Raw genomic sequence first — 461,373 nt, 5'->3', positions numbered from 1 at the left:
CGTTTGAAAAAGAAAATTCCGAAAACAGTGCATCATGAATACAAGTGCCAAAAACAAACAAGAGTTTAGTGACCGGAGAGAAAAGGATCTTTTAAGACATATTTTAAAAACCTCTTGGCGATATAAATTATGGGTAGTCTTTTTAATTTTAATCATATTAATAGGAATGTATGGTTATTATAGACAGCTAAAATACGGGTTGATTGTTACCGCAATGAGAGATTACACATCATGGGGCATTTATATATCCAACTTCGTTTTCTTCGTCGCCATTAGTCTTGTAGGTTCTCTTTTTAGTTCCATTTTGAAGTTAAACAGAAATGAATGGTCGAAACCACTTACAAGGATATCTGAAATAATTGCTGTATCCGCCATTATTTGCGCCATTGTAATCATAATTGTAGATATGGGAAGACCAGATAGATTCTTTTATGTTATTAGATATTTAAGAATTCAGTCTCCCATTATATGGGATGTGATTATTATTTCTACCTATTTGGTCATAAGTTTAATATTACTTTATACATCTTTGCTTCCAGATCTCGCCCTTTGTCGTGACCGGTTAACAGCAATTCCTAACTGGAAAAAAAAATTATATAGAATTTTGGCTATTAATTGGCGAAACGACCCCAATCAAATAACCATGCTTCAAAAGGTCACTAAAATTTTAGCTATTTCGGTTCTTCCTGTAGCATTTGCAATTCACACTGTAACATCATGGCTTTTTGCAACTACGTGGCGGCCGGGATGGGATAGTACAAACTTAGGCCCCTATTTCGTATCCGGTGCGTTTATGGCAGGTGCTGCAGCTATAATCATAGCAATGTACTTTATAAGAAAGTCTATCCGTCTCAAAGCATATATTACCGAAGCACATTTTGACAAAATGGGGAAGCTTTTGGTTCTATTATCATTAGTATATCTATACTTTAATATTAATGAATATTTAGGACCTGCCTTCAAGATGGTTGGTGTTGAAGGAGAACATATTACAGAATTATTTGTTGGCAAATATGCTCCAATGTATTGGTTTGTTCAATTAGGAGGCTTAGTTTTACCCATTGTATTATTACTTTTTAAAACCATGCGCCGGTCTTTCCCTATATTTATAATCTCGATGTTTATAATTTTAGGGGCTTGGTTTAAACGATTTTTAATTGTAATTCCATCATTGCAACATCCTTATTTACCAATTCAGGGTGTAGATGAATCTTATTTGCATTACAATCCTACATGGGAAGAATGGAGCATTACTTTTGCTTCATTTGCATGGTTCTTATTAATTATTACGATTCTTGTCAAACTTTTCCCCATAATACCTATAAAGAAGCACGAACAAGTATTGAAAGGTCACAACATTCTAAATTTTTAAAATATGAAAACAAAGATCTTTAATATTGTCTGGGTTTTGAAAATACCATATTTAGTTCTCATTATTTTTTTTAACTATAATATTATTTTAGGGCAAGACAATGATATTATGGAAGAGGCAAAAATAGAATTAACGTTTGAAGAAGATGTCGATTCTAAAATTATAATAGCCTCGGCAACCGATATGAATAAAGAACCAATTGAGGACCTTGAACTCTATTTTTATGTTAAAAGATCCTTTAATAATTTACCAATAGGTGATATTTTTAATTCTACCGATGAAACTGGGATGGTTAAGATTGAGTTTCCCAATGATCTTCCTGGTGATTCTGAAGGCAATGTCACGATTATAGTTAAATTAATGGATTCAGATATTTATAACGACCAAAGTATAGAAACCGTGAAAAAATGGGGAATCCCTGAATTTTCACCGGATCAATTAGAAGAAAAAAGATCTCTATGGGCTGCAGCTGCAAATGCCCCAATCCCTCTCATTCTCATCATAAGTGCATTAATTTTTTCTATTTGGTTCATTATTTTTTATATCATTTATATCTTTTATAAGATAAACAAAACAGGAATCATAAAATCAAAACTACTCTAAACAAAATAGTTATATCATGAAAACAAAATCTTTTTTTATTAGCAGTTTGCTATTTACGGGAAGTCTGACATTAATATTAATGTCTATGACCTTACCAAATCAAGAAAAACCATGGATTGTTCCTAAAAAATATGAAAAAATGGAAAATCCTTACTTAGATGCCAAGGATGAAGACAATGTAGGTCGAATTCTGTATACCAAACATTGCAAATCATGCCACGGAAAAAATGGAAGAGGTGATGGTACTAAAGCTTCCAGTGTTGACACACCAGTTCCTGATTTTGCAAAAGATGCATTTAAGAAAGAAACTGACGGAAGCCTTTACTATAAAAGTGTTTTCGGAAGAGATGATATGCCGAATTTTGAAAAGAAAATAACAGAAGAAGAAGAAAGATGGCTTTTAATAAATTACATGAAAACACTTGCCGATTAAATGTGCAATAAAGAACATTTAAAGACAAAAGCATTTGCTATGATTCAAAGCGAAACACATAGATATTGAATGTGAATATGACATATGTCATTAAATTAAAATGATTTAAATACTATATTAACAAAACATTATTGCTATACCTGTGTTTGATTATAATTTGGTATAAAGTTAAAAGTATTAATTAACTCCTTTAAGGATCATAAAGTTTTTTGATTAGTTTACATGATTTTCACTTTAAGAAAAAAATACATTTTAAAAAAATTAAGCAAACCTGGATAATTTGTAATACCATTTAACGTAATCCTTCCCTTTATGGAGATCAAAGATTTACAATTTCATGAACTTAAAAAAACTAAAGTAAAAGAATTTAAGTTCTTTGGGGTTTCCCATAAAACAGCATCGATTGCCCAACGGGAACTATTCCATCTTTCGGAAAAAGAAAAAGAGAGATTGGTCGGATTAATTTGTAGTCATTTTTCTGATGTAACAGGACTATTAATTTTAGCGACTTGTAATAGAACTGAAATATATTTTGAATCCATAAGAACCAATGCTACTGAAATTCTTAAATTCTTTATGAATTTCAAAGGTCAACCAGAAACTGCCCAGATCGTTTTTCTGCAAACCAATGATACAAAGTCCACAATTAAACATCTTCTTCAAGTGTCTTCGGGCTTAGAATCTATGGTTTTGGGTGACGCCGAAATTATACATCAAATTAAAAAAGCATACCAATACTCAATGCAAAATAAATTGCAAGGTTCAATACTAGAGCGCACTATTCAAACCGTATTCAAGACTCATAAACGTATAAGCAACGAAACAAATTTCAGGGATGGAACCACATCGGTTGCCTATAAGGCTTTAAAATCAATTAGAGACTTTTATGGCAAAGAGGAAGCGAAATCTAGAAATATACTATTTATAGGTGCCGGTGATATTGTAGAACAATTATTTCAATACAATAGTAAGTTTAATTTTACCAATATCCATTTGAGCAATCGCAGTTCAACAAAAGCAAAAATTTTAGCTGAGCTAAACAACGCTAAAATTTACCCATGGAACAGAGTATTACAAAATAACTTTAATGAGTTTGACGTTATTTTAAGCGCTGTGAGCAATTGCCCACATTTAGTAACAAACATTTCAAATACAGCAAATAAAATACTTCTCATCGATTTGGGCGTTCCGAGTAATATTAATGAAAAATTGGCCATTCAAAAAAATATTACTTATTATAATTTAGATACTATTTCTTATGAGTTGCATGTAACAAAAATAAAAAGACTAGAAGCTTTAGATCATATAAATATTATTTTAAACGAAGAAAGAGAAATACTAATCGAATGGATTGAAAAAGCTGCGTATAGAAAGGCCATTGCTGCCCATAAAGAAAGAGTCAGTAAAAAAATCAAAAATGAACTTATCCAATCCAATAGCTACAGCGAAAAGAAAGCCATAGAGCTAACTAACGAGATTATAAAAAAAATAATAACCAACAATAAAAAATTTACCCAATCGGTGGGTATAATATAAAATAACTTGTTCATTTGCTATTACTCTTTAAGCACATAGAGTAAGTCTGTACCGTAGCTATAAATTTAATATTATTGTCACGACAGCGGCCCTTATATCATGATATACATTCTTTATTTGATTATTTTACTTTCTTCAAGAATTATTTCATAAAAATATCCAGATCCCAAGTCTTTATTCAGAACCACCTTACCCTCAATTGTAATTATATCCCCTTTGGTAACCTTATCTGTAGTTGTGGCTGTCAAATCAAAATAACCCTTAAAATCTGTACCATCTTGTATATGTAACCAGTTTACGTCCATAATTGCAGGGTTATACTTAGTTACTTCACCTTTAATGCGAACCCTAGTATTATTGAATCGCTCTTTATTCTGAAAAAGTTGTGCTATTGAAATGGCATTATTATCGGATATTACTTCAATATTTTTCTTCTGGACTAAAGGCTTAGTTCCCACATTTTGTCTCTTTTTAGAACCATAAATTGATGATTGGAATTCGCCTGAAACTAAGGAATTCATATCTTTTGTACTGCTAATACCATTTACAAAATATATGGATTCAAAAGTTCTACTTAATTCCTTACTTTCAAAATCCTTCATTTCCATAGGGTCTCGATAATAATAAGTTTGGTCGACATGAACCTCACTTAAAGGAGCAGCAATCCATTTTTCAACATCATTCTCAACAACTCGCAAATAAGAATATGCGCTTACATGAACCACCTCCTTCACTATAGCTTCATGAATTGCAATTTCGTAAATACTTGATTTATTAGATTTAGATCTTTCACAAGACCAGATAAATAGACTAAGAAAAATAGTTAATTTTAAAAGTTTCATATTGTAAGATCGATATTTAATTTCCTAACAAATTTAATCCATTCCTTTATGTTTTATGATGATAATTGTCATCTTAATTATTCAACCTAATAGTTAATTTTATACTTCCAACTAAAGAGTCAGGTTACATGAAGATCCTTTTGAAAATTCTGTTTTCACCAAGAACAACCCTTGGTTTATTGGTAATTTTCGCAATTGCCATGAGTACTGCAACATTTATAGAAAACACTTATGATACGGCCACCGCCAAAATCCTTGTATATAATGTTGCATGGTTCGAATTATTAATGGTTTTGATGATTATTAATTTTATTGGCAGTATTAAACGTTATCACTTATTAACTTGGAAAAAAATACCTGGATTTATTTTCCATAGTGCATTTGCCATAATTATTGTCGGTGCGGGTTTAACTCGTTACATAGGCTACGAAGGACACATGCATATACGAGAAAGATCCTCTTCAAATTTCATTTATACCAATGATAATTACCTTATTGCTAAAGTTAATAGGGGTAAAGAAGAGGTTCTAGCTGAAAAGAAATTATTAATGGGCATAAATGTTGACAATTTCTTTAAAACCAAAATAAAAACAAGTCAAGGAGATATTGCTATTTCATATAAGAATTTTATCAGAAATGCCACAGAAACATTCATGGAAAATGGAGAAGGCCATATTTCCCTTCTTTATCTTACCCTTAACATACAAGGACATAAAGATGAGATTGTCATTAAGAAGGGGGAATTGAAAATGAATCATGACTTCCCGATTGCATATGAAAACCGTTCTAATCCCAATGCTTTGATGATCCTAGAATCAGGAGATTCATTAGTTGTTCACTATCACAATCCTATAATGGTCAAATCAATGGTCGATTTCCAAGAATCTACCCTACCGGCCGGTGTGATTGGTAAGTTTTCCGACAAACAATTGTACAAACCGGCAGGTTCGGATATGGCCTTAGTAATGACAAAACAGGTTAAAAATGCAAGCATTAAATTTACTCCGCAAACGAAAGATCAAAATGCAGCTGACATGTTAATACTTGATGTTAACCATAATGGGAGATCTCAAGAAATAATGCTGAAAGAAGGGACTGGATCGATTCAAAATTTTCAAAAAGTTTCCTTTGGAGATTTGGAATTGGCCCTTTCTTACGGACCTAAACGTATTGATTTACCCTTTTCAATAAAACTTAACGATTTTGTATTAGAGCGCTATGGTGGGTCTAGGAGTCCATCATCTTTTGCCAGTGACGTCATGATAATTGACCCTCGAGATGACAAAGAGTATGTACAGCGAATCTCAATGAATAATGTGCTTGATTACGATGGGTATCGATTTTTTCAATCATCCTATGACACCGACGAAAAAGGCAGCATTCTTTCGGTAAATCATGATTGGTGGGGCACACTGATTACTTACATTGGCTATACTTTAATGATTATTGGTTTTATATGGACATTGTTAAATCCACATTCACGCTATTGGGATCTCATGAAAAAAATAAGAAATCTTAGGGAGCGCAGAAAATTACTAACTATCATTTTGATCGGATTATTAACCTCTTTAACATCAGCTCAGACGCAAAATCAAAAAATTAACCTTCGAAAAAACCTAAACGTGGTAAGCAAAGAACACGCCAACAAATTTGGAGACATAATGGTGTTAACTTTCGAAGGACGATACGCCCCTATAAATACTCTTGCCATTGATGTCTTGCATAAAATATCTAGAAAAGATAAAATTGTCATCCCCTCAATTGGGGTAATGACGGCCAACCAAATATTCTTAGATATTCCATTAAACAGCGAATTTTGGAAAAATCAAGAGATTATTTATATAAGAGAGCAAAGTGTTTCCGATATATTGGGGATTCGTAAAAAATATGCCTCCTTCAATATGTTCTTTGATAATGATGGCTCCTATCGATTGAAGGAATATGCCGAAAAAGCTTTTAGGAAACCTGAAGGAGAACGAAATAAATTGGATAAGGAGATTATAAAAGTTAATGAACGACTTGAAATTTTTATGATGTCCTTTAAAGGCAGTTTACTGGATATTTTTCCTTTACAAAACACTCCAGAAAAATGGGTTAGTTGGGATGACCCTTCGGCAACCATCGAGTTACAGGGGAGTATCCGTATTATTAATGACGACCTGCAACTATCGAAGATAAATCATCAAAATATAATGCGGTCTTATCTAAAGGAGACTTATAAGGCTGTACAAACCGGTGACTACTCAATATCTGAAAAAATACTCGGCTATATTTCGAGTATTCAACGACATTATGGCAAGAAAGTCGCTTTACCTTCTGAGGCAAAATTACAACGCGAAATTAGTTATAACAATTCCAACATTTTTATCAAACTAAGGAACCTGTATTCAATTTTAAGTGTCATTTTACTGTTCTTGGCTTTTATTGACAATTTAAAATCAAAGCACAATAAAATTTTAAGCTTTACATTAAATATAACCATAGCAATATTATTTGCTGGGTTTATCTGCCATACTTATGGCTTAATAATGAGATGGTACTTATCTGGGCATGCCCCTTGGAGCAATGGCTATGAAGCCTTACTATTAGTTTCTTGGGCAAGTTTATTCGCTGGATTTAGTTTTAGCATATTTTCTAAGATAACTTTAGCCGCTACTACCCTATTGGCATTTTTAACCTTAATGACAGCAAGCCATAGTAGCTACGATCCACAATTAACAAACTTGCAACCCGTACTCAAATCGTATTGGTTAATCATTCATGTGGCTACATTGACCATTAGTTATGGTTTCTTAGGACTAGGGCTAGTATTAGGTCTGTTTAACATGTTTATTTATACTTTAAAGACCAGTAAAAATTACCAGCGTTTATCATTGATTACGAGAGAATTAACTTATATAAATGAAATGACTATAACCGTAGGTTTATTATTAGCGACGGTAGGAACTTTTTTAGGTGGTGTATGGGCCAATGAATCCTGGGGTCGTTATTGGGGTTGGGATGCTAAAGAAACATGGGCTTTGGTTATTACCATCGTTTATACTATTATAATCCACCTACGTTTAGCCCCAAAAATTAAGGGAGAATTTATCTTCAATATGGCATCTATTATTGGTTTTGGATCTGTATTAATGACTTTTCTAGGGGTCAATTATTATTTTACCAAAGGGATGCATAGTTATGCCAATGGGGATACTCCCGTTTTTCCAATTTGGTTTTGGCTAGTTATCATATTACTAATAGTGCTTATAATCTTTGCAGGTATTAACAAGCGTAGAATAGACAATTACCATCTTGAAGTGGGCGACCGTTAAAGTTTCTGAATATAAAAAAAGCACCCGCCTGATTTTTCCAAGAGGGTGCAATTTTATTTAACATTTAAACCCGTTTATTAAGAAACTAATTCTTCATGTACCTTTTCGGTATTTATAGCTGACTGGATAGCATTTTTTTGCTTAAACAGCATAGAATCAATACTTGGTGGCAAGGTTTTATCTTTTAAAATATCTTTATATTCCTTCAAGCTTGCTTCTTCACCTTTTATGGCTTCTTCCAAAATAGCTTCTTCATCATTTGACGAAAGCAGAGATTTTAAACTCATCCAATTTCTGTGGACCGTTCCTTTAAAACTACCCGAGTCTTTAGGTTCTTCACCATATCGCAAAATTTCTGTTCTCAATTGTTTTGCAAACTCGCTTCTTTCGGTTGCCCTGCGCTCAAAAAAGATTTTTAAGGTTGGACTTTCCACATTTTCAGCAGCATTCATATAGCCCTTTTCGGCATCATAATTTTTTACTAGTAATTCATTTAATTTGTTTGAAATTTTTTCAGTATACTTCATGTTATCCTATTCATTTTAAATTTCAATATTTTCTTTATAGATGCGTATTGTTTCACATCTGTATGTATAATATAACATTCATAGTGGCTCAAGTCAAGTTTTTAACACAATTTATAAGTATTTACAAGGCTTTAACAAGTTTAGCGCATATTTTAACAATTATAAAAAGGCAATTTGAGGTTATTGATATAAAAGCCTATTTTTGATATAATCAAAAGCTGTTTTTATGAAAAACTTTCTAGCCTTTTTAATTACCGTTATTGGCTTAAATTCGATTTTTGGCCAGCACATTCCTTTATATGTTGGCACATACACTAATGAAGACAGCGAAGGCATTTATCATTTACAATTTAACACCAAAACTGGAGCACTTAGCAATCTAAAGTTGGCAGCAACCATTAGCAATCCATCTTTTATTGCATATTCTCCAGACAAAAAGTTTGTATATGCTGTAGACGAAGGTGAAAATGGAACTGTGTCTTCTTTCAAAATAATGGAAAATGGCACTTTAGAGTTTATTAACCGAGAAAAAACTTTTGGCGGCGCCCCGTGTCATATTTCAGTCAACCCAGAAGGCAACAAATTGGTGGCTTCCAATTATAAGGGTGGCAATATATCATTGTATGATATTAATGCCGATGGAAGTTTAAATGAAGCATCACAGGTTTTTGACCATAATACAACTGACGAAAAATCGCATGCTCATTCGTCGCAATTTTTTGGAGATGACCTTTTTGTTTCCGACTTGGGCAGAAATGCCCTCTATCAATATAAATTGAAAGAGAGCAAATATGCTCTTGAATCTCCAGCTATTATTGAAACAACAGGTAACCCAGGACCTAGGCACTTTACAATTACAGCAAATGGAACATACATTTACATAATTAATGAATACGGATGCTCCATAACTTCGATTGAAAAAACCAATTCTGGCTTTAAAATAATCGATGAAGATTCAACTTTAGATGAGAATTACAAAGGTCACAACTCTTGTGCCGACATACATTTAAGTAAAGACGAACGCTTTTTATATGGCTCTAACCGAGGCGAAAATTCTATTGCGGTTTTTAAACGAAATACCAAAAATGGTACTTTGGAAAAAATACAGAATATAAGTGTTCATGGCAATTGGCCTAGAAATTTCACACTAGACCCAACTGGAAAATTTCTTTTGGTTGCCAACCGAAAAAGCAATAATATTTCCGTTTTCAGTATTAATTCTTCTACTGGGAGACTCTCTTTTTTGCATGATTTTAAGGCACCAACTCCTGTATGTTTGCTGTTTTGAATGTTTCAGTAAATTTCACAACAAATAACCATCTGATAATTAAAAAAATATAGTATATTTGCGCCCTCATTAATAACTCGAGGTCGAGAACCTCAAATAATTAATTATTATGCCAGTAAAAATTAGATTACAAAGACACGGTAAAAAAGGAAAACCTTATTACTGGATCGTTGCAGCAGATGCACGAGCAAAAAGAGATGGTAAATACCTTGAAAAATTAGGTGCGTACAATCCAAACACAAACCCAGCAACTGTTGAATTAAACGTTGATGGCGCTGTTAAATGGTTACAGAATGGTGCACAGCCAACTGATACAGCTAAAGCAATTTTATCTTATAAAGGTGCTTTATTGAAAAACCATCTTGCAGGAGGTGTAAAAAAAGGGGCTTTGACAGAAGAGCAAGCTGAAGAAAAATTCAATGCTTGGTTGGATGAAAAAGCAGCTAAAATCCAAGCTAAAGCCGAAGGTTTAACAGAAGCTAGCGCCAAAGCCAAAGCAGACGCTTTAGCTGCAGAAAAAGCTGTAAATGAAGCAAGAATTGCTGCTGCGGCTCCTGTTGTTGAAGAAGAAGCAACTGAGGATGAGGCTCATGTTGCAGAAACTGAAGCATCAAGCGAAGAAGAATAAAAATTAAATTTTTATACTTTTAATCCCGCCTTTGGCGGGATTTTTTATGCGAAAAAAAAACCCAAATAATGAGGCCCCTGAATCAAGTTCAGGGAGACAAATCAATTCATTTGTCATGAAAAAAGAAGACTGTTTTTACCTAGGAAAGATTATAAAAAAGTATAGTTTTAAAGGAGAGGTTTTAGCAAAACTTGACACTGACCAGCCAGAGCTTTACGAAAACCTTGATGCTATTTTTTTAGAATTGAGAAACAATCTAGTTCCTTTTTTTATTGAAAGCTCACAGTTGCACAAATCGGAATTGTTGCGCATAAAATTTGAAGATGTTGATACCGAGGCTGATGCAGATGCCATCATGAAAAGTGATTTATACCTTCCTTTGGATTTGCTTCCTAAACTAGAAGGCAACAAGTTTTACTTTCACGAAGTCATCAATTTCACCATAGAAGATATTAATTTTGGTAAAGTGGGGACTATTAAAGCCATTAACGATTCTACGGCACAAGCCTTATTTGTAGTTGACAGGGACGGAACAGAAATCCTAATCCCCATGAATGATGAATTTATTGTTAAGGCAGACCGAAAAAACAAAACCATTTTTGTTGAAACACCCGAGGGGTTAATTGACTTATACCTTTAGACAAACACAGACTACAGCATAAAAAACACAGAGGCCAATCTTTAAAGATTGGCCTTTGTATTTATTTTTTTATTTAATTTCTAGGCAATCTGGCTATCCCCAATTTGAATGGCATGCAGGCTTCTTTCAACGGCATCTCTTTGCTTTTGCAATAATTGCGCTATGTGTTCTGAAAATTTTACTTTGTTTAATGTGTCGTTGTATTTATCAATAGTCCAGGTTTTCATTCTGCAAACTTCATCAAAAAGAGCGTACTCATCATTTTTGGAAATAATTTGTTTTAACCTAGCCCGTAATTTGTTCAATGCTCCTTGCTCATCTTCAGAGTATTCTGGATTTCCTCCCTTTTGAATAATTTCAGCCCCAAGAAACCTACAAAACTCACTTCGTTTAAATGCCATTGCCCTAAAAAAGTTTTTCAATTCTGCATCTTCAACATGATGCAAAGCATCAAGATAAATTTTTTCCGCATCATTATTAATGGCTAAAAGTTCGTTTAGTTGAGTAATAGTTGGATTTGATTTTTTCATTGTTTTGGGGTTTTTCAGGATTACAATAAATTGATAAATAAGCGTTTAGCTTCTCAAATTAAACTATTTCTCACATAATTCAATGTTTTATCATATTTTTTTGCATTTCAGTAATATTTTGCGCCCTTTATCGGCATTCACTGAACAACTTCAACAACAATTTTTGCTTAACCTAAGCTTTATGCATTCTGGGCAATCAAGCTTTCTGATCTTTTAATGGTATTCATCGTAGCCTGGATACCATCGCGCTGTTCTACGAGTAATTTACATACAGATAGTGGCAAATTTAACTCATTTAACAAGGTATTATACTTGCTAATGGTTGATTGTTTTATTCTATAAACTTCCTTGAGCAAAAGACTGTAATCTTTAAGAAAGATTAAATTCCTGAAATTCATGGAAACTTTATAAGACTCTCTTCCAACGGCTTCCGAAAATTTGGATTTACCCACTAGGTTCTCGATTTCCAAGCACAACTGCTCACTGTAAATTTTGCGAACTCTACTTTGCTCTTGAAAAAACGACTTAAGTTCTTCGTCATCAATAGCTTTAAACGCTTCCTGATAAATATTCTCAAGCTCGTGGTTAGACACCAACAAATCATTTAATTTCTTTAAAACTTTCTCCAAATTCCTCATTATCTTAAATTCTTAAACTATTCAAATTCTACCACTATAAATGATATACGTGGTAAAATTAAAAACAAGACGAATCAAAACCCATTTTTTAACATTGTTTAGTATATTTTAGCACATTTTAACGTGTTTATACAATGTCCAACAACCTTTTTAAATTTAAGCAATTTAGTATAAACCAAGACCAATGTGCCATGAAAGTTGGCACCGATGGGGTATTACTCGGTGCTTGGACGACCCTAAAAAACAAACCATTTTCTGTATTGGATATTGGTGCTGGAACAGGCATCCTATCGCTGATGTTGGCACAAAGAAGCCGTGCCGATGTTATTGACGCCCTTGAGATTGACGAACTTGCCTATGAACAATGTGTGGATAATTTTGAGCATTCTCCTTGGGGTGACAGGCTATTTTGCTACCATGCCTCATTGGAGGAATTTGCAGATGAAATTGAAGACAAATACGATTTAATTGTTTGCAATCCACCCTTTTTTGTCGAGGATTACAAAACTAAAAATGAGCAAAGGGATATGGCCCGTTTTCAAGACGCCATGCCTTTTGACCACTTAATTGAGAGCGTTGCCAAGTTGTTATCTAAAAATGGGATTTTTTCGGTTATTATACCATTTAAGGAAGAATCTATATTAATTGAAATAGCATCAAATTTCAACCTCTTTCCAAACAACATTTTACATGTTAAGGGCAGCCCTACTGCGAAATTCAAACGAAGTTTAATTGAATTTTCTTTTGGTGTAAGCGACCTGGAAAAAGAGACACTAATCATTGAAACTTCAAGACACCAATACACCGAAAATTATATTAAACTGACAAAGGATTTCTATTTAAAAATGAAGGACAGCTAGTCGTTCCGCTTATGCCAATGCATTAACAAATAGAAAGGGATTCCTGATAACAATAAGATGAATCCGTAAAATACGGTATCCCTACCCGAACCCCAAATAGCCCAAAGGGAATAAGCGAACCCGAGGCTACCCAAAAGAAAGGTTTTTACCCAATTATTGGCATGTAATTTCTTTTCAATGATTATTAAAACGTAAGCTGCGGCACTAAGCAAATATGGCAGCAAAGCCACAAAAACCACTATTTCCACAATAATTTCAAACTGATCAACCAGACCTTTAGTAAAATTCATGAGCATAACAGCACTTGAAAGCAAACTACCAATAACCAGTCCAATAACAGGGGCTCCCTTTTTGTTTTCCTTTTTGAAGATTCTTGGAAACAAGTCATCTTTGGCAGTTGCCATGGGCACTTGCCCCGTAATCAATATCCAACCATTTAAAACACCAATGCCTGAAATAATAACACCAACAGCTACAAAATAACCACCATAATCTCCAGCAATGAGTCTTGCGGCTTCAGCAAATGGAGCGGGAGATTTTTGTAACACCTCTGTAGGCAATACGCCAAAAAGAACCACGGTTGCCAAAACATATACAATTGTTGTTAAAATGGTTCCAAGCATGGTGGCCTTGGGAACAACAACTTCAGAATTCTCTACACTTTCTGCCGGTATAGTGGCACATTCAATTCCTAGAAATGCATATAATGTCATTACAGCCACCGCTGGCAAGGTTGCAAAATCACTATTCCCGGTTAAATTAAAAGCAGGGAAATTTTCAATATTGAAAAAGAAAACGCCAACTATAATAACAAATGCCAATGGTAATAACTTTAACGCAGTAGTTAAAACCTGAACTTTACCAGATTCCCTAATTCCCTTTGTATTAATCCATGTAAAAAACCATATCAAGAGCAACCCAATACTTACGGAATAGATAGAATTGGTTTCCAACACAGGAAAAAAGAAACTTATAGCGCCTACAATGGCAATGGCAACAGCGCCATTACTTACCCAACAGGATATCCAATACCCCCATGCCATTAAAAACCCAATGAAATCACCAAATCCGGCTCTTGAATAGGCATAAGGACCTCCACTTTTATTAACAACAATTTTACTTAGATTACTAAATATCTTGGCTAAAATCAGCGCCCCTATCCCGGTAAACACCCATCCTAATAGGCTTATACTCCCATATTTGGCCAAAGCCGCGGGCAAAACAAAAATGCCAACACCAATCATATTACCAATGACAAGGGACGTAGCGGTTATAAATCCTATTTTCTGTGGTTTCGAACTCATCTAAAAGGTTTTAATAATAGATAAACTTTAATTATGTAAATTACAAGACGGTTAAATATACAATTATAAAAGAATAAATGGCATATAACTTTTATATAGACCACGATATTTCTAAAGCAGAAACTCTTCCATCATCATTCTATAGAGATGAAAGTGTTTTTGATGCTGTGAAAGAAAAAATATTTCTGAAATCCTGGCATTTTATTGGCGATAAAACTTTGGTCTCAGCAAAACGGTCTGTTTATCCATTTTCATTACTCGAAGGCTATCTTTCTGAACCTTTAGTTTTGACTAAAGACAGTGATAACAACATCTCTTGTTTATCCAATGTTTGCACCCACAGAGGAAATCTATTGGTTACGAAAGCCGGTTCACCAAAAAAAATAATTTGTGGCTACCATGGCAGACGCTTTAACTTAAAAGGTGAATTTGAATACATGCCCGAATTTGAAAAAACCCAAAGTTTTCCTCGTACCTGTGACAACTTACACAAACTTCCTTTTAAGCAATGGGGGCCATTGTTGTTTTCTAGTCTCAACCCTGTTTTTGACTTTCAAAAGGTCATTGATACAATGAATATACGCATCGGATTTCTTCCTTTGGATGAATTCAATCCCGATAAATCATTAAACAATGATTTTATGGTTGATGCGCATTGGGCTTTATATTGCGATAACTATTTGGAAGGTTTTCACGTGCCTTTTGTGCATAAAGATTTGAACGCCATTTTAGACTATGGAAGCTACAAAACCGAGATTTATGAATTTTGCAATCTTCAAATCGGATTTAGCAATGACAGTAAAAATATTTTTGATTTGCCAAAAGGCCACATTGACCACGGTAAAAATATAGCTGCTTATTACTTTTGGATATTTCCTAATTTAATGTTTAATTTTTACCCATGGGGGCTTTCCATAAACTTGGTACAACCCATTGGTGTTAATAAAACAAAAGTTTCCTTTATATCTTATGTTTATAATGCAGATAAACTAAATGAGGGTGCAGGGAGTGGCTTAGATAAGGTGGAGCAAGAAGATGAAGATATTGTTGAAAACGTACAAAAAGGGATACGTTCATCGTTTTACAAAACAGGTCGGTTTTCACCAACAAGAGAACAAGGGGTTCATCACTTTCATCGGCTAATCGCTGAGTTTTTGAACAGATAAATTTTTTAAATTAATTACTATTTTAAAATATTAAATTTCATTTATTTTGGCTAAATTTGACTTTTACTAAATTTTTAATAAAAAAATACAGTATTATTTAGGAATTATTTATTTAAATTAAAAATAATGAAACCTGATTTATTTGAAGCTCCAGACTATTATAACTTAGATGAACTACTAACAGATGAGCACAAATTGGTACGCGCTGCAGCTCGCGAATGGGTGAAGCGTGAAGTTTCTCCAATCATTGAAGAGTATGCCCAAAAAGCAGAATTCCCCAACCAAATAATCAATGGATTGGCAGAAATTGGAGCCTTCGGCCCTTATATTCCTATGGAATATGGAGGAGCTGGCTTAGACCAAATTTCGTATGGACTAATTATGCAGGAAATTGAACGCGGAGATTCTGGTATTCGTAGTACGGCCTCTGTTCAATCCTCTTTGGTTATGTATCCTATTTGGAAATATGGTAATGAGGCACAACGTAAAAAATATCTACCTAAATTAGCAAGTGGCGAATGGATAGGCTGTTTTGGTTTAACCGAGCCAGACCACGGAAGCAACCCTGGAGGCATGGTTACCAATTTTAAAGATAAAGGTGACCACTATTTACTAAACGGAGCCAAAATGTGGATTAGCAACGCACCATTCGCAGAAGTTGCCGTTGTCTGGGCAAAAAATGAGGAAGGGCGAATACACGGGCTCTTGGTTGAACGTGGTATGGAAGGGTTTTCAACCCCAGAAACTCATAATAAATGGTCATTACGGGCATCTGCAACTGGCGAGCTCATTTTCGATAATGTAAAAGTGCCAAAAGAAAATTTATTACCTAACAAATCTGGGCTAGGCGCACCCCTCGGATGCTTGGATTCGGCTCGTTATGGTATTGCATGGGGAGCCATCGGGGCTGCTATGGACTGTTACGACACGGCTTTACGCTATAGTAAAGAACGCACCCAGTTTGGAAAACCCATTGGGCAATTTCAACTACAGCAAAAAAAATTGGCAGAAATGATTACCGAAATCACAAAGGCACAATTACTAACTTGGAGGCTCGGTGTAATGCGAGAAGACGGCAAAGCAACATCTGCCCAAATATCAATGGCAAAGCGCAATAATGTTGATATGGCTATAAACATTGCCCGCGAAGCACGGCAAATTCTTGGCGGCATGGGGATAACCGGAGAATATAGCATCATGCGGCATTCCATGAATTTAGAAAGCGTCATTACTTATGAAGGCACGCACGACATCCATTTATTGATTACTGGTTTGGATATCACAGGATTGAACGCCTTCAAGTAAAACAACCAATATTTTCAATATTCATTTCTTAAAACCTTTAGCAGATAGTTTTCCAAAGGAAAAATTCTTCATATTTTTATACTTCCTAACTATTAATACAGGTTTTTAGCCAAACCTGTTGCGATTTTTTGTCTACGAAAAATTAAAATTGATTGTATTTCTAATTTAAACAACCAACCAAGTGAGCAACACAACCAAAACAAAGAACAGAAAAGACATCATCCAATTTATAAACCTGCAATTGGCCGCATTGGGACAGCCAATATTTAGGGACAATCCTGATAGCTCAGAAAAATTCGGCGACCCAAGGTTTGAAGAATTAACCAAAGGGCTAATTCAAGGTTTTCGCGAAAAGTCAAGGCTTTTGGCACAACATCATTCCCCTGTAGATTCGCGAATTCAAAATTTCATTAATGATTATCTCAAAGATGTCGACTATAAAAAATCGTATATTTTACCGAACGATACACTAATTCTATCAAAAAAAGGACAGGCTAGAGAAGCCAGCTTACCTCCAGACGGCAATTCTTTTGAGAGCAGTTTGGTAAATTCGAAAAGGCTTAAACAGGGCATATTAAACAACCCGCTGCATGATAAAAGAACCACAAAAGGTACTTTTCATATTGTAGAAGGTGATTTGCCCGTGCCTTTAGATAAGAAAGAAGTCCCTAAAATTGTTTTCGCCCATTTTTTGAATGCTGCCTTCAATCCACCAAAAGATTTAAAAGTTCTGCCATTCACTTCCAATCAAGAAAAACAAGCCAAGGTTATGGTCTCCATGTTGTTGAGGCCTACCGTTTGCCCTGAGGTTAAAGGTATTATTGCACAAAAATCTATGGAAGTTCGTTTTTTTGCTCCAGGAAACCTAGTGAGTAATTTAGACTTTGTTGAAAATATTTTTGGCAATGCAGGCAATCCAAATTTAGCAAAGAATGACGCTGCCTTAGACACTGAACATTGGACAGGACATACAGGCTGTATTGTGTTGGCGCCTCAGCTCATCACTTTAAAAAAGAAGGATGTTGGTTTACCGCATTACGATAATGCTACCGAACGCCAAAGAAATGACGGCATGTGCTGGAAGGACGCAAACGAGCTCTACAATGATGGTGGTGCATTTAAAATTACCTGCAGAGACGATAGAGGTGTTGTCGTTACTTTGATTGCAGACAACTACTACGGCTATTCCAAAAAAGAAATCAAAACCCAAATTAGTTATTCTGCCAACTTATTTGGTCTGGTAGAAGAAGAACACGCCGGAGGTGCAATTGCCTTTGCCAGACGTGTTATGGGCGACACTGTAAACGGCAATGATTACTCTAACGTTTACGGTCTTGATCATAATTTTGAAGACGTTAAAGCCCTATTGGTCGACAGAATTGAAGTTAAACCGGAGAACTACGCGGTAGATATAAATTACCCTAACATTGTTTATATACCAGAATCTGCTTATATAAACACCAACACCAATAGCATCGCCTGGGAACACAAGGGAAAAGAACAAAAGTTAAAATTGTCGCCTTTTAAAACTTATGTGCATCCTACGGGAAACAAACTTAGACTGGAAAAACATAAATCCATCAATTTATGGCGAATTATTGAAACATTCCCAGAGGGAATGTTTTGCCATAAGCCTTGTACAGTTTCGGGAGGCGGAAAGTCTGAGATTTCAAAATCGATGCAGAACGCCATAACATACAGCACATTCAACCTTCATAATATTGAAGAGGATTTTAAAAAGGCTGATGAAATTATTGAGTTCGATTATTCCACACGATGGAAAGTAAAAGACCCTAATAGACCTAAATCTAGATCATTCCTCAGTGAAAAAAGAACATTGGGATCTGTTGTAAAACTATTAACACCTTCGGAGGAAAACTCAGATGAATTTAACGCTTTTTTAAAGGGAATTCCTGTACACGTCCGCTCGCTTGTTCTCTTTGTTAAACGACTATTCAGGCAAGCACATGGCGCCAACCTTAATTGGAAGGACATGATGTCCGTTGAAATTATTAATGGCGTTCAGGGCACCTCATTAATGTACAATAACACCCCTGTGGTTGGTAGTTACGTAAGGATTGGTTTCAACCAACATGGTAACTGGATGCTTAATAAATTACGCTCTGATTTTTCAGCAAGTGAAAAAGTTCAAACTGAAGATGATATAACCGCTTCCATTACATTACCAAAATATAGGTTTAAAAATTTAAACCCTGAATACACTAACAAAAGTGTAAAAATATTGACCAATTGCGAAGCACATCTATTCCAAAGGCCAGATGAAGCCATAGTACGCGGTTATGATAAAAATGCTGAGCTGGATATTATTTCAGATGGCAGATTCTTGACAAATTATGAAATGTTGACCAAAGAAGACGCCATAGCCATTTATGAGGACACAATAAATTTTGACAAGTACACTCAGCCAGTTAAGGATTTTATACTTGAAATTATTAATAGCGAAAATGATGAAGCACAGTTTGTACTGCCTTCTCACCCCAGGATTGTAGATGGCGAACCTACTAAAAACCCACGTTACTTGGAACCAAACAGATTCTTTAAAGAAACTGAAGCTTCGTATGTTGCAGATATTGGCGTGCGTTTACATAGAAAAATTAAGCCTGAAGACCCTGTAATTCATGCGGTGAATGCTGTTTTACCGGGTAGGCGAAACAACCCCGCAGACAGAAAAGCGGGCATTCGTCCTTTAGCGGTTTATAACCCAATTCACTATCAGGAAACACCAGAGCTGTTTATGGACTTTATCTGTAGTTTAACGGGCAAATCGCCATCGACCACCGGTGCGGGTTCAGAGGGTGCCTTAACAAAAGGGCCGTTCAACATGTTAACCCCAACAACAGACTTAAACAACGCCCTCCTATCGCATATTTTAACGGAATCTAATGCCTTTAGCACCGCTGCTGGATATGTTGGTGGCGAAAACAAAGTAGATCACGACATCAGTATATTAATTCCAGAAATTTGGGCCAGATTAACCCCAGAAGATAGAGATCCAAAACAATTGATTAAAAATGGCGCATTGGAAAAACTGGAAGATTTTGAATACAACGGAAAGACCATTTTGGCGAGTCGTTTGGGATATCGTATCACTAAAATTTTCTCTTTAAGATGTTTAAATCGTCTATTTGATGAACCAACAGCTGTGTTCAACGAAAAAATGCTAAAGCCTGAACTGCAAGGCTTGGAAGACTATGTAGACGGTATTAATAACATTGTTGATGCTCAACAGAAAGTAGCACTCAGATATTTTGAAGATGGAAGTGTTGACGCGGCCATTCCGCCTTTGAAAATTTTATTGCACATCATGGCATATGGCCAATATGAAGGCAAAAACATCAATGACCCTGAATTAAGAAAATATTTTGACAGAGATTATGTGGTAAATACCGATTGGTACAAGAAAAGACTTGAACTAAAACAGCAGAAAAACATTAGGTTCTATGATTCCCAAATTGCATATTTAGAAAATTTCATAAAGGATCCAAACAATAAAGAAGTGTCCGAAGAAATGAATCTAAAAAAGCGCTTGGAAACGGTAAAAAACTTGTACAACGATGTAAAATCTGATGATTATTTAGAACGTCTTGTTGGCACTATTGGAGCTGACCCTTTATGTCGAAAATAAATAGGCTAGCCATTTAAGTAAAGCCTGTTGAAGACTTTAGTTGTATTGCTAAACTTCAACAGGCTTTAATATTTTATAACAATTTCAATTTTAGATATGCTTAAAATAAATTTGTATTTTTAGAAAAAAAGCTAAAAATGAAAAAGAGACTTTGCTTGGCAATATATGTCATGTTGTGCATGGGTTGCACATCAAGTCAGGAATTAGAGAACATAAACGATTTGATGGAAAATCCTAATCCTGAAAACAATCCAGGCACCAAAGAAGAAACCGAAACCCCAACAACTTACAACCTTCTAGCTTTGGGTGATAGTTACACCATTGGGCAAAGTGTATGTGAAACCTGTAGGTTTCCTGAGCAATTAAAAGATAGCTTGATTTCGAACTTTAATCCTAATGACACGTTCAACTTAAAAATCATCGCTACCACTGGATGGACAACTACAAACTTGCTACAGGCATTGAGCACCGAAAATTTAGAGGCCAACTATGATTTGGTTACGCTTCTTATTGGTGTAAATAATCAGTATCAACAAAAACCATTTTCAATTTACGAAACTGAATTTCCCAATCTTGTAAACAAGGCTATTCTGTATGCCAAAAATGATATAGCGAATGTTATTGTAATTTCAATTCCAGATTACGCCTTCACTCCTTTCGGAAATGGAAACGAAAAAATATCGGAAGAGATTGATAACTACAATGCTTTTGCCAAAACCTATTGTGATAACAATAATATTTCCTATATCAACATTACAGATATCACAAGAATGGGATTGACAAACCCCAATTTGGTGGCTTCAGATGGATTACATCCATCCGAACTAGCATATTCTAAATTTGTTGAACGTATCTTGCCCATTGCTATAAAAAAGCTTAAAGATTAAGATTGAAATAATATTGGGACAAATTCTTGAATCGGTTTTTTGCTTACATTTACTTTATGCTTTCGTCGAAAAAAAGATTGGATTGGGCTTACAAAAATGCTAAAGTCATTGATTTTGATGATGACAGTAAGTTTATTTTATTTAGCGATTGCCATCGTGGTGACAACAGTTTTGCTGACGACTTTGCAAACAACCGAAACATCTATTTTCACGCCTTAAAACATTATTACGCTGAAGGTTTTCAGTATTGCGAACTTGGAGATGGCGACGAACTTTGGGAAAATCTATCTTTTGAATCCATTTTAAACGCCCATAAAAACGTGTATATGCTCATGAAACAATTTCATGAGGAAAAACGGCTACACATGATATGGGGCAACCACGATATGGTTTATCGCGACCCCAACTACGTAAAAAAGAATCTATCAACCTATTTCGACCCAAAGACCGGTCAAGACGAAGAACTTTTTGGAGAGATTACCTATCATGAAAGCATTCTTTTAAAGCATTGTATGACTGGGCAAGAGGTGTTTTTAACCCACGGCCATCAAGCGGATTGGTGGAATTTCCTGTTTTGGAAATGGAGCCGTTTTCTGGTTAGAATTCTTTGGAAGCCCTTAAACGTTATGGGGATTGCTGACCCCACAAGCCCGGCTAAAAACTATAAAGAACTTATAAAAGTAGAACGCCGAACAAAAAAATGGATTATCGAAAATAACAATCTAGTCACGGTTGTTGGGCACACACATCGCCCACGTTTTCCTGAACCCGGAGATATTGCCTTTTTCAATGACGGCAGTTGCGTTCATCCCCGAAGTATTACAGGTATAGAAATAAAAAACGCCAAAATTTCACTCATCAAATGGCAGATAGAAACCAATGATGATGGCATACTTCAAATTGTACGCGTTGTTCTTGAAGGCCCCAGAAAACTCTCAAATTATTCTTCACAATAAAATAAGAATTTTATCAAATAACTTATTCTGTTTCTAATGACTAAATTGTATTTAAAGATGTAATTTAAATCACTATATTTACTATAATCACCAACCAACCAAACCAATACAATGAAAACCAAAATTTTTTCACTCATTCTGATGAGCATTATCATGTACTCTTGTAATTCTAAACAAGACAAAAAAATCGAAGAAACAGAAAACGAAACAGTCGCACAAGAACCTATCAATCTTGTTGAAAGAGGTGAATATCTTGTGGATTTAGGTGGATGTCACCATTGTCATTCACCTAAAATAATGACCGAACGAGGTCCTCTACCCAACCCTAAATTGTTACTTTCGGGACACCCTGCAGACGAAGTATTACCTCCTTACGACAAGGAAACAGCAAAAAGTTACGCCTTATTTTCAATGGGCTTTACATCCTTTACCGGCCCTTGGGGCACTTCTTTCGCCGCTAACCTAACACCTGATGACTCTGGTATAGGCACTTGGAGTGAGGCGCAATTTTTCAAATCTATGCGCCTAGGGAAACATAAGGGTTTAGAAGGTAGTAGACAAATATTGCCTCCGATGCCGTGGGAAGACTTTGGGAAAATGACTGATGAAGATTTAAAGTCGGTGTTTGCATACCTAAAAAGCCTTCCAGCTGTTGAAAACATTGTACCGCCACCAATTCCTCCTGCTATCTAATAGAGTTCTAGAAAAAACAAAGACCTAAAAACTTTAATACTTTTTTAGGTCTTTCTTGTTTACAAGTTCTAAAATCTAAGTTTTAACTTTCTGGTGCCAACGCCACTTCAAGACCTTCCATATCTGGCGTCATTTGAATTTGGCATCCCAAACGGCTATTCTTCTGTACATCAAAAGCTTCAGCTAGCATGGCATCTTCATCATCAGTCATTTCCGGTAATTCATGATTGCTCAAAACATAACATTGGCAAGAAGCACACATGGCCATCCCTCCACATACCCCTATGGTTCCTTCTGGGGCAAGTTCATAAGACCTTACAACTTCCATAAGGTTCATGGCCATATCTGTGGGCGCCAAAACCTCATGTTTCACACCGTCCCTATCTGTAATGTTAACTTTAATATCCATCCTACCGCTATTGTTTATACGCTTTTGTTATACGTTATCTCTAATATTTTGAAAAAATAAGGGCAAAAATAAAACTAAATTTATAATTTTCAAATCATTTTCCTATAATTCTTATAGGATTAATAGGTTTTATGTTTATTTCGTTACAAAACAACCCTTTACACTGTGTTTTCACTAAAATGAATTTAGGCATATTTTTTTAAAACAATAATAATTCCTGACATAAATCATAAAATTCACAGCACGAATGCACTAATTTCACCAAGTGAATTTGATATAACTATTTAATGGTTATGAATGCTCAAGCTAACAATAACGACACTTTTGTTCATTCCGGTATTATTTCTAAAATTTCTGGAGACTCTGTTATTGTTGCTTTAGAACAAAACATACATTGCGAATCCTGCAAAGCAAGGGCTGCATGTGGTATTTCTGAATCTTCCACTAAAGAGGTCACTGTTTATAATGCCACAGACCCTTTTATTGTTAACGAACATGTACAGGTTATCTTAAAAAAAACACTAGGCTTTAAGGCTGTGTTTTGGGCCTATGTTTTTCCTTTTTTACTCATACTTTTTACGTTAATCATTGCTTCTGCCTTTTTCGCCGAATGGATAGCCGGAGTATTATCCATCTTAGTGCTATTACCATACTACTTAACCCTTCATTTTCTTAAAAACAACATGAAAAGTGTTTTTAAAATTTCAATATTAAAACAAAGTTGAACATGACAGATTTAATATTAAATAGTGTTTTGTTATTAGCTTCCTTGGGGGTTATAGCAGCCATTGTTCTGTACGTAGTTTCCAAGAAGTTTTACGTATATGAAGACCCTTTAATTGCCAAGGTTGACGAGGTATTGCCTGCGGCAAATTGTGGTGGTTGTGGGTCGCCTGGCTGTAAAGCCTTTGCAGAAAAACTTGTAACTACAGAAGATATTTCAGATTTATTCTGCCCTGTTGGCGGAAACGATGTTATGAAAATAGTTTCTGAAATTTTAGGCAAGGAAGTAGCAGAACAAGACCCAACCGTGGCCGTTATGTTGTGCCAAGGCGGATGCGATGTACGCCCCAAAACTACAGAATACCAAGGTCCGAAATCTTGCGCTATTTCTGCTATGGTTTACAGTGGTGAAACAGATTGCCAATATGGTTGTTTAGGCGATGGCGATTGTGTTTCAGTGTGCGATTTTGATGCTATGTATATGGATGAAGCCACTGGCTTGCCAGTCATTATTACAGATAAATGTACTTCTTGTGGTGCCTGTGTAAAAGCTTGCCCTAGAGATATTCTAGAAATGCGGCCCCGCAACAAGCGTGACCTCAAAATATTTGTTGGCTGCTTAAATGAAGATAAGGCAGGCATAGCCAAAAAAGCTTGCGAAGTAGCATGTATTGGATGCTCTAAATGTGATGATATTTGTCCGAAAGACGCCATCACCATGGAAAACAATTTGGCCTATATAGATGCTGCGTTGTGCACACTTTGCAGAAAGTGCGTGGAAGTTTGCCCAACACACTCTATTATAGAAACCAATTTCCCTCCAAAAAAAGTAAAAGCACCAAAAGAAGAAAAAGTAGCTGTTACCGAAACAGATGTAAAACCAGAAAACTCAAAAACAGATGCTTAAAACATTTCCAAAAGGAGGAATTCATCCGCCTGAAAATAAGATAACATCTTCAAAAGGCATCAAAAAAATGCCCGTGCCAAAGGTGGTTTATGTACCCATTGCTCAACATATTGGCATTCCTTCAGAAATAATAGTGGAACAAAAAGATAAAGTTGAAATTGGTCAAGTTATTGCCAAATCTGGTGGTTTTGTGTCATCAAATATCCATTCTCCAGTAGCGGGAACCGTTACAAAATTGGATATGATTGTTGATACCAGTGGTTATAAAAAACAATGTATCGTTATCAGAACTGACCCAAAAAACGAGTCGAATTTTGAGGACATTGAATATCCTTTAAAAACTGAAATTGAGGCAGACGCAAAAGATATTCTTCAAAAGATAAATGATTTTGGCATTGTTGGTTTGGGAGGCGCAACTTTTCCGTCGCATGTTAAATTACAGGTGAAGGAAGGAACCAAATTAGACCACCTAATTATAAACGGCGTAGAATGTGAGCCTTACTTAACTGCGGACCATAGGTTAATGCTTGAAAAAGCCGAAGAAATAGTGGTTGGTATAAAAATATTGCTCAAAGCCTTAAACATTAATAAGGCCATTATTGGTATTGAAAACAACAAAAGAGATGCCATTGAGCTCTTTAAAAACCTTACCCAATATGATGAAACGATTAAGGTTGCAGCGTTGCAAGTAAAATACCCACAAGGTGGTGAAAAGCAATTAATTCGAGCCATTCTAAACCGAGAAGTTCCCAAAAATGGATTGCCCCTTGATGTGGGTGTCATCGTACACAATGTCGGAACTATTTTTGCCATCTATCAAGCTATTCAACATAACAAACCGCTAATTGAACGCGTTGTTACGGTTACTGGAAAAAAACTTGAAAATGCATCAAATTATTGGGTAAAAATTGGAACCCCTATTAAAGATTTAGTAGATGAAGTTGGCGGTTTACCCGAAGGCACACGAAAAATAGTTAACGGTGGTCCCATGATGGGAAAAGCCATTAAGAATTTAGATGTGCCTGTTACCAAAGGAACTTCGGGTATTTTGGTGATTTCTGAAGATGAAGCCAGCCGAGGCGAACCCAAAAACTGCATTCGTTGCAGCGAGTGTGTTAATGTTTGTCCTATGGGACTGGAACCGCATTTGCTCATGAACCTTTCAGAAAAAGGCATGTATGAAAAGGCATCCTATGAAGATATCATGACTTGTATTGAATGTGGCTCTTGCAGTTATGTTTGTCCGTCGTATCGTCCACTACTCGACTACATTAGATTCGGAAAAAACATTGTTAAAAAACTAAACACTTCCAAAAACTAGTTATGAGCGCCCAACCTATTATAGTATCTGCCTCGCCGCATGTTCATTCCGATAGAACCTCAAAAAAACTAATGTACGAAGTCATCATTGCATTAGTGCCTGCCTTTTTGGTTTCTTTATACGTGTTTGGAATAAGTGCGTTAATTGTAACTGCTGTTGCAATTTCATCTTGTATTTTATTCGAGTATCTCATTCAAAAATATCTTTTTAAAGCTGAAGTCACCGTAGGAGATGGTTCTGCTTTGCTAACTGGTGTTCTGTTGGCATTCAACTTACCCTCAAGCCTTCCCATTTGGATGGTTATTGTTGGGGGGTTGGTAGCTATTGGCATTGGCAAATTATCTTTTGGCGGATTGGGTTTTAACATTTTCAATCCGGCATTGGTGGGCCGTGTGTTTTTACTGGTTTCATTTCCCATACAAATGACCATGTGGCCAACGCCCGTTGAAAACAACACATCTTTAGTTGACGCCGTAACTGGAGCAACCTCTTTAGGTGCTATTAAAGAAGGACTTATGGCAGGCGATACCATGACAGAAATTAGCGCAAGAATTCCTTCAGCAATGGATATGCTGTTTGGTATTACGAGTGGTTCTTTAGGAGAAATGTCGGCATTGGCTTTGTTACTTGGTGGTATTTATTTAATAGCTAGAAAAGTTATTTCTTGGCATATTCCAGTAATTCTATTGGCAACTATGGCTGTTTTTACAGGCATCTTTTGGACCATTAACCCGGAACAATACGCTAACCCGCTTATCCATATTTTATCTGGGGGCGCCATTTTAGGGACCTTTTATATGGCAACCGATTTGGTTACGAGCCCAATGACCAAAAAAGGCATGGCCATTTTTGCTATAGGCATAGGCATAATAACGGTTTTAATTAGGCTCTTTGGAGCTTATCCAGAAGGCATTTCGTTTGCCATTTTAATCATGAACGCTTTTGTTCCATTAATTAATAAATATTTTAAACCACGAAGATTTGGTTCTAAAATAAAAGCTAAAATCGTGTAATTATGAGCAAGAAAGAATCAACATTCTTAAATATGACCGTGTCTCTTTTATTGATTACACTAATATCTGGTTTTGCACTTGGGTTTGTAAACGATTTAACCATTGAACCCAAAGCCAAAGCCAAACTAGAAAAAAAGATAAACGCCATAAAACAGGTGTTACCCGAGTTTAACAGCAACCCTGTTGAAGACCTAATAAAAGTGAAACTGGAAACCGCAACAGATAGCATTGAAGTTTATCCCGCCTTTAACAATGGGGAATTTGTCGGGGCTGCAGTAACTGGTTTTTCCGAAAAAGGGTTTAGCGGACTTGTTAAAATTATGGTTGGCTTTAATCCCGACGGCTCCATTAAAAATATTGCAGTTTTAGAGCAGAAAGAAACCCCAGGCTTGGGCACCAAAATGAAAGACGAGAGTTTTTTACGGCAATTTAGAGACAAAAATCCCAAAGCTTATAGCCTAAAAGTTAAAAAAGACGGAGGTGACGTTGATGCTCTAACAGGCGCAACCATAAGCTCAAGAGCCTTTACTGAGGCTACAGAAATGGCTTATGAGGTGTTTATAAAAAATCTAGATTCAATCAATAAATCCGAATAGCAGCCATGGCAAACGATATAAATCAAAAACAGAATTTCCTAAAAGGCATCATCAAAGAGAATCCTATTTTCGTGATGCTCTTGGGTATGTGTCCTACTTTGGGTGTAACCTCATCGGCGTTTAATGGTTTGGGCATGGGCGTTGCCACGTTGTTTGTGCTTTTAATGTCGAACATTGTGGTGTCCTTGGTAAAAAAACAAATTCCGAGTAAGGTCCGTATCCCTGCGTTCATCATCATTATTGCATCTTTTGTTACCATAGTTGAAATGATTTTGGAAGCCTTTATTCCATTTCTTTATGAACAACTTGGGATATTCATTCCGTTAATTGTGGTTAACTGTTTAATATTGGGTAGAGCTGAAGCTTTTGCATCAAAAAACAATTTAATTTCTTCGATTTTGGATGCTTTGGGTATGGGGCTTGGTTTTGTTTTGGCGCTTACGTTTTTAGGTGCGGTTCGCGAAATATTTGGTAACGGAAGTTTGTTTGGCTTATCGTTTGTTCCAGAAAACGCAAACACTTTTATACTTTTCATTTTACCACCAGGTGCATTTATTGCATTGGCTTACTTAACTGTTGTTTTTAACAGACTAACATCTAAAACTGCTTAAACATGGACTACTTAATCATACTCATAGCAGCCGTTTTTGTAAACAATATTGTTTTATCGCAATTCTTGGGAGTCTGTCCTTTTTTAGGTGTTTCCAATAAGGTTTCAACTTCCATAGGTATGTCTGGAGCTGTTTTATTTGTTATGACGATTGCCACAACGGTTACGTATTTATTACACGAATACGTTTTAATCCCCAGCGGATTGAATTACCTAAGAACCATAACATTTATTTTAGTGATTGCCGCATTAGTTCAAATGGTTGAAATCATTTTAAAGAAAGTAAGTCCTGCGCTATATCAGGCATTAGGTGTTTTTCTGCCTTTAATTACCACAAACTGTGCGGTTTTGGGTGTTGCTATTTTAGCATTAGGATTAGAAGATAGTAGTTTGTTAAAAGCTGTTTTCTTTGCCATTTCTAACTCTTTAGGCTTTGGATTGGCTTTGATTGTTTTTGCAAGTATTAGAGAACAATTGGAGCTTGCCAATATTCCTGAAGGCATGAAAGGTGTGCCTATTAATTTATTGGTGGCCGGCCTTTTATCTTTAGCATTTTTAGGATTTACCGCTTTGGTATAAATCCAATTTATAACACTTAAATAAAAAATGCCTTTTTCGAATTGTTGAAAAAGGCATTTTAAATTTGAGTTAGTCACTTCCAAATTAATTTACTTGATATATTTCTCCTGAAAAAAACAGGTCTTCAGTTTGTGCAAATTTTGAACGCGATTTTACCTCTTTTGTTAGTGCATCTTCTCGTTCTTCTAAGGTTACATCATCAAAACTTCTAATAATGCCAGTTACCAATGGGTATTTCAATCGCACCAACATTTGGTGCATGGTTGGGTCTTCATCTTTGGCATTATGCACCAAAATATCGTCTTCTGTTACCCCATTTTCGCCAATGGTCACCGTTTCCAGTTTCAACCCATTTAATACTAAGCCCTTATTTCTGTCTTTTCCAAAAATCATTGGTTTTCCATCTTCAACAAATAACTGCTTATCTTCCCTCACGTTTTTATCGGTAAATTGTGTATAGCATCCATCATTAAAGATCACACAATTTTGCAATATTTCAACCAAGGAAGTCCCATTAAATTTTTCAGATTCAATAAAAATCTGTGTCATTTCTTTTGGTGTATTTCCACCTATTCTAGCAAAAAAACGGGCTTGGGCACCAATTGCCAATTCACCAGGTTGGAACGGAGGTTGCGTATTGCCATATGGTGAGGACTTTGTTTTCTGCCCAACAACTGAGGTTGGTGAAAATTGTCCTTTGGTCAATCCATATATTTCATTATTGAACAATATGATGTTTAAATCAATATTTCGTCGCAAAACATGAATGAAATGGTTACCGCCAATGGCCATAGAATCGCCATCGCCAGTGATAACCCAAACGCTCAAATTTGGATTTGCTAGTTTAACGCCGGTTGCAATGGCCGGAGCCCTACCATGAATGCCATGCATACCATAAGTATCCATGTAATATGGAAAACGTGATGAGCACCCAATACCTGAAATAAAAACAACATCTTCCTTTTTTACGCCCATTTCTGGAAGCGCTTTTTGCACAGAGCGTAAAACAACATAATCATCGCAACCAGGACACCATCTTACTTCTTGGTCGCTGGCAAAATCCTTGAACGTATAGTTTCTTTCTGCAGTTGTTTCCATAGTTACTTTAATAATTTTTTGAATTCATCAATCAACTCGCTATTTCCAAAAGGCAATCCTTGTATTTTGTTGTATTGCAACAATCCGCAGATGTTAAAATTCATTTTCAAAATATTTACAAATTGCCCGTTGTTTAATTCGCAAACCACAATCTTCCTGAAACTTTTAAGCACCTTTTCGGTGTTTTTAGGCAATGGGTTTATGTAGCTGAAATGTGCAAAGCCAATATTTTTATAGCCTTCCATATTTAACTGTTTTACTGCAGAATGCAAACTACCGTAAGTTCCACCCCAACCCACCACAAGCAAGTCTCCTGTCTCGGCAAATTCAGGTACTAAATCAGGAATGTAGTTTTGTACACGTTTAATTTTAGCTGCCCTAATTTTGGTCATGGCCTCATGGTTTTCAGGAACATGGGACACGTTACCTGTAATTTGGTCTTTTTCCAAACCACCGATTCTATGCTCCAAACCAAACGTTCCGGGAACGGCCCAATTACGCGCCAAGGTTTCCATGTTTCTGTCATAAGGATGCCAATTTTCCCTAACTTCTGTAACCTTGTTATTTTTAATTTCGGGCATTTCTACAACGCGTTTTATTCTCCAAGGTTCAGAACCATTGGCAATATATCCGTCTGTTAACAGAATAACGGGCGTCATATGCTCAAGAGCGAGCTTTGCAGCTTGATAAGCATAATTAAAACAACCTGAAGGTGTATCGGCGGCCAACACTATTACGGGGCTATCACCATTTCTACCATACATGGCCTGCATCAAATCAGACTGCTCAGTTTTGGTTGGCAAACCCGTTGATGGGCCACCACGTTGTACATTTACAACAACTAGAGGCAACTCCAACATCATGGCCAAACCCAAAGCTTCGCTTTTTAAGGCCAAACCAGGACCTGAAGTAGTTGTAATGGCCAAATCTCCAGCAAACGCAGCACCGATTGCAGAAGTTACACCCGCAATTTCGTCTTCAGCCTGAAAGGCTTTAACACCAAAATGTTTGTGCTTAACTAGTTCGTGCAAAATATCCGTTGCTGGAGTGATTGGATATGAACCCAAAAACAGCTCCAATCCAGATTTTTCAGCAGCTGCAAGAAAGCCCCAAGCCGTAGCGGTATTTCCAGCAATAATTCGGTAAACACCAGAATCCATTTTGGCAGGTGAAATAGCATATGCGTTAGGAATCAACTCTAACGTTTCGGCATAATAAAATCCTGCATTAAGAACTTTGGTGTTGGCATCAATTAAATTAGGTTTGGAGGCAAATTTCTTCTCAAAAAAATCAATAGTGTGTTCTGGTGAACGATCATACATCCAATACACAATACCCAGTGCAAACATATTTTTGCTTCGGGCAATACTTTTATTATCTAAATCTTCAACATCTTTTAAAGCCTCCTTAGTTAATGAAGACATGGGCACTTCTATAATTCTGTAATTTGCCAAGCTTCCATCTCTAAGCGGATTGGCAACATATTGGGCTTTTTCTAAATTCTTTTTAGTAAAAGAATCTATATCCACTATAATGGTATGTCCAGGCTTTACCGAATACAAATTGGTTTTTAAACCAGCTGGGTTCATGGCTACCAATAAATCTACATCATCTCCAGGTGTGCTGATTTCAACACTACCTATATGTACCTGAAATCCTGAAACTCCGTATAAACTTCCTTGAGGCGCACGTATTTCCGAAGGGTAATTTGGAAATGTAGCAACGTCATTCCCAAACATGGCCGATGTATCTGAAAACTGCGTGCCCGTTAGCTGCATACCGTCACCAGAATCACCAACAAATCTTATCACAACGGCATCCAGAACTTCGTGCTGTATCTTCTTGGTCTGCCTCGTTTTATTAGCTATCATAACAAATCAATTTAAAAATTAAATACTCTGCACTGTAATCAAATTTAATTTTCATTTTTTGAATTAAAGGTGACAAAAGTCATATTAATGCTAAGAGATAGAAATTACTTTTACTTCTCTAAACAAAATGAATTATGGCAATTATTATAACAGACGAATGCATTAACTGTGATGCCTGTATTGTGGAGTGTCCCAATAATGCAATTTATGAGCCCGCTCAAGAATGGGCTTATGCAGACGAAACAGCTTTAAGTGGCACCGTTATTTCACTAAGTGGTGATGAAATTGATGCTGATGAAATGAATGAACCCATTTCTGAGGAGTTTTATTATATTGTACCCGAGAAATGTACCGAGTGCAAAGGTTTCCACGACGAACCTCAGTGTGCATCAGTATGCCCAGTAGATTGTTGCATCCCTGATGAAAACCATGTTGAAACTGAAGAAGTCTTGTTAGCTAAAAAAGCTTGGTTACACGCAGAGTAACCCAAACTAAACTATATTTAATTTTTTGTTTTTCTTTTGCGGCAAAATTTATAACGTTCAACAAACCATAAATTAGCCGTTTTGAAAATGAGGATATCTAAATTTATTTGATGTCCTCATTTTTTTTACCCTTTTCTCTTTTTCTGTTACATGACAAAAATCATAGTCTGGGAGCTATCGAAATTATAATTTTAAGAGATTTATTTTCAAGCCTTAGGGGATTTGGTTCGGTTCATGAAAATCTTGCAGGCTATACATTTTTGAAATTTTGCAAAAGGAGTTTTGTAAAGACTTTTACGCAGGTTTCGGTTCATTTAAATAAGACATAATTATGAAAAAATTTCCAAAATTAATTTGCGATGCAAATGAAGCGGTAGCAAGGGTTGCCCACAAGACCAATGAAGTCTGCGCCATATACCCAATAACACCGGCATCTCCAATGGGTGAACATGTAGATGTGTACAGCTCAAAAGGACAGAAAAATATTTGGGACAACATCCCAAGAATTGTAGAAATGCAAAGCGAAGGTGGTGCGTCCGGAGCTGTACACGGCTCTTTACAAGCAGGTGCATTAACCACCACGTTCACGGCTTCTCAGGGGTTATTGCTCATGATTCCTAACATGTACAAAATAGCTGGAGAGCTCCTTCCTTCTGTTATACACGTAGCGGCCAGAACAATTGCCACACATGCATTATCTATTTTTGGTGACCACTCTGATGTTATGGCGGCCAGACAAACGGGATTTGCGATGATGTTTGGCGGTTCAGTGCAAGAAGCCCAAGATTTCGCACTTATTTCGCAAGTGGCAACCCTAAAATCAAGAGTGCCTTTTATGAACATTTTTGACGGATTTAGAACATCTCATGAAATATCTAAGATAGATAGCATCACTGACGACATCATCAAAGACATGATGCCCGAAGACAAAATTTTAGAACACAAAAAACGTTCGTTAGATCCAGACCATCCTGTAGTGAGAGGCACATCACAAAACCCAGACGTGTTCTTCCAAGCCCGAGAAGCTGCCAACCTTTACTATGAAAAAGTTCCGGGAATTGTTGAAAAAACCATGAATGAGTTCTACAATCATACCGGCAGAAAGTACGGTCTATTTGATTATGTAGGTCATCCGGAAGCAGAAAAGGTTATAATTATTATGGGTTCTGGTCAAGGTCCTGTTATGGAAGCTGTGGACACCATGGTTAAAAACGGTGAAAAAGTTGGCGCTATAATAGTTCGCTTATTCAGACCATTCTCCATCAGCCATTTTGTGGATGCTTTACCAAAAACCGTAAAAAAGGTTGCCGTTTTAGACAGAACTAAAGAGGCTGGTAGTTTAGGCGAACCTCTTTATCTAGATGTTGTGACCGCCTTTACCGAGAGTGAACGTGACATGCCAAAAATCATTGGTGGTCGTTACGGCTTATCTTCAAAAGAGTTTGACCCAGCCATGGTAAAAGCCATTTTCGATGAGCTAGGTAAAGACAAACCTAAAAACCATTTCACAATTGGCATTAATGATGACGTGTCATATACCAGTTTAGAGATTGGCGAAACACTTAAAACAGTCAAGAACACCTTTAACTGTATGTTCTTTGGACTAGGTTCCGATGGTACTGTTGGTGCCAATAAAAACTCTATCAAAATTATTGGAGAAACCACCGACAATTATGTTCAAGGTTATTTTGTTTACGACTCCAAAAAAGCGGGTGCACAAACGGTATCCCACTTACGCTTTGGGCCAGACCCTATCTATTCTACATATTTAATCCATAAAGCTGATTTTGTTGCATGCCATCAATTCAATTTTATAGAAAAGTATGATATCCTAGATCATGTTAAAAAAGGTGGAACCTTCCTATTGAACTCCCCTTACGATAAAGATGATATTTGGGAAAAATTACCAAAATTGATGCAAGAAGAAATCATCAAGAATGAATTGGAGTTTTATGTGATTGATGCATCTAAAGTAGCACATGAAGCCAAATTAGGTAAACGTACAAATACCGTATTACAAACATGTTTCTTCGCTATTTCTGGAGTACTTCCAAAAGATGAAGCCATTCAAAAAATTAAAGAAGCCATTGTAAAATCGTATTCTAAAAAAGGCGATAAGGTGGTACAGATGAACTTTAATGCAGTGGACAAATCATTGGAAAATCTTCAAAAAGTAGAATATCCTAAACAAATTACAAGCCATGAAGAATTAAAACCAATGATGACCGGTACGGAAGATCCGTTTGTTAAAGAAGTTTTAGGTAAAATTCTAGCTGGTAAAGGTGATGAATTACCTGTTAGTGCATTTACCGTGGACGGAACATTCCCAACAGGAACCACGCAATATGAAAAACGTGGTATTGCAGATTTTGTGCCAGTTTGGGATGGCGAAGACCTTTGTACACAGTGTAACAAGTGTGTGGCTATTTGTCCGCATGCGGCTATTAGAGCCAAAGTGGTTTCCAATGATGAATTGGCTGACAGACCACAATCATTGAAAGCAGTGGCAGCGATAGGTAGACCTTTTAATAAAGAAACTGAATCTTATGTATTGCAAGTATCGCCTCAAGACTGTACAGGATGTGATTTGTGCGTAGCTGTTTGTCCAGCTGTAAGTAAAGAAGACCCCGACTTTAAAGCCATCAACATGCATAGTAAATTGGATGTTGAAGCTGTTGAAAACAAAAACTGGGATTACTTTGTAAATCTTCCAGATTACAACAGAACCGAATTACAAATCACCAATGTTAAAGGCTCACAATTCCTTGAACCACTATTTGAGTTCTCTGGAGCATGTTCAGGTTGCGGGGAAACACCTTATATTAAAATGCTCACCCAATTATACGGTGATAGCATCATGATTGCCAATGCAACAGGATGTTCGTCAATTTACGGTGGTAATTTGCCAACAACACCTTACAAAACCAACAAATTTGGTAGAGGTCCAGCTTGGGCAAACTCATTATTTGAAGACAATGCCGAATTTGGGTTTGGTATGAAGTTGGCACTTACCAAAAAACAAGAAGTTTCAGTAAGTTTATTAAAATCTTTAGAAGCTGAAGTAGGCAAGGATTTGGTTGAAGCCATCCTTAACAATAAAGAAACTAATGAAGCCGAAAAAGCTGAGAATTTTAAAAATCTTGAAATCTTAAAAAACAAGTTAGCTTCAATAGACAAACCTGAAGCTAAAAAACTAGCGCAACTAACGGAGTACTTACGCAAAAAATCTGTTTGGATACTTGGTGGTGATGGTTGGGCTTACGACATCGGTTACGGTGGCGTAGACCATGTATTGGCATCTGGAGAAAACATCAATATTATGGTATTGGATACTGAAATTTATTCCAATACAGGAGGACAAACCTCAAAAGCCACACCTCTCGGAGCAAGTGCTAAATTCTCCGTTTCTGGTAAACGCACAGGTAAAAAGAGCTTAGCTTTACAAGCCGTTTCTTATGGCAATGTCTATGTAGCACAAGTGGCCATGGGCGCTAAAGATATGCAAACGCTAAAAGCTATTGAAGAAGCTGAAGCTTATGACGGTCCATCATTAATCATTGCTTATTCGCATTGTGGAGACCACGGTTATAATCTTAAAGATGCCGCCATTCACCAAGAAAAAGCAGTGGAAACAGGTTATTGGCCATTATTTAGATTTGATCCTTCAAAACCAAAAGGCAAGAAGTTTAAACTAGATTCAAAAGCACCTGCTGCTCCATTAGAAGATTTTATGTATTCTGAAACTCGTTTCACCAGAGTTGTAAAAGACAATGCCGAATTAGGCGCACAACTCCTAAAACAAGCTCAAGAAGAAGTAGATACAAAATGGGAGCGATTAGAACTTTTCAGAGACATGTAAGCATCTTTGAAAAACATTTGCTTAAGCAAATGTATGTAATTATGTATGAACTGCTCCAAGCTACATCAAGATGGCGTGGAGTAGTTCATCATCTATAATTAATTTTAAAACTTTTATCATGGAAACCGATCCGAGCAAATTTTTTCTGAGTGCCGAAAAAAGGTTAAACCAAGCAAGAAAGGAACTATACAGACCAGAGGAAGACATTGTGTCTTACTTGGTGTGCAAAAATGCACAACATGCCATTGAAAATTATTTGAGAGGTTACCTTTTAAAACATGATGTAGAGACAGATGAAGCTGAAACTATTGAAAGCCTTTATGAACAATGCAAACGCGTCAATAAGAAATTTGCAAAAGTAAAATTAACAGGTTTTAACTGTAAAGCTGAAAACACAGATGATAAATTCTGTAACGATGTTTCAAAAGTGAGCAATTGCCATATGATAGCAGATAGCCTACACCATTTTTTGAGGGAAGAAAAAGTTATTTAACCCTTTTAAAGGCCTGTAATTAATTTTTAATCAAAAAAGATAATTAGCCAATATTTATAACCTGTTCAATTTGTGGAGCATGCTTTTTTATGGTCATTTCTACACCAGATTTTAGCGTCATTTGGTTAACACCACAACCCACACAAGCACCTTGCAATTGAACTTTTACAAGCCTATCATCTTCAATGGACAATAATGAAATGTCCCCGCCATCACTTTGAAGAAACGGACGGATTTCATCTAAGGCAAGTTCTACTTTTTCTCTTAATTCTTCTGAAGTCATATATTTAGTTGCACTAACTTTTCCTTATTCAAGGTAAAAAGCAATTTATTTTTTTACTGCACTACAACCTGCCATAGTTGTAATTTTAATGGCCTCGGTTGGTGGCAAATTGTCGTTTCTTCGAACCATTTCTTCAACAACATTTTGGGTCAATTTTTCAAAAGCCTGCTCTAAAGGTGTTGCTGTTTGCAATGCCGCTGGACGACCAACATCACCCGCCTCTCTAATACTTTGCACCAAAGGAATTTCTCCTAAAAATGGCACTTTTAAATCTTCTGCCAAGTTTTTGGCACCTTCTTTTCCAAAGATATAATATTTATTATCGGGCAATTCAGCCGGGGTAAAGTACGCCATATTTTCAATAATTCCTAAAACAGGAACGCTAATGCTTTCTTGCTGGAACATGGCCACTCCTTTTTTGGCATCGGCCAAGGCCACATTTTGAGGTGTACTAACCACGACCGCTCCAGTGATTGGCAAGGACTGCATGATGCTTAAATGGATATCGCCAGTACCTGGAGGCAAATCCAACAACAAGAAATCCAACTCACCCCAATGGGCATCAAAAATCATTTGGTTTAAAGCCTTAGCTGCCATGGGGCCACGCCAAACTACGGCTTGGTCTGGCTGCGTAAAAAACCCTATGGATAAAACTTTTACGCCATAATTTTCAATGGGTTTCATTTTAGATTTTCCTTCAACATTTACGGCCAAAGGTTTTTCGGCTTCAACATCAAACATAATGGGAATGGAAGGTCCGTAAATATCGGCGTCCAAAACGCCAACTTTAAAGCCCATTTTAGCCAAGGTTACCGCCAAGTTTGCCGTTATTGTAGATTTACCAACACCACCTTTACCTGAAGCTACAGCTACAATATTATTTATTCCCGGAACCGGTTTACCTTTGATGATATTTACCTTAGGTTTTTCTGTCGCATCAACAGTAACGTTTACCTTTATTTTAGCTTTTTCGTAAACCTGATCGTGAATGGTTTTTAAAATATCAACCTCAGTACGCTTTTTAGCTTGTAAACTTGGGTTTTTTATGGTAATATCAACAACAACCTCATCACCAAAAGTCACCACATTTTTAACTGCACCGCTTTCAACCATGTTTTGTCCTTCGCCAGGAACGGTTATACTTTCCAGTGCCTTTAATATATCTTTTTTATTCAGTTTCATTTCTTTTATTAAGAATCATTCTAAGTGCAAAGATAGGTAATAATGGTAGAATTTTTAAGGCAGAAGCGAGAAGTTTTTTTGATGCAATTATTTGATTTTCTTATGTATTGAAGATTTTCAATTTACTGTGAATTTTGAAACAAACAGCTGATTATAATTCCTTTGCTGGATCCCAAAAAACCTCATTAAAGTTTTGTATTTGATTGTCAACTACCTCAACGCCCTCAATCTCCAAAAGCTGTTGCATCAGGTTTGTACCATCAAAATGATGTTTGCCAGTAAGTAGGCCTTTTCGGTTTACAACACGGTGTGCTGGGACATCCTTCCCCTTAGATCCATTTATGGCATACCCAACCATTCTCGCACTTTTTACTACACCCAAGAATTTGGCAATAGCACCGTAGCTTGTCACTCTACCATATGGAATAAGTTTTGCCACTTCATAAACTTTATCAAAAAAATTTAGTGTTTCCGGTTTCATTCGTTAAAAGTCCTGAATAATATTTATCAATGTAGCGATAGCTACGACACCAGTAATAAGACCAATAATTCGATTCATGTTTTTTTGACTGGTAAAAGACTTGCCCTTTATTTTATCAAAAAAGAATATGTACATGTAAAGAGTCACAAAAGTACCGGTGCCAGCTCCGGCCACATAAGACAAGATATTAATTTGCTCAAAAGACAGCCAACCTACCGATGCCAAAGTAATCGTCACATAAGCTTGATATGGAATAGGGAACACATTTATTGCTGACAACAACATACCTTGGAAAAAACGGCTATGTTTACTTTTCATTTTGGGTTCAATCTGCTGTTTTGGAGTAGACTTAGCAATAAACAAAAAATATACAGTTATCAAAATAAAAATGATCAAAGCCACACCACGCAACACACTGATCACTTCAGGATGCTTACTCAAGTAACGCGCAAAAATTGCAGCAATATAGGTTTGTGCAAAAACAACAACACAAACCCCAACGGAAAACATTATCCCCCGAACATGCCCTTCTTTTAGGCTAATTTTTGCCGCTGTCATATTCAATAATCCCGGCGGAACTACCCCTAAAAGCGCAAAAATAAGTCCGAGAAAAAAAATAAGGGTGATGTCCACGTCTATTTAATTTTAAACCGAATATACGTAATTGCTTTGTTTTGCTCTAAATATTGCGATTCGTAAAAAGTTTGAATCCTGGTAACCTCCTCGGGGCTACCTTCTTGCTTGTAAACATTATGATTAGCGTAGAGAACCTTGTGTCCTTCACCATGCAATAGACCGAGCGTATACCCGTGCATAAACTCACTATCGGTTTTAAGGTTCACTACACCATTGGGCTTTAAAATTTTCTTGTAACGTTTTAAAAAGGCGCTGTTGGTCATCCGGTGCTTGGTGCGCTTGTATTTAATTTGTGGATCTGGAAAGGTTATCCAAATTTCATCAACTTCATGCTCAGAAAATGCATAGTCAACCAGTTCAATTTGAGTGCGAAGAAATGCCACGTTTGGAATACTTTCTTCAACAGCCGTTTTAGCTCCTCTCCAAAATCTTGCACCCTTTATATCTATGCCAATAAAGTTTTTATCAGGGTATTTTTTTGCCAAGGCCACCGAGTACTCACCTTTTCCACAACCCAATTCCAAAACTATGGGATTTTGGTTTTTAAAAACATCTTTTCGCCAGTTTCCTTTTAAATCGAAACTAAAGTTGACCAATTCATCACGAGTTGGCTGAAACACATTGCCAAAAGTTTCATTTTCCTTAAATCTTCTCAGTTTATTTTTGCTTCCCAAGGTTGATTACTATTTCTTATTAATTTAATTTTTTGGTAAAATTAAGGAAATATACAAGGGCATTAATGTGTTTATCTTTAATTTTAATTACAACTTGTTTCAAGCCTTGTAAACACATCCATTTTTTTGATTTAAAAGATGTAAAAAGAGGTTAGATTTCAAGTTTCACATTATCATCTTCATGAAGAAAAGAATTTTAGTTGCGCCGTTAAATTGGGGACTGGGCCATGCCACCAGGTGCATTCCTATTATCACTGCCTTAATGCAGGAAGGATTCGTTCCTGTTATTGCCAGCGACGGTGCCGCACTAACTCTTTTAAGGAAGGAATTTCCAAACCTTTCATCCACTCAATTACCTCCTTATGATGTAAATTACGCGAAGAAAGGAAAGAATTTTAGGTTAAGATTACTGAAAGATGCTCCTAAAATTTTAAAGGCCGTAAAAGCCGAAAAGAAATCCATTGATGCCATTTTAGAGCATAACAACGATATTGCAGGAATTATTTCAGACAACCGTTTAGGCGTTCGCAACAAATATGTGCCTTCTGTGTTTATTACACACCAACTAAATGTTCTTAGTGGAAACACCACTTGGTTGAGTACAAAAATGCACCAAGAAATCATAAAGAAATACAATGAATGCTGGGTTCCTGATGTTGAAGGTGATGTCAATCTAAGCGGACGTTTGGGACATGTAAAAACGATTGATATCCCAACAAAATATATTGGTCCTTTGAGTCGGTTTAACAAAACCAATTCTGAAATAAAAAATGATTTGATGGTTTTGATTTCCGGTCCAGAACCGCAACGCACTATACTCGAGGAAAAGCTTTTAAAAGAGTTGAAAAATTTTTCAGGAAAAATTGTTTTTGTTAAGGGCATCATTGAACAAGAACAAACCATTCAGCTTATTGGCAGTATTACCATTTACAATTTTATGACCTCGAGTTTATTGGAAAAAACAATCAATGAAAGCGCTTTGATTATTTCGCGCTCTGGCTATACCACGGTGATGGATTTGGCTAGACTGAACAAAAAAGCATTTTTTATACCAACCCCAGGACAGTTTGAACAAGAATATTTGGCCAGCAGATTAACCGAAATGCAATTAGTACCAAGTTGCAATCAAGATGATTTCACTTTAAGTAAGCTCAATGAAGTTAAACATTATTTGGGCTTAAAATCCTTTGATTTTGAAATTAATTATAAGGAACTATTTAGCCTTTTCTAGCGTAAAAGAAAATTCACTGCCCACGCCAAATTCACTTTCAACGTATATTTTTTCATCATGGGCTTCTATGATATGCTTCACAATGGATAGACCCAGTCCAGAACCTCCTTCTTTCCTTGAGCCACTTTTGTCAACACGGTAAAAACGTTCAAAAAGTCTAGGTAAATGAGTTTTTGCAATGCCCTCTCCATTGTCCGTTACACGTATAATAACCTTACTTTTTATAAGGTTTTCAATACTTATTTCAGTAGTCCCCTTTTCCCTGCCGTATTTTAAGGAATTAACGATTAAATTGACAAGAACTTGTTGAATGCGTTCTTTGTCCGCCCTAACCATTATTGGATTGGGGTAGTCTCTATCAAAAGTTAAAGTGATTTTCTTCTTACTGGCTTTCATCTCTAACATGTCAAAAACGTTTTCCACCAGCTCAACAATGTCAAATTTTTCAAAATTCAAACTTAAATCACCAACTTCCAATTTGGTAATCATGTCCAAATCTTTAATAATATAACCCAAGCGTTCTACACCTTTACTTGCTCTCTTAAGGTACTTTTCCCTAAGCTTTTCGTCTTCACCAGCACCATCCAAAAGTGTTAAAATATAACCTTGAACCGTAAACAAGGGAGTTTTAAGCTCGTGCGACACATTGCCTAAAAACTCTTTCCTGTACTCCTCCCTCACTTTGAGGGTTTCTATTTCCAGTTTTTTGTCGCGGGCATATTTATCGATTTCTTCAGTTAGGGTTTTCATATCGGTCGTGATAGACCTTTTATTTAAACTCGCCGATTCCAATAAGGTTAAATCATCATAGATTTTTTTCACCCTTTTGTATATAAAGCGCTCAATACTGAACTGAATAATTAAAAAAGAAAACAGAAACACACTGAGCGAAAACCCCAAAATATGCAACCAATTAAACTCATAGAGATAATACAAAAAAACACTCATGAGGAGTGTTATAAAAATGGTTGTGTAGAGCGATGTTTTAATCGCAAACTTGTAAGATTTTTTAAATTTTGCCTGCATTAATCAACAAACTTATAGCCAACACCTTTTATGGTTTTAAAACTATCATCACCAATTTTTTCACGAAGTTTTCTAATATGTACATCAATGGTTCTGCCACCAACAACTACTTCATTCCCCCAAACGGCGTCAAGTATTTCATCTCTTTTAAATACTTTTCCTGGCTTTGATGCCAATAAAGATAACAATTCAAATTCTTTTCGTGGCAATATTATTTCTTTTCCTTTGGACGTAATTTTGTATTCGTCTCTATTGATTACTAAATTACCCACTTTAACAGTATCCACCACATCTTCTTCCTTAAACCTTCTTAAGAGCGCCTTTACTTTGCTCACCAAAACTTTAGGCTTAATTGGTTTTGTTATATAGTCATCAGCACCGGCATCAAAGCCCGCCACTTGCGAGTAATCTTCTCCTCTTGCTGTTAAAAAAGTAACAATGGTATTATTTAAATCAGGATTTTTTCTAATCAATTCACAAGCTTCAATACCATCCATTTCTGGCATCATCACATCCATAATAATTAAATGCGGGAGCTCCTTTTTTGCCTTTTTTACAGCTTGTAGCCCATTTTCAGCAGTAACAACCTGATAGCCCTCACTGGTTAAGTTATACCCAACTATTTCAAGAATATCCGGTTCATCATCAACCAACAGAATTTTAATGTCCTTTTTCTTCATTATTTAGTCCTAATGTTAAATTGGAGTAAAGATAAAACTTAAAGTACAATATTATGAAATATGTAAAATTAATAACTTTAAGGTAACATTACGATGACTTGAATTTAATTTTTCGACCAATTACAGTATTATTTAACAGTACTTTGGCATCAATTTTGATGTAAATACTTACCTTTACACAACCAAATTTGAGCTTATGAAAAATACCTACTTTGCATTTTTACTTTTCGCATTTATGCTGTTTTCAGTTCCATCTGTTATGGGACAAAACAGTAAAAACCAGAATCCTCCTGAAGAAAGTATTTCAGGCTTGGCAATATATCCAAACCCTGTAAACAGTAGCTCTCAAAGCTTTATTACCATTCAATCAAAACTTAATTCTGATAAAATCATTGAGTTTTATGATGTTTTGGGCAAACGCATATTTTCCACCGAGTTAAAAGGGAAAGAGTTAAATATATCCAATCTCAGCAAAGGGGTTTATATTTTAAAGATTACAGAAAACAAGGTTAGTGAAGCAAGAAAATTAGTGATTAAATAACATATTTGAACCATATAATTAAAAACGCTACCATTTGGTGGCGCTTTTTTATTTTACATACTTTTGTTTCATTATTTGAGGCATGATTGATACCCATTCCATTTTCAAGATTAAAAATGACAACGAATTTGAAGATTTGGCATTACAAATCTTCAAATTTCAGTTTGAAAACAATAAAGTCTATCGCTCTTTTTGCGATTTATTATACAAACATCCCAGCGATGTTAAAACCGTAAATGACATTCCTTTTCTTCCCATCCAGTTTTTTAAAACCAAAGCCGTTTTAAGTACCTCATCGCCTGTCAAAACCACCTTTACAAGCTCTGGAACAGCGGGAGACACAACAAGCAAACACCACGTTACAGATTTGGGCATTTACCAAAAAAGCTTTACCAAAGGTTTTGAACATTTTTATGGAAATATTGACGACTACGTTATTTTAGGGTTGCTACCCTCCTATCTTGAGCGCCAAGGTTCTTCACTGATTTATATGGTTGATGCCATGATAAAAGCTTCAAAACACAAAGAAAGCGGATTTTATTTGAATAATATTTCAGAATTGCAAAAGCAATTAAAAACACTAGATGCTGAAGGAAAAAAAATATTACTAATTGGTGTTTCTTTTGCGTTGCTCGATTTGATTGAAACTTATCAATTCAGCTTAAAAAACACCATTATTATGGAAACAGGTGGCATGAAAGGCAGACGGAAAGAACTGATTCGGGAAGAACTTCACAATAGACTAAAAAAAGGTTTTGGTATTGAAACCATTCATAGCGAATATGGCATGACAGAACTTTTAAGCCAGGCATACTCCCAAGGCGACGGGGTTTTTAAGTGCCCTCCGTGGATGAAAGTTTTAACCCGCGATACCGAAGATGCACTCAACATTCAAAGTCCAAATAGAACAGGCGGTATTAATGTTATTGATTTGGCAAACATCAACTCTTGTTCCTTCATAGCAACCCAAGATTTGGGCACTATTAATCCCGATGGTTCATTTGAAGTCATTGGACGTTTTGACAACTCTGATATTCGTGGCTGCAACCTCATGGTGCTTTAGCTAATGTAATTTTTCGTTCAATTTCAGACTTATTGGAAAAACGATTCACGATGAAAGTTTATTTCAATCCCTCATTTTGTTATCTATTTCTTTTATTTCAGCACAAAGTATAGGCTATAATGTGAAAAAAGGATACATAGCCAATGGATATGATGTCGTCTCCTGTTTCAGCAATAAAGCCATTGAAGGAAACAATCAGTTTAAAACTACCTTTGACGGTGTGGACTATAAATTTTCTTCTGAAGAAAACTTAAATACCTTTTTAAAAGACCCTAAAAAATACTTACCACAATATGGTGGCTATTATGCTTATGCAATTGGTGCTAAAGCCGAAAAAGTGGCATTGACCCAAAAACATTTCAAATTAAAGACGACAAGTTTTACCTGTTTTATAATGCTTGGGGCACAAACACCTTGAAATTATGGAATGATGAAGGAGCAGAAGCTCTCCAAAAAAAGCCGATAAAAACTGGAATAAAATAAAGTTTGAAAAAAAATAATTTCTCAGTAAGGTCAACATATAGCTTACGACCAAACCAATGACTAAGAAAAAGAAAAATTTAGTTATTAGTTTGGTTTGTTAGTTTTATAAAGCCCGATTTTAAAAATCGGGCTTTATTATTTTATATGACCTGCAAAACGAAATAATTCTTTTTACCGCGTTGCAAAAGCACAAATTTATTATTAATCAGGTCTTTTGAAGTGATGCTGTAGTCTTCTTTTACTTTTTCTTTATTTACGGAAATAGAGTTTTCTTTTAATGCCCTTCTCGCCTCTCCGTTTGATTTTAAAAACCCACCCTTTTCAGCCAAAGCAGCTATAACATCCAAACCATTTTCAATTTCAGATTTTGAAATTTGTGTTTGAGGCACTCCCTCAAAAACATCTAAAAACGTTTTTTCGTTGAGTTGCTTTAAATCATCTCCTGTAGAATTTCCAAAAAGTATATTACTTGCCTTGATGGCATTTTCCAAATCCTCTTTTGAATGCACCATTGTGGTAATTTCTTCTGCCAAACGTTTCTGTAAAATCCTTAAATGAGGGGCTTGTTTGTGTTCTTCGGTAAATGTTCTGATTTCAGCTTCATTTAAAAACGTGAAAATCTTGATATACTTTTCGGCATCCTCGTCACTAGAGTTCAACCAATATTGATAGAATTTATAAGGTGACGTTCTTTCAGCATCCAACCATACATTTCCGCCTTCAGATTTTCCAAATTTAGACCCATCAGATTTTGTTATTAAAGGGCATGTAATAGCATAACCCTTTCCGCTATCAATTCTTCTAATGAGCTCCGTTCCGGTAGTTATATTACCCCATTGGTCGCTACCGCCCATTTGAATAGTGCAATCCTTTTCTTTGTACAAATGAAGAAAATCATAACCTTGAACCAATTGATAGGTGAATTCCGTAAAACTCATACCTTCTGTAGAGTCTGATGAAATCCTGTTCTTAACAGAATCCTTTGCCATCATGTAATTCACGGTAATGTGCTTACCAACATCGCGAATGAATTCCAAAAACGAGAACTCTTTCATCCAATCATAATTGTTTACCAAAATAGCGGCGTTGTCGGCATTACTTTCAAAATCTAAAAAATGGGCCAATTGATTTTTTATGGCTTCTTGATTATGGCGTAATGTTTTTTCGTCCAATAAATTACGTTCGCTGGACTTGCCAGATGGGTCACCAATCATTCCGGTTGCACCCCCAACCAAAGCCACGGGTCTATGTCCGCAACGCTGATAATGGGCCAACAACATGATTGGCACCAAATTACCAATATGTAAAGAATCTGCTGTTGGATCGAACCCTACATAGGCACTTCGCATGCCTTCCATTAAGTGTTCTTCGGCACCCGGCATAACCGTATGGATCATGCCTCTCCAAGTTAATTCTTCAACAAAATTCTTTATCATGGTTCTACTTTTTAAAAAACTATGCAAAGATAAAAATACAGGTATAATTACTGAGACATAATGAATATTTCTTTACATTAGTTCTATGATTTTAGTAACAGGAGGTACTGGTTTGGTTGGTGCGCATTTGCTGTTTAGGCTTGCCAAAGCAAATGAAAAAGTGCGGGCCATTTACCGAAAGGAACGTAAACTTGACAATGTAAAAAGCGTTTTTTCGTGTTACACCAATAATTACGAAGACATTTTTGATTCTATTGATTGGGTTAAGGCAGATATTTTGGATGTTCCGTCCTTAACCAATGCTCTTAAGGGAGTCAATAAAGTTTATCACAGTGCCGCTTTTGTATCTTTCGAGCCCGATAAATACCATCTTTTAAGAAAAACAAACATTGAAGGCACAGCCAACGTGGTGAACCTATGTGTTTCCCATAACATTGAAAAACTTTGCTATGTGAGCTCCGTGGCAACCTTAGGCAGACCTCTGAAAAATGAAGATGTTACTGAAGAAACGGTTTGGAATCCAGAGTCAGACAATAGTGTTTATGGTATAACAAAGTACGGTGCCGAAATGGAAGTTTGGCGCGGCACCCAAGAAGGGGTTGATACCATAATTGTTAATCCTGGGGTAATTTTGGGAAGCGGCATTTGGCGTTACGGCTCAGGAAGCTTATTTAAAAGAGCACATAAAGGCATGAAATATTTCCCTTCTGGAACCATTGGTGTCGTGGCAGTGGAAGATGTTGTTGCCATCATGATTGGACTCATGGATAGCCATATAAAAAATGAACGGTTTGTTTTAGTGGCAGAAAATTGGGCCTATAAAGATTTTCTTCAAGCTTTAGCTAAATCAGTCAATTCACAGCCCCCTACTAAATTGGCAACAAAAACCTTGTTGGACATTATTTGGAAACTCGATTGGCTAAACCACAAGCTAACCGGCAAACGCAGACGACTAACCAGGCATTTAGCAGAAGCAATATCTACTGAAAAAAGGTTTAACAGCATTAAAGTAAAAAATGCCCTTAACTATGAATTTCAACCTATTGAAGAAAGCATTAATTCAGTGGGGAAACAGTATCTGAAACAGGTTTAAGGAACTTTTTGTTTTGCTCATATTTTTTATCAACGAGCCCCTTAATAATGGAATCATTCCTTTTCAACGGACTTAAAGAATACTTCTCTTCTATCACCTCGGCCGAATCTTTTTTTATGGCTTTTAATGAATCCTCCTCACGTTTGGTTTGCATTTTCCATTCTTCGGCCTCCTGCTCTTTAAGCTTTTGCTTAAGTCGCTCTAAGCTATCCTCAACCTCGGTGTAAATATCTTCGTAATCTTTTATATGAAAAGCATAATAATCATTGCTCTGGGCAAACTGCAAACTATCAATATTATACTTGACAAAAACGTAGTTCTTGATAACCATTCCACTATCCCTCATGATTCTTTTATTCATGGCGCTTGCCGAAGAAACAAGTTTTGCATCAATTAAAATATTGACCATTTCTTTTTTTGAAATCAGGTTTTTTGGTTTATCCGGTCCTTTTACTTTTTTACAGGCCACAACCATTAAAACCAATACAATTGCCAATAAATATTTTCTTAAAATCATCTATTAAATGTTAATCGTTTAGCCGATTTTACATTGCTAAATTTTGAGTTTTGGTATACCAAATTACCATTTAAAAAAGTATGTGTAATTCTAGATTTAAATGTGGCACCCTCAAACGGCGACCACCCACATTTATATAAAATATTTTCTTTTTTTACCGTCCATGGGTTATTCAAATCTACCAAAACTAAGTCGGCAAAATAGCCTTCCCTAATAAACCCACGTCGTTCAACCTGAAATAAAATAGCAGGGTTGTGGCACATTTTTTCAACTACTTTTTCTATTGATATTTTTCCTCTGTGGTACATTTCAAGCATGGCCGGAAGTGCATGTTGCACCAAAGGCCCACCCGAAGGCGCATTGGTATAAACGTTTTTCTTCTCGTCTATAGTATGAGGCGCATGGTCCGTAGCTATAACATCAATTCGATCATCAAGTAAAGCCTCCCACAATTTATCCCTATCAGCACTGGTTTTTACAGCTGGGTTCCACTTGATTAAAGTACCTTTTTTTTCATAATCTTCATCAGAAAACCATAGGTGATGTATGCATACTTCGGCTGTTATCTTTTTTTCTTCCAACGGAATTTTATTTGTAAACAGACCGGTTTCCTTTCCCGTTGAAAGATGAAAAACATGCAATCTTGCACCCGTCTTTTTTGCCAATTCAGTAGCTTTGGAAGATGACAAATAGCAAGCTTCCTCACTTCGTATTTTGGGATGGTATTTTATTGGAATATCATCCCCATATTTGTCATGATACTTAGCAAAATTCTTTTTAATGGTACCCTCGTCTTCGCAATGCACTGAAATAAGCATGTTTGTGCTTTTGAAGATTTTTTCTAAAACCTCAGCATCATCCACCAACATATTGCCTGTTGAAGAACCCAAGAACAACTTTAGTCCTGCAACTTGGTTGACATCCAGTTTTAAAATTTCTTCTAAATTATCATTAGTGCCGCCAAACATAAAAGAATAATTGGCAAACGATGTTTTTGAAGCTCTTTTGAATTTGTTTTCCAATTCCTCAATAGTTGTGGTTTGCGGATTGGTATTGGGCATTTCAATAAACGACGTAATTCCCCCTGCAATAGCGGCCTTACTTTCGGTCTCAATATTGGCTTTGTGAGTTAAACCGGGTTCACGAAAATGTACTTGGTCGTCTATTACCCCGGGCAAAACATATCTCCCTTCGGCATCAAAAACATTTACATTGGAAGATTTTGCACTGATAGACTCATCTATCTGCTTTATATATTCGCCTTCAATAAGTATATCGCCACTAAAAATAGTACCTTCATTTACTATGTTGGCATTTTTTATAAGGGTAGTTTTTTTCATTGGTAGCTTTATTTTTTAAATAAACTCTTCAACTTCATTGAGATTACTCCAAAAATGGCTTCAGAAATTATGCCAGAACTTAATTTGGATTCTCCTTTTGTTCTATCTGTGAAAACAACAGGCACTTCAACAATCTTAAAGTTTTTTATATAGGCCTTAAATTTCATTTCAATTTGAAATGCATAGCCAATAAACTTTATAGTGTCTAGGTTAATGGTCTCTAAAACATTTCTTTTATAACAAACATATCCGGCGGTGGCGTCATGAATTTTCATGCCCGTAATAAAACGCACATACTTTGATGCAAAATAAGACATTAGCACCCTTGCCATAGGCCAATTAACCACATTAACACCGGTAACGTACCTTGACCCAATGGCCATATCGGCACCACCCGATTGGCAAGTTTCATAAAGTCTTAGAACATCTTTTGGGTTATGTGAAAAATCGGCATCCATTTCAAAAATATATTGGTATTCCCTTTTTAGGGCCCATTTAAATCCACTTATATAAGCGGTGCCCAAACCTGATTTTTCCTTTCTTATTTCCAAAAACAAACGGTCTTTAAAATCTTTTTGAAGCTCTTTTACTTTTAATGCTGTAAGATCTGGGGAATTATCGTCAACTATTAAAACATGGATGTCATCTGACTGTGAAAAAACGGCCTTGATGATAGCCTCAATATTTTCTATCTCGTTATATGTTGGAATAATTACAACAATCTCGGGCATAATTCAATTTTACTCGATAATCAATTTTAAAACACTCTGAAGTTTACTTCTTCCTTATTAAGTCCATTTTCACTTCAACCACAGGATAGCCAGTTCAGAGAATATTCACGAAAATTAGTTTTTAGCAAATGTACATTATTAAGTGTTTATTTTTTTTAAATAATACTCAATAATACACTCCGATATTGAAAAATATAATAATTTTATGGCATGCTTCGTAACATAGTTTCAAATGAGTTGTTTACCGTGCTAATCGTTGTTGGACTAGTTGTTGTTGCCATTGCAAAACTTACTTCCCCAAAGCGTTTTGATGATTTTGTATTGGTACTGGGAAACGACAAATACCTTAAAATATACTCGCGAGACCAAAAATTCTTTGACAAATTTGACGCATTGCTTTTTGGCAACCTCATACTGTCTGTTTCTTTATTCTGTTTTATAAGTATTAGGCTCATTTTTGGCACAAACAGTCTCTCTTTAAACAGCATGTTCCAACTTGCTTTTGCCATAGCTGCTTTCATTTTAATAAAAGTACTAGTTGAGCGATTAATAGGCAGCCTTTTTGAAATTGATAAGTTGGTTGACCAGTATATCTTCCAAAAAATAAGTTTTAAAAACTTTTTGGGACTTGTTTTACTGCCCATTAATGCTTTGCTATTGTACAGTTTTGAGCCAAATAAAACAATCATTTACAGCATTATCGGATTGTTGTTATCATTGAATATTATTGGATTAATTAGCTCTTTAAAAGCAAATCAAAGTTTACTAAAACACAACTTATTCTATTTTATTTTGTATCTTTGCGCTCTCGAAATTGCACCGTACGTTATTTTATACAAGGTGTTTTTCGATAAATAAAAGAAAAAACTGCCTACGCTTATGAAAGTGAAAACTATTTTAGTGTCCCAGCCTGAACCAAAAATTGAGAACTCGCCTTACTTCGATTTACAAGAAAAACAACATGTGAAAATTGATTTCAGGCCTTTTATTCATGTTGAAGGGGTTCCAGCAAAGGAAATCAGACATCAAAAAGTAGACTTAAACAATTATACGGCTATTATTCTTACTAGTCGAAATGCTGTTGACCACTTTTTTAGGGTGGCTCAAGAAATGCGCTTTAAGGTGCCAGATACGATGAAATATTTTTGCCAGTCTGAAGCTGTGGCTTTTTATCTTCAAAAGTATGTGGTGTACAGAAAGCGTAAAATTTATGTTGGCAAACGTACTTTTTCTGAGCTTTCGCCATTAATCAAGAAATATAAAGACGAAAAATTCCTGTTACCAAATACCGATAAGGTAAAACCTGAAGTACCAAACACTTTGGATGCTTTAGGCGTAAACTGGAAACAGGCCGTTTTTTATAAGACTGTAATCAGCGATTTATCAGATTTGGCCAATGTTTTTTACGATGTTTTGGTATTTTTTAGTCCTTCTGGAATTGAATCCTTGTTTCAAAATTTCCCTGATTTCAAACAAAATGAAACACGTATTGCCGTATTTGGAAATACGACCATTAAAGCCGTAGAAGAAAAAGGGTTACGCGTAGATATTGCGGCACCAACACCAGAAACACCTTCAATGACCATGGCCTTGGAAAAGTATATTGAGAAGGTTAACAAAGGGAAATAAGATAATTTTACAACAATAAAAAAAGGGACGATTTTTCAAATCGTCCCTTTTTTTTGTTGCAGGGGCTCTTAAAGATTAAGTCTCAAAACCTCCAGAAAAGCGTATATTTATAGAAGTAAAAATTAAAAAAATAATATTATGACTAAAAAAGTTTTCTTTTTATTGGTTATGTTTCTCTCGCTGAGCGCATTTCCTAATACTATAAGGGCTAAGGAAAAATCAACCGTCCATGCAACGACAAAAACAACCGAAATACCACCAGAAATTAAAATAATGATTGACCGTCTTTATGAAATTAAGGAAATAGATAAGTCAACTCTAAACCGTGCTGAAAGAAAGGAACTCCTCAAAGAAGTCCGCACCATTAAAAAAAGTGTTAGGGCATCAGGAAATGGCATTTACATTTCCAGCGGGGCCATTATAATCATTTTACTATTGATTATCATTCTTTAAAAAAAGGGCGTTTTTAAAAACGTCCCTTTTTTCATTCTTTAATCTTTAACCAATTTTTTTAATTTAAAGTCTGGATGTCGAGATTGCCAATAGAAAAAAGAAAAAACATTAGCAAAATTATTTAGCGTTTGGGACAACGTATTGCCGATACCATGACCCTCATCAAAATTAGTCAAGAATAAAATTGGAGAATCTCCTTTGTTATCATGTTGCATTTTAGCTGCAAATTTTGAAGGCTCCCATGCTATTACCCTTGGGTCGTTCATCCCTGCTGTAATTAATGTAGCAGGATAATCTGTGCCAGGCTTTAAATTATGATAAGAATCCATAGCCAATAAACCTTTAAACTCTTCCGGGTCTTTTGCCGTACCAAACTCTGGGGTATTTACTGGCCCGTTGGGTGTTTCTTCCATTCGCACTGTATTCATAGCGCCCACCAAAGGTGAAGCGGCCACAAATAAATCGGGCCGTTCGGTAATTGATCTACCCACCAAAATCCCTCCTGCACTACCGCCAAAAATGGATATCTTTTTTGGGTTGGAATAGCCTTCATCTATTAAATACTCTGCGGTTGCAATGGCATCTTTCCATGTATTTGGCTTATTTAATTTTTGTCCCGCTCTGTGCCAAGCATCCCCAAGCTCACCACCCCCCCTAACGTGGGGTACAACTAAAATCCCATCATACATTGTATAAGCTAGAAATATTGGACTAAAAAAGGGAGACGTTGAATTTCCATAGGCACCATAACTATATATAACAGCAGGATTTTGCCCGTTCAATTTTAAATCTTTGCTATAAATAATTGATACGGGAACCATTACACCGTCATGGGACTTAACCTCCACTTCCTTGGCTATAAGATTCTTTAATTCAGGGTATTCAACTACAGTGGACAATTGTTGGTGTGTGAATGTGTTTTTATCTGGACTGTACAAAAATCGTTTGCCAGGTGATGTCCATCCAGAAATTGAAATCCAAATATCTGAAAACTTACTACCTCTGCTAGAAACAGATGCCTGGCCCGCCGCAAAAGGCAGATTCAGTTCCACACTTTCAGTTTCCCCATGTGCAAGATAATATACTTTGGCTTCAACGCCGTTTCTAACTGTAGTGTAATACAACCCATCTTTTGTAAGGCTAAACCCTGTGATAATTTCATCATCAGATTCCTTCACCACAATTTCCGCATTTGAAAACTCAGGAGCCTCAAGTGAAGCTCTAACTATTTTATAGTTTGGCGCATCCTTATGGGTTAGATAATACACAAACTTTGAATTAGCTGTCAAATTAATCACGTCATCCTCTCTACTTAATACCAATTTCCAGTCTGCAGCCTCATCATTTGAATCCTTCATGAATAATTCTATGTCTTTATCAACAGAACTTGGAATCAAAATATTAACATCTGCTTCTTTGCCATAAAGAATAATAGGTATTTCCATTTCCTTAATGTCTAAACTTGCATAGTCATCTTTTGAAAAAACTATGGTATCTTCAGATTGATTACTCCCCACGGTATGCAAATAAACCAAAGTGTAAAGTTTCCTGTTCATATCGGAAACATCAGGGGAATTATATTTATTATAATAAAATGATTCGCCATCCGGCCTCCAGGAAATACCTCTTCCTAGATGAATAATCTCATCATATTGTTCACCGGTATCCTTAAACAAAAGTGTTTCTGGGTTTTCAGAGCCATTTGGAGATACACTCACAGCTATCTTATCCCCATTTATGTTGGGTGTAATGGATTGAACAACATATGTTTTACCTTCATCGCTTCTAAACTTGGTGGGGTCAAAAAACAATTTTTCATCACCTTCGTAACCTTTGCGTGTGTACATTTTACCGATTTCTTCACCCGGCACTCTTTTCAAATAGTAATAAACATCATCATCTGTAATTTGAAGATTATAAATTGAGGCCGCCCTTCTTTCTATCAATTCCTTCATTTTATCAAATAGCTCCTGCTTACCCGAAATACTATTTAATACAGAATTTGCATAGTTGGCATTATCCCTCATCCATGTAATTACTTCTGGGTCGTCTAAGTTTTCAAGATATTGATAAGGATCTTCAAGTGTGGTGCCATGATAGGTATTTGTCACAATTTTTTGAGGAAGCAGTTCTGGTTTTGTTACGTTTTGAGCTTGCAAAACGAAAGAAACCATGCAAAGGATAAAAACCAAAGTTCTTTTCATCTGTTTGTTATTAAATTAAAGATTCATTAGAAACCAAATAAAAAAACCCGATTTTATCATTTGGAAGATATTCTGTTCAATATATAATAATTAATTGGAAATGAGCGCTTAATACTGATTTAAAATGCATAGCGTTGTGGACCCCCGCGTCTAATTTCTTCACTACAATGGGCCTCAAACTTTTTAAAATTATGTCTAAACGCATTGGTTAACTTAAATGCAGTAGTGTAGTAGGCTTCATCATCATTCCATGTAGCTCTTGGACTTAAAACACTTGTTGGCACCCCAGGGCAACTTCTTGGTTGCGCTACACCAAATACCGAATGAATATGATAATCATCATAATTATACAACCCTAAATCACCATTCAAAACGGCATTTATCATGGCTCGGGTATATTTTAATTTCATTCTGGTGCCAACACCGTAAGGACCTCCAGTCCATCCCGTATTCACCAACCAAACATTCACCTTTGCCTCAATCATTTTTTTGCTCAGCATCTCGGCATATTTAGATGGATGTAAGGGCATAAAAGGCGCACCGAAACAAGCCGAAAATGATGGAACAGGCTCAACAACACCAGCCTCAGTGCCCGCAACTTTTGCTGTATAACCAGATATAAAATGATATGCTGCCTGACTTGGCGTTAATTTTGAAATTGGGGGAATTACCCCAAAGGCATCAGCAGTTAGGAAAAAAATGTTTTTTGGGTTTTTCCCTATGGATGGAATCCTGATATTTTCAATATGGTGAATTGGGTAACTTACTCTTGTATTTTGTGTAATGGATGTATCTGCAAAATCCACATTGCCATTTTTATCTAAAACCACATTTTCAAGAATCGCTCCCTTTTTTATGGCATCATAAATTTCAGGTTCGTTTTCTCGTGACAGATTAATAACCTTAGCATAGCAGCCTCCTTCAAAATTGAATACGGTGTTCTCTGAAGTCCAGCCATGCTCATCATCCCCAATTAAACTTCTATTGGGATCTGTTGAAAGTGTTGTTTTTCCTGTTCCTGAAAGCCCGAAGAATATGGCCGTGTCCCCTTTTTTACCAACATTGGCACTACAATGCATCGGCAGCGTATTTTTCTCAACAGGCAAAATAAAATTCAATGCCGAAAAGATTCCTTTTTTAATTTCACCTGTATAACCTGTACCACCAATCAATGCGATTTTTTTTGTGAAATTTAAAATGGCAAAGTTGTGTTGTCGCGTTCCATCTTCATCAGCATTTGCCATAAAACCCGGTGCATTTACAACAACCCATTCAGGATCAAACCGCTTGATGTCCTCTTCAACAGGGCGTAAAAACATGTTATAAGCAAACAAATTACTCCATGGATATTCATTAATTACCCGAATGTTCAGTTTATAATTTTCATCAGCACAAGCATAACAATCCCGTACAAAAACTTCTTTGTTCGATAAATACTTTACCACCTTATCGTAGAGTGCATCAAAGGTGTTCGGATCAAAAGGGATGTTGATGTTTCCCCACCAAATCTTATCTTTTGTAATATCATCTTTAACTATAAATCTATCTTGTGGCGACCGCCCGGTGAACTCACCCGTATTTACGGCCAAAGCACCTGATGAGGCTTCAACGCCCTGCCCTTTCTCAATGGTGATTTTATGAAGCTCGTCTGGCGATAATTGATACCTTACCCTTGCATTTTTAATACCGTAATTTTCTAACGAAATCGTTTTCGTGACTTGTTTTTTATTTGCCATGTTTTAATTTAAAAATGGTTACTCATTAAATTCTATTGATTTTGTTTGTTCAGATTCTATTTAATCTTTGGACTTAAGCTTCAGCAATTTCAGAAACAAAAGGCACCATGCTGCTATAATACACAACCCACCAATGGGCGTTATAAAACCTATTGCTCTAAAATCGAAGTTTGTTAAGCTGTTAGTTGACAAAAAATAAATAGACCCTGAAAACAAAGCTACACCCAATAAAACCAAGTATAATAGGGTTTTTTTATGTTTTGCTTGTATATTCGGAACAATTCCAACAAATAAAAGAAAGAATGCATGGTACATTTGATAACGCACCCCAGTTTCAAAAGACTGCTGGGCTTCTATCGAAATTAATTCCTTTAAGGCATGTGTACCAAAGGCACCAAACATAACGCCTGTAGCACCTAAAATTGCCGCCGCCAACAAGATATTTCTATTCATTACAAATAAATTATTCTCAATAAAAACATATATTGATTATTAATTTCGCAAAAATAAATATTATTTTAGCACTTAGCTAGATAAAATAAAATAAATTCAAAAATATACATGCGCAACGTTTTGGTTATTGGTTCTGGAAAATCTTCTTCATATCTATTAAAGTATTTAATGGATAAATCGGAAGAAGAACAACTTTTCATAACGATTGCAGACCTAGAAATAGAAAATGCCAAAAAACTTGTCGGCAATCACAAAAATTTTAAAACAATGGTTTTGGATGTTTTTGATGCACCTTCCAGGACCGAGGCCATTAAAAATGCCGATATCGTTATATCCATGTTACCCGCTCGCTTTCATATTGAAGTAGCCAAAGATTGCATTCGTTTTGAAAAAAATATGGTCACTGCCTCATATATTAGTCCCGAAATACAAGCCTTTGACGAGGAAGCTAAAAGCAAAGGGCTTATTTTAATGAATGAAATAGGCGTAGATCCAGGCATTGACCATATGAGTGCTGTGCAAGTTCTTGATCGCATTCGACATAATGGCGGAAAAATTATTTTGTTCGAATCCTTTACCGGAGGTTTAGTGGCACCTGAAAGTGACAACAATTTATGGAATTATAAATTTACGTGGAATCCTAGGAATGTGGTCACCGCGGGGCAAGGTGGCGTTGCCAAATTTTTACAGGAAGGCACGTATAAATACATTCCATATAATCGACTGTTCAGGCGTACCGAGTTTTTGGATATTGACGGTTTTGGCCGTTTTGAAGTCTATGCTAATAGAGATTCATTAAAGTACCAAAGCGCTTATGGACTTGATAACATCAAGACTCTTTATCGAGGTACGATGCGCCGAGTGGGATTTAGCAGGGCATGGAATATTTTTGTAGCCCTTGGAATGACCGATGACAGCTATATCATGGAACATAGCGATACTATGAGCTATCGAGATTTCATTAATTCTTTTTTGCCCTATAGTCCATCCGATTCGGTTGAGTTAAAATTAAGGCATCAACTGAGAATAGATCAAGACGACATTGTTTGGGACAAGCTAATGGAACTTGATATTTTTAATCCAAACAAGGCCGTGAACCTTAAAAACGCCACCCCTGCGCAAATTCTTCAAAAAATACTTATGGACAGTTGGACGCTTTCGCCTAAAGATAAAGATATGATTGTGATGTACCATAAATTTGGCTACGAATTAGATGGCAAAAAACACCAAATTGACGCTAATATGGTTGTACTTGGTGAAGACCAAACCTATACCGCCATGGCCAAGACTGTTGGTTTGCCTGTTGCTATGGCAACCATCGCTATTTTAAATGGTAAAATAAAAACTCCAGGGGTTCAAATGCCCATTAACAAAGAGGTTTACCAACCCATTTTACAAGAACTTAAAGAACATGGCATTTCATTTAACGAAAAAGAAGTCCCCTATTTAGGCTACAATCCTTTGAACAGTTAGTTGACGGATACTTGCAAATCTTTTGCCTTACAAATTAAAAGTAAATCTGTACATTTATGTTTTAATTTTCAACAAGCTATATGGCAAAAAAAACCAAAACCTTTACTATTGACGGTATTGACAAAAAAATACTCCGGGCTTTAACCGATGATGCCCGCACACCCATTTTGGAAATTGCTAGAAATGTTGGCATCTCAGGGGCGGCCATTCACCAACGTTTGCGTAAACTGGAAAAATCTAAACTAATTGCAGGCTCAAAATTTATTATCAATCCTGAAGTATTGGGGTATTCAACCTTGGCTTTTGTTGGGATTTATCTAGACAAAGCGGCTAATACAGATGACGTGGTTAGAAGTTTAAAACGTATCCCTGAAGTTCTCGAATGCCACTACACCACCGGAAATTATAGCCTTTTTATAAAACTTATCAGTTTGAACAATGCACATTTAATGCATTTGCTGTACAAAAACATTCAAACTATCCCTGGTGTTCAAAGAACTGAATCACTCATTTCATTGGACCAACAAATTGACCGACAAATACATATTTAAAAACAAAAAACCCGAATATTTCTACTCGGGTTTGTTTTATTTTATGAGATGCTGAAACAAGTTCTTCATGATAAAGATTATTTCATCTTCATCAACCAGTTACGCACGTCTACATCTTGCTTAATAATGTTGCGTAAATCTTCAATTTTAACACGTTCTTGCTCCATGGAATCCCTATGACGGATTGTAACCATATTATCCTCTAAAGTATCATGATCTACGGTAATACAAAATGGCGTTCCGTTGGCATCTTGCCTTCTATAACGTCTTCCCACGGCATCCTTTTCATCATAATCAACGTTGAAATCCCATTTTAGATCTTCAACTATTTGCCTTGCCACTTCGGGCAGGCCATCTTTTTTAACCAACGGCAAAACCGCAGCTTTTACTGGTGACAAAACACTTGGCAACTTCAACACGGTTCTGGTTGTGCCATTTTCCAATTCTTCCTCTTGCAATGAATTTGAAAACACAGCCAAAAACATCCTGTCCAAGCCAATTGACGTTTCAAGCACATAAGGCACATAGCTTTTATTTTCTTCAGGATCAAAATATTGCAACTTCTTTCCTGAGTATTTTTCATGCTGGCTTAAATCAAAATCGGTTCTTGAATGGATGCCCTCAAGCTCTTTGAATCCAAAAGGGAATTTAAACTCTATATCGGCTGCAGCATCCGCATAGTGTGCTAATTTTTCATGGTCGTGAAAGCGGTAATTATCTTCACCCATGCCTAAACTCAAATGCCACCTTAGTCGGGTTTCTTTCCAGTACTCATACCATTCTTGTTGTGTACCTGGTTTGATGAAAAACTGCATTTCCATTTGCTCAAACTCGCGCATTCTGAAAATGAATTGTCTAGCAACAATTTCATTTCTAAAGGCTTTGCCAGTTTGGGCTATCCCAAAAGGAATTTTCAATCGACTCGTTTTTTGAACATTCAAAAAGTTAACAAAAATGCCCTGTGCCGTTTCAGGTCTTAAATACAAATCCATGGCATTTTCAGCGGAAGCGCCCAATTTGGTTCCGAACATTAAATTGAATTGCTTTACATCTGTCCAGTTTTTGCTTCCAGTTAATGGATCGGCAATTTCCAATTCCTCAATCAATGCTTTTACATCAGCCAAATCTTCATTTTCCAATGATTTTGCCATGCGCGAAAGCGTACTGTTTATTTTTTCCTGATATTCTAAAACGCGTTGGTTTGTAGCCAAAAATTGGTCTTTATCAAAAGCATCACCAAAACGCTTTTCAGCCTTAGTCACTTCCTTGTCAATCTTCGCTTCAATCTTCGCACAATATTCTTCAATTAAAACATCGGCACGATAACGTTTTTTGGAATCTTTGTTATCAATCAAAGGATCATTAAAGGCATCTACATGCCCCGAAGCCTTCCATGTTGTGGGGTGCATGAAAATTGCGGCATCAATCCCCACGATATTTTCATTCATCTGCACCATGGCCTTCCACCAATAGTCGCGTATGTTTTTCTTTAATTCAGCCCCATTTTGTGCATAGTCGTAAACCGCACTTAATCCATCGTATATTTCGCTACTTTGGAACACGTAACCATACTCCTTTGCGTGAGAGATTACTTTTTTAAATTGATCGTCTTGATTTGCCATGCTGCAAAAATAAAAAACCGCTTTAAACTAACATCTTGTTTACTAAAAAATAAGTGCAGCATCTATTTTTTATTTAAGTTTACCTGCAAGAGTTTAAAGTGAAATGTTTAGGTCAGTCATCAATTTATTTTTTCCGAAAGTCTGTTATGCTTGTCAAAATCTGTTAAACGATAACGAGTATGCCATCTGTATAGATTGTCGACATGATTTGCCTGTTACCAACTTTCATTTTGATAGCAGCGATGCCGTTGAAAAAGTGTTATACGGTCGTGCAAAAATTGAGCACGGTACAGCACTTTTTAGGTTTGAAAAAAAAGGGAAAGTGCAGCAACTTATCCATAATTTAAAGTATCGAGGATATGAAAAAATAGGCTCTTTTCTCGGCGATTGGCTTGGTGGCGAATTAAAAACGGTTGAGGATTATCAAAACATTGATATGGTTATTCCCGTTCCATTGCACAAAAAAAAACTGAAGAAACGTGGTTACAACCAAGTAGCTAAGTTCGGGCAGCGAATTGCTACCGCTTTAAATGCAGAATACATAGATGATGTTTTGATAAAAGTAACCAACACTAAATCGCAAACCATAAAAAACCGCTTTGCCCGTTGGAACAAGAGCAACGAGTTGTTTACCATAAACAATACCCAAAGCATAAAAAACAAACACATTTTATTGGTGGACGATTTAATCACTACCGGTGCAACTTTAGAAGCCTGCATAAGCGTTCTTAACCAAGCTGAAAATATAAAAATTAGCATTGCTACCATGGCAATAGCTTAAACACTTGCCCGTTATATCTCTAAAAATATGTAGGTTTGTAAAAATTTAAAATTGTTGATGAACAAGACCCTTTCAAATTTTATTTTGGCCAGTTTTATAGGCCTTATTCTTGTTAATTGCGCCAATCGAGGCCGGCCAGAAGGAGGTCCAAAAGACGAAACCCCGCCTAAGGTTATAAAGTCTATTCCCGAAAACTATTCCGTTAATTTTAAAGGTGACGAAATTGAAATTCATTTTGACGAATACATTAAAATCAAAGATCTTCAAAAGCAATTGATCATTTCACCGCCCATGAACACCCAACCAAACATTACACCGTTGGGAAACGCAAGCAAATACATCACCATAAAAATTTTCGACACCCTACAACTGAACACCACCTATGCGTTTAATTTTGGAAACAGTATAACAGATAATAACGAAGGTAACCCTTATCCATTTTATCGCTATGTATTTTCCACTGGAGATTATATTGATTCATTAACCGTAAAAGGAAACATTGTTGACGCCCTTTTAAAACAACCTGAAACCTTTGTAAATGTTGCCCTTTATGAAGTAGATTCAACATATACAGATTCTATAATTTACAAAGAAAAGCCTAAATATATAACCAATACGCTTGACAGTTTAACCACCTATTCCATTGAAAACATCAAGGCAGGAACCTATAAACTCATTGCCCTAAAAGACAACAATGGCGACAATAAATTTCAGCAAAAAGTTGACCAAATTGCATTTCATGAAGGGTTTATACAAGTGCCTTCAGATAGCAGTTACACCCTGAAATTATTCAAAGAAAATTTGGACTTTAAAGCTACAAGGCCAAAATTGATAACAGGTGAAAAAATTGCTTTTGGCTATGAAGGCAGTTATGAAGATATGAAAATAAAAATCCTTTCTGAAACACCAGAAGGTTTTACATACCGCATTACCAAAGATGAAGAAACCGATTCGTTAATGTATTGGTACAAGCCGAGGTTACAGGTAGATTCACTTAATTTTAATGTGTCCCACCCCAACTTTGAAAAAGATTTTACCGTTAAAATTAGCGAACAAAAAAGAGACTCTCTCACCATAAAAATACTTCCTTCAAGCAATATTGGCATTGATGAAGACCTTAAAATAATAGGGAGTACACCATTTGTGAAATTCGACAGGTCGAAAATATCAATCATGGATAAAGACTCTACATTTGTAGATTTTACCTCAGCTTTTGATAGCATCACCAATACCTATGCGCTAAGTTTTGACAAAACAGAGGACAATGCCTATAAAATGCAAATGCTTCCCGAAGCTTTTGTAGGCTTTTTTGACAAGACTAACGACACCATCAACGTTTCTTTGAGAACCAAAAAAGCTTCAGACTTTGGTTATGTGAGATTTACATTAATTAATGCCAAATATCCACTCATAATTCAATTAACTGATAAAAGTGGCAAAGTTCAAAGCGAAACCTATGCAAGTGAAGAAGGCCCGATTGATTTTTTAAATTTAAGTCCGGGAACATATTCCATTAGAGTGATAAACGACACCAACGGTAACAAAAAGTTTGATACGGGCAATTACTTGAAAAAAACACAACCTGAAAAGGCCAGTTATTTTCAAGATGTTGAAATAAGAGCAGACTGGGGTATTCAAGAAACACTTCAGTTCAAATAGCCACCCAAAAGGAAATCAAACAAAAATTGAAAAGGGAAAAAATTAATGATTTCGAAAAAGTTTCAGATTCTTAAACCTCGATTATCGAGTAATCTTGAAGCTATCCCTATCGTTTAAGAATTTTAGTTTATTCCTATAAGCTACAATATGCCTTTGCTCAAGCTTTGCTATTTTAATGCCATCTTCAAAAGACTTGAAATAGGCAATCGGATTCCCCAATACATCATAAGCCCCTGAATGACCTGAATATTCAATATTTATTCCATCGATACCAACCCTGTTCACACCAATGCAATAGCACATATTTTCTATGGCTCTTGCCTGCAATAAAGTATCCCAAGCATTTATGCGTGGTTTTGGCCAATTGGCCACATAGATTAAAACATCATAATCTTCAACATTTCTTGCCCATACCGGAAAACGCAAATCATAACAAACCATAGGGCAAATCTTCCAACCTTTATAGTCAACAATCACTTTTTCCTTTCCTGAAGCAAAGGTTTTTTCTTCACCAGCCAAAGTAAACGTATGGCGTTTATCATAAGCAGACACTTTACCCGAAGGGTCTACAAAAAGAAAACGATTATAAAACTTACCTTGCTCTAAAATGATAATGCTCCCCGCAATTGCAGCGTTTGTTTGGGAAGCTAATTCTTTCATCCAAGCAACGGTTTCGCCTTCCATAGATTCGGCAACCTTGTTGGCATTCATGGTAAAACCCGTGGTGAACATTTCAGGCAGAACAACAACATCAACAGGTTCTGTAATACTTTGAATCTTTTTTGAAAAGTTGTCCCTGTTTTTAGCTGGGTCTTCCCAAACTAAATCGGATTGGATCAACGCTACTTTTAGATTGTCATGCATATTTAAATCTTGTTTAAAATATCTGCGGCCTTTTTTAAAGTATCTTCCGTTTTTGCAAAACAAAACCGCAGTATCTTATTATCTAAATTATTTGTATTGAAAACCGACATGGGGATTGATGCCAATCCATTTTCAATTGTCAATCTCTTGGCATAATCCACGTCATACTCTTCTGTGATTTCAGAATAATCTAAAACCTGGAAATACGACCCTTTTGAAGGTGTAAACTTAAATCTTGAATCTTTTATCAAACTTAAAAACAAATCCCTTTTTTCTTGATATAGCTCAGGCAAATGCAAATAATGATTGGGTTCTTGCATATAATCTGCAATACCTTTTTGGGTGGGGTGATGAATACAAAACACATTAAATTGGTGCACTTTTAAGAATTCATCGATCAACTCCTTAGGCGCACAACAATAGCCCACTCGCCAACCAGTGTTATGAAAGGTTTTGCAAAAGGATGACACCACAAAACTTCGGGCTTTTAAATCTGGAAACAAACTGGCACTTTGGTGCTTTTCACCATCATAAATCATGTGTTCATAAACCTCATCGCTAAGTACCGTAATATTGGTGTTTTTGGTGAGCTCTTCAAGTTGCAACATGTCAGACTTTGAAAAAATTGTCCCTGATGGATTGTGGGGCGAATTAATGATTATCATTTTGGTGCGCTTATTAATCTTCGCTTTTACAATTTCCCAATTTACCTTAAAATTGTTTGATGCATCCAGCTGAATCGGAATGGAAATACCTCCATTTAACTCAACATTAGGTTCGTAACTGTCATAAGCTGGTTTAAAAACAATGACCTCATCGCCCAATTTTACAAATGTTGAAATAATGGTAAAAATAGCTTGGGTTGCACCAGCTGTAACTACAATTTCGGTTTCAGGGTAGTAACTTTCATTATAAACTAATTCGATTTTTTTAGCAATCGCTTCTCTAAGTTCTAAATTTCCACGCATTGGGGCATAATGGTTGTATCCCGAATTCATGGCTTTACTCACTAAATCAATGAGTTTCTGGTCACTTTTAAAATTAGGAAAACCTTGCGATAAATTAATGGCATTATACTTTGCCGCCAAAGCGCTCATTATGGAAAATATGGTTGTTCCAACATGTGGAAGTTTAGACGAATGCTGCATACTTGTAAAGTTATGAATCTAAAACGAAACGTTCAGTAGCCATCTCACAAATTCTGTCGCCAATAGCCAAACATGCCGTGGCTGCAGGTGATGGTGCGTTTAACACATGGATGCTTCTTTCTTTATATTCAATTCTAAAATCGTCTTGCATCTTGCCGTCTTCTTTTAGAAGCATCGCGCGGACTCCTGCTCTTCCGGGCTCAATATCTTCCATGGTTAACGACGGAATCAACCGCTGCAAGGTTTTCAAAAACAGTTTTTTTGAAAATGCTCTGCGGTATTCGTTTAATGCAAACTTGGTATGGTTAAATAACAGGTTCCATGTTCCCGAATAGGATAGCGCCTCCAACGTGTCTTTTATGTTGAAATCTGTTTTCTTATAGCCTTCCCTTTTAAGCGTTAAAACCGCATTCGGACCACATTCTATATCACCATTTACCATCCGCGTGAAATGAACACCAAGAAACGGAAAAGCAGGATTGGGAATGGGATATATTAAGTTTTTAACCTTCCCTTTAGCTTGCTCGGTTAAATTGTAATAATCACCCCGAAATCCAACCACTTTTTCTTTAAGTTTCACATTATCCTTTTTCGCCAGCCTATCGGCTTGCAACCCACCACAAAAAATGACGTGCTTGGTTTTGTATTTATTTTTAGATGTTATTATGATAATTGTTTCAGCTTCATGGACACAATCCACAACCTTTTCACCTAAGACAATTTTGCTTTTTGATTGTTTGGCTAAAACCAATTCCGCTAATTTCTCGGTGGTTCCCCTAAAATCAATAATACCTGTACATGGCACCCAAATGCCACCAATGCTGTTTACAGAAGGTTCGATTTCTTTTAACTGATTGGCGTTTATTTTTTCGATACCCTCGGTATTGTTTGCCAAACCATTTTGAAAAATTTTGTCCATGAACGGCAATTCCGATTCCTCAACTGCCGCAACCACTTTTCCGCAAACATCATGTTTAATACCGTATTCCTTAGCAAACTTTACCAATTGCTTTCGGCCATCAATACAGTTTTTTGCTTTGGCAGAACCTGGTTTATAGTATAATCCGGAGTGAATAACCCCAGAATTATTGCCCGTTTGGTGTGCGGCCAATTCATGTTCTTTTTCAATGAGCAACAATTGTAAATGCGGATATTTCAGCTGAAGTTTATAAGCCGTTGCAGCACCTACAATGCCTCCACCAACAATAGTAATATCGTATAATTCGTGCGCTTCCAAAAGAGACCTTTTACTTTTGGAAGATACCATTATTTTCTTTCATTTTGAAGCGTTGAAGCTAAACATAATGAAACAAAAAAGCCTTGAATTGATTCAAGGCTTTTAATTAAAAGTTTTTCAGATTTAATCCCTGCCACCAAATACTTGAAGCGCCCAATATAACAAGTTAGCCAAAGCACCTATGGCTGCAACCAAATAGGTTCTCGCTGCCCATTTTAAGGCATCCTCGGAACCGGCATATTCTTCTTGAGATACCATATTTTTGTTTTTTAGCCATGCCAATGCACGATTGCTGGCGTCATATTCCACCGGAAGTGTGATAAAGCTAAACAAAGTAGCAAATCCCATGAATGCCACGCCTGCAGCAGCAACCCACCAGCCTAATCCCAGACCGGCAGCTCCACCTAAAATTAAGCCACCAATGATAAGCCATTGAGACATTCCAGATGTCACACTAACAACTGGCACTAAGGCCGAGCGCATTTGCAACCATTGATACGCTTTTGCGTGCTGAACCGCATGACCACATTCGTGTGCCGCCACAGCAGCTGAAGCCGCATTACGTTGGTTATAAACAGCTTCACTTAAATTAACCGTTTTATTTTTTGGGTTGTAATGATCAGTCAATTGTCCAGGTGTTGAGATAACCTCAACATCGTATATGCCATTATCTGACAACATTTTTTCGGCAATTTCTTTACCGCTCATACCATTACGAAGCTGAACTTTTGAATATTTTTCAAACTTTCGCTTCAGCGTATTGCTCACCATCCAACTTACCAGAGCAATGGCTCCAATTAATATATAATATCCTAACATTTGTTTTTCTTTTTTAAAAATTTAATCTGAACTAAATATAACAAAAATAACGCCATTTAATCTGGCATGATATTATGTCAGTATTTAAAATTGTGTTAAAAATTAACATCCTGAAATCATGGTAAAAAAAACGGGAAACCTTATTGAAGGCATCCCGTTTTTAAAACAGTTTATTTCTTGTTATGCATTGGCAAACTCCATATCAAAGGCTTCGGCTATTTCTTTGTAAACAATTTTTCCATTTACAATGTTTAGACCTTTAGACAAAGATTTGCTGTCTTTGCAAGCTTTTTTCCAGCCATCGTTTGCCAACCTTATAACGTAAGGCAACGTTACGTTTGTTAATGCCACTGTTGACGTATAAGGAACAGCCCCCGGCATGTTGGCAACGCTGTAATGTACCACTTCATCAATGATGTAGGTTGGATGCTCATGGGTTGTAGGCTTTGTGGTTTCAAAACAGCCCCCTTGATCCACAGCTACATCTACAATTACAGTACCATGGCGCATATCTTTTAGCATATCTCGGGTAATGAGTTTAGGTGCTTTTGCACCTTTTATGAGAACACCACCAATGATTAAATCGGAGTCCTTGATATGCTTTCTTATGTTATACTCACTTGAAAATTCACTAATAACGTTATTAGGCATAGAATCGCTAACATAACGAAGGGCTTTCATATTGATGTCCATTATAATAACCAAAGCTCCTAATCCTGCAGCCATTTTTGCAGCTTGATAACCAACAACACCAGCACCTAAAATTAAAACCTTTGCTGGCGGAACTCCCGGAACACCACCCAACAAAATACCACGACCTTTAATTGGTTTCTCCAAATATTTTGCACCTTGCTGAATAGACATACGTCCCGCAACTTCAGACATTGGAACCAATAATGGTAACGTTCCATCTTCATCTTCTACAGTTTCGTAGGCAATGCATATGGCGTTACTTTTGATCATGGCGTTTGTTAACACCTCACTTGAAGCAAAATGAAAATAAGTAAACACCACTTGGTCTGGTTTAATTAAATGATACTCCTTTTCTATTGGCTCTTTAACTTTTACGATCATTTCTGCAGTATCGTAAACCTGCTCAATGGTTTCTAGGATTTTAGCTCCAGCTTCAATGTAATCTTCGTCATGAAAACCACTGTTAAACCCGGCATTTTTTTGTACATAAACCTCATGGTTTCTTTTGGTAAGTTCAAAAACACCAGAAGGTGTCATACCCACTCTGTTCTCGTTGTTTTTTATTTCAATAGGAACACCAATTTTCATTTGCTTTATTTTTAGGTTATTTAAAATCAAAGCGCAAAATTAAATCAATTAAATTGAAAATAAACAACGATTAGGTGCTTTAGTTAATAATTCTATATGAAATTTAACTTTTTACTAACAATTAAATAAAACCTATTGATATAATAGGTTTTAAAAATTTATCTTTTTGTATGGACGATTTTGAAATAAATCAACAAAAAAGCAGATACAATGGTAATGCTATTTGCAAAAATTATGGATGGACTGTTTTTGAGAAACCCATATATGAGCCAAGTGAAGACACCAACAAAAAACATTAAAAGCATGGGTAGTGACAGTGCAGAAACGTCTTTAGTTTTCCAAGTTTTATAAACCTGTGGCAAAAAAGCTGCTGTAGTTAAAACAGCAGCAATGAATCCTGTTATTTCGGTGTAATTAGCCAACGATGTTTACAATTTTACCGGGCACTACAATTACTTTTTTAGGTGTTCTACCTTGCAATTGCTCCTGGGTTTTTTCATTTTCTAGAACCGTTTTTTCAATATCCTCTTTGCTCATGTCTAACGGTAATTCTAATGTGAAACGCATTTTTCCGTTGAAAGAAATCGGGTAGTTTTTACTGCTTTCAACCAAATATTTTTCCTCAAATTTTGGAAAAGGCGCTGTTGAAATAGACTCATTATGTCCCAATTTGCTCCACAATTCCTCGGCAATGTGTGGCGCATACGGCGAAATTAAAACCAACAAGGGCTCTAAAATGTCTTTACTTGTGCATTTTTGAGCCGTCAACTCATTTACCGCAATCATAAAGGTTGATACCGACGTGTTGAAAGAGAAATTCTCGATATCTTCCTTTACTTTTTTTATGGTTTTATGAAGGGTTTTCAAACTGTCTTTTGTTGGTTCGGTATCGGTGACATTCAAACCATTTTCGCCAATATAAAGTTTCCAAAGTTTTTTAAGGAAACTGTGCACGCCTGTAATACCAGCAGTATTCCAAGGTTTGTATTGCTCTAACGGCCCTAAAAACATTTCGTACAAACGTAAACTGTCAGCACCATAATCTTCACAAATTTGGTCTGGATTAACGACGTTGTATTTGGACTTGGACATTTTTTCGACATCTCGAAATACCTTAAAAACACCATTTATATCAGAAATTAATTCTGATTTCTCATATTCTTGGCGCCAGTTTTTAAATTTATCAACTACCAATTCATCAGTATATTTAAAGTTTGCCCCTTCTTTAACTACTTTTAAAAACTGTATATCAACATGATAAGGATTCACTGTTAAAGTTATATTTTCATCAAAACCTTCTTTTAAAAAAATATTCTTGAGAGGTTCAACTTCCTTTGCTCTTATGAATAATGGAAACCTTTTAAACTGCTCATTGAATGTTTCTTCCAAAAAATCAAAAGAAATGAAGGTATTGGAAAATCTACTTTCTAATTTTTTAACAACATCATTCCTAATTTCTAATTCCTCTAAGCTGATTTCAATTGCATCATCCTTAATTTTAATATCTTCTCCATATGTCAATGCAAAATCTGTAATCTTACACACAAAAGCACTCGTTCCCAAAATCATCCCTTGGTTAATCAGTTTTTTGGCAAATTCGTCATGGTTTACATAACCTTTATCAAACATAAATTTTTGCCAAAAACGCGAGTACAACAAATGCCCTGTGGCATGCTCGCTACCGCCAATGTATAAATCTACCTGTTGCCAATAATCAATAGCTTCTTTTGAGAATATTTCTTGGTCGTTATGTGGGTCCATATAGCGGTTAAAATACTGGCTACTGCCTGCCCACCCTGGCATGGTATTCAACTCCAACGGGAATACCGTTTTGTTGTCTATTTTGTCATTATCAACCACCGTATTGGTTTCGGTACACCAAGCCCATTTTGTGGCGTTGCCCAATGGTGGTTCTCCGGTTTCGGTTGGTAAATATTTTTCAACTTCGGGTAATTCAATTGGTAAATATTTGGCATCAATCATTTGCGGCATGCCATCCACATAATACACCGGAAATGGCTCACCCCAATAACGCTGACGGCTAAACACCGCATCGCGCAAACGGTAATTGGTTTTACCTTGTCCTTGACCTAATTTTTCAAGTTCTTGTATGACTTTTTTAGTGGCTTCCTTATGGCTTAAACCGTTTAAAAAGTCGCTGTTGGCAATGATGGTTTTTTCTTTATCGGCAAAGGCTTCTTCACTAATGTCAACACCTTCAAAAATATTGGAGATATCAATGTCAAAATGCTTTGCAAAATCATAATCACGTTGGTCACCACAAGGCACACTCATTACCGCACCAGTGCCATAACCTGCCAAAACATAATCCCCAATCCAAATCGGAATAGGTTCTTTGGTAAACGGATGTTCTACATAAGCACCCGTAAATGCTCCTGAAATGGTTTTTACATCGGCCATTCTATCGCGCTCGCTACGTTTAGCTGTGGCTTCTATGTAAGCTTCAACCTCTGCTTTTTGTTCTGGAGTCGTTATTTGTAAGACGAGTTCATGTTCTGGAGCCAAAGTCATAAAACTTACTCCGAAAATGGTATCTGGACGGGTCGTGAAAACTTCAATAACCTTGTCATGATTTTTTACATGGAAAGTTACAGAAGCACCAACCGATTTGCCTATCCAGTTACGTTGACTTTCCTTTAAAGAATCTGTCCAGTCAATAGTTTCCAGACCTTTAAGTAAACGTTCTGCATACGCCGAAATACGCATACTCCATTGCGTCATTTTTTTGCGCACCACAGGATGCCCACCACGCTCGGAAACACCATTTACAATTTCGTCATTTGCCAAAACCGTTCCTAGAGCAGGACACCAGTTTACTTCGGTTTCAGCTAAATAGGTTAATCTATATTGTAGTAATATTTCTTGCTTTTTTACGTCGTCATAAATATTCCAATCTAGCGCTGTGAAAAATTCAATAGTATCATCGCAAGCAGCATTTACATTGGCGTTTCCTTCAACTTCAAAAATTTTAATCAACTCTGAAATATCCTCAGCTTTCTCGCTTTTGTAGTTATACCACGAGTTAAACAGTTGAATGAAAATCCACTGCGTCCATTTGTAATATTTTGGGTCGGAAGTACGAACTTCACGACTCCAATCGAACGAAAAGCCAATTTGGTCCAACTGGCGACGATAGGTTTTAATATTTTCGGCTGTGGTTATTGCAGGGTGTTGCCCTGTTTGAATCGCATATTGTTCCGCAGGCAGACCAAAAGAATCATAGCCTTGTGGATGCAAAACGTTAAACCCTTGATGGCGCTTGTATCGTGCATAAATATCAGAGGCGATATAACCTAGGGGATGCCCAACGTGTAAACCTGCTCCACTTGGATAAGGGAACATATCCAACACGTAATATTTTGGTTTTTCAGAGTTGTTTTCTGCTTTAAACGTTTGGTTTTTTGCCCAATAGTCTTGCCACTTTTCCTCGATTTGATTGAAATCGTATTTCATCTGTTGTATTTCTGCTTTTTTGAAAGCGCAAATTTACGGTTTATATAGAAACTTGAAAGCGTTTGATTGTGTTTAATGACATTCATTATAAAGAAATTGAATATAAACTGGCAATTATAATTTTGTTTGAAAAAGCAATTTGTAATTTCGCATCATAAATAACACATTAAGTTTGTTACAGAACACAACAAGGGCACATTTGGCCTTATTGGCTACCAATATTATTTATGGGGCAAATTACATTATTGCCAAAGGCATTATGCCCAATAAAATTGGTCCTTCTGCATTTATTTTCATTAGACTTTCCTGTTGTGTGTTGTTGTTTTGGACTTTTAAACTATTGTTCGTCAAGGAAAAGGTTGCCAAAAAAGACCTATTAAAACTTGCCCTGTGCGGCTTATTTGGTGGTGCTTTAAACCAAATGCTGTTTTTTCATGGCATAAATTTAACATCCCCTATTGATGCTTCAATAATTCAAACGGCGGCACCTGTTTTGGTTTTGGTGTTTAGTTTTTTCATTTTAAAGGAACGAATCACCAAAAACAAAATAATGGGTATCGCATTGGCGGCTTCGGGTGCTATTTTTTTAATTCTTTATGGAAATAAAACACAGGGCACAAGCTCATTTTTAGGAAATTTATATGTGTTTTTAAATGCGGCTAGTTTTGCTTTATACATGGTCCTCGCAAAAACCTTAATGCAAAAATACAATGCACTTACCGTAATCAGTTACATATTTTTATTCGGATTCATTTATGTTTTTCCCTTTGGCATAAACGATTTTTTGAACACCAATTTTGAAGCTTTTACAACAAGCACTTATTTAACCATAAGTTATGTGGTTTTGTTCACAACGTTTCTGGCATACCTATTTAATATTTATGCACTAAAATATGTAATGCCTTCCGTAGCCAGCAGTTATGTGTATTTACAACCTGTTGTTAGTTTTGTTTTGGTGAGCATCATTGCTTTTCTTTTTGTGCAAAGCGCATATGCCCAAGATATTAGTTTTATTAAAATACTATGCTGTATTTTGGTTGCAACTGGAGTTTACATTACTGGCAAGCGCGAAAAGAAACCAGCCAAATAAAACAATGTAGTAAGTTTAAACGTTGTAATTCCTAATGAATCAAGTTTTCTTTTATATTTTTACGCCGTTAATCCATTATTTATGAGTTCAGCTTTTGAAAAACACCAAAAACGCAGACTGATTTCTTCTTATTTTTCGGTAGTGCTCAGTATAGCTTTGGTATTGTTTTTACTGGGATTATTGGGTATGTTGGTACTTAATGCCAAAAAGGTATCTGACCATTTTAAGGAACAAGTAGTACTTACCATTTATTTGAAAGATTCTGCCAAAGAAGTTGAAATCAATCAATTGGAAAAAAGTTTGGCCATGGCAGATTATGTAAAATCTACCGAATACGTGTCAAAAGAACAGGCTGCCGAATTTATGAAAGCTGAAAACGGTGAGGATTTTATGGATTTTGTGGGTTACAACCCATTACAAAATTCCATTGATGTACATTTAAAAGCAGATTTTGTAACCTCAGAGCAACTTGAGAAAATTTCCACGGAAGCAACCTCAAAAAACTTTGTAGACGAAGTGACTTATGATAACGACCTCGTAAACCTGATGAATGACAACGTAAAAAAAATCAGTTTTTGGGTTTTGGTCATTAGTGGCATTTTCACTTTAATTGCCGTATTGCTGATAAATAGCTCCATTAGGCTATCGGTTTACTCCAAACGTTTTACCATTAAAACTATGCAAATGGTTGGAGCTACCAAACAATTTATTCGTCGACCATTTGTTTGGAAAAGCGTGCGTTTGGGTATTATTGGTGCCGTTTTGGCTTTAGTGGGTATGGGCATTGTGCTTTATTACGTCAACCAAACATTCCCAGAACTGGGCTTGCTAAAAACTCCTATTTTAATTGTGCTTTTATTCGCAGTAGTATTTGCCCTAGGCATTATAATTACATGGATAAGCACCCATTTTGCAACCCAAAGATTTTTAAATTTAAAAACAGACGAGTTATATTATTAGTGTTTTAGCTAAAATATTTTCAACATGAAACTTTCTAGAATCTTAATTTTATCAGCTATTTTTTCTTTGATTTTGGGCTGTGCCGATGACGACCTTAAAAACACCCAAGCCCTGATTCGCATTTCAAATGTTAGTACTTTCGATTATAAAAACATAACCGTTATTTGAGAGGATTACGAAAATCTTAGTCCGGGTGAAAAATCCGAATACAAACTATTTGAAAAGGCCTATCGCTATGGTTTTGTAGAGTTGGAAATCGACGGTGAAGTATATACCATTCAACCGATCGATTTCGTTGGTGAAACACCTTTGGAAAAAGGAAAATACACCTATCAAATTGATGCCAATGACTCAACTGAGCAATATGGAAAACTGAGTTTAACACTTATTGAAGAGGAATAACCACTGGGAATTCAATTCTTTTTCTAAAAAATCTAAGATTAAATAATTTAGAGAACCGTTAACACCGTCGTTTTAAATAAATCTATTATTTTGCACTAAAATTTTTCAGCAAGGAAAAATCATGGGAGAAAAAAAACGAAAAGAAGAAGCTAAACCAACGTTTGTATTTGGAAAGAAAAACTATAAATTTATGTTTATAGGTCTGGCCGTTATTGCACTAGGTTTTATTTTAATGGCAGGCGGTGGCAGTGATGATCCCAATGTTTTTAATCCTGAAATTTTTAGTTGGAGACGTATAAGACTTGCTCCATTGGTAGTACTTGTTGGTTTTGGCTTTGAGATTTACGCCATTTTGCTTAATCCTGATGAGTAATTACAAACGCACTTTCTTGGCAAATCCTATTGCCATTTTTATTACATAGTCATAACTGTTTTCCAAAGCGTCATCTAGGTCTTTGGCATGCCGTAAAACCCAATCGGTATAATCAATTCCAAAATTTTTAAGTTCCTTTTCGCTTAATTTTAAATCGCCACAAAAGGCGGCCACTTTTATATTTTTCGCTTTTGCTGAAACTGCCACACCATGAACAGTTTTGCCTGATAAGGTTTGTTTATCTAAAATACCTTCACCTGTAATAATCCAATCGGCATTTTTAATTTTTTCGTCAAAGTTTGCCACTCTTTTAATAAGTTGAATACCCGATTGCAACTCCCCGTTTAAAAATATCTTTGAAGCTATGCCTATGCCTCCAGCCGCTCCTGCGCCTTTTACAGCTTGAGGATTAATATTAAAAACTCTTTCTATAATTTTTGAAAAACTTTTTAAGCCATCATCAAGCATTTTAATATCATCCTCGGTTGCACCCTTTTGCGCTGCATAAACCAATGCCGCTCCATCTTTTCCGAATAGTGGATTTTCAACATCGCATGCCACTTCAATTACCACGTCATTTAATTTGGGATGAACTTGAGTTACATCAATAGATTCAATTCTGGCTAGGTTGGCACCTATCGGCTTCACTGATCTATTGTTTTTGTCTAAAAACTGATAACCCAAAGCTGTAGCCATACCAATACCACAATCGTTAGTAGCACTGCCACCAATTCCTAAAATGATTTTTCTGGCACCTTTATTCATAGCATCAGCAATCATTTCGCCTGTACCAAAAGTTGTGGCGTTTTTGCAATCCAATTGTTCTTGTTTCAATAATTTCATTCCAGATGCTTCTGCCATTTCTATAAAAGCAGTTTTGGAATCTTCTGCATATAAATAGGTGGCCTGTATGAGATTAAAAAAAGGATTGTTTACTTCAACACCAACCAATTCACCATTTAGATGATGTTGCAAAACATCCATTGTACCGTCACCTCCGTCCGAAAGTGGCAATTTTATTATCTGGACATCTGGATTTACCGCATGAACACCTTCCTCAACAGCATTGCAGAACTGCCATCCAGTGAGTGAGCTTTTAAACTTGTCGGGCGCTACAACAATCTTCATTAGTCTAAAATACTTCAAATTCTCAAAGTTTAAGAATGAAAAAGCTTTTTGTAGCACTATTTTAATATTTTTACGCCATGGAAATAATAGACGCGATTATCCTCGGCATTATTCAAGGACTTACCGAATTTTTACCCGTTTCATCAAGTGGTCATTTAGAACTTGGAAAAGCTATTTTAGACAATCATTCCGTTCCTGAGGAAAGCTTGCTTTTTACTGTAGTACTGCACTTTGCAACGGCCTTAAGCACTATGGTTGTTTTTAGAAAAGATATTATTTCGCTCATAATAGGCGCGCTAAAATTTAAGTGGAACGAGGATCTCCAATTTATGGCAAAAATTGCTGTATCTATGATTCCAGCAGTGGCAATCGGGCTTTTTTTTGAAAAACAACTGGAACAACTTTTTAGTGGCAATATCTTTTTGGTGGGCAGCATGCTCATCATTACAGGTGTGCTTTTATTTTTAGCTGATAAGGCCAGAAACACGAACAAAGAAGTGTCATTTATGAATGCTTTTGTTATTGGCATTTCTCAAGCTATTGCTATGCTTCCTGGCATTTCACGGTCGGGTGCAACTATTTCAACTTCAGTATTGTTGGGCAACGATAAAACTAAAGCGGCTAGATTTTCATTCCTTATGGTTGTTCCTCTTATTTTTGCTAAAATTGCCAAAGATGTGTTGAGTGGTGAATTAACTTATAACAGCGGAAACTTTACGGCACTATCTATTGGATTTATTGCTGCATTTGTTGCGGGGCTATTTGCCTGCACTTGGATGATTTCTTTGGTACGAAGGAGCAAACTGACCTATTTTGCAGTTTATTGTGGCATAATTGGCCTTGTTGCCATTATTTATACTTTTTTCAATTAGCATGCTAACCGCAGAAGAATATCTTTCCGGACAAGTTTTACTCATAGACAAACCACTGCATTGGACGTCCTTTCAAGTAGTGAACAAACTGCGGTGGGAAATAAAACAGGCTTTCAAAATTAAAAAAATCAAAGTTGGTCATGCCGGAACCTTGGATCCCTTGGCAACTGGATTATTGGTGATTTGTACAGGAAAGATGACCAAGCAAATTGATACATTTCAAGCCCAAACAAAAGAATATACGGGTACTTTTGTTTTGGGAAGTACAACGCCTTCTTATGATTTGGAAACCGAAATTGACGAAACCTTTCCAACGGAACACATTTCAAAAGACATAATTGAAGAAACTACCAAACAGTTTATTGGTAATATTGAGCAATTACCACCTGTTTTTTCGGCCATAAAAAAGGATGGAAAGCGTTTGTACGAATTTGCCCGAGCAGGCGAAAATGTTGAAATAAAACCCAGAACCGTTCATATCTCCGAGTTTAAAATCACAAAAATCGACAGGCTAAATATTGACTTTAGAGTGGTTTGTAGTAAAGGTACCTATATTCGCTCTTTGTCCAACGATTTTGGCAAAGCTCTACAGTCTGGAGCGCATTTATCGGCACTTAGGCGCACAAAAATTGGAAGCTTCAAGGTTGATGATGCCGTTACCGTTAATGACTTTATTCAAAGCCTAAAAAACTAAATTATCTTATTTTACGTATATTTAGCGAACCCAAACCTATAATTTTTCAGATTTGCACCTAACAAATCAACATAGAGCGCTTCTACTTACTTTTCTAATTTCTGGAACGGTAGTGCTATCTGTTTTTAATCTCGGACTAAAAAAACATAGTGAATTTATTCCTGAAAGTTACTATGAACTTGAGCCCGAAAAAGAACCCACTGAGGAAGAAATCAAGCAGCTAGAAGCTTTGGAACAACTTAACAATGCTAAAGCTGAAACGAATAGTGCTTTTAACGAAACCCAAGAAAACAGGCATTTTGCCCAAGCATACGAGCGCATTGCACCACCAGAGGATTATGTTCCAAAAACAAGTGATGTTTCAGAAAATAGTAGTGCGTTAAAAAGGGAGTATGAAATTCCAATTGATTCAAAATTAAATGAAGATGAGCTTTCAAAATTCAACAAGGCCAACGAAATTTTAAAAAAGCAGCTTTCTGAAAATAACAATCATAAAAGTACCATTAGTTTTTCTTTGGTAAACCGCAATAAGATCTATATTCCTATTCCCGTTTATTTGTGTGAGGTAGACGGAAAAATTGTGGTAAATATTAAGGTTAATTCAAAAGGAAATGTTACCGATACCTATTTAAACTCCTCATCAACATCTTCAAACGAGTGTTTGATTGAGCATGCTTTAGAATATGCCAAAGATTCTAAATTTAGTGCCGACCCCACAAAAGAAACTCAGTTGGGCTCCATTACGTTTCAATTTATTGGCAAACGGTAGGCTCTAGCTTACATAACATTTCGGTTATATCATCAATGATGTTTTGCCCCTTGTTTTTATTATACCAATGTTGTAAATCTTCCTTAAATTCTGGTGTTAGTTTTCCGTATTTAGCCCTAAATCTGTTTACGTAGGCTGTGGCCTCACTTGGTCTTGGTCCGTAGGTATTCAAAACCGCTCCTGTTTCGTTATCAAGCATAATTACTTTTGGAATAGACCGTGTTCCATAAGTTAAAAACGCATCCATGAGTTCAGGGTTTTCATCTCTAAGTACAATCCTCAAATCTATGTATTTACTCAACTCTGCCAACTTATTCAAGGCAGGAAGCATATGGGCACCATCGCCACACCAGCTTTCGGCAATGGCCAACCAAGTTATAGGGTGCTTAAATTCTAAAATCTTTTGCTGGGACTCTTCAGAAATCTTTAAGGTTTTGTCCCAACGCTTCATTCGTTTATCATTAAGCATCGTAAAATCCGCATAAACTTCAGTCTTTTCTAAACCGGTGGTAGAATTATTTTCGGCCATCTTTTTTACCAAATCCCTATATTCCTTGTAAGACATGCTACGATTAAGGCTGTTATTAATTGTGGTATCCATAATACATTTATTAACGTTGAAACAATACTTAAAGCCACAAATTTAGATGCAACTTATTTTATTTAAGATGATATTTGTCATACTTTTACTTTAAACCCGAACAAAAAATGAATTCATTACACAGATGTGGTTGGTGTGTTGGTGATGACCTTTATGAAACTTATCATGATAAGGAATGGGGCGTTCCTGTTTACGATGATGAAACCTTGTTTGAATTTTTAACTTTAGAAACTTTTCAAGCGGGGCTGAGCTGGATTACCATTTTACGGAGACGCGAAAACTTTAGAAAAGCGTTTGATGATTTCGATTATAAAAAAATAGCCCTTTACACCCAAGATAAAATGGACAGTTTACTGCTTGATGCTGGGATAATACGAAACAAATTAAAAGTAAAGGCTACTGTTACCAATGCCCAAGCATTTATTAAAATACAGGAAGAATTTGGCAGTTTCAGTAAATATATTTGGGGTTTTGTTGATGACAAACCTATTAGAAACAACCTAAAAAACTACAAAAGCGCACCTGCAAACACCCCATTAAGCGATACTATTAGCAAAGACTTAAAAAAACGCGGATTTAAATTTGTAGGCACCACGGTTGTATATGCCCATATGCAAGCCACGGGCATGGTAAACGACCACGAAGTTGGATGCTTTAGGTATAGTGAGGTCTCATAAATATAAAATTAGGTTAAATCCCTAGTTTTTTAAAGGCTTGTCTAAATCAGGTGTTATTGTTTTTAATGCCACGTCAACATCAATATAATCGTCCAAATCACTAATAGAGATTACCTCATAATTATTCCTTGACAAAAACTCTAAATGCGACTCAAAAACTTCCGGCGATGTATCAACCCAAGGATGCTCAATATCGGGGACACCATGAATGGTAATTACAACTATATTGCCATTTTTTGCCTCGTAAAAAGCAGTCCGAATCAATGCAATATTATCCGTTTTCATTGCCCAACTCGGAATTAAATATGGATGGTCTTCCAGAGGACCATAAGGCCTCTTCCCTCCTACACGGGCATATTTATAATTTAACTCCTTTAAAATTTCCAAAGATTCGGCATTTAAATCGTATGCAGGATAAGCAAATGTGGTTGGCTTTGAAATTCCAACCAAATCGCATTTGGCCTCTATTGCTTTAATCTCTTCTGTTGCTTCCGATTTAGAAAGTCCATCAATATGCTTATGCGAAAGTGTATGATTTGCTACTTCAAAACCCATATCAGAAAGTTTTCTAACCTGTCCCCATGTCATATATTTTGTACTATCCTTATAATTGGGCGGAAACTCACACATGAAAAAGGTTGCATTAAACTTGTACTTTTTTAGTAAAGACGCCACAATGGAGTAATGACTCGCACAACCATCATCAAAGGTTAAAACAACAAGCTTATCTGGAATTTTCTTTTTTAAAATTTGGGCATTTCCAAACTTGAAAAAAGAAATAATCAACAATAAAACTATGCTTTTTTTCATCTCAAAAATTATGTCATTACAAGATAAAATATTTTGATCATTCATTTAAATACCTCAAAAAATCATTTCTAGGAATCTCCTCAGCCCCTAAACTTTCCAAATGTTTTGTATAAACCTGGCAATCAAATAATTTATAATCGGTGTTTTGTACAAACGTGACAAAGCCAACCTTGCTTGCGTTGCTTTCTTTTGTAAACATACTTTCTCCACAAAATATCCCGTTGTTTAAATCTACACCATAGAGTCCACCAACCAAATCACTCCCCTTCCAGACCTCAACAGATTTTGCATGGCCCGACTTGTGAAGTTTCACATAAGCTTCAATCATACTATCGGTTATCCAGGTTCCTGATTGCCCTGCTCTTTTTGAATGGGAACACTCTTGAATAACACCTCTGAAATTTTGGTCTACAGTTACTTTATAATCAGGATTTTTTATAACCTGTTTCATGCTTTTTGAAACTTTAAGGCGCTCTGGAAACAAAACAAAACGCGGGTCTGGCGACCACCATAAAATTGGGTTATCCATATCAAACCAAGGGAAAATACCACTTTTATAAGCGAGCAACAAACGCTCAACAGATAAATCGCCACCAATGGCAAGCAAGCCCTCTTTTGTCGCTTCATTTACATTTGGAAACCATATTTTATTGGTGAGATAATGCATTCTTAAAAATAAAAAACCTTTCAATATAAACTGAAAGGTTGATTTGTTGAGACCCTTCGACTGTGCTCAGGGTGACAGAAATTATTTAAAACGGTAAATCGTCGTGGTCATCATCGTTTAAATCACCCGCTGGCTCAAACGCATCTGCTGGTGGTACAGGTGGCATGTTTGTGCCTGAAGCTTCAGTTTGTAACGCCTCTATTCTCCATCCTTGAATGGAGTTAAAATATTTTGTTTCACCTTGTGGGTTTACCCATTCCCTTCCACGTAAATTTATACTTATTTTTACTTGCTGACCAACTTGGTAGTTGTCTAACAAATCTGTTTTGTCTTGCACAAACTCCACCATAATATGCTGTGGGTATTGCTCTTCTGTGGTCACAACGATTTCTCTTTTTCTAAACCCATTGTTACCAAAAGTTTGAGTTTCTCCAATCACTTTAATTCTTCCTTGAACTTCCATTTAATCTATTATTTATTCTTTATTAATACTCTTTTATTTTGATTTAAGACAGCAATATTTTCCACGCACTCTGCACATCGCCAAAACTTAAATAATTACGGGCCAGTTTATGCTTCTGTCTATGTGTTGCCGTTTTAATATTCGGATAGCGTGCTGCTAAATCCTTTATAAAAGCCTCAACACTTTCTTTACTTGGCAGATCTTCAACATTACCTAACATTCCGAGGTCATTTCCTGTTAAAACCATACTATTTTTAACAAAATCCGGAAAATTATCAATCCCAATACCTAATGCTGACAAGGGTTTTGGAATTTCAAAAAAGCCTTTTCTTGCTCTGCTATAAAAACTGCCTCCCGCTCTGGCAACCAAATCCAACTTTTTCTGGTCTATGGCATCATTTTCATCTAAAAATTCATCATCAATATGCATTCTGAGCACCTCACAAATAACTAAATTACCGGCTCCGCCTTCTGAACCCAATTTGATTACATCATTAACCTTACATTCAAACTGCACGGGCGACTCGGCCACCCTAAATGGCTTAACCAAATCTGATTTTTGCATGGACAGTCCAGCCTTTTCAAACTCATTAACACCATCAGGGTATTCTGTACTAGCCAATGACATTTGATGAACCATATCGTAATTCACCACATTTATTACAACCTCTTTGGTTGCTTCAACATTGTTCAAGGTATGCTTAACCGTATTGTTGCTTACACGCCTAGATGGTGAAAAAATTAATATTGGCGGGTTGGTACTAAACACATTAAAAAAACTAAATGGCGACAAATTTGGGTTTCCATCGTTATCAACCGTGCTTGCAAAAGCTATGGGCCTAGGTGCAACGGCACTCAACAAATAACTGTGTAATTTGCTGGTTGATAATTGCTTTGGGTCAATTGATACCATTAAACTTTTTAATGAATAACAAATGTAACCAAACTCTAACTCATCTAAAAACCGATTTACTAACAACTTGGACAATAATATTAACAGATTTGCATTATATTAGAAATCAAAATCAATAGTTCGTGATTTTCACAAAACATAGCAATGCATTCCGATGGATCATTATTATAGCTTCCTTTGCTATCGTCTCACTTATTTTATGGAAAACCTATGAATTTTTTCAGCATTTTAAGGATGAGGAACGTACAAAAATGGAAAATTGGTCGTTTGCCCAAACCGAATTTGTAAATGCTGAAACCAACACCAACTTAAATCTTACCTTAAAAATATTGAATAGCAATAAGACAACACCCATGTTGGTTATTGACCAAGATGGACGTTTGAGCAGTTTCAATAATATTGATGAAACTAAGGCGAAAGATTCTCTTCACATTAAAAAACTAATTGAAAAATTTCGAGACGAAAACAAACCAATCGATATAAAATACCAAGGAAAGACATTCTCTACTATTTACTATGGCAACTCTCCACTTTTAAATAAATTGGCCTATTATCCACTAGCTTTACTGCTCATCATTTTTCTGTTTGGCGCAGTAATTTTCTTTTTTTACCGAAGTAACAAAAATGCCACACAAAATAAACTTTGGTCTGGCATGGCCAAGGAAACAGCGCATCAAATCGGTACACCGCTGTCGTCCTTAATAGGTTGGACCGAAATTTTAAAGAGTGAAAACGTAAACCCCGATTACATTTCTGAAATGGAAAAAGATGTAGATCGTTTAAAAACCATTACTGAACGTTTCAGTAAAATTGGGTCGTTACCAACTTTAGAAAAAGTAGATATCATCAAAGAAACCATCGATTCATATGATTATCTAAAAGCAAGATCCTCAAAACTTATTGATTTTGAAATTATAATTCCCGAAGGTGAAATCTTTGTTGAACTAAACAAACAATTGTACAGTTGGAGCATTGAAAATTTAGTAAAAAATGCCATTGATGCCATGAAAGGACGTGGCAAATTAACCATTGAAATATCCCAACTAGAGAACGATGTAAAAGTAACGGTTACAGATACCGGCAAGGGTATAAATAAAAAAGATTTTAATAAAATATTTGAGCCTGGTTTTACCACCAAAAAGCGCGGCTGGGGGCTAGGTTTATCTTTAACAAAACGCATTATTGAAGATTTCCATAAAGGCAAAATAAGTGTTTTGCAATCTGAAAAAGAAAAAGGCACAACCATACAAATTGACCTAAAACGCGCAAATTAACAAGTTATGCCTGAAAAATTTATTGATTCTAAAGAGGTAATTCTAAAAAACAACTGTCCGCAATGTTATAGCACCGATGGTTTAAGATTAATATTCAAACAAAAGATTGTTGAAACCAATTTTCACAAGTCCATTACATCTGAGATTAATCAAGAATTGGCCTGTAAAAAGTGTAATTGCATTATTTATCCAGTACAATGGACCGATGATATTGAGCGAGTTGTAGCTTATCAAAACAAGGTCTTTACGCCTAAAAAGGCGTCAACTTACCTTAAAAAAATGTCATGGATTGTTATTGGTATAGCCATTGCCATAACGGCATTATCCCATTTTCTAGTCTACTACACCAATCTATAAATAAGATTTAATAGAATCCGCCAGCTTTTGAAATTCTTCAGGAGATAATTTTTCCTTTTTTATAAAACGCGCATCTTCCATGGTGTGCAACGGAATTAAATGCACATGCGCATGGGGCACCTCCAAGCCAATTACCGTAATGCCCACACGCTTGCATGGTATAGCTTTTTCAATGGCCAAAGCCACTTTTCTTGAAAAAGCCATAAGGCCTCTGTAGGTTGCTTCATCCAAATCAAAAATCTTATCTACTTCTTTTTTAGGAATGCAAAGGGTGTGCCCTATTGAATTGGGGTTGATGTCTAAAAACGCGAAAAACTCATCTGTTTCTGCAATTTTATAACAAGGAATTTCTCCATTAATTATTTTTGTGAATATTGAAGACATAATTATAAATGTGAATATTTAAGAAACCCTTATAAAGATAAAAGATTCCTTATTATTTTGAACCAGGAATCTTTTAAAAATTTATGTTATAATGCCCTTATCTGGAAATTTCTACAATATCAAATTTCATAACGCCGTTTGGCACTTTAATTTCGGCAACTTCACCTACCGATTTACCCAACAAGCCTTTCCCTATGGGTGAATTAACTGAAATTTTTCCTGACTTTAAATCGGCTTCTCCGTCGGCCACCAAAGTGTAAACCATTTCCATACCATTGGTTTGGTTTTTTATCTTCACTTTTGACAATACCAACACTTTTGAAGTATCTAACTGCGACTCATCAATGACACGGGCACCTGACAAAGCATCTTCTAACTTAGAAATACGCATTTCCAGCATACCCTGCGCTTCCTTAGCGGCATCATATTCGGCATTTTCACTCAAATCACCTTTATCTCTTGCCTCGGCAATGGCCTTTGAAGCTTTTACACGTTCAACATCTTTGAGGTGTTTTAACTCCTCTCTCAATTTTTTTAACCCCTCTGGTGTATAGTATGATACTTTACTCATAACTTCATCGTTTTACTTAATAAAAGATGCTGAAACAAGTTCAGCATACAAAAAAATCTCGCATATACGAGATTCCGATTACAAATATACAAAATTTTTACGTCAATTTGCTTTTTATCGTAAATTGCATTCTCGTTTTAAAGGAATATTGAATGCCAGAAAAGGGCAAGACACAAACAAAAACCCTCATCAAAATATTGGTCAAACAAATGAAATACCTAACATGCTTTTTGGTTTTTACTATTTTATTTTCTTGTAGCGGAAATTCCAATGATGACAGAAATTGTAGATTTCTTTTGGACATTAGTGTAAGCGAAAGCATAAACCTAAATTTTCCACAATACAGCCAATTGAAGTCTATTAACGTACCTGTGCACATACCCCAAATAGGTGGAAGAGATGGCATAATTGTTAACAACACAGGGGCAAGATATGTTGCTTTTGATGCCACCGACCCCAACCACATACCCTCAGATTGCTCTACACTTAGAATTGATGGCATCATAGCAAAATGTAATTGTGATGACGGAAACGAATACAGTTTACTAGACGGCATACCGTTAGGAAATAACGGAACCAAATGCCCACTGAGGGGTTATATTGCTGAACGAAGCGGAGACAACCTTTTAATTTACAACTAGTTTCCCCTATCCCCTCCAAAGGAGGGGAAAGAGAAACCTAAATTAAAACTTCAAAGTAGCCCCCATCAAAAAGTTAATGGTGGCTTGCGGGTAATACCCAGACCCTTCAATTGTGGTTACCGAATTTGGGTCGGACCAAGTGTCATCATAAGTGTAATAGTATCCGTTGGATACGTACTCCTTATTAAAAATATTATTCACTAAGCCGCTTAGAACAATGGACTTAAAAATTGCTTTTGGCTTAATTTCATAGACAATATTAAAATCACTAACAAAATAGCTTTCCAGTTTGGAAACCTCAGAATCTGTATTTCCCATAAATTGCTCGCCAACATATTTGCTCAACAAACTAAGTTGGAAATTTTTGGTTGGATAAAAATTAAAGGCATTACCCAATACCATATTTGGCGAAAATGAAATGTTGGTATTGCCCAAATCCACAACTTCACCATCAATAGATGCATTGAAATTTTTGTTTTTATTGCTACTTAGGGCAACATTTGTTGACACACCAAAAATTTTACAAAATTGAACATTGGCATCAACTTCTAGTCCCAATCTGTAGCTCTTGCCACTGGTGGCTCTTATTGGGCTTCCTACATCATCCAAGTCGCCAGTTAACACCAATTGGTTTTGATAAAACATGTAGTACAAATTAGCATTAACATTATTATTTTCTTTTTGGAAACGCCAACCCAACTCAACATCATTAAGTGTTTCATTTTCGGTTACACCTGCCTTAAAATCATCTCGATTTGGCTCTCTGTTGGCTCTGGCATATGATGTGTAAAAACTACTGGATTCAGAATTTCTAAAAGTCAGCCCCAGTTTTGGGTTAAAAAAATTGAATTGAGCGTCGGTGACAAAAGGCACTCGATTAGAGTTCAATCCGTTGGTTTTGTAGCTTACAAAACGCCCTTGCAAATCGATAAATCCTGTAAGTTTTTCATCTATTTTAAATGTAGCTTTTGAAAAAATGCTGAAATCATTTTTTGTAGCATCACCTTCATAATACCTATCTCGAATATTTGCATTTGGTGCTAAATCAGTTCCCCAAATCACTTCTCCAAAGTGGTCACCAGTATAACTGCTGGCCGAAAGTCCAGAAACAATTTCCAATCTATTTTTTTTAAATGTGACATTCGCATTTAAAACATAAAAGTTATTATCTAGCCAGCGACGTACAATAACATCAGAATTGTCTTCGATTATATTATTAAAATCCGCAGCCGTCTCTTCTGGTTTATATTGCTCAAAATATCCTTTCCCTTTAGTATAATTCAACCCTAAGTTTGTTGACCAATTATTGTCCAAACGCTCATTCCAATGCAATTGATAATGGTCTTGCCAATAATTATCGGTTTCATTATCGTAAGTGTATGGGTTTTGGCGGCGATTCTCTTTCAATTCTTCAGCCGTCAGTCCAAACCATGCCTGATACGTATATTCTTTATTCCCGAATGTTAAGGCCTTAATTAGGGTGTTGTTATCCTTGTAAATCCCTTGCAGAAAATACGCTTTCAAGTCTGTAAAGGCGCGGTCAACATAACCATCGGAATTTATTTTTGAAAATCGACCTGAAATTTCAAAATGATCATTCAGTAACCCTGTGGTTAATTTTACGGTGTGTTTACGTGTATTGTAACTACCAAAACTATTGAAAATCTCGCCAGAAGCATCTTCAGAAAAGGCATCGGTTAAAACATTCAAACTGGCTCCAAAAGCACCAGACCCATTGGTAGAAGTACCAACACCGCGCTGCAATTGCAAACTTTCGGTTGAGGATGCAAAATCGCCTAAATTCACCCAAAATGTACCTTGACTTTCTGGGTCGTTATATGGAATTCCATTTATGGTTACATTTACTCTTGTAGCATCAGTTCCACGAACCCTAATGCCTGTGTAGCCAATACCTGCACCGGCATCGCTGGTAGTTACTACCGAAGGCAAATAATTGAGTAACACTGGAATGTCCTGCCCCAAGTTGCGTTTGGCCAGCTCCTCTTTGGAGACATTGCTGTGCGTTATTGGTGAATTGGCTTCTACTCTCACAGCTTTCACCAAAACTTCGTCTAGGTTTTGTGTTTCTGTTGAATCTTTTTCGACTTGATTTTCTTGTGCGGTAGCACAAAAGGATAACACTAAAAGTGTTAAAAAAAGAAATAAATTTTTCATTACGATTACGAATTTATAATCGAATAAAAAGAGGTAATTATTCTTTTGGTTAATAATTAATTGTTTAAAATTTGAATATCAAGATTGTGCATTTCCAGATATTCTATCCCTAAACAGCATTACCTGTTCTAGGTTCATTGGGTATGATCTCAGCCGATATGGGCACCCCTTTTTGAGAACGCTGCAAATATAGGGCGGATTTATGAAATACAATCAACGATTTATGATTTTTAATCGACATCAGGTTTTTTTCTGCCCGCTTTCTTTTCAGATAACCAACGCTTGTATTTAAGTCGCTTTCTAATAACCGATTTTGGGATTTTGGTAGGTTTTCGCTTTTTTGGCTCGATCAAACCTGTTTTAATAAGATTCAAAAAACGATCAATAACGAGGTCTTTATTTTTGTGCTGACTTCTACTTTCGTCACATTGCAACAGTAAAATACCATCTTTTGTAAGACGATTTTGAAGTTTATTAAGAAGCCTTTGTTTTTGTGTATCGTTTAACTCAACCGAGGCTTTCAAATCGAAAACCAATTCCACTTTAGACGACACCTTGTTTACGTTCTGCCCACCCCTGCCAGAACTCCTAACTGCCTTAAAAGTTAATTCTTTTAGTAAATTTTCCTCATTAAACATTGTTGCCCTGGTGTGCTGGTTTAAGCAAATCGTTCACCGTTTTTACGGGATTAAAAGTCTCCACCGGCACTTCAACAAAAATGGAGTTCCAATAAGCCATACTTCCGTTCCACAATCCGGGCAGTTCCAAAGCTTGAATGTCTGTCCCATTTTGTGTTTTCATAGTTATAAAAGCAGCTTCAGGATCCACAAATTGCTTCAAATCAAATTTTTCACCTTTGTAATTTTTAACCGCGCAAACCAAATCGGTCGGATTAAAATGTGTGGCCTTATAGACTAGTTCTTGTTGATGCTTTTTACTGAAGTTAATTTGGGCAAATTCTACAATCTGCAAGGAAACCTTTCCATCCTTATCTCGTACCCAAAATGGACCACCACCAGGCTCTCCTTCATTTTTTACCATTCCGCAAACACGAATGGGCCTATTCAGTTTTTCTTTCAAAAATGCTATTTTATCTCCAAAAGAAAAATCATCAATATTTTCTGGGACTGGTGTATTGAGTCTATATCTCAGAAATAGAATCATGATTTTTAGGTCTGTTTCACTAAGGCACCCCTCATCCAATTTATTCAAATAAGTAAAAACAGTTTCTCGGGCTTCAAGCAATATACCGGCCAAAAGTTTTTTATATTTAGAAACCTCAATATTCCTACTTGAAACTACTATGTTATCTATGTTTTTTATGAAGATTAAGTCGCTATCCAAATCATTTAAATTTTCCAACAATGCCCCATGACCTGCCGGTCTGAATAGAATAGAACCATCTTCCTTTCGGTAAACCTCATCTTTAGTGGTCAAAGCAATGGTTTCAGTAGCTTCCTTTTGATAGGAAAAAGATACGTTGAAAAATGTTTTGGTTTTAGTCTCCAAACGTTTTTTAACCTCGTTTAATTCTTCAAGAAAATATTTATGATGTGCTTCAGAAACCGTAAAGTGCAGCTTTGACTTGCCATTTGATGAAGCATACAAGGTTGATTCGAACAAATGCTCTTGAAAGGCCGTAACAACTTGGCTATCGTATTTATGAAATGGCAATAACCCTTTTGGGAAAAAGCTATAGTTCAACCCATTTTCATCCAACATGGTTTTTACAAATTCAAGATGTTTTTCCGATTCATCCAATGAATCATAATTAGGACACGTTTCTTTTATTTTTGAAATGACTTCATCATAAAAGGGAAATTTTTCTAAATTGGAAATAAAGGTTTTTATGAGAGAATCAGTCCGTCTTTCGGCATAACTTTCAATCGTGTCTTTTGCAGGATTAAAATTCTTCAAAAACCGAAATAAAAACTTAAACATTCTAGTTGCCGCACCCGAAGCAGGCACAAACTTAACAATACTCAAATCATCCTTTTTGGCATCGTAAGCTTGGATGAAATTTTTCAGGTCGGCTTCATTGTAACTTTCAATACCATTACCTAAGGTTGCAGCCGCAACCAAATTAGAATAAGACATGCCGTTTTTAATTCGATCTGCTTGAGCTACAACCTGCTCTTTATCGATGCCCTTATTTTTTATTTGCTGAATATCCTTCTCAGAAAACATTCCCTTTATTTTTTAGTAAAAGTTTGTCTATATGTTTCACGGCCATTTCTAAACGTTCCTTTTTACTGCCCTTTAATAACACAAATGTCCTATTGTTTTTTATCAATTCATCTTGAAAAGCCTTAAACATCTCCATTCTTTGTTCTGGCCTATCTCTTAAATCATCGGCTTCCCAAGGCGTATCAATATAAGTTAAAAAATACAAATCGTAGGTGTTTTCTAAAGCATACTTTTTAAGCACCGGATCACAAATTCCTCCATAAAAAGCTTCAGAATACACTTTGGTCTCTAACAAATCTGTATCGCAAATTAAAATGGAGTTAGTTTTTGTAGCCAATTCATTTTCAAGTTTCATCTGTCCGATGGCAATAGTGAGCAAATCCTCCGACTCACAGGTTTTACGTTCATTATTCCATTTATTTTGAAGGTACTCGCGCGCATACTCAGGAACCCAAACTGAATTATAATGCCTCGCCAATTGCCTTGACAAGGTTGTCTTTCCAGTTGATTCGGGGCCAAACAAAACTACTTTTAAGCAGTTTGAAGGTTGCTGTTTAAGGTTTTCTTCCATGCTAAATAGCCATAAATGGCAATAATTGTAAAGCCTATATATTGTAGACTTGTAAAAATCAATCCTTTATAAATATACAAGGGAATAGAAATGATATCGCCAATAATCCAAAAAGTCCAATTTTCTATCTTCTTTTTGGCCATTAGCCACATGCCCACAAAAAATATGGCTGTGGTAATTGTATCAATATATGCTATCCAACTCGTCCATCTATCGAAGGCATTGTAAACTAAATAAACTAATAACAATGCTGCCAAAAAAATAGCCACAATAGCTTTTTTTTCGTTCAATGCAGTTCTTGAAATTGGCGTTACGTGGGTTTCATCTATTTTCTTGGTCCAGATATACCAGCCGTAAATGCTCATTAAAAAATAATAAGCATTGATAAGCATATCGCCCAAAAGGGCATAAATCCACAAAATATATACAAAAATAGCGGTGCTAATAATGCCCGTAGGGTACACCAAAATGTTTTCTTGCTTAGCATACCAAACACTCAAAAACCCAAAAAAAACACCAATAAACTCCAACACTACAATAATGCTTGGCACACCTTGGTACTGAGAAAAAATCCAATTAAAAATAGAGTCCACGATTTTTTTTTTTTGATAACTTCAAGAAACCCTTCCGCTTGCAAAACTAACATTCTATTTATGAAGCATGTTAGAACAGGATGGTAATTTTCACTTTGAAACTTATATTTATCAAATTATTATAATTTAAATTGACTATGAAAAAAAATTACAATATTCCATTTGCACTTTTTAAATTACTTATTCTCTGTCTCATACTCCCATCGGGATCTATGATGGCACAAAGACAAATGGAAAATTTAGACCGAGGTGTTTTGGCAATAAAAACCGGACCATCCAATGTTTTGGTGAGTTGGCGAATTTTAGGCACCGAATTTGAAAATGCCTCCTATAATGTTTATCGTGGTGGTACCAAGTTGAACCCGACACCAATTACCGGTGCCAGTAACTACATGGATAATTCATCGTTTCTTCCAACGTTCACCTATAGTGTGGCTGCAGTTATTGACGGCGTTGAACAAGAACGTTCTGAAGCAGTTGGCTCATGGGATGACATTTATAAAAAAATACCACTTACTGCTCCAACCGGTGGAACAACCCCAGACAATGTGGCTTATACTTATGAAGCCAACGATGCCTCAGTTGGCGATTTAGATGGGGATGGCCAATATGAACTTGTACTAAAATGGTATCCCACTAATGCAAAAGACAACGCACAAAGCGGTTATACTGGAAATACCATTTTACAGGCCCTTGAAATGGATGATATCGGCACCGTACTCTGGACCATAGATTTAGGCAAAAACATACGTTCTGGAGCCCACTATACCCAATTTATGGCTTACGATTTAAATGGCGATGGAAAGGCCGAAGTGGTTTGCAAAACTGCCGAAGGCACTAAAGACGATAGTGGTACTATTTTAGGTCCTAACCCAAATGCTGACTATAGAAATAGCGGTGGGTACGTGCTTAGTGGCCCTGAATACTTAAGTGTTTTTTCTGGAGAAACCGGCACTTTTATTGATACCGTAGATTACATTCCAGGTAGAGGAACCGTTTCAAGTTGGGGAGACAACTACGGCAACAGAGTAGATCGCTTTTTAGCATGTGTGGCTTACCTCGACGGAATTCATCCTAGTGTTGTGTTCTGCAGAGGTTATTATACCCGAACCGTTTTGGCGGCATGGGATTTTGACGGTTCAAACTTAAATTTCAAATGGATTTTCGATTCCAATATAGCGGGTAGCCAATACGAACATCAGGGAAACCATAGTGTAACCGTTGGTGATATTGATGGTGACGAAAAAGATGAAATTATTTATGGCTCATTAACAGTTGATGATAACGGAACTGCCTTCAGTTCTACTGGATATAAGCATGGTGATGCCAGCCACCTTGGTGACTTTGATCCCAGCAGCCCTGGACTAGAATATTTTACCTGCCATGAAGAAGGAGGAAAAACTCCAAACACCCCTCTTGGCAACTTCGGTGATTTAAGAACGAGTTCTATTCCTAAAGTCGATTTTAGAGGCGACCAACTTGGTACAATCTTTTGGCAAATAAATCAAAATTATATTGGTAATGGTGACGCCATTGATACAGGCCGATGTTTGATTTCCGATATTGACCCCAACTACCCAGGAGCAGAAGCTTGGGCTTCAGACAGTTCTGGAATACACGACGTTAACGGCAATGTGATTTACACAACTTATCCAACTACAACCGGGAACGGCTCAACCTTCAATATGGTGGCATGGTACGATGGTGATTTATCTCGAGAACTTGTAGATCGCACCGTTATAACCAAATGGAACGGCAGTGGTACCGATAGGGTTTTAACGGCATACAACTACGATAATCTGGCTTTAGCAAGTAATAATGGGTCAAAATCAAATCCATGTTTAATTGCAGATATATTGGGCGACTGGAGAGAAGAAATTATTTGGAGGAACTCTTCAAATGAATATTTAGTAATTATGTCCAGCACAGATAAGCCTGACCAACGAATTTTCACCTTAATGCATGACCCCGTTTATCGCTTGGGTATAGCTTGGCAAAATGTAGCCTATAATCAACCGGCTCACACTGGTTTTTTTCTAGGTACAGACATGCCAGAACCAGCAGCACCAAATATTACTTTGGTAGACCCAACTTTATCCGTTGATGATAAACTTAAGGATAACGCCAATGAAATAAGACTTTATCCAAACCCAACAACAGGCATGTTATATCTTAGCAAAACAATTAATGGCACTATTCAAGTTTATGATAGTATTGGTAAACTTATAAGCCAAAAAAATGCCGAGAATATTAAAAACCATGACCTTAGTGGACTACCCTCAGGGCTTTACTTTGTTAAAATCAAACAAGAAACCGGCATTCAAGCTTTTAAAGTTTTCTTGAAATAAAAAAATTATATCGGGTTCATTTATGATTTCCATATAAATGAACCTTATTTAGACAAATTCAAAAGCACCTCTATAACCATACCTGCTTCTTTTGCTAGATTAAACCTTTTTCTTTTTAAAAGGTCTTAATTTAGTAAACATTAAAGCTTTATTTATGAGACAACTAACTAATTCTTTTAATTTACTTTCAAAAATTTGTCTTGTTTTTATTGGTTTAATATTTACACTTCAAAATGCTTCCGCCCAAAAACAAATGGAGGATTTAGACCGTGGCGTTCTGGCTGTCCGAACAAGTGATTCCGAAGTTCTCATAAGTTGGAGGATTCTTTCAGATGAATTTGAACGTGTTTCATATAACGTTTATCGCGGCAAAACCCTTTTAAACAAGAAGCCAATAACAGGTGCTAGCAATTTTGTCGATCAAACTGAAAAAAATAAGACTTACAGTGTCACCGCTGTTATTAATGGTAAAGAACAAAAACCTTCAAAGCCAATAGAAGTATGGAGCAACAACTACAAAAGAATTCCAATTACTCCACCCAAAGGTGGAACTTCGCCAGATGGAAGGGAACATGCTTATAGAGCCAATGATGCTTCTGTTGGTGACCTAGACGGTGACGGTCAATACGAACTCGTTTTAAAGTGGGAACCAACAAACTCCCATGACAACGCACATAGAGGTTATACCGGCAATACTTTTTTGCAAGGTTTAGAATTGGACGGCACCATTTTATGGACTATAGATTTAGGGAAAAATATTCGCTCTGGGGCACATTATACACAGTTTATGGTTTACGACATAGATGGTGATGGAAAAGCCGAAATGGCCTGTAAAACTGCTGATGGAACGATTGATGGTGTCGGAACCATTTTAGGGGATGCAAATGCAGATTACAGAAACAGTACTGGATATATTATAGAAGGTCCTGAATATTTAAGTCTTTTTTCTGGTGAAACAGGTGCTTTTATTGATACTGTAGACTATATACCAGCACGAGGAAAAGTCTCAGATTGGGGGGATCATTACGGAAATCGTGTTGACAGATTTCTGGCTTGTGTAGCATATTTAGATGGAAAACAACCAAGTTTAGTTTTTTCCAGAGGATATTACACGCGGACCGTTTTGGCTGCCTATGATTATCGAAATGGTAAATTGACAAATCGCTGGGTATTTGATTCGGATGAAAAAGGAAATGAAGCGTATGCTGGACAAGGAAACCACAATATAGCTGTGGGTGATTTGGATGGTGATGGCAAAGATGAAATTCAATTTGGTTCCTGTGCCATTGATGATGGTGGAACAGGTTTGTATTCCACGGGCTTTGGCCATGGAGATGCTGCCCATTTGGGAGATTTTGACCCAATCAGAGAAGGACTCGAATATTTTATGTGCCATGAGGTAGCAAATGGAACCACTATTCCTGCCATAGATTTTAGAGACCCTAAAAATGGAGAAGTCATTTGGCGTGTTGAAGGTAAAGGCGACGTTGGACGAGGTGTAACAGCAGATATTGACCCAAACCATCTTGGTGCAGAAAGTTGGGCTTCAAATGGGTCTGGAATTCATAATACAAATGGTAAAGTTATTTCAACAACTTACCCCACTATTGGACGAAGGGGTTCCAGTTATAACATGTTTGCTTGGTGGGATGGCGATTTGCTCAGGGAAATAGTTGATAAAACCCGCATTGCAAAATGGAATGCCGAATTTGAAAAAACCGATATTTTATTGGAAGCTTACAATCATGACGGGATGAACCTTAGAAGTAATAATGGGACTAAATCAAACCCTTGCTTAATTGCAGATATACTTGGCGACTGGCGTGAAGAAATTATCTGGAGAAATGAAGAAAACACAGAATTGGTCATTTTCTCAACACCCTACCCAACTGAAGAACGAATTTTCACTTTAATGCATGACCCTTTGTATAGAGTGAGTATTGCATGGCAAAATGTAGCTTATAACCAACCTGCACACACTGGTTTTTATCTGGGAGCTGGTATGAAAAAACCAAAAATACCATATATATATATAGCTAAAAAATAGGCCAGAAACTTTATTTAGTCAGCATATCAAAAAAGCCTTCATCTTCTTCAAAAGCCGTACCAATAACGACAACATCTGCTCCAGAATTATAAGCCTTCTCCAATTGCTTTATACTTTTGATACCACCACCAACTATGAGAGGAATTTTTATTTCCTGCTTTACACCTCGAATAATTTCCGGAGTAACAGGGTGCATAGCACCGCTGCCCGCTTCTAAGTATATAAACTTCATACCCAAAAATTCGCCAGCCTTTGCAGTATCGATTATATTTTGAACTTGATTTCTTGGCATTGGTGTTGTTCCTGTTATGCGCTGAACTGCCGTTTCTTTTCCGTTTTCAACAAGAATGTAGCCTGTTGAAATTAATTCCAAACTAGTCGCCCTTATTCTTGATATGGATTGCACGTGCTTTCCAATTAAATATTCAGGGTTTCGTCCTGAAATCAAACTTAAAAAAAACAAAGCATCTGCCCTATCGGTAATTTGGGTAATGTCTCCAGGAAACAAAATCACTGGTAAACTTGTATGTATTTTTATTTCCTTGACTAGGGCATCAGTAGCATTGTCATCTACTGTGCTTCCGCCTATTAAAATAAAGTTTGCCTTGGAACGGTTTACTTTTTCAAAAAAGCCCTTGGTATTTTCCAATGGAAATTTTTCTGGATCTATGAGAACAGCCAATAACTTCTCACCCTTTGCGGCAGAATTACATATATTTTTATAGATGCTCCCCATTTAAGCAACAGCAAAGGCACAAGTAAAGCCTTCAAATTCTAAAAATTGGATATTGAATCGGTATTTTAAATCTTCATAGTCAATCCAAGCTATAGTTTCGTTTTCATTATCGGAAATTGGAATGACCAAACAATGCTGCTTAAAGCTCAAACCGGGGGTAGCAAACAATTTATATAAAGATTCTTTTATGCACCATATTACTGTTAGTTTCTCTTTGCAATCGCTGGCGTTTTCATCAAGATAGTCATTTTCAAAATCAATAAACTTATGGGCTATAATGGTAATTTTATCTCGCTGTTTTTCAATATCGATCCCTACGGCCAAATCACTGACAATAATTGCCGAAAAATTAAAAGAATGTGTTATGGAAATTTGCTTACCATCCTTTAAATGGGGTTTTCCGTTTTCATCATAAAACAAATTGGCATCTTCATAACCAAATTCCTGTAGCAAACGACGCACACTTAAAAATCCGCGTTGGTGCATTTCACTTTTCATGGCCATCACGCGCTGTAAACTCTGCGGTTTTAAACTTACTGAATGCATTAAATCATCAAAAGATTCTGTTATCTTCCAGATTTTAACAGTAGTTTGTGAATTTACAGTAATGGTTTTATAAAGAGGCATTTAATATTCTAAAAGTTATTAGCTATCTTTGCACCTGCTAAATATGATTGGCGCTTTCAAATGGCGAATTTAACCTTTTTTATGTGCTAAAACAACGTTTAGGTTTAAAACAAAAAGATTGATATGAGTACAAAAACAATTCCCTTCATAGCTCACAAAGTAAAAGATATTTCGCTTGCAGCTTGGGGCAGAAAAGAAATTGAGCTGGCCGAAGCTGAAATGCCAGGATTAATGAGCCTTCGGGAAGAGTTCAAAGAAGAACAACCTTTAAAAGGCGCACGTATTGCAGGTTGTTTGCATATGACCATTCAGACGGCAGTTTTAATTGAAACCTTACAAGCTTTAGGCGCAGAAGTCACTTGGAGTTCATGCAACATTTTCTCAACCCAAGACCAAGCTGCTGCTGCAATAGCCGCTGTTGGGACTTCAGTTTACGCTTGGAAAGATATGACCGAGGAAGAATTTGATTGGTGTATTGAGCAAACGCTTTTCTTTGGAGAAGAACGGAAGCCACTTAACATGATTCTTGATGATGGCGGCGATTTAACCAATATGGTTTTGGATAAATATCCAGAATTAGCAGCAGGAATTAATGGTTTATCTGAAGAAACTACTACTGGTGTTCACAGGCTTTATGAAAGGGTAAAAAATGGCACTTTACCTATGCCAGCTATAAACGTGAATGATTCTGTAACAAAATCGAAATTTGATAATAAATATGGTTGTCGTGAAAGTGCTGTAGATGCCATTCGTCGTGCAACAGATGTTATGCTAGCTGGAAAACGTGTGGTTGTTTGTGGTTATGGTGACGTTGGCAAAGGTACTGCCGCTTCTTTTAAAGGTGCTGGAAGTATTGTAACGGTAACCGAAATAGACCCCATTTGTGCTTTACAAGCCGCTATGGATGGTTTTGAAGTTAAGAAACTTGAAACTGTAATTGCCAATGCAGATATTGTAATTACCACTACGGGAAATAAGGATATTGTTAGGTCTGAGCATTTCAAGTCAATGAAAGACAAAACCATTGTTTGTAACATTGGGCATTTTGACAACGAAATACAGATGGCTTGGTTAAACCAAAATTATGGCCATACCAAAAACACAATTAAACCACAGGTGGACAAATACACCATTGACGGAAAAGATATTATTATTTTGGCCGAAGGTCGTTTAGTTAACTTAGGTTGTGCTACTGGTCACCCGAGTTTTGTGATGAGTAACTCGTTTACCAATCAAACTTTGGCTCAAATTGAACTATGGAATAATGCTGATGCCTACGAAAACAAAGTGTATATGCTACCAAAACATTTGGATGAAAAAGTAGCCAAATTACATTTGGAAAAAATTGGTGTTGAGCTTACCGAGCTTAAACCAGACCAAGCAAAATATATAGGTGTTGAGGTTGAAGGGCCTTTTAAACCAGAACATTATAGATACTAGTAAGACTATAGAGTCTTACATTTTTAGATATTTAGAAGCCCTTGCAGAAATGTGAGGGTTTTTGTTTTATTTATTCTTTAAGAATATTTGTATTTTTAGAATGATGATTTACGATGAGCCTAAAATAAAAGTCCCAAGATTTAATGAGGAATCTGGTTTTTATACCTCCCAAAAGCGCTCAAAAATAATGAGCAAAATTAGGGGTAAAAACACAAAACCAGAATTGCAGTTTAGAGAGGCTCTTTGGAAAAAAGGGGTGCGTTATAGAGTAGATTCAAAAAAACTGCCTGGAAAACCAGATATATCTATTAAAAAATATAAACTAGCCATTTTTATTGATGGTGAATTTTGGCATGGCTATAATTGGGACGAACGAAAGAAAACTATAAAAAGTAACCGTCGATTTTGGGTTCCTAAAATAGCACGCAATATGCAACGAGACGCCGAAGTAAACCTGCAACTAAAAGAAATGGGTTATACCGTTTTTAGGTTCTGGGAACACGAAATAAAAAAGGATTTAGAGAAATGCCTTAATGACATTATGGTTTTTATTTCTGTTGGTTACAACAATTAATCTATTTATTCATCAACTAAATCTTCCTCAAAATACCACCAAAGGCTGGAGTCAATAGATTGTTTCATTTTATTGATATCTACATCGTCCTTTAAAAAAACAGTAATGTTTTCATCAGATCGGTTTTGCTCAACACTTTCCCTTATTTCAATAGACTCGATATCATTAAAGTGCTCCAAATGCTTTTTTATACGTTCGTCTAAAGATTCATCACTCAAAAAAATCTTGATGGTAGGTTGTGTTGGGGAATTTCTAATTTCTGATCTAAAGGGTAGCATATCTATATAATTTTAAGGTAAAACAATATATCGATTGCAGATGCAACTCTCTAAAGTTAATCATTTAATTTATATCTTTTAAACAAATTTTGAACATGAGCAACAAACAAATAACCATTTTAAACAATCTATTAAATGAAATCGAGCATAACGTTCCGAACAAGGAAATGAGCAATATCCAGGTTTCAAAAGTTAATATAGGTTGGCAGCTTGACCATTCTTTAAAAGTAATAAATGGCGTTTGTACCATTTTATTAAAAACCAAGCCAGAAAAGTATAAACGAGATTTTAATTTTTGGCGCTTGATTTTATTTCCATTTGGTTATATCCCGAGGGGGAAAGCCAAAGCCCCTAAAATTGTTCAACCTCCAAGTGACATTTCAAGTGAAGATTTATACGCTCAATTAGAAATGGCAAGAAAACATCTTGACAAAATAAGTCCGCTTCCCAAAAAATCTTATTTCATCCATCATATTTTTGGCATACTTTCTAAGAAGCAGACCCTTCGCTTTTTAGAAATACACTCCAAACACCACTTAAAAATTGTAAACGATATTTTGAAGAAATAAAAAAACCCTTTCCATTTCTGGAAAGGGTTTTTTTAAATTTTAGAAATGTATTTCTTAAGCCTCAAATGGTTCTATTGAAACATAAGATTTGTTATCTTTTTTCTTAGTAAACCTTACAATACCATCAACCTGTGCGTGTAAAGTATGGTCTTTTGAAGAATACACGTTTTCACCTGGGTGGTGTGTATTTCCTCTTTGTCTTACGATAATATTTCCAGCAACAGCAGCTTGACCACCAAAAATCTTAACGCCCAAACGTTTTGATTCTGATTCTCTACCGTTTTTCGAACTTCCGACTCCTTTTTTATGTGCCATTTTATTTCGATTTTATATTGTTATACTAACTTAGAGCTTCGATTAATTCGGCTTTCTTCATAGAAGAATATCCCGTAATATCTTTAGCTTTAGCTAAATCTCTCAATTCAGCAACAGTTAAACTGTTTAAATCTTGAGTAGCTGATTCTGCTTTAGGCTCTTCTTTAGCTGGAGCTACTTTCTTCTCAGCCTTTGCTGCTGGTTTAGCTCCTGAAGCTATAATGCTTTCGATTACGATTTCAGAAAGTGCTTGACGGTGACCATTTTTTACACGGTAACCTTTACGTCTTTTCTTTTTGAAAACTATAACTTTATCACCTTTTAGGTGCTTTATGACTTTTGCTCCTACTTGAGCTCCGTCTATAGCCGGGGCGCCTACAGTTACATTGTCGCCATCTCCAATTAAAAGAACGTTATCGAAAGAAACTTTCTTGCCTTCTTCTTCTTGTAAACGGTTAACAAAAACTTTTTGGTCTTTTTCAACTTTAAATTGATGCCCTGCTATCTCTACAATTGCGTACATAGCGTAACGTTTTTATTAATAATTAATGTTATAAACCTCCTTAGTCTACCTAAGGCGGGTGCAAATATACTGCTAATTAATTAATCTGCAAACGTTTTAAAATGTTATTGGTGAATATTTCCTGTTTTTTTGAAGAGCTGCATAACGGTTAATGTGGCCACCACGGTTGTGGCAAAACCCATTACAGCCACTATAAAAGTTATCATACCTATATCTGCATCAAAACCTCCTTTAATGGTATGAAGTAATTCTGTTAAAAAAGCGCCATTAACTTCTGTGGCATAAGCAAGAAAGAAAAAAGTAAAAACTATGGTTGCCACACCCCCAGTTATTAAACCTGTCTTAAACCCTTCACCATATGAAAAACCTGTTAGGTCTTCAAGTTTTTTAAACCTTACCGCCTCATAAATTCCAAAACCCGTAATTAAAGCATTGAAAAAACTAAACGCCGGATTTGTATGTTTACCAACCAAGGCCAAAACCAAAAAATAAGCTATTAAAATGGCACTGGTAACTAAACCAAAACGTATTGGAAGGGATATGTTTTTCATAATTTTTTGAAATTAATTCTTTTAAATTTCGGAAAAAATCTTGAAAAAAAATAATTTCATTCTTACTTTTCACAATAAACCACCTTATTTAGTAGTTTTGTATGATAATCTTTAAAAAGACATTCTTAATGAAAACAATAAAATATTTTTTGTTTCTAGCTGCATTTTCAACATTTGTTTTTAGTTGTAAAAACGAAGTGAAACCAGAGGTAAAAACCGTTGAAGTAGCTACTGATGCCGTTAAGGAAATTGACCCCAATGCAACATATGCCAAGGCCGAATTTACTATTGACGGAATGACTTGCGCCATTGGTTGCGCTGCCACCATTCAAAAGAAAATATCTGGGATGGAAGGCGTTAAAACTGCCACTGTAGATTTTGACAAAAAACTAGCCATGGTTGAATATGATGAGGCCAAAGTTACACCGGTATCATTAACCGAGGCCGTTGCCCAAGTTTCTGACGCGTACAAAGTAAGCAATATGAAAACGGTTGAGTCATTTACTAATTCTAAGAATTGTTCTGCTGATTGCAAAAAACCATGCTGTGCAAACAAAACAGATGAAGAGAAAACCGCTTGCGCCAAAGATTGTAAAAAAGCTTGTTGCAGCAAAAAGGAAACAGCTTAAAAATCGTAGTCAAAACATATAGAAAAAAGGTTCTCTTTTGAGAGCCTTTTTTATTTCCACTTTAGGGTTTCCATAAGGTGCCTTATATCCTTTTGAAGATAATTTGAAGCTGGCAAAATGGAATCGTAATTTGGTTTAGCATAGAAATACAAGGATCCCGTTAAAAAGTGGCTAACGCTATCTGTTACATAAAATTGTGCCGGTGATGCCACATCTCCTTTTACCTCGGCAAATGCCCCATAAACCTTTCGTTTTTTATTCTCGTACGGTGTTACTGGAATTTCATCGGCCTTTATCGTGTGCTTTTGGGTAAAATTCTGGGCGTCCCTTAAAAAATCCCAAAGGTTCTTATCGTTATTTTCAATAGCCTTATACGTTAGAAAGATGGTGCCCTTCATGCTTGGATACTCCAAGTTTATACCATAACTTTCGGTTAGAGCATCTACTTTTTTCATTTTAATATTTTCCGCCAAAGCATTAGCCTCAAAAGTAAATGGCAAATTTAAATTGGCGTCTGTGTATTTGGCTTCAGGATAATCCAATCTTAACTGCGCCTTGGGCTTGGGCACATAATCTTCACCACAAGAAAAACAAACCAAAACAAGCACAAACAATAACAAGTTTTTTACCATTACTTTATAGTGAATTTTACAAGTTTAATACGCTTTTTGTCCATGGCCTCAATAGTAAAAATGTAGTTTTCAAAATTTATCTTACTATTTAGTTTAGGAAAGCTTCCTGAAATTTCCAAAACAAAACCAGCTACGGTCTCCGCCTCGCCTTTGCCAGCTTCGAAGACACTATCGTCTTCCAACTTAATGATTTTATAAAAATCCTTTAATGCAGTCTTACCTTCAAAAACATAATTATTTTCATCAAGTTTTGAATAGGTTAAATCTTCATCATCAAACTCATCACTAATATCGCCGACAATTTCTTCTATAATATCTTCCAAAGAAATTAATCCTGAGGTTCCACCATATTCATCAACCACAACGGCCAAATGCACTTTCTTTTCTTGGAATTCGGCCATTAAATCATCCAACTTTTTATTCTCCGGCACAAAGAAAGGCTCACGAATTAAAGTTGTCCAATCAAACTGTTTTCTATCTATATAAGGCAGCAAATCTTTTACGTATAGAACACCCACAATGGTATCAATATTGTCTTTATAAATAGGAATCCTTGAATAACCATTTTCGACAATTTCCGGCATGATTTCCAAGTATTTTTGATCAATACTCAAAGCAAAGATGTCTATTCGAGGGCGCATAACCTGTTTGGTATCTGTGTTTCCGAAGGACACGATACCTTGCAAAATTTTATGTTCTTCTTTTGTGGTGTCTTCCTCACTTGTCAACTCCAATGCTTGGGATAGTTGATCTACGCTTATACCCGATTTTTGCTTACCCAATTTATTATGGATGGCCAAAGTGGCCCCGCGCATTGGCAAACTAATGGGCGATAGAACCACATCTAACACCCGTAAAGGATAAGCCATAAATATGGCAAATTTTAAATTGTTACGACTGGCATAAATTTTAGGCAAAATCTCCCCAAAAAGCAAGATTAAAAATGTAACGAGAACAACTTCAAGAAGAAACTTCAAGCTTATTTCAACAAGGTATAAATTGAAGGTTAACACAATGTCTTTGAATATAATTTCTCCAATAAAAGCAAACAAAATTACAATGGCAATATTTATAAAATTGTTGGACACTAAAATAGTAGCCAACAACTTTTTTGGCCGCTCAAGCAGCCTTGCTATAATTTCAATACGTTTGGAATTTTGTTGTAACCCTTCCTTTATTTGCTCTATATTGAGTGAGAACAGAGCTACCTCTGCACCAGAAATAAGTGCAGAGCATATTAAAAGCAAAAACAATAATGCAAAACTAATAATAACCGAAAAATCGGTTGTTGCTATTAAGGTTATAAAACTCGCGGGGTCAGGATCCAACTACTAGTGCTTTAGTTAAACTTAAAATTCTCGACGTAACTTCGAGTACATTTTTAAAATGGTAGATCATCATTTTCATCTTCTACAGGCTCGCTACTTCTTTGATGGTTTTCAACAGGGATTTGTGAAGCCTGCATATTTGAAGCGCCAGCATTGCTTTCGCTTTCTTTTTTGGTAGTGAGAAAGGTAAAATCCGTACATTGAATTTCGGTTGAATATCTATCATTTCCACTATCATCTTGCCATTTTCGTGTTTTCAAACGGCCTTCAATATAAACTTTATCACCTTTACTTAAATACTTTTCACAAATCTCTGCCCCTTTGTTTCGTACCACAATATTATGCCATTCAGTATTGGTAATGCGCTCATTGGTCTGCTTATTTGTATAGGTTTCATTGGTTGCCAAAGGAAAACGACCTACACAGCCACCACCCTCAAAATAATGCATTTTCACTTCATCACCTAAATGGCCAATAAGCATAACTTTATTTAATGTTCCAGACATAATCTTGTTTTTCAGGAGGGCAAAAATAACCATTTGTCCCTCATTTTTTTAAAATTAATAAAAAAATATGATTGGCATTAATTCTGCATCAAAAATTAAATGAATCAATAAAATTTCCGATTAAAATAGGCACCGCATAATTGTTTATTTCTTCAATTGAAATACCTTTTACAGCAAGTTTTTCAACATTAACAATCCAAAACTTAGTATGTAAATGTTGATGCGATAATTTGTGCACTATAGCCTCATTATTATATGGTGTGAATTCAAAATTATTACCATTTATCAATTCGTGGTTTTCAACTATTGTTTTGAAAGATTCAACATCAACAGCCTTGTTGGTCTCCACCAAGGGGAACTGATACAGATTTTGCCAAATGCCCTTACCTTTTCTTTTTTGCAAAATCGTCTTCCCATCTTCTGAAATAAAAACCAAAAAATTAAAATGCTTTTTTTTTGCCTTTGCTGATTTGATTTTTACTGGTAAATAATTAATCATTTTATAATTGAAAGCCATGCAACCGTCGTTCATAGGACAAACGGAGCAATCTGGATTTTTGGGTTTGCATTGAGTAGCGCCAAACTCCATGATAGACTGGTTAAATTCGGCTGGATTATTTTTATCTATTAGCTCTTGGGCCAAAGCTTTGAACTCTTTTGCCCCTTTGGAAGAATTAATGGGGGTTTCAATACCAAAATAACGCGACAAAACTCTGTAAACATTTCCATCAACTACTGCCGCAGCTTCATTAAAGCAAATAGAAGCAATGGCACTGGCGGTATAATCGCCAATTCCCTTTAATTTCAACAAGTCTTTATAGTTAATTGGAAACTGCCCGTGTAACTCATTTGCAATATATTTTGCAGTGACATGTAAATTTCTTGCCCTTGAATAATAGCCTAATCCTTGCCATAATTTTAATATGTCCTCTTCATCGGCTTTGGCCAATTCAAAAACGGTTGGGTATTTTGCCAAAAACGATTCGTAATAAGGTAAGCCCTGAGCCACTTGCGTTTGCTGTAAAATAATTTCAGAAAGCCAAATATGATAAGGCTCGTTAGTTTTTCGCCACGGTAAATTTCTCTTATTATTTGAATACCAATTAGTTAAGGTTTTTGAAAATTTCATAAATTGAGTAAATACTGAAAACAAAAATAAACCTTTATAATCTTAAATTTTAATTAATTAGGTTTGAAATATTGAATATTTAATTCCTATATTTGCATCCCTTTTAGAATTAATAGTAACCAAAAAATATATTTTTAAAATGACGAAGGCTGATTTAGTAGCAAAAATTTCTGAGAAGTTAGGAATTGAAAAAGGTGATGTTCAAGCAACTGTTGAAACATTCATGGAAGAAGTAAAGACTTCTTTAGAAAGTGGTGATAATGTTTACTTAAGAGGTTTTGGAAGCTTCATCATCAAAACAAGAGCTGAAAAAACTGGCAGAAACATCTCCAAAAACACAACAATTAAAATACCAGCTCACAACATTCCTGCATTTAAGCCTGCAAAAGTTTTTGTAGAAGGCGTTAAAACAAATGTAGACGTTAAATAAAAAACCAATGCTGAACTTGTTTCAGTACAAAACGAATTATTAATTTAAAGACACTATTTATGCCAAGTGGTAAAAAACGCAAAAGACATAAGGTAGCGACGCATAAACGTAAAAAACGTAGACGCGCTAACCGTCACAAAAAGAAAAAATAATTCAAAAAAGTAGTTAGGTTAGCTACTTTTTTTGATTTAAACAACAACAAGTTCTTTGAAATGAGTTCATTAATTTTTTTACACCTTTTGGGTGCTTTTGAACTCCACGGATTAAAATCCTGTGATAAAAAATAATGTATAATCCATCCCGCAAGGCGGGATAAAAATTAACAAAATGGATAAAGAATTGATCATTCGATCTAGTTCCGACAATGTTGATTTTGCCTTATTAAAAGATGGAAAACTTATTGAATTACAAAAAGATGAAGATAGTAACAACTTCTCTGTTGGTGATGTGTTTATAGCCAAAATAAGAAAAGCTGTTCCTGGACTAAATGCCGCATTTGTAAATGTGGGCTACGAAAAAGATGCATTTTTGCATTATCATGATTTAGGGCCAAAACTACCTTCACTTTTAAAGTTCACAAAACGTGTAAGCACAGGTAAACTAAAAGATTTTTCTTTAAAAAACTTCCCATTTGAAAAAGATATTGAGAAAGATGGCAAAATTGCCGATGTCTTAAAATCTAATCAGTCGCTATTGGTACAAATCGTTAAAGAACCAATATCAACCAAGGGCCCAAGGATAAGCAGTGAGCTTTCCATTGCTGGCCGGTATATTGTTTTGGTTCCTTTTTCCAATCGCATCTCTATTTCACAAAAAATAGAAGACCGCGAAGAGAAAGACCGATTAAAACGTTTGGTTAAGAGCATTACTCCACCAGGTTTTGGTGTGATAGTGCGTACCGTAGCACAAGGCAGAAAAGTAGCTGAACTAGATAGAGATTTACAAAATTTGCTTAGTCGATGGACGGCAATGTGTAAAAAGCTACACAAAGCGCATCATCCAACCAAGGTATTGGGAGAAATGAATAAAGCCTCGTCAATTTTACGAGACATATTCAATGATACCTTTACCGGAATAACGGTAGATGATGAGGAGCTTTACATTCAAATTAAAGATTACTTGCAAGAAATTGCACCAAAAAAAGAATCAATAGTTAAATTGTATCAGTCCAATGTTCCAATTTTTGAGAAATTCGGAATTGAAAGACAAATAAAAACTTCGTTTGGAAAAACCGTTTCTATGGCAAAAGGCGCCTATTTGGTAATTGAACATACCGAAGCGCTGCATGTTATAGATGTAAATAGCGGCAACCGATCCAACAAAGCCAACAATCAAGAAGATACAGCATTAGAGGTTAATTTAATAGCCGCTACAGAAATGGCTCGCCAATTGCGTTTGCGCGATATGGGCGGAATAATTGTGGTGGATTTTATTGATATGACCAATGCAGAAAACAGGCAGAAGCTCTTTAACCATCTTCGTGAGGAAATGAAGGATGACAGAGCAAAGCACAAAATATTGCCACCAAGTAAATTTGGTTTGATACAAATAACAAGGCAACGTGTTCGCCCAGAGATGAACATTAAAACCCGCGAGGAAGACCCCAACGGTGTTAATGGCTCTGAAATTGAAGCACCAATTGGGGTGGTTCAAAAAATAAACCACGACCTTGAAAAACTATGCAAAAAAGACTATAAAAAGCTGACTTTAAACACACATCCTTTTATAGCAGCCTTTTTAACAAAAGGTTTTCCATCTGTGCGTTCTAAATGGTTTTTAGAACACAAAAAATGGGTTAAAGTTTTACCAAGAGATGCTTACACATACTTAGAATATCACTTTTTTGATAAAGATGGTAATCAAGTTAAATAATCAAAAAACCCGCCACTTTTTAAGTTTGCGGGTTTTTTTATGCTCTAAACCTATCACAGATTCCTCTATCACTTCAATTAATTTAAAATTTTGTTTTAAAAAATTGTATATTTCTTTTCATTCCTATTTCAAACTTAGAATACTTAACTAAAAATGAAAAATTCAATAGCACTAATTGTCATTCCTCTACTATGCTTTCTCGGCGTTGCGCAAGAAGTTCAAACAAACGAATACAGACAACCTGAATTTATCCAAGACAACCCATTTATTCACGATCCTGTAATGGCAAAAGAAGGAGATACTTATTATGTTTTTGGAACAGGAATGGGTATTTTTGTTATGTCATCCAAAGACTTAAAGGTTTGGAAAGAAGAACCTCAAATTTTTGAATCGGCTCCAGAATGGACAAAAGAGGCACTTCCTGGTTTTGGTAACCATATTTGGGCACCAGACATCATTTTCTATAAAGGCGAGTATCATCTTTTCTATTCTTGTAACGCCAAGCCTGGTAAGCCACATGCAGCAATTGGACATGCCTCTACACCCACATTAAATCCTGAAAGCCCTAATTTTAAGTGGACAGACCATGGAAAAATAGTACAATCTATTATGGGGCGAGATACATGGCAAGCTATAGATGCGAATGCCATTATTGATGATGAAGGAAAACCTTGGTTGGCATTTGGTTCGTTTTGGGACGGTATAAAACTTGTGCGCTTAACTGATGACATGAGCTCCCTTAAATGGCCCCAAGAATGGCACACATTGGCCAGACGTCCAAGCAACCAGCAACCCTATGAGTATTTGTTGACTGACAGCCAAGTTGAAGCTGCCTTTTTATATAAACATGATGGCTATTATTACCTTTTTGTATCCTTCGACATGTGTTGCCGAGGAACAAAAAGTGACTACAAAATTGCTGTTGGAAGGTCAAAATCAATTACAGGCCCTTACCTTGATAAAGTAGGTTTCCCCATGTTAGGTGGTGGCGGAACGGTAGTTGCCATTGGAGATGGAAAAAAATGGGCTGCCTTGGGTCATAATTCTGTTTACAATATTGACGGAAAGGATTTTCTATTTGCCCATGGTTATTCCATTACAGATAATGGCGATTCAAAACTCATTGTTGTAGAATTAAAATGGGATGAAAATGGTTGGCCTGTTATTGACCTTGATGAACGGATTTCTAAATAATAAAGCTAAAAATTAAGTTGCAGGATTAGGAATTTGGGCATGCACCTTTTCAATTTGATCCAAAGCGGCATCACTTAAAGTGACATTTATGGAATCAATATTTTCCTTAAGCTGCTCCAAAGTGGTCGCGCCAATAATATTACTGGTTAAAAATGGCTGCCGATTTACAAAAGCTAAACTCATTTGTGCCAAAGTCATGTTATGTTTTTCTGCAATTTTTAAATAACGCTTTGTTGCTTCGGTACATTGCTCGCTACTATATCTGGAAAATCTTGGAAATAAATTTAACCTTGAATTGTCAGCCGCTATTCCTTTTACGTATTTTCCTGAAAGCACACCGAAGGCCATGGGCGAATACGCCAATAAGCCTAATTCTTCCCTGATGGAAACTTCGGCCATATCGCCTTCAAAAATTCTATTGATTAATGAATAGGCATTCTGAATGGTTTTCATTCTTGGTAAATTATGATTTTTTGATTCCTCCAAAAACCGCATAGCACCCCATGCCTTTTCATTGGAAACCCCGATATGCCTGATTTTTCCCACCTTAATTTGAGCATCGAATTTATGGAGAACCTCATTAAAATTATCCTCCCACTCATCATTTGCATTATGCTTGTAATCGCGCTGTCCAAATGTATTGGTATCGCGCTCTGGCCAGTGTATTTGATAGAGGTCTAAATAATCCGTTTGTAAGCGCTTCAGTTCAGCATTAACCGCCTCTTCTATGGAATTCCCCTGAAGACCAGTAGACCTAATATGTGCCGTATAACTGCCAGGTCGCCCAATGATTTTGCTCGCCAACACAACTTTATCCCTATTTTTCCTTTTTTTAAACCAAGTACCAATAATCTCACTAGTTCGCCCTTGGGTTTCTGGATTTGCTGGCACTGGGTACATTTCGGCAGTATCAATAAAGTTGACCCCATGTTCTAAAGCATAATCTAATTGTTCATGACCTTCACTTTCTGTATTCTGCCTGCCCCAGGTCATAGTGCCCAAACATATTTTACTTACTTTAATATCGGTTTTTGGAAGTTTTGTGTATTTCATTCTAGATTGTTAGACCTATTAGGATTTAGAAAGTTTAAAGATAAAAAAACCTTTCAGTTGAATAAAAACTGAAAGGTTTAAAATGTTCTTTACTTTTTAATTGGAGTCGCTTAAACTAAAACAACTATTCATTTAACAACCTGGAAAGCTCATCCAGCTTAGGCGTTAAAATTACTTCTATGCGCCTGTTTTTTGCTCTATCTTCAGGCGTGTCATTAGATGCCACTGGAGCATATTCACCTCGTCCCGCAGCCGTTAAATTTTCTGGGTTAATGTTATTGTTTTCACGTAAAATGTTAACAATAGCCGTAGCGCGTTTAGTGGATAAGTCCCAGTTAGTGGTCAGTGGCCCGTTACCTGAATATGGTACATTATCGGTATGGCCTTCAATCAAAACGGCAATATCTGGGTTATCCCCCAAAACACTGCCCAATTGCTGCACCGCTCTTCTTCCCTCTGTGCCAACTGCCCAACTTCCTGAATTGAATAACAATTTGTTTTCCATAGACACGTAAACCTTTCCATCGCGTTGTTCTACGGTCAATCCTTTACCTTCAAAGTCTGTCAATGCTCTGGAGATGGCATCCTTCAAGGCAGTCATAGCAGCATCTTTATCAGCAATAACTTTTTCAAGTTCAGCAACTCGGTTTGAACGGTCTTCCAATTCTCGTTTTAGTTTCTCCAACCTGGCATTTTCAGTTGCCAAAGCCTGTTCCTTTGCTTCCAACTGGGCCAAAAGCTCTCTGTTTTTTTGAGAATTTTCGGCAATAGCTTTAGAACTGTTTTGCTCTAGAGCATCATAAGACGATTTTAAATTATCAAGGCTTGCTTTAGTGGCATTGTATTCGCCTTCCAATTTATCACGTTGGGCAATGGCTTCATCGTATGCTGATTTTAACTGCTTTAATTCATTTTCGGCTGCTGTTTTAGCATTTAAAAGCGCCTGATTTTCTTTGGAAAGTTTCCTGTTTTCCGATTTTAAATCGGCGTATTTTGCTTCTAAATCTTTATACACTTTTGGTGATACGCACGAAGTAATCACGACTAAAGCAAGTACTGCGAATAGGCTCTGTTTTATCATTTGTTTGGGTTTGTTTGTTTTATAATTAGTCTTCTATTTCAAGCAGAATAGGACAATGGTCACTATGTACTGCATCCGAAAGTATAACGGCTCTTTTAATGTTTTCTTGTAAGGGCAGTGAAACCATAGCATAATCCAATCGCCAACCTTTGTTGTTTGCACGGGCATTGGCGCGGTAGCTCCACCAGCTATATTCTTGTTTTTCTGGGTGAATAAATCTGAAAGAATCAATAAATCCGCTATCAATAAAATTTCCAATCCATTCGCGCTCCACAGGTAAAAAACCAGAAACTTTACTCAATCCCTTTGGGTTATGGATGTCAATTTCTTCATGGCAAATATTATAATCTCCACAAATAATTAAATTGGGAATTTTGGTTCTTAGCTGATTGATATAGTCTTGAAACATATCCATGTATTCCAATTTGTGATCTAATCGAGCATCATTGGTTCCAGATGGTAAGTACAAACTCATCACTGAAAACCCATCAAAATCTGCTCGAAGATTTCGACCCTCTGAATCCATTGAATCAATTCCCGTGCCATATTCGACATGGTTGGGTTCTATTTTACTCAATATCGCCACACCACTATAACCTTTTTTTTGGGCACTAAACCAATATTGGTATGTGTAACCAGCTTCTTCAAAAAGACCTAAATCCAATTGTTCTTTAAGTGCTTTTATTTCTTGCAAGCAAATGACGTCAGGGTTTGCCGCTTTTAGCCAATCTATAAAACCTTTATTTATTGCCGCACGAATGCCGTTTACGTTGTATGATATGATTTTCATATAGTTAATAAGAATTTCAGCTAAAATAAATAATACGCTACTTTTACACTATTAAATACAACAGGAGTTTTAACGAAGCTATTAACAAAATATTTTAGGCGATTTACAGTTTAAGTATCTGATGAAGAATTACACCTATATTCTTGCGTTGTTATTTGGTTTATGCGGCTTTTCGCAAAATCAAAATCCCAACTATAGAACAAAAAAGGTTGCGGTAAAAGACAGCATTCAAATTGATAGCGTGAGTATCAATAAAAGTTCATTTTCCATTCTAAATCTTGACAAAACCACCATCGATTCTTCCTTTTATTCGGTTGATTTTCCTAAAGCTATTTTGACCTTTAAAAACCCTATTGAAACAGATTCAATCATCATCAACTATTTAAAGTTTCCAGAGTTCTTAACCAAAACTTACAAGCAATTGGATGAAAGCATTATTGTTGAAAGCAGTAGTGACGACCAACCTTTATACAAGTTTTCACAATCCAACGTCTCCAGAAATTTCATCCCCTTTGATGGTTTAACAACTTCGGGAAGTATTTCTCGTGGTGTTACCGTGGGTAATAATCAGAATTCAGTACTAAACAGCGAACTCGACCTTCAAATAATAGGAAAATTAAACGAAAAAGTATCTTTACGTGCCTCAATTCAAGATGCCAATATTCCGTTACAGGAAAGCGGTTATAGTCAACGTTTGGATGAATTTGACCAAGTTTTTATTGAGCTTTTAAGCGACCGTTGGAATGTTCGGGCCGGTGATATCGATTTACAAAACAATACCTCCTATTTTGGGAATTTTTCAAAACGTGTACAAGGTCTAAACTTCAATTTAAACCTTGGTGAGGAAGAAATGCAAACCAACTTATTTGCCGCCGGTGCTTTGGTTCGAGGTCAGTTTACCACCAGTCAATTTATCGCTCAAGAAGGTAATCAAGGACCTTATAAATTACAAGGTCAAAATGGCGAATTGTTTGTGCTCATTGTTTCGGGCAGTGAAACCGTTTACGTAAACGGCATTCCCGTAAAACGAGGTGAAGACCAAGATTATATTATTGATTATAATGCCGGTGAAATAATTTTCAACTCCACTTTTCCTATTACTTCCGAAATGCGCATTACTGTTGATTATCAATTTAGCGACCGAAACTATTCGCGTTTTGTGGCTTATGGTGGTGGGAGTTTTGAAAGTGAAAAACTAAAAATTGGTGTTTCGGTGTATTCTGAAAACGATGCCAAAAATCAACCTTTACAACAAAACCTTTCAGAAGAACAGGCACAGATTTTGGCTGCTGCTGGCGATAACCGCTCACAAATGGTAGCTCCTTCAGAAATTAGAGAAAACCTGAACGACAACAGAATTCTGTACAAAAAGGAACTCATAAATGGAGTTGAAGCCTTTGAGTTTTCCAACAATCCGGATGACGAACTTTATCGGGTTACTTTTTCATTGGTTGGCGAAAATCAGGGCGATTATGTTTTAAGTAATACTAACGCGATTAATAATATTTATGAATATGCAGGGTCAAATCAAGGTAATTACACCCCTGTTGTTCAACTTATTGCTCCAACCCAATTGCAATTGGCAGTTGTAAACGGAAATTATATGCCTTCAGAAAAAACCTATATAAATTTTGAATTGACTGGTAGTAAAAATGACTTGAATTTGTTTTCAAAGCTTGATGATGAAAACAATGATGGATTTGCAGGAAAACTAACAGTCAACCAAACTTTGGTGAAAAACGATACTTTATGGCAATTGGATGCTTTTTTTGATAGCAATTACATCACCAAGAATTTCAGAAATGTTCAAGGACTTTATAATCCTGAATTCAACCGCGATTGGAATTTAGACCAAAATAATATTAATGGTATTGGCTTCAATTTAGGCAATCAAATCTTAATGCATTCTGGTTTGAAATGGTTGCATCAGCAAAAAGGATACATTAATTACCAATTTGAACACCTTGGATTTTCGGATGGCTTTAACGGGAACCGACACATCATAAATGCCAACTTAACTTTAAATAAACTAAATATTTCGTCCTTTTCAAGTTTTTTAAGTGCAAATTCCAATTTTAACACCTCATCCTTTTTACGAAGCTACAACCGACTAGCTTATGGTATGAACAAAAGTTGGATTGGAACCAGATTATCCATTGAAGACAACAAGCAACGGGAAACTGCAACTCAAACATTAACCCCTTTAAGCCAAAAATTCAAATCTTATGAATTATTTTTTGGTGTTGGCGATAGCACCAAGGTTTTTGCCGAAATTGGCTATAAAAACCGTGTAAACGATAGCATCAGAAATAACGAACTGCAAAAAGTAAATACCTCCAACACGTTTTATCTAGATTCAAAACTGGTTCAAAACAAAAACACCAATCTATCGCTTTATGCAAATTACAGGACTTTAAAAAGTGAGGATGAGTCTATTGCAGATGAAAAATCGATAAATTCTAGATTACAGTTTAGCCAAAAACTTTTCATGCAAATTGTGCAATGGAATACCATTTTTGAAACCAATTCGGGTACATTGCCGCAACAAGATTTTACCTATGTTGAAGTTGAAGCCGGACAAGGTGCTTACACATGGAACGACTACAACAACAATGGCATACAAGAATTAGAAGAATTTGAAGTTGCCCAATTTCAAGACCAAGGGAAATATATTAGAGTGCTTTTGCCCAATAGAGTTTTTATAAAAACACACCAAAACAGGTTGAGCCAAACATTAACAATTAATCCTGCGCAATATGCAGTTTCCGAGAAAAAATCAGAACTTTTTTGGTCGCACTTTTACAACCAAACCAGTTATTTAATTGATAGAAAAACCAAACGTGATGGAGATGGTTTCAATTTAAATCCGTTTAACACTAATGAAAATGACCAATTGGGGCTGCAACTTAATTTTAGAAATGTATTATTTTTTAATCGGGGCAAACAACGCTACACTACCTCATACACCTATTTAAAAAACACTACGAGAAGCGTTCTTTCGGTTGGTTTTGTTGAAAACAGCTTAAAAAGCCATCAAGTAAATTTTAACCATAAAATTGCCAAAAGTTGGTTGATTAATTTGCTTTCTTCTTTCGACACCAATGAAAGCATTAGTGAAAACTTCACCAGTAAAAATTATAATTTTGATGAAACGAGGTTTAACCCAAAAATATCCTATTTGTTCAACGACAATTCCAGTTTTGATATGTTCTACCAATACGCCAGTAAAAACAATACTATTGGCAATTTGGAATCTTTAAGACAGCAGAAATACGGTATGTCCTTCAGCTTTGCGAGCAGTCAAAAAAGTGCCCTAAATGGTGAATTAAACTATATCTCAAACACCTATGATGGTAATGCCAATACACCAGTGGCTTATCAAATTTTGGAAGGTTTGCAACCAGGGAAAAACTTCACTTGGACATTATTGGCGCAAAAAAAACTGACTGATTTTTTGGATTTAAACCTGAGTTATTTTGGCAGAAAATCAGAAAACAGTAAAAACATTCATACCGGGTCGGTACAGCTAAAAGCTTATTTTTAACAATTTGTAAACATTATTTTTTGTAATATTGCCTCGGTATGAGCAAAATAGTGGCTGTATTATATTCGTTTTTGATTCTTGTACAAAGTGTCAATATTAACATTGAAGACCTTTCAAAATTCAGTGTTTTAATAGAGCATGCCCAGTTTCATCACGAAATGTACGGTGATACTTTTTTCGAGTTTCTATCTGAACACTACGGAGAAAAAAAAGACTCCCACCCAAATGACCATAGAGAGCACGAAGACTTGCCATTTAAAAGCCACCAACACATGTTTTGTCATGTAAATGGTGTTTTTATTCTAGCTCCTGAACTGACTTACCAATTGAACACTCACTCTTTTCAGGATATCCCTCGAAACTTTTTCTACAAAGAAACAACTTCTTTTTTCGAAAAAACTTCTGTTTTTCAGCCCCCTAAGTTAGCATAATTTATTTCAGAATAATTTTAAACTATTCAAAAACAATCCCTTGAATAGCTTTTATTAATCATTCGTCAAAATGAATTATGTTAGAATATCTTATAAAATTCAGCTTAAAAAATAAGCTAGTTATATTACTTTTTATAGCCACGGTTATTGGCTTCGGGATTTTTTCCCTGACCCAAATTCCCATTGGTGCCGTACCCGATATTACCAATAATCAGGTGCAGGTCATTACAACTTCCAGAAATTTGTCCACCCAAGATGTGGAGCAGTTTATTACCTATCCTGTTGAGTTGGAAATGGCCAATTTACCGGGTGTTGAAGAAATACGTTCGGTTTCAAAATTTGGTCTTTCAGTGGTAACCATTGTTTTTGAGGACAGATTGGGAACTTATCTTCCGAGGCAAATCATTGCTGAAAAAATAAAATCGGCCACTGAAAAAATACCCGAGGGTTTTGGTTCTCCAGAAATGGGCCCCATAACAACAGGTTTGGGAGAAATTTACCAATACATTTTAGATGTAAAACCTGAATTTAATAACCGTTATTCAGCCACCGAATTACGTACCATTCAAGATTGGATTGTAAAACGTCAGCTTTCGGGGATTCCTGGGGTTGTGGAAGTTAATACTTGGGGCGGTTATTTAAAACAATATGAGGTTTCCATCAATCCACAAAAATTGAAGGCCATGAACATCAGTTACATGGATATTTTTGACGCTTTGGAAAAAAACAATAGTGTTGCTGGTGGCGGTTACATCGAGAAAACCAACAAAGCCTTTTTTATTCGCGGCGAAGGTTTAGTAAGCTCGCTTAGCGACATCGAAAATATTGTCATAAAAAATGAAGGCATTCCTATTTACATAAAAGACGTAGCCAATGTTGGTTTTGGAAGTGCCACACGTTTTGGTGCCATAACTGGAAATGGTGAAGGCGAAAAAGTACTTGGTCAGGTGATGATGCTAAAGGACGGTAACTCAAAACAAGTTATAGGCGCCGTAAAGGAACGCGTAGCTTCCATACAAAACTCATTACCCGAAGGTGTTTATATTAACGGGTTTTTAGAACGTAGTGAACTGATTGGCAAAACAACATTTACTGTTGCCGAAAATTTAATTTTGGGTTCGCTCATCGTGATTTTTGTAGTCGTTTTACTCCTAGGAAATTTAAGGTCTGGACTTGTTGTAGCTTCGGTTATTCCGTTGAGTTTGTTGTTTGCCATTTCATTAATGAACATTTTTGGTATTGATGCCAATTTGATGAGTTTGGGCGCTATTGATTTCGGGATTATCATAGACGGTGCCGTTATCATTGTAGAGTTTATTGCCTTTCGAATAACGTCGCAAAGTGAAAAAATAGGCGCACTTTCAAAGTCTGAACGACAAGAAACCGTTGATGTCATAACCCAAAAAAGTGCTTCCAAAATGATGAATTCGGCCATATTTGGACAGCTCATTATTCTTATTGTATTCATCCCAATATTATCCTTAAGTAGTGTTGAGGGCAAGATGTTTAAACCCATGGCGCTTACCTTCAGCTTTGCGCTCATTGGTGCCATGATTTTCTGTTTGACATACGTCCCTGTTATCTCATCCATGTTTTTAAAACCTAGTAAACAAACCGATAAAAACATATCGGTTAGCCTCATGAAGTTTTTAAACAAACTATATAAACCATCAATTCATTGGGCCTTGGAACACAAAAAAATTGTGGTTTCGCTCGCTGGTACTTTGTTGGCTACAAGCATCTGGATTTTCATAAGTATGGGTGGTGAGTTTGTGCCTACTTTAGATGAAGGCGACTTCGTGATTCAACCGGTTTTAAAAACAGGAACGTCATTAGGAAAAACCATTGAAATCACTACAAAAATTGAAAAAACACTTCTAGAAAATTTTCCTGAAGTTGACCAAGTGGTGAGTAGAATTGGCGCAGCCGAAGTACCCACAGACCCCATGAGTATGGAAGAGAGTGATGTGATTATCAAGCTAAAACCAAAAGATGAATGGGTATCGGCAGAAAGTAAAGATGAATTGGCCGATAAGTTTAAGGAAGCACTTACCGCTATTCCAGGTATGGAAGTGGAGTTTACCCAACCCATTGAAATGCGTTTTAACGAGCTTATTACAGGTGTTCGAGCCGATGTTGCCATTAAAATTTTTGGTGAAGATTTATCGGTTTTGGCAAATAAAGCAGATGAAATTAAATCACTCATCCAGAATGTGGAAGGAGCCTCCGATATTGTTATTGAAAAAGTTGAAGGCTTACCACAAATGAGTGTAACCTACAACAGAAGTAAAATTGCACGCTATGGTTTAAACATTTCAGATATCAACCAAATTATTTCTATGGGATTTGCAGGTGAAACTGTTGGCAATGTATTTGAAGGTGAAAAACGTTTTGATATGGTGGTGCGTTTGGATAAAAACAATAGAACAAACATTGAAAACTTACAAAATTTATATATTGATACACCCAGCGGCACAAAAATTCCATTGAGTGAATTGGCCGAAATCAAATATACCACAGGTCCTGCAAAAATTTCGAGGGACGATACCAAAAGACGAATTGTTGTGGGTATTAATGTTAGAAATAGAGACTTACAATCGGTTGTAGATGATGTTAGAAATATCATTGACAGCCAAGTAAAACTACCTGTTGGTTATAGCATTACATATGGTGGGCAATTTGAAAACCTACAAAGTGCCAAAGCTCGATTAATGATAGCCGTACCGATTGCCTTGGTACTTATATTCATTTTATTGCACTTTGCATTTGGCTCCATAAAAGAAGCTGCTATGGTATATTCTGCTATTCCACTTTCAGCAGTGGGTGGCGTATTATTGCTATGTCTTAGAGGAATGCCGTTTAGCATTTCTGCTGGTGTTGGCTTTATCGCCCTATTTGGTATCGCGGTACTAAATGGGATTGTGTTAATTGAGCATTTTAAAGAGCTAAAAGAAGCAGGAATAACAAATATTGAAGAACGCATAAAGCGTGGAACTGCTGAACGTTTACGCCCCGTTTTATTAACAGCTGCCGCTGCGGCTTTAGGTTTTCTTCCTATGGCTATTTCTACCAATGCAGGTGCCGAAGTGCAACGTCCATTAGCAACGGTAGTTATCGGCGGATTGGTTACAGCCACCATTTTAACACTCATTGTTTTACCTGTTTTATACGCTTGGTTTGAAGAAAAAACAGAATTAAAAATGAACAAAAAAATAACGGCATCAGTAATTATCATTTTGTTATCGTTACAAATGCAAGCTCAAGATGAACTGCTTACCGTTGACGATGCAATAAACTTAGCGATTGAAAATAATGCGGGTTTAAAATCTTCATCTTTAAAAACAGACGAATCTAAAGCCTTAATTGGCAGTGCTTTTAGCTTCGATAAAACATCGGTTTATTATAGCTATGACGAAAATAATCTTGCTATTAACAACGAACCTTTAAAGGTTTTTGGAGTGTCTCAGGATTTTAAATTCCCAACGGTTTATTTCGCTGATAAAAAAGTGAACAAAGCCAAATTCAACCTTCAACAAACCCATCATAATGTAGCTTTAGAAGCCTTGAAACGAGATGTTAGTTCAGCCTATACAAATTTGGTTTATGCAAAAAGTAAGGCAAAAACCTATATGGTTTTAGATAGTTTATATCGACAATTTGAGAAGGCATCTCAACGCCGATTTGAATTGGGAGAAACGAATTATCTGGAAATGATAAGTGCCAAATCAAAAAAAAAACAGCTCGAGATGCTTTTTAAACAAGCGCAGCAAGATGTTGTTTTAGCAAGGGAACAATTGAAAAAATTAGTGCAAACGGATTCCTTTTCAGTGGCAGATAAAACCCTTAAAAAATTACCTTTAAAAACCATTTCGGTTGAAAACAACGTTGGCCTTTCGGTTTATGATAACTCCAGCTTGTATTACAAAGCTCTAAATCAAAAAGAAAAACAAAACCTCTTGCCCGATTTAAGTGCTGAATATTTTCAAGGAACAAACAGCACTTTAAACACTAATATTAAAGGCTATCAATTTGGTTTAAAAATTCCGTTATTCTTCAGCGGAAATGCTTCAAAAATTAAGGCTACTAAATTGGCTCAAGAAGCTTCGGAAGCCGAAAAACAAGATTATAAAATCAAGTTAAATGCCGAATATCAATCGTTAATGGCAAAACTTCAACAGTACGAAGAAGCCATTAATTATTACGAAACTCAAGGAAAAACGCTTTCAGAAGAAATTATAAAAACTGCCGAACGCAGCTTTAAGGAAGGTGAAATCGATTTCTTTCAGTACATACAAAGCATGGAGACGGCAACCGAAACTAAGTTGACTTATTTTGAAAATCTTAACGCATATAACCAAACTATAATCGCCATAAACCATTTAATTTTATAACAATGAAACGCATATATATCCTTTTATTCTCGCTTGCTTTAACCGCTTGCGGAAAATCAGAAAAAAGTAATGAAACCTCTTCCGCTAAAGCTATTAATTCTAACGAAATTGTAGTATCGCAATCGCAATTTGATAGCGAAAAAATGCAATTGGGCAAGTTAGAACAGCATACCTTTAATACGAGCATCAAAACCACAGGAACTATTGATGTACCACCAAAAAACAAAGCCGTAATTAGCACGTTTATGGGCGGTTATATTACTAAAACACCTCTTTTAGTAGGCGACAAAGTCAAAAAAGGTCAAATTTTGGTATCGCTAGAAAACCCTGAATTTATTGAGTTGCAACAACAATACTTAGAAGTTGCCGAACAGCTTAATTATTTGAAATCAGAATTTAACAGGCAAAAAACCCTTTTTGATGAAAACATTACATCGAAAAAAAATTTTTTAAAATCAGAGAGCACTTATAAAAGTAGTTTGGCACATTACAATGGCTTGCGAAAAAAAATGACCATGTTAAACATTAACCCCACATCGGTTGAGCAAGGAAATTTAACTTCAACCATAAATTTGTATTCGCCTATTGAGGGTTTTATTACCAAGGTAAACATAAACAACGGCATGCCCGTTTCACCTGCCGATGTGATTATGGAAATTGTTGATACCGACCATATTCATTTAGAACTTTCGGTTTTTGAGAAAGATATTTTACATATTAAAAAAGACCAAAAAATCTTGTTTAAAATTCCAGAAGCATCCGATAAAACATTTGAAGCAGAAGTACATTTGGTTGGCACTACAATTGACGAAACTACTAGAACCGTAAAAGTTCATGGGCATATTTTAAACGAATCTGATGCCAATTTTATAGTAGGCATGTTTGTAGAGGCAAATATTTTAACAGAAACCTTTACTGCTCATGCATTGCCAAAAAATGCTATTCTTCGGGGTGAAGAAGGTAATTTTGTACTAGCTTTCAAGGAACAGAAAGCGAACAATTACTATTTTGAAAAAATAAAATTGGAGCTTGGGGAAAAAGCTGAAACGCATGCAGTTGTTTTAAATGCAAAAGATTTAGAAAACAAAGAAATTCTTATAGACGGAGCATTTATGTTAGACGGCGATAATGAATAGTCTTAAGGACATAAACTTTATAAAACCATGACATCAAGCTTTTCAAAAACTGAAATTATAGTTTTTACAGCATCAACATAAAAGTCCGGATGGATGTTTTCAAAATCATCGGTAGGTTCGTGGTAATCTTTGTGATCTGGCACCCCGAAATACAGAAAGGGAATGTGCTTTTTGTAAAAATTGGCATGATCTGAAGAATAAGTCCAATTATTCTTCCAATCACCATCTTCATGCCCTATTTTCAGTTTAATCTTACCTGAACCTTTCGTATTTAAAATTATCTTTTTAAGAAATTGATGATGTTTCGTTCCCACAGCAAAAAGTTCGTTTTCATCGCTCCTACTAATCATATCCATGTTCAAATTTACTTTGATTTGATTTAATTTGATTTTGAGATTATTCAAAAAATACTTTGAACCATTCAGCCCCAATTCTTCGGCATCAAAAGCTGCAAGTATTATTGAATGTTTTGGAGGATACGATTTAAAATACTCAGCAAAACTAAATAGTGCACTCACTCCTGAAGCGTTGTCATCTGCTCCATTATAAATCATTCCTTTTTTTACGCCTTCATGATCATAATGCGCAGTGATGACGATGTAGCTTTCAGGAAACTCAGTTCCTTGAATAACACCCAATATATTGGCACCGGAATACCGCTTATTCTCATTAGTAAATGAAAAAGACCGCTCATACTCATTGTAAAATGGCGAAACACCTAAAGCATAAAATTGATTGACAATATAGCTTCTTGCCTTAATCGCCCCATTGCTTCCTGTTCGTCTACCTTTAAAAGCATCAGACGACAGCGCTTGAATGTGTTTTAAAAGTTGTACTTTACTGAATAGTGAATCTTTTTTTACATTAATTGACTCAATTGTTTGGGTATGAGCATTAGCACTTGACAAAAAAAAGTAAATTATTAGAAGATATATAGTTCTGCTCATCCGTTTTTTTAATAGAATCCAAAGCTATAAAAAAACCCAAGCAAATGCTTGGGTTCGTGTTTTTTTCGATGAAATACCCAAGTATTAAGAAATTGCCGCTTTCATCAATTCTCTATTCATTCGAGCAATATTTTCCAAAGAAATCCCTTTAGGGCATTCAATCTCACAAGCTCCAGTATTGGTACAGTTACCAAATCCTTCCAAATCCATTTGAGCTACCATGTTCTTAACACGGTCGGCAGCTTCAACTTGCCCCTGTGGCAACAACGCATACTGCGAAACTTTTGCTCCAACAAAAAGCATAGCGCTTGAGTTTTTACACGTTGCAACGCATGCACCACAACCAATACAGGTTGCTGCATCCATAGCCTCATCTGCTGCATGCTTTGAAATTGGAATAGAATTGGCATCTTGAGTGTTACCCGATGTATTTACCGAAATGTAACCCCCTGCCTGTTGAATACGCTCAAAAGCAGATCTATCCACAACCAAGTCCTTAATTACAGGAAATGCCCTTGCTCGAAACGGTTCAATGGTAATTGTATCTCCATCCTTAAACATGCGCATATGCAACTGGCAAGTTGTAACACCTCTGTCTGGACCATGGGCTTCACCATTTATATACATGGAACACATACCACAAATACCTTCACGACAGTCATGATCAAACGCCACGGGCTCTTCACCTTGTCCAATTAGTTGTTCGTTCAAAACATCCATCATTTCTAAAAAAGACATATGCTCTGAAATATCCGTGACTTTATAATCGACCATTTGTCCCTTTGCATTTGAGTCTTTCTGTCTCCAAATTTTAAGTGTTAAATTCATAATGTCAATCTTATTTATATGAACGTTGTTTTAGTTCAATATCTTTAAATTCTAATTCTTCTTTGTGCAGAACGGCATCGGCGGGCTCACCTTTATATTCCCAAGCTGCAACAAAAGCAAAATTTTTGTCATCACGTTTTGCCTCCCCTTTTTGTGGCCCAGACTCCTCGGCTGATTCTTCCCTAAAGTGTCCTCCACAAGATTCTTTTCTATTTAGTGCATCCTTGGCAAACAACTCTCCTAACTCTAAGAAGTCAGCAACTCGACCTGCTTTTTCAAGCTCTGCATTCATTTCATCTGCGCCCCCAGGAACCGAAACCTCTTTCCAAAACTCTTCCCGAATTGCTTTAATTTCAACCATGGCTTCTTTTAAACCTTTTTCATTTCGAGACATACCGCACTTATCCCACATGACTTTACCAAGTTTCTTATGAAAGTAATCAACAGACTTTGTTCCCTTATTATTTACAAAGAAATCTATTCTATCCTTTACCTCTTTTTCGGCTTCGTCAAATTCTTTAGTATCCGTTGGAATTTTACCTGTTCTAATATCTCCAGATAAATAGTCTCCAATAGTATATGGCAATACAAAATATCCGTCTGCCAAACCTTGCATTAAAGCCGAAGCACCAAGCCTGTTAGCTCCATGGTCTGAGAAATTAGCTTCACCAATACAGTACAGCCCTTGAACTGTAGTCATTAAATTATAATCAACCCAAATACCACCCATTGTGTAATGTACCGCAGGGTAAATCATCATTGGGGTTTTATACGGATTTTGATCTACAATTTTCTCATACATCTGGAATAAGTTTCCGTATTTAGCTTCAACTATTTTTTCTCCCAATTCGATTATTTTCTCTTTTGAAGGATTAGAAATGTTATGAATTTTAGCCTGCTCTTTCCCATAACGTTCTATGGCTGATGCAAAATCTAAATAAACCGCTTCACCAGTGGCATTTACACCGTAACCAGCATCGCAGCGCTCCTTCGCCGCACGTGATGCTACATCGCGAGGCACCAAGTTACCAAAAGCTGGATATCTTCTTTCTAAATAGTAGTCTCTATCTTCTTCAGGGATTTGTGTTGGTTTTAATTTTTTCTCCCTAATGGCCAGCACATCTTCCATTTTCTTTGGTACCCAAATACGCCCGTCATTACGAAGCGATTCAGACATCAAAGTCAACTTAGACTGATAATCACCAGAACGCGGAATACAAGTTGGGTGAATTTGCGTATAACAAGGGTTAGCAAAATATGCTCCTTTTTTATGGATTTTCCAGGCTGCCGTTACATTACTTCCCATGGCGTTAGTTGAGAGGAAATAAACATTTCCATAACCGCCGGATGCAATAACAACTGCATGGGCAGAATGACGTTCAATTTCTCCTGTAACGAGGTTACGGGCAATGATACCTCTAGCCTTTCCATCAACAATAACAACATCCAGCATTTCATGACGATTGAACATTTCAATTTTACCACGTGCTATTTGACGATTCATCGCTGAATATGCCCCCAATAACAATTGTTGCCCCGTTTGTCCTTTAGCATAAAATGTACGAGATACTAAAACACCCCCAAATGAGCGGTTGTCCAAAAGCCCTCCATAATCTCTGGCAAAGGGAACACCTTGCGCCACACATTGGTCGATGATGTTTGCGGAAACCTCAGCCAAACGATATACGTTTGCCTCGCGTGAACGATAATCGCCACCTTTTACTGTGTCGTAAAATAATCTATATGTTGAATCGCCATCACCTTGGTAGTTTTTTGCAGCATTAATTCCACCTTGAGCTGCAATGGAGTGAGCACGGCGTGGTGAATCTTGGTATGCAAAAGCTTTTACATTATAACCTAATTCTGCCAAGGTTGCTGAGGCAGAACCACCAGCCAAACCAGTCCCAACAACAATAACATCGATATGACGTTTGTTGGCTGGATTTACAAGGTTGATTTTATCTTTATATGTTGTCCATTTATCTTTTATTGGACCTTTTGGTACTTTTGAATCTAAAGCCATTTTTATTTCAGATTAATGGTTAAAATGGTGAACTAACGCAATGATTATAAATCCTAATGGAATTATAATTGAATAAGCCTTACCTAAACTTTTCAATGTTTTTTTCTGACTTGCTGAAGAACCCATTGATTGGAATGCCGAGGTAAATCCGTGAGCTAAATGAAGCCCCAAAAGCACAAAGGCTAAGACATAAGCAGCAACTCGCCAAGCCGGTGAAAATTTATGGTGCAATTCTTCATAATATCTAAAACTTTCAGTCCCTTTTATCAATCCAGACATATCACCTTGCATGTATTTTACGTTCAGCTCAGGAATCCAAAAATCAATAAAATGAAGTACAAGAAAGGCTAAAATTACAAGCCCACTGTAAATCATGTTTCGACTCATCCAGGTTGAATTGGCAGCACCATTATTCTTGGCATAATCAACACCTTGGGCTTTTTTGTTTTTTATTTCCAAAACAAAACCCACAACAAAATGAAATACAACACCAAAGATTAAAACGGGCTGCAAAGCCAATTGCACCAATGGATTTGTCCCCATAAAATGGGACAGTTCATTAAACAAATCCTCACTAAAAATTGAAGTCATGTTTACTGCTAAATGAATAATTAAGAAAAACATAAGGAAGAATGCAGAAAGCGCCATGGCCACTTTTCTCCCTATCGAAGATTTAAAAAATCCGCTCATTTTTGTAAAGTTAGTTATAATATGCAAATGTAGGTTAGCAACCTGTTTTAGACAAGCCAAGCACTGTTAGTTTTCATTATTTAGAATGGTTTTAAAGTAGGCTTTTGTTTCAAAAAAAAGCACACTTAAAGTATGCTTTTTTTATAGCTAGCCAATTTTTATTCAATCAATATTTTCTTACTCACCATGGCATTTCCAGAAAAAACATTTATAAAATAAATGCCTTTTGAAATAGTGCTTAAATCAATTGCCTTGGTTCTTGGTGCATTTTCCAAATCTAAACTTAAGATGGCTCTCCCTGCAACATCAAACAACATTACTTTGTCCAAATTAAAAGCCGACCCGTTTTCAATATACAATATGCTTTCAACAGGGTTTGGATAAACACTAATTTCATTGGCCAAAGCTTCTTCATAGGCAACACTTAACGAACAACTTCCTGAATAATCTGTCATCATAGTTTGCCCGCACATTTGCGTTGTGGTACTAAAATTTTGGATGATTCCAGCTGCCGCAGCATTGTCACTATTCAAAAGCCTAATATCTTCACCATTAGTAATTGAAAAATGCATGACATCCCCTGTATCATCAATAACATGGCCAAGTTGATGCCCATGTCCCAATTCATGTAAGGTTACAGTTTCAAAATCGTAATCTGAACCTGTAGTTGGGTCTGGTCCATAATTCCACGACGTATCATTATCAAAAATAACATCCAACTCGGTAACCAAATCCCGAGTGTCACCACATGAGCCCGTTGTTGTTCTACATTGTCCAAGCACTCCGTCTTCCAGTGGATTTGTTGCATCGTCAAAGGCTATAACGTTCGTATCATCTATAACGCCTTCTTTGATGGTTGTTGGTGAGCCTAAAACCCAATTTATCTTAGTTTCACAGCGCCAGGTTTCCATAGCTCTTAAAAAAGATTCTTTTGCTGCTGTATTGGCATCAAACTCCGTATGCATTTGCCAAGTCATTCCCGTGCCTTGCGTTCCGAAATGCTGAGGTAAAACCACTTCACCATCCATATCGTTATCGTAATTAAGCAACGCATAAGAAACGACTAAAACTTCGGTTGACACAATTGACGCATCGACATTATCAGTCACTCTAATGTTTCCCGTACCAGCTTCAGTGGGCACCTCTACAACAATTTCATCATCGGTCCAATACAAAATTTGAGAACTTAATGCCTCAACATAACTGGCCCCACCGTCATCAGCGTTTTTGAATTCCACTTTCCCTGGATTAGCGCCAAAACCAGAACCTGATATAGTTATAGCGTCTTCATTACCTGCAGTAATGGTTAAAGGTGCTAGACCAGTAATGGCTGGTGCCAATGCACTACTACTTTTTGTTGCTAATAGCGCTGACTTCGCAGAAACGTCAAATGAAACTAACTCTTTATAAGGCTCTTTTGTAATAGCCGTGATTTGATTGTACAAATTATTGGAAATGTTTTTACTCTTCTTAAAAGGGTTAGTAGCCGTGTTGTTCAACAAATCATATTTGTAAAATCCTTGTAAAGAACTATAAGCCTTGTATTTCTTCAAACTGGATTTGGCCTGTAAGTCTAAATCAATATTGTTATCATAAAGTGTAAAAACACCGGTATCATTTACATTCAATTTCAAACTAGGGGTTACCATTTGCGCAACAGACCCTATGGCCCCTCCTGGTGTAACAACCTCTATTTGTAAATTAGATTTTCCCTTAAAAGTCTTGTAAACTTCAACAGTGTTTATAGTCAAAATCCTATTCCGCACAGCGTTCCAAACAGATTTTTTTTTAACAACTTTTCCCTCAACGACCAAGCTTGATTTATTAATTTGTCTTTCCAAAGACACTTCTCTCAGGACACCTTGAGCACAAACAGTATTTTCAACCAAAACGCATAAAGCAAACACCACAAATAATTTTAATAGCACTTTCCCTTTCATGAATTAATGGACTTTGCATTAGAAGATTATCAAATATAATGAAATATGCTTAAGATTTGTTTAATTTTGCTTTAATAAATTATGGAATAACACAAAAAGAAGATTTTTCGATGAAGTACAAACCTATAGATAAATTGCTTTTCGTAAAAAACAGAAAAAAGTTCATAGCGCACATGCAATCCAATAGTTTGGCGATTTTTAATTCAAATGACATCTACCCTATTAGTGCTGACAGCACAATGCCCTTTGAACAGCACCGTGATATTTTTTATTTAAGTGGTGTTGACCAAGAAGAAAGCGTGTTGGTTTTGTTTCCGGATTGCCCAAAAGAAAAACACAGGGAAATATTGTTTCTAAAAGAAACGAACAAGCATATTGCTATTTGGGAAGGGGAAAAATTAACCAAAGAAAAAGCATTTGAAACCAGTGGAATCAAAACAGTTTATTGGCTGCAAGATATGGAGAAAGTTCTCTTTGAGATAATGACCCAATGCGATACTGTTTACATCAACACCAATGAGCATTACAGGGCAAATGTAGAAGTTGAAACTCGCGAAGCCAGGTTCACAAAATGGTTAAAAGAAAAATATCCGGCACACCGCGTGGGGAAGAGCAATCCAATTTTGCAACGCTTGCGCTCAGTAAAAGAGGATATTGAAATTGAACTTATGCAAAAAGCATGCGACATCACCGAAAAAGGATTCCGTCGTGTTTTAAGCTTCGTAAAGCCGGATGTTTGGGAATATGAAATAGAGGCTGAGTTTGTGCACGAGTTTTTGCGAAATCGCTCAAAAGGGTTTGCCTATACACCAATAATAGCCTCAGGAAATAATGCCAACGTGTTACACTATGTTGAAAATAACCAACAATGTAAAGCGGGAGACTTAATTTTATTTGACGTAGCTGCCGAATACGGCAACTACTCAAGTGATTTAAGCCGAACCATCCCAGTATCTGGCAAATATTCCGAAAGGCAAAAAGCGGTTTACAACGCCGTATTAAGAGTGAAAAATAAAGCCACAAAAATGCTGGTTCCTGGAACCCTTTGGGCCGACTATCATGTGGAAGTTGGGAAAATTATGACCAGCGAACTTTTAGGCTTGGGACTTTTGGATAAAGCCGATTTAAAAAACGAAAACCCGGATTGGCCAGCATATAAAAAATACTTTATGCACGGCACATCACACCATATTGGTCTGGACACCCATGACTATGGCATTTTAACTGAACCCATACAAGCCAACATGGTTTTCACCGTTGAACCAGGAATTTATATTCCTGAGGAAGGTTTTGGTATAAGGCTGGAAGACGATGTTGTTATTCAAAAATCGGGAGAGCCATATAACCTGATGCGAAACATACCCATTGAAGTAGAAGAAATTGAAGATATCATGAATTCATAGAAACAAAAAAAGGGTCGTTTAAAACGACCCTTTTCGCTATCAATACTAATATTGTAATTTATAGAGTGACTAATTCAAATAAATAATCGTTTAGTTTTTGTAGCGTATTAATTTTATCTTTTGTGTCTATCAATAATGATATATTGTTTTTGCTTCCACCATAAGAAATCATCCTAATTTTTACGTCCTGTAAAATTTGAAATAATTTGTAAGTATCTTGATGGTTCACAACCGAGTGGCCGACCAAACAAACAATGCTTTGGTTTTTATCAACCTCTATAGTTGCTATTTTCTCAAGTTCGAGTAAAATATCATTTAAATTTCTATCGTCATCAATTGTTAATGAAACAGCCACCTCCGAAGTCGTAATCATATCGATAGACGTTTTATGGACCTCAAAAATTTCAAAAACCTTCTTCAAGAAACCATGAGCTTGCAACATACGAGCCGACTTTATTTTAATAGCCGTAATACCATCTTTTGCAGCAATAGCCTTGATGCCATTTTCTGTAGTCTCACTTGAAATCAAAGTGCCATGGGCATCTGGATTCATCGTATTTTTTAATCGTACAGGTATATGGTCCTCTCTTACAGGAGTAACAGTTTGTGGGTGCAATATTTTTGCTCCAAAATATGCTAACTCAGCCGCCTCATCAAATGACAGATTTGAAATAGGTTTTGTGTTTTCAACATATCTTGGGTCGTTGTTGTGCATCCCATCAATATCTGTCCAAATCTGTACTTCCTCAGCTTTTATTGCAGCACCAATAATGGTCGCTGTATAATCGCTACCACCGCGTTGCAGGTTTGAAATCTCGTCTTGGTCATCCAAGCAAATGAAACCCTGCGTAATGTATATTTCTGAATCCTCAGTATTATTAAAAACAACCTGAAACTTTTCTTTAATTGAGTCCAAATCTGGTTCCTTAAAAGCATCAATCCTCATGAAATCCAATGCCGGCAACAACGCAGAACTGATACCTTCTTGTTTCAAAAAACTATTGAACATGTAGGTCGAAAGCAGTTCGCCTTGGGCAACAATTTGGTTTTCCAACTTTTGTGAAAACGGTTTATAAGTGCTTTCCACCAACAAGTCAAAAACATTTGAAACATAAGCTTTTACATCTTTGCTAAGATAGGCTTCGCTGAGTAAGTTATCTATGGTTGCAAAATAACTTTCGTGTAATTTATTTATTTTCTCAATCGCTTCATTAGGGTTTCCGTTATTGATATCTTGGGCTATGGCAACAAGCTGGTTTGTTGTACCAGACATAGCCGACAGCACAACAATCTTCTTTTCACCATCATTAATGATGTTCTTAACATTGTTCATGTTTTTAACAGACCCTACCGATGTTCCACCAAACTTTAATACTTTCATGTGAAATGTTATTGATTTTCTTAACGGCACATATAACATCTATTTAATCTTTCACAAAATGACCAAAACTTGGTCATAGATGTTTCATTTCCATTAATTTGAGCAACAAAAGTATTATTCATTTTTATAATGACTATGTTTATTAAAAAAAATGTTTATTTTTACACAAAATGTTAAATAATTAACATATAACGATCAGAAAATGAAAACCGTATCGAATTGTGTTGAAGATATTTTGATTGCCCAGCCCTATCTGGAAGAGGCATTGTCTAGAAACATTATAAACTTTAGCGCATTGGCTATTGAGCTTACTGAGCCCATAGGTAAAATGCTTAAAAAGGATGTAAAACCCGGGGCCATAATGATGGCTTTGCGGCGTTACAACCCACCGGTGGCTTTATCCAATTCCATTAAAATGAAAAAGGTTATCCAAAATTTGGGAGATATAACGGTGCGCTCTAATCTAACGGATTTTACAGTAAAAAATTCTGAAACCATAATAGACAATCATGCGAAAATTTTAGAACGGATTAACCAAGAATCCAAACTGTTTTACACCTTTACACGAGGCATACATGAAAGTAACATTATTGTTTCCAGCAGCATTAATGACTTTATTAAAGAAGCCTTGAGTAACGAAAAACTTTTGGCCATGCAAGATGGTTTATCTGCCATTAGCATCAACCTACCCCAAGACAACTCTAAAATTGCTGGTTTGTATTACCATTTCTTTAAGCGTTTGGCGTGGGAAGGCGTTGTGCTATATGAGGTTCTTTCTACAACAAACGAATTCACCATTTTAGTTGAAGATGAGTTTGTTGACAAAGCATTTACTGCCATAAAAAAGGTGAAATCTTAGTTTTTTAGTTGGATGATTTTATCTTTGTGGCAGATAAATCACCCATGGTTTTAGAATATAAAGGCACCAACATTTTTTACACCGATCAAGGCAAAGGTCAAGCCATAGTTTTACTGCACGGCTTTTTAGAAAACTCGTCTATGTGGGAACCTTTCATCCCAACATTCACTAAAAAAAATAGAGTCATTTGCATTGATTTATTGGGTCATGGGAAAACCGGATGCTTAGGTTATGTGCACACCATGGAACTCATGGCCGAGGCAGTAGAAGCCGTTCTTAAAAAATTAAAATTAAGGCGCTCCATTCTTATTGGTCATTCTATGGGCGGTTACGTTTCCCTGGCTTTTGCCGAGAGAAACCCCGATGCGGTAAAAGGATTATGCCTTATGAATTCCACAGCCCGAGCTGACACTCCGGAAAAAAAATTGAGCAGGGACCGAGCAATTTTAGCCGTAAAGCATAACCATAAAACGTTTATCCTCATGGCCATAACAAACCTTTTTAGGCCTAAAAACAGAACTTTATTTTCAAAAGAAATTAAAGAGGTTATTCGAGAGGCTCAAAAAACTCCACTGCAAGGAATTATAGCTGCTTTGGAAGGCATGAAAATTAGGGATGACAGAGAGGCTCTGCTTCACTTTTCTCCCTTCAAAAAAATGCTCATTGTAAGTAAAAAAGACCCTGCTTTGGATTACGACTCACTTATTGCCCAAACAAAAAATACTCAAGTTGAAGTAGTGGAATTTCCGGATGGGCACATGAGTCAAATTGAAAATAAAGATGAATTCTCACATAAAATAATGTATTTCATCGAAAATATTTAGTATTTTATCGATTATTTCATTTTATTTTTTAAATTTAAAGTCCCTAAACACTAAAATCATGAAAAATTCTACTTCTAAACCTACTTTAATTCCTAGAATGTATTGCAATCTTTTTGGCCATGATTATCAAGTTACTAAGAAAGTAACCTACCATGTTAAGGAGTATACATGCAGACATTGCAAAAAGGAACTGACTACCAACAGCAATGGCAAATTAATAGAGCTTACTCCTAAATTTAGGGAAATCAATTCCATTTTAGAACGCATATACCATTCCAGAACCGAACGTTTAAAGAATAAATCGCTCGTTTCATCGATTTACTAACCGCTTATTAACAATTTTACATCACTTTTTAATACTTTCAAGCCCACTCTCAAAAACGTAATTATTAGTGTGTAAAACATGAGAAGCATCCACTGCAAAGTATTTGGACATGACATCAAGGAAACCAAACGAGTAACCTATCATGTTAGAGAATATAAATGTAAAAATTGTAATAAAGAATTTACTACAAACAGCAACGGTCGATTAACCGAACTTACTCCAAAATTTAAAGAAATAAACGAGGTTTTAGAACGCGTCCACAACAAACGTCTTTTAATGGCAATCAACAAACAAACCACGTTCAAGCAAGACTATCTGCTAGTCTTTAGTCATTAAAATTTTTCCAACCTTGAGCCTTCAACGGAATTTTAGTTTCAGCTCTAGTTACTAAGTGCACACCTTCCGTGGCGCCCTTCATATAACCTATTACCGTCAAATTAGGATTAGCCTTTATTTTTGGGAAATCGGCTTGAGAAATGGTAAATAATAATTCGTAATCTTCTCCTCCATTTAATGCCACTGTTGTACTGTCTATATTAAACTCTTCGCAAGTTGAGATGACTTGCGGATCTAACGGAATTTTTTCCTCATACAAATCACAACCCACCTTGCTCTGCTTGCACAAATGCATAATTTCAGAGGACAGACCATCACTCACATCTATCATAGATGTTGGTTTCACCTTCAGGTCTTCAAGTAATTTTATGATATCTTTTCTCGCTTCAGGTTTCAACTGTCGCTCGATTATATAGGTATAAGGTTCTAAATCTGGTTGGTTTTGAGGATTAACTTTATATACTTCCTTTTCACGTTCTAAAACTTGCAAACCCATATAAGCCGCACCTAAATCTCCGCTAACAACCAATAAGTCATTTGGTTTTGCACCACTTCTATATGTTTCATTTTGAGAAACCACTTCACCAATGGCTGTTATAGAAATCAACATCCCACTAGTTGAGCTTGTGGTATCACCACCAACAACATCAACACTATAAATTGAGGCTGCCGTTTCAATACCGGCATACAGTTCTTCCAAGGCTTCTAATGGGAATCTATTGGAAACAGCAATTGAAACCGTCACTTGGGTGGCCTGAGCATTCATCGCATAAATATCTGATAAGTTAACTACAACCGCCTTGTAACCTAAATGTTTTAATGGCATATAAATTAAATCAAAATGGACACCCTCAACAAGCAAATCCGTTGTAACAACAACATTTTTGTTTTTAAAATTTAAAACGGCGGCATCATCTCCAACTCCTTTTAAAGTGGATTTTTGCTTAATTTTAAAATTTTTGGTCAAGTGGTCAATTAGTCCAAATTCCCCAATATCACTCAATTGCGTTCGTTGTTGGTTCTTATCTTCTATCATGTGACAAAAATAAGAAGCTAATTTTGTTTTTAACTCTTAATGAATAAAAAATAATCAGGGTATTTAAATGATCTTCCATTATAAAACTTCATTTAGCCAATGCCAATGACCGCTGTTATCTTCCACAAACAAAACTTCGCCAATGTATAAGAAAAAGCTATAAAACTATATGCTAATATAATGTTAGGAAATGCTGTAATCCATGACTTATATTGTATATTTGTACCCTATTTAGAAACTGTCTTAATAAAAATTATTTAGCCAGATGTCTAAAACTAATTAATGTAACATGATAAAAGTATCTGAAACAGCAAAAAAGAAAGTACTTGAGCTTATGGCCGATGATGGCTATAATGCTGCAACGGACTTTGTGCGCGTTGGTGTTAAAAGTGGTGGTTGTTCTGGGCTGTCTTACGATTTAAAGTTTGACAAAGAACAACAAGAAGGTGACAAAGTGTTTGAAGATAACGGCGTAAAAATTATTGTAGACAAAAAAAGCTTTTTATATTTAGTAGGCACTACTTTGGAATACTCTGGAGGATTAAACGGAACAGGTTTTGTATTCAACAATCCGAACGCCAACCGAACTTGTGGTTGTGGTGAAAGTTTCTCTTTATAAATAAAAATAATGAATAAATATACCGAAGACGATTTAAGGGAAGAACTTAAAACCAAGGAATATGAATATGGATTTTATACCGATATAGAATCTGACACATTTCCTGTGGGTTTGAATGAAGATATAGTTCGAGCTATTTCTGTTAAAAAAGAAGAACCTGAATGGATGACTGAATGGCGTTTGGAGTCATTTCGTGCTTGGCAAGAAATGATTGAGCCTGAATGGGCAAACATAACATACAAAAAACCAGATTTTCAGGCTATTTCCTACTATTCGGCACCAAACAAAAAACCAAAATACGATAGTTTGGATGAAGTAGATCCAGAATTATTGGCAACTTTCGAAAAACTGGGCATATCCCTTGATGAGCAAAAAAAGCTTGCTGGTGTTGCCATGGACGTGGTAGTAGATTCAGTTTCGGTAGCAACAACGTTTAAGAAAACGTTGGGTGAAAAGGGCATCATTTTCTGTTCCATCAGTGAAGCTATTAAAGAACACCCTGAACTTGTTAAAAAATATATAGGCACAGTAGTTCCTCAAAAGGATAATTTCTATGCGGCCTTAAATTCTGCTGTTTTTAGTGATGGTTCTTTTTGCTACATCCCAAAAGGCGTTAAATGCCCGATGGAACTGTCCACTTATTTCCGAATAAACCAAGCAGGTACAGGCCAATTTGAAAGAACGCTTGTGATTGCTGACGAAGGCAGCTACGTAAGCTATCTTGAAGGCTGTACCGCGCCAAGCAGAGATGAAAATCAGTTACACGCTGCAGTTGTAGAGCTGATTGCATTGGAAGACGCGGAAATTAAGTACAGTACCGTACAGAACTGGTTTCCAGGAAATGCTGAAGGAAAAGGCGGTGTTTACAATTTTGTGACCAAGCGTGGATTGTGCGAGAAAAACGCAAAAATTTCGTGGACACAAGTTGAAACAGGATCGGCCATTACTTGGAAATACCCAAGTTGTGTCTTGAAAGGCGATAATTCAGTTGGTGAATTTTATTCGATAGCCGTTACCAATAATTTTCAGCAGGCAGATACTGGAACAAAGATGATTCATTTGGGAAAAAACACCAAATCTACGATTATCTCCAAAGGAATTTCAGCAGGAAAATCACAAAACAGCTACCGCGGATTAGTTCAAATTAATTCTAGAGCTGACAATGCACGTAATTTTTCGCAATGCGATAGTTTATTGATGGGCAATGAATGTGGGGCTCACACCTTCCCATATATTGAGGCAAAAAATAAATCGGCGAAAATAGAACACGAGGCAACAACCAGTAAAATTGGTGAAGACCAAATTTTCTATTGCAACCAACGTGGTATAGATACCGAAAAAGCCATAGCCCTAATCGTAAACGGGTTTAGCAAAGAGGTGTTAAATAAACTCCCTATGGAGTTTGCCGTTGAAGCCCAAAAATTATTGGAAATAAGTTTAGAGGGAAGTGTTGGATAAACAATTTAAAATGAAAAGACTATTATTCACTACATTGGTTTTTATAGCATTTATAAGCTGTAAAAACGAAGCCAAATCTGAACAAACAGAGGATACTGGCACTTCAAAAACAGAAGAAAGAACAGCTAAACAAAATGACGGACTTACCTTATTGAAAGGGCAATTTGTTTTTTATGATGGAGCAGCTGTTTTACAGACACACGCCAACATTTATGGTCTTTTTCTTACAGATAAACTTAAAGAGTTAATCCAACTTGCTGAAAAACATAAAAAGGAACCAACCGACATGGTTCAAGTAGAGATAAGAGGGAAAATCACAAATCAAAAAGATGAAAAAATTCTTTGGGAAAACAAGGTTGAAGTTGCTGAAATTCTCAGTGTAAAACCTATTCCAGAAGATGAAAATAACGTTGTAAAACTAGGAGAACAGTAATTATGTTAAAGATTAACAATTTACACGCAGGTGTTGAGGACAAAAGTATACTTAAAGGAATAAACCTTGAGGTAAAAGCAGGTGAAGTTCATGCCATTATGGGACCAAACGGTTCAGGTAAAAGTACATTGGCCTCAGTTATTGCCGGAAAAGAAGACTACGAAGTAACTAAAGGTAGCATTGAATTTTTAGGTGAAGATATTGATGAATTGGCTGCCGAAGAGCGTGCGCATAAAGGCATATTTTTATCGTTCCAATATCCAGTGGAAATTCCAGGAGTTTCAGTAACCAACTTTATGAAAACAGCCATTAATGAAACACGTAAAGCTAAAGGATTAGAAGAAATGCCGGCAAAGGACATGCTTAAACTTATCCGTGAAAAATCAGAGCTATTGGAAATAGATCGCAAATTTTTATCGCGATCTCTAAACGAAGGGTTTTCCGGTGGAGAGAAAAAGCGTAATGAAATTTTCCAAATGGCCATGCTAGAACCTAAATTGGCCATACTTGATGAAACGGATTCAGGTTTGGATATTGATGCACTACGTATTGTAGCAAATGGCGTTAATAAACTAAAAAGCAAAGACAACGCCGTTGTGGTGATTACCCACTATCAACGTTTGCTGGATTATATCGTACCCGATTTTGTTCATGTTTTACATAACGGTAAAATTGTTAAATCAGGGCCAAAAGAATTGGCTCATGAACTTGAAGAAAAAGGATACGATTGGATAAAGGAAGGTGTAAAGGCATAATTTAGTAATCAGTCATCGGTCCCAGTAAGCGGTTAAACTGCCAGCTGAAGACTGCAACTGTAAACTGATAAAAATGGATTTAAAAGACAAATTAGTATCATCATTCATGGCGTTTGAAAATAGTGTTGACGTAGACACTTATGTACACGACGTTCGTTCTGATGCCATAAAAATATTCGAAGAACAAGGCTTCCCTACAAAAAAAGAAGAAGCTTGGAAATACACGTCCTTAAACAAAATTCTCAAAGAAGATTACAGTGTTTTCCCTAAGCACGAAACAGGCTTGGAGTATAGAGACATTAAAAAATATTTTATTCACGATATAGATACCTACAAAATTGTATTTATTGACGGTAAATATTCTTCGCACCTATCACAAACCACTCATGAGGGCATGGATATTTGTTTGATGTCGGCGGCCTTTTCAAAACCCAAATACCGTTTGGTCATTGAAAACTACTTTAACAAAGTTGCTACCAAAGACAGTTTATCTTCATTAAACACGGCTTTTTCAAGTGAGGGGGCATACATTCATATTCCAAAAAACAAGTTGGTTCAAAAACCAATTCAAATTGTACATTTTTCAACAGGCAATGAATCGGCGACCATGTTACAACCTCGTAACTTAATTGTGGTTGACGAGAACAGCCATGTGCAAATTATTGAGCGTCACCAAAGCCTAACCGATAATGCGGTTTTGACCAATGGCGTTACCGAAATTTTTGCAAATAAACGTGCCATTGTTGATTATTATAAAATACAGAATGACAATGACAATGCATCGCTTATTGACAATACGTTCATCAACCAAAAGCAAGAAAGTATTGCCTCGGTGCACACCTTTAGTTTTGGAGGTAAATTAACACGCAACAACCTTAACTTTTTCCAAAACGGTGAGCGTATTGATTCTACTTTAAAAGGAGTTACCATCATAGGCAACAAACAACATGTAGACCACAATACGTTGGTTCATCATATTGAGCCAAATTGTGAAAGCCATCAAGATTACAAAGGTATTTTTGACGAGAACTCAACAGGTGTTTTCAACGGAAAAGTCATTGTTGAAAAAGAAGCACAGAAAACCAATGCTTTTCAAGCAAACAACAACATTTTAATAAGCGACAAAGCAACCATAAACACCAAACCACAACTAGAAATTTTTGCTGATGATGTTAAATGTTCACATGGTTGTACCATTGGACAATTGGACGAAAGCGCCTTGTTTTATATGCGTTCGCGGGGTATTCCCGAAAAAGAGGCCAAAGGGCTTTTAATGTACGCTTTCAGCAATAACGTTTTAAGTTCAGTAAAAATCCCAGAAATAAAACAACGCATCACCAAGATTATTGCCAACAAATTGGGCGTTAATATTGGTTTCGACCTGTAAAATTATTTGAAGCTATTTCCCGCTATATGCTATATCTTTTTTTCTTTTAATGACAAAAAAGGATGTCGCTTCTATCGGGGCTAAACATAACTGCCATGTTCAATGTAGAAAAAATAAGAAAAGATTTCCCCATTCTTTCTCGCAAAGTAAATGGCAAACCGTTGGTTTATTTTGACAATGCTGCAACCTCGCAAACACCAATACAAGTTATTGATGCCATTGTAGATTACTATTCAAATTACAATGCCAACATACACCGTGGCGTACACACCTTAAGCCAGGAGGCTACTGACCTTTACGAACAATCGCGCGAAAAGATAAGGGCACATTTTAATGCCAAATTTACGCATGAAATCATTTTTACCTCTGGTACAACACATGGTATAAATTTAGTTGCAAATGGCTTTTCATCCCTTTTAAAAAAAGGCAATGAGATAATTGTTTCGGCTTTAGAGCACCACAGCAATATTGTGCCTTGGCAAATGTTGTGCGAGCGCACTGGTGCAACACTTAAAGTCATTCCTATGAATAATGATGGTGAGTTGGTTATGGATGAATTTAACAAACTACTTTCCAACAATACCAAACTTGTTTTTGTCAACCATATATCAAATGCCTTGGGTACCATCAACCCCATTGAGGCCATTATTGAAAAAGCACACCAAGTTGGTGCAGCCGTTTTGGTTGATGGCGCTCAATCGTGTCCACATTTAATACCTGATGTTCAAAAATTGGATGTCGATTTTTACGTTGCATCAGCGCATAAAATGTGTGGGCCCACTGGTATTGGTATGCTTTATGGAAAGGAAAAATGGCTTAAAAAACTCCCTCCATACCAAGGTGGTGGCGAAATGATTGCCGAAGTAACTTTCGAGAAAACTACTTACGCCGATTTGCCCCATAAATTTGAAGCTGGCACGCCCAATATTTGTGGAGGTATTGTTTTTGGTACTGCTATAGATTACATGAACCATATTGGTTTTGATAATATCGCAGCTTACGAAAATGAACTCCTGTCTTACGCCACCGAAAAACTATTGGAAATTGAAGGGCTTAAAATCTACGGCGCCTCAGAACACAAAACATCAGTTATTTCATTTAATTTAGAAGGCATCCACCCTTACGATGTGGGCACTATTTTAGACAAGATGGGTATTGCTGTTCGTACCGGTCACCATTGCGCACAACCCATCATGGATTTTTATAAAATTCCTGGCACCGTGCGTTCTTCATTCGCGTTTTACAACACCAAAGAAGAAATTGATGCCTTGGTTGAAGGGGTTAAAAAAGCGAAGATGATGTTGGCTTAACTGTATTATTTTCTTTACTGGCGCAACATTTCAAATTTACTTTTGATACTTTTATCGAAAAGCTAGGACTTATAAAGAGTTTTATAAAAATCTCCTTAAAATATCTATATCTTTAATAGACCTAACCGAACTCATTTTAAGATGAAGCATAACATTTCAAAATTAATTTCACTAGCTCTTTTATTCTCTGCCTGTAATGTTTCAGATTCAGAAATTAGCATTAATAAGCAGGAAATAGATTTAAGCGATTTCTTTGTTTACACGACTGCAGATGACAGTAAGAATGCAAAAATGACTAATACCAAAGATTCAAGACGTAATTGTTATACAATGACCAATCTTAACAGGCTGCTAGATGAAAATCCTGGCTTAGAACAAAGCATGTATGCTATTGAATACCAGACCAGAAAGTATATTGCTTCAAAAAAGCCGAGTGGCACACCTGGTGGAGGGCCTAATACAGACCCAAATCCAACGCCAGAGCCAGACCCTGTTCCTTATACCGGAGTTATTACAATTCCTTTAGTAATTAATATTATCGAGCAATATTACGGACAAGTAACAGATGCTCAAGTTGAATCTCAAATTGCTATTTTAAATGAAGATTTTAATAATCTTAACCCTAATACTTCAAAAAAAGTCCCAGGTGAATTTGCAAATCGTGTAGCTGATTTTGAAATTACCTTTAGTGACAACCCAACCATAATCAGAAAAACATCAAGCAAAGCCAGCTGGGGTACAAGAGATGCCATGAAGTCATCGAAAAAAGGAGGAATAGATGCCACAGATCCAGCCCACAATTTAAACATCTGGGTTTGTCAGATTGGTGGTGGTGTTTTAGGTTATGCCCAGTTTCCTGGTGGTCCGTCTGCAACAGATGGCGTTGTAATAGGTATTGACTATTTTGGAGAAACGAGCGGACCTTATGGTGATGGTAGAACGGCTACTCATGAAGTAGGACATTGGTTAAATTTAAGACACATTTGGGGTGATGGTGGCTGTAGTTATGATGATTTTGTTCAAGACACTCCTACTTCTGACGGTCCGAATTATGGGTGCCCAATATACCCAATTGTTGCATGTGGCTCGAATGATATGACCATGAATTACATGGATTATGTTTACGATGACTGCATGTTTATGTTCACTATAGGTCAAAACGAAAGATCAAGAGCCTTGTTTGCCAGTGACGGGTACAGAAGTACATTTATAGATTGGACATCAAATTAACAATCATCTAAAGAATTACTAAAGACGCCAAAATTGGCGTCTTTTTTGTATTATTATATTACAAACACTGTATTCGATGAAAGTTATTTTAATAATTTTATCAATGGCACTTACAAACTATGGCTACTCGCAATCCAAAATCAACAAAGATTCGGTGTCCGTTGAATATTCAGCAATTTCACGAGGCATTTTCAAAAAAATTAAAATCAATAAAAAAACGATTTCCGTGGTTAATTCCAGAGGTGGTTCAGCTATCATAAAATCGTCTAGCAATAGCAATTGGGAAACTCTTATAAATGAACTAAAGGCTGTTCAGGTTACAAATATTCCCAATCTTGAAGCCCCTAGCAAAAGCTTTCAATTTGATGGTGCCGCCATAGCGCATTTAAAAATTATACAAAATAGTAACACTTATGAATCTATGCCTTTTGACCACGGAAACCCGCCTGCAGAAATCGCTACACTTGTTAAAGAAATCTTATCTATTGCAGAAAACATTGAATAGCAACATTTCTTATCGTATTTTTGCTTAAAATTTAAGTATGACTATTGAAGAGATACAAAACGAAATAATAGACGAATTTTCCATGTTTGAAGACTGGGAAGAGCGCTACCAATATATGATTGATTTGGGGAAAGATTTACCCCTAATTGACGACCAATACAAAACCGATAACAACATTATAAAAGGCTGCCAAAGCAAAGTATGGGTCCATGCTGAAATGAAAGACGATAAAATTGTTTTTACTGCCGATAGTGATGCCATAATCACCAAAGGTATTATTGCTATTTTAATTCGCGTGTTTTCAAATCAGCACCCAAAAGATATTATTAATGCCGAGACTGATTTTATAGATAAAATTGGTTTAAAGGAACATTTATCGCCAACACGTGCCAATGGTTTGGTTAGTATGGTGAAGCAATTAAAAATGTATGCCATTGCATACCAAACACAGTTAAATTAGTTTATCCGTTGAAGTGTTTATTTATTTAAACGCCTCAACAAACAAACGAATAAACATTTTTAAAGATGAGTGATTCAACTATAGATACAACCGAATTGGGTGAAAAAATAGTAGGTGTTTTAAAAACCATTTACGACCCAGAAATACCCGTGGACATTTATGAATTGGGGCTAATTTACGATGTGTTCGTCAATGAAGATTACGATGTAAAAATCTTGATGACACTAACAACCCCTAACTGTCCTGTGGCCGAAACACTGCCCCTTGAAGTAGAGGAAAAAGTAAAATCTTTGGATGCGGTAAACAGCGCGGAGGTTGAAATTACCTTCGACCCGCCATGGACGCAAGAGCTAATGAGCGAAGAGGCAAAGTTAGAACTAGGAATGCTTTAAACAAATAATCGTAAGAAATAGATAAAATGGCTAAAGAAGTAGTGAAAAGCAATGAAGGTTTTGTTGCATTAAACCCGAATTTAAACAGAAAAGTTGTTCATTTAAAAGACCTGATGATTACGGTGATTGACTTTACCAATGGTCCTATGGAACAACCAGATCCACCTCACAACCACCCACATGAGCAAATCACCTATGTGGCTAGCGGTTCTTTAAAATTATTTGTAGAGGACAGGGAATATCTTTTAAATGAAGGTGATGTATTTAAAATAGCATCCAACCTCAACCATACAGTTCAAACCCTAACAGAACATGTAAGACTGATAGACAGTTTTAATCCGATTAGGGAAGAATTCCTTTAGTTAAAACACATGTCAGACGAAATTATAAATCGCGTTGCGAATAGCAAATTGGTTACCATCAACCTTGAGGATTATTACCCTAAAGGGCAACGTGTATTATTCGATATTAAAGACTGGCTTTTTGAAGGACTCGTGCTGCACGAAAAAGATTTTAGAAATCAGGTAGCAGAATACGACTGGAGTCAGTACCAAGGCAGCTATATGGCAATCACTTGCACTACCGATGCCATAATTCCTGGGTGGGCTTTTATGCTCATCAGTCTTCATTTGGAACCTTATGCAAAAAAAGTGGTCGTTGGCAATTTGGAACAACTGGAAACTTCCATTTACCAAGATGTCATTAACAATATGGATGTTTCTGAATTTCAAGACAAACCACTAATCATAAAAGGTTGCTCTAAAAAACCCGTACCACAGAACGCATATACTATGTTGGTTAATAAACTAAAACCCGTTGCAACATCCATTATGTACGGCGAGGCCTGCTCATCGGTGCCACTATTCAAAAAGAAATAATTTACGTTTTCAACTGTGACTTCAGCTCAAATCCGGAGTCTAAAAATCAGCTATTTACCATTTATTCAATGGCATAATTTACAACAAAAATTATGTTATATTTACGTACATTTTTAAAAACAGAACGCATGCAAAAAACCTCATTATTAATTGTGTTTCTTATCGGAATTTTTTCGATAAACGCTCAGACAAAAGAAGAATTACAGACCCAAAAAGCTGAAAAACAAGCCGAGGTAGAAACCGCACAAAAAGAGGTCAAAGCCATTCAAGCAAAAATTGATGCTTTGCCAGGTTGGAGAACAGGTGCTTTTGGTACCGTTGGTGGCAGCTTATCTAACTTTAGCAAATGGTACGCCCAAGGTGCACCAAACAACTCTTCGGGTAATATTGGTTTTACCTTAAACGCTTATGCCAATTTAATTGAAGAAAAGTTTTTCTGGCGAAACTCCTTAAGCACAAACTTGAATTGGGTGAAATTAGATGATAAAGATGACCCAAACGATGATGACAGCTTTAAACCAACCACCGATGTATTCAATCTGTCCTCGCTATACGGCAGAAATATTACAAAATCTTTGGCAGCTTCTGGTTTGATGGAATATAGAACCACTTTATTGGACAACTTTAACGACCCTGGCTATTTAGATTTAGGGGTTGGTGCTACTTGGACGCCCATTGAAAACCTTATTGTGGTGATACACCCCTTAAACTATAACTTTGTATTTAGCAGTGGCGACACGGTTTTTGAATCGTCTTTGGGTGCCAAAATTGTGGCCGATTATACCCGCCAAATTGGTGCGGTAAATTTCAAAACAAACCTATCTACATTCCAGAGTTATAAAAGTAGCGACTACTCCAACTGGACGTGGACTAACTCTTTTAGCTATACCCTTTGGAAAATGATTGGTGTTGGTTTTGATTTTGGTTTACGTAGCAACAAACAAGAAGCCTTAAATTACGCTTTAATGCAAACCCCACCAACAGCCACTGGCTTTGATGATGTAGATAACGATTTACAATCTTATTATACTATTGGGTTGAGTTATAAGTTTTAATACTTAGGTCTGAAACCGATTATAAAAACGCTTCCAAAACATGGGAGCGTTTTTATTTTTCCTTTTTTGAACTAAAAACTAAATTATCTTACTTAAACTTCTTGGTCTTTTTCCTTCTACCAAATAACCGTTTAAAAAATCCATCACGTTTTTCGGGTTCGCAACTTAGGTCTTCCAAAACTTGCGGCGAAGGGGTTTTAAATTGGACTTTTGTTATGTTATTATAATTGCCTTCAGCATTCAGTTTTTGGCAAAACTTGGCAAAAATGGGCAATGCCGAATTGGCTCCTTGGCCCATACCTGTGGTTTTAAAACCAATGCTGTGGTTATCGTTGCCCACCCAAGTTACGGTTACCAAATTAGGGGTTAAACCTACAAACCAACCGTCTCTGTTATTTTGGGTGGTGCCTGTTTTTCCAGCAATATCATTTTTTAAATTATATGTGCTTCGCAGTCGGGCTGCCGTACCAGAATTAACCGTTGATTTCATGATTTCCAACATCACCTCTCTTGTGTAATTGCTAAAGGCTTCTTCTTTGGCTATTTTGGGCTTAAAGGAGGCGATGACTTTGCCATGGCGGTCTTCTATTTTATTAATACAATATGGCTTAACAGACTTACCCTCATTTAAGTAACTAGCATAAGCGCCAGTTAACTGCCTTAAATTAATCTCTGCCACACCCAATGCCAACGAAGGCTCATTGGGCAACTCTTTTGCTATGCCTAGCTTTTCAACTTGCTCATGCACTTTGGGAATCCCAACTTTATCCAACACTTTTACCGCAATAGTATTTACCGAATGGCTCAAAGCTTTTTCCAAAGTATAATTGAGGTACGGGTCTTCCACTTCCGCACCTGAATTGGTGGGTGTCCAATCATCATAATTTTTATAGGTTACTTCCGTCAACGAAAAGTAGGTACAAGGTTTCATACCATTTTCAATAGCCGCCGTATATACAAAAGGTTTGAATGTTGAGCCCACTTGCCGCTCGCTTTGCGAAACATGGTCATACTTAAAAAATCGGTAATCTATACCGCCAATGTAAGTTTGAATAGCGCCCGTTTTGGGTTCTATGGCAAGCATGCCTGTATTTAAAAATTTAAGGTAATGCTGCAAGCTATCCTTTACGGTAATGGTTTTAATGGTGTCGCCTTTCCAACCAAAAAGCTCAATTGGTCGCTTTTTAGCCAATGAATCTTTAATTTGCTTTTCGGATAATCCAGCTTCTTTATACGTTTTGTATTTAGGCAGATTTTTAATGGCAGCTTCAACAATGTTTTTATTGGTTTTCCATGGCGCGTTGTTGCCATACGACTTTTCAAAGTCGGTTTGCAATTGCGACACATGTTCTTTCATGGCCTCCTCAGCAATCTTTTGCATATCGGAATCTAAAGTGGTGTGCACAATCAATCCATCTTTATACAAATCATATGACTCCCCTTCTGGGTTTTTTATAGAATCTAAAATAGCTGATAATTCCTTTTTCACCTGTTCCCTGAAATAAGGTGCCAAACCCAAATCGTGATTAAAGGAACGGTAATTTAAAACCAACTTTTCACTTCGTAACACGTCCAATGAATCTTCCTCCAAGTAGCCATATTTCACCATTTGGCTCAACACCACATTTCGACGGTCTTGGCTACGCTCAATATTCAACCGTGGGTTGAAATAATTGCTGGCCTTTAATGTGCCTACCAAAGTGGCAGCTTCTATTGTTGTTAACTTTGAAGTAGTTTTATTGAAGAATTTTTGCGAGGCACTTTCAATGCCATAGGTATTATCTGAAAACGGCACCGTATTGAAATACATGGTTAGGATGTCGTTTTTCGAGTAAATATCCTCAAGGCGTTTGGCAATGATAGCCTCCTTAAATTTATTGATGAGCATACTGAACATGGCATAGTCCTTTCGCCCGAATAAATTTTTTGCCAACTGCAACGTAATGGTACTTCCACCGCCGGCCGATTTGTCCTGAAGGATGATGTTTTTCACAAACACACGAACCAAACTCACATTATCAACCCCATCGTGTTCGAAAAACCGAACGTCTTCTGTAGCTAATAGTGCATCCATAAGATGTTTTGGAAAATCATTGAATTTCAATGGTTGTCTATCGAAAATGTAATATTTGCCAATCAGTTTGCCATTTTTATCCAATACTTGGGTAGCCTGTTCCTGTTTTATGGAACTGAGTTCTTCTTTGGTTGGCAACTTGCCAAAAGCGCCCCAATAAATACTAAAATAAAGAATGACAAAAAATGCAATAAGCACAGCCACCCCTATAAGACTCCACTTAATCCATTTCCTTTTAAGCAGATTTGAAATCCTATTCATGAAGTAACAGTAGTCGTTTTAATTATCCTCTTCGTAGTCCGGATAAAGGAAATGGTTATATGGAAAACGCGTTACATGAATTTCCCTCACTTCACTATAAACCCGTTTTTTAAAATCTTCTAAGTTCTGCTTATTTAACGCAGAAATAAACAAAGCATTGTCCCCTATTTTATTCATCCAGGTTTTTTTCCACTCAGCCAGTGTGTAATGCCTTTTGGTACGTTCGGTTTCTAAATCGTCATCGGCCAATGGCTCAGCTTTGTAGGCATCAATTTTATTGAAGACCATGATGGTTGGTTTATCGTTACTATCTATTTCGCCTAAAATCTTGTTTACAGAATCAATGTGTTCCTCAAAATTTGGATGTGAAATATCTACAATGTGCAAAAGCAAATCGGCCTCTCGAACTTCATCCAAAGTACTTTTAAAACTTTCTACCAATTGTGTGGGCAACTTTCTAATAAAGCCAACCGTATCGCTCAATAGAAAGGGCAAATTTTGGATTACCACTTTTCTAACCGTCGTATCCAAAGTGGCAAACAGTTTGTTTTCGGCAAAAACATCACTTTTGCTAATCACGTTCATTAAAGTCGATTTACCCACGTTGGTATAACCCACTAAGGCCACACGAACCATTTTTCCACGATTGCCACGCTGCACCGCCATTTGCTTGTCAATGGTTTTAATGCGCTCTTTTAGCAATGCTATTTTATCGCGCACAATACGCCTATCGGTCTCTATTTCTGTTTCACCAGGTCCGCGCATACCAATACCTCCTTTTTGGCGCTCAAGGTGCGTCCACATACCTCGTAATCTTGGCAGCAAATATTCGCATTGTGCTAATTCTACTTGGGTACGGGCATAACTAGTTTGGGCACGTTGGGCAAAAATATCGAGAATCAGATTTGTTCTATCCAAAACCTTCACATCCAGCGCCTTACTAATATTACGTTCTTGCGCTGCAGAAAGCTCGTCATCAAAAATGGCAGTGTCAATATCTTGCTCTTTGATGTATTGGCGCACATCCTCCAACTTTCCGGTACCGATAAATGTTCTGGGGTCGGGCTTTTCCATTTTTTGGGTAAAACGCTTTTCTACCTCACCGCCCGCTGTATAGGTTAAAAACTCCAATTCATCCAAGTATTCCTTAGATTTTTCCTCGTCTTGCTCCCTCGTAATTATCCCAATTAAAACTGCTTTTTCTAAAGCAACATCCTTCTTTTCAATCATAAAAACAAATAATGCACAAATTTACACAATTGCCAGCATTTTCTTTTTTATATTTTAAAAACCTATTTTTGATTTATGATTGAAGATTTTGAAAATATTCCTGTTCGGAATGATTTACAAACCATAGGGTTTTACAACCTTGAAAACTTGTTTGATACTCAAGACAATCCTAAAAATATGGGTGACAATGACTTTTTGCCCATCTCTACCAAAAAGTGGACACCAAAGCGTTATCAAAACAAATTGAGAAAACTGGGTTTTGCTATTTCTAATATTGGCAAAAAAGAAACAGGTAAACACCCTGCTATTGTTGGTTTGGCAGAAGTTGAAAATGCCAAGGTGGTTGAAGATTTAATAGCCTCAAAACATTTGGAGGACCTCAATTATAGCTACGTGCATTATAATTCACCTGACGAACGTGGCATCGACACAGCCTTGATTTATGATGCGGATGCCTTTGAAATGTTGCATTCTGAAACTTTTAATGTGCATTTGGTTGATGAAGATGGTGAACCCGATTATACCCGAGATATTTTGTTGGTTTCTGGATTGCTAGATAAAGAAAAAATATATGTGATTGTTAACCATTGGTCATCTAGAAGGGAAGGTGCGGAAGAAACCGAATTTAAACGTTTTGCCGCTGCCGATAAAGTGATTAGCATTATTGATTATCTGAAAAATGACGATTTGGATGCCAAAATTGTAGTGATTGGCGATTTCAATGATGACCCTTCTAGCAACAGTATAAGACGTTTGGTAAACAGTTGCGATTTATTCAACCCCATGGAGGTTCTGCACACGTATAACAGAGGCACCACAAACCATAATTTTAAGTGGAACTTATTCGACCAAATTATTTTTTCAACCAACTTCTTTGAAGCCACACCCGACACCCTAAGTTTTGATAAAGCAGAAATTTTTGATACTGACTTTTTAAAGCTCTTTAAAGGAAAATACAAAGGTAAACCGTTTAGAACCTACGTTGGCCCAAAGTATAAGGGTGGTTATAGCGACCATTTTCCAGTTTATGCTATTTTTAGGAAGTAAAGTTATTGTGAAGGACGCAGTGCTGTGGCAATATTATAAATGGAACTCCATTGCAACAGATTCTTTCGCTATCGCTCAGAATGACGATTCATTTAAGAATCTTACTCCACAAAATCAATGCTAATTTCATCCAACTCATAAACACCATCAAAGCTATCCTGTCCACTTCCCGTATACTTAAAAGCAATATAAATGGTACCTGAAACACAGGATAAATCTACCGTTCCGGAATTAAACCACTCCACAAACGAATCTGTATCTTTTACTACATAGGCATCAGACAGTACGCCCCATATAGCCGAAGTAATGTTAGCCTCGTTACCATCCCAATCCAATGAATACAAAACTTCCATATAGCTGCTATCGGCCAAACTGTTGGAGGTCTTAAAACGAAGGGTTTCACCATCTTGAGCATCTAAATTTATAGCCGGTGTAATGAGCCAGCCAATATTGCTCACGTCGCCTGAACTCGCCGACTGAAACCGTGCTGAACGCCCCAAAGAAGCATTTGACGAGGTTGAGGAATAGCCTTCCCAAGCCTCAGTTCCTGCCTCAATATAATTCGTCCAACCATTACCTGCAATGGGCCTATTGTTGCTTTGCGATTCAAAATCTTCGTAAAACAAATTGCCTGCTCCCAAAGTGGAAGCTATACCGCAACTTAATTCCAAGGGGTCGCAACGTTCACTATTTTCAAAATTTATATCAGCAGAACTATTAAGAATCAACACATTAAAATCATCTCCGAAATCGCGACTAAAAATACCCGTAACACTGCCTTGTCCTTGTGGCACAATCAACGATTTAAAATCGGCAAACGTACTAGTTTGCATCATGATGGAAATACCCGAATCGCAGCTTTCCAACACGCGGAAGCCATCAAACTCATCATAGGATTCACTCGCAAAACTAGCCCCAATTTCAAACCGATTGAGTTGCATATTATCTAATCTAATCAAGGTGTTTTGGTCCCATTCGGTTAAATCAGCCAAACCAGAAACTTTCGGTGTAATAGTGGCAATTTCATTGCTTCTTAAAATAATGTCCTTGTACTCGGCAGCCTGAATTTGTTTCACATTTACCCCATCGCCTTTGCCTATGGTGATGACGCCAATTTCTTCGCCAATGGTCAAGCCATTCAATTTAACGTATACTTTTTGCCCGAATTGATAGGTGCCTGAAAGTTTGCTCACATTAATGCTTACCCGAAATCCTATTCTTGGGTCGTTATCCGGATTGCTATCGTCTTTTTTGTTTTGAATGATGAGTTCCTCAAAAAAGTTTCCTGTTCTGTCTGAGGACACCACATAGCCTTCAATATACAAATCGGTATCATCATCAATTGTTGCCGTGCTATTTCCATTGTTGACCGCCTGCTCATACAACGATTTTATGGTCTTAAAGGTGGTGATCTGCGCCTGCGGAATTTCTAGTTCAGTAATTGAGATATCAGGCACGTTAAAATCATCATCCTGAACACAGGACACCCAAAGAAACATCATTCCTAAAACCCAAAAAAGTGATTTTATTTTTCCCATCTGTTTATTTTTATATGCACCCGCCTGTTGGAGGGGCAGATTATTGGCTTAAAATCTAAAGTTTAAATTCAAAAAATAGGTTGTACCTCGTCCGTACCAATATTTTGGGCCAAAAACAGGCGTGTTCAAGGCTTTATCATCTCGAAGTTCTCTGTAATTGGCATTTCTACCTTGCTCAAAACCTCCAGTTTTATAAACCTCGTCCAAAAGATTGTTTACACTCACAAATAGCCCCACATAATATTCCCCTATTTTCCAACTTTTGCCACCCGCCAAATTGACCACCATATAATCATTAAATCGCTCCTGCTTGAGCAATGTTCTGGCCAAATCTTCATCATAATCATTAAATACATTACCATCGAAATCGGTACTAAAATTTGAAGACCGTGTTAATGGGCTCACATCAATATAGGTGTTGGCAAAAAAATTGGCTGTGGCACCAACCCACCAAAAATCTGGGTCTCGGTATTCAAAACCAACAGAATAGGCATTTTGGGATCCCGATGCCAATCGATAATTTTTAAGATTGGAATGCCCGAAATCCTTAAACCCATGAATAAAACCAGCGTCAATCGATTCATCGTCCGGTTCGGTAGAAAGGTATAAATTGGGGTTGTTATCGTATGTAAATTGACCAAAAGCTGCCGCGCTCTTTAATTTAATCGTTGGGGTTACTTGGGCTTCAATACCCAGTTCTGCCCCGATGTGTTTTTTATCAATACCCTGCAAAATCTCCTGAACAAAAACAGCATTATCACCACCAACACCATCGGCAAAAAAGAAGGATATTTCACTGGCATCTGTAATTTTGGTGTAATAGCCCGTTAGTTTGGCTTTTATAATAGATGAGCGGAATATATAACTGCCATCGGTGGACATTATTTTTTCTTCTGAAATAAGAGGAACTATATTATGGTTCTCACGAGAGTTTGAAAAGGTATTTTGAATAGATGGCGGTCTGGAAAGATAACCCGCATTGACATTAAAAACATGTTTGCCAGATAATTTGTAAGTGAATCCACCTTTGCCCCCAAAACCAGTAAAGCTTAGTTTTTCACCCTTCCCCAAAGAAGTGTCTGGAAACCCACCATTTTGGTATATCCCCTCACGTTGGTATTGAACAGATTTTAAACTTCCCGAAACATAAAAATCCACTTTATTGTAGGTGAATTGTGCTTGGGCATACCCACCAAGTTCATTGGCTAAAATATTGTAATGGTATTTAAACTTATCGCCCTCAGAAACAATACGATTTAGGTTTTGTAAATCATTTTGGGCCTCATCAATCTTTGTAGCAAAACCGTCAACATCCAAATAGGTTGAAGCGCCCAAAAGGTCCAAAACCTGTGCAAAGTTTTCAGATTTTAAGGTTTTGTAATTTATCCCTGAATTCAAAATAACATGGTCATTTATTTCCTTTTTTAAAATGGAATTTAAGGTGAGCTGCCTATCATCAACGCGGTCTTCATATAAGGCATAAATTGCATTGCCGCCGCTTTGTGTATTGGCCATATTGGCCTCGTACATAGCGTTCCAGTTGATTTGTCCATCATTTTGAAAATCCTTTAATGCCAAATAGGCGTATTGTAAATCATTTGGAAAATTCCGTTCATAATAACTGGGCAGTTTTTGGTAATATGCTGGGCTTGAGCTGACCCCACCACCCTGTGGAAAACCATCCACCAAATCGGTGCCGTTATAATCCAAACGGCTATTGCCCATTTTTCCAAATTGATAGGCTATATTGGTATTCAAAGTAGTTTTGCTATCTATATTCCAATAATGGTTAAGCATCACAATGGGCTCATTAATTTCCTTAATTCTCGAGTTTCTTTTTTCCCCATCTTGCCAACCCCAATATTCATTGTATCGAATATCTTTTAAGTCGTAAATTTCTTGAGTGTTTGGTGATGATTTTCCACGTCGGTTGGGGGTATAAATAGCAGCAACATTAAAACTGTGCTCATCGTTAATTTTCTTTTCCACGGAAGTAAAAAAAGAATTGGCATCATACAAAGTCGCATCTTGATAACCTTCATTTCCCCAACGTCTGCCCAAGGAAACAGTGTATGCCCAATTATTTTTTAGCAGCCCTGAAGCATAAGTGGCCATAAGCCGATTGGTATAACTTCGGTTTGAAGATGAATAGGTAATCCGACCGCCCGGTCTTGCTTCAGAAGCTCTAATATTAATATTAGTTGAACCCAAAATACCTCCAAAAGTGTAACTTGAAGGTGTTAAACCCAACGACAATTCTTGGTTCCTCAACACATCGTTTATACCGCCCCAATTGCTCCATTGCGGTCTGCCATTATAGGTTTTGTTCATTTCAATGCCATTGATTAGAATGGAACTGTTATTCGAATCTAACCCGCGCATTCTGAAAAAGGACGAACTGAACTCAAACGCTGCAGTACGTTGAAACACATCAAGGGAAGAGGCCAACAAACCCGAAATATTATCGGCACCACTAAAGTCATCGTTAAGCTCATCATCCGACAAGGTAATGACGAACAAATCAGCTGAATATGCGGTGTTAATTTCTAAAATCATATCCGAAATATTTACCGTTTCACCTTCATTCACTACAATAGGATACCGGTTGGTTAAATATCCCGTTTTGGAAATTCGCAAAACTTGCTCACCCAATGGTACATCTTCATGAAACACAAATTCGCCCAAAACATCGGTTAAAACATATTGGTTTGTCTCTTCAATCGTTACGGTAACATCTTCTAAAGGATTAAATGAAAGAGCATCTTTAACGCTGCCCCTTATCAATGTTTTTTGGGCGTAAACTGACATTGAAAATACACTTAATAAAAAAAGAGGCAGCATTCTGTTCATACGAAAATTTAGACGATTAAATTACAAAAAGTAATACAAAAAAAGAAATTTATAAGATTTATAATAATCACTTAACTTTGGCTTAGGTTTTGAGATAAAACCAATGAACACAACCTATATTATATTAACATGAACTATTTAAAACTCAGCATCTCCGTCTTATTTTTTGGTTTGCTAATGAACGTTGGTGCCCAAGATAAAAAATTCAAAATCCATACCGTGGCATTTTACAATTTGGAAAATTTATTTGATACTATTAACGACCTGAATAAGCTTGATGAATATAGCCCCATTATGGAGCTTAATACGAATAAACAAGAAATTTACAAGCAAAAAGTGCACAATATGGCAATAGTTCTTGTAGACATTGGCAAGGATGTTACCAACAACACCCCGAGCATTATTGGAGTTTGCGAAATAGAGAATAAATCTGTTTTAGAAGATTTGGTAAATGACTCTTTATTGGTGCAAAAAGATTACGGCATTGTGCATTTTGATTCGCCTGATAGACGAGGCATTGATGTGGCACTTTTATACCAAAAGAAGGCCTTTACTCCTATTAGATCGAGCACACATGAACTAAAAATTTATGACGACCAAGACCAACAAAGAGTCTATACCCGAGATCAATTATTGGTTAGTGGTATGCTTGAAGATGACCTAATCCATATCCTTGTAAACCATTGGCCATCAAGGCGAGGTGGTGAAGAACGAAGCAGGCCCAAACGTGTTGCCGCAGCCAAACTGAACAAGTATTTGGTAGATTCGATACAAGTAACAGACCCCTACGCCAAGATTTTCATTATGGGCGACTTAAACGACAACCCAAACAATGTGAGCGTTAAAGATGTTTTAAACGCCAAAAACAAAAGAAGTAAGGTAGGCTTAAAAGACATTTACAATCCGTTTATAGGTTTTTATAAAAGTGGTTTGGGCACAACTGCCTATCGGGATGACTGGTTTTTGTTTGATCAAATAATGGTAACAAAACCTCTTTTAGAAAAAGATTATTCCTCATTCAGGTTTTATAAAGCAGGTATTTTCAACAAAAGCTATTTAATTGAAGACAGTGGGCCTTACAAAGGCTATCCTTTTAGAAGCTGGAACCATAGCGGTTTTAGCGGTGGCTATAGCGACCATTTTCCCGTTTATGTGTATCTGATAAAGGAAGTTAACTAACTACCCCAACCAAGCATTCCATGGAATACGGGATAAAAATAAAATTAAAGCAATGCTATAAAAAATTGCAATAGTCTTTAGTTTAACTTTTGATGTTAGCTTCTTTTTATGCTTTGAATAACCTATAGTGATTAATGCAACTGCTATAATATTAATTAAAGGATGCTCGACCAAATAAAGCCTGTTTAAGGAATCTTTCATGACCTCGCCCATGCCCAATTCACTGAACATTTTTAATCTGGGCGAAACAAAATAAAGCACCAAACCAATCAATAATTGAATATGTGAAACGATTAGAGTAAACAGTGATTTTCTAAAATCTTTTGGGCCGTATTCTTTATCTCCAATAGTCTTGATAATAGCACTAAAAGCTCCGATTACCAGAACTATTAATACCAAATACGCCCAGTAGGAATGAAGTGCTTTTACAGTTTCGTACATGATTCTTTAATTTATTTTATGTCACAAATGTAACAATTAAAAGTCAAAAAAACCGCTTCGTTAAGAAGCGGTTTTCTATTACCGTACAGTCTTTTCGATATACTCTAGAAGTTAAAACGCATACTCACATTCCATGTTCTTCCGTAGCCAAACCTACCTGTATTACTCATATTAACGCCTTTGTAGTTTTCTGATGGATTGGCAGATGCCGCTTCATTTCCGTTTACTGATTCCAAATACACTTCATCAAAAACATTGTTAACGTTAACCCTGAATTGTAATGAGTTTTGCTTATTGTCTCCTACAAGCATTTTATAGCTCAAACCAACATCAACGGTATCATAAGAAGGTAGCTCTAAAGTCGGTTCTTCCAAAGACCCTGTAGAGAAGAAATCATCATACATGTTCCATGCTCCGTCAACACTAAATCTTGGTAAAATTTCGTAATTGGCATTTACACCAGCTGTAAACTGGGCAGCACCACCAACGTTAAATCCATCTATTTCAACTGCTGTAGCCGACCCTATTTCGTCTCCATCCTGATCAAAAGATCTTTGGCTCGCATCTCCTTTAAATGTCCAATCACCAATTGAAACAAATCCATTCAATCTTAATTGATCACATGGTCTGGTAAACACTTCCAATTCTACCCCCATGTGCACCTGTTTAACGCCCTGTGTTTGGAAACCAATATAATCATCATCTTGTTCGCCATTGTCGCTTAAAAGGGTTCTATTGTCCCAAGTAGTATGATATACATTAAGGTTTGCCGAGAAAGCTTGACCTCCTAATTGGTAACCTGCTTCAAAACCAGTGATTTTTTCATTCTCAACCTCTGGCATTAAATACTCATTGCTTCCTCGGTTATTTCTAAAAAGCACATCGTGGAATGGCTGACGAGAATAATATCCAGCATTAGCAAATATTTTATGGTTTTCAGCCAAAGTATAGGCCAATCCTGTTTTTAAATTAAATCCGGGATTGTTTACTTTATCCGATTCTTCGGAAACACCTTCCTGTTGTACATTTAAAAACTCGGTTCTAACATGAGACTGTGTTGACACAGCTCCTTGAAAGAAGGCAGAAAGATTGTCGTTAGAATACTCTAATTGTCCAAATATACCGGCATAGTTAATTTGCTCTTCGTAGTCGTAACCAAATCTTTGCGAGTGATCTGTGTTGGGATTAAAGAATACAGTCCAAGGATTTATGCCCCCTTCTCTTGTTAATTCATAATCTCCGTTGTAACCAGAGGATGCGCTTACTGATTCTAACATGATAAGCTCTCTTACATCTCTAAAATGGATTCCATTATAAAAACGAGCATCAGCACCAACGTTGAAGTTTAAATTTTCAGACAATTCGTTGTTATAGTTTGCCACCAAACCGTACCAGTTATGGTTGTTGTTGGATCCTCTAGCGTAAAGCACATTTCCACTTGAGGCAATAGATTGAGCAAAACTTCCTCTACCCATAGAGCCGTATAATACTGTTGATAAACTGGATTTATCATTTATACTTAAATCCCAAGTTAAGTTTGCTACAGGTTTATGGTAAATGTTTCGACCACCCGGATAAACATTACCTCCTCCGTTTAAAGTATTGGGGCTATTTACACCAGAAAAATTCCATGAGTTGTAGCGCCTTCCATTTTCAACAAAGTCACCAATGCTTCCACTTCCAGCAACGGCATGCCATTGTGGTGCTCCAGTTACAAGGAAGTTCAAAATATTATTGTCGTTTGGCTGATAACCTACAGAAAGGAAATAAGTTTGCCCTTGGCCGTCAGTGTAATCTACATAGCCATCACCTTGCCAATGACCCAACATTGCAGAAAAAGACCAACCTTTTTCGTTAACTCCCGTTGAATAGTAAGCTGTTGTTTTGGTGTAGTTATCGTTGCCTATTAATTGTTGCAAAAATCCGCCTTCTTTTCTATCAATGGTTTTAGTAACAATGTTTACCGTACCACCCACAGATGAAATGGCTAATTTCGAAGCTCCCAGACCTCTCTGCACCTGTACTGCATTGGCAACATCCAAAACACCGCTCCAGTTAGACCAGTACATTTTACCGTCTTCCATACCATTTATAGGCTGTCCGTTAAGTAAAAATGCCGTATTGGTTTGATCGAAACCACGTAAAAACATGGCACCATCTCCAAACCCACCAGCCTTGATATTTTGAACTGAAGGTGTCGATTTTAAGAGTTCTGGCAAATCCCAGTTGGCTGCTTTTTCCCTAATCTCATTCGCTTTAATGGTAGAAACCGCCACAGGAGTTTTTCTATCTTCAGCCAAATCAATAACACCAGAAGCTGTAATTACAATTTCTTCTAAAGAATTATCGGCTGATAAATTTACCGTACCCAAGTTTGTATCTCCATTAAACTTAATGGTTAAAGAACTGTAACCCACGAAGGAAACAACTATCTGTCCCGATGATGCTTGGGTCTGTAAGGTAAAATTTCCATTAAAATCTGTTGTTGTACCATTTGAAGTTCCCTTTTCAACGATATTAGCCCCAGGGAGCGGTGTATTGAGTTCAACATCAATTACAGTACCTGTAATTGTACTTTGTGCCATTAAGACTGTAGAAAATAATAACACTACAGCGCACATTAAAAAATGCGTAGTTCTTTTCATAATTAATTATTTGAAATTAGTCGTCGCTAAAATAAGTAATATTGAAGGATTAACATTAACGCATTGTTAACAAATGCGATATTTGTTTATAAAAAAAGGTGCCAATATTAAATAATTGGCACCCTTTTTAAGTTTTTGTAAAGAATAATTGCAGTATTTAGCGTTTAGCCTTATAATAATTCAATAAATTCTGTGTTGAAGAGTCATGATTACCATCCGCACTATCATTAAATTCCTTTAAAATTTTATTGGCCAATTGCTTGCCAAGTTCCACGCCAAATTGGTCGTAGCTAAAGATATTCCAAATAATTCCCTGCACGAATATTTTGTGTTCGTATATGGCAATCAGTTTTCCTAAACTTTCAGGTGATAGCTTGTTAATGAAAATGGTATTAGTTGGCTTATTGCCTTGGAATACCTTAAACGGTTTTTGGGTTTCATCTGCTCCTTCCTCAATAACTTCAGCTTCGGTTTTACCATTTAGCAAGGCCTCAGTTTGCGCCAAAAAGTTTGACATTAATTTATCTTGATGGTCTTGATTTCCGTGCAACGATTCTGTAAAACCTATAAAATCAGCAGGAATCAATTTAGTGCCTTGGTGTATTAATTGAAAAAAGGCATGTTGTGCATTAGTGCCTGGTTCACCCCAAATTATTGTACCTGTTTGATAGGTTATTGGTTTTCCATTGCGGTCAACACTTTTGCCATTACTCTCCATAATACCTTGCTGCAAATAGGTTGCGAATTGGTTTAAATATTGAGAATACGGTATAATAGCTTCGCTTTCTGCACCAAAAAAGTTATTGTACCAAACGCTTATTAAAGCCAAAACCACTGGGATGTTGGACGCAAAATCCTCTCTTTTAAAATGCTCGTCCATTTTATGTGCTCCGCTCAATAAACTGTCAAAATTTTTGTAACCAACAGCCAAGCTAATGCTCAAACCTACAGCGCTCCAAAGAGAAAAACGACCGCCAACCCAATCCCACATCGGGAAAATGTTATTCTCATCAATACCAAAGGCCTTTACATTTTTGATATTTGTAGATACCGCCACAAAGTGTTTTGCAATGGCTGCCTCATCGGCCGATTTCAAAAACCATTCTTTAATGGTATTGGCATTTGATAGCGTTTCTTGGGTGGTGAATGTTTTAGAAACAATAACAAACAAGGTTGTTTCTGGGTTAAGCTTTTTAATTACTTCGTTAACGTGGTCGCCGTCCACATTGCTCACAAAATGCGTGGTTAATTGATTTTTATAAAATTGTAAGGCATCAACTACCATGGCTGGCCCCAAATCTGAACCGCCTATACCAATATTAACTACATCAGTAAATGCTTTTCCTGTGCAACCTTTTCTTTCACCATTTACAACTTCATTAGTAAAAAGCTCAATCTTTTGTTTAACTTCATAAACCTCTGGCATCACGTTAACACCATCGACCATAAAAGTAGCTGATTTGGGCGCCCGTAAAGCTGCATGCAACACGGCCCTACCTTCAGTTTGGTTTATAATTTCACCTGAAAACTGACTCGCAATAGCGTCTTTTAATTTTACCTCATTGGCCAGCTCCAATAAATATTTTAGTGTTTCGTCGGTAATTCTGTTTTTAGAAAAATCTACATAAAAGTCTTCCCATTTAATTGTGAAGTTGTCTGCACGATTTGCATCTTTTGCGAATAAATCTTTCATGTGAACATCTTTAGTGCTCTTAAAATGCTCCTGAAGTTTTTTCCAAGCGCTCGTGGTTGTCGGATTAATAGTTGGTAGTGCCATATTATGAATTTGCTTGAGTGAATACTGGCTGGTTTTGTTGCTCTTCATCCAGAATTTCTGGTTTGAAATTCACATTATCCAGTTCGTACTTTATTGGTTTGATAAAATCTAAGAACTTTTCTTTTAAACTATCTGAAATGGGTTTTGCCTCGGGTAATTTCTGCTTGAAAGGATCGACTTGTTGGCCATTTTTCCAGAAACGGTAACAGACATGTGGTCCACCGGTATTACCCGTCATACCAACCCATCCTATAACATCGCCTTGCTTTACAAAATCGCCTACTTTGGCTTTACGTCTGCTCATATGTAAATACTGCGTTTCGTATGTGGCGTTATGCCTAATTTTCACATAGTTACCATTGCCGCCACGTCTTGCCGATTCTGTTACTGTACCGTTGGCGGTTGCCATAATTGGTGTCCCAATTGGTGCGGCAAAATCAGTTCCTTTATGTGGGCGAAGTTGAAAATTGTATACCGCTATCCGACGTTTTAAGTTATATCGGGACGATATGCGACTAAACTTAACAGGAGCCTTTAAAAAGGCACGACGTAAATTTTTGGCTTCATCGTTAAAATAATCTACAATACCTTTAACTGTATCAGTTTGAAATCTGAATGCGTAAAATGGCTCATTGTTATGCTCAAAATACGCAGCCTTTACATTGTGCACACCAACATAAATGCTATCGTCAATATATTTATCGGTGTAAATAACTTTAAAGCGATCTCCTTTTTGAAGACGTCTAAAATCAATGGTCCAAGCATAAATCTCATCGGCCATAATATAGGCCAATCTTGGACTTAATCCTTGTTTGTCCAAAGTCTCTGAAATATTATTCGTGATAACGCCCGTTGCTGTCTTTTCAACGTACTTAATAGGTTTTCGTTCCGTATAGGCATGTATGGAATCTTGAAAATTTACAACCACATACTCTTCCAAATTGGGCTGATAAATAAAACATTGGGCAGTTTCCAAAGAATCCTTGGCGCATAAAAGCGTGTAGGGTTTTCCTTTTTGAAAAAAACGAGCAATATTATACGTCTCCTTTGTTTTTTCGGCTATGTGAAAAATTTTCGGGTAACCAATGTTGTTACGCTCTAAAATTTGTCCAAAACTTTCGCCTGCTTTTACGGTGTCCCTTTTTACAACGTAGTCGTTTAAATTAAAACCAAACTCTATCGATTCCATTGGTTCTTCAACAACCGCTAGTTCTTCTCGTGTTTCAAGTGGTTTTTGTTCTTCTTTACAGCTAGCAAAACTTATTACCGCTAGCAGCATCATTAAATATCTGTTCCCCACGTTTCCTTTTCGTTCTCTGTCCATAAATCTGGAAAAAATATTCTTTTTTGATATTTTGGATGCATATACTTCACCCACTCACTTCCTCCTGTGGCTTCTGCAGTTTGCCCTCCAATATTTAAATAATGATTTGCTGTATGGTAGTGTGCCATGACCCACTTAATATTTACTGTGTAGTCGTAATGGCGCATGGCCTTTACCAAATCTTTATTAGCTCGTGAAGCTTCGGGCAAAGCCTTAAATTTTGTCCACAAGTTATTATACTGATAAAATTTGGTAAATCTAATAAATTCCTCTTTATATCTATCTTCAAATGCCGATAAAGTATAGGTTTTTTTGCCTGTTTTGTAATCCTTGCCAGCGGCTTGCCAATAGAGGTGTTCAAAAGCATTTTCGTATGAAGAATTCCTATCAATAGTATCTCTAAATCGTTTATCTATAAGATTGATAAGTTCTGTTGAAGAAAATTCAATTTTTCTGTATTGGGCGCTTTGAAAACCACTTGCCGGAATTAAGGTTGTTCTGAACTTGTTGTACTGGTCTATGTCCATGCCGTCCTTCATGATACTGAATGAAGACGTTAGAACATCAAAATATCTACTAATGCGCATTATTTTATCAGTAAAAACCTCGGTACTGATTTGATCTGATTTTGCGACTTGCTCAATCTCACTCAAAATCATTTTAAACAATAATTCAGAGATCTGATGGTACATGATAAACACTTTCTCATCAGGAAAAACGGTGCGCTGCACCTGAAGATTAAGCAAAGCATCGGTTTGAATATAGTCCCAATAATTAATAGGTTTGCTATGCAGCAAACCTTCTAGATGAGCCTCAACATCTTGGTCAATGGCATCATATTTTTCTTTTAGTTTTTTGTTTAGGTCGGCACTCAAAATATTCTATCTCTTCGGCTTTACAACAATTCTGAAAGGATGCTTAAGCCCCTTAAAAGCTTCGAGGTCTGCCCTTAGAGACCCCACGGCCAGATCTGCCTTTATGCGTAAAGGCATTTTATTTTTATCTTTTGACACCCATAAGGTTAAACTTTCTTCCTCTTTAAAAACGCGACCCGCCATAACATACGGCCTAAATTTTAAAGATTCTATTTCGCCAAAATCTGTGTCAATTATTTCTTCACCAAGATACTGCAACTTAAACCCATAATTTTCTCCGTCAAAAAACATATCAACCTGCAACTCATCGCCTATTTTAAGTTTTTCTATGTTTAAATTATTACGCAAATAATAATAGGTTGACACCATATCCTGAATATTGGGTTTGGTATCGATAACTTTTCTGGTGTTGTGCTTTTTATCGTTTACGTGAGCCTTGTTGTTTATATGGTCAAAATCAATCTCCAAATCTTTAGTATACCCACCTTCATCAATGTTTCTAATGAACTTATAAGGCTGAATGGTTTCCTTATCGAAATAGCTTTCATAACGGTCCTTCACCTTAAAAAACCATTTAATCATACCTGTGGTCCAACCTTTTCCCACCACATGGTATACTTCTTTATCATTTAATTTGGTCTCTCTTACGTTGAGCGTGGCATTACCAGCCTTAAGCCAATTACTGTAGCTCATTCTAAACTTGAACCATTCTCCATCGCCAAATGCAGATTTTGATTGGGCCAATGTAACTTGAACCGACAAAACCGTTATTAGAATAAGTAGTGTTTTTTTCATCTTATTTGGGTCATTGAAAATGTAACTTCTACGCGTCACATTTATTGTTCAAGTAAGAAATTACAATTACTGTTCCAAAAATATAAATTTTATTCAAACGTGTTGGATTTATACTGTTATAGTTATGTTAGAGTTTAAAGGCTTCAATTGTTCCTCATGGCCAACATTATTGGGAGTAACTAGCTATGTTCATTGTAACAAAAGTTACAATGAAACAAATGAAGTAGTTGTACTTTGATCAATTAATTATTCACCCCATCAATAAACAACTTTGAAAAGAAGCGAATTTATCAAAAAAACAACTTTGGGTTCCTTTGCTGCAATCATAGGAACTGAACTTGTTTTTGGTTCTAAAATACTTAAAGGTTATACCCCTTTAGCCATGCAAGAACCAGACCCGTTCAAATTATTCAACAAAAATCCTGAAATGGTTGTTCTTAATGACAAGCCTTGGAATATTGAGGCACAAGCGCATTTGTTAGATGACAAAATAACCCCTAACTCTTGTATGTTCATAAGAAATAATGGTTTAATTCCTGAGGATATTGACCCCAAAACATGGATGCTTACCATTGATGGTGAATCAGTTATAAAAGAGAAAACATATACGCTCGCTGAATTAAAATCTAAATTCAAGCATCACACCTATCAACTAACTATAGAATGTGGCGGTAACGGACGGAATGAATTTGACCCACCTGCAAAAGGAAACCAATGGACCGTTGGCGGAGTGCACTGTGCCTCATGGACAGGTGTTCGCTTACGGGATGTTCTTGAAAATGCAGGGATTAAAACTAACGCAGTATATATAGGATATCATGCTGCTGATTTGCATTTGAGTAGAGACCCAAATAAGGAGCCGATTTCTCGAGGGTGTCCTTTGGAAAAAGCACTTCAAGACGAAACCATTTTAGCGTTTCAAATGAATGGCGAAGATATCCCATTAGCTCATGGCTATCCGTTACGTTTGGTTGCTGGGGGGTGGCCTGCTTCTGTTTCCGGAAAATGGCTCAACCGAATTAGCATTAGGAACAAAGTTCATGACGGCGAAAAAATGACCGGTTCGTCATATCGAGTTCCTTGTAAGCCTATTGCTCCAGGCGATAAGGTAAAAGATGAAGATATGTGCATAATTGAATCAATGCCCGTTAAATCGTTAATTACCTATCCAAAAACAGGAGCTATAATAAGCAAAGGAAAAGCCCTTAACATTAGAGGGCACGCCTGGGCTGGTGAACTTGAAGTAGTAAAAATGGAATACTCGATAGACTTTGGATCTACATGGACGACATGTCCTGTTGAAAAACCAGCAAACCGATTGGCTTGGCAACACTTTAATGCTTCCATAAACTTTCCAAAAGAAGGGTATTACGAAATATGGGCAAGAGCCACAAACACTAATGGAATAGCCCAGCCTATGCTATTGCCAGGCTGGAACCCAAAAGGGTATTTAAATAATGCGTGCCATAGAATAGCCATAAAAGTTAAGTAAATGACAAAAGAAGAAGCATTCAGGAAAAAAGTCATGAAAGTGTACCGGGCCATAGCACTACTTTTTGGCTTGTTTATTATTACTGGTGCAGGATTAGTTTACTATACCATTAATCCAGGATTCTTTAATTTTAAATCGGATTCCGAAAATGTTGTGGCAGTTGTAGAAGAAGTTGATGAAGACCGTATTGAAAATGGCATACACGTAAGAACAGGTTTATTAGATGCCGAAGGATTGATGACCGTGGTAAATAATTGTACCTTTTGTCATTCTTCTAAATTAATCACCCAAAACAGAATGAATACAGAACGCTGGAACGCTACAATAAAATGGATGCAGGAAACCCAAAATCTATGGGATTTAGGCAAAAACCAAGAAGTAATTGTCAATTATCTCGTTACTAATTATCCGCCACAAAAAAAGGGAAGAAGGATGGTTTTAAACAATATTGATTGGTATGAATTAGAGAATTAAAATTAAACAAAATATAGTATAACAACAATTAAAATAATTATGGAAAAGTATTTAGACGCCTTTATTAATGCCTTTCAAGGCACCTTAACGTGGACATGGAAATCCATTATTTTTGAAGTTCCTTGGTACACCAATTATTTTTGGGGACTTATAGCCATTTCGCTCTTTGTGTGGATTTTGGAAATCATTTTTCCTTGGCGAAAAGACCAATCAATTTTCAGACGCGATTTTTGGCTTGACGCTTTCTACATGTTCTTTAATTTTTTCATCTTCTCAATAGTAATTAGCGGCGTTTATAAAATAATTGGCTTGCTGTTTGGGGAGATAAACTTAACGGCAAAAAGTTTAGCGTTAATTGAAATGTCTGGATGGGCACCTTGGGCACAACTTTTGGTCTTCTTTATTATTCTTGACTTTGTTCAATGGTTTACGCATGTTTTATTGCACAAATATTCATTTTTATGGAAATTTCACAAAGTACACCACAGCGTTAAGGAAATGGGGTTTGCTGCCCATTTAAGGTACCATTGGATGGAAAATGTTTTATACAAACCCTTAAAAACTTTTGGCGTTATGATTATTGGCGGCTTCGAACCAGAGCAGGCATATATCATTCACTTTATTACCATTGCCATTGGTCATTTCAACCACTCTAATATTAAAATAACTTGGGGCCCATTGAAGTATATTTTTAACAACCCTGTAATGCATTTATACCATCATGCTTATACCTTGCCAAAAGGAAAATATGGTGTAAACTATGGGATTAGCTTAAGCCTTTGGGACTATATTTTTAAAACCAATTATATTCCTGAAGATAGTGGCACCATTGAAATTGGCTTTAAAGGTGATGATAAATTTCCTCACGATTTTATAGGCCAAAATACTTATGGCTTTAAAAAAGGGCAGAAATAATACGTCCAAAAAAAATCCCTTTTATCTTCGTAAAAGGGATTTTTTTAAAGCATTTTTAGCGTATTCAACTCCTGTTCGGTTAGGTGTTTCCAATGCCCACGTGGAATATCCTTTTTGGTTAAATGACCTATGGCCACACAATCTATACTAACCACATCATATTTAAGATGGTCAAAAATTGTGCGGATAATGGTATTTCCTGTATTCTTAATTTTTAATCCTATTTCACGTTTTGGTGCACCATCAATATAGCTTACTTCTTCAACTTCAATTAAATTTCCATCAACTCGAAATCCGTTTTGGATTGCTTTTAAGTCTTCCAACTTCAAGTTTTTATCCAACTCAATATGGAACAATCGAGGCACCCCTTTGTTGGAGTTCGTGAATTTTTTAGCAATCGAATCGTCATTGGTGAAAAGCAACAATCCTTTTGAATTTCTTCCCAAGCGGCCAACGGGCTTTATTTTAGCGTTTGTAGCATTAGCCACTAAATCCATTACCGTCCTACCTTTACCTTCGCTTGTTGTAGTGGCAAAACCTTTGGGTTTATTCAATAACACGTAAACTTTTTTCTCTGGATTAATTCTGGCGCCATCGTAACGCACCTCATCTCCTGGCTTTACTTTATAGCCCATTTCGGTAACAACTTTTCCGTTTACGGAAACCAAGCCTGTAGCTATATGCACATCGGCTTCCCGACGTGAACACATTCCCGAATTGGCAACATATTTGTTCAATCTAATCTCTCCCGAATTGTCTTGAGCCTTTGGCGCAGTTGTTTTTTTTATTGGAGCATTTCCTCGGGAATAACTCGTAAAACGCTTGTTTCCACTACCACGCCCTGAGGGCTTTCCATTTCCTTTGCTCCCTTGATGTCTGTTCATTGTTTTAAATTTTATGCAAAGATATACTTAATATTGTGATTGCTATTTTATGATTGACCTTTTGTTTACTATGCTTGAATTATAGGTCTTTTTACTGCCGCAGCATAAGCTCATTTTACACTGATAAATAAGGGAATAACAGTCGAAACTATTCTCATATGCGGTTTAAAACCACACTTACTTTTATAAGTACAATTGAGAACACACCCGTTACAATAATAAACTTTAAGATATTGTGCAAAATTAAATAATGGATTTTGGTCTTTGACCTCCAGAGAATGACCAGAAAAACAAATAACAAAACAATACTTAAATAAAAATACACATACATATACCCGATTTCAAAACGATATAAGAGAAGAAAAGTTGGAATCAGTGTTAGAACGGACAGTGCAGTGAGCATTATTTTTGAGGCTTTTTCTCCATAAACCACAGGGATAGTTTTATAATCTTGTGCCAAATCCCCTTTAATGTTTTCTAAATCTTTCGTCAGCTCACGCATAGATATGAACAAAAACAAAAACATGGCATGCACAAAAATGACGGTTTCGAAATTTTTATAGTACATGAAAATAGCAAAAAATGGCGTAATTGTCAAAATTGCCGAAACCAAATTACCAATGAATGGTAGTTTTTTAAGCTTGTGTGAGTAAAACCAAATGCCAAAAATGTAAATAGCGAAGAAAATTACGGCCCTAAATGACACATAACTTGCCATGACCACCGCCATAAAATTTAGCACAAAATAAAATGACAGCTTCGTGTTTTGGCTTACTAACCTGTCCAACCTGGATTTAATGGGACGATTGATTAAATCCTTCTCAGAATCGTAAAAACTGTTGATAATATAGCCTCCAGCTATAGTGGCTGCCGATGCTAAAACCAACATGAGCAGATTAACATCAAAAAGCACATGCCTTAAAGGTTTATCGTGTGCCATAATGTAAATGGATGCTAAATATTGCGCAATAACTATAACAAGAACATTATAGCCACGTACAACCGAAAACATGCTGAAAAATTTAAGAAGGATGTGTTTCTGTTTTCTGGATAGCATCTGAAAAAATTGAAGAAATCCTAAATCTCTTTCAGGATAGCAGTAAAGATAACTGAAATTTAGAAGTTATAAACTACTTCCAATTTATGAGTGGCAAGAGATTTTTTCACCTTTTCAATATCCTCGGTGAACCCAAGAATATAACCCCCTCCACCTGAGCCACATAATTTCAAGTAATACTCATTGGTCTCAATGCCTTTTTTCCAAAGTTCATGAAACTCTTGCGGAATCATAGGTTTAAAATGATTCAGAACCACTTTAGACAACCGTTTTGTGTTCTTGAACAGCGATTTTATATCTCCTTTCAAGAAATCGTCCACACAGGCATCAGTATGTTTTATAAATTGGTTTTTAAGCATTTTTCGGAAACCTTCTTGTTTCATGTTTTCCATAAACAAGCTTACCATCGGAGCCGTTTCGCCAATTACCCCACTATCCAATAAAAATACCGCACCCTTCCCTTCACTTTGCTGGGCAGGAATACCAGTGGCCTCAATGTTATCTTTGGAGTTTATTAAAATCGGAATACTTAAATAACTATTTAGAGGGTCTAAGCCTGAAGATTTCCCATGGAAAAAAGATTCCATTGCCGAAAAAATAGATTTTAGCTTTAACAGTTTTTCCCTGGTCAAATTTTCAAGAACCGTAATTTTATCAAAGGCATATTTGTCATAAATGGCTGCAACCAAAGCACCACTGCTTCCAACTCCATAGCCTTGTGGAATGGAAGAATCAAAATACATTCCGGCATTTACATCTTTCAAAAGCCTATCCATATCAAAACGCACCAACCTATCATCGATACCCTCGATATAGTTGGCAAATCGTTTTAAACTTTCATTTGATTCAAGGGCAGTAGATGAAGTATTTTCGCCTTTCTTTAAAGCACCGTTGTAAAAGCTATAAGGAATAGATAATCCCTTAGAATCTTTTATAATTCCATACTCACCGAAGAGCAGAATTTTTGAATAAAATAAAGGTCCTTTCATAAAATTAAGCGGTCTAGAGCGCTATGTTTAACAAATATATAAATTTTTTAAACAAAAATATATTAAAGTTATATTTCATTGGCCCCCAAACCAATAACGTCGCAAATATAATGACCATTTTCACAATACGCAACTAATTCATTATTAATGAATTTCAAAACTGTTTCTTTCTCAATTTCGGGGTAAAGCACGTGTACATTGGCACCGGCATCTAAAGTAAAACAAACCTTTGAGCCAGTTTCATTTCTGAACTCCCAAATTTTATTAATGATACTCAAGGTATTGGGCTTCATCAAAATAAAAAAAGGCAAACTGGTCATCATCATAGCATGGAGCGTTAGTGCCTCACTTTCAACAATTTTTATAAAACCATCTAAATCACCATTTTTTAAACTATCAATAAGGTTTTCAAGGTTTTGACCAGCTTGTTTAAATCGTTCTTGGGCAAATGGATGACCGTGCATTAAATTGTGCCCAACAGTGCTGCTCACTTGCTTTTTACCTTTATCCACCAGCAAAATAGTATCTTGATAATTATTGAAATTTTGGTGGACTTCATAAGGATATTTTATACCGAACAAATCATTACTGCCTTCAATTTTATCATGATTTCCCCAAACCACCAAAGATCCTTCAATGCATCTGCAAGCACTTCCAGAGCCCAATCGTGCTAAAAAAGATGCTTTTTGAGTAAAATAAGCTTCAGAAATATTCTTATCCAATAACTTTTCTAAACTCATTAAGCACAATGCCAATGCACTCATTCCTGATGCCGAGGATGCAATTCCTGAACTGTGCGGAAAGGTGTTTGAAGTTTCAATTTTAAAATAATAATCTTTTAAAAACGGCAAATACGCTTCAACCCGTTTGAAAAAAGTTTCAATTTTTGGTTTAAAATCAGCTTTTTTTTCACCATCTAAAAACACGTCAAACGAAAAATCATCGTCATTTTCTTTTTTGGAAAAACTAAGTTTTGTTGTCGTTTTGCACTGATTTAAGGTAAAACTAATTGAAGGGTTTTCAGGAATTTGGTCTTTCTTTTTCCCCCAATATTTTACAAGAGCAATATTGCTTGGCGATTCCCATGTAAAACTTCCACTATCGACTGTGCTTTTATAAGACTGAGGTATAAAACTTGCTTCGTTCATGTTGCATTAATCTGCCGACAAAGATAACAACTTTACCATCGTTTTATAGTTTCTTGCTGTTGCTGTTATTTTTAATTTTCGTTCAAAGAAATTATTGTTGCATTTTGCGTTACCATAACCTGCCGAGAAATGGGAATAGACACATTCATCCTTTATCACAAATGTTTCGTTGGGAAATGATATTTTTGAAAGCTCATCAACCAATGCTTTACTTGACGACCCATATAACAGCATAAAATAACTTTCTGCTTTTTTATTGTCATAGAAAGGACAAGCGTCAAAAATTTGCTGAAGTTCTTTGGGACTTTTTACCAAAGTTGGCACTTCAAAACCAAAGTGTTTTTTATTGCGTTTTGGATAAACGATGCTAACTTTTCAGCGCTATCTTCCGAAGACCTAAAAACTACAATGCCACTTTGAATATAAGTTTGCACATCTTTTAAACCTCCTTTTGAAAGCAATTAGCGCAGTTCAGCCATTGGGACTCTTTTTTGTCCGCTTACGATTATTCCTCTAAGCAATGCGACGTAAGTATTCATTACTTAATTATATTTTTTGCCGCAATAAAAGCTCCAGTCCAGGCATTTTGAAAATTGAAACCTCCAGTAACAGCATCAATATTTAAGACTTCGCCAGCAAAATAAAGATTTTCAACAAGCTTGCTTTCAAACGTTTTGAAATTCACTTCTTTTAAATCAACCCCGCCCGCTGTAACAAACTCTTCCTTAAAGGTGCTTTTCCCATTCACTTTAAAAACGGCTTGGGTGAGTTGTGACGCCAATACTTCAAGTTGTACTTTATTTAAATCTGCCCAACGGGTATCCTCGCTAATATTTGAAGCCAAAACCAACTGATGCCAGAGCCTTTTTGGTAAATCAAAATGTGTGGACTTGAACACTGTTTTTTTAGCTAAATCCTGTTTTGAAGTTTTTAATACCTCTAAACAATCTTCAAAAGATTTTCTAATAAAATTGATTTTAATCTGAAATTTATAATCGCGCTTGGCAAGCTGCAAAGCACCAAAAGCAGACAGTTTTAAAATAGATGGAGCGCTCATACCCCAATGGGTAATAAGCAGTGGGCCTTCACTAAATAAATCGGTTTCTAGTACGCTTATCTCAACATGTTGTGCAACAACTCCCGGAATATCTTTAATCCGCTCATCTTCAATATTAAACGTAAAAAGTGAAGGAACGGGCTGCGAAATGGTATGCCCCAAATCTTCCAAAACCTTCCATATTTTGAGGTTGCTCCCTGTAGCTACCAATATTTTTTCTGCGGAAAATAACCCTTCCGACGTTTCTATTTGAAACCATCCTTTTTTCTTTGAAATTGATTTTACAATGTGATTATACAAAACATCAACACCATACTTTTTGGCTTCATTTAAAAAACAATCTATAATGGTTTGCGACGAATTTGAAACAGGAAACATCCGGCCATCTTCCTCAATCTTAAGTTCCACACCTCTTTTTTCAAACCATTCGATGGTATCGCCAGTCATGAATTGATGAAAAGGCCCCAATAATTCCTTTTCGCCCCGAGGGTAATTTTGCACCAATTCCTGCGGAATAAACTCGGCATGCGATACATTACAACGTCCACCTCCAGAAACCTTTACCTTTTGCAAACCTTCCTTACTGCGTTCCAATATGGTTACTTTGAGCTTTGAATTTTGCTCGGCAATATTAATTGCCGCAAAAAAACCAGCAGCACCTCCGCCAATTATAATCACATCTTTTCGTATCATAACTTATCGGGAAAATCTGAAATTATTCCGTCAACACCATAAGATTTTAAGCGTTCAATATGCTCTTTCTCATTAACCGTATAAGTCAAAATTTTAAGGTTGTGCGCTTGTATTTTTTTCACCTTTTCTTGGGTTAACATGGTATAATCCAGATGAATGGATATAGCATTTATTTGCCCAGAAAAAATTATAGCTTCCTCTAAATTGGTATCGGTTAAAACACCCAAATTAATGTTTTTGTTTGTTTCATAAACAGTCTCCAATAAATCATTTTGAAAACTGGATACCAAAAAACTATGCCAACTCCAGCCTTTTCTTTCAACATAAAACTCAATGAACTCCGCAATAGGTTTGGCCGTATTATGCCCCTTCAGTTCAATATTCATTAATAAGCTGTTATCAACAACATTCATAACTTCATGCAACGTAGGAATCGCAAATTCATCAAGAACTTTTAACTTTTTTAATTCTGAAAGTATATATTTTGAAATATCGCCAGAGCCATTGGTCACCCTATCTAATGTGAAATCATGGAACACCACCAACTCGCCAGATGCACAGCAATGCACATCCAATTCAATTCCGGTCGCGCCCAATTCTATGCCTTTTTTGATGGATTCTATGGTATTTTCAGCAATGTGACCAGCCGCACCACGATGACCAATTTTTAAAATTCCTGAAGTCATTTTTTATCTTTTGGTCGCATTAAACCTTCCTGAGCCACTGATGCTATGAGTTTACCGTCCCTCGTGAAAATATTTCCTTGGGCAAAACCTCTGGCATTTGAGGTACTAGGCGATTTCATGGAAAACAGCAACCAATCATCAAAGTCAAAATCGCGAAAATACCACATGGAATGATCCAAGCTAGCAGTTTGCATATTGCCCCAATGTGCTTTACTTGCATGTGGATTAAGAGCAGAAACCAAAATATTATAATCTGAAATATAGGTTAATATTTGCTGTTTGGTTACTAAATCTAAACTATTGGCCGTATAGCCTTTTAATTTGAACCACACATCACTAAATGGTGGCAAATCCTTTCGCTCCAAAGGATTGTCTATTTTTGTTGGTTTAAATTCAATGGGGCGTTTAATTTCAAAAAATGTCTTTAAGCTATTAGGCAAGAAATCGCCAAATTGATGTAAAATGTCAGTCCAACTTAAAAGTTCTTCTGGTTGTTTTAAACCAGATTTCATCTCAATTTGATGGTTATACCCATCTTCTTTTTTATGAAATGATGCCGATAAAATAAAAATTGTTCTGTCCTTTTGGTGGGCAGTAACACGCCTAACCGAAAAGCTACCACCATCCCTAACCCGGCTCACATTATAAGTTATTGGAAGGTTTAAATCTCCCGCCTCCAAAAAATAGGCGTGCATGGAGTGCAAAATTCTTTTGTTTGTTATGGTTCTGCTGGCAGCATTAATAGCCTGGGCAAGCACTTGTCCACCAAAAACCACTGGACTGCCAACGGTTTTACTTACGCCATTAAACTCACTTTCGGTTACTTTTTCTAAAATCAGTAACTTTAATAAGTCGTTAACTGTGGTCATTTTTTTCCATTTAATTGTATAAATCTATTAAATATTAAGTGCTTTTACACAACAATTACCAATAGTTTAAGTTTTTTAGTTTTTGATTGATTTATAAAACAGGTAATTTGCCTTTTCAAGTGTTTCTATGTTACACCATCTTCAAAAAATATTGGCTTTTTCGATTCTATTAAACTCCTGTCAAACAGGAAAACTTAATGTTATTTCAGACCTTCCAAATAGTTTGAAGGAAGCTTCAGCCGTTGAAACTGTTAATGGTTCAAACTTATTATGGACAATTGAGGATTCTGGAAACAAAAACAATATTTACGGCTTAAATAAAAATGGTAAAATTGTAAAAGACATTGATATTAGTAATTCCAGTAATATTGATTGGGAAGATTTAACTTCGGATAGCTTTGGAAACCTCTACATTGGTGATTTTGGTAATAACAGCAAAAACCGAGATGATTTTACCATTTATAAAGTTTCAGATTTAAAATCGGATAAAACCACTGCCGAACGCATCAATTTTATTTTACCAAAAAACCTAAAGCCAAAGGATTTTGAAGCCTTTTTCCTTTTTAATGACTACTTCTATATTTTCAGCAAAGAAAATAAATCGAGTATTCTTCTAAAAGTCCCCAATAGCATTGGAAAACACACTGCGGAAATGATAACCGATTTTAATTTAGACGGAAAACACAATGAGATAACTTCGGCTGATATTAGCGATGATGGGAAAACAATTATACTCTTGAACCATGAAAAACTTTGGAAAATAACAAACTATGAAACCGACCGTTTCTTTGAAGGCACAGTCGAAGAAATGACCTTTGGGCACGGTTCACAAAAGGAAGGTATTTGTTTTAAAAATAACCATTCGGTTTATATAACAGACGAAAAGACAAAAGGAGAAGGAGGAAACCTTTATGAGTTTAAAATAAACTAGAATCCAAAACCCAACTTGAACGCCAAACGTAGTCCATCTGAACTATTAAATGCCGAAACATTTAAGGTTAACATATCTGCTGCATTGGCAAAAATACCACCTCCTACTGAGGTATTCCATGTGTCGGAATAGTGGCTGGGGTCGAGCAATAAATTGTCATCAACCCAAACTTTTCCGTAATCAAAACCCCCATAAACACCAATATTTAAAGGCAATATTCCTGTTTTTAATTTTCTAAGATTCAATCTTAAATCGGTACTTTGAACATATGAGCTTTCACCAGTAAACCGTTCATTTCTGAAACCTCTTAGACCATTATTGGCACCAATATTGGCGCCTTGATAAAACTCAAAACCATCACCAAAGTTAAAATGTCCTTTAAATTTTGTCGCCAAAACCAATTGCCCGCTCGCAATTAATTTATAATCAAATCCCAGTTCGGGAATGAGATAACCAAAACCTTTTGAACTATCTATGTTGCTTTTGTAGCCAGCCTGTAACGCAAATAACATTCCAAGTGTTGGAAAGGCCGAATTATCAGAATTTGCATATTGGTATTTGCCATGCACGCCAATGAATTGGTCATTCATATCTTCACCATCCCCTAAAAATTCATCATTGATAAACCTGCCTTGAGTTTCTTCAACTTCAATAGTTTCATAAGACAAACCGAATTCAACACTAGACCCCAATTGGCCTTTCCAGATTAATGAAGGTTCAACTTTTATGGTTTTTAACTTAACGCGGTTATAGTCTAAATCGGCATCAAATCCATCATTTTCATCAGCTTCAGGGTTTGGCGTGTTGTTACCAAATCCAAAAAAGTTGACAGCATAATTGGGACTTGTAAATTTGGTATTCAAGTTCAAATTCCATCTTCCTATTACATTCGCAAATTCAGCGTTATAGCCTAAATCGAACCCATTAGTTGCAAAATAGTAAGATGCAGAAAGGGTATGTTGGGCACTAAACGGATTACGTTCAAAACTGTAATTGGTAAAGGTATTGGTGAACCCAGCTTTAAATCCGTCATCTGGATTAGCTCCAAACGAAGGGATAAATTGATTAGAACTGTTTTTTAACTTTTTATAATCATAAACATTGGTTTCATAATCATCCGTTAACTTTAACGTTCCTTTATTGGTCAAAAATTCATTCTTTTTGGATTTATGGTCATAGACCTTAAGATTATTACCATTTGAAATGTTATAAACGTCTTTATTTTGGCCACCTATTAGTCTTATTTTAATTGGGTTATCTCCATCTCCAAAAACCTCAAATCGGTCGTCATCATCCAATCCATAAAGCCAAATCTCTTTTGTACTCGATTTTGAATAAATTCGCTGATGAAACAAATCTGCTTTATTATCTTTTTTTATGCGATATGCAGATATTTTAGTCTCACCATTTGGCAACCGCTCGATATCAAACCAATCATCTTTATTGGTGCCTTTTACTACCGAATATTTATTTAAATGGGTATAATATTTGTCCGATATCTTCTGAAGATTCGCCCGTCTTCCAATTAATTTTTGTCTTATTTCTAGAATTGAATTCTGATCAACTTCGGGCGGAAAGTTTTTAAATGCTTCATCGATAACGGCATCGGTTAAATTTTTTACAATGTGCGCTACCTGAGCATCCCAAACCGCCTTGTTCGATTGATTTATTAAGGCCATATCCAATGGGTAAGGTTCCAAATTAAACCATTTAGGGCTTTTTAAATCGTTATCATAGCTTTGCATAAGGCGCAATGCCGGAATCAGTTTAGTGGCCACACTCAATAAGGCTCCATCTGCCATAATTGAGAATGCTTGATCTCTGTCTCTAGGCACCGGTCTATATACTTTTTCCCCATTTTCCTTAAATTCCGCCCACCGCCATTGGTCTTCATGCCTATCCCAATCCCCAATGAGCATATCAAACAAACGCGCCCTTATATATGATGCCTCATCAAGCACAAAATCTTCGTCCTTATTCAATTTTTTTAATACATCATCAGTGCTTATCAACTCATTGGAATAGCCAAAACTTGCTTTGTCCCCATGCCCAGAATCAGTGCGTTCCTCAATCATATACAATTCATTGCCAAATTCACTGTTAAAGTGTCCCAAAGCATTTTGTTTTGGCACATAATACAGCACTGGATTTGTATGATAAATGCCAACTGCATCCGAAAGCTTTCCAATAGTAAATGGCGCATATGGATGCGACCCCGTAAATACATCAAGTAACAAACCCTCAGTATACGTATCATTAAATTGACCCTCAATATATTGATCTTTAAAAGCAACAGCCTGTAAATATTGCACCGCATTTTTTCTGAGTGCCCGCATAACATATTCGCGGCCTTGTTTATCCTTTAAGCGTAAGGATTTTGATTGGTGCCCACCGCCCTTTCTAACAACCCTTAAGCCGCCTAATAAAGTGTCTAAATCAACTGTTGGCGCCTTAACTTGAGTGCTGAAATCTTTCCGATACCGATTGCCCCAAAACAACTTATAAAGTCTTCCTTTTGAAGTTTCCTCTTCCGTATAAATTGAGGCCACCTTATCCGTTGGGTAAGATGTAGGATAGGTATTGAATATCTTTTTTTCATCCTGTTGAAGAACTTGGGATTGAAACACAACTTGGTCTTCAGCATAAAAGCTAACATAAGACGACCCATCACTAAACACATCCAAACGGGCGTAGCCCATTGCTCCATAGGAAAATTGACCACCACCTACATTTCGGGTAGGTTTGGTTTTTGAACCTGAACCACTTACTATTTGTGGCTGGTTATCTTCAAATATGTATTGAAGATTATGATCGTGACCCGAAACAAAAATAGTTTTATCATTCTCCTGTGCCAAAGTGATTATTCGTTTTCTAAACTCGTTATAACGCTTATTTTGATTATCAACAGTAACAATACCGCCTGTTTTTCTCATGACATTTTTTAGCGTTCCCAAAACAGGAAGCGGGGACATATGGCTACCAAATGAATATTGCCCCCCATGCGAACCATTTGTAAACATAGGATGGTGAATGGCAATAATTGTAGTTTTTCCTCTAGCTTTTTTTATTTCCCCTTCCAATTCGTCAAAAAACTTGGTTCTAGTTTTTATATCGCATTCGTCATTTATGGTTGGATGCTTATCCCAATTGGTCATGTACCATTCAGAATCCACCAAAATCAACACAATGTTTTTATCTATTTCAACCTTTTCAATGGGACAGCCATCTTCTGGCAAAAAGGTGTTTTTCCCGAGTGCACCCTCAATATATTTTTCTTGTCGTTTTAAACCTTTTAAACCATTGCTGTACCAATCGTGGTTTCCCGGAATGAAAATCGTTTCACCTTTAAAATCCTTAACAGCATCAATTTGCGCATTTAATTGATTTTCGGCGAACGTTCGTCCAAGCTCCTCTTTTTTTGGTAAGCCCTTCGGATAAATATTATCTCCTAGAAAAATTGTAGTACTATTATTCGAAGCGTTTGAAAGTTCACTTTTAAAATCATTTATGGCTTTTGCAGATTCCGCTTCACCAGAAATACCTGCATCGCCAATCAGGTAAAAACTATGCACTATTTTTTTATCTGGAAAACTTAAAGACTCAAACTGATTATTGGCATATTGGGGTTTATAAGTTGCACAAGAACTTAAAAACAAACTGATTATAATAATAGAAGAATAACGAAAAATCCTCATGGTTGGTTCCTGTAAATGACTAAATAAAAGTTAGATTTTGGCTTCAAAGCTTTCCTCTAAATTAATTCATTTTTCTGAAATAATATATTTACGAACTACAAGATAGCATCGAGCAGCCCACTTTATGCCTTGCCCATTCGGGTCTTTTGGCAAACCATTTTTCATGCTCAAGTTGTTCATTATAAGGATTTTTTAGCAATTGGAACAGTTCATCAATTAATTTATAATTCCCTTTATCAGCATTATCAATGGCCAATTGAGCCATATAATTTCTAAGCACATACTTGGGGTTTACCAAATTCATTTTCTGTTTTCTGTCTTTTGAAGGGATAACTTCCAATTCCAATCTTGATGCATAGCGTTTGAACCATTGGTTCCATTTTTGTTTGATATCTTCCGTTATCTCATTTTGATTATAAAAAGCATCCATAATAAGCTGAAACCCTTCAGAATGACTTTCAGCAATGAATTCGCTCATATTTCTAAAGAAAATAGTCATGTCTGTTTCGGCCAACAATAAATTGTTTTCCAAGTCTTCTATTAATGATTTATCGAACACATCCTCCTTAAACAACCCTATTTTGGAACGCATCATTTTTAGATATTTTGTTTCGTAGTTGGTTTTATAGTCATCCAAAATTGTTTGAAAAGGTTCGGCTTCTTCAACCAAAGGATATAATGCATTTGCCAATTGATACAAGTTCCAAAGGGCAATATTTGGCTGATTGCCATATCGGTAGCGTTTATGTTGGCTGTCTGTAGTGTTTGGTGTCCATCCAAAATCGAATCCTTCCAACCAGCCATAGGGGCCATAATCTATGGTCAGGCCTAAAATAGACATGTTATCGGTATTCATGACCCCATGCACAAAACCAACCCGTTGCCAATGAATAATCATGTCCAAGGTTAAATCTGTAACCTCCTTAAATAATTGAATGTAAGTTTCTTTTGAAGGCTTCCCTAAATGCGAAAAATGGTATTTGATGGTATAATCTACCAAAGTTTTTAAGGTTTCATGTTCTTGTCTTGCCGCAAATATTTGATAGCTACCAAAACGCAAAAAACTAGGTGAAACCCGAGTAACAATGGCTCCTTTTTCGTAGGCTGGATTGCCATCATACATGACATCGCGCATCACCTTATCACCAGTTAACGCCAATGAAAGAGCACGCGTTGTTGGCACACCCAAATGAAACATGGCCTCACTGCACAAATACTCACGAATTGATGAGCGCAAAACGGCCAACCCATCTGCCGAACGTGAATAAGGAGTTTCCCCTGCACCCTTGAGTTGTAAAGTCCAAAATTTATTTTCATACTCAACTTCAAACAAATTTATGGCGCGACCATCACCCAACTGGCCAGCCCAACTACCGAATTGATGTCCAGAATAACACATAGCGTAAGGTTTAGTATTTGGCAAAACATAGTTACCTGTAAATACGTTTAAAAAAGTTTCGCTTTGTGCATTTTTTGATGACATCCCCAAATTATCCAACATTTCGGGAGATACATGAATCAATTCTGGCTTTGGCGTTTTCTTGGGAAAAACATACGAAAAACACGCATTTGAAACCTGCCTTCGGTTATTTTCCAAAACAGGGTCTGCTGGCAATTCTTTAGTAAACCTTTCTTTTATATTGAGTTGCATTTATCTCAATTTTTCGGCATGAAGCTTTCTTAGCTTTGCCAATTTAGGGGTGATTACAAAACTGCAATAGCCTTGTGATTGGTTCTGTTGATAATAATTTTGATGATAATCTTCGGCTTTGTAAAAAACATCTAAAGGTGAGAGTTCTGTAACAACTGGGTTATCAAAATATTTATCAACTTCTTTCAACACTTTTTCAGCAATTTCTTTTTGCTCTCCGTCATGATAATAAATTACCGACCGGTATTGGGTTCCTACATCACCTCCCTGTCTGTTAAGCGTTGTGGGGTCATGGGTTGTCATGAAAACAATCAAAATATCCTCAAAAGAAATTATACTGGCATCAAAGGTAATTTGAACTACCTCTGCATGACCCGTCAGTCCAGAGCAAACTTCTCTATATGTCGGATGTCCCGGCGCATTCCCCCCCGAATAACCAGAAACCACTTTTTCCACACCTTTAATGTTCTGAAATACTGCTTCAGTACACCAAAAACAACCTCCTCCGAAGGTTGCCGTTTGCAAATTGTTGTTATCCATTGGCTACCTCCTTCTCCAATTGCATAGATTCTGAGTTAATGCAATATCGCAATCCGCTAGGTTCTGGTCCGTCAGGAAAAACATGCCCCAAATGGGCATCGCAGTTGTTACACATTACTTCTACCCGCACCATGCCATAAGCAGTATCTTTTTCATACTTAATGGCATTTTCTTTAATGGGCTGGGTAAAACTTGGCCATCCAGTACCCGAATTGAATTTTATGGTAGAGTCAAACAATGGTGTATTGCAACACACACAATTATATTTTCCTGCTTCGTATATACTACAAAGCTCTCCGCTATGTGGACGTTCAGTTCCTTTTAAACGGGTAATCCTAAATTGTTCAGGTGTTAAAATCTGTTGCCATTCGGCCTCAGTCTTTTCAACGCGTTTATCTGGAGTTGGGTTTCCATTCACGGAAAAATTGATGACGTCTTTCCAAGTAAGCATATTTTTGTCCTTTCTTAATAAATTATGTTCATCTAAAATTCAACTTTAAGTCGATAAAACAACCAAAAACTTACAATTTACGACTTCTTAAAGCTTTCATGAAATTTACAATAAAATATTGCGTTATTTATAGGTTAATTTTATGTTCTTAAAGTTTAGTATTTTTACTTTATCACAAACTTAATTTCTTTTTATGCTTATTTCGGAAGTAGAAAAATTTGTTCTTAATCTTTTAAATAAAAAGTTAGATCCAGCTTTTACCTATCATAACATTCCACACACACAACGTGTGGTCGCAAGTGCAAATGAGCTGGCCGAGCTTTCTAACATCAAAGAAGACCAAAAAAACCTATTACTCATAGCAGCTTGGCTTCATGATACGGGTTACACCAAAGACATCAATAATCATGAAGATGAGAGTATTATTATTTCCAAAGAATTTTTGAAGGAACAAAACTGCTCTGAAAAGGATATAAAAACGATTTGCGACCTTATTTTGGCAACCAAAATTTATGCTGAACCAAAGACTAAGTTGGAAAAGATTATTCGGGATGCAGACTCCTCGCATATTGGCAGTAAAAGTTACCGTGAGATTTCTGAATTGCTTAGGAAAGAATGGGAATTAAAATGCAACAAAACTCTAACCGAAGCCGAATGGCTGAATGAAAACATTGATTTCTTATCGTCAAGACATCGTTTTCATACCGCTGAGGCCGCAAGTATTTGGGATGACCGTAAAGGCAAAAACTTATCAGAATTAATTAAAGCAAAGCAAAAACTTGATGCCAACAATAAAAAACTAAAACAGAAAAAAGAGGAAATCCGCTTTAAAAAGAACAAAATTGAATTGCCCGAGCGTGGCATAGAGACCATGTTCCGAGTGACGTTAAAAAACCATATGGAACTTAGCAATATTGCTGACACCAAGGCAAACATATTGTTATCGGTAAATGCTATTATTGTGTCTTTGGTTCTATCAAATTTGGTGTCAAAACTCGATAATGCTTCCAATGCCTATCTTATTGTTCCAACAGTAATCTTTGTGATTTTTACGGTAATTTCCATTGTCTTATCCATTATTGCAACCAGACCAAATATTACCAGTGGAAAGTTTACCAAAGAAGATGTAGCCAACAAAAAAGTGAACTTATTGTTTTTTGGAAATTTTCATAAAATGAGCCTCGACGAATTTGAATGGGCCATGGAAGAAGTCATGAAGGACAGAAACTATTTATACTCCTCAATGAAAAAAGACCTTTACTTTTTAGGATTGGTACTGAATAGAAAATATAAAATATTGCGACTTACTTATAGCGTTTTTATGGTTGGAATTATAGTAAGCGTTATTGCATTTGCTATTGCCTTTAAGTTTTACGGCAATGTACATTAGGCCTTGATTTCCTTCATTAAATCATCATAAGTATAAAAGGCTTTGTCATCTTCATTTTTGTGATAAAGCACACTAACCCTAATAGCCTTTAGACCAGTTACAGCTTGTAGGTCTTGTAATTCTAAAATTTCAATATCGTTATCTAAGTAATGTTTTGATTGTAAAAACTTAACATAACCCAAGTATTCCAATTCATCTTGTTTTTGCGAATAAACAATAGTGATTTTACCTTTTTGAGTTACGCGTTCGTTTGTTCCTTTTATATAAGCTTTGTCTACACGTTTTTTTACAATCTCATAGCGGGCATTATATGTGCCATCAACATCAAACTGCTTTTCATCCATTCTAAAACTAATGGTCAATGGTTGATTGAAAACCAATATCATTGATGCCACATCTAAAGCAACAGGAAAGTCAGACTGCATTTGGTAGTAAGTGTTTTCCATTTCGCACATCACTTGCAATTGCCAAAGGCGCAGGTTATAAAGATATATAGGGTTGAAACTATCTTTCTTGGTTATAGACTCACCAATGTACATGTTATGCTCAACACCATCAGTTTTAAAACGCTCAAAATAATGCGGATACATATTTTGTGCTTCAATCTGTTTTTTATCTAATAATGATGCCATTTCCATGTTAATCTTGGCAATGGTTTCATCGTAGTCTTTTCTATTTTTGTAAAGCACATTTATTTTGCTATCGATACTTTCGTAATAGCCATCTATATCTACTTTCAGTTCATCATACTCGTATAGATGTTCAAGTAGTGGTTCAATATCTTGTTTGAAAAATGCGGAAATTTGTTGTTCACTATCAACCTGAAAATTATCGCCTAATCCTTTTCTAAATGAATTGATTTGATATATAAATTGTTGGTAAATGGGCAACGACTCTTTCTCAGAAACTTTTTCAATAATATGTTTTACAGCCTTTAACTGAAGGATTAAATCTTGTTTGGTAGCTTTGTTTCTTGCCTCTGAAGACCCTTTAATATCAATTTGTCCATAAAGCGGGTAAACCTGTTCAAAAGCAATCTTTTTAAAAGACGCATCATTACCACCCATTTGGTTTTTAATGTAGTTTTTTGCCTCTTGCACAAAACGCCATTTAACACTTGGATGAATGGATGTACATTCTTGCTGAATAATGGCTTCAATTAAATTTTCCTCTTCATTTATGGACCGCTCAACTGAAGAAACGATAAACGGCATAATATCGATAAGCTTATTGGCATTTATGCTGTTCAATACTTTTGGGGTATAAGAAACAATTTCAAGTATACCCATTAATCCGTCATCATTTGCAATAGGCGCAATAATGGCACTTTTTATACCCTGTTTGTGCAAAGTAGTAATATGAGGTGCATGTCCTTTTGACTTTTCAAAAATCTTATCGACATCTGAAACTGAAAAATATTTTTTTTCTTTTAACACCCTATTGTAAGACCATTTGCAAAAGGCTTCCTTACAACTTTTGCTGTCCTCGCTTCCAAGTAAAAAACTCTTAATACCAAAGCCAAAAATTGCATTAAAAGTACCTTCTGTTTTATTGTAAGCCGAAAACCCAACTTTAATATCTTTTACGCCTAAGAGTGATTCAAATATTTCATGGAAATTCTCGGTAAAACACTCATCTTTCTCTTGTCCCTCTCCAATAAGACTTGTTTTGATGTTGGAAATGGATTGATCGTCTGTAACATCAAAAATATTCGAAATCACAAACCCTTTAAAAACATGGCTATTGGGTGGAAATTTTTCCTTCCAAAGCTCTATGTTTTCAAAATTATCCAATAGTTCATCATAATCTTCAGGCGTGATTTTTTTGGCTTTTTCCGTTGGAATTATTTCGCAAAAATCGGCGTTGTATAAAATTTTATAGTAGCGCAGTATGCCATTTTTATCAGGTATTTCGTAATAAAACGGTCTTTTAAAATTCAAATCATAACCATAACAAAAACTCAGAATAATGGTACATGCTATAATGTAGGTATCATCCTCAGGCATGTTTTTAATTTGAAGCTGAAAACCTTTGCCCGCATTTTTTATGATGTTTTTAAATCGTTCAGATGAATTGAAAATCAAATTATGCAGTGGTACCGAAGCTGTTTTAATCTCGTTTTTGGTTAGCAACGGATTAAATGTATCATTAAGAATTGCCTTTATTTCATTTTCCATTTCAGTTAAAATGGTTGTATCACTAAAACCATCGCGTAATTCAGGAAAATCTTCTGCTATTTTCAAAATGCGGCTAGCCTTCTCAGCAATAAATCCGTCATCGCCTTTTGCCAAAATTTCATATTGCTTCAATAACTTGTTGAAACTAACTTTTAGCTTTAAAGGCGACTCGATGTTATCGTTAATGTCCATATTTTTAAAATGCTGATAAAACAAATTTACGAATTATTACGTGAGTCGATATTATTAAGACCACCTAACAACCAAAATGTTACAATAATGAAGTATTATAGTAGTATAGTAGTCCTTCTATTTTTATTTAAAAGAAAGAAGTAAACTAAAATAGTATTAAGAGAATTAGTTTACCGCAGGACAGTTACAATGATATGGTTCACGTTTACAACTAAAATTATACCCCAAGGTTAACTGATGAAAACCCCCGTTTGTAAACACTACCGAATTTGTTTGATAAGTATAGGTGTAGGCAAACATAAAGTTGTTATAGTTGATGCCCAAAATTGGAGTTATTTGTTGAAGTTTTTGACTACTAACCGAATTGGAATTGGTTATATACTCTGTCCCATCAAAACTATTTCTATATGACAACCCTCCCCATAATTTACCAAAGTCCATTTCCTTGTAAACCTTAGCATTTACATCAATACCGCCCTCTTGGGTAGCATCCCTGTATTGAAACATAACAGATGGCTCATAACTCCAAGAACTGCCAAACCTACTGAACACATAACCTACCGAAAGCAAATAACGTCTTAAATTGCTTGTAATATTGGTATCTTTGTTAATTCCTGAATTCTTCAAAACATTCTTTACAGTAGCGTGGGCATAAAAATCAAGATAATGGTATGAGAAGCCGAAATCAAGGTTAAAATTTGTTTCATTTTGCACAATACCATCAATTATGGGATCTGGTATTGGGGCATCACCCAAAAAAGTAGTTTCATCCAATTGGTATTGAATAAACCCTGCACTTAAACCAAATGAAAGCATATTCAAATCTACACTACTTCTTGAAAACATAATGTGGTGTGCATAAGTAGCGTAGGCTCCTTTCTGTGAGTGGTATCCATTTTTATCGGCATACAAAATACCTCCAAGTCCTGACGGAGACTCACCCACCCTTCCATTTAGACTTAATGTTAAAAGTTTTGGTGCATCTTCTTGCCCAAACCACTGCTGCCGCCCTGTTAACCTAACTTTAGAACAGTTGGCTATACCAGCCATAGATGGGTGAATTAAATAATAATTATCGGTAAGATAATCGGTATATATGGGCAACCCTTCTTGCGAAATAGCCAGTTTGGAGCAAAGCAAAAATGTAACCACTAAAATGATAGTTCTTAATCTCATAACAATCGTAACAAGCAATCATGGTTTCTAACAAACGTGCTGATTATTAAAATATTATATTCATCACAGCACTGATACTTCATTAGTTTTTAACTCTAATTTAGCATATACTAAAACTCAAATATAGGATTTCTAAAGTTTTCTTTTAGTACTTTTGTAAAAAATTAGCTAAAATGAACACTTTCGAGGTTTCTGTGCGAGAAACAACAAATAACGCCATTATAAAGTTTGAATTGAATCAATTTATTACAAAACACCAAAGTTTTGAGTTCAACAACATTGATGAAGCAAAAAATGCGCCATTGGCCCAGCAATTGTTTTATTTACCATTCGTTAAAAAAGTATACATTTCGGGCAACTTTATTGCCGTTGAACGGTACAATATTGTTGAATGGGGTGATGTACAAGACGAAGTTGCCGAACAAATTGAAGCTTATTTGAATGACGGAGGCATTATAGTTGAAGAAGATGCAACCCAAAAAAAAGTACCCGTTACGGTTTATGCCGAAAGCACGCCCAACCCCTCAGTAATGAAGTTTGTGGCAAACAAAAAGATTGTCAATACGCTATTTGAATTCACCTCCATCGACGAAGCAAAACTCTCGCCACTTGCCACAGAACTGTTCCATTTTCCGTTTGTGAAAAGTATTTTTCTTGACGAAAATTATGTATCCATTACAAAATATGATGTTGCTGAATGGCAAGACATCACCATTCAACTTCGTGAATTCATCAAGAATTATATCGAAAACGGCAAAGAAATAGTCAAGCCAAATGCCGCCGAAACATTGCAAAAATCAACAGAACAATTGGATAGTCAGTTTGATACCTTGGATGACACATCCAAAGAAATCATAAACATTCTCGAAGAATATGTAAAACCAGCAGTAGCTAGTGATGGCGGGAACATTCAGTTTATTTCTTACGACGAGAGCACCAAAAATGTTAGTGTTATGTTACAGGGTGCATGCAGCGGTTGCCCATCATCAACGTATACGCTTAAAAGTGGCATCGAAAATATGCTCAAACAAATGTTACCTGGTAAAGTAGAGATGGTTGAAGCCATAAACGGATAGTCTTCCACTTTTTTTGTGACCAAATTTAACTACCTTTGAGTGCAAAGGTCTCGCCGGATTTCTAAAACCTCAGCAATGAACAGCATTACCATAAGCTTGATTATTTTGGTAGCTTTAGAGCATGTCTATTTTTTAATTTTAGAGATGTTTTTATGGACCAAACCAAAAGGCATAAAAACCTTTGTTTTAAAATCAAAGGAATATGCGGAAGACACTAAAGTTTTAGCCGCTAATCAAGGGTTATATAATGGCTTTTTGGCAGCTGGATTATTTTATTCAATAGTTTTACAAGACACTAAAATTGCCACTTTTTTTCTCTTTTGCGTGACCATTGCAGGCATTTACGGGTCATATTCTACAAAGCAAATAAAACTGTTTTATAATTCAGGCCGTTCCAGCCATCTTGGCCTTAGTGAGCGCTTTGATGTTTTAAAACTTAACAGTTTTTTCACTTGAATATTAAGAAAAAGGCTATAAAAATCATTATTTTACAACTCTAATATAAATTATAAAAATTATGGATATTGAAAAATGGATTGACAAAGGATACGAATTAATTATGTCATTTGGTCCAAAAATAATTGGGGCTATAGTCATATGGATTATTGGGTCTTGGGTCATTAAAAAAATAGTTAAGGGTACAAGAAAAATAATGACCAAGCAGAATTATGATGAAAGCCTTCAAAAATTCTTGGTGAACCTATTGGGCTGGATTTTAAAAATTGTTTTAATTATCGTTGTACTTGGCACTGTAGGTGTTGAAACCACATCGTTTGCGGCAATTATTGCCGCTGCAGGTTTGGCCGTTGGTTTAGCACTTCAAGGTTCTTTAGGAAATTTTGCTGGTGGTGTACTCATTATGATTTTTAAACCTTTTAAAATTGGAGATTTAATAGAAGCTCAAGGTGAACTGGGAACAGTTAAGGAAATTGAAATTTTCACTACAAAGTTAACCGGACTATCCAATCGTGAAATTATTATTCCTAACGGTGCCTTATCAAACGGAAACATCATAAATTACACTACAGAAGGCACACGCCGCGTAGATTTGGTTATTGGAGTTGATTACGGTTCAGACATTAAGAAAACCAAAGAAGTATTGATGAATGTTTTAACATCGAACCCTAAAGTGATAGAAACCCCTGCCCCGTCAGTAAATTTAATGGAATTGGCCGATAGCTCTATAAACTTTGCGGTAAGACCTTGGTGTAAATCGGAGGACTATTGGGCCGTTTATTTTGGTGCAACAGAAGAAATCAAAGAAGCTCTTGATTCTGCTGGCATAGAAATACCATATCCACACCGAGTTATGGTGAACAAATAAAAACGTTTAGGATTTCGGCTTTAAAGCCACAAAATCTTTTAAATAATAAGGTTCAAAATAGGCGACATCTTCGGTGTCGCTTATTTTATATTTGCTATATGCCAAATGCCCCATTTCATTTGCTGAAGGCAATTCCCCTTCTATAAAAATAGCATTAGGGTGATTTATTAACGTTTTGGTTTTTTCAACCCCACTACCAACAAAATAAACTTTACCTTTTTCCAAATATTCCGCGAAAGCACTTTCATCTAAAATTTGCGCTTGGGTTTCCCTAATTTTACAATGATTTGAATCGTAAATCGCAGAGTAAACCTCCAATCTTCTGGCATCCAGCATGGCTACAATAAAACCTTCTTCTGTATTCACTTTATGTGCCAACGACTCCAGGGTTGAAACTGAAATTAAAGGTTTATCCAATGCAAAACAAAGCCCTTTTGCTGCCGAAACCCCTATGCGCAAACCCGTATAAGAACCAGGACCTTTACTTATAGCAACGGCCGATAAATCTTGAGGCGCTATTTGGGCTTCTTTTAAAACATCATTGATATAAACATGAAGTCTTTCGGCATGTGAATAGTTTTTATCATTGTCTTCTTTCAGAACAATGGTTTCTCCATTTTTTGAAACGGACACCGAACAATTGGTGGTTGCGGTTTCTATGTTTAAAATAAGTGCCAAATTAAAAAGTTATAATTTTTCCCATGTAAAAGTCTAAAACTTTTGTCTTAAAAACAAAATCATATTTGGCATTTATCAATGAAGATTCTGCATTTATTAGCTGCACTCTTGCCTGCTCCAGTTCAAAGGCTGTCATAGCCCCATTATCATAACGTTCCTTTGAATTGCTAAAGGCCAATTCTTGTGATACCAAAGATTTTTTAGCAGCCTCATACGCTTTTAAAGCTGCTTGTGCATCGGTAAAAGCCCGTTGGATATTGGATTCTAAGTTCAACTTTGTCTGCTCTAAATTAAGCACACGGTTCGCTTCTTGAATTTTTGATTTAGCAACTGCTGTTTTATTTTGAAATCTTGAAAAAATAGGGATATTAACATTTAATCTCAAACTATGCCCTTTGTTGTCATTTAATTGCTGGAAAAATGAATTGTCGCTTGATAGATTTGAAAAATTTGCCCCGGAATTAAACCCGTAACCCAAGGTTACATTCGGCAAATAACCAGTTTTAGCTATTTTGGTAGCGAGTTCTGCATTTTCAATATTTTTTTCAGCTACCTTGATTTCATTTCGATTTTGAAAAGCGTAATTTAAAATTGGTGCAATGTCTGAATAAAGTAGTGCCGCCGAAGGGCTGTCGATTTCAATAATTTCAACATCGAAATTCCCAAATGGCACTTGCAATAATTGCGACAATGATAGAAGTGCCAAATTATAACTGTTTTCCGCAAGCGTAACCTGTTGTTCATCCCTGCTTAGGGTAGCCTCGGCATCATATATGTTGGCCTTGGGTTGAACCCCAGCGTTTACCAAATCCTTTACCTGCTCTAATTGTTGTTCGCTAAAATCAAATTGAGCCTGAGCCGTTTCAAGGTTTTCCTTATTAAACAAAACATTTAAATAGGCATTGGCTACGTTTAAAGAAATATCATCCTTTATTCTGTTTAACTCAAATTCGTTTGTTTCTAAATTCAACAACGATTGCTTGTATAGGTAAGTATTTCTAAATCCATTAAATACCGTTTGAGACACGCTTAACCCCACACCAGTTGAGTGGAATGTTCTATCCACAAAGTTTCCTGGATAAAGTTCCGCTTGCCCTAAACTCATAGATTGCGAAATACCCATTCCCAACGAAGGATAAAACTGCCCCTTTGATGCTATAATATCCTGTTCGCTAACAAGCAAGGTGTTTTGGGCTTGCTTGACGTTAATGTTATTTTCCAGAGCATGTGCAACACATTCTTGTAAAGTCCATTTTTTTTCCTGTGCAAAAGACATCAAGGAACAAATAAGGCCAAGAAATAGACTAATTTGCTTTATTTTAATTTTCCTCATTGCCTTCATTGTCTTTTGATGCTTTATTCCAAACTTTTATTTTATCGCCCATTTTTACACCCTCGGTAATTTCAATATTTATTCCATCAGATATTCCCAGTTCCACATCGGCTTTTCTATACTTGTTTTCTCCATCTAAAATCTCAACAAAAGGTTTTTCGGTGAACCTATCGTACTGTAACAATGCTTCTCTTATGGCCAAAACACTATCTTTGGCTTCCAAATCAATTTCGGCATTGGCACTGTACCCTGCCCTAATATTGGTAATGGAATCTATCTTTACATCTGCCTTTATGGTAAACTGTACCGCACCATTTTCTTCAATACCTTTTGGTGCCACGAAGGTTAGTGTAGCCGGAAATTCCTTATCGTTGATGGCGCCCAGAATCACTTTTATTTCTTTGCCTTCTTTTAATTTACCTACTTCGGCCTCATCTACTTTTCCTTCAAAAATCATTAAACTCATATCGGCTATCGTGGCAATCGTTGTACCTGCGTTAAAATTGTTACTTTGAATAACCTGGTCGCCTTCCCTTACAGGTATTTCTAAAATAGTTCCCGGAATTTGCGCGATAATATTGGTGTTCGCAGAACTTCCACCAGAAATAGAACCACGCTTGATAATTTGATAGTCGTTTTGCGCTTGTGCCAATGCCTCTTTTGCCTGGTTGAATGATAATTCACTGTTTTCAAAATCTTGTTGCGAAATCACTCCTTTTTCAAACAATGCCTTGTTTCTATCATATAACGTTTTTGCGTTATCGAATGACAACTTACTTGAAGCAATTCTACTTTTGGCACTAACCAAACTTTGCTCGTTCGGCACGACCCTTATTTTTGCTATTAAATCACCCTTCTTCACGATGTCTCCTTCTTCAACAAGAATTTTATCAACGATGCCCGAAATCTGAGGTTTTAACTCGACTTCCTCCTCTGGGTTAAGTTTTCCTGTTGCAACCGCCTTCGTATTAATAGGTGTATAAAAAGGCTCTTCAATCTTGTAGTCTATAATATCTTTTGAATTGGAATCCTTAAAATATTTTAACACAAACGCCAACGCTATGATTGCGACCAATACTAAAATAATCTTTACTGTTTTATTCATTTTTTTGATTGTTTATTCTTCTCTTAATGCTTCAATAGGTTTTACACTCGTGGCTTTAAAGGCTGGTATCAACCCTATTAAGGTCCCCAAAACCACTAATATGATTAAGGCTATAAATACCACGATGATTGGAACTGATGCATTTACTAAAATCGCATTGTCGCCTTGACCATAAAAATGGTCCAATAAAATTAAAATCCACCCTCCTGTTATTATACCTCCAATTCCAGCAATTAATGTCAGGAAAACGGCCTCAACCACAATTTGTCTTTTAATTTCAAAAGGTGTTGCTCCTATAGCTCGTCGGACACCAATTTCTTTGGTCCGTTCTTTTACGGTTATCAATAAAATATTACCAATAGCAAAAACTCCGGCAATTAATGTGGCTAAACCAACAAACCAAGTTAAAAACTGCATACCTGTTAAAAAATTGGTGGATTTCTCAAATCTCTTTCCCAAATTGAAACTCCTAAAAGCTCGATTATCTTTTGGGTGTACATCATTCAATGTTTTTAGGAGTAACTTGGCATCATATTCAATTTGCTCGATATCGTATTCAGGTTTTCCTGTTATCATTAAAAATCCGATACGCTCACCTTGATTATACACTTGTTGGAAAGTGGTGAATGGGATGTGTATATCTTCGCTCGGACCAAATGGCAAATCATCTCGATCATACAACCCAACTACCTGATAACTGATATTATTAATTTGAATATACTCGCCAATAGGATTTTCATCTTTTTGGAACAACTGCTTATAAATATTTTCAGAAAGTACCGCTACTTTTTTGTTATTGTCAATGTCATTTTGATTAATAAACCGGCCATTGATAAGATTCTTCTTTTTTACTTTATCTAAAACGGGATAATCTCCCATAACGTTGAACCTTCCTGAAAGAAAGTTTCTTACCACTTGACCTTGATTCATGTTTCTGGGCACAACAAACTCGATTCCTTCAACATTTTCTTCAACTTTTTTAATATCCGTCAAGGTCATTTGTACCCGTCTACCTTCCTGAAAACCTTTAAATGGCTTGTCAGTGCTCCAACTCCAAATAAAAACGCTATTAGTGGCAAAATCACCAAACAACCTGTTAAATGCATTTTCCAATCCTCTTGCCGAACCGAGCAACCCAATGAGCAACAAAATACCCCACCAAACACCAACCATAGTAAGCACAGACCTCAGCTTGTTTTTGCCCAAACTGCCTAAGACTTCTTGCCATGTATCTCTATCCAGTAAAAATCTAAACATTACTAATCGTTTCTTAAAGCCACTATTGGTTTTATATTTGACGCCTTTTTTGCTGGAAAATATCCCGCTATGGCACCGGCTATAATCAAAGCCAGCGTAGCACCAAATATTAGGGAGCTACTTACTCCAGGATCTTTAATAGAATATTTTTCCAAACCAGGACCAACCCATTCTAAAACGCCAATTCCCAAAAGCAGACCAAAATAGCCTGCTATGGTGGTTATCAATATAGATTCTAATAAAATGATGGAAACAATAGATTTGGGTGATGCCCCCAAAGCTTTTCTAATACCAATTTCTTTCGTGCGTTCCTTAACAATAAAAATCATGATATTACTGACCCCTACAACTCCTGCTATTAAAGTGCCAATACCTATAACAAAGATTATTACCGTTAATCCAAACGTCATTATTTCAACTTGTTTGGTGCCTTGAGCAAAATTCTGAACCATTATGGCTCTTTGATCGCTTCTGGCTACCGAAAACCGATCTTTTAACTTTTTGGTAATATCCGCACCGAAGGCCAATGCGGCATCACTATTCATTTCTGGGCTATAGGTTAAATGCATAAAGTCGATAAAATCCGTATTGCCGTAAAGTAACTGTGCTGTTGTTAAGGGCACATAAATAACCCGTTCCTCATTATCGCCTTCATCATCGGTAAAAATCCCAACAACTTTAAATGATATGCCATTTAAACTAACATACTTTCCTATGGCATTTTCCTTGGCGAACAATTCATCATTTACAACTTTACCAATTACAGCAACTTTGGTCTTATGATTTAAATCGTTTTGGTTGACATAACGTCCTTCACAAACCACATTATTCTCAATGAACATGTATTCCGGATGCACTGCCCTAAGTTGATAATTGTTCTTTTCGCCTTTAAAACTGGCCGTAACATTTCTATTGACTTTACTGGTCATATACTGCACCTTATCTCCAAACTCATCCATAATGAAGTCGTGATCTTCATTCTTAAACCGAATTAACCTACCCGCTTGAAGCCCTTTATGGGCTTTGGTTGTCATTCCTGGAAAAATAACTATGGAATTGTTGGCATCGGTACCAAAGGCTTCCTTAAACGTGTTTTGCAAACCGTTGGCAATGCCAAAAAGAATGGCGAAAAGTAGAATAGCAAATGCTACGGTAAAACCAGAAAGTACACTTCTGGTTCTATTTTTATTTATACTTTGAAATATTTCCCGCCAAAGGTCTAAATCAAACATGTTGTTGTGCCCTTACTTGCTTTATTTTTTTGTCTTCCATGATGACCCCATCGCGAAGCTTTACAATGCGTTTGCACATATTGGCAATGTCTTCTTCGTGGGTTACCATTAAAATGGTTTTTCCTTCGTCATTTAGCTGCTGAATAAAGGCCATAATGTCGTACGACGTTGTGCTGTCCAATGCCCCGGTAGGTTCATCGGCTAAAAGTAATTTAGGATTTGCCGCCAATGCCCTTGCAATGGCTACACGCTGGTTTTGACCTCCGGAAAGTTCCTTTGGTAGATGGTGCGCCCAATCGGCCAAGCCAACTTTCTCCAAATGGAACATGGCTTTTTCTTGACGCTCTTTACGTTTCATACCTTGATAATACAAAGGAAGCGCTACATTTTCAAGAGCGTTTTTGTAATTGATTAGGTTGAATGACTGAAAAATAAAACCCAAAAATTTATTTCGGTATAATGCTGCTTTTTTTTCGGTGAGATTTTTTATTGGCAAACCATCCAGAATATAATCTCCTGAATCGGCCTCATCCAGCATCCCTATAATATTGAGCAAAGTGGATTTACCTGAACCGGAAGACCCCATAATGGCCACCATTTCACCATCTTCAACATTTAAATCTATTCCTTTTAAAACATGTAAACTAGAATCTCCTATAGGATAGGATTTGTGAAGCTGATGGATTTTTAACATAACTTTGATTGATTTAAGTAGTGCTAATTGCTTTACAGTTAGACTATCAATACAAAGAAATGTTACATGAAAAGCAAATAAAAGTTTTTATTACTTTTTTAACGTATTGTATTTACGGTAAATAATGTAACCTATACCCCCAATTAGTATATAAGGTATGGCCATAAGGTAAATGATACCATCATTAATGCCCTTGGCAGCCGTTTGCCCTTCTTCGTTTTCCAACACGGCGCGACACATGGCACATTGGGCATTGCCATTTAGAAAAAAGACAAGTGAAAAGAGAAAAAAGACAACTTTTTGTTTCATAGTTAAAAGATTCTTCGACTCAAGTTTATCTTGAGCGGAGTCGAAAGGCTCCGAATAACCTTAAATATAATAAGGAGAAATCATAAGATAAACAATTACACCTGTGATAGCAACATACAACCACAAAGGAAAAGTCAATTTAGCTATTTTTCTATGTTTTTCAATATTATTTGTAATGGCTCGAACATAGGTTATTAAAACAAACGGAATAATAACCACAGATAAAATAATATGCGTCAATAGTACAAAATGATATATATAAAGTGCACTACCGACAGCTTCCTTCTCATTTGGGTCTAAAATCCCATTATGATTAATGTCACCAAATTTGGTGGAATCGCTAGTCATGTGATATGCCACATACATAACCAAAAAAGCTACAGAACACCAAATAGCCGTAGTCATTAAATTTTCATGAAGCACCAAATTTTTATTCTTTATAGCTTTAAATGCAATGATTAGAATTATTGCTGTTAACCCATTAATCGTAGCATAGATAGGAGGTAGAAAGGTTAATGGTTCTACATTGGGAATTCGAACTCCAAACAATATAGCAACTACTACTGGTATAACAACCGATAGAAGGATAATGAGTTTATTGTATTTCTTGTCGTCTAAAATCTCTTTTGTATTATTCATTGAGCAATTTTTTAATATCTTCTTTTAATGCACTTATTTCTTCTGGAGACCCGTCATCGTCCACCTTTTCCTCTTCTGAAACTATCCCTTTGTAATAGATTATTGGGTTTCCAAAAACATCTTTTCTAGATCTGATGAATCCGTTTTTATCAATAAGGGCAAAATTCCCTGAGTGTTCAAAACCGCCCGCAACTTCAGCTTCCTCAGCTGTATATAAATTAAAGCCTTCGTTAGCCAATTTGTAAATAGTTTCCTTATTCCCGGTCATTAAATGCCAATTTGGATTGGTGACACCGTACTGTTCAGCATAATTTTTTAAAACTTCAGGAGTATCATAATCTGGGTTTATGGTGAATGATGCAACACCAAAATCTCCAAAATCCTTAAATGTATTTTGAATCTGAATTAGGTTTCTATTCATTCTTGGGCAGATGGTAGGGCAAGTAGTAAAGAAAAATTCAATAACATAAACTTTACCTTCATAATCTTTGTTTGTTACCGTTTTTCCATTTTGATCGGTAAATGAAAATGCAGGCACTTTTTTTGGCTCTCCGTTAATTTCGATGAAAGCTAAGTTGGAACCAACTGATTTATTTTCTGTTGCATAATCACTTCTGCTTTCATTTCTAATCACATCTTTATTCGTAATCCGATCAATAATTTTGGGAATAAAAATGATTCCGAAAACAAGAATTATAAATGCGATTCCTATGTATGAATAATTTGTTTTTTTACTCATGGTTTTGATTTAAATCGTTTGCCCTTCTAACCTCAGAATTAAATTCGCCTTTTCGTTTTTGTCTATATTCTGTAAACAAAATGCGCATATCTTCGCTCATTTTATTTTTTATTTCGGCCACTTCAATGCAGTTGTAGGCATACAAACCGTACATGGGTTTGTTTTTTTCAATTTCACGATCCGTTCTATCGTCCAATCTACCGCGTTGGTTTAAGTCCTTATCAATAATAAATACATTATTTGATGATAAATCAGAGGAAAGTGGTTTAACGGATTTGAGACTATTAAACTGTTTCTTTAAATCTTCAAACTCGCCAAAAACAAAATGCCAGAATTTTAAATCTTCATAAGAACTAATCTCTGCTTTAAGCTTTTCAACGGCATCTTCTGTACCATTGGGCATTAAAATAACGATTTGAAACTTTTTGAAACCTTTAAACTTATCGTACACCAACTCTTTTAAATTCGATGCAGCGGTTGCATTATCGAGCGGATTAGCCCCAAAAAAACCAAGCACAGTAATATTATCTTTCAAGCCTATTTTTTCTTCAGAACTGGAAGCAAAATCATCTATATCCAAAACCTGTTCACTCACAATATCCAAAGGTATATAATTATGGGTTGCTGGATATAGCATTAATAAAAAAGTGACAGGAAGAAAAAATAAAATTCCTAAAATTAAATAACGACCAACTTTTTTTTGTTTCATCTGTTAATATATATTTTTTTAAAAGGTCAGATGTAACATCCAAATTATAATCTGTGCCATATTAAAATCCATAATGGATGTTTCATAAAAACAGGCTAGATTTCGCACTAAAAAAGCGTTGCAAAAATAAAAAAAGACGGTTTAAAAACCGTCTTTATATCTTAATTTAACACTTCAATACTGTACATCAACAGAACCAAAAATGCTTTTAAAAATCTCTTTTTATGAATCCTTCGTCATAAACTCTAAATACATAACCTCCCTCTTGCAATAAGATAAAAATCAAATAAAGAATCAAGAAAATAGCTGTCCATACAACCATACGTCTTAACGCTTTTACTTCATCGCGCATATGCATGAAATCCCAAGTAATGTAATAAGCTTTTACCAAAGTTAAAATGATGAAAATCCAGTTAAGCCCTTTCATGCCCAATATATGGAACATTAAACTTTCTGGCTTATATATACCTAGAGCTACCTCAACTGCCGTTACAATAGACAATAAAATTAAAACACCCCAAATTTTTTGGGTATTAGATTTGAATTTTATTAAACCTCTTAATATTGCTAAATTATGTCCGTGTGCCATTTTTTATTCTATTATCAATTAAACTAGGTAGAAGAATGTAAATACAAATACCCAAACCAAATCTACAAAGTGCCAGTAAAGACCAACTTTCTCTACCATTTCATAGTTTTTACGTCTTTCGTAAGTACCTAATATTACATTGAAAAATATAATGATATTAATCACTACTCCAGAAAATACGTGGAAACCGTGGAAACCAGTAATGAAGAAAAAGAAATCTGCAAATAATGGTGACCCATATTCATTTACGTGAAGATTGGCCCCTTCAACCACCAATTTACCGTTTTCCTTTATTTGCTTTAAAGATTCTTCTCTGGTTAAAACTGTTTTGTGTCCATGTTCATCCAACAATTGGCTTCTTACCAATATATTGTCGTGCTCTTCCAATCCGTTTATTACTTCTTCAACAGTGTATGGAGGCAAAGAACCTTCGGAAACAAACCATAAACCTGTATTCCTTTTATCTTGAACACGGTCGTGTTCCTCAACGGCAGCAAAATCCCTTATGGCTACACGATGACCATCAGTATCAACAAACTGTAAAATGTTTCCTCCTTTTGTTTGTACCGCTCCATAATCACCTTTTATAAAAGTTGCCCATTCCCATGCTTGAGATCCAACGAAAATCAAACCTCCAATAATGGTTAAAAACATGTATAATGTAACTTTCTTTTGATTTAAATGGTGACCAGCATCTACTGCTAATACCATGGTAACAGAGGACATGATAAGTATGAACGTCATAAAAGCCACATAAATCATTGGCAACTCCTGTCCGTGTAAAAACGGCACGTGGGTAAATACTTCGTCGGCAATTGGCCAGGCATCAATAAATTTGAATCTTGAAAATCCGTAAGCCGCTAAAAACCCAGAAAATGTTAAGGCATCAGAAACGATGAAAAACCACATCATCATTTTACCATAACTTGCTTTTAGTGGCTGGTTACCTCCACCCCAAGTTTTGCCTTCTACTACTGCTGTACTCATATATAATGGTTGTTATTTAAAAGTTGCACAAAAATAGTCATTTTATTTATCTAATAAAATATAAAAATAAAAAGAGGTATACCCACAGTATATCTATGAAATGCCAAAAGGTTGCCGCTAGTTCAAACCCTAGCATTTTGGTCGCATCATACTTTTGTTTAAAATGATTATAAATTACAACCAAAAGACAAATTAAACCTACAATAACGTGCAAAATATGCACAACTGCAATCAAATAAATGTAAGACATGGTTACATTACTGGTCGGGCCAGTAAAATTATACCCCAAGTCGATAATTTGCCGAAAGCCTGTAAACTGGTTGAAAATAAAAATTACTCCCAAAACAAGTGTAGCAAACAACAATAAGGAAGTACCATTTCTATTACCGTTTTTCAATGCTCTTTTAGCAAAAAGGAACGTTACGCTGCTCAAAACAATGACGATGGTACTCACCAAAAACGCATTGGGCAATACAAAATCTTTTAACCAATCGGGTCTTGAGCTACTAACAATAAAAGCACTTGTCCATCCCATAAAAGACATAATGAGGGAAACAATACCAAACCAGAGCATCATTTTCTTTGCTCTTGCGTTCTTTTCTTCTTGGGTACCTTGAGTTAAATCCATAGTTAACTTATAAATTTATCTATAACATATATAATCTGTACCAATGTAATATAGGAAACACTTACCAACATGAGTTGTTTTGCCGCCTTTTCAGTCATTTTATTGAATAATCTAACGGCATAATACAACATCCAAAGTCCAACTGCAAAAACCAATACAGCAGCCACAATAGATAAATGCAATCTGCCCGTAAAACCAAAAACTGGAATAACAGAAACTATGATGGTCCAAATAGTATACATCATCGTTTGTACTGCTGTTCCTTTATCTTGTTTCCCGGTTGGCAACATAAAAAACCCTGCTTTTTCATAATCGCTGAACAAAAACCAACCTATGGCCCAAAAGTGCGGGAATTGCCAAAAAAACTGTAGAGCGAACAACGTTCCTGGTTCAATACCAAAATCATCGGTAGCAGCTACCCAACCCAACATAAAAGGAATAGCACCTGGAATGGCACCTACAAAAACAGCCAAAGGCGTTTTAGTTTTTAAGGGCGTATAAACGCAAGTGTACAAAAAGATGGAAATTGCCCCAAACATTGCTGTTTGTTTGTTGATGGTATAAAGTATAATGACACCTAACAACGCAAAAATTGATGCTATAATAAAGGCAGTAGTTACCGACATCCGCCCAGCAGGAACTGGCCTATTTTTGGTTCGTTCCATCAAGGCATCCAAATCTTTTTCAATAATTTGATTGAACGCATTTGAAGCACCAACCATGAAATATCCTCCGAAAGCGAGTAAAATCAAGGTTTTTAAATCAACGGTTTCAACACCCAATAAATAACCAGCCAATGATGAAAACACCACACTCAAAGCCAAGCGCATTTTGGTGATTTCCTTAAAATCTGAAATTAAAGAAGGTGTTGCCAATGAAGATTTTGAGTTGCCCAATAGTACTTTTTCTTATCCGCTTTTAAATAGCGAGTGCAAAGATACTTCTTTAAAGCATTTTGAGCAATGGTTTTTAAACTGAATTGAAAACGGTTTTGATTGAAATGTTTTGGCTCTCAATTGACGATATGCTGAAACAAGGCTTCGACTGCGCTCAGCCTAACAGTCCAAGTAACACTTTCATTGTCAAAAATCAAAATACCAATTAAATAAATCTGTTCTTATTCCAAAATTTAACCAAACAGTATTGTTTTTAAAAGTTGAATTGGTTGTGGCTTCAGGATTAAAATTCCTAAATGAAATATCTGCAAAAATCTTTAAGTTGGATGCTGGGTTAACCAAATAGCCCGCTTGTAAATTCCCATAAAAGGTTGTGGTTTCAATTCCTTGGCCAACTTTAACACCAGTATCAAAAGGACGGTCGTCATAACTTCGGTATATATCGCCGCCATAGCTAAAATCATCTGTGCCATTATTAAAATCCAAACCACGTTTACCAAAAATTAATTTGGCATCGCCAAACCAACGTTGGTATCGGTAACGGCCGATAAAAATCGCTTCACTAAAGTTGGCTCCCCATAAATGGGCCATAGGCTGGTTATTATGCCCATAATTCAGCACAATGGTATTATGTGAATACGTGTATGGGCGCACACGATTGTACTCAAATTGCAACAACAAATTATCAACCTTAAAGGCATTATAATATTTTACGCCAAGTTGGTAACCGTACTTGTTTTTCCAACTTTTTTCTCCGCCTTTAATATCACCAAGTGAAAATTCATCCAATATAAATTGCCCATAAGCATTTACATTATCGCAAAATTTATATTTGGCTGAAGTCCCCAAAAGAGCGTTTCCAGCACCCTGACCTGTTTCAAATTCAATAGCCCTGAAAAAAATAATAGGGTTTAGGTAGTTTACATCAAAGCCACGATTGTTACTGTTTGTCCAAAGCACCGATTCAAACAAACCTAAATTCAATCGTTTTGAAATATTCCAACTTAAGTAATGATTAGCGATATATTTGGTCAAAAAAGCTTTGTCTTGTTCTACCTCATCCCTTACATCCTTAGCCCACATCCATGTATTGGTATATTTTATTTTCCAAAACTTGGTGTTCAATCTCAAAAATGGATGCGGACTTGCCACATCACTCAACAATAATGAACGGTAACCATCACCAATAAAGTTTTTGCCATGCCCAAACTGGATATTCATAAAATCGGTTGGCGCATACGATAAGTAAGCTTCAGCCACAGGGTAGTCATATGAATCCGTTTTAAAACGCTTTGCAATGCCACGCCCGGGAATGATTGCCGGATCGGGGCCAAAGGCCTTTAGGCTTTCTGAATATCTGTTTACATAATATGCAAAACGCCCTTGACTTTCAAAAACCGAAGAATAAAAATTGAGCTTTTTGCCCAAACCACCTTGTATCAAAATCCCACGAGTATTGTTGTATGTTGAACCCTCCTCGGAATCACTGCCTAATTGTAAATCAAAAATAGGGTCGATGGTAAACCAATAATCTTTTCCTTGTAATTGAACCAAATGCTCGTTCCACAGCTTTTTTCCCACCCAAGTATTGGTTGACTTTTTTAATTGTTCTTGCTCTGCCTTAAAATCATAATATTTTGAAACTTCTTCATATACAAAAGGCTTGGATGCCGTATGGCTATTGGTTCCAACCAAGTTCATTCTTCTATCAAACCTGGCATAATCACTATGGGTAAATTGAATATTCAATTGGCTATTATAAGCTTGGTTTTCAAAAGCTAACAAATTGGCATTAACACTATCAAATTCCTTCTTGGCTCTTTCTTCTTCTTTTGAAATTTCGTTTTCCTGAGCCAAATCTTGGGTAACAACAGTTTGATTTTGCAACGGTATTTTTATGGGCATTGAGTATTGCTTAAATGTTTTTCTGCCATTGTAAGTTGCCGGTGATATTTGTGGCAATGTTGCAAAAACATTTTTTGCTTCTTCCTTGAGCTCATTGTATAGGGCATCTACATAAATCACCCGAAACTTGCCCAAGGTATCAACCTCAAAAAGCACCACTACCTCACCTTTATAATTTTGGTTTGAAATGTGCTGAGGTACTTTAAAATTATTGTAAACATGGTTGATCACCTGCTTATCAAAACATGTTTGTAAATCATTTATAGCTGTAGTATCGCACGCTGGAAAAATAGGAGGCTTTTCATTTGAAATGGCGTTTTGAGCATAACCATTATGTAGTGCAAAAAGTAGGAACAGTACAATAAATTGCTTCATGCTGATTTGTTGCGTGTTGATTTAGGGTTGAAAGATACTATATATTTTAATAATGCCCATTAAAAAAGCCGTTATCGTATCTGTGATAACGGCTTTGCAAACTAAAAATTATGTGCTATTTATTGCACCTGAAATATAATTGGTAAATCGTAAACGACTCCAACATTTTTATTGTTTTGCCTACCTGGAGTCATTTCTGGCATCAATTTTATTACTCGTTTTGCCTCTTCACTTAGTTCTGGAATTGGAGCCTTGGTTTGTATATCGTTTACATTACCTGTTTTGTCTATAGTGAACCTGACAAAAATCTTTTGTTTTCCAGACAACCCGTAATCAGATGCTATATCACCTCCTTCAAATTTTCTTTGAATAAGTTTCGTGATTTTATCAGACATGCATTTTCTTCTTTCATCATTGTTTTTTGATTTTTCGCACCCAGGATAGATAGGTACATTTTGGATAAATCTAATAGGAACATTTTCTTCAACCGGTTCATCAATTACATTTACTTTACTGGGGTCAATAGGTTCATCTGAGGCTAAATTTTGTTCACTGGTAATGATTTTAAGTTCATTTTTAATTTGAAAATCATTATTAACCTCTTCAATCTCATCAATCAATTTGGTTACATTTTGAGCCTCCTTTTGTTGCTCTGGCTTTGGTTCTTCATACGCCTTGAAATTTTCAATGTAAATTTCTTCTGGGTCATTCGGAGGCAAAACCTCTGTTATGACAGGAATTGTTTTTTCAAACCTCATCTCCAGCAAACCAAAGGCCGCCAGTAAACAGACAATTAGCCCTATTTGAAAATAAAGGGTAGAGTTTTTTTGTAAATTTGCTTCATACTTTTGCGATTTTTTCACGATTTGCTCATTTTGCCGAATGAGTTCGTGAGATTTCTTTTGATTTCTCATAATAATTATAGTTTAAATGTTAATATTATGATAAAGTCACAATAAGCATACCAAAAAGAAATCCCGTTACGGTTTTTGTAACGGGATTTTATGTATTCAATTCAGATCAAGAAATCGTTCAAAGTTTTGGCATAAAAAAACCTCGAATAAAAATTCGAGGTTTTTAATTTATAAATAATAATCTAAGTTATTAATCTTGAACTTGGAAAATAATTGGCAACGAATATGGAACGTTTACAGGTTTACCACGTTGTTTTCCTGGTTTCATTTTTGGCAATAAGCCAATAACACGTGCAGCCTCCTTTTCTAATCCTGGGTGCGGAGCTCTGGCACGTACACCTGTAATACTTCCAGTTTTGTCTATTTTGAAAATTACGTTGATACGTTGTCTTCCTGATAAACCTAGTTCACTAGCCAATTCTGTATTGAATTTTTTATTAACGAATTGTGATATCTTTTGAGACATACAATCTCTCTTTGCATTATTGTTTGGCTCATTTTCACATCCTGGGAAAACAGGTACATTTTCAATTACAGAGAATGGAACATCAATGTCTTCCTCAACTTCAACAACCTCTACTTCTTCAACCTCAACAATTTCTGTTTCTTGATCAACCTCGGTAGATTCAATTACTGTTTCCTCTACTTCAACCTCATCCTCAACAATCTCAATCACCTCAGGCGCTGCTGGTGGTGGTGGTGGCGGTGGTGGAGTTTGGATTTGCTCTGTTAATGGAATTTCTTCTTCAAGCTCCTCTTCCATAACTACCATTCCTATATCAATATCTGACTCATCATAAGTTTTGTAATTGATGGCATAGTTTGTTAGGAAAAGCATAAGTGCTAAACCAATGGCAAAGTAAAGTGAACTGTTTCGCCCAACATTAGCTTTTGGATTTTTTTTAGGTTCCATAATTTAATCGTTTATCAAGATTGCTAAAATAACTATTTATTTTTCAAAAATGCAAGCGTTTAAGAGTTTTTAACTTGTAAAGCGTGCTTAAACCAAAGTGCTATTGAAGCCAGTAGTGACCCTAGACTATTGGCAAAAATATCATGAACATCCAATGTTCTATAATCTGTCAAGACATCTTGTAACACCTCAATAATTATACCAAAAATTAGAGCAAATACCAAGGCATAAACAATTGACTTATTTGTTTTTAACCCAAAGTGGTAATTCCAAGTGCCAAACCACAAAATGGTCAGCAACACGTAGGCTAAAAAATGGAAAATCTTATCACCAAAGTAAACTCCTATATCAGGCAAATCATTCAGCCTCACTAAGCATACCATGGCTAAGGCCAAGGTGTATGCGAGGGTAAGAAAAAGCATTACTTTTTTAAGCACCTATCAGGGCTTTATAGTCATCGGCCGACATTAAGCCGTCCACTTCTGAAGCATCAGAACACTTTACTTTTATCATCCAGCCTTCACCGTAAGGGTCGGTATTCACCTTTTCTGGCTCATCTTCCAAAGACTCATTAAATTCGATGATTTCACCAGATATGGGCAAAAACAAATCAGAAACAGTTTTAACCGCCTCAACGGTCCCAAAAATTTCTTCAGCAGCCAAAGTTTCATCTAAAGTTTCTACTTCAACGTAAACAATATCACCCAATTCACTTTGTGCAAAATCGGTAATTCCAATGGTTGCAATATCGCCATCCATGGCAACCCATTCGTGGTCTTTAGTATATTTTAATTCTGAAGGAATGTTCATTTTCTCTTTTAAATTTAAAATTTAACAAATGTATTTATTCGCACCTAAAATTCAAACAGATTATGTGTTAATTCCCGAAATTATATCTGATAGTAATTCCAGATCTAATAGTGGTCTGCGGGAACGCTGTAGAAATAGCATAATCAGAGAAGGTGTAATCAAAATATAAGATACCCGTTAAATTTTTGCTGAATGCATAATCAGCCGAATACTTTAATCCCCAGATGGTTTGCCCTGACGTGACTTGATTATTTTCTAAATCCAAATACCTAATGATTGTTTTGTTGTCTCTCACAGAAATATCGGCCTTCATATTTAAATCGCTTACAATACGTCTACGCGGACCAGCCAATTTAGAACGGATGCGTAAATCCTTGATTCGGTAGCCCAACCCGATCACATATTCATTGCCTTGCACCTCGGTCATTAAATTGTTATCGAAACTCAAGGAAAGCAATCTGTCTTTTTTGATTTCAGCAAGAATTTTAACCGAATTTTTCATTTCGAAATCCAAACGAACCAACGGACTGAACATTTCTGTTAAGTTAATATTGCTGAAGAGGCGTGCATTTTTAAAATCACCCGATTGATTCAGTGCTTCTTGCGGCTGACTTGAATATGGTGTTTCTGGAACTGGCTGTTCATTATCAGCAGAATTCAAATTCAAATTGAGGTTGGTTGTAAATTGGTTAATCGTGTATGTTGAACGGTAACCATGGGTTAATGAGAACCTTTTAAAATGCTTTTTAAACCATTCAAATTTCATAAACCCAGTATATTTTAAATCCCAGTTGGGTATAGGCACGTCTCTAAAAGCCGATGTCTTTACTTTACTTGCATCTTGGCCTGTGTAAGCTGCCAAGAATGCTGGCAACAACACTTTCTGGCTATTTTTGCCAAAACCTAACGGGAAGCCATCCTCAGGATTTCTTTCATAGGCCGTTGTTCCATAGAATTTTTCGGCCAATCGTTCAGCTATAATCAATCGGTTTGTTCTAAAGTCATTGAAAGCATCCGATTGGGTTTCGTCACTTTTACCAAAAGCTGTCTTTATTAATATTGTTGAAATGTTGAAGTTTCCAAATGTATTTGGCGTTAACGGATTGTAAATTCCATTTTGCACATTATAATTCTCGGCATAATTTTCATAATAAGCTCTATTGCCAATCAAATCTATTTTTAAATCGGTAACGGGTTGTAAACTTGCCGATAAATCCAATTGTTTTGTATTTGTAGCCGTGTACTGTTGATTAAACTCTGGAAAAACCGTTAACCAACCTCTTCTCGCTGCCAGATATCTTACATCGCTTTGACTACCAAAAGTAAAACCAACTGTTGGCTTTAGGGTTCCTATAAAGCCTGGCGTTCTGGTATAACCTGGTAAAAATATACCATTGTTTTCTGAATAGCTTGCTTGAATTCTTTTAACGGTTGTTAAAATATCAACACCTGCATTTAGTATTTTGGTTAGCGATTGGCTTTTCGGTTTTTTTGGTTTATTGTTCTCTGTATTTGCTCCTGGAGGTCCACCAGGTGTCCTTCTTTGGGTCACGTTTCTAACAGGTTTTTTAACCAAGCCAATATATTTGTAAAAACTATTCATGTCCAAAGCCGCATTGATATTATGTATGTTTGAGTTTTGGATATTGTTTCCTAAATCATAGGTTTGTCCATCCAATTCGACATTTCCAAACAAATCCGATCCCTTTTGCCATTGAAAACTGCCTGTATATTGGTAGGTGGCATCTATAAAACTGAATGTTGGTATTTTATTGATAGGCAATTGATAAGTAACACCTAAATTTTGGGTTTGCCTATTGGGGTCACCAACATCAAGAAGGCCGTCCCAAACATCTAATGTTTCATCCTGTTCACCACGGATTAAATCGTTATCCTTAAAATAGTTTCTAACAATATTGTTGTTCGCCGCCGTGAAATTGAGCTGTAAGGCATCGGTTAAATTATAGTTGATGGTATATTGAAAATCGAAGGTGTAATTTCTTCTGAACAATTCTTCAATCCCAATATTTGCTCCTGTTAAATCAACTTCCCTAAATTTTTGTCTGTTAAACTGCCTGTTGATATCGGTATTGACCGTAAAGCTTGATGGCATTAAATTAAGGTTGAAATCTTTTATGATTTTCCAATATTTACCTCGGAACAAAGAATCGCTATTTTTAAATGGCTCCAACTTAACGGGATTAAAATTGTGTGCATAATTGGCACCCACGCGCAAAGTTTTATTTACGGAGTTTTCAATTTCAAAATCACGATGCTCCACCTTGTTATACGAATAATTTAAAGTAAGGTTTTCAACGTCATAAAATCTTGGAGTCTTATCTGTGGTTCTATTTTTTCTAACCCCAATAAAATTGATGCTTTGGCGTTTTGTGTAGTCTTCTGATTGCCTTTTGACACGTTCACGCTCAGCATTATCATTGGCCGCTTCCAACCTAGAATCTAGGGTTAAATCTTTATAAAACTGATCATACTTTGGTGTGATTAATTCTTCACTTTGCCCGTAATTAAATGGCAATTGAATACCCCATTTTTTTGGTAAAAGCTGACCAACATTTACATTGGTAACTACATCATATTGCTTCACGTCTTCCAGACTACGTTGGCTTGGCCCTTGCTCCAAGGCTCCAAAACCAGAAGTGCTTTGTCTTCCTGTGGCGCTAATATTTGCAAAATCGGCAATGTTACTATCCATACTTACAACGGCAGCCCAACCACCCTCGTTATCTAAATCGGAAAGGCGCAATTCATTAAACCAAACTTCTGCACACAAATCATCACTATTGGTGACGTTTTTAACACCAACCATCAACGTTCTAATATCACCAAAATTAGGATTACCTTTAATACCAACACGATGTTGATTAATAACATATCCGCCAAATGGGTCATTTGCCAAAACAATATCCCCACTTATAATATCATAGAATGTTGGGTCCTCATTGCTCAAGGTCATATCTGAAATACCTTGCGCCTTGACCTTGCCAAGAATTTCTATTGGTAAATTAATTTCGTTTTCGGTTGGCCAAAGCCCCTCCCTAGTCCTAGAAGTTGAAACCACCAATGGTATTTCTATCTGATAGTAGTTTTCCGTAAGGTCATTACCCATTCTAATAAACCCAACCAAATCGCCATCGGTTAAATTACCAGTGCCTGAATCATCGTCATCTTCAGCATGCATAAACATTCTCATACGCTTGTACTGACGCATGTCTAAGTTGATGTTTTTAAAGACTGCCCGTGAATCTTTAGACTCCAAATTACAAACATTTACTACCAGCGATTGCTCATTTTGACGCACCACAGTATTGTTATTGAACAATTGCTCTGGCTCAATGCCGGGCGGGCGTTCGTAACTGCCTTCATTTTGCAATGTCCCAATAACCCCAACAGAAAAATCAGTTTGTGGGTCGCTTGGTTCTGGGTCGTTTTTATCCAAAACTTGGGTGTAACGTCTCCAATCGCTTCGCACTAAATCTAAAGTAGCAAAACGGAACACCGTTGGCTCTGTAAATTCCTTTAAATAGATTCTTGCAAATCGAACTGATCTTAAATCGTTAATGCCTCCTATGGCCTTAACATGGGCACCTTGAACGGGAATTCTAAATTGGTACCATCTAACTACTTCTGACTCACCATTTGGGAAACCACGTTGGCGCTCTTTATAATCTCGGAGGAATTGTTTCAAAGGATTTGAATCTGGTAAATTATCAAAGTCGCCTTGGCTTTCTGGGAGATTTTGTCTTGTAAGATCTAATTCGTACTCAAAGTAGCTGTTAATCGTGTTCATGGTATTGTCACGATTAATATCCTCAACATCGGGCTGGGTGTTAGCGCCTCGGTTTGTGTTAGAAAAGGTATCCGGTGTGTTACCCTCTACACCATTAAATCTTTTGTACCGCTCAAAAATATCCCCATCAGCATTTAAAAAATAAGAATAGTTATCGTTTGAAGGGTCATCACCAAACTGACTTCCAAATGTATTAATTTCCTCAACGTCGTCATAACCATCATACCCCACATCTTGATTGGTACGCTCTTGCCCCGTAGTATCAAAAGCATAAATTAAGGACTGGTTTTGTGGCACAACCGTTCCCCAACTTGTTGGGGTTTGCTGCAATAAACTTATGTCTCCATTTTCAGGCAATCCGTTTTCATAAAGTTTTTTACCATCTCGAATAATATCCTCTGAAATATTACCTAAGTTGAACACCAATTTACCTCCAGGATTACCTGGATTACCTTGAAACGGATCTTGTAACCAAAAATCAATGTATTCTACGTTTTGTTGTTCAAAATCGGTTGATGTTATTTGTCTTGTAATCCCTGCCCAGGCATTTTCAGGGTCAGGAATAGTACCATTAGCTGAAGTTGGATCAAAATTATAAGGTCCTCTTTCATTCGGGTAATAGGCTAAATCAAGCGAATATAAAACCGAATTTTGCCCTTGTACCAAATCCTGATCTGGGAAAAGCTCATTGATAAATACACGGCTGGTATATAGATCTGAAAGGTCGTCGTCTGTTATACCATCTGGGCGTTGGCTACTATAGAAAATCGGGTCTATGGTGTACCAATTTAACATGGCACGATTAAATCCATTATCTATAATATTGTCATCCTCAGGGTCTGGATTGCCATCACCATTTAAATCCAAAGGCCTACTGGATAAAAACCACGATTGCTGTGATCTTAAATCGATACCATTTTGCGACCCCTCAAAATCGTCGATATAAGAGGTTGCCTCACCATTTAAATCTGTTCCTTTTGGAGCACCTGGTGCAAGATATGCAAACTCCCCACGAAGCGATAAATTCGATTCCACATCAGTATCAATGTTCGGCAATTTATTGGCCAAACGCGTTAAAAACGGCACTTTGGTTGAATAGTTTCCGTTTACACCAAATATGGTGTTATTGATGGACTCTGAACCATAATTGGCCTTTTGTGTAATTGGGCGCTCATTAAGATTCAACAATGTAGCTCCTAAAACAAATTTTTCATTGAATTTGTGTTCAATGTTAAACCCTGTAAATCGTCTTGTTTGCTGTCCAAAAACAGCGTTGTTCTCTGTTGAAACTTCAATGGGCGTATTCGATGCCTTCAGTGCTTCGTCTAAAATCTGAACTCTTCCTAATTGATAATTTACCGTATAATCGATACCTTCAACAAGCACTCTACCGCCCGCAGTTACACGCACAGAACCCCTTGGTACGTTAAAAGATCCTATAGGAATTCCGTCACTACCTGTTGATTTATAACGACCTTTTATTTTAAATTTGTTCTTTTCAGCTTCCTCAAGTGCCGCTGTTTTAGTGCTGTTATAAAGAGTATAAAAAACATATTTTCGCTGGTTTTCATCCCAAGTTGTGTCGTCGTCATAATTACCATTTCCCAAGACATTGAAAAGATATTCACCAAAAGGCTCCGAACTGGTAAACACAATTTTTCCGTTTTGCGGAATTACAGTAATCCGTGGAACAAAATCGAAAAATCCGTCACCTCTAGATTGCGGATCGTTATTGAAATTCAACTTATCCAAATTAAACACCCTTAAAAGCGGTGAGTTTTCAATCAAATCATCCTCTGGGGTGGAACCATTAACGGGGTTTCTGTTGATATCTAAAGCAAAACTTGCCCCCACTGGTGTGATGAAGTTTAATGGGGAAGCTTCGTTGTAAAAAATATTAAGTTTAAAATCGTCCTGACTTAGATTGTAAGCACCTGTATCGTAAATGTTTTTCATCATCAGGTCCCAAATAGGCAAATCTACATTGGTGATGCTACTTTTTAATAATTTTAAAACCAAACTTGAATTTACTACCGATGTAACTTGACCTTGGTTGTTTGTTTGCACATCTGTAGCATCAATACCATCATTAGCGAATTCACCAACTTGATACACCTTACCAGCAACGGTGTACTGAAATGCCACTGCCAAAACCTCATCGTTGTTCAAACGTTGGTTTAAGGAAATATACCCCAATTCGGTATTCAAAGTATATTCTTGGCCTCGAGTCAGTTTTCTGGCATTTTCCAACTTAGCATAATCAAAACCTTCGTTTACCTGATTGGACAAACTACCAAACCCCTGGCTTGCCGTTGAAATATCTCTAATCTGTTCCGTTAAAACACCACCCGATCCAATGGCTGTTGGGTCAAACGCATTATTCCCATTATCTGGAAATGCTCCGGGACCAGCAGAAACACTCACATTGGCGTATACTTTGTCGCTTTCACCTAAATCCTGAAGCGCCACTATATTCCTCACATTTTCTGTACGGTTGCTTCGGTTGGTTATCCATACTTCCAAACGGGTAATTTGCAACCCTTTATTATTTATAAATGGATAATTAGCCAATGCAGCATCATAAGTATCCTTAAAATACTGGGCTAAAAAGAAGTGCCTATTTTCGTCATAATCCCTTATAAACAATTCAAACTCCTCCAATGTGCCTCCACCTTGTGCCACCACAGTATTCCCTTGCGATTTTTGCTCCGAAAACACACCCGTTACTGTAGTTCTACCAAACTGAAGCTGAGCCTTTACACCAAATAAACTTTGTGCACCCGTTATGAGCGAACTGTTTAATGGCATGCTAACATTACCTACCTCTATTTTTTGGATGATATCATCTTCCGTTGGGGTATATTCCAACTTGATTAAGTTCTGAAAATCGAAAGTAGATTGTGTATCGTAATTGGCAGTGACCTGAAGCCTTGTGCCGACTTTACCCAATAAACTTAAACTAATACGTTGGTCAAAATCAAAGGTAAAATTGCTTCGGTTACGTGGCGAAAACGATGGGTTGTCTTGCTTTGAAAACAATATACCCAAATCCATTTCCACAGAACCTTGTGGCACGACCTCAATAACGTTGCTTCCAAAAATGCTTTCAAAAAAATCAGATTTTACATAAAACTCTGGGAGGAGGTTTTTCTGTTCTTCTTCTGCTCCTTCCTTTTTACCATCAAAAGCATCAATTTTTTCCTTGTAATAACCTCTTAAATTTTCTCTAGCCACCAATGCATAATATTCATCTGGCGTTAAAATTATGGGGTAATTGATATTGAAACTTCCTATTTTCTCGGTATAAATATATCGGTCGGTTACAGGGTCATAGGTATATTTTGACTCAATACTATTGGGATTGGGAATCTTTAGTTCACCAACATTGTAACCTGGCACAATAGAATCTTGGGCAGGTTCTTGTGCCCGTGACACTGTTGAGAAAAATAAAACACAAGCTAAAAAGATGTATTGTTTAATTGATTGGTAAGATTTCAGGTTAGTTTTCTTCAAAATAATTACAAATTTTTTAAAGCCTGTTTAATTATAGTTTCAACGTTGGCATCTGGTTGCGCAACCATAATTTTGTCCACAACACGCTCTGCCTGCTTTTTCACAAAACCAAGCACTTCTAAAGCAGATAACGCTTCATCTTTGTTGGTATTGCCTTTTGAAACCGAAACTTCATCAATATCATAGATCTTTAAAATCTTATCTTTTAAATCGATGATAACACGTTGTGCAGTTTTGGTTCCAATACCTTTTATAGACTGGATTAAAGCAACATCGCCCGTGGCAATTCCTTCCCTAACTTGTTTTGGTGTTAAAGACGAAAGCATGGTACGCGCAGTACTTGCCCCAATACCACTTACAGATATCAATAATCTAAAAATTTCGCGTTCGGCTAGCGATGAAAAACCATAAAGTGTATGGGCATCTTCCTTAACTTGAAGATGTGTAAACAGTTTTAAGTTTTCAGCATCTGGTATTTGGGAATAAGTATGTAGTGAAATATTTAACATGTAGCCCACCCCGTTACAATCAATAACCACATGTGTTGGATTTTTCTCAGTAAGTTTCCCTTGAATATGAGTTATCATCTACAGCAATTCGTTAACCGACCAAATGTAATAAATTTATTTTCAAATGAATTACTGTGCGTCCTCCTTTTCCAACTGCTCCTTGTGCTGAGCATCAATAACAGCAATAGCAGTCATGTTTACAATTTCATCTACGCTTGCCCCCAATTGCAAAATATGTACAGGTTTGCGCATACCCATCATAATAGGCCCAATGGAATCGGCTTCATTTAATGCCTTAAGCAATTTATAAGTGATGTTAGCTGAATCTAAATTTGGAAAAATTAATGTGTTTACTTTTTTGCCCACTAATTTTGAAAACGGGAACCGCTCTTCCAGCATCTCATTATTCAAGGCAAAATCGGTTTGCAACTCACCATCAACAATCATATCTGGATAATAACGATGTAAATTGGCCACAGCATCACGAACTTTTGAAGCTCTTTCGTTTACAGATGAACCAAAGTTTGAATATGAAATCATGGCCATTACTGGAGTCATTCCAAACATTTTAACCACATGAGAAGTCATTTGAGCTATTTTGGTAAGCACTTTGGCATCTGGATCTATATTAATGGAGGTATCACTTAAAAACAGCGGACCGCGTTTAGTCATCATTACATTAGTCGTTGCCACACGGTTTACTCCCTCGGCCATGCCAATTAACTCGAGCATCGGTTTTACAACGCTTGGGTAATTTCTAGAATACCCTGAAATAAGTGCATCGGCATCGCCTTCATTTACCATCATAGCCGCAAAATAATTACGCTCACGCATTAACCGCTGTGCAGAGTAATAGGTTACACCTCTGCGTTTACGCTGCTCCCAGTATACTTTGGCGTATTTGTTTTTCCTCTCGTTTTCTTCTTCTGTTTTTGGATCTATTAAAAGAACATCATCAGCTTCAAACTCAATTTCGGCCATCAGGCTTTTAATGGTCTCTATTCTTCCCAATAGAATAGGAATGGCAACACCTTCCTCATAAACTATTTGGGCAGCTTTAATCACAGCTAGTTGATCGGCTTCTGCAAAAACCACACGTTTAGGATTCGATTTTGCCCGGTTAAGCAGCAATCTAACCAACTTATTATCTGACCCGAGGCGCTCCCTCAAGGTATCTTTATACCCCTCCCAATCTGTAATTGGCGATTGCGCAACGCCGCTTTCCATGGCAGCTTTCGCTACAGCCGGAGGCACTTCGGCAATCAATCGTGGATCGAACGGTTTAGGGATAATGTATTCTTTGCCAAATGCCAATCTTGTTTCGCCATAAGCTATATTTACCTGTTCTGGGACAGGCTCTTTTGCCAATCGCGCCAAGGCTTCTACCGCAGCCATTTTCATAGCTTCGTTTATTTTGGTGGCACGAACATCCAAAGCACCCCTGAAGATGAACGGGAAACCAAGTACGTTGTTTACTTGATTAGGATGGTCACTTCGGCCAGTTGCCATAATAACATCTTTTCTTGTGGCTATGGCTAAATCGTATTTTATTTCTGGGTCTGGATTTGCCATGGCAAACACAATAGGGTTTTTTGCCATAGACTTTAGCATTTCTGGAGATAACACGTTCGCCATGGATAAACCGATAAACACATCGGAATCTATCATAGCCTCCTCAAGAGTGTCTATTTTGCGGTGGGTGGCGAATTCAGCCTTTTCAGCAGACAGATTTTCTCTATCATCACGGATGACGCCTTTGCTATCCAGCATAACCATGTTTTCGCGTTTTGCACCAAAAGCTTGGTACAACCGTGAACAGGAAATGGCTGCGGCCCCAGCTCCACTGATTACTATTTTTGCTTCTTCTATCTTCCTTTTTGTAAGTTCAAGGGCATTAATCAACGCCGCCGCCGAGATGATGGCCGTACCATGTTGGTCATCATGCATTACTGGAATATCAAGCTCTTCCTTTAAACGTCTTTCAATTTCAAAAGCTTCTGGAGCCTTGATATCCTCAAGGTTTATTCCCCCGAAGGTAGGAGCGATATTTTTGACGGTTTCAATAAATTCATCAATATTTTCCGTATCAACTTCTATATCAAAAACATCAATATCGGCGAAAATTTTAAAAAGCAAACCTTTACCTTCCATAACAGGTTTTGAGGCTTCGGGACCTATATTCCCCAAACCTAAAACAGCCGTACCGTTTGAAATTACCGCTACCAAGTTCCCTTTTGCAGTGTATTTGTAAGCGTTGTTTTTGTCTTTCTCAATTTCCAAACAAGGTGCCGCAACACCTGGTGAATAAGCCAAAGACAAATCGCGTTGGCTGGAATATTTTTTGGTTGGAACAACTTTTATTTTACCCGGAACAGGCTTTGCGTGATATATAAGGGCCTCTCTACGTTTACTTTCTTCGCTCATCGTCTTTGGTTAATTAACTAAACGAACAAAGATAAGAAACCAATTGGATGGGTAATCTGATTTTTTGTGATTTTTGAGCTATTTTTTCACCCTTGGGAAGGCTTAGTTATTTTTAAAATAAGCTTCAACCTGCTTTTTATAACTCCTTGAAATTGGCAGCGAGCATTCAGCGTTAATGACTATTTCATTTCCGTTTAAGGTTGCCAAGTCTGGGTTGACCAAAAAAGACCTGTGAATACGCACAAAACTATTCAGTTTTTGTTCCCATTCCGAAATTTTTATATTGTTTTTATATTGGGTTCCGTCCTTCAAAACAGCTAATGTAAAATCGCCCCTACTTTCAACATAAGCTAAATTACTTAGTTGAATAATTGTTTTTTTCTATCACTGTAAATAGGTATTGTTTCTTTTGCTATGCTGTTCGATTTCTTAAAAAGGATATATTCGAGAAGAATGAAAAAACCAATAATCATCCAAATAAAAAATGGATTAATCAATATTTTCTCTAATGCATCGGCCTTCAATTCTAAAAAATACCAATAAGTTATTGTGATGGCCACGTAACCCCAGTTCAATGATATCAACGATAAAAAAAGATACCGCAGCCATTTTTTTACGCCAGTAAAAGGCTTTGTCTTTGCTATTCCAAACTTTACAATAAATGCAGCCGGCAATAAAAAGAGAGCAATCAACCAGGCATCCCAAAAAAAAGGAATGGAGTTTTGAAGCAAAAAGGCAATTAAAAAAGATGCCGTTATCCAATAAATCACTTTAAAAATTTGACCTTTACTCATGCCGTAAAAATATGATAAATCATTATAAATAATCCTTAAATTTGAAGTGACAGCCCTTTAATATTGGATTTAACAGCTGTAGACAGGTTTATAACATTGCCCAAAAAACACCTTTGTTATAGTTTTGAATGTAAACTTTTAAAACAAAAATTATGTTAGATTTATTTTACCAAGGTGGGCCATTATTTATGACCATCCTTACTATTTTACTACTAGGTGTTATTGTATGTTTTTGGAAATTTCCTGAATGGATAAAAGAAGTTGGCCTTTTGGCTCTTTCCTTTGGAATATTAGGGCAAATTATAGGCTTGTACATTGCATTTCAAGGCATTGAAGAAATGGGACAAGTAAGCCAAGAAATGATGGCTGGTGGGTTAAAGGTGAGTTCCATTACAACTATTTATGGATTGTTAATCTATATTGTTTCTTTGGCACTGAGATTAATAAACAAAACCAAATTAAATCATTAAATACCGCTAAGCTGGATCAACAAATGCCATTATTTCCGAGTAAGATATTTTGGGATTAGCCCCCTCACTTTGGGCAACTAGTGCACCCACAGCACAAGCGAAATCAATTGCTTCTTGTGGGTTCACTTTTTTAAGAAGTTGGCTTACCAAAGAAGCCAAAAAGGAATCACCAGCGCCAACGGTATCAACCACTTTAATCAGGTAGCCACTATTGTAATACAATTTACCATTGTATAATAAAACAGCACCGTGTTCGCCTTTGGTAACACATATATGTTTGGTTAGTGTTGCCTCGGCTATGAAATTGATATTTTGCTCTAATGATTTGTATTTTGAGCCCAAAGCCTGGCTTACCTCGTAAAGCTCTTCATCATTGAATTTGATAAAATCAGCCTTTTTCATGAGATGGACAAGCACCTCTTTTGTATAATACGGCCTCCTAAGATTTAGGTCAAAAATTTTATACTTTGCCAATTCAATAAGGCTGTAAAGCGTATTTCTTGAACTTTCATCCCGTGCCACCAAACTTCCAAAAACAAAGGCGTCAGCTTTTTGAACATGTTTTTTGGATGCCTCTGTCAACCTAATTTTATCCCAAGCCTTTGGGTATTTTATATCATAAGAAGCCGAGCCCTTTTCATTTAGCATGACTTTTACTTTACCAGTTTTATATTCTTGGTTAACTTGAACCAAATTAGTTTTAACACCACATTCATTGAGGTAACTTAAAATTTTATCACCAGATTTATCTTTCCCCACAGCACTAATCATAGAGACATCATTACCCAAAGACTGTAAGCGACTGGCAACGTTTAAAGGCGCACCCCCTATTTTTTTATGGGTTGGAAAAACATCAAACAACACTTCCCCGAAACAAATAATTTGTGACATATCTTAAGATTTAAAAATCCAGGAGAATCAAATATTAAATTCCCCTGGATTAAAAACTAAACTAACTCAAACAAAAACTTATATTCCAATTTAATAATTCGGATTTTGATCATACAAACCTCCGGTAAAATCTATTTCCCTTTGAGGAATTGGGTAATATTCATCGCGTCCAGCCGTGAATTTCGCATTCGCCAAAAAGTCTTTTCTTGTTTTTTCCACATCAAGATAAGCATTTAATACATCTGCCGCAATACCCCATCTTACAAGATCAAAAAATCTTGGGCCTTCCATACCAAACTCCAATCGTCTTTCAAACATCAAGGCTTTCCATGCGTCTGCTTTTGACATCCCCATTGGGTATGTCCCAACATTGTAAACATCGGTTGCGCCTGCATCAAGTTGTCTCTGGGTACTTACGGCAGCTCTATTTCGGATGTCATTGATTATTGTAACACCAGCATCAACCTGATCCATTTGTATCAACGCTTCTGCTTTAAATAATAATACATCGGCATACCTAATAAAGTCCACGTTTTTAGAAGTTCCCACAAATGGCCCTTCTTTTACATAGCATGAACAATCTGGAGCCTGTTGCTCTTTCATATTGCCAAAGTAACCATATACACCTGGGTCTCTTGCCCAGCTAAAGTTATAAACCATATCTCCAGCTTCATTAACCGTATTGCGGTACTTAAACGGGCGCCCCGGTATACCAACCGTATGGTCGATTCTTGGGTCTAGAGTTACTCCTGCTGTCAATGGTGATTCTCCGTTGGCATCTACAGTATCAAAAATATTGGTGTCGTTAAACGTATCTAGCAAAGGCAATCCTGAAGCATCAGTTTTGAATGCATTAACCATATTATGGCTAGCCAAATGAAAACCACAACAACCGTACAAACCGGTACCGTGAGGTGAATTTAACCCTGTTACAAAGCTAACCCTACTTACTGTAGTACCATCGTTTATAGAAAATTGAGCCGCCCAAATAGATTCAGGTCCATTATCAAAACCATCCAAGAAATTATTACCAAAATCTGGTTCTAAACTACCTGTAACTTCATCTGCAAAATCTACTACCTCTTGCAAATGAGACATGTTAATGTTCGTTACTTGGTGCATATCATTTTGTTCGTAAGCCTGGTACAAACGTAGTTTAGCCAAATAGGCTGCAGCGGCATTTCTATCAGCTCGCCCTACTTGATCCTGTGCCTGTGGCAAATTGTTATAAGCAAACAAGAAATCCTCTGCAATGGTGTTCCATAAGTCGTCATTATCAACCTTGTTGGATATTTGCAAGAGTTCTTCCTGTGAAAATCCTTCAGTGATATAAGGGATTTTTTTGAACAATAATTTTAGCATAAAATGGCAATGAGCTCTTAAAAAACGCAATTCTGCTTGTCTGGTAGTTTTTTCGTCGTAATCTGCATCAGGAATTTCATTTATTACCGATAGTGCGAAATTAGCTCTCGATATAGCTTTATAATAGTTTGTCCAGGTTCTAGGTCCCATCCAATCTGATGGATCATCAGCAGCTGTTAAATTATATTGCTCATACCGATCAACTATATCCACATCGCCTCGACCTCCACCACCTTTGTATGCATCGTCAGAGCGCACACTGCCAAATACCCACATATGTGTTAAAGGGCCGACCATATCATCGTTTGCAATACCTGCGTAAGCAGCTACAACCAATGCTTCTGCATTTTCTGCAGTTGCAACGTTTTCGTTAGAGAGCACACCTTCTGGTTCGTACTCTAAAAAGTCTTTGGAACAACTTACCAAAATGAATCCGGCAATAATTCCTATAAAAAGTGTTGTTATATTTTTCATGTTTACCATTTTTTAAAAGTTAATGTTAAGCCCAAGCGATAATATAGTTGGGTTAGGGATGTTGTCAACATTTGTTCTTTCAGGATCCGAACCTATGTAGTCCTTTGGAGTAAACCAGAATAAATTTTCTCCCTGAAAGTAAACCCTCAAATCTGTCATGCCAGCCCATTTGCTAATTACGTCTTCAGGAAGTGAATATCCAAACTGAAGATTTCTCAATTTGAAATATGAATTTTTTCTATATAAATAGTCAGAAGTTCTTAAATCATTAAACGCCAAAGATAAAGATGGTATATCAGATCCTGTATTAGTTGGAGTCCAAGCATCTAACACACCTAGGCCTGCATTTTCCCTGCCTTGGACAAAATTATTCCAGAATATATAAGGGTCTTGACCTATTCTTCCAGCTACTCCAGATCCGAAGACAGAAAAATCGAAGTTTTTATAATTTAAGTCAATTCTGATTCCATATTCCAGGTCAGGTAGCGTAGTTCCCAAAAAGTCGCGATCTTCGGCACCGATACTTCCGTTGCCATCTAAATCTTGGAATTTTAGACCTCCAGGCCTAGCGCCAACTTGTGTTGGACTAGAATCAATATCTGCTTGACTTTGAAATAGCCCTGCTGTTCTGTAACCAAATATTGAAAATTGAGAATGACCAATAATTGAATTATCCACCGTACCCGGATATGACGAAACAACTTCCTCAGGCAACTGCGTTATTTTATCTCTGAACGCACCAAAGTTGGTTGAAACAGTTAAAGACAAATCATTATTAAAAGTATTGGAATATGCCAAGGATAATTCCCAGCCATTAGTTTCGGTTGTAGCACCATTTAATACACGTTGCTGCCCTTCACCTACTACAGATGCAATAGGTGGCGTTGTTAAAATATCACTTGTTTCTCTTGTAAAGTAATCAAACGTACCTATTACTTTATTGTCAAACAATGTGAAGTCAATACCAAAATTGTACTCTTTTGTTGTCTCCCATTTTAAACCTGAGTTTGCTGCTTGAATAGACACGAAACCAGAAGGTAAATTGCCTGTATCTGCTCCATTTAAATCATAAGCAGTTCCTACATTATAAAACGTATTAAAAAAGAATGTGTCTCCAGTAGCTTGCAATTGATTTGGGCCATATCTTGATTCAAACAGACCAAAACGAGCTACATCACCAATGGATTGATTACCAACCTCACCATATCCAGCTCTAATTTTCAAGGAATTAACGACATTATTGTCTTTCCAAAAATCTTCATTACTTATCCACCATCCAACAGTTGCTGCTGGGAATATCCCGTATCTGTTATCAACTCCGAATCTTGAGGAACCATCGCGACGAAGTGTAAAGGATGCCAAATATCTGTCTTCAAAACCGTAATTAATTTTACCAAATTGCGATAATAATCTACTTCCAGTTGAAGAGCCTGAATTTGTTTTAGCACCTGTAGCCGCATTCAACTGGAAAAAGGATTCTGATTCTACGGCAAAACCGTCCGCTTGAGCGACTATTCGGTCAAAATCATTTTGGATTGACTCGGTACCTAATAAAACACCTATTTTGTGTTTGTCATTCAAGTCTAATTGATAGTTTAACGTATTGGTAAATACTAAACTTGTGAATTTGTTTGTATCAAAAATAAGTCTATTGTTACCCCTTGTTATAAAACCATTATTGACTTTTGTCTCTATATCTTTTCTCTTGTAATCGCCAAAATCCAACCCTAAGCTTGTTCTGAAGGTTAAGTTTTCAATGACATCAAATTCAGCATATATATTTCCAAAAAAATTAGTTCTGTCTGTATTATCCCATCGGTTTAAATATTGCATTAACACGGGGTTATTTCTATCGGAATAACCCGCACCCAATGGACCAGCAAAATCTCCATTGGTATCATAAACAGGCAGCGTAGGCGCCAAGGTGATACCTAAACCCGGCGTCCATGCACTACCGACATCGCGGGAGGCCAAGGTCTCATCCGATGTTGACATTTGAGTGTTTACTCCTAGTCTTAGTTTATTGTTAAATAAATTAAAGTTAGAGTTTAACTTAGCCGAAATTCTTTCATATCCAGTATACTTTAAAATTCCAGTATTCCTTAAATGACCTATATTAAATAAGTGGAAGGAATTATCGGTGCCTCCAGAGATGGAAACTTCATTATTATAAACATACCCAGTTTCATATAATTCATCTTGCCAGTCAGTATCTCCTACAGGTACACTGGTATCTCCCCCTACATATGGCTGAACGGTTACACTATTTAGTACCGGATTGTTGAAATCGCCATTCCAGTCAAAATCATAAATTTCACCATAACCTGCATTTGGGTCTGCTCCGTCATTTACAGATGCCCGCCACAAGGCCTCGCCTCTTTGCTGTGCATTTAGCATATCATAACGTTGCTTTTTCTCAGAAAGCATCGACACATTGGAATTGATGCTTACATTAAACTTTTCGCCTCCAGCAGCTTTTGCGCTATTTTTAGTGGTAACAACAATAACACCATTACCTGCTCGAGCTCCATAAAGTGAAGACGCCGATGCATCTTTAAGTACTTGAACAGACTCAATTGAACTTGGGTTTATACTCGCAAAAACCTCTTGTCGTACTGTTGGCACACCATCTATAACATACAGAGGGTCGTTATTGCCCAAAGTAGTTGCGCCTCGAATTAAGATGCTGTTGCTTATTCCTGTTGGGTCTCCATTCTTTTGAATGAATAAGCCTGGAACACGACCTTGTAACCCTTGAATGGCACTACCAGAACTCATGCTTACACCTTCAGTGGCACCAAGCTCCACTACCGTTATTGCTCCGGTAACATCTACTTTCCGTTCTCTGGAATACCCTGTTACCACAATTTCATCAAGTGCAGCAGCATCAACCATCATTACTACATTAATAACAGTTCGGTTGTCGATTGCTATTTCTTGTGTTGCATATCCCACATAGCTAAAAATTAATGTGGCATTGGGATCAACATCATCGAAGGTGTAATTACCATCAAAATCTGTTGCTGTTCCTGTGCTGGTTCCAGCTACTATAACTGACACCCCTGGCAAAGGCATACCATCGTCTTGCCCCGTAACGGTGCCACTAACTTGTCCTTGTGCCCAAATACAGACTAGGGCAAACAATGACGAAAAAAATAGTTTTTTTAATTTCATGATTAATTTAATTTAGTTGAACTTTAGTTTATTTATTTCAATTGTTTCAAGAATAAATTCTTGTTTTTTGGGTGATATACTCATTTGGGTAAATGGTGCATTAGGAAAAAATGTTTCTGTCATTACTGTTTCTCCGTCATCATAAAACAACTCGATAGATGTCTTATCTAACAAGACTGTTCCTGTCAACTTACTTTTCGTTGATGTTCTTTTTGCAACAGAAACTTTATTGGCAAACTTTTCCTCAAAATCAGTTTTTCCAGAATTTTTGCGATTAATGAAGTATGTGTTGTTGGTATTATCGAAACCAAACAGCAATTCATCTCCCTCATTATTATAGAGTTTGTATGTAAATGAACCATCTTTTAAATCTGAAATACTAAACTTTATTTCAGAACTTGATAAATCTATATCGGTAGACCCTATTAGATTAGTTTCTTCCTTAATTTGAATATTTTCGTCTTTAAACTTTGACCCTCTATAGCTTTCTAACTCGCTAACTGGATTAAACAATAATCTATATCCAGATTCATTTTTTTGAAGTTTTATATTTCTTGCAATAGTCATAGCGCTTCTCCACTTTTCGGTGGGCACTTTTTGCGCATAGTCCCAATTGGACATCCAACCTATCATAAGTTTACTGCCATCTTTTTTTGTAGCGTTGCTCCATGTTACGCCTGCATAATTGTCTCTTCCAAAATCTATCCAGTAATTGTGCTCCTTGGTTAAACTAGTTTCAAACTCTTTATCCATAGTAAACTTTGTGCCGTCAAAATCCCCAACAAAATATTGGGTTGCCGAACCACCATTTGGACCACCTGGGTTAATGCTTACGAATAGCACCCATTTAGATTCATCAGTTCCAATAACAGGTAGTTTAAAGAAATCTGGGCATTCCCAAACCCCTCCATGGCCTCCTACCCCTTTTCCAAAATTGGAAATTGATTTCCATTCCTTTAAATTTTTGGACTCATAAAAATTTATTCTGTCACCCGCTGCAAGCACCATAATCCACTTGTTTCGCTCTTCATCCCAAGTAACTTTAGGGTCTCGAAAATCCTTTATGGTATCATTATCAATTACTGGATTATTTTCATACTTTGTAAAGGTTCTGCCTTCATCATTGCTATAAGCTATACTCTGTGTTTGCTTGTCATGCTGACCTTCCCTTACTTTTGAATTGGTGTACATCGCAACAATAGGAATTGACTTTTCTGTTTCACCAAGCCCAGAACTGTTGCTTATATCAACCACCGCACTTCCAGAAAAGATGGTGCCCAGCTCATCTGGAAAAATGGCTATAGGTTGCTCTGCCCAAGTAATCATGTCTGTACTGATGGCATGACCCCAATGCATAGGCCCCCAAACATTACTGTCTGGATGATATTGAAAGTACAAATGATAATACCCGTTGTAATAAAACATACCGTTAGGATCGTTCATCCAATTAGTCTTGGGAGTAAAATGAAAATTAGGGCGGTAAAGCTCTTCTTCCGTGTAAGCTTGTTTTACCTCATGATCTGTAACAACTTGTTTCGATTCATTGGAGTTTTTACAGCCCATTAAAACAAGCAGTAAAAAGCACGTAAAAAATAAGTTTCTGTAATTATTAGTTTTCATTTTTTAATTTAGTTTATGGTGTTGGTTACTTTTTTATTAGTTTTTTACTTAAATCTTCAAGCGACACCCCTTTTGTTTCGGGCATCATAAAAATGACGAAGAAAAGCTGCAGAACCATCATTAAGGTAAAGAACAGAAATACCATTCCCGCACCAATACTTGAAAAAAGTGCTGGCACTAAAGAAGGGACAACTGCAGCCAAAACCCAATGCACAGAACTACCGAATGACTGGCCGGCTCCTCTTAAATGGTTGGGAAATATTTCTGAAATAAACACCCAGATTACGGTACCTTGCCCAATCGCATGGGCTGCTATGAACATAAATAAGAATATGGGCACTGAACTTCCTTCCCACTTCAAAAAGAATGCTGCCGATACTAAAGACAGTGATATAATGTATCCAAAAGAACATATATACATTAACTGCTTTCTGCCCAACCTGTCAATTAAAATGATACCTAATAAGGTGAAAAGCATATTGGTTACCCCAACACCAATGCTGCTCAATAATGCTGAGCTTTCGCCCAATCCAGCTTCTTCAAGAATTCTTGGCGCATAATATAAAAGGGCATTAATACCTGACAATTGATTAAAGAATGCAATTAAAAAAGCAAGTATTAAGGGGAATCTGTATTTTTTAAGGAAAATATTTTCATTGGGCACTGTGTTGTCCATTTCATCCTTTATTTCCATCATTAATTTTTCTGGATCTATATCTGGATTGATGGTTTTCAAGACTTCTTTTGCCTCATTGTTTTTAAATTTGGTAAGCAGCCATCTTGGACTTTTAGGAATACTCAGAGCGAAAACTGTATAAATTGCAGCGGGAAATGCTTCAATGCCTACCATCCAACGCCATGCATTTTCTCCTATACCGTTAAGCATATAGTTAGAGAAGAATGCTATTAAAATACCGAAAACAATATTAAATTGGTATAGGCCTACCAACTTGCCCCTATCTTTTGCAGGTGCGATTTCAGATATATAAGCTGGTGCCGCAATGGTAGAAGCACCTACTCCCAAACCTCCAATAAACCTAAAAAAGGCAAAAGTCCATGGGTCGTTTGCCAATGCAGAACCAATTGCCGATACTGTATATAGTACGCCTATCCATACCAATGTTTTTTTACGGCCTAACTTGTTAGTAGGAATCCCTCCAAAAAAAGCACCTACAACAGTGCCCCATAAGGCCATTCCTATAACAACAACACCATGAAATACATTAGAACTGTTCCATATAAGTTGTAGCTTTTTTTCTGCTCCCGATATAACAACGGTATCAAATCCAAATAAGAAGCCGGCTAGCGCGGCAGTAATAGACCAAATTAATATCTTTTTATTCATGTGGTGGTTATTTAGTTTAGATGTTTGCAATGTAGATTGAAAGACGAATCTTGAATTTTAGATTTGTTTCAATAAGTTATGAATTTGTTCAAAACTAATTTTTACAACGCAAATAGCTTGTTTTCAAATAGTTGAAAATATTACATAGATTTCATTAAATCCATTTATACAAAAATTGTTACATAAACGTTTAAAATTGATTCATCATGACGCAACTCAATAATTGCGATTATGACAAAAAACACCCCAACCCTTTAATAATTTACAAAAACTATAAGCTTAATGATGTTGAATCAATTAAAATTTAACAATTAAACCAATGAAATATTGAATAGATTAAGAGGTTTACCTATTTACATTTCATGGAATAAGAATAAAAGGAATAAAGAAAATTAATGTTTGTCTCGATAGACTTTTGGAGACATGTTGTACTTGTTTTTAAAACTGGTAGAAAAATAGTTAGGTGAAGAAAAACCTGTGGCATACGCAATTTCAGAAATCGTTAACGTTGATTCATCCAAAAGGGCTTTGGCCTTTTCCAATCGGATATTTTGAATATAATCGCTTATATTAACTCCTAAAATAGCTTTCATTTTTCGGTAAAGCTGCACCCTGGAAATATTTAATTTGTCCGCCAATTGCTCCACCGAAAAATTAGAATTATCTAAGTTTTCATTGATGTATTTATTGATGTTAGTAATAAAATCTTGCTCAAACAGCCCAAAGTTATGCTCCGTATCCAGTTTATAAACATTGTTGACATAATAATAGCGCAATTTCTCCCTGTTATATAACAATGATTTTACAGATTGCAGCAAAATAGCATAGCTAAAAGGTTTTGTTAAATAAAGGTCTGCACCAGATTGCAATCCTTGAATATATGACTCTTTGTTATTTAATGATGTGAGGATAATATTTGGAATGTGAGAAGTTCTAAGGTCGTTTTTCAGGGTTTTACAAATTTCAAAACCACTTATATCAGCTAAATTTACATCACAAATAATTATGTCGGGTACAAGTTCTATGGCCTTTTCAACACCATCAGACCCGTCTGAAAAATAAACCTGATACTCTAACCCCAGCTTTCCCTTTAAATACTTTACCAAATCCGGATTGTCTTCAATCAATAATATGGAATAGCGTTCATCTTCATTGCCAATCTTTTCTTTACTAAATGTTTCTTCCTCGAAATCTTCATCAAAATTCAAGATAGAATCGTCTATAATATCAGGTTCATAGACAATCTCTTCAGTACTTAAATGGGCGTTTCCTTTATACAGCGTTATAATAAATTCAGTACCGTGTTTTGATTGTACTTCAATGCTTCCCTTATGCAGCTCGACAAACTCTTTAGAGAGGTGAAGCCCAATGCCAGAACTTGATTTATTGTTATTTGAACCTTGATAAAATGCTTTAAACACGTTGTTTAATTCACTGTTCGGAATACCAATGCCAGAATCCTTAAAATGAATTTTCACAAAATTAGTTTCAAATTCATCAACGATTTCAATACTGATGGAACCATTATTGGGGGTAAACTTAAAGGCGTTGGAAAGTAGGTTGAAATACACTTTATCCATAAGATTCCTGTCTATGAACACTTTTAAATCTTCATTGTTGGATTTAATGGAAAAATTAATATTTCGCTTCAAGGCTTCTCGCTCAAAATCTTTAAAAATTAAATTTGAAAACTCAAATAAATTGGTCTCAGAAGCTTTTAAAATGAACTTTCTGTCCTCAATTTTTCTGAAGTCCAATAACTGATTAATCAAACGTAAAAGGCGCTTGGAATTATTAAAAATCAAAGCCACTTCCCTTAATAATTTACTGTCTCGTAAAACTTTATTTTCGGACAAAGACTCTATGGATGATAAAATAAGGGTGATGGGCGTTTTAAACTCGTGTGATAGCCCCGTAAAGAAATTAACTTTCGCCTCGTTACTTTTTTTAACCTCTTCTGCTATTTTCCGAATTTGATTTCTTTGTATGGTTATTCTCTTGTTTTGCAATTCTAACTCACGCTTCTTCTTTTTAAGATTATAACTTGAGTAAATAGCATATGTACCTAGTAAAATACTTGTTATGAGCAAGCCCAATAAAAGTTTCAGAATCGTTGTTTGTGTAGAGTAAGTTTCTTGTTGCTGTTTTATTTTATTCTGCTGGTTTTCTATATCAATTTGATGCTGAATAATTTTATCGAACTGATTTTTCATAATTTCAGCATTTCTCGAGTCTATTACCGTTGTACTCAGGATATTGTTTTTGGGCACCTTTTCGCCATTCAAAATTTTCATTGCCAACCTAATAGCCTCGTCTCCCCCTGTAGGATATAATATGGTTGCCAAAAGCACCTTTTCTTCAACCAATTGAATACCTCCGTTTGGACCTGGCAAGCCATCAACCCCAATAAACCCTATAGAGTCCTGAAGCCCTTTTTCTTTAGCTATTTCCCAAGCACCCAAAGCCATTCTATCATTATGGGCAAATATATAATCAACGTCTTTTATATCTTCTAAAGCATTTTTAAGGCTATCTTCTATAGAGTAGCTTTCCCAATTACTTTCAATTGTTTTTACAACGTTTAGTTTGCCTGCTTTTTTTACGATGTTATTAAACCCCAAACTGCGTTCAAGTGCGGGAGAAGAACCTGACAACCCTTTAATTTCAATTATATTTTTAGGTTCATTTGAAATAGAAGCGAGGTAGTTACCCACATTGCTTCCAACTTGGTAATTATCGCCCCCCAAATATGCGGTGTAATATTGGCCTTCAATTTTCCTGTCTACAATCAGTACAGGAATACCAGATTTATAGGCCTTTTCAACAATAGGAGTAATGGGTTGCGATTTAACAGGAGAAACTATTAAAATATCTACACCCTTTTCAATCAGCTGTTCAATATCCTGAATTTGTTTTTCAACATTGTCTTCACCATCAAGAATAGTGAGCTTTACATTAGGGTAAAAATTGGTTTGTATTTGCATGGACTGATTCATGGCCTTTCGCCATTCGTCATTAAATCCTGTTTGCGCAAAACCAATGCTGTACTTTTTACTTTCCTCATCAGCACATGAAAAACTAAGGACGAGGAACAAACAGAGCATTGGCCAAAACCAACCACGAAGATTTTTAGTATTCATGAAAAATTTAATAGTCTAGTTTAGAAATTAATTGGAAGATAATCATTTCTATCAAAAATATATTCCTATTCTAAGCTATTCGAGTTTAAGTGTAGCGAAAATTGTTATTTCAAGAACTGAATATTTCGCTTTAAACCCGAAAACTTCGTACGCTTTACGGCTGAATTTTTAAAGACCTTTTTGAATGTATCTTCCGTTATTTCTTTCCAATCTTTTTTTGTCATTGAAAGCAATTCTGGATGAGGATGAAACAATGGTTCGCGATGTGGCTGGGAAAACCGGTTCCACGGGCACACGTCTTGACACACATCGCAGCCAAACATCCAATCATCAAATTTACCTTTAAATTCTGTTGGAATATTTTCCTTTAACTCGATAGTAAAATAAGAAATACACTTACTGCCATCAACCACATAGGGTTCAACAATGGCCTCGGTTGGACAGGCATCAATACACGCCGTGCAAGTACCGCAATGGTCTGTTGTTGTTGTATCGTAATCCAACTCCAAATCAACAATAAGTTCGGCGATAAAATAAAACGAACCCACTTGTTGGGTCAATAAATTACCGTTTTTGCCAATCCAGCCCAAACCACTTTTTGCTGCCCAAGCTTTATCTAAAACTGGTGCAGAATCTACGAATGCACGACCATTTACTTCGCCAATTTCCTCTTGGATGTAATGAAGAAGTGATTTTAGTTTGTTTTTTATCACAAAATGATAATCGGTGCCATAAGCATATTTAGACACCTTAAAGGTGTTTTGGCATTGCTCCTCTCCTGGAAAATAATTTAATAGCAACGAAACTACACTTTTTGAACCTTCAATCAGTTTTGTGGGGTCTAAGCGTTTGTCAAAATGATTTTCCATATAATGCATTTCACCATGCATTTTGTTGTTCAACCATTTCTCCAATCTGGGAGCTTCTTCCTCTAAAAATTGCGCTTTACTAATACCACAAGACAAAAAACCGAGGCGTTTGGCTTCGGTTTTAATGAGTTGGGTATGTTTGAGTTTTGAATTCATTATCTCTGAGATTCTGAAACATGTTCAGAATGACATCTGGTATCAAAACAAACCTCCTTGTATAGGTCCTTTTATTTTGCCCAAATGTTTGTAAGCTTGTTCGGTAACTTCTCGTCCTCGTGGAGTTCGCATGATGAATCCTTGTTGGATTAAGAAGGGCTCATAAACTTCTTCAATGGTCTCTGGGCTTTCGCTTACTGCAGTCGCAATGGTTGTAATCCCCACAGGACCTCCTTTAAATTTTTCTATAATAGTAGATAAAATCTTGTTATCCATTTCATCCAACCCATGAGCATCAACATTTAAAGCTTCCAATGCAAATTTTGCAATTTTAATATCAATTTTTCCATTGCCTTTTATTTGTGCAAAATCGCGAACACGACGCAACAAAGCATTGGCAATTCTTGGTGTACCTCTACTTCTACCAGCAATTTCTACCGCGGCTTCCATAGAAATGGGAACACTTAAAATACCGGCGCTTCTTTGAATAATGGTGGTAAGCAATTCTGTATTGTAATATTGAAGTCTGCTTTGGATACCAAAACGCGCACGCATAGGCGAGGTTAACAGTCCTGAACGAGTTGTAGCGCCAACCAAGGTAAATGGATTTAAATTGATTTGAACCGTTCTAGCATTTGGCCCCGTTTCAATCATAATATCGATTTTGTAGTCTTCCATGGCCGAGTATAAATACTCTTCTACAATAGGACTTAATCGGTGAATTTCATCAATAAAAAGAACATCACGTTCTTCAAGATTGGTAAGCAAGCCTGCTAAATCACCAGGTTTATCCAATACCGGGCCCGAAGTTACTTTAATGCCTACATTCAATTCATTAGCCAAAATATGGGCCAATGTGGTTTTTCCCAGTCCGGGAGGGCCATGAAATAAGGTATGATCTAAAGCTTCGGTTCGCAGATTGGCCGCTTGAACAAAAATTTGAAGGTTTTCTAATACTTGATCCTGACCTGTAAAATCATCAAATGAAAGCGGTCTTAATTTTTTTTCTACATCAATTTCTTCTGGAGAAAAATTATTTTTTGTTGGATCTAGATTTTCGTTCATACCAAGCAAATATAAGCAAAAAGCCTTTCCTATTCGGAAAGGCCTTTTAAATAATTTGGTTGGTATTCTAGGGTTTTGGTTAATTCAAAATTGTGAATTCGCAACGACGGTTTACGTCATATTCTTCATCATCACAAATATCTTCTTTTACGCATGTATTAAGCGGTTGCATCTCACCATAGCCAATGCTTTTTAGTCGGTTTCTTTCAATACCTTGGCTCACCAAATACTCCAAAGTAGAGACGGCACGACGTTTAGATAAATCCAAATTATATTGGTCTGGACCACGTGCGTCGGTATGTGCTGAAACTTCCACTTCCATGCTAGGGTATTTCTTCATTAAATCTACAAGAACATTTAAAGTAATTGCGGCGTCTTCACGGATATCAGATTTGTCAAAATCAAAATAAATTTTATCCAATTCAACTTGAACTTCACCGCTTTCTTTTTCCTTAACACGCTCTTCTGCATCAGCAAAAGATTCAAGGTTTAAGAAAATATTGTGCTGAACTTTTCCTTTGCTGTCGGTCGAAAACTCAACATCTTGGGGGATGTACGCTTTTCTCGTTCCGCGAACTTTATATTTTTTGTTTGGTTCAATTTTGAAAATATAATAGGCATCATCACCAACAATGGCGTCTTGAATTACAGTATCAGATTCGTCAAATAACGTCACTAAAGAACCTGCCAACAATTCTTCACTATTTAGGTCTTTTACGATACCTTCAACTTGATAAATGGTTAAAGTATTTATTTCTCTGGCGAAACCAAAAATCCGGTCGTGACCTGTTCGGTTTGACGACACAAAACCCATGTTGTATTTCTCTCTAACCACATAGGCGAAGTCATCCAAATTGCTATTTATTGAGCTTCCCAAGTTAACGGGTTTATCAAAACCGCCATTTACCATATTGCTTCTAAACACATCCAATCCACCAAAACCTTCATGGCCAATTGATGAAAAATACAAAGTATTAAACTCACTTATAAAAGGAAATTGCTCACGGTGTTTTGTGTTTATGGTTTCCCCTAAATTTTCGGGTTCACCGTAAGTTCCGTCTTCATTTATTGCTACTTTGTAAATATCAAAACTTCCAAAAGTTCCGGGCATATCGCTGGCAAAATATAGCGTTTTCCCATTTTTACTTAATGCGGGATGTTCTGTACTATAGCTGTCTGAGGTAAATGGCAATGCCGTTACGTTAGTCCAAACGCTATCGACCAATTCCGCTTTATAAATTTTGATGTGGGCAATGCGTTCCTCGTCAGTTTTTGTACGCGTTGTATTGGTTCTATTAAAATACATAGTTTTACCATCCTTTGTAAACACCGCACTACTTTCGTGGGAATTTGTGTTTATTGCGTCGGAAAATGGCTGAATATCTTCCAAAGTATAGTTATTTAACAGCTTCGCATAGTACAAATCCAAATACGGTAGATTATTCCATGAATAGGCCGGGTTTTCAGAATTTCTTGCTGAAGCAAAAGCTACCCGGTCATCGCCATAAAAAGAGAGTCCAAAATCGCTACTTGAGTTTTGATTTACTATCTGTTCCAAGTTAAAGGAATGTGGTGTAGTTTTATCTGTTTCCTCGATAAACGCCAATGTATTAAAAGGCTTGTTGTAGTATAAGCTTAAATGTTTATCGGCTTCCTTATACTCCTTTACACCCTTTAGAGCTTGTGCGAACCTAAAATGATAATCTATATCAATAGAATCTCCATACTCTACAAAAAGTTCTCTGTATGTTTTAATGGCCTTTTGAAGACTGCTGTTATAATAGTAACTGTCTGCCAGATTTTGAAGCACCTCTTGATTGCGCTCTTTGGTTTCATAAAGTTCTGCCGCGTCTTTATAAGCCCGCATTTCAAAAAGCTTATTTGCGCGTTTTAAATTGCCTTTTTGTGCCAATGCCATTCCACTAACTAATAAAAGGCTGCTTAATATGTATATGTGTTTTTTCATCTTTCCTATTATTAAATTTTAGAAGAATCTTGGTGAACGATCATACCCGCTTTTAAATCCGAATAAATCAACATCAAACAAAATGAATATTTCATGCGACCCTGAACTGTAATCGGTTAAGTTACTCGTAGTATAATCATAAGCATATCCAATTCTTAATTCATGAGTTATTCTAAAATTCACCAAGGCACTCACGGCATCATCTAAACGATAGGCAAGGCCAGCTTCCAACCGCTCATTAACCAAAACGCTTGCTGTAAAATCCAACGCCAGAGGGGCACCTTTAACTGCTTTTCCCATAAAGGCAGGCTTTAGTTTTAGGTTTTTGCTCAAATCGAAAACATAACCACCTGTAAAGAAATAATGCACGTTTTCAACTCCCGTGGCTTTTATGCCGTTTTGGTTCTCAAGATGCTTTGTTGAAAGCATGTTCGGTGCAGATAAACCCAAATAGTAGTTTTCTGAAAAGAAGAAGGCACCAATACCCAGATTTGGAAACGTTCGGTTGATGTTTTCGTTAAAAGCGAAATCGAGTCCGTTTTTTGCATTTCCGGATTGTAGCATAAAGCCATCAAAATTGGTGTCAAAAAGGGTTAAGCCCGCTTTTAAACCGAATGATATCTTACTTTCAATGCCAACTGGCAACACATAAGCAAAATCGGCATATATGTTATTTTCGTTTACGACATCGCCAATATTATCGTTGGTAAATGAAATACCCATTTCAATTTTTTCATTTATTGGCGTATGGGCGAAAAAGGTTCCTGTTTTTGGAGCGCCTTCTACACCAACCCATTGTGTTCTGTATAGGCCTCCCAAGTTCAAAATACCATCTTCTGCAGTAGCATAAGCCGGATTTATTACGCTCATGTTATACATATACTGTGTAAACTGAGGGTCTTGCTGTGCAAAGCTTTGAAATGACAAGAACGTCAAACTTAACAAAGCAGCTATTTTATGATATGTCTTTAAATTTTTCATCGTTTCTAAATTTTGCTTTATCTATAAATTATCTGCTTAAGTATAAGCGTCCTTGTTCCGGCTTGTTTTGGCCATCGTTGAATTTGAAAATGTAGAAATATACCCCAACTGGCAAATCACCTTTTGAAATAATCCTTGATTGGTTTGCCGTTCCATCAAATCTCGGTGTGCTGGCATTTCCTTTATACACCATATTGCCATTTCGGTTATAAATTTCTATTTCGAAATTTGGATATAAAAATGCCAGATTATCTACATCATAGGTGTCGTTAACACCATCGTTGTTTGGTGAGAAACCATCAGGCAATTGTAGTTTGCCACAGGCCGTTAAATCTGGCGTTACTGCCAATCGCACACTACTTTCACAACTTGTTGTAAAATCTATCAACGCAGCGTAGTAGGTCGAATTTGTTAAACTCGTATCACTTGAAATGGCAGAACCACCTGTAGCATCATCATACCAAACCAGACTATATTGAGCTGAATCGTAATTTGTGTTTGATGTTAAGCTGGCAATGGTTGGTGCATCATTAATACAGTATTCCATTGAGGCATCGGCCAATGATGGTGTCGGTGAATCATTAATGGTTACGTTGATTTGAACGCTGGTTGAAGACTCACAACCTGAAGTATTCGTTTGGGTTGCATAATAATCTTCACCGTCAACTAAAGCTTCGGTACCATTTAATGCCAATGTTAAAGCTGTATCTTCATACCAGTTTATCGTTCCTGTAGAGCTAATGGTAGAATCTAAATCTGAAACGAGGGGACTGTCAGCCAAACAAAATTCCGGATTGCCGTTTGCAACTGTTGGCGTTGGTGTGTCATCAATCGTAACCGTAATATTTGCTGTTGCATCTGGTGAACATGGCGAAACCGCCGCTACCGTATAAGTATAAACACCTGGTGCATCAACTGATGGATCGAAAACTCCGGTTCCGCTTGTTAAGGCTGGTGACCAAGTTCCTCCACTTTGGGCTGCATTACCCAATAATGTAAATAAATCTATTGGTGCATCAATAGCGCATAAACCAGCAACATCATCGGCACCGGCATTTGGCGCTATAGTGACAGAAACATCAATACTACTTGATGCCGTTCCGCAAGCATTTGTTAGCGAATAGGTGTAAGTACCTGGTGCATCAACTAATGGGTCGAAAACTCCTGTTCCACTTGTTAAAGCTGGAGACCAAGTTCCTCCAGTATCTGGTGTTCCTCCTAATTGAGTAAATAAATCAACTGTTCCATTATTACTGCATAAATCCAATGGTGAACCATCCGTACCCTCATTTAAGGGCCCTTCAATTGTGATGGTAATGGTTTCACTATCATCTAAACATGGCGAAGAGGCTATTACTGTATAAGTAAAGCTGTATGTTCCGGCTGAAACTCCTGTAGCATCAAATATATTTCCTGATAAAGAACCTACTCCATCATCATTGTTCCATGTTCCTCCTGCATCTTGTGTTCCATCTAAAGCAGTTAACAAATCAATATTGTTGTCATTATTACAAGCTACTATAGACGAGCTATTTGGATTTCCAGCATTTGGTGATGTATAAATGGTTACTGAAACAAGTGTTCTAACCGAAGATTCGCAACCTGTTGTAGCATCTGTTTGAGTAGCGTAGTAGGTTTGTCCATCAACCAACGCTGTTGTGACTGCTAATGGAGATCCTCCTGTTGCAACATCATACCATTGAACTGAATTACCAGTAGCAACTAAATCGGCCACTGTTGCTGTATCGCAAAACTCTTGTGGTGAAGCAGCGGTTGGCGCCGAGGTGTCATTTATTACTATACTTACTGTAACATCTACATCGTCACAACTTCCTATGGGTGTTACATCATAAGTGAAATTATAAGTTGCTGGGATTAGTCCGGATAAATCAACTGTGTTACCCGTTAGCACTCCAGTGGCATCATCGTCAATCCAAGTTCCTGCTTGGTCCTCACCTGTCAATAAATCAAATAAATCATAACTTGATGGAGCTACTCCCTCACAAAATTCCACAGGTGCATTTGCTGTTCCTGATTCTGGTGCATCTTCAACAGTAACTACAATAGTACTACTATTTGTACAACCATTAGCATCGGTTATAGTGTATGTAAAATTATATGAACCAATCGCTAAAATGGTTAAATCAACATCACTTCCCGTTAGGGCTCCTGTGGAATTATCATCTGACCATGTTCCATTGGCATCTTCTCCTGATAATTGTCCGAATAAATCCAATGGGGAATTGGCGGTCAAGTCATTTTCACAGAAAATAGCTGGGGTTGGCGTTCCAGTATTTGGAATCGGGTTGATAATAACACTTACTGTTACATTCAAATCATCACAACTTCCTATTGCCGTTACATCATAGGTGAAGTTATAAGTTGATGGGGTTAGTCCAGATAAATCAACTGTATTGCCTGTAAGCACTCCAGTGGCATCATCGTCAATCCAAGTCCCTGCTTGATCTTCACCTGTCAATAAATCGAATAAATCATAACTTGTTGGAACTGCTCCTTCACAAAATTCTATCGGTGCATTTGCCGTTCCAGATTCTGGAGCTGGTGCAATGGTTATAGTTATGGTTTCGGTATCAAAGCAAGTTCCATTATCAATGGTATAACTGTATGAATATGGACTTCCTGATACTGTTAACGTGGTAATATCCAAGGAATTTGAAATTATTGCGTTACTAGAATCCATCCAAGTACCACTGTTATGGTCTTGAGAACCATCTAGAGCATTAAATAACTCGAAAGGCGAGTTTGCCGCCAAATCATTCTCACAAAACACTTGATTTATAGCAACCCCTGCATTTGGATCGGCCAAAACAATAACCTGAACCGTTGTAGATTCCTCTGGACAAGGGTTCGGTAAAAGGTTTTGCGTATATGTAAAATTATATGTGGCAGGTGTAAAGCCGGTTAAATCTATATTTGACAAAACAACAGGGTCTGTACTGGTTGTCCCTTGTGTCCATTGTCCTCCTGCATCATAGTTTTCAATTAACGTAAACAAATCAAAGGAAGTAGGTAGGCTAGCCTCGCAAAATGAAGCTGAGTTTGCAGGTGAAGGTGTTCCAGAACTATAGGTTTCATAAACCGTAATTACAACATTTGAAGTAGCATCAGGACAAGCACTATTACTCAATACCATATAAGAAAATGTATAAGTACCAGCCGTTGTTAATGACGAAATATTAACCGTCCCCTGATATCCGTTTGATGTAGGCAATGGCCCAGACCAAGTTCCTGTTGTATCTGGTGTTCCTCCTAATTCATCAAACAAGTTAAAATCTGAAACAGGCAAGCTATCATTACAATATTCCAAAGCAGCTGAACCACCGGCATCAGCTGGGTCATCAACATTTACAGTAACTGCAACTGGATTACTCACACAAAACACATCATCAACTTGAATGTAATATGTGTTTCCATCAACTAAAGGTTCACTCAATGACAGAGCGGGTTGAATCGGATTTCCAAAGGTGTCTAAACTATCATACCAATTGTAGTTGGTAGCGGTAGTTCCTGGATTTAAACTTCCAATAGTTGCATTGGTATCAGAACAAAAGTCTTGCGTATTTTGAGGTGTTGCATCTGCTGGAGCATCAAAAACCCCTACTTGGCCAATTTCCAACTGGCTCTTACAACCACTGTTATCTATAAAAACAATAAAATAGTTTGAAGCGCCTGAAGGTAATAGGTCAGAAGTACTTGCTTGGTTTGTTAAAGCATAATCCGTATAAATCTGTACCGAACCCCCAACTGGAATGCTAGATTGTAATACATCATCTATATAAGTCTGGATTGTGGCATTTTCATTGCTACAATAAATACGGTCTAAATTTTGTCCCGTAGGATCCACTTGAAAATCGACAACTATAGATGATCTGGCTACACCACAGGTTCCTGAGTTATCATCTATATAATATATACCTTCTGCAAGAAGTTGATTGTTGTTGTACAAATTACCTCCTGAATCAGCGTCATACCAAACTATACCATTTCCGCCATCAACTGCATAGTCTGCACTTAAATTGGTAAAAGTATAACCCGAAGCATCACAAATTGGTGGTGGGCTAGAATCAGTTATAGTGGGACACTGTGCTGAAATTTTTGCAGATAACCCAAATAACAACAAAGAAAACAAGGCATGGCTAAATGCTTTTCTAATCAGTAGGTTTGTTTTCATAATTGAAAAATTAAAATGTTGATTAATTAGCATAAATATTATGTTGTACCCTCTTTAATCCATGTTTTTGAGAAGCACATGCATAAAATATTTGTTTGTGCAATTTAACTGATTTTTTTGTATTTCATCGAATTTTTTAAATAAATTATACGTTTCGTCGAAATAATATGCGTTTAAACGACAAAACCCGCCTAAAAAGGCGGGTTTTGTATTTGTAAGAGTTATTCTGTTAACTAATGCTGAAGTTCTTCTTCACCATCTTTAAGAGGAATATTTTGTGGAACGAAATCATCTTCGTGTCCAGGTTTGCTGTAATCATATGCCCATCTATGAACATGAGGAATCTCTCCTGGCCAGTTACCGTGCATGTGCTCTACAGGAGCAGTCCATTCCAAAGTAGTTGATTTCCAAGGGTTTTGAACAGCTTTCCTTCCATAGAAAATACTCGTAAAGAAATTGTATAAGTATACTATTTGAACCACACCACCAACAAGCGCAAATATGGTTATTACAACATTAACATTTGCCAAATCGTCAAACAAGGGGAAATTACTGTTTGTATAGTATCTTCTTGGTAAACCTGCCATTCCTATAAAGTGCATCGGGAAGAAAACCCCATAAGCACAAACCGCGGTTATCCAAAAGTGAATATAACCAAGATTTTTGTTTAACATGCGTCCAAACATTTTTGGATACCAATGGTAAATACCTGCAAACATACCATACAAGGCAGAAATACCCATTACTAAGTGGAAGTGAGCCACTACAAAATAAGTATCATGAACATTTATATCTAGAGCACTATCTCCTAAAATAATTCCTGTTAATCCTCCTGTAATAAAGGTTGATACAAAACCAATAGAGAATAACATTGCTGGATTCATCTGTAAATTACCCTTCCATAATGTGGTTATCCAGTTAAAGGCCTTTACAGCCGATGGAATTGCAATCAATAAAGTTGTAAAGGTGAACACTGATCCCAAAAACGGATTCATACCAGAAACAAACATATGGTGTCCCCAAACAATTGTTGAAAGGAATGCAATTGCCAATATAGAAGCAATCATCGCACGATAACCAAAAATCGGTTTACGTGAATTTGATGCCATAATCTCAGACACCAATCCCATAGCTGGTAATATTACAATATAAACCTCAGGGTGTCCTAAGAACCAAAACAAATGCTCAAATAATACAGGAGAACCTCCTTGATAATGCAATACTTCACCCTGAATAAAAATATCTGATAAGAAGAATGATGTTCCAAAACTTCTATCCATAATCAATAACAATGCAGCAGACAATAATACTGGGAATGATACCACACCAATAATCGCGGTTATAAAAAATGCCCAAATAGTAAGTGGCAGTCTTGTCATTGACATTCCTTTTGTTCGCAAATTAATTACAGTTACAATATAATTAAGCGAACCTAAAAGTGATGACGCAATAAAAATGGCCATAGACACCAACCACAGCGTCATACCCATTCCAGAGCCACCTTGCGCCATAGGCAATGCACTTAAGGGCGGATAGATTGTCCAGCCAGCAGCTGCAGGCCCTGCTTCTACGAATAAAGATAACACCATGAAAACACTTGATAAGAAGAATAACCAGTATGATACCATATTTAAAAATCCAGAAGCCATATCTCGGGCACCTATTTGAAGTGGAATTAACAAATTACTAAACGTACCACTCAAACCTGCCGTTAAAACAAAGAATACCATGATTGTACCATGAATGGTTACCAATGCCAAATAGATATCGGCGTCCATAACTCCTTCTGGTGCCCATTTACCCAATAGAGCCTCAAACAACACATTAGGCTCTTCAGGCCATGCAATTTGCATACGGAACATCATAGACATTAATACACCTATAACTCCCATAATTGTACCTGTAATAAGGTACTGCTTGGCAATCATCTTATGGTCTTGACTAAATATATATTTAGTAACAAAAGTCTCCTTATGATGATGTCCGTGGTCGTCGTCGTGAGCGTGGTTATCTGCGTGTGCTGACATAATCTTGTTTCGTTTTTATCTATTTAATTAATTAACCAGAGAGTTTTTGAATTCTTTTTGCTCTTTCATCCAAGCATCATATTCTTCCTGTGTTTCTACCACAATTTTCATTTGCATGTTATAGTGCGATTTTCCACAGATTTTATTGCAAAGCAATAAGTAATCAAACTCGTATCGTTCCAAAGGCTCTTCACCTTTAGCTACCAACGGTTTGCTGTTTTCTACTCTAATTTCATTAATATGCTGTACTTTCTCAATAATTTCTGGTGTTTGACGCATTTCGGCAGTGGTTACTGTTGGCGTAAACCCAAATTGGGTAATCATACCTGGCACACAGTTCATCTGTGCTCTAAAATGTGGCATATAAGCCGAGTGAAGCACATCTTGTGAACGCATTTTAAACAATACAGGTCTTCCTACAGGCAAGTGCAATTCAGTTGCAATAACATCATCCTGTGCATTGGGGTCAGCTTCATCCAATCCTAAAATATTTGCACGGTCAATATCAATTAAACGAACATTAGCCTTTCCCAAAGTATTGTCCGCACCTCCATACCTAGCTTTCCAGTTAAACTGTTGTGCATATAACTCAACCACCAATGGGTCATCACTTTCATCAACACCCATTATATTTATCCAAGTACTTAATCCATAAATAATCAAACCAGCTAAAACTATAACAGGAATAATGGTCCAAATAGCTTCTAATTTATTATTGTCTGCAAAAAACAAAGCTTTCTTACCCTTTTCTCCTTTATATTTAAAAGCAAAATAATGAAGCAAGAACTGCGTTACTGTTTGCACGAAGAAGATAATAACCATAGAAACAATCATTAGGTTATCTATAGTTGGTCCGTGCTCTGAAGCCGAATTGGATAATAATGGTAAATCTCCCCACTTAGCAAAACATACAATAGTGATGATGTAAATGAAAGCTAAAAAGCCCATCATTAAATATCCGTTTATTGTATTGTCTTTGTCATTGGCAACACCTGAGGTACTTTGATCGTTTCTGGCCTGAGCCAAATCGAAAATCTTTACCATTTGCCAAATGGCAACTAAAATAAATACTAAAACTATAATCGTTAATAAAGCAGTCATTGGTATCGTTCGTCTTTATTTATTTCTTAATTAATAATGAAAATCTTCACTTTCTTTTCTAAAAGGATATCCTTTTACTAATAACGGTGCTTTGGTTAAAGCTGTAAATACTACAAATATGAACAGTCCTGCAAAAAGCAAAATTGAACTTATTTCCGGGATACCGATAAACCATCTGTCTCCAACAGTAGCTGGCATAATCATGTTGAATATATCAATATAATGACCAAACAAGATTACAAGACCTGTCATAACTACAAACCAAGGAATACGTTTGTAATCTGCATTCATTAACATAAGTATTGGGAATACAAAGTTTAACACTACCATGCCTAAAAATGGTAATTTATAGTCGTTAAACCTAGATACGAAATAGGTTACCTCTTCCGGAATGTTTGAGTACCAAATCAACATAAACTGTGAGAACCACAGGTAAGTCCAGAAAATACTGAAGGCAAACATAAACTTGGCAACATCGTGTAAGTGATTCTCGTTTACAAACTCTAAATAGTTTCTAGATTTTAAGTAAATGGTAATTAAAGCCAAAACTGTAATACCGCTTACAAACATACTAGCGAAAACGTACCATCCAAATAAGGTCGAGAACCAGTGAGGATCAACACTCATAATCCAGTCCCAAGCCATCATAGATTCAGTATATATGAAGAACACCAAGAACCCTGCAGAAATACGGAACGATTTCTTAAAGTTACTTTTATCCTCGGCAGTATCTTGCGCAATTGAAAATTTTCTAGAAAAATGACGGTATAAGCTCCATCCACCTAAAAATATAAGACCTCTAATTAAAAACCCCCAAATGTTCAACCAGCCTGATTTACCTTGAATTAGCTTATCATGTTCAACAACTTCAGGATCCATCCAAACAAATAAATTATTGTGACCAATAAAATGAGATGCCACTGCTATACCAATTACGATTAAACCTCCTGGCAACAGGTAAGAAGTCATTCCTTCCATAACTCTAAACAATACCGGAGACCAACCTGCTTGTGATGCAATTTGAATGGCATAAAAAGCTAAAATACCTAAAGCAATCATCATAAAGAAAAAAGCCGCTACATAAAGCGCAGACCAAGGACGGTTTGCTATTTGGTGTTGCACGTGCTCAATATGTTTGGCATGCTCATCAACTCCGGCATGTTCTTTCTCACCATGGGAATCAATAGCATGGGCATCATGACTAGGTGCAGCATGCGTAGCTTCTTCAACATGTCCACTACCGTGATGTGCTTCTTCGGCGAGTAAGGTTTCAACTTCTTCAAAAGATTTATGAGATGTCATAAAACCATATCCTACACCTAACAATCCTAAAACCATTAGAATGATAGAAAATGTCTTTAATTTATTTGAAAATGTATACATATCTATATAATAATCTTATCAATCTTACTTTTCTAAATCTGCCTTTAATTGCAAAACATACGAAACTACTTGCCAACGCTCTTCTTCATTTAGTTGGTTAGCATAAGAACCCATAGCATTTTTTCCATAGTAAATAACATGATAAATACTACCTTCATTAATGGCTCTACCGGCATCATCGTAACTAGGTATACCAAGTATTTTTTCTCGTTTAACCAAATTACCTTGTCCGTTTCCTTTATTACCATGGCAAATACCACAGTAAATATCATAAAGCTCCTTTCCTCTTTCCAAGTCAACTTGAGTAGAATCTAAAGGGCTTTTTAATGTTTCTTTTGCCAACGCATAACCTTCAGTCGAATTTTCAATATCGAATGGTACAAAACCTCTCGGTATTGAACCTTGTGCTGGCAATTGAGCTTCAAGTCCATTGCGGAATGCCGCTTCTCCATAAGTTTCATATCCAGCAGACTCATACATATTGGGCATGAATTGGTAGTTTGGTGCTGAATCTTTTTTACAGGATACAACAACTAAAACGACTGCTATTGCTAATATTTTAATTAAGCTCTTCATGTCTATATTAATGCGCTTTATCAATTAAATTAATCTCAACTGCCCCAGTTTCTCTAAGCAAGCTTTCTAATTCCTTCTCATTTCCATGTACAGCAATTTCCATTAAAAAATGGTCGTCTGTAGTTCTTGGGTCAGGATTTTCAGCTTTTTTGAATGGCCACATTCTACTACGTAAATAAAAAGTAATAACCATTAAATGCGCTGCAAAAAATACGGTAAGTTCAAACATAATAGGGACAAACGCAGGCATATTTTCCAAATAGCTAAAACTTGGTTTACCACCTATATTTTGAGGCCAATCTTTAATCATTATAAAATTCATCATCACAATGGCTACGGTCAAACCAACTAAACCATACATAAAGGATGCAATGGCAATACGAGTTGGTGCAAGCCCCATAGCTTTGTCTAGTCCATGAACCGGAAACGGTGTATATATTTCTTCAATATGATGTTTTTCTGCCTTAACTTTTTTAATAGCCGACATTAACACATCATCATCGGTATAAATAGCGTGAATAACTTTTGAAGCTTCCATTGACTATATTTAGTTTATTAATTTTTTAGCTTGTCCAGACCAATCATCACGTTCTGCTCTTCCCGGGAAAGAACCAGTGATACCGTCTAACAAGTCGTATTCTTTTTTGGTCATCTTACTCACCTGAAGGAAAGAATAGATACCTATGCTATTAAGCAGTTGCTCCATTTTAGGCCCAACACCACTAATCTTCTTTAAATCATCAGCCTTTTGGGTTGATGGGTCAAAAGTTCCTATGCTACTAAGTAAGGAGTTTGTCATTTCAAATTTATCACCTTCAGAAACTTCAACTTTCGGTGTTTCAACAGATTTGGTTGAAGTAACAACTCCAGATGTTCTAGCATCTGCTCCTGTACCTACCAAACTCTTACCTGCTTCTCTAAGGTTTTTATAACGCTGCCCTGATGATTTCAAAATAGTTTTAACCTCAGCTTGTGCAATTACTGGGAATGTTCTAGAGTATAACAAGAACAGCACAAAGAAGAATCCAATGGTTCCTATAAAAATACCTATATCAACAAATGTTGGCGAGAACATCGTCCATGATGATGGCAAATAATCCCTGTGCAATGAGGTTACGATGATTACAAAACGCTCAAACCACATACCTACGTTTACCACGATTGATATAAAGAAAGAGAACATGATACTGGTTCTTAATTTCTTGAACCACATAAACTGAGGAGAGAATACGTTACACGACATCATCATCCAGTAAGCCCACCAGTAAGGTCCAGTAGCTCTATTTAAGAACGCATATTGCTCATACTCCACACCAGAATACCAAGCAATAAATAACTCGGTAATATAAGCCACACCAACTATAGAACCTGTAATCATGATTACAATATTCATTAACTCAATGTGCTGAACCGTTATATAATCTTCAAGGCTACATACTTTTCTCATGATGATAAGAAGCGTATTTACCATGGCAAATCCTGAGAATACCGCACCCGCAACGAAGTATGGCGGGAATATGGTGGTATGCCAACCTGGGATAACCGAAGTGGCAAAGTCAAATGATACAATAGTGTGTACCGAAAGTACAAGTGGCGTTGCCAAACCGGCAAGTACCAAAGATACTTCTTCAAAACGTTGCCAATCCTTAGCACGTCCAGACCAACCAAAACTTAATAAAGAATAGATTTTCTTTTGGAATGGTCTAACAGCTCTATCACGAATCATAGCAAAATCAGGCAATAAACCAGTCCACCAGAACACCAATGATACCGATAAATATGTTGAAATTGCAAATACGTCCCAAAGTAACGGTGAGTTAAAGTTCACCCAAAGCGAACCAAATTGGTTTGGAATTGGCAATACCCAATAGCCTAACCAAGGACGACCCATGTGAATGATTGGAAACAAGCCTGCTTGAACAACCGAGAAGATGGTCATCGCCTCTGCTGATCTGTTAATGGCCATTCTCCATTTTTGACGGAACAATAAAAGTACAGCAGAAATAAGTGTTCCTGCGTGACCAATACCTACCCACCAAACGAAGTTAGTAATATCCCAAGCCCAACCAACGGTCTTGTTTAAACCCCAAGTTCCAATACCTGTGGAAATGGTATATAGTATGCATCCAATTCCCCAAAGGAAAGCAGCTAGTGAAATTCCAAAGACTATCCACCATTGTTTATTTGCTTTTCCCTCTACAGGCTTAGCAACATCCACGGTTACATCGTGGTATGATTTTTCGCCTGTAACTAAAGGTCTTCTAATAGGTGCTTCGTAATGAGACGCCATAATTATATAATTGATTCTTTAATTAGATTTATGCTTCAGTTGTATTTCTCACTTTTGTTTGATACATCACGTTTGGCTTCGTGCCAACATGCTCTAACAAGTGATACATACGTTTATCTTCCTTAAGTTTTGCAACTTTACTTTCCTTATCATTGATGTCACCAAAAATCATTGCTCCATTGCTACAAGCGGCAGAACAAGCTGTTTGGAACTCTCCATCCTTAATTTTACGTCCGTCACGTTTTGCATCAAGAATAGTTTTTTGTGTTTTTTGAATACACATAGAACATTTTTCCATAACACCACGAGAACGTACTACAACATCTGGATTCAACACCATACGCCCTAAATCGTCATTCATATGATAATCGAACTCATCATTACCGTTATACAAGAACCAGTTGAAACGACGGACTTTATAAGGACAGTTGTTTGCGCAATAACGTGTACCTACGCAACGGTTATAGGCCATGTGGTTTTGACCTTGACGACCATGAGATGTTGCTGCCACAGGACAAACGGTTTCGCATGGTGCGTGGTTACAGTGCTGGCACATAACTGGCTGGAAGGCTACTTGAGGATTCTCTGAAGCACTTTCCATTTCATTAAATTCACTTAACGAACTTCCTAAACCAGAAATATTCTCCTTTTTCTCGTTATCGCTCTCAAAAGAATCTTGAGATGAATAATATCTATCTATACGTAACCAGTGCATATCACGGCTACGACGTACTTCAGTTTTACCAACTACAGGAACGTTGTTTTCAGCGTGACAAGCAATAACACATGCTCCACATCCCGTACAAGCATTTAAATCAATTGACAAGTTAAAGTGATGACCTATTGAACGATCAAACTCATCCCATAAGTCAACTTCTGGTGATGTTACCGGAGTTTCTTCATGATTTAGAGATACTACAGGAACAGCATTCCAGTGTTTTTTATCTTTGGTATTGAAAATTTCTAAAGTAGTTTCTTTAACAATGTCGCCACGTCCCATCAACGTATTGTGCAATTGAACACAAGCAAACTCGTGTTCTCCACCAGCAGCCTCAACTGTTACGCTTTGAACATTGTTAAACCCTTGGTATAATGGATATGCATTTACACCTGTTTGCATCTCGGCTTTCATACCTTTGGTTTTTCCATAACCCAATGCTAAACCAACAGAGCCTTTAGCCTGTCCTGGCTGAACAATAACGGGAACTGTAACAGAAACACCATTAACAGTAACTTTAGCATAGTTACTATTTAGCGCCCCATTGGCAACATGAATATTGGTTAAACCAATGCTATCGGCATCCACTTTTGAAACGGTTAAATAGTTATCCCAAGCCGCTCTGGTAATTGGATCTGGAAACTCTTGCAACCATGGGTTATTAGCCTGTTGGCCATCACCCATACCTGTTTTGGTGTATAATGTTAATTCTAAACCCTCCGTTTTAGCTGAAGCTGCTAGAGATCTGGCTGAATTTCCAAATGATATTAAAGTCGCTCCTTCTTCAACTTCAGAAGTGCTTTCAGTTTCCGTTGCAATGGCACCAACAAAAACACCATCGTGTAACGCTTTATTAAATGAATTTTCTCCTAAAATACTTGTACCCCAAGCGTCTTTGATATAATCATGATAAGAAACATCGTTTCCTGTCCATTTCAATAATGCTTCTTGAAATTGTCTAGTATCAAATAAAGGACGGATTGCTGGTTGCGTTAATGCGTAATGCCCCTTTTTTATTTCAACATCACCCCAAGCCTCTAAGTAGTGAGGTGCGGCGGCAATATATTGTGTTTCGGTAGAAGTTTCATCTTCCTTTAAAGAAAATGCTACGGAAAGTTCAGTCTTTTTTAAGCCATCAACAAAATCGGCAGCATTTGGCAACGAATAAATGGGATTCACACCACTCATTATGATGGCTGCTACTTTTCCTGATTTCATATCAGAAACCAATTTTGCAACTGCCTTATCGCTACCTTGTCTTGTTTTAATCGGTGTTTTCGGGTCAAAAGCTTTGCTTCCCAAAGCCTCATTGATTTCAAAAACCACTGCTTGTGCGTTCACATCTTGAATACCTGTAACAACAACACCGTTGCTTCCAGCCTTCTTAAGTTCAGAAGCGGTACTCTTAACGGCTTCTTCTATTTTTTCAGGTAACTCTCCCGAAACAGAACCTCCAACTATATAACTACATAATTTGGCTAAAGCTATTTTTTGTTGCGATGGGGTTAACGGCACGCGTTTATCGGCATTTGCACCAGTTAAAGACATATTGGCCTCAAATTGTATGTGACGCGACATTTTACCGTGGTCTGGAATTCTGTTTTTAGAATAACCAGAATCAAAACCACCTCCTTGCCAATCTCCCAAGAAATCAGCACCAACAGAAACAATAGTCATGGCTTTTGAAAAATCATAATTTGCCAATCCTCGTTCCCCATATTTATCTTGGTATGCATCCAACGCAGCAGATTCTGAAACAGCATCATATACCACATGGCTAACATTACCGTATTTTTCTTTAAATTCTGAAATCAACTTGCTTGTTGAAGGGCTGGCAAAAGTTTGTGTCATTAACACAATATCTTTATTTGCTGCAGCTATCTCAGTTAGTTTTTTGGTTGTTTCAGTATCAAAGTCACTCCATGAGATGGGCTTTCCTTCTTTCTTAGGACCTTGAACCCTCAAACTGTCATACAAACCTAAAACCGATGCGTTAACCCTGGCATTCGCACTACCATTAGTTGTTGCCATCGCGTTATTTTCAATTTTAATCGGACGGCCTTCACGCGTTTTCACCAAAACACTCGCAAAATCAAATCCATCTGCAATCGTAGTTGCGTAGTAGTTGGCCACACCAGGAATAATTTCAGTAGGCTGTACTACATAAGGAATGGATTTTTTAACTGGGCCTTCACAAGCTGCCAAAGAAGCAGCAGCTGTAGTAAACCCTACATATTTTAAGAAATCGCGACGAGTAGTTGATGTAGATTCCAAGGTGTTTTTATCACCTAAAAACTCATCAGTAGGAATTTCGTTAACAAACTCGTTTTGTTTTAGCGTCTCAACAATAGAGCTATTTTCGTTAAGCTCTTCAACACTTTTCCAGTATTTCTTGTTTGATGACATATTATATAATTGAATTACTTCTTGTTAAATTTATTAATAGTGACATTTACCACATTCCAAACCACCCATTTGAGCAGCTGTCAACTCATCCACACCATATTTTTTGGATAATTCTTCATGAATTTTCTCGTAGTAAGCATTATCTTTTACAGCCACATTTGTTTCTCTATGGCAGTTGATGCACCATCCCATGGTAAGCGGAGCATGTTGATATAAAACCTCCATTTCTTCAACAGGACCATGGCAGGTTTGACACTCAACACCAGCAACAGTTACGTGCTGTGAGTGATTAAAATAAGCAAAATCTGGTAAATTATGAATACGAACCCATTTTACTGGCTGTGAATCTCCTGTGTATTTTTGGTCAGCATCACTCCATCCAGCAGCAGCATATAGTTTTTTGATTTCACCATCGTAGAACTCTTTAGAGTATTCTGGAGAAGTTTCACCGTTGTATTCGTAAATAGATTTATGGCAGTTCATACAAACATTTAATGAAGGAATACCAGAAGTTTTGCTAACCCTTGCTGAAGAATGACAGTATTTACAATCTATACCATTGTCTCCTGCGTGAATTTTATGTGAAAAATGAATTGGCTGTACTGGCTGATAACCTTGGTCTACACCAACTTGCATTAAGTAACCATATACAAAATAGGCACTTGCCAACAAGAAGAATATGGAGGTTACCAACATTAAAAATTGGTTTTGCACAAATGCCTTCCATAATGGTGTTCTTTTTGCTTCTTCAGGTAATTCAATATTTTGGGCCTCAGCAAAACGACGCAATGTTTTGTTTACCAAATAAAGACCGATAGCCAATAAAATAAATAGGATAGCCAAAGCTCCAAGAATAATTTCATTTGAAATACCACCTGTCGCACCGGCAGGCTGTGCCCCTTGAGCGGCTACCGCTGTTTCAGCAGGAGCAGCTTTCTCCTCTGCAGTATATGCTAAAATATTGTTGATATCCTCATCAGACAGTTGAGGAAATGCCGTCATTGCGGCGCCACCAAACTCATTGTAAACTTTGTTGGCATAAGCATCACCAGACTTTATAACCCCTGGGCTATTACGAATCCAAGCATAAATCCAATCCCTATCTAAACCTTGTTCATCTGCCAAACGTTGTTCAACCTTGCGCAATGCAGGACCGGTCATTTTTTTATCTAATTGATGACACGCCGCACAATTGGCATTAAACAATGATTTTCCTTTTGCTGGATCTCCATCTTGAGCAGAAAGAGAAACTGTAAACGCTAATAAAATAATTAAGCTTAAATGAAGAATATTAGTGCCTAATTTACGGTGAATCACCTGTCTCATATTGTTGGTTATATTAACTTCTATACTTTGGTACGATTTTTTCTTTAACAAAAACAGAAAAAATACAGTTAAAAAAATCTCTCGCAAAAGTAATATTAAAAGTCGATTCCCAAAATGTTAGAGAAGTGTTAATGGCTAATTTAGAGTAATTCTAAATAATAAAAAAGCCCTCTTTTTAGTTAATAACCTATACATTTGTGATAAATATTTTGAAAATGGAACCATTAAAATTGAAAATCAGTTTTTTAAGTCTTTTTGCCTTCCTATTGTGTGTATCATTCAGCTATTCCCAACAAGGAAATGTAACGGTAAATCAGGACAAAAAAATAGATGTTTTGTTAAATCTGAAAAAGGAGATGAACAAAAGTGATGATGACTCTGACCGATACAAAATACAGGTTTATTCAGGAAATCGCTCTGGTGCACAAAGTGCACAAAGTGAATTCAGCAAGACTTTTGCAGATTGGAAACCGACAATGCAATATGAAACACCCAATTTCAAAATATGGGCAGGTAATTTTAGAACACGTTTGGAAGCCGACCGGGCACTTCAAAAAATTAAGCGAACATTCCCTAGTGCATTTATTTTCAAACCGAAAAATAATAATAGTAAATAAAAAAGCCGCGCAACTTGCGCGGCTTTTTTATTTTTCATTTTATTTCAGTTTCTTTTTTACTTCAACTTCGTGGAAGGCTTCAATAATGTCACCTTCATAAATATCGTTGTAGTTTTTAATTTGCATACCACAGTCGTAACCTTTAGCAACTTCCTTAACGTCGTCTTTAAAACGTTTCAGGGAAGCCAATTCTCCTGTGTGGACCACTACCCCATCTCGTATCAATCGAACTCCGGAGCTTCGGAAAATTTTTCCGTTGGTTACCATACAACCCGCTATACTTCCCACTTTTGAAACCTTGAATATTTCTCTAATTTCAGCCGTACCTGTAATTTCTTCTTTAAGCTCTGGTGACAACATACCTTCCATAGCGTCTTTCAGGTCGTTTATCGCATCGTAGATTATTGAATATGTTCTAATATCGATTTCTTCTTTATCTGCAATTGATCTAGCATTTCCTACTGGACGCACGTTAAATCCGATAATAATAGCATCGGAAGCCGAAGCCAACAACACATCACTTTCAGTTATAGCCCCAACACCTTTATGAATGATATTTACATGAATTTCTTCTGTTGATAATTTTTGGAACGAATCTGTGAGTGCTTCTACAGAACCGTCCACATCACCTTTAAGAATGATGTTTAATTCTTGGAAATCTCCGAGAGCAATTCTACGACCAATCTCATCAAGAGTAATATGGCGTTGTGTTCTAACTGATTGCTCACGTTGTAACTGAGCACGTTTTGCAGCAATTTGTTTTGCTTCGCGTTCGTCCTCAAAAACATTGAACTTATCACCTGCTTGCGGTGCACCGTCCAATCCTAGAATGGATACCGGTGTAGATGGCCCTGCTGCTTGCACATCATTACCTCGCTCATCGTGCATCGCCTTAATCTTACCACTGTGCTGACCTGCTAAAACATAATCGCCAACCCTTAAGGTTCCAGCTTGCACCAAGACAGTTGACACATACCCACGACCTTTGTCTAAAAATGCTTCAACAACTGTACCTACGGCTGGTTTATTTGGATTTGCCTTTAACTCTAATAATTCAGCCTCCAACAATACTTTTTCTAAAAGCTCTTTTACACCCGTACCAAATTTTGCGGAAATATCATGCGACTGGATTTTGCCACCCCAATCTTCTACCAATAAATTCATATTGGCCAATCCTTCCTTAATCTTGTCAGGGTTGGCATCTGGTTTATCAATTTTATTAATTGCAAACACAATAGGAACACCTGCCGCTTGGGCATGTGAAATCGCCTCCTTAGTTTGCGGCATAATATCATCATCTGCCGCTGCAACAATAATGGCAATATCAGTAACTTGGGCCCCACGCGCACGCATAGCGGTAAAGGCCTCGTGACCAGGTGTATCTAAAAATGCTATTTTTTGTCCGCCTTCTAATTCTACACCATAAGCACCTATATGCTGTGTAATTCCACCTGATTCACCCGCAATTACATTTTCTTCACGAATGTAGTCCAGAAGTGATGTTTTACCATGATCTACATGCCCCATAACTGTAACGATAGGCGCTCTTGGCTCTAAATCTTCTGGTTTATCCTCAAATTCTTCAATTGATTCTTCAATATCAGCGGTTACGAAAGAAACCTTATATCCAAATTCTTCAGCAACTATTGATAGTGTTTCTGCATCTAAGCGCTGGTTCATGGTCACCATCATACCAAGTGACATACATGCCGAAATAATTTCGGTTACACTAACATCCATCATAGTTGCAACTTCACTTGCCGTAACAAACTCAGTTACTTTTAATATTTTGCTTTCTTCTGCCTCTAATTGCTGATCAAGTTCAGATTGTTCTCTGTGATGATCTCTTTTGTCTCTTCTGTACTTAGCACCTTTACCTTTAGCGGATTTCCCCTGAAGTTTTTCAAGTGTTTCGCGCACTTGTTTTTTAACATCTTCTTCGCTAGGCTCCTCTTTTAATATATTTCGACGCCCTTGTCCTTTACCCTTAAATCGATCACCACCAGTGCGGTTATCACCTTTATTATCTTGAAGTCCACCTCCCTTGCTTATTCTACGGCGCTTCTTTTTGTTTGAGGACGCAGCATCTCCAGGCTTTGATTCCGCTTTCTTTTCTTCCTTCTTTTTCTTTGGCTTGTTGAACTGGGACAAATCAATTTTATCACCTGCTATTTTCGGGCCACTAAGTTTTTGGTATTGTGTTTTAACCTGTTCATCAGGTACCACCATTTCACCATCTATCTCAACCTTTTTAGGCTCAGGTTTTGATAGCTTTTCTATTTTTGCTTCTTCTTTTGCCTTTGGAGCTTCTACCTTTTCTTCTACTTTAGAAACTGGTTCTTCAGTCGGCCTTTTATCTTCGGAAACTGGTTTAGGCTTATTAGAATCTAAATCAATTTTGCCAACCTGTTTTGGGCCGGATAATGTTTTTGATGCTTTTACAACTTCTTCTTGTCGGGCTCTTTCTTTGGCTTCTTCCGCTTTTTGCTTGTCTTCCAATTCTTGTTCACGCTTAATGCGCAAATCTTCCTTTTCTTTTAGCTTAGCTTCACTAACTTTTTGCGACTTCATTTTCTTGTTGGCATCCGTCTCAAATTCATCTGAAAGAATATGATAGGTTTCCTCAGAAATTTTTGTAGTCGGACGCTTTTCTATATCAATGCCTTTGGAATCCAAAAATTCCACAGCACGATCTAGAGAAATGTTCAGTTCGCGTAATACTTTATTTAATCTAATTGTTTCAGCCATAAATTGCCTTTAAAATACTCAAATCTATATTTTGTGCCAATTCAGGCACAAAGTAATGCAAAACTGCATTATTATTTACTATTCTTCAAATTCTTCTCTTAGAATCCTGATAACATCTAAAATGGTTTCTTCTTCTAAGTCTGTTCTTTTTACCAAATCATCAACCTCTTGCTCCAATACACTTTTTGCGGTGTCCAATCCAGCTTTGCTGAACTCTTCAATGATCCAACCTTCAATTTCATCAGAGAATTCTCTTAATTCAACATCTTCTTCTGCACCTTCCCTGAATACATCGATTTCATAACCAGTTAGCTGACCTGCCAAACGGATGTTGTGTCCACCTCTACCAATAGCCTTACTTACTTCTTCTGGTTTTAAAATAACCTCGGCACGTTTAGCTTCTTCATCAATTTTAATTGATGTTACACGGGCAGGGCTTAACGCTCTGGTAATGTATAATTGCAAGTTGTTGGTGTAATTAATCACATCAATATTTTCATTGCCCAACTCACGAACAATACCGTGAATTCTAGACCCCTTCATACCAACGCAAGCGCCTACTGGGTCAATTCTGTCGTCATAAGAATCTACGGCTACTTTTGCTTTTTCACCTGGTATTCTCACTACATTTTTAATGGTAATCAATCCATCAAAAACTTCTGGTATTTCTTGTTCAAATAATTTTTCCAAAAATACTGGGGAGCTTCTGCTCATTATAATGGTTGGTTTGGCTCCCTTAAGCTCAACACTGTCAATAACACCACGTACGTTATCTCCTTTTCTAAAGAAATCTGACGGTATTTGTTTGTCTTTTGGAAGCACAATTTCGTTGCCTTCATCGTCCAATAAAATAACCGCTCTGTGACGTATGTGATGCACCTCGGCAGTATATATCTCGCCAACTAAATCTTTAAATTGTTTGTAGATTATGGTATTGTCGTGCTCATGGATTTTTGAAATCAGGTTTTGTCGTAATGCCAAAATAGCACGTCTTCCCAAATTGATAAGTTTTACTTCTTCAGACACATCTTCTCCCACTTCAAAATCTGGCTCAATTTTGCGTGCTTCAGACAATGAAATTTCTTGGTTTTCGTCTTCAACCTCACCATCGGCAACAACAACTCTATTTCTCCATATCTCTAAGTCACCCTTATCTGGGTTAACAATAATGTCAAAATTATCATCATCACCAAATTTCTTCTTAAGGGCACTTCTAAAAACATCCTCTAAAATTGCCATTAACGTAACTCTATCAATGAGTTTATCGTCTTTGAATTCTGAAAAAGATTCAATCAACGCGACATTTTCCATATCTCTTTAAAATTAAAATTTAATCATAACTTTTGCTTCTACAATATTTTCGTAAGGAATATGAACTTCCTTTTTTATGGTTACTTTGCCTTTGCCCACAGGTTTTGGCTCTCTAACTTTCCACTCTAACGTAATGTCATCATCCGATGCTTTGGTTAAAACCCCTTCCATTTCTTCCTCAGCCGTTTTAACCTTCAAGGTTCTTTTAACGTTCTTTTTATACTGTCGCTTGTGCACCAACGCTGATGCTACTCCGGACGACATAACTTCCAACGAAAAATCTTGTTCTTCCCTGTCCAAATTATGCTCAATGGCACGGCTTACAAACATACAGTCTTCAACCAAAATACCATTGTCGCCATCAATAATCACCTTAATGTGGCTATCGCCTGAAATGGACAAATCAATAAGGAACAAATCTGGTCTTTCAATCAGCGCAGCATCCAGTAATTCGGCAACCTTGGTTTTAAACATTTTTTAGTATAAAAAGAGGGGACTTTTCGTCCCCTCATAATCTTTAATTTCGCCTTTCAACGGTGCAAATATATAACATTTTATTGATTTTTAAAGGAATATTTCATAAATTTAAATACCGCTTGCTTGTGAAAGCTTGATATTTCTGGGCTTACAATTTTTTACGCTTTTTTTATGAATATCATTTTTTAAACACAAACTAACTAAACTGTGAACTGATGAAAAAATTACTTGTACCCACTGATTTTTCAGACCAAGCCGAAAATGCCCTGAAAGTAGCCGCACAAATTGCCAAAAAACACGATTGCGAAATTTTCTTGCTGCACATACTTGAAATGCCTTTACAGGAAGTAGACCCCATGGGCACCCACAGTAGCTTGCCAGAGGCCATGTTTTTCATGAAATTAGCGCACAAAAAATTTGAGGAGCTAAAAAGCAAAGATTATCTAGAAGGTTTGAAGGTTCATGAATCTGTTGATTTTCATGAAATTTTCAAAGGTATTTTTCAGCTATGTAAAAAACAGAAAATTGACCTGATTATTATGGGTTCCAACGGAGCAAATGGCTTGAGAGAAATACTAATTGGCAGCAATACCGAAAAAGTGGTACGAACTTCCGAAACACCTGTATTGGTGGTAAAAAAGGAGCATAAAATATTTAACATTGCCAATTTTGTGTTTGCCTCAGATTTTAAAGATGAAAGCAAAGCCACATTTAAAAAAGCCTTGGAATTTGCCGATAAACTGGGTGCTAAAATGCACTTACTCATGGTAAACACGCCCAATAAATTTATTACATCATCAGAAGCTAACCAACGGATGCAAAATTTTCTTGAAAGCTTTAAAGCTTCAAACCATACCTTGAATATTTATAACGACATGAGCATTGAAAAAGGCATTATGCATTTTTCTGAATCCATTGGTGCAGATTTAATTGGGATGAGTACACACGGCAGACAAGGTATTTCGCATTTTTTTAACGGAAGCATCAGTGAAGATTTGGTTAACCATGCCAAACGCCCCGTGATTACGTTTAAGATTTAAAAACACTTACTTTACCAAAACGCCCTTTACATCCATTAATGGAACAGGCTGCAATGCCCTTAAGTTTATGGTGTTTTTTCTAAAGAGGTAGGTTTTATCAAACATTTGGTTGCCTTCAAAAAAGGACACTTTAAAGCTGTTGTTCAATGCGAACAATTCTTCAACCATTAATTCAATTTTAGCAAAGCTTTTTTTAGGGAGAACGTCTATTTTCTTTCTGAAAGTTGCTGTTTTTTTGGTTTCGGAATAGCCACTGGTAACAATAAGCACCATCTCTAAATCAACATCTTTGTCATTTATGATGTAGGCATTCCAGTCTTGGGTTTTATACACTTCATTGTATTCGTTTACAACAGCAACATAAAGGTCTTCAACTTTTGGAATTTCAATGTCTTTTTTCATTGACTACAAAGCAGACTTAAACTGCTCCAAAAAGCGCACATCGTTTTCACTTAACAAACGAATATCACCTATTTGATGCAGCAGCATGGCAATACGGTCTATACCCATACCAAAAGCAAACCCGGAATATTCTTTTGAGTTGATGCCACAATTTTCCAAAACATTTGGGTCTACCATACCGCAACCCATAATTTCAAGCCAACCGGTACCTTTTGTAATTCGGTAATCTATTTCTGTTTCCAATCCCCAATACACATCCACCTCAGCACTTGGTTCGGTAAATGGGAAATAACTTGGGCGTAAACGAATCTTGCTTTTTCCAAACATTTCTGTTGTGAAATGTTGAAGCGTTTGTTTTAAGTCAGCAAAACTGACATCCCTATCAATGTAAAGTCCTTCAACTTGATGGAAAAAACAGTGCGAACGTGCCGAAATAGCCTCATTTCTATAAACCCTTCCAGGAGAAATGGTCCTGATAGGCGGCTTATTGTTTTCCATATAACGCACCTGTACCGAGCTGGTGTGCGTGCGCAACAAAATATCTGGATTGGTTTGAATAAAAAATGTATCCTGCATATCGCGTGCTGGATGATATTCTGGTAAGTTCAATGCGGTAAAGTTGTGCCAATCGTCTTCTATCTCTGGACCTTCACTCACATTAAAACCAATACGCGAAAAAATATCAATAATTTGATTTTTTACAATGGAAATAGGATGGCGCGCACCAATTTGCACAGGCGCACCCGGACGAGATAAATCACCATAAACGCCTTTTATTTCTTCCTTGCTTTCAAGTTCTTCCTTTAGGGCATCAACCTTATCTTCTGCAATTTTTTTAAGTTTGTTTATAGTTTGGCCAAATTCCTTTTTTTGGTCGTTTGCTACATTTTTAAACTCTGCGAAATACTGTTTTAAAAGCCCTTTGGAACCTAAATATTTAATTCGGAACGCTTCAATCTCCTCCTTTGATTGGGCTTTAAAATCTTCGGCTTCGGCTATGAGTTCATTTATCTTATCTATCATGTTATCCTTTAAATAGGTGGCAAATTTAAGGTTTTTTATTAGATGCTGAAACAAGTTCAGCATGACAATCAATCAATATAATCGGTTTCTACAAAATAGTTTACAATGGCTTCCTTCATTAAAACCGATTGCTCGCCCGCCTTTAAATGCGGTAAAACTTCCAAAACTTTGTAGTGCGGCCAGCCTTCGTCATCAACAAAATCGAGTTCGTAATAGCCATAAGGCGCCAGCAATTTACATATGGCAATGTGCATTAAATCCAGTTTTTGGTCTTTTTTAAAACTCCGGTTTAACTGCCCGAGTTCCTGCAAGCCTATTAAATAAATAATGGCATCCAAATCTATGGGCGCCCCATCTGCAAATTTGTTGGACAGTTTTTCAACCACCAAATCCCAGCGTTCCTTTAGTTGCTCGTCTCTTGCCATTTTTGTAATAAACCTATAAGCGTTAAAAGTTGCAAAGTTAGCTTATATTTGACAAAATTCTGAATTATGAACGTAATAGATATTGTTTTGGCCGGCTTAATTTTATTTGGGCTTGTGCGTGGTTTTATGAAAGGCCTTTTTGTCGAAGTAGCCTCTTTGGCGGCTTTAGTTACAGGGGTTTATGGAGCCATTCATTTTAGCAATTTTGCTTCTGAATTTTTACAGACCAAAACCGAATGGAATGAAAAAACCATAAATATTACGGCTTTTGCCATAACCTTTGTAGTTATTGTTTTGGCCATTGCATTGGCTGGAAAAGCACTGACCAAATTAGCCGACTTTGCCGCCCTTGGCATTCCCAACAAACTATTGGGAGGTGTTTTTGGTGCTTTAAAAATTGCCCTGATTTTGAGCGTGGTTTTAAATATTTTCGATAAACTGAACAACACCATTACCTTTATTGATGAGGAAAACATGCAAGACTCAGCGCTTTATAAACCTGTAAAATCTGTGGTGCCGCTTATTTTTCCGAATATCTTATCGCTAAATGAAGATGGGGGTGATGTTGATTTGGAGGGAGAAGTATAGAAAAGTTTTTTTTAATTGAGTTGGAAACAATTTTGAATAAAAAAATCCCCAAATATGGAATCGTAAGTTTAATTGGAGTCATTTTGATTTATCAATTTCTCCCAATTGGAGATTACTGCTCTGGCCTTCTAAACTTCGTGAATTCATTAGTTCTTTTTGGACTACTACTTATAATAGTTCTTATTATAGCAATTCAAAATCTTATCCTAATTAAAAGAAGAAAGAAAAAATTTGATTTCATTCCATTAGTACTCTTTCTATTCTTCGGCGTTTTGTGGTATTTTTTAGTAGAAATGCCATATAAAAAGTTTTGGACTCAAAAAACAATGGTCGGATTTGTAGAGAAAGAAGGAACACCTAAAAGTGGAACATTAGTCCTTTTTAAAAATGGCTCATTCGGAGCTTCGTACCACCATGCTGATTATAGTTGTACATATCAAGGAGATTATGAAATAATTGACAATCAACTAATTCTCAAGAGAACCGATATAATGGAATTGACTGACAGCATTTTTACGACCAAATACTTGATTAATAGAAAAAATGGCGTTTTAAAACCAACCGAAAATGAATTTCTGAAAATAGAAATTTCAAAAATAATAGAATGAAATAACCGCCTACAACCATACATAATTGTAATTAAGGCAAACTATAATTCAGATGTCAATCCAAATGATAAATTTCCATAATATCGTGTAAATACTTTTCGAAGTCTATTTTTAAATCGATGAGTTTTCCGGTATGTACGTCAAACACCCAACCGTGTACTTTTAAACCTCTATCCCTGTATGCTTTTTGTACCGCTGCTGTTTTAATTAGGTTTACGCACTGCTCTTTTACATTTAATTCTACAAGTCGGTCGTACTTTTTTTCCTCATCATCAATAGCAGTAAGTTCCTTTTTATGAATTCTATACACATCCCGAATGTTACGCAGCCAAGGGTTTAAAATGCCCAAGTCGGCCGATTGCATCGCTGCTTTTACCCCGCCGCAGGCATAATGTCCACATACAACAATATGGTTTACTTTTAAGTGGTCTACCGCATAATTAACCACAGACATCACATTCAAATCGATACTTATGACCATATTGGCAATGTTACGATGTACAAACACCTCACCAGGTTGTGCTCCCATAAGTTCTTCGGCTGTTACTCGGCTGTCGCTACAGCCTATGTAAAGCAACTCTGGGTTTTGCCCTTTGCCCAAATTTTCAAAATAATCATCCCTAACTTCAAGTTTGCTTTTTATCCAAGCTTTGTTGTTCTCAAATACTTTATTTAAATCCATAGTTTACGGTTTATGGGTGTCTTTAACATTGGTTTTTATCCATTTCATGCACTCCTTAAAACTTTCAAAGATATGTTCCCTTGGGATTAAATCTGGAATAATATCAATGCGTTCCATCATGTATTTAGGCTGGCTTAACAGGCCAACAAAAAGCACTTCAATATTCTTTTTGTTCAAATCTTGAAGCATGTCTTCCATGGCATAAAGCCCCGATTGGTCCATATATTGCATGCGTCCCAACCGGATGACCACTGTACTTGCCGAATCTGGAATTTGTGCTGTTAACTGTTGAAAATCGCTAGTTGAACCAAAAAACAATGGTCCTTTAATATGTTTTATGAATACTTCTTCCCTTAAATTATCTGGAAATCCTAGCTCGTCTTTCCATGCTTCCTCTTTAAGCGGTTTAACATCACTTCGCTCCGCGGTTAAATCACCTATTTTTTTCATGAACATTAAAGAAGCAATAACCAAGCCTATACCAACGGCGTATACCAAATTCCAAAATGTGGACAAAAACAATACAACCAACATAATTAAAACCTCCGAACTGAGTTTTAATGGGCCAACCTTTATATCCTTTGGCATGCTGGGTATGGCCTTTAATCCTTTATAATCCATTACGCCTATACCAACGGTTATTAAAATACCTGCCAATACAGCTGCAGGAATTTTCGAGGCTATGGGCCCTAATCCCAAAAGAATAACAAATAAAAGCACCCCGGCTATCATACCCGACAATCTTGTTTTTCCTCCTGAAGTAATATTTACAACCGTTCTAATAGTTGCTCCTGCCCCTGGAATACCGCCAAAAACTGCAGCAATACTGTTTCCAATACCTTGACCAACCAATTCTTTATTGGGTTTATGTTTTGTTTTGGTCATGTTATCTGCCACAACACTCGTCAATAAGGAATCTATGGCCCCTAACAATGCCAATGTTAAAGCCGTAAATATGTAGGGCGTCACATTGTTGAGCTTAAAACTTGTGAAAATTTCCAGATTAGGTATTGGTAACCCGCTTGGTATTTCTTCAATGGGTCTGTAATCCAGACCAAAACCAACGGCCACACCAGAAACCACCAGCAATGCGACCAGTGTGCTGGGCACGGCTTTGGTTATTCGTTTAAATCCATAAATGATAAATATGGTAGCTAATGCCAAAATCAATTCCAACCAATTAATATTTTGCAAAGCTCTTGGTAAAGCTTTTATGGCCCCCAAAGCACCTGAGGCTTCCTTAGCCGCTAGGGTTTTAGATTCTTTTAAAATATCTGCTTGGTTGGTTTCATTAGCTCTTCTTATGGTTTCTTTAAAATCCTCAAGTACTAAAATGCCCTCACCTGCTTCTTCCTCTAATATATTTTCTAAAATGGCTTCTTCAGCAAATGGCTTAAAGGTTTCAACAAACGCCGCATCTTCTTTTGGGTAGTAGCCCAAAGATGGTAAAATTTGCGTCAACAAAATAATCACCCCAATAGCGGTCATAAAACCAGAAACAACGGGATAAGGGATATACCGAATGTACTTACCCAACCCCAAAATTCCCAAACCAATCTGCATCAATCCAGCCAATAAAAAAACAGTTAGTATAACAGGCAACGCTTTTGAAACATCTCCGTCGTTAACCGCAATGATGCCCGCAATAACCACCATACTCACCGCTGTCATGGGCGCTGTTGGTCCAGAAATTTGGGTGTCTGTTCCCCCAAAAAGTGCTGCAAAAAAACTAATGAAAATAGCTCCATAAAGCCCCGCTGTAGGGCCCAAACCAGAAGACACCCCAAAAGCCAAGGCTAATGGCAATGCAACAATTCCGGCCGTAATACCACCAAATGCATCTCCTTTTAAGTTTGAGAAGAGGTTTTTCATCAGTTAATGTTTATTTGAAATTAAATAAGAATCCTAAATTTAATTCATAATGACCCGAAAAAAAAGCCTTACATTAAAAAGTATTGCTTTTTCAACTAAATTAAGAATTTTTAAAAATTAACAAATGCAATGATATTGAACTGATCTCTGCCCGAAGTTTCGAAAAATTGATTCATATAGCCTGCCTCTAATTTAAGATTTTCATTAACCTGAAAACCCAACCCACCATATAAGCGGTTTCTATCAAATATGGCACTTTCAGTGTTTAAAAATATTTCGTTGTAGGCCGAAAAATAAAATGGGCCGCTTTCTTTGAAGGGAATATTTAGGCTTAAAAAGTAGCGCAACCTCATTTTAAAATCTGATGCCACAAAACGCTGTTCAAACCTGTATCTGTGATTTAATTTAACACTTCCAATATTTTGCTTTGAGGTAAACTGCTGAAAAATTCTGTGCTCATTAACTGAAATTTTGTTGTTGGTATTTCCGATATAATTTTCAGATAGAATATAGCCGTAGCCTAAAAGTACATTATTTTTTCCTTCGTTGAATGTGCAGCCCAAACCCGTTCTGAGCAACAATTGCTCTAAATAGCCAACAGCATTATAATTTCTATATTGGACTTCGTTGTGAACATTCCACTTAGCGTTTATTTTTTTATTACCAATATAAATTAGCCAGTTACCGAAATTACTGTCTTGGGCATGAATAAAAAAAGGTAGCATAAGCAACAAAGCCAATGCCACCCTACTTGCTTTCTTTTTCATATAATTTATTCCCGTTGAAAGCACTAATCTATTCGTAAAATGTAACCGCACCTGTGTTGATGTCGTACATGGCACCAATAATCATGATTTCACCATTTTTCTCCATTTCTGCTAAAATTGGACTTTCTTTATGTATCCTTTCTATGGTCAACTCCACATTCTTTTTCGATACACTATCAACAAATTCTAAGTTTTTAGAATTTCTCAAGTTTTCATCTTTAGGCTCTTTAACAGCATTTACTGCTGGGTCAATTTTTTCAATTAACTTGGTTAAGTTACCCATTTTAGCGTGGTCGCAAGCCCCTTTTACTGCACCACAACTGGTGTGCCCCAAAACAACTATGAGTTTTGTGCCAGCCAACTTGCAGGCAAATTCCATACTTCCCAATATGTCTTCGTTAACAAAATTTCCTGCAATACGAACGCTAAATATATCGCCCAAACCTTGGTCGAAAACCAATTCTGCAGAAACCCTTGAATCTATACAACTTAAAATTGTGGCAAAAGGAAATTGCCCTTCGCTGGTATCGTTTACCTGCTCCAGTAGGTTTCTATTGGCCTTTAAGTTATTTTGAAATCGTTCATTACCTTCCTTTAAAAATTGCAATGACTTCTCTGGGGTCATTGTTGCTTGTGTTTCTTTGGTGTGTGCTTTCATGCGTTATTGTTTACTGTTAATGCTGATAAAATTATCTCCTATTTAAATTTTTACTTCCGGTTACTAAAAATGAAACATTAAGGTTATCTATTACCTCTTCAATATTTGATTTTTTAGCACTTAACTTGTTTTTATTTTGGTGTGATGCCCTATCGATACAAAGCAAATTAATATTATTTTTTAACAAATATTTGTCGATTACCTTTATATTATTATCGGCCTGCTCAAAAACATACTCAACACTATTTTCATTAAGTTGATTTTGTCCTTTAATCTCTTCACTAGCCTTTTTTATGATTTTGAACGACTTTAGAGGTTTTTGGGTGTTAGCCATTAAATCTTTAGCAAACTCGAAATCAATTTGTTTGTTTGAAGCATTTAACATCCCTAAACCAATTTCTTCACTGGGCTCAAGCGCTTTTTTGTTAGAAGCTATCATGACAACACCATTAAAATTGTTGAGGATAAAACTGGTGATGTTATCGCCTATCAAACCTAAACGACTAGCTTTTCTTTTTCCCAAAACGATAATATCCGGCTTGTTCTCTTTTAAATAACTTTCTATTTCATACTTAACGTTTCCATATGAAAAAGATGTGGTAATGTTTACTCCGTAAGCTTCTTTTATTGGGTTTATTAAACTTTCAATTTTCCTTTTCGTTGCAAAATGTTTTTGGTTTATTGTTCGCTTTGCAGAAAGTTGGTTTTCATCTTCAACAACATCTGATGCTTTTTTTACATGAAAAAAAGTTATTTCTCCTCCAATAATTTTTGCGAGACTAACTGTGCTTTTTAAGGTGGAATCTACCGAATTTTTCAAATCAGATAGCACCAATAGTTTATATTTATTTGTTCTCATGACACCTAATTTAAACTTAAACTTGACTGAGGTCTTGTTCTGAAGAACTCAACAAAACTTTCTGGATTCTCTACTATTCCACGCTTAGACGTCAACTTTATATCAATATTTCTTTCTTTCGCCTTAAACAGAAAGTCCTCGAGAATTTCAATAATGTCATTATCTAAATATCTTGTTTTTAACAGGTCAATTTCTAGATATGTGTCTCTTGGCAAACTATCCAATTCTTTAAGAATCGCTCCTTTGTTAAAAAAGGTTACTTCTTCTGCCAAAGACATTTTTATTTTGTGTTTTCCATTGCTTTTGTCTTCAATGTGAAGGAAGTGAGAGTTTTGGTAGCTTTTTAACAGAATAACAACTATACCAACCAATAAGCCCAAACCAATACCATAGAGAAGATCGATAAAAACAATGCCCAAAACAGTTACCGTAAAAGGGATAGACTGTTTCCAACCTAAATCATACATCTGTTTAAATAATTTTGGTTTTGCCAATTTGTACCCAACAACCAACAAGATAGCAGCCAATACAGATAGCGGAATCATGTTCAATAACCTAGGAATTAAAATAACGGAAATCAACAAGAAAAAACCATGAATAATGGCAGACATTTTTGATTCTCCACCCGATTGAATATTAGCGGAACTACGAACAATTACTTGAGTAATGGGCAAACCTCCAATCAATCCAGAGATTATATTTCCTGTACCCTGTGCCAACAACTCCCTGTTGGTTGGAGTTACGTTTTTATGGGGATCTAATTTATCGGTAGCTTCTACACAAAGTAAAGTTTCTAAACTAGCCACTAAAGCTATGGTGAATGCTACAATCCAAACATCTGTATTTGTAATAACAGCAAAATTTGGAAAACTAAATTGCGCCATAAAGGAGGCTGCATCTTCAGGCACAGGTACACTTACTAAATGTGACTGTGAAATGGCCAATGCTTCATTTGATTGTGTTACCGAGTAAAAAATAATACCTAAAATAACGGCAACCAGCGGGCCTTGTATTAATTGAAAAATTTTGGCTTTTTTTGTTAAGACCCTATCCCATAAAATCAATATAGCTAATCCAACCACTCCTATTATTGTAGAACCGACTGTAATATTTTCAAATACATGAAAAATAGCTGAAAATGTATTTTCTCCGGAAGCTTCAAAAAAACTATCTGCTCCTTCAGGCTCTGCATCATAGCCAAAAAAATGGGGGATTTGTTTTAATATAATGATGATTCCAATGCCCGTAAGCATTCCTTTAATGACCGATGAAGGAAAATAATATCCAATTACCCCAGCTTTTAAAACCCCGAAAATTAATTGAATTACCCCTCCAATCACTACGGCAACAAGAAAATTTTGATAACCTCCCAAAGTTCCAATGGCGGTTAATACTATGGCAGCCAATCCTGCTGCGGGGCCACTAACACCAATATTAGAACCACTTAAGGCTCCTACAACAATTCCTCCAACAATACCAGCTATTAATCCTGAAAATAATGGTGCTCCACTGGCAAGAGCTATACCTAAACACAATGGCAAGGCAACAAAAAATACAACTATACTCGCTGGTAAGTCTTTTTTAATAGTTTTAAACATATTATAATAAGTTTTGATTTGGCAATTACACCAAAAAGTCAATAAATTAGAACTGATATAGGCCATCAACTAGCCTAAAACCTTAAATTATAATATGTGTAACCTAGGAGGAGGTGAAGTTAGTTTTAAATGTGGGTTAGGATATTTTTTGGCACAATATTCTAAATTGTGCTCATCCTCTAAAATTGAAAAATCTAAGTCTGATGCTTCCAAATTACAGTATAACAGCTCCTTTTCAGCTGTTTTTTTTCCACCCTTTTCTTCTTCTTCTGAAGTGGTGTAAAAAACAGAAACATCAACAGAATCGTCTATTATTGATATAACTGTTGGTGCCATTAAAAATAGCAAAAACAGTGTTGTTAATAATATGGAAACGATTTGTTTCAGCATTAAATTCAATTTTTAAAAACGTAAATATACAATTCTTAACGTTAAGTTTTTATTAAAAATCGTTTAACAGCCTGATGTCTTGCGATGCAACCCAACCTGTTTTTCCGTCTGAAAGTTTAATCTTCTTCCAATTGTTATAAGATTCCTCAACCTGAACTTTAGTGCCTTCGTGCAGCCTAAAAGCTTCTTCACCACGTTGGTTAGGTGTATTTCTAACTTTACTTTCTTGAGCAAAAACAATAGCTGGATTATCCAGTTTATCCAAATTATATCTGTGAAAAGCGAAAGCTACCGTCACAAAAACCAAACCTAAAGACAGTAAACTTCCAATAAAAGCCATGCGTTTGCTTAAGGTTGAATATGAAAAATAGTAGACCAAAAATAAAATGACAAAACAAAAAACCAGTCCAACGGCGGTTTTTGCCCAGCCATCAAATGATAATCTATTTGCTGCACTGTTTAAAAGCTTCGGCAAACCAGCTTCCGGAACTACATCTATTGCATCAATGGTCATATTTTTGGCAAAAGCTATGTTGTTTTTAATGTCTTCATCGTTGGGTGCCAATAGAAGAGCTTTTTCGTAATAATAAATACTGGGTGCAATATTATTTAGCTTGTAATGGGCATTGCCCATATTAAAATATAAATCGGCAGACTGTACTCCGCTATTCAAAATAGCTTTATAATTATCAATGGCTTCAGCATATTTACCTTCATTATAAAGGGCATTGGCCTTTTCAAACGTAGATTGGTTTTGAGCAACACAAAACGTGGTCAATAAAAAAACTAATATATATACTAATTGCTTCATTTTACCGTGCTTGCTTATCAATTAATGAAATAGTTTTGGCTGCCTTATCGTAATCCTCTTGCATCGTAACGCTGTCTATTGGGGTATAGCGCGCAAAATCACAACTTTCTATAATACCAATAAAATCTTTTATCACTTCCGGTTGCACCTGCTTTTGTTCTAACAAACTTTTAATTTTATCTTTACTTAAATCGCTCGTTTCTATATGCAATTTTGCCTTCAGGTAATTATGTAAGGCTTTCTCCAAAGCGATGTAAAACGCTTCTTTTTTACCCAAAGATTTTTTGGCGCTGCTCAAGTACTTTTTCGCCAATTTATCGGCTTTTCTAATTTTATTCCCAAAAACATCGGCATCCCTACTCGCTTTTTTATTTCGAATCACGATAGCAACAGGAATAACTAAAAACGGCAACAGCAATAAACTCCAAAACAGTTTTGTTTTAAAGAAATACTCTTGTTTAATAGCTTCAAATTCTGTTTTCGTCTTAATGAATGCGAAGTGATCACTATTTAAAACCACCTCTTGTTTATTGCCACTGGCAACCGATGTGCCACTATTATTTGCATTGGTGTTGGACGGTCCACTTAAAACATTGATGACAATTTCATCAGAAGACAACCGTTTATAGCTTTCAGTGGCCAAGTCAAAATATGAAAATGAAATACTTGGTATAGGGTACTTTCCTTTATATTGCGGCACCACTGTATAACTATCAGAAATATCACCCTGCATACCGGACAAATTGGTTCTTACATTTTCTTTGTGTTCCGGCTCGTATACCTCTAATGAACTTGGCAAGGATATTTTAGGTAATTTGAAAAGTTTTAAGTTGCCATTTCCGCTTACATCAACCTTTACCTGCAATGATTCTGTAGCGTCAAGTTCAGTTTTGGAAGCCGACACATTAAGATTGAAATCCCCAACAGCGCCGGCGAAATCAACAGGCTTACCAACTTCTGGCAACGGCTTTACATTAATGGTTTTGTTGCCAGCCGAAACCGTTTTGCTTGTGCGTGTCATTAACAAACTTCCAAAAATATCTCGTCTGTTTGTAGGCACTCTCAATGCAATGTCCAAAGTTAATGGCTCAATATCAAGCTTGCCCGTTTTTTGAGGATACAAAACCGTTTTTCGAAGCACTAAAAACCTATAGTCTTCACCGTTAAATTTTCCGTTTTGTACTTTTTGTCCTTGGGTGTCGATGTTTTGGCTCCAAAAATCGTTATACCGTGGGGTATCTATTTCATTCCAATTGTCAACTGCTATTTTTGGTGATACATAAAGTTTGTAAACAACCGTAATGGCCTCATTCAAATACGGATTGGTTTTTGAAACCTCGGCCACTAAATGAATGTTTTCGGAAGCCAAATATTGAGGGTCATTTGGGTCCTTCGGAATATCGACGGCTGCAGTTACCTCTATTTTTATTGGTGTGGTTTTATATGTCTGTCCATCTATTACTATAGTAGCCTGCTCAATGGTAAAATTTCCGCGAGATTTTGGCGCTAAAAAATAGCTATACGTTTTTTTAAAGGTACGTTTACCGTTAATCCATGAATTGCTAACGGCTTGATTGGGTCCACCAACCACAGTAAAGTTGGCAAAATCTGGCGGATTAAAATTATCCCCATCTTGGTTCATTTCAAAGTCGATGCGCAGCCGCTCATTAACTCCCAATGTGGTTTTGCTCGCTTTTGCATTAAACTCAACTTGCGCAGACACAAAGCTCGTGGCAAAAACCAATAATATGATGGATATGTGTTTTACTATTTTCATTTTTCTGTCAAAAACTCTTGGCTTCTGTCTTCCTTACTTCTAAATCCTCTACCAATCTTTATCTGTTTGGATAATGACACCTTGTTGTTTTTCAGCATTCATTTTTTCTTGAACTTTTTGTTCTTGATTATTCATGGCCTCCAAAAGATTTTTTATTTGCTGGGGAGACAATTGTCCTGGTTGAGGTTTAGGCTGTTGTTGCTCCTTTTCTTGATTTCCTTTTCCTTGGTCTTGCTTTTCGTCTTTTGGTTTTCCATCTTCATCCTTTTTATCTTCACCATCCTTCTTGTCTTGGTCGCCTTCGTCCTTTTTATCTTCTTTGTCGTTACCTTCTTTATCCTGATTTTCCTTGTTTTCTTGATCTTGATTATCCTGCTGGTCCTTATCCTTTTGGTCTTGGTTGTCTTTATTTTCGTCTTGCTTATCCTGATTCTGGTCTTGCTGGTCTTGTTGTTGCTCAGCACATGCCTTGGCTAATGCAAAATTATATCGGGTTTCGTCGTCTGTAGGGTCATTTCTCAAAGCGTTTTTATAGGCCTCAACGGCTTCCTTACACTTTTTGTTTTGCATTAAAACGTTGCCGATGTTATGAAATGCTTTGTGTTTTTCAGATTTTGAAGTGGCAGCTTCTGCAGCTTCTTGAAGTCTAAAAATGGCTTCATCAAAATTTCCGCTTTTTATATAGGTGTTTCCTAAATTGTACGTTCCGGCTACCGAATTTGGCTGCTCTGAAATTGCTTTTCTATATTCCATTTCAGCTGAAACCACATCATCATTTTGCAATAAATTGTTGCCTTCATAAACATAATTATTGGCTTTTTTAAGCGCCAACAATTGGGCTTTGTCTTTCTCTTGGGAAAAAGACAGAACCACCGAAAACATTATTAAAACCGAGAGTAATTGCTTCATTTTCATTTCTAAATTAGAAAATATTGTCTTTTTTGTCCGTTAAAAAATTTATAAAAATGGGAAACATTGAATCAGTTACAAATTTTCATTGAAAAGATTCAATTTTTTCAGCCATTCCGTTTTTCTTTCCAATAGGAAAATATCGATGAATAAGAAAAATATGCCAAAGCCTAAAAACCACTGAAATTGGTCTTTAAAATCGGCAAATTGCTTTGCTTCAAATTCCGTTTTATCCATGGTGTTTAAAATCTCACGAATATTTTCAACAACATCTTTGGTATTCTTTCCGTTAATGTATGCCCCGTTAGCCTCCGCTGCAATATTCTGCAGCGTTTCTTCATTCAATTTGGTTATAACTGTTTCGCCTTGGCTATCCTTTTTATAGTTTAAAACCGTACCATCTTTCTTGATTGGAATTGGCCCTCCTTTTACATCACCCACACCTATTGTAAAGATTCTAATGCCTTCTTCACTGGCCTCTTCTGCCACTGCCGCTGCCTGCTCGCTATGGTCTTCACCATCTGATATGATAATGAGTACTCTGTTGGTTTGCTCATCATCATCAAAATAATTAGTTGCCAATTTTATGGCTTCATTTATTGCCGTTCCTTGCGAAGACAACATATCGGTATTCATGCTTTGCAAAAACATTTTGGCCGACGCATAATCTGTTGTAATGGGCAGTTGCGGAATAGCTCTTCCCGCGTATGCAATAATCCCTATGCGGTCGCTTGCCAAATTATTGATGATTTGCGTTACCAACTGCTTGGATTTTTCCAAACGATTGGGTGCTATGTCTTCAGCCAACATACTTTTTGAAACATCTATGGCAAAAACGATATCTACACCTTCACGCTTAACTGTTTCCAGCTTTGTACCAATTTTTGGGTTTACCAAGGCAATGGCCAAGCACAAAAAGGCTAAACTCAGCACAACAATCTTTAAAACACCCTTGAAAATAGAACGATTTGGGCTCAATTTTTTCAGCAACGTAATATCAGCGAATTTTTTTTGCGCTTTATACCTCCAAAATTGAAGTAACAAAAAGAACAAGACTACCACTGGAATAACCAACAATCCCCAAAACCATATTTTTTCGTCTAATTGATACATTTTTGTTTAACGTTTCAAGTTGAAAAATTCAAGTCTAAACAAAACTTCTGAAAACAGTAAATCTTAATAATACCTCCAGTAACAGGAACAATCCTGCCAGTATTACCAAGGGGCGATACTTTTCATCGTAATTGTAAAATTTAAATTCCTCTATTTCTGTTTTTTCCAGTTTATTTATTTCGTCGTAAATCTCTTCAAGTTTCTTGTTATTGGTGGCCCTAAAATATCTGCCTCCCGTAACTTGGGCTATTTCCTCAAGTAAAGCTTCGTCTATTTCAACTTGGATGCGCCCGTACTGAAAATTACCGTTTGGTAAAATAGCCACAGGTGATAAAGCCATTCCGTTTGTTCCCAAACCAATGGTGTAGACTTTTATTCCGTATTCCACAGCCAATTCACTAGCTATTTTTGGGTCGATAAAGCCTGAATTATTAACTCCATCCGTCAATAGAATAATTACTTTACTCGTTGCTTTGCTATCCTTTAAACGGTTTACCGCAGTTGCCAAGCCCATGCCAATAGCCGTTCCCCCTTCAATAATGGTGTTATACTTTATGCTTTTTAAGGAATGCAAAACAATGGCTTTGTCACTCGTAATTGGTGTTTTTGTATAACTTTCTCCAGCATATTCCACTAAACCAATCCTATCGTTAGGGCGACCTTTAATAAATTCGGCGGCTACTTTTTTAAGGGCTTCCAATCGGTTAGGCGATAAATCTTTTGCCAACATACTTGCCGATACGTCAATAGCCATGACGATATCAATACCACGCGTAGTTTTTGTTTTTGTTGACACATCAACCGACTGCGGCCTTGCCAAACCAGTAATCAATAAAGCCAAAGCCAATAGGCGCAGTACAAATAACAAATGTCTTGATTTTGGCAGCCAAGAATTGGTGATTTTAAACCCCTTTAAGCTAGATATTTTAAGCTCGGCCGTTTGCCGTTTGCTTTTAAATAGATACCATAGCACGGCCAATGGCAGCAATAAAAACAACCAGAAAAACTCCTTATTTAAAAATTCTATGCCTTCAAACATTAGCCTTCTGCTTTTTTAAGTTCAATTGAGTTAAGGATGCGCTCTAAAATCTTTTCTGCATAAACATCATTTTCCCTGTGGAAAATCATGACTTCCTGAACAACGTTCTCTGCCGTAAAACCAAGGACAACATATTTTCCTTTTTCAAGTTTATCGGTTCCTAAAACTGGTGAATCCATTGTGCCATAAACTTTTAACCCTTCGGCTCCATTTGGCGTAACAAATTTTTCTCTTTTGATAATGATATTCTGGGCTCCAGCATTTTCAAATAGTTTTAATTCACTGTCAATGGCCTTTTCTATATCTATTTTATTTTCTCCTTCTCCAAAATTCTTGATTTTAGAGGTAGCCAATTGGATTTGAAATCTATCCATTAAGCTACCGTAACCAAATTGTGTCATCTCTATTTGCTGAGCCATCTCTTCTGGTAATTTCGGAGTGGTACGCTTTAAAACTTTTGGTGTGCTGATGGTAATTGGCGGGAAACCATAAGCACTGGTTACCCAATTACCTTCTAAAAGTTCTTTAGTATCATGGCCAATGATGGTATCCTTTACATAATCGAAACCATATTTAATCGAGAACCCTGTAATGGTTGCCAATAAAAGAAAAACGCTGATGGCAACTGTTATCCATACTTTTTTACGTTTCTTTTTTCGTTCTTGCTCTTCCCGATATTTGGCGTCAAGTAGCTTTTCTTCCTCGGTTGGCTCAGGCAAAGCTTCCTTAACGTGGTCAATTTCTATGTCGATAGTGTCTCTGTCGATTTTGGCCAATTCAATATCTGGAGCAGATTTAGCAAACTTTACCAAATCGGCACGTTTTAAAATGTTTTCAAGGCTTTTAATATCTTCTTTGCTCAAATCCACTTGATTGCCTTCTTTAAGCAAAGTGAGGCGCTTAATCAACTCATCTGTTGTACTCTCCAAAGCGCGGTCATAAACCTTTTCGTCTAAATATTTTCTGATGATAAACGTTAGTTCAGAATAATAATCCTTCATATTCTGATGCTCCAAATAATGGGTTTCATCAAGTTCTTTGAGTGCTAATTTTGCGCGGTCGTAAGGTGGCAACAGTGCTATTTGTTCCGCTTCAGTCAATGGCTTTTTTCGCCAAATGAACCAATACAGCAAAAATGCAATTGCCCCAATAATTAGAAGAGCTAGCAAAACATAAATCCACCAATTACTACCCGCTTTTTGAACGGCAATTATTGGTTTAATATCATATAGGCCTTTGGTGGTATCGATTTCAATATTTCTAACTTCAACCTGAACGGAATCGGTAAAAAATGTTTTATCACCAACAATGATTTTTTGCTGTGGAATGGTGTACTTACCGGAATCGAACTGGGTTAAGCCGTACTTTTTTATTAAGTTGAATTTGTCGTTGTTTTTTATTGTATCAACATCATAGGATTCAATCATTTCGAGAGGAGAAAAGGTTTGCCCCTCCGGAAAAACAACCAGTTTTGTTGAATCGGTTTCCACTTGAATGTGATAAGTTATTAGCTCGCCTATTTTAATGGAAGTTGAATCAATAGTTGATGTGACTTGGGCAAAAGAGAACCAAGAAAAAAGTATCAACAAAAAAGACAACGAAAGATTTCTTGATGGTCTCAATTTAAAATTAGTCATTCTTAATTCTTCATTAATCATTCTCTATCCTCTTCTTTTAAAATAGCCCAACAACTTTTTCACATAGCTTTCATCCACGCGGCAATCAATAGCGCCAGCACCTGATTTGGTAAAACTTTCCTTGTAATAATCTACCTTTTCTCGGTAAAACTTTGCGTAATTGAGCCTTACTTTTTTTGATGAAGTATTTACCAGCATCATCTCTCCTGTTTCTTCATCTTGCATTTGTACCATGCCCAAATTCGGAATTTCTTCCTCACGTTTATCATAAACTCTAATGCCCGTTACGTCATGTTTTCCAGCAACAATTTTCATGGTTTGGTTATAATCGTCCGCAATAAAATCTGAAAGCACAAAAACAATCGCCTTCTTTTTCATTACGTTTTGCAAAAATTTTAAAGCTTCGGCTATATTGGTCTGTTTACTTTCAGGTTCAAATTCAATAAGCTCTCTAATTATTCGAAGTACATGCGAGCGCCCTTTTTTTGGCGGAATGTATAATTCCACTTGGTCTGAAAAAAGAATCAGCCCAATTTTATCATTGTTTTGGGTTGCTGAAAACGCCAGTGTTGCGGCGATTTCTGTAACCACCTCATTTTTGAACTGCTCTGTGGTACCAAATAGTTCTGAGCCCGAAACGTCTACCATGAGCATCATAGTAAGCTCGCGCTCTTCCTCAAAAACTTTGACAAAAGGCTCATTGTAACGTGCTGTTACGTTCCAATCAATACTTCTAACATCATCACCAAATTGATACTGACGAACCTCACTAAATGTCATACCTCGACCTTTGAAGGTAGAATGGTATTCTCCTCCAAAAATATGATCAGACAAACGGCGTGTCTTAATCTCAATCTTACGTACTTTTTTTAGTAACTCTTTGGTATCCATTTGAATTGTTCAAGGTTTAAGGTTTAAGGTTCATTGTTGTGCAACTTTGAACTTGAAACTTAGAACTCGGAACTATTAAGGCACTTCTATTTCGTTTACTATTTTATTGATGATGTCTTCTGAAGTAACGTTTTCGGCCTCAGCTTCATAAGTAATTCCTATTCGGTGTCTTAAAACATCATAAACAACCGCCCGAACATCTTCAGGAATTACATATCCGCGACGCTTGATAAACGCATAGCATTTAGCCGCATTGGCCAAATTGATGCTTCCACGTGGTGATGCGCCAAAAGATATTAATGGTTTTAAACTGGTAAGTCTGTATTTTTCAGGATATCTAGTAGCAAAAATGATATCCAAAATATATTTCTCGATTTTTTCATCCATGTAAACTTCACGAACAGCCTTTTGGGCATTTAAAATTTGTTCCAAAGAAACTACAGGATTTACCTTATCCCAAGCGCCTTTTAAATTAGCACGCATAATAAGTTGCTCTTCGTCAATTTTTGGGTAATCAATAACCGTTTTCAACATAAAACGGTCTACCTGTGCTTCAGGCAAAGGATAAGTTCCTTCTTGTTCTACTGGGTTTTGGGTAGCCATTACCAAAAACGGTCTATCTAGTTTAAATGTGTCGTCACCAATAGTCACTTGTTTTTCCTGCATGGCCTCAAGTAATGCTGCCTGTACTTTTGCAGGCGCCCTGTTAATCTCATCGGCCAAAACAAAATTGGCGAATATTGGCCCCTTTTTAATGGAAAAATCGTTAACCTTCATATTGTAAATTAAGGTTCCTGTAACATCTGCAGGCAATAAATCTGGTGTAAATTGAATTCTACTAAAGCTACCATGAACCGCTTGAGCCAAGGTGTTAATGGCTAGGGTCTTTGCCAATCCAGGAACACCCTCCAGAAGTATATGTCCTTGTCCAAGAAGGCCAATTAATAAACGTTCAACCATATGCTTTTGCCCTACAATAACTTTGTTCATTTCCAGCATCAGCAAATCAACAAAAGCACTTTCCTTTTCAATTTTTTCGTTAATCGACTTAATATCAATTGTACCTGTTTCTTCCATCATGTTTAAATTTTTAAAAGCCCGAATATACTGCCCTTATTTGAGCAATGCAAATTGTTAAAATTTTTATTGGGAACCTGTTAAAAATTGGTTAAAAAAGCCTCGTAAACACCGTTAATTATTGGTTAAAACAAAAAGGCAGCACCAAATATGGTACTGCCTTTTCTTCTTTTATTTTTAAATGAATTATTCCGCCACTAGCGTAATATCATCCACTACAGTTTCTGCATTTGGTGTTACAGTAATGTTAATTTCTTGGGAAACATAGCCTTCAGCACTTACAGTAAGTGTATAATCTCCGGCTGGAACTTCTTCTAAAAGGAATACTCCTGTTTCATCAGTTTCATCGGTTAAAGGGTTTCCATCAACCATTATTGAAGCGGTGGCGACAACACCTTCTGGCAATTCAATTACCTTTCCAGTAATTGAACCTGGCTTAAGCGGCAATTCAATTGGTTCAGGAATTATTGTGGTTTCACCATTTGTTACGGAAACGGCTTCTTTAATTCCATTTGCGTAATCTGACGCTTCATCAACCGGTTCAACAATTACATCATATGTTCCACCTGGTACGCCCCACAAAGCAAAAGCTCCGGTTTCATCAGTGTAAGCAGAAATTATGATATCATCCTCTGGGTCGTCATTGCCCATTTCATCAACAATAACATAAGCCATTGCTGGCACATCTGCTGGGCTAACACTTCCTTCTATAATACCGGAATTAGCTTCAGTACTAACGTAAAGCACCGGTTTTAATATAATATTCCCAGAATTACCTGCCATAACAATAGATTTTTCAACATCAAAATCTAAAATAAAGTCATAGGCATAACCTGGTTCAATAACCGAGTTTACCTTTAGTTTTAAACCAGATTGCTGGGCACTTGGCGTTTTTAAGTCGAATTCTTCATCAACTTCTTGGTCGTTTTCAATAACAATTGTATTTCCATCCCCCAACACCAATCGCATTTGCGATAATGTTCCAACTGGGATAGGAAATTTGTCTACTAAAACTTTGCTCATACCTCCTGTAAAATCAAGAAGGTTTACGGTTTCGTTTTGCGCATCGAGAGACATCCAACCATTTTCATCATCGCTATCATCATCCATTTTAATCATGACATCAACTATCTCAACGTTAACAGCTTTAAATTCACCAGGAGCATCAACAAGCTTCACTGTAATAGTTGGTTGAACGCCACTGGTTGCCATTTCATCATTTTTATTTTCACATCCCAAAAAGGATAACAGTAAAACTGAAAATAAGGTGATTTTTAAATTTTTAATCATATTCATAGTATGCAATTTTTAATTCGACTTATGTTTATATACGGCATTTTTGGGGCGTTTAGATTATTCATAAACCCAACATTTATGTAAGCAACTGATGCCCAAACTTATAACAATATTATAATTTTAAATTTGAATTGAGTATTTTTATAGTTGAAAAACAAAACTTTCTGGATAACTGCCCTTTGCCCTGCTAATATGATTAACAAACGCCTACTTATAAAGCACCTTTTGGCCCATAACGACGAGAATAGTTTTTATGACAAAAAGCGAAAAATAGATATCACCCATAAGGAAGGGAAGGCCAAATTTTTAAAGCACATTTGTGCGCTCTCTAACAGCAATCCAAAAAACAACTCGTACATAGTCATTGGGGTTGAAGACGCAGACAACAGCATCGTTGGTGTTGACTTTTTTGACGATAGTAAAATACAAAACCTCATTAATGCCTATTTAACCAATCCACCCCTAGTTCAATACGAAAACATCCCTTTTCCTCATTTACCGGACGATAAGGTTGTGGGTTTGGTTACCATTCGCTCCAGTGAAAAAATAACATCCCTTAGAAAAAACATCTGGAAATATTATGGTGGATCCGTGTTTTTTAGAGATGGTAGCATGAGCATGCCCAAAATTTTTGACGTTGAAATAAAGGATGTGAACTCAAAAATTGTTGAGGCCATTGAAAAAAATGCTCAAAACAATATAGAGCATACCCTTGATGGGGTGTTTCACTTTATGAACTCCAGAAAAGACTATAATGCCCAATATAAAGTTTTCAAGGAGTATTTTGTAGTCTGTTGGGCCGGGCAAAAAAAATCAGTAAAAGACGAGGTGTTTTATTCGCGAGTTGATATTGAACTCGTTAACGAGCAGGTACGTTTGTTCTTTTCAGCGCTGGATGAAGTTTCAATTAATTTTGATGATGACACTTTTAAAATTATTGAATACGTGAAACTAGGACTTCAAGAGCGGTACCATTATTATCCCCTGGAAAAAACCATTATTCAATTTGAAGACAATGCTCAATATAATATTGAAACCAAGCTATTGTTTGAGGCCCCACAATACGACAAAAAAGTGCTGCACCACATTTACAATACCAACAATACCATTTTAGAAAAACTTAAAAAAGAACTAACGCTTACACCAAGGGAAGAAATAGACCTAAAAAACCTTCCATCAACATATCTAATATGTTATTTAAACTTGTTCCATGAAGCTTTGAACAAACTTAATGAAGCAAAACCATACTTAAAATCGCATAGCGACGAACTTTATAACCTTTACAAAGAAGCTCTTAGAATTTTAAGAAAGGTAAAATACAACTAACATTTGTTAATAAATTTAACTTTCGCTTAATGTTAAACGTTACTTTTTTTGAAGAAAAGTTGTATTTTTGTTGTGCTATTAATCATTTTAACGAAACCTTGTGCTCCAAATCGAACAGAAAAAGAGTCAAGGTTTTTTTTGAATTTATTTTGATGAGATTTTACAAATCAAACTTTATGCCCTGTGCTAAAGGTAATTCATTTGTATAGTTGATGGTGTTGGTTTGACGACGCATATAAATCTTCCAAGCATCACTGCCACTTTCTCGACCACCACCGGTTTCTTTTTCTCCACCAAAGGCTCCTCCAATTTCAGCCCCAGAAGTACCAATATTTACATTGGCAATACCGCAATCTGACCCAGCAACCGATAAAAATTGTTCGGCTTCCCGAAGATTGTTGGTCATAATTGCTGAACTCAATCCTTGAACTACATTATTCTGAATATCAATGGCATTTTCAACATTACCTGAATATTTCAAAAGATATAAAATGGGCGCAAACGTTTCGTGCTGAACGATTTCAAAATCAGGTTTAGCCTCAGCAATAGCTGGTTTTACGTAACATCCGCTTTCATACCCTTCACCAGAAAGCACACCACCTTCAACAATTAAATTTCCACCTTCCTCTACAACTTTTTTCAAAGCATGTTGATAAAGCTTTACTGCATCTTTATCGATTAGCGGGCCAATATGGTTATTTTCATCCAACGGATTTCCAATGCGCAATTGCTTATAGGCATCAACAATGGCCAGTTTTACTTTGTCACAAATACTTTCATGAATAATTAATCGGCGGGTACTGGTACAACGCTGCCCTGCAGTGCCAACGGCACCAAAAATAGCGCCAATAACTGTCATTTTTATATCGGCATCAGGAGTCACGATAATAGCGTTGTTTCCTCCTAATTCCAATAGACTTTTCCCCAAACGTGAAGCCACTTCTTGAGCCACAATTTTCCCCATTCTTATGGAACCTGTAGCTGAAATTAATGGAATTCTGGAATCCTTCGTCATAAATTCTCCAACTTTATAATCGCCGTTAATCAAACATGAAATGCCTTCAGGCAAGTTATTTTCTGCAAAAACTTCGGCCGCAATATTTTGGCAAGCAATGCCACAAAGCGGTACTTTTTCACTAGGTTTCCAAACGGTAACATCGCCACAAACCCATGCCAAAGCTGTATTCCAAGACCAAACAGCCACGGGAAAATTAAACGCCGAAATGATACCCACAACACCTAACGAGTGGTATTGCTCGTACATACGGTGTCCAGGGCGTTCACTGTGCATGGTCAATCCGTGCAACTGTCTGGATAAACCAACGGCAAAATCACAAATATCAATCATTTCCTGAACCTCACCCAAACCTTCTTGAAATGATTTGCCCATTTCAAAGGACACTAATTTGCCTAAAGCTTCCTTTTTCTCCCTAAGTTTTTCACCAAATTGCCTAACGATTTCGCCACGTTGTGGTGCTGGAACTATTCGCCATACTTTAAAAGCTTTTGTTGCGACGTCCATTACGGTTTCAAAATCTTCCTTTGTGGTGGTTTTCACCTTTCCAATTAAACTTCCATCAACCGGCGAAATGGATTCAATAATACCCCCATTCGAAAAATAATTTGAACCTGTAGATGCTCCCTCATTTATTGCTTTTACCCCTAACGTTCGCAATGCTTTATCTATGCCAAAATCAGTCACTACCATTTTCATAAATTATTGATTTTTCATTAATTTTAAAATTTTTTACGAATATAATAATAAAAAGTTGTTTTTATTAAAGTTCATCAACACTAAAACAATTATCTTTAGGGTCAATAAACCAATATGAATCTATGCAAAAGGCCATTTTTCTCTTATTTATTTTTCTATCAATCACTTCTTGTAAAAAGAAAGTTGAAAATGTTGTTGAAGCACCCAATCAAAAAGCAGAATTTTCTATTGTAATTCATGGTGGTGCTGGCACTATTTTAAGAGAGCATTTGTCTACTGAGAACGAGGCTATTTACAGAGCGAAGTTGGAAGAAGCCATTCGAGTTGGTTATAACATTTTGGTAAATGGTGGAAGCAGTATTGATGCCGTTGAAAAAACCATTCATGTTTTGGAAGACTCATCCTTATTTAATGCTGGAAAAGGGGCCGTGTTTACAAACGCCGAAACCAATGAACACGATGCTTCCATTATGGACGGAAAAACGTTGAACGCTGGTGCTTCGGCGGGAACAAAAACAGTAAAAAACCCCATAAGTCTAGCCAGAGCTATTATGGAACATTCACCTCATGTCATGTTTTCGGGAAGTGGTGCCGAACAATTTGCTGAAGAGCAAGGGTTAACCATTGTTGACCCTAAATATTTTTTCACCGAAAAAAGCTTTAATGCACTTAAACGCGTAAAACAGGCTCAAGTAAACGCTCATTATAACACCAATATAAATGACAGCAAATTTGGCACTGTGGGCTGTGTAGCGTTGGACAAAGATGGCAATTTGGCCGCCGGAACTTCAACAGGCGGCATGACCAACAAACGTTGGGGACGCATTGGTGATTCACCCATTATCGGGGCAGGAACCTATGCCAATAATAACACTTGTGCCGTTTCGTCTACAGGTTGGGGCGAGTATTTTATTCGTGCCATGGTAGCCCATGATATTTCAGCTTTAATGGAATACAAAAATTTGTCTCTGGCCGAAGCCGCAAAAGAAGTGATTCAAAATAAATTACCTAGTCTAGATGATGGCCAAGGCGATGGAGGCGTAATTGCCATAGACAAACTTGGAAATATGGTTATGGAATTTAACACCGCTGGCATGTTTCGTGCTACCATGAATGATAAAGGCGATTTATACATTGGGATGTTTGCAAATTAAACGATTTTAAGAACAAATTAACAAAACGTCGCCATCTAAACTTAAAAAGTTCAACGTACATTTATTAACGAGAATCCACCTACACCCTCTCATCAGTTCATTTTCAATTTAATTCATCAATCTATGTCATTCAAAAAATGCCTTGCTTTAGCATTCGTCGTTTCGTTAGTCTTTTCCTGTAAAAAGAAAGAAGTTGAAACCGATAATGTTTTTAAGTTTAAGGAATACATCGGCTATACTACGGCTGGTTTCGTTTCGGTTGCTGAACCTATTCAAATTAATTTGGCCAAAGACGTGGAAGGATGGAAAATGGGTGATATTATTGGTGATGATATTCTGAAAATTCAGCCTCATGTTCAAGGAAAATTATCGGTTGCCAATGCGCTCACTTTAATTTTTACGCCCGATGAAGATTTAGAACCTGCAACCGAATACACTGTTTATGTTAAGCTCGATGACATTTACAAAACTGTTGAAAAGGGCTATGAGACCTACACTTTTCAGTTTAAAACCATAACCCCCAACTTCACTATTATCACCAATAATTTACAATCTTACAGCAAAAATTGGCAGTATGTAACGGCGGTGATGCGTTCTTCGGATGTGATATCTTTGGATAACGCCAAAAAAATGGTTGAAGCCTCACAAGACGGAAAAAAACTGTCCGTGGTTTTTAATGAATACAATGAAAAAGCGAAAGTTTTCGAATTCAAAATTGACAGTATTAACCGAAAAATTGACGACAGCCAAATTACCGTAAAGTGGAACGGAAAGATTATAAAAGCTGCAAACGAAGGCGAAAACACAATCAACATTCCAGGAATAAACAACTTTACCATTGTGGATGTTGATGTAGTTCAATCTCCAGAGCAATATTTATCCATCAACTTTTCTGATGCTTTGAAAAAACAGCAAAACTTTGACGGCTTGGTCACGCTTCAAAAAGTAAAAACCCCAAAATACATTGTTGACGGCAATGTTTTAAAAGTGTATCCAGACTCTAAACTAGTGGGCAACATTCAGGTGGATGTGTTCACGGGTATCACCAATTCCGAAGGTTATAAACTAAAAAGCCCATTTTCTGAAACCATTGCTTTTGAAGAGCTAAAACCGCAAGTTCGTTTGATTGGTAATGGCTCTATTTTGCCCAATTCACAAGACCTAAAATTCAATTTTGAAGCCGTAAACCTCAAAGCTGTTGATGTTAGAATCATTAAGATTTTTCAAGACAACATCCTTAAGTTTTTACAGGACGGAAATCTCAATAACAACAACGCTTACGATATTAGAAAAGTGGGGCGACGCATTGCAAAACAGACCATTCAACTACAAACCGAAGCCGAAAACACAGGAAAATGGAAGGCGTACAGCATCGATTTGTCCAAATTTTTCCGAGCCGATGCCGGCTCAATTTATCGGGTGGAATTGAGTTACAATAAAGACTATTCGCTTTACAACTGTGCTGCCAATAAAACCAACAAGTCTTCGGAAGAAAACGAAGACTACGATTATTACGAGGAAGATTATGAAGGCGATTACACCGAAACCTCAACGGAAGATGAAGATATAAGGGAAGAAGAATATTGGGACAACCTGACGTACCGTTACAAAACCTACAGCTACAATTGGCGCGAAGAAAACAACCCTTGCCATGAAGCGTATTATAATGAACGCAAAATCGTTTCCCAAAATTTAATCGCTTCCAACCTTGGGGTGATTGCAAAACAAGGCACCAACGGTTCGTATTATTTTGCGGTTACGGATATTTTAAGCACAAACCCAGAACCCAATGCCACGGTAAAACTTTATAATTTTCAACAACAGGAATTGGCCAGCAGAAATACGGATAACGACGGTTTAACTTTATTTGATTTAGGAAAAAATGCCGCCTTTGCCATCGTTTCAAAAGGCAATAATTTCACTTACGTAAAATTGGCCGACGCCAACTCACTGTCCTTGAGCAAATTTGATGTTTCGGGCAACAAAACACAACGCGGACTTAAAGGTTACATTTACGGCGAGCGCGGTGTTTGGCGGCCAGGCGACACCTTGCACGTTACCTTTATGCTCAACGATTATTCAAATCCGTTGCCCAAAGGCCATCCCGTAAAAATGGAAATTACAGGCCCCAATGGCAAATTGGTTTACAAAAGCGTAACGACCGATAATCTTAGCAACTTTTACAAATTCACCGTTCCAACTGCTTCCGAAGATAAAACAGGAAACTACAATGCCAAAGTTTCAGTGGGCGGTGCTACCTTTTACAAAGGCTTAAAAATTGAAACCGTTAAACCAAATCGCCTTAAAATTAAAGTGGATTTTAAAGACGAGGTGTTAACCAATAAAGCCCCTTTAAGTGGAACGTTGGCAGTAAATTGGCTTCACGGAGCACCCGGAAAAAACTTGAAAGCTGAAGTAAAGGCGAAATTCAGTACTAAAAATTCAGGGTTTGAAAACTTTAAAGATTACACCTTTATAGACCCTACAAGAACCTATAACACCGAAGAAATTAATGTATTTGAAGGCAACGTAGATGAAAACGGAATGGCCAACATCAACACAAAACTTGCCGTTGGGAAAAATGCTCCAGGCATGTTGAATGTGCAGCTTTTGGTGCGGGCTTTTGAAAACGGAGGTGACTTCTCCATGGATACCTTTACCAAAAAATATGCACCGTATGAGTCGTTTGTTGGGTTGAAATCTCCAAAAGGAAATGCTTATGGTTCTTTGTTTACAGACGAAAACCAAACCTTTGATGTTGTTACCGTTGATGCCTTCGGAAAACCCGTGAGGTATAACAACCTAGAAGTAAAAGTGTATAAAATTGAATGGCGTTGGTGGTGGAATTCCTCTTACGACAACCTATCCAGTTATGTTTCCAGTACTTACCACAGACCTTATTTGGACACCAAAGTTTCTACCGATGCCAACGGAAAAGGAAGCTTCAATTTAAAAATTCCAAACCACGAACGCGGCAGATATTTAATCAGGGTTGTAGACCCAGCAAGCGGACACGCAACAGGAAAAACGGCCTATTTTTATAAAAACTGGTACACCCCTGCAGGCGATAAGGAAGCCGCAAAAATGTTGGTATTTTCAGCTGATAAAGAACATTATAATGTGGGTGAAACCGCTAAAATAAAATTCCAATCGGGTAGCGAAGGTCGTGCCTTGGTAAGCATTGAAAACGGCAGTGAAGTGCTGGATTACAAATGGGTTAAAACCATCAAAGGCGAAACCAAAGTAGACATACCGATCACATCATTAATGGCGCCCAATGTGTTTGTAAACATTTCATTATTGCAACCACATGCCGTTACTGAAAATGATTTGCCCATTCGCTTGTATGGTGTTATCCCCATCATGGTTGAAGACCCCAATACCAAGCTTTACCCAGAACTAAAAATGCCCGATATATTAAAACCAGAACAAACTTTTAAGGTTCAGATTTCCGAAAAAAACAATAAACCCATGACCTATACCATCGCCATGGTTGAGGAAGGTTTATTGGATTTAACCCGATTTAAAACTCCAAATGCTTGGGACGAATTTTACAAACGTGAAGCTTTGGGCGTAAAAACCTGGGATGTATTTGACGATGTTATCGGCGCTTATTCAGGCAGCATAGACCAAGTGTTTGCCATTGGTGGCGATGGTAGAGCGTTGGCTGGAAAAAACAAAAAGGCCAACCGATTTAAACCCGTGGTTACCTATTTAGGCCCCTTTACTTTAGACGCTGGAAAAAGTGCTGCCCACAACATTAAAATGCCAAATTATATTGGCGCGGTTCGTACCATGGTCATGGCTGGAAATGCCAAAACCCAAGCCTATGGAAGTACTGATAAATCGGTTCAGGTTAAAAAGCCGTTAATGGTATTGGCATCGCTTCCTCGGAAATTAAGCCCCGGTGAAAAAGTAACCCTCCCTGTTACAGTTTTTACTATGGAGCCTAAAGTGAAAAATGTGAACATTAGCTTAAAATTGAGTGATGGTATTTCAGTGGTTGGCGAAAGCAAAAAAACCCTAACCTTTGCCAAACCCGATGAGCAAATGGTGTATTTTGAACTGGACGTTAGTAAAGCCAAAGGCATCAATACTGTTGAAGTTATTGCCTCTGGAAATGGTGAAAAATCGACTTACAAAGTAGAATTGGATGTGGTAAACCCAAATCCGATAACTTCAAAATCTATTGATAAAACGCTTACTGAAAATGCTTCCGAAACCATTGAATTCTCAACCTTTGGCGTTTCGGGAACCAATTCTGCAACCATAGAATTTTCAACCTTGCCGCACATGGATTTTTCACGTAGGTTGCAATACCTTATTCAATATCCGCATGGGTGCGTTGAGCAAACCACATCTAGTGTCTTCCCTCAATTATTTTTGAACGATATTTTCGATTTAACTTCAGATAAAAAACAACAGATTCAGTCTAATATTGAAGATGGCATCAAACGTTTGGCTCATTTTCAAAAACCAAACGGGGGTCTTAGTTATTGGATAGGGCAAAGTTCAGCCAACGATTGGGGTACCAGTTACGCAGGTCATTTTATGCTTGAAGCTGAAAAGAAAGGATTTGTGCTTCCATTAACATTTAAAAGTAACTGGATAGCCTACCAAAAGCAAGCCGCTAGAGATTGGCGACCAAGCTATAGAACTTATAATTCAGATTTGGCTCAAGCTTACAGACTGTTCACTTTGGCTTTGGCTGGAAGCCCAGATTTAGCAGCTATGAATAGACTAAGAGAGTTTTCAGAGATTTCCAATGAAGCCAAATGGCGTTTGGCAGCGGCGTATGCTTTGGCAGGTCAAAAAGAAGCCAGTGAGGCTATTTCCAAAACCGCAAACATCAATTTTCAGCCTTCAAAATATAGCTATTACACCTTTGGATCGGTAGATAGAAATCTCGCCATGGCTTTAGAAACCATGGTGCTTACCAAAAATTCAAAGGTTCGCGAACTTGCTGAATCCATTGCCAAAGATTTATCGAGCAATCGTTGGATGAGCACTCAAACAACGGCCTACGGCCTATTGGCTATGGCAAAAATGGTGCAGGCCAATGGTGGCAAAGCTTTAAAAGTAGATTATTCTATTAACGGAAAACAAGAAACAATTCATACTAAAAACGCCATTGCTCAACGCAATATAAATGTTATAGATGGCAATAATTCCGTTTCAATAAAAAATGCTAACGGTAATCTGGTTTATGTGCGCGTTTTAAATTCTGGAAAACTACCAATTGGTGAAGAAATTAATGAGCAGCGTGGTTTAAGTGTTTCTGTTAGTTATATTGACCTAAAAGGCAATAAGATAAATGCCTCCAAATTGCAGCAAGGTCAGGACTTTGTTGCCAAAGTAACTGTACGTAATCTGAAAGATGAACCCGCAAAAGATGTGGCTTTAACACAAATTTTTCCATCGGGCTGGGAAATCGTAAATACCCGATTCACCAATTTTGGCAACACCATTGTAAGTCAAGCAGATTATACCGATATTAGGGACGACAGAGTAAACTTTTATTTTGATTTACCAGCAAAAGGAAAGCACAGTACAAAAACCTTTAATGTGATGCTGAATGCATCCTATTTGGGAACATATTATTTATATGGTGTACAGGCTGAAGCTATGTACGACAACGATTATTTTGTTAGAACCAAAGGACAATGGATAACAGTTGAAAACTAACTATATGAAAGCCAAAGAAATATTAAAACAAAAAGAACACAGGCCATTTGACTTTCCTGAAAACTCTTGGAAGTTTTATCAGGAATGGAACAAAGGCATTTTTCTACATTGGGAGGTCAATCCCGAATTGGTAAAACCCCATCTTCCTAAAGGTATGGAACTCGATACCATTGATGGAAAAACATGGGTAAGCTTGGTAGCTTTCGATATGAACCACATAGGGATTCGAAGCATACTTAAAATTCCACGTGTTTCAGATTTCCATGAAATCAACTTACGTATTTATGTGATTTACAAAGGAAAACCTGGTGTTTATTTCTTGAGTATGGAAGGCAGTAAACGCTCCTCCTGTAAAGTTTTGAGAACCTTATCTAAATTTCCATATCGTTTTTCAAAAATTAAAAGAACGGACTTTAGCTATACATCGAAAAACAAAAAATTTGACGATTTATTCCATATTGAATTTGAATTGGGAAATACAATAGAAACTAGAAGCAAGACCGATGTTTGGCTAACCGAACGTTATGTAGTTTTTCAAGATTACAGCAAAAATATTGCGGAGTATAACGTGCATCATTTGGAGTGGCCTTTGCAAGACATCAATCTAAAAAAACTTGACGTTAATTATCCCAGATTTAGTGATTTAATGAATAACAAGCCTGATAAAATTCACTACTCAAAAGGGGTACAGGTATTAGCGTGGAATAAGATTAGACACAGAATATGAGTGAACCCATTGATCCATATTACGCCGTAATTTTCACTTCAACCCAAAAAGAAAACATTGAAGGTTATCCTGAAATGGCAAACAAAATGGAAACATTGGCAAAGCAACAAACTGGCTATTTGGGTATGGATAGCGCAAGAAATAATGTTGGCATAACGGTAAGCTATTGGAAAAATTTGGAAGCCATAAAAAACTGGAAGCAACAAAGCGACCATGTAATCGCGCAACACAAAGGCAGAAAAGATTGGTACAGTTGGTACAACGTTAAAATCTGTAAAGTAGAACGGGAGTATGAGTTTAAAATTTAAAGTCATTACGAGGAGTAAAACGACCTGGTAATCTTTTCAATTTAAGAGATTGCTTCGAAGCACTCGCAATGACACTTCTCTAAAAATTTTGAAATTTATAATCTCCTACATAAAACGCAACAAAATAAAATCAGCAATCATTTTTGTGCTTCTGATTGCCTATTATTTTTGCTTACCCAAACAACTATTTAAAGCACCTACTACAACAGTTATCACAAGCGCCAACAACGATTTGCTTGGTGCACAAATAGCAGATGATGGTCAATGGCGATTTCCGCAAAACGATAGCGTTCCCGAGAAATTTAAAACTTGTATCATTCAATTTGAAGACGCTTATTTTTATAAGCATCCTGGTTTTAATCCTATTTCCATTTTTAAGGCCTTACGCGACAATTTAAAATCTGGAGGCGTAAAACGTGGTGGAAGTACCTTAACGCAGCAGGTTATTCGCTTATCAAGACAAAACCAAAAACGCACCTATTTTGAAAAATTCATTGAACTTATTCTAGCCACCCGATTAGAATTCCGTGAAAGCAAAGCACGAATTTTAGCTTACTATGCCAGTAATGCACCTTTTGGAGGCAATGTGGTTGGTTTAGATACTGCCTCATGGCGGTATTTTAACAGAAGTGCCAACCAATTATCTTGGGCAGAAAGTGCTACCTTGGCTGTTTTGCCAAATGCCCCAAGCCTTATTTATCCTGGAAAAAATCATGAAATATTACTTAAAAAACGTAATGCGCTTCTAAAAAAATTACTTCAAAATAATTTAATAGACGATTTAACTTATAATCTTTCCATTGCAGAACCTTTACCCCAAAAACCTTATCCGTTACCTCAAATTGCCTCCCATTTATTACAAAAAATAGCACAAACCCACCGCGGAAAACATATTCAAACGACAATTAAAAAACCTTTACAAGAACGTGTTAACCATATTGTAAAAACGCATTACAACCAATTAAGTCAAAATGAAATTTACAACGCCGCCGTTTTAATTTTAGATGTAAAAACCCGAAAAGTTTTGGCCTATGTGGGTAACACACCAACCGATAAAGCCCACCAAAAAGATGTAGATATTATCGACAAACCCAGAAGTACAGGAAGTATTTTAAAACCATTTTTGTATGCTGCCATGTTGGATGCCGGCGATATGCTGCCCAACACTTTGGTTGCCGATGTGCCCACGCAATTTGGCAGTTATAACCCTGAAAACTACAGTAAAACCTATGATGGCGCTGTGCCTGCAAGTTGGGCGTTATCGCGGTCGTTAAACGTGCCTTCGGTGAGAATGCTTCAAGAATTTGGCTTGGACAGGTTTCATCATTATTTAAAGAAGTTAAATCTTAAAGACTTAAAATACAATGCTAATCACTATGGCTTATCGCTTATTTTGGGCGGAGCCGAAAGTAATTTGTGGGATTTATGCAAAAGTTATGCAGCACTCTCTTCAACCTTAAATCATTTTTCTGAAACCTCAAGTGAATACTTTTCGAATGAATTTTGCGAACCTACTTTTTTGGCTTCGGAAACTACAGACTTTGGAAAAAAGACTTTAGATAAAGTCCTTTTTGATGCCGCTTCCATCTATCTAACTTATGAAAGTTTGAAAGAAGTTAACAGACCTGAAGGTGACGAAAGCTGGGCGTTTTTTGATGGCTCGAAACAAATTGCATGGAAAACGGGCACTAGTTTTGGCTTTCGCGATGCATGGGCCATTGGCACCACAAAGGATTATGTAGTTGGTGTTTGGGTTGGGAATGCTGATGGCGAAGGCAGGCCAGGTTTGGTAGGCGTACAAACTGCAGCGCCTATTTTATTTGATGTGTTCGATATTTTACCAAACAGTGAGTGGTTTACCAAACCTTATGATGAAATGCAAGAGGCATCTATTTGTAAAAAAAGTGGTTATAGAGCATCACCAAATTGTGATGATGTTGAAGAAAAATTCATTCAATTGAGTGGATTGAAAACAAAACCTTGCCCCTACCATGTTCTAGTGCATTTAGATATAACCGAAACGTATCAAGTAAACTCTTCATGCGAAGACATTTCAAACATTACCAATAAAAGTTGGTTTGTTTTGCCACCGTTAATGGCTTACTATTACAAGACCAAAAATCCGTTTTACAAACCATTACCAAAGTTTAGAAGTGATTGCTTAGGGGATAATACCATTACCATGCAGTTTATTTATCCCAAAGAAAACAACACTGTTTTTTTACCAAAGGATTTTGACGGAACATTAAACGATTTAGTAATAAAAATAGCCCATTCCAAACCCGAAAGCAATGTGTTTTGGTATATCGATGATACTTATACGGCAAACACCAAAGACATTCATGAATTGGCCATTATTCCCACTAAAGGGAAATACTTAATTACTGTAGTTGATGAATTTGGGAATGAAGCCAGGCGTTGGATTGAAATATCGGAGTAGTTCTATTTCCTAACAATAGTTTTTACCATATTATGATCTGATTTAAACGTGCCTATTTTCACCGTTTTAAGAATTTTTAAATCCTTTGATACCCAAATATGGTCCAATGACAGTAAGGGCAAGTTCCAAAACCAAGTTTCTCTAAAACCATTCCCTTTTTCATTGAATGCGTGGTTAAAATTGGTTTTCAGATTATCTAAATATTTGGACTCATAAGGCACGTTAAAATCTCCTAAAATAATGGTTTTTGGTTCGTTTTTTATTTGATTGTTTACAAACTCAAATTCCCAAGACCTTGGCACATCGCTACTACACTGAACATCGATAGCACAAATATTTATTCCCTCTGTTTTAAAAAATACCATGTTCGTATGAAACCGAGAGGTTTCTTCCTTTAAACCTTCTATTGGCATTTTAGAAAAAACCATCAAATCTGGTTCTGACTTGAAAAAATAATAGTCGGGATAAGTTTTTTTTAATGCGAAAACATTAAGACTGCTCGATTCAGATAAAACCATTATATCGGGAACACCACCATTAAGCTCAAAAGCTTCTAAAAACCCATTTTCTCTAGAGGCATTCCAAAAAACAACTTCTGTATCGATGCCATTTTTCTTATCAGGAAAATGAATTTTAAAACTCCGTCCAAACCAAATGATAAGTAATACAACTACCAAAATGAGATTGTACTTTCTTAGCTGGCCTAAGAAAATGGACAACAATAAAACAACGAAAATAATTACGGGAAGTGGAAGAATGTAAAAGTATAGCGAACTCCAATAGCTGTTTTCTTGTATAACGAAATGGATACCTAATAATAGAAGTATTATTAGAGTATTTAAAAAAAAGTAAATGCTTTTTATGATTTTTAGTAGCATCTATCTTAAAGGAAAGCCTTTGGCGGCCCACCAGGGGTGTATTTCAATTTCCAATCGGCCCGCTTTTACCATGGGATCGGCATTCGCCAAACTATCCGCCATTTTTAACGTGGGCACATTGTAAATGGTAATGCCCCGAATATCGCCATCATCACCAAATGGCCCGGATATATCGGCATAGCCCAACTCGTACATTTTTCCTAAATGGGCCAAGTGCTCCTTTTGTAAATCCGCTGTTTCTTCTTCATTTTGACCTCTTATTGGCCCTGTTTTTAGAAATGCCATAAAGTATTGTTGCATCAAAATAGTATCCTGGGTTTTTTCATCAACATAATCAAATGTTTTAAACCCTTTTGCGTTAAGTTCTTCTTTTATTTGCTTTACAGTTTTTATTTGTTCTATAATCTCATTGGATTGTGAAATCACTGAATCTTTTGCAGTTTTGATAAGTTCTGTTCCCACATCTGTTGTATCTGAATTTGTTTCTTTTGGCTCATCTTTGCATGATAAAACTACAAGTGCGGTAACAAAAAGGATTATTAATTTTTTCATCTCTATATGCTTTAATTTCACCAAGATTTAAATGGTTTTTTACTTAATTGGGAATTATAATACTTCAAATTACCCGTTACTTCCTCCCCCAACCAATCAGGTTTTTCAAAAATTTCGTTTTTTTCGGAAAGTTCGATTTCGGCCACTACCAAGCCTTCATTATCACCAAAAAACTCGTCTATCTCAAAAATATGGTTTTTAACCTTTACTTCATAGCGTATTTTGTCAATGATGCCTGGTTCGCAAAGATTTAACAGTTTTTCAGCATCTTTGGCGGTTATTTGTGTTTCCCATTCAAAACGTGTTAATCCATCTTTTGAGGATACTCCCTTCACCGTTAAAAACCCCAAATCTCCTTTTATTCTTACCCTAACGGTCCGTTCTTTATGGGTGTTCAAAAAACCTTGAATAAGCCTTGTTTTACTTAAAGCTTCAGATTTATAGGCATCTGAAATCACCAAGAATTTACGTTCAATTTCTATCATTAATTATACTTATTTATTTTACTAAAGCTACTGGGAAGGTAAACAATAAAATGGGCTTTAATGCCTAAATTTACACTATGTCTTTTGATTTACCAATAAGGAAGATTATTCATGTTGATATGGATGCTTTTTATGCATCTGTAGAACAAATGGATAATCCTGAACTCAAGGGCAAACCTATTGCCGTTGGTGGTGCCGGTAAGCGCGGTGTGGTTAGTGCAGCTAGTTACGAAGCCAGAAAATATGGTGTAAAAAGCGCCATGGCGGGAAACTTAGCTGCTAAACTATGCCCTGATTTGATTTTTTTAAAACCTCGTTTTGACAGATATACTGAAATTTCGAAAAAAATAAGGGCTATTTTTTACGATTATACCGACTTGGTTGAACCTTTATCTCTTGATGAAGCATATTTAGACGTTACAGAAAACAAAAAGGGCAATCCAAGTGCTTCTCTCATTGCTCAAGAGATAAGAGAACGTATCTTAACAGAAATTGGCTTATCGGCATCTGCCGGTATTTCCATAAATAAGTTTATTGCTAAAATTGCCAGCGATTATAACAAACCCAACGGACAAAAAACCGTTAAGCCGGAAGAGGCTCTAGAATTTTTGGAGCAATTGGACATAAGAAAATTTTATGGCGTTGGTAAAGTTACCGCCGAAAAAATGTATCAAAAAGGCATTTTTACTGGAATGGATTTAAAGCAAAAATCACTTGAATACCTCGATGAAAATTTTGGTAAATCTGGAAGATATTACTACCATGTTGTGCGGGGTATTCATAGTAGCGAAGTAAAACCAAATCGCATAAGAAAAAGTCTGGCTGCCGAGCATACTTTCAGTAAAAACCTCTCTAGCGAGGTGTACATGCTTAAAAAACTAGAACATATAGCAGAAGAAGTATCGCGAAGATTGAACAAAAGTAAGGTTTTAGGAAAAACCGTAACCTTAAAAATAAAATATAGCGATTTTACATTACAAACACGAAGCAAAACCTTGCCCTCTTTTATAAATGACAAGAGCATTATTTTAGAAACAGCAAAAGAATTACTCTATCAAAACAAGCTAAACAATTCCGTACGTTTACTGGGTATTAGTATCTCGAATTTAGACACAGAAACTAAAAAGATTCAAGAAAAAACAAAAACGGTAAGTGTACAATTAAAGTTTGAATTTTAATTGGTTTACAACAAGCAAAGCTAGACTTCATTTCAGATAAATCTTTTGCAAGTATTAATCAATTTTCTATTCTGAAGCTGATGGGATATTGGCAGCCAAAAAATTAAAAATTCGATTTAGTTTCTTAAAAAAAATATGTACGTTTGCAGCACCAATAAAACAAAAGGATATGTCGTTTGCAGATTTATTTGATAGCGGATTTAAACAGCGTAATGCAGACCATTTTGCAGCTATTGTTCGTGTTGCCATGGATGATGGAATTATTACTCCTGAAGAACAGGCATTTTTGGACCGATTAGCACGCAATTTAGGGATTACCGAAGGGGATTATAAACAAATCTTAAAAGATTATAAATCTCACCCTATTAATCCTCCAGTATCTTACGACAGACGTTTAGAGCGTTTATATGATTTGGTACGCATGGTACATGTTGACCAAATTAAAGGTGACCCTGAGCACAAACTTTTAAACAAAATAGGAGTTGGATTAGGTTTTCATGCAGTTAACGTAAAATACATTGTTGATAAAGCTTTAACTCTAGTAGGCAACGGGGTAGATCTGGATACTTTTGTTGACCAAATAAAGAACATGAACAGGTAGAAAATTTATAAAACTACTATAAATACAAGCGCCCAACTTCTTAGACGCTTTTTTTATGATAGTTTTGAGCATTAAAAAAGGATAACGCCAACAGTAAACATTATCCTTTCTTGCAACAGCTAGTAGTAAATTAGCTAAATTCTTCCACATTTTTGATTAGTTGCGTTGATTATTGAATTATAAATATCAACACTTAAAAATTGCGGTGTATAAGTGTCACCTAAATTTTCAATTCCTTTCAGAAAGGCCCTTAAATGGTTGGTCGACCCACATTTTAAATTTTCAAAAACAGCAATTAAACTGGTGTTTGAAGTTGCATCAATGTACTCTTGTAAATCTACGATGTCTAAATCTTCAATAGTCGCTCCAATTTGTAAAGCATTGGTAATACTTTTTGAACCATCGCTGATAAATTGGTCATAAAAATCTTGTAAAGCCTTATTGGCGAATTGTCCTGCTGGTAATATCTCATAGTCTATACCATATTGCACCAAGAGATTTTCAACAGCGCCCATATGCGATTGTTCACTGTTTTTAATATTTGCAAATTGGTTAATAGACCATATATTGTCTAAAAACGTGTAAGTATCCCTAGCTAATTTTTCTTCTTCCAGCATAAAAAGCAGTGCTTCTTTATCAGAATCGTTCAATACTTGTGCATTTAGATTATTGTTAAGTTCATTAATACTGTTCTCATTTAAATCAATACTGTTATCTTCCTCATTACATGCATATAAAAACGAGAAAGACAGGGCAAGTATAATGCCCGTAATTATGGAGTTTAAATTTTTCGCTTTCATCTTGTTCTTACTTTTAATTTCAATAAAATTATACAATAAAAACAATTTGTTTGGCTACTAAAGTTACATAGAAAAATTGGGCTCTTTTTGTGATAAATGTCACTTAAAATTACACTAATTCCCCTAAATTTGCATCCGTGAAAAACTGGGCTACCCTAATTGTATTTTTATTATGTACACTTATGCTGTACAACAGTTTAAGGTTTTCTGCAACCTATGCCTACTACAGCCTTGACCCAGTGGGTTTTATTGAAAGACTTTGCGAAAATAAAGATAAGCCCGGAATGCAATGTAATGGTCAGTGCCATTTGAAAAAAGTAGCGCAATCGTCAAATGAAAAAAACAGCGAGCCCGCCAATGTTATCAATTTTGATGAGCTTTTGCTTTTTAAACAAGAGATTTTCAGCTATAACATAACCCCTGAGTTTTTCACCCAAACGAAACGTATTAGTTCTCATCTAAATTTATACAGTTTTAGCTTTAAAACATTCTGTTTTCATCCTCCTCAGAAATAAGACATCATTATAGATGAAGCAATCTTTTTGTTTTCAAACACTGAAAAGTAATCCACTTATTTCAAATTTTTAAAAGCTATAAAATGAAAATATTATATAGCGTGCTTTTGGGTACGCTAATATCTTTTGTGTCCTTTGCCCAAACTAAAAAAGAAAACCAACAAGACAGCACGCAACAAAAAGTAAATCAATTAAGTGAGGTTATTGTAACAGGAAGCCACAAAACTGACCCTGCATTTTCAACAGTAACCAACGATTATAAGAAAACCATAGTCCAACCTAAAAACATGGCCGATTTATTTAACGGCATTAATGGATTTTCTGTGATAAAGCGAGGAAACTATGCCATTGATCCAAGTTTTAGGGCTAGCCAATACGAACAATTAAATGTGCAATATGATGGCGGCACAAAAGCGATGCACGCTTGCCCCAATAGAATGGATCCCATTACAACGCATGTAACGCCTGAAGAAATTTCGAAAATTGAAATCATAAAAGGCCCCTTTACGGTTCGCTACGGGGCTACTTTTGGGGGTGTTATCAATATGGTTTCACAAAAACCCGACTATTTGGACAAAGGATTCTATGGAAAAGCATCTACCGGATATGAAACCAATGGAAATTCAATGGTCAATATGCTCCAACTTCAATTCATTCAAAATAAATATGATATTGTTGCAAATATGGGGCACAGGGATTTTGGTAACTACAAAGATGGGAAAAACGCAGAAATCCCCTCCTCTTTCAGAAGCACAGATTATGGCGTAAAGTTTGGTTACAATTTTACAAAAAACCAACGCCTGCAAACCCATTGGAGACAATCGTTTGGACGCGATGTACAACACGCAGCTCTACCTATGGATACCGAATATGATAACAGTAGCATTTTGTCTTTGGATTACTCCATTTCAGATTTGGGTGAGACTTTTAAAAGCTTATCCGCGAAAGCCTACTACAGTTTTGTAGATCATTTAATGAACAATTTTAACCGGCCTACCTTTATGATGATGGAAGCCACTTCAGCGGTGGAAGCGACCACACTTGGCGGAAAATTGGAGTTGACATGGCAACCTGCAAAAAAACTGATGGTTTTTAGTGGTTTTGATGTAATGAATATTGCCAGGGATGGTGGAAGAACCAGAACCGTAAAACTGGACATGATGGGCATGCCATTACCAAACCCCATGGCGTTTAACGACAAAGTTTGGCAAGATAGTTATATTAACGATTTTGGTCTGTTTACCGAAACTAAATGGTCAATAAACCCAACCACCATATTAACTGCGGGCATGCGTTTTGATATTGTTAAAAGTGATATTGACGACCCTGAAGCCGACTTTGCCGCTAGATATAATTTAGAAGATAAAACAGATAACAATTTAAGCGGAACGATATCCCTTAAAAAATTGGTTTCAGACCATTTTACCGTCGAGGCTGCTTATGGCCGCGGTGCACGCCCTGCCAATATGATTGAACGTTACATCAATCATTTTACGGTTGGCCAAGACCCTTATGAATATTTGGGAAATCCAGACCTTAAACCCGAAGTTAACAACCAATTTGAAATTGGATTTAAAGGAAATAATCAAAAGAACACCTATAATTATTCGGTAAATGCTTACTATTCTGAGTTTGAAAACTATATTGTTGCTGTCGTTGACCCTAGCATAAACCGAAAATACATGCCAATGGCCGAACCTAGAAATGTAAAAGTATTCAGAAATTTAAACAATGCCTATAAAACTGGGTTTGAAACCATGGCTCAAGTTAATTTCTTAAATGATTTTTATTTCAAAACGGAATTGGCTTATGTATATGCCAAAAATAACGACTTAGGTGAGTCCCTACCACTTACCCCTCCATTCAATACTAGCCTTTCATTAGGTTTAAAGCGTGAAAAATATTGGGCAAATGCTCAGTACAACATAACCAGCAAACAAGACAAAATAGCCGAAAGCTTTGGAGAAACTACAACAAATGGTTATGAAACCTTGGATATTCGTTTTGGCATCAAACCAATAAAGAACCTCAGTGTTGGTGTTGCCGCATTAAACGTTTTTGACGAAGCTTACAACAATCATTTAAACTTTAGTTTTACCAATCAGACTAACTTTGGTAGAATACCAATAACAGAGCCTGGTAGAAACTTCAGTGCTTTTATACTGTACAATTTTTAGGTAGAAAAAGAGGGCATAAATTTATGTCCTCTTTTTTTTTCTAATCAAAAGAAAATCCCCTGTGCCTCCCTAAAAGTATTAGCGTGGGCATCCACAATGGTTTTAATTTCTGGTGAATAACCTCCGCCCATAGAGCACATAACTGGAATATTATTGTTTTTACAAGTCTTTAAAACAAAATGGTCGCGCTCCTTGCAGCCATCAAGCGTCATGGCCAGCTTTCCCAATTTATCCGAAGCTATAACATCAACACCGCAGAGATAAAAGATGAAATCAGGCTGTTGCTCATCAATAAGTTTAGGCAAAGTTTCTTTTAAGATTTTCAAATAGGTCGTATCGTCCGTATTGTTTTCTAGTGCAATATCTAAGTCGCTTTGTTCCTTCACAAAAGGATAATTGTCTTTTCCGTGCATTGAAAAAGTAAACACGTTTGGGTCATTCTGAAAAATTTCAGCAGTTCCATTTCCTTGATGCACATCTAAATCTACAATCAATATTTTTTTAGCTAATTTTTCATTTAGAAGATAGCGCGCCCCAATAGCTTGGTCGTTAAACATACAAAAAGCCTCTCCCCGATTTGAATAGGCGTGGTGTGTGCCACCAGCAATATTCATGGCCACACCGTATTTAAGCGCATGTTTACTGGCTTTAATCGTGCCATCTGCAATTACAATTTCGCGTTCAATAAGTGTTTCACTTAAAGGAAAACCTATTTTTCTTGCAGCCCGTTTATCCAATGTTAAATTGAGTAAATCGTAAAAATAGATGGGTTCATGCACATTTAAAATAGGTTTCTCATCAAGCATACGCTCTGGTTCAAAAAAGTTGCCACTTGAACAAGTACCTTCATGTAGTAACTGTTCGGGTAACAACTCATATTTAATCATTGGAAACCGATGCCCTTTAGGCAGAGGGTGCTTGTAAATTGGGTGATAGGCAATTTTTAACATGGCATTATTTTACGAATGCCACAATCCTTAAGGGTGCCCCACTGCCTCCCTTAATTTTCATTGGTAATGCAATAATTTCAAAGCCCTTAGAGGGGAGTTTATCCAGATTCGTCAAGTTTTCAAACGCTGGAATATTTTCGGATAAAAGTATAACATGTGTTTTAAAATATTGTGATTGTCCGTAATCAATACTAGGCGTATCGATACCAATAGAATGAATGTTTCTTTTTTCCACCAGCCATTGCGCCGCTTCAGGAGATAGTCCAGGAAAATGAAGTAGTTTAACAGCTTCATCACCTCTTTGGTCTGTACCCAAATACTTCTTTTTGTCAGGATAGTATTTTGAAAACCCTGTTTCTAAAAGCACAATACTGCCATTCGGAATTTCCATGCTTTCCTGCTTTTCCCAATTGATAAAATCTTCAACAGAAATCAAGTAATCCGGATTATTTAATGTTTTTTCAGAAACATCGATCTTAATGGCCTTGCCTATCAGTTTTTCTAAAGGAATTTCATTCACAAACTGCTTATCTTTTGCAAAATGAATGGGTGCATCTATATGTGTGCCACCGTGCTCGGCTGTTGCAAAATTATTGGCAGCATAATAAAATCCTTTATCTGTTTCACCAGCAGCAACCACATCCATTTCAAATTCTTTGGCAGTAACCCAATACACGGTTTCCTCTGAAAATTCATGGGTTAAATCAATGATTTGTCTGGTAGGTGACTCTTCATTTTTTTGAGAATCGGCGGCCTTTTCTGCTTTATCCGTTGCATTATTGCAACCAAACAACAACAAACTGGACAAAAGGTATAGTGATTTTTGCATTTTGAAATTGGTTTGAACTTAAAGATAAGGAAAAGCGCTGAAAATAATGAGCCTAATCAACATCCAACAAAAAACCCATTAGTCTATAAAAACTAATGGGTTTGAAATAATTTTACTTTTGAAGTACTTTAAGCCACCTTCTTAACCAAATCAAAACAAGGGCATTTTTTACAGCGCTTGTTTTCTCCTTTCTTGTATTTTTTACAGCAACTATCCTTTACGTTTTTGTGGAGTTCAATTCCTAATTTTCGTAATTTTTTTGTTGCCTTCTTTTTTTTCTTTTTGCCCAAAGCAGAATAGGATATTCAAGTTTGATGACAAAAATAAATTATTTTTATTAAATCTAAATAAGATTAAATGTTAAAATTATTCAGGAGCATTTGCGGCTGCCGTGGTTACGGTTAAATTTTCAATATCACGATCGAAAAGATAGAGTCCACCTTTGTCATCACCAATCATATTTATCTTGTCTAAAATGGTTCTGGCCATGGCTTCTTCCTCTATTTGCTCAGCAACATACCATTGTAAAAAGTTATGGGTTGCATAGTCCTTTTCCTGAAGCGAAATATGCACTAATTCGTTAATGCTTTCAGAAACAAAAACCTCGTGGTTAAATAGCTCCTTAAACATGTCCTTAAACGAATTGAACGTAACATTTGGCGCCTTTAGTTCTGAAATTTTTGCATGGCCACCACGCTCATTCACAAAACGTACCAATTTCAACATGTGTTCACGTTCTTCATTAGACTGGGCATACATAAAATTTGACACACCCTCCAATCCTTTTACTTCAGCCCAGCATGCCATGGCTAAATATATCTGTGATGATTCTGCCTCCACGCGTATTTGGTTATTTAACGCGTCTTGTATTTTTTTTGATAACATATCTTTTGAATTTTACGTAAAGTTACTGATTTATTGGGTCAATTTGAAACAAAAAAGGATTGTTCTCACAGAACAATCCTTTAATTTTTTAAGTTAAAAAACTAACTATTCGCCAGCTTGTTTTTTGGCATCTTCAATCATTTTTTCGTTCGGAATAATGGCCACATTTACGCGTCTGTTTTTCGCCCTGCCTTCAACAGTTGAGTTATCGTGCATAGGCTGCGTTTCGCCAAACCAATTAGTGGTTAATCTACCGCTACTAATACCGTTATTGGATAAGTAATTGGTAACCGCGTAAGCCCTGTTCTTTGAAAGTGTCATGTTATATTCTTCGGAACCTTGGCTATCGGTATGGCCAACCACAAGAATATTGGTGTCTGGATACTCCTTAAACACACCTATAAGCTTATTAAGTGTTGCTTGTGATGTTGCATTGATATCATATTTATTGGTTGCAAAATACACGCCACTGCCCTCATCAAAGGTTACTACAATACCGTCATCAACACGTTCTACTTCGGCCCCTGGAATTTCTTCTTCAATTTTTTGGGCCTGCTTATCCATTTTATTTCCAATAAGTACCCCTGCAGTACCACCAACAACACCGCCAATAACAGCACCTAATTCGCCATTACCACCTTTACCAACATTGTTGCCAATAATGGCTCCCAAAATAGCACCACCGGTAGCACCTATTACTGCTCCTTTTTGTTTGTTATTTGCGTTTTGAACCGCTTTACAGTTGGTAAAACCAACGGCTATAACAGTAATTAATACTAAAATTGATGTTTTTTTGATATATGTTTTCATGATTTTTTATCTTTTTTATTGCTTAACAAAATTCATTGTGATGGTAAAAGGCTTGCCCTCAACGTTCACGGTCTGTTCCCATTGCATATTTGAATCGGACAGTTGCACCAAACTTAACCTAAACCCTTGTTTGGTTTCAGATTTATACTTGTCATCTGTAGGTTTTAACAGAAAATCATAAAGCCCAGTTTCTTTATTCACCTCATCAATGGTAAATACAAAATAACGGTCTCCAATAGAGCACTGCGAATTATTTATGGTATAAATTCCTGTATTGTTGTTGGGAACGAACTGCCATGAACTGCCCACAAAACAGTCCTTTGATGCATCACTTAACAATTTAACATTGTAGGTCCCCAATTGGCTATAATCAATAGTATTTAACACCCAATTGCCTTTAATTACCTTTTTGGAATCTCGAACCGTTTTAGAGGCTCCGCAAGACAAAACATTAATTGTAACAAATAAAAGAAGTAATTTTTTCATGTGTTAGGATTTAATTAATATGCTAGTATTATATACGTTTTTAATGGCTGAATAGATGGTAAAAATTTAAAAGTTGTTTTAAAATATAAAACAGGAATAGATGAAAATACATGTTAAAATATTGAATAGCAACTTTTTACATGTGTTTTAACCTTTGGTTCTTAAAAACTTGTTTAACAAAGAATTAACACGCAACCCCCTTCCATCTTAGTACTGTTACTGAAGCAACGAAGATTAATGAATATTTCAAGTAAGAATTTAGCTTATTTGAAGCCCATTTGTAACCGTAGCATCATCAGGATTTACAAAAACTAATTTACCGTCGGCAGTTTCGGTCATTAAAATCATACCTTGGCTTTCCACACCCCTTAATGCACGCGGAGCAAGATTTACCAAAACGGTTACCTTTTTTCCAACCACTTCTTCTGGCGTAAAACTTTCGGCAATTCCAGAAACAATAGTACGCACATCTATTCCTGTATCTACTTTTAAAACCAATAGCTTTTTCGCCTTTGGCATTTTTTCAGCTTCTAAAATAGTGCCCACGCGCATGTCCAATTTGGTAAAATCTTCAAAAGCAATGGTTTCTTTTTGAGGCTCAACAGTTTTATTGGCTGCCTCGTTTGCCTTTTTGCTGGCTTTTAACTTATCCAATTGCGCTTGAATGGTTTCATCCTCAATTTTGGAAAAAAGCAAATCAGCCTTACCAATTTGATGACCTGCAGGTAGCAAAACTTCTTTCGTGGAAACATCATTCCAAGACGTCTCAACTCCACTCAAAGTGACATTTAGCATCGATTTTAATTTTTTAGAAGTGAATGGCAAAAACGGTTCGCTTAATGTCGCTAACGCACTTGCTATTTGAAGAGCCACATACATAATGGTTTTTGTTCGCTCTTCATCTTCCTTTATCACTTTCCATGGCTCGGCATCAGCTAAATATTTGTTGCCCAACCGTGCCAAATTCATCAGTTCGTTTAAGGCTTCCCTAAATCTGTAGCGCTCAATGGAACTTGCAATAACATCAGGATAAGCTTTTACAGCAGCCATAGTTTCTTCATCTACCTGTTGAAATTCTGAAGGCTTGGCAACAATTCCCTCATAATATTTATTGGTTAAAACTACTACTCGGTTAATAAAATTCCCAAAAATGGCAACCAGTTCGTTATTATTTCTAGCCTGAAAATCCTTCCACGTAAAATCGTTATCCTTGGTTTCTGGAGCATTGGCAGTCAAAACATAACGTAAAACATCTTGTTGGCCAGGAAATTCCTTTAAATATTCGGGTAGCCAAACCGCCCAATTTTTGGAGGTGGACAATTTGTTCCCTTCTAAATTTAAAAACTCGTTTGCCGGTACATTATCAGGCAATATATAACTCCCCTCAGCCTTTAACATGGCCGGAAAAATGATGCAATGGAATACGATATTGTCTTTCCCAATAAAATGAACAAGTTTGGTATCCTCGTCCTTCCAATAAGGCTCCCAATCTTTTCCTTCACGCGCCGCCCATTCTTTGGTTGATGATATATAACCAATAGGTGCGTCAAACCAAACATAAAGCACTTTGCCTTCCCCGCCTTGTGCAGGTACAGGTATACCCCAATCCAAATCTCGGGTTACTGCTCGTGGACGCAAACCATCGTCAATCCATGATTTTACTTGCCCATATACATTGGGTTTCCAGTCTTTCTTATGCCCCACAAGAATCCATTCCTTTAGAAAATCTTCGTATCTGTCTAAAGGTAAAAACCAGTGTTTCGTTTCCTTTAAAGTTGGTACATTACCCGTTAAAGCTGATTTCGGATTTATCAAATCTGTAGCATTTAAACTGGTGCCACATTTTTCGCATTGGTCACCATATGCTTCTTCATTCCCACATTTTGGGCAAGTTCCCGTAACAAATCGATCCGCCAAGAACTGATTGGCTTGTTCATCAAAAAGTTGCTCGGTGGTTTCTTCTATAAACTCACCTTTTTCATTTAACGTCTTGAAAAATTCTGAAGCCGTTTCATGGTGAATTGGTGCAGAGGTACGCGAATAATTATCATAAGAAATGCCAAAATCTTCAAAAGACTTTTTTATTATGGCATGGTACTTATCAACGATATCCTGTGGGGACACGCCCTCGTTCTTCGCTTTTATGGTAATGGGCACACCGTGTTCGTCGCTTCCTCCAATAAAGGCAACATCATTTCCCGTTAATCGCAAATAGCGCACATATATATCGGCTGGCACATAAACTCCGGCCAAATGCCCTATGTGTATGGGCCCATTGGTGTAGGGCAATGCGGTTGTAACGGTGTAACGTTTTGGTTTGTTCATTATAAAACTCATGAGAGGTCGGGCGCAGTCGAGACCTTTTAAATTAACTCTCGACTGCGCTCGAGGAGACAAAACATGTCCAATTTTATTATTTTACCGCCGTAAAAGTACGCATTTTGAAAGGCATTTAGAAAAAAAATGTACATTTACATTATGACGAAAAACCTACTAACTATAAGCTTATTTTGTGCTGTTTTCTTCTTCGGAACAAATCATTATTTAACGCAAAACGCAGCCTCTGAAAAACCTAACAACACTTTGAAACAACCACCATACTTAAAAGCAGGCGACACCATAGCCATCGTTGCACCTTCAGGGATTTTGAAAAACCGATCTGGCGAAATACATCAAGCCCAAGACCTTTTAAAAAGTTGGGGGTTAAATTCTCTTGTTGGCGAACATATTTTTAACCAAGCCAACCATTTTGCTGGCACAGATGACGAGCGCTGTGAAGACTTTCAAAAGGCTTTAGATGACCCCAAAATCAGTGCCATTTGGTGTGCACGAGGAGGTTATGGATCGGTCAGGATTTTGGACAAACTAAACTGGAACACCTTCAAAAAAAAACCAAAATGGATTATTGGCTATTCAGATATCACGGCCATACACAACCAAGTTCATAATGAAGGTGTTGAAAGCATACATGCCATGATGTGCACCAGTTTACAGGATGACGCCTCTACGATTGAAGAAACCATTGCAACCTTTAAAGATGCCATTTTTGGGAAGCCTTTGAGCTATACCCTAGAAGGCTCAAACTTTAACAAAACTGGCAGTGCAACCGGTGAACTTGTTGGTGGCAATTTAACCATGTTGCATACCATGTTAGGTTCTAAAAGCAGTATTGATGTGTCAGGAAAAATTCTATTTATTGAAGAAATTGGCGAGTACAAATACCATATAGACCGTATGATGCAAAGCCTTAAACGCGCTGGCTATTTTGATAATTGCAAAGGAGTTATTGTTGGTGATATGACCAAACTTAGAAAAAATACTACACTTTGGGGCACCTCGGTTGAACAGCTTATTTTGGATGCTTTGGCCGATTATGATTTCCCAATTGCTTTTAACATGCACGCCGGGCATGAAAAGGATAACAGAGCTATGATTTTGGGGAGAAATGTGGATTTAACCGTAAATACCAGACAATCAACCATTTTTTTTAAGAATTACTAATAAATTTAATAGACTTGCATTTATTAGTAACTCATAAAAAATCTCCAAATGAAGAAAAAACTACAATTATTTTGTTTAGTCGCAGGACTATTGCTTTCAGTTAAGGTTAATGCCGATGATGTAAAAAGAATTAACAATTTAAACTTGCTCAATCCTGATGTTCGTAAATGTTTACTTGAATCTTCAAAAAATGAAGGCTGGGAATTAAAATCAGTTTACATGAACTCTGAATCAAAACTAGTATTTGTCTTTTCAAAAGGCGAAAGTGATAAAATTTATACTAGTAAGTAATTAGTTATTACTTTTAGAAAATTAATAAACCCAACTATTCAAAATAGTTGGGTTTTTCTGTTTATTGTTCTAAACCCCAAACTGGTTTAAATGATGGTCTAAATGTTTATAAAACATATTGCTCCATTCTTCTTTGGTTAACTTTCCAAAGGAATGCGATTCCATGCCATCAAAATAATCAGCTCCCAAACTTTGGGTTTTAATTAAGTAATCGGTCAATCTTGTCTTTTCCTCAACAAAATTTTTAGTATCAGTAACCAAAAATTGGGGCGCTGTTCTTGAGTTTTTTTTGTAAGGCTTGTCTCCAACCACCGTATTTTTAACAAATGACTTCAACAGAAACTTTGTAAACTTATTTGGCTTGGGGTGTTTATCTTCAAAAACCATTTCATAAGATACATTGCAATGCGCCAACATTTGATCGACACTCATTTTGCCCCACATAGGCTGTGTATCAAGTTTCAATTTATTTATACGGCCAATAATAGCATTGGTTTCCTTTAAGTCGAAAATGTTTTTCATCAAATATGCTTTTTTCATGATTATATGATTAAAACCCACGCTCCTTCTGTAATTGTTCGTAAGCCATTTGCACTTGTCTAAATTTTTCTTCGGCACCTTCTTGGTGCTCTTTCCCTAAGTGCCGCACTTTATCGGGGTGGTATTTCATTGCCATTTTTCGGTAAGCTTTTTTAATATCTTCAACCGTTGAGGTTTTATCAATTTCCAGAACTTTATAGGCATTATCACTGCTGCTGTAAAACATTGCTTTTATGCTCTCATAATCTTTTGAGTTGATGCCCAAATAACCTGCTATGGTATGAATTTGGCGTTCCTCGTCTTGAGTTACCGTACCATCGGCTTTGGCAATACCGAACAAAAAATGAATAAGCTGTAACCTCGATGGATGATCCATCATTTGCTGGATTTGCAAACACACCGGCCTTAATGAAACACGCTGTTGGCTAATGTTTTTAAACAGCTTAAAGGCATGATTTGCCCGCTCTTTACCATACATGTTCACGAATTGCTGGCGCACAAAATCCAATTCTCGTTTGTCTTGTTGTCCATCGGCCTTTATGACTACCGAAGCCAAAATAAGCAAACTTACCTCAAAATCACCCGATTGGGTTTGTGGGTGCTGTCTAGGCTGTGTCCTATAGGTTGCTCGTTCTCCCCGCCGTGGCTCCCCCTGACCAATAAAAGGCCCTGTGCTACCATCGGCAATTGAGTCTATTATACTTCCAATGGCCAAGCCTATTATAGCACCAACAGGCCCTGCGAACGACCACCCCAATGCTCCGCCAATCCATTTTGAAAAACTCATGTAATGATAAATTTTGTTTATCGTCAAATATAATATTTGTTAGTTGATTGAGTTACCAATTTGTTACACAATTGGTATCTTTGCATTCTGAAAAAACGGTTAATTAAAAAATTTAAAAATATGTATCCAGAAGAATTAGTAAAACCAATGCGTGAAGATTTAACGAAAGTTGGTTTTGAAGAATTATATTCAGCGGCTGATGTTGATGCCGCATTGGCAAAAGATGGCACAACTTTGGTTGTAGTGAATTCGGTTTGTGGTTGTGCGGCTGCAAATGCCCGCCCAGGAGCCAGATTGAGTTTGCAAAATGAAAAAACACCAGATCATATTGTGACGGTTTTTGCAGGTGTTGACAGAGAAGCTGTAGAAAAAGCGAGAGAATATATGATTCCTTTTCCTCCAAGCTCACCAAGTATGGCCTTGTTTAAAGATGGAGAATTGGTTCACATGTTAGAGCGTCATCATATTGAAGGTCGCCCAGCCGAACTGATTGCAGAAAACCTTATTGACGCTTATAACGAGTTTTGTTAAGCCACTACCCGTAAAAAACATAAAACACGATTAAAATTAAACCACAATTAAAATTGTGGTTTTTTTATCCCCTTAACGCAACCTTTTTAATTGCGAATCATCTAATAAATAAAATTATTTTTAAAATGAAAAACCCGTTTTTTGCCTCTTTACTATTGTTAATTTGCTTCAGTTTAGTTGCTTTTCAATGTGATGAAGAGGGCAACATGCCAACTTTTGAAGAAGAACAAACCGAATTAAATAATTTAAAATCTGAAATTGAGGCTTTAGCCAACACTTCTATTTGCAATGAAACTTCAGAATGCAAATTTATTGGGCTTGGCAGTAAACCTTGCGGTGGCCCATGGAGTTACTTAATTTATTCAAATTCAATCGATATCGAGCAATTAGAGCGAATGGTTGCAAACTACAATCAATTGGAAGCCGAATTCAATGCCAGATGGGGTATGGTGTCTGATTGTGCGGTTGTCAACCCGCCCTCAAGTGTAAATTGTGAAAATAACACCTGCATTGCTGTATACTAAAATCTAGTTTATTTATTTTTGGGGCATGCAAAAACTATTGTCATACCCTATTTCCATTATTTACTATGTGTTTTTCATGATAACACTAGTAATTTTCCATCCGATACAATGGGTGTGTTTTAATTTTTTTGGTTATCAGGCTCATAAAGTGAGCGTTGATATTTTACAATTATGCCTCATACGCTGTGCCAATATTTTGGGCACACGTTTTTCGTTTCACAATTCTTATCAAATACCCACAGATAGGCCATTAATTATTGTGGCCAATCACCAAAGTTTGCATGATATATACCCTCTTACTTGGTTTATGCGCAAGCATCACCCAAAATTTATCAGTAAAATAGAATTGGGTAAGGGCATACCAAGTGTTTCATATAATCTGCGTCATGGTGGAGCGGCGCTAATAGACCGAAAAAATCCAAGACAATCATTGCCAGCCCTTATGAAGTTTGGAGAATACATTGAAAAGAACAAGCGTTCTTCCGTAATCTTTCCGGAAGGCACGCGAAGTAAAACCGGAAAACCTAAAACATTTCAAACCAAAGGATTGGAAATATTATTTAAAAAAGCACCATCTGCTTTGGTCGTTCCAATAACCATAAATAATTCATGGAAAATGTACAAATACGGAAAGTTCCCATTAGGCTTGGGCAATCATCTTCAATTTACCGTGCATAAACCCTTAGAAATGGCTACCTTTGTTAATAACGAGGAACTCATAAATAGTATTGAAACTACTATAACAAAACACATAAACTATAAATAGTTAAAAAATGTCTTTAAAGAATAAGAGGATTGAAGTCATGCAGTTTTTGGAAAAAGACGTTGATGCTTTAATGGAAAAGTATTTAATTCCTATTGATACCATTTGGCAACCCACCGATTTTTTGCCAAATTCTGAAGCAAAGGATGATGACTTTTTTGAAGAAATAAAAGAAATTAGGGAACTAGCCAAAGAACTACCATACGATTTTTGGGTAGTTTTGGTTGGTGATATGATTACTGAGGAAGCGCTTCCCACGTACGAATCCTGGTTAATGGATGTTGAAGGCATCAATCAAGTAGATGAAGGCGGCAATGGTTGGTCTAAATGGGTAAAACAGTGGACTGCTGAGGAAAACCGCCATGGTGATGTACTCAATAAATACCTTTACCTTTCGGGCAGGGTGAATATGAAGGAAATTGAAAAAACCACGCAACACCTTATTGCTGATGGTTTTGATATTGGCACAGACCGCGACCCCTACAAAAACTTTGTTTACACCAGTTTTCAAGAATTGGCCACCTATGTTTCGCATAATCGCGTGGCCAAAATTGCAAAAAAAAGTGGCAATAAACGTTTGGCGAAAATGTGTCAAATTATTTCGGGCGATGAAATGCGCCACCACCATGCATATTCTGATTTTGTAGACCGAATATTTAAGGTAGACCCTAGCCAAATGATGATGGCCTTTCATTATATGATGAAACAAAAAATTACCATGCCCGCCCATTTTTTGCGGGAATCTGGAGGTAAAATAGGCACTGCTTTCGAAGAGTTTTCAAATACAGCTCAGCGCATTGGGGTGTATACCTCTACAGATTATGTTGATATTTTGAAAAAATTGATTGACCGTTGGGAAATTGCCAAAATTACAGGCCTAAATGACGAGGCCGAAAAAGCAAGGGATTACCTCATGAAGCTTCCTGAAAGGATGTATAGATTGGCAGAACGCATGAAAATACCAGAAAACTCGTTTCAATTTAAGTGGGTTGAACCAGCTATAGTCAAATAAAACGTTTTTAAAAACATAAATAAATTCCTTTCCTGACAGAAAGGAATTTTTAATTTTATAAGATGGACAAATCTAAAGACATCATCAACAAAACAATAGCCTTCGTAAAAGAAACCTTGGAAGATGCCGAGGGTGGGCACGATTGGTTCCATACCGAAAGGGTTTATAACAATTCATTGCTCATTGCAAAAAGTGAACATGTAAATGAGTTTGTCGTAGCCTTAGGCGCGTTGCTTCATGATATTGCCGACTGTAAATTCCATAATGGCAATGAAAATGTTGGCCCAAAAATAGCTCAGGAATTCCTGTTCAAATTAAATGTTGATTCAATAGTTATCGAGCATATTGTAAATATTATTGAACATATATCCTTCAAAGGTGGTAATGAAGCACAAACATTCAAATCGGCAGAACTGGATGTTATTCAAGATGCTGATCGGTTGGATGCCATTGGCGCTATTGGTATTGCGCGCTGCTTTAATTATGGTGGTTTTAAAAACAGGGCACTTTATGACCCTGAAATTAAACCCAACTTAAACATGAGCAAAGCCGAGTATAAAAACTCAAATGCACCTACCATCAATCATTTTTATGAAAAACTACTGCTTTTAAAAGACAGAATGAATACTGAAACAGGTAAACGTTTGGCTACAAAACGGCATGAATTTATGGTGCACTATTTAGACCAATTTTATAAAGAATGGGAAGGCAGAAATTAGCCATGCTAATACATAAATTCATGTAAGGTAGCCTTGTCGTCCTGATCATATAGTTTAACAACTCTTACTGTTTTACTTTCATTTGGTTGGGCAAAATTCTCGTAAACCGTATATTTTAAATACGTTGGATTTAACGTTGTTTCTTTTTTTAAGTTTTTGATGTTGATAATCCATTTTCCTTGTTTCGCATCATCAATAAAAAATTCCTCAATTTGATATCCATTTTTTAAACCGTCCATTAAACGTTCATTTTTCGCAAATGCTGAAAGCTCCCAAGTGAAATACTTTTTATCTGGATTTACAAATTGAATTTCAAACTCGGCAAAAGGGTCATTCCATTCAAAAACAAAACGCATATCTTTTTTGAAATTGATGGACAGCAAATCTGAAGGCAAATCTGCATAATCAACTTCACTTTTGTGCAACAATACCAAATGACGAAGTTCATTGATTAAAACACTTCTAATTCCTGAAAAATCAAGGTCTTCAATGGTTCCCAAAAGCATCTGTTTGTACAGCAGCATAGCTTTGTTATGTTCTCCAGTATTTTGGTAAACTAATGCCAAATCCCTATAGGCTTGGGTCCGTTTAGGGTCTAGTTTCAATATTCTTTTATAAATGCATTTGGCTTCCTCATATTTATTTAAAGCTTCAAGCTTATACGCCAAAGTTCTCAGTGCCTTTACGTTATTGAAAGCCAAGTCTGATATATTGGTAAGGATTTTATAGGCCGTCTCCTCGTCCCATCGTTCAAAATATTCTGATGCATCCAGATAAAAATCAATTGAAGGCTGCTTTAAACTAGCTTTCTGGTTCTTGTAAATAGCAAATGATTCGTCATAGGAAGCGGCTCCATAAAGATCATCAATATATTTTGAAGTTTTGGTATTTGTTTCTGGGTATAATTTCCCTTCTTCATAATCATTGCCCGTTTTTAGAGCCCAATTTTTTGCTTTCCCTTCTTTATATTGCAAAGCCGTTTTTGTGGTAACCATTATGGCTCCTCCTGCTCCTTCGCTCCCAAACCTATTGGTAGCTGCCAAAGACCTTAAAATGGTTATAGAACTTATGTTTTGAGGTGATATGGATAGAAAATTAAGCGTTTGAATACCATCAACAAAAACTGCAGGTGTTTTCTTCCTGTCCCTAATCCAGATTGTTGGATTTTGCGGTGGGCCCGAAACATTTACCCCGGGCATTTTTCGCAAAACATCCACAAAATATACATCTGCTTGGTTTATATCTTCCTCTGTTAGGTAAGATGTTGAATAGCCATACTTTCTATCCTCCCGTCTAACCATGTTATCCCTTGAAACGTTATCTCTTTTTACCCCAATAATGCTTATTTTATCCAATAGCTCACCTTCAAATTCAAGTTCTATGTCTATATTTTTGTTGTTGGATGCTTGTATTTCTTTTTGCTTTGCCCCAAAATAATTCAAGACAATTTTATCTCCATATTTCGCTGGAATGCTATAAATGCCTTCTTCATTGGTAAAGACCTCTGTGTAGGTTCCTTTGACCCTCACCGACACGCCTTCCAAAGGATTTGTCTGGCTATATATCTTACCATAAACATTATTTTGGGCGTCATTCGTCTCTGACAAGTTGTAAACTTGTCTGTCTTCAATGTTAAATTTCAAGGCCTTAATAGCAGCCTCAATATTACTTTTTGTCAGATTGATGTAATAACCATTTTCTGAGGAGGACATATTTTGAAGCACATTATGGTTTGAATTGACTGAGGAACCTATGCAGAATATAGGGCAACTTAAAGGTTCTCCAACCTCTGAAAGTGTAGAAATCCCATCTGAAAACAACATGACCAAATCAGACTTAATATCATCATACAAAAATACTTTTGAAAAATCCGTTCCACCCTCATAGTCGGTGTTCTTTAAATAGTTAATAATTGCATCTGAATTTCCATTGCTTATCTCAAAATTTTTACTTTCGTCTGTTTGAGTGTTGAACTTTGTTGCCTTAATAGAAACATTTTTAAGCACTTTAAGATATTCTCTTAAAAATTCCATTTCATCAGCAAAATCTCTATTAAAAAACATAGATGCTGATGTGTCCCAAAGGATGCTTATTTCTTTTGGTGGTGTTCTCTTTTCAACTTCATCCTCCTTTTTAGGGTAAGACATGAGCACACCAAATGCCATTTTAGCATCTTTTATCGGTTTCCATTTATCTTGGCTTATGTACCGCGTAAAAGTGCTTCCGTTATTGGTGCCCGCAATGGCAAAACCGACTTGATTTCCAAACACCTCAACTAGCTCAATACTTACAATAATATCATCATCAACTTTAATATTATAGGGCCTGAGATTGATTGTGTCTATACCTTTATCTCGTTTTATAACATGAAAGATATTTGTAGCCAACAAGTTTTTACCGGGTAACTTCTTTTTTAAATCGTAAACATTAACGCGCAATTTTAAGCTATCGGAAAGGTTTTCCAAAATCCGAAGCTTTAAATCGAGCAATTTTGAATTTTTCTTAGTTATTTTAATCTTGGTGGCTATTTCTCCTCCCAGGGCAATTTTGTCTTTCCAATAACCAAGGGTAAAACCATCGTAATCCAAACTGCCTGTCTCTTTGTTTTCTCTTTGGACAGAGGTAATCAATACTTCATCTAAAGCCAAGTTTTGGGGTTCAAGGTATATTTTATTGGTCTTAGATAATTTAGAGAACAGCTCTAAAGCCTTTATTTGTAACGTTTCATAACCCAAAGAAGAAAACTGCAATACTTCAAATTCCCCTATATAATCCTCGTCATACTCGAGATAAAATTTTCCAGTTTCATCGCTAACAGTCCCTATACTTTTTCCCAAGAAGCCAATGTTAACATAAGGCAACGGTTTGTTCGTGCTTTTTTCTAAAACAAAGGCCTCTATTTTAATGATGCCTTGGGCAAAAGTGCCCTTAAAACTTAATAGCGTTAAAAAGACTATGGTTAAAACTTTATTCATCTTTTTTTCGGAAAGATAACTAAAATTGTGGTAATATTTAACCTACAATATTTTAATCTCGATACACAAAGCTGGATTTTAGATAAAAAAACGGGAAGGTGTTAAACCTTCCCGTTTTTAAGAACATCTATATACTACTTCAGGCAATTATTTTGTTTGAAGTATCAACTTTATTTCTTTCCTGTAATTTGATGCGCTCTTACCAGTTATTTCATTAAACTGTTTATTAAAGTGCGAAAAATTGTTAAATCCGCACTCAAAACAAATATCTGCAATACTCATTTGGCTTTCATTAAGTAGCTTTGTAGCGTGTACAACTCGGTATTCGTTTACCAATTGCGTAAAGGTTTTACCCGTAGCTTTCTTAAAATATCGGCAAAACGCAGGAACCGTCATACTTACTTCGTCTGCTATTTCATCCAATGAAATATGATTTTGAAAGTTCTTATTTACATATTTGAAAATCATATCAATTTTTGAGCTATCCTGTGCTTCAGTCTCAAAAGCAAAACCATCAGCATTTAGTAAGGCATAATCATCTGTTTTGGCTAAATAATTCAAGATTTCCAAAAACTTTAAAACACGCTTTAGGCCATCATGTTCAAGGAGTTTTTCAATCTTTGGGCCGATTTTCTGTTTGGTTTCAATCTTAAAACGAATACCTTTTTTGGCGCGATCAAAAAGTGCAACAATATTGCCCATTTCTGGGATGTTTAAAAAATCATCACCTAAAAAGTTAGATTTAAACTGTATGGTCGTTTCTGTACCATTGGCCGTTAATCGGTCCGTAAAACCATTATGTGGCAGGTTAGATCCTATTAATATTAATTGGCTATTGTTAAAATAAGATAAATGGTTGCCTATGTGGGTCTTGCCTTGTCCTTTATTTATATATATAAGCTCCAATTCTGGATGAAAGTGCCAATAGGCATCATTCTTATCCACAGACTCTACGTGTTGCTTCACCAACAAAGAGCTTCCAAAGCTTGGACTTATTTTCTTTAATGTGGGTTTCTTATTCATCATAACCTGGGACTATTTTAATGCAAATTTAAAACATATTATGCATACACTGTATATTTAATTACCTTAAATGTGTGTTATTTTACCATAACGATATATTAACATTCATTTAACAGTTAATATAGCATAGAAATAGGTCAAAATTGATGTTTTTATAACTTTCCTTTGGTCATATCTTTGTAGTGTTAATTGTTATGAACATCATAGCATTAATTATTAAAAGAATTATTAAGTAAAAAATACTCTTTTTAGAGTTCACAATATTCATTAATAATTAGTTTAATGTCTTATTTAGTTTAGTTTAGTTGGTAAAGTGGGCTGTGGTGGCCCACTTTTTTTTGCTCAAAATTTTACCAGGATACTCTAAAAGATTTCAAAAATTGTTACAATGACTAGAACATTTAATAGTTGCAGAATTTATTTTTTGAAAAAAATGTTTGAGCCAAAATTTACACTATTAACACCTGTATATTCTATATTAACCTAACCCCAAAATAACGGATAAAATAGCATATAAATACATTAATTTCAATGCTTTAGGAACTAAAACCCCACTATAACTTTGCAGTGTTGAACGTTAAAAACCTCAAATTATGAAAAGCGTAATTAAAAACACAAAAAAAGGAATCTTAATGGTAACCATTATGGCTACCTTGGTAAGTTTCGCAAACGAAGATGGTAAATCTATTATTAAAGATGATATCAAAAAAACGGCTATAACACTAACTAATGTAAAAGTTGGTGATTTATTAACCATTAAAGACTACAATGGTATTATATTATATAAGGAGTCTATAGAAGCGTCTGGAATTTATCAAAAGGGTTTCGATCTATCTGCTCTCCCTAATGGCGATTACTTTTTTGAAGTTGATAAGGACATGGAAATTAAAATCCTACCTTTTACCGTAAAAGCAAAAGAAGTAATCTTTGTTAAGGAAAATGGAACATCAGTTTTCAAGCCTCACATCAGACAAAAGGACGACATGTTGCTTATTTCAAAACTGGCGTTAAGTTTAGAACCTTTAAAAGTTAAGATTTATTCTGACAACAACAGTGAATACGAAATGATTTACTCTGATGTTATTGAAGACACAAGAACCATTGAAAAAGCATACAAGCTTAAAAAAGGTGGTGATTATAAAATAGTACTAAGTTCTGATGAAAGAACATACACGAAATTCATTAATAATTAGTTTAATGTCTTATTTAGTTTAGTTTAGTTGGTAAAAGTGGGCTGTGGTGGCCCACTTTTTTTATCCCTTATATTTTTTGCTTTTATAATTACTCGCGTCAATAAAAACATTTTCCCCGGGCTTTTAATCTGTTTTATTTTAACCAAAAGCTCATCTAAACTGATAGCTAAAAAAACATATATATACATCAATATCAGTGTTTTATAGGAAATAAAGATGTCCTAATTTTAATGTGTTGAACGTTAAAACCCCATATTTATGAAAAACGTAATGAAACATTTAAAAAAAGGAATCTTAATGGCAACCCTGATGGCTGCCTCGTTAAGCTTCGCCAAAGAAAAAGCATCTGTTTTTATGATTACAAAAGATGCTAAAATGACCTCAATTGCTTTACGCGATGTTAAAAAAGGAAACCTCCTGTTTATTAAAGATGACAACGGAGCAATTCTTTACAAAGAGTCCATTCAAAAAACTGGATTGTATAACAAAGGTTTTGATTTAACAAGTCTTCCAGACGGCGACTACCATTTTGTGCTTGATAAAGATTTAGAAATTAACTCAATTCCATTTTCAGTAAAATTAGGCTTGGTTGAATTTAATAAAGAAGACGAGAAAACCTCATACAAACCTTATGTTCGTTTAAAAGGCAATCTACTTTACGTAACCAAGTTAGCTCTAAACAAAGAACCTTTAATAATTGATATATATTATACTGGGCATGACATAGCTGAGTTAATGTATTCAAAAGAACTTAAGGGCACCCAAACTCCTGGTGAAATTTTCAAATTAACCGGTCTGAGAAAAGGAAGCTATAAGATTGTAATGCATTCTGAAGGACGCAAATTTGTAGAAAACATTAATTAAAAATTTTAGTATGTTTATTTAATAAGGTGAGTCTTTTGGCTCACCTTTTTTTATCCTTCACAATAAAGAAATCATCTTTTCCATATCTCATTTTGATTTACATGTGCACATAAAATATCTGATTCGTACTAAAATATGCACAATTAACGCCTAATTATTCTATATTAATTTAACCAAAGTTTAATCTAAAAATAACAGGTAAAATAGAACACAAATACATTAATATCAATGTTTTACAAGCCTTATTTATAGTATACTTTTGACATGTTGAACGTTAAAAACCCCATATTTATGAAAAACGTAATTAAAACCTCGAAAAAAGGAATCTTAATGGTAACCATGTTGGCTGCCTCGTTAAGTTTCGCAACTGAAAAAGCCTCATTTTTAAATATTACAGATGACGCTCGAAAAATCGCTGTTACTTTTGCTGATGTAAAAGAAGGTAACCTTTTGTCTATTAAAGATGTAAACGGAATTACTTTATATAAAGAGTCTATTCAAAAAACTGGAGTTTATACCAAAGGTTTCGATTTAACATCGCTCCCTGACGGTGACTACATTTTTGAATTGAATAAAGATGTAGAAATAACAAGCATTCCGTTTACTGTTAAGGCAAGTGAAGTTCTTTTCAAAAAAGAAATGGAAACAACATTTTTTAAGCCGGTAACCCGAGTAAAAGGAGATTTAGTTTTCATCACTAGATTATCGCTTGAAAAAGCACCGATGGAAATTGAAGTTTACTCAGGATCTACCGGAACTTATGAGCTTATGTATGCTGAAACCGTAAAAAACACAGAGCGCGTTGAGCGTCTTTACAGATTGACCGGATTGAACAAAGGCGACTACAAAATTGTTTACAGAACAGAAGGCAGAGTATTTACAGAAATCATTAAAAGTTAACATTAACTAACTCAATTCAACTTGAAAAAGCGGGCATTATAGTCCGCTTTTTCTTTGCTAAAATAACTTGAGTTGTCCTTGTTTAAACTGCTCGTGCAAGGCTGTGTTTAATTTCGGAAATGCCTTGTCTTTAAAGTATTTCTGCCGTGCCAAAGCCACAAGATTATTAATTTGTTCGGCTATTTTGTCTTCACCTCGCATTCTTGCACCGTAACGTGAATCGTTTAGGCTACCGCCATGGCAATTTTCTATTTGGTGCAACACTTTATCGGCACAATCTGGCAATGTTTTGCTAATCCAATCGGTAAAAATTTCACTAATGGCACCGTTTAGTCTAACTATGGTATGCCCTATGGAAACGGCCCCATGTTCTGAAGCAGCTTTGGCTAAAGGTAAAATTTCATGACTGTTTATTGAAGGAATTATTGGGGCCAACATAACATTAACGGGTATGCCATGCTTGTTTAAGGTTTTTACGGTTTCTAAACGTCTTTTTATCGTGGCCGTTCTGGGTTCTAAAATGCGCCTGGTGCCTTCTGAAAGTGAGGTTATAGACACATTAACGCCAATTAAACTATCTTTAGCCAATGCTTGTATAAGGTCTAAATCCCGTAAAATCAACGCATTTTTTGTTATGATACCTACAGGATGTTTGTACTTTAAAAATACCTCCAAACATTTTCGAGTAATTTCAAACTGTTTTTCGGCAGGTTGGTAACAATCGGTATTTCCAGACATCACAATGGGGTGTGCCTTCCAACTTTTCTTTTTTATATAGGCTTCCAAAAGTTTTGGCGCATCTTTTTTTATCAAAATTCGACGCTCAAAATCCAAACCGGCACTGTACCCCCAATATTCATGCGTGTTTCGAGCATAGCAATAAATACAACCATGTTCACAACCTTGGTAAGCGTTCATGGAATACATCATGCCCACGTCTGGGCTTTCCACTTTATTTACGATAGTTTTGGGGAAGGTTTCTAAATACAGGGTTTTGTTGTTATCGGCTGTTTCGCCTTCTTTTTGGCAATATTCCAAAAAGTCGTCGCGCATTTCGTGGCTCAATTCAAAAAAACGGTTGTGGACGTTAAGCTGCGCACCGCGGCCTTTTATAACAGATTTGGGGTTCATAAACATTAACATTTAAAGAGAAACAAAACCTAACTCTTTAAAGTTAGCCATTATTTAACCCGAAAACTGTTAAAGCAAAAATGGGTTATTAACAAACTTGATTTTGTAGAAAATTTCAACTAACTTCGTTTAACGATTGACATAAGTCATTAAAACGACGCATATCATCGCATTAAACGAACAACTTAAAAAAAACCTAATTCCCAGGAAAATCAGCTTTTCGTTTTTCTAAAAATGCGGTGGTGCCTTCTGTAAAATCTTCAGTACCAAAGCATTTTCCAAATTCGTTAACCTCAACTTCAAAACCGTTAACACCATCTTTAAAATTGGCGTTTATGGCGTGTACGGCAGCACCTATGGCCACAGAAGAATTATTTAAAATTTTAAGGGCTATTTTTTCGCAAAGGGGCAACAATTCCTCTAGTGAGGTTACATGGTTTACCAAACCATAATTTAGGGCTTTGTTGGCATCAATCATACCTGCGGTCATAATCATTTCCATAGCCCTGCCCTTGCCAATTAACTGGGGTAAGCGTTGTGTACCACCATACCCGGGAATAACCCCTAAACTCACTTCGGGCAAACCCAATTTGGCATTATCACTGGCTATTCTAAAATGGCATGCCATGGCCAATTCCAATCCGCCACCAAGCGCAAAACCATTAACCGCTGCAATTACCGGAGTTGATAGATTTTCCACAAAATCGAACAATATTTTTTGCCCGTTGGCTGCTAACTTTTTGCCTTCTTCCACGCTAAAATTGGCGAATTCACTAATATCGGCACCAGCTACAAAAGCCTTTTCTCCACTACCAGTAACAATAATTACTTTGGTGTTTTTGTCCCTATCGGCTGTATCAAAAGCATCATGAAGTTCGTTAATGGTTTCCTTGTTTAAGGCATTTAACTTTTTAGGCCGATTTATGGTTATTGTAGTAATGCCGTTATGCGATTCGAATAAAACGTTATTGTAACTCATTTTAATAGATTTCTAGTGTCGTTTATGCTTTAGGAAACGTAACTTTAAACGTCGTTCCTTTATCTTTTTCAGTATCAAAAGAAATGGTGCCTTTATAGGTTTCTACAATGTTTTTTACCATGGCCAAACCAAGACCCATACCACTTGTTTTGGTGGTGAACTTGGGCTCAAAGACTTTGTTTTTATTTTCTTCTGAAACGCCTACACCATTGTCCGCCACTGTTATAAACACTTTGCCCGCTTCGGTACCTACTTTAATTTCAATTTTGGGTGTTTGGCTTTCTGGAATGGCCTGAATGCTATTTTTTACCAAATTAGTAACCACACGAATGAGTTGCGAACGGTCAAATTTTGCTATAATTTCTTCAGATTCCGCCTGAAATACGATGTAATCTTCATTAAAAATATCTAAAGCCAATTTAACGATTTTTACCACGTTAAGTGTCTCGCTTTGTTGGGCGGGCATTTTGGCAAAGTTTGAAAATGCCGAGGCAATGGCGCTCATAGTATCGATTTGCTGGATGAGCGTTTTGCTGTATTCATCTACCTTTTTATGAATATTTTCATCCTCTGGATTAAACTTACGCTGGAAATTTTGCACCGTTAATCGCATGGGTGTTAACGGATTTTTAATTTCGTGGGCCACCTGTTTGGCCATTTCACGCCAAGCTTGTTCGCGTTCACTTCGCGCCAATTGAATGGCACTTTCCTCAAGTTCATCAATCATACTGTTATAGGAACTCACCAAAGTAGAAATTTCTTCGCTGGTATCGTCAACATCAATTTTTTGATTGCGCTTTTCCAGTCGGGTAGTATTTATTTTATCACTTATAGTTTTAAGGGACTTTGTAATGTATTTAGAAAGCCAAAACGCAATGACAATAGCCGTAACCAGCACAAACATAAAAGCAAAACCAAGTCGCGTTAAAAATTCTTCAAGTTCCTTTTGTAGAAAATCGTCCTTTTCAAGGTAAGGAATGTTCAATATGGCCAAGGGTTTCGACTTTTGGTCCAAAATAAAGGTGTAAGACGACTGAAATAATTCGCCATTTTCTCTATGCTTATCCACATATCGATGCCTAGTCAATTCCGATTCACTATTAAACTCCACCGTATTATTAATGGCGTTCATTATTTCTGCATCCAAACACTTCTCAGCAACTTCGGTTTGAAGTCCAGCTTTAGATGAGATTAACAACCCACCTTCCAAATCGTACAAATTGATTTGCAGTTTATGGATATCGGCAATATTGTAAATTTCTTCCTTGAATATATAGGGAATGTTTGCAGTCTTTACTTCCCAGGTGTTTTGCCTACCATTTAAAACTCGTTTTAAGTGCGTTTGAATACTTCCCTCTTTACGCTCCAAACGACCCTTGTGATAATCTTGACTTTGCTCGCTGTATTGATAAATGGCTACCGCCGAAATGAGGACAGAGGCCAATAACACCAAGAGTATCATAGCTAAGAAGATGCGGGTGCGTAAGGAAAATTTTTTGAGTTTCATTCAGAATTATAGTGCTTAAATATAGCAATAATCAAACCAAAGACCCTAAGGGTCATTTAAAATAAAGTGAACGCCTAAAAGTTAATTATTTTGAATTGTTTAGGCCTCAGGGTTTTTGTCCCTAATGTTCTTATAGACTTTATAGCCGAGCATTATAAAAACGCCTAAAACGATTATGCCTACAACGCCCCAAACCCAATTTATGGCACTTTTTAGGATGACCAAAAACACAACCGCAAAAAGAATAAACGTGGCACCCTCATTCCAAATGCGCATAAAACTAGAGGATTTTATTACCACATCGTTTTGTAGTTGCTTGAAATATTGGTGCGTTTTTAAATGATAAATGAAAAGCAGAACTACAAAACCTAATTTTACATGCATCCACGGTTGTTGAAGCCAATAGGGTTGTAAAACCAATAGCCAAACTGCAAAAAGTGTGGCTAAAATAGCAGAAGGCCAAGTAATGATATACCAAAGGCGCTTGGCCATGAGCTTTAACTGTTTTCCTAAAATTTCCTTATCTGGTGAAGGTTTATAAAAAGCTTCAATTTGATACACAAACAAACGGGGAATGTAAAACAGGCCTGCGAACCAGGTAATAACAAAAATAAGATGAAAGGCTTTTATGTAAGCGTAATATTCCATGTCTATAAATTGGAAGTTAGTACATCTTCTGGGTTCAAGTTCTTAATTATTTCCCTATTTAAAAAATAGGCCGTTACAATCGTTGCCAAAATATCCGATATTGGGAATGACACCCAAACGCCAAGCTCATCCCAAAATAAGGGTAAAATTAAAATCAACGGAATAAAGAAAAACCCTTGTCGACATAAAGTAAGCAGAAGCGCTTGTCTGGCTTTACCAATAGCCTGAAAATAGGCCGCACCGATAAGTTGAAGTGCTATTATAGGTGTTGCTGCAAAAACCCAACGCATGGCAGGAGGTGTTTCTTTTATGACTTCAGCATCATGAGTAAACAGTTTGGTAATGGATTCCGGAAATACCATAAGCAAAATAAAAACCATTGTGGCCAATCCAGCAGCATATTTTATGGCAGTGTAAATGGTTTGTTTAACCCGTTCGTATTTCAAGGCTCCATAATTAAAACCGGCAATGGGCAAAAAGCCTTGTGTAATGCCAAAAACGGGGAACAATGCAAACATGAGCATACGCCCTACAATAGCGTAAGCAGTTACCGAGGATTCGCCCCCCAAATGAAACAAAATATTGTTCATAAACAGATAGGTAATACTGACTACAGCCTGTCTTGATAAAGTTACAAACCCCAAAGAACTGATTTCGGAAACAATGGGTCTATCCAATCCAAAATGCGAAAAGTTTATTTTTAATTCCGAATTTTTAGACAGGAAAAACCATAATATAAAAGCAAAACACAACAAATAGGATCCGGTGGTAGCCCAAGCAGCACCTGCCATTCCAAAGTCCAAAACATTTATTAAAAGATAATCTAAAATTAAATTTGAGATTGAAGGAATCATCATGGCATACATGGCAAATTTTGGCTTACCTTCTGCCCTGATTACCGTGTTTCCCATCATACAAAGTGCTAAAAATGGCACGCCATAGAGTACAATGACATAATAGATTTTTGCGGGCTCCAAAATATTGCCTTTGCCCCCAAACGCAGGTACAATGCCATCAACAAACCACAACCCGAAAACAACCATGGTTATGGTGAGCAATAAGGTAAGCGTTATTTGGTTGCCAAAAGTTTTAAGGGCTTTATCGTGATTGTTCGCACCCAATGCCCTAGAAATTATTGAAGAACCTCCAACCCCAATGGACATTCCCAAGGCCGCAATAAAAAACGATACCGGCAATACTACATTAATGGCAGCTATGGCAATAGAGCCTATCCAATTCCCAACAAAAATGGTGTCGACCAAGATATTGAGCGACATCACCAAAATACCAATGGATGCAGGAACTGCCTGTTTTATGAGCAGTTTGCCTATAGGTTCCGTACCTAAATCTTGTGCTGATATTTTTGCCATTAAACTGCCAAGGTTTCAGAAGTTGCCCATTGGTTTATCCATTTTGATAACAAATCCACAAATTCCTTATCATCATTTAAACACGGAATTGTTGTAAAATCCTTTCCGCCCATTTCATGAAAAATTTCCTGGCCTTCCATGGCTATTTCCTCAAGGGTTTCCAAACAATCGCTCACAAAAGCGGGTGTAACAATGGCCATGTTTTTTATGCCATGCTTTCCTAAACGCTCAATGGTTCTATCAGTGTAGGGTTGTAACCAAGGGTCAAAACCCAAACGAGATTGAAATGATGTAGAGTATGTACCTTCTTTAAGTTGAAGGTTTTCAGCGACCAATCGTGTGACTTCTAAACATTGATGTCTATAACAGAACTCATGTGCCTTGCTTGGTGTAACACAGCAACTGCCGTCTATTTTGCAATGTGATTTGGTAACATCGCTTTTACGGATATGCCGTTCTGGAACACCATGGTACGAAAACAATAAATGCTCGTGATTTTTACCTTTTAAATGGTTTTTTATGGAGTTGGAAAGCACTTCAATATAATCTGGTTTGTTGTAAAACGCTGGTACCGATTCTATTTTTAAATTTGGAAAATATTGCTGACGAAGCTCTTCGGCCAAAACCGTAATAGTTTCAGTAGTCGCCATGGCAAACTGAGGGTATAAGGGAAAAAGTAAAACCTCCTCAACACCTTTATCAACCAATTCTTGAAGCCCTTTTATAATGGTCATGCTGCCATAACGCATGGCCAGAGCCACAGGCACCTCAACTTGCTTTTGGATTTTCCTTTGAAGGCGCTCTGAAATTACAATGAGGGGAGAACCTTCATCCCACCATATTTTTTTATAGGCAGCAGCCGAAGCTTTGGGTCGGGTTTTTAAAATGATGCCTCTAACTAGTAATGCCCTAGCCGTGTAGGGAATATCAATAACGCGCTCGTCCATTAAAAATTCACCTAAATATTTTTTTACATCTTTGGGTTCTGGACTATCTGGTGACCCAAGATTGACTAGTAAAATTCCTTTGTTCATTTATTTTTTTAAATCTGTTCTATTGTTTTCAACGTTTTGTTGATGATATAGTTTTGGGCGTTCTTCTTTATAGTCGCAATCTTGGAAAATGCCGCAAGACACATTAGTTCGCGCTAGAGATTTAGTGACCTCAAATTGTTTTGACAGGGCTTCAATTTCTGGGGTTAAATATTTCATAACATTTGGTTTTTAATCTCCTAATTTAAGGACATAATATATTTTTTTGGTGTAGTACCGTATTTCTTTTTAAAGGCCGAAATAAAATGGCTTGATGTGCTGTAACCAACTCTATGCCCCACTTCATTCACATTATTCTCGCCTGATTCCAACAGTTTTCGCGCGACTTCCATCTTATAGTCGAACAAAAAGCTAAAAACTGAATCACCATAAATTTGTTTAAAGCCTTCTTTTAGCTTTTTGAGGCTAAGCCCAATTTCATCGGCCAATTCCTGCAAACTTGGTGGCTCTGCCATACGTGCCACGATAATATCCTTGGCTTTTCTAATTTTTATCACATTGGTTTCATCAACCAAAAATGGGCATTGCTCGATGTCTGCTTCCTCGCTTCTGTTGAAATACAAGCTTAACAGTTCATAAGCTTTTCCTTTAAAATAAATGGATTTTATGGACTGGTTGAGATTGTAATTAATAATTTGGTTGAGCACAATGGCCATTGAGGGTGAAATAACGCCGTCTTTATAATATTTTTTGTCACGATTGTCTTCGCTTAAAAACGTAATATAATTGGCCTCTTGAGAAAAAAGTCCATGAAATTTTTTAATCGAAATCAATATGGAAACCATCCATGAATGCGGATTTATTTCCAAATTAATTGGAAGCTCACGCTGTGGGTTGTACAACAACAACGAATTCTCTTCAAGAATATTCAATCTGTACCTGCCTTCGTTAAAAACAAACTGACTAGAGCCCTTTACACAAAAATGAAACTGGATATAATCGCTATCTATTTCTTTAACAAGGTTTTGCACTTCACTGCCTTCATTTTTATAAGCCAACACAACAAAGCCCTCATCTACTTTTGTTTCTCCAAAAGAACTTTTGGCGACACTTTTTCCTTCCTTAAATTCTTGATTCATATTTCTTTTATTTAGATTGATTCTAAATTGAATCACCAAAACCTGCCGAATACTCTACAAAAGTATGACATTTATCATGTTTTTAAAAAAAACATCGGCAAAAAACCACAAACGACACTAATAGTTCTTTTAGCGTTATTTTTTTTAACGTCATCCGTATACTTTTGCTTCATATTATCAGGTATTAGCATGCAGAAGTACAATATTTCAAGAAGTAATTACTTTTATGCCATTGGTTTGAGTTATAAAAAAGCCGATGCAGACATAAGAGGGCACTTTAGTTTAGACGATGAAGCTAAAATAGCTTTGCTTGCCCAAGCCAAAGCCAACGATATTGAAAGCTTGGTGGTGACTTCTACCTGTAACCGTACCGAAATTTACGGTTTTGCGCAGCATCCCTTTCAACTTATTCAACTGCTTTGCGATAATACCAGAGGTACCGTTGAGGAATTTCAAAAGGTAGCCTATGTTTTCAAAAACAAAGAAGCCATTGCGCACATGTTCCGAGTTGGTTCTGGTCTAGACAGCCAAATTTTAGGTGATTTTGAAATTATTAGTCAGTTGAAACAAAGCGCTAAACTATCGCGAAAACATGGATTGTTAAACCATTTTACCGAACGATTGGTCAATGCAGTTATCCAGGCAAGCAAACGTATAAAGACCGAAACCGATATTTCATCTGGTGCAACTTCGGTATCTTTTGCTTCAGTACAATACATTTTGAATATGGTTGAAGATGTTGCAAACAAAAACATTCTTCTTTTCGGAACAGGAAAAATAGGCAGGAACACTTGTGAAAACTTGGTAAAACACACCAAGAATGAGCACATAACACTCATTAACAGAACCAAGGATAAAGCCGAACAAATTGCCGGAAAATTCAATTTAATCGTTAAAGATTATGCGAATTTACAAGAAGAAATCAACAATTCTGATATTTTGATTGTTGCAACCGGTGCACAACGCCCAACCATTGACAAGCACATTATACAATCGAAAAAGAACCTTTTGATTTTAGATTTATCTATTCCAAAAAATGTGAATGCCAATGTTGAAGAATTAAACAATGTTTTGCTGGTTCATCTTGACCATTTATCTAAAATCACTGATGAAACTTTAGAAGCGAGAAAACAACACATTCCTTCGGCCGAAGCTATAATTGAAGAAGTAAAAGCTGAATTTAACAGTTGGTTGGAAACCCGAAAATTTGCGCCAACCATAAAGGCCTTAAAACATAAACTTGCTGATTTCGCCGCTGCGGAATTGGATGCGCAACGCAAAAAAACTGCTGATTTTAATGAAGCTCAAGCCGAAATTATCAGCAATAATATCATTCAAAAAATCACTAACCACTTTGCACATCATTTAAAAGAAGATGATGTTTCTACAGACGAAAGTTTAGAACTTATCAAAAAAGTGTTTCAGTTAGAAGAACCTCAAAAAACGAATGTCTAAAACCATTAGAATTGGTACGCGTGATAGTGAATTGGCACTATGGCAAGCCAATATTGTAAAACAGCAACTCGAAAATTTAGGCCACAAAACCGAACTTGTTCCGGTAAAATCTACAGGCGATTTGGTACTTGACAAACCGCTTTATGAATTGGGCATAACTGGAATCTTTACCAGAACTTTAGACATTGCCATGCTAAACCACGATATTGACATTGCAGTGCATTCCCTTAAAGATGTACCAACTGTTTTACCAAAAGGCATTGTTCAAGCCGCGGTTTTAAAACGTGGTAATGTAAACGATACTTTGGTTTTTAAGAATAACGAAGAGTTTTTAGGGGCCAAAAATGCGATTGTTGCTACTGGTAGCTTGCGAAGAAAAGCCCAATGGCTGAATCGATTCCCCACACATACCATTGTGGATTTGCGTGGAAATGTCAATTCGCGCCTGCAAAAACTGGATGACAATGAAGATTGGAACGGTGCTATTTTTGCTGCAGCTGGTATTGGGAGAATAGGCATACGTCCGGAAAATGCAGTGAATCTGGATTGGATGGTTCCTGCGCCAGCTCAAGGTGCCATAATGATTACGGCATTAGAGGAAGATGAATTTGTTAGAAGTGCTTGTGCCGAACTTAACCATAAAGAAACCGAGATTTGCACCACTATTGAACGCGAGTTTTTAAATAAGCTTGAGGGTGGCTGTACCGCACCCATTGGTGCGCTTGCCAATATTAAAGACGAGGAAGTTCACTTTAAGGGTGTATTGTTGAGTGAAAATGGCACTAAACGGATTGATGTAACCCGAGTTGAAAAACTTGGAAAACACGAAAATATGGCTCAATTTTGTGCCGATTTCATTATAGAACGTGGTGGTAAACGTTTGATGGATACCATAAAGCAATCCAATAAAAAAACGAACATCTATTCAACAAAATCGCTTTCTGAAGACCAACGTTTATTGTTCAACGAAAAGGTGGTTTCTGATAGTTCAGATTTTATAAAAATTAGCCTGAACCGTATTCGACCTCAAATACTTAGGTCTGAAATTCAAAACGTCATCATCACCAGTAAAAATGCCGTGGAATCCTTAACAACTAACTATTCTGCCCTTGAATTACAGTTCAAAAACATTTACTGTGTTGGCCGAAGAACAAAACGACTTATTGAGAAGAAAATAGGCAAGGTAACCCATGCCGAAAATAACGCTGAAAGTTTAGCGAATTATTTAGTTGAATTTATAGAAGGCACCGAAGTTACTTATTTTTGCAGCGATTTAAGATTGGATGTCTTACCAACCATATTGGCAGAAAACCATATAAATGTAAACGAAGTTGAAGCCTACCAAACCAAATTCGATGGCTTAAAAATTGATGAGTCGGTTGAAGGCGTTATGTTTTATAGCCCATCTACGGTTGAAAGCTTCGTTCAAAAAAACAAAGGAGAGGTGATTGCCTTCTGTATTGGTGAAGCCACAGCAAAAGAAGCTAGAAAGCATTTTGACGATGTACGCGTTGCAAAAGTACCAACTGTTGAGAGCGTCATAGAACTAGTAAACGAACATTATGTTTAAATCGTCATTACGAGGAAGTATGACGAAGTAATCTCATTAATAAGATTGCCATATCAAGCTGAAAAGCGCGATTCGCAATGACATGAAAATATGATAAAAAACGATTTATTTTTAAGAGCATTAAAAGGTGAAACCGTAAACCGCCCACCCGTTTGGATGATGCGTCAAGCCGGGCGTTATTTACCAGAATTTATGGCCATTCGTGAGAAATACGATTTCTTTACCCGATGCAGAACACCGGAATTAGCTAGTGAAATTACGATACAGCCCATACGACGTTACGGAATGGATGCCGCCATATTGTTCAGCGATATTTTGGTTATCCCTCAAGCTATGAATATTGAGGTACAAATGAAACCTAATTTTGGTCCGTATTTGCCCAATCCTGTTCGAACCTCAAAAGATGTTCAAAACGTAATCGTACCTGATGTTACAGTAGAACTCGATTATGTATATAAAGCCATAAAAGCTACCAAAGAATTGCTAAATGATGAAATTCCACTTATTGGTTTTGCTGGCTCACCTTGGACCATCCTATGCTATTGCGTGCAAGGTCAAGGTAGCAAAACCTTTGATAAAGCCAAGGAGTTCTGTTTTACCAATCCTGTGGCAGCACATCAACTACTTCAAAAAATAACCGATACTACCATTGCCTATTTGAAAGAAAAAGTAAAAGCAGGTTGTAACGCAGTTCAAGTTTTTGATTCTTGGGGTGGTATGCTATCACCAACCGATTATCAAGAATTTTCATGGCAATACATCAATCAAATTATAGAGGCACTAAAAGATGATGCACCGGTAATTGCCTTTGGAAAAGGGTGTTGGTTTGCGCTGCATGAAATGGCACAAAGTAAAGCATCCGCTTTAGGCATTGATTGGACCTGTTCTGCTCGCAATGCCCGCTATTTAACAGGAGGCAACATTACCCTACAAGGAAATTTCGATCCTGCCCGCTTACTATCACCGCCATCGGAAATAAAGAAAATGGTGCACCAAATGATTAACGAGTTTGGAAAAGATAAATACATTGTAAACTTGGGTCATGGTATTTTGCCAAACATCCCACTAGAAAATGCACAGGCATTTGTTGATGCCGTAAAAGAATACAATGCTTAAAAATATTGCCACAGGAATTAAAGCATACTTCGGAGCTTTTGGTTTAATATCCAAACTAAAACTCTGGAAATACTTTGCAATTCCAATGGTAATTAGTTTTGTAACCGCCATTCTTATTTTTACTTCAGCATATGGCTTGTCTGACAATATAGGACGTTTTATTTCAAAAATCTGGATTTGGGATTGGGGAAAAGAAACCTTTTCTACCATTAGTAATTTTATTGGTTGGCTTATCATAATCATTATCGGCCTTATTCTTTTTAAACATATCATAATGGCGCTATCGGCACCATTTATGAGTCCTGTTTCTGAAAAAATAGAAGCTCATTTCACAGGAAACACATCGCATACTCATAGAAATACTTCTTTTGCACAACAACTATGGAGAGGCATAAAAGTTAACGTTAGAAATTTATTAATGGAATTACTGTTAACCATTCCTATTTTGTTATTGAAGTTCATACCCATTGTTAACATATTTTCAACTATATTGCTGTTTTTAGTGCAAGCCTATTATGCTGGATTTGGTAATATGGATTACGCCCTAGAACGTCATTTTCAATATAAGGAAAGTGTTCAGTTTGTCCGCAAACATCGTGGTTTGGCCATAGGAAATGGAATTGTATTCATACTATGCCTTTTGGTTCCAATAATTGGTGTTATTATGGTTCTGCCCTTGTCGGTTACCGCAGCTTCAATCCAAACAATTGAGACCCTTAAATTAAAGCCAATAACTGTAAGTGAAGCTTAATTTTGATACATATCACATTTCACCCATAAACCTTCAAGACGCATGGAACTTGTGCAATTTTGTTGTGTCAAATGAAGAGCGTTTAAAGCGATATTTCCCAAAAACATTAGAGGAGAATTTAACCCCAGACCTGTCGAAAATTTTCGTTAAAAAAAAGGTTAAACATTTTGAGTCAAAAGAAGAATTTCTATTCGCCTTAAAGGAAAATGAATCCAACAACTTAATAGGTTTGATTTATTTAAAATCGCTTGATTGGAAAAAGAAACATGGCGAATTGGCATACTGCATTGATTACAATTATGAAGGTAAAGGCATTACCACAAATGCCATTCAAATCTTATCTGATCATGCTTTTGACAGAATAGGTTTAATTACGCTGAAAGCCATTGTGCATAAAAGCAATTTAGCAAGTATAAAAGTAGCCGAGAATTGTAATTTTACTTGGATCAAAACCCTTGAAAAGGAGCATACTCCGCCCGGTGAACTTCCTTTAGACATGGAGCTTTATGAGCTGTACAATGAATTTGAATAATTATGAAGGATAAATTTTATCAATATATACAAGATTTACAGGATACTATAACATCAAAACTGGAAGCCGTTGATGGTAAGGCGAAATTCCGTCAGGATATTTGGGAACGCCTAGAAGGTGGTGGTGGACGGACACGAATTATTGAAAATGGAAATGTTTTTGAAAAAGGTGGCGTGAACATTTCTGGCGTTCATGGTAAATTACCAAAAAGTATGCAAGCCTATTTTAAGGTTGATGATGTTGACTTTTTTGCCTGTGGATTGAGTTTGGTAATTCACCCAAAAAGCCCAATGGCGCCAACGGTTCACGCCAATTGGCGCTATTTTGAAATGTATGATAAAAAGGGCGAAATAATCGATAGTTGGTTTGGTGGCGGACAAGACTTAACGCCATATTACTTATTTGAGGAAGATGCTAAACACTTTCATCTGGTTTGTAAAACAGCTTGCGACCGTCATAATGACGGTTTTTACAATGATTACAAAAAACGTTGTGATGAATATTTTTATAATGCCCATCGTAATGAAGCACGAGGTATTGGCGGTTTGTTTTTCGATTATTGTAAAGCTTCTAACGGTATGACCATGGAAAACTGGTACAACTTTGTAACTGAAGTTGGTAATAGTTTCCTAGATGCTTATGTGCCCATTGTAGAAAAACGAAAAGATTTACCATATACAGAAGCACAACGTAATTGGCAGGAAATCCGTCGCGGTCGTTATGTAGAATTTAATTTGGTTCATGATAAAGGCACGCTTTTCGGGCTAAAAACCAACGGACGTATAGAAAGCATCTTAATGAGTTTACCTCCACATGTACAATGGGTTTACGACCATCATCCTAAAAAAGGAAGCGAAGAAGAAAAATTGATTGATGCCTTAAAAAATCCTATAGATTGGGTGTAAACTTTTAACTTTATATTTTTCAACTTTTAACTTAAAAAAAATGTTCCCTTTAAGAAGAAATAGAAGATTAAGATCCAACGAAGCTATTCGCTCACTGGTTCGTGAAACCATTATAACACCAAACGATTTTTTAGTGCCACTTTTTGTGGTTGAAGGTAAAGGCATAAAAGATGAAATTCCTTCGATGCCAAACTATTACCGATACAGTTTGGACTTATTGGAATTCGAAGTAAAAGAACTTTGGAAATTTGGCTTAAAGTCGGTTTTGCTTTTTGTAAAAGTGTCGGACAATTTAAAAGACAATAAAGGCAAAGAAGCCTTAAACCCCAAAGGGCTAATGCAACGCGCTGTTAAAACGGTGAAAAATGTTTGCCCGGATATGTTAGTCATGACCGATGTAGCTTTAGACCCATATTCTGCTTACGGACATGATGGCATTATTGAAAAGGGGCAGATTTTAAATGATGAAACGGCCGAAGTTCTTGCGGAAATGAGTTTGTCTCATGCCAAAGCTGGAGCCGATTTTGTTGCACCTAGCGACATGATGGACGGACGCATTTTAACCATTCGCGAAGCTTTGGAAGAGGGAGGCTTTATCAATACCGGTATTATGAGTTATTCAGCAAAATATGCTTCTGCCTTTTACGGCCCATTTCGGGATGCTTTAGATTCTGCACCCGTAGATTTGATAAATATTCCCAAAGACAAAAAGACCTATCAAATGGATTTTGCCAATCGTTTTGAGGCTATTCGTGAAACTGAAATGGATATTGATGAAGGTGCCGATATTGTGATGGTAAAACCTGGTCTGTGCTATTTAGATATTGTTCGCGAGATTAAAAATGAAGTGGATGTTCCTGTGGCTGTTTACCAAGTTTCTGGTGAATACGCCATGTTAAAAGCTGCAGCAGAAAAAGGTTGGCTGGAACATGATGCTGTTATGATGGAGCAAATTACGGCCATAAAACGTGCTGGCGCAGATATTATTGCCAGTTATTTTGCTAAGGATGTTGTAAAATTGATTTCGTAAATTAGCGTCAATAAAACCAAAAACACCCCATGGGCTTACTCCTTTTTTACGCCTTTATTTCTATTTTCTTTTCTTTTTTATGCTCCATACTTGAAGCTGTATTGCTGAGTATTACACCAACCTTCATCAATGTAAAAAAACAAGAAGGCAAGCATTATGCAGATAATTTAGAGCGCCTAAAAAAAGATGTAGACAGGCCATTAATCGCCATCTTAACGCTTAATACCATTGCGCATACCGTTGGTGCCATTTTAGTTGGTGTTCAGGCTAAAACCGCCTATTCAGAAATGTTTGGGAGTAATATAAAAACGGCATTTGGCATTCAGTTTACTGAAGATGTTATGGTTGGTGTTGTATCTTCTATTATGACTGTTTTGATTTTGGTGGCTTCAGAAATCATCCCGAAAACCATTGGAGCCACTTATTGGAAAAAATTGGCGAATTTTACTTCCAAAGCTTTAAATGTTTTAATTTTTCCATTAAAATGGTCAGGGCTTTTATGGTTGTTACAACTTACTACAAAACTTATTGGCGGTAAAGGACATCATGGAAGCGTGTTGAGCAGGGAGGATTTTCATGCCATGACCGATATGGCCCACGAAGAGGGTGTTTTTCAGGAAAACGAAAGCAAAATCATAAAGAACCTGTTAACCTTCAAAGAAGTATTGGCCAAAGATATTATGACTCCCAGAACGGTTATGCTCATAGAAGACGAAAACACTACTGTTGAAGATTTCTTCAATAGAAATTTGAATTTGCGCTTTTCCAGAATACCTATCTTTTCAGACAACCCAGACAATATAACAGGGCTTGTTTTAAAGGACGAAATATTTAAGGAAATGGCTTTAGATAACGGGTCTAAAAAACTTTCAGAGTTATTGCGAAACATCATTATTGTCAATAGAAGTTTACCTATTCCAAGTCTTTTTGAAAAGCTTGTTGAAAGCAGAAACCATATGGCTTTGGTTGTTGATGAATATGGCTCTGTTAGTGGGTTGGTAACTATGGAAGATGTTATTGAAACACTGTTGGGGTTGGAAATTATGGATGAAAGCGATAACGTTTCAGATCTTCAACTTTTGGCCAGAAGAAGTTGGGAAACACGTGCCAAAAAGTTGGGTATTTTAGAAGATGATAATTCTTCGGATTAATGGAAAGTTGTATTATCAAAACACCTTTGGGCTTCACTAAAATTATTGGTGATGAAGATGGTATTACATCTGTGTCCGTTTTAAATTCCGAGGAAAAAGTCACCGATATCATTCCCCTACAACTTGAGGAATGTGTGATTCAACTGCAAGAATACTTTGAAGGCATCCGCAAACAATTTAGTTTAAAATTAAATCCGGATGGAACAGATTTTCAAAAAAAAGTCTGGAAAAAATTGGAAGAGATCCCCTTTGGAAAAACTATTTCTTACCTAGACCTATCAAAACAATTAAGTGATGTAAAGGCCATCCGTGCTGTAGCAAATGCAAACGGAAAAAATCCGTTATGGATAATCGTTCCATGCCACCGAGTAATTGGTAGTGACGGCAGTTTAACGGGTTATGCAGGTGGACTTCACCGAAAGCAATGGCTTTTGGACCATGAAAGTCCAAATAAGCAGCAAAAATTGTTTTAAAGTTTTAGTATCATATCGTAGTCACCTGCCGTGGCAATGACAGTCCCTATTATGCTTTCGCTGATAGAATTTTGCCGTGAATTTTCAATTTCTGCAGAAACACCAACAGTTTCAAAGAACTTTCTAAATCCTTTTGGACTATGAATGTTTACCCATTTGCAAACCGAGTTACTTTTATTATTAAAAGTGTGCACTGTGTTTTGCGGTAAATTTACACTTTCCCCAGCTTTCACTATCTTAGTTTCTCCATTTACGAAAAATTCCATTTCGCCTTCAGTGATTAAAAAACTTTCTGTAAAATGTTGATGTTGGTGAGGCGGGGGTCCTGGAACGCCGGCGGGTGTTTCACCAAAGGCCAAATCGTAATCTCCAGAAGTGTTATGGAGTGTTACTCTATGCCCTAAAACCCATTTTGTTACTTTTGTTTTCATTTTATGAGATTTTTGTCTCACAAATATAAAATTACTTTTTGTAATTACAAATTTTTATTAGACATTTGTCTCATGAGTAATATTTCACTTAACACAGGGCGTTCAGAACAAAAGCAAAAGACTAGAAGAAAAATTTTAGATTCAGCAAAAGAACTGTTACAAAAAGGCGAAAAAATGAGCCTTGAAAATGTGGCTGAAGCTTCTAAAATATCAAGAGCAACCATCTATCGATATTTTTCCAATATAGACATTTTATGCTCTGAAGCTGGTTTGGACATTTTTACCCATTCTACAGAAACCATTTTTCAAGAATCAAAACATCTCCCAATCATTGAACGTATATTATACATTCAAAACTACTTTAATGACCTGGCCATAAACAACGAGCCTGCTTTTAGAAAATATTTGAGTATTTATCTAGATGAAGATGTTTCCCTTAAAAAAGAGTCGCTAAGAGGGTCTCGAAGGACTGCCGCTCTAAAACTTGCTCTCATTCCATACAAAAGCGATTTAGACATTTCAGTTTATAACTATCTAATTAATGTGTCCACATCACTTATGGGCATTGAACCAATAATCACCACAAAGGACGTCTGCCATCTAAATAATGAGGACGCTAAAGAATCATTGGCTTGGGGTCTAAAAATCATTTTAAGCTCTGTTTTTTAAAAATCCCCTATACTATTCCTTCGGTTTCCTTTTAATTGCTATATTTAATTACGAATTAAATATTAGCTCATGAGAGTAGTTAAATTTAGCGCTTCTTTATTCTTATTACTTGCTGTCTTTTATGCCTTCAATTCTAAAATTGGCCCAATTCCCCCCATTGGAAAATTTTTAAGCCCTTCAACCGGCATATGGCAAAATGAAAAGGATGAAATAATTACTGGCTCTATTCAAATTGACGGCCTTCAAGAGGAAGTTACCATTAATTACGACAACCAACTCATTCCACATATTTTTACTCAAAACGATATGGATCTTTATCGTTCGCAAGGCTATATCACAGCCAAACATAGGCTTTGGCAAATGGAATTTCAAACGTTCGCCTCCGCTGGCCGCCTATCTGAAATTATTGGAAAAAAAGCATTGAATTACGACAGGGAGCAACGAAGAAAAGGTATGGTTTATGGCGCAGAGAACGCCATTGAGAAAATGAAGCAAGACCCGGAAATCATAAAATACATGGAAGCCTACAGCGAGGGTGTAAACAGTTATATTAACAGTTTGGATGCCGATGATTACCCAATAGAGTACAAACTTTTAGACTATAAACCTGAACCTTGGAACATTAAAAAAACAGCGCTGTTATTGATGTATATGACAGATGATTTGTGCGGATATGATAGTGATTTGGCCTACACCAATGTACTTCGTGAATTTGGAAAAGATCGTTTTGATTTAATTTTTCCAGATTTTTTTGATGTGAATGACCCCATCATTCCAAAGGAAACCAATTGGGATTTTATAGATATCCAAATGACCGAAACACCTAACACAAAACAACCGTTAGACTCAATTTCTGATAGCTTAAAGAAACCAGACCCAGACAATGGCAGCAATAATTGGGCTGTTTCTGGAAGCAAATCCTATTCAGGTCATCCCATTTTGGCCAACGACCCCCATTTGTCTCTAAACTTACCCTCTATTTGGTTCATCATGCAATTAACAACCCCTCAACACAATTCTTTAGGGGCAACGCTTCCCGGTGCTTTAGGAATTGTTTCTGGTTTTAATGATTATATTGCTTGGGGAGAGACCAATGCCACCAGAGACGTTAAGGACTGGTATAAAATAGAATTTAAAGATAATACCCGAAAACATTATAAATACGGCAATACTTGGAAAAATACTTCCGTGCGCCTTGAAGAAATAAAAATAAAAGGAGCAGAAACCTTTATAGATTCTGTAATTTATACCCATCATGGCCCTGTTACCTATGATAAGAATTTTAAGGGAAATGGCAAAAAAGTAGGCTATGCCATGAAGTGGATTGGCCATATTGGAAGCAATAATGAGCGAACCATCTTAGATTTAAATACTGCTAAAAATTACGACGATTATCTAGAAGCCTTAAAACATTGGGACGCCCCTGCACAAAATTTTGTTTTTGCCTCAACCGATGGTGATATTGCCCTCTGGATACAAGGATTGTTTCCCAATAAATGGAAAGAACAAGGAAAGTTTTTAATGGATGGTAGCCAACCAGAAAACGATTGGCAAAGTTTTATCCCCCAAGAATTCAATGCGCATGTTAAAAACCCAGAGCGTGGCTTCGTGAGTTCGGCAAACCAACATCCTGTAGACCAGTCATATCCGTTTTACGTTTTTAACGACCATTACGAGGCTTACAGAAATAGGATTATAAACGATTTCTTTAGATCTAAGGACAAATTCAACATTCAAGATTTCAAAGATTTGCAGAACAACAATTATAACCTTAAAGCATCAGAACTTTTGCCGTATATGTTCGAGCACATGGATACAGTAACCCTTTCTGATGAAGAAAAGGAGCTATTAAACAGCATTAAAGCATGGGATTTTAATAGCGAAATTGATGAAATTGCACCTAGCATTTGGGACACATGGTGGAAAGCCTTATTCGAACTAACGTGGGATGAATTTGATATTGAAAATGAGGAACTGAAGAGAACCTTGACCTATCAAACCATTTTCTTGCTTAAAAACCATCCTGACGATAAGTTTATGGATATTTTAAAAACATCTGAAATAGAAACGGCCAGCGACTTGTTTCTAATTTCATTTAAAGAAGCTGCTCGCCAATTAAATGAATGGAAATCAAAACAGGGCGAATATTACTGGGGCAAATACAAAGGCACCTATGTTGGGCATTTGCTACAGGCATTGCCAGCATTTTCTCGTTTTGATTTACCAATCGGTGGCGACCGTAACACAGTTAATGCCGCCGATAAAAACCACGCCCCTTCTTGGCGATTGATTGTAGAAATGAGTTCACCCCCAAAAGCATTGGGAATTTATCCCGGCGGTCAATCCGGCAATCCTGGAAGTAAATATTATGACAATTATGTTGACAGATGGGCGGTTGGAGAATATATTGATTTATTGTTTATGCAAGCTTCAAATGAAACAACTGGTGTCATTTCCACGCAAACCTTAACACCTAAACCATGAAACGAAAAAGAATAAACTTCATTTTAACCATTTTAATAGCGGTTCTGTTAGGGCAATTTTTACCTTGGTGGTCTATCATGGTCGCGGTATTTATAACTTCATGTTTTATCTCCCTTAAAAAAAGTGCAGTATTTTTTGTTCCATTTTTGGCTATTGCCCTACTTTGGGCGGCTCACGCTTTTTATTTAAGCAACACTAACGATTTTATACTTGCAAAAAAAGTAGCTTTTTTATTACATTTACAAGGAAATCAATTTCTCTTAATATTACTATCTGGTGTTTTTGGTGGAATAGCTGCTGGGGTTACCGGAATTTTTGGAAAGCAATGTAGCCTGTTATTTGGCTTTAGTAAAAAATGATGCATTATGATATCTAAATTAAATTTAGAAAATATTCTATTTCTAGACATTGAAACGGTTCCGGAAACACAATATTTCTCAGATTTAGATGACGCTACTAAAGCATTGTGGGAACAGAAATCCGAATACCAAAGAAAGGATGAGTTTACTGCCGAAGAGTTTTACGAACGAGCAGGTATCTGGGCAGAATTTGGTAAAATCATCTGTATCTCTGTTGGTTATTTTGCCATTTCAAACGATTTAAAGAACTTCAGGGTCACTTCGTTTTACGGTGATGAAATTAAAATTTTAAAAGACTTTAAAAATCTACTCATTTCCCATTTTAGTCATCCCAAACATTTGCTTTGCGCCCATAACGGTAAGGAATTTGACTTTCCATATATTGCCCGACGAATGATAATCCATAACATTGAATTACCTTATAAGCTTAACTTGTTTGGCAAAAAACCTTGGGAAGTTCCTCATCTTGACACTTTGGAACTATGGAAATTTGGCGATTTTAAAACTTATACATCGCTAAAATTATTGACCCATGTTTTAGGAATCCCATCACCAAAGGATGATATTGATGGCAGCGAAGTTTATAGCGTATTTTATGAGGAAAATGACATAGATCGCATTATAAACTACTGCGAAAAAGATACCATAGCCGTTGCCCAAATATTTCTGCGCTTACGTGGTGACAGCCTTTTAATCAAAGATGAAATCATTCGTATTTAATGAATACCACCCCAATATTAGAAATAGAAAACCTAGTTATTTCGTTTGGCGAAAACGAAGTGATTCATGGCATTTCATACCAATTGTACCAAAATGAAATTTTAGGTATTGTTGGCGAGTCGGGTTCCGGAAAATCCGTCTCTTCATTGGCCATTTTAGGATTGCTTCCGCCTAAAATATCAAAAATCACATCCGGCAAAATCATTTTCAACAATGAAGATTTAACCAAACTTCCTTCAAAAAGATTTCAAAATATTCGAGGCAATAAATTGGCCATGATATTTCAAGAACCCATGAGTTCGTTAAATCCATCCATGACCTGCGGTAAACAAGTAGAGGAAATATTGTTGGCGCATACCAATCTATCAAATCAGGAGGCCAAAGCAGAAACCATTCAGTTATTCGAAAAAGTAAAGCTACCAAACCCTGAACGCATTCATGGTGCATATCCTCATGAAATATCAGGTGGACAAAAACAGCGCGTTATGATAGCCATGGCCATTTCTTGCAAACCCGATATTTTAATTGCCGATGAACCAACAACAGCCTTGGACGTAACGGTTCAAAAAGAAATTATAAATCTCTTGAAGGCACTGCAAAAAGAAACCAAAATGAGCATAATTTTTATAACTCATGATTTGGCCTTAATATCTGAAATTGCAGATAGAGCTTTGGTAATGTACAAAGGCAGTATTGTAGAGCAAGGTTCAGTTTCAGAAATATTTAAAAATCCGCAGCACAACTACACCAAAGCCCTTATAAATTCTAGGCCTTCATTAGATGCACGATTAAAAACTTTACCTACCATCCAAGATTTTTTAAGCAACAAGATATCAGCGACTATTGTAACTCCTAATACTCGAGAAAAAAATCACAAAGCACTTTATAGCAAACCACCTCTTTTGGAGGTAATGAATGTTGAAAAGGAATATATTTCAAAAACCGGGCTATTCACAAAGCCAAGATCATTTAAAGCGGTCAATGATGTTAGTTTTAAATTGTATGAAGGTGAGACTTTAGGTTTGGTTGGTGAATCGGGATGCGGAAAATCCACCCTTGGCAATGCCATTCTTCAACTTGATAAAGCAACTGCTGGAAAGATACTTTATAGAGGTGTTGACATTACCAAACTTTCCAAAACGGAGACCAGAAAACTTAGGAAAGACATTCAAATTATCTTTCAAGACCCCTACTCTTCACTAAATCCAAGAATACCAGTTGGTGAGGCGATTATGGAACCTATGAAAGTTCATAATCTTTACACTTCGGATGCCAAACGCAAGGAAAAAGTACTGGAGATTCTAAATCGGGTTGGGTTGTCTGAAGATTACTTTAACCGCTATCCCCATGAATTTTCTGGAGGTCAAAGGCAACGTATTGGCATTGCCAGGACCATTGCCCTACAGCCTAAATTGATTGTTTGTGATGAATCGGTTTCCGCTTTAGATATATCCGTTCAAGCGCAAGTTTTAAATTTGCTTAATCAACTGAAAGAAGATTTCGGATTTACCTACATTTTTATTTCACATGATTTGGCTGTAGTAAAATATATGAGTGATCAACTAATGGTTATGAGCCAAGGTAAAATTGAAGAATTGGATGATGCCGATATCATTTACAGCAATCCAAAATCGGCTTATACCAAAAAGCTAATTGACGCTATTCCAAAAGGTCTATAATAAAACATCGCTCTTTTAAAAAAATCCAATAGAAAAGCCCATATTTGGGGCAATATAGGCTTAAAATATTCGAGTGTAACTAAAAAGCTACAGCATGAATACTTTTTTGGTTAAATAAATTAAACTTTTAAAAAACTGCAAATTCTCTCTTAAAGTTTCTTTGAATTTGCTCTCATCATTAGTAGGTTGTTCAGGTAGATTTGTTGCAATATTCATAGGTCAAAAATTTATGGTAAATTTGGGTAAATCATTTATTTGATTTGGTTGATTTGGGAAGTGCTAAGATGTAACTTTTTTTTTAAAAATCGGTTTAAAAACATAAATAATCGATGAAATGCAATTTTATTTAACACTTTATCGATTTCTGCATATTCTACCCTATCCTGCTTCACACATTTTCTTTGGATTATAGATTATAGACACTTCTTTCATTTATAGATTCCTTATATTTAAACAACAAAAATTTTCAGATAAAATGTCCGACATTAAATTATGGGAAGGCTCAAAATCGTTTAAAGAAAAGTCTCATTTATTTAAATACAAAACATGGTTGGCCAATCATAAAAACCTTCATTTTGATTCCTATGATGACATTTGGCAATGGTCTGTTGACAACATCAGTGATTTTTGGGTAAGTATTTGGGAATACTTCAGTATTATATCATATAGTCCGTACACCTCTGTTTTGGAAATGACCACCATGCCAGACTTTAAATGGTTTGACGGAGCGCATTTAAATTACGCTGAACATATTTTTAGGAACTTAAAAGCTTATGAAACTGCCATTATCTTCAGTAACGAACAAGGAGATTATATTGAAATGAATGGAAACGAGCTGAGGGAAAAAGTGGCTTCTATGGCGACTTATCTAAAGTCAGTCGGTGTAAAAAAAGGCGATTGTGTTGTGGCATTCTTACCAAATTTACCTGAGGCAACCATTTCATTTCTCGCCGTAAATTCTATTGGAGCCATTTGGTCCAGCACTTCGCCAGATTTTGGCACCGAAAGCGTTATTGACCGCTTTGCCCAAATAAAACCCAAGGTATTTATTACTGTAGATGGATATTACTATAATGGAAAGGCTTACGATAAAACTGCAATTGGCATTAACATTGCAAATGCTTTGCCATCGCTGGAACAAGTTATTGTGCTACCCTACATAAACAAAGATGACATTTCAAGTTTTCCTAAAGATTATGTAAACATCAATTCCATTTTTAAAACGAAGGGTAATGCACTTACTTTTGAGCCTTTGGATTTTAACCACCCTATTTGGGTATTATATTCTTCTGGCACCACTGGATTGCCCAAAGCCATTGTACACTCGCATGGTGGTATCTTATTGGAGCATCTAAAGTACATGGCCTTTCATAACGATGTCCATCAAGGTGAGCATTATTTTTGGTATACCACAACAGGTTGGATGATGTGGAATTTTTTACAGTCCGCCCTTTTGATGGGGGCGGCCATCGTTTTATATGATGGCAGCCCCACACATCCTAACTTTTATAAACTCTGGGAGTTTTCAGAAAAAACTAAGATAACCCATTTTGGTACGAGCGCGCCGTTTTTGGTTGCAAGTATGAAAAAGAACATCACACCAAAAAATCATAATAACTTAACTTCCTTGCGTTCCATAAGTTCAACTGGAGCGCCATTGCCACACGAAGCCTTTAATTATGTTTACAGTAACATAAAATCTGATGTATGGTTGTGCTCCATGGCTGGTGGAACTGATGTTTGTACCGCATTTGTTGGTGGAACGCCATTTAACGCGGTTCATTCGGGCGAAATTCAATGTAGGGCACTTGGTGTTTCGCTTTATGCTTATGATGACAATGGAAACCCGGTTGAGGACGATTTAGGCGAAATGGTTATTGACAAGCCCATGCCCTCAATGCCAGTTTACTTTTGGAACGACAGAGACAACAAACGTTATAAATCAAGCTATTTTGAAAACTATCCTGGAAAATGGAGACATGGCGATTTTATTAAAATAAACTCCAAAACCAAAGGCATTATTATTTATGGCCGATCGGATGCCACTTTAAACAGACTCGGTATTAGAATTGGAACGAGCGAAATTTACAGAAGCGTAAATAAAATTAGTGCCGTTGAAGATTCGCTAATTGTAAATCTTGAGCTAGATGGAGGCAAGCATTATATGCCGTTATTTGTGAAAATGAAACCCAATTATGAATTAACAGAGGACGTTAAATCTGAAATAAACAATCAACTAAAAAAAGAATATTCCCCGAGGCATGTCCCAGATGAAATTATTACTGTTGGAGATATTCCATATACAATAAGTGGTAAAAAAATGGAAGCTCCTGTTAAAAAAATTCTGCTTAAAATGCCTTTGGAAAAATCAATCAATATAGATTCCATGAAAAACCCGGAATCAATAAAGTTTTTTGTAGAGTTTGCAAAAAAGATTTAATCTGCTAATTTTAATGTATCTATCCGAAATCCAAATCATCAGGACTATCGTCATTCATGTTAGAATCATCTGTTCCGATCGTACTCGTATGAGTTGAGCAATCTACATTTATAGAAATTTCTACAGGTTCTTCAAATTCATCTTTTGATACGTTTAACGATTCATCAGCATAACAACTTTTCATATAAATGCCCCAAATTGGTAAGGCCATCGACGCCCCCTGACCATAAGTAATATTGGAAAAATGGACCGCTCTATCTTCGGCTCCTACCCAAACACCAGTAACCAAATTAGGCACCATGCCCATAAACCAACCATCACTTTGGTTTTGTGTAGTTCCCGTTTTTCCTGCAATAGGATTTTCTAACTTATACGGGTAGCCTGTAATAATTTCTTTGTATTCGGGCCTCCATTTTTCATAGCCTTCTGTTCTCAATCTGGTCCCAGAACCTCCTTGTGTAACACCTTCCAAAAGCTTGATAGTTACAAAAGCTGTTTCGTCGCTCAACACATCTCTAGTTTCAGGTTTAAATTGATATAATATCGTTCCGTTCTTATCCTCAATATTGGTAACCATTACAGGTTTGGTATAAACTCCTTGGTTGGCAAAAGCTGCATACGCCCCAACCATTTCATAAACACTTATATCAGGAGTTCCCAAAGCAATTGAGGGCACTGGTGGCACATCAGAATCAACGCCAAGTTTTTTAACTAAATCAGCAACCGTTTGTGGCCCTACTTTATCCATTAATTGGGCAGTAACCGTGTTTACAGAATTAGCCAAAGCATTTTTTAAAGTTCGGGTTCCACCGTATTCATTGCTGGAATTTTTAGGACACCATTCTTCTGGATTTCCATATTTATTGGCTTCAATACAAAACGGAACATCGGGAAACTCATCACATGGAGAATAATGCAATTGGTCTATAGCTGAAGCATAAACAAACGGTTTAAACGTTGAGCCTATTTGGCGCTTTCCTTGTTTAACCATATCATATTGAAAATGCCTATAATCAACACCACCTACCCAAGCTTTTACATGGCCTGTTTGTGGGTTCATAGACATCATACCTGTTCTTAAAAAAGATTTATAGTACCGCATGGAATCCATCGGCGTCATAATGGTGTCAACCTCTGAGGGCTTACCATCTTTCCAAACAAAAACAGACATTTGGGTTGGTTTTTGGAAAGATTGCTTGATTTCATCATCAGGTTTTTTCAAATCGTATTTCATATGCCGCCAACGTTCAGACTGCCTCATAGAACGACCCATCAAGTCATTAATTTCACTTTGTTCCAACTCCAAAAATGGTGCTGTTGGATTTCTTTCAGATGTGTTTTGATGGAAAAACTCGGTTTGCAACCTCGGCATATGTTGTTGAACCGCATCCTCAGCATACTTTTGCATTCTGGAATCTATTGTGGTATAAATCTTTAAACCATCATTGTATAAATTCCATTTTGTGCCATCTGGTTTGGGGGTTTTTTCAATCCAATCTTTCATAAATCCGTCCAAATACCCTCTAAAATACGTAGCAATACCTTCCCGATGGGATTCTGGCGAGTATTTTAAATCCAACTCTGTTTTTTTAAGCGAATCCCTAACAGCCATACTTATAAAATCGTACTTCTCCATTTGGTCCAGAACTACATTACGTCTATTTTTAACTCCCACGGGATTTCTTCTTGGGTTGTACAAAGCTGAATTTTTAAACATACCAACCAGCATAGCAGATTCCTTAAGATCGAGTTCTTTTGGCTCTTTACTGAAATAGATTCGAGAGGCACTACGAATACCATCGGCATTATTTAAAAAGTCATAAATATTGAAATATTGAGCTATAATTTCTTCTTTGGTATATTGGCGCTCCAAACGTGTTGCAATAATCCATTCTTTTATTTTTTGTAATACCCGCTCAACAATATTCCTTGAGCCTTCTCCGTGAAATAATTGCTTAGCCAATTGTTGGGAAATGGTACTTGCCCCACCGCTGCTTCCCATCTTTACCACCGCTCTTAAAGTGCCTCGTGCGTCTATGCCAGAATGTTCACTAAAACGGGCGTCCTCCGTGGCTATTAATGCATCCACTAAATGCTTGGGCAAATCATCATAACTTACAGGTGTTCTGTTATCGTTAAAATAGAATTTTCCCAGGGTTTGCCCATCAGAAGAAATAATCTCGGTTGCTAAATTGGTTCGTGGATTTTCCAATTGCGTGTGATCGGGCATTTCACCAAAAACACCCCACGACGCCAAAAAAAATAACAGTAATATGGCAAATATGCCTCCTAAAAATACCATCCAAAACCAACGAATGTATTTCGAAAAATCTTGAACTGATTTAGTTTCTTTTTTTACTTTTGCCATAGGTTAAGTGTCTTAAATTTATTGGTAATCTTTAAATTTAAATGGTTTATTTTTTCACCGGATTTTCTACTCTAAAACCAATATCCGTTACACCCTCCAACTCTTTAACACCATTTACTTTTCCTCTTTCTCTCATGGCGTGCTGAATATTAACTGTGTATTCACCAAACTCATTAAAAACCACACCTTCCTTATACCACAATTTGTTTTCCTTTATATCGGTATAGCCCGTTCCCAAAAGCTTTCCGCTAGGTTCAGCCATTCTATACTCTAAAGTGTCTTTTATTGTTTTCCCATGGGGAAAAACCATTTCAACAATTAGAAACAAATTATTGTATTTGTAAGCGTTGGTGTTTCTTAAATTAACAAATAAATTATAAGCATTTATAGAATCTGGTGGGTTTACCTTAAAACTTATTATTGAATCTTTATTCCATTTATTGGGCACAGACTTATACTCGTCGAAAACACAGTTAGAGTCGCATGACACTAAGACTAAAAAAAACATTAAAAAAAATAACAGGACTCTATTTTGCTGCATTTTTACTGCTTTGAGGTTTTCTTTTATTGTTTTTTCTTCTTCGGTTTTTGTTTTTATTTTCACCTTGACTCTGATTGCCACCAGTATTTTTATCAGCCTTGGTGTTGTCTTTATTACCCTTCCTTCTATTATTTCTACGTTTTTTATTCCTCTTTGGACTATCAAAACGAGTTAAACTATCTTGCCCTACAACGTTTTCAAACTCTGTTTTAGTATCTTCCACAACATCTGAAGCATATTCTTCAAGACTTGCAACTTTTTTGTTTTGTTTGTTTAGTTCTATGATTTCACTGGCCTGTTCCGCAGTTATTTTGTGCCAGTTCATCCATTCGCCCTCATAGGCATACCACATGTGACCTTTAAAAATATCTGTTTTTTGGCAAACGGCCGTTCCTTTTTCGGTTTGTAATTTTGTTTCCGTTTTAGGGAAATCTTTTAGTGCATCCAAATAAGTGTCTAACTCATAATTTAAACAGCATTTTAATTTACCACATTGCCCAGCTAATTTTTGGGGATTCAATGACAATTGCTGGTAGCGCGCTGCCGATGTGCTTACTGAGCGGAAATCCGTCAACCAAGTAGAACAGCACAATTCGCGCCCACATGAGCCTATGCCACCAAGTCTAGATGCTTCCTGACGGAAACCCACTTGTTTCATTTCGATACGGGTTCTAAACTCACGGGCAAAAACCTTGATAAGTTCTCTAAAATCAACGCGGTCTTCAGCCGTATAATAAAAAGTTGCTTTACTGGCATCCCCTTGAAATTCGATATCTGAAATTTTCATTTGAAGCCTAAGATCTATTGCAAACTGACGGGCTTTAACCTTCATGGGCTCTTCTCTATCGCGAGCCGTTTGCCAAATATCGATGTCCTTTTGGCTGGCCTTTCTATATATTTTTTGAGCTTCTTCAATGTTTTCTGGTATGCTTTTTCGCTTCATTTGAACGCGAACCAATTCCCCCGTAAGGGTAACCATACCGATGTCATGACCCGCTTTTGCTTGGGTAGCCACAACATCTCCAATGCTAAGTGTTAGATTTTCTGAGTTATAGTAGTATTCTTTTCGTCCGTTTTTAAAACGAACCTCAACCCAGTTGAATGGCTTTTCACCATTGGGGAGCGACATGTTTGCCAACCAGTCAAAAACGGTTAACTTATTGCAACTATCTGTACCGCAGGTACCGTTATTTTTGCAGCCCTTTGGGGAGCCGTCTTTAGTTGAGCAACTAGCACAAGCCATAATGTTCTTTATATTGAATTCACTAACAATTAGATTGTTGCGAATGACGATTTGTTATTATTTCGATTTGTAAATATAAGATTAAAATATAGACATTCTAAATTGAAAAACCAATTAAATATTTTTAACCTCTATAATCTTAACAGGGCAGGATTTGGATGCATTCTCGCATGCATCTAAAATAGTGTGGTCGTTTGATTTGAGGGTGAAAAACCCTTTTTTTTCCAATCCCTTTAACAAAACAGTTTTGCCATCTTTTCTAGACATTTGGAATTGTTTGGGTGCAAACTCAACGCAGTAATTGCAACCAATACATTTATTTCGCTGTAAAGTAACTACAACCATTAAGCCTCAACTTTGTTTTCTGTAATTTTGTATAATTTATCGGAAGGACGAATTCTAAATCCAAGTGGAATGGTAACCAAGTCGCCCTTACTTCCTTTGGATAATTTTTGGTCATTTACATACATCTCATTTATTTCAAGTTCCTTTGCCCCTGTTGTTGGTCCTGTAATTAAAATGGTATCACCAACGGAAATATCGAAAGCTTCAATTTTAAACTCCCCTATTTGAGGTTTAGGGAAATAGTGGGTGCCTTTGCCAATGTACACCTTTTTTTGAGTGGCATGTGACCCCGAACCAGCACTCCATTCACCTAATTTCTGTCCCAAATAATAACCATTCCAGAATCCGCGATTGTACACTTTTTCAAGGTCTTGCATCCAAGAAACCACTTTTTCTTTGTTATAAGTGTTGTTCTCAAGACCGTCAACAGCCTCTCGATAGCACTTAATAACTTTAGCTACATATTCTGGTGCTCTTCCTCTTCCTTCAATTTTTAAAACTTTAATACCGGCATCGGCTACTTGGTCTAAAATATCAATAGTACATAAATCTTTTGGTGACATGATGTACTCGTTGTCAATTTCCATTTCAAACCCTGTTTCCTGTTCAATAACTGTGTATTTTTTTCTGCAATTTTGTTTGCAAGCCCCTCTATTGGCTGATGAATTATACGAATGCAAACTCAAATAGCATTTTCCCGAAACAGCCATGCAAAGTGCACCATGACCAAATATTTCAATCTCCACAAGTTTACCTGATGGCCCTTTTACCTGCTCTTTTTCAATTTGTTCAGTTATCTTTTTTACCTGTCTCAAACTCAATTCACGGCTCAGCACCATGGTATCAGCAAATAGGGCATAAAACTTTACTGTTTCAATGTTGGTGATGTTTATTTGTGTAGAAATATGCACTTCCATGCCTACTTCCCTAGCAGCCATAATAACGGCCTGATCCATTGCAATAACGGCCGTTATGCCTACTTCCTTGGCTTTATTAATTAATGTTTTTACAATGGAAAGATCATGATCGTAAATAATCGTATTTAAAGTTAAATACGTTCTTACCTTTTTGGAATTGCATCGTTTGGATATTTCAGACAAGTCATCTAATGTGAAATTTATGGATGCCCTAGCACGCATGTTCAACTGCTCTACACCAAAATAAATAGAATCTGCTCCGTTATCTAAAGCAGCCTGCAAGGATTCAAAATTTCCAGCAGGCGCCATTAATTCAATCTTTTGCATCTTAAACTTCTTCGTTTTTGAAATGGTCAAAAATGTTTCTTAAATCCTTTTTGTAGGGCAAATAGTCTGCTCGGCCCTTTTTAAAAATATCGTTGCTGTTACCTTGTCCCTTCCTCATCGCTTTTTGCTCTTCATATGGAAGTCTGTTTATTTCCATGCAGGTTGTGGAGCAGCAATTTTCCATTTCAGCTTTACATTTATCACATTGAATAAAAAGTAGATGGCAAGCATCGTTGGCGCAATTTGTGTGCACATCAAAAGGTTCGCCACATTGATGACATTTTGCAATAATATCATCGCTTATTTTTTCGGCACGTCTTTCGTCAAAAACAAAATTCTTACCCAAAAATTTATTCTCCAGATTCTGTTCCTTTACTTGTCTCGTGTATTCAATTATACCTCCTTCAAGTTGGTAAACATTTTTAAATCCTTTATGTTTAAAGTAGGCGCTAGCCTTTTCACAACGGATACCACCAGTGCAATACATTACCAGATTTTTATCCTCTTTATGTTCTTTTAGGTCTTCTTCAATAATATCCAAAGATTCCCTAAACGTATCAACATCCGGGGTAACAGCATTTTTAAAATGGCCTATTTCGCTTTCGTAATGGTTTCTCATGTCCACCAAAACCGTGTTCTCATCTTCAATAAATTTATTGAAATCTTCAGCCTTTAAGTGAATGCCTTTGTTGGTAACGTCAAAGGTGTCATCGTTCAAACCATCGGCAACAATTTTATTTCGAACTTTTACTTTTAACTTTAAAAATGACATGTTGTCTTGCTCTACGGCAATATTCAACCGGATGTCCTTTAAAAAATCAATCGTGTCTAAATGTTCTTTAAATTCATTGAACCTGTCGGCCGGAAGTGATAATTGCCCGTTAATGCCTTCGTGCGCCACATAAATTCGACCTAAAACATCCAAAGCATTCCAGGTAACAAATAAATGGTCTCTAAATTCTTGAGGATTTTTGATTTTAGCGTATTGATAAAAAGAGAGTGTTAATCGATCTTTTCCTGCTTGTTCGATTAGTTCTGCCCTTTCTTTCGCGCTTAACTTATTGTACAGTTGCATGCTATACTAATTTTAAGGTTAAAGCTGCGTAATGCAGATGATAAAATATTTTGAGCTGCAAAAGTACAATTTTAAGAGAAAGACACAATTTATTCAACAAAAAAAGCATCTAAACACTTGTTTTAGATGCCTTTAATAGAGTTAGAGTTAGCTTAATTCAAAAACTCGTTTGGTAAATTTGATAGCAAAATTTTTCCTCTTCTCTAAATTAGATGCCCATTATGCAGAAAGGTTGCGTTGTAAGGTTAATTTTTATTGTAAAAACCACTGAAACGGAGATTTCTAAAAGACCTATTAATGTTGAAAACTATTATTGTGATATGACAAAAGTTATATTACTTTAGCGAGCATAACTTCAGAAAAAAATATTGAAATGAGTAGTGAAAAAGACGCAAAATTAAAAGCATTAAAACTTACGCTAGATAAACTGGATAAAGCTTACGGAAAAGGAACGGTAATGAAAATGAGCGATGCGGCCATTCAAGATGTTGATGCCATTCCTTCTGGATCATTAGGTTTGGATATTGCGTTGGGTGTCGGTGGATATCCTCGTGGTCGGGTTATTGAAATCTACGGACCAGAATCGTCTGGTAAAACCACATTAACTTTGCATGCCATAGCCGAAGCCCAAAAAACAGGTGGTATTGCAGCTTTTATTGATGCGGAACATGCCTTTGATAGGTTTTATGCCGAAAAATTGGGTGTTGATATTGAAAACTTAATCATCTCCCAACCTGATAATGGAGAACAAGCTCTAGAAATTGCCGATAATTTAATCCGATCTGGTGCGATTGATATTGTAGTGATTGATTCTGTGGCAGCGCTGACCCCTAAAAGTGAAATTGAAGGTGAAATGGGTGACTCCAAAATGGGACTTCATGCCCGATTAATGTCGCAAGCCCTGAGAAAGTTAACGGCATCCATCAGCAAAACCAATTGTACGGTTATTTTCATTAACCAGTTACGTGAAAAAATAGGCGTTATGTTTGGCAACCCTGAAACTACAACGGGTGGTAATGCACTAAAATTCTACGCTTCGGTTCGTTTGGATATTCGCCGGTCTACCCAAATAAAGGAAACAAGTGGCGAAGTTTCTGGCAACAAAACCCGAGTAAAAGTGGTGAAGAACAAGGTTGCCCCTCCATTCAAAACTGCCGAATTTGACATCATGTATGGCGAAGGCGTAAGTAAAGTTGGTGAAATTTTAGATCTTGCCGTGGAATATGATATTGTAAAGAAAAGCGGTTCGTGGTTTAGTTACGACGAAACCAAACTTGGTCAAGGGCGCGATGCGGTTAAAGCCCTAATCAAGGATAATCCAGAACTCATGGATGAACTTGAAGGCAAGGTCAGGAAAGCCGTTTCCGAAAAATAATTTCAAAATCCCGTCAAAAACGGGATTTTTTATTTTCCATTACTAGTAACGCACTCTTTTTTAAACCTTTAAATCCTAAAATTTCTTTCATTTCATACGCAACCTTTTAACTTTTTGGGCATCTATAAAGTGCAAACATGTATTTAAACCCCAATATCTATGCTATGAAAAAATTTGCTTTACTTTGTTTAACGCTCTTGTTTCTTATCTCATGTAGTATTGATGACGACGGAACGAGCTATAGTTTTGAGGTGTTACCAGTTGAAAGTGTAGACATTCCTGATGAGTTCGTTATGGGCGAAACCTATCCCATTACAGTTTCTTATTACAGGCCATCTACATGCCACAGGTTTAAGGAGTTTTATTATTTTAAAGAAAATAATCAACGCACCGTTGCTCCTATAAATTATGTTTTTGACAGTAACAATTGCGAAACCTTAGAAAATGTTTTAACAGAGGCTACGTTTAATTTTATAGTGACCAGCAATGGCTCCTATATTTTTAAGTTTTGGCAAGGTGAAAATGAAGAGGGCGAATCTCAATATTTAACCATTGAGGTTCCCGTTGTAGAGTAAAAGGTGAGTTTTAATTAATACATGTTTAATTTGAGTTTGAACCAACTCATAGAAAATTGCAAAGTTGAAAATACTCAAGCACAAAGCGAATTATACAAACTTTTTTCAAGTAAGTTGTTTGCGGTGTGCTTAAAGTATTCACGAAATTATGCCGAAGCTGAAGATAATTTGCAAGACGCATTTTTAACAGTTTTTGAAAAAATTGAACAGTATAAGCACAAAGGTTCTTTTGAAGGCTGGATGAAGCGCATTGCAGTAAACACGGTTTTACAACGCTACCGGAATGAAAAAGTTTTTGATATAATTAATGAAGATGCCATTGAAGATGTTGAGTTAGAAGTTGATGAAGACGCGATTTCCATTGATTATCTGTTAAAGTTAATTCAAGAATTGCCAGATAGATACCGTTTGGTTTTTAACCTTTACGTTCTTGACGGCCATTCGCATAAAGAAATAGCAAAGGTGCTAGATATTAAGGTGGGTACATCAAAATCCAACTTAGCAAGGGCAAGACAGATTTTGAAACAGACCATTGAAACTGATAGAATAAAAGAACGTTCACAAACATTATAATGAGCGATAAAAAACATATAGACAGATTATTTCAGGAGAGCTTCAAAGATTTTGAAGTTAAACCCAGAGATGCTGTTTGGAAAAATATAGAAGCCCACCTTTACCAGAAAAAGAAAAAGCGTCGTGTTATTCCAATTTGGTGGCGTTATGCTGGCGTTGCGGCTTTACTACTTTTGTTTTTGACCTTAGGCGGGCTATATCTTAATGGTTCTGGTGATGTTCCTGCCAATCAGGTTGTAGACACTGAAGAAAATATTCCCAATACTAATCAAATAAAAAAAACGCTTCCGTTAAATGATAATTTAGATAAAAATGAAGTTTTAATTACCAACACTAACGTTTCTGAGGAAAATATTGAAAACACCAAATCAGATGGCTCAATACCTTCAAATTCTAGTTCAATAGCTGAAACTTCATCTTCCAAAGTAGAAAATGAAAGTAAATTATCATTGCGTTCAAATAAACAAGAGAATTCAAAAGCTAAAATCTTAGGTTCTGATGACAATCAAACTCTAGCAAATCTTGCGAATAAAGAAACTGATGACCAAACACTTCAAACCAATTTAGTGAATGAATCAAAAACAGTCCTTTCCAAAACAAGTGATGAAGACACTGATAATATTTTGATTGACCGAGAAAAAGCTAAAAATATCATCAAGAATTCCTCAGGAAATAACGCGGAAATTGCCAAAAAAAATGGTGAAGTTGCCCAAGAAAATGTTGTCAAAAACAATTTAACCATTGAAGAAGCTGTTGATAAAAACAAAGATCTTTTGAACGAAGAAAAAGCCAACCCAAACAACAGGTGGACTATAGCACCAAATGTAGCGCCCGTTTATTTTAATACACTTGGGGAAGGCTCATCCATTGACCCGCAGTTCAACAACAACTCCAAAACAGGAGAGCTTAACATGAGCTACGGTATTACAGCCAGTTACGCGATAAATGATAAAATTAAAGTGCGGTCTGGTATTAATAAAGTGAATTTAGGTTATAGCACAAACGATATTATAACATATCAATCTGTTGGTTTAAGTAGCAGCAGCAATGCTTTGCAAAATGTAAATGGTAGCACATCAGAGATCTCAGTTGTAAGCTCAGAAGTTTTGGCTTCTGGAGATGTGCCGCAATCCTTATTTACATCAAACACAACCATAAACCAAGCTTTTGGATATATTGAAGTGCCTTTGGAAATTCAATATACAGTTCTGGACAAAAAGTTAGGCTTGAATGTAATAGGTGGTTTTAGTTCATTCTTTTTGGATAAGAACGAGATATATTCCAAAACGGCAAACGGTCCACAAATCCTTTTAGGTGAAGCAAACAATATTAATAAAATGAGTTACAGTGCCAATTTTGGCTTGGGTTTAAACTATCAAATCTCTAAAAAATTTGATTTGAATTTAGAGCCCATGTTTAAATATCAATTCAACACGTTTAACAATACCTCAGGTAATTTTACACCATTTTTTATAGGCGTTTACACGGGGTTTGCTATTAAATTCTAGGTTTTTGGTTAGATCTGGGTATTGGCTTTCATTTAAGCTCGAAAGCTAATATCGAAAAAAAGCTGCTCGACCCCTCGAGCAGTTTTTTTTGTATATCATCCATTGGAATGATTGTTGAATTCTTGCAGTTGCCCTAAAATAATACCTCTGGCTTTTTCATTTATTGCTCGTGTATTTTTAATAATCAACCCTTTGGTTGATAAAAACCTATGAATTTTAACGCGCATCTTTCCTGGGCCCCCGCTAAAAAAAGTATACGAAAAACGCTTTTTGTTATCAGCTAGTGTAATGGGCACAATGGGTATTTGGTGGTTTATGGCCAATCTAAATGCACCATCCTTAAACTCGTCTAATTCAATATGTTCCTCTGGAACACCACCTTCAGGAAAAATACAAATGCTCAAACCCGACTGCAATCTGCGTTGTGCCCTTAAAAAAACGGCTTTTCTACTTTTTTCTGAACTTCTATCAACCAAAATACAAGTGCGTTTGTAAAAAAACCCAAAAAGTGGAATTTTGGCCAATTCCTTTTTGCCGACAAAAACAAAGGGGTTTTCAATAGAAACCAACATTAGCATAATGTCTGCCATAGACGTATGGTTGGCTATAAACATATGGCTTTTGTTTTCTTCAGGAATTTGCTCTCGTTCTATTTTACAAATGAAACCCATACCCACTAAAATGAACTTTGCCCAAAATCTTGCCAATTTAAAAAAGAAAGGGTACCAAGATTCTTTTAAAATGGAAACTAAAAGTATAGGAAAAAGAAATATAATGGGCAATGCCACCAGAATGTAAAACCAGATGCGGTAAAGTGTCCAAAGTATATATTTCACAAACTTCATGCACTCAAAAATACTATTATAAATTGATTATCTTTAATTCATAATAACTTTAAAATTATTTAATTATGAGTTTACTCTATTCTTTACTAGTGGGTGCTATTGCTGGATGGTTGGCCGGAAAGATAATGAAAGGCGGTGGTTTTGGTCTACTATTAAATATCGTTATTGGCATTTTTGGTGGTTTGGTGGGTAACTGGCTTTTTAGTGTATTGGGAATTTCAATTTCAGATGGAATAATTGGAGACATTGTAACCGGAGCCATAGGTGCTTCGGTCATCTTATTTGTAGCAGGTTTGTTTAAAAAGTAATCTTTTTTAATATTTATGATGAAAGTGGCTTATGCCACTTTTTTTATTGTCCAACTTATCTTTAAATTTGTCCATTATTGAAAATTTATGGCAAGAATATTAACAGGCATACAAAGCACGGGAACACCACATTTAGGAAACATTTTAGGAGCAATAATGCCCGCAATTCACATGGCCAATAATCCTGAAAATGATTCGTATTTGTTTATTGCAAACTTACATACATTAACACAAATAAAGGATGCTGATGTTTTGCGTGAAAACACATATTCTACCGCTGCAACATGGTTAGCCTTTGGTTTGGATATTGAAAAAACGGTGTTTTACAGACAAAGTGATATTCCACAAGTAACCGAACTATCTTGGTATTTAAGCTGCTTTTTTCCTTACCAACGGCTAACATTGGCCCATAGTTTTAAGGATAAAGCTGATAGATTGGAAGATATAAATTCTGGGCTTTTCACGTATCCTATGTTGATGGCTGCTGATATTTTACTGTATGATGCCGAAATTATTCCGGTCGGGAAAGACCAATTGCAACATATTGAAATGACGCGTGACGTAGCATCGCGTTTTCATGCTAAAATGGGTGAAACTTTTGTATTGCCACAAGGAAAAATACAAGAAAATACTATGCTTATTCCAGGAACTGACGGTGAAAAAATGAGCAAAAGTAGAGATAACATCATCAACATTTTTCTTCCTGATAAAAAATTGCGCAAGCAAATAATGGGTATTCAAACCGATAGCACACCACTTGAAGACCCAAAAGATTGGAAAGCCTGTAATTGTTTTGCGCTTTACAGTTTACTGGCCAACAACGAGCAATTTGAGACCATGAAAGCCAATTATGAAAATGGTGGTTATGGCTACGGACACGCCAAACAGGCTTTATTTGAATTAATCGTTGAAACCTTTGCCACACAACGTGAACGTTACAATTACTATATGAAAAACCTAGCTGAAATCGATTCTGCCCTTGCCGTAGGTGCTAAAAAAGCGAGGTTGGTTGCTGACAATGTATTGAAACGTGTTAGGGAAAAGGTTGGATATTAGACCACCTCAAACAATTTCCCTGGCAAAGGCCTAACAACCCCTTTTAATTCCATATTTAATAACGCACTGGCCACTTTGAAAATGGGCATTTGGCAATTTATGGCAATCATATCTAATTGTTCCATTTCGTTTTCTTTTAGGTAGTTGTAAATCACTTTTTCTGTTCTATCTAACTCCACAAATAATTGTTTTTGTACAACTGGTTTTTCATTTGTTTCAAGTTCCCAATTTAAAATATATGGTATATCCAAAGGTGTAGTAAGCATATGTGCCTTTTGGTGTTTTACTAAATTGTTACAGCCTTCGCTTTGGCTATCAGTTGTTCTTCCAGGTACGGCAAATACATCGCGATTGTATGAGTTGGCTATATCGGCCGTAACCAAACTCCCCCCTTTTTCAGCAGATTCAATCACGATAGTAGCCTCACTAATACCGGCAATAATGCGATTCCGTTTTAAAAAATTGTTTCTATCAAATTGGTCAGTACTCCAAAAATCCGTTAAAAAACCCCCGTTCTTTTCTATGTCAACCATATACTTTTTATGCACTTTGGGGTAAATTTGATTTAACCCATGTGCTAAACAACCAATGGTTTGGAGATTATTTTTTATTGCCGCTTTATGGGCGGTTATATCAGTTCCGTATGCAAAACCCGAAACAATAACCGGATTGTACTGCTCTAGTTGCTCTATTAAATTTTCACAAAAGGCTATACCACTGGTGGTAATTTTTCTCGTGCCAACTATACTAATAATGTGTTGATTTTCCATATTAATATTCCCCATTTGAAATAACAAAACAGGCCCATCAATGCAATGTTTCAGCTTTTCTGGATATTGTTTATCTTTAAAATAGGAGACCTTAATATTATTTGCTTTTATAAAGGCTATTTCATTTTCAGCTTCCTTTACATGATTTGGTTTAAATAATTCACTTATGGAAACGCTTCCAATACCATCAATTTTAAGAAGCTTATGCTTTTTTTCCTTTAAAACGGCCTCTGCAGACCCACAATGTGAAATCAGCTTTTTGGCGGTTATGTCACCAATATTAGGCACATGCTGCAAAGCCAAAGTAAAAAGCAAATCATTTTCCGTCATGCTATACAATTGATTTTTAAGCTGCAATAAAAGAATTTTTACAGTGTTAATAAATACTTGTATCTAAATTTTCAAAAAAAACATAATTTTTTAACTTTGTTTTCATGCAACTAGAAACCTACATTAGCGACCTACTTTACAGGTACGAGTGCGTTACCATCCCAAAGTTTGGTGCGTTTTTAACACAACGTGTATCGGCCACAATTGATGATGATTCCAATACATTTTATGCGCCAAAAAAAGTGGTATCTTTTAACGAGCAAATTCAGAAAAACGATGGCTTGTTGGCGCATTATATGGCAGATGTAGAAAAAATTCCTTTTGAAGTCGCTAATAAAAAAATTGAAAAGCGAGTAAAACTTCTTAAATCATATTTAACGCAAGGCGAAACCTTAACTTTTAAAAACATAGGTGATATTGTTTTTAATAATGAAGGTAAAATTTTGTTCGAGCCTACTTATCAGTTAAACTATCTGACAGATGCTTTTGGATTGTCCCAATTTGAATCACCTGCAATATCTAGGGAAGAACATAAAGAAGTGGTTGAAGAACTTGAAAAGGCCATTCCAATTACTGTAACTTATGAAAAGCGAAAGGGTAAATCTTATTTAAAGTATGCTGCTGTTGCTTTAATTGCATTAACTTTAGGTGGATTTGCAGCTTCAAATTATTATGCCAATCAAATTGAAAAGCACAACCAATTGGCCCAAGAAGAGGCCGAAAAACAGCTCGATACAAAAATTCAACAGGCTACTTTTAGTCTGAATCCGCTTCCTGCCGTTACGCTAAACGTTACCAAGCAAACAGGAAACTACCACATTGTTGCTGGAGCTTTTAGAATTGAGGCTAATTGCGATAAAAAAGTATCTCAACTTAAAGCCGAAGGATTCAGTGCAAGAAAAATTGGTATGAATAAATATGGTCTTCATGAAGTAGTTTATTCCAGCTACGAAAATCGTCTTGAGGCCTTAAAAGCGCTTAGAGATATTAAGAAAACTAATAACAGTGATGCTTGGTTATTGGTTAAAAAGTTAGATTGATTATAAATCCATTTATCTCCTATAATTCTTAACAAAATCCCAAATTCCTTTTACCTTTGCGGCATTAAAACACAATAAGATGCAAGCGAGGACTCCAGAACAAAGCAAAACTATTTTAACCGATATGGTTTTACCCGGTGAAACCAATCCATTAAACAATTTGTTTGGTGGTGAATTATTGGCCCGTATGGATCGCGCAGCCAGTATTTCTGCCCGTCGCCATAGCAGACGTATTGTGGTAACCGCTTCGGTAAACCATGTGGCTTTTAGTCGTGCGGTTCCATTGGGAAGTGTTGTAACAGTTGAAGCTAAAGTTTCTCGAGCTTTTAAAACCTCGATTGAAGTGTTTATCGATGTTTGGATAGAAGACCGTGAATCTGGCAACAAAACAAAAGCCAACGAAGCTATTTACACTTTTGTTGCCGTAGATGATACTGGTAAACCCGTTGCCGTGCCTGAAGTACTTCCTGAAACCGATTTAGAAAAAGAACGCTATGCGGCCGCATTACGCCGTAAGCAATTGAGTTTGTTGTTAGCTGGAAAAATAAAACCTTCTGAGGCTAGTGAGTTGAAAGCGTTGTTTGAGTAGTATTATTAGATTCCTGCTTTCGAAGGAATTATTACATTTTATAAATCCAACTTCCTGGGTTTTCGGTAACAAAGCCTTTTGATATCGTAAAACTCAATATAGTTTCTCCGTTGCTCGGGTTTGTAAAAACCTTCCCTATTTCTTGCTTGGTTTTTACCTTATCACCCTTCTTTACATAAACCTCCGATAAATTCTTGTAGATGGTTAAATAATTTCCATGACGAATCATCACGATGGGGTTTACATGTTTCATCTTCAAAATTTCACTTACCTCGCCATCAAAAACAGCTCTTGCTATAGCACCCTTTTCAGTAGCAATGCGCACTCCATTGCTTTTTATGGTCAACGATTTGTTTATAGGGTGTGGTTGTGTGCCATAGCCTAAACGAACAATACCTCTCTCAACTGGCCAAGGTAATTTACCTTTGTTCGACACAAAATTTGAAGCCAAAACGGCTTCTTCGGCGGTTAATGCAAAACTTCTTGATGAGGCTGGCTTTCCAGCTTTTTCATTCGATTTTGCAATAGCGGCCTTAATAATTCGGTCTATCTCATCATCAATTCTATCAGCTTCTTTCTGCTTTTCCTTAATCTGAGCGGTATATTTATTTAAGTCCTTTTTAATCGAAGCCATTACCGTTTCATGCTGTTTTCGCTCTTCCTCTAAAGTCTTTTGCACCTCACGGTTTTCGGAAATCAGTACTCTCTTTTCTTCTTGCTGTTTTAACAAACGGCTGTTAGTCAATTGCAGTTCTTCCGTTTTAAGCTTTATAGTTTCACCCTGTTTCTTTTGGTGGTCTGAATACTGCTTAATGTATTGCAAACGCTTGTATGCCTGCTTAAAGTTGTTAGAAGACAACAAAAACATAATCCTGCTTTGTTGGTTTTTGCTTTTGTACGACTTTACAATCATGCCTGCATAATCTTCCTTTAAAGCCTTTAATTCGTCTCGTAAATCTGAAATTTTGTTTTGATTAGCATTAATCTCACGAGTCAATAGGTTGGCTTGTTGATTCGTCACTTTAATCAAATTGGAAAGCACACTTATTTTATAGTTGAAATCTTCAATTAACGACAACTGGGATTTAGCCTTGGACTGATTTTCGTTACGCAATTCATTTATTTTTTGAATTTCCCTGCGTAATTCTTGTCGACGGGTTTCAAGCTGCTTTTGTTTATTGTTTTGCGAAAAAACTATGCCGCCAACCAAGGTAAAGGCAATAATTAAAAGTATTTTATATAAAGGGTTTTTGTACGCCATTAAAGTTCTATGAGTTTAAACCCAGATGGTATTTTAAACGGAAATCTTAAATCTTCATTTAGCGTTACATTTTTAAACTCCAAAGCAATTTGCATTTCTTCATTGGCCTCAACAGCAATTACTTTGATTAACTCTGGTAAAATCTGTTTCTCAACATCTTGATACGCCATATAATCTATTTGTAAATGCCTAAGCTCTTTGGGCTGTGAAATTTGTTGTGACTTCACCTTGAAATTTGAAGGATTCAGTAAAAAGAATATTTCAAAAAGTTCGCGTTGGTTTTTGGGTTGTACCACATAAGCCCCATCATCAACCGAGGCCTTATAATCGCCATCTTTTAGATTGTATATGGTTTCACCCAACAATAGATTTTGAACCTTGTGAAAGTCGAATTCTGTGCCCAACAAACTGCTTAAATATTTATAATCACCATCAAAATAGGTGTTATCCAATTTATTATAAAAACTCACTTTTTCTGGAGTAACCAATGCCCTGATTACCGAAAACGAGGCATTTATCCAAAGTGCTTCATCCTTTTTTGCCCTAAAGTTTACAGAATGGGTTTGTGATTTTCCATTATCGGTATAGGTTATTTTAAGCCGTGCTTGAAGCGTTTTAAAAACCGCTACCTGCTTTGCATTGGCTTTTATCAATTGCTTTGTAGATAGGTTATAATCTGCTTCGCCTTTGCCAATTGTATTTGCAGATTTACAATTGAACAGCAGCAGTGCCAAAAGGATTAGAAAAGTAGATGAGATTTTGTGCATTAGTTTTGGGGTTCTATTTGTTTCGCCTTTTCACTAAACGTTTTTGCCTTGATTGTATTGTTTAAAAGTGTGTATGCCCTGCTTAATTGATGATAAAAATCCGCCTCCATTTTTGGGTTTTCAATAATGAAGTCCAATCCCATTTCTAAAGATTCAAGGGCCTTTTTAGGCTGATTCAATTCATTTAACGCCACCCCATTTATGAGGTAAAATAAAGGCTGTGAAGGGTACTTTTCAAGAGATTCGCTACTTTTAGCTTTTGCTAAATCAAACTTCTTCAAATCAATATACAACAACATCACATTGCGCAAAACCCCAAAATTGTTGGGCTCTAATTTTAAGGCCGCCTCAAAATACTCCAAGGCTTTTTCTTTATTGTTTTTCGCCAAATAATACTGTCCAAATTCAATAACGGTTTTACTGTTATTCGCATCGCTAACCATAGCCGTAGCCTGAATTAAATCTTCTTCATACTCTGGATGTTCACCGACGAACTTCACAAAATCGGTCAATACCTTCAACTTGGCCTCTGGTTTAATCTCGTTGCTTTTTACGACTATTTTCATGGATTCAATAGCCTTTTCAGCATCATTATCATCCAAATAAAATTTGTACAGCGCTAAATGAACTAATTGGGAATTGGGATTGATTTTAAGAAGCTCTTTTGCGGTTTCAAAAGCCTTATCTTTTTCATTGTTTTCACTATAACGGAAAATCAATGCCAAATAATTTGATTCCTTTTCCGGATTATTTTCAACGCGTTCTTTTAAATTTTTAATTTGATCCTTTTTGCGTCCGGTTGCTTCGTAAATTCTATTTCGCATGATGTCCCTGCTCAATGAAATTCCAAATTCAGCATCCAGTTCATCCAAAATCTCCAAAGCCTTATCATACTTTTGGGTCTGTAGGTATAGTGATGCCAAATCCTCCTTATAATCTGGGTGATACTTTACCAATTGCTTAACCGTTTTTATCGCTCTATCATGATCGTTTTGCGATACATAGAAACCATATAGTTCGTCCAGATACCATTCATTATCTGGAGTCAGACGCACGGCTTCTTTTAAGGCATCTTCGGCTGCACCAAAATTCTTTAGTTTTATGTAGCATTTGCCCATTTCAAAATAAACAACAGCAACGGATTTATCAATTTCTATACATTTTAAAAATGCTTCAGCGGCCTTATCGTAATTTTCAATAGCCTTTTCTTTTAAACCTTCGTAGAACATCTCTTGAAAATCATCTTCATTGTTTCCTAAGTTATCATCAGGTTTTTTGTTGAAATCAACTTGGGCATAGTTCACCTGCGAAACAAAAAATATTCCTAAAAAGAAAACAACTATAGAGAAGCTTTTTTTATTCATATGGTTTTTCCGCAAGTAAATCATTCACTACATCAAACTTGTTCAATATATCTATTTTAGAACACGATGTTCTCATTAATTCCCCAAATTCTTCTGCTTTTTCAGGCAAATTGTCTCCTGCGGTCTCAAATTTATTTTTATTTGGCCATTGTGCATAGGCCATATACTCGGTTTCTGATTTTTTATGTAAACGAGACCCCGAACTTCCTTCGTGTGTATAAATCAAATTGGTCAATCCTGCCCAGCCTTTTTCAAAGCTTTCAGACTCATTTAACTTGACTTCAAATCTGTAAAGAACAATGTACATAATCTATTAATTACAAATCTTATTCCAAAACTGAATAATCACCGATACTCACACTTGTGAATTCTCCGTTATATTCTACATGATTGCCAATCATTGCATTATCCAATTTAGCATTTTTGATGATAGTGTGGGTTTGGATTAAGCTATTTTTAACGTTTGAATTTTCTATAATACAGTCTTTCCCAATTGAAACAAAAGGCCCAACTATTGTGTTTTTAAGTAGCACGTTTTCCCCTATAAAACATGGTTCAATAATTTTTGAATTCTCCAATTTAACAGAATCTGCAACCAATTGCTCATCGCCATCATCTTTTAAAAACCCTAACATGCGTTGATTAGTTTCAATGGTTATGACTTTGTTTCCACAATCCATCCACTCATCCACAGTACCTGTTTTAAAAATTTTGCCATCGGCCATCATGCGTTTGATGCCATCGTTAATTTGGTATTCACCACCATTCATAACGTTTTCATCAAGAATTTCTTGTAATTTTCCTTTTAAAACCGCCACATCTTTAAAATAGTAAATACCTATAACCGCCTGGTCACTCACAAAGGTTTTCGGCTTTTCAACAAGCTCAAGAATTTCTTGTTTATCATTAAGTTTTACCACGCCATAAGCTTCTGGATTATCAACTTGTTTGGTCCAAATTACACTATCGGCTTCAGGGTCCAAATCAAATTCTGCGCGAATTAACGTATCGGCATAGGCAATTACCGCTGGACCTGAAAGAGAAGGTTTTGCACACATAATGGCATGCCCGGTACCCAACGGTTTATCTTGACGATAAATAGACGCTTTAGCTCCCAAACTTTTGGCTAAATCTTGTAAACTAGAAACTACATCGTCGCCAAACCAAGCAGGGTCACCCAAAACAAAAGCAATCTCATCAATAGGCTGTTTTAACACTTTGGCAATATCTTTTACCAATCGATGCACAATAGGTTGTCCTGCAACAGGTATTAACGGTTTTGGTACGGTTAAACTATGCGGGCGTAATCGTGATCCTCGACCAGCCATTGGGACTATTATTTTCATTTTTTAAAAGTTGATTCGTTTATTTTTTATTTCACTCCTGTGCTTCCAAAACCACCTTCACCTCGAGCAGTTTCTGAAAGTTCTTGAACTTGAAGCCATTCCGCACGTTCATGTTTTGCTACAATCAATTGCGCAATGCGTTCGCCATTATTTATGGTAAATTCTTCGTTGGAAAGGTTAACCATAATCACACCTATTTCGCCTCTATAATCAGCATCGACAGTGCCAGGTGCATTTAAAACGGTTATGCCTTTTTTGGCTGCCAAACCACTTCTTGGTCTTACTTGTGCTTCAAAACCTATTGGCAATTCTATAAAAAGGCCTGTGCCAACAATGGTCCTTTCTAAAGGCTTTAAGATTCTTGGCTCCGAGAGATTAGCACGTAAATCCATACCCGCAGAGGCAATGGTTTCGTAGTGCGGTAAATCATGACTGGATTTATTGATTATTTTAATTTGCATGTTATCTTTTTAATAATTGTTTTATTGTATTTCTTTCTGAAAAATAAACGATTCCCAAAAATACAATTAAGAGTGCGATTCCCATAGTGTAATTGCCCCTAAATCGGGAATAAAACATAAATATGGATAAGCCTGAGGAAACTGTTAAATACAACATTATTTTTTTCAAATTATATGGAATGGGATAATATTTTCTTCCAAAGTAAAACGACAAAAACATCATTGCGGCATATGCGGTTAAAGTTGCAATTGCCGACCCTTTGTAGCTCATTACTGGAATTAGCCAAAAGTTTAATGCAAGGGTTAACAGGGCTCCGAAAACCGAAATATAAGCCCCAAATTTGGTACGGTCGGTTATTTTATACCATACTGAAAGGTTGTGATAGATACCCAAACAGAAATTTGCAATCAATATAATGGGCACTATCCACATGGCTTTCCAATAGGCTTCATCTCCAATAAAAATTACTTTTAAAACATCGGCAAAAACAACTACCGTAAGCAATATTACAGAGCCAAAAACAACAAAAAACTCCAATACCCTAGCATAATTTTTTTGTGGGTTGGTAGTCTTAGCATGACTGAAAAAGAAAGGTTCAATGCCCAAACGATAGGCCGTTGCAAAAAGTGTCATGAACAAAGCCAACTTATAGCAGGCCGAATACATCCCAATATCTTTTTTTGCAATACTTTCAGGAAGTAATTTATCCAATAAAATTCTATCGAATGTTTCGTTAATGGAAAAAGCTACCCCTGCAATTAAGACTGGAAATGCGTATCGCATCATGCTTTTCCAAAGTATCGTGTTGAACGTATATTTCACCCTTAGATAAAAAGGAAGCATTAACAACAATGTAACGGCACTTGCCACCAAGTTAGCTATAAAGATGTAGTTGATTTCGTAATTTGGTTTGTAAATAAAGCTGAAAACCGTTCCGTCTTGAGCTAAATCCTTCAACCACAAAAGCAAAAACAGGTTTAAACCTAAGTTGATAACAACATTTAAAATTTTAATTACCGCATATTTTATTGGCTTTGCCCTTGCCCTTAACCAAGCAAACGGAATAATTACTAAGGCATCCAAGAATAAAATCCAGATGACCAAATTGATGTATTCTGGTTTTATATCGGTAACGTTCGCAATACTATCCTGAAAAAACAAGGCTAATGCAAAAAAGCCCAATGAAGAAACAATAAGTGAAATAGATGAGGTTCCAACAACTTTGGCCTTATCCTCTTCCTTGTTAAAAAACCTGAAAAAAGCTGTTTCCATACCATATGCCAAAATAACATTGAACAAAACGAAGTATGAAAATATAAGGGAAACATCGCCATAATCTGCTACCGATTTTAAAACGCTTTCATCGGTATGCAGTCGTACTAGCAAAAAACTCAACATTCGTGGTAGCACAGTGGCTAACCCATATATAAATGTTTGTTTGAATAATGATTTGAGTCCGCTCAATTAAAGGCTATTTATATGGCTAAAAATACGTTTTTACAAAACGTGAAGCAAAGATATTATAATGCTATTCGATTAATTAAAGACAGGACTAAAAAAGCCCCACAAAAGTGAGGCTTGATTTATATGTTTTGATGAGATGCTAAAAATGAGGCTTCGATTGCGCTCAGCCTGACCGTTAGCATTAAAAATCTAATTATTCAAAGCTTCAGCACCACCAACAATTTCAAGGATTTCGTTGGTAATCGCGGCCTGACGTGCTTTATTATAAGTTAATTTAAGCTGGTCTCTTAACTCCTTAGCATTATCGGTTGCTTTGTGCATGGCTGTCATACGTGCACCATGTTCTGAAGCAAAAGAATCTCTAACGCTTTTGTACAATTGCGTTTTTAATGACTTTGGAATTAATTGTTCAACAATCTCTGCTTTTGAAGGTTCAAAAATATAGTCGGCATTAACGTTAACATCACTTTCAATTGGTACAATTGGTAAAAACTGCTCAGTTAAAACAATTTGTGTCGCTGCATTTTTAAAACTGTTGTAAACAATTTCAATTTTATCAAACTCACCTTCAACAAACTTATCCATTAAAAGTTGTGCTATCTCAGCTACATTTTCAAAAGTTAAATCGTCAAAAACAGCGCTATTGTTGGCAATAACCTTGTTGGTTTTTTTAAACGCATCGTTTCCCTTTTTCCCTATTGCCAAATAAGAAACCTCTTGGTTGGCATAAGTTTGAGAAGTTAATCTGTTAACTTCCTTAATAACGTTTGAGTTGAATGCACCTGCCAAACCTCTGTTGGAGGTTACAGCAACTATGAGCACCTTTTTCACTTCACGCTGCGTAGAAAACTTGCTTCCAGAGTCTGCATCTAAAGTGGCACTTAAACTTTGTAAAAGTTCAGTTAACTTATCTGCATATGGTCGCATTGCAGTAATAGCATCTTGAGCTTTCTTTAACTTTGCAGCCGACACCATTTTCATGGCACTGGTTATCTGCATTGTTGAAGATACCGATGATATTCTGTTACGTATTTCTTTTAAGTTTGCCATATCCTTTTTGTCATTCCGCACTTGATGCGGAATCTATTTTATTGATATTCAAATTGTGAGATTCCTGCATTCGCAGGAATGACAATACCCCTTAATATTTTCCTGATAAATCTTTAGCTACAGCAGTTAATATGTCTGTAACTTCATCAGTTAATTTTCCAGACTTCAAAGTTGCTAAAACGTCACTATGCTTTGCTTTTAGGAACTCAATAAAATCTCTTTCAAATTCTTTTACCTTTTCAACAGGAACGTTTCTTAACAAGTTTTTAGAACCTGCGTAGATAATTGCAATCTGATCTTCTACTGTATAAGGGTCGTTTTGTGCTTGTTTTAAAATTTCAACGTTACGTTTACCTTTTTCAATAACGTTCAAAGTAGATGCATCTAAATCAGAACCAAACTTAGCGAACGCCTCAAGTTCACGAAACTGTGCTTGGTCTAACTTTAATGTACCAGCAACTTTTTTCATGGATTTAATCTGAGCATTACCACCAACACGCGATACTGAAATACCAACGTTAATTGCAGGACGTACACCAGAGTTGAATAAATCACCATCTAAGAAAATCTGTCCGTCAGTAATAGAAATTACGTTTGTTGGGATATATGCAGAAACGTCACCGGCTTGAGTTTCAATAATCGGTAAAGCTGTTAAAGAACCACCACCTTTTACCATTGGCTTTAATGAATCTGGTAAATCGTTCATGTTTTTAGCAATGGCATCATCATTAATCACTTTTGCAGAACGCTCCAATAAACGAGAGTGTAAGTAGAAAACGTCACCTGGATACGCTTCACGTCCTGGTGGACGACGTAATAATAACGATACCTCACGGTAAGCTACTGCTTGTTTTGATAAATCATCATAAATGATTAAAGCCGGACGGCCAGTATCTCTAAAATATTCACCAATTGCAGCACCTGCCATTGGGGCATAAACTTGCATTGGTGCAGGGTCTGATGCGTTGGCTGCAACAATTGTAGTATATGCTAAAGCTCCTCTATCTTCTAAAGTTTTAGCAATGTTTGCCACTGTTGAAGCCTTTTGCCCAACAGCAACATATATACAGTACACAGGGTTACCTGCATCATAAAATTCTTTTTGATTTAAGATGGTATCGATACAAACAGTTGTTTTACCAGTTTGACGGTCACCAATAACCAACTCACGTTGCCCACGGCCAACAGGAATCATGGCATCAATAGATTTAATACCAGTTTGTAATGGCTCAGTTACCGGCTCACGGAAAATAACCCCAGGAGCTTTACGCTCTAAAGGCATTTCGTAAGTTTTACCAGCAATGGCTCCTTTTCCATCAATCGGGTTACCTAAAGTATCTACAACACGACCAACAATACCGTCTCCTACGTTAATAGAAGCAATACGCCCAGTGCGTTTTACTGTAGAACCCTCTTTAATTGCTGATGAACCACCCAATAATACAATACCAACGTTATCTTCTTCAAGGTTGAGTACGATTCCTTCCAATCCGCCATCGAATTCAACTAACTCACCATATTGCGCGTTAGACAATCCATAAGCACGAACAATACCATCACCTACTGTTAATACGGTTCCCACTTCATCCAATGAAGCACTAGCTTCAAAACCTGAAAGTTGTTTTTTTAAGATTGCTGATATTTCAGCTGGTTTTACTTCTGCCATCTTATTATTTATTTAGATACAAATATCTTAGTTTAATGAAAATTCTCTTTTTAATTTATTAAGCTGATTGGTAACACTGGCATTGTACTGCACGTCGCCAATTCTTAAAATGAAACCACCTAAAATGCTTTCATCTATAATGTTTTTTACTTCAACATTTTTCCCTGTAAGTTCTTTGGCCTTAGCCAAAACTTTCTTCTTAAGGTCACCTGTCAATTCAACCGCTGTTATTACAGTAGCAACTTCAATACCTTTTGATTCGTCAAATAATTGATTGAATTTTAGAGCAACATTGCCTAAAATATTAATTCTATTATTACTAATTAAAGTATCTATTAAACTTAAGGTGTTTTTGTTTGATTTTTTAAAAACTTCCAACAACACCGCTTTTTTTGCTGAAGAAGGCACAACAGGGCTTTGTAGCATTTCACTTAAGTCTTTGCTACCTGCAATAGTATCAGCAATTAACCTCATATCAGCATTTACAACATCGGCTACTTTCTGATCTGATGCTAAACTTAATAATGCCTTCGCGTAACGTATCGCTGCTCTTGCTCCTGCCATTATGCTTTACTTAATGATGTTTCGCCCAACATAGTTTCAACCAACTTTAATTGCTTGTCTTTGTTAGCTAATTCAGTACGAACAACTTTTTCGGCAATATCCAATGATAAACCTGCAACATGGTTTTTAAGTTCTGCCATAGCTGCTTTCTTTTCACTTTCAATAGCTTCTTGTGCTTGGGCAATCATTTTATTTGCTTGAGTTTGGGCTTCACCTTTAGCATCTTCAATCATTTTATTTTTGATGTCGCGCGCTTCCTTCAACATAGCTTCGCGCTCTGCTCTAGCCTCTTGCAATAATTTTTGGTTATCAGCCTGAAGGTTTTCCATTTCCAATCTTGCCTTTTCAGCAGAATCCAATGCGTTTTTAATACCTTCTTCTCTATCGTTAACCGAATCTAATATCGGTTTCCAAGCAAACTTTTTTAACAAAAGCACTAATGCTATGAAAAGCACTGCTTGCCAAAAAAACAACCCTAATGAAAAGTCTTCAAATAATTTTCCCATGATAATCTATAATTTCTAAAAAATTATGTTTAATTTAAAAAGAACAGCTATAACCAACCGTCATAGCTGTTTCTTTGTTTGTTTTATACCGCAAATAATGCAGCAAATCCAATACCTTCAATCAAAGCAGCTGCAATAAGCATAGCCGTTTGAATTTTTCCTGTAGCTTCAGGTTGACGAGCGATAGCCTCCATAGCAGAACCACCGATTCTACCAATACCAATACCTGCTCCGATTACTACTAAACCTGCACCTACAATAGCTGGAATTTCCATAAAAATATATAATTAAAAATTAAACATTCAATCTTATAATCCTATTAAAAACAGAATGGGACAAACACTTATTAGTGGTGTTCGTCATGATGCTCTTCAACCGCCATACCAAAGTATAACGCTGAGAGAACAGTAAAAATATATGCTTGTAAAGCTGCAACAAGCAACTCTAGAATGGCCAAAACAAATGCCAATAAGAAGGACAGTGAACTACCTATCCAATTCTCAAGCAAGAACACCATTCCTATGATACTCATAATAACGATATGACCTGCTGTAATGTTTGCGTACAAACGAATCATTAACGCAAACGGCTTAATAAAGGTTCCTAACAATTCTATTGGTGCCAAAATTATTTTCATTGGTACCGGTACTCCTGGCATCCAAAAAATGTGTTTCCAATAGTTTTTATTTCCAGAAAAAGTTGTGATGACATAAGTGATAAGCGCCAAGCAAAGGGTTACCGCAATGTTGTTGGTTAAATTCATCCCTATTGGTGTTAGACCAAAAAGGTTGACAATCCAAACAAAGAAAAATACGGTAAGCAAATAACTCATATATCTCTTATAATGTTTTTCACCAATATTAGGAATAGCTATTTCGTCGCGCACATATAAAACAATCGGCTCTAAGAAACGTCCCAAACCTTGTGGCATACCATTGTTATTTTTATGTTTTCTGGCCATTCGGTAAAACATGGTAAACATGATAGCAAACATCATAAAAATCATTACAACGTTTTTGGTAATTGAAAAATCGAAAGGTTTTTCGTTAATCGCATGATGGTGCTCATCTTCAATAATTTCACCTTCAGGACCATCAACTTTATAGATTTTAGAGTGGTGCACTTTGTAGTAATTCCCATCAACTTCGGCAACTTCTTCGCCATGATGGAATTTTGAAGACGAAAACACTTTTAATCCGTTATCCCAAAGCAATACGGGTAACGGAAAACCAATGTGCTTTTCTTCACCTGAATCTGTAGTGTATGAAAACAAGTGAAAGTCATAAGAATCCTTGACGTGGTGCTGGGTATATTCTTTAACTTCTTCTTTTCTTTCTTCCTTTTCTTCCTCAGATCTTTCTTTACAGGAAAAAAGACTAAATAATATAAGGACTAGAACTATTGGTTTTAAAGATATTTTTCTTCGCATATCACTTTAAATAGTAGTGGCTTAAAAATCGCTGCAAAGGTATGTTTTTCTCCGAAAAACAAAAACAATTTTCTTTTTTATTTCATCTGAGTTAAATATTTGTATTTCAAAGGTTATGAGCAACATCCAGAACACACCTCATCTCTTGGTTTAGAGATTGTTAATTAGTATTTTACATCACTGTTTAAAGCCTATTGCAATAAAACTTTAATCGAGTTTATTCAACCATTTGCTCAAGCTCACAGATTCGAGCACAAGACCAATGGTATATGGGATGAAGAAGGCGGCAAATTCAAGCTTAGTAATTGCACCGTCAAGCTTGTAAAACGGATAAAACAATACAAAAAAAACGGCAAATTTTAGAACACTTCCTGCTAAAAACAAAAACCCCAATTGTCCCTTATACTTGTTTTTAAGCAAATAAAGTACTCCGAAAATAACAACAATCAAGACTAGGTTTACCACATAGGATAATACTATTCCGTTTTCAAACAAGGGTTGATTGAAAAAATTTAATGCGGCTAAATGAATTCCAAAAGCAATGGCCAATGCAAACAAGGCCTTGATGGTAAAGCTTAAAAAAGGGTTGCTCATCAATACTTTATTCTATTAACTTGTTTCAGAACAACATAAAGCGAAATACCAACACCTAAAAGCGTCATGATAATGATGTATAGCTTCTTACTGTCGTTATAAGTTGCATCCAGCCATTTACCAAGAATGACAAACAAGTAAATGGTAACACCCATTTGAATTGCTATTCCTGAAAGGGCGGCAACGTTTTTAAGCTGTTTTTTCGGATTCTGGTTTTCTTTGTTGTGTTGATTGTCCTCCATTGTTCATTTCTTTTACAGCGCCTTTCATTGCACAAGTCACATTAAAGGTTGCTCCAGGTTCTACAGCCAATTTTCCCGCAATCACTTCGCCTTCAATATGCGCAGACGACATCAAGGTTAATGTGCCAGACAAAGCCAATTTTCCAGAAAACTTGCCCTCAAAATGTGCGTCGGTTCCGCTTAAAGTGCCTTTTATTAGACCTGTTTTACCTACCGCTACCTTACCTGAAGTTTTTACATTTCCTTCTATAATGCCATCAATTCTTAAATCTCCTTCGCTATTAACGTCACCAATAATTTTAGTGCCTTGGGCAATTGTGTTTTTGCCAGAGATATTGTCTGTCATTTGTTTGTCTTTTTTGTTTTCAGAGAACATAATCTGTTAAGTTTAATTATTATCGATATTCAAATAAGCATCCAAATTTTTATGGATTTGAATGATTTGATAGTTTGTGGACGATACCACAAAATAGGGGGCTTTTATTTTCTTTTTGTCTTCTTTTTTCAATAATTGGTCAAATGTTTTGGCCACTTGCTCTGTTTTTAACCCATGTACTAAAACCAGTTTTGTGTCAGGGCCGTAAACATCCATTGAAGACTTCAATCGGTAATACCTTATATTTTCCAGAACCTCATCTAAAGTTTCTAGGAAGGTCGCTAATTTTTCGGGGCCAACATTTTTAAACCTGAAAACTACTTTATAATTATCTGGAATGCTGTCTGTAGTGCGGTTAAAATCCTTATTCGCCAATCTAGGTAAAATATTAGCTTCTATGTTTTGGGCCTGTTTGCCTTCTGGCGTGTTGGCGTAAGTAACAGCCAAATGGTTGATGGCTTCTTTATAGGGTTCAAAACCATATAAACGACCGGTTGCTGTTGCCTTTAGAAGTTCAAACTTGGGAACAATGGGGTCGCCTTCAAAAGTGTTGATGTATTCTTTACTTTTTGAAATAACCTCTTCATATTCCTGATTTTCATGCTGGGCATATAAGGCTTCATATAGACTCTGTGGGCTGTTTTCGTCTTTACCTGAAACCAAATCCGGATTGCTCAAAATCATGGCATACCTGGACTCTGGGTAATCTGAAATAATTTTTTGCTTCGCTATAGCTGCTTCGTCATTTTCACCCAAAGCTTCATAAATTCTATAAAGATTATATTTTGAAGGAAGGATAAAGCGTTCTTCGGGATTGCTCTTCAGTAGATTTTGAAATTTATCTTTAGCCAATTCAAATTCCTTGAATTTTTCCTTATAAATTAACCCAAGTTGATAATAGGCGTAATTGCGCTCTTTAGAAATACTGTCTATTTCCTTTTCTTCGGAGGGGATTTTGGAAATATAAAACTGCGGGTCGAAACGTTCCTCTTCTGAAGCAGCCGCCAAAACATCATTGGCCGAAGTAATATTGTCTATTCCTCCTGAACTTGCTTTACTGGACCACCTCCAATTATCTTCCAAAGGCCTATCACCCCAAATTTTAACAAACTCGTTTTTGCCGTAAGCAACCGTTGTTGGGTTATAAAAATAAAATGTATTGGCTTGGCTATTATTCCCTCCGGGTAGTCCAAAACGTTTTCCTCCAATTTGGTTATTAACCGTAACCAAGCCTGTATTACGTTCGGCAGCTTCTTGCGCCTTCTTTTCTTCTTTGGCTTTGGCTTTTAATTCTTCAATAAACGCGCTGAAATAAGCAGTTCTTTCTGCATCAGATAAATTAACCAGGGTCAGAATACTATCGTTTGATTTGGCTATGGCTTCGTAGTAAATAACATCTTCTAGATTATCGCGCTTGCGTTTTATAACGCGGTAGGGCTTGGAGTTAACCACTAAGCTACTCATTGTACTATCGTAATATTTTCCAGCCTTGGCGTAGATGGATGCATTAAAATTCATATCGCCCAAGGTTTCATAATTTTTGGCAATTAGGATTTTATCCTTTGAATTGGTACTCAAAGATTTATTGTAATATTTAACGGCTAAAGAATCTGAACCGTTTTGCAAATGGTACTCTGCAATTTGATGATAAATTTTATCCAAGAATGGACGATTTTCCCTGTTTTCTTCGAGTTCTGTAAGCAATTCGGTAACCTCAAGCTTGTTTCCGTTTTCAAAATCGAAATTTTTGATTTTTTCCAGATAAGCCGTAATCATGTAAATTCTTGGTGTTCTTCTGTTAAGTTCAATGACTTTATCAAAAGCAACATTTGCACTATCCTTATAACCTAGTTTATTGTACAATTGACCTTGGATAAAGCGGTAGCGCCCACGTTCGTCATTACTTTTTGTGGCTTTGGCTGCGATTTTAAGTTGCGCAATGGCCGTATCAATTACCTTAACGTTTAAATACGCTTGTGCCAAAATGGACGTAGCGTCGGCTAAATCCTGGCCTTCCAAATCCTCTTGTCTTAACAAACGTTTTAAATTTTCAATGGCAAGCTCATTATTGTCTAACCGTATATTGGTTTTTTCACGCCAAACTTTAGCTTGGTTTATCTTATCGCTTGCCGGGTATTTGTAAAGTATATAGTTAAAAGCCTCTAATGCGGGTATAAACCGCTGATCAAAATATCTGGCCTTACCCAACAGCAAATAAGCTTCATCCATTTGCGGATTTTTCTCTTTGCCATCAATATTCATACTGTGTTTTTGTATGGCTTTTGCGGCCTTTTCTTCTGCACGGGAAAAATTTTCGTTTTTAGACTGCCCTGGAAGTATAACATCTTCCATAATCTGCATACGCTCTATGGGCAGAACCTCCCAATAATTATCAAAGTAGGCATCGTTTAAGGTTTGCCTTCCTTCCTCTAAAGCATTGTAGCCATTAAACAGTGCATTGAATTCTGCAGTAACCGCATGGACATTACGGTTTATAAACTTATCCTTTTTTCGTGAACAGCCGATAACCAAAAAAGAGAGGGCTATTACAAAAAATATGTGCTTACTAGGTATTTTCAAGGTCGAGTTTTTAGTGTAAATAATAACTATAAACTCAAGCTATTATTATACAGATGGGTAAAAATACGCATCTTTTTGAATTTACCTATAAAATGTAACGACTTTTGAATAAATGGATTAGTTGGAAAAATGGGCCTCGAGTTCCTTGAGTGTAGCCTCGTTGGTTGCCAAATCCTTTACGATTTCACCCTTTTCAAGAACCACAATACGGTCGCAAACATCGGTAACATGCAGTAAATCATGGCTTGAAACCAAAACAGTAACCCCTTGTTTCTGGGCCAAATCCTTGATGATGGCCTTTAATCGAATTTGCGTTGTTGGGTCTAAATTAGCAAAGGGTTCGTCCAAAATAATAACATCTGGGTTTCCAATTAGGGCGGCTACAATGCCCGCTTTCTTTTGATTGCCCTTGCTTAAATCGCGTAAATATTTCTTTTGGTTTAATATTTCACCATGAAAAAAGTCTTGAAATTGCGCTAATAAAGCATCAACATCTGCCTTGTTTTGGTTTCGCAATTCGCCAATAAAATAAAAATATTCTTCTGCAGTTAGGTAGCCAATTAAAAAACTTTCATCAATAAAGGCTGAGGTAAACGGTTTCCAATCTTCGCTTGTATTTACTTGAACGCCATTGTTTATAATATGCCCCGTTGTGGGTTGAATTAAATCTAAAAGCAAACTAAAATAGGTGGTTTTACCTGCGCCATTGTTGCCAACCAAACCAAAACTTTGTCCTTTGGGAATTTCTAAAGACTCAATGCTTAAAACTAAATTATTATTATATTTTTTTGACAATTTTGATGTTGTAATCATAACTAAACTGATTTATTAAAATTGACTAATTTTTTTCGGTAAAAGCAGATACCGTTTTATACTTCCCTTTTTGGTATAAATTTTCAATCTGACTTAAAAAGAAGTTCTTGAAAACAATACCCAAAACGCCACTCGATGCCAGCACAATCAACCCCACTTCAAAGTTGAAAATCACATAAGGGACATAAAAAAGCAGCATAGGTAGAAAAATTTTAGGTAATGCAATGAGCATTTGCGTTGGGTTAAAGCCATTGGTGTTGCTAAATGCTTTTGCCTTAGCGTTCAATTCTACGGGAACTCGGTTAAGCGCACCACCAAATAAGGTGATAAAGGAATTTAGCCCAATATTGAACAGTGCTCCTGCGGCTATCATGCCAAATATTCTCCAGCCAAAATATAAATATGGTGTACTCAAAATAAATGAAATGGCCACAGCAACAACCATTAAATACCATTTAGATTCCAAATACTTTCTATATGGAATGTTTTGACTCATCAGTAATTTATAATACTCACTATCCCAAGACGGAACTAATTGCCCAAAAGTCATTAAAAACCCACCTGTTACGAACATGGATGCAAATGCTAAAACGGCAGGCATATCCTGGTAAATTTTTTGGGTGTAAAAAATAACGCCATAAAACAAGAACAAAAAGGATATCATTAAAACCTGTTTAGGTCTAGCATTTCGCCAAATGAGACGAACATCATTTTTAAGAAAAACCGCTATGCTACCAAAACGATTCATCCAGGTTAAATCGGTGGTGTCTACTTTTTCTACTTTCTTCGAAATTGCCCCGTCCAAATAAAAACCCTTATTTATATCGTTAAAGTTTTTAAGGTAAAGTATACCCAGTAAAATAGCTGGAGCCAAAACGAGATATGGGTGACTATAAAGCGCATTAAAGGCAATGCCTAAAGGCTCAGAAATTTTAAAAATATTATAATACTCCAATCCAAAAAATATGGCCAAAAGACCCAAAATGAAATAAAAAAAGACATTGTTTTTGTTGATTAAAAAATTTAGAAAGTTTACACTCAATGTCATTAAAATGATGCTAAAAAACCAGAAAAAAACATTTAAAAAAGGGTAACCATTTGCCAATAAAACAATGCAAAACGGCAGAAAAAGCAGTAGAGCCAAAAAATTAAAAAATGATAATGCCGTTTTACCAAGCAAATAATGAATAATGGTATTACGCTTAATTGGTATGGTCATTAAAGGTTTAATATTCATTACTGGCAGTTGTTGCATAAAAAACCGAATGCCTAAATCAAAAAGTATCCAAAAGATTAGAAAATTATTTACCATTATAATGGGGTCGATTTCAGGAAATAGTTTCTTAAAAATGAAAAACATGCCTACACCAAAGAGAATAGCCGCTCCACCAAAATAAATGGCCGCAAAAAACAAAAGTATTTTAATGGCCAACCCTTTTTTGAAATAAGATGCCCTAGTAAATTTTTTCCATTCTAAACCTAAAAATTGCTTGATCATATCTTAAGTTTATTGATACTTTTGAGCAATACCTTGTACTTCCATGCCCCAAGTTTGGCCAAATGTCATAGCTTTTTGTGTTAAGTCCAATTGTTTGGTCGCTAATTTTTTTCCTAAATCCGATTCGTAAAAGGCGGTTAGTTGCTTGATTTCCTCTCGAGTAAACTCACCCATGTAAAGCTCTGCCATTTTTTCGTAAAGCCCCACCAATGTGCCCTTAGCTTCTTCAGTGTACGCTTCTTTATTGGCTTCTGTAACCATGGTGCCAATCTGCGTAATAGCATTTTCAAAAGCGGCACCGGCCCCCGTTAATTTTAAAAACTCTATGGTTTCATTTTTAAATTCTGAATTTTCTTGAGCTTCAACCTGAAGAAAAAATGCAGCTGAAAGGAAACATACTAGTAATACTTTTTTCATTTAAAGAGTTTTTTATGGTTAATGTTTGGTTTGTTTCTTCTGAATACAATGGTTAGTAAAATTTTTAAACCAATTGTTACAACCAAATTTAAAATTTACAAACCAACTTCACTATTTTTGCTAAAAATAATTTCACATGTCATCATTTCATACGCTTTCCGTAAAGCATATTAAAAGAGAAACCGATAAATCCATTAGTATTCTATTTGAAGTTCCAGAACATTTAAAAGACACCTTTTCTTTTCATGCTGGGCAATACATTACCGTGAAAAAAACTATTAATGGCCATGAATTACGCAGAGATTACTCCTTGTGCAGTTCGCCAAAGAGTGGTGATTTAAAGGTTGCTGTAAAAGAAGTGAATGATGGCACATTTTCGGCATACGCCAATAATACTTTGAAGGTTGGTGATACCCTTGAAATTGCAGCGCCAAAAGGTCGATTTACATTCACACCCAACGATTCCAAAACCAAAAACATTGCATTATTTGCTGCCGGTAGTGGAATTACCCCCATTTTAAGTATTATTAAATGTGCTTTAGAGGAAGAGGTTTACAGTAAAGTCATTTTGGTTTATGGCAACAAAACCACTGAAGATACCATGTTCTTAAACGAGCTCTTGCAACTTCAGCACGATTACAAAGAACGTTTTTCCATTCAGTTTGTGTTTAGCCAGCGCGATGAAGATGACGATTCCATTTTTGGAAGGATTGAAAAGAGCACGGTTAATTATGTAATGAAAAATAAGCACAAACATATTGAAGTTGATGCTTATTATCTGTGTGGCCCAGAAGCTATGATCCATACTGTAAAAGATGTTTTAACCGGCCACGATGTTGATGAAGGCAGAATTCATTTTGAATTATTTAAGGCCGCAAAATCTGCAGAAGTAGAAGAAGAGCAAACTGTTGCCGATGGGAAAACAAAAATTACCATTACCGTTGATGACGAGACCACAACATTTGAAATGTCTCAAAAACAAACCATACTTGAAGCTGCTTTAGATGAAGACTTAGATGCGCCATATTCATGTCAAGGTGGTATTTGTAGTAGTTGCTTAGCCAGAATTACTGAGGGCGAGGCCAAAATGAGGCAAAACAACATTCTAACTGAAAGTGAAGTGGCAGAAGGATTAATTCTAACTTGTCAGGCACATCCAACCACAATAACCATTTCGGTGGATTATGATGATGTGTAAATAGAGGTTAGATATATTTAGATTTTTAGACTGCTTAGATTTTCCGTTTTTTAAATTACCGACTTAATTTTAGCAATTATATTTTCAGGAGAAACACTTCCTGCGGCTTCTTTGTAATGTTCTGGATACTTATTGCCATAAACTGAGGTTGGAATTTTTGGAAATTGATTTCTATCTGCCAACAAGGCATAATCTTCAGGTTGGTTAAACGGTGCGAAACCTGCATACGGATGTGTAACCCCCCAAATGGTAATTGTTTTAATTCCTAGCATTGCAGCAATATGGGCATTTCCAGAATCCATGGAAACCATTGAATCTAAGTTTGAAATTATATCCATTTCTTCCTCTAGAGTCAGTTTTCCAGCAATACTGACAACGTTTTTATATGCGCCCTGTAAATCGTATAAAATTGCTTCTTCTTTTTCTCCCCCTCCAAATAAGATGACTTTGTAATTCTTTGAAAGCCTTTCAATTACAATTTTCATGAGTTCCAAGGGATACATTTTCCCTTCGTGAGCTGCAAAAGGAGCTATTCCTATAAGTTTCTCAACTTTATCGCCAATCAATTCTTGGAGATTTTCATTTAAAACAGCTTTATCTGGAAATGATGGATTTGATAAATCTATTGGATATCCCAGGGCTTTAAAGACATCAGCATAGCGTTGGTGTGTTGTTTTTAAAGGCTTAAAAATTTTTCCTGCCGTTAATGCCTGCTTTTCTTTTCTACCCTTATCAATAGTAATAAACCGTTTGCATCTCAAGAATTTTTTTAGAATTTTGGTTCTTAAAACATTGTGCAAATCGGCAATAACATAAAACTTATTTTTATTAAGTCCTTTAGCCAATTTGTAAAGTCCGAAAACACCTTTATGCTTTGTGTCTACCTCAGCAATAGCGACGTTTACATTTGGAATATCTCTAAAAAAAGGAGCGAAAAAAGCCCGAGTTAAAACTGTTATATTTAAATCGGGATGTTGCTTTGTCAGTGAACGTAGAACAGGAACCGTCATCGCCACATCGCCCATAGCTGATAAACGAATGACTAAGATATGTTTTTTAGATTCTGACATCTAAATTCTTAAGATGAGATTCCCGTTTTAACAGGAATTTTATTTTTGAGAGCGAAGTACAGGGTTTAGCTCATCATCATTATACATTTTCATTTGTTTGTAAACTTTCATGTACTTGTCTCCATTTTCAATATCGCTCAAAAGGGTATCTATTGCAATAGATAAATCAACACGTTGCTCTAGTAAAACATCTAATTTCTTATGGCATGCAGCCTTGTGTGAATCAGAAGCATCTTTTCTTGTTGCTTCTTCATTCATATGATAAATTTTTAGTGCCAAAATAGATAGCCTGTCAATGCCCCAAGCTGGACTTTCGGTATTGATTGTGGCGTTCTTTTTAGGTGTTACATGTTTATATTTTTCAAGAAAATAGCTGTCAATGTATTCTACCATATCCGTTCTGTCTTGATTTGAAGCATCAATCTGGCGTTTCAGTTTTAACGCTGCAACAGGATCTATTTGTGGGTCGCGAATAATATCTTCGTAGTGCCATTGAACGGTATCAATCCAACATTTTCTGTATAATAAATGTTCTATTAAATCACTTTCTGGGTAAGCATTCTCAAAAGGCTGGTCAACCGAATTAACAATGTGATATTTTTCTATAACGTCTTGAAATATTTTGTTTGCTTTAGTTGTAAACATGCTAATAAAATTTTAAGCTGTAAATATACTTCATATTTAGTTAACTTTACTATTGTAAAAATTGGCACTATGCACATTCATAACCTTTCACTCCAAAACTCAATATTGAATACCTTTATTTCTGAAATTAGAAATATTGAAATACAAAAAGACCGCATGCGATTTAGAAGAAATATTGAACGTATTGGAGAAGTGCTGGGTTATGAAATGAGCAAAACTCTAAACTATGGCTCTGCCAATATTAAAACGCCGTTGGGTAAAGCTTACATTAGTCTCCCAAAAAATGGCATTGTTTTGTGTTCCATTTTAAGAGCTGGCATACCTTTACATAATGGTTTACTTAATTATTTTGATGCTGCCGACAATGCTTTTATTTCTGCATATAGACACCACGAACACAACCCCGAAAGAATTGAAATTATTGTTGAATATTTAGCTTGCCCAAGTTTGGAAGGCAAAACACTTGTTTTGGCAGACCCAATGCTGGCCACTGGGCATTCAATGTTAAATACTTTTGAAGCCTTAAAGCCTTATGGCGCCCCCAAGGAAATTCATTTAGTAAGTGTTATTGGCGCTCAAGACGGTGTTGATTTTGTTAAAAATAATTTCTCTGAAAACGTACATTTATGGATAGCAGCTATTGACAAAACTTTGAATAGCTATAGTTATATAGTTCCCGGTCTTGGTGACGCTGGCGATTTAGCTTTTGGTGAAAAACTACAGCAATAAAAGCAAAAAAGGCACAATAATGAGCATAGAAACAAAAATTTCCTTGAACCATTTTTCTTGGATAATTTCTATGTAATTGGTTATTATTATGGCCAATGGCGCAAATAAAAATAAAAATTCGCTTCCTTTTTTTTCAGGCACTATTAGCACAATAAAAAAAGCAAGAACCGCAGCCAAAATAACAGTTTTGTATGAGGCCCTAAATGCCTTTTTCTTCTTTTTTATGTTCTGCAAGTAAAAAATGGAAGACCATATTCCGAAGGAAATTAGCATTGTGATGGCTATCAAATACTTAGCCGAGTTATAACTGCTAAAATCATAACTTATTTGGAATGAGGTTTTAAATAGCCCAAAAAAGCTATCATACAGAACAATGGATGCTCCAACTGAAATAACAAAAACCGTAATAAGTCCTAAAAAAGGCACAATCCAATGCCTTATATTATTATCCGAATACAATACAAGTGATAGCACGATTAAAATGAAAAACAAAATAGACCAGAAATAGAATAAGCTAGCAACAGCAACCCAAAAAGCAGCATCAAAAAGCTTCTTTTTTACATCCCTTTGCGAACGAATGCTAACAATTCGCCTTAACCCAAGGAGCACAAAAAAATTGGCCAATAGTATATCTGAGTTCTTTGTTGTTTGTGTTATGGTCAACAAAAAAAGGCTGAACAATAAGATTTCATAATTGTTCTTTTTGGTTAAACTGTTCTTGCTGACGATAAAGTTTAAAAGCAAAATGGATACAATCGCTATTAAAAAAAGTGCAGTTTGCTTTAGGAAAAATTGTGCCGTAACGACTTCATTTTTAAGTTCTATTCTAGCAATTAAAAAAGCTAAAAGTGTAACGAAAAATACAATGACAAAATTTATCGGTTTAGATTTATTAAAAAAACTTGTTATCATTGTCCGTTTTTGTATTTTTGCGTAGTAAATATACTAACTAAAAAGTGGTTGGTAAATAATAAAATAACACAAGATGAAAGATTTCTTTTACGCCATTCAAGATTTATTTGTTAATGTACTGTTTGCGCCTTTTGATGCTTTAAGAGTGCTAGAACTTGACAGTTGGTTTGGTGCAAATGCAATTTCTTGGATTTTCAGTATCATTGGTTTGGTAGCCATGGTCTACTGGATGAAACAATTAAAAGGATTTAATGACAATAATGAAGAAGATAAAAGCATATCTTCTCATTCATTCCTATAAATCGAATCCAATATCTTTACGATAGTTCATCTTATCAAAATGTAGTTTTTCTATACTTTGGTAAGATTTTTTTAAGGCCTCGTGGTACGTATTTCCGTATGACGTGATAGCCATAACACGACCACCAGAGGTTACCACTTTACCATTTTTTAATTGCGCCCCAGCGTGGAAAGGTATGGAATCTTTAACAGCATCAATACCCGTAATTTCTTTACCTTTTTCGTATTCTTCAGGGTATCCACCAGAAACGAGAACTACTGTAGTTGCCGCTCGTTCATCAATTTCAATATTTATTTTATCTAAAGTACCATTAGCCATAGCTTGGAGTACTTCAACTAAATCATTTTTTAATCTTGGAAAAACCACTTCGGTTTCAGGGTCGCCCATTCGCACATTGTACTCAATTACTTTTGGGTCGTCGTTATCTACTTTAATAAGCCCAATAAACACAAAACCAACATATGGGAGATTGTCTTTTTTAAACCCATTTATGGTTGGTTTTACAATGCGCTCTTCAATTTTGTTTAAGAACTCATAAGTTGCAAATGGCACAGGAGAAACTGCACCCATACCACCAGTGTTTAAACCAGTGTCGCCCTCACCAATGCGTTTGTAATCTTTAGCTGTTGGAAGGATTTTATAGTTTTTACCATCGGTCAACACAAAGCAGCTCAACTCAATGCCATCCAAAAATTCTTCAATAACCACTTTAGTGCTCGCAGCCCCAAACTTGGCATCAAGCAACATGCTCTTCAATTCAGCTTTAGCTTCATTTAAATCGTTTAAAATAACAACCCCTTTTCCTGCAGCCAAACCATCAGCTTTCAATACATAAGGAGGGTTTAAACTTTCTAAAAATGCATACCCTTTTTCAACGGTTTCAGCCGTAAAACTTTCGTATGCCGCTGTTGGAATATTATGACGAAACATAAACTCTTTTGCAAACTCCTTACTCCCTTCAAGCTCTGCAGCTATTTTTTGAGGGCCAATAACCTTAACATGTTTTATGGCATCGTCATTTAAAAAATAATCATGAACTCCATTTACCAACGGTGCTTCGGGCCCTACAACAACCAATTCTATATCTTCATTCAGCACCAACTCTTTTATTGCATCAAAATCGGTTTCGCTGATATTTACATTGGTTGCCACTTCGGCCGTACCGGAATTACCAGGAGCCACAAACAGTTGTTTACACTTTGGACTTTGTGCCATTTTCCATGCAAATGTGTGTTCTCTTCCCCCCGAGCCAAGTATTAAGATCTTCATATTCTGATTTATTTTTTGAAAGGACAAAAATAATTGCTTTTATTTTAAGCCACTAATAGATAGAGGTGTTTTTTGGCTTTGAAGCCGCCCCAGTATTTAACTTTTTAATTTTATAACTACATTACAGGCCAAATAGTACATGGATTTTAAAATTGAAAGATGCTCTACTTCCCGAAATAATTTCCAGTTCCATTTCATTAATTTCAGCTTATTTTGAGATATTGAATTTTCGGTTTTTCGGTATTGCGCCAATACTTCTGGCAATGAATAAGCACGCGCTCCAGTTTTTAAAATTTTTAACCAAAGACCGTAATCTTGCCGTTTTCTAATAATTGGCAAATAGACTTTCCCTAATTTACTTTGGTCGAAAATAGCAGTTAAACACCCTATTTTATTGGAATAGAGCATATCTTGATAGTTTAAAACAGCTTTGGGGTTTATGATTTTATTAGTCGATTTTCCGCTGTTTTCAATAATCTCATAAGCGGTGTGCGATAAACGATACTCGTTTTTCAGCATAAAATCAATTTGCCTTTCAAGCTTTTGTGGCAGCCACCTATCGTCACTATCTAAAAAAGCAATAAACCTCCCTTGGGCCTCCTTTATGGCTTTATTTCGAGTTATACCTGCACCCGAATTTTTGGTCAACTGGAATAGTTTTATCCGCGCATCTTTTTTTTGAAATTTCTCAATTACAAAAATCGTATTATCGGAGGAGCAGTCATCAACCAGCAGCATTTCCCAATTTTGGTATGTTTGGTTGAGCACACTGTTAATAGCTTCTGAAATGTGCTTTTCAGAATTGTAGCAGGCCGTTATAACCGAAACAAGAGGTGCGTTATGATTCATTGATAGTTGAAATAAAACTTTTCTTTTTCCCTTTCTTAGCTAAAAATTTAGTGTCTGAATTTATGATGTACGATACGTCTTTAAAATAACGTTCAATTTCGGCAACTAATAATTGCTTTTCGATAGATAACAAAACTGAGGAAATATTAAAAATTAACTGCCCTTTTTCCTTTTGAAGCACTTGGTACTCTAAATTTAATCGATACTTTTCCGATAGGTTTTTAAAAATATAGTATAAATATAAACTCGGGTACCTGTTTTTTAATCCGAAAACGGTTTCGCCAATACGTCCTAAAACATCATCTAAAATCACATGATTTTTTCCACAGGGGCATTTTACATCACGCGGTGCCAGTTTAATATAATCACCTAATTTATAACGGATTACGGGAAACGATTGCATATGCAGGTTAGTTACCAAAATTTCGTTATTTACTTCTTCAACAATTACACCTTCCATGTTAATGTGCATATTTCCCTGCAGACATTCAAAAGCAATAATACCAGCCTCAGCAGCACCATATTCGCTAATCATTTTTGCACCGAAAGCCTTTATTATTTCGGGTTGATAATAATCGAAAATCTTTTCTGAAGTGCCTTTAACCATTTTTATTTTTGTGGGCTTTTTAATTTTTGAATTATTTATGGCCTTGGCCGTTTCGTAAATACTTGATGAGTAACCATGAATGTAGCGGGCGCATTTCAGTTTTTTTATGAACTTAAGTAGTTCGGTTTTCGAATAGGAAAATACCCTGAACCGATTTTGAAACGCATCTAAAATTTGGGTTATTAACTTGTCGAAAAACAACTTGTTGAAACCCCAAAAATAACCATTTCGGTCCCAGGGATTTAACCCATAACTGCCATAATTATGATTAATTATCGCTCGGTTGAAAGAATCGGCATACTCATTTCTTTTAAAAACCAATGACTCACCCGAAGTTCCAGAAGTTTTGGCTTTGAAGGTTTTTTTGAACTTAAAATCTGTATGTATTTCTGAATTGTGCTGAATGAGTTCACGTTTCGTGATTATAGGCAGCTTTTTTAAGTCAGAAAGGGATGTGATATCGGAAGGCTTAATACTTTTTTCATTAAATATTCTACGGTAATATTCGGAGTGCTGATATGCAAAATTAACCAGTTCTTTTAGTTTTTTAAGCTGAAACGACTCCAATTCTTCTAAGGAAAAATGATGCGAATTGCTTAAAAACCGATGGATTTGTTTTGAGGACGGGTTCCTAAAGTTTCTACCTATAATGTAAAGCCATTTATAAATCATCCTTGAGATAAAAGTTTGTTCCATTGGTGCTTTACAACCTTCCATTGATAGGTCTCAATTTGCTTTCGGGCGTTTTGGGTCATGTTATCAGAGCCATTTTCAATTAAGTATTTTATTGATTTGGTCATGGCCTGAACATCATTTGGTTTCACTAGAAACCCGGTTACTTTATCTTCTACCAAATACTTCATGCCACCAACGTTGGTGGTTACAACAGGAAGCCCCAATGCCATGGCCTCAATAATACTAACTGGCATATTATCGACATTACTAGTGTTGATAAAAATATCGAAATTTTCAGATTTTTTGTGCCATTCTTCTTTTGGTAACACTCCAGTGAACTCAACTGAGCTTTCTAAATCCAACTCTTTTGCAAGTGCTTTTACATTTGCTAATGTTCCATCACGGTCTGGACCTACCATACAAAGCTTGGCATTTGGAAAGTCTTTTTTGAGCTCGAACAATACTCTTATTGCCATTAACGGGTTGTAAATGGCCGTAAATGCCCTAACGAACAACAGTTTTGGAGATACTTTTTTTCTATGCTTAAACCCATATTGCTCTATTTTTAATGTATTGGGAATGCAGGTGGTTTTAAAACCTGCCTGCTGGAAAACTTCTGATAAATATCCAGAAGGGGCCACATTTATAAATGCATTTGAAAATACTGCTTTTGAGAGCTTTGGCGATTTTTTTAATCTTTCCGGTAAGTTTCCACCGTGGAGAATAGGGATATAAGGTTTCTTTAAGCACTTCAACAATACGACACAAAAATAAGTGTAATAAAAATTTAAGGTGCTGTAGGCATCTATTAAAACTATATCTGTCCTTTTTTGGTGTTTGAAAATGCTGTAAAACATATCCAGCATTCTTAATATTACATTTGATTTACTCGAAGCCGCTTTTATATTATAACCCTCGCTTTGGAGGAATTCACTAAGTATTTGTAATGTAGAAGGGTAGCCTGTTTTGCTCAACAAGTTATTGCCTAAGTATAAAACGTTTGGGTTTCTCATTTGGCTTATTTTAATTAATAAGCTTTATCCTCTCCTTTTAAAGCATTTATAAGTGTTTGTGCTATAATTTTAAAATCGAGCAACAACGACCAGTTTTCAATGTAAAAGATATCGAACTTAACACGGTTAATAATATCCTTATCTGTTTCTACTTCACCCCTAAAACCACTAGTTTGGGCTAGGCCTGTTATACCTGGTTTTACAAAATGACGAACCATGAATTTATCTATTCTTTGGGCATACATATTGGTATGGCTTACCATATGTGGTCTCGGCCCCACAACGGACATGTCGCCAAAAAGTACATTAAAAAATTGCGGAAGTTCATCAATACTGGTTTTTCTGATAAAAGCACCTACTTTAGTAACTCTTTGGTCACCTTTTGTAGCTTGGTAAAGGTGGGCGTCTTTGTTGGGTGTCATAGAACGAAACTTATAACAATCAAACTCTTTATAATTAAATCCGTTTCTGGATTGCTTAAAAAACACAGGGCCCTTAGATTCCATTTTTATTATGATTGCCAAAATTGGAGTTAACCATGATAAAATAAAAATTATTATAAAAAGGGCAAAAGTGATATCAAAAAACCGTTTAGTAAATTTATTTACTGTATCCTGTATTGGTATAGTTCTTAATGAAAGAATCGGTATATAATCGTAATACTCATATTTTAATTTTTTTGTATAGATGTCCTTGTTATCCGGAATAAATTTTAGTTCCCTCAAATTATTGTCAGCAAAATCAATTAGTTTATTTATCTGTTTATTAGATAAATCTGCAACAGAAAAATAAATTTCATTAATATCATTTTCTATGATAAAATTAAAACACTTTTGAAGGGAAAATTCATCTCCTTTTACTGAAAATTGTTTTATAAACTTATATCCAAAGCTTGGCCTAGCGTTAAAAATGTTTATAAGCTGACGTGTCTTTTCTGTATCACCAATTACAATGACCTTTCTAAAATTTCCACCCAACGCAGATCTATATTTATTCAACAAAAAAAAGACCAAAAATTTAAAGCACGTAACCAGAAAAAAAACCAAGACAAGATAATTACCAAGAGCCCATCTACTAATATTTGGTTGCTTAAAAAACCCAATAAATGCATATAAAACAAAAACGAAAAAGACAATTTGCCTTAATAGGAGAGTAAATATTTGAACTACCTTGGTATATCTCTGAACTTCATAAAAATGGTTTTTGAATGCAATAATTATCCAAAAAAAACATGCGTAAAAAATAAAAGGATAAAGATTTTTTAAATTAATTTCGAATAAAAAAATAGCGCCAACAATTATACTTAAATCGATGAAATAAGAAATGGGCTTTATAAAACCAGAATATCTACCCTGTTTAAAAGTATTCAATTTATTTTTTTATGTGGTTTTTAAAATCTTTATGTTCGCTTTTAAACAATTCCTCCTTGGATAATTTTTTAAAATAATTATAGGTAATATTCATGCCTTTAGATCTGTCAATTTTAGGCTCCCAATTTAGTATTTTTTTTGCAAGGCTTATATCCGGTTGTCGTTGAAGTGGGTCATTTTGGGGAAGTTCTTTATAAACTATTTTTTGTGTAGTGCCTGTAAGCTTAATTATTTCCTCCGCAAACTCTTTTATTGTTATTTCATGGGGGTTACCAATGTTAACAGGATATGAATAATCACTAAACATTAAACGATAAATACCTTCTACTTGGTCATCAACATAACAAAAAGAACGAGTTTGCGAACCATCTCCAAAAACTGTTAAATCTTCACCACGCAATGCCTGCCCAATAAATGCAGGGATTACACGCCCATCGTTAAGTCGCATACGCGGCCCATAAGTATTAAAAATTCGAACGACCCTTGTCTCAATACCATGAAACCTATGGTAGGCCATAGTAATAGATTCTTGAAAACGCTTAGCTTCATCATAAACCCCTCTTGGTCCAATAGTGTTAACATTGCCATAGTAATCTTCAGTCTGAGGGTGAACAAGCGGATCACCATATACTTCGGATGTTGATGCTATTAAGATTCTTGCCTTTTTTGCCTTGGCCAAGCCCAGAAGATTATGAGTCCCCAAGGATCCCACTTTTAATGTTTGAATTGGTATTTTAAGATAATCTATGGGACTAGCGGGGGAAGCAAAGTGCAAAATATAATCCAGATTACCTTCTATTTTGACAAATTCTGTTACATCATGCTCAATAAACTCAAAATTGGGATGGCTTTCTAAATGCTCAAGATTCCTTCTATCCCCTGTAATAAAATTATCCATAGCTATGACATTAAAGCCTTCTTTAATAAACCTATCACATAAATGTGAGCCTAAAAACCCTGCAGCACCAGTTATTAAAACTTTCTTCATTTTTTGAAAATTATTTAGATGAACCTTTTCCTATTGAGTAACAAACAAAACCAATTTTTTCCATTTCATTTATGTCTAAAACGTCCCGCCCATCAAAAACAAAAGCAGGTTTTAACATATGGTTATATATCTTTTGCCAATCGTAGGTTTTAAATTCATCCCACTCAGTTAGAACAGCTATTGCATGTGAATCCCTCGCAGCTTCATAAGGGTCGGTTTTTACCGTCAACAAGCTTCTGTTTTCTTCTTCAGTTCTTGTATTTAAATAATCTAAATCAGCATAAATAGATTCCTCAACCACTTTTGGGTCATAAACCTCAATATTTGCTTGCTCATTCAACAAATTATCGGCAACTTGTATAGCAGCAGATTCACGAGTATCGTTAGTGTCTTTTTTAAAAGCCCAACCAAAGAACGTAATTTTCTTTCCGGAAACTGTGTTGTATAACGTACTAACTATGTTATTAGAGAACCGATTCTTTTGGTAGTTGTTCATAACGACTACCTGTTTCCAATAATCAGCTACTTCATTCAATCCATAGCTTTTGGCTATATAAACTAAGTTTAAGATGTCCTTTTGAAAACACGACCCCCCAAAACCTACAGATGATTTTAAGAACTTAGAACCTATTCTAGAATCTAAACCAATTGCTTTTGCTACCTCGCTAACATCTGCACCCGTTTTTTCGCATATTACTGACATTGCATTGATTGAAGATACACGCTGTGCCAGAAAGGCATTAGCCGTTAGTTTTGAAAGCTCAGATGACCAAACATTGGTAGTGAGTATTTTTTCTGTAGGCACCCAATTGGCATAAATACCTTTTAAGGCTTGGATAGCATTTTTACCTTCTTCAGAAGAATCCCCTCCTATTAAAACCCTATCTGGCTTTAGCAAATCTTGAACTGCCGTACCCTCAGCCAAGAATTCAGGGTTTGATAGAATTTGAAATTTCACGCCATTGCCAGTATGGTCTAAAATATTTTTTATAGCTGAAGCCGTACGAACAGGTAAAGTAGATTTTTCAACTACAATTTTATCTTCCTTGGCAACCTTTGCAATTTGCCGGGCACATAATTCAATATATTTTAAATCGGCAGCCATGCCTTTACCTTTACCATAGGTTTTGGTTGGTGTGTTTACTGAGATAAAAATCATATCGGCTTGATCAATGGCCTTGTCAACATCTGTTGAGAAAAATAAATTTCTCCCCCTTGCTTCTTCTACAATTTTATCCAATCCGGGCTCAAAAACAGGAAGTTTTGATAAGTCATCATCATTCCAAGCTTTAATTCTGGCCTCATTAAGGTCTACAACTGATACATTTATATCTGGACATTTTTGGGCTATTACCGCCATGGTAGGTCCACCAACGTAACCAGCTCCAATACAACAGATAGTTTTTATTTTAGTCACTATAAAATCTTTATATTAATACAATAATTAGATTAAGGAAAAAGTTGAAATTATACTTTCTATTCTTTGTTTTCATAAAATTCTGTCCTGTTAAACAAGCAATAAAATATTATAAAAAAGAATATTCCTCTTTGCACCCACAAGAATGATTCTGTAAAACTCCAAACAGGAGCCACAAAACTAAAAAAAACAAACAACAAATTATTCGACTTTAAAGCAAAAACAATATTGCTACTTAAAAGGAAAAGAAATAATAATAACCCTATGATTCCCGTTTCTGATAAAACTTGAGCATAGCAATTATGGTAATTATATATGTGATAGCCCTTATAAGTACCATATTGTTCGTGTCTCTTTTTTAAATCAATTCTAGAGGCAAAGAGGCCAAAACCATTTAAGAAAACATGTTCGGTTTCAATCTGTTCTTTGAGAAGTCTTAATTGAAAAAGTCTAATGGAAGTACCTGTCCAAGGGTAAACTTGTGAAAATTTATCCTTTTCTAATACTTGCAACAAATTTGTTTTCTCGTCTGAGTTTATAACGAATTCTTCATTTACCCTTTTAGTTATTTCTTTCGTTGCTAAAAGCGCAATTAAACATATTACCAAAAAAGTCAACACTATTTCAACAAGCTTTGGGGTTCTATTCTTGACTTTTTTCCACCCGATAAAAATTATTCCAATTAATAAACAAAAAATTATTGTCTTTGATGATAATAGAACAATCATCATCAAGAAAAAAATCAAAAAAACTATTTCATAAATTCTTTTTTTAGGCTTTAAAAACAAATAAAAAAAACTCAGTGAAAAAAAGACAGAAACATAAATAGCGTTTAAATTAAAACTACTAACCAAATCATGATAAGTAAATTCTGTTAATTTTCTAGATTCCAGAAACCGAATGAGTGAAGTGATTACAAACACTATACCTAAAAAAAAATTCACTACGGTATAAGCTTTCAAGATTTTGAAAAACTCAAGTCTCGTAAACTTTGGCAAAAAACAAAAAGCGAATGGAACTAAAAACAATGCAGATATTCTGCCTATTCCTTTTAAGGTAAGCGATTTATCAATAGTCCAAAAGTAAGTTACAGAAAACCAAAGGAATAAAAGAACAGGAAAGGTGAGTTTATAATCAAAAAATACTTCATTATTGTTTTTTGTAAAAAATTTAAATAAAGAATAAAAAACTAGAAGCACCAAGCTAAAACTACCAAAGCCGTAATCTAACATTAAAGTTGCCAAAAGTAAGCCAACAACGTAAACAGATAGATTATTATTAAATATTTTATTTATTGGTGTTATAGCACTCACTCAAATATTTTAAATATTTATTGTTTATGGAATCCCAATTAAATTTTTCCTCGATTTTGTTGAAACAATTCTTCGTCTTATCACTAAAATCATTTTTAGAAAAATTATCAACAAAATATGACACATCCTCTTTTTCTTTAAAATAAAAGGCATCATCCCCCAAAATCGATTTATTAAATTCATTATCATGAGCAATTATAAATGCATTCGAAGCCATTGCCTCTAATAGAGAAGGATTGGTGCCTCCAACAGAATGACCATGAAAATATAAATTTGAATAATATCGTAGGTTATTTAATTTATCTATGTCGTAGACTCCCCCAATAAAACGTATGTTTTTTGAATCTTTAAATTTTCGCTTCAAATATTCACCAAATTTATTACCATGCTTACCAATAACTAAGAAGGGATATTCCCTTTTTGATTGACTGACACCGTCTAAAATAACCTCAATATTATTTTCAGGCTCTAATCTAGCTATAAGCATATTATATTTTAAGCCACTGACTTTATATTCTTCTAAAACACTCTCATTAGGAAATTTAAAAAGTTCGGCTCCATATGCTATATATTCAGATTCAATATTATATTGTAATTTAAGGTATTTTTGGATTCCTAATGAATCAGCAATTAAAAAATCACTAGACTTAACCGCAAGTTTTTCTGCAAATTTTAAAAATTTTTTAACGGGCTTAGAATATTTTGATCGTTTCCACTCCAAACCGTCCATATTAGTAATAATCAAAGGTTTTTTAGGTAAAAATTTATACCAAACTGAATTACTTGTATAACCCAATTGCAAAATTATATCAAAGTTTTGTTTTCTTGCATTTAATATACAATTTAGGTCATAAACAAACTGTCCCATTGTACCAATCTTTTCTTCGGGATCGAGACAAGAAATAATTTTCACCCCTTTAAAATCCTTTTTTTTATAAGGGTGAGAACTTGAATTATAAACATAAACGTCATTTCCATTTTCATATAGGTAAACGGAAAAATATTCAGTGAATTGTTCAAAACCACCATGGTAGTTAGGTATTCCTCTAGTTCCTAATATACCTATTTTCATCCTCTTGATTTGTTTTAGAAAAAAATAATTGTAGTGAAAATAAACCTCCTAGAAAGAGCACAATAATATCGCTTTTATTATATATTCCAGTAATTATTAATGATGTTAGAATAAAAAAAATGGCAACTCCAGAAATGAAGTTGTTGACAATTGTTAAGCTTAAATTCTGATATGGTTTGTAGCATTGCATGTAAGCAAAAACTAGAAAATAAATATACATTAAAACCCCCAATATTCCTGACTTGAATAAAACATATACATATCCATTGTGAATAATTGGTATATACTGAAATCTTTTACCGTCTAAAGGGACTTCAAAACCAAGGTCTACTTGACTGCTAAGTCCTTTACCAAAAAACCATCCAACGCTATAATTTATGTCCTTAATTTGTTGTATGGCTTTAAATGCTTCATAAGCCCTCCAATGATCCCAAAGACTTTCGTGGTTGTGAATATCTATATCTAAATCAGGACTGAAAATCTCAGCTGGAGCTATTTTAAGTTTGTACAAAAAGCCGTCAATTCCTCTACTATCCCTTTCAAGGTTCATGAATTGCAAAGAAACAAAAAACGAACTAAAGACAATGGTAAAAATAGTTATATAAAGTAATCCTTTTGAAGAAATTTTAGCATAGCCTTTCATTGCAATAATCAAAAGAAACAAAGCAATGAACATTGTTCTGGAAAAATAAAAAACAAAGGAGATTATGAGGAGAAACCTAAAAAATTTAAGTTTTTTTAAGATAGTATGAGAAAGAAATATCTTGTTCGAATTTACAGACAATATTACTAAAGCAAACAATTCAATAAAATTATCTCTGTCTAATTCTCTAATTCTAGTAACTGAAAATGGGTTGTTTGCTAAAAAAACCAACAACTCAAAAATATGAATTGTTGCAGAAATTGCCGCAGTATAGACTATAGCATTAAATATAAAGTGTTTGTCTTTTATTTTGTTAATCAAAAGAAAGCCTAGAATAATCAATAAAATGGGCTTAAACAAATACACAAAACCACGTAACGCTTCATATGGTTGAATTTCATAAAACAACCCAGCAAAGAAAGACACCATAATAACAACAAACAGTGGTGAAATTAAATTTAAAAATGATCGAGAAATTTTATTTTTAGGAAAAATGGAAATAAAAGAAATGATTAAGAACCCTGCTGCAAAATTTATTTCAATGGAATCTAAAAACAAATTAAGAAAAAGTAAGCTGTAAAAAGCGAATTTGTATATTTTCTGAACACTTATTTTCATTAAAATAGAGATGTACTTTTAAATATTTGAATATAATTCAATAAATTTTTTTGAATAACTATTTAGTGAGAACTTTTCCTCTGCTCTGTTTTTTCCATTGATACCAAACTCAGCAATCTTATTTTTATCGGTAATCATTTTCTCTAAAAAAATACAAAGCTCACCTGAATTATTGGGCTCAAAAAGAAATCCCGTTTTATTATGCACAACTATTTCTTTGACTCCGCCATGGCTTGAAGCAATAACTGGCTTTTCTGCCAACATTGCTTCCACAGCTACTAATCCAAAGGGTTCTGGTTCTATGGATGGCACAACAGCAATGTCTATACTGTCCCAAATCTTCCAAATATCATTTTGAAAAGGAATTATTTTACACTTTTTATTCAGGTCTTTCTCCTCAATTATAGCTTTTAAGTTTTTTATTAAAATTTCCTGTTTAGGTGCAACTGAACCCACAAAAACAAGTTTAATGTTTTTATACTTACCAACAAGCTCACCAAAAGACCCTAACAACAAACTATGGCCTTTCCATTTGTTTATTCTGCCAACCAATCCGATTACAATATCATCTTCCTCAACTTTAAACAATGAACTCCGAATGTTTTTTATTTCTTCATCTGAAGAAGCACTTTTCTCTCTGTCCAATCCATTTAAAATGGTTATTGATTTCTTTTCTAAACTCTTGTTGCCCTTTGAAAAAAAACGCTTAGAGGCTTGGGAGTTATATACAACATAATCTGAAAAAAAATTAACGATTATTGGATAAATAACCTTGACCAACTTAGGGCGTTCAATAATTTCATGAATATGCCATATGTGCCTAATTCCATAAACTTTAGAATAGAACCCTCCAACTAAAACTGCCAAAGTATTAGAATGAATTATATCTATTTTACGCCCCTTGAGGTTTTTGTTCAGTTTAATTATTGATGAAACAATATTGAAGGGTAAAGACACAATGTTCCAGAAAGAGAACATTTCCCGAGATACTTTTACTACCGAGGAAATAATAACTTCAATGTGATTTTCTTCAAGCAACCTTTTTAAAGGCCCCTCATCGGGAATTACAACTATGACATTAAAATTAATGTTTTCGTTTACGGATTTAGCTAAATAGAATAGTGTCTTGTCTGAACCATATAGTTCTGAAGACTGGTGTACAAAAAGAAGAGTTCTTTTTTTTTTCATTTTTTTAGCTACCCCCCCTCTTATAAATAACTTTTTTTAAAAAATATATTGAGTATTCTTTCAAAAAATCTAAATAACAAAGAAGAATGTTTAATTTACCCGTCTGGTACTTGGCTTTTATGGATTCACTGAAAGCCTTAAAAATTAATTTATTGCTAATTCCGCCATAGGCCATCTTGGCGGTAGTTGAGGTTACTTTGGCTGTTTTCAAATTTTCTTTTGCTCTCAGAAGCAATTCATAATCTCCTGCTATTTTGTAATCTGCATCATAATTACCATGGATTTTGAAATATTCCTTGTTATGAAAAGCACCTACATGGCCAATATTCATTTTTCTCCGAAATATTTTCCATGACCACAAGCCATTTATTACCCTAATTGTTTTATTGTTTTTTATAACATCCACATTTGAATACACTAAATCCTTGGGGTATTCTAAATTTGATATTGTTTCGTTGTAAAGTTCGAGGGCGCTTTTTAAATATATGTCATCAGAGCCTAAAAATGAAATCCAATCTCCAGTTGCAATATTTAATCCCTTATTCCATGCATCATAAATGCCATTGTCTTTTTCTGATATCCATTTAAACGAAATTCCTTTTAACTGAAACTTTTCTTGGTAAGATTTAATTATATCAACTGTTTGGTCGGTAGAGCACCCATCAACCACTATATACTCAATATCTCCCTTGTAGGATTGATTTAAGATAGAATTAAATGTTTCTGTAACAGTCTTATCACTATTAAAGGTAGCTGTTATTACAGTATATTTCATTAATGTTTTTATCGTGAGGCAATTCTGTAAAGCTGTTTTCTAGATGCGCAAAGATATTAATTTTAAAAAATATTATTCTGCTTATAAGGCACAAATAAATATCTTTACGGACTTGTAAATAATAACTGAATGGGAAAACCAAATATTAATTTATTTATTGTTGGTGCAGCAAAATCGGGAACAACTTCACTTTATAATTATCTTAAAAGCCATTCAGATGTGTTTTTCCCTCTAGTTAAAGAACCTAATTATTATTCTGATATTGAATCTGAAGATAAGTTGGTATACAATAATCCTAAACCAAAAAAATTCTATCACAATAAAATCATAAAAGACAGGGATGTTTATTATTCTCTTTATAAGGATTCAAAAAACTATTCTGTTTTGGGCGATGCAAGCCCGTCTTACTTATGGGATAAAAATTCAGCCAAAAGAATTTATGATGATTTCCCTAATGCTAAGATTATTATTATTTTGAGAAATCCAATAAATAGGGCCTTCTCCCATTATTTAATGAATATAAAGAGTGGTGTTGAAAAAGAAGATGATTTTTTAAAAGCATTAATTAGAGATGAAAATACTTTTCCTAAGGTATGGGGAGATGGCAAAGTAATGCTTTATAAAGAATTGGGAATGTATTTTTCACAAGTGAAATCCTATTATAACGTATTTAAAAAAGAAAATATCAAAGTAATTATATACGAAGAGTTTTTTAAGGACACACAGAAAGGAATAAATTCCGTTTTGGAGTTTTTATGCCTGCCCAATTTTAAACTGGGTGAATTGGATTTGGATAAAAAACATAATGTGTACAGGTCTCCTAAAGGGAAAATTTCAAAGGTTTTATTAAGGAAGAAAGAAAAATTTGATTTTGCCAGGAATGTAACGCCACGTTGGTTAAAAAAGTTCATCCAGAATGCTTTCCTTTTTAAAAACTCAAGTAAACCTAAAATAAGCAAAGAAGCCTTTGATTATTTATCTTCCGCTTTCGAGCAAGAAGTTTTGGGTTTAGAAAAACTGCTCGACAAAAAATTGGATGTTTGGAAGTAGTATTATTCTCGGAGATTTTGTAATGGATTATAAAATGTCCAAAAACCAAGTTTTCTTTTTATAATAATCACTAAGGCCAAATTCCAAAATATCATTGACAAGCCACTTGCTATTGCTGCACCTTCATAGCTATATTTCGGTATTAACAAATAATTTAAAATTAAGTTAATCACAAATGCAACAATCAAAACATTTTGAAATTGGTTTTGCTGATCTGTCATTTGCATCAAATATCCAACAGATCCAGATATTGCATTAATAAACCGAGATATGCATAAGTAGATTAAAGATAGGTAACCAACTTTAAACTCTTCGCCAAAAAAACCCAAAATAGGTCTGGCAAAAACTATAAGAGCCAACAATATGGGTGTTGAGGTTAAAAAAATCATTTTTGTGGAGTTTTTAACTGTTTCTTTCAACCCAGCTATGTTTTTACTTATATAAAACTCTCCAAATTTTGGAGTAGCTATAGCATTAACAGCCATTAAAGTAATCGTTGACAATGCTGCTAATTTTAATGTGGTATTGTAAATGCCAATATCTGTTGTTGTTTTATAATAGGATAACATGAAAATATCTACCCATCCAATAAGAAGCGCAAAGGAACTCGACATCATCATGGGAAATGAAATTTTAAATATTTTTAAATATCCAAAACTAGGTTTTTCTCTTTTTGTAATCTTGTCGGTATTTAGTTTTTTAATTGTTATTACCAGAAAAAGTATTAAGCTTATTAAAACTATAAATACCGCAATTACATATAAATTAAATGTTCCTGAAAAATCAATTTCAAAATTGTAATAAAAAATTAAAAGAATAAAAAAAACCACGTTAATAAGCGTAGCTTGAAACAACATAAAAAATGCTGTTTTTTTAAGGGCTTGAAACAATGAACTATAAATAGTTAACAATGCCATAGGAATGATGGCTATGCTTATTATTTTAAAATAATAAAGCATTTCTGGCTGTTTAATTACTTTAGAAACAACAACATCTGCAAATAGCGTTATTGCAACAATTACAAGCAAAGAGAGCGCTATTGAAATAAGTGTAGATCTTAACAAAACTCCTGAAATTTGGTCTTGTTTGTTCTTTACATTTAACTCTGCTATGATTCTGACCAAGGAAGTATCGAAACCAAACTTAGGAAAAATAATCGCAACACTTAAAACTGTGATACACAATGAATAAACACCCCATTCTTCAGCACCAAAATATTTAGTAATAAAAAGCATAGACAGATAACCGAACAACATGCCCATCAGTTTAATGACCAAAGAAACAGAGCCCCCCTTTACTAATTCAATTAAATTTTTGTCTTTATGCTTTGTCATTCTAGGCCATTTAATTTTTTCATTAAACTTTAAGTAAAACACTAGACATTAACTCTAGAAAAATTCATCCAGATAAATTTTAAACCCAAATTTCTGAAGAATTTATGCTCTCTTTACATAAAGTACATTTTGGTTTTTCAGTTTTAAATATTTACTGATTTCTTATTGCAAAAATCTTTTAAAGAAATTTCTAAAATAATGCTAAACAATCATTCCAGCTGCTACTGTCTCATTCGTTGCATCATCAACCAAAATAATGCTACCTGTACTTCTGTTCTTTCTGTAAGAGTCTACCATCAGTGGTCTTGTTGTCCTCAGTTTCACCTTTGCTATTTCGTTCATTTTTAATTCGACTTGCACTTCTTTTCTGTTTAAAGAATTAATGTCAATTTTATAAACTATCTCTTTAATCATAGCTTTTTGCTGGTTAGTAGTATGGAAAATACTGTATTTATTACGTGGCCTAGAGGGAGAATTGTTTAACCAGCATAACATTACCTCAATATCTTGAGAAGCTTCTGGTTTATTATTAGATCGAACCAGCATATCGCCCCTACTTACGTCTATGTCATCTTCTAGAGTGATTGAGACCGACATAGGAGCAAATGCTTCGTCTATTTGTTTATCATAAACATCAATTGTTTTAATCTTAGATGTGAAACCTGATGGCATAATGGTAACCTCATCTCCTTTTCTAAACACCCCGCTTGAAACCCTACCTGCATAGCCCCTATAATCAATAAATCCTTCTCGTTGTGGACGTAAAACGGTTTGTACTGGAAAACGTGCATCAACCTTATTTATGTCACTACTTATATGCATGGTCTCTAACGTATGGAGTAATGATGCGCCTTTGTACCAAGGCATATTTTCGGATTGATTAACAACATTATCCCCTAATAAAGCGCTCATTGGAATGAATCTAACATCTTTGACTAATAGTTTTGAAGAAAACTCTTCAAATTGACTTAAAACATTGTTATAGGTCTCTTCTTTAAAATCAACTAGATCCATTTTATTGATACAGACTATAATATGCGGGATTTGTAACAAAGAGGCAATAAAAGCATGTCTTCGGGTTTGTTCTACAACACCATGTCGTGCATCTACCAATATAAGTGCAGCATTTGCAGTGGACGCACCTGTTACCATATTGCGCGTATACTGGATATGGCCAGGCGTGTCTGCAATTATAAATTTACGCTTTGGTGTTGTAAAATATCTATATGCCACGTCTATTGTAATGCCTTGCTCTCGTTCATCTCTTAAACCGTCTGTAAATAGGGCCAAATCTACACCATCATGGCCTTTTCTTTTACTTGAACTCTCAATAGCCTCTAATTGGTCTTCAAATATTGATTTTGAATCGTAAAGTAAGCGCCCTATAAGCGTACTTTTTCCATCATCAACACTTCCTGCCGTTGTAAAACGCAATAGCTGATTATTATCTAACATTATTATGTCGTTTATTTTTAAAAATTACAGAATTGTTAATTGTTTATTAGAAATTGATAAACCTTCAATGCCTTTTTTATCATTATTAAGCAAAACCCCTAAAACATAGTTGCCTTTGGGTATGAGCCTTATCCGGGTGTCTATTTCAAACCCTGAATTGTCTGCATTGTAATTTAATTTAAAAAAGTTGGTTACATCGGGCCGGCTTTTATTTTCGGATTCAATTATATAGCCTAAATTGTCTTTTAACAGTATAGCTTTAAGCTTGGTGTCTGTTGAATTAACGTTTTCAAGCATTGCCCATCCTTTTACTTTTAGTCGATAATTATCATCAAACTCAAACTTCTCAATTCTAAATCTCGCGTTGTTTTTTTCAGTTATATATAATAGTTGTTCTTGGTCAAATTCAACAGTTTCGTAGCTAGGCTCTGCATTTTCTTGATAAAAATATTTTAATTCTGCATTTAACGATTCTTTCGATACTGTAATGGGTAAATACTGTTTTCTATCGATATCTTTATTAACATATAATTGGGCGGTTGATGCGTCAAAAATTAAGCGATTATCAAATATTTTAAAGTAATCCAAAAACGTTGGCCCTGGTATGGTGAAATAGTTGTCATGGCAACTAAGTTCCAAATTATTGAGCTCAAATACACGTTGCTCTTTATTAAACCCAAAATCTATTCTTAAGTTGGTGGGTTTTGTTCCTTTAGGAAACTTAAACGTAAGTAATTGAACTTCATTGCTTCCATTTATTTTTGTTCTTACGGTATTTTCCTCGTTAAAATTTTCGGTGTTGTCTTGGGTGTAATAAACTTTAAACTCATCGTTATGTAACACTTTTAGCCTGATTTTAACAGTAAAAACATCTTCCAATTTTACGTCCGGGTTTAACCATACCCTATATTCGTTATTGGTAGATGGTGGTGTTTTTTTGCAAGAGACCAAACAAAACAATATAAAAACGGAGGTTAATCTAAACTTGTTCATAACTTATTCTCTAACTTTTTCAATTGAAACACCATAAATAATTAAGTCTCTGTCTACCTTGTCATTAAAGTAATCATTGCCAAAAGTAAGTTGAATATTAATGGCCGTACTACTTTGTAGTTCAAAATCAAAAAACGTTGGTATTATTTGTTTTGAACTGGTATAAAAGCCTCCTATTCTTTTTCCATTGATGGCAACATCAATATGGGCGTTTTCATTTTCAATTGGTGGGTTAGGCTTACTTTTTGTCCGTAAGACTAATCTGTACTTGCCTTGGTTTAAAAAAACATCCTTTGATGTAACTGTTTTATTGCTTTTAATTACTAACTCTAAATTGCTGTTGGTTAACTTGGGGGCAAAATCAACCAATGGCACGTTTATGGATTGCTTGCTGTTCTTGTAAATATAATATTTTGCCCAGCAATCCTTTAGTTCAATATCATCCACTAAATAAAAGTTGTCGTCTAAGTATTTTTGATTTTGAGCAGTGACTTCATAAGGGTTTAAATGCGCCCCTACTGCCCAAAAATTCTCCTTTTTTTCGGTTCCTGATTTTAAGTTATTTATGTAGTTATTGAGTGAACCTTGAATAATTTGGGTGTCATTAAAATAATACTCCATGTGCCATGCCATTCTGTAAACAATGAGACTATTATCAATGTTTCTTTTTTCTATCTCTGAAGTGAGTTCCCTAAACTGTGTTTTAGTTACCTTATGGTAGTAATCTCTAACCAAGAATAGGTTTACAAATGAAAATGTAACAAAAATGAGTCCTAATATTAGTGCATTGGTTTTAAACTTTATTGACGATATCCCCATCGATAAAATTAAAATTATTGCAGGTAATGCACTTGTAAAATACCGATTAAGCATCATGGGCACATTTGTGTATGACCTAATATACGGCAAAACAAATGTTACAAACAACCAAATACTTAATATTACAAAACTGGTTGCATACGTATTGTTTAAGTTGATAATTTCCTTCTCTTTCGTATTAAAAACCTTTACCAGATAAATAATTATAAGAAGCAAGGCAATAATTACTAAAACCTCAGACTTACCGAAGAAAACACTAAACAAATCGGCAAAAAAGGTTTGGGATGGTGGGGGTATCCAAAACGAATCTACATGCGATATTTTGAACAAAATGGGCATTGAAGGAATAAAGAGTAAAAGAATTACAATTCCAGATATACAGGAATTAATAAAAAACCCTTTATTCCAATTAATGGCCTTTAAGTAGATTAAAATAATCAAAGCTTGTGAAACCAACACAAATAACCCAAAAAAATGTGTATTAATCATCAATGCCGCAAATACGGCATATAGCAGCCCTGATTTTATATGTTCTTTTTTTAAAAACCTTATTAGGTACAAAAACGACACTGTTGTAAATAATGACAATAATGCATAGGGTCTTGCCTCTTGAGAATAATAAATATGAAAATGGTTTATGGCCATCAATAGTGCGGCTATTAATCCCACTTTTTTTGATTTCATTTCCTTACCCAAAAAATACATTGCAAAAACTGTTAACACGCCTGCAATGGCAGAAATGGACCTTACCACTGCTATAGAGTCATCAATCAAAAAACTAAAAATTCTTGCCAAAAGGTAGTACAGATGGGGCATTAGTTCCCTTGTAAATAAAAGGTCGTAGAATTCTTTAAATGACAAAGATGGGTCTGTCTCTACCATAGTGTGCAATTCATCTAACCAAGGGCTTTGAAAACCAAGATTATAAAATCTTAGTATAGTTGCCAATAATAATATAAATGCTAAGACAAATTTAGAGTCAAGAAGAAGTTTTTTTAGCTTATCAACCATGTTTTTCTCTATTAATAAAGTCTAAATAAAGTTTTTTGTTTGGAGGGCTTATTGCTCTTCTTGTACTTAACTGAAATAGTAAAATAATGAAAGTCACTGAAAAAAGCTGAACAACAATTGATAAAGCGATTAGAATTAAACTAGAGGCCCAACCTGGTATTGCATTATCCGTAAACAATCTGCTATATAAAACAAATGATATTAATGCTGAACATAAAAGAATAGATATAAATGAAAACTTTAAAACCCTAAAACACAATCTATCAAAATAAATTGAAATTGAGCTGAACCCATGAATAATGAGATTCATTGTGTTCATTTTAGATTTACCAGCATATCTGTTACCTCTTTCAGTCGGATAAGACGAAAATTTGATTCTAGATTCAACTATGCTGCCAGCATAATGATTCCATATGTTGGGTAAAAGAGCTACATTCTTTATTAAAGAAAATGGAATCGCACTGAAATTACCATAATTGATTGCTTTTCCTGTAAGTAGCTTAAATATTAGTTTATAAAAATAATAGCCAATCTTAAACCTAATGCCTTCACTCCTTTTCACCCTTTTTGCAAAAACTATTTCATTATTTGCTTTTTGCACCATTGACATTATGTCTGAAGGCTTATCCTCTCCATCTCCGTCTAAAACAACAACATGGCCAGAAATGCCTTTTATTTTTAGCTCTTTTACTATTTCATTTGAAATATACTGCAAGCCAACCGCAATTGCTCTCTGATGGCCTATATTTAGTTTTAGATTAATTACTTCTACATCAATATTTTTTTCAAGAATTTTCTTTGTCATGGGCTCTGTAGACCCATCATTAATTACAATTGCTCTAAACTTATACTCATTATTGAGAGCTGCTTGCTTTTCGATGTCAGATAAAAGTATTGATAAACTTTCCCAATCATTAAAAACAGGTGTTAAACAGATAACTTCATTAGGTTTCATATTTTTGATTTTTGAGGTTTTTTGTTAAAAATACCCAAGTCGTTTTCTGTCTTCCATAGAAGTTTCAGAACGTTTGTCATCACTTCTATTACCGCGTTCCGTTTGTCTCATCGCCGATACTTCTTGTGCAATTTTTTCAACCGTATCAGCATCAGATTCTATTCCTCCTGTTATTGTTATATCACCTAAAGTTCTAAACCGTATTTTTTTTGTTACAATTTCCTCGTGGTCCTCAAGCACTAAAAACTCTGAATTTGGAATCCAAGAACTTTGTCGCCAAACCACTTCTCTCTCGTGGGCAAAGTATAACGAAGGTATTATAATATTTTCTCTTTTGATATAATTCCAAACATCCATTTCAGTCCAATTACTGATCGGAAAAGCTCTAAAATGTTCTCCTTCAAAACACTTTCCGTTAAAAATATTCCAAAGCTCTGGCCGTTGGTTTTTTGGGTCCCATTGCCCAAAATCATCTCTGTGGGAAAAAAAACGCTCTTTAGCTCGGGCTTTTTCTTCATCTCTCCTTCCTCCTCCAATGGCACAATCTACCTTATTTGACTCGATAGCATCTAAAAGAGTTGTGATTTGAAGTGCATTGCGCGTTGCATTTTTACCTTTTTCTTCTGATACTCGGCCTTCGTCTATTGATTGTTGAACAGACCCTACAATTAAGTTAACCCCGAGTTCATTGATTAAATCATCTCTAAATTTTATGGCTTCAGGAAAATTGTGTCCAGTATCAACATGCATTAGAGAAAATGGAATTTTAGACGGATAGAAGGCTTTCTTAGCCAAATGAGTGACTACTATAGAATCTTTTCCTCCTGAAAAAAGTATTACTGGGTTTTGGAACTGTGCCCAAACTTCTCTTAAAACGTAAATGGCCTCAGATTCCAATTCATCTAAATAATTTAAATAATATTTACCCATGTTCCTTAAGTTCTAGTTTATCTTTTATAACTTTAAATATCATTTCAATTGATTCTTCCACAGTGTTTAAATGAGATATTTCTACGTCTGGTTTTTTAGGCTTTTCATATGGCGCTGAGATTCCTGTCATATTTTTAATTTCTCCTGCCCTCGCTTTTTTGTACAAACCCTTTACATCGCGTTTTTCACATACTTCTAGACTTGTATTTACAAATACTTCAACAAAGTTATTAGAATTGACAGTTTCTTTGATGAATTTCCTATCTTTTTCATAAGGAGCCACAAAAGCTGCCAAAACAACAATTCCAGCATCGATAAAAAGTTTCGATATTTCGCCTATTCTCCTATTATTTTCTGAACGATCGTCTGGAGAAAAACCTAAATTTTTGTTAATACCACGCCTTACATTATCACCATCCAATACATAGGTATGTATTCTGTTTTTATTCAGCCTTTCTTCAAGGGCATTTGCCAAAGTAGATTTGCCTGAACCTGATAGACCAGTAAAAAAAACCAAAAAAGAGTTATGTCCGTTTAGTTTTTGCCTTTCAAATCTATTGATTTTGTATTCGTGGTCTGTGATGTTTTTTTCCATCTTTTTAATCTTCTTCTTTTTTCTAATCCAAAGTCTATTTTATACCAAACACGCTCGTGAATGTAGTACAAGACCATCTTTGTTATTACTTCGGCAACACCTATACTTAATCCTGTTAAGGGATTTCCAGATATTACCCATGCCAGTAGCATTGTGTCCACAGTTGCAATAATCCTCCATGTTAATGTTTTAAATAAGTGTCGTTTTTTACTTTTTTCTATTTTTGTTCTAAACCAAAATTGCTCATGAAAATAATACAGTGCCAATTTTGTTACAACTTCAAAAGCGCCAATTTTTAATCCTGTTAAAGGGTTTCCAGTAATTGCCCATGACAACAATACTGTGTCTATGGTACCAACTAAACGCCAAGTAAAAGCTTTGGCTATATGTCTTTTGTACAAGTTTTTTGGCATTTATTTGACTACCAGGAAATAGTTGTTTAAAAGGTTTTCTCTGTTATATTCCATAGGCTTTTGTGTTGTTTGATCTAAAACTTTTAACCCAACCGCTTCGCAAATAGCTTGACCCGCAGCTGTGTCCCATTCCATTGTAGGGGCAAATCTTGGATATACATCAGCTTTTCCCTCTGCCACCAAACAGAACTTTAATGAACTTCCTTTTGAAACTATTTCAATACTTTTATATTTTTCTTTTAAGCTTTCCACAAACCTAATAGTATCCTCATTCATGTGCGATCTGCTCCCAACCACTTTTAAATCTGAATTTATATCTGAATTTGGTGTGATTAAATCTTTTTCTCTAAATAATAAATCACTTAAATTATTGCTTACTTCTGGCATAATGGTTTTGAAAGCCTTGGTTTTATTTGTATTGGTGTAATATAGTTCTCTTGTGGCAGGAACATAAATAATGCCTAATTTTGTTTTTCCGCTTTTTACCAAAGCTATATTTACGGTAAATTCCCCATTTTTCTTTATGAACTCTTTAGTTCCGTCAATTGGGTCAACGATCCAACAATAATCCCAGTTTTTTCTGTCGGTATATGGAATTTGCTTATTTTCTTCACTGATTATTGGAATGTCGGTTAATTTGAGGTGATTTATTATTATTTTATTTGATACAAGATCAGCATCTGTTAAAGGAGATTTGTCATCTTTAAAGGCTATATCAAAATTTTTATTGTATATTTTTAGGATTTCCTTTCCTGCTAGCACTGCAGCCGTTGTTGCAGTATTTAGGTATTCAATCATTTTCATTGTACCATTTGTACATTTTAATTATTCCTTCTCGCAAATTTATTTTATGTTTCCAACCCAAATCATGCAATTTTGAAACATCCGTTAGCTTTCTCATGGTACCATCAGGTTTATCTGTGTTAAAAACCAACTTGCCTTTAAATCCTACGATACTCTTTATAGTTTCCGCTAATTCTCTAATGGACACATCCTCTCCTGTGCCAATGTTAATATGTGTATTTCTTATCTCCTTCTCCTCTTCTTTAAAGATGTCCTTAAAATTTCTGTTCTCCATCAGAAAAACGCAAGCATCGGCCATATCTTCACTCCATAAAAACTCTCGTTTTGGTTTTCCAGAACCCCAAATTTCCACGCTGTTTTCAGAAACCCCAAATTTATTCAAATAGCTTTTAGCTTCTTCTAGTGATTTTATCCCTAAATCCTTTAAAACCTCATCGTATCTACCTTCTGATAATTCTTTGGCAAGATGCATTTTTCTGATTAAAGCCGGGAGAACATGAGATTTTTCTAAATCGAAATTGTCATTAGGCCCATACAAGTTGGTAGGCATTACCGAAATAAAATTGGTGCCATACTGCAAATTGTAACTTTCGCACATCTTGATTCCCGCTATTTTTGCGATAGCATAAGGTTCGTTTGTATATTCCAAGGTATCTGTTAACAGATACTCTTCTTTCATTGGTTGGAGACTATTTTTAGGATATATGCATGTACTTCCTAAAAACATCAGCTTATTTACCTTTTGAAGATAGCTTTGATGAATAACGTTATTCTGAATCATCAAATTCTCGTAAATGAAATCGCCTCTATATGTGTTGTTTGCAATGATACCGCCAACTTTTGCGGCGGCCAAAAAAACATATTCTGGTTTTTCTTGTTTGAAAAAAGATGAAACTGCAGATTGATCGGTTAAATCCAGTTCTTGGTGTGTCCTTAGAACTAAGTTCTTAAAGCCTTTCTTTTGAAGATTTTTTAGAATAGCACTTCCAACCAAACCTCGATGCCCTGCTACATAGATTTTAGCGCTTTTTTCCATGAAAATTATTCAAAATAATTCATGATTTTATAACCTCCTTCTTTAAGGTATTGCTCCTTTTTCATTAAGGTTACATCGCTTTGCATCATATCTTTTACCAATGCCTTCAAATCATATTCTGGCACCCAACCTAATTTTTCTTTGGCTTTTGTGGCATCGCCAATAAGTAAATCGACCTCTGTTGGTCTAAAATATTTAGGATCTACGCTTAAAACTTCCTTACCAATTGGTAATTGGTATTCTGGATTATTACATGCTTTTACATAAGCCTTCTCATCAACGCCATTTCCTTTAAACTCCAATTCAATTCCAACTTCGCCAAAACTCATACGTACAAAATCTCGTACCCTTGTGGTTTTTCCTGTTGCAATAACCCAATCTTCAGCTTCATCGGCCTGAAGTATCATCCACATCATTCTAACATAATCTTTAGCATGCCCCCAGTCACGCTGAGCATCTAAATTCCCCAAATAAAATTTATCCTGTAGACCCAATGCTATTCTAGCGGTTGCCCTAGTGATTTTTCGAGTAACAAACGTTTCGCCTCTAATAGGTGATTCATGATTGAACAAAATACCATTACAAGCATAGATGCCATAAGCTTCTCGGTAATTTACCGTTATCCAATAAGCATATATTTTCGCTACTGCATACGGGCTTCTTGGGTAAAATGGTGTTGTTTCTGTTTGTGGCACTGCCTGTACCTTACCATATAATTCTGAGGTTGATGCTTGATAGATCCGTGTTTTCTTTTCCATTACCAACAACCGGATTGCTTCCAAAATTCTCAAGGTGCCAAGAGCATCGGCATTAGCTGTATATTCAGGCATTTCAAAAGACACATGAACATGGCTCATAGCGGCCAAATTATATATCTCATCTGGTTGAACCTCTTGAATAATTCTAGTTAAATTTGTACTATCAGTCAAATCTCCATAGTGAAGGAAAAAATCTCTGTGCTCTATATGTGGGTCTTGATATAGATGGTCTATCCTATCTGTGTTGAACAATGATGAACGCCTTTTAATACCATGAACCTCATATCCTTTCTTTAATAGGAATTCACTCAAATAAGCTCCATCTTGTCCTGTTACCCCAGTAATTAAAGCTACCTTTTTTTTCATTTGAAGTTTGTTTGTTTCTATTCTTTAGTTGTTCTTAAAACCGAATATTTTGGCCGCTTTGCAAAAGTAACATAATTGCTAGTTTTAACAAGGTTAGTGGTTTGAATTAAATTATTTTCTGACATAATTTCCTTAGCAAAATCATACCAAGTCATTACTTTTTCGTCTGAAAAATGCTTTAATCCGTAATTATTATTTTTTCTGACTATTAAACCTATAATGTATTTTGCTAAAGTTTCTGTGTTTGTAGGGCACCCTTTCTGATCGGTTGTAATGGCCAACTCATCTTTTGTTTTTGCAAGATTTACAATTGTTTTATAAAAGTTCTTTCCATATTTTTTACTGTAGAGCCATGAAGTTCTAATGATAAAATACTTCTTGAGTATATCCTGAATAAGGGATTCTCCCAATAATTTTGACTTGCCATATTCATTTATTGGATTAGTCAAATCTTCTGGAGTATATGGGGTGGTTTTTTCTCCATCAAACACATAATCTGTTGAAACATGTATGAGGGTTACATTATTCTTTTTACAAGATTTGGCAATACTTTTAACCGCATGGGCGTTTATTTTAAACGCCATTTCTGGTGTTTTCTCTGCCTGTTCAACATTAGTATAAGCCGCACAATTAATACAATAATCAAACTTGTTTTTTGTAAAAAAAACTTCAACTTTTAATTGATCGGTAATGTCCAAATCCGATTTTGAAGCAAAAGTAAAATCAATGTTGGAATTGTTTTTTGCAAACAACTCTTCAATGGTTTTTCCTAACTGCCCACTGGCTCCAGTAACTAAAACCTTCAAACCCATATTAATTTAAATTATTCTCTTAATGCGGGAAGACCTTTGTCTTTTTCTGAAATAATAAGTCTTTCTTCCGGAATACCCCAATCTATATTTAAAGCAACATCATTGTATATGATTCCAGATTCCGAATATTTGTTGTAGAAATTATCGCATTTGTAAGAAAAAATAGTATTGTCTTCAAGAACCACAAAGCCATGTGCAAAACCCCTTGGAATATATAATTGTTGGTGCTTTTTATCGTCAAGTATTAATGAAAAATACTTTCCATGGGTAGCAGATTCCTCTCTAACATCAACACAAACATCTAAAACACTACCCTTTACAACTCGAACCAATTTTGCTTGAGCGTATTCACCTGTTTGAAAATGTAGACCTCTTAAAACGCCCAAATTTGATTTTGATTGATTGTCTTGGACAAAATTTGGGTCTATCCCTGTTTCCTTTTTAAAAATGTTTTCATTAAAGGTCTCAAAAAAATAACCTCTTTCATCATTAAACACTTTTGGCGTTATTACAAAACAGTCTTTTAGGTATGTTTCTTCAATCGTCATTTTACTGTATAAGTTGCTTAAGGTATTTTCCATAGCCACTTTTTAGCAATGGCTCTGCTAATGCATTAAGTTGCGATTTATTAATATAGCCCATTTTATAGGCTATTTCCTCGATGCTTCCAATTTTAAGCCCTTGGCGCTCTTCAATCACTTCAACAAATTGAGATGCCTGCATCAACGAGGTAAATGTTCCTGTATCTAACCATGCTGTTCCTTTATCTAAAATTTGTACATTAAGCCTTCCTTGTTTTAGATATGTTTTGTTCACATCAGTTATTTCCAACTCCCCTCTTTTACTGGGGCTAATGCTTTTGGCTATTTCAACTACTGAATTATCATAAAAATAAATTCCGGGAACAGCAAAGCTGGATTTTGGCTTTTGAGGTTTTTCTTCTATTGAAATCGCCCTATTATTTTCATCAAACTCAACAACCCCATAACGCTGTGGGTCTTGAACATGGTAAGCAAAAATAACACCACCTGAGGGAGCAGCATTATCTTGTAAGATTTTATCCAGCCCAGAGCCATAAAAAATATTGTCCCCTAAAATAAGTGCAACGCTATCATCCTCAATAAACTTTTCACCAATGATAAAAGCATCTGCCAATCCATTTGGTTGTTTTTGCACGGCATACTCAAAACGGCAACCATAATCGGAACCATCACCCAACAATTGTTTAAAATTTTGCAAATCGTTTGGTGTGGTTATTATTAATACCTCTTGAATACCCGCAGACAATAATGTTGATAGGGGATAGTAGATCATTGGTTTATCGTAAACTGGCATAAGCTGTTTACTTACCACCTTAGTAAGTGGATATAACCTTGTTCCTGAACCTCCCGCCAATATTATACCTTTCATTTATTGTATTTTTTTAAGTACCAAGTAATGGTTTTTTTTATACCTGTTTCAAAATTTTCTTGAGCACGCCACCCTAATTCCCTTTCAATTTTTGAAGCATCTATGGCGTACCTAAAATCATGCCCAGGCCTATCTTTAACAAATGCAATTTGTTGATTGTAACTGCTACTTTTTGGCACTAATTCATCTAATATTTCGCAGATAACATTTGCAATATATAAATTATTCCGTTCGTTATTGCCTCCAATATTGTAGGTTTCTCCAGCCTTACCTTTTGTAAAGACCAAATCTATGCCTTTGCAATGGTCTTCTACATACAGCCAATCCCTAATGTTCTTACCATCACCATAAATTGGTATTTGTTCATTATTTAAAGCCTTTCTTATAATGGTCGGTATTAATTTTTCATCATGTTGTTTTGGACCATAATTGTTTGAACAATTGGTTGTTACAACGTTCATTCCAAACGTGTGGTGATAGCTTCTAACTATAAAGTCTGATGAAGCCTTTGAGGCACTGTACGGACTATTTGGGGCATATGGTGTTTGTTCTGTAAACAAACCTTCATCACCTAATGTTCCATAAACCTCATCTGTAGAAATATGTAAAAATCGTGACTCGGCATAGCCTTCCTTTATTTGGTTTGGGGCATCCATCCAATGGTTCTTGGAAACGTCAAGTAAGTTGAATGTTCCCAAAACATTTGTGTTTATAAAGGCGCTCGGTGCACTTATTGAATTATCAACATGTGATTCAGCAGCAAAATGGATTACACCTTTAAAATCATATTTATTGAACAATTCTTCAATTAAGCTTCTGTTGCAAATATCTCCATGAATGAAAGTATAATTGGGGTTTCTATTTGCATCAACTAAATTTAAGGGGTCTCCTGCATAAGTTAGAGAATCTAAATTGACTATTTCATGCATTGGATTATTTGTTAAAAAATAATCGATAAAATTTGACCCAATAAAACCGGCCCCTCCTGTAATTAGAATTGTCATAAAAATGGCGATTTATTCTTTATTTTGACTTTCTAAGAATTTTCCAAGGCCGTTAACAGAAAATACCAAAAGAGTAATTAAAAACAATACAATTGGAAGTAAAATCTTCTTCTTCTCATACCATTCCCTAATATCATAACCAGATTCTGGGAAATTAGCCAAAACATTAACTATGTTCTTTTTAACAGCATAAAGGCTATCTATTTTTCTCCTTTGGTCTTCATACCTGAGGCGTTGCTGAATAACCCGAGACTCATCAACAATTAGGCTTCCTCCTAATGACTCGGCATCACCCATGTATAAATTTGTCCCTGAGCCCGGTATTTGCTCTTTTTCAGATTCATTTATTCTAATTTTCAAATAAGCCTCTACCAAGGAGTCTGTTTTTTGTACTTGCTGAACCAAGGTTTTATCTTTTTTTTCCAAGATTTTAAGATTAGCATCTAATAACTCATTCAAATACTTATTGCCTGAAATTTGACGAATAAAAGATTCCTCAATTTTTTTGTATATGTTTTTGTCCGTAGAGGCAACTCCCACTCTATGGATACCGAAATTGTAAGGCGTTAAGGATTCCCTGTATCTATCATAAGTCATCTCTAATCTTGATACAGAGTCCAACCGTTGGTAGAAATCAGAATACATTTCTGCAATATTATTCTCATCCAAATCAGGCTCTATATAGAAGCCTTTTAAATTAGAGGCTAATTCTGCAGAAATATTGAGTTTTAGAGCTAATTCTGATGTGTCCTTATCAACATATGCCAATTGATGGAATTGTTTGATATTTTCATAGACTTGACGCGCAGAGTCATAATTAGTCTGGATAAATATGTTGGCGCCATACATCTTCTTGGAATAGGAGTCTATAATAAAACCCAATATCAAACCAATAATAATTGCCCCTGCATACCAAACCAATCGCTTATAAATATGCACTAACAATAATATAACAACTTTATATATGCCTTTAAAAATATTTGAGGTGAAATTAATAAGTCGGTCAAATGCTTTGCCTACTTGTTTGAATAGCTGCCCTAAATCGACTTCTTCTGATTGCTGTGGTTGCGGCGAATCTTTACTCATGGTGATTGATTAATTTAATATTTGTTCTAATATTGTTCTTGTTATTAAATATGTTGGTTTTACTCCTGAAGTTCCTAAACCTCCTGAAGCAAGTGTTGCCCCAGTTTCTAGAGGATTATCACTAGCGTAGTAGCCATATCTCACTTTTACATCGGCTCTTATGTTTCCACGAACTTTTGAAGCGGCCTGAATAGCCTTTTGATAATGCGCGCCTTCCATTTCCAACCCTATAACTTGCCAAGTGGAATTATGAAAAAACTTCAAAATATCTTTGTTTTGCAGGGATGTCCCTAAAACGGTAATCATTGCGCCTTCATAAACGTCAACACCTTGATTTTCTAAGAGGGCTTTCTTCAGCTCATTCTCAAAAGGGTAATTATCTGCCGTACCCTCAAAAATATGGGCAGAAGGAATCATAATGTCTCCTTTCCCCCCCTCTAAAATACCTGCTTTGCCCATTATGGAAATGGACTCCACATTCAAATGAACATTCTTGCCTTTTATTTTATAAGGCTTTAAAAGTTCATCAATCGTTTCATAGGCTTGCTCGCCAAAAGCATAGTCCATAACCAAAATAACAGGGTTCTTTTGTTCCTCAACAGCTGGTTTAAAGTTAACATCCATTTTTGAAGCATCAAATTCTGATGTATCAAAAACCTGTACATCAATACTAGCTCCTGAAGTGTCTTTTAGATAAGCCATGCCTTTGAGCAACGCTTCTTTGGTCACTTTATTGCGTAGAAGTTCATTTTCCTTTTTGCTTAAGGCCTCATACATTTCAAAAACGCTTTTTTGAGATCCTTTTTTTGACTTCAAAACATTGTGGGCAAAAAGCGTATTCATAACACTATGCATGTTAGCGCTTATGATATGGATTGGTCTTTCTAACAAATTGCTCTTATAGAGATACTCTTTAATGTTATCCGCCCAAATCTCGCCATGAATATGGTGCCCAATGCGCTCTCTCAGTACAGGGCTAAATGTAATGGTTCTTTTGTTAAAATTAACTTGTTCTTCAATCGCCAGCTTACCCAACCAATATATAATGTGCAAAAATCGCTCTGGTTGGCCATGCGTGGCAAATTGACCGTAAATATTTGTTATTTCCTTGAATGTCCTACCCAATATGGTAGCTGCATGTGTTATGGCTATTTCTCGCTCTTCTTGTGATAAGTCATTGTTGTCAACTACTACTTTTTCAAGTTTTACCCAATCTCTAGTGGTAGTTCCTTCGTCATCAATAAGCACTCTAGAACTTATTTTATGAGATTCAACAAAAAGAAACGTAAGATGGGTTAAAATATCATAAATGTCTGATCGCCCACGTGTAATCTCAATATTCATTTGCTCGGCATCGATTCTGTAACAATGCCTGCGACGCTTTTCTGGAATTATGGGCTTAAAATGCGAGCTTCCGTAACCTTCATCACTTGTTAAATTGATAAATGTACATTGCTCAATCCCTATAGGCAGCCTATCAATAACATAAAGTAACCCTTCCAGTTCGGCTTTTTCCTCGGCAATAGAACCATAAATTTCAGGACGTAGGGTAAGCAAGGCTTCACGAAGGGTTTCTCCTGAAATACCCATCGGTTTATAAAATCCTCTGTTGAACAAATGACGCATGGTAATGTACATCCGCTCAATGGCATTTGAGCTCTCCTGAGCGCGCGTTCTTGCGTGATGTTTTTTATTACTCATGTATCCTAAATTCGCGCCAAAGATACTATTATTTGTGCGATTTTATCTGTCTAAAATATTTGTTTTTCAAAGGTCAGATATGATTCGCCAATAATCATTTTAGTTAATCTCAACTCAATTGGCCACTGCTCATTTCACACTCGAAAATGAATCAACAATTTTTCTGTCGTTTGCCAACCTAGGGATTTTGTTTTGACCACCTAGTTTCCCAACCGATTTCATGTATTCCTGAAAGCCTCCTTTTTTAACTTTTGTAATCTTAAGCTGTTGAAGAACCTTTCCCTCTATTAAATCGAAATAATACGTGTTTTGTTTTTGAAGGGATTCATCTAGTTTCCTCGCCAAATCTAGAAGGTTTTTGGGTTCATTTTCAAATTCAATAAACCATTCATGGTATGGCAAACCCTCTGTTGGATTAATTTGCGGTGCTACGGTAAACTCTGAAACCCTAACATCCGTATTTGCAATGGATTCTTGCATTGCTTGTTCCACCTCTTTACCGATAACATGTTCGCCAAATGCAGAAATAAAGTGCTTAATCCTACCAGATACGATTACGCGATACGGATTTGTGGATGTAAACTGCACTGTATCACCAATATTATAGGCCCACAATCCAGCATTTGTAGAAATAATCATTACATAGTTTACGCCAAGCTCAACATCTTTAATGGTGATTCGTTGCGGGTTATCATTAAAAAAGTCTTCAGCTTTAACAAACTCATAAAAAATACCCGAGTTAAGCTGTAGCAACATTCCCCTTTTACCCTGCTTGTCTTGAAACGCGAAAAAGCCTTCACTTGCAGGATAGAGTTCTATACTGTCTACTTTTCGGCCAATTAAATTTTCAAATTTTGCCCGATAGGGTTCGTAATTTACGCCTCCAAAAATGAATAGATTAAAATTCTTAAAAATGTCGCCAACCTTTTTGCCTGTCTTTTGCTGAAGTTTTTCAAAATACATTTGCACCCAAGATGGGATACCTGCAATAACGGTCATATTTTCGTTAATCGTTTCATCTACTATGGCATTGACCTTTGTTTCCCAATCTTCAATACAATTGGTTTTCCATGATGGCATTCTGTTTTTTTGAAGATATTTAGGTACGTAATGCGCCGAAATTCCCGATAATCGGCCAATATTAATGCCGTTTTTCAGCTTTAAAACCGGGCTTCCCTGTAAAAAAATCATCTTACCATCAACAAATTTAACCTTGCCTGTTTCATGAATGTACAATAAAATGGCATTTCGCGAAGCGGCCACCTGAGCCTCGATAGAAGGTTTTGTAATAGGAATGTACTTCACGCCCGATGTTGTTCCTGAAGTTTTTGCAAAATAAAGGGGTTTGCCCTTCCACAGGATATTTTGTTCGCCTTCTATAACACGTTCAACATACGGTTTTAGAGCTTCATAGTCCCTTATTGGTACACGTTTTACAAAATCTGCGTAGTTATTTATACTTATAAAATCATGGTCTCTTCCAAAAGCTGTTCCTGCTGCTTCAGAGATTAAATTTTGAAAAACTTTTTCTTGGGTTTCAATTGGCCTTTTTGCCCATTTTTGAATGCTCCTGTAAACCTGTTTTGCAAAGGGTTTTGCTATGGCGGATTTTAATGATATCATTTAGTTAAAATCAATAAAGTTAGTTGGGTTAATTGGGTAACCGTCGTTCCAAAGTTCAAAATGTAAATGTGGACCCGTTGACAATTCACCGGAATTTCCAGCTGTGGCAATAACCTCACCAGACTTAACCAAATCGCCTTGTTCTTTATTTACCGCAGTGTTGTGCTTATATACCGAAATTAAACCGTCGCTGTGTTCTATAATTACAACATAACCCGTGCTGGCCGTCCATTCTGAAAAAATAACAATGCCATCTGCGGTTGCCTTAACTGGGGTGTCTTTTGCAACTACAATATCAACAGCATAGTGTTTTTCCTTGGCATTATAGGTTTCACTGATGGTTCCACTAACAGGAGGAAATAAAACAAAGTTTGTGGCCGATGTAGCCGATTCGAAAAGATTGTACTTATCTTCCTTATCCACTTTTTGCCTTAACAGCGAATCTTCTGCAATTGGTTTAAAATCTACTTCGCTGGCTTCTAGCTTAACCGCCTGAACAATGGAATCTTTATTAAAATCAGCCGTACTTAAATCGCCAGACAAAACCTTTTTAATGGATTCGTAATAGCGATCGTTCATAACCAATGCCTGCTGTAAAGAATCTGTTTTATAGCTCAATTCCGTGGCCTTTTTTTTCAATGCGGTAGAAGAATACCCCGGAATATACTCGCGAAGCGGCGTATAAGCAATGAGCAAATAGGTAAGGGAAATCAAAAAAATAGCCAATAAAGACCCCATTACAAAAACATTTAACCTGGTTAACTTGAAGGATAAGCGCTCTTCAAAAGTGTTTTCATTGAGAATGACCATTCGATACTTATCGAGAAGTTTCCTTTTTATTTTTTTTGGTTTTTGCCTTTTCTTGCTCATGTTAAACAAAAATAATAGAATTTATTCAATACATTATCCCAAAAATTAAAGTAACGGGATTTGTTTTTCTGTTTTTAGATTTTGCTAAAGTTATGCTGAAAACGATTTTATTTAACTTTAATTACTAACTTTGCTCTCTAAATTTAAGATTATGAGCTTATATATGTTACCATTAGCAATAGGGCCTTGGCAAATAGCATTAATTGTTGTGGTTGTTTTGTTATTATTTGGAGGTAAAAAAATACCAGAATTAATGCGCGGATTAGGTAGTGGCATTAAGGAATTTAAGGATGCCAGTAAGGAAGAAGATTCTAAAAGTGATAAAAAAGAATAAAACTACTTTGTAGCTTAATGATTAAAAAAGGCCAACACAATGTGTTGGCCTTTTTTATGGCTTTTATTAATTTATTTTCACAGTTTTTATAATGGCTTCAAGCTCCAACATGTAATTTCGTTTGTCAACAGATGGGGCAAAAGCAAAACCTTCCAAAACGACCCATCGTTTATTAATTTTGTCTTCAACGGCATAACTGATAAAGGGGCCTCCCATAAATGCATTTTTAACATCCCAAATACCTTTGGTTTCCAAAGCTGGTTTATTGTCCAAAATAGTCTCCCCGTGAAAAGGTGTGTAGGCGTCTTCAGTAGCTAAATATGACCCATCTACCGGGCCTTCAATATATTTTTTACCTACCGAGTCTCTTATGTGAATAATTTGATTCACAACACTGTCATTTCTCTTAATGGCAGAATAGGGTAACTCATAAATCATAAGGTTGGTAGTGCCCGTGGTTATGTCCTTTCTAATCCAGAAAAAATCATCGGTAGACTTTGCAATTCTGTAAATTGATGGAAAATCAATCGTTAAGTTCAATTTTTCCTTTATCGATTTAAAGGTATGCGGTGATTTTGCCATTTGGCGCTGTCTTTCGGCTATCTCCATGCTTCGGAATGTATCAATAATTTTATATTCATTTTCCTGAAGAATAGCAATAATCTCTTTTTTGGACTTTCCAGAAACTACAATTACTTTTTGTGGTTTGGCATATACATTATCTAAATATTCAATACCTGCGTCTTTATTCATTTTAATCATTAAAACCGTTCTGTTTTTAGTAACAAAACCCGAAAAAACGGCAGGTGGTATTTGGCTAATGGTAAACATAGGTTCGTCTTGGGGAAGCCCATAAATGGGTTTTGCCAAAACTGTTCTTATGGCTTCGCCAACACGCCCATCCCAAATTTCATTTTCGGTTACAACAGACACATTATTTATGGCACCTGATGAATCTTGAATGTAACGTTCTGTAGATTTTTTTTTGTCACCGCAAGATGTCAAAAGCGTGAAAGACAGTAATGAAAAAAGAAAATATCGCATAATGTGTTTTAGGTTTTAAGGAAATTAACCCTTCGCTATTTTGAGTTTCATTCCCGGTTTTAAATTATTACCGCTAATACCGTTCCAATCTTTAATATTTTGAACAGAAACTCCAGGAAATTTTTGAGCAATGCTCCATAAAGAATCGCCTGACTGAACTGTATAGGTAATTACCTCACCAGACAAGGGCTTTGTTTTTGTGGTGGCTGAGGAAGAAACGGGAGCACTAACATGTGGTCTTCTGGGAAAAATAGTAAGACGTTGCCCAATGCTAATGTCATTGCTTCGCAAACCGTTCCATCGTTTAATGTCACTAACCCGAACACCGTACATTCTAGAAATTTTTCCTAAATAATCTCCAGATTTAACACGGTAAGTTAATCTTTGATCCGCTTTTATAAGCTGAGGAAGCGGTTTTTCGCGTTCATCAAATTCCGCCTTTGCGAATGCATAGATTTTTTCTTCGTTGTTTACAAACTGGCCGATAATACTTATCGGTAATCTCAAGGCGTAATTTTCATCTTTTATAAAAGGAATAATATCCAACTTATATGAAGGATTCAAGAACTGAAGTTCTTCAATAGGTGTGCCAGTTGCTTCCGAAACTTGATCTAACGTAATCATTTGTTTTACCCTAACAGTATCCGTTTCAAAATATGCCGTTTCTGGTTTGTACTTTTTAAAACCATGCTCTTCGGCATATTCAAAAATGTACATATTGGCCAAGAATGCAGGTAAATAACCAGCAGTTTCCCGAGGCAAATTATGTCTGATATTCCAATAGTTTTTGTAACCTCCAGAACGTCTAATGGCCTTAGTTACATTTCCGGGGCCTGAGTTATAAGCGGCCAAAGCCAAGTCCCAATCGCCAAATATCTCGTAAAGTTTAGCCAAATATTTGGCAGCGGCTTCAGTAGATTTAATTGGGTCACTGCGCTCGTCAACATAACTGCTCACATCCAGCCCGTACATTTTGCCCGTACTGAACATAAATTGCCAAAGTCCCGTTGCGCCAACCCTTGATTTTGCCCGAGGTTTTAAAGCAGATTCAACAATAGCTAAATACTTTATTTCCAGCGGAATATCATATAAATCCAATTCCCGTTCAAACATTGGGAAATAAAAGGCACTTAATGTTATTAGTTTTTGGAGTTGCTCGCGCCTATTTTTTAAATAAGACTTGATAACGTTCTCCAAAGAAGGATTATATTCTACATTAAAAGGTGTTCTGGCATCCAGTTCCTTTAAGCGTTGTTTTAGCACTTCCGTTGGAAGTTCGGGATAATCAACCTCATCAAAAGACAATTCGGTAACAGATTTATAAATGGTATCAAACAGTGCATTACTATATAATTCTTCGTACCATTTTTCATCAAGTCCCGCTGCAAATTCATGGTCATGAAGGTTTTTAATGTCTAAACTATCAGACTCGGCTTCAATAACTTTAACAGTTTTAGTCTTTCCGTCAATTAAGGAATCTTTAGAAGATTTGTTTTGGGCAACAGTCTTTTTCTTGACTTGATTTGTCTTTAAATAAATTGAGTCTTGGGCTTGTAAAACACAAGTTCCAATATTGAAAATAAGAAGAGTTATTAAAAAACGAAAAGCCATAAAATCAATTCAGTTTACAGAACGATATTATGGCTAAAATCGTATTTTTCAAGGTAAATTAAAAACTTAATTCACTTTATTCCAAAATAGCGGCAATTCCAGGCAGTGTTTTACCTTCTAGACTCTCTAACATAGCGCCACCACCTGTACTTACATAGCTTACTTTATTCTCAAAACCAAACTGTTTTACGGCAGCTACAGAATCGCCACCACCAACTAGCGAAAAGGCTCCGTTTTTGGTAGCTTCTGCAATGGCATTACCAAGAGCAATAGTTGCTTTAGCAAAATTGTCCATTTCAAAAACACCTAAAGGTCCGTTCCAAAGAATGGTTTTAGATTTCAATACAGCATCATTAAATATTTCAACAGATTTAGGTCCAGCATCCACACCTTCCCATCCATCAGGAATAGCATCGATATCAACAATCTGTGTGTTGGCGTCGTTACTAAAAGCATCAGCTGCAACTGTGTCAACGGGAATATAAACCTTCACATTTTTTTCTTTGGCTTGCTTTAAAATATCTAAGGCCAATTGTTGTTTATCATCTTCACAAATTGAATTTCCTATTTTTCCACCTTGAGCCTTAACAAAAGTAAACGCCATACCACCACCAATAATCATTTGGTCAACTTTATCTAAAATGTTTTCAATAATGGTAATTTTTGAAGACACTTTTGCACCACCAAGTATGGCCAGTACAGGTTTTTCACCTGTTTCCATTACTTTTTTGATGCTTTCTATTTCTTCTGCCAACAGGCTTCCGAAGCATTTTTTGCCTTCAAAAAACTGGGCAACAATAGTTGTTGATGCATGTGCTCTGTGCGCTGTACCAAAGGCATCATTAACATAAATATCGCCTAATTTTGAAAGTTGTTTGGCAAAATCAACATCACCAGCTTCTTCTTCTTTATGAAAACGTAAATTTTCCAATAGCAAGATTTGTCCGGGCTCTAAATTTGCCACGGCAGCTTCCGCTTTCTCTCCAACACAAGCATCAACAAATTTTACTTCAACACCTAAAATATCTTCAACTTTTTGTACGATGTGACGTAATGAAAACCCATCTTGAACGCCTTTTGGACGGCCTAAATGAGACATTAAAACACAGCTTCCACCATCTTCCAATATTTTTATAATTGTTGGCTTTGCAGATACAATTCTTGTAGCATCAGTTACTTCAAATTTATCATTTAGGGGGACATTAAAATCTACTCGAATCAATGCCTTTTTATTTTCGAAATTAAAGTCGTTTAGCGTCTTCATATAATTAAATTTTACCTTATTAAGTGATTGAAGCACAAATGTAAGTAATTAAATAGCTTTATAAAACGTGTTTTTTAACGAAAACGTTTGAACCAGCAGAACTTTTTAAAAAATTAAATTTTTTCAACCAAAACTCGTCTGGTTTTAAAAAGTAGAGCCATTTTAAATAGAAAAATTCATTTACTTTTGTTTCATGCTTTTTAATGATGTTTTAGGCCAAACGCATATAAAAAACCATTTAACCCAAAGTGTTGACAATGGCCGTATACCCCATGCGCAATTATTTGTGGGTAAAGAGGGCTCTGGCACATTGCCCATGGCTTTGGCTTATGCGCAATACATTTTATGCTCCAATTCTGGTGGCGAAAACAACACGGGAAATGAAGCTTGTAATTTAAAATTCAAAAACTTTTCGCACCCCGACCTTCATTTTGCTTTTCCGGTTACAACAAGCGATAAGGTGAAAAGCAAACCTGTTTCAAGCTTTTATTTGGAAGAATGGCGCCAACTTTTAGAACAACAACCCTACGGTAATTTGTTTGATTGGTACAAACTGCTTGGCGTGGATAACAAACAAGGACTTATAAGTGTAGAAGAAGCTAGTGAAATTGTGAAATCGCTTTCGCTGAAATCTTATGAAGGTGGTTATAAAGTGATGTTGATTTGGATGGCCGAAAAAATGAACACATCTTGTGCCAACAAGCTTCTAAAACTCATTGAGGAACCGCCCAATAAGACTATCTTTCTTTTAATTTCTGAAGATGAAGAGCAAATTATAAACACCATACGGTCGCGCTGCCAAATACTACATTTTCCTCCGTTGGCCGAAGACGACATCAAAGAGGCCCTGATGAAAGCTTACCATTTGGAAGCATCGGTGGCTACCAAAATCGCACACCAATCCAACGGAAATTATAATAAGGCCTGTGATTTAGTTTACCATGATTCTGAAGACACCCAGTTTGAAACTTGGTTTATTTTCTGGATAAGAAGTGCCTTTAAAGCTAAAGGAAATAAGGCGGCCATTCATGATTTAATTTCTTGGAGCGAAGATATTGCCAAAACGGGCCGTGAAACCCAAAAACAATTTCTCAACTTTTGCTTAGATTTCTTTAGGCAGGCATTATTGTTAAATTACAATGCCCCAGATTTAGTTTTTTTTGAGCCCAAAACTGAAAAATTTAAATTGGAGAATTTTGCGCCATTTGTTCATGGCAACAACATTATGGAAATTAGCGACGAACTACAAGATGCTATTTACCATATTGAACGCAACGGAAATTCTAAAATAATCCTGACGGACTTGTCCATAAAATTAACACGCTTGCTTCATAAAAAAACAGATTAGTTATTAATAAATAAACCCTGTAAAAATGATTTTTACAGGGTTTATTTATTTGATTTACAATTATTTATATTATTCAGACTTTTTATATTCAGCGTTCAAAGCATCCAAAACAGTTTGTGTCAAATCGTTTTCATCCGTTCCATACATTACCGTTGAAGCGGCATCTGTTGTACCCAAAATGTAATTGTACCCGTTTGTCTTACCGTACCCTTTAACAAATTTTTTAACTGTGCTAATAACAGAATCTATCTCAGTTTGAAATTCTTCGGTCAATTGTTGCTGCTCCGCTTGCATTTGTTGTTGTAACATTTGCTGCTTTTGTTGCAACCCAGCCATTAATTCTTGTTGCTTTTTTTGTGAAGCTCTTTGAGCCTCCATTTGAGCCACTTGAACTTCAGCCTGAAATGCCTTACCTAAACTATCTGCCTTTTTTCTAAAATTCTCCTCTTTAACTTGATATTTAGCTTCTATATCCTTTTTCTCTTGATACTCATTAATGATAGTTCCATTATTTATGAAACCTATTTTGTTCGGATTTTGGCAAGATGCCAAAACCATCATCATCAATGAGAGGTAAATTATTTTTTTCATTTTTATATCTAATTGTTTGTTTTAGTTTGTTGATTTTTAAAAACGCACAAATGTAGCAAAGTAAACTTTAAATCAACTTCAAATTACTTTGAATTTAACTTATAATCAACATTTATAGTTTTTAAAATTTGAATATATTTCATCTATTGCTCCGGGCTCCAAATAAAGCCATTTAAAGAAGCTTCTAAAACAGAACATGTATTTCCTTATTATAGTCCTTAATTTCAGCCGTAAGAGCGCTAAATGCGTTTTTACCTGTTTTTTATAATATAAATTAACGAAGAAGCCTCTTTGTTAAACAAGGTTTTTAAATTTGAGAGCAATCCAATACAAAAACCTTTAATTAAATTCATTTTTCCTGACTTATATCTTTCAGAAAGTAAGCTTACATAAAATGCGTCAAACCACATGGGTTTCATTTTTTTTACTTGCATGTTCTGTTTTTCCATGAGTTTAAAAACGGAAGATTTATTAAAATGCCATAAATGCCTTGGCACATCATAAGCCGCCCAAAATTGTTTATAATGTTTTGCATCATAACTTTTATGATTTGGCACAGCAATGATTAAAGTTCCATCTGGTTTGAGTAGTTTCTTAAAAACGGAAACTTGTTCCTCTAAATTTGGCAAGTGCTCGAAAACATGCCACAAGGTTATAACGTCATAACCATGCTTTTCAAATTTTAAAAGCTGCTCCGTTTCAAAAACTGCATTGTGGGTTTTTTGGTTGGCAATTTGTCTTGCTTGTTTGTTCGGTTCGATTCCGAAAACTTTCCAATTGTTATTTTGGGCTACTTGTAAAAAATCCCCCGTTCCACATCCAACATCTAAAAGTGTTTTACCTTTTGGTGAAAAAGAATTAATCAGGTTTAATTTACTTTTTAAGGATACACTTCTAACTAAGTGATATGCTTTTTCAAAAAGATTTCTTTTGGCATCTGTATGGGAAATGTAATCTTCGCTTTGGTAATATTCGGGAAGTTTTTCCTCAGATGGTTTTGGTATGGTTTCCAAAAAACCGTATTCCGAATTCTCTACAAGTTGGAATTCTTCTCCTGAAACAGAATGGTCCTTTACCTTTAAAACTTTAGATGTGTTGCTCATTTGAAAACAGATTCTGAATCTAGTTCAGAAGGACAAAAAAAGAAAATATTTTGATGTTCCACGTGGAACGTTTGAAATCATCTTCCCATATAAACAAGTAAAACTGAAATATCATTTGGCGAAACGCCACTGATTCTTGATGCTTGCGAAACAGTTGTTGGTTGAATTTTTTTCAGTTTTTCACGTGCCTCAAAACTCATGGATTTGATTTTTGAATAATCAAAATTCTCTGGGATTTTTACATACTCGAGCCTGCTTAATTTATCAGCATTGTTTTTTTCTTTGGCTATATAACCAGAATATTTCACTTGAATTTCGGCTTGCTCAATAATCTCACTGTCTAAATTATTTTCTTGAATGTAAGACTCCACCTCCTCAATTTTTCGAATATCATTCATTTCGATATTTGGGCGCGCAAAAATCTTAAACAGCTTTCCTGATTGCTTTACGGGAGCCGAATCTTTATCTTCCAAAATCGGATTAATGTCTTTAGGTTTCACACTTAAATTCTCAAAAAAGCTTACGAATTTTTCTGCTGCTTCATGCTTCTCTTCCATTCTTTTTAATCGCTTTTCAGAAGCTAAACCAAGTTCATAACCTTTAGGGGTTAATCTTAAATCGGCATTATCCTGTCGTAACAAGGTTCGATATTCGGCACGAGAGGTAAACATTCTATACGGCTCCTCAGTGCCTTTTGTGATTAAATCGTCTATCAAAACACCAATATAAGCTTCATCTCTTTTTAGCATGAACGGATCCTTTTCTTGAACTTTTAAACTAGCATTTATTCCTGCCATCAAACCTTGAGAGGCTGCTTCTTCATACCCTGTTGTTCCGTTAATTTGTCCAGCGAAGAAAAGACCATCAACAAGTTTGGTTTCCAAAGTATGCTTCAATTGCGTTGGCGGAAAATAATCATACTCTATGGCGTAACCCGGACGGAAAAACTTAACGTTTTCAAATCCCTTAACGGATCTTAATGCCTTAAATTGAACATCTTCAGGAAGCGAAGTTGAAAAACCATTTACATAAACCTCAACTGTATTCCAACCTTCCGGTTCAATAAATAATTGATGCCTATCTTTATCTGCAAAACGGTTTATTTTATCTTCAATTGATGGGCAATAACGAGGCCCTAAACTTTTAATTCGGCCATTAAACATAGGAGACCTATCAAAACCTTCACGCAACAAATCGTGAACCAATTCACTGGTATAAGTCATATGGCATGAGCGCTGCTTTTTTAATGGTTTTGTAACGTCTAAATAAGAAAATTTTTCAGGGTTCTCATCGCCAGGTTGCTCAATCATTTTTGAATAATCCAAACTCCTTCCGTCAACCCTAGGCGGTGTTCCTGTTTTCATTCTGCCCGAGTCAAAACCCAAATCAACTAATTGTTCGGTAATTCCTGTCGCAGCTTTTTCGCCAGCACGGCCTCCACCAAAATTCTTGTCACCAATATGAATTAATCCATTTAAAAAAGTACCATTCGTTAAAACAACTGCTTTAGACTTTATCTCAACCCCCAAAGATGTTTTTACGCCAGCAACTTTGTTTTCATCCATCAAAAGTCCTGAAACCATTTCTTGATAAAAATCAAGATTCGGGGTTTGCTCCAAAAGCAGTCTCCAATCTTCGGCAAAACGCATTCTATCACTCTGCACCCTGGGGCTCCACATAGCTGGTCCTTTAGATTTGTTCAACATTTTAAATTGAATGGCAGAGGTATCAGACACAATACCGCTGTAACCACCCAAAGCATCAATTTCACGAACAATCTGCCCCTTTGCAATTCCACCCATCGCAGGATTGCATGACATTTGAGCAATGTTCTGTAAGTTCATGGTAACTAGCAGTGTTTTGCTACCCATATTTGCAGCTGCAGCCGCGGCCTCGCTTCCAGCGTGCCCAGCACCAACCACTATGACATCATAAACCTCGTTAAACATAATCTTTATGTTGAAAAACATGTTCCACGTGGAACATATAAAATTTTAAGTCTGCAAATATACGTTGAATTCTTTAATTTGAAACGAGCTGATTCAAGTAGAAAGTTTCTTTTTCTCTCATAAGTTTTGCGTCAGCTTCACTCTTGTCTTTGTAGCCACAATAATGAAGCACGCCGTGCACAATTACTCGATGCAACTCGTCATCAAACGAAACATTAAAATCCTTAGCATTGTCCTCTACCCGTTCAATAGAAATGAAAATATCCCCTTGTATAATTTTTCCGATAGAATAATCGAAACTAATTATGTCTGTTAACGTGTCATGATTTAGAAACTCAACATTCAATTTATGCAAATATTCATCATCACAAAACACATAATTGATTTCTTCAAGTTTATGGTTTTCCGATGAAATGGTATTTAAAATCCAAGTTGAAATTTGATCTTCATCTCTCAACCTAAATTTAGTTTCATAATTGAAATTAATCATTTCCACCACTAAAATATTCTTGCACTTTCCTTTTATAAACTTGTTGCAAAGGTAACGCTTGTCTGTTTAATATTTCGGTAGTTTGAAAATATTCCTTTGCTGTTGGGATTTGATTGTTTGCGTTATTATAAAAACTCTTTTTATTTGTTTCAGATTCACGCTTATCATCCTCTCCTTGCTGAAACGTTGCATTCTCCAATTTAAGTAATTGATGTTTCAAGTCCATCATTTTTTTAAGGGTTTGGTTTGTAAAACCTTTATTTAGGAGATCTAATTCAATATCCTCCATCTTTCTTACTAGTGCATTTCCATTCCCATTTTTCCCCTCTTTGGACAATCTATCTTGAAGCGCTTGCCGCAACTGTTGCTGTTGTTGGTAAATTTCATAAAGCAAACCGTCTAGATCTTCATTAGTGTCCTCGCCTTCTCCTCCTATTTGCTCACCATTTTCTCCCTTGTTATTAGCTCTTCCCTTTTCACCATCCTTACCCTGCTTACTGGGTTTATTTCCTTCCTTTTCTCCTTGTCCTTCCTCTTTTCCTTCACCTTCTTTTGGGTTACCTTGCTCTCCTTGCTTCATGCCTTTCTGCATCATTTCATTAAGCTGTCCTTGGGTAATAATAATATCGGGCAGTTGCATATCACCATCACCGCCTTTACCAACAGACATGCTCATGTTTTCTTGCATATTATCTAAAAAGTCGCTTAAAAAATCTGCCAAATTATTAGCCGCCGTAACAGCGAACTGTTGATTTGAAATTCCTTGATACAATTGATTTTCTGCAAGTAAAACCATTGCCTTTTCCATGTTGTAATAAACATCACTAACCTCCTTATTAACTTGTTCTGAAAGCTTGGGCTGGCGCAACGATAGAGCGAACAAACTATCGTCTATATGCTCAAAATGCTCCTTCAAATCATTTTGCTTTCTTAAATAGGAAGCAAACTTGTTATGGTTAACTTCTATGGATTTAAACAGATTCATGAGCGCTTCTTGATCAAAAGAAAACAAAACCACATTATCCAATACTTGACGCAACATTTCTATATCCTCCTGCATTTGCTCCCCGCCACCAGCCTGCATGGCGCTTTTCATGCTTTGACTCATTTGAATCATTTTCTTAGCGGCCTTCTTTTGGCTATTTTGTGCATTCTTTAAACTTTGCTTTTGATTTTCGTCAGCATTAGTTTTATCACTTTCAGTAGATTTTAGTCCTTCCTTTTTTTCTAGTTCTTCAGAGGCATTATTTTGTTCTTCATCCACTTCTCTTTCGTCCAACTCATCTCTTGGAATATCGATTGGCTTTTTAAGTTCATTGCTCTCCTTTTCTAGTTCTTCTATATCCTTCTTAAAATTCTGAAACTGCTCATTCAATTGCTCTTGGCTTTCCTTTGTGTTATTTTCATCTGGTTCATTAGACAATTTTTCTTGATCGATAGCTAACTTCATTAAATCTTCTTTCAGCTTTTCAAGTTTCTTTTCAACATAGAAACGCTTGGTCAATTCCAGAAGTTGCTCTAAGCTACGTTTCTTGTTCTTATTCTGTTTTGCCAGTTCATCCAATTTTTTAATAAGCTCCTCATTATTGATTTTATCCTGAAGCTTTTCAATTTCCTTGAGTAACTTTTCATCTTGCTTAAGCTTTTCCTCATTGTCTTTGAGTCGTTCTTTCAACTCCTCTTTGAATTCATCTTGTTCAGTATTTTCTTTCTCAAAATTTTCCAAATTATTTTGAAGCTTCTTATTGAAATTCTTCATCATTTCGTCCTGTTGCATCTGACGTTTGAAAAAAACTTCCAATTTCTTTTTGTCGTTAAAATTTAAAGTTGATTTCTCCCTTTGTGTCTTTGTCAGCTCCTCAAGTTCCTTTTGTCGAACATTAAACTTTTCCAAAGATTTATTTAAATCCTTGATGGTTTCGTTTTGTTGTTGCAGATTTTTTTGAGCCTCTTCTTCTAATGTTCGTTTTCTGTATGTGAAGACATTACTCTTCACGCCTTTATAACGATTAATTTCATCATTATCAAATACTTGAAAGTACAATTCGTAAGCAACACCTTCTTCTATGTTCAAATCATTTGGGAATGCAGAAATAAACTCTGAAACATTTGAATTAGAAACGGGCATTGTAACAATCTCCTTCTCATTTTCGTTCAAAACTGGATAATAAACAAGTTGAAGTTTCGTAAAACCATAGTCATCGCTCACCTGCCCGTGGAAATAGAGCGTTTGTAAATCAAGGCTGTCTTGTTGCATTTCCATGTTAATCTCAGGATATTCATCCTTAACGACGCCTATACTAAAAGCCAAATTTTCAAAGTTTTGGAGATTCTTATTACTTGTGCTTAAAGTGTAATTAAGATTATTGAATACTTGTTTTGATGCTTCAAAATTTCCATCTTTTTCGGAGTTAAAGCTTACAGTATCTTTGGCGTATAAAAACACATTATCTGTGGCTTTGGTACTTAGTTGCCATTTGATGTTTGTACCTTCCGGTACTAGGGCATTACCTGTACTTTTTAATATTTCATCTTTTTTGTTGGTGTAATTAGGATAGTCCAAAACCATTTGAAAGCTCAAAACCGATGGTGTTTCTACAACTTCAATGGCATACGGTTTGGAGGTTACTTCATTGGCCGAAAGTTGAAACTCAACAGCTACCCTGGGTTGTGTAAACACGTATTCAAATTCGCCCAAAGCCTTTTGTTGCAAAAAATAAGTTTGGCCGTTATAGGTTATTTGAGCGCTTTCTGGAGTAAGCTCTCCAGCGGTTTTAACCACAAGCTTAAAGTCTTGGTTTTCAATGGCAGTCATGCTTTCATTCAATACATAAAACTGAAACGGTGCTGGCGGCTCATAAGCCGTTTTATAGTGCACCACACGTTTGTAACTATCACTAAACCAATTAAAATTCCCTGTAAAATAAGTAAGTAACAAAATAACAATTGGAATGGCCGCATATTTTAGATATCCAAAATTCTTTTTGAAATTAATAGCAAGCTTAAACGGAATTGGCTTTAATTCCAGCGATTTCTGTTCGATACTCGCCAACAGCAATTCAGATTTTGATGGACTTCCGTGCAACTGTAAAACATTCAAAAGTTTATCGTTAACCTCAGGAAAATGCTTGCCAATAATTCTTGAGGCTTCTTCATAATTGAGCCCTTTTTGAAGTTTGAACAACTTAGCCAACGGAATAAAAATGAACTTAACCAGCAGCCCAAATTCTACCGTAACAAACACCCAAAATAAAACAGTTCTGGCCCCAGTATTCAGCCATAAAACATGTTCAACAAAAAGCGTAAAGAGAAAATACAGCAGCCCAATAGCAAAAAACAAAATGACTCCTTTTAGCAATTCATTGGTGTAGTAACGCCGAATGAATGCCTCTAATTTGTTTTGTATGGTTTTAAAGTTGCTCATGATTTGGGAAAATTTCATGCTAATTTACTAAACTACAATTTTATTTTATACCATGTTCTTAATTACCTGTTAATTGTATCTTTGCCAAAAATTAAAAAAGATGACCAAAAACGTTCGTGTGCGTTTTGCGCCAAGTCCAACAGGGCCTTTACATATTGGAGGTGTTCGTACCGCATTATTCAACTATTTATTTGCCAAAAAACATAACGGCACATTTATTTTAAGAATTGAAGATACGGACCAAAATCGTTATGTAGAAGGTGCAGAGCAATATATTACTGATGCCTTAAACTGGTGCGGAATGCCATTTGATGAAGGTCCTGGGAAGGAAGGCTCATTTGGTCCTTACAGACAAAGTGAACGCAAACATTTGTATAAAAAATATGCCGATGAACTCATCGCAAAAGGCCATGCCTATTATGCCTTTGATACAGCCGAAACTTTAGATTTTCACAGAAAAGATCATGAAAAAAAAGGAAAAACCTTTATTTACAATTGGCATAACCGATTAAAATTGAGTAATTCCTTATCTCTTAGAACGGAAGAAGTCCAGGCTAAATTGGATGCCGCCGAGAATTATGTTATCCGATTTAAATCGCCTAAAGATGAAATACTTCATTTAAAAGACATTATTCGTGGCGATATAAAAATTGACACCAATATTCTGGATGATAAAGTATTGTTTAAAAGCGATGGCATGCCCACCTACCATTTGGCAAATATTGTAGACGACCATTTAATGGAGATTACCCATGTAATTCGCGGCGAAGAATGGTTGCCTAGCTTGGCCTTGCATTGTCAATTATACGATGCTTTTGGTTGGCAAGCTCCAGAATTTGCGCATTTGCCCCTTATCCTAAAGCCCACAGGAAAAGGAAAATTAAGTAAGCGTGACGGCGATAAATTAGGCTTTCCTGTATTTCCTTTAGAATGGAAAGACCCTAACACAAAAGAGGTTTCAAGAGGTTATAAAGAAGATGGATATTTCCCAGAAGCTATGGTTAACTTTTTATCCCTTTTAGGCTGGAACCCTGGCACAGAGCAGGAGATTTTCAACCTAGAAGAATTAATAAATGCCTTTGAATTGGAGCGTGTCAATAAATCAGGTGCACGTTTTGATCCTGAAAAAATTAAATGGTTTAACCATCACTACATGCAAGAACAAAGTAATGATATATTGGCGAAAACCTTTAAATCTAAACGTCCTGAACTTTCTGAAATTGATGTGAATTACACCGCTAGGATAATCGGTTTAATAAAAGAACGCGCCACGTTTGTTTCAGATTTTTGGGAACTGAGCCATTTCTTTTTTACAGCACCTACTGAATACGATGAAAAAGCAACCAAAAAAGCTTTTAAAGAAGATACTTTAGAGCTTATGGAAAAACTGAAAAGCATCATTTTACATATTGATGATTTTACTGTAGAAAATTTACAAAATGATATAAAAGGTTGGATAACAGAAAACAATATCGGTTTTGGTAAAGTAATGATGCCCTTGCGTATTGCGCTAGTTGGCGCTTTGCAAGGCCCAGATGTTTTTGATATTATGTTTATAATTGGGAAGAATGAAACGGTTGAACGAGTTCAATCTGTGATTGATGTTTTATAAGTTTCTGTCTTTCTGAACTTGTTTTCAGAACATATTAGAAGGAAACCGTAGCTCCCAAAACCAACATACTTTGGTTACCTTTAAAGCGGGCATCTCCCCCACTGGTATCCAAATCTTGCTTTTCCAGTTTTTTCAACATATTGGTAAAACCGTAAATGTATTGGGCTTTCAGCTTGAAGTTTTTTACACCAGCCGACACCCCTATGGTACCATTAAAATGAAATTGGGATACATTAGTGATATCCTCAGCCGTTAAATTTGTATAGTTATTTATATAAAAGCCTTCTTGGTTTTTATCGTCAAACTCTAATTTGCTATTATACTGTAGCATTGGGCCCAAATCAATTGTAAAATGGTTTGGCAACACTTTAACGTGCATCAACATTGCTACTTGTACAGCAAAAAGTTTGTAATCTATAAATTCTTCTTCTGTGCCCACCGATGCCGGACGACCTAAAACCTCAACATGGTTTTCGGAAAGTTGCATGCCAAAACTTATATTATACCAACGCAACGGAATATCTACAGTGGCCATGGCGCCTCCAGCAAATCCGTTGGATTCTTTAGTTTCAAAATTGTCGGTTAAAATGTTGAATTTAGAAATACCACCTGTAATACTAAATCCATTAGTAATGCGGTAACTTCCTCTTTGGGCAAAACTATTTGTAACAAAACATAGGGTAATTGCTACTAATAAGAAAAGTCTGTTGTAATTCATTTGTAAGGATTATTAGCGACCAAATATAGTGTATTTTTGTATCTTACTTTTCTTAAACCTTAAACTAAACATTATGAGCTTTTTTTATATCCCATTTATTGTTTTAGGCCTATTGATTTTCATCGCCTCATTCTTTATTGTAAAACAACAAACCGCTGCTATTATTGAGCGCTTTGGTAGGTTCCACAGCATTAGACAATCTGGTCTAAAATTAAAAATCCCTTTGGTAGATAGGGTGGCAGGACGCCTAAGTTTAAAGATTCAGCAGTTAGATGTTATTGTTGAAACCAAAACTCTTGATGACGTATTTGTAAGATTGAAAGTGTCAGTTCAATACCGGGTTTTAAGCCAAAAAGTGTATGATGCCTTCTATAAACTGGATTATCCGCACGAGCAAATTACCAGTTATGTTTTTGACGTAGTACGTGCTGAAGTCCCTAAAATGAAATTAGACGATGTATTTGTGAAAAAAGATGATATCGCCTTAGCTGTAAAAGCTGAATTGAACGATGCCATGCTTGATTATGGTTTTGATATAATTAAAACCTTAGTAACAGATATTGATCCTGATGCGCAGGTAAAGGCAGCCATGAATCGCATTAACGCGGCAGAACGTGAAAAAACTGCCGCCCAATATGAGGGTGATGCACAACGAATTTTAATTGTTGAAAAAGCTAAAGCTGAGGCCGAAAGCAAACGTTTACAAGGTCAAGGTATTGCTGACCAACGTCGTGAAATAGCCCGTGGTTTGGAAGAATCGGTTGAAGTGCTTAATCGCGTTGGTATAAACAGCCAGGAGGCCTCGGCGTTAATAGTAGTAACACAGCATTATGACACCTTGCAGTCTTTGGGTGAAGAAACCAACAGCAACCTTATTTTACTGCCCAATGCTCCTCAAGCCGGAAGCAATATGCTGAACGATATGGTTGCCAGTTTTACCGCCAGCAACCAAATTGGTGAGGCCATGAAAAACGCTAAAAAGAAAGGTGGCGACACCGCTAAATAAGACGGCCATTGAGCAATTTTTTATATATAAAGAACAAAAAAGGCATCACGATGTGATGCCTTTTACTTTTGTTAAAATAAGCTATTCCTTTTCTACGTTATTTGCAACCTCAGTGTTAACTGACTCCTCTTTCTTTTCATTCTTCCAAGGTTTGTAGTTTTTATACTCAGGACCTATTAAGTTGGCTCTTTCGTTGTTTGATACAACCTGAGTGTATTCAGCTTCCGATGTCTTTGTCCAAGGCTTATGGTTTTTATACTCTGGCCCCGTTAAATTCTCCTTTGAGTTGGACGTATACACGTTTTTAGCTTTGGTTTTATTTTTCCAAGGTTTATAATTTTTGTAAGCTGGTCCTGTTAATTCACTTCTTTCTTGCCCAAACGAGCTTATGGATGTAAAAAAGGCAACTGCCATTATTAATGCTAAGTTCTTCATAGTATTTACAATTTTAATTTGTATCAAAATTAACTGAAAAACCTAGTCTTGGCTGATATGGGAAACCACGTAATTTATATCCGTATTTATACGGATGCCTTGCTTTAAATCAAATTGATTTGCGCTGCCTTTTTTATTAATTCTGCAGTGTTTTTTACGTCCAATTTTTTTAAAATATTGGCACGATGGGTTTCAATTGTTCTGGTGCTAACAAATAATTTAGTTGCAATTTCCTTGGTGGTAAGTCCTTGAGAAATTAAGCTCAGAACCTCACGTTCTTTGTTTGAAAGTATATTTTCGCTTACCCTCTGGTCTGACATAAAATTTATCATCTTTTCAGAAATTTTAGGGCTAAAATATTTCTTCCCTTGGTTTACAATGAGCACCACTTTAATCAATTCATCTTCGTCGGCATTTTTTAGCAAATAACTATAAGCGCCACTTTTGGCGCATTTTGCTATGTAATTACCATCGTCATGCATGGAAATAACAATAGGTTTAATAAATGCCTTTTTACTTTTTAGTTCTTTTAAAACTTCAAAGCCATCCATATTTGGCATGGTAATATCCAACAAAACAATGTCAATTTCATTGTTCTCATTTAAGGCCTCCATAAACGCCAAACCGTCACCAACGGTTGCCACAACCTCAATATCACCGTGTTTTATTAAAAGTTCTTTTAAGCCGTTTCTAAACAGCTCATGGTCGTCGGCAATTATTACTTTTATTTTGCTCATAATTCTATGGGTAATTCTATTTCAAATGTGGTCATTCCTTTTTTGGAATCTATTTGGATTTGTCCATTACAGATTTCTACACGTTCCTTAATATTTATGATACCAGAACCAAGTTTTACACGCTCAAGATCGAAACCAATACCGTCATCAAAATAGAAAAGCGATATAAAATCGTCGAACTCGGAGAGTGAAATTCTAATATTTTTACATTTTGAATGCTTTAATGCATTATTGATTAACTCTTGTGCAATCCTGAAGATATTTATGGCTTGATTTTTAGTTATTTTACTATTGTTTTCTTTGGTTAAATCTTCAAATTCTATGGAGATTCCGGAAGTTTCTTTTATACTATTCACGAAATTTGTGAGCGCCACACCCACCCCAAAATCATCAATGGTTGAGGGCATCAAAGCGTTGGACATTAAACGAATTTCAGAAATTGTAGAATCCACTATATTTATCATTTCCTGTTTTTGCTTTTTTGTATCAACTTTATTTTCAATATAAAACTTTAATGAAGTTAAAAGTGGACCAATGCCATCATGCAGTTCCCGTGACAGTCGTCTCCTTTCATTTTCAAGGCCATCTACCATTAATCGTTGGGTTTCTACTCTGTTCTTGTTTTCCTTGCTTCTAAATTCAATCAATTTATCCCTCATTTTTATAAGGCTCTTCCCAAGTGAATCATTTTGGCTCCTTGGTTCATAATCGTTATTGAGATTCATCTTCCCAATTTCATTAGAGAATTTAACAGCTCCTTGAAGCGATTTTTTCAAATTGTCCAAAGCGGCAAACATTTCCTTTATTTCAGCCGAATTTTTATTGAATTCATTGGTTTGGTTATAGTCTCCATCTGCCATTATCTTCAAGCTTTTTTGCATGTTAATAATGGGATTGGTAATCAGTCTAGTTAAAAATAAAGACAAAACAACAGCAATTAGCATGATTAAAATTATAAGGCCCAAAAGTCTAAGCTTTAAGCTTTTTAGCGGTGCCTTTACTTCACTCAAATCAATCTCACTCAGTATACCCAGATTTAAATTGGATATGTTTATAGAGCCGTAAGCACTGTATACCTCTACCCCTCTATAGTCTTTTATTATAGCTTTCCCTGCGTTTCCTGAAATAGCGTCAACAGCGGCTTTGGTTTTAGCAAATATGGAAGACGGCGTTTCCTCTGGCACAAAACGCGATTGTGACCTTAGGTGAAAATCTTCCCCAACTAAATAAGATTCGCCGCTGCTACCCATTCCTGTGCGTTCCAGCAATATTTCCTTAATCTTGTTATAGTCAATAATCTTCACTTTGGCTTGGTTGTCAGCAACCGAAACCAAACCTATAGCTGTTTGTCCGTTGATATTATACTTGGTGAAATCAAATATCCCGGAAGTAGTTAATACAGATTTTGGCAGTTTTAATGCAATGCTATCCATAGGGAAATCTGTGGGTTTTGAATTCAGAAATTTAGCCCATTCACTTTTTATCAAATTTTCAACTTGTACCTGCTTTAGGGTTTTTATGGAATTGAGCTGAAGAAAAATTCTATCATCCAACGCTTTTGAAAACTGACTATAAAATGTAATAGACAACATTAAAATAACCAAAAAAATAAGGCTATTGATTATGATTAATATTAATGTTCTTAAACTCATATTATTCAAAATGTTGATGGCAATTTCTTGTCAAATACTCTAAAACCTAAATTTATCAAATATTATAAAAATGAAAACAGTAATTTGAAAAAACAGTAATGAGCAAAGATTTAGATAATCCTATTTAAACGGATGCCTTACTTCCCAATCTTCTGATGGGTTCATAAGTTTAAAGATCTGCCTTAAAATAGCATTTAAAAAACCATTGGTATGCTTTAAGTACACAACCAAGGGGATAGCTTCCGCACCTACCGAACTTTTAATTTCCATGGCCGTTCGGGCATAAACAACCGTATTGAACTTGTTTTCAATACCATATTGAAGCATGTCGTAAAGCATGTTTAAATACAATTGATTTGGATATTGATGTTCTTCATCATATCCTAAAAAATAAGTTTCCAGGGCTATATTGTTTAAAATCAAAGTGTAAAAACCAACCAATTGGTCCTTTAAAAAATACCCATAAACTCTAAAGTTTTCCTTTAAATTGGCCTTAAGACTATAAAAATGGTTTTCGGGTAAAATGAAGGTGTTAAACTTGGCGTTGTTGGATACGTTCATATAAAACTGATGCAATTCTGGTGTATATTTTTGAATGTCCAAAAGACTTAACTCAACCGGCTTAATGGAGTTCCGCTTTTTTCTGGCACGTTTGTATCTATCTCGGTATTTTTTGTTTAGGGTGGCTATGTAGTCATCAAATTTTATCCATTCAGGCTTGACTTGAAGCAACATGTTTGGCTGTACATAAACTTGGTGAAGTTTGGCTACGTCAAAAACATGTTTTTCCTTATGTATTTCATCATCTTTAAAAAAATCCTTTAGTACAACAGCCCTAATTTTCTTGCCTTGACTTTTCTTTATTTGGTCTTTAATTTCATCTAATGCTGAAAAAATCTCTCTAAAAAAATCGGATTGTGAAATAGCTGTTCTTCTAAAAAATAATCCGTGTTGTCCGGTATGGGTTAAATTTCCAACAACCAAAATATTTCCCTTCAAAACACGCGAAACCAAATCTTTAAAAAATGTTTTAAAGCATGAAACTTTAGTATTTCTGAACATGTCTTTTAAATACAACTGTACCCGTTGAACAATGGCAACACCTGCTAAGGCTTCGCCGTTAAAAACACCAACATAAAACCACTGAATGTTATTGGGAGAAGCTTTTTCCATCGCTTGTAAATAACTCGTTTGCAAAAACACATCGTGCTTTGCAAGTAAATTCCAGCCCTCTGGAAGTTCGTTAAATGAGTTGTAAATAGTGTAGCGTATCAATTCAAAAAGAAAAGACCGAAAATTACAATTCTCAGTCTTTAAATATGTTAAAAGTTTACAAAATTATTATCTCCAACCGCAGATGATTGCGCCCATTATACCGAGCGTTACAATCCAATATCCGGCATTGATAAAGATGTATTTAGCACTTTTTCGTTCAAATAAGGCGTTAGTTCCCAAAATTGGCAGTGCAATAAAAATACCTGCCAAAATACCATGAAGCGCACCATGCTTGAAGGTTCTAAATGCATCACCATAATCACTTAAAAAAGCGTCATAAGAAGGCAACATACCCAACTCGCCTTGTGCCAGACTAACAGCGCCCATTTGGTGGATAACCATTGAAGGAAGTGCACTAGCCAATAAAAAAGCAAAAATAAACGCCATAATAAATATTTTGGCCATGTTCCCGCCTTTAATCTTTTCTTCAGTCATGCCTGATGCTTGCATCCAAACGTTACCAAAAGTCTTTGGGTTGTACCAAATAAAGCCAACAACCATGGCCGAAATTGCCGCAACCAACATGGCGACAGGATTCAAAAATTCCATAATAAAAATGTTTAGTTAGTAGTTAAATGTAGCTAAAATTTCTATATAGCGTTTATTTTTAACACATTGCGAAAATTAAATGGACCGGGCCACAGCAACCAAAAGTTCATTATTGTCCTCTAAGGCTTTGGTGATAAACTCTTCTATTTCATCATTTTTTTCAAGGCCTTTTGCCAATAAAACGCCAAGTGCCAAAGCAACAGCAATTCGAGTTCCTACCTTTTTTTCTGCGGTATTAAAAAGTGGTTGCAATTCATCATAAGTCACGTCGTTAGCCAATTCTTGTATTTCAGCTTTCACTTTTTGCTGTTTGGCTTCTGGTAAATTGGTGTATTTCTTTCCCAACTGCTGAATAACATCAATAGACTTTCGTTGGGGCGGCTTATTTTGTCTGGTATTTTGTTTTTCGGCCTGTGGCTTTGGAGCCTGTTTTGCCCAAGAATCCCTTAAACCGACGGTTTTGTTGAATATCAATTTTTCAGTAGTGCTATCATTATCCACATTAAAATAGCCCAAACGTTGAAACTGGAACCTATTACCTACTTTAGCCTCTTTTAAACTTGGCTCAACATAAGCTTCAATGGTTTTTAAGGAATTTGGATTGAGGAATTCCATAAAATCTTTGTCCTGATGGGCATCAGGCGCCTCATCCATAAAGAGTCTGTCATATTCCCTAACCTCCGCTTTTATGGCATGCTGAATGGAAACCCAATGCAATGTACCTTTCACTTTTTTGGAGGTGTCTTCGGAATAAGTACAATGAATTTCTTCAATATTGCCTTTAGCATCTTTTACAACACGTTCTGCCTTTATGATGTAGGCGTTTTTAAGACGCACTTCTCCCCCTAATTTCAACCTAAAAAACTTATTGCTTGCTTCCTCTTTAAAGTCTTCCTTTTCAATGTAAAGTTCCCTTGAAAAAGGTACTTTTCTAAAACCGGCACTTTCATCCTCTTGATTGTTTTCGGCATCCAACCATTCAACTTTACTTTCCGGATAATTGGTAATAACCAATTTTACCGGGTCTAAAACAGCCATTACACGTGGTGCGGTTTTATTTAAATCTTCGCGAATACAAAACTCTAAAAGCGATACATCAATAACGTTGTCTCGTTTAGCCACACCAACAGTTTCAACAAATTTTCTTAACGATGCTGGTGTATACCCTCTTCGGCGCAAGCCCGAAATGGTAGGCATTCGGGGGTCGTCCCAACCAGAAACAATACCGTCTTCAACCAATTTAAGCAGTCTGCGCTTACTCATAATGGTGTAGCTTAAGTTTAATCGCGCAAACTCACGTTGTTTGGGCCTAAGCTTATCGACATCAACAACTTGGTCTAAAAACCAATCGTATAGTTCTCTGTGCGGTTTAAATTCCAACGAACATAAACTGTGCGATATCTGTTCAATATAATCGCTTTCACCGTGGGTCCAATCGTACATGGGGTAAATACACCAATCGCTTCCCGTTCTGTGGTGCGACTTTTTAAGAATACGATACATTATGGGGTCGCGCATCAACATATTGGGGTGTTGCATATCTATTTTGGCGCGTAAAATATGTTCACCTTCATCAAACTCACCCTTTTTCATACGCTCGAACAAGTCGAGGTTCTCTACCACACTCCTATTTCTGTATGGTCCGTCTATGCCTGGTTGCGTTGGTGTTCCCTTTTGTTCGGCCATGGCTTCGCTGCTTTGTGAATCTACGTAGGCCTTTCCTTCCTTTATCATGCTAACAGCCCAATCATAAAGTTGCTGAAAATAATCGGAAGAGAACAGTTCCTTATCCCATTTATAGCCCAACCAAGCTACATCTTCTTTTATGGCATCAACATATTCCTGCTCTTCCTTGGCGGGATTTGTATCGTCAAACCTGAGGTTTACCGGGGCATTGTAATATTCGCCCAACCCAAAACTAATGCCTATGGCCTTGGTATGACCAATGTGCAAATAACCATTTGGCTCTGGTGGAAAACGAAACCGTAGTTCATTTTTAGACATTCCATTTGCTAAATCTTCCTCTATAATTTGCTCAATAAAATTGAGTGATTTTCTTTCTTCAGTCATAAGAATTACTAAGATTGCTTTTGATAAAACAGAAACCACTGCTGTTAAACCAATTATTGTGCAAAATTAGGTAATTTTACTCTATAATTGAGATTTAAATAAGCCAATATGGGAATAATAAAAGTTGAAAATATAAGGGTATTTGCTTACCACGGTTGCCTAAAAGAAGAGACAAAAATTGGTAGCGATTACCGTGTTGACTTAGAGGTTGAAGCCAATTTACAAACTTCGGCAATTACAGATAAATTACATGATACGGTAGATTATGTTTTTTTAAACCGAGTGATTAAAGAGGAAATGGACATAGCCTCGCACCTACTTGAAACAGTTGCCAAACGTATTTTAAACCGTATTTTTAACGAAGACCAACTGGTAACCAAAGCTACAGTTTGGGTAAGCAAGCTAAACCCGCCCATTGGAGGCGATGTGGAACGGGTAACCATAAAAATGACCGAAACGCGCAAAAAGTGATTTTAACTATTGAAAAGTCTGAATTTTTTTTACATTTGCAGCTATAATGGCGTCATGGCCGAGTGGCTAGGCAGAGGTCTGCAAAACCTTCTACAGCGGTTCGAATCCGCTTGACGCCTCAAAAAAACTCCTTTGATTAGCAAAGGAGTTTTTTTATTTACTTACCATCACAATTCTATCCATTTCAATTCATTTCTAGCATGGTATTCTTTCAGTTTGGTTTTTAGCAATTGTTCCTTGGTTATCTTTTCATCATTAAACTTTTTTATTGTGTTTTGAAACCACTCCTCCCCTCTTAGATTGTCCCAGAACGGATCGTGCATTAAAACCAATCTAAAAAACCTTCCTCTTTCACCAAATTCCCATGATTTCTTTAAATAATCATAGGCCGTTTCTTTATCATTTTCATATGCAGCGAAAGCGCCTAAATCATAATACCCTGGTTGCTTAATGCCAGTCATTTCTTGCTTTTCAAGATTGCTCAATAACATATTCTTGAATGTTTTGAGGTTTTTTACTCCTTCTTCGGTCTTACCTATTTGTAGCTGAGCGTAGGCTAATCGCTGCAAGCTCTCATATACGTGAACAGTGTCCCTTTCTTCAACTAATTCTTTATCTTTTAAGTAATAGGTTTCTGCTAAATCGTAATTTTTCAAAAAGAAATTCGCATAGGCCATGTACCAATGGTGATTCTCTGAATCAATAGCGTTCCATTTATCCACATAATTTAGGGTTTCTTCAAACTCAGAATTTATTAAACTCACCCAACACAATCCTGCAATAATGCCAGTAGAATTAGGATATTTTTCGAGAGCTTCTTTAAAATATTTCTCTGAGAGGTTAGAATCAATATCAGCAAACATATTGCCCATGGCATAATAGTACCATTCCTCTGAATCGTCCGGTTTATTTACCGAAAGCCATTTTAAAATGTAATCGATACCTTTACTGAATTCACCAAAATTTAAATAGTGAATTCCTAGAGAGTATGAAATATAAACGTTATTCGGGTCGTATTGCAAACCAAGATTTAGATTTGCTTCTTGTTTATCGAATTCAAATAGGTCATGATATATATACGATCTATTTAGGTAAGACCAAGCATCGGCCGGGTCTAATTTGATGGCTTTATCCAATATAACCAGTGCTGAATCTGCCCATATTTTTTTTTGTGCACCAAATTCCTTTAATCTATACGTCAAATGGCCAAGGTAACGATAAGACCAAGCAAAGTTAGAATCTAAAGTAATAGCCTTCTTTACCAGATTACTAGCCTTATCAATTTCGTCTTTAGTCTGCCAATCTTTACTAGTTGCCTTTAAAAAAAGGTCATAGGCTTTGAGGTTTGCCGTTGGAGCATTTTCTATAATTTGTCTTTCTTCGGTAGTTAGAATAACTTCAAGGTTTTCCGCAATGGTTTTAGCTATCTCGCTTTGAACTGTAAATATATCGCTTATATCTCGGTCATAATTGTTTGCCCAAATCCTGTTTTCTTTTTCTCCCGCAATAAGCTCAACGTTTATCCTTACATTATCGCCAACCTTTTGCACGCTACCAGCCAACACATTTGCCACTTCAAGATTAGTGGCTATTTCATAGATATTTGGACTATTATCATTTCGATAGCGTTCAACCGAGGTCCGTGAAACCACTTTTAAGTCCCTAATCCTGGATAAATTATTGAGAATAGCTTCCATTACCCCATCAGAAAAATATTCGTTTTCCTTGTCGCTACTCAAATTTTTAAACGGAAGTACCGCAATAGATTTTTGAGGAAACATTGAGGCTTGAGAAACAGTTTTCTGTGCTATTTTTACTTCATTTTCATCATAAAACTTGAAATAAATAAACTGCCCTATCAATAATAAAAATAAAACGCCTAAAGTAAGGTTTCCTGTGAAAGGCTTTCTTTTATGGGCAGGTAATGGGTTGTTTTCAGCTTCTGGAGATGACATTTTAACAATGCCATCGGGGCTCAATTCAAAAGCCCAGGCAAGTACCAAGGCAACAGGAAAACCCAAAATTACAAAAACGATGACTGCCGTTATCATCCAATCGGGGAGATTAAGATGGGGGAAGGTTATACCCACTATCTGTATAATCAACCAGCTGGTTATGGCATATACAGTTGCCACCTTATAGACTTTTCGGCGCTTTAGTTCTTTGAAAAAGTTAGTAAGCTTACTGCCCATGTGAAATATTTAGTTTGTCTGTCATTAAATATAACGAAATATTGCTTTAGTTTAAATGAACTTATTTAGAATATAACTTATGCGTTTTTGGACAAAGTGGATTTTGTGTCCATTGATGTGCTGTGGGTATCAATAAAATCCATAAAAAAATAAAGTGTTTTATTGGGTTACTTAATCGGGCTCATTTGCTCCAATTTATCCTGTAACAATTCCTTTTCCTTGGGGAAAAAGCCTTGTACCAAAAGCAGTACGCCAAAACCCAAAATAACCAAAGCTATTATTTTTTTGGTTTTAAAAATAAGTCGAGGTGTTAACCTGTTTTTAAGCTTTTTGGCTATAAGTATTTTAACCAAGTCTACTAAAAAATAAACCACCAAAATGGTGCTCAAAAAAACCACCACACCATCTTTGGAACTGGTTAATGAGTTAGCCAAGACTATAAAAGCCACCCAACCCAACAGCACCCCAATATTGATAAAGTTTAGCAAAAACCCTTTAAGGAAAAGTTTTCCGTAGCCCTTTTTAATTTCAATTTTATGGTATTCCTTAAGTATGGCCCGAAATGATTTTGATGTTTTTATAAAGGAAATTATCCCGTAGGCTACCAACAAAACACCTCCAAAAATTAGAAAATTGGGGTCGTCTTCAATCTTATCCAAAAGCTTGCTTGTACTAAAAAAGGCAACCAAAATGAATAAAATATCGGCCAATATAACGCCCAAATCAAAGATTAAAGCACTTCTAAATCCTTTTGTAGCGCTGGTTTCCAAAAGCACAAAAAACACCGGCCCAATGGTAAAAGCAAGAATAATTCCAAAAGGAATGGCCGTTAAAATATCATCAAACATCATTGTGGCATGGTTTCAATACAAAGTAAGGAAAAAAGGCGTGTTTAAACAAAAACACACCTTTTTAAAACAACCATTTAAATTAAACTAAACGAAATTAACTTCCACTATAATTGAAAACTGCCTTTTAAATCAGCTTGGGAATTTCCACCAACAAACACATTGAACTCTCCTGGTTCTAGAATAAATTCACCCTCATTATTAAAAAACCCAAGTTCTAACTCTGTTAAAACGAACTCTATTGTTTTAGTTTGATTTGGCTCCAATTCTACCATCTCAAAACCTTTTAGCTCTTTAATAGGCCTTGTAACTCTGGCAAACAAATCATGAATGTACAACTGAACAACTTCTTTGCCTTTAACTTTTCCTGTATTCTTTAAATCAACAGAAACCTTAACTGAGTTATCTGAAATTTTTTCAACTTTTAGATTACTGTAAGCAAAAGAGGTATAACTTAATCCATAACCAAATGGATATAAAGGCGCATTGCTCTCATCTATGTAATGGGACCAGAACACATCATTGGACGCAGGAAGGGTAGGGCGTCCTGTATTTTTATGATTGTAATAGATAGGAATTTGACCAACATTTCTTGGGAACGTCATAGGTAATTTTCCACTCGGATTATAATCCCCATAAAGTACTTGAGTTATAGCATTTCCGCTTTGAGTTCCTAAATGCCATGCTTCAACTATAGCAGGTATATGCTCATCAGCCCAAGGTATTGCTAAAGGTCGCCCATTGTTTAATACCAAAATAATATTTTTATTTACAGCATATATTGTTTCCAACAATTCTTGTTGTAAGCTAGGCAATCCAATATCTGCTCTGCTTCTGGCTTCCCCACTTTGGAAGGCGTGTTCTCCCAAGACCATAACCACCACATCACTGTTTTTTGCTGCTTCAATTGCTTCAGGAAAACCACTCCTGTCCTTAGTGTTTATATTTAACTCCGAAGTGAATTTTGCTTCTCCATAAACAAAATCGGCACCTTTAGCATAGGTTAAATCGTTATTTGGATATTGTTGCATCCCTTCCAATATAGATACGGCCGTATTATCTTCTGCAGCAAGTCGCCAGCTTCCCAAAGGACTTGTTTTGTCTGATGCCAATGCGCCTATCAATGCTATTTTTAGGCCTTCCTTTTTTAACGGCAATAATTGATTTTCGTTTTTTAAGAGGACTATTGATTTCTTAGCCATATCCAAACAGGCTTCTTGAATTTCCTTGCAACCTATAACTTGCTTTTCTCTAGCCTCATCGCAATATTTATAAGGGTCGTCAAAAAGGCCTAATTCAAATTTCACTCTTAAAATACGGCTTACTGCGTCATCAATTAACGATTCATCAACCTTGCCGTCTCTGACCAATCCAGCCAATTCTTCCACATAGGCGTACGATTCCATGTCCATATCAGACCCCGCCTTTATGGCATATTCTGCAGCTTGTCTTTTATCTTTTGCAAAGCCATGTTTTACCATTTCTTTAATTGACCACCAATCTGAAACCACAAAACCATCAAACTCCCATTTGCCCTTTAAAAGTTCTCTTTGCAAGTATGCATTTCCCGTGGCAGGAATTCCATTCAACTCATTGAATGAATTCATAAAGGTTTTAACCCCAGCATCAAGCGCGGCTTTAAATGGTGGAAAAATGATGTTATTTAAAGTAGAACTACCTACATCCACCGCGTTGTAATCCCTTCCCGCCTCGGCAAAACCATAACCTGCCCAATGTTTGGCGCACGCCGCAACGGTGAATGGTGACGCCAAATCATTGCCTTGAAATCCTTCAACTCTTGCTACAGCAATTTTACTGCCCAAATACGTGTCTTCTCCAGCACCTTCCATAACCCGGCCCCAGCGTGCGTCCCTAGAAATATCAACCATGGGTGCAAAGGTCCAGTTGATCCCAGCGGCTGAAGCTTCCTTTGCCGCAACTTCTGCCGATTTCTTAATAGCCTTCAAATCCCAACTAGCAGCTTCCGCCAATGGAATTGGGCTCAAAGTTTTATAACCATGAATGACATCAAAACCTATAATTAACGGAATACCCAATCGTGTCTCCTCGACTGCTATTTTTTGAACTGCTCTTACATCCTTAACCCCTTTTACGTTTAGCATGGAGCCCACATAGCCTTTTCTAAGGTGTTCATATTTTTTTGCGGCATCACCATTGGTAGGTGTTGGGCCTGTAACATCCCAAAACCCATTGTATTGGTTCATTTGGCCAATTTTTTCTTCTAAGGTCATTTTAGACAATAAGTCGGATACTTTATTGTCAATTGATGCATCTGTATTTTCCATCCTCGTGTCCAAATCTGAATTCGCTTGCTTTTTACAAGCTAAAGCTAAAAAGACTAAGGCGCAAATACATATGTTTTTTAAATTATTCATCGCTAAACTTATATTTATAAATTATACCAAGATTCAATGTTATTCCATTGCGATTTTCTAAACCAAAATTCATTAAAACACGCTTTCGACATAAAATACAGAATTATTTTAAAACTTTATGGAAGCCAAATATTAGATTTGGAGAAAAGAAATGGGCGCGATATATCACCGCACCCACTCCATAACAAACAACTAAACTAAACTAATTTTTCATTAGCTTAAAGCTATTAATTCCTTGCTCTGTTTCTATTTGGGCAAAGTATAATCCTGTTTTTAAGTTTGATGCTTTTATTAATGTTTCATTAGTATTTGGTGAAAGTGTTAATACTTTTTTACCTGAAATGTCAAACACATTAATCGTTAATATTTTAATATCATTTGATCTCAATATCCAACTATCATTTGTTGGATTAGGGAAAACCTTAAAGGCCTTTAAAACATGTTTTTGGGTTGATAAACTGGCCACTTGCTGTACATCGTCAAAGTAAAAAGTTGAGGTGTTACTGCCATTTCCAGCGTTTCCGAAATCAAACATAAATACCAGGCTATCAAAATTGCTAACCCCAACTGCTGAAAAATCCCAACTTAAGGTCTCCCATCCACCAGAAACAGTTGTATAGGCGTCTCTTTCGGTGGCGTTACCCCTGTTGGCCTGTTCTTCCAATTTTATTTTTACCGTAGTCCCCACAGGTGCTTCAGTCCACAGCCTGAGCGTTAAATATTTTTTACTACTGAAGTTTAAACCTTCGTTAAGATTAATATAAACGCCTGCCCAAACTTGGCCTCCATCCCTTACAATCTTTGCTAAATTAGCACTGGTATTACCACTGCTTTGTGGTGCTTGAACTGCTTCTACAGTACCTGTGCCGCCATCAAAATTATTAAAGTCTGTTGTGGTTGGATCGGTTTCAAAATCAAATGGCAATCCAGTATTTTCGCCTATTGGTGTGCACTCAGAACCATCATATGTAAATGTCATTCTGCCAAGGTTAATCTCACCACCATCAGCAACCAATCTAAGGACATGTACACCAGCTGTAAGATCAATATTGCTCACGGCCTCGGTACTCCAATTGCCCCAATCACCAGTATAACTAAAAACAATATCTGGGCTAACTTTTACATTATCGATTTCAAAATAAATGGGGCCACCACCACTAGTATTACCACTCGCATAGCGTAGGTCTACATTATAGCATCCTGCTGTTTGAACATCAATGGTATATTCCATCCATTCTCCGTTAGAAATCCATCCCACAGTATCGCCTTCAGATACAATGGATACGGCATCAACATCCTCACTCGTTCTAAAATCTCCATTGTTGCCTGTTGAAGCATCGAAATAAGCGATATTTTGGCCGCTTCCCCCTTCAAATATATCATAATGGCCTGCTTCTATGGTACCTGGAATGGTTGATGGCGTTCCCGAATATGGCACCTGATCTCCTACCTGAATTGTGATTATATTGCTTACAGCAAAACCTGAGGAAGTGTATATTTTTGAGTACATATTATAAATTCCCAAGGCTAAGTTTCCTGTGTTATATTCATAAGGTGCAGTAGTATCATCCGCTAATAAAGTACCGTCATTATAAAATTCGACTTTTGTAATACCGCTTCCCGTCGTAACCGTTGATAAATTTGCAACGCCATTTTCTGATGTTTGATAAACATCTGAAGAGATGGTTCCTGCTACACCAACATCTTTACTTGTCGTCATGGAATTGGCTGGAACGTCCAACATAAAACCATCCGAAAAAGTAACTGATATGGGTGCATCTGAATAATTATGGGCCACATAAGTTTTATCGCCACCGTCATTAAAAACGGCAGCAATTGGGTAATTAGCGGTTATGCCAGCATCCAATTGCCCCATGGCGTTCATAGCGTGTAACCAGTGATATGTTTGTGCGTCCGAAATTCCGAACTTTAAAACTCTATCAGGATCTGCATTGTAAAGTGAAATTGCTTCAGCAGGATCTATGAATGAAAGATATTTCCAAATGGTGTCGTGCCATAGATTGGGATTGGTATCATTTGGATTTAAAATGCCAGTGTTAGCCTTCAATTCATCCCAAATAGTTTGAACATAAGCCGTATTTTGACCAAGATATAAGGAACCTCCATGCATCGGATACATTTCAATGACATAAGATGCTGTGATATCTCCAGTCCAAAATGTTTGATTGTCATAGGCATTCCCCCATACGCGCGATACCAAACTATAGGGATGTGACGGACTAAAGTTACGTTCATACATGTCTAGCCAATACTCTTCAATGGCTGTTTGTTCGGTTGTGTACAAATAAATTCCTAAATCGCGAATAGCATCATTCTCGGTTATAGTTCCCCAGTGAATCAACGATGAATTGAACTGCATACTTTCTGAAGTGGATTCTTGATCGTTGCCAAATGGGAATGTTGCGAAACCATTGGCCCAACAATGACCTGCATAAGGACTAAAATTTCTTAAGAAAGGAAATTGCGCATCGTTTCTATTTGATGATGCCGCATCCCTAACCAACAAGTTTACCATGTCTCCCCAATCGTTGGCCCAACCAGGTTCAAATTGCTCCATAAATGCTGCAGCGTGTATAAAATAGCCCCAATGAAAGTGATGGTCGTTAAGGTTATTATCTTGTCCATGCCCAGCAGGATAACCTAGCATGGCGGACCAATCGTTGTTGTAATAAAACAGAAAAGCCACCTCGCCCGCCTGATAGCTAAGCCAATCTTCTAAACGCTCCTTGATGGTTGCCACCATTTTATCTCTAGCAACAGTATTCCCCATTTGGTCTACAATTCTAGCTGTTTGAATCAAACGGTTCATTACCTGACCTTCATTATAAGAATCTGTCCATGTTGCTAAGACGTCATTTTCAATTTGAGCTATTTTTGTGTGTAAATCCGCGGGGCTGAAACTTGGGCTATAATTTGCCAAATTGGGCATTGTGGGAAGAATGCCTTTAAAAACATTTTCAGTAGTAAAGGAGTTGCCATCCAAAGTCTTTAATTCACCTCTAACGGTGCTGTAACTGTATCCCGATGGGGAAGGGGAACCAGAAGCTAAATTACTCCATTGGTGTGGCAATAAACCCAATAGCATGTTGGTATTTGAAACAGAGCCATCTTTCACATCAACAGATGCAATAAGAGTACTTGTTACAGCCGACGTACTTTCATTAAAACTCCATGAAACCTCGGTGTTGGTTGGAAAAACATAAGCATACTTTTTATATTCACTAGCAACAGTAGCCACGTTTGAGGCCGTTAGCGGAATCATGGCCATGGACCAATAATTATTCCCATTTAATGTTGATGTATACTTGTTTCCGTTTTGTGACCAGATGCTGCCCACAGGAGCATAGATAGCATAATCTGCACCTGCGCTTGCGTTTGCAACTATAATCATTTCATTGGAAATTGTTACAGCTCCAGAATTAATGATTATTTCAACAACGTCATTGCTATCTTTTTCAAAATATATAAATGGCATCCCTATACCAGACGTTGCATCTAAGCTATGCGAACCATCATCCCAATTCATGGTAACCGTCCAATCTGAATAATCTGAAACAGTGGCATTGGTTGCGCTTAGCCCTTGTAGACCAACAATAATAGGTGCGGAGTCACCGATAGGCCCCCAAGGAATATACGTAACTATTAGGCCCTGATTGGTTGTTTTCATGGTCATGGGATAATTAAACAAATTATCGGCATGATCAAATTTAATTAGCGAGGACCACCAGTCGTTTGTTGGAACAGGTTTTCCTAATGCATTTCCACTTAGTTGAGGAGTTCCCGAAGGAAAACCATTTCTTCCAGCAGAATCTGTTCCTGGAAAAATACTGGTATAACTACCACTTCCTACTGTAACTTGCGCATTTGACTGCCCTAAAAACATTAACAAAGCTAAAACTAACAATGTTGTGATTGATTTTACTTCCATAAAAAAGGGTTGAATTTTTGAAACCAAAAAGGCGCTGTTCAAAGCGCCTTTTCTATAAACAACTAAACTAAACAAGTTAACTACTGTTTACTGCTTAATAAGCTTGATGCTTTTAGCTCCAGTTTCTGTACTTATTTGTGCAAAATATAATCCTGATTTCAATCTAGACCCATCAATGGTCGCTTCGGCTTTCAATGGAGCTATTGACAATACTTCCTTGCCCATAACATCAAATACTTGAATAGATGTCATTTTAATGTCCTTGGTTTTAACCGTCCAACTATCTTGTGTTGGATTAGGGTAAAGGCTAAACGAAGCCAAGTCAAATTTATCAGTGCTAAGCGTTGTGTTTTTATGAACATACAAATTATCATACCACACTAAACTATTAAGATTAGAGGTAATTCCAAACTCTTTAAAACCATCAAAGGTGGATAAATCTACAGGTACATCCACAGATAACCAACTCCCTGCTACTAAAGCAGGAGAAGTAGCAATATTTAAAAGAACTTCTAATGCGGCGCCTCCTGGCTGTTGAACAAATTTTAAGTTAAACACAGAAGAGGTTAAGTCGGTGCCACCCTGTATGTAAATATCAACATGCAAATAAGTAAACGTAGAGGCATCAACACCTGCATCTAATACTATACCTTGACAAGGATTGTTTAAGTATTGTATTGTTGGATTACCATCAATCATAACTTCAGCTACAGATCCAGCACTACACCATCCAGCGTCAAAATTGCTGGCAACATCTGTATATGCATCACTATAAAGAGAAATTACATCAGTCGCCGCTCTTGCTGGGGGAGTTGGGGCTGCAATGGTAGGAGGTGATGGACAAGCGTTAGGGCAAGAGCCTCCGCAATCAACACCCGTTTCATCTCCATCTTGAATACCATTTGAACATGTATCTGAACTAGCTGGCCCAGAAATATTATCTACGTAAAAGGTTCTTTCGTCAGCAGATACCTCAGCAAAAGCTGTAGCTCCTGGCGCCCAATATGCATGAATTACAAAACCATTATAAACACCATTTGCCATAGCCGCCTTTCCGTCCAAAGAAGTATTGAAGGTAAACGAAAGTGTTTGCCATGTGTTGTCACCATTATGAGTAACAGCAGCTGCGGCTTCAGCACCAGTACCATCATTAACTTTAACCAAAAAAGTGATAGCCGTGGCCGACTTAACATCTATTGTCATAGTTTGGGTGCTCGTTAAATCAACGTCTGTTGTTAAATTCAGATTGATTCCTTGCCAAATTTCTCCAGCAGAGTTGGCTATAAATTCTGCAACCTTAGTTCCATTGGTGCCTGCATCGGTAATAAGGTTAACTTGCAAAGCATTGCCGTTTCCGAAAACCCCACCGTCGAAACCGCCACTTTCTCCATCCTCAAAACCTAATAATAGATCTTGGGAGAACCCAAAAGAGGCGATTAAAAAAGATAGTAATAATGTAAATTTTTTCATAATAAATAGTTTTAGATTAATGTTTAAATTCTTATTCTTAATTCCGTTACGTTGTGTTCCAAAGATAGATGGAGATAATTAATATATTCCTATAAGTCACCCATACAAAAAGCATACATTTTAAAATATTAATGTATTTTTTGAGAATCCTTTAAAAAACCTTTTAATAACAGTGCTTTTCAACAGATTTAGACTTGTAAACATTGCGGCAAAAACATGTTACAATTTAGCCTTGTTGTGGTCATGTTGTGGTGGCAAGACCATCTGTTTGCAAAAAGTTTTTCTTTAGCCGAAAACTTAATAGATATTAGAAGTTTCCAAACTATATTTTAAATCGAATAAATTAGCCTAATCGCCTGACTTTTAAAAGCTAAACGAATAGCTTTTTATTTTTAAAAACGATTGGTGTACTATAAAATTTAGGCTTTTCATTTTTGTCCCATAGCCCCCAATATGCACCTACGTCACCCTCGGCACCAACTTTCCAAGATTCGTCAAATGAGGAAAAGTAAAATATATCTATGTTATCTTCTTTAGACCACAACTGTGTATTAATAAAATACTTCATGGCATTTTCGGTTGAAGGCATAGCACCGCTTAAGCCTTCCCCCTGACTTGGCCATCCCGTTTCTGTAATGATTACTTTTTTACCTTTAGCCGCTTTCATTGCTTGGTGAAACATGTCCTTCATATAAATTAAAGAATACTCAATACTACAACCCTCCCAATATGGGTAACAATTAGCCAAAATAACATCGCAAGCCTCTGTTATCTTTGGTCTTTTGGTGAACTCATAATATGCATCTACATAACCAACTGGCACCTGAGTAAGATTATTTTTAACATCCTTTATAAAGGCCAATAATTCCTCTTCCGTTAAGTCTCCTCGATACATTACCTCATTACCTACTGCGGCAATATCCACGCATCCTTTGTTAGCTAAATTCTTTAAACCTTCTATTTCCTTTTTGTTAATTTCAGCATCATTTCCAAGCCAAGCGCCAACTAGAGTTTTCATGCCCATTTCTTTGGCGATTACAGGAATTAGCTCGTTACCTTCAGTACATGAAAACGACCTCACCCATTTTGTATAAGGTTTTAAAATAGTTAATCGTCTTCTTATTTGTTCTTCTGACAACTGATTTCCAGGTTCTTGTCCTTCTTCATATGGGCTAAAGCACAAACCGTGCATACCATTTTTAAGCACTCTTTTAAAATAATTCTGTAATCCCTTTAAGGTTTTGTTATCGAGGTTTTTCCCTGATAACGCCATAATTTTATCAGCTCTGTACGACATAGTATTTAGATATTAAATTTTAAAGTTCTCCTCTTCTTTTTACCAATTCCGCCTTTATCTCCCTAGCCTTTGCTTCATTTAAGCTATATTTCCACATGACAAACATGGCCATTGCGGCTGTTGTTGCAGGAACTATAATATCTGCGATTCTGAGACGCGTCATAGTTTCAATAGCCTGCTCACTGACATTTTGATCAAAACCAACAATTTTCAAAATCACTCCGCTTAATATAATTGCTAAGGCCTGTCCTAACTTCACCATCCACCAATAAATGGCTCCAAAAGTTCCTTCTTTACGGGGCATTCCGTTTTTTAACTCATCTAGATCACAAACATCTGCAGTCATACTCATCATCAATGTAAATAGACCGCCCATACCGAAAGCAAATAAAGGTATTGGCAAAAATATTAACCACGGGATACCATTGCTAGTATCAACACTAAACCAAGATATTCCAGCGCTTTCTAGATAAGGGTTTAAAAAATCAAATATTGAAGTCACTCCTCTGTTTAAGGTTTGTCCAAATGATGTTTGATTAAATCTATCATTAAGTTCAATATTAAAACCCCACCATTTGAGTATATATCCTATGATTGACAGAAACGTTGAAATTAAAAATGCATTCCTTTTACCCCATTTTGTAGCCATTTTAGAAATAATAGGAATAACCACAAAAGCGGTTAACATGGCATTAAGTGTATTAAACCAAGCAGGCCAAGTTCCAGCTTGTTCCCAACTTCCTTGATTCATATAAAACACTATTATGAAAACAGAAAAAGCAGCTACGAGTTGAAACCCGTTGAAAACTAAAAAAGTTGCTCCACAAAGTTTCATGAAGGGTTTGTTTTTAGAAACCTGCTTTATCCCCTTTACCAATTCCTTCATGTTGGATGCAAGGGTCTTAAAGTTAATTTCTTGTCTGTTCTCCATATTGGCAGAATCTATACCTCTACAAAAAATAGCCGGCAAAATACCAAACAAAATACAAACACCCCCAACAAGTACAGCCATTGTTCTTACACCTTGAGCAGGGTTTTCAAACGTATTCACATCCGGAATAATAACATATAACCAAGGCACTATCATCCAGGCTATTTGGCCCATGGAATTTGCCAAACTCATAAGTCTGGTTCTTTCATTATAATCCGATGTCATTTCATATCCTAAACCGACAAGAGGTGTTGCAAACATGGTATTACCAACAAGGAATAGGATTTGTAAAATCATTACATACCAAAAATTAAATGTCTGTGACGCATTTTCATCTAGCTGCCACATCAGAATGAAAAGTATTCCGCTAATAATCGCGCCACTAAATATGTAAGGCCTTCTTCTTCCCCATCTGGACTTTGTATTATCAGATATAAAACCCATTATGGGATCTGTAAGTGCATCAAAAATTCTAGGTAAACCTCCTAAAAGACCAGCCCAAACGGGATCCATGCCGAATGCCGTTAAAATGAATACTTGAAGGTAAACACCCAATACACCAGGCAAAAGATTAAGAACAAAGTGTCCAGCACCAAAGGCGGCCTTTTGTCCAACGGGAACTTTATCTCGAGCTGCTGTTTTTATTTTTGACATAATATTAATTTATTTAGTTAATAGTATTTATCTTTTTGAAATTATAATTGTTTGAATGGCTTGTGCGTCTATTGTTATCTCAACACTCTCTTTACCTAACGATAGGTTTATGGCTTTTGGGGTTTCAAATTCATTGAAAAGCACTACGGCAATGGAACCATCAGGGTTTTGTGCGGCTGTTGCCATAAGCGTATCATCAGAGTTTTCCAATCCTATAATTTTTGCTTCAGGTCTTATATATTTGCTAAAATGAGCCATGGTATAATAGAGCGGTGTAAAGTAGATTTCATCAGCCACAGGGTCAACAATTACTGGAGCTACACACCAGTTTTCAAACCAATTTGGCCCTCCTTGTTTATCTAGCAACATATTCCAATCTACCCAACCATCTACCCAATTATTTAGGCAACCAATAATATCCCTTGCATAACGGTTTATCGGCGAATATTTGGGATGGAGATATTTCTCTTCGTCTGAAGCCCAATCCCAACCCCAATCCGTAGCTTCCTTTTTCCAATACCATGCATCGTCATTCCAATGAGGTATTTCAGAATCGACGCAACCTTCAGTCTCAATCAAATATTTATCTGGAGCCTTGTTGTGGGCATATTGCAAGGCTTCAGGAAAATAATCATAGGTGCTTTCATACCAATGTATTGCTGTTCCATCAAAATATTTTGAGGAAGCTTTATCACGATACATCTCATCTACCCATTCCTTTAACCCTGCTCTATTTTGATCATACCCTAAAATAATCTTATCGCCATATCCATCTGTCTCTAATTTTGGTCCCAAGTGAAATTGCACAAAATCGGTCATTTCTTTAGGAGTAAAATGCATACTTTCCCAATTATTGCCATTTCCGTGGGGTTCATTTTCAACAGTGAATCCCCATATCTCAATACCTTCAGACTTGTAGGCCTCCAAATATTTTGAAAAAAACAAAGCCCATGTTTCGTAATACTTTGGAAGAAGTTTTCCTCCAACCCAATGTTTATTGTCCTTCATCCACGGTGGAGCTGTCCATGGTGATGCGAATATTTTAAAGCCATCTTCTGATACAGCCATGGCATCCTTTATCATGGGGATTAAATCGTCTCTATCATCTTCAATTGTAAAATGGTCTAGATTTATATCGTCTTCCACCGGAGCATAAGAATATTGGCCGAGCGAGAAATCGCAAGAATTCATATGCGTTCTTGTCAAAGAGTACCTTGCTCCCTCCTTGGCAAAATAAGCCTGTATAATAGTGTCCCTATTTTTTTTGCTGAGTTGGTTTAACAGATAAGCAGAGGACTCGGTAAAGGCCCCTCCAAACCCCGTAATGGTTTGAAAAGTTTCATTAGGATTTATTTTAATATTTACCAAGGAGTCGACTTCTTTGAACTCTGTAAGCTTGGTAAGCTTACTACCTTTTACAGATGTTTCAAAAACTTCAACTTTCAACTGTTTTTTGGTTTCATTACAGCTCATTGTAACTAAAAAAAGTAAAACGATATATAACTTTGTTAACTTCATTTTTAATTTGAATTATTGATGCGCTATACTAAATTCTTCGGGTGTAGGTGGCACCAAAACCTCTTTCTTAAGCGCGTCTTTATCTCCATTATATGTTTTTGTAATATGCTTTCCGTTACGGGTTAAACCGTCAAAAAGACCTTTATCAACCAAATCCCAAATGGCATATTTTGCTTCCCCGTTTATCTTGAATAAACCAAAATGGTTTTCAGAACCCATCGTATTTCGAGCATCTTTCCATTGTTCATCAAAAGCTTCAAAATAAAAACAAGAGATGTTGCTTTTTATGGTCCAATCCCTTATTAATTCGTAATAGCGCCCAGATTTATACTCATCGCATGCTCTGGATCCTTCTACACCATAGTGACCGTCCGACACGGTTGCCCATCCTGTTTCCCCAATGTGTATGGGTTTATTTACCCCTAAACTTTTCATGTGGTTTGAAACGCTATCATATTGCTTTTGTGCAAATTTTAAAGAACGCTGCATAGCCGATTCTATCTTTTCTTCATCGGAAAGTCCTTCTTCATTTTCGGGCACTAACCAAAAAGTTGGATTGTAGTGCGAATTGTGCATAGGGTAGGTGTGCATAGAAATATAGTCTACAGCCTTGATGAGTTCTTCCAAATCCTTGGTGTGATAACTGGAATCTCCACCGCCCCACGATGAAAAATCATCAGAACTGGTAATCCATAAGCTTTTAGGGAGTTCTCCTTTTTTCTTTAAATCCTGCAGGTAGTTTACCCATTTTAGTATAACATTCGGCCTAACAAAATAGTTTGTCGCCCAATTTACCATAGCCTCATTGCCTACTGCTATAATTTTAACAATATCCGGGTATTGCTTTGCTAAAGTTACCGCTCTATTAATTTCACCTTCGTTTTGCTCGCTTTCAATTTCGTGATTGGGAGTTTTGCCCGTCCAGGCATTTTTGCAATCTATCCATGCGCCCAACATTACGTACATTTCAAAATTTGGGTCTTCTAACTTCAATTCCTTAATGACCTTCAATAAATTGGGAACTTGTTGGAGCTGTACATTATACGTTCTTAAGATTTTAATTCCCATTGCTGCCAAAATCTTCATGTCTTCTTTAAGCTCTTTCATTGTTGGTTGCACATCGCGTGTTTTTTGCCTGTATCCACCATATGAAATAGCTATATAATTTTGATTTCCTAAAATGTCAGCAGCTGTAATTTGATTTTCTTGTTTTGGTGCTTTGTTACATCCTAACATCATGATTAAAATTGAAAGTGTTATATATTTCTTAAGCATTGACATTGCTTATCTTTTAATTGAAACCTCTATACGGTTTAGTTCTCCTTTTCTCTCAAAAATCGACTTAGAAATATCATGGCTTAACGTTAATTCATTAAACTCTAGATTTTCCCCATTGTTAAAATACACCCTTAACCTGCTCTCACCAGAAAGTTTATAAATAACCGGTACTTGGCAATAGGTAAAGCATAGTGTACTGGCTTCTAAATCAATTTCCTGATCCTCTTTATTAATATTTGTAAAATGAAATATTGACGGCTCGTTTAAAAACTCGTTCATTTGCAAGAGACTTGAATTGAACTTTATTTGCCCGTGTTCAACAAAAATTCCCAATTCACCAAATCGACTTAAAACATCTTCTTTTACTTGTCCTGTCATTCCAGGTTGTTGGGCTCCTTTAGTTGCAGGTGTATGTGAATAAGGATCTGTTGGGAATGCCCCGTACAATTCTGGTGATTTATGTACGCCGATACCAGCGTTTATTTCGTAATAATGGTCTAGAAGTTTACCAATAACTACTTCACTTTCTTTTGAGTTGATAGCCAACCAACAATTTTCTTGAACGGCAAGCAATAGTTTAGAAACCATGTGCCAGTAAATAGATCCTAAACCTTCATAACCAAAGAAAGTACCTGAGCGACCCGTAAAGGATTTGTGGTCAAAAATGTCCTCGAAAATTTGAAGCAATAAAGCTTTATCTTGTTCTACCAATGGCTGATATGCCATATCTAACTTTGAGAGCTCATCGTTTAGACTATTCGCATTATTGAAATTGCCGTTAAAATGGTAGTCCCCTTTAATGTCTTGTTCTATAACCCGCTTGTTTCCATTGGCTACCAAGGTTTTTAGAAGTTGTGATTGTTCTACTTTTTCAAATGGAATATTGTTCTTTTTATCAAATCGAGGCAATTCTTTGTTTGGGTACAAAATATAGCTGTATTGGTCTTCTCGAAACAGGGCGCTATTTTTTAAACCATCAAGTAAACTCAAAGCCTGACTAGGGGAGAGGTAACCCGAGCTTAAAACTGCTACTTGACCTTCCAACATTTCAGACAGATATGAGATTGAAACTTCCTCTTCATTTTCTACTGTCATTAAATTATAGGCATGATACATATTATCATGTCGCTTGTTAGCATCAATACTATGCTCCAAATACGCTTTAGCTAGCTCAATAAAACTGGAAATTTGTTCCAGGTTTAACAATGTTTTTTTATTAGAAAAGCCTTGGTTGTATATTTCTTCGCGGTAATTGCTTCCTGCAGTTCCCAAACCGTCTAAAACCGCTTTTCTGGACCTATCTGATATTTTACTAGACAAAATGGGCGCATTGGATTGTAGCGTTTTAAAGACTTCGTTGAAAAAAACAGCCAACTCTTGCGATATTTCAACTTCATTGATGTTGGCTTTTGAAACAACATTTTCAAAGAAATTTAAAAATCTGTATAGATAATACAGCGTAACCATGGAAACACCATTGCCAACCAAGGCGTTGTTGGCATCATTCCATTCTGGACGTTGAGTGTTTAGCCAAATACCGCCTTCTGGAATAAAGTTTGATATTTTTGACAACACTGTTGCCAACAATTTTTCCATCAAGTTAACGTGATGTATTTTCGCGTTTCTGTCTTCCAACAACGCACCATCGACCCCTAAAACATCTCTTTTATCATTGATTTTTGCATCCAACTTATGGTCAAAATCAATAGTGTCTTTTGGATTTTTTAAGGTGTCTCTGTAGTTCTTTATCTTGTATGGTACATTGGCATAAACAAACACATCTTGATTAAATCCTGTTTCTAATTTACCAGGGTAGTGGTCTTCAATAAATTCCAAGAATTTTAATAGGTAGATAATTTGATGGTCGCCCCAGTAACCAATGTAAGACCAAGGGTCGTGCTCTTCTATGACCTCCCAATCAAAACCATCCTTTGTAACTCGATACGGGTTATAGCCTTCAAAAGTCGTGGCATTTAAAAACTTGTGTATCATGCCTTCAATAAACTCAGGGTAGGAGTGAGCTAGCGCTTCCCAGTTCTGGAAAATATCGCGCCAATTGCCTTCGTAATCTAAAATCTTGGACCCATCTACTTCACTTCTTGTATTGATGGAAAATTTGTTCCAAGGTCTGCTCGGGTCACCATGTCTTCTACTAAATTTTAACGGCAAATATTCGAAACAGAGACGTTTAAAATCTTTGTTTTCATCTTGTTCTGCCAAATTCTGAACATCCTTTAAACTGAAATTTTTACTTAAATTATTTAAAACAGCTTCCTTTTCTCTAAAGACCTCCTTGTTCGCTTTGGAAATATATTTTATGAAATCTGATTTTTCAATGTTGTACCCATCATCAAAAATACCGCCTCGCATGATGTTGAAAAGTGTATTGGAAAAATGCCTGGTATTAATCAATGAATCTGCTGTTAGTTGCAATCCATCTGACGCACCAGTTAAATTGATGAGATTTTTTGTACCGGCATCAATATCCCTTTGAACTAAGCTGAACAGATTTTTTTCAGTTTTGATTGTTTCCGAAATTCGAACAACATCTGTGATGGATTGGTTAACATTGGCAACAAACATCCAATTCTTTTCAGATTTGGGCAGTAATTCAATTTTTGAAGAAATAAAATAAGCGCCTTTCTCGGCTTTTACATCTACCTCTTCTTGAATCTTTTCACCTCTTCTAAAATTGTCCAACTGAAGGGAAGACAATAAATGTGTTGCGTTTTCAATACCATGAGACCATACGGTATTTGCCTTTAGGGCCTCACTGGGCTCAGCTTTGTCAACAATTACGGCGCTTAATGCAAAAACACCTAAACCAGAATCCTTTTGGAGTTCGCTTTTCTTGTAAGCGTCAACCAAATTGCTTCTACTGTTTTGCAAATCTGAAGAAACACTTGCGGGTAAAATATTTTGCAAACCATCAAGTAGGGTAATCTCAACAGCATTTTCGTTGGTATTAATAAGGGTTGACTTTTTTACAAAGCCGAACTCGTTACTACTGTTCCATTTATACCTGAATGTTAACCCCAAGTCAATATTATGCTCTTCAAATACAATTTTATTTCCAAATTTGTTTTTGTAGAGATTGGTTTGGGTGTTATAGATACCCATTTGTCTGATTGAAAAGGGTTCCCAAATATGGCCTTTTCCATTTATTTTAACCTGAAAGATGGCTTTGCTGCCCGTGGTTTCGGCCATTTCGGTAATCTTATCGTCAGTATAGTAAGGAAAAAGGGCGTACTCTGCATTCTTGCGGCCAGCAGTTAAGCCTCCGTTACTTGAAATGAACATCCAGTGGTTTGAATCGCTTACAATGCTCATAAAAAATGGACGCATTTTATCGCTGTTCGAAATTTTGTAAAAATCTTCATTATTGAAGTTTACCAATTCTACTTTAACTGTATTATCATTTTTTGAAATCATTGCTTCGCTCATCTTTATAGTGGTCTCCATAGTTCTAATAAATTCATTTGTTGCTCTGAACTAACTTTATCATGTTGTTAACAATTCTCCTTCTTATTCATTGAATAAAAAAACAAACGCCCTTCTAGTTATTGTTCCTTTCTTAAATCTTATACCTACAAAATGTTTTAATTGCAGTTGGTGCAGATAAGAGAAACGTTATCTATAACAACAACTCCTAATTCAGCTCCCATATCAAAAAGAACACGACTATTTGCTATTCCAAAATCGGCAGACGACAAATTCAACGTAAAAGTTTGTGTTGTTGTGGTTAGGCTTACTGTTTCCGTAGCCGCAGTCCAAGGGTCTTGATTTAGTCCAATGCCTGCTAAGATAGTTCTGTTTCTATCGGAGGATGCATCAAACGTAAGCGTGTAATTCTTGCCTTGTTCAATGGCAACCACTTGGCTTAAGTTGACATCAAAAGGATTACCAGCTGCGGTTACATCAGCTAGGTTATACGAATTGCCACCATCCATTTGGACATTTAAGGCATTACCGCTCCATGCTGTGCCACCATTCTCAAAGTCTCCGTTGGTTAAAAGGCCATCATCAAAAGGCCCTACTCCAGAACCTGTTCCGTATAGCACCAAATCATCAAAATAATAGGTGTCCGTATTGTTGGCATTCAAATCAAAGAAAATGACAATTTTATTAAACTTGCCACTATCTGCACCGGTAAAAGGAAACATTAATTCCTCCCATGCACTAGTAACTGAAGTGGTCACAAATTGCTCGGTGCTGTTGCTAGGATTACCAATCTCTTCTAGCTTTATTCTAACTTCAGTATTTGCTCTTGCCGACCAAACTTTTATTTTTAAGCCAGTATTGGAGGTAAAATCTAATTTCGAATCCAAATCTATTTGATTATTGTCCCATGGGTTATTGCCGAGTTTTGTGATTTGACCGACCTTACATGACTTATTAACACCATTATCAAAATCTGGATTATCAATCCAACTAAAATCAGCTCCATCTTCTATAATACTAGCTGATGGGTCTTCCATAAAAGTTAAATTAAAATCGGCTCCAACGAGTGATTGCATGGTTTCACTTTTGCAAGGATCAGGAGGTGTTTCTATTTGAGTAATATCATCAATATAGAACTTTCCAGAAGCAGTTCCGGGACCATCCACAAACATGGTTAATCTTGAATAACTTGCAGCCGAATTAAAGGTGAACATTATTTCTTCCCAACCCGCACCTCTATGGTTTGCAGTAGTTTCTATATTGCCCGAAGTGCCTTCTTCCAATTTGAGTAAGATACTAATTGGTGCATCAGACCAAAAAAGCATTTTAATTGTTTTGAGCGTGGATAAATCCAACGGCGAGCCTAAATCAAAATAAAATCCTTCCCATTGTGAGCCAGAATTTGTGATTTCACCCACTTTTGAGGTGTTAGGGTTTGCTCCGGAAGGGTCGGGGTTATCAACAATATCAAAAGCTACTCCTCCAAAAACTTGGGCTTCATATTTTGTGTTTGCCCCATCAAACGAAATGGGTAGCGAGGCAATTTCAGGTATTAGAATTGTAATTTCACTCTCAAAGGTGTCTGAAGCACCCGCCACATTCATGGCCTTTAAACTTACCGTGTATGTGCCATTCTCAAAGGTTTTTACCGGATTAAACAGTGTAGATGAGGTACCATCGCCAAAACTCCATTCATATTTATAGGCGTTTTCGGAAATATTAATAAACGTTACAGTACCCGTATCTATGTTAACCGTATAGGTGAATGCGGCATCTAATTCAAGAAGTAAAGCATCATCTTCCTCACAACCCATAAAAAAGGTCACAATCCACAATAAGACAGAATATTTAAATATTTTAAGAAGTGTTTTCATTGTTCTCAATTTTTTCTATTTGTTTCTTTGGTAAACCCTTACATAATCGACAAGCATGGTTTGTGGAAATATGGTTGATGCATTTGGTGGCCCAGGTAGTTCTCCGCCCACCGCAAGATTAAGGATGATATAAAATGGACCATCGTTAAACACCCACTCGCCAGGCACGTCATCAGGGGTAATCTGATTGTAAAGCATATCGTCAACATAATAATTAATGTAATTTGGACCCCATTCTATCCCAAAAACATGAAAACCTGTATCGAACCTATCATCCTCTAATTCAAGAGATTTACTGATTGATTCTGCTCCCGAATAACCTGGTCCGTGAACCGTTCCAAATATTCTCGTAGGTTCGTCGCCCACATTCTCCATGATATCAATCTCACCAATTTGAGGCCAAATTTCAGTACCGTTGCTATCATCACCCAGTAACCAAAATGCTGGCCACAAACCTTGCCCCCAAGGTAATCTTATGCGAGCTTCGAACCGGCCATAGGTTTGTTCAAACTTGCCTTTAGTTAGTAGTCTTGCGGAAGTATAGGAAGAGCCTTCAAAATCTTCTTTTTTGGCGGTAATAATCAATACACCATTTTGAACGGTGACGTTTTCAGTACGGTCTGTATAATATTGAAGTTCGTTATTTCCCCAACCATTTTGTCCTGTTCCGATGTCGTAGCTCCACAGAGTAGAATTTGGAGCCCCATCAACATCAAATTCGTCAGCCATTACAAGGTTTGTAATGGTGGTGACCGTTTGTGTTTCGTCTGTTTCGCAGCTAGACATTAATAATATTACTACTGTTAAAGCAGGAAGCAGGACTACATTTACTCTATTATAAATATTCAATTTGTTCATCTTTTTCTTCATTTAATTTTAATGTTAGTGACCTACCTGTAGTAATAAATATTGTCTACGAAAATATCAGAGATTGTAGCATCAGAGATAAAAAACAGCAGCCCAATTTGTGTAGTATTCGCTAAACCAAAGTTTGCAATAGGTATGTCTAAACTTACCCATTGGTCTTGAACAAAGGCACTTCCTGAAAAACCAACTGTTCCTGAAGTCTCGCTGTTACCAACCGAATTTATTAACTGAATATTGATATAATCTCCCGGGTCGATGGCTTCATTCACTTTAATATCCATATGTAAGTGCGTCATGCCAGTTAAATTAATGGAGGGCACATCTAAAAAGGTTCCTA

General features: G+C 36.2%; 413 protein-coding genes, 1 tRNA gene and 1 pseudogene (2 of these 415 only partly in view). 149 read left to right on the top strand and 266 right to left on the bottom strand.

The genetic code is table 11. The annotated features are described in order from the left end of the window. The 5 genes from ACB104_RS08085 to ACB104_RS08065 all read left to right on the top strand — a co-directional run. Window positions 1–38: the 3' portion of a 4Fe-4S dicluster domain-containing protein gene (locus ACB104_RS08085; RefSeq protein ID WP_370477780.1), read on the top strand. It extends 877 nt beyond the left edge of the window; 38 of the gene's 915 nt are visible here — the last part of the coding sequence; its start codon lies off the left edge, out of view; its stop codon occupies window positions 36–38. Further along, window positions 35–1,372, top strand: coding sequence for an NrfD/PsrC family molybdoenzyme membrane anchor subunit (gene nrfD, locus ACB104_RS08080; protein ID WP_370477779.1), 1,338 nt, complete (start codon window positions 35–37; stop codon window positions 1,370–1,372). The genes ACB104_RS08085 and nrfD overlap by 4 nt, the downstream gene beginning before the upstream one ends. Window positions 1,373–1,375: 3 nt before the next feature. Continuing rightward, the gene (locus ACB104_RS08075) at window positions 1,376–1,975 is read left to right on the top strand and encodes a hypothetical protein (protein WP_370477778.1); all 600 of its coding nucleotides are present in this window, start codon (window positions 1,376–1,378) and stop codon (window positions 1,973–1,975) included. A gap of 16 nt (window positions 1,976–1,991) precedes the next feature. Beyond that, entirely contained in the window at window positions 1,992–2,408 is a 417-nt protein-coding gene (locus tag ACB104_RS08070) for a c-type cytochrome (protein ID WP_370477777.1), read from the top strand. A gap of 312 nt (window positions 2,409–2,720) precedes the next feature. Next, complete coding sequence (locus ACB104_RS08065; RefSeq protein WP_370477776.1) at window positions 2,721–3,944, top strand: glutamyl-tRNA reductase; 1,224 nt, start codon at window positions 2,721–2,723, stop codon at window positions 3,942–3,944. Window positions 3,945–4,057: 113 nt separating this feature from the next. Here ACB104_RS08065 and ACB104_RS08060 read toward each other — a convergent pair whose 3' ends face one another. Continuing rightward, window positions 4,058–4,786: a hypothetical protein gene (locus tag ACB104_RS08060; protein ID WP_370477775.1), complete on the bottom strand. Its 729-nt coding sequence runs from the start codon at window positions 4,784–4,786 to the stop codon at window positions 4,058–4,060. Between the two features lie 128 nt (window positions 4,787–4,914). On the opposite strand from ACB104_RS08060, the gene ACB104_RS08055 reads away from it, so the two are divergent. Continuing rightward, a complete protein-coding gene (locus ACB104_RS08055) occupies window positions 4,915–8,100 on the top strand; it encodes a cytochrome c biogenesis protein (RefSeq protein WP_370477774.1) in 3,186 nt (1,061 codons plus the stop codon). A gap of 77 nt (window positions 8,101–8,177) precedes the next feature. On the opposite strand, the gene ACB104_RS08050 is transcribed toward ACB104_RS08055, so the two are convergent. After that, window positions 8,178–8,627, bottom strand: a complete 450-nt coding sequence (locus tag ACB104_RS08050) for a ferritin-like domain-containing protein (RefSeq protein WP_370477773.1) — start codon at window positions 8,625–8,627, stop codon at window positions 8,178–8,180. Window positions 8,628–8,853: 226 nt separating this feature from the next. On the opposite strand from ACB104_RS08050, the gene ACB104_RS08045 reads away from it, so the two are divergent. From ACB104_RS08045 to rimM, 3 genes are all read left to right on the top strand, one after another. Beyond that, window positions 8,854–9,915 carry a lactonase family protein gene (locus ACB104_RS08045; protein WP_370477772.1) on the top strand — a complete coding sequence of 354 codons (1,062 nt, stop codon included), beginning with the start codon at window positions 8,854–8,856 and terminating at the stop codon, window positions 9,913–9,915. A gap of 109 nt (window positions 9,916–10,024) precedes the next feature. After that, complete coding sequence (locus ACB104_RS08040; RefSeq protein ID WP_370477771.1) at window positions 10,025–10,543, top strand: 30S ribosomal protein S16; 519 nt, start codon at window positions 10,025–10,027, stop codon at window positions 10,541–10,543. Window positions 10,544–10,658: 115 nt separating this feature from the next. Further along, window positions 10,659–11,183: a ribosome maturation factor RimM gene (rimM, locus tag ACB104_RS08035; RefSeq protein ID WP_370477770.1), complete on the top strand. Its 525-nt coding sequence runs from the start codon at window positions 10,659–10,661 to the stop codon at window positions 11,181–11,183. 80 nt (window positions 11,184–11,263) lie between these two features. Here rimM and ACB104_RS08030 read toward each other — a convergent pair whose 3' ends face one another. Further along, window positions 11,264–11,713, bottom strand: a complete 450-nt coding sequence (locus tag ACB104_RS08030) for a PA2169 family four-helix-bundle protein (RefSeq protein ID WP_370477769.1) — start codon at window positions 11,711–11,713, stop codon at window positions 11,264–11,266. Between the two features lie 179 nt (window positions 11,714–11,892). Further along, window positions 11,893–12,351 (bottom strand): DUF2383 domain-containing protein, encoded by a 459-nt coding sequence (locus ACB104_RS08025; RefSeq protein ID WP_370477768.1) that lies wholly within the window; start codon window positions 12,349–12,351, stop codon window positions 11,893–11,895. A 134-nt stretch (window positions 12,352–12,485) separates the two neighbouring features. Between ACB104_RS08025 and ACB104_RS08020 the strand changes: the two genes are divergently transcribed. Further along, entirely contained in the window at window positions 12,486–13,211 is a 726-nt protein-coding gene (locus ACB104_RS08020) for a tRNA1(Val) (adenine(37)-N6)-methyltransferase (protein ID WP_370477767.1), read from the top strand. On the opposite strand, the gene ACB104_RS08015 is transcribed toward ACB104_RS08020, so the two are convergent. Further along, a complete protein-coding gene (locus ACB104_RS08015; RefSeq protein ID WP_370477766.1) occupies window positions 13,208–14,515 on the bottom strand; it encodes an amino acid permease in 1,308 nt (435 codons plus the stop codon). The two genes, ACB104_RS08020 and ACB104_RS08015, sit on opposite strands and share 4 nt — an antisense overlap. A gap of 77 nt (window positions 14,516–14,592) precedes the next feature. Here ACB104_RS08015 and ACB104_RS08010 point away from each other — a divergent pair, with 77 nt between their 5' ends. The 6 genes from ACB104_RS08010 (at window position 14,593) to ACB104_RS07985 (ending at window position 23,168) form a co-directional block, all read left to right on the top strand. Continuing rightward, window positions 14,593–15,681: an SRPBCC family protein gene (locus tag ACB104_RS08010; RefSeq protein WP_370477765.1), complete on the top strand. Its 1,089-nt coding sequence runs from the start codon at window positions 14,593–14,595 to the stop codon at window positions 15,679–15,681. 126 nt (window positions 15,682–15,807) lie between these two features. Then, window positions 15,808–16,986 carry an acyl-CoA dehydrogenase family protein gene (locus ACB104_RS08005; RefSeq protein WP_370477764.1) on the top strand — a complete coding sequence of 393 codons (1,179 nt, stop codon included), beginning with the start codon at window positions 15,808–15,810 and terminating at the stop codon, window positions 16,984–16,986. Window positions 16,987–17,167: 181 nt separating this feature from the next. Next, a complete protein-coding gene (locus ACB104_RS08000) occupies window positions 17,168–20,632 on the top strand; it encodes a PPi-type phosphoenolpyruvate carboxykinase family protein (RefSeq protein ID WP_370477763.1) in 3,465 nt (1,154 codons plus the stop codon). 137 nt (window positions 20,633–20,769) lie between these two features. Next, complete coding sequence (locus ACB104_RS07995) at window positions 20,770–21,519, top strand: SGNH/GDSL hydrolase family protein (protein ID WP_370477762.1); 750 nt, start codon at window positions 20,770–20,772, stop codon at window positions 21,517–21,519. A 56-nt stretch (window positions 21,520–21,575) separates the two neighbouring features. After that, window positions 21,576–22,475: a metallophosphoesterase family protein gene (locus ACB104_RS07990; protein ID WP_370477761.1), complete on the top strand. Its 900-nt coding sequence runs from the start codon at window positions 21,576–21,578 to the stop codon at window positions 22,473–22,475. A 141-nt stretch (window positions 22,476–22,616) separates the two neighbouring features. Then, window positions 22,617–23,168 carry a diheme cytochrome c-553 gene (locus tag ACB104_RS07985; RefSeq protein ID WP_370477760.1) on the top strand — a complete coding sequence of 184 codons (552 nt, stop codon included), beginning with the start codon at window positions 22,617–22,619 and terminating at the stop codon, window positions 23,166–23,168. Between the two features lie 82 nt (window positions 23,169–23,250). Here ACB104_RS07985 and ACB104_RS07980 read toward each other — a convergent pair whose 3' ends face one another. Next, on the bottom strand, window positions 23,251–23,577 hold the full coding sequence (locus ACB104_RS07980) for a 2Fe-2S iron-sulfur cluster-binding protein (protein WP_370477759.1): 327 nt from the start codon (window positions 23,575–23,577) through the stop codon (window positions 23,251–23,253). A gap of 293 nt (window positions 23,578–23,870) precedes the next feature. Here ACB104_RS07980 and ACB104_RS07975 point away from each other — a divergent pair, with 293 nt between their 5' ends. The 7 genes from ACB104_RS07975 to ACB104_RS07945 are packed head-to-tail and all read left to right on the top strand — an operon-like array spanning window position 23,871 to window position 29,326. Continuing rightward, window positions 23,871–24,302, top strand: coding sequence for a SoxR reducing system RseC family protein (locus ACB104_RS07975; RefSeq protein WP_370477758.1), 432 nt, complete (start codon window positions 23,871–23,873; stop codon window positions 24,300–24,302). 2 nt (window positions 24,303–24,304) lie between these two features. Then, complete coding sequence (locus ACB104_RS07970) at window positions 24,305–25,207, top strand: Fe-S cluster domain-containing protein (protein WP_370477757.1); 903 nt, start codon at window positions 24,305–24,307, stop codon at window positions 25,205–25,207. Further along, window positions 25,200–26,528, top strand: a complete 1,329-nt coding sequence (rsxC, locus tag ACB104_RS07965) for an electron transport complex subunit RsxC (RefSeq protein WP_370477756.1) — start codon at window positions 25,200–25,202, stop codon at window positions 26,526–26,528. The genes ACB104_RS07970 and rsxC overlap by 8 nt, the downstream gene beginning before the upstream one ends. Window positions 26,529–26,530: 2 nt before the next feature. Next, window positions 26,531–27,541 carry an RnfABCDGE type electron transport complex subunit D gene (locus tag ACB104_RS07960; protein WP_370477755.1) on the top strand — a complete coding sequence of 337 codons (1,011 nt, stop codon included), beginning with the start codon at window positions 26,531–26,533 and terminating at the stop codon, window positions 27,539–27,541. A 2-nt stretch (window positions 27,542–27,543) separates the two neighbouring features. Further along, a complete protein-coding gene (locus tag ACB104_RS07955; protein WP_370477754.1) occupies window positions 27,544–28,137 on the top strand; it encodes an RnfABCDGE type electron transport complex subunit G in 594 nt (197 codons plus the stop codon). 5 nt (window positions 28,138–28,142) lie between these two features. Beyond that, window positions 28,143–28,748: an RnfABCDGE type electron transport complex subunit E gene (locus ACB104_RS07950; RefSeq protein WP_370477753.1), complete on the top strand. Its 606-nt coding sequence runs from the start codon at window positions 28,143–28,145 to the stop codon at window positions 28,746–28,748. 2 nt (window positions 28,749–28,750) lie between these two features. Continuing rightward, complete coding sequence (locus ACB104_RS07945) at window positions 28,751–29,326, top strand: electron transport complex protein RnfA (RefSeq protein ID WP_370477752.1); 576 nt, start codon at window positions 28,751–28,753, stop codon at window positions 29,324–29,326. 84 nt (window positions 29,327–29,410) lie between these two features. Here ACB104_RS07945 and ACB104_RS07940 read toward each other — a convergent pair whose 3' ends face one another. Continuing rightward, window positions 29,411–30,424 (bottom strand): 2-oxoacid:ferredoxin oxidoreductase subunit beta, encoded by a 1,014-nt coding sequence (locus ACB104_RS07940; protein ID WP_370477751.1) that lies wholly within the window; start codon window positions 30,422–30,424, stop codon window positions 29,411–29,413. A 2-nt stretch (window positions 30,425–30,426) separates the two neighbouring features. Further along, entirely contained in the window at window positions 30,427–32,295 is a 1,869-nt protein-coding gene (locus tag ACB104_RS07935) for a 2-oxoacid:acceptor oxidoreductase subunit alpha (protein ID WP_370477750.1), read from the bottom strand. 134 nt (window positions 32,296–32,429) lie between these two features. Here ACB104_RS07935 and ACB104_RS07930 point away from each other — a divergent pair, with 134 nt between their 5' ends. The 3 genes from ACB104_RS07930 (at window position 32,430) to ACB104_RS07920 (ending at window position 37,132) form a co-directional block, all read left to right on the top strand. Next, window positions 32,430–32,780 carry a 4Fe-4S dicluster domain-containing protein gene (locus ACB104_RS07930; RefSeq protein ID WP_370477749.1) on the top strand — a complete coding sequence of 117 codons (351 nt, stop codon included), beginning with the start codon at window positions 32,430–32,432 and terminating at the stop codon, window positions 32,778–32,780. 331 nt (window positions 32,781–33,111) lie between these two features. Beyond that, complete coding sequence (gene nifJ, locus ACB104_RS07925) at window positions 33,112–36,639, top strand: pyruvate:ferredoxin (flavodoxin) oxidoreductase (RefSeq protein WP_370477748.1); 3,528 nt, start codon at window positions 33,112–33,114, stop codon at window positions 36,637–36,639. A 118-nt stretch (window positions 36,640–36,757) separates the two neighbouring features. Next, the gene (locus tag ACB104_RS07920) at window positions 36,758–37,132 is read left to right on the top strand and encodes a hypothetical protein (protein ID WP_370477747.1); all 375 of its coding nucleotides are present in this window, start codon (window positions 36,758–36,760) and stop codon (window positions 37,130–37,132) included. Window positions 37,133–37,175: 43 nt separating this feature from the next. Here the strand turns inward: ACB104_RS07920 and ACB104_RS07915 are convergent, their stop codons facing one another. The 5 genes from ACB104_RS07915 to trmB all read right to left on the bottom strand — a co-directional run bounded on the left by ACB104_RS07915 (window position 37,176) and on the right by trmB (window position 40,388). Next, window positions 37,176–37,415 carry a NifU family protein gene (locus ACB104_RS07915; protein WP_370477746.1) on the bottom strand — a complete coding sequence of 80 codons (240 nt, stop codon included), beginning with the start codon at window positions 37,413–37,415 and terminating at the stop codon, window positions 37,176–37,178. A 45-nt stretch (window positions 37,416–37,460) separates the two neighbouring features. Next, the gene (locus tag ACB104_RS07910) at window positions 37,461–38,597 is read right to left on the bottom strand and encodes an Mrp/NBP35 family ATP-binding protein (protein WP_370477745.1); all 1,137 of its coding nucleotides are present in this window, start codon (window positions 38,595–38,597) and stop codon (window positions 37,461–37,463) included. Window positions 38,598–38,748: 151 nt separating this feature from the next. After that, complete coding sequence (locus ACB104_RS07905) at window positions 38,749–39,078, bottom strand: MGMT family protein (RefSeq protein ID WP_370477744.1); 330 nt, start codon at window positions 39,076–39,078, stop codon at window positions 38,749–38,751. A gap of 3 nt (window positions 39,079–39,081) precedes the next feature. Beyond that, complete coding sequence (locus tag ACB104_RS07900; RefSeq protein WP_370477743.1) at window positions 39,082–39,711, bottom strand: LysE family translocator; 630 nt, start codon at window positions 39,709–39,711, stop codon at window positions 39,082–39,084. A gap of 2 nt (window positions 39,712–39,713) precedes the next feature. Next, window positions 39,714–40,388, bottom strand: coding sequence for a tRNA (guanosine(46)-N7)-methyltransferase TrmB (trmB, locus tag ACB104_RS07895; RefSeq protein WP_370477742.1), 675 nt, complete (start codon window positions 40,386–40,388; stop codon window positions 39,714–39,716). Between the two features lie 181 nt (window positions 40,389–40,569). Between trmB and ACB104_RS07890 the strand changes: the two genes are divergently transcribed. After that, window positions 40,570–41,619, top strand: a complete 1,050-nt coding sequence (locus ACB104_RS07890) for a glycosyltransferase (RefSeq protein ID WP_370477741.1) — start codon at window positions 40,570–40,572, stop codon at window positions 41,617–41,619. Here the strand turns inward: ACB104_RS07890 and ACB104_RS07885 are convergent. Further along, window positions 41,602–42,645: a sensor histidine kinase gene (locus ACB104_RS07885; protein ID WP_370477740.1), complete on the bottom strand. Its 1,044-nt coding sequence runs from the start codon at window positions 42,643–42,645 to the stop codon at window positions 41,602–41,604. The genes ACB104_RS07890 and ACB104_RS07885 overlap by 18 nt on opposite strands. Further along, window positions 42,645–43,325: a response regulator transcription factor gene (locus tag ACB104_RS07880; protein WP_370477739.1), complete on the bottom strand. Its 681-nt coding sequence runs from the start codon at window positions 43,323–43,325 to the stop codon at window positions 42,645–42,647. The genes ACB104_RS07885 and ACB104_RS07880 overlap by 1 nt, the downstream gene beginning before the upstream one ends. Before the next feature lie 196 nt (window positions 43,326–43,521). On the opposite strand from ACB104_RS07880, the gene ACB104_RS07875 reads away from it, so the two are divergent. The 3 genes from ACB104_RS07875 (at window position 43,522) to ACB104_RS07865 (ending at window position 45,347) form a co-directional block, all read left to right on the top strand. Next, window positions 43,522–43,866: a T9SS type A sorting domain-containing protein gene (locus ACB104_RS07875; RefSeq protein ID WP_370477738.1), complete on the top strand. Its 345-nt coding sequence runs from the start codon at window positions 43,522–43,524 to the stop codon at window positions 43,864–43,866. Between the two features lie 82 nt (window positions 43,867–43,948). Next, window positions 43,949–44,929 (top strand): LuxE/PaaK family acyltransferase, encoded by a 981-nt coding sequence (locus tag ACB104_RS07870; protein WP_370477737.1) that lies wholly within the window; start codon window positions 43,949–43,951, stop codon window positions 44,927–44,929. A gap of 76 nt (window positions 44,930–45,005) precedes the next feature. Further along, window positions 45,006–45,347 (top strand): YHS domain-containing (seleno)protein, encoded by a 342-nt coding sequence (locus ACB104_RS07865; protein ID WP_370477736.1) that lies wholly within the window; start codon window positions 45,006–45,008, stop codon window positions 45,345–45,347. A gap of 205 nt (window positions 45,348–45,552) precedes the next feature. Here ACB104_RS07865 and tyrS read toward each other — a convergent pair whose 3' ends face one another. Continuing rightward, entirely contained in the window at window positions 45,553–46,848 is a 1,296-nt protein-coding gene (gene tyrS, locus ACB104_RS07860; RefSeq protein WP_370477735.1) for a tyrosine--tRNA ligase, read from the bottom strand. Between the two features lie 85 nt (window positions 46,849–46,933). Between tyrS and ACB104_RS07855 the strand changes: the two genes are divergently transcribed. Next, window positions 46,934–47,941 (top strand): NAD-dependent epimerase/dehydratase family protein, encoded by a 1,008-nt coding sequence (locus ACB104_RS07855; RefSeq protein ID WP_370477734.1) that lies wholly within the window; start codon window positions 46,934–46,936, stop codon window positions 47,939–47,941. On the opposite strand, the gene ACB104_RS07850 is transcribed toward ACB104_RS07855, so the two are convergent. From ACB104_RS07850 to ACB104_RS07840, 3 genes are read right to left on the bottom strand one after another with little or no spacing between them, the layout of a single operon-like run. Continuing rightward, the gene (locus tag ACB104_RS07850) at window positions 47,904–48,458 is read right to left on the bottom strand and encodes a DUF4296 domain-containing protein (protein ID WP_370477733.1); all 555 of its coding nucleotides are present in this window, start codon (window positions 48,456–48,458) and stop codon (window positions 47,904–47,906) included. The genes ACB104_RS07855 and ACB104_RS07850 overlap by 38 nt on opposite strands. After that, window positions 48,455–49,798 carry a dihydroorotase gene (locus ACB104_RS07845; RefSeq protein WP_370477732.1) on the bottom strand — a complete coding sequence of 448 codons (1,344 nt, stop codon included), beginning with the start codon at window positions 49,796–49,798 and terminating at the stop codon, window positions 48,455–48,457. Before ACB104_RS07845 ends, ACB104_RS07850 begins: the two co-directional genes overlap by 4 nt. Before the next feature lie 8 nt (window positions 49,799–49,806). After that, window positions 49,807–50,529 (bottom strand): polyprenol monophosphomannose synthase, encoded by a 723-nt coding sequence (locus ACB104_RS07840; RefSeq protein ID WP_370477731.1) that lies wholly within the window; start codon window positions 50,527–50,529, stop codon window positions 49,807–49,809. Between the two features lie 210 nt (window positions 50,530–50,739). Between ACB104_RS07840 and ACB104_RS07835 the strand changes: the two genes are divergently transcribed. From ACB104_RS07835 to ACB104_RS07825, 3 genes are all read left to right on the top strand, one after another. After that, a complete protein-coding gene (locus ACB104_RS07835; protein ID WP_370477730.1) occupies window positions 50,740–51,387 on the top strand; it encodes a DUF4271 domain-containing protein in 648 nt (215 codons plus the stop codon). A gap of 21 nt (window positions 51,388–51,408) precedes the next feature. Next, on the top strand, window positions 51,409–52,158 hold the full coding sequence (locus ACB104_RS07830; protein WP_370477729.1) for a uroporphyrinogen-III synthase: 750 nt from the start codon (window positions 51,409–51,411) through the stop codon (window positions 52,156–52,158). A 138-nt stretch (window positions 52,159–52,296) separates the two neighbouring features. Continuing rightward, complete coding sequence (locus ACB104_RS07825) at window positions 52,297–52,611, top strand: hypothetical protein (protein ID WP_370477728.1); 315 nt, start codon at window positions 52,297–52,299, stop codon at window positions 52,609–52,611. A 38-nt stretch (window positions 52,612–52,649) separates the two neighbouring features. Here ACB104_RS07825 and ACB104_RS07820 read toward each other — a convergent pair whose 3' ends face one another. From ACB104_RS07820 to ACB104_RS07810, 3 genes are all read right to left on the bottom strand, one after another. Next, the gene (locus ACB104_RS07820; RefSeq protein ID WP_370477727.1) at window positions 52,650–54,815 is read right to left on the bottom strand and encodes a prolyl oligopeptidase family serine peptidase; all 2,166 of its coding nucleotides are present in this window, start codon (window positions 54,813–54,815) and stop codon (window positions 52,650–52,652) included. A 119-nt stretch (window positions 54,816–54,934) separates the two neighbouring features. Continuing rightward, window positions 54,935–56,551: a phosphoenolpyruvate carboxykinase (ATP) gene (gene pckA, locus ACB104_RS07815; RefSeq protein ID WP_370477726.1), complete on the bottom strand. Its 1,617-nt coding sequence runs from the start codon at window positions 56,549–56,551 to the stop codon at window positions 54,935–54,937. Window positions 56,552–56,611: 60 nt separating this feature from the next. After that, entirely contained in the window at window positions 56,612–57,004 is a 393-nt protein-coding gene (locus ACB104_RS07810) for a DUF423 domain-containing protein (RefSeq protein ID WP_370477725.1), read from the bottom strand. A gap of 90 nt (window positions 57,005–57,094) precedes the next feature. Between ACB104_RS07810 and ACB104_RS07805 the strand changes: the two genes are divergently transcribed. Together ACB104_RS07805 and ACB104_RS07800 are read left to right on the top strand one after the other, a co-directional pair. Beyond that, window positions 57,095–58,477 carry a saccharopine dehydrogenase family protein gene (locus tag ACB104_RS07805; protein WP_370478073.1) on the top strand — a complete coding sequence of 461 codons (1,383 nt, stop codon included), beginning with the start codon at window positions 57,095–57,097 and terminating at the stop codon, window positions 58,475–58,477. 80 nt (window positions 58,478–58,557) lie between these two features. Beyond that, window positions 58,558–59,028, top strand: coding sequence for an Lrp/AsnC ligand binding domain-containing protein (locus ACB104_RS07800; protein ID WP_370477724.1), 471 nt, complete (start codon window positions 58,558–58,560; stop codon window positions 59,026–59,028). A 77-nt stretch (window positions 59,029–59,105) separates the two neighbouring features. Here ACB104_RS07800 and ACB104_RS07795 read toward each other — a convergent pair whose 3' ends face one another. Continuing rightward, entirely contained in the window at window positions 59,106–60,650 is a 1,545-nt protein-coding gene (locus ACB104_RS07795; protein WP_370477723.1) for a glycine--tRNA ligase, read from the bottom strand. A 103-nt stretch (window positions 60,651–60,753) separates the two neighbouring features. Between ACB104_RS07795 and ACB104_RS07790 the strand changes: the two genes are divergently transcribed. Next, complete coding sequence (locus tag ACB104_RS07790) at window positions 60,754–61,431, top strand: ComF family protein (protein ID WP_370477722.1); 678 nt, start codon at window positions 60,754–60,756, stop codon at window positions 61,429–61,431. A gap of 57 nt (window positions 61,432–61,488) precedes the next feature. Further along, window positions 61,489–63,090 carry an Ig-like domain-containing protein gene (locus tag ACB104_RS07785; protein ID WP_370477721.1) on the top strand — a complete coding sequence of 534 codons (1,602 nt, stop codon included), beginning with the start codon at window positions 61,489–61,491 and terminating at the stop codon, window positions 63,088–63,090. Window positions 63,091–63,171: 81 nt separating this feature from the next. Here the strand turns inward: ACB104_RS07785 and ACB104_RS07780 are convergent, their stop codons facing one another. The 7 genes from ACB104_RS07780 to ACB104_RS07750 all read right to left on the bottom strand — a co-directional run bounded on the left by ACB104_RS07780 (window position 63,172) and on the right by ACB104_RS07750 (window position 71,913). After that, on the bottom strand, window positions 63,172–63,954 hold the full coding sequence (locus ACB104_RS07780) for an amidohydrolase (protein ID WP_370477720.1): 783 nt from the start codon (window positions 63,952–63,954) through the stop codon (window positions 63,172–63,174). Between the two features lie 2 nt (window positions 63,955–63,956). Next, window positions 63,957–65,102, bottom strand: coding sequence for a methionine aminotransferase (locus ACB104_RS07775; protein ID WP_370477719.1), 1,146 nt, complete (start codon window positions 65,100–65,102; stop codon window positions 63,957–63,959). A gap of 10 nt (window positions 65,103–65,112) precedes the next feature. Further along, entirely contained in the window at window positions 65,113–66,369 is a 1,257-nt protein-coding gene (lhgD, locus tag ACB104_RS07770) for an L-2-hydroxyglutarate dehydrogenase (RefSeq protein WP_370477718.1), read from the bottom strand. A gap of 93 nt (window positions 66,370–66,462) precedes the next feature. Continuing rightward, window positions 66,463–67,158, bottom strand: coding sequence for a zinc metallopeptidase (locus tag ACB104_RS07765; RefSeq protein ID WP_370477717.1), 696 nt, complete (start codon window positions 67,156–67,158; stop codon window positions 66,463–66,465). A gap of 180 nt (window positions 67,159–67,338) precedes the next feature. Further along, entirely contained in the window at window positions 67,339–68,439 is a 1,101-nt protein-coding gene (gene ald / locus ACB104_RS07760) for an alanine dehydrogenase (protein WP_370477716.1), read from the bottom strand. 158 nt (window positions 68,440–68,597) lie between these two features. Then, window positions 68,598–68,801 carry a SemiSWEET family sugar transporter gene (locus ACB104_RS07755; protein WP_370478072.1) on the bottom strand — a complete coding sequence of 68 codons (204 nt, stop codon included), beginning with the start codon at window positions 68,799–68,801 and terminating at the stop codon, window positions 68,598–68,600. A gap of 52 nt (window positions 68,802–68,853) precedes the next feature. After that, window positions 68,854–71,913 carry a leucine--tRNA ligase gene (locus ACB104_RS07750; RefSeq protein WP_370477715.1) on the bottom strand — a complete coding sequence of 1,020 codons (3,060 nt, stop codon included), beginning with the start codon at window positions 71,911–71,913 and terminating at the stop codon, window positions 68,854–68,856. 172 nt (window positions 71,914–72,085) lie between these two features. Between ACB104_RS07750 and ACB104_RS07745 the strand changes: the two genes are divergently transcribed. The 5 genes from ACB104_RS07745 to ACB104_RS07725 all read left to right on the top strand — a co-directional run bounded on the left by ACB104_RS07745 (window position 72,086) and on the right by ACB104_RS07725 (window position 74,738). Then, a complete protein-coding gene (locus tag ACB104_RS07745; protein ID WP_370477714.1) occupies window positions 72,086–73,003 on the top strand; it encodes a DMT family transporter in 918 nt (305 codons plus the stop codon). Window positions 73,004–73,084: 81 nt separating this feature from the next. Next, window positions 73,085–73,963, top strand: coding sequence for a cell division protein FtsX (locus tag ACB104_RS07740; RefSeq protein WP_370477713.1), 879 nt, complete (start codon window positions 73,085–73,087; stop codon window positions 73,961–73,963). Between the two features lie 24 nt (window positions 73,964–73,987). After that, window positions 73,988–74,131, top strand: a complete 144-nt coding sequence (locus tag ACB104_RS07735) for a hypothetical protein (protein WP_370477712.1) — start codon at window positions 73,988–73,990, stop codon at window positions 74,129–74,131. Between the two features lie 81 nt (window positions 74,132–74,212). Then, window positions 74,213–74,365, top strand: a complete 153-nt coding sequence (locus tag ACB104_RS07730; protein ID WP_370477711.1) for a hypothetical protein — start codon at window positions 74,213–74,215, stop codon at window positions 74,363–74,365. Window positions 74,366–74,486: 121 nt separating this feature from the next. Continuing rightward, window positions 74,487–74,738, top strand: a complete 252-nt coding sequence (locus ACB104_RS07725) for a DUF3098 domain-containing protein (protein ID WP_370477710.1) — start codon at window positions 74,487–74,489, stop codon at window positions 74,736–74,738. On the opposite strand, the gene ACB104_RS07720 is transcribed toward ACB104_RS07725, so the two are convergent. Continuing rightward, complete coding sequence (locus ACB104_RS07720; RefSeq protein WP_370477709.1) at window positions 74,739–75,884, bottom strand: glycerate kinase; 1,146 nt, start codon at window positions 75,882–75,884, stop codon at window positions 74,739–74,741. Window positions 75,885–75,943: 59 nt separating this feature from the next. On the opposite strand from ACB104_RS07720, the gene ACB104_RS07715 reads away from it, so the two are divergent. The 3 genes from ACB104_RS07715 to ACB104_RS07705 are packed head-to-tail and all read left to right on the top strand — an operon-like array spanning window position 75,944 to window position 78,201. Further along, window positions 75,944–76,738 (top strand): undecaprenyl-diphosphate phosphatase, encoded by a 795-nt coding sequence (locus tag ACB104_RS07715; protein WP_370477708.1) that lies wholly within the window; start codon window positions 75,944–75,946, stop codon window positions 76,736–76,738. A 1-nt stretch (window position 76,739) separates the two neighbouring features. After that, entirely contained in the window at window positions 76,740–77,432 is a 693-nt protein-coding gene (truB, locus tag ACB104_RS07710) for a tRNA pseudouridine(55) synthase TruB (RefSeq protein WP_370477707.1), read from the top strand. Between the two features lie 52 nt (window positions 77,433–77,484). Then, window positions 77,485–78,201: a hypothetical protein gene (locus ACB104_RS07705; RefSeq protein WP_370477706.1), complete on the top strand. Its 717-nt coding sequence runs from the start codon at window positions 77,485–77,487 to the stop codon at window positions 78,199–78,201. Here ACB104_RS07705 and ACB104_RS07700 read toward each other — a convergent pair. Then, window positions 78,185–78,802 carry a thioredoxin family protein gene (locus ACB104_RS07700; RefSeq protein ID WP_370477705.1) on the bottom strand — a complete coding sequence of 206 codons (618 nt, stop codon included), beginning with the start codon at window positions 78,800–78,802 and terminating at the stop codon, window positions 78,185–78,187. The two genes, ACB104_RS07705 and ACB104_RS07700, sit on opposite strands and share 17 nt — an antisense overlap. Before the next feature lie 107 nt (window positions 78,803–78,909). Between ACB104_RS07700 and ACB104_RS07695 the strand changes: the two genes are divergently transcribed. Continuing rightward, window positions 78,910–79,479, top strand: a complete 570-nt coding sequence (locus ACB104_RS07695) for a DNA-3-methyladenine glycosylase I (RefSeq protein WP_370477704.1) — start codon at window positions 78,910–78,912, stop codon at window positions 79,477–79,479. A 21-nt stretch (window positions 79,480–79,500) separates the two neighbouring features. Here the strand turns inward: ACB104_RS07695 and ACB104_RS07690 are convergent, their stop codons facing one another. The 4 genes from ACB104_RS07690 to ACB104_RS07675 form a co-directional block, all read right to left on the bottom strand. Continuing rightward, the gene (locus tag ACB104_RS07690) at window positions 79,501–80,289 is read right to left on the bottom strand and encodes a polysaccharide deacetylase family protein (RefSeq protein WP_370477703.1); all 789 of its coding nucleotides are present in this window, start codon (window positions 80,287–80,289) and stop codon (window positions 79,501–79,503) included. Between the two features lie 37 nt (window positions 80,290–80,326). Further along, window positions 80,327–80,956, bottom strand: coding sequence for a leucyl/phenylalanyl-tRNA--protein transferase (aat, locus tag ACB104_RS07685; RefSeq protein ID WP_370477702.1), 630 nt, complete (start codon window positions 80,954–80,956; stop codon window positions 80,327–80,329). A gap of 85 nt (window positions 80,957–81,041) precedes the next feature. After that, window positions 81,042–81,419 carry a DUF3127 domain-containing protein gene (locus tag ACB104_RS07680; RefSeq protein WP_370477701.1) on the bottom strand — a complete coding sequence of 126 codons (378 nt, stop codon included), beginning with the start codon at window positions 81,417–81,419 and terminating at the stop codon, window positions 81,042–81,044. Window positions 81,420–81,462: 43 nt separating this feature from the next. Then, the gene (locus ACB104_RS07675) at window positions 81,463–82,332 is read right to left on the bottom strand and encodes a flavin reductase family protein (RefSeq protein WP_370477700.1); all 870 of its coding nucleotides are present in this window, start codon (window positions 82,330–82,332) and stop codon (window positions 81,463–81,465) included. 122 nt (window positions 82,333–82,454) lie between these two features. Here ACB104_RS07675 and ACB104_RS07670 point away from each other — a divergent pair, with 122 nt between their 5' ends. After that, complete coding sequence (locus tag ACB104_RS07670) at window positions 82,455–83,606, top strand: sensor histidine kinase (RefSeq protein WP_370477699.1); 1,152 nt, start codon at window positions 82,455–82,457, stop codon at window positions 83,604–83,606. Window positions 83,607–83,612: 6 nt separating this feature from the next. Continuing rightward, a complete protein-coding gene (locus ACB104_RS07665; RefSeq protein WP_370477698.1) occupies window positions 83,613–83,963 on the top strand; it encodes a hypothetical protein in 351 nt (116 codons plus the stop codon). Here ACB104_RS07665 and ACB104_RS07660 read toward each other — a convergent pair. Both ACB104_RS07660 and greA read right to left on the bottom strand, forming a co-directional pair. Next, window positions 83,958–84,347, bottom strand: a complete 390-nt coding sequence (locus ACB104_RS07660) for an HIT family protein (RefSeq protein WP_370477697.1) — start codon at window positions 84,345–84,347, stop codon at window positions 83,958–83,960. The genes ACB104_RS07665 and ACB104_RS07660 overlap by 6 nt on opposite strands. A gap of 97 nt (window positions 84,348–84,444) precedes the next feature. Then, the gene (greA, locus tag ACB104_RS07655) at window positions 84,445–84,918 is read right to left on the bottom strand and encodes a transcription elongation factor GreA (RefSeq protein WP_370477696.1); all 474 of its coding nucleotides are present in this window, start codon (window positions 84,916–84,918) and stop codon (window positions 84,445–84,447) included. A gap of 209 nt (window positions 84,919–85,127) precedes the next feature. On the opposite strand from greA, the gene ACB104_RS07650 reads away from it, so the two are divergent. Further along, window positions 85,128–85,559 (top strand): hypothetical protein, encoded by a 432-nt coding sequence (locus tag ACB104_RS07650; RefSeq protein ID WP_370477695.1) that lies wholly within the window; start codon window positions 85,128–85,130, stop codon window positions 85,557–85,559. 42 nt (window positions 85,560–85,601) lie between these two features. Here the strand turns inward: ACB104_RS07650 and ACB104_RS07645 are convergent, their stop codons facing one another. The 5 genes from ACB104_RS07645 to pnuC all read right to left on the bottom strand — a co-directional run bounded on the left by ACB104_RS07645 (window position 85,602) and on the right by pnuC (window position 91,085). Beyond that, window positions 85,602–87,734, bottom strand: coding sequence for a TonB-dependent receptor (locus tag ACB104_RS07645; RefSeq protein ID WP_370477694.1), 2,133 nt, complete (start codon window positions 87,732–87,734; stop codon window positions 85,602–85,604). A 230-nt stretch (window positions 87,735–87,964) separates the two neighbouring features. Then, complete coding sequence (gene arfB, locus ACB104_RS07640) at window positions 87,965–88,372, bottom strand: alternative ribosome rescue aminoacyl-tRNA hydrolase ArfB (protein WP_370477693.1); 408 nt, start codon at window positions 88,370–88,372, stop codon at window positions 87,965–87,967. Beyond that, a complete protein-coding gene (locus ACB104_RS07635; protein WP_370477692.1) occupies window positions 88,365–89,921 on the bottom strand; it encodes a DUF4301 family protein in 1,557 nt (518 codons plus the stop codon). Before ACB104_RS07635 ends, arfB begins: the two co-directional genes overlap by 8 nt. Next, a complete protein-coding gene (locus ACB104_RS07630; RefSeq protein ID WP_370477691.1) occupies window positions 89,911–90,492 on the bottom strand; it encodes an AAA family ATPase in 582 nt (193 codons plus the stop codon). The genes ACB104_RS07635 and ACB104_RS07630 overlap by 11 nt, the downstream gene beginning before the upstream one ends. Beyond that, a complete protein-coding gene (gene pnuC, locus ACB104_RS07625; protein WP_370477690.1) occupies window positions 90,453–91,085 on the bottom strand; it encodes a nicotinamide riboside transporter PnuC in 633 nt (210 codons plus the stop codon). Before pnuC ends, ACB104_RS07630 begins: the two co-directional genes overlap by 40 nt. Before the next feature lie 137 nt (window positions 91,086–91,222). Between pnuC and ACB104_RS07620 the strand changes: the two genes are divergently transcribed. Together ACB104_RS07620 and ACB104_RS07615 are read left to right on the top strand one after the other, a co-directional pair. Beyond that, on the top strand, window positions 91,223–93,433 hold the full coding sequence (locus tag ACB104_RS07620) for a rhamnogalacturonan lyase family protein (protein WP_370477689.1): 2,211 nt from the start codon (window positions 91,223–91,225) through the stop codon (window positions 93,431–93,433). A 154-nt stretch (window positions 93,434–93,587) separates the two neighbouring features. Then, the gene (locus ACB104_RS07615; RefSeq protein ID WP_370477688.1) at window positions 93,588–95,480 is read left to right on the top strand and encodes a rhamnogalacturonan lyase; all 1,893 of its coding nucleotides are present in this window, start codon (window positions 93,588–93,590) and stop codon (window positions 95,478–95,480) included. A gap of 10 nt (window positions 95,481–95,490) precedes the next feature. On the opposite strand, the gene ACB104_RS07610 is transcribed toward ACB104_RS07615, so the two are convergent. Both ACB104_RS07610 and ACB104_RS07605 read right to left on the bottom strand, forming a co-directional pair. Next, entirely contained in the window at window positions 95,491–96,216 is a 726-nt protein-coding gene (locus tag ACB104_RS07610) for a phosphoglycerol geranylgeranyltransferase (protein ID WP_370477687.1), read from the bottom strand. Continuing rightward, on the bottom strand, window positions 96,217–96,843 hold the full coding sequence (locus ACB104_RS07605; RefSeq protein WP_370477686.1) for a 4'-phosphopantetheinyl transferase family protein: 627 nt from the start codon (window positions 96,841–96,843) through the stop codon (window positions 96,217–96,219). It abuts the gene before it with no gap. Between the two features lie 123 nt (window positions 96,844–96,966). Between ACB104_RS07605 and ahcY the strand changes: the two genes are divergently transcribed. Then, window positions 96,967–98,283, top strand: coding sequence for an adenosylhomocysteinase (gene ahcY, locus ACB104_RS07600; protein WP_370477685.1), 1,317 nt, complete (start codon window positions 96,967–96,969; stop codon window positions 98,281–98,283). A 100-nt stretch (window positions 98,284–98,383) separates the two neighbouring features. Then, window positions 98,384–98,857 (top strand): very short patch repair endonuclease, encoded by a 474-nt coding sequence (locus ACB104_RS07595; protein WP_370477684.1) that lies wholly within the window; start codon window positions 98,384–98,386, stop codon window positions 98,855–98,857. Window positions 98,858–98,862: 5 nt separating this feature from the next. Here the strand turns inward: ACB104_RS07595 and ACB104_RS07590 are convergent, their stop codons facing one another. Then, window positions 98,863–99,135: a hypothetical protein gene (locus ACB104_RS07590; protein ID WP_370477683.1), complete on the bottom strand. Its 273-nt coding sequence runs from the start codon at window positions 99,133–99,135 to the stop codon at window positions 98,863–98,865. A gap of 95 nt (window positions 99,136–99,230) precedes the next feature. Here ACB104_RS07590 and ACB104_RS07585 point away from each other — a divergent pair, with 95 nt between their 5' ends. Beyond that, complete coding sequence (locus ACB104_RS07585) at window positions 99,231–99,704, top strand: DUF1569 domain-containing protein (protein WP_370477682.1); 474 nt, start codon at window positions 99,231–99,233, stop codon at window positions 99,702–99,704. 54 nt (window positions 99,705–99,758) lie between these two features. On the opposite strand, the gene rpmA is transcribed toward ACB104_RS07585, so the two are convergent. The 3 genes from rpmA to ACB104_RS07570 form a co-directional block, all read right to left on the bottom strand. After that, complete coding sequence (gene rpmA / locus ACB104_RS07580) at window positions 99,759–100,019, bottom strand: 50S ribosomal protein L27 (RefSeq protein WP_370477681.1); 261 nt, start codon at window positions 100,017–100,019, stop codon at window positions 99,759–99,761. A 25-nt stretch (window positions 100,020–100,044) separates the two neighbouring features. Then, window positions 100,045–100,542 (bottom strand): 50S ribosomal protein L21, encoded by a 498-nt coding sequence (rplU, locus tag ACB104_RS07575; protein WP_370477680.1) that lies wholly within the window; start codon window positions 100,540–100,542, stop codon window positions 100,045–100,047. A 104-nt stretch (window positions 100,543–100,646) separates the two neighbouring features. After that, window positions 100,647–101,093 carry a DUF4199 domain-containing protein gene (locus ACB104_RS07570; RefSeq protein WP_370477679.1) on the bottom strand — a complete coding sequence of 149 codons (447 nt, stop codon included), beginning with the start codon at window positions 101,091–101,093 and terminating at the stop codon, window positions 100,647–100,649. A gap of 128 nt (window positions 101,094–101,221) precedes the next feature. Here ACB104_RS07570 and ACB104_RS07565 point away from each other — a divergent pair, with 128 nt between their 5' ends. Beyond that, entirely contained in the window at window positions 101,222–101,722 is a 501-nt protein-coding gene (locus ACB104_RS07565) for a heavy-metal-associated domain-containing protein (RefSeq protein WP_370477678.1), read from the top strand. Between the two features lie 50 nt (window positions 101,723–101,772). Here the strand turns inward: ACB104_RS07565 and gldD are convergent, their stop codons facing one another. From gldD to mutY, 4 genes are all read right to left on the bottom strand, one after another. Then, window positions 101,773–102,354 (bottom strand): gliding motility lipoprotein GldD, encoded by a 582-nt coding sequence (gene gldD / locus ACB104_RS07560; RefSeq protein ID WP_370477677.1) that lies wholly within the window; start codon window positions 102,352–102,354, stop codon window positions 101,773–101,775. Then, window positions 102,354–103,682, bottom strand: a complete 1,329-nt coding sequence (locus tag ACB104_RS07555; RefSeq protein WP_370477676.1) for a gliding motility-associated protein GldE — start codon at window positions 103,680–103,682, stop codon at window positions 102,354–102,356. Before ACB104_RS07555 ends, gldD begins: the two co-directional genes overlap by 1 nt. 53 nt (window positions 103,683–103,735) lie before the next feature. Further along, window positions 103,736–104,188 (bottom strand): single-stranded DNA-binding protein, encoded by a 453-nt coding sequence (locus tag ACB104_RS07550; RefSeq protein ID WP_370477675.1) that lies wholly within the window; start codon window positions 104,186–104,188, stop codon window positions 103,736–103,738. 88 nt (window positions 104,189–104,276) lie between these two features. Next, the gene (gene mutY, locus ACB104_RS07545; RefSeq protein WP_370477674.1) at window positions 104,277–105,317 is read right to left on the bottom strand and encodes an A/G-specific adenine glycosylase; all 1,041 of its coding nucleotides are present in this window, start codon (window positions 105,315–105,317) and stop codon (window positions 104,277–104,279) included. Between the two features lie 139 nt (window positions 105,318–105,456). Here mutY and ACB104_RS07540 point away from each other — a divergent pair, with 139 nt between their 5' ends. The 3 genes from ACB104_RS07540 (at window position 105,457) to ACB104_RS07530 (ending at window position 108,813) form a co-directional block, all read left to right on the top strand. Then, complete coding sequence (locus ACB104_RS07540) at window positions 105,457–105,747, top strand: HU family DNA-binding protein (RefSeq protein ID WP_019386001.1); 291 nt, start codon at window positions 105,457–105,459, stop codon at window positions 105,745–105,747. Window positions 105,748–106,074: 327 nt separating this feature from the next. Then, entirely contained in the window at window positions 106,075–107,619 is a 1,545-nt protein-coding gene (locus ACB104_RS07535; RefSeq protein ID WP_370477673.1) for an Rne/Rng family ribonuclease, read from the top strand. Between the two features lie 153 nt (window positions 107,620–107,772). Next, entirely contained in the window at window positions 107,773–108,813 is a 1,041-nt protein-coding gene (locus ACB104_RS07530; protein WP_370477672.1) for an arabinan endo-1,5-alpha-L-arabinosidase, read from the top strand. Window positions 108,814–108,825: 12 nt separating this feature from the next. On the opposite strand, the gene ACB104_RS07525 is transcribed toward ACB104_RS07530, so the two are convergent. The 3 genes from ACB104_RS07525 to ACB104_RS07515 all read right to left on the bottom strand — a co-directional run bounded on the left by ACB104_RS07525 (window position 108,826) and on the right by ACB104_RS07515 (window position 111,737). Continuing rightward, window positions 108,826–109,866 (bottom strand): aldo/keto reductase, encoded by a 1,041-nt coding sequence (locus ACB104_RS07525; RefSeq protein WP_370477671.1) that lies wholly within the window; start codon window positions 109,864–109,866, stop codon window positions 108,826–108,828. 124 nt (window positions 109,867–109,990) lie between these two features. Further along, window positions 109,991–110,947 (bottom strand): OmpA family protein, encoded by a 957-nt coding sequence (locus ACB104_RS07520; protein ID WP_370477670.1) that lies wholly within the window; start codon window positions 110,945–110,947, stop codon window positions 109,991–109,993. 25 nt (window positions 110,948–110,972) lie between these two features. After that, a complete protein-coding gene (locus ACB104_RS07515; protein WP_370477669.1) occupies window positions 110,973–111,737 on the bottom strand; it encodes an exodeoxyribonuclease III in 765 nt (254 codons plus the stop codon). 121 nt (window positions 111,738–111,858) lie between these two features. Between ACB104_RS07515 and ACB104_RS07510 the strand changes: the two genes are divergently transcribed. The 4 genes from ACB104_RS07510 to ACB104_RS07495 all read left to right on the top strand — a co-directional run bounded on the left by ACB104_RS07510 (window position 111,859) and on the right by ACB104_RS07495 (window position 121,239). After that, window positions 111,859–115,281 carry a DUF8818 domain-containing protein gene (locus ACB104_RS07510; protein WP_370477668.1) on the top strand — a complete coding sequence of 1,141 codons (3,423 nt, stop codon included), beginning with the start codon at window positions 111,859–111,861 and terminating at the stop codon, window positions 115,279–115,281. Between the two features lie 38 nt (window positions 115,282–115,319). Continuing rightward, a complete protein-coding gene (locus tag ACB104_RS07505; RefSeq protein WP_370477667.1) occupies window positions 115,320–115,712 on the top strand; it encodes a hypothetical protein in 393 nt (130 codons plus the stop codon). Window positions 115,713–115,789: 77 nt separating this feature from the next. Continuing rightward, a complete protein-coding gene (locus ACB104_RS07500) occupies window positions 115,790–120,103 on the top strand; it encodes a CusA/CzcA family heavy metal efflux RND transporter (RefSeq protein WP_370477666.1) in 4,314 nt (1,437 codons plus the stop codon). Between the two features lie 2 nt (window positions 120,104–120,105). Beyond that, a complete protein-coding gene (locus tag ACB104_RS07495) occupies window positions 120,106–121,239 on the top strand; it encodes an efflux RND transporter periplasmic adaptor subunit (protein WP_370477665.1) in 1,134 nt (377 codons plus the stop codon). 17 nt (window positions 121,240–121,256) lie between these two features. On the opposite strand, the gene ACB104_RS07490 is transcribed toward ACB104_RS07495, so the two are convergent. The 5 genes from ACB104_RS07490 to ACB104_RS07470 form a co-directional block, all read right to left on the bottom strand. Then, window positions 121,257–122,186, bottom strand: coding sequence for a M28 family peptidase (locus ACB104_RS07490; protein WP_370477664.1), 930 nt, complete (start codon window positions 122,184–122,186; stop codon window positions 121,257–121,259). Between the two features lie 84 nt (window positions 122,187–122,270). Further along, window positions 122,271–123,014: a succinate dehydrogenase/fumarate reductase iron-sulfur subunit gene (locus ACB104_RS07485; RefSeq protein WP_370477663.1), complete on the bottom strand. Its 744-nt coding sequence runs from the start codon at window positions 123,012–123,014 to the stop codon at window positions 122,271–122,273. A gap of 10 nt (window positions 123,015–123,024) precedes the next feature. Beyond that, window positions 123,025–125,037, bottom strand: coding sequence for a fumarate reductase/succinate dehydrogenase flavoprotein subunit (locus ACB104_RS07480; RefSeq protein WP_370477662.1), 2,013 nt, complete (start codon window positions 125,035–125,037; stop codon window positions 123,025–123,027). A 12-nt stretch (window positions 125,038–125,049) separates the two neighbouring features. Further along, window positions 125,050–125,727, bottom strand: coding sequence for a succinate dehydrogenase cytochrome b subunit (locus tag ACB104_RS07475; RefSeq protein WP_370477661.1), 678 nt, complete (start codon window positions 125,725–125,727; stop codon window positions 125,050–125,052). 158 nt (window positions 125,728–125,885) lie between these two features. Next, complete coding sequence (locus ACB104_RS07470) at window positions 125,886–127,667, bottom strand: T9SS type A sorting domain-containing protein (RefSeq protein ID WP_370477660.1); 1,782 nt, start codon at window positions 127,665–127,667, stop codon at window positions 125,886–125,888. A gap of 110 nt (window positions 127,668–127,777) precedes the next feature. On the opposite strand from ACB104_RS07470, the gene ACB104_RS07465 reads away from it, so the two are divergent. Beyond that, the gene (locus tag ACB104_RS07465; protein WP_370477659.1) at window positions 127,778–129,070 is read left to right on the top strand and encodes an aminopeptidase P family protein; all 1,293 of its coding nucleotides are present in this window, start codon (window positions 127,778–127,780) and stop codon (window positions 129,068–129,070) included. A gap of 58 nt (window positions 129,071–129,128) precedes the next feature. Here the strand turns inward: ACB104_RS07465 and ACB104_RS07460 are convergent, their stop codons facing one another. After that, on the bottom strand, window positions 129,129–130,451 hold the full coding sequence (locus tag ACB104_RS07460) for an aspartate kinase (RefSeq protein ID WP_370477658.1): 1,323 nt from the start codon (window positions 130,449–130,451) through the stop codon (window positions 129,129–129,131). A 202-nt stretch (window positions 130,452–130,653) separates the two neighbouring features. Here ACB104_RS07460 and ACB104_RS07455 point away from each other — a divergent pair, with 202 nt between their 5' ends. The 4 genes from ACB104_RS07455 to ACB104_RS07440 all read left to right on the top strand — a co-directional run bounded on the left by ACB104_RS07455 (window position 130,654) and on the right by ACB104_RS07440 (window position 132,795). Continuing rightward, window positions 130,654–131,310: a hypothetical protein gene (locus ACB104_RS07455; RefSeq protein ID WP_370477657.1), complete on the top strand. Its 657-nt coding sequence runs from the start codon at window positions 130,654–130,656 to the stop codon at window positions 131,308–131,310. A gap of 44 nt (window positions 131,311–131,354) precedes the next feature. Then, the gene (locus ACB104_RS07450) at window positions 131,355–132,134 is read left to right on the top strand and encodes an alpha/beta fold hydrolase (protein ID WP_370478070.1); all 780 of its coding nucleotides are present in this window, start codon (window positions 131,355–131,357) and stop codon (window positions 132,132–132,134) included. Between the two features lie 58 nt (window positions 132,135–132,192). After that, the gene (locus ACB104_RS07445; RefSeq protein WP_370477656.1) at window positions 132,193–132,459 is read left to right on the top strand and encodes a DUF1660 family phage protein; all 267 of its coding nucleotides are present in this window, start codon (window positions 132,193–132,195) and stop codon (window positions 132,457–132,459) included. 78 nt (window positions 132,460–132,537) lie between these two features. Beyond that, on the top strand, window positions 132,538–132,795 hold the full coding sequence (locus tag ACB104_RS07440) for a DUF1660 family phage protein (protein WP_370477655.1): 258 nt from the start codon (window positions 132,538–132,540) through the stop codon (window positions 132,793–132,795). On the opposite strand, the gene thiL is transcribed toward ACB104_RS07440, so the two are convergent. Then, entirely contained in the window at window positions 132,785–133,831 is a 1,047-nt protein-coding gene (gene thiL, locus ACB104_RS07435; RefSeq protein WP_370477654.1) for a thiamine-phosphate kinase, read from the bottom strand. The two genes, ACB104_RS07440 and thiL, sit on opposite strands and share 11 nt — an antisense overlap. Window positions 133,832–134,120: 289 nt before the next feature. Here thiL and ACB104_RS07430 point away from each other — a divergent pair, with 289 nt between their 5' ends. The 13 genes from ACB104_RS07430 to ACB104_RS07370 all read left to right on the top strand — a co-directional run bounded on the left by ACB104_RS07430 (window position 134,121) and on the right by ACB104_RS07370 (window position 144,313). Then, window positions 134,121–134,450 carry a HesB/IscA family protein gene (locus tag ACB104_RS07430; RefSeq protein WP_370477653.1) on the top strand — a complete coding sequence of 110 codons (330 nt, stop codon included), beginning with the start codon at window positions 134,121–134,123 and terminating at the stop codon, window positions 134,448–134,450. A 9-nt stretch (window positions 134,451–134,459) separates the two neighbouring features. After that, window positions 134,460–135,908, top strand: coding sequence for a Fe-S cluster assembly protein SufB (gene sufB / locus ACB104_RS07425; RefSeq protein WP_370477652.1), 1,449 nt, complete (start codon window positions 134,460–134,462; stop codon window positions 135,906–135,908). A gap of 10 nt (window positions 135,909–135,918) precedes the next feature. Further along, complete coding sequence (locus ACB104_RS07420; RefSeq protein WP_370477651.1) at window positions 135,919–136,341, top strand: hypothetical protein; 423 nt, start codon at window positions 135,919–135,921, stop codon at window positions 136,339–136,341. 2 nt (window positions 136,342–136,343) lie between these two features. After that, a complete protein-coding gene (gene sufC / locus ACB104_RS07415; RefSeq protein ID WP_370477650.1) occupies window positions 136,344–137,096 on the top strand; it encodes a Fe-S cluster assembly ATPase SufC in 753 nt (250 codons plus the stop codon). Window positions 137,097–137,169: 73 nt separating this feature from the next. Beyond that, the gene (sufD, locus tag ACB104_RS07410; protein ID WP_370477649.1) at window positions 137,170–138,483 is read left to right on the top strand and encodes a Fe-S cluster assembly protein SufD; all 1,314 of its coding nucleotides are present in this window, start codon (window positions 137,170–137,172) and stop codon (window positions 138,481–138,483) included. Between the two features lie 95 nt (window positions 138,484–138,578). Then, window positions 138,579–139,793 carry an aminotransferase class V-fold PLP-dependent enzyme gene (locus ACB104_RS07405; protein ID WP_370477648.1) on the top strand — a complete coding sequence of 405 codons (1,215 nt, stop codon included), beginning with the start codon at window positions 138,579–138,581 and terminating at the stop codon, window positions 139,791–139,793. Window positions 139,794–139,934: 141 nt separating this feature from the next. Further along, entirely contained in the window at window positions 139,935–141,023 is a 1,089-nt protein-coding gene (locus ACB104_RS07400; protein ID WP_370477647.1) for a zinc metalloprotease, read from the top strand. Between the two features lie 103 nt (window positions 141,024–141,126). After that, window positions 141,127–141,528 carry a hypothetical protein gene (locus ACB104_RS07395; RefSeq protein WP_370477646.1) on the top strand — a complete coding sequence of 134 codons (402 nt, stop codon included), beginning with the start codon at window positions 141,127–141,129 and terminating at the stop codon, window positions 141,526–141,528. A gap of 37 nt (window positions 141,529–141,565) precedes the next feature. Further along, window positions 141,566–141,988, top strand: a complete 423-nt coding sequence (locus ACB104_RS07390) for a SufE family protein (RefSeq protein ID WP_370477645.1) — start codon at window positions 141,566–141,568, stop codon at window positions 141,986–141,988. A 65-nt stretch (window positions 141,989–142,053) separates the two neighbouring features. Then, window positions 142,054–142,380: a DUF59 domain-containing protein gene (locus ACB104_RS07385; RefSeq protein WP_370477644.1), complete on the top strand. Its 327-nt coding sequence runs from the start codon at window positions 142,054–142,056 to the stop codon at window positions 142,378–142,380. 26 nt (window positions 142,381–142,406) lie between these two features. Next, a complete protein-coding gene (locus tag ACB104_RS07380) occupies window positions 142,407–142,742 on the top strand; it encodes a cupin domain-containing protein (protein ID WP_370477643.1) in 336 nt (111 codons plus the stop codon). 9 nt (window positions 142,743–142,751) lie between these two features. Next, the gene (locus ACB104_RS07375) at window positions 142,752–143,258 is read left to right on the top strand and encodes a DUF2480 family protein (RefSeq protein WP_370477642.1); all 507 of its coding nucleotides are present in this window, start codon (window positions 142,752–142,754) and stop codon (window positions 143,256–143,258) included. Window positions 143,259–143,386: 128 nt separating this feature from the next. Further along, window positions 143,387–144,313 carry a DUF3078 domain-containing protein gene (locus ACB104_RS07370; protein WP_370477641.1) on the top strand — a complete coding sequence of 309 codons (927 nt, stop codon included), beginning with the start codon at window positions 143,387–143,389 and terminating at the stop codon, window positions 144,311–144,313. Window positions 144,314–144,401: 88 nt separating this feature from the next. Here the strand turns inward: ACB104_RS07370 and ACB104_RS07365 are convergent, their stop codons facing one another. Both ACB104_RS07365 and hflX read right to left on the bottom strand, forming a co-directional pair. Beyond that, the gene (locus ACB104_RS07365) at window positions 144,402–146,648 is read right to left on the bottom strand and encodes a penicillin-binding protein 1A (protein ID WP_370477640.1); all 2,247 of its coding nucleotides are present in this window, start codon (window positions 146,646–146,648) and stop codon (window positions 144,402–144,404) included. A gap of 18 nt (window positions 146,649–146,666) precedes the next feature. Then, entirely contained in the window at window positions 146,667–147,878 is a 1,212-nt protein-coding gene (gene hflX, locus ACB104_RS07360; RefSeq protein ID WP_370477639.1) for a GTPase HflX, read from the bottom strand. Window positions 147,879–147,953: 75 nt separating this feature from the next. Between hflX and ACB104_RS07355 the strand changes: the two genes are divergently transcribed. Next, window positions 147,954–148,925: an endonuclease/exonuclease/phosphatase family protein gene (locus ACB104_RS07355; protein WP_370477638.1), complete on the top strand. Its 972-nt coding sequence runs from the start codon at window positions 147,954–147,956 to the stop codon at window positions 148,923–148,925. A gap of 101 nt (window positions 148,926–149,026) precedes the next feature. On the opposite strand, the gene ACB104_RS07350 is transcribed toward ACB104_RS07355, so the two are convergent. Both ACB104_RS07350 and ACB104_RS07345 read right to left on the bottom strand, forming a co-directional pair. Beyond that, window positions 149,027–150,463 (bottom strand): DUF5689 domain-containing protein, encoded by a 1,437-nt coding sequence (locus tag ACB104_RS07350; RefSeq protein WP_370477637.1) that lies wholly within the window; start codon window positions 150,461–150,463, stop codon window positions 149,027–149,029. A 48-nt stretch (window positions 150,464–150,511) separates the two neighbouring features. After that, window positions 150,512–153,271: a carboxypeptidase regulatory-like domain-containing protein gene (locus tag ACB104_RS07345; RefSeq protein WP_370477636.1), complete on the bottom strand. Its 2,760-nt coding sequence runs from the start codon at window positions 153,269–153,271 to the stop codon at window positions 150,512–150,514. Window positions 153,272–153,442: 171 nt separating this feature from the next. On the opposite strand from ACB104_RS07345, the gene ACB104_RS07340 reads away from it, so the two are divergent. Beyond that, window positions 153,443–154,492, top strand: coding sequence for an endonuclease/exonuclease/phosphatase family protein (locus tag ACB104_RS07340; protein ID WP_370477635.1), 1,050 nt, complete (start codon window positions 153,443–153,445; stop codon window positions 154,490–154,492). On the opposite strand, the gene ACB104_RS07335 is transcribed toward ACB104_RS07340, so the two are convergent. From ACB104_RS07335 to ACB104_RS07310, 6 genes are all read right to left on the bottom strand, one after another. After that, entirely contained in the window at window positions 154,493–154,933 is a 441-nt protein-coding gene (locus ACB104_RS07335; RefSeq protein WP_370477634.1) for a hypothetical protein, read from the bottom strand. A gap of 104 nt (window positions 154,934–155,037) precedes the next feature. Beyond that, window positions 155,038–157,578 (bottom strand): TonB-dependent receptor, encoded by a 2,541-nt coding sequence (locus tag ACB104_RS07330; RefSeq protein WP_370477633.1) that lies wholly within the window; start codon window positions 157,576–157,578, stop codon window positions 155,038–155,040. 157 nt (window positions 157,579–157,735) lie between these two features. Further along, window positions 157,736–159,355 (bottom strand): glucose-6-phosphate isomerase, encoded by a 1,620-nt coding sequence (gene pgi, locus ACB104_RS07325; RefSeq protein ID WP_370478069.1) that lies wholly within the window; start codon window positions 159,353–159,355, stop codon window positions 157,736–157,738. A gap of 1 nt (window position 159,356) precedes the next feature. Beyond that, window positions 159,357–160,679: a peptidoglycan DD-metalloendopeptidase family protein gene (locus tag ACB104_RS07320; protein ID WP_370477632.1), complete on the bottom strand. Its 1,323-nt coding sequence runs from the start codon at window positions 160,677–160,679 to the stop codon at window positions 159,357–159,359. Then, on the bottom strand, window positions 160,637–161,554 hold the full coding sequence (locus ACB104_RS07315; protein ID WP_370477631.1) for a tryptophan 2,3-dioxygenase family protein: 918 nt from the start codon (window positions 161,552–161,554) through the stop codon (window positions 160,637–160,639). The genes ACB104_RS07320 and ACB104_RS07315 overlap by 43 nt, the downstream gene beginning before the upstream one ends. Window positions 161,555–161,560: 6 nt before the next feature. Beyond that, window positions 161,561–162,349: a DUF3108 domain-containing protein gene (locus tag ACB104_RS07310; protein WP_370477630.1), complete on the bottom strand. Its 789-nt coding sequence runs from the start codon at window positions 162,347–162,349 to the stop codon at window positions 161,561–161,563. Window positions 162,350–162,620: 271 nt separating this feature from the next. Between ACB104_RS07310 and ACB104_RS07305 the strand changes: the two genes are divergently transcribed. From ACB104_RS07305 to ACB104_RS07295, 3 genes are read left to right on the top strand one after another with little or no spacing between them, the layout of a single operon-like run. Next, complete coding sequence (locus ACB104_RS07305; RefSeq protein WP_370477629.1) at window positions 162,621–163,841, top strand: sulfite oxidase; 1,221 nt, start codon at window positions 162,621–162,623, stop codon at window positions 163,839–163,841. Next, window positions 163,842–164,315 carry a monoheme cytochrome C gene (locus tag ACB104_RS07300; RefSeq protein WP_370477628.1) on the top strand — a complete coding sequence of 158 codons (474 nt, stop codon included), beginning with the start codon at window positions 163,842–163,844 and terminating at the stop codon, window positions 164,313–164,315. Window positions 164,316–164,354: 39 nt separating this feature from the next. Continuing rightward, window positions 164,355–165,230 carry a sterol desaturase family protein gene (locus ACB104_RS07295; protein WP_370477627.1) on the top strand — a complete coding sequence of 292 codons (876 nt, stop codon included), beginning with the start codon at window positions 164,355–164,357 and terminating at the stop codon, window positions 165,228–165,230. Window positions 165,231–165,274: 44 nt separating this feature from the next. Here ACB104_RS07295 and ACB104_RS07290 read toward each other — a convergent pair whose 3' ends face one another. The 8 genes and pseudogenes from ACB104_RS07290 to ACB104_RS07255 all read right to left on the bottom strand — a co-directional run bounded on the left by ACB104_RS07290 (window position 165,275) and on the right by ACB104_RS07255 (window position 172,613). Further along, window positions 165,275–166,114 carry a pseudouridine synthase gene (locus tag ACB104_RS07290; protein ID WP_370477626.1) on the bottom strand — a complete coding sequence of 280 codons (840 nt, stop codon included), beginning with the start codon at window positions 166,112–166,114 and terminating at the stop codon, window positions 165,275–165,277. A 154-nt stretch (window positions 166,115–166,268) separates the two neighbouring features. Beyond that, on the bottom strand, window positions 166,269–167,171 hold the full coding sequence (locus ACB104_RS07285; protein WP_370477625.1) for a geranylgeranylglycerol-phosphate geranylgeranyltransferase: 903 nt from the start codon (window positions 167,169–167,171) through the stop codon (window positions 166,269–166,271). Window positions 167,172–167,230: 59 nt separating this feature from the next. Then, window positions 167,231–168,160 (bottom strand): mevalonate kinase family protein, encoded by a 930-nt coding sequence (locus ACB104_RS07280; protein ID WP_370477624.1) that lies wholly within the window; start codon window positions 168,158–168,160, stop codon window positions 167,231–167,233. 68 nt (window positions 168,161–168,228) lie between these two features. Then, window positions 168,229–169,308 carry a diphosphomevalonate decarboxylase gene (gene mvaD / locus ACB104_RS07275; protein WP_370477623.1) on the bottom strand — a complete coding sequence of 360 codons (1,080 nt, stop codon included), beginning with the start codon at window positions 169,306–169,308 and terminating at the stop codon, window positions 168,229–168,231. A gap of 6 nt (window positions 169,309–169,314) precedes the next feature. Then, window positions 169,315–169,787, bottom strand: a pseudogene (locus ACB104_RS07270) (DUF1697 domain-containing protein). Between the two features lie 59 nt (window positions 169,788–169,846). Continuing rightward, a complete protein-coding gene (locus tag ACB104_RS07265) occupies window positions 169,847–171,058 on the bottom strand; it encodes a BaiN/RdsA family NAD(P)/FAD-dependent oxidoreductase (RefSeq protein ID WP_370477622.1) in 1,212 nt (403 codons plus the stop codon). After that, on the bottom strand, window positions 171,055–171,744 hold the full coding sequence (locus ACB104_RS07260) for a glycerophosphodiester phosphodiesterase (RefSeq protein WP_370477621.1): 690 nt from the start codon (window positions 171,742–171,744) through the stop codon (window positions 171,055–171,057). Before ACB104_RS07260 ends, ACB104_RS07265 begins: the two co-directional genes overlap by 4 nt. Further along, window positions 171,741–172,613 carry an acyl-CoA thioesterase gene (locus ACB104_RS07255; protein WP_370477620.1) on the bottom strand — a complete coding sequence of 291 codons (873 nt, stop codon included), beginning with the start codon at window positions 172,611–172,613 and terminating at the stop codon, window positions 171,741–171,743. The genes ACB104_RS07260 and ACB104_RS07255 overlap by 4 nt, the downstream gene beginning before the upstream one ends. 151 nt (window positions 172,614–172,764) lie before the next feature. Between ACB104_RS07255 and ACB104_RS07250 the strand changes: the two genes are divergently transcribed. Then, window positions 172,765–173,544 carry a hypothetical protein gene (locus ACB104_RS07250; RefSeq protein WP_370477619.1) on the top strand — a complete coding sequence of 260 codons (780 nt, stop codon included), beginning with the start codon at window positions 172,765–172,767 and terminating at the stop codon, window positions 173,542–173,544. On the opposite strand, the gene ACB104_RS07245 is transcribed toward ACB104_RS07250, so the two are convergent. The 4 genes from ACB104_RS07245 to msrB form a co-directional block, all read right to left on the bottom strand. Next, entirely contained in the window at window positions 173,541–177,239 is a 3,699-nt protein-coding gene (locus ACB104_RS07245; RefSeq protein ID WP_370477618.1) for a metallophosphoesterase, read from the bottom strand. The genes ACB104_RS07250 and ACB104_RS07245 overlap by 4 nt on opposite strands. Before the next feature lie 88 nt (window positions 177,240–177,327). Beyond that, entirely contained in the window at window positions 177,328–178,890 is a 1,563-nt protein-coding gene (locus ACB104_RS07240; RefSeq protein WP_370477617.1) for a protein adenylyltransferase SelO, read from the bottom strand. Next, window positions 178,891–179,430: a peptide-methionine (S)-S-oxide reductase MsrA gene (msrA, locus tag ACB104_RS07235; RefSeq protein ID WP_370477616.1), complete on the bottom strand. Its 540-nt coding sequence runs from the start codon at window positions 179,428–179,430 to the stop codon at window positions 178,891–178,893. Continuing rightward, window positions 179,423–179,881 (bottom strand): peptide-methionine (R)-S-oxide reductase MsrB, encoded by a 459-nt coding sequence (gene msrB, locus ACB104_RS07230; RefSeq protein WP_370477615.1) that lies wholly within the window; start codon window positions 179,879–179,881, stop codon window positions 179,423–179,425. Before msrB ends, msrA begins: the two co-directional genes overlap by 8 nt. A 193-nt stretch (window positions 179,882–180,074) precedes the next feature. On the opposite strand from msrB, the gene ACB104_RS07225 reads away from it, so the two are divergent. After that, window positions 180,075–181,271, top strand: a complete 1,197-nt coding sequence (locus tag ACB104_RS07225) for a Pycsar system effector family protein (RefSeq protein ID WP_370477614.1) — start codon at window positions 180,075–180,077, stop codon at window positions 181,269–181,271. Here the strand turns inward: ACB104_RS07225 and ACB104_RS07220 are convergent. Together ACB104_RS07220 and ACB104_RS07215 are read right to left on the bottom strand one after the other, a co-directional pair. Then, window positions 181,268–183,640 (bottom strand): GAF domain-containing protein, encoded by a 2,373-nt coding sequence (locus ACB104_RS07220; RefSeq protein ID WP_370477613.1) that lies wholly within the window; start codon window positions 183,638–183,640, stop codon window positions 181,268–181,270. The genes ACB104_RS07225 and ACB104_RS07220 overlap by 4 nt on opposite strands. A gap of 165 nt (window positions 183,641–183,805) precedes the next feature. After that, entirely contained in the window at window positions 183,806–184,816 is a 1,011-nt protein-coding gene (locus tag ACB104_RS07215; protein WP_370477612.1) for a PorP/SprF family type IX secretion system membrane protein, read from the bottom strand. Between the two features lie 173 nt (window positions 184,817–184,989). Between ACB104_RS07215 and ACB104_RS07210 the strand changes: the two genes are divergently transcribed. From ACB104_RS07210 to ACB104_RS07200, 3 genes are all read left to right on the top strand, one after another. Further along, window positions 184,990–185,892: a NifU family protein gene (locus ACB104_RS07210; protein WP_370477611.1), complete on the top strand. Its 903-nt coding sequence runs from the start codon at window positions 184,990–184,992 to the stop codon at window positions 185,890–185,892. A gap of 75 nt (window positions 185,893–185,967) precedes the next feature. Beyond that, the gene (locus tag ACB104_RS07205; RefSeq protein WP_370477610.1) at window positions 185,968–186,348 is read left to right on the top strand and encodes a DUF1304 domain-containing protein; all 381 of its coding nucleotides are present in this window, start codon (window positions 185,968–185,970) and stop codon (window positions 186,346–186,348) included. Between the two features lie 61 nt (window positions 186,349–186,409). Continuing rightward, entirely contained in the window at window positions 186,410–187,216 is an 807-nt protein-coding gene (locus ACB104_RS07200) for a mechanosensitive ion channel family protein (RefSeq protein WP_370477609.1), read from the top strand. 6 nt (window positions 187,217–187,222) lie between these two features. Here ACB104_RS07200 and tsaB read toward each other — a convergent pair whose 3' ends face one another. The 24 genes from tsaB to ACB104_RS07080 form a co-directional block, all read right to left on the bottom strand. Beyond that, the gene (tsaB, locus tag ACB104_RS07195; RefSeq protein WP_370477608.1) at window positions 187,223–187,894 is read right to left on the bottom strand and encodes a tRNA (adenosine(37)-N6)-threonylcarbamoyltransferase complex dimerization subunit type 1 TsaB; all 672 of its coding nucleotides are present in this window, start codon (window positions 187,892–187,894) and stop codon (window positions 187,223–187,225) included. Between the two features lies 1 nt (window position 187,895). Continuing rightward, entirely contained in the window at window positions 187,896–189,227 is a 1,332-nt protein-coding gene (locus tag ACB104_RS07190; RefSeq protein ID WP_370477607.1) for a TolC family protein, read from the bottom strand. Beyond that, entirely contained in the window at window positions 189,214–190,332 is a 1,119-nt protein-coding gene (locus ACB104_RS07185) for an efflux RND transporter periplasmic adaptor subunit (RefSeq protein ID WP_370477606.1), read from the bottom strand. Before ACB104_RS07185 ends, ACB104_RS07190 begins: the two co-directional genes overlap by 14 nt. 12 nt (window positions 190,333–190,344) lie before the next feature. Next, window positions 190,345–191,589, bottom strand: a complete 1,245-nt coding sequence (locus ACB104_RS07180) for an ABC transporter permease (protein WP_370477605.1) — start codon at window positions 191,587–191,589, stop codon at window positions 190,345–190,347. A gap of 2 nt (window positions 191,590–191,591) precedes the next feature. Further along, entirely contained in the window at window positions 191,592–192,821 is a 1,230-nt protein-coding gene (locus ACB104_RS07175; protein WP_370477604.1) for an ABC transporter permease, read from the bottom strand. Further along, window positions 192,814–193,515: an ABC transporter ATP-binding protein gene (locus ACB104_RS07170; RefSeq protein WP_370477603.1), complete on the bottom strand. Its 702-nt coding sequence runs from the start codon at window positions 193,513–193,515 to the stop codon at window positions 192,814–192,816. Before ACB104_RS07170 ends, ACB104_RS07175 begins: the two co-directional genes overlap by 8 nt. Before the next feature lie 90 nt (window positions 193,516–193,605). Next, the gene (locus ACB104_RS07165; RefSeq protein WP_370477602.1) at window positions 193,606–193,824 is read right to left on the bottom strand and encodes a hypothetical protein; all 219 of its coding nucleotides are present in this window, start codon (window positions 193,822–193,824) and stop codon (window positions 193,606–193,608) included. Between the two features lie 60 nt (window positions 193,825–193,884). Further along, a complete protein-coding gene (locus tag ACB104_RS07160; RefSeq protein ID WP_370477601.1) occupies window positions 193,885–194,463 on the bottom strand; it encodes a DUF420 domain-containing protein in 579 nt (192 codons plus the stop codon). Next, a complete protein-coding gene (locus tag ACB104_RS07155; protein WP_370477600.1) occupies window positions 194,456–195,202 on the bottom strand; it encodes an SCO family protein in 747 nt (248 codons plus the stop codon). Before ACB104_RS07155 ends, ACB104_RS07160 begins: the two co-directional genes overlap by 8 nt. Then, a complete protein-coding gene (locus tag ACB104_RS07150) occupies window positions 195,195–195,911 on the bottom strand; it encodes a hypothetical protein (RefSeq protein WP_370477599.1) in 717 nt (238 codons plus the stop codon). The genes ACB104_RS07155 and ACB104_RS07150 overlap by 8 nt, the downstream gene beginning before the upstream one ends. Before the next feature lie 208 nt (window positions 195,912–196,119). Beyond that, a complete protein-coding gene (locus ACB104_RS07145; protein ID WP_370477598.1) occupies window positions 196,120–196,500 on the bottom strand; it encodes a cytochrome C oxidase subunit IV family protein in 381 nt (126 codons plus the stop codon). Between the two features lie 18 nt (window positions 196,501–196,518). Then, window positions 196,519–197,487, bottom strand: a complete 969-nt coding sequence (locus ACB104_RS07140) for a cytochrome c oxidase subunit 3 (protein WP_370477597.1) — start codon at window positions 197,485–197,487, stop codon at window positions 196,519–196,521. A gap of 46 nt (window positions 197,488–197,533) precedes the next feature. Continuing rightward, entirely contained in the window at window positions 197,534–198,115 is a 582-nt protein-coding gene (locus tag ACB104_RS07135) for a cytochrome c oxidase subunit 3 (RefSeq protein ID WP_370477596.1), read from the bottom strand. Between the two features lie 2 nt (window positions 198,116–198,117). Next, on the bottom strand, window positions 198,118–199,011 hold the full coding sequence (cyoE, locus tag ACB104_RS07130; RefSeq protein ID WP_370477595.1) for a heme o synthase: 894 nt from the start codon (window positions 199,009–199,011) through the stop codon (window positions 198,118–198,120). Between the two features lie 186 nt (window positions 199,012–199,197). After that, window positions 199,198–201,291: a gliding motility outer membrane protein RemB gene (gene remB / locus ACB104_RS07125; RefSeq protein ID WP_370477594.1), complete on the bottom strand. Its 2,094-nt coding sequence runs from the start codon at window positions 201,289–201,291 to the stop codon at window positions 199,198–199,200. A gap of 119 nt (window positions 201,292–201,410) precedes the next feature. Continuing rightward, the gene (locus ACB104_RS07120; protein WP_370477593.1) at window positions 201,411–202,205 is read right to left on the bottom strand and encodes an energy transducer TonB; all 795 of its coding nucleotides are present in this window, start codon (window positions 202,203–202,205) and stop codon (window positions 201,411–201,413) included. A gap of 190 nt (window positions 202,206–202,395) precedes the next feature. Next, on the bottom strand, window positions 202,396–203,118 hold the full coding sequence (locus ACB104_RS07115) for an energy transducer TonB (protein WP_370477592.1): 723 nt from the start codon (window positions 203,116–203,118) through the stop codon (window positions 202,396–202,398). 59 nt (window positions 203,119–203,177) lie between these two features. Next, on the bottom strand, window positions 203,178–203,540 hold the full coding sequence (locus ACB104_RS07110; protein ID WP_370477591.1) for a VanZ family protein: 363 nt from the start codon (window positions 203,538–203,540) through the stop codon (window positions 203,178–203,180). A 7-nt stretch (window positions 203,541–203,547) separates the two neighbouring features. Beyond that, window positions 203,548–203,928 carry a glycine cleavage system protein GcvH gene (gcvH, locus tag ACB104_RS07105; RefSeq protein WP_370477590.1) on the bottom strand — a complete coding sequence of 127 codons (381 nt, stop codon included), beginning with the start codon at window positions 203,926–203,928 and terminating at the stop codon, window positions 203,548–203,550. 67 nt (window positions 203,929–203,995) lie between these two features. After that, a complete protein-coding gene (sov, locus tag ACB104_RS07100; protein WP_370477589.1) occupies window positions 203,996–211,249 on the bottom strand; it encodes a T9SS outer membrane translocon Sov/SprA in 7,254 nt (2,417 codons plus the stop codon). Between the two features lie 5 nt (window positions 211,250–211,254). Then, entirely contained in the window at window positions 211,255–211,836 is a 582-nt protein-coding gene (gene ruvA, locus ACB104_RS07095) for a Holliday junction branch migration protein RuvA (RefSeq protein ID WP_370477588.1), read from the bottom strand. 51 nt (window positions 211,837–211,887) lie between these two features. Continuing rightward, window positions 211,888–214,182, bottom strand: a complete 2,295-nt coding sequence (locus ACB104_RS07090; protein WP_370477587.1) for an NADP-dependent malic enzyme — start codon at window positions 214,180–214,182, stop codon at window positions 211,888–211,890. Between the two features lie 102 nt (window positions 214,183–214,284). Further along, window positions 214,285–214,494 carry a LytTR family transcriptional regulator DNA-binding domain-containing protein gene (locus tag ACB104_RS07085; protein ID WP_440871014.1) on the bottom strand — a complete coding sequence of 70 codons (210 nt, stop codon included), beginning with the start codon at window positions 214,492–214,494 and terminating at the stop codon, window positions 214,285–214,287. Window positions 214,495–214,541: 47 nt separating this feature from the next. Next, a complete protein-coding gene (locus ACB104_RS07080; protein ID WP_370477586.1) occupies window positions 214,542–214,976 on the bottom strand; it encodes a hypothetical protein in 435 nt (144 codons plus the stop codon). 152 nt (window positions 214,977–215,128) lie between these two features. Here ACB104_RS07080 and ACB104_RS07075 point away from each other — a divergent pair, with 152 nt between their 5' ends. Beyond that, a complete protein-coding gene (locus tag ACB104_RS07075) occupies window positions 215,129–215,446 on the top strand; it encodes a MotA/TolQ/ExbB proton channel family protein (RefSeq protein ID WP_370477585.1) in 318 nt (105 codons plus the stop codon). A 6-nt stretch (window positions 215,447–215,452) separates the two neighbouring features. Here the strand turns inward: ACB104_RS07075 and ACB104_RS07070 are convergent, their stop codons facing one another. The 19 genes from ACB104_RS07070 to ACB104_RS06980 all read right to left on the bottom strand — a co-directional run bounded on the left by ACB104_RS07070 (window position 215,453) and on the right by ACB104_RS06980 (window position 248,508). Then, the gene (locus tag ACB104_RS07070; RefSeq protein ID WP_370477584.1) at window positions 215,453–216,337 is read right to left on the bottom strand and encodes a carbohydrate kinase family protein; all 885 of its coding nucleotides are present in this window, start codon (window positions 216,335–216,337) and stop codon (window positions 215,453–215,455) included. A gap of 90 nt (window positions 216,338–216,427) precedes the next feature. Then, complete coding sequence (locus ACB104_RS07065; protein WP_370477583.1) at window positions 216,428–218,173, bottom strand: RagB/SusD family nutrient uptake outer membrane protein; 1,746 nt, start codon at window positions 218,171–218,173, stop codon at window positions 216,428–216,430. Window positions 218,174–218,185: 12 nt separating this feature from the next. Next, window positions 218,186–221,347 (bottom strand): SusC/RagA family TonB-linked outer membrane protein, encoded by a 3,162-nt coding sequence (locus ACB104_RS07060; RefSeq protein ID WP_370477582.1) that lies wholly within the window; start codon window positions 221,345–221,347, stop codon window positions 218,186–218,188. 12 nt (window positions 221,348–221,359) lie between these two features. Next, window positions 221,360–222,967: a glycoside hydrolase family 32 protein gene (locus ACB104_RS07055; protein WP_370477581.1), complete on the bottom strand. Its 1,608-nt coding sequence runs from the start codon at window positions 222,965–222,967 to the stop codon at window positions 221,360–221,362. A gap of 25 nt (window positions 222,968–222,992) precedes the next feature. Continuing rightward, entirely contained in the window at window positions 222,993–224,312 is a 1,320-nt protein-coding gene (locus ACB104_RS07050) for a sugar porter family MFS transporter (protein WP_370477580.1), read from the bottom strand. A 392-nt stretch (window positions 224,313–224,704) separates the two neighbouring features. Further along, complete coding sequence (locus ACB104_RS07045) at window positions 224,705–227,452, bottom strand: substrate-binding domain-containing protein (RefSeq protein ID WP_370477579.1); 2,748 nt, start codon at window positions 227,450–227,452, stop codon at window positions 224,705–224,707. A gap of 104 nt (window positions 227,453–227,556) precedes the next feature. Next, complete coding sequence (gene queG / locus ACB104_RS07040; protein ID WP_370477578.1) at window positions 227,557–228,477, bottom strand: tRNA epoxyqueuosine(34) reductase QueG; 921 nt, start codon at window positions 228,475–228,477, stop codon at window positions 227,557–227,559. Window positions 228,478–228,519: 42 nt separating this feature from the next. Next, the gene (gene ruvB, locus ACB104_RS07035) at window positions 228,520–229,542 is read right to left on the bottom strand and encodes a Holliday junction branch migration DNA helicase RuvB (protein WP_370477577.1); all 1,023 of its coding nucleotides are present in this window, start codon (window positions 229,540–229,542) and stop codon (window positions 228,520–228,522) included. 79 nt (window positions 229,543–229,621) lie between these two features. Continuing rightward, on the bottom strand, window positions 229,622–231,508 hold the full coding sequence (locus ACB104_RS07030; protein WP_370477576.1) for an OmpA family protein: 1,887 nt from the start codon (window positions 231,506–231,508) through the stop codon (window positions 229,622–229,624). An 18-nt stretch (window positions 231,509–231,526) separates the two neighbouring features. Then, the gene (locus ACB104_RS07025) at window positions 231,527–232,489 is read right to left on the bottom strand and encodes a PorP/SprF family type IX secretion system membrane protein (protein ID WP_370477575.1); all 963 of its coding nucleotides are present in this window, start codon (window positions 232,487–232,489) and stop codon (window positions 231,527–231,529) included. A 28-nt stretch (window positions 232,490–232,517) separates the two neighbouring features. Beyond that, complete coding sequence (locus ACB104_RS07020; protein WP_370477574.1) at window positions 232,518–236,681, bottom strand: Ig-like domain-containing protein; 4,164 nt, start codon at window positions 236,679–236,681, stop codon at window positions 232,518–232,520. A gap of 233 nt (window positions 236,682–236,914) precedes the next feature. After that, on the bottom strand, window positions 236,915–238,708 hold the full coding sequence (locus ACB104_RS07015) for a cytochrome c oxidase subunit I (protein ID WP_370477573.1): 1,794 nt from the start codon (window positions 238,706–238,708) through the stop codon (window positions 236,915–236,917). 27 nt (window positions 238,709–238,735) lie between these two features. After that, complete coding sequence (locus tag ACB104_RS07010) at window positions 238,736–239,809, bottom strand: cytochrome c oxidase subunit II (RefSeq protein WP_370477572.1); 1,074 nt, start codon at window positions 239,807–239,809, stop codon at window positions 238,736–238,738. 30 nt (window positions 239,810–239,839) lie between these two features. After that, complete coding sequence (locus tag ACB104_RS07005) at window positions 239,840–241,192, bottom strand: quinol:cytochrome C oxidoreductase (RefSeq protein ID WP_370477571.1); 1,353 nt, start codon at window positions 241,190–241,192, stop codon at window positions 239,840–239,842. Window positions 241,193–241,216: 24 nt separating this feature from the next. Continuing rightward, complete coding sequence (locus ACB104_RS07000; protein WP_370477570.1) at window positions 241,217–241,768, bottom strand: c-type cytochrome; 552 nt, start codon at window positions 241,766–241,768, stop codon at window positions 241,217–241,219. A gap of 7 nt (window positions 241,769–241,775) precedes the next feature. Beyond that, a complete protein-coding gene (locus ACB104_RS06995) occupies window positions 241,776–242,306 on the bottom strand; it encodes a DUF3341 domain-containing protein (RefSeq protein ID WP_370477569.1) in 531 nt (176 codons plus the stop codon). A 9-nt stretch (window positions 242,307–242,315) separates the two neighbouring features. Continuing rightward, window positions 242,316–244,058: a helix-hairpin-helix domain-containing protein gene (locus ACB104_RS06990; protein ID WP_370477568.1), complete on the bottom strand. Its 1,743-nt coding sequence runs from the start codon at window positions 244,056–244,058 to the stop codon at window positions 242,316–242,318. 28 nt (window positions 244,059–244,086) lie between these two features. After that, complete coding sequence (locus tag ACB104_RS06985; RefSeq protein WP_370477567.1) at window positions 244,087–247,182, bottom strand: TAT-variant-translocated molybdopterin oxidoreductase; 3,096 nt, start codon at window positions 247,180–247,182, stop codon at window positions 244,087–244,089. A gap of 33 nt (window positions 247,183–247,215) precedes the next feature. Beyond that, window positions 247,216–248,508, bottom strand: coding sequence for a c-type cytochrome (locus tag ACB104_RS06980; RefSeq protein ID WP_370477566.1), 1,293 nt, complete (start codon window positions 248,506–248,508; stop codon window positions 247,216–247,218). 215 nt (window positions 248,509–248,723) lie between these two features. Here ACB104_RS06980 and ACB104_RS06975 point away from each other — a divergent pair, with 215 nt between their 5' ends. After that, window positions 248,724–249,125, top strand: coding sequence for an SPOR domain-containing protein (locus tag ACB104_RS06975; RefSeq protein WP_370477565.1), 402 nt, complete (start codon window positions 248,724–248,726; stop codon window positions 249,123–249,125). 39 nt (window positions 249,126–249,164) lie between these two features. On the opposite strand, the gene infB is transcribed toward ACB104_RS06975, so the two are convergent. The 3 genes from infB to rimP form a co-directional block, all read right to left on the bottom strand. Next, a complete protein-coding gene (gene infB / locus ACB104_RS06970; protein ID WP_370477564.1) occupies window positions 249,165–251,873 on the bottom strand; it encodes a translation initiation factor IF-2 in 2,709 nt (902 codons plus the stop codon). A gap of 78 nt (window positions 251,874–251,951) precedes the next feature. Beyond that, on the bottom strand, window positions 251,952–253,184 hold the full coding sequence (gene nusA / locus ACB104_RS06965; RefSeq protein ID WP_370477563.1) for a transcription termination factor NusA: 1,233 nt from the start codon (window positions 253,182–253,184) through the stop codon (window positions 251,952–251,954). A 12-nt stretch (window positions 253,185–253,196) separates the two neighbouring features. Further along, on the bottom strand, window positions 253,197–253,658 hold the full coding sequence (rimP, locus tag ACB104_RS06960; protein WP_370477562.1) for a ribosome assembly cofactor RimP: 462 nt from the start codon (window positions 253,656–253,658) through the stop codon (window positions 253,197–253,199). A gap of 218 nt (window positions 253,659–253,876) precedes the next feature. Between rimP and ACB104_RS06955 the strand changes: the two genes are divergently transcribed. Beyond that, complete coding sequence (locus ACB104_RS06955) at window positions 253,877–254,701, top strand: universal stress protein (RefSeq protein ID WP_370477561.1); 825 nt, start codon at window positions 253,877–253,879, stop codon at window positions 254,699–254,701. Window positions 254,702–254,707: 6 nt separating this feature from the next. Here ACB104_RS06955 and ACB104_RS06950 read toward each other — a convergent pair whose 3' ends face one another. From ACB104_RS06950 to ACB104_RS06940, 3 genes are all read right to left on the bottom strand, one after another. Further along, window positions 254,708–255,103: a hypothetical protein gene (locus ACB104_RS06950; RefSeq protein ID WP_370477560.1), complete on the bottom strand. Its 396-nt coding sequence runs from the start codon at window positions 255,101–255,103 to the stop codon at window positions 254,708–254,710. Between the two features lie 3 nt (window positions 255,104–255,106). Next, complete coding sequence (gene pheS, locus ACB104_RS06945) at window positions 255,107–256,126, bottom strand: phenylalanine--tRNA ligase subunit alpha (RefSeq protein ID WP_370477559.1); 1,020 nt, start codon at window positions 256,124–256,126, stop codon at window positions 255,107–255,109. Between the two features lie 68 nt (window positions 256,127–256,194). Further along, window positions 256,195–256,551, bottom strand: coding sequence for a hypothetical protein (locus tag ACB104_RS06940; RefSeq protein WP_370477558.1), 357 nt, complete (start codon window positions 256,549–256,551; stop codon window positions 256,195–256,197). Window positions 256,552–256,617: 66 nt separating this feature from the next. Between ACB104_RS06940 and ACB104_RS06935 the strand changes: the two genes are divergently transcribed. Both ACB104_RS06935 and ACB104_RS06930 read left to right on the top strand, forming a co-directional pair. Then, entirely contained in the window at window positions 256,618–257,139 is a 522-nt protein-coding gene (locus ACB104_RS06935; RefSeq protein WP_370477557.1) for a CvpA family protein, read from the top strand. A 137-nt stretch (window positions 257,140–257,276) separates the two neighbouring features. After that, complete coding sequence (locus ACB104_RS06930; RefSeq protein ID WP_370477556.1) at window positions 257,277–257,747, top strand: hypothetical protein; 471 nt, start codon at window positions 257,277–257,279, stop codon at window positions 257,745–257,747. Between the two features lie 55 nt (window positions 257,748–257,802). On the opposite strand, the gene ACB104_RS06925 is transcribed toward ACB104_RS06930, so the two are convergent. The 16 genes from ACB104_RS06925 to ACB104_RS06850 all read right to left on the bottom strand — a co-directional run bounded on the left by ACB104_RS06925 (window position 257,803) and on the right by ACB104_RS06850 (window position 275,123). Beyond that, complete coding sequence (locus ACB104_RS06925) at window positions 257,803–258,429, bottom strand: carbonic anhydrase (protein ID WP_370477555.1); 627 nt, start codon at window positions 258,427–258,429, stop codon at window positions 257,803–257,805. A gap of 3 nt (window positions 258,430–258,432) precedes the next feature. After that, a complete protein-coding gene (locus tag ACB104_RS06920; RefSeq protein ID WP_370477554.1) occupies window positions 258,433–260,301 on the bottom strand; it encodes a SulP family inorganic anion transporter in 1,869 nt (622 codons plus the stop codon). Between the two features lie 110 nt (window positions 260,302–260,411). Further along, window positions 260,412–261,068, bottom strand: coding sequence for a DUF2490 domain-containing protein (locus ACB104_RS06915; protein ID WP_370477553.1), 657 nt, complete (start codon window positions 261,066–261,068; stop codon window positions 260,412–260,414). Between the two features lie 28 nt (window positions 261,069–261,096). Beyond that, entirely contained in the window at window positions 261,097–261,726 is a 630-nt protein-coding gene (locus ACB104_RS06910) for a carbonic anhydrase family protein (RefSeq protein ID WP_370477552.1), read from the bottom strand. Window positions 261,727–261,757: 31 nt separating this feature from the next. Further along, window positions 261,758–262,585 carry a universal stress protein gene (locus ACB104_RS06905; protein ID WP_370477551.1) on the bottom strand — a complete coding sequence of 276 codons (828 nt, stop codon included), beginning with the start codon at window positions 262,583–262,585 and terminating at the stop codon, window positions 261,758–261,760. 5 nt (window positions 262,586–262,590) lie between these two features. Beyond that, window positions 262,591–264,183: a SulP family inorganic anion transporter gene (locus ACB104_RS06900; protein WP_370477550.1), complete on the bottom strand. Its 1,593-nt coding sequence runs from the start codon at window positions 264,181–264,183 to the stop codon at window positions 262,591–262,593. A gap of 87 nt (window positions 264,184–264,270) precedes the next feature. Next, window positions 264,271–264,573: a hypothetical protein gene (locus ACB104_RS06895; protein WP_370477549.1), complete on the bottom strand. Its 303-nt coding sequence runs from the start codon at window positions 264,571–264,573 to the stop codon at window positions 264,271–264,273. Window positions 264,574–264,625: 52 nt separating this feature from the next. Then, the gene (locus ACB104_RS06890; protein WP_370477548.1) at window positions 264,626–265,384 is read right to left on the bottom strand and encodes an SH3 domain-containing protein; all 759 of its coding nucleotides are present in this window, start codon (window positions 265,382–265,384) and stop codon (window positions 264,626–264,628) included. 1 nt (window position 265,385) lies between these two features. Continuing rightward, the gene (locus tag ACB104_RS06885; RefSeq protein WP_370477547.1) at window positions 265,386–267,161 is read right to left on the bottom strand and encodes a BatD family protein; all 1,776 of its coding nucleotides are present in this window, start codon (window positions 267,159–267,161) and stop codon (window positions 265,386–265,388) included. 48 nt (window positions 267,162–267,209) lie between these two features. Beyond that, window positions 267,210–268,070 carry a tetratricopeptide repeat protein gene (locus tag ACB104_RS06880; protein WP_370477546.1) on the bottom strand — a complete coding sequence of 287 codons (861 nt, stop codon included), beginning with the start codon at window positions 268,068–268,070 and terminating at the stop codon, window positions 267,210–267,212. A gap of 75 nt (window positions 268,071–268,145) precedes the next feature. Continuing rightward, window positions 268,146–269,183, bottom strand: a complete 1,038-nt coding sequence (locus ACB104_RS06875; RefSeq protein ID WP_370477545.1) for a vWA domain-containing protein — start codon at window positions 269,181–269,183, stop codon at window positions 268,146–268,148. Window positions 269,184–269,217: 34 nt separating this feature from the next. Continuing rightward, window positions 269,218–270,222, bottom strand: a complete 1,005-nt coding sequence (locus ACB104_RS06870; RefSeq protein ID WP_370477544.1) for a vWA domain-containing protein — start codon at window positions 270,220–270,222, stop codon at window positions 269,218–269,220. Further along, on the bottom strand, window positions 270,222–271,880 hold the full coding sequence (locus ACB104_RS06865) for a BatD family protein (RefSeq protein ID WP_370477543.1): 1,659 nt from the start codon (window positions 271,878–271,880) through the stop codon (window positions 270,222–270,224). The genes ACB104_RS06870 and ACB104_RS06865 overlap by 1 nt, the downstream gene beginning before the upstream one ends. Before the next feature lie 3 nt (window positions 271,881–271,883). Then, a complete protein-coding gene (locus ACB104_RS06860) occupies window positions 271,884–272,750 on the bottom strand; it encodes a DUF58 domain-containing protein (RefSeq protein ID WP_370477542.1) in 867 nt (288 codons plus the stop codon). A gap of 75 nt (window positions 272,751–272,825) precedes the next feature. After that, window positions 272,826–273,827 carry an AAA family ATPase gene (locus ACB104_RS06855; protein ID WP_370478065.1) on the bottom strand — a complete coding sequence of 334 codons (1,002 nt, stop codon included), beginning with the start codon at window positions 273,825–273,827 and terminating at the stop codon, window positions 272,826–272,828. A 186-nt stretch (window positions 273,828–274,013) separates the two neighbouring features. Beyond that, a complete protein-coding gene (locus ACB104_RS06850) occupies window positions 274,014–275,123 on the bottom strand; it encodes a DUF4382 domain-containing protein (protein ID WP_370477541.1) in 1,110 nt (369 codons plus the stop codon). Between the two features lie 192 nt (window positions 275,124–275,315). On the opposite strand from ACB104_RS06850, the gene ACB104_RS06845 reads away from it, so the two are divergent. Next, window positions 275,316–276,449: an ATP-binding protein gene (locus ACB104_RS06845; protein WP_370477540.1), complete on the top strand. Its 1,134-nt coding sequence runs from the start codon at window positions 275,316–275,318 to the stop codon at window positions 276,447–276,449. Window positions 276,450–276,609: 160 nt separating this feature from the next. On the opposite strand, the gene amaB is transcribed toward ACB104_RS06845, so the two are convergent. Further along, window positions 276,610–278,163 carry an L-piperidine-6-carboxylate dehydrogenase gene (amaB, locus tag ACB104_RS06840; protein WP_370477539.1) on the bottom strand — a complete coding sequence of 518 codons (1,554 nt, stop codon included), beginning with the start codon at window positions 278,161–278,163 and terminating at the stop codon, window positions 276,610–276,612. Window positions 278,164–278,285: 122 nt separating this feature from the next. On the opposite strand from amaB, the gene ACB104_RS06835 reads away from it, so the two are divergent. From ACB104_RS06835 to pbpC, 5 genes are all read left to right on the top strand, one after another. Further along, window positions 278,286–279,317: an isoaspartyl peptidase/L-asparaginase family protein gene (locus ACB104_RS06835; protein ID WP_370477538.1), complete on the top strand. Its 1,032-nt coding sequence runs from the start codon at window positions 278,286–278,288 to the stop codon at window positions 279,315–279,317. Between the two features lie 123 nt (window positions 279,318–279,440). Continuing rightward, complete coding sequence (locus tag ACB104_RS06830; protein ID WP_370477537.1) at window positions 279,441–285,002, top strand: alpha-2-macroglobulin family protein; 5,562 nt, start codon at window positions 279,441–279,443, stop codon at window positions 285,000–285,002. Window positions 285,003–285,006: 4 nt separating this feature from the next. Then, a complete protein-coding gene (locus ACB104_RS06825) occupies window positions 285,007–285,729 on the top strand; it encodes a YqjF family protein (RefSeq protein WP_370477536.1) in 723 nt (240 codons plus the stop codon). Beyond that, window positions 285,726–286,037, top strand: coding sequence for an antibiotic biosynthesis monooxygenase family protein (locus ACB104_RS06820; protein ID WP_370477535.1), 312 nt, complete (start codon window positions 285,726–285,728; stop codon window positions 286,035–286,037). The genes ACB104_RS06825 and ACB104_RS06820 overlap by 4 nt, the downstream gene beginning before the upstream one ends. Window positions 286,038–286,122: 85 nt before the next feature. Further along, window positions 286,123–288,477 (top strand): penicillin-binding protein 1C, encoded by a 2,355-nt coding sequence (pbpC, locus tag ACB104_RS06815; RefSeq protein ID WP_370478064.1) that lies wholly within the window; start codon window positions 286,123–286,125, stop codon window positions 288,475–288,477. A gap of 2 nt (window positions 288,478–288,479) precedes the next feature. On the opposite strand, the gene ACB104_RS06810 is transcribed toward pbpC, so the two are convergent. The 3 genes from ACB104_RS06810 to ACB104_RS06800 form a co-directional block, all read right to left on the bottom strand. Next, window positions 288,480–289,196: an endonuclease/exonuclease/phosphatase family protein gene (locus ACB104_RS06810; RefSeq protein ID WP_370477534.1), complete on the bottom strand. Its 717-nt coding sequence runs from the start codon at window positions 289,194–289,196 to the stop codon at window positions 288,480–288,482. 159 nt (window positions 289,197–289,355) lie between these two features. After that, entirely contained in the window at window positions 289,356–289,907 is a 552-nt protein-coding gene (locus tag ACB104_RS06805) for a YciI family protein (protein ID WP_370477533.1), read from the bottom strand. A 17-nt stretch (window positions 289,908–289,924) separates the two neighbouring features. Further along, the gene (locus tag ACB104_RS06800; RefSeq protein ID WP_370477532.1) at window positions 289,925–290,392 is read right to left on the bottom strand and encodes a CYTH domain-containing protein; all 468 of its coding nucleotides are present in this window, start codon (window positions 290,390–290,392) and stop codon (window positions 289,925–289,927) included. A gap of 77 nt (window positions 290,393–290,469) precedes the next feature. Here ACB104_RS06800 and dinB point away from each other — a divergent pair, with 77 nt between their 5' ends. Both dinB and ACB104_RS06790 read left to right on the top strand, forming a co-directional pair. After that, the gene (dinB, locus tag ACB104_RS06795) at window positions 290,470–291,570 is read left to right on the top strand and encodes a DNA polymerase IV (protein ID WP_370477531.1); all 1,101 of its coding nucleotides are present in this window, start codon (window positions 290,470–290,472) and stop codon (window positions 291,568–291,570) included. 169 nt (window positions 291,571–291,739) lie between these two features. After that, window positions 291,740–292,171 (top strand): TerB family tellurite resistance protein, encoded by a 432-nt coding sequence (locus tag ACB104_RS06790; protein ID WP_370477530.1) that lies wholly within the window; start codon window positions 291,740–291,742, stop codon window positions 292,169–292,171. Between the two features lie 134 nt (window positions 292,172–292,305). Here the strand turns inward: ACB104_RS06790 and ACB104_RS06785 are convergent, their stop codons facing one another. Then, a complete protein-coding gene (locus ACB104_RS06785) occupies window positions 292,306–292,971 on the bottom strand; it encodes a DUF2202 domain-containing protein (protein WP_370477529.1) in 666 nt (221 codons plus the stop codon). A 137-nt stretch (window positions 292,972–293,108) separates the two neighbouring features. On the opposite strand from ACB104_RS06785, the gene ACB104_RS06780 reads away from it, so the two are divergent. Then, a complete protein-coding gene (locus ACB104_RS06780; RefSeq protein WP_370477528.1) occupies window positions 293,109–293,486 on the top strand; it encodes a hypothetical protein in 378 nt (125 codons plus the stop codon). An 83-nt stretch (window positions 293,487–293,569) separates the two neighbouring features. Beyond that, the gene (locus tag ACB104_RS06775; protein WP_370477527.1) at window positions 293,570–295,663 is read left to right on the top strand and encodes a TonB-dependent receptor plug domain-containing protein; all 2,094 of its coding nucleotides are present in this window, start codon (window positions 293,570–293,572) and stop codon (window positions 295,661–295,663) included. Window positions 295,664–295,707: 44 nt separating this feature from the next. Here ACB104_RS06775 and ACB104_RS06770 read toward each other — a convergent pair whose 3' ends face one another. From ACB104_RS06770 to metG, 6 genes are all read right to left on the bottom strand, one after another. Further along, window positions 295,708–296,613, bottom strand: a complete 906-nt coding sequence (locus tag ACB104_RS06770; RefSeq protein WP_370477526.1) for a histone deacetylase family protein — start codon at window positions 296,611–296,613, stop codon at window positions 295,708–295,710. 4 nt (window positions 296,614–296,617) lie between these two features. Further along, window positions 296,618–297,442 (bottom strand): cyclase family protein, encoded by an 825-nt coding sequence (locus tag ACB104_RS06765; protein ID WP_370477525.1) that lies wholly within the window; start codon window positions 297,440–297,442, stop codon window positions 296,618–296,620. Window positions 297,443–297,808: 366 nt separating this feature from the next. Further along, window positions 297,809–298,327, bottom strand: coding sequence for a ferritin (locus tag ACB104_RS06760; protein WP_370477524.1), 519 nt, complete (start codon window positions 298,325–298,327; stop codon window positions 297,809–297,811). Window positions 298,328–298,432: 105 nt separating this feature from the next. Further along, a complete protein-coding gene (locus ACB104_RS06755; RefSeq protein WP_370477523.1) occupies window positions 298,433–299,137 on the bottom strand; it encodes a YiaD family glycine zipper/OmpA-like lipoprotein in 705 nt (234 codons plus the stop codon). Window positions 299,138–299,152: 15 nt separating this feature from the next. Then, window positions 299,153–299,623, bottom strand: a complete 471-nt coding sequence (locus ACB104_RS06750) for a lipocalin (protein ID WP_370477522.1) — start codon at window positions 299,621–299,623, stop codon at window positions 299,153–299,155. Between the two features lie 258 nt (window positions 299,624–299,881). Beyond that, window positions 299,882–301,948, bottom strand: coding sequence for a methionine--tRNA ligase (gene metG / locus ACB104_RS06745; RefSeq protein WP_370477521.1), 2,067 nt, complete (start codon window positions 301,946–301,948; stop codon window positions 299,882–299,884). A 153-nt stretch (window positions 301,949–302,101) separates the two neighbouring features. Here metG and ACB104_RS06740 point away from each other — a divergent pair, with 153 nt between their 5' ends. Both ACB104_RS06740 and ACB104_RS06735 read left to right on the top strand, forming a co-directional pair. After that, complete coding sequence (locus ACB104_RS06740; RefSeq protein ID WP_370477520.1) at window positions 302,102–303,124, top strand: S66 peptidase family protein; 1,023 nt, start codon at window positions 302,102–302,104, stop codon at window positions 303,122–303,124. Window positions 303,125–303,172: 48 nt separating this feature from the next. Then, on the top strand, window positions 303,173–303,415 hold the full coding sequence (locus ACB104_RS06735; protein WP_370477519.1) for a hypothetical protein: 243 nt from the start codon (window positions 303,173–303,175) through the stop codon (window positions 303,413–303,415). 69 nt (window positions 303,416–303,484) lie between these two features. Here ACB104_RS06735 and ACB104_RS06730 read toward each other — a convergent pair whose 3' ends face one another. Further along, the gene (locus ACB104_RS06730; protein WP_370478062.1) at window positions 303,485–303,937 is read right to left on the bottom strand and encodes a DUF1569 domain-containing protein; all 453 of its coding nucleotides are present in this window, start codon (window positions 303,935–303,937) and stop codon (window positions 303,485–303,487) included. A 28-nt stretch (window positions 303,938–303,965) separates the two neighbouring features. Beyond that, window positions 303,966–304,742: a TerB family tellurite resistance protein gene (locus ACB104_RS06725; RefSeq protein ID WP_370477518.1), complete on the bottom strand. Its 777-nt coding sequence runs from the start codon at window positions 304,740–304,742 to the stop codon at window positions 303,966–303,968. Window positions 304,743–304,862: 120 nt separating this feature from the next. Between ACB104_RS06725 and ACB104_RS06720 the strand changes: the two genes are divergently transcribed. The 5 genes from ACB104_RS06720 (at window position 304,863) to ACB104_RS06700 (ending at window position 308,291) form a co-directional block, all read left to right on the top strand. Further along, window positions 304,863–305,273 (top strand): BrxA/BrxB family bacilliredoxin, encoded by a 411-nt coding sequence (locus tag ACB104_RS06720; RefSeq protein WP_370477517.1) that lies wholly within the window; start codon window positions 304,863–304,865, stop codon window positions 305,271–305,273. A gap of 125 nt (window positions 305,274–305,398) precedes the next feature. Further along, entirely contained in the window at window positions 305,399–305,797 is a 399-nt protein-coding gene (locus ACB104_RS06715; protein WP_370477516.1) for a hypothetical protein, read from the top strand. Window positions 305,798–305,822: 25 nt separating this feature from the next. After that, window positions 305,823–306,563: a lysophospholipid acyltransferase family protein gene (locus tag ACB104_RS06710; RefSeq protein ID WP_370477515.1), complete on the top strand. Its 741-nt coding sequence runs from the start codon at window positions 305,823–305,825 to the stop codon at window positions 306,561–306,563. A gap of 7 nt (window positions 306,564–306,570) precedes the next feature. Further along, window positions 306,571–307,572 (top strand): acyl-ACP desaturase, encoded by a 1,002-nt coding sequence (locus ACB104_RS06705; protein WP_370477514.1) that lies wholly within the window; start codon window positions 306,571–306,573, stop codon window positions 307,570–307,572. A gap of 62 nt (window positions 307,573–307,634) precedes the next feature. Next, a complete protein-coding gene (locus ACB104_RS06700) occupies window positions 307,635–308,291 on the top strand; it encodes an HD domain-containing protein (RefSeq protein WP_370477513.1) in 657 nt (218 codons plus the stop codon). Between the two features lie 5 nt (window positions 308,292–308,296). Here ACB104_RS06700 and ACB104_RS06695 read toward each other — a convergent pair whose 3' ends face one another. Together ACB104_RS06695 and ACB104_RS06690 are read right to left on the bottom strand one after the other, a co-directional pair. Further along, window positions 308,297–311,266 carry a carboxypeptidase-like regulatory domain-containing protein gene (locus tag ACB104_RS06695; RefSeq protein ID WP_370477512.1) on the bottom strand — a complete coding sequence of 990 codons (2,970 nt, stop codon included), beginning with the start codon at window positions 311,264–311,266 and terminating at the stop codon, window positions 308,297–308,299. Window positions 311,267–311,413: 147 nt separating this feature from the next. Beyond that, a complete protein-coding gene (locus ACB104_RS06690; protein WP_370477511.1) occupies window positions 311,414–312,292 on the bottom strand; it encodes an AraC family transcriptional regulator in 879 nt (292 codons plus the stop codon). 590 nt (window positions 312,293–312,882) lie between these two features. Between ACB104_RS06690 and ACB104_RS06685 the strand changes: the two genes are divergently transcribed. The 3 genes from ACB104_RS06685 (at window position 312,883) to ACB104_RS06675 (ending at window position 315,246) form a co-directional block, all read left to right on the top strand. After that, on the top strand, window positions 312,883–313,482 hold the full coding sequence (locus tag ACB104_RS06685; RefSeq protein WP_370477510.1) for a hypothetical protein: 600 nt from the start codon (window positions 312,883–312,885) through the stop codon (window positions 313,480–313,482). Window positions 313,483–313,740: 258 nt separating this feature from the next. Then, a complete protein-coding gene (locus ACB104_RS06680; protein ID WP_370477509.1) occupies window positions 313,741–314,346 on the top strand; it encodes a hypothetical protein in 606 nt (201 codons plus the stop codon). A gap of 291 nt (window positions 314,347–314,637) precedes the next feature. Then, entirely contained in the window at window positions 314,638–315,246 is a 609-nt protein-coding gene (locus tag ACB104_RS06675; protein ID WP_370477508.1) for a hypothetical protein, read from the top strand. Between the two features lie 57 nt (window positions 315,247–315,303). Here ACB104_RS06675 and ACB104_RS06670 read toward each other — a convergent pair whose 3' ends face one another. From ACB104_RS06670 to ACB104_RS06635, 8 genes are all read right to left on the bottom strand, one after another. Further along, complete coding sequence (locus ACB104_RS06670) at window positions 315,304–316,377, bottom strand: PA0069 family radical SAM protein (RefSeq protein ID WP_370477507.1); 1,074 nt, start codon at window positions 316,375–316,377, stop codon at window positions 315,304–315,306. A gap of 196 nt (window positions 316,378–316,573) precedes the next feature. Then, entirely contained in the window at window positions 316,574–317,356 is a 783-nt protein-coding gene (locus ACB104_RS06665) for an enoyl-CoA hydratase/isomerase family protein (protein WP_370477506.1), read from the bottom strand. 22 nt (window positions 317,357–317,378) lie between these two features. After that, window positions 317,379–318,863 (bottom strand): sensor histidine kinase, encoded by a 1,485-nt coding sequence (locus ACB104_RS06660; protein WP_370477505.1) that lies wholly within the window; start codon window positions 318,861–318,863, stop codon window positions 317,379–317,381. A 99-nt stretch (window positions 318,864–318,962) separates the two neighbouring features. Next, the gene (locus ACB104_RS06655; RefSeq protein ID WP_370477504.1) at window positions 318,963–319,511 is read right to left on the bottom strand and encodes a CopD family protein; all 549 of its coding nucleotides are present in this window, start codon (window positions 319,509–319,511) and stop codon (window positions 318,963–318,965) included. A 2-nt stretch (window positions 319,512–319,513) separates the two neighbouring features. Continuing rightward, complete coding sequence (locus ACB104_RS06650) at window positions 319,514–320,881, bottom strand: MATE family efflux transporter (RefSeq protein ID WP_370477503.1); 1,368 nt, start codon at window positions 320,879–320,881, stop codon at window positions 319,514–319,516. Beyond that, a complete protein-coding gene (gene hemH / locus ACB104_RS06645) occupies window positions 320,881–321,915 on the bottom strand; it encodes a ferrochelatase (protein ID WP_370477502.1) in 1,035 nt (344 codons plus the stop codon). Before hemH ends, ACB104_RS06650 begins: the two co-directional genes overlap by 1 nt. Further along, window positions 321,916–322,092, bottom strand: coding sequence for a hypothetical protein (locus tag ACB104_RS06640; RefSeq protein ID WP_370477501.1), 177 nt, complete (start codon window positions 322,090–322,092; stop codon window positions 321,916–321,918). Between the two features lie 20 nt (window positions 322,093–322,112). Then, entirely contained in the window at window positions 322,113–323,012 is a 900-nt protein-coding gene (locus ACB104_RS06635; RefSeq protein ID WP_370477500.1) for an AraC family transcriptional regulator, read from the bottom strand. Between the two features lie 189 nt (window positions 323,013–323,201). On the opposite strand from ACB104_RS06635, the gene hemA reads away from it, so the two are divergent. The 9 genes from hemA (at window position 323,202) to ACB104_RS06590 (ending at window position 331,995) form a co-directional block, all read left to right on the top strand. Then, window positions 323,202–324,467 (top strand): glutamyl-tRNA reductase, encoded by a 1,266-nt coding sequence (gene hemA / locus ACB104_RS06630; RefSeq protein WP_370477499.1) that lies wholly within the window; start codon window positions 323,202–323,204, stop codon window positions 324,465–324,467. Further along, window positions 324,460–326,037, top strand: coding sequence for a hydroxymethylbilane synthase (hemC, locus tag ACB104_RS06625; RefSeq protein WP_370477498.1), 1,578 nt, complete (start codon window positions 324,460–324,462; stop codon window positions 326,035–326,037). Before hemA ends, hemC begins: the two co-directional genes overlap by 8 nt. A 90-nt stretch (window positions 326,038–326,127) precedes the next feature. After that, the gene (hemE, locus tag ACB104_RS06620; protein ID WP_370477497.1) at window positions 326,128–327,153 is read left to right on the top strand and encodes a uroporphyrinogen decarboxylase; all 1,026 of its coding nucleotides are present in this window, start codon (window positions 326,128–326,130) and stop codon (window positions 327,151–327,153) included. Further along, a complete protein-coding gene (locus tag ACB104_RS06615) occupies window positions 327,146–327,904 on the top strand; it encodes an EI24 domain-containing protein (protein WP_370477496.1) in 759 nt (252 codons plus the stop codon). The genes hemE and ACB104_RS06615 overlap by 8 nt, the downstream gene beginning before the upstream one ends. Then, a complete protein-coding gene (locus ACB104_RS06610) occupies window positions 327,894–328,436 on the top strand; it encodes a GNAT family N-acetyltransferase (RefSeq protein WP_370477495.1) in 543 nt (180 codons plus the stop codon). The genes ACB104_RS06615 and ACB104_RS06610 overlap by 11 nt, the downstream gene beginning before the upstream one ends. Window positions 328,437–328,438: 2 nt before the next feature. Then, a complete protein-coding gene (gene hemF, locus ACB104_RS06605) occupies window positions 328,439–329,341 on the top strand; it encodes an oxygen-dependent coproporphyrinogen oxidase (RefSeq protein WP_370477494.1) in 903 nt (300 codons plus the stop codon). Between the two features lie 40 nt (window positions 329,342–329,381). Then, entirely contained in the window at window positions 329,382–330,371 is a 990-nt protein-coding gene (hemB, locus tag ACB104_RS06600) for a porphobilinogen synthase (protein ID WP_370477493.1), read from the top strand. A 29-nt stretch (window positions 330,372–330,400) separates the two neighbouring features. Continuing rightward, window positions 330,401–331,522 carry a CNNM domain-containing protein gene (locus ACB104_RS06595; protein ID WP_370477492.1) on the top strand — a complete coding sequence of 374 codons (1,122 nt, stop codon included), beginning with the start codon at window positions 330,401–330,403 and terminating at the stop codon, window positions 331,520–331,522. Beyond that, window positions 331,522–331,995, top strand: coding sequence for a methylated-DNA--[protein]-cysteine S-methyltransferase (locus ACB104_RS06590; protein WP_370477491.1), 474 nt, complete (start codon window positions 331,522–331,524; stop codon window positions 331,993–331,995). The genes ACB104_RS06595 and ACB104_RS06590 overlap by 1 nt, the downstream gene beginning before the upstream one ends. On the opposite strand, the gene ACB104_RS06585 is transcribed toward ACB104_RS06590, so the two are convergent. Beyond that, entirely contained in the window at window positions 331,992–332,426 is a 435-nt protein-coding gene (locus ACB104_RS06585; protein WP_370477490.1) for a cupin domain-containing protein, read from the bottom strand. The genes ACB104_RS06590 and ACB104_RS06585 overlap by 4 nt on opposite strands. A gap of 72 nt (window positions 332,427–332,498) precedes the next feature. Between ACB104_RS06585 and ACB104_RS06580 the strand changes: the two genes are divergently transcribed. The 6 genes from ACB104_RS06580 to ACB104_RS06555 all read left to right on the top strand — a co-directional run bounded on the left by ACB104_RS06580 (window position 332,499) and on the right by ACB104_RS06555 (window position 340,777). Next, window positions 332,499–333,095 (top strand): TetR/AcrR family transcriptional regulator, encoded by a 597-nt coding sequence (locus ACB104_RS06580; protein ID WP_370477489.1) that lies wholly within the window; start codon window positions 332,499–332,501, stop codon window positions 333,093–333,095. A gap of 69 nt (window positions 333,096–333,164) precedes the next feature. Further along, window positions 333,165–335,579, top strand: coding sequence for a penicillin acylase family protein (locus tag ACB104_RS06575; RefSeq protein WP_370477488.1), 2,415 nt, complete (start codon window positions 333,165–333,167; stop codon window positions 335,577–335,579). Then, on the top strand, window positions 335,576–335,938 hold the full coding sequence (locus ACB104_RS06570; protein ID WP_370477487.1) for a hypothetical protein: 363 nt from the start codon (window positions 335,576–335,578) through the stop codon (window positions 335,936–335,938). Before ACB104_RS06575 ends, ACB104_RS06570 begins: the two co-directional genes overlap by 4 nt. 6 nt (window positions 335,939–335,944) lie before the next feature. Continuing rightward, window positions 335,945–336,658: a 3'-5' exonuclease gene (locus ACB104_RS06565; protein ID WP_370477486.1), complete on the top strand. Its 714-nt coding sequence runs from the start codon at window positions 335,945–335,947 to the stop codon at window positions 336,656–336,658. Beyond that, window positions 336,658–338,337: an ABC transporter ATP-binding protein gene (locus ACB104_RS06560; RefSeq protein WP_370477485.1), complete on the top strand. Its 1,680-nt coding sequence runs from the start codon at window positions 336,658–336,660 to the stop codon at window positions 338,335–338,337. The genes ACB104_RS06565 and ACB104_RS06560 overlap by 1 nt, the downstream gene beginning before the upstream one ends. 475 nt (window positions 338,338–338,812) lie before the next feature. Next, the gene (locus ACB104_RS06555) at window positions 338,813–340,777 is read left to right on the top strand and encodes an acetoacetate--CoA ligase (RefSeq protein WP_370477484.1); all 1,965 of its coding nucleotides are present in this window, start codon (window positions 338,813–338,815) and stop codon (window positions 340,775–340,777) included. Between the two features lie 19 nt (window positions 340,778–340,796). On the opposite strand, the gene ACB104_RS06550 is transcribed toward ACB104_RS06555, so the two are convergent. The 6 genes from ACB104_RS06550 to trhO all read right to left on the bottom strand — a co-directional run bounded on the left by ACB104_RS06550 (window position 340,797) and on the right by trhO (window position 347,593). Beyond that, complete coding sequence (locus tag ACB104_RS06550; protein ID WP_370477483.1) at window positions 340,797–343,145, bottom strand: penicillin-binding protein 1A; 2,349 nt, start codon at window positions 343,143–343,145, stop codon at window positions 340,797–340,799. A 46-nt stretch (window positions 343,146–343,191) separates the two neighbouring features. Continuing rightward, window positions 343,192–343,686 carry a gliding motility lipoprotein GldH gene (locus ACB104_RS06545; protein ID WP_370477482.1) on the bottom strand — a complete coding sequence of 165 codons (495 nt, stop codon included), beginning with the start codon at window positions 343,684–343,686 and terminating at the stop codon, window positions 343,192–343,194. Then, window positions 343,673–344,929: a PSP1 domain-containing protein gene (locus tag ACB104_RS06540; protein WP_370477481.1), complete on the bottom strand. Its 1,257-nt coding sequence runs from the start codon at window positions 344,927–344,929 to the stop codon at window positions 343,673–343,675. Before ACB104_RS06540 ends, ACB104_RS06545 begins: the two co-directional genes overlap by 14 nt. Before the next feature lie 114 nt (window positions 344,930–345,043). After that, a complete protein-coding gene (locus tag ACB104_RS06535; RefSeq protein WP_370477480.1) occupies window positions 345,044–345,274 on the bottom strand; it encodes a ferredoxin in 231 nt (76 codons plus the stop codon). Continuing rightward, the gene (locus tag ACB104_RS06530) at window positions 345,274–346,518 is read right to left on the bottom strand and encodes a peptidase U32 family protein (RefSeq protein WP_370477479.1); all 1,245 of its coding nucleotides are present in this window, start codon (window positions 346,516–346,518) and stop codon (window positions 345,274–345,276) included. The genes ACB104_RS06535 and ACB104_RS06530 overlap by 1 nt, the downstream gene beginning before the upstream one ends. 1 nt (window position 346,519) lies before the next feature. Then, window positions 346,520–347,593: an oxygen-dependent tRNA uridine(34) hydroxylase TrhO gene (gene trhO, locus ACB104_RS06525; RefSeq protein ID WP_370477478.1), complete on the bottom strand. Its 1,074-nt coding sequence runs from the start codon at window positions 347,591–347,593 to the stop codon at window positions 346,520–346,522. A gap of 373 nt (window positions 347,594–347,966) precedes the next feature. Between trhO and recA the strand changes: the two genes are divergently transcribed. The 4 genes from recA (at window position 347,967) to ACB104_RS06505 (ending at window position 351,624) form a co-directional block, all read left to right on the top strand. After that, window positions 347,967–348,968: a recombinase RecA gene (gene recA, locus ACB104_RS06520; protein WP_370477477.1), complete on the top strand. Its 1,002-nt coding sequence runs from the start codon at window positions 347,967–347,969 to the stop codon at window positions 348,966–348,968. Window positions 348,969–349,132: 164 nt separating this feature from the next. Beyond that, the gene (locus ACB104_RS06515; RefSeq protein WP_370477476.1) at window positions 349,133–349,543 is read left to right on the top strand and encodes a hypothetical protein; all 411 of its coding nucleotides are present in this window, start codon (window positions 349,133–349,135) and stop codon (window positions 349,541–349,543) included. Between the two features lie 30 nt (window positions 349,544–349,573). Further along, window positions 349,574–350,116, top strand: a complete 543-nt coding sequence (locus ACB104_RS06510; RefSeq protein WP_370477475.1) for an RNA polymerase sigma factor — start codon at window positions 349,574–349,576, stop codon at window positions 350,114–350,116. Further along, window positions 350,116–351,624, top strand: a complete 1,509-nt coding sequence (locus ACB104_RS06505) for a PorP/SprF family type IX secretion system membrane protein (RefSeq protein ID WP_370477474.1) — start codon at window positions 350,116–350,118, stop codon at window positions 351,622–351,624. The genes ACB104_RS06510 and ACB104_RS06505 overlap by 1 nt, the downstream gene beginning before the upstream one ends. A 95-nt stretch (window positions 351,625–351,719) precedes the next feature. Here ACB104_RS06505 and ACB104_RS06500 read toward each other — a convergent pair whose 3' ends face one another. Next, window positions 351,720–352,469 (bottom strand): lysophospholipid acyltransferase family protein, encoded by a 750-nt coding sequence (locus ACB104_RS06500; RefSeq protein WP_370477473.1) that lies wholly within the window; start codon window positions 352,467–352,469, stop codon window positions 351,720–351,722. A 65-nt stretch (window positions 352,470–352,534) separates the two neighbouring features. Between ACB104_RS06500 and ACB104_RS06495 the strand changes: the two genes are divergently transcribed. Then, window positions 352,535–352,777, top strand: a complete 243-nt coding sequence (locus tag ACB104_RS06495; protein ID WP_370477472.1) for a GlsB/YeaQ/YmgE family stress response membrane protein — start codon at window positions 352,535–352,537, stop codon at window positions 352,775–352,777. Between the two features lie 87 nt (window positions 352,778–352,864). Further along, window positions 352,865–353,833: a tryptophan--tRNA ligase gene (gene trpS / locus ACB104_RS06490; RefSeq protein WP_370477471.1), complete on the top strand. Its 969-nt coding sequence runs from the start codon at window positions 352,865–352,867 to the stop codon at window positions 353,831–353,833. Here trpS and dprA read toward each other — a convergent pair. Beyond that, window positions 353,830–354,933 carry a DNA-processing protein DprA gene (gene dprA / locus ACB104_RS06485; RefSeq protein ID WP_370477470.1) on the bottom strand — a complete coding sequence of 368 codons (1,104 nt, stop codon included), beginning with the start codon at window positions 354,931–354,933 and terminating at the stop codon, window positions 353,830–353,832. The genes trpS and dprA overlap by 4 nt on opposite strands. A gap of 104 nt (window positions 354,934–355,037) precedes the next feature. On the opposite strand from dprA, the gene ACB104_RS06480 reads away from it, so the two are divergent. Together ACB104_RS06480 and ACB104_RS06475 are read left to right on the top strand one after the other, a co-directional pair. Then, complete coding sequence (locus tag ACB104_RS06480; RefSeq protein WP_370477469.1) at window positions 355,038–355,973, top strand: HU domain-containing protein; 936 nt, start codon at window positions 355,038–355,040, stop codon at window positions 355,971–355,973. Window positions 355,974–356,052: 79 nt separating this feature from the next. Continuing rightward, the gene (locus ACB104_RS06475) at window positions 356,053–356,562 is read left to right on the top strand and encodes an acyl-CoA thioesterase (protein ID WP_370477468.1); all 510 of its coding nucleotides are present in this window, start codon (window positions 356,053–356,055) and stop codon (window positions 356,560–356,562) included. Window positions 356,563–356,593: 31 nt separating this feature from the next. Here the strand turns inward: ACB104_RS06475 and ACB104_RS06470 are convergent, their stop codons facing one another. The 20 genes from ACB104_RS06470 to ACB104_RS06375 form a co-directional block, all read right to left on the bottom strand. Then, window positions 356,594–357,823 (bottom strand): murein hydrolase activator EnvC family protein, encoded by a 1,230-nt coding sequence (locus ACB104_RS06470; protein WP_370477467.1) that lies wholly within the window; start codon window positions 357,821–357,823, stop codon window positions 356,594–356,596. Beyond that, window positions 357,823–358,590 carry a lipoprotein insertase outer membrane protein LolB1 gene (lolB1, locus tag ACB104_RS06465; RefSeq protein WP_370477466.1) on the bottom strand — a complete coding sequence of 256 codons (768 nt, stop codon included), beginning with the start codon at window positions 358,588–358,590 and terminating at the stop codon, window positions 357,823–357,825. The genes ACB104_RS06470 and lolB1 overlap by 1 nt, the downstream gene beginning before the upstream one ends. Next, window positions 358,590–359,954, bottom strand: coding sequence for a tetratricopeptide repeat protein (locus ACB104_RS06460; protein ID WP_370477465.1), 1,365 nt, complete (start codon window positions 359,952–359,954; stop codon window positions 358,590–358,592). Before ACB104_RS06460 ends, lolB1 begins: the two co-directional genes overlap by 1 nt. Continuing rightward, on the bottom strand, window positions 359,947–360,261 hold the full coding sequence (locus ACB104_RS06455) for an antibiotic biosynthesis monooxygenase family protein (protein WP_370477464.1): 315 nt from the start codon (window positions 360,259–360,261) through the stop codon (window positions 359,947–359,949). The genes ACB104_RS06460 and ACB104_RS06455 overlap by 8 nt, the downstream gene beginning before the upstream one ends. Window positions 360,262–360,280: 19 nt before the next feature. Continuing rightward, the gene (locus ACB104_RS06450) at window positions 360,281–361,300 is read right to left on the bottom strand and encodes a sugar nucleotidyltransferase (protein WP_370477463.1); all 1,020 of its coding nucleotides are present in this window, start codon (window positions 361,298–361,300) and stop codon (window positions 360,281–360,283) included. Window positions 361,301–361,326: 26 nt separating this feature from the next. Further along, the gene (dut, locus tag ACB104_RS06445; protein ID WP_370477462.1) at window positions 361,327–361,761 is read right to left on the bottom strand and encodes a dUTP diphosphatase; all 435 of its coding nucleotides are present in this window, start codon (window positions 361,759–361,761) and stop codon (window positions 361,327–361,329) included. A 1-nt stretch (window position 361,762) separates the two neighbouring features. Then, window positions 361,763–363,226, bottom strand: a complete 1,464-nt coding sequence (locus tag ACB104_RS06440) for an oligosaccharide flippase family protein (RefSeq protein WP_370477461.1) — start codon at window positions 363,224–363,226, stop codon at window positions 361,763–361,765. A gap of 189 nt (window positions 363,227–363,415) precedes the next feature. After that, a complete protein-coding gene (gene atpG / locus ACB104_RS06435) occupies window positions 363,416–364,276 on the bottom strand; it encodes an ATP synthase F1 subunit gamma (RefSeq protein ID WP_370477460.1) in 861 nt (286 codons plus the stop codon). A gap of 91 nt (window positions 364,277–364,367) precedes the next feature. Beyond that, window positions 364,368–365,942, bottom strand: a complete 1,575-nt coding sequence (atpA, locus tag ACB104_RS06430; RefSeq protein WP_370477459.1) for a F0F1 ATP synthase subunit alpha — start codon at window positions 365,940–365,942, stop codon at window positions 364,368–364,370. A 27-nt stretch (window positions 365,943–365,969) separates the two neighbouring features. Further along, window positions 365,970–366,506 carry an ATP synthase F1 subunit delta gene (gene atpH / locus ACB104_RS06425; protein WP_370477458.1) on the bottom strand — a complete coding sequence of 179 codons (537 nt, stop codon included), beginning with the start codon at window positions 366,504–366,506 and terminating at the stop codon, window positions 365,970–365,972. Then, the gene (locus ACB104_RS06420; protein WP_370477457.1) at window positions 366,506–367,012 is read right to left on the bottom strand and encodes a F0F1 ATP synthase subunit B; all 507 of its coding nucleotides are present in this window, start codon (window positions 367,010–367,012) and stop codon (window positions 366,506–366,508) included. The genes atpH and ACB104_RS06420 overlap by 1 nt, the downstream gene beginning before the upstream one ends. A gap of 83 nt (window positions 367,013–367,095) precedes the next feature. Continuing rightward, complete coding sequence (gene atpE, locus ACB104_RS06415) at window positions 367,096–367,287, bottom strand: ATP synthase F0 subunit C (RefSeq protein WP_102756010.1); 192 nt, start codon at window positions 367,285–367,287, stop codon at window positions 367,096–367,098. Window positions 367,288–367,358: 71 nt separating this feature from the next. Further along, window positions 367,359–368,441, bottom strand: a complete 1,083-nt coding sequence (gene atpB, locus ACB104_RS06410) for a F0F1 ATP synthase subunit A (protein ID WP_370477456.1) — start codon at window positions 368,439–368,441, stop codon at window positions 367,359–367,361. Window positions 368,442–368,648: 207 nt separating this feature from the next. Then, a complete protein-coding gene (locus ACB104_RS06405; RefSeq protein ID WP_370477455.1) occupies window positions 368,649–369,035 on the bottom strand; it encodes a hypothetical protein in 387 nt (128 codons plus the stop codon). Beyond that, window positions 369,035–369,277 (bottom strand): AtpZ/AtpI family protein, encoded by a 243-nt coding sequence (locus ACB104_RS06400; protein WP_370477454.1) that lies wholly within the window; start codon window positions 369,275–369,277, stop codon window positions 369,035–369,037. Before ACB104_RS06400 ends, ACB104_RS06405 begins: the two co-directional genes overlap by 1 nt. Beyond that, a complete protein-coding gene (locus ACB104_RS06395; RefSeq protein WP_370477453.1) occupies window positions 369,225–369,653 on the bottom strand; it encodes a bactofilin family protein in 429 nt (142 codons plus the stop codon). Before ACB104_RS06395 ends, ACB104_RS06400 begins: the two co-directional genes overlap by 53 nt. 12 nt (window positions 369,654–369,665) lie before the next feature. Continuing rightward, entirely contained in the window at window positions 369,666–372,233 is a 2,568-nt protein-coding gene (gene porW / locus ACB104_RS06390) for a type IX secretion system periplasmic lipoprotein PorW/SprE (protein ID WP_370477452.1), read from the bottom strand. A 117-nt stretch (window positions 372,234–372,350) separates the two neighbouring features. After that, complete coding sequence (locus ACB104_RS06385; RefSeq protein ID WP_370477451.1) at window positions 372,351–373,046, bottom strand: ABC transporter ATP-binding protein; 696 nt, start codon at window positions 373,044–373,046, stop codon at window positions 372,351–372,353. A gap of 25 nt (window positions 373,047–373,071) precedes the next feature. Then, the gene (locus ACB104_RS06380; RefSeq protein ID WP_370477450.1) at window positions 373,072–374,544 is read right to left on the bottom strand and encodes a DUF5687 family protein; all 1,473 of its coding nucleotides are present in this window, start codon (window positions 374,542–374,544) and stop codon (window positions 373,072–373,074) included. A gap of 9 nt (window positions 374,545–374,553) precedes the next feature. Beyond that, complete coding sequence (locus tag ACB104_RS06375) at window positions 374,554–374,961, bottom strand: DUF2059 domain-containing protein (protein WP_370477449.1); 408 nt, start codon at window positions 374,959–374,961, stop codon at window positions 374,554–374,556. A gap of 136 nt (window positions 374,962–375,097) precedes the next feature. Here ACB104_RS06375 and ACB104_RS06370 point away from each other — a divergent pair, with 136 nt between their 5' ends. Further along, window positions 375,098–376,159, top strand: coding sequence for a 2Fe-2S iron-sulfur cluster-binding protein (locus ACB104_RS06370; RefSeq protein ID WP_370477448.1), 1,062 nt, complete (start codon window positions 375,098–375,100; stop codon window positions 376,157–376,159). 50 nt (window positions 376,160–376,209) lie between these two features. Here ACB104_RS06370 and ACB104_RS06365 read toward each other — a convergent pair whose 3' ends face one another. Continuing rightward, window positions 376,210–377,229: a glycosyltransferase family 9 protein gene (locus ACB104_RS06365; protein WP_370477447.1), complete on the bottom strand. Its 1,020-nt coding sequence runs from the start codon at window positions 377,227–377,229 to the stop codon at window positions 376,210–376,212. A gap of 39 nt (window positions 377,230–377,268) precedes the next feature. Next, on the bottom strand, window positions 377,269–377,874 hold the full coding sequence (locus tag ACB104_RS06360) for a DUF4254 domain-containing protein (protein WP_370477446.1): 606 nt from the start codon (window positions 377,872–377,874) through the stop codon (window positions 377,269–377,271). Window positions 377,875–377,943: 69 nt separating this feature from the next. Between ACB104_RS06360 and upp the strand changes: the two genes are divergently transcribed. Beyond that, window positions 377,944–378,603 (top strand): uracil phosphoribosyltransferase, encoded by a 660-nt coding sequence (gene upp / locus ACB104_RS06355; protein ID WP_370477445.1) that lies wholly within the window; start codon window positions 377,944–377,946, stop codon window positions 378,601–378,603. On the opposite strand, the gene ACB104_RS06350 is transcribed toward upp, so the two are convergent. Next, window positions 378,592–379,515: a DUF6427 family protein gene (locus tag ACB104_RS06350; RefSeq protein WP_370477444.1), complete on the bottom strand. Its 924-nt coding sequence runs from the start codon at window positions 379,513–379,515 to the stop codon at window positions 378,592–378,594. The two genes, upp and ACB104_RS06350, sit on opposite strands and share 12 nt — an antisense overlap. A gap of 73 nt (window positions 379,516–379,588) precedes the next feature. Here ACB104_RS06350 and ACB104_RS06345 point away from each other — a divergent pair, with 73 nt between their 5' ends. Further along, a complete protein-coding gene (locus ACB104_RS06345; RefSeq protein ID WP_370477443.1) occupies window positions 379,589–379,816 on the top strand; it encodes a DUF6341 family protein in 228 nt (75 codons plus the stop codon). Here ACB104_RS06345 and purD read toward each other — a convergent pair. The 12 genes from purD to ACB104_RS06285 all read right to left on the bottom strand — a co-directional run bounded on the left by purD (window position 379,811) and on the right by ACB104_RS06285 (window position 393,613). Further along, the gene (purD, locus tag ACB104_RS06340; RefSeq protein WP_370477442.1) at window positions 379,811–381,085 is read right to left on the bottom strand and encodes a phosphoribosylamine--glycine ligase; all 1,275 of its coding nucleotides are present in this window, start codon (window positions 381,083–381,085) and stop codon (window positions 379,811–379,813) included. The two genes, ACB104_RS06345 and purD, sit on opposite strands and share 6 nt — an antisense overlap. A gap of 96 nt (window positions 381,086–381,181) precedes the next feature. Beyond that, a complete protein-coding gene (locus tag ACB104_RS06335) occupies window positions 381,182–381,934 on the bottom strand; it encodes a glycosyltransferase family 2 protein (protein ID WP_370477441.1) in 753 nt (250 codons plus the stop codon). After that, entirely contained in the window at window positions 381,924–383,237 is a 1,314-nt protein-coding gene (locus ACB104_RS06330; protein WP_370477440.1) for a phenylacetate--CoA ligase family protein, read from the bottom strand. The genes ACB104_RS06335 and ACB104_RS06330 overlap by 11 nt, the downstream gene beginning before the upstream one ends. Then, a complete protein-coding gene (locus ACB104_RS06325; RefSeq protein ID WP_370477439.1) occupies window positions 383,210–384,229 on the bottom strand; it encodes a glycosyltransferase family 4 protein in 1,020 nt (339 codons plus the stop codon). The genes ACB104_RS06330 and ACB104_RS06325 overlap by 28 nt, the downstream gene beginning before the upstream one ends. Before the next feature lie 14 nt (window positions 384,230–384,243). Then, a complete protein-coding gene (locus ACB104_RS06320; RefSeq protein ID WP_370477438.1) occupies window positions 384,244–385,599 on the bottom strand; it encodes an undecaprenyl-phosphate glucose phosphotransferase in 1,356 nt (451 codons plus the stop codon). A 1-nt stretch (window position 385,600) separates the two neighbouring features. After that, window positions 385,601–386,587 carry a UDP-glucuronic acid decarboxylase family protein gene (locus tag ACB104_RS06315; RefSeq protein WP_370477437.1) on the bottom strand — a complete coding sequence of 329 codons (987 nt, stop codon included), beginning with the start codon at window positions 386,585–386,587 and terminating at the stop codon, window positions 385,601–385,603. A 10-nt stretch (window positions 386,588–386,597) separates the two neighbouring features. Further along, entirely contained in the window at window positions 386,598–388,004 is a 1,407-nt protein-coding gene (locus ACB104_RS06310; protein ID WP_370477436.1) for a UDP-glucose 6-dehydrogenase, read from the bottom strand. Between the two features lie 59 nt (window positions 388,005–388,063). Next, on the bottom strand, window positions 388,064–389,317 hold the full coding sequence (locus ACB104_RS06305; RefSeq protein ID WP_370477435.1) for an O-antigen ligase family protein: 1,254 nt from the start codon (window positions 389,315–389,317) through the stop codon (window positions 388,064–388,066). Continuing rightward, window positions 389,292–390,389: a DUF1972 domain-containing protein gene (locus ACB104_RS06300; protein ID WP_370477434.1), complete on the bottom strand. Its 1,098-nt coding sequence runs from the start codon at window positions 390,387–390,389 to the stop codon at window positions 389,292–389,294. Before ACB104_RS06300 ends, ACB104_RS06305 begins: the two co-directional genes overlap by 26 nt. Then, window positions 390,364–391,590 carry a hypothetical protein gene (locus ACB104_RS06295; RefSeq protein ID WP_370477433.1) on the bottom strand — a complete coding sequence of 409 codons (1,227 nt, stop codon included), beginning with the start codon at window positions 391,588–391,590 and terminating at the stop codon, window positions 390,364–390,366. The genes ACB104_RS06300 and ACB104_RS06295 overlap by 26 nt, the downstream gene beginning before the upstream one ends. 78 nt (window positions 391,591–391,668) lie before the next feature. Then, the gene (locus tag ACB104_RS06290; RefSeq protein WP_370477432.1) at window positions 391,669–392,838 is read right to left on the bottom strand and encodes a glycosyltransferase family 4 protein; all 1,170 of its coding nucleotides are present in this window, start codon (window positions 392,836–392,838) and stop codon (window positions 391,669–391,671) included. A 4-nt stretch (window positions 392,839–392,842) separates the two neighbouring features. Continuing rightward, window positions 392,843–393,613: a glycosyltransferase family 2 protein gene (locus tag ACB104_RS06285; protein WP_370477431.1), complete on the bottom strand. Its 771-nt coding sequence runs from the start codon at window positions 393,611–393,613 to the stop codon at window positions 392,843–392,845. A 129-nt stretch (window positions 393,614–393,742) separates the two neighbouring features. Here ACB104_RS06285 and ACB104_RS06280 point away from each other — a divergent pair, with 129 nt between their 5' ends. Further along, the gene (locus ACB104_RS06280; RefSeq protein ID WP_370477430.1) at window positions 393,743–394,663 is read left to right on the top strand and encodes a sulfotransferase family protein; all 921 of its coding nucleotides are present in this window, start codon (window positions 393,743–393,745) and stop codon (window positions 394,661–394,663) included. Between the two features lie 2 nt (window positions 394,664–394,665). On the opposite strand, the gene ACB104_RS06275 is transcribed toward ACB104_RS06280, so the two are convergent. The 19 genes from ACB104_RS06275 to ACB104_RS06185 all read right to left on the bottom strand — a co-directional run bounded on the left by ACB104_RS06275 (window position 394,666) and on the right by ACB104_RS06185 (window position 414,638). Next, window positions 394,666–395,997 (bottom strand): flippase, encoded by a 1,332-nt coding sequence (locus ACB104_RS06275; protein WP_370477429.1) that lies wholly within the window; start codon window positions 395,995–395,997, stop codon window positions 394,666–394,668. A 201-nt stretch (window positions 395,998–396,198) separates the two neighbouring features. Continuing rightward, window positions 396,199–397,452 (bottom strand): sulfate adenylyltransferase subunit CysN, encoded by a 1,254-nt coding sequence (gene cysN / locus ACB104_RS06270; protein WP_370477428.1) that lies wholly within the window; start codon window positions 397,450–397,452, stop codon window positions 396,199–396,201. Between the two features lie 24 nt (window positions 397,453–397,476). Next, window positions 397,477–398,445 carry a hypothetical protein gene (locus tag ACB104_RS06265; protein ID WP_370477427.1) on the bottom strand — a complete coding sequence of 323 codons (969 nt, stop codon included), beginning with the start codon at window positions 398,443–398,445 and terminating at the stop codon, window positions 397,477–397,479. A 3-nt stretch (window positions 398,446–398,448) separates the two neighbouring features. After that, window positions 398,449–400,275, bottom strand: a complete 1,827-nt coding sequence (locus tag ACB104_RS06260) for a glycosyltransferase family 39 protein (protein WP_370477426.1) — start codon at window positions 400,273–400,275, stop codon at window positions 398,449–398,451. Continuing rightward, the gene (locus ACB104_RS06255) at window positions 400,268–401,230 is read right to left on the bottom strand and encodes a glycosyltransferase (protein ID WP_370477425.1); all 963 of its coding nucleotides are present in this window, start codon (window positions 401,228–401,230) and stop codon (window positions 400,268–400,270) included. Before ACB104_RS06255 ends, ACB104_RS06260 begins: the two co-directional genes overlap by 8 nt. Before the next feature lie 24 nt (window positions 401,231–401,254). Continuing rightward, the gene (gene cysD, locus ACB104_RS06250; RefSeq protein WP_370477424.1) at window positions 401,255–402,160 is read right to left on the bottom strand and encodes a sulfate adenylyltransferase subunit CysD; all 906 of its coding nucleotides are present in this window, start codon (window positions 402,158–402,160) and stop codon (window positions 401,255–401,257) included. Continuing rightward, window positions 402,153–402,755, bottom strand: a complete 603-nt coding sequence (gene cysC / locus ACB104_RS06245) for an adenylyl-sulfate kinase (protein WP_370477423.1) — start codon at window positions 402,753–402,755, stop codon at window positions 402,153–402,155. The genes cysD and cysC overlap by 8 nt, the downstream gene beginning before the upstream one ends. Beyond that, window positions 402,695–403,168 carry a DUF2061 domain-containing protein gene (locus ACB104_RS06240; RefSeq protein WP_370477422.1) on the bottom strand — a complete coding sequence of 158 codons (474 nt, stop codon included), beginning with the start codon at window positions 403,166–403,168 and terminating at the stop codon, window positions 402,695–402,697. The genes cysC and ACB104_RS06240 overlap by 61 nt, the downstream gene beginning before the upstream one ends. After that, window positions 403,169–403,966: a 3'(2'),5'-bisphosphate nucleotidase CysQ gene (gene cysQ / locus ACB104_RS06235; protein WP_370477421.1), complete on the bottom strand. Its 798-nt coding sequence runs from the start codon at window positions 403,964–403,966 to the stop codon at window positions 403,169–403,171. Continuing rightward, complete coding sequence (locus ACB104_RS06230) at window positions 403,959–405,008, bottom strand: GDP-L-fucose synthase family protein (RefSeq protein ID WP_370477420.1); 1,050 nt, start codon at window positions 405,006–405,008, stop codon at window positions 403,959–403,961. The genes cysQ and ACB104_RS06230 overlap by 8 nt, the downstream gene beginning before the upstream one ends. Window positions 405,009–405,013: 5 nt before the next feature. Next, window positions 405,014–406,132, bottom strand: coding sequence for a GDP-mannose 4,6-dehydratase (gmd, locus tag ACB104_RS06225; protein WP_370477419.1), 1,119 nt, complete (start codon window positions 406,130–406,132; stop codon window positions 405,014–405,016). Window positions 406,133–406,149: 17 nt separating this feature from the next. Continuing rightward, complete coding sequence (gene rfbD, locus ACB104_RS06220) at window positions 406,150–406,938, bottom strand: dTDP-4-dehydrorhamnose reductase (protein ID WP_370477418.1); 789 nt, start codon at window positions 406,936–406,938, stop codon at window positions 406,150–406,152. 17 nt (window positions 406,939–406,955) lie between these two features. Beyond that, on the bottom strand, window positions 406,956–407,492 hold the full coding sequence (gene rfbC / locus ACB104_RS06215; RefSeq protein ID WP_370478061.1) for a dTDP-4-dehydrorhamnose 3,5-epimerase: 537 nt from the start codon (window positions 407,490–407,492) through the stop codon (window positions 406,956–406,958). 1 nt (window position 407,493) lies between these two features. Beyond that, window positions 407,494–408,354 (bottom strand): glucose-1-phosphate thymidylyltransferase RfbA, encoded by an 861-nt coding sequence (gene rfbA, locus ACB104_RS06210; RefSeq protein ID WP_370477417.1) that lies wholly within the window; start codon window positions 408,352–408,354, stop codon window positions 407,494–407,496. Next, on the bottom strand, window positions 408,351–409,358 hold the full coding sequence (gene rfbB / locus ACB104_RS06205) for a dTDP-glucose 4,6-dehydratase (protein ID WP_370477416.1): 1,008 nt from the start codon (window positions 409,356–409,358) through the stop codon (window positions 408,351–408,353). Before rfbB ends, rfbA begins: the two co-directional genes overlap by 4 nt. 12 nt (window positions 409,359–409,370) lie before the next feature. Continuing rightward, window positions 409,371–410,444 (bottom strand): hypothetical protein, encoded by a 1,074-nt coding sequence (locus ACB104_RS06200; protein WP_370477415.1) that lies wholly within the window; start codon window positions 410,442–410,444, stop codon window positions 409,371–409,373. Between the two features lie 9 nt (window positions 410,445–410,453). Beyond that, window positions 410,454–412,145 (bottom strand): DUF6909 family protein, encoded by a 1,692-nt coding sequence (locus ACB104_RS06195; RefSeq protein WP_370477414.1) that lies wholly within the window; start codon window positions 412,143–412,145, stop codon window positions 410,454–410,456. A gap of 129 nt (window positions 412,146–412,274) precedes the next feature. Continuing rightward, the gene (locus tag ACB104_RS06190) at window positions 412,275–413,768 is read right to left on the bottom strand and encodes a GH3 auxin-responsive promoter family protein (protein WP_370477413.1); all 1,494 of its coding nucleotides are present in this window, start codon (window positions 413,766–413,768) and stop codon (window positions 412,275–412,277) included. Then, window positions 413,769–414,638, bottom strand: a complete 870-nt coding sequence (locus ACB104_RS06185) for a M23 family metallopeptidase (protein ID WP_370477412.1) — start codon at window positions 414,636–414,638, stop codon at window positions 413,769–413,771. A gap of 151 nt (window positions 414,639–414,789) precedes the next feature. Here ACB104_RS06185 and tatA point away from each other — a divergent pair, with 151 nt between their 5' ends. After that, the gene (gene tatA / locus ACB104_RS06180; RefSeq protein WP_370477411.1) at window positions 414,790–414,972 is read left to right on the top strand and encodes a twin-arginine translocase TatA/TatE family subunit; all 183 of its coding nucleotides are present in this window, start codon (window positions 414,790–414,792) and stop codon (window positions 414,970–414,972) included. Window positions 414,973–415,038: 66 nt separating this feature from the next. On the opposite strand, the gene ACB104_RS06175 is transcribed toward tatA, so the two are convergent. The 3 genes from ACB104_RS06175 to ACB104_RS06165 all read right to left on the bottom strand — a co-directional run bounded on the left by ACB104_RS06175 (window position 415,039) and on the right by ACB104_RS06165 (window position 418,891). After that, entirely contained in the window at window positions 415,039–416,016 is a 978-nt protein-coding gene (locus ACB104_RS06175) for a DUF4837 family protein (RefSeq protein ID WP_370477410.1), read from the bottom strand. Between the two features lie 24 nt (window positions 416,017–416,040). After that, window positions 416,041–417,627 (bottom strand): LysM peptidoglycan-binding domain-containing protein, encoded by a 1,587-nt coding sequence (locus ACB104_RS06170; protein WP_370477409.1) that lies wholly within the window; start codon window positions 417,625–417,627, stop codon window positions 416,041–416,043. A 76-nt stretch (window positions 417,628–417,703) separates the two neighbouring features. Beyond that, a complete protein-coding gene (locus ACB104_RS06165; protein WP_370477408.1) occupies window positions 417,704–418,891 on the bottom strand; it encodes a phosphoglycerate kinase in 1,188 nt (395 codons plus the stop codon). A 193-nt stretch (window positions 418,892–419,084) separates the two neighbouring features. On the opposite strand from ACB104_RS06165, the gene ACB104_RS06160 reads away from it, so the two are divergent. Further along, window positions 419,085–420,239 carry a DNA polymerase III subunit gene (locus ACB104_RS06160; RefSeq protein ID WP_370477407.1) on the top strand — a complete coding sequence of 385 codons (1,155 nt, stop codon included), beginning with the start codon at window positions 419,085–419,087 and terminating at the stop codon, window positions 420,237–420,239. Window positions 420,240–420,308: 69 nt separating this feature from the next. On the opposite strand, the gene ACB104_RS06155 is transcribed toward ACB104_RS06160, so the two are convergent. The 5 genes from ACB104_RS06155 to ACB104_RS06135 form a co-directional block, all read right to left on the bottom strand. Continuing rightward, window positions 420,309–420,830, bottom strand: a complete 522-nt coding sequence (locus tag ACB104_RS06155; protein ID WP_370477406.1) for an OmpH/Skp family outer membrane protein — start codon at window positions 420,828–420,830, stop codon at window positions 420,309–420,311. Between the two features lie 251 nt (window positions 420,831–421,081). Next, complete coding sequence (locus tag ACB104_RS06150) at window positions 421,082–421,933, bottom strand: class I SAM-dependent methyltransferase (protein WP_370477405.1); 852 nt, start codon at window positions 421,931–421,933, stop codon at window positions 421,082–421,084. A gap of 77 nt (window positions 421,934–422,010) precedes the next feature. After that, window positions 422,011–423,882 carry a tRNA uridine-5-carboxymethylaminomethyl(34) synthesis enzyme MnmG gene (mnmG, locus tag ACB104_RS06145; protein ID WP_370477404.1) on the bottom strand — a complete coding sequence of 624 codons (1,872 nt, stop codon included), beginning with the start codon at window positions 423,880–423,882 and terminating at the stop codon, window positions 422,011–422,013. Between the two features lie 73 nt (window positions 423,883–423,955). Continuing rightward, the gene (gene ybeY / locus ACB104_RS06140; RefSeq protein ID WP_370477403.1) at window positions 423,956–424,372 is read right to left on the bottom strand and encodes an rRNA maturation RNase YbeY; all 417 of its coding nucleotides are present in this window, start codon (window positions 424,370–424,372) and stop codon (window positions 423,956–423,958) included. After that, window positions 424,365–427,796: a coiled-coil domain-containing protein gene (locus ACB104_RS06135; RefSeq protein ID WP_370477402.1), complete on the bottom strand. Its 3,432-nt coding sequence runs from the start codon at window positions 427,794–427,796 to the stop codon at window positions 424,365–424,367. Before ACB104_RS06135 ends, ybeY begins: the two co-directional genes overlap by 8 nt. Window positions 427,797–427,896: 100 nt before the next feature. Between ACB104_RS06135 and gltX the strand changes: the two genes are divergently transcribed. Further along, window positions 427,897–429,408 carry a glutamate--tRNA ligase gene (gltX, locus tag ACB104_RS06130; protein ID WP_370477401.1) on the top strand — a complete coding sequence of 504 codons (1,512 nt, stop codon included), beginning with the start codon at window positions 427,897–427,899 and terminating at the stop codon, window positions 429,406–429,408. 34 nt (window positions 429,409–429,442) lie between these two features. Here gltX and ACB104_RS06125 read toward each other — a convergent pair whose 3' ends face one another. Beyond that, on the bottom strand, window positions 429,443–430,126 hold the full coding sequence (locus tag ACB104_RS06125) for a hypothetical protein (protein WP_370477400.1): 684 nt from the start codon (window positions 430,124–430,126) through the stop codon (window positions 429,443–429,445). A gap of 73 nt (window positions 430,127–430,199) precedes the next feature. On the opposite strand from ACB104_RS06125, the gene ACB104_RS06120 reads away from it, so the two are divergent. Next, window positions 430,200–431,132: an SPFH domain-containing protein gene (locus ACB104_RS06120; protein WP_370477399.1), complete on the top strand. Its 933-nt coding sequence runs from the start codon at window positions 430,200–430,202 to the stop codon at window positions 431,130–431,132. A gap of 81 nt (window positions 431,133–431,213) precedes the next feature. On the opposite strand, the gene ACB104_RS06115 is transcribed toward ACB104_RS06120, so the two are convergent. The 6 genes from ACB104_RS06115 to ACB104_RS06090 form a co-directional block, all read right to left on the bottom strand. After that, on the bottom strand, window positions 431,214–431,567 hold the full coding sequence (locus ACB104_RS06115) for a hypothetical protein (RefSeq protein WP_370477398.1): 354 nt from the start codon (window positions 431,565–431,567) through the stop codon (window positions 431,214–431,216). Between the two features lie 104 nt (window positions 431,568–431,671). Next, window positions 431,672–432,304 carry a response regulator gene (locus ACB104_RS06110; protein ID WP_370477397.1) on the bottom strand — a complete coding sequence of 211 codons (633 nt, stop codon included), beginning with the start codon at window positions 432,302–432,304 and terminating at the stop codon, window positions 431,672–431,674. Continuing rightward, a complete protein-coding gene (locus tag ACB104_RS06105; RefSeq protein ID WP_370477396.1) occupies window positions 432,301–433,956 on the bottom strand; it encodes a sensor histidine kinase in 1,656 nt (551 codons plus the stop codon). Before ACB104_RS06105 ends, ACB104_RS06110 begins: the two co-directional genes overlap by 4 nt. A 120-nt stretch (window positions 433,957–434,076) precedes the next feature. Beyond that, on the bottom strand, window positions 434,077–435,231 hold the full coding sequence (locus ACB104_RS06100) for a GNAT family N-acetyltransferase (RefSeq protein ID WP_370477395.1): 1,155 nt from the start codon (window positions 435,229–435,231) through the stop codon (window positions 434,077–434,079). Window positions 435,232–435,297: 66 nt separating this feature from the next. Further along, window positions 435,298–435,780: a DUF1761 domain-containing protein gene (locus ACB104_RS06095; RefSeq protein ID WP_370477394.1), complete on the bottom strand. Its 483-nt coding sequence runs from the start codon at window positions 435,778–435,780 to the stop codon at window positions 435,298–435,300. A 75-nt stretch (window positions 435,781–435,855) separates the two neighbouring features. Beyond that, the gene (locus ACB104_RS06090) at window positions 435,856–437,850 is read right to left on the bottom strand and encodes a glutamine--tRNA ligase/YqeY domain fusion protein (protein WP_370477393.1); all 1,995 of its coding nucleotides are present in this window, start codon (window positions 437,848–437,850) and stop codon (window positions 435,856–435,858) included. 108 nt (window positions 437,851–437,958) lie between these two features. Here ACB104_RS06090 and folB point away from each other — a divergent pair, with 108 nt between their 5' ends. Both folB and ACB104_RS06080 read left to right on the top strand, forming a co-directional pair. After that, a complete protein-coding gene (gene folB, locus ACB104_RS06085; RefSeq protein ID WP_370477392.1) occupies window positions 437,959–438,321 on the top strand; it encodes a dihydroneopterin aldolase in 363 nt (120 codons plus the stop codon). Window positions 438,322–438,369: 48 nt separating this feature from the next. Next, window positions 438,370–438,440, top strand: a tRNA-Cys gene (locus ACB104_RS06080). Window positions 438,441–438,488: 48 nt separating this feature from the next. On the opposite strand, the gene ACB104_RS06075 is transcribed toward ACB104_RS06080, so the two are convergent. The 13 genes from ACB104_RS06075 to ACB104_RS06015 form a co-directional block, all read right to left on the bottom strand. Further along, window positions 438,489–440,513, bottom strand: a complete 2,025-nt coding sequence (locus ACB104_RS06075) for a tetratricopeptide repeat protein (RefSeq protein ID WP_370477391.1) — start codon at window positions 440,511–440,513, stop codon at window positions 438,489–438,491. 167 nt (window positions 440,514–440,680) lie between these two features. Next, window positions 440,681–441,361 carry a LysE family translocator gene (locus tag ACB104_RS06070; RefSeq protein WP_370478059.1) on the bottom strand — a complete coding sequence of 227 codons (681 nt, stop codon included), beginning with the start codon at window positions 441,359–441,361 and terminating at the stop codon, window positions 440,681–440,683. A 107-nt stretch (window positions 441,362–441,468) separates the two neighbouring features. Next, window positions 441,469–443,757 carry a beta-glucosidase BglX gene (gene bglX / locus ACB104_RS06065; RefSeq protein WP_370477390.1) on the bottom strand — a complete coding sequence of 763 codons (2,289 nt, stop codon included), beginning with the start codon at window positions 443,755–443,757 and terminating at the stop codon, window positions 441,469–441,471. Window positions 443,758–443,959: 202 nt separating this feature from the next. After that, window positions 443,960–447,706, bottom strand: a complete 3,747-nt coding sequence (locus tag ACB104_RS06060) for a glycosyl hydrolase (protein ID WP_370477389.1) — start codon at window positions 447,704–447,706, stop codon at window positions 443,960–443,962. Between the two features lie 87 nt (window positions 447,707–447,793). Continuing rightward, complete coding sequence (locus ACB104_RS06055) at window positions 447,794–449,176, bottom strand: T9SS type A sorting domain-containing protein (RefSeq protein ID WP_370477388.1); 1,383 nt, start codon at window positions 449,174–449,176, stop codon at window positions 447,794–447,796. A gap of 370 nt (window positions 449,177–449,546) precedes the next feature. Then, on the bottom strand, window positions 449,547–450,473 hold the full coding sequence (locus ACB104_RS06050; RefSeq protein WP_370477387.1) for a glycoside hydrolase family 17 protein: 927 nt from the start codon (window positions 450,471–450,473) through the stop codon (window positions 449,547–449,549). 19 nt (window positions 450,474–450,492) lie between these two features. Next, window positions 450,493–452,058, bottom strand: a complete 1,566-nt coding sequence (locus tag ACB104_RS06045; protein WP_370477386.1) for an MFS transporter — start codon at window positions 452,056–452,058, stop codon at window positions 450,493–450,495. Window positions 452,059–452,085: 27 nt separating this feature from the next. Continuing rightward, a complete protein-coding gene (locus ACB104_RS06040; RefSeq protein ID WP_370477385.1) occupies window positions 452,086–453,576 on the bottom strand; it encodes a glycoside hydrolase family 30 protein in 1,491 nt (496 codons plus the stop codon). A gap of 12 nt (window positions 453,577–453,588) precedes the next feature. Beyond that, a complete protein-coding gene (locus ACB104_RS06035) occupies window positions 453,589–454,857 on the bottom strand; it encodes a glycosyl hydrolase family 17 protein (protein ID WP_370477384.1) in 1,269 nt (422 codons plus the stop codon). 3 nt (window positions 454,858–454,860) lie between these two features. After that, complete coding sequence (locus ACB104_RS06030) at window positions 454,861–458,316, bottom strand: 1,3-beta-D-glucan phosphorylase, GH149 family (protein WP_370477383.1); 3,456 nt, start codon at window positions 458,314–458,316, stop codon at window positions 454,861–454,863. 137 nt (window positions 458,317–458,453) lie between these two features. Next, window positions 458,454–460,169, bottom strand: coding sequence for a carbohydrate binding domain-containing protein (locus ACB104_RS06025; RefSeq protein WP_370477382.1), 1,716 nt, complete (start codon window positions 460,167–460,169; stop codon window positions 458,454–458,456). A 15-nt stretch (window positions 460,170–460,184) separates the two neighbouring features. After that, window positions 460,185–461,039 carry a glycoside hydrolase family 16 protein gene (locus ACB104_RS06020; RefSeq protein WP_370477381.1) on the bottom strand — a complete coding sequence of 285 codons (855 nt, stop codon included), beginning with the start codon at window positions 461,037–461,039 and terminating at the stop codon, window positions 460,185–460,187. Window positions 461,040–461,059: 20 nt separating this feature from the next. After that, window positions 461,060–461,373, bottom strand: partial view of an Ig-like domain-containing protein gene (locus tag ACB104_RS06015; RefSeq protein ID WP_370477380.1) — the 3' portion only. It continues 1,096 nt past the right edge of the window; only the last 314 of its 1,410 coding nucleotides appear in the window; its start codon lies beyond the right edge, outside the window; its stop codon occupies window positions 461,060–461,062.

It is taken from the genome of Tamlana flava (genome assembly GCF_041287255.1).
Classification (GTDB): Bacteria; Bacteroidota; Bacteroidia; order Flavobacteriales; family Flavobacteriaceae; genus Tamlana; species Tamlana flava.
This window is presented reverse-complemented; position numbering and strand designations above follow the sequence as displayed.

Bases quoted from the DNA above. Each gene is read 5' to 3' on its own strand.
- ACB104_RS07510 (WP_370477668.1), top strand. From the start codon at position 111,859: ATGAAGAATTACACCTATATTCTTGCGTTGTTATTTGGTTTATGCGGC.
- ACB104_RS06195 (WP_370477414.1), bottom strand. From the start codon at position 412,145: ATGAGTAATAAAAAACATCACGCAAGAACGCGCGCTCAGGAGAGCTCA.
- ACB104_RS06230 (WP_370477420.1), bottom strand. From the start codon at position 405,008: ATGGAAAAAAGCGCTAAAATCTATGTAGCAGGGCATCGAGGTTTGGTT.
- ACB104_RS06715 (WP_370477516.1), top strand. From the start codon at position 305,399: ATGAAAAACCCGTTTTTTGCCTCTTTACTATTGTTAATTTGCTTCAGT.
- ACB104_RS07715 (WP_370477708.1), top strand. From the start codon at position 75,944: ATGGAAATAATAGACGCGATTATCCTCGGCATTATTCAAGGACTTACC.
- ACB104_RS07775 (WP_370477719.1), bottom strand. From the start codon at position 65,102: ATGCAGCATTCGTCTAAACTTCCACATGTTGGAACAACCATATTTTCC.
- ACB104_RS06120 (WP_370477399.1), top strand. From the start codon at position 430,200: ATGAGCTTTTTTTATATCCCATTTATTGTTTTAGGCCTATTGATTTTC.
- ACB104_RS07570 (WP_370477679.1), bottom strand. From the start codon at position 101,093: ATGAAAAACATATCCCTTCCAATACGTTTTGGTTTAGTTACCAGTGCC.
- ACB104_RS06990 (WP_370477568.1), bottom strand. From the start codon at position 244,058: ATGGCGTCTCATTACGAAGCACCTATTAGAAGACCTTTAGTTACAGGC.
- ACB104_RS06105 (WP_370477396.1), bottom strand. From the start codon at position 433,956: ATGAGTTTAAGAACATTAATATTAATCATAATCAATAGCCTTATTTTT.
- ACB104_RS06665 (WP_370477506.1), bottom strand. From the start codon at position 317,356: ATGAGTTACAATAACGTTTTATTCGAATCGCATAACGGCATTACTACA.
- ACB104_RS06385 (WP_370477451.1), bottom strand. From the start codon at position 373,046: ATGATTACAACATCAAAATTGTCAAAAAAATATAATAATAATTTAGTT.
- ACB104_RS07975 (WP_370477758.1), top strand. From the start codon at position 23,871: ATGAATGCTCAAGCTAACAATAACGACACTTTTGTTCATTCCGGTATT.
- ACB104_RS06365 (WP_370477447.1), bottom strand. From the start codon at position 377,229: ATGTCAGAATCTAAAAAACATATCTTAGTCATTCGTTTATCAGCTATG.
- ACB104_RS07985 (WP_370477760.1), top strand. From the start codon at position 22,617: ATGAGCATTATCATGTACTCTTGTAATTCTAAACAAGACAAAAAAATC.
- lolB1 (WP_370477466.1), bottom strand. From the start codon at position 358,590: ATGCACAAAATCTCATCTACTTTTCTAATCCTTTTGGCACTGCTGCTG.
- gldD (WP_370477677.1), bottom strand. From the start codon at position 102,354: ATGGTAAAAAACTTGTTATTGTTTGTGCTTGTTTTGGTTTGTTTTTCT.
- dprA (WP_370477470.1), bottom strand. From the start codon at position 354,933: ATGACGGAAAATGATTTGCTTTTTACTTTGGCTTTGCAGCATGTGCCT.
- rfbB (WP_370477416.1), bottom strand. From the start codon at position 409,358: ATGACAATTCTAATTACAGGAGGGGCCGGTTTTATTGGGTCAAATTTT.
- ACB104_RS06920 (WP_370477554.1), bottom strand. From the start codon at position 260,301: ATGAAAAACCTCTTCTCAAACTTAAAAGGAGATGCATTTGGTGGTATT.
- ACB104_RS06695 (WP_370477512.1), bottom strand. From the start codon at position 311,266: ATGAATAAAGTTTTAACCATAGTCTTTTTAACGCTATTAAGTTTTAAG.
- ACB104_RS07480 (WP_370477662.1), bottom strand. From the start codon at position 125,037: ATGGCTTTAGATTCAAAAGTACCAAAAGGTCCAATAAAAGATAAATGG.
- ACB104_RS07590 (WP_370477683.1), bottom strand. From the start codon at position 99,135: ATGCTACCCTTTAGATCAGAAATTAGAAATTCCCCAACACAACCTACC.
- ACB104_RS06035 (WP_370477384.1), bottom strand. From the start codon at position 454,857: ATGTCAATGCTTAAGAAATATATAACACTTTCAATTTTAATCATGATG.
- ACB104_RS06935 (WP_370477557.1), top strand. From the start codon at position 256,618: ATGAACGTAATAGATATTGTTTTGGCCGGCTTAATTTTATTTGGGCTT.
- ACB104_RS07165 (WP_370477602.1), bottom strand. From the start codon at position 193,824: ATGAAACAAAAAGTTGTCTTTTTTCTCTTTTCACTTGTCTTTTTTCTA.
- ACB104_RS06750 (WP_370477522.1), bottom strand. From the start codon at position 299,623: ATGAAAAAATTACTTCTTTTATTTGTTACAATTAATGTTTTGTCTTGC.
- ACB104_RS07420 (WP_370477651.1), top strand. From the start codon at position 135,919: ATGAAAAGACTATTATTCACTACATTGGTTTTTATAGCATTTATAAGC.
- ACB104_RS07450 (WP_370478070.1), top strand. From the start codon at position 131,355: ATGGTTTTAGAATATAAAGGCACCAACATTTTTTACACCGATCAAGGC.
- ACB104_RS06275 (WP_370477429.1), bottom strand. From the start codon at position 395,997: ATGACAAAGCATAAAGACAAAAATTTAATTGAATTAGTAAAGGGGGGC.
- ACB104_RS07365 (WP_370477640.1), bottom strand. From the start codon at position 146,648: ATGAATAGGATTTCAAATCTGCTTAAAAGGAAATGGATTAAGTGGAGT.
- ACB104_RS06555 (WP_370477484.1), top strand. From the start codon at position 338,813: ATGTCCGACATTAAATTATGGGAAGGCTCAAAATCGTTTAAAGAAAAG.
- ACB104_RS07215 (WP_370477612.1), bottom strand. From the start codon at position 184,816: ATGAGATTAAGAACTATCATTTTAGTGGTTACATTTTTGCTTTGCTCC.
- ACB104_RS06910 (WP_370477552.1), bottom strand. From the start codon at position 261,726: ATGAAAGCACACACCAAAGAAACACAAGCAACAATGACCCCAGAGAAG.
- ACB104_RS06420 (WP_370477457.1), bottom strand. From the start codon at position 367,012: ATGGGAAAATTATTTGAAGACTTTTCATTAGGGTTGTTTTTTTGGCAA.
- ACB104_RS06755 (WP_370477523.1), bottom strand. From the start codon at position 299,137: ATGAAAACATATATCAAAAAAACATCAATTTTAGTATTAATTACTGTT.
- ACB104_RS07950 (WP_370477753.1), top strand. From the start codon at position 28,143: ATGGCAAACGATATAAATCAAAAACAGAATTTCCTAAAAGGCATCATC.
- ACB104_RS07180 (WP_370477605.1), bottom strand. From the start codon at position 191,589: ATGTTTAGATTTTTACTGGATAGAGATACATGGCAAGAAGTCTTAGGC.
- ACB104_RS08025 (WP_370477768.1), bottom strand. From the start codon at position 12,351: ATGAGGAATTTGGAGAAAGTTTTAAAGAAATTAAATGATTTGTTGGTG.
- ACB104_RS06735 (WP_370477519.1), top strand. From the start codon at position 303,173: ATGAAGAAAAAACTACAATTATTTTGTTTAGTCGCAGGACTATTGCTT.
- ACB104_RS06835 (WP_370477538.1), top strand. From the start codon at position 278,286: ATGCAAAAGGCCATTTTTCTCTTATTTATTTTTCTATCAATCACTTCT.
- ACB104_RS06170 (WP_370477409.1), bottom strand. From the start codon at position 417,627: ATGGCTTTTCGTTTTTTAATAACTCTTCTTATTTTCAATATTGGAACT.
- ACB104_RS07955 (WP_370477754.1), top strand. From the start codon at position 27,544: ATGAGCAAGAAAGAATCAACATTCTTAAATATGACCGTGTCTCTTTTA.
- ACB104_RS06985 (WP_370477567.1), bottom strand. From the start codon at position 247,182: ATGTCATCAAACAAGAAATACTGGAAAAGTGTTGAAGAGCTTAACGAA.
- ACB104_RS07265 (WP_370477622.1), bottom strand. From the start codon at position 171,058: ATGATACGAAAAGATGTGATTATAATTGGCGGAGGTGCTGCTGGTTTT.
- ACB104_RS07530 (WP_370477672.1), top strand. From the start codon at position 107,773: ATGAAAAATTCAATAGCACTAATTGTCATTCCTCTACTATGCTTTCTC.
- ACB104_RS07340 (WP_370477635.1), top strand. From the start codon at position 153,443: ATGAACTATTTAAAACTCAGCATCTCCGTCTTATTTTTTGGTTTGCTA.
- pckA (WP_370477726.1), bottom strand. From the start codon at position 56,551: ATGGCAAATAAAAAACAAGTCACGAAAACGATTTCGTTAGAAAATTAC.
- ACB104_RS06060 (WP_370477389.1), bottom strand. From the start codon at position 447,706: ATGGAAGTAAAATCAATCACAACATTGTTAGTTTTAGCTTTGTTAATG.
- rimM (WP_370477770.1), top strand. From the start codon at position 10,659: ATGAAAAAAGAAGACTGTTTTTACCTAGGAAAGATTATAAAAAAGTAT.
- ACB104_RS07785 (WP_370477721.1), top strand. From the start codon at position 61,489: ATGAACAAGACCCTTTCAAATTTTATTTTGGCCAGTTTTATAGGCCTT.
- ACB104_RS06240 (WP_370477422.1), bottom strand. From the start codon at position 403,168: ATGCCAAAAAACTTGTACAAAAGACATATAGCCAAAGCTTTTACTTGG.
- ACB104_RS06380 (WP_370477450.1), bottom strand. From the start codon at position 374,544: ATGATCAAGCAATTTTTAGGTTTAGAATGGAAAAAATTTACTAGGGCA.
- cysQ (WP_370477421.1), bottom strand. From the start codon at position 403,966: ATGATTGAATACCTAAATACTGCAACAACGGCTGCAGTGCTAGCAGGA.
- ACB104_RS07285 (WP_370477625.1), bottom strand. From the start codon at position 167,171: ATGCTATCCAGAAAACAGAAACACATCCTTCTTAAATTTTTCAGCATG.
- ACB104_RS07005 (WP_370477571.1), bottom strand. From the start codon at position 241,192: ATGTATACATTTTCAAATAAATTAAAGACATTTTCTATCATTCTAATG.
- ACB104_RS07255 (WP_370477620.1), bottom strand. From the start codon at position 172,613: ATGACCACAGTTAACGACTTATTAAAGTTACTGATTTTAGAAAAAGTA.
- ACB104_RS06705 (WP_370477514.1), top strand. From the start codon at position 306,571: ATGTCTTTAAAGAATAAGAGGATTGAAGTCATGCAGTTTTTGGAAAAA.
- ACB104_RS07330 (WP_370477633.1), bottom strand. From the start codon at position 157,578: ATGAAAAGAACTACGCATTTTTTAATGTGCGCTGTAGTGTTATTATTT.
- ACB104_RS07855 (WP_370477734.1), top strand. From the start codon at position 46,934: ATGATTTTAGTAACAGGAGGTACTGGTTTGGTTGGTGCGCATTTGCTG.
- lhgD (WP_370477718.1), bottom strand. From the start codon at position 66,369: ATGGTATCTTCCAAAAGTAAAAGGTCTCTTTTGGAAGCGCACGAATTA.
- rpmA (WP_370477681.1), bottom strand. From the start codon at position 100,019: ATGGCACATAAAAAAGGAGTCGGAAGTTCGAAAAACGGTAGAGAATCA.
- ACB104_RS07385 (WP_370477644.1), top strand. From the start codon at position 142,054: ATGAGTGATTCAACTATAGATACAACCGAATTGGGTGAAAAAATAGTA.
- ACB104_RS07885 (WP_370477740.1), bottom strand. From the start codon at position 42,645: ATGCAGGCAAAATTTAAAAAATCTTACAAGTTTGCGATTAAAACATCG.
- ACB104_RS06865 (WP_370477543.1), bottom strand. From the start codon at position 271,880: ATGATTAATGAAGAATTAAGAATGACTAATTTTAAATTGAGACCATCA.
- ACB104_RS07515 (WP_370477669.1), bottom strand. From the start codon at position 111,737: ATGAAAATCATATCATACAACGTAAACGGCATTCGTGCGGCAATAAAT.
- ACB104_RS07115 (WP_370477592.1), bottom strand. From the start codon at position 203,118: ATGGAACCTAAAAAAAATCCAAAAGCTAATGTTGGGCGAAACAGTTCA.
- ACB104_RS06350 (WP_370477444.1), bottom strand. From the start codon at position 379,515: ATGATAACAAGTTTTTTTAATAAATCTAAACCGATAAATTTTGTCATT.
- ACB104_RS06860 (WP_370477542.1), bottom strand. From the start codon at position 272,750: ATGGATACCAAAGAGTTACTAAAAAAAGTACGTAAGATTGAGATTAAG.
- ACB104_RS06455 (WP_370477464.1), bottom strand. From the start codon at position 360,261: ATGTACATTGTTCTTTACAGATTTGAAGTCAAGTTAAATGAGTCTGAA.
- ACB104_RS07605 (WP_370477686.1), bottom strand. From the start codon at position 96,843: ATGCCTCTTTATAAAACCATTACTGTAAATTCACAAACTACTGTTAAA.
- ACB104_RS07010 (WP_370477572.1), bottom strand. From the start codon at position 239,809: ATGACTGCTTTATTAACGATTATAGTTTTAGTATTTATTTTAGTTGCC.
- ACB104_RS07790 (WP_370477722.1), top strand. From the start codon at position 60,754: ATGTTTAGGTCAGTCATCAATTTATTTTTTCCGAAAGTCTGTTATGCT.
- ACB104_RS06950 (WP_370477560.1), bottom strand. From the start codon at position 255,103: ATGAAAAAAGACATTGAAATTCCAAAAGTTGAAGACCTTTATGTTGCT.
- ACB104_RS07980 (WP_370477759.1), bottom strand. From the start codon at position 23,577: ATGGATATTAAAGTTAACATTACAGATAGGGACGGTGTGAAACATGAG.
- ACB104_RS07240 (WP_370477617.1), bottom strand. From the start codon at position 178,890: ATGCAACTCAATATAAAAGAAAGGTTTACTAAAGAATTGCCAGCAGAC.
- ACB104_RS07490 (WP_370477664.1), bottom strand. From the start codon at position 122,186: ATGAGCAGAACTATATATCTTCTAATAATTTACTTTTTTTTGTCAAGT.
- tatA (WP_370477411.1), top strand. From the start codon at position 414,790: ATGAGCTTATATATGTTACCATTAGCAATAGGGCCTTGGCAAATAGCA.
- atpG (WP_370477460.1), bottom strand. From the start codon at position 364,276: ATGGCAAACTTAAAAGAAATACGTAACAGAATATCATCGGTATCTTCA.
- ACB104_RS06095 (WP_370477394.1), bottom strand. From the start codon at position 435,780: ATGGAATTTTTGAATCCTGTCGCCATGTTGGTTGCGGCAATTTCGGCC.
- ACB104_RS07565 (WP_370477678.1), top strand. From the start codon at position 101,222: ATGAAAACAATAAAATATTTTTTGTTTCTAGCTGCATTTTCAACATTT.
- ACB104_RS06480 (WP_370477469.1), top strand. From the start codon at position 355,038: ATGCAACTAGAAACCTACATTAGCGACCTACTTTACAGGTACGAGTGC.
- ACB104_RS06255 (WP_370477425.1), bottom strand. From the start codon at position 401,230: ATGAAACCTAATGAAGTTATCTGTTTAACACCTGTTTTTAATGATTGG.
- ACB104_RS06370 (WP_370477448.1), top strand. From the start codon at position 375,098: ATGTCATCATTTCATACGCTTTCCGTAAAGCATATTAAAAGAGAAACC.
- ACB104_RS06160 (WP_370477407.1), top strand. From the start codon at position 419,085: ATGCTTTTTAATGATGTTTTAGGCCAAACGCATATAAAAAACCATTTA.
- ACB104_RS06405 (WP_370477455.1), bottom strand. From the start codon at position 369,035: ATGAGCAACCCTTTTTTAAGCTTTACCATCAAGGCCTTGTTTGCATTG.
- ACB104_RS07380 (WP_370477643.1), top strand. From the start codon at position 142,407: ATGGCTAAAGAAGTAGTGAAAAGCAATGAAGGTTTTGTTGCATTAAAC.
- ACB104_RS06460 (WP_370477465.1), bottom strand. From the start codon at position 359,954: ATGAATAAAAAAAGCTTCTCTATAGTTGTTTTCTTTTTAGGAATATTT.
- ACB104_RS07290 (WP_370477626.1), bottom strand. From the start codon at position 166,114: ATGAACAGACATCAAGGGAGCAAAGGAAATGGAAAGCCCTCAGGGCGT.
- ACB104_RS07070 (WP_370477584.1), bottom strand. From the start codon at position 216,337: ATGTCACAAATTATTTGTTTCGGGGAAGTGTTGTTTGATGTTTTTCCA.
- mnmG (WP_370477404.1), bottom strand. From the start codon at position 423,882: ATGTTTAACGAGGTTTATGATGTCATAGTGGTTGGTGCTGGGCACGCT.
- ACB104_RS06770 (WP_370477526.1), bottom strand. From the start codon at position 296,613: ATGTTAAAAATTGCCTATCACCCAATTTACAAGCACCCTCTGCCTAAA.
- ACB104_RS07540 (WP_019386001.1), top strand. From the start codon at position 105,457: ATGACGAAGGCTGATTTAGTAGCAAAAATTTCTGAGAAGTTAGGAATT.
- ACB104_RS07700 (WP_370477705.1), bottom strand. From the start codon at position 78,802: ATGGATACCACAATTAATAACAGCCTTAATCGTAGCATGTCTTACAAG.
- ACB104_RS06185 (WP_370477412.1), bottom strand. From the start codon at position 414,638: ATGAGCAAGAAAAGGCAAAAACCAAAAAAAATAAAAAGGAAACTTCTC.
- ACB104_RS07110 (WP_370477591.1), bottom strand. From the start codon at position 203,540: ATGCTTTTTCTTACCCTCGCATACACCTTGGCCTTAGCCATGGTATGC.
- folB (WP_370477392.1), top strand. From the start codon at position 437,959: ATGGGAATAATAAAAGTTGAAAATATAAGGGTATTTGCTTACCACGGT.
- trpS (WP_370477471.1), top strand. From the start codon at position 352,865: ATGGCAAGAATATTAACAGGCATACAAAGCACGGGAACACCACATTTA.
- ACB104_RS07225 (WP_370477614.1), top strand. From the start codon at position 180,075: ATGCTTATTTCGGAAGTAGAAAAATTTGTTCTTAATCTTTTAAATAAA.
- ACB104_RS08040 (WP_370477771.1), top strand. From the start codon at position 10,025: ATGCCAGTAAAAATTAGATTACAAAGACACGGTAAAAAAGGAAAACCT.
- ACB104_RS06720 (WP_370477517.1), top strand. From the start codon at position 304,863: ATGTATCCAGAAGAATTAGTAAAACCAATGCGTGAAGATTTAACGAAA.
- ACB104_RS07475 (WP_370477661.1), bottom strand. From the start codon at position 125,727: ATGAGCGGATTTTTTAAATCTTCGATAGGGAGAAAAGTGGCCATGGCG.
- ACB104_RS06335 (WP_370477441.1), bottom strand. From the start codon at position 381,934: ATGAATCATAACGCACCTCTTGTTTCGGTTATAACGGCCTGCTACAAT.
- ACB104_RS07890 (WP_370477741.1), top strand. From the start codon at position 40,570: ATGAAGAAAAGAATTTTAGTTGCGCCGTTAAATTGGGGACTGGGCCAT.
- aat (WP_370477702.1), bottom strand. From the start codon at position 80,956: ATGCATTATCTCACCAATAAAATATGGTTTCCAAATGTAAATGAAGCG.
- pheS (WP_370477559.1), bottom strand. From the start codon at position 256,126: ATGATAGATAAGATAAATGAACTCATAGCCGAAGCCGAAGATTTTAAA.
- ACB104_RS07970 (WP_370477757.1), top strand. From the start codon at position 24,305: ATGACAGATTTAATATTAAATAGTGTTTTGTTATTAGCTTCCTTGGGG.
- ACB104_RS07595 (WP_370477684.1), top strand. From the start codon at position 98,384: ATGATGATTTACGATGAGCCTAAAATAAAAGTCCCAAGATTTAATGAG.
- ACB104_RS07750 (WP_370477715.1), bottom strand. From the start codon at position 71,913: ATGAAATACGATTTCAATCAAATCGAGGAAAAGTGGCAAGACTATTGG.
- ACB104_RS07350 (WP_370477637.1), bottom strand. From the start codon at position 150,463: ATGGGAAAAATAAAATCACTTTTTTGGGTTTTAGGAATGATGTTTCTT.
- bglX (WP_370477390.1), bottom strand. From the start codon at position 443,757: ATGAATAATTTAAAAAACATATGTATTTGCGCCTTAGTCTTTTTAGCT.
- ACB104_RS07120 (WP_370477593.1), bottom strand. From the start codon at position 202,205: ATGAGAAATCAAAAGAAATCTCACGAACTCATTCGGCAAAATGAGCAA.
- sufD (WP_370477649.1), top strand. From the start codon at position 137,170: ATGGATTTAAAAGACAAATTAGTATCATCATTCATGGCGTTTGAAAAT.
- ACB104_RS06530 (WP_370477479.1), bottom strand. From the start codon at position 346,518: ATGCAAAAGATTGAATTAATGGCGCCTGCTGGAAATTTTGAATCCTTG.
- gltX (WP_370477401.1), top strand. From the start codon at position 427,897: ATGACCAAAAACGTTCGTGTGCGTTTTGCGCCAAGTCCAACAGGGCCT.
- ACB104_RS07185 (WP_370477606.1), bottom strand. From the start codon at position 190,332: ATGAATAAAACAGTAAAGATTATTTTAGTATTGGTCGCAATCATAGCG.
- hflX (WP_370477639.1), bottom strand. From the start codon at position 147,878: ATGATTGAAAAGAAGGATGTTGCTTTAGAAAAAGCAGTTTTAATTGGG.
- ACB104_RS07915 (WP_370477746.1), bottom strand. From the start codon at position 37,415: ATGACTTCAGAAGAATTAAGAGAAAAAGTAGAACTTGCCTTAGATGAA.
- ACB104_RS06975 (WP_370477565.1), top strand. From the start codon at position 248,724: ATGGAACCATTAAAATTGAAAATCAGTTTTTTAAGTCTTTTTGCCTTC.
- tyrS (WP_370477735.1), bottom strand. From the start codon at position 46,848: ATGATAAAGAATTTTGTTGAAGAATTAACTTGGAGAGGCATGATCCAT.
- mvaD (WP_370477623.1), bottom strand. From the start codon at position 169,308: ATGAACGAAGCAAGTTTTATACCTCAGTCTTATAAAAGCACAGTCGAT.
- ACB104_RS07045 (WP_370477579.1), bottom strand. From the start codon at position 227,452: ATGAATACTAAAAATCTTCGTGGTTGGTTTTGGCCAATGCTCTGTTTG.
- ACB104_RS07190 (WP_370477607.1), bottom strand. From the start codon at position 189,227: ATGAGGAAAATTAAAATAAAGCAAATTAGTCTATTTCTTGGCCTTATT.
- ACB104_RS07300 (WP_370477628.1), top strand. From the start codon at position 163,842: ATGACAAAAGAAGAAGCATTCAGGAAAAAAGTCATGAAAGTGTACCGG.
- ACB104_RS07585 (WP_370477682.1), top strand. From the start codon at position 99,231: ATGAGCAACAAACAAATAACCATTTTAAACAATCTATTAAATGAAATC.
- nrfD (WP_370477779.1), top strand. From the start codon at position 35: ATGAATACAAGTGCCAAAAACAAACAAGAGTTTAGTGACCGGAGAGAA.
- greA (WP_370477696.1), bottom strand. From the start codon at position 84,918: ATGAGTAAAGTATCATACTATACACCAGAGGGGTTAAAAAAATTGAGA.
- ACB104_RS07930 (WP_370477749.1), top strand. From the start codon at position 32,430: ATGGCAATTATTATAACAGACGAATGCATTAACTGTGATGCCTGTATT.
- ACB104_RS06925 (WP_370477555.1), bottom strand. From the start codon at position 258,429: ATGGATTTAAATAAAGTATTTGAGAACAACAAAGCTTGGATAAAAAGC.
- ACB104_RS07470 (WP_370477660.1), bottom strand. From the start codon at position 127,667: ATGAAAGGGAAAGTGCTATTAAAATTATTTGTGGTGTTTGCTTTATGC.
- ACB104_RS06155 (WP_370477406.1), bottom strand. From the start codon at position 420,830: ATGAAAAAAATAATTTACCTCTCATTGATGATGATGGTTTTGGCATCT.
- ACB104_RS08010 (WP_370477765.1), top strand. From the start codon at position 14,593: ATGGCATATAACTTTTATATAGACCACGATATTTCTAAAGCAGAAACT.
- ACB104_RS06850 (WP_370477541.1), bottom strand. From the start codon at position 275,123: ATGAATATGATTAAAAATTTAAAAATCACCTTATTTTCAGTTTTACTG.
- ACB104_RS07550 (WP_370477675.1), bottom strand. From the start codon at position 104,188: ATGTCTGGAACATTAAATAAAGTTATGCTTATTGGCCATTTAGGTGAT.
- atpE (WP_102756010.1), bottom strand. From the start codon at position 367,287: ATGGAAATTCCAGCTATTGTAGGTGCAGGTTTAGTAGTAATCGGAGCA.
- ACB104_RS06690 (WP_370477511.1), bottom strand. From the start codon at position 312,292: ATGATGAATAAGAAACCCACATTAAAGAAAATAAGTCCAAGCTTTGGA.
- ACB104_RS07505 (WP_370477667.1), top strand. From the start codon at position 115,320: ATGAGCAAAATAGTGGCTGTATTATATTCGTTTTTGATTCTTGTACAA.
- ACB104_RS07495 (WP_370477665.1), top strand. From the start codon at position 120,106: ATGAAACGCATATATATCCTTTTATTCTCGCTTGCTTTAACCGCTTGC.
- dut (WP_370477462.1), bottom strand. From the start codon at position 361,761: ATGCAAATTAAAATAATCAATAAATCCAGTCATGATTTACCGCACTAC.
- ACB104_RS07735 (WP_370477712.1), top strand. From the start codon at position 73,988: ATGAAACTTTCTAGAATCTTAATTTTATCAGCTATTTTTTCTTTGATT.
- ACB104_RS07945 (WP_370477752.1), top strand. From the start codon at position 28,751: ATGGACTACTTAATCATACTCATAGCAGCCGTTTTTGTAAACAATATT.
- ACB104_RS06710 (WP_370477515.1), top strand. From the start codon at position 305,823: ATGCAAAAACTATTGTCATACCCTATTTCCATTATTTACTATGTGTTT.
- ACB104_RS07080 (WP_370477586.1), bottom strand. From the start codon at position 214,976: ATGAGTAAAGGTCAAATTTTTAAAGTGATTTATTGGATAACGGCATCT.
- hemB (WP_370477493.1), top strand. From the start codon at position 329,382: ATGTTCCCTTTAAGAAGAAATAGAAGATTAAGATCCAACGAAGCTATT.
- gmd (WP_370477419.1), bottom strand. From the start codon at position 406,132: ATGAAAAAAAAGGTAGCTTTAATTACTGGGGTAACAGGACAAGATGGA.
- ACB104_RS06890 (WP_370477548.1), bottom strand. From the start codon at position 265,384: ATGAAGCAATTAGTATATATATTAGTTTTTTTATTGACCACGTTTTGT.
- ACB104_RS06905 (WP_370477551.1), bottom strand. From the start codon at position 262,585: ATGAGAACAAATAAATATAAACTATTGGTGCTATCTGATTTGAAAAAT.
- ACB104_RS06660 (WP_370477505.1), bottom strand. From the start codon at position 318,863: ATGAAACTCAAAAAATTTTCCTTACGCACCCGCATCTTCTTAGCTATG.
- ACB104_RS07310 (WP_370477630.1), bottom strand. From the start codon at position 162,349: ATGAAAAAAACACTACTTATTCTAATAACGGTTTTGTCGGTTCAAGTT.
- ACB104_RS07990 (WP_370477761.1), top strand. From the start codon at position 21,576: ATGCTTTCGTCGAAAAAAAGATTGGATTGGGCTTACAAAAATGCTAAA.
- ACB104_RS07260 (WP_370477621.1), bottom strand. From the start codon at position 171,744: ATGACTTCAGGAATTTTAAAAATTGGTCATCGTGGTGCGGCTGGTCAC.
- ACB104_RS06650 (WP_370477503.1), bottom strand. From the start codon at position 320,881: ATGGCAAAAATATCAGCACAAGATTTAGGTACGGAACCTATAGGCAAA.
- nifJ (WP_370477748.1), top strand. From the start codon at position 33,112: ATGAAAAAATTTCCAAAATTAATTTGCGATGCAAATGAAGCGGTAGCA.
- ACB104_RS06115 (WP_370477398.1), bottom strand. From the start codon at position 431,567: ATGAAGAACTTAGCATTAATAATGGCAGTTGCCTTTTTTACATCCATA.
- ACB104_RS08065 (WP_370477776.1), top strand. From the start codon at position 2,721: ATGGAGATCAAAGATTTACAATTTCATGAACTTAAAAAAACTAAAGTA.
- ACB104_RS06535 (WP_370477480.1), bottom strand. From the start codon at position 345,274: ATGGTTGTAGTTACTTTACAGCGAAATAAATGTATTGGTTGCAATTAC.
- rimP (WP_370477562.1), bottom strand. From the start codon at position 253,658: ATGTTTAAAACCAAGGTTGCCGAATTACTGGATGCTGCGCTGATTGAA.
- ACB104_RS06635 (WP_370477500.1), bottom strand. From the start codon at position 323,012: ATGAATCAAGAATTTAAGGAAGGAAAAAGTGTCGCCAAAAGTTCTTTT.
- ACB104_RS07015 (WP_370477573.1), bottom strand. From the start codon at position 238,708: ATGTCAGCACACGCAGATAACCACGCTCACGACGACGACCACGGACAT.
- ACB104_RS07800 (WP_370477724.1), top strand. From the start codon at position 58,558: ATGGCAAAAAAAACCAAAACCTTTACTATTGACGGTATTGACAAAAAA.
- ACB104_RS07205 (WP_370477610.1), top strand. From the start codon at position 185,968: ATGAACAGCATTACCATAAGCTTGATTATTTTGGTAGCTTTAGAGCAT.
- ACB104_RS06325 (WP_370477439.1), bottom strand. From the start codon at position 384,229: ATGAGAAACCCAAACGTTTTATACTTAGGCAATAACTTGTTGAGCAAA.
- ACB104_RS07810 (WP_370477725.1), bottom strand. From the start codon at position 57,004: ATGAATAGAAATATCTTGTTGGCGGCGGCAATTTTAGGTGCTACAGGC.
- hemH (WP_370477502.1), bottom strand. From the start codon at position 321,915: ATGAACAAAGGAATTTTACTAGTCAATCTTGGGTCACCAGATAGTCCA.
- ACB104_RS06040 (WP_370477385.1), bottom strand. From the start codon at position 453,576: ATGAAGTTAACAAAGTTATATATCGTTTTACTTTTTTTAGTTACAATG.
- ACB104_RS06800 (WP_370477532.1), bottom strand. From the start codon at position 290,392: ATGATAGAAATTGAACGTAAATTCTTGGTGATTTCAGATGCCTATAAA.
- atpB (WP_370477456.1), bottom strand. From the start codon at position 368,441: ATGCGAAGAAAAATATCTTTAAAACCAATAGTTCTAGTCCTTATATTA.
- ACB104_RS07175 (WP_370477604.1), bottom strand. From the start codon at position 192,821: ATGTTTGATTTAGACCTTTGGCGGGAAATATTTCAAAGTATAAATAAA.
- ACB104_RS07665 (WP_370477698.1), top strand. From the start codon at position 83,613: ATGCCTGAAAAATTTATTGATTCTAAAGAGGTAATTCTAAAAAACAAC.
- ACB104_RS07910 (WP_370477745.1), bottom strand. From the start codon at position 38,597: ATGAAACTGAATAAAAAAGATATATTAAAGGCACTGGAAAGTATAACC.
- ACB104_RS07830 (WP_370477729.1), top strand. From the start codon at position 51,409: ATGAAAGTGAAAACTATTTTAGTGTCCCAGCCTGAACCAAAAATTGAG.
- ACB104_RS06020 (WP_370477381.1), bottom strand. From the start codon at position 461,039: ATGAAGAAAAAGATGAACAAATTGAATATTTATAATAGAGTAAATGTA.
- ACB104_RS06090 (WP_370477393.1), bottom strand. From the start codon at position 437,850: ATGACTGAAGAAAGAAAATCACTCAATTTTATTGAGCAAATTATAGAG.
- ACB104_RS06580 (WP_370477489.1), top strand. From the start codon at position 332,499: ATGAGTAATATTTCACTTAACACAGGGCGTTCAGAACAAAAGCAAAAG.
- ACB104_RS06055 (WP_370477388.1), bottom strand. From the start codon at position 449,176: ATGAAAAAATTTACATTATTACTATCTTTTTTAATCGCCTCTTTTGGG.
- ACB104_RS06125 (WP_370477400.1), bottom strand. From the start codon at position 430,126: ATGAATTACAACAGACTTTTCTTATTAGTAGCAATTACCCTATGTTTT.
- ACB104_RS08015 (WP_370477766.1), bottom strand. From the start codon at position 14,515: ATGAGTTCGAAACCACAGAAAATAGGATTTATAACCGCTACGTCCCTT.
- ACB104_RS07440 (WP_370477655.1), top strand. From the start codon at position 132,538: ATGAGAAGCATCCACTGCAAAGTATTTGGACATGACATCAAGGAAACC.
- thiL (WP_370477654.1), bottom strand. From the start codon at position 133,831: ATGATAGAAGATAAGAACCAACAACGAACGCAATTGAGTGATATTGGG.
- ACB104_RS06565 (WP_370477486.1), top strand. From the start codon at position 335,945: ATGATATCTAAATTAAATTTAGAAAATATTCTATTTCTAGACATTGAA.
- ACB104_RS06825 (WP_370477536.1), top strand. From the start codon at position 285,007: ATGAAAGCCAAAGAAATATTAAAACAAAAAGAACACAGGCCATTTGAC.
- ACB104_RS07145 (WP_370477598.1), bottom strand. From the start codon at position 196,500: ATGGCACACGGACATAATTTAGCAATATTAAGAGGTTTAATAAAATTC.
- ACB104_RS06360 (WP_370477446.1), bottom strand. From the start codon at position 377,874: ATGTTTACAACTAAAGCAAACAAAATATTTCAAGACGTTATAGAAAAA.
- ACB104_RS07060 (WP_370477582.1), bottom strand. From the start codon at position 221,347: ATGAAATTAAAAAAACTATTTTTTTCGTCATTGTTTGCCCTAGTCTGT.
- ACB104_RS06785 (WP_370477529.1), bottom strand. From the start codon at position 292,971: ATGAAAGCGAAAAATTTAAACTCCATAATTACGGGCATTATACTTGCC.
- ACB104_RS06995 (WP_370477569.1), bottom strand. From the start codon at position 242,306: ATGGAAGCTTCAAAAGTTATTCACGCTATTTATACCGATGATGATGTG.
- ACB104_RS06880 (WP_370477546.1), bottom strand. From the start codon at position 268,070: ATGAAGCAATTACTCTCGGTTTTAATAATGTTTTCGGTGGTTCTGTCT.
- ACB104_RS07000 (WP_370477570.1), bottom strand. From the start codon at position 241,768: ATGAAGAGCTTAATTAAAATATTAGCAATAGCAGTCGTTTTAGTTGTT.
- ACB104_RS06830 (WP_370477537.1), top strand. From the start codon at position 279,441: ATGTCATTCAAAAAATGCCTTGCTTTAGCATTCGTCGTTTCGTTAGTC.
- ACB104_RS07635 (WP_370477692.1), bottom strand. From the start codon at position 89,921: ATGTTTTCTGAGAAGGATATTCAGCAAATAAAAAATAAGGGCATCGAT.
- ACB104_RS07135 (WP_370477596.1), bottom strand. From the start codon at position 198,115: ATGGATTTAACTCAAGGTACCCAAGAAGAAAAGAACGCAAGAGCAAAG.
- ACB104_RS06450 (WP_370477463.1), bottom strand. From the start codon at position 361,300: ATGAAAATAATAGTCCCAATGGCTGGTCGAGGATCACGATTACGCCCG.
- ACB104_RS06280 (WP_370477430.1), top strand. From the start codon at position 393,743: ATGGGAAAACCAAATATTAATTTATTTATTGTTGGTGCAGCAAAATCG.
- ACB104_RS06470 (WP_370477467.1), bottom strand. From the start codon at position 357,823: ATGGCGTACAAAAACCCTTTATATAAAATACTTTTAATTATTGCCTTT.
- ACB104_RS07835 (WP_370477730.1), top strand. From the start codon at position 50,740: ATGCTTCGTAACATAGTTTCAAATGAGTTGTTTACCGTGCTAATCGTT.
- ACB104_RS07820 (WP_370477727.1), bottom strand. From the start codon at position 54,815: ATGAAAAGAACTTTGGTTTTTATCCTTTGCATGGTTTCTTTCGTTTTG.
- ACB104_RS07660 (WP_370477697.1), bottom strand. From the start codon at position 84,347: ATGTCTTCAATATTCACAAAAATAATTAATGGAGAAATTCCTTGTTAT.
- ACB104_RS06345 (WP_370477443.1), top strand. From the start codon at position 379,589: ATGAAAGATTTCTTTTACGCCATTCAAGATTTATTTGTTAATGTACTG.
- ACB104_RS08070 (WP_370477777.1), top strand. From the start codon at position 1,992: ATGAAAACAAAATCTTTTTTTATTAGCAGTTTGCTATTTACGGGAAGT.
- ACB104_RS07465 (WP_370477659.1), top strand. From the start codon at position 127,778: ATGAAGTACAAACCTATAGATAAATTGCTTTTCGTAAAAAACAGAAAA.
- ACB104_RS07405 (WP_370477648.1), top strand. From the start codon at position 138,579: ATGTTCAATGTAGAAAAAATAAGAAAAGATTTCCCCATTCTTTCTCGC.
- ACB104_RS06540 (WP_370477481.1), bottom strand. From the start codon at position 344,929: ATGGCTTGTGCTAGTTGCTCAACTAAAGACGGCTCCCCAAAGGGCTGC.
- ACB104_RS07765 (WP_370477717.1), bottom strand. From the start codon at position 67,158: ATGTTAGGATATTATATATTAATTGGAGCCATTGCTCTGGTAAGTTGG.
- ACB104_RS06915 (WP_370477553.1), bottom strand. From the start codon at position 261,068: ATGAAAAAGAAAGCAAGTAGGGTGGCATTGGCTTTGTTGCTTATGCTA.
- ACB104_RS06765 (WP_370477525.1), bottom strand. From the start codon at position 297,442: ATGCAAAAATCACTATACCTTTTGTCCAGTTTGTTGTTGTTTGGTTGC.
- ACB104_RS06685 (WP_370477510.1), top strand. From the start codon at position 312,883: ATGAAAAGCGTAATTAAAAACACAAAAAAAGGAATCTTAATGGTAACC.
- ald (WP_370477716.1), bottom strand. From the start codon at position 68,439: ATGAAAATTGGTGTTCCTATTGAAATAAAAAACAACGAGAACAGAGTG.
- ACB104_RS06475 (WP_370477468.1), top strand. From the start codon at position 356,053: ATGCAAGCGAGGACTCCAGAACAAAGCAAAACTATTTTAACCGATATG.
- ACB104_RS07870 (WP_370477737.1), top strand. From the start codon at position 43,949: ATGATTGATACCCATTCCATTTTCAAGATTAAAAATGACAACGAATTT.
- cysN (WP_370477428.1), bottom strand. From the start codon at position 397,452: ATGTTAGATAATAATCAGCTATTGCGTTTTACAACGGCAGGAAGTGTT.
- ACB104_RS08030 (WP_370477769.1), bottom strand. From the start codon at position 11,713: ATGAAAAAATCAAATCCAACTATTACTCAACTAAACGAACTTTTAGCC.
- trhO (WP_370477478.1), bottom strand. From the start codon at position 347,593: ATGCAACTGTACAATAAGTTAAGCGCGAAAGAAAGGGCAGAACTAATC.
- ACB104_RS08060 (WP_370477775.1), bottom strand. From the start codon at position 4,786: ATGAAACTTTTAAAATTAACTATTTTTCTTAGTCTATTTATCTGGTCT.
- ACB104_RS08020 (WP_370477767.1), top strand. From the start codon at position 12,486: ATGTCCAACAACCTTTTTAAATTTAAGCAATTTAGTATAAACCAAGAC.
- ACB104_RS07675 (WP_370477700.1), bottom strand. From the start codon at position 82,332: ATGGTATCAATTGACCCAAAGCAATTATCAACCAGCAAATTACACAGT.
- ACB104_RS06175 (WP_370477410.1), bottom strand. From the start codon at position 416,016: ATGCGATATTTTCTTTTTTCATTACTGTCTTTCACGCTTTTGACATCT.
- gcvH (WP_370477590.1), bottom strand. From the start codon at position 203,928: ATGAACATTCCTTCAGAATTAAAATATACTAAAGACCACGAATGGGTT.
- msrB (WP_370477615.1), bottom strand. From the start codon at position 179,881: ATGCTTACTTGGAAAGACGTCATCAATTTTTCCGTGAATGGAAACCCA.
- hemC (WP_370477498.1), top strand. From the start codon at position 324,460: ATGTCTAAAACCATTAGAATTGGTACGCGTGATAGTGAATTGGCACTA.
- ACB104_RS07795 (WP_370477723.1), bottom strand. From the start codon at position 60,650: ATGGCAAATCAAGACGATCAATTTAAAAAAGTAATCTCTCACGCAAAG.
- ACB104_RS07335 (WP_370477634.1), bottom strand. From the start codon at position 154,933: ATGTACGAAACTGTAAAAGCACTTCATTCCTACTGGGCGTATTTGGTA.
- ACB104_RS06775 (WP_370477527.1), top strand. From the start codon at position 293,570: ATGAAAATATTATATAGCGTGCTTTTGGGTACGCTAATATCTTTTGTG.
- ACB104_RS06640 (WP_370477501.1), bottom strand. From the start codon at position 322,092: ATGAAATATTTAACCCCAGAAATTGAAGCCCTGTCAAAACAATTTGAG.
- ACB104_RS07535 (WP_370477673.1), top strand. From the start codon at position 106,075: ATGGATAAAGAATTGATCATTCGATCTAGTTCCGACAATGTTGATTTT.
- ACB104_RS07160 (WP_370477601.1), bottom strand. From the start codon at position 194,463: ATGAATAATACAAAAGAGATTTTAGACGACAAGAAATACAATAAACTC.
- ACB104_RS07455 (WP_370477657.1), top strand. From the start codon at position 130,654: ATGAAAACCGTATCGAATTGTGTTGAAGATATTTTGATTGCCCAGCCC.
- ACB104_RS07030 (WP_370477576.1), bottom strand. From the start codon at position 231,508: ATGAAAAAACACATATACATATTAAGCAGCCTTTTATTAGTTAGTGGA.
- ACB104_RS07170 (WP_370477603.1), bottom strand. From the start codon at position 193,515: ATGTTAAAAATCCATCAGCTTCACAAATCCTATCCTATAGGAGATTCT.
- ACB104_RS08005 (WP_370477764.1), top strand. From the start codon at position 15,808: ATGAAACCTGATTTATTTGAAGCTCCAGACTATTATAACTTAGATGAA.
- ACB104_RS06285 (WP_370477431.1), bottom strand. From the start codon at position 393,613: ATGAAATATACTGTAATAACAGCTACCTTTAATAGTGATAAGACTGTT.
- hemA (WP_370477499.1), top strand. From the start codon at position 323,202: ATGCAGAAGTACAATATTTCAAGAAGTAATTACTTTTATGCCATTGGT.
- ACB104_RS06400 (WP_370477454.1), bottom strand. From the start codon at position 369,277: ATGGAGGACAATCAACACAACAAAGAAAACCAGAATCCGAAAAAACAG.
- ACB104_RS07220 (WP_370477613.1), bottom strand. From the start codon at position 183,640: ATGGACATTAACGATAACATCGAGTCGCCTTTAAAGCTAAAAGTTAGT.
- ACB104_RS07650 (WP_370477695.1), top strand. From the start codon at position 85,128: ATGAAATACCTAACATGCTTTTTGGTTTTTACTATTTTATTTTCTTGT.
- ACB104_RS06875 (WP_370477545.1), bottom strand. From the start codon at position 269,183: ATGTATCAATTAGACGAAAAAATATGGTTTTGGGGATTGTTGGTTATT.
- recA (WP_370477477.1), top strand. From the start codon at position 347,967: ATGAGTAGTGAAAAAGACGCAAAATTAAAAGCATTAAAACTTACGCTA.
- rplU (WP_370477680.1), bottom strand. From the start codon at position 100,542: ATGTACGCAATTGTAGAGATAGCAGGGCATCAATTTAAAGTTGAAAAA.
- ACB104_RS06595 (WP_370477492.1), top strand. From the start codon at position 330,401: ATGGGCTTACTCCTTTTTTACGCCTTTATTTCTATTTTCTTTTCTTTT.
- ACB104_RS07850 (WP_370477733.1), bottom strand. From the start codon at position 48,458: ATGATTTTAAGAAAATATTTATTGGCAATTGTATTGGTTTTAATGGTT.
- ACB104_RS06790 (WP_370477530.1), top strand. From the start codon at position 291,740: ATGTCGTTTGCAGATTTATTTGATAGCGGATTTAAACAGCGTAATGCA.
- ACB104_RS07645 (WP_370477694.1), bottom strand. From the start codon at position 87,734: ATGAAAAATTTATTTCTTTTTTTAACACTTTTAGTGTTATCCTTTTGT.
- ACB104_RS07680 (WP_370477701.1), bottom strand. From the start codon at position 81,419: ATGGAAGTTCAAGGAAGAATTAAAGTGATTGGAGAAACTCAAACTTTT.
- ACB104_RS07485 (WP_370477663.1), bottom strand. From the start codon at position 123,014: ATGAATTTAACACTTAAAATTTGGAGACAGAAAGACTCAAATGCAAAG.
- ACB104_RS07935 (WP_370477750.1), bottom strand. From the start codon at position 32,295: ATGATAGCTAATAAAACGAGGCAGACCAAGAAGATACAGCACGAAGTT.
- ACB104_RS06900 (WP_370477550.1), bottom strand. From the start codon at position 264,183: ATGTTTAAAACTATTAAAAAAGACTTACCAGCGAGTATAGTTGTATTT.
- ACB104_RS07630 (WP_370477691.1), bottom strand. From the start codon at position 90,492: ATGGAAGAAAACCTTAAACAGCAACCTTCAAACTGCTTAAAAGTAGTT.
- ACB104_RS08050 (WP_370477773.1), bottom strand. From the start codon at position 8,627: ATGAAGTATACTGAAAAAATTTCAAACAAATTAAATGAATTACTAGTA.
- cysC (WP_370477423.1), bottom strand. From the start codon at position 402,755: ATGGAAAAAAACATCACAGACCACGAATACAAAATCAATAGATTTGAA.
- ACB104_RS06760 (WP_370477524.1), bottom strand. From the start codon at position 298,327: ATGTTATCAAAAAAAATACAAGACGCGTTAAATAACCAAATACGCGTG.
- ACB104_RS06590 (WP_370477491.1), top strand. From the start codon at position 331,522: ATGGAAAGTTGTATTATCAAAACACCTTTGGGCTTCACTAAAATTATT.
- ybeY (WP_370477403.1), bottom strand. From the start codon at position 424,372: ATGATTAATTTCAATTATGAAACTAAATTTAGGTTGAGAGATGAAGAT.
- remB (WP_370477594.1), bottom strand. From the start codon at position 201,291: ATGAAGCAATTTATTGTACTGTTCCTACTTTTTGCACTACATAATGGT.
- ACB104_RS06165 (WP_370477408.1), bottom strand. From the start codon at position 418,891: ATGAAGACGCTAAACGACTTTAATTTCGAAAATAAAAAGGCATTGATT.
- ACB104_RS07200 (WP_370477609.1), top strand. From the start codon at position 186,410: ATGGATATTGAAAAATGGATTGACAAAGGATACGAATTAATTATGTCA.
- ACB104_RS06820 (WP_370477535.1), top strand. From the start codon at position 285,726: ATGAGTGAACCCATTGATCCATATTACGCCGTAATTTTCACTTCAACC.
- ACB104_RS06330 (WP_370477440.1), bottom strand. From the start codon at position 383,237: ATGGAACAAACTTTTATCTCAAGGATGATTTATAAATGGCTTTACATT.
- ACB104_RS06265 (WP_370477427.1), bottom strand. From the start codon at position 398,445: ATGAACAAGTTTAGATTAACCTCCGTTTTTATATTGTTTTGTTTGGTC.
- ACB104_RS06575 (WP_370477488.1), top strand. From the start codon at position 333,165: ATGAGAGTAGTTAAATTTAGCGCTTCTTTATTCTTATTACTTGCTGTC.
- hemE (WP_370477497.1), top strand. From the start codon at position 326,128: ATGATAAAAAACGATTTATTTTTAAGAGCATTAAAAGGTGAAACCGTA.
- ACB104_RS07875 (WP_370477738.1), top strand. From the start codon at position 43,522: ATGAAAAATACCTACTTTGCATTTTTACTTTTCGCATTTATGCTGTTT.
- ACB104_RS08045 (WP_370477772.1), top strand. From the start codon at position 8,854: ATGAAAAACTTTCTAGCCTTTTTAATTACCGTTATTGGCTTAAATTCG.
- ACB104_RS07615 (WP_370477688.1), top strand. From the start codon at position 93,588: ATGAGACAACTAACTAATTCTTTTAATTTACTTTCAAAAATTTGTCTT.
- ACB104_RS06805 (WP_370477533.1), bottom strand. From the start codon at position 289,907: ATGAAAAAATTAATAATCCTTTTTGTTACCGCACTTGTAGTTTTATCA.
- metG (WP_370477521.1), bottom strand. From the start codon at position 301,948: ATGAACAAACCAAAACGTTACACCGTTACAACCGCATTGCCCTACACC.
- ACB104_RS06615 (WP_370477496.1), top strand. From the start codon at position 327,146: ATGCTTAAAAATATTGCCACAGGAATTAAAGCATACTTCGGAGCTTTT.
- ACB104_RS06675 (WP_370477508.1), top strand. From the start codon at position 314,638: ATGAAAAACGTAATTAAAACCTCGAAAAAAGGAATCTTAATGGTAACC.
- ACB104_RS06505 (WP_370477474.1), top strand. From the start codon at position 350,116: ATGAGCGATAAAAAACATATAGACAGATTATTTCAGGAGAGCTTCAAA.
- ACB104_RS07390 (WP_370477645.1), top strand. From the start codon at position 141,566: ATGACTATTGAAGAGATACAAAACGAAATAATAGACGAATTTTCCATG.
- ACB104_RS06110 (WP_370477397.1), bottom strand. From the start codon at position 432,304: ATGAGCAAAATAAAAGTAATAATTGCCGACGACCATGAGCTGTTTAGA.
- ACB104_RS07995 (WP_370477762.1), top strand. From the start codon at position 20,770: ATGAAAAAGAGACTTTGCTTGGCAATATATGTCATGTTGTGCATGGGT.
- sufB (WP_370477652.1), top strand. From the start codon at position 134,460: ATGAATAAATATACCGAAGACGATTTAAGGGAAGAACTTAAAACCAAG.
- ACB104_RS06855 (WP_370478065.1), bottom strand. From the start codon at position 273,827: ATGGAAGAAACAGGTACAATTGATATTAAGTCGATTAACGAAAAAATT.
- ACB104_RS06655 (WP_370477504.1), bottom strand. From the start codon at position 319,511: ATGGAATATTACGCTTACATAAAAGCCTTTCATCTTATTTTTGTTATT.
- ACB104_RS07445 (WP_370477656.1), top strand. From the start codon at position 132,193: ATGAAAAATTCTACTTCTAAACCTACTTTAATTCCTAGAATGTATTGC.
- ACB104_RS06870 (WP_370477544.1), bottom strand. From the start codon at position 270,222: ATGTTTGAAGGCATAGAATTTTTAAATAAGGAGTTTTTCTGGTTGTTT.
- ACB104_RS07375 (WP_370477642.1), top strand. From the start codon at position 142,752: ATGTCAGACGAAATTATAAATCGCGTTGCGAATAGCAAATTGGTTACC.
- ACB104_RS07355 (WP_370477638.1), top strand. From the start codon at position 147,954: ATGATTGAAGATTTTGAAAATATTCCTGTTCGGAATGATTTACAAACC.
- ACB104_RS06045 (WP_370477386.1), bottom strand. From the start codon at position 452,058: ATGTCAAAAATAAAAACAGCAGCTCGAGATAAAGTTCCCGTTGGACAA.
- ACB104_RS06135 (WP_370477402.1), bottom strand. From the start codon at position 427,796: ATGAGCAACTTTAAAACCATACAAAACAAATTAGAGGCATTCATTCGG.
- ACB104_RS06585 (WP_370477490.1), bottom strand. From the start codon at position 332,426: ATGAAAACAAAAGTAACAAAATGGGTTTTAGGGCATAGAGTAACACTC.
- ACB104_RS07525 (WP_370477671.1), bottom strand. From the start codon at position 109,866: ATGAAATACACAAAACTTCCAAAAACCGATATTAAAGTAAGTAAAATA.
- ACB104_RS07055 (WP_370477581.1), bottom strand. From the start codon at position 222,967: ATGAAAACTAATAATTACAGAAACTTATTTTTTACGTGCTTTTTACTG.
- atpA (WP_370477459.1), bottom strand. From the start codon at position 365,942: ATGGCAGAAGTAAAACCAGCTGAAATATCAGCAATCTTAAAAAAACAA.
- ACB104_RS06545 (WP_370477482.1), bottom strand. From the start codon at position 343,686: ATGCAGCAAAATAGAGTCCTGTTATTTTTTTTAATGTTTTTTTTAGTC.
- ruvB (WP_370477577.1), bottom strand. From the start codon at position 229,542: ATGAACGAAAATCTAGATCCAACAAAAAATAATTTTTCTCCAGAAGAA.
- ACB104_RS07280 (WP_370477624.1), bottom strand. From the start codon at position 168,160: ATGAAAGGACCTTTATTTTATTCAAAAATTCTGCTCTTCGGTGAGTAT.
- ACB104_RS08055 (WP_370477774.1), top strand. From the start codon at position 4,915: ATGAAGATCCTTTTGAAAATTCTGTTTTCACCAAGAACAACCCTTGGT.
- ACB104_RS07845 (WP_370477732.1), bottom strand. From the start codon at position 49,798: ATGAAAAAAACTACCCTTATAAAAAATGCCAACATAGTAAATGAAGGT.
- ACB104_RS06680 (WP_370477509.1), top strand. From the start codon at position 313,741: ATGAAAAACGTAATGAAACATTTAAAAAAAGGAATCTTAATGGCAACC.
- ACB104_RS07320 (WP_370477632.1), bottom strand. From the start codon at position 160,679: ATGGACAGAGAACGAAAAGGAAACGTGGGGAACAGATATTTAATGATG.
- ACB104_RS06700 (WP_370477513.1), top strand. From the start codon at position 307,635: ATGGACAAATCTAAAGACATCATCAACAAAACAATAGCCTTCGTAAAA.
- ACB104_RS06670 (WP_370477507.1), bottom strand. From the start codon at position 316,377: ATGAACCCCAAATCTGTTATAAAAGGCCGCGGTGCGCAGCTTAACGTC.
- ACB104_RS07500 (WP_370477666.1), top strand. From the start codon at position 115,790: ATGTTAGAATATCTTATAAAATTCAGCTTAAAAAATAAGCTAGTTATA.
- ACB104_RS07020 (WP_370477574.1), bottom strand. From the start codon at position 236,681: ATGAAAACAAACCTACTGATTAGAAAAGCATTTAGCCATGCCTTGTTT.
- arfB (WP_370477693.1), bottom strand. From the start codon at position 88,372: ATGTTTAATGAGGAAAATTTACTAAAAGAATTAACTTTTAAGGCAGTT.
- ACB104_RS07155 (WP_370477600.1), bottom strand. From the start codon at position 195,202: ATGAGTAAAAAAACAAATTATTCATACATAGGAATCGCATTTATAATT.
- ACB104_RS07780 (WP_370477720.1), bottom strand. From the start codon at position 63,954: ATGCATGACAATCTAAAAGTAGCGTTGATCCAATCCGATTTAGTTTGG.
- ACB104_RS06290 (WP_370477432.1), bottom strand. From the start codon at position 392,838: ATGAAAAAAAAAAGAACTCTTCTTTTTGTACACCAGTCTTCAGAACTA.
- ACB104_RS07610 (WP_370477687.1), bottom strand. From the start codon at position 96,216: ATGGGGAGCATCTATAAAAATATATGTAATTCTGCCGCAAAGGGTGAG.
- ACB104_RS07460 (WP_370477658.1), bottom strand. From the start codon at position 130,451: ATGAAAGTATTAAAGTTTGGTGGAACATCGGTAGGGTCTGTTAAAAAC.
- atpH (WP_370477458.1), bottom strand. From the start codon at position 366,506: ATGGCAGGAGCAAGAGCAGCGATACGTTACGCGAAGGCATTATTAAGT.
- ACB104_RS06050 (WP_370477387.1), bottom strand. From the start codon at position 450,473: ATGTCGTACAGAGCTGATAAAATTATGGCGTTATCAGGGAAAAACCTC.
- ACB104_RS06895 (WP_370477549.1), bottom strand. From the start codon at position 264,573: ATGCTGAAACAAATCGTTTCCATATTATTAACAACACTGTTTTTGCTA.
- ACB104_RS07140 (WP_370477597.1), bottom strand. From the start codon at position 197,487: ATGAGTACAGCAGTAGTAGAAGGCAAAACTTGGGGTGGAGGTAACCAG.
- ACB104_RS07920 (WP_370477747.1), top strand. From the start codon at position 36,758: ATGGAAACCGATCCGAGCAAATTTTTTCTGAGTGCCGAAAAAAGGTTA.
- rsxC (WP_370477756.1), top strand. From the start codon at position 25,200: ATGCTTAAAACATTTCCAAAAGGAGGAATTCATCCGCCTGAAAATAAG.
- ACB104_RS07740 (WP_370477713.1), top strand. From the start codon at position 73,085: ATGAGTTCAGCTTTTGAAAAACACCAAAAACGCAGACTGATTTCTTCT.
- ACB104_RS07725 (WP_370477710.1), top strand. From the start codon at position 74,487: ATGGGAGAAAAAAAACGAAAAGAAGAAGCTAAACCAACGTTTGTATTT.
- ACB104_RS06940 (WP_370477558.1), bottom strand. From the start codon at position 256,551: ATGGCAAGAGACGAGCAACTAAAGGAACGCTGGGATTTGGTGGTTGAA.
- ACB104_RS06495 (WP_370477472.1), top strand. From the start codon at position 352,535: ATGAGTTTACTCTATTCTTTACTAGTGGGTGCTATTGCTGGATGGTTG.
- ACB104_RS06500 (WP_370477473.1), bottom strand. From the start codon at position 352,469: ATGAAGTTTGTGAAATATATACTTTGGACACTTTACCGCATCTGGTTT.
- ACB104_RS07430 (WP_370477653.1), top strand. From the start codon at position 134,121: ATGATAAAAGTATCTGAAACAGCAAAAAAGAAAGTACTTGAGCTTATG.
- ACB104_RS07025 (WP_370477575.1), bottom strand. From the start codon at position 232,489: ATGAAAAATTTAAAGACATATCATAAAATAGCTGCTTTGTTAAGTTTG.
- ACB104_RS06070 (WP_370478059.1), bottom strand. From the start codon at position 441,361: ATGTTTGATGATATTTTAACGGCCATTCCTTTTGGAATTATTCTTGCT.
- ACB104_RS07400 (WP_370477647.1), top strand. From the start codon at position 139,935: ATGAAGCATAACATTTCAAAATTAATTTCACTAGCTCTTTTATTCTCT.
- nusA (WP_370477563.1), bottom strand. From the start codon at position 253,184: ATGGAAAATGTCGCGTTGATTGAATCTTTTTCAGAATTCAAAGACGAT.
- ACB104_RS06560 (WP_370477485.1), top strand. From the start codon at position 336,658: ATGAATACCACCCCAATATTAGAAATAGAAAACCTAGTTATTTCGTTT.
- ACB104_RS06845 (WP_370477540.1), top strand. From the start codon at position 275,316: ATGATTAACAAACGCCTACTTATAAAGCACCTTTTGGCCCATAACGAC.
- ACB104_RS07825 (WP_370477728.1), top strand. From the start codon at position 52,297: ATGACTAAAAAAGTTTTCTTTTTATTGGTTATGTTTCTCTCGCTGAGC.
- ACB104_RS06955 (WP_370477561.1), top strand. From the start codon at position 253,877: ATGAAAAAATTACTTGTACCCACTGATTTTTCAGACCAAGCCGAAAAT.
- ACB104_RS06300 (WP_370477434.1), bottom strand. From the start codon at position 390,389: ATGAAAATAGGTATATTAGGAACTAGAGGAATACCTAACTACCATGGT.
- ACB104_RS07520 (WP_370477670.1), bottom strand. From the start codon at position 110,947: ATGATAAAACAGAGCCTATTCGCAGTACTTGCTTTAGTCGTGATTACT.
- ACB104_RS06190 (WP_370477413.1), bottom strand. From the start codon at position 413,768: ATGATATCATTAAAATCCGCCATAGCAAAACCCTTTGCAAAACAGGTT.
- queG (WP_370477578.1), bottom strand. From the start codon at position 228,477: ATGAATTCAAAACTCAAACATACCCAACTCATTAAAACCGAAGCCAAA.
- ACB104_RS06150 (WP_370477405.1), bottom strand. From the start codon at position 421,933: ATGAGCAACACATCTAAAGTTTTAAAGGTAAAGGACCATTCTGTTTCA.
- ACB104_RS06725 (WP_370477518.1), bottom strand. From the start codon at position 304,742: ATGAGTTTTTCAAAATGGATTGGCGGAGCATTGGGGTGGTCGTTCGCA.
- ACB104_RS07940 (WP_370477751.1), bottom strand. From the start codon at position 30,424: ATGGAAACAACTGCAGAAAGAAACTATACGTTCAAGGATTTTGCCAGC.
- ACB104_RS06200 (WP_370477415.1), bottom strand. From the start codon at position 410,444: ATGAGTAAAGATTCGCCGCAACCACAGCAATCAGAAGAAGTCGATTTA.
- ACB104_RS07370 (WP_370477641.1), top strand. From the start codon at position 143,387: ATGCAAAAAACCTCATTATTAATTGTGTTTCTTATCGGAATTTTTTCG.
- hemF (WP_370477494.1), top strand. From the start codon at position 328,439: ATGAAGGATAAATTTTATCAATATATACAAGATTTACAGGATACTATA.
- upp (WP_370477445.1), top strand. From the start codon at position 377,944: ATGCACATTCATAACCTTTCACTCCAAAACTCAATATTGAATACCTTT.
- ACB104_RS07050 (WP_370477580.1), bottom strand. From the start codon at position 224,312: ATGAATAAAAAGATATTAATTTGGTCTATTACTGCCGCGCTAGCCGGC.
- pgi (WP_370478069.1), bottom strand. From the start codon at position 159,355: ATGGCACTACCAACTATTAATCCGACAACCACGAGCGCTTGGAAAAAA.
- ACB104_RS07880 (WP_370477739.1), bottom strand. From the start codon at position 43,325: ATGAAGAAAAAGGACATTAAAATTCTGTTGGTTGATGATGAACCGGAT.
- ACB104_RS06550 (WP_370477483.1), bottom strand. From the start codon at position 343,145: ATGGCAAAAGTAAAAAAAGAAACTAAATCAGTTCAAGATTTTTCGAAA.
- ACB104_RS06395 (WP_370477453.1), bottom strand. From the start codon at position 369,653: ATGTTCTCTGAAAACAAAAAAGACAAACAAATGACAGACAATATCTCT.
- ruvA (WP_370477588.1), bottom strand. From the start codon at position 211,836: ATGATAACTCATATTCAAGGGAAACTTACTGAGAAAAATCCAACACAT.
- ACB104_RS06740 (WP_370477520.1), top strand. From the start codon at position 302,102: ATGACGAAAAACCTACTAACTATAAGCTTATTTTGTGCTGTTTTCTTC.
- ACB104_RS08075 (WP_370477778.1), top strand. From the start codon at position 1,376: ATGAAAACAAAGATCTTTAATATTGTCTGGGTTTTGAAAATACCATAT.
- ACB104_RS07150 (WP_370477599.1), bottom strand. From the start codon at position 195,911: ATGAAACAAAAAAAAGTTGGTCGTTATTTAATTTTAGGAATTTTATTT.
- rfbC (WP_370478061.1), bottom strand. From the start codon at position 407,492: ATGACGATTGAAGAAACATACCTAAAAGACTGTTTTGTAATAACGCCA.
- ACB104_RS07840 (WP_370477731.1), bottom strand. From the start codon at position 50,529: ATGCCCGAGATTGTTGTAATTATTCCAACATATAACGAGATAGAAAAT.
- ACB104_RS07620 (WP_370477689.1), top strand. From the start codon at position 91,223: ATGAAAAAAAATTACAATATTCCATTTGCACTTTTTAAATTACTTATT.
- ACB104_RS06730 (WP_370478062.1), bottom strand. From the start codon at position 303,937: ATGAAAAACATTTTCGACTTAAAGGAAACCAATGCTATTATTGGCCGT.
- dinB (WP_370477531.1), top strand. From the start codon at position 290,470: ATGTCTTTTGATTTACCAATAAGGAAGATTATTCATGTTGATATGGAT.
- rfbA (WP_370477417.1), bottom strand. From the start codon at position 408,354: ATGAAAGGTATAATATTGGCGGGAGGTTCAGGAACAAGGTTATATCCA.
- ACB104_RS06260 (WP_370477426.1), bottom strand. From the start codon at position 400,275: ATGGTTGATAAGCTAAAAAAACTTCTTCTTGACTCTAAATTTGTCTTA.
- ACB104_RS07295 (WP_370477627.1), top strand. From the start codon at position 164,355: ATGGAAAAGTATTTAGACGCCTTTATTAATGCCTTTCAAGGCACCTTA.
- cysD (WP_370477424.1), bottom strand. From the start codon at position 402,160: ATGGGTAAATATTATTTAAATTATTTAGATGAATTGGAATCTGAGGCC.
- ACB104_RS07065 (WP_370477583.1), bottom strand. From the start codon at position 218,173: ATGAAAAATATAACAACACTTTTTATAGGAATTATTGCCGGATTCATT.
- ACB104_RS06025 (WP_370477382.1), bottom strand. From the start codon at position 460,169: ATGAAAACACTTCTTAAAATATTTAAATATTCTGTCTTATTGTGGATT.
- ACB104_RS07695 (WP_370477704.1), top strand. From the start codon at position 78,910: ATGAATTCATTACACAGATGTGGTTGGTGTGTTGGTGATGACCTTTAT.
- infB (WP_370477564.1), bottom strand. From the start codon at position 251,873: ATGGCTGAAACAATTAGATTAAATAAAGTATTACGCGAACTGAACATT.
- sufC (WP_370477650.1), top strand. From the start codon at position 136,344: ATGTTAAAGATTAACAATTTACACGCAGGTGTTGAGGACAAAAGTATA.
- ACB104_RS07960 (WP_370477755.1), top strand. From the start codon at position 26,531: ATGAGCGCCCAACCTATTATAGTATCTGCCTCGCCGCATGTTCATTCC.
- ACB104_RS07690 (WP_370477703.1), bottom strand. From the start codon at position 80,289: ATGAAAAAAAGCATAGTTTTATTGTTGATTATTTCTTTTTTCAAGTTT.
- truB (WP_370477707.1), top strand. From the start codon at position 76,740: ATGCTAACCGCAGAAGAATATCTTTCCGGACAAGTTTTACTCATAGAC.
- ACB104_RS06375 (WP_370477449.1), bottom strand. From the start codon at position 374,961: ATGAAAAAAGTATTACTAGTATGTTTCCTTTCAGCTGCATTTTTTCTT.
- amaB (WP_370477539.1), bottom strand. From the start codon at position 278,163: ATGAAAATGGTAGTGACTGATTTTGGCATAGATAAAGCATTGCGAACG.
- ACB104_RS06315 (WP_370477437.1), bottom strand. From the start codon at position 386,587: ATGAAGAAAGTTTTAATAACTGGTGCTGCAGGGTTTTTAGGCTCACAT.
- ahcY (WP_370477685.1), top strand. From the start codon at position 96,967: ATGAGTACAAAAACAATTCCCTTCATAGCTCACAAAGTAAAAGATATT.
- ACB104_RS06570 (WP_370477487.1), top strand. From the start codon at position 335,576: ATGAAACGAAAAAGAATAAACTTCATTTTAACCATTTTAATAGCGGTT.
- ACB104_RS06515 (WP_370477476.1), top strand. From the start codon at position 349,133: ATGAAAAAATTTGCTTTACTTTGTTTAACGCTCTTGTTTCTTATCTCA.
- ACB104_RS07395 (WP_370477646.1), top strand. From the start codon at position 141,127: ATGGCACTTACAAACTATGGCTACTCGCAATCCAAAATCAACAAAGAT.
- mutY (WP_370477674.1), bottom strand. From the start codon at position 105,317: ATGAAATTTTCAAAAACCTTAACTAATTGGTATTCAAATAATAAGAGA.
- ACB104_RS06980 (WP_370477566.1), bottom strand. From the start codon at position 248,508: ATGAGACAGGTGATTCACCGTAAATTAGGCACTAATATTCTTCATTTA.
- ACB104_RS07090 (WP_370477587.1), bottom strand. From the start codon at position 214,182: ATGAGCGAAGAAAGTAAACGTAGAGAGGCCCTTATATATCACGCAAAG.
- ACB104_RS06885 (WP_370477547.1), bottom strand. From the start codon at position 267,161: ATGAAAATAGTAAAACACATATCCATCATATTATTGGTTTTTGCCACG.
- ACB104_RS07210 (WP_370477611.1), top strand. From the start codon at position 184,990: ATGAACACTTTCGAGGTTTCTGTGCGAGAAACAACAAATAACGCCATT.
- ACB104_RS07905 (WP_370477744.1), bottom strand. From the start codon at position 39,078: ATGAAACCGGAAACACTAAATTTTTTTGATAAAGTTTATGAAGTGGCA.
- ACB104_RS07075 (WP_370477585.1), top strand. From the start codon at position 215,129: ATGTTAGATTTATTTTACCAAGGTGGGCCATTATTTATGACCATCCTT.
- ACB104_RS07245 (WP_370477618.1), bottom strand. From the start codon at position 177,239: ATGAGGATTTTTCGTTATTCTTCTATTATTATAATCAGTTTGTTTTTA.
- ACB104_RS06030 (WP_370477383.1), bottom strand. From the start codon at position 458,316: ATGGAGACCACTATAAAGATGAGCGAAGCAATGATTTCAAAAAATGAT.
- purD (WP_370477442.1), bottom strand. From the start codon at position 381,085: ATGAAGATCTTAATACTTGGCTCGGGGGGAAGAGAACACACATTTGCA.
- ACB104_RS07345 (WP_370477636.1), bottom strand. From the start codon at position 153,271: ATGTCAGTTTACGCCCAAAAAACATTGATAAGGGGCAGCGTTAAAGAT.
- msrA (WP_370477616.1), bottom strand. From the start codon at position 179,430: ATGGATAACAACAATTTGCAAACGGCAACCTTCGGAGGAGGTTGTTTT.
- ACB104_RS06075 (WP_370477391.1), bottom strand. From the start codon at position 440,513: ATGGGCAGTAAGCTTACTAACTTTTTCAAAGAACTAAAGCGCCGAAAA.